Source organism: Kitasatospora sp. MMS16-BH015, assembly GCF_002943525.1.
In the GTDB taxonomy this organism is placed as follows: Bacteria; Actinomycetota; Actinomycetes; order Streptomycetales; family Streptomycetaceae; genus Kitasatospora.
The window spans coordinates 1,836,377-2,297,749 of record NZ_CP025394.1; the positions used below are offsets into that span (position 1 = coordinate 1,836,377).

The following is a 461,373-nucleotide window of genomic DNA, read 5'->3' on the forward strand; positions in this document are numbered from 1 at the left end:
GAGGAGTTCTGGGCCGAGTCCGCCACCACCCACGTCAAGACCAACCTCGACGCGCTCGGCCTGCCCTCGCACTACGTCGACTACGGCAACGGCGCCGGCTGGGGCGCCTGCGACGGCCGCCACTCTCCCGTCTGCTGGGCGGCCGACATGGTCGACTTCGTCCCGCGCCTGGAAGCGGCCTTCGGGGCCTGACCACTCGGGCGCCACCGCTCGGGACCGGCTGCTCCGAAGTGACCGCCCTGAACTGACCGCTCACGCCGAGCCCGTGGCAGCCGAGATGGCCTGCCGCGGGCTCAGCGCTCGGCGGGGAGCGCCACCAACTCACCGAGCAGGGCCGCCGTCTCGGCCGCGTCGGGCAGGCCGAGCCGTTCGAAGATGCCGTGGGCCTCGGCCAGCCGTTCGCGGGCGACGGCCCGGTCGCCGAGTTCGGCGAGGGCCCGGCCGAGCACCAGCAGCGCGTACCCCTGGTCGCGCTGCCCGCCGGTCTCCACGGTGATCGCCAGGGCCACCTCGGCCTCCTCGACCGCCCGGGCCGGTTCGCCGAGCGCCCGCAGGGTGTCGGCCAGCCGCACCCCGGCCAGCGCCTCCCGCTCCCGCCGGCCCGCCTCGGCAGCCAGCCGCCGGCACTCGCGGTACCGGTCGGCCGCCTCCTGGTAACGGCCCAACCCGTGCAGGGCCAGCCCGAGCACGTAGAGCGTGTACGCCGTCCCGGCGGTGTCGCCCAGTGCCCGCACCTCGGCGAGCAGCCGCTCGCAGGTCTGTGCCGCCTCGGCCGCCCGGCCGTGCCGCACCCGGGCCAGCGCGGCGTTGACCGCACTGGTCACCGCCCCCGAACGGTGGCCGAGTTCGAGGGCCAGCGCGACCGACTCCTCGAAGCAGCGGATCGCCTCCTCGTTGTGCCGCAGCGTCTGGGCGATCAGCCCCAGGTCGTTGAGCACCTGCCGCAGCATCACGGTGTCGCCCGCCGCCCGGCTGGCCTGCTCGGCCAGCCCGGCCTCCGTCCGGGCCTCGTCCAGCCGGGTCGCCGCCAGCAGGCTCCCGCAGAGCAGGAACCGGGCCCGCCCCTCCGCGAACCGGTCGCCGCTCAGCGTCACGGCCCGCACCAGCGCCCGCACCACCGACTCCAGCCGACCGGCCAGCGCACCGGGCCCGAACGGGCTCAGCGCGATCAACAGGTCTGCCACGGACCGCAGTTGCGCCACGTCGGCGGGTGCACTACCCGCCCCGGCCACCCGCCCGGCCAGGCCGATCGCCCCCGGCCCCTCCGCCCGCGCCCAGGCCCGCGCCGCCGCCAGGTCCGCCAGCACCGGCCCCCGGCCGGCCGCACCCCGCCCCGCCCCGAGCGCCCCCGCCACCGGATCGCCCGGCACCGCGAGCTGGAACGCCGCCCGGGCCCCGGCCAACAGGTGGTCCAGCAGCCGCCCGCGCGCGGCCGCCGCCTCGCTCCCAGCCGCTTCGCTCCTGGCTGTCGCGCTCCCGGCTGCCCCGCTTTCGGTTGCCCCGCTTTCGGTTGCCCCGCTTTCGGTTGCCCCGCTTTCAGCTGCGGCACCGACGCTCAGCAGACCCGTGCCCGCCGGGGCTCCGCTCGCCTCGCTCCCGTCCGCCCCGGCCCCGCCCGTCGCCGCAGACCCCGCCCGGGCCACGGACACCACCTCCGAGGTCCGCCGGGCGAAGCCCCGCAGCAGGTCGTGGTAGCGGTAGCGCCCGGCGGAGAGCGAGTCGAGCATCGCCGCGTCGACCAGCGCCTCCAGCAGGTCCTCGGCCGCCGCCTCCGGCAGGTCGAGCAGCGCGGCGGCGGCGCCGAGCCCGAGATCGGGGCCCTCGGCCCAGGCGGCCAGCCGGAACGCCCGGGCCTGGTCCGGCGCCAGCTGGCGGTACCCCAGCTCGAAGGCCGCCTCCACGGCCAGGTCGCCCACCCGCAGTTCGTCGATCCGGCGCTGCTCGTCGGCCAGCCGCGCGCTCAGGTCGGCGATGGTCCAGCGCGGCCGGGCCGCGAGCCGCGCGGCGGTGATCCGCACCGCGAGCGGCAGCCGGCCGCAGGCCGCCACCAGGGCACCGGCCGCCTCGGGCTCGGCGGCCAGTCGGGGTGCCCCGATCACCCGGCCGAGCAGGTCGACGGCCTCCGGCTCGGTGAACACGTCCAGGTCGAGCTGGACGGCCGTCAGCAGACTGGTCGGCCTGGTCCGGCTGGTGACCAGCGCGCCGCAGCCCGCCGCACCGGGCAGCAGCGGCCGGATCTGCGCACTGTCCCGGGCGTTGTCCAGCACCACCAGCAGCCGTCGCCCGTCGGTGATCGACCGGAACAGCGCGGACCGGGCCGCCGTGCCCTCCGGCACCGCCTCCGGCCGGGTGCCGAGCGCGACCAGGAAGCCCGCCAGCACGTCCTCGGCGCTGGCCGGCAGCGGGTCGGATCCGCGCAGGTCCACGTACAACTCCCCGTCCGGGAAGGCCTCCCGGACGCGGTGCGCCGCGTACACCGCCAGCGCCGTCTTGCCGACCCCGCCCATCCCCACCACCGCGACCACCGGCAGGGCGTCCCGGCCGTCGGCCGTCAGCGCCGCCCGGATCTCCTCCACCTGTGCCGTCCGACCGATGAAGTCGCTTGGTGCGGCCGGCAGTTGGGCCGGACGTGGCAGCCCGCTCCGGGCCGGCTCACGCCTGGACGGCACGGAGGGCAGATCGGCCACCACCAAAGAAACCGACGGCACGTCAACTTCTACTGCGCCATGAGCTGTTGAATGCTCTCCCTCCGCACTCTCCTCGCCACCCAGGATCCGCCGGTGCAACTCGGTCAGCTCCGGGCCCGGCTCCACCCCCAGCTGGTCGATCAGCAGTTCGCGCACCCGCCGGAAGGCCGCGAGCGCGTCCGCCTGCCGGCCGCTGCGGCTCAGCGCCCGCATCAGCAGTCCGTGCGGGCGTTCGCGCAGCGGCTGCTCGATGGTCAGCGCGGTCAGCTCCGGTACGCAGCGGGCGGACCGCCCGAGGGCCAGGTCGAGCGCGATCCGCTCCTCCAGCAGGGTGAGCCGCAGCTCGTCCAGCCGGTTGCGCTGCCGCTCGGCGTACGGGCCGGGGATGCCCGCCAGCGGTTCGCCCTGCCAGAGGTCCAGCGCCTGGTTGAGCAGCTCCCGGGCCTGGGCGGGCCGGCCCGCCGCCGCCTCGGCCTCGGCCCGGGCCGCCAGCCGTTCGGCGCACTGCGCGTCCACCGCGCCGGGCGGCAGCACCAGGCGGTAGCCGTCGCCGAGCGAGAGCAGCACGGCGGGTGCGTCGCGCTCCGGCTGGAGCAGCTTGCGCAGCCGCCAGGCGTAGGTGCGCACGGTGGTGGTGGCGGCCTGCGGCGGCTCGTCGCCCCAGAGCGCGTCGATCAGGTCGGCGGCGCCGGCCGCCCCGCCGGGGCGCAGCAGCAGGACGGCCAGCATGGCCTGCTGCTGGGGGCTGCCCAGGTGCAGTGCGGTGTCGCCACGGCGGCCGCGCATCGGTCCGAGCACCCAGAAGCCCAGGTCCGCCGATCCGTCCTGCACTGAAGCCCCCCAGCTCCGACCGCGGGTCCCGCGATCTTCGGTCGTCCGTCCGTGTGTCGCACAGGCTAAACGGTCCACGCGACAAAAACCGCCCCCCGAATGCCGGGGGTCGACGCACCGTCGACGCCGGATCGACGGCCGGTCGGCTCGGGGCTGATCCGCGGTCGATCTGCCGTCGATCGCAGGTCGATCGGCTGTTGATCGCCTCCGCCTAACTTTTCTCTTGTCGGAGCGGCGCACAGCCTCCGGAACACCGGAGAACAGCGGCCACCGGCAAGGATCTACCCCCATCACCTCATCGAAAGGCGAATGCCATGAGCGAGATCCTCGACCTCGACGTCACCGAGATCACCACCTCCGCCCAGGAGGAGACCGAGGCCCAGGACGGCGCCGCGAACACCTCGTGGCCGTACTCCTGCACCTCGACCCGCAACTCGCGCTGCTGCTGAACAGCTGAACACCGCCCAGGGTGCGACGGCCCGACCCCTCGGGCCGCCGCACCCGGCGTCTGCGTCTCACCCCCCCCGGGGCGCCGCCCCCGTTGACCCCCGAGGCGCCGCCCCGCCCGCCGACCGCGCCGCTCACCGCCGGCGGGCCCCCGTCCCCCGATCGAGCCCCGCACGACCGCCCGCCCGCACCCGCAGCACTGCCACCCGCTTCGCTCCCCGAGGAGAGCCCACCATGTCGGACGTGCCGACCTTCGCCTGTGGCGAGGTCGCCCTGCTGCGAGCCGCCGTCCGGCCGGCTCGCCCCCTGGCCGACCCCGCCGCCAGCACTCCCGCCACCGAGGCGCACCGGCCCGGTGCCCCCGACACTCCTGGCTCGGCTGACCTGGACCGGCTCCGCGCCGCCCTCGCCGACCCCCTCCTCCGGGAGGCCGTCGCCGTCTCCAGCCCCTCCCTCAGCCGAGTGCTCGACCAGGTGGAGGCCGGACGGACGGTGAAGGCCAAGCAACTGCGCCGGGCCGCCCGCGCCGTCACCCGGTACCGCCTGCGGATGTCCGACCGAGCCACCCCGTTCGGCCTGATGGCCGGGGTGGCCACTGCCCGTTTCGCCGAGACCGCCGGGGCTCCGAGGGCAACGCGACGGTCCGACCGTGCCACCGACCCGGGCACCTGCACCGTCCGCTGGGGCGACCACCCCCGCAAGGTGGCCCGGCCCGACCAGGAGTGGCTGACCGGTCTGGTCGCCGCGCTGGAGCGGGAGCCGGCCGTGCTGCGCGGCCTGCGGGTGAAGGCCAACGAGCTCTGCCGCCGCCGCGGCGACCGCCTGGTGCTGCCGTACCTGCCGGTGCCCGGCAACGAGCAGCGGGCGGCCTGCCGCGAGCTGTCCATCCGGTACACCGCGGCGATCCGCACCGTGCTGGAGGCCGCCGCCGGCTCACCGACCTGGTCCGAGCTGAACCGGGCCGTCACCGTGGCCCACCCGCAGGTGGACACCGCCGCCGTGGACTGGCTGCTCGGCGAACTGGTGCGCTCCCAGGTGCTGTTGACCGACCTGCTGCCGTCGACCGAGGCCACCGATCCGATCGGCCACCTGATCACCCGGCTGACCGGCCCCGACGGCGCTCCGACCCACCCGGCCACCGCCGAACTCCTGGCTATCCGAGCCGAGTTGACCGCCTACCAGCTCACCGCCCCGGGCGAGGGGCTGCCCGCCTGGCGCGCGCTCACCGCGCGGATGCAGCGGCTGCACCCGGCCGAGCGGCTGGTCCAGGTCGACCTCGGCCTGGACGTGGAGGTGCAGCTGCCGCCGGTGCTCCGCGCCGAGCTCGAGCGGGCCGCCCAGGTGCTCTGGACGGTCACGGCCGGCCGGCCCGGCCCGGCCCATCTGCGGCAGTACCACGCCGACTTCATGGAGCGCTACGGGCTCGGCCGGGCCGTCCCGCTGCTCGAACTGCTCGACCCGGAACTCGGCCTCGGCGCCCCGGCCGGCTACCGCATGCCGCACAGCACCCGGGTCCTGCACCCGGAGACGGTGGTCGACCAGCGGGACGAGCTGCTGCTCGGGCTGGCCCAGCGGGCCGCCGCCGCCGGCGAGCGCGAGGTGCTGCTGGACGAGGAGTTGCTGGCCCGGCTCGCCGGCACCGGCACCCCGCCGCCCTCGCTCGACCTGCTGGTGCAGGTGCGCTCGGACTCGCCCGAGGCGCTCGCCGCCGGTGAGTTCACCCTGGTGGTGAACGGGGTCGGCGCGATCGCCGGGGCGATGGCGGGCCGCTTCGCCCAGGTGCTCGGCGAGCCGGGCCGCGCGCTCGGCGACACCGTCCGCACCCTGCCGACCGACAACCCCCGTGCGATCCGCGCCCAGTTGACCTTCCGCACGCCGCGCGCCCACCCGTCCAACGTGGCCCGCACCCCGCTGCTGCTGCCGCACCGGATCGCGCTGGCCGAGTACACCGACCCGGATTCCGGCGTGCTCGACCTGGCCGACCTCTCGGTGGTGGCCGACCACGAGCGGCTCTCGGTGCACTCGCGCCGGCTGGGCCGCGAGGTGGTGCCGACCGTGCCACACATGCTCGCCACCGACATCCACGCGCCCAACGCCGCCCGGCTGCTCGACGAGCTCTCGCGCGGCGGCGAGGGCCTCTGGCCGCGCTGGCGCTGGGGCTCCGCCGAGTCGCTGCCCTTCCTGCCCCGGATCCGGTACCGCCGCACCGTGCTCAGCCCGGCCCGCTGGCGCCCGGAGGAGCCCGAACTGCGCAGCTCCACCGCGAGTTTCGAGCAGTGGTCGGCCCGGCTCGACGAGTGGTGCCGCCACTGGCGGATCCCCCAGGTGGTGCAGAGCATGACCGAGGACCAGCAGATCACCATCGATCTGACGGACCTCCACCACCGTGAGCTGCTCCGACAGGAGTGGCTCGGCAGCGGCGAGGTCGTCCTCCAGGAGCTGCCCGAGACCGGCTCCGGCTGGCTCGGCGATCCGGCCACCCCGGCCGGCCGGGTCAACGAGCTGGCCTTCCCGCTGGTCCGCCGCTCCCCCGGCACGGCCACCGAGCCCTCCGTCGCCCCCGCCCGGGGCCGCACGGTGTACGGCCCGGGCTCGCGTTGGCTGTACGCCAAGCTGTACTGCTCCACCGTCCGCCAGGACGAGGTGCTGAGCCGGGAACTGCCCGAACTCCTCGCCGCCCTCCCGCCGGAGGTGGACCGCTGGTTCTTCCTCCGCTACCTCGACCCGGCCCCGCACCTGCGGCTGCGCTTCCACGGCGACCCGGCCGCGCTCAACTCCCGCCTGCTGCCAGCCCTCTCCGCCTGGGCCGAGCGGCTGGCCGCCACCGGCGTGATCGAACGCCTCGTCCTGGACAGCTACGAGCCGGAGTTGGAGCGCTACGGCGGCCCGGCCGCCATCGCGGCGGCCGAACGGGCCTTCGCCGCCGACAGCCGCTCCTGTCTGACCCAGCTTCGCCTGCTGCGCGAACGCACCCTCCCGGTCGACCCGTTGGTCCTGGTCGCCGCCAACTACGTAGACATGGCGGCGCAGTTCGGCGACCCGAGCCTGCTGCACCGGCTGTACCGCGCCACCGAGCGGCACGAACTCTCCCCCGCCGTCCGCGAACAGGCCCGCGCCCTGATCGACCCGGACGGCCGGTGGACTGGGCTCGCCGCCCTCCCCGGCGGCAGCGAACTCCTCACCGGCTGGGCCGAACGGGCCGCTGCCCTGGCCGACTTCCGCGCCCACCTGGACGAGAGCTGGTCCGATTCGGACACCGCCCTCTCCGCCCTGCTCCACCTGCACCACAACCGTCTGATCGGCACCGACCGCACCGCCGAGGAGCGCTCCCTGGCCCTGGCCCGCCGCACCGTCCGCGCTCACCAGGGCCGCCTCGCCGCCCTGGCCTCCGCCGGCCCTTCAGATCCCACCACCTCCGCCCCTGTCCCCACTTCCACCCCTGCCGCTGTCCCCACCTCCGTCCCTGTCCCCACTTCCGCCCCCATCCCTGTCTCCGCCTCCGCCTCCGCCTCCGCACCCATTCCTGTCTCCGCCTCCGCTCCAGTGGGAGCCTCCGCATGACCACCCTCGCCTCGCTGCGCGAGCGGGCCGCCACCGCAGTGGCGGCCACCGCCGAACGCCTCGCCGATCCCGATCGGGTCGCCGCCGCCCTCGCCTCGGTAGGCCGTCACTGGGCGCCGTACGGCCTGGCCGACGGCGCCCCGGGGCTGGCCCTGCTGCACGCCGAACTCGCCCGGCACCCCTCGCCCGTCCCCGCGCCGGAGCGGCCCGGGGCACCCGTTCTGGTCCGCGCCAACCCCTACCGGGCGGCCGCCCACGCCTGGCTCGGCGCCGCATCGCGCGGGGCCAAGACCACCGGCAGCGGGCTCTACGACACCGTGCCCGCGCTGTTCTTCGCCCTCTCCGCCGCCGCCACCGGGCCCGAGGACTACGCCCCGGCCCGAGCCCACCTGCACCGGCAGACCGTCATCCTGGCCGACCGCCTGACCGACCGCGAGCACCACCGGATCGAGGGCCGCACCGGCTGCACCACCCTCGACTCCTACGACCTGGTCTCCGGCCTGGCCGGCCTGGGCGCCCTGCTGCTCACCCAGGACCACCTGGACGCCACCCCCGATCCGCTGCACCGCCTGCTCTCCGCCCTGGTACTGCTCACCGAGCCGGTGGCCGGCCGCCCCGGCTGGTGGGTCGCCCAGACCCCGCACGACTACGGCACCGTGGACCCGTCCCTCGGCCACGCCAACCTCGGCCTGGCGCACGGCATTCCGGGGCCCCTCGCCCTGCTCGCCCTGGCCTGGCAGCAGGGGGTCCGGGTGCCGGGCCAGGACACCGCGATCCGCCGGATGGCCGAGTGGCTGCTCCAGCAGACCCGCCACGACCAGGCCGGCCCCTGGTGGCCGACCGTGCTGGAGGAGGGCATCGACCCGGACCGCACCCCGGGCCGCCCCTCCTGGTGCTACGGCTCCCCCGGCATCGCCCGCGCCCTCCAACTCGCGGGCCTCGCCCTGGACGTACCGGGCTGGCGCGCCACCGCCGAGACCGCCGCACTGGCCGCCGTCACCCGCGCCACCGACCCGGGATTCGAGCCCCTCACCGACGCCGGCCTCTGCCACGGCTGGGGCGGCCTGCTGCACTGCACCTGGCGGATCGCCCAGGACGGACACCACGGGCTTCTGGCCGACCAGTTGCCCACCCTCGCCACCCGCCTGCTCGAACTCGTCGAACCGGCAGGCCCGTTCGGCTTCCGTCCACCCCGCACCCGGAACGGCTGGACGGACGACCCGGCCGGCTTCCTCACCGGCGCCGCCGGAGCCGCCCTCGCCCTGCACACCTTCGCCACCGACCTTGCCCCCGACACCACTTGGGACCGCGCCCTCCTCCTCGCCTGAAACTCGCTCACCCGACGCACACTCGCCCGAAGCCCACCCGCCGGCCGGCCCGAGCCCCCTGCCCCCTTACCCCCTGCCCTCACCCGACGCCCCTCGCCGTCCCGTTCGCCCGACGACACCAGCTCTCCTGCTCACCCGACGGCCCGACGGCCCGACGAAAGGCCCGCCCGATGACCCCACCCGCCGCACCACCCCGTGCCTGGCGACTGCTAGCCGCACAACTCAGGCCGCAGCGCGCCAAGTTGGCTCTGGCCGGCGGCCTGAGCCTCGCCGGCGGCCTGGTCGGCCTGGTGCAGCCCGTCGCGGCCCGATCGGTGCTCGACTCACTGACCGCGCACCGGCCGGCGGCCGACTCCGCCGCGCAGTTGGCCGGGGTGATGCTGGCCGGGGTGGCGCTCAACGCGCTGGGCACGTACCAGTTGCAGCTGGTGGCCGAGAGCGTGGTGCGGCGTTCGCGCAGCGGCCTGGCGGCCCGGCTGCTGCGGCTGCCGGTACCGGAGTTCGACCGCCAGCGGTCCGGCGACCTGATCTCCCGGGTCACCTCCGACACCACCCTGCTGCGCGCCGCCACCGCACAGGCGCTGGTGGGATCGGCCACCTCGGCGCTGCTGATCCTCGGCGCGGTGGCCGCGATGCTGCTGCTCGACCCGGTGCTCTGCGCCGTGACGGTCGGTGTACTGGTCCTGGTCGCCCTGCTCTCCGGCTTCCTGATGCCCAGGGTCCTGCGTGCCGCCAAGTCGGCGCAGACCGTGGTGGGCGAGCTCGGCGCCCTGCTCGACCGCGCCTTCGGCGCCTTCCGTACGGTCAAGGCCAACGGCCTGGAACCGGAGTTGACGGCGCAGACCACCAACGCGGCCGAACGCGCCTGGGCCGGCGGCACCCGAGCGGCGGTCTGGGAGACGGTCAACGAGGCGATCTCGGGCCTGGCCGTCCAGCTCGCCTTCCTCGCCGTGCTCGGCCTTGGCGCCTCCCGAGTGGCGAGCGGCCGGCTCGACGTCACGGCCCTGATCAGCTTCCTGCTCTACCTGGTCTACCTGAGCCCGCTGCTCACCCAACTGGTGGCCGGCATCAGCCTGCTGCAGCGCGGCCTGGCCGCCGTCGAGCGGATCGCCGAGGTCGAGCGCCTCCCGATCGAGCCACTGGCCCCGCGCCCCACCACCCCACCGTCCGCCGCACCTTCTTCCTTCTCCTCTTCCTCCCCGGCCCGGATCACCTTCGACCAGGTCGAGTTCCGCTACCCGGACCGCGACCAGCCGGTCATCGCCGGGCTCTCCCTCGACCTGCCCGCCGGCGGCCTGACCGCCCTGGTCGGTCCGTCCGGCGCGGGCAAGAGCACGCTCTTCGCGCTCCTGGAACGGTTCTACGAGCCGACCGCCGGCCGCCTCACCCTGGACGGCCGCGACCTGCGGCACTGGCCGCTCACCGAACTCCGGTCCGCCATCGGTTACGTGGAGCAGGACACCCCGGTGCTCGCGGGCACCTTGCGGGAGAACCTCTGCCTCGGCGCCCCGGCCCCGGTCTCCGACACCGAGCTGCACCGGGTGCTCACCCTCACCCGCCTCGACCAGCTCGCGGCCACCCTGCCCGCCGGCCTGGACACCCAGCTCGGCGAACGCGGCCGGGCCCTCTCCGGCGGCCAGCGCCAACGGGTCGCCATCGCCCGCGCGCTGCTGCGCCGCCCCCGCCTCCTGCTGCTCGACGAGCCCAGCTCCCAGCTGGACGCGGCCAACGAGCAGGCCCTGCGCGAGGCGATCACCGAAGTCTCCCGGCACACCACCGTCCTGGTGATCGCCCACCGCCTGGCCACCGCCACCGACGCCGACCGGATCGTCGTCCTGGAGGCCGGCCGGATCCGCTCGGTCGGCACCCACCTCGACCTGCTCGACCAGGACGACCTCTACGCCGCCCTGGCCCGCACTCAACTCATCGCCGCCTGAGCACTATCGGGCGTCCGCCGCGATCCTCACCGCTCGACCTCTCCCCCGGGCCGGTACTCCCGGGTCACCTCGATCGGCCCGACGATGTGCCGATTGAACTCCTCCAACTCCTCTGCGGGCACCCAGAGTTCGAGGATCGTCCGACCGCCCGCCTGCTGCACCGGGTACCGGTCGAGGAACTCCGTCTCCACCTCGAACCGGGTGACGTACCCGACCCCGGAGGCCGGCACGTTCCAATCCCGGGCGATCCGGATCGCATAGTCCTCGTTCAGCACCGGGTAGAAGATCGGCTGATCGGGCAGCCGCGGCGGCCAGGCCCGCCAACCGGCCTCCGCCACCAGCGCCAACTCCTCCGGCCCGGTCGGACGCCAGAGCGTCGTGGTCTGCCGCACCTCACTCCTCCTCCATCGCCACTCCCGGGCCGGCTCTGGCCCACCACCCAAACTATCCCCTCCCCGCATCCCTCCCCACCAGCGGATATCCCTCATCCACCGCACCCGCTCCGCCCACCGGCCTAGGTCCCGCGACGATCACCCGCCCCACCCCCGGCCCGATGCCCACGGCTTCCCCCACCGCCTACGGTCGTCCCCATGAAGATCCCCGAGCACCACCGCCAGACGGTCATCCCGCACATCCTGGTCGCCGACGCCGCCGAGGCCATCGCCTTCTACACCGCGGCCTTCGGCGCCACCGAACTCTTCCGCCTCCCCGGCCCGAACGGCACCATCCCCCACGCCGAACTCCGCATCCAGGGCTCGACCGTGATGCTCGGCGACACCGAGACCCCGCCCACCGACCCCACCACCCCGCCCCGCGTCCTGCTCCACGTCTACGTCCCCGACGTGGACACCCTCACCGCCCAAGCCACCACCGCGGGAGGCGAGTTGGTCCACCCGCCCACCGACATGCCGTACGGCGCCCGCCAGTCGACCGTCCGCGACCCCTTCGGCCACCTCTGGTACCTGCTCACCCCCACCACCCACGGAACCGACGCCCCGCACCCCGCCGAATAAATCGGTTGGCCCCGCCCCGGGGCCTTGATAGCGTTCAACCCGCCGTGACCAAGACCGAGGAGGTGAGACCCGTGAACGCGATGACCCATGGGTGCTCCCCCTCTCCCACACGGCCGGGCAGCTGACACAGCCGCCGCCGGGAGCACCCTCACACGAGGCACTCCTGAAAGGCAGACGGCCATGAACACTTCTCCCGTCACCCCTGTCACTCCCGTCCCGAGCGAGCTCCCGGCGCTCGTCACCCGCGTCTCCGACAGCGAGTGGCACGCCTTCGCCGACGGCGCCCTGGTCGGCCAGGCCGACGCCGTCCACCGCCCCGACGGCCGGCTCTTCGTGAGCATCGACGCCTGGCAGAGCACGGTCTTCGACCAGCTGGCCGAGGCGGTCGTGGCCGGCCTGCCGAGGCCGATCCACGCGGTGGCCGACGCCGAGGACACCGAGCTCCTCGCCGCCTGGCAGCGCGCCGGGTTCGCCACGGTGCGCCGCGAGACCGAGTACCACCTGCCCACCGACCCGCAGCTCACCGGCCTCGGCTCGGCCCCGCTCCCGCCCGGAGTGACGATCCTGCCGGTCGGGGCGGCCGAGGAGGCCCCGCTGCGGGAGCTCGACCGGGCGATCCGCCCCGAGATCGAGGCCGGTCTCGGCTGGCGCTCGATGCCGGTCGAGGTGCTGCCCCGCCCGGCCGGGGTCACCGTGGTCGACCCGAGCAAGTACGCCGTGGCCGTGCGCGACGGCGTGTACGTCGGCATGCTGCGGCTGGCGCCGGTCCCCCGTCGACCCCGGATCGGCCTGCTGGCCGTCCGGGCCGACCACCAGCGCCAGGGCATCGCCCGCGCCCTGCTCAGCGAGACCCTCGGCGCGCTCCACCGCGCCGGCACCGCCACGGCCTACGCCGAGGTCGACGAGACCAACGCCCCGGCCGCCGCCCTGTGCGAGCAGCTCGGCGCCCGCCGCGCGGGCCGCACCTTCGAACTCGCCCTCCACTGACACCCGCACGCCGGATGCGCGACGCGCATCCCCATCAGACGTTCCAGACCTGAGGAGACAGCCATGAAGACTTCGAAATCCGGTGCCATCGAGACGGAAGGCACCGTCGTCGAGTGCCTGCGCAGTGCCAGCTTCACCGTGGAGCTGGAGAACGGGCACCGCGTGCTCACCCACGTGAGCGGGAAGATCCGCAAGCACCACATCAAGATCCTGCCGTACGACCGGGTGCTGGTGGAGATCAGCCCGTACGACCTGACCCGCGGCCGGATCGTCTTCCGCTACCGGTAACCCCTCCAGCCGCGCGGACCCGGGCCGGGCTCAGCTCTCGTACGGGAGCAGCTCGGCCCGCTTGGGCGGGCGCCCGTCGCCGGAGGAGCGGCCGGTGAGGCGGCGGCCCAGCCACGGGCCGAGGTGCAGCCGCAGCCAGTGCAGGTCGGCGCGGATCCGCTCGGCCCGGCCGCGCGGAGCGGCGGGCGGCAGCGGGGCGCGCCAGTCGAACCCGGCCGGCCGCCCGAGCGCCTCCAGCACGGCGGCGGCCACCCGGCGGTGCCCCTCGGGGGAGAGGTGCAGCCGGTCCTCGTCCCAGAGCCGGCGGTCGTCGAAGCAGGGCGCGGAGAACAGGTCGACCACCCGCAGCCGCGGGTGCTGCTTGGCCAGGCCCTCCACGTACCCCTTCATCCGCAGGATCGCCGGGAGCAGCCGAGCGCTCCCGGCGAGCCGCCGGGTCGGGTCGGTGCTGGTGAACATCACCACCGTCCCCTCGCCTGCACCTCCCGCCAACAGCGTCTCGGCCGCGGCCCCGAGCAGCCGCTCCACCTGCTCGATGTCGCACCCCGGCCGCAGCACGTCGTTCAACCCACCGGCCAGCGTGACGAGTTCGCCGCCCATCGCGGCAGCGTCGGCGATCTGCTCGCGGTGGATCTGCCCGATCAGCTTGCCCCGCACGGCGAGGTTGGCGTACCGGAACTCCTCCCCCGGCCGCTCGGCCGCGAGCGCAGCGGCGACCCGGTCGGCCCAGCCCCGGTAGTGCCCGTCCGGCAGCAGCTCGTCGCACATGCCCTCGGTGAAGGAGTCCCCCACCGCGACGTAGCTACGGAAGACGGGTCGGAACTGCTCGGCACCGGCGGCGGTGGTCTCGTTGTCCATCCCCCGATCTTCGCAGGCCCGCCGAGTGACGGCGTCGCCCCCCTGAATCCCGATCGCGGCGCACCGCCCCAAATCGGTTGTACTTTACACCCAAAACCTGCCACCCTTACTCCGCCCACCCCCTTCCTCCTTCCCTTACCCTCCACGAGGCCGCCATGCTCTCCGACGCCATCACCAACCAGCTCGTGATCGAGGCCACCCCCGAGCGGGTCTGGTCGGTGCTCACCGATCCGGCGTTCCTCGGCAGCTGGTTCGGCGACGGCGAGCCGGCCACCCCGGTCGAACTGGACCTGCGCCCCGGTGGCCCGTTCCTGCTCCCGCACCACGACCACGGCCAGGTCTCCGCCCGGTTCGAACGGACCGAGCCACCGCACCACCTCTCCTGGCGCTGGTCCCGGGGCCCGGCCACCCAGATCCCCGCCGAGCACAACTCCACCCTCGTCGAGTTCACCCTCGCCCCGTTCGCCGGCCGCGCCGGCTGCACCCGCCTCACCGTGATGGAGACCGGTTTCATCCGCCTCGCGGTCCCCTTCGACGAAGCCGACGCCCGCCGCCAGGCCACCGCCCGCAGCTGGCCCCCGAAGCTCGCCCACCTCCACCGGACCTGCGAAGCCCCACCCGCCATCACCCCGCACTGACCCGTCCCGCCCCCGTCCGTCCCACCCATCCGCCCCCGTCCCGCCCCCGTCCGTCCCACCCATCCGCCCCCGTCCGCCCTCGTCCGTCCCACCCGTCCGGAGCAGTCCGCCCTCCCCGTTCCACCCGCTGCCGCCGACCGGCCGAAATCCCGTGGCGGACCGTCAGCTCCACTGCTTGGATGCCGGACGTGACCTCCCTCCACCACACCGCCCCCGCCGCCTCCTCCCCCGCCGATCTCCCCTCCTCCCCGCAGGACCTGCTTCACCGGATCGAGTCCTACTACGACGCGGTCCCGCGCAACGGCGCCCGCCTGGAGTCCTTCGGACCCCTCTCCCTCTTCGTCCGGGTCGGCCCCGGCGGGCCCTACTACGCGCGGCCGACGTTGGACTGGCCGACCACGGCCACCGCCACCGACGTCGCGGCGGTCCGGGCCCGGCAGCGGGAGCTGGGGGCGCCCGAGGCCTTCGAATGGGTCGCCGAGACCACGCCGGGGCTGCGCGCAGCGGTGGAGGAGTCCGGCCTGGTGGTCCACGAACACCCGCTGATGGTCCACGACCCGAACGCCGCCACCCCCGACCTGCCCGACCTCGCCAAGGGCATCTCCCTGGCGGACGGCAGCAAGGCGATGCTCCGGATACTCGGCCCGCTGGACGCGGCGCTGGCCAGCGCACTGGCCGTCCCGTGGACGGCCTTCGCCGAACCGGGCACCGCCATCGGCACCGCCGGCCCGGCCGAACTCACCGCCCAGGTCCTCGCCCGCACCGCCGACGGCACCGTCACCCGCATGGCCCAACGCATCGAGGCCGGCCACACCGTGATCGCCGCCGCCCTCGCCGACGGTCTGGCCCTCTGCAGCGGCCAGCATCAACCCGTCGGCCACGTCACCGAAATCGTCGGCGTCGGCACCCTCCCCTCCGCCCGCCGCCGCGGCCTCGCCCAGGCCGTCACCGCCACCCTCCTCGCCGACGCCCGCACCCGAGGCATCCCCACCGTCTTCCTCACTGCCAGCGACGAAGCCGTAGCCCACATCTACGCCCGCCTCGGCTTCCGCCGCATAGCCACCGCCCTCATCGCCGAACCCGCCTGACTTCCCCGGCTCCCCGGCTCGCCGGCTCGCACCGGCCCGGTCGGCCGCGCCGGGCCGGTTCGCGCCGGGCCGACGAACCCTCAGGCCCACGCCCCCCGGGGAGCCTTCACTCGCCGTCCACGCCCCGGACCGGATCCAAGCCGATCTGGTCCGGTCCGGTCCGGTCGCGATGTCGTTCCGCACCCGCTGTCATTCCGGCCCAGCCGTGGTTCCGGAAACGGCCGTGGCTCCGGAAACGGCCGTGGTTCCGGAAACGGCCGCGCCGAGGCGGGCCGCCAGGGCCGCCACCGCCTCCCGCAGCTCCGTCCCGCCCAGGATCCGGAAGGCATGAGGGATCGCCGCAAGCCACTCCTGCGCGTACATCGCCGGATTGCGGGTGCTGCCGACGAGCACGCAGTGCTCTCCCCTCGCCCCGACGGGTTCGAGCCGTCCCATCGCTGGTTCGACCCACGGGGCGACCTGCTCCACCGGTGCGTAGAACAGCACGCGAGTGGGATAGGCCCACCCGGTGCCCAGGTTCTCCTCCAACAGTGCGACCGGGTCGAGGTGCTCCGGCATCCGGAACCGGACGGCGGTCTCCTCGGCTGCCAGTACCCGGTCGACCCGGTAGGTGCGCACGGCGTCCGCACGATGGGAGTGGCAGAGCAGGTACCAGCGCGCCCGGCGCACCACGACCGCCCACGGGTCGACCTCGGCCTGCCACTGGTTGCCGGCCTCGCTCCGGTAGGTGATCACCAGCCGTCGCCGGGACGCGATCGCGTCCACCAGGGTGCTCGTGACGGCGGGATCGGCGTAGGCCGCACTCGGATCGGGCGCCGCAGCGGCGTGCTCGCGCAGCGCCGCCGCCTGACGCCCGATCTGCTCGGGCAGCGCCTGGATGACCTTGCCCAGGGCCGAGCCGACCAGGTTCCCGGGATCGGTGGCGGCGGGCCTGGCGTCGAGCACCGCCATCACCAGGCCGAGTGCCTCGCTCTGGGTGAAGCTCACCGGCGGCAGCCGGGTCCCGCACCGCAGCCGGTAACCCCCGTGCGGGCCGCGCACGGAGTCCACGGGAATGCCGGCCTCCCGCAGGATCGCGACGTAGCGGCGGGCGGCGCGATCGGTCACCCCGAGCTTCTCCGCGAGCTGCTCGGCGGTCGTGCCGGGCCGGGTCTGCAGGATCTCCAGGGTGCGCAGCGCGCGGGCGGTGGGGCTGGTAGCGGTCTCCACCCGGAGAGCGTAGGCGGCTTACGGATGATCAGGAAGTCGATCGTCCTGAACTGCCCCTAGCCTGGGAACACACCTGGTCGGACCCTGGTCGATCAAGGCCGCGCCCGACGGCGCTACGCCTCCTACCGTCCCTGCCCCGACCTCGACTTGGAAGTGAGTCTCACTGTGGACATCCTGCTCATCGGCGGCCTGTGGCTGGACGGCACCGCCTGGGACGCGGTGGTACCCGCCCTTGAGGCGCTCGGGCACCGCCCGCAGGCCGTGACCCTGCCGGGCCAGGGCGACGGGCGTTCGTCCGCCACGCTCGACGACCAGGTGGCGGCGGTCCTCGCCGCCGTCGACGAAGCGGCGGAGCCGCCGCTGATCGTGGCGCACTCGGCCGCCTGCACCCTCGGTTGGCTGGCTGTCGACGCCCGCCCGGACCGGGTGGCCAAGCTGGCGCTGATCGGCGGCTTCCCGAACGGGGACGGTCAGCCGTACGCCGACTTCTTCGAGATCCGCGACGGCGCCATGCCCTTCCCCGGCTGGGGCCCGTTCGAGGGAGCGGACAGCGCCGACCTGACCCCGGAACATCGGCAGCGCATCGCAGCCGAGGCCATCCCCGTCCCCGAGCAGGTGGCCAACGGCGTGGTCCGGCTGACGGACGAGCGCCGCTACGAGGTCCCGGTGGTGGTGATCTGCCCTGAGTTCACCCCGGCACAGGCCCGCGAATGGATCGCCGCCGGCGAGGGGCCTGAACTCGTCCGGGCCGAGCGGGTCGAGTTCGTCGACATCGACTCCGGCCACTGGCCGATGTTCACCAAGCCGGCCGAACTCGCCCGTCTCCTCGACGAGACGGCCTCCCGAAGCTGAAACGACCGGGGAACCCACCTCGACGAGGACGGCACGCCCAGGGCCGCTTCCTCTTCAGCAGGACGGCCGAACTCTTCGAGGACCACGGCCACACCCGCGTCCGCCGGGTCGCCAAGCACTTCTGGACCATGTGCAGGCAGGTGGCCCCTGCCTGAACGGCGCGCGCCGCCACCAGCAGGCGATCACCTCCTCCTCCCGTCGTCCCCACTGCCGGCCCACCCGCTGCCGCCTCGACGGCCTAGACTCGCGCCGGTGCGCCCCGAGACACCCCACCCGCCGAGCGTCGCTCCGGCCACCCGAGCCCCCCTCCTCTTCCTGGACGTGGACGGCCCCCTCAATCCGTACGCCGCGCAGCCGGAACGACGCCCGGCCGGGTACACCACCATCCGCGTGCCCCGCGCGGAACCCGGCGATGCCTACGGCCGGCACCGGCCCCTACGCGTCTGGCTCAACCCCGACCACGGCCGGGAACTCCTGGCCCTCGGCTTCGAGCTCTGCTGGGCCACCACCTGGATGGACCTGGCCAACCGATGGATCGGCCCCACCCTCGGCCTGCCCGAACTCCCCTTCGTCGACTTCGGTACGGACCTCTTCACCGAACGCCCCGACGGCGTCCACTGGAAGACCGACCACCTGATCGCCCACGCCGCCGGCCGCCCCTTCGCCTGGGTCGACGACAAACAGGCCCCCGTCGATCACACCCACGTCACCACCCACCACCAGGCTCCAGCCCTCCTGCACCACGTCAACCCCCGCCTCGGCCTCCGCCCCACCGACTTCGCGACCCTCGCCGCCTTCGCCACCACCCACAGCTGACCCCCACCTGACCGGTTCCGTCGTCACCTGACGGAACCGGTCAGGTGGGGGTCAAGCCGCACCACGAGCAGTGCAGCAGCGACTCCGCTCCGCCCACCAGGCGGCACTGCGTCTCGCCCTCGCCCCGAACCGGACAGCACCCCACAGGCCGCCCTATCAGAGCCGCGCCACGATCGAACGGGCCAGCACCATCAGCTTGGCCTGGGCAAGGAGCCCGGCGTTGTCGTCCACGGTGTAGCTCGTGTACGTCACGGCGAAGGCCGCCGTGCCGGAGTCCACCGAGAGCCTGCCACCGCCCGAGACGGGCTCGTAGACCGCGAGATCGCCGATGCCCCCCACGTTCACCGCCTTGCCCGGGATGGCCGACAGCTCCACCTTGTGCGGCAGGCCGCTGACGGTGATCATGCGCGTGCGGGAGGCGTCCCAGTAGTTGCAGTTGCTGTACGAGGGGGCTTCGACGACCTCGCTGCTGCCTGCGAGGGGGTGCCCCAAGGCCTCCTTCACCTGGTCGTCGGTCGCGAGGGTGCAGGGCGACAGAACCCGGGTCTTCGGGATGGACGGTGCGCTGGAGGTGGACTGCGGAGTGTCGACGTGGCACTGCGAGGTGAGGTAGCCGAGAACGAGGAGAATGCCGGCCAACAGCATCCGCGGCCCAGCCCCCCAACGGAAGTTCGTGGTCACGACCGGCCCCCGGCCGCCCACACGGCGACACCCGGCAGTCGGAGAGCGGTCGGTGCACAGCATCTGCTCATGGGGCATCTCCTTGGTGACTCGGCCGACGTACGAGAAATCGACGCACCGGAAGCCAAGTTGACAGCGCGTCAACTTCTCTACGGGCCATCCAGACTACGTCAGCCAAGATGAATTCATCTACCCATTTCATCCACTACGGCTCATCGGCAGGAGCTCTCCGCCCCCGCACAACCCACCCGTCCGGTGGGACCGTCGAGGCGGCGATACGGGCCGCGCCGCTGGGCGCTTGGGGCTGCGAGGACTTGGACGAGGCGGCGGAGCAGGCCGCCTTCTCCGCCGAGGCCACCCACGCCCACCCGGGCAGGATCGCGGGCGCGGTGACCACGGCACTCGCCGCCGCCCTGGCCGCGCGCAGCCGGAACCGGCCCACGCCAACCCCGCCGACAAGGCCACCGAGTAGAACCCGACCGTGCCGACTCCTCAGGCCGAGTTGCAGCAAGAGCAAGAGCAGGCTGAACCCGGCCTGCCCCTGCCGGCCACCGCACGACGGAGCCGGGGACAGGCAGACCCGCCCCCGGCAGGCGTCACAGCGCGGCGGGCGTCACAGCGCGGCGGGTGGGGCCGAGAGGACGATACGGGAGCCGATGTCCTGGTAGCCGGCGCGGCGGAAGGCGGCGGCCATGGGGGTGTTGGCCGCGTCGGTGTCGGCGCGGATGCGGATGGCGCCGCGCGTGGCGTGGGAGCGGGTGATCTCGGCGAGGAGTTCGTCGGCGAGGCCTTGGCCGCGGAGTCCGGGGAGGACGCCCAGGTAGCCGACCACCGGGCCGGCGCCGTTGGCCGAGGGGATGGCGAAGCCGGCGGGGTGGCCGTCCGGGGTGAGGGCGATGCGCCACCAGGAGCGGTCGCCGGGCATGGTGAGGTAGCTGTCGAGGGTGTCTCGGGCCTGTTGGGCCGGGTCGGCCGAGCCGGAGGCAAGGCGGGTGGAGTCGTCCAGGCTGCCTTCGGCGACGCGGCGGAACAGCTCCACGAACACCTCGTCGCGCGGCTCGGCCGCGAAGCTCAACCGGGCCCCGCCCACCGGGGTCGGGACGGCAGCCTCCACCCCTGGCCGCCACTCGAACCGCAGCCGGTGCAACTCCTCACCGAGCCCGGCGTCCCGGGCAGCGGCCAGCCGCCACCGCAGGCCCGCCGGCGGTGATACAGGCGAGCCCGCCCCCAACTCGGGCGTAGCGGCGACCGATCCAGGCGCGGCCACCCCGCCCGGCGGAAGTATCAGGTGGTATTCGGGAGCCGTACCGAAGGCAGCGTGCGCCGCACGGAGCAGCTCCGCCCCGAGCGCAACCGGATCGGGCACGGCCTCGCTCACCCAGAGGCAGTCGAGCGCGAGCGGCTCGGGTGATTCGGGGAAGGCCCACCAGACGGCCCGGGCGAGCAGCTGCCCGTCGGCGGCCTCGGCCACCCAGGTGCGCTCGTGCCGGTACTCACCGGTGGCCAAGCCGGCCCGGTACGCGGCGGGATCGACCCGGTCGAACGGGGCCGCGGGCGCGCAGGACAGCAGGCGGGGAAGATCGGGCTCAACAGTCGGGCGGTACAACACAACTGCCTCCAGGCAGTCGGGCCGGCACCCCCGTACGGCGGCGGCTCAACCCCGCAGGGTCGGCGCACCGCCCGGAAGCACCGAGCGGACGGAAACAGAACAACGGCTACTCACTCGGCACCTCCTTCTCACTCGTCTCGTTCACATGCCCATGCGTTCGACAGTGCACCGAACAGCCAGCTGTGCCCGAAGCTAGACGCCTGCCAGCTGACGCGTCAACAGTTTTTCCGCCACCTTCACCCGCTCGGAGCAGCGGAAACGGAAACCTCCACCGCACCGACGCCGTCCTCGGACCCGCCCCCGGCTCCGGACGCGCCCCCGGACGCACCCCCGGAGACGTCGGCCCCGACCCCGACCCCGGCCCCGGTCACCCAGTGCCCCCGCACCGCATCCGTCGGCCGCTGCTCCCCCAGGGCGCCGAGCCCCCACTCCCCCAGCGCGGCCACCACCTGACGCAGGGCCACTCCACGCTCGGTGAGCTCGTAGACCGTCGCATTGGCGGGCCGTTCCAGGCGGCGCCGCACGACCAGCTCCTCCGCCTCCAGCTGCTTCAGCCGGGCGGCGAGGATGTCGGTGCTGACGCCGGGCAGGTCGGCGTGCAGGTCGGTGTAGCGGCGCGGGCCGCCGAGGAGTTCACGGACGATCAGGAGGCTCCAGCGCTCCCCCACAGCGTCCAGGGCCCGGGCGACGGCGCAGTACTGGTCGTAGCTTCGGCGTGACTGGCGTGACATGCCGATCAGCATAACCAAAAGGTTGGACTTTCCAAGTGGATACTTGGTAGAACAAAGCAACCAGAGCAGCAGGTTGCGAACAGCGAGCACCACGCGGCGGGCACGAGCGGCGGGCCGACCAACGGCACGCGGCAGGGCCCACGGCGCGGACGGTCGGGAGGCCACTGATGGAGTTTCGGCAGTCCAGCAAGCTGGCGGGCGTGTGTTACGAGATCCGCGGGCCGGTGGTCGACCAGGCCAACGCGCTGGAGGAGGCCGGCCACAGCGTGCTGCGGCTGAACACCGGCAACCCGGCGCCGTTCGGCTTCGAGGCGCCCGAGGAGATCATCCAGGACATCATCCGGAACCTCCCCAACGCCCACGGCTACAGCGATTCGCGCGGCATCCTGCCCGCCCGCCGGGCCGTCGTGCAGTACTACCAGCAGCGCGGCGTCGAGGGCGTCACGGTGGACGACGTCTACCTCGGCAACGGCGCCTCCGAGCTGATCCAGATGGCCGTGCAGGCCCTGGTCGACGACGGGGACGAAGTGCTCGTGCCCGCGCCCGACTTCCCGCTCTGGACGGCCGTGGTGCGGCTGGCCGGGGGCAAGGCCGTGCACTACCTCTGCGACGAGGAGGCCGACTGGTACCCGGACCTCGACGACATCGCGAGCAAGATCAGCCACCGCACCAAGGCCATCGTGGTGATCAACCCGAACAACCCTACGGGCGCGGTCTACCCGAAGGAGCTCCTGGAGGGCATCCTCGGGCTCGCCCGCCGGCACGGCCTGATGGTGCTCGCCGACGAGATCTACGACAAGATCCTCTACGACGGCGTCGAGCACCACTGCCTGGCCGCGCTCGCCGACGACGTGGTCACCCTGACCTTCAACGGGCTCTCCAAGGCGTACCGGGTCGCGGGTTTCCGCAGCGGCTGGCTGGTGGTCTCCGGCCCCAAGCAGCGCGCCAAGGACTACCTGGAGGGCCTCACCATGCTCGCGGGCATGCGGCTCTGCCCGAACGTGCCCGCCCAGTACGCGGTGCAGGCGGCCCTCGGCGGCCACCAGTCGATCAACGACCTGACCCTCCCGAACGGCCGGCTCACCGAGCAACGGGACGTCACCTGGCGCGCGCTCAACGAGATCCCCGGCGTCAGCTGCGTCAAGCCCAAGGGGGCGCTCTACGCCTTCGCCAAGCTCGATCCGGCCGTGCACAAGATCGTCGACGACGAGCAGTTCGTCCTCGACCTGCTGCTCCGCGAGAAGATCCACATCGTCCAGGGCACCGGCTTCAACTGGCCGCGCCCCGACCACTTCCGCTTCGTCACCCTCCCCCGCGCCGACGACCTGGAGACGGCGATCAGCCGGATCGGCCGCTTCCTGACCACGTACCGCCAGTAGCGCCCGTTCGCCCCCGTCCGGCCCACCCCCGGCGTACCCTCGGTGAGCCCGGGGCCGGGCCGGACGTTCGAAGGGGGCACACCTGATGAACCAGCGACCCGAGGGCGGCGACCGCACCGGCGGCGGCGACGCCGACAGCGATGGCAACGCTAACAGCCGGGTGAGCCGTGGCGGCTGGGAGCAGCGACTCCCCGCTTTCCTGCACCCGCCCGCACTGCTCCGCGACCGCGTCGGGCTGGCGGGCGAACGGGTCGTCACCCCGCGCCTGGCCCTCCTCTTCGCGGGAGCGGCGGCCCTGCTCCTCCCCTGGACGGTGACGCTCTTCCTCACCCTCCCCGCCCGCGAACAGGCCCAGCGCTGGAACATCGCCTGGGGCGGCTTCGACGCCCTCCTCATCCTGGTCTTCACCGGCGCGGCCGTCCGCATCCTCCGCCTCTCCCCCAAGAGCGCCTTCGTCAACGCAGCCGCAGCAACCCTCCTGGTGGTCGACGCCTGGTTCGACATCATGACGGCCCCCACCACGAGCGAACTCGTCCAGGCCCTCCTGATGGCCGCCCTGGTCGAGCTCCCGATGGCCGCCCTCTGCGCCCGGACCGCCCTCCGCGTCCTCTCCCTCCTCGAACAGGCCCGCCCCTACCTCGTCGAGGCCGGCTTCACCGTCCACAACGGCCGCCTCGTCCCGCCCCCACCCGATCCCTCGACACCCCCCGGCGCACCGAGCCCCTGACACCGAGCCCCTGACACCGTGCCTCCGCCGCAGGGCCCCTCACCGCCCCCGTGGGGCGTACATGATGATGCCCACGCCCGCCAGGCAGATGAGGGCGCCCAACACGTCGTAGCGGTCGGGGCGGTAGCCGTCGAGGGCCATGCCCCAGAGCAGGGAGCCCGCGACGAAGACGCCGCCGTAGGCGGCGAGGATGCGGCCGAAGTGGGAGTCGGCTTGGAGGGTGGCCACGAAGCCGTAGGCGCCCAGGGCGATGATGCCGGCGCCGATCCAGGGCCAGCCCCGGTGGTCGCGGGTGCCCTGCCAGACGAGCCAGGCACCGCCGATCTCCAGGACGGCGGCGAGGAGGAAGAGGAGGATGGAGCGCAGGACGGTCATGGGCGGGAGTCTATGCAGCCGGACGAACCGGGTTGCTCAGCGCACGTAGCGGCGCAAGGTCTCGGTGGGCAGGGGGAAGGCGACCGGGGCGGGAGGGCGAGCGGATCACCGTACGGGGTGGGCAGTGAGGCACGGTACCGCCCGTCGAGAGGGTCGCTGTGCGCGGTGACCTCGCGCCGCTCACGGTCGATCACCAGGTACACCGGGATGCCCGCCTGCGCGTACGCCGCCGGCTTCTCCGCTCTGATCCGGTGGTCCGTGGAGCGGCAGGAGGTGGTGACCTCCACGACCATCACCACACCCGCCGGGTCGGTGCCACCGTACCGGCAGAGCAGAGCGGAGCAGGGCGAAAAGCGCCGAGGGGCGCGCGGAGAACCGCGCGCCCCTCGGGACCACCGAGCAGGACGGATCAGTGCTGGTGGGTGCTCTCGCCCGCGGTGCGGGCGATGGTGTAGTGGTCGACCTGGGAGCCGTTCTCGGCCAGGGCGGTGACCTTCATGGTGGACTTGCCGCCCTTGTGGGCCGGGGTGACGTCGACCTTGATGAAGGAGTAACCGGTGTAGCGGACGCGGGACCACTCGACGGTCTCGGTGACCTTCACGCCGCCCTTGGCGAAGTGGAAGGTGTCCACCGAGTCGAGGCGGTTCTCGTGGCCCTCGTAGGTGTCCGGGGCGTCGAAGCGGTAGAGGCTGCGACCGGCCGCACCGGCGGTGACGTACACGACGCCGTCCTTGGCGGGCTCGACGGTCTCGCCGCTCGGCACGGCCTTGGAGACCTTGTTGCCGAGGATCGCGTCGGTGCGCTCGTAGACGTGGTTGTGACCGTTGATCACCAGGTCGACGCGGTACTTCTCGAACAGCGGCACCCAGGCCTCCCGGACACCGCCCTCGGACGCGTGCTGGTGGGTGGTGGAGAAGGCGCAGTGGTGGAAGAAGATCACGATGAAGTCGACCGTCTCGTCACCGCGGAAGTCGCGGAGCTTGCGGTCCAGCCACTTGGTCTGCTTGCCCGCCGAGATGCCGAGGTTGGCCGGGATCTCGTAGGAGACGTCGTTGGCGTCCAGCGAGATGACGCCGACGTTGCCGTACTTGAAGGAGTAGACACCCGGGACGGTGCGCGGGTCCGGGCCGTTGGTCGGCAGGAAGAAGCGGGCGTTCTCGCCGCCGTAGCCGTTCGCCGAGTACCAGGCCTCCATGTCGTGGTTGCCGTAGGAGACCATCCACGGGACCGTCGCGGCGACGGTCTCGGTCTGCACCAGGAAGGCGTCCCAGGTCTTGGCGTTGAACGCGGCGCGGTCCGCGTCCTGGCCCTGGCCCATCGGGTCGGCGTAGCAGATGTCGCCGGCGTGCAGGTGGAACTTGGGGTTCTGCGCCAGGATGACGTTGTCGTTGCCGGCCGCGTGGGCCGAGACGCCCTGGTCACCGAAGGCGGTGAAGGTGAAGGGCTCGTAGGCCTTGCCGCCGCGCCAGCCGCGGGCCGGGGCGGTGCGGAAGGTGCGCAGGGTGGAGATCGCCTGCTGCGAGGCCGGGTCGAAGCCGTCGTGGCCGACACCGTAGTAGTACGTGGTGTCGGGCTCGAGGTCGCGCAGGCCGACGTGGATGTAGTACTGGTCGAGCGCGTCGCCGGTCTGGACCATGGCCGGGGTGTGCAGCACGCGCTGGTCGGCGACCACCTTGTGGCTGAGGTCCCACGGGGTCTTGCCGTAGCGCAGGAAGGCGCGCTTGACCGGGGCGGGGGTCTGCCAGGAGATGCGCATCTGGGTGTCGGCCTCGCCGCCGAAGGCGAGGTGGCGGCCGACCGGGGTGACCACGGCGCCGTTGATGCCCTCGGTGACGCCGGAGCCGAGCAGGCCCGGGGTGGCCGGAGCGGCGGCCGAGGCCGAACCGCTGCCGAGCACGCTGCCGACCGCCAGGGCGCCGACGGTGACGGCGCCGGTGCGGAGGGCCTTGCGGCGGGAGAACTTGCTGCGCAGGTACTCGTGCTGCTCAGCCATGCTCATACGGTCGGCGAGCTTCTCGGGCACGCCCATGCGAGGGATATCCATGGCGGGGAGTTTTCCGGCGGCGGATGGCGCGCACACGTACTTCCGGTGAACAACCGTCGTCGTGTCGGCCTACCTGCCGGTACGGTCCGATCACATGTGCGTAACGGTCCGTCAAACCGCCCCCGGATTGCCCCGAGGGTCCTCCCGTCGGGGCAACCCGGGGGCGTCAGAGCAGGTCACCCGGCAGGTCGCGGTACGCGGCGAGCAGCTCGCCGAGCACCGGGTGGTCGGCCGCGAACCCGGTGCCGTCGATCCGGGCGATCGGCCGCACGCCGATCACCGCGTTGGTCGCGAAGGCCGCCTCGAACCCGCCGAGCCCGTCCACCGCCACCCGCTCGGTGACGGAGGGCCGCAGGCCCCGGAGCAGCGCCATCGCCGTGCCCGGCAGCGCGGGGGCCTCCGGCCGGACCAGCTCCCCGCCCCGGACGAAGCCGATGTTCCAGGTGCTGCCCTCGCAGACCGCGCCGGCCGGGTCGAGGAAGAGCGCGTCGCCGTACCCGGCCCGCACGGCGAGGCGGCGCTGGTGCAGCATGCCGAACAGGCCGACGCCCTTGACCTCCGGCAGATCGCGGGTGAACCGGCAGGAGCGGACGGTCAGCGCCGGGCCGGAGAGCGGACCGGCCGGCCGGGTCGTCACCAGCAGCTTCGGGTGGGCCTCGGCCCCCATCGTGCCGAGCTCGATCGCCGGGTCGAGCACGGTGACCCGGACGGCCAGCGCCTCCCCCAGCCCAGACGACCCCGCCCCCGACGGCCCCGCCCCCGGCAGTGCCGCCGCCGGCAGCGCCCCCTTGACCAGGGCGCGGACCCGGTCCGGGTCGAGCTCGGCGCCGAAGACCACCCGGCAGTCGCGGACCAGGCGGGCCAGGTGCAGGTCGAGGCCCCGGACGCGGCCGGCCTCGACGCGCATCGTGGTGAAGTGCCCGTAGTTGGTGAGCGCCAGGGTCTGCAGCTCCGCCGGGGTCACGTCCCGGCCGTCCAGTGTCGCCATGGGCCCCAACCTATCGGCCCCACCGGCGCACCGGCCGGGTCGGCGGCCCCGGCACGGCGGCTCAGGCGCCGGCCAGCCGCCGTTCACCCCAGGCGGTGTGCCGGGTGCGCAGCTCGGCCGCCGTCAGGTCGGCTCGGCCCAGGTCACGGTAGTTCGGCACCCAAGTCTCTACCGAACGGTGGGAGTTGGTGAGCGCGAACAGGTCCCAGAGGCGCAGCTCGGCCACGGCCGCCCCGGCCGCCTCCTGGTACGCCGCGAGGAAGGACTCGGCCGCGGCCGGGCCGTGCAGCAGTGCCAGGTCGAGTCGGCACCAGCTCACGTCCAGACCGCGGGGCGCCCGGGCCGCGCCCGACCAGTCGACCACCCCGGTCAGCTCGCCGTCCTGCCAGAGCGCGTTGCCGGTCCAGAAGTCGAAGTGCGTCAGCACCTGCGGCTGACCGGCCAACCGCCCGACCCCGGCCGCCACCTCACCGGCCGCCGGCCCCGACCCCTCGGCCCGGGCGGCCGTGAAGCCGTCCCGCAGCCCACCGACCCACGCCCCGGTCACCCCGTGCACCAGGGCCAGCGCCCGCCCGAGCTGCGCCGCCGCGACCAGGGGATCCACCGGATCGAGCTCGGCCCGCCCGGGCAACCGGCTGATCAGCACGGACGGCGCGCCCGTCGCACTCCCGTCCTCGTCCACCGCGACCAACTCCGGTGCCCGGCCGCCGAGTCCGGCCAACCCCCGCAGCACCACGGCCTCCCGCCGCGCCGCCGCATCCCCCACCGGGAACCGCCGCAGCACGACCTCCCGCTCCCCCACCCGCAGCAGCACCGTCTGCGCATGCGTCCCCCCGGCCAACGGCCGGACCACCTCCGCACCCCCGGCCCACTCCAGCACGTCCCGGGGACCACCGCAGGCACGATCCGTTGCCGGTGCAACCGGCTCGGAGCTCATCAGTACGGCACCGCCTCTTCCGACTTCGCGCAGTTCCCCGCGCCCCTGGCTTGTCCATCCCGACACACGTACGCCGTCGCAGTCCTGCCGCGGGCTCAGCCGCCCTCGGCCGGCTTGCGCCGGTGGGCCTTGAGGAGTTCGTCCTCGGCTTCGTCCAGGTACTCGGCGATCGCCGTCGCCGCCGCCCCGCCCTCGCCGGCCTCCAGCAGGCGCAGGATCAGCCGGTTGCGCTCGAGGTAGCGCCGGTGGAAGGCGAACGGGTCGTCCATGGCCTGGAACGCGAGGCGCAGTTCGGCGATGATCCGCGCCATCAGCTCGTCCACCCGGGCGCTGCCGGTCAGGGCGGCCAGGCCCTGGTGGAAGTGCAGGTTCGCGGTGCCCAGAGCCCGCCAGTCCTGCCGGGCCTCCGCGACCTCCGCCTCCGCCATGGCCTCCGCCATCCGCTCCAGCCCGTCGGGGCGGCCCTGCAGGCCCTGGACCGCGGACAGCTCGACCAGCCTGCGCACGCGGTACAGGTCGGCCACGTCCTCGGCGGTGAGCTCGCGTACGAAGACGCCCCGGTTGTGGTGCTGGACGAGCAGCCGCTCGTGCGCCAGCAGCCGGAAGGCCTCGCGCAGGGTGTTGCGGGAGACCCCCAGCAGCTCGCAGACCTCGTCCTCCACCAGCCGGGCGCCAGGGGCGAACTCCCCATCGGCGATCCGCGCGCGCAGCTCGGCGACCGCCCATTCGGCGATGCCCTGCGGCTTCGGCCTACCCCCTCCGACCACGGCTGCCTTCCTCTCCTCTGTCCTGGCGTCGGCGTCCTGCCGGACCGTCACATCATGCCCCACTCCGGTGATCCAGCGAAATGGATCGTTGAACAATCCGACATGAGGATTGACCTCCCCTGCCCTCCGCGCCTATCGTGGCCGTCATCGAGGCCAGGTTCAACAGGGCTACTGGCAAAGGCAGTTGGGCGGGGGCAGTCCATGATCGAGTTACCCGAACCATCGGATCCGACCGAGCCGGGCGGCGATCGACCCCGGCCGTACCGCGCCTTGCTGCACTGGCTCGCCGCCACGCTCGTGACCAGCGGCGCGCAACTGGTCCAGGGCGGCGGCGCCATCGAGGTCACCCTGGGCGTCCTCCTCGGCGCCACCGGCTGGGTGACCGCGACCGGCGGCGCCGCCGTCGTGGCCGCACGCTACGACGCCGACCGGCGGCAGTCGTTCAGCTGCCGGTTCGCCAGCCGACCGCTCGCAGGAGCGCACGCCCTCGCCTTCGGCGCCGCGCTCGGCCGCCACGGCGCGGGTGTCGCCCTCGTGATCGGCCCCGCCACCGACGTGACCCTGCCGGCCGCCCTCGGGCTGCGCCGGCACCCGCCCGGCACCAACTGATCAGCGCACCGCATCCGACGCACCGCAGACCTCGGAAGGAGCCGGACCGCCATGTCCGCACCGCAGGACGGATACGACCCCGCCACCCTCACCGCCGCCCGGGCCCGCGCCCTGTTCCGAGCCGGCACGGTCAGCCCGACGGCGGGCTGGGCCCTCGGACGCACCCAGGCCAACCTCATCGCCGTCCCGAGCGACTGGGCGGCCGACGTGGCGGAGTTCGCCGAGCTGAACGCCGCGCCCTGCCCGGTGCTGGAGCGGACCGCCCCCGGCGCCACCACCTCGAGGCTCGCCCCCGGCGCCGACCTGCGCACCGACCTCCCGCTCTACCGGGTCTGGGAGAACGGCGAGTTGGTCCGCGAGGTGCCCCAGGTCGGCGAGGAGTGGGAGCGCCACGACCTGGTGTCCTTCCTGATCGGCTGCTCGTTCACCTTCGAGGCCGCCCTCCTCGACGCCGGCGTGCCGCTGCGCCACCTGGAGCAGCGGCGGAACGTGTCGATGTACGTCACCGACATCGCCTGCCGCCCGGCCGGGCGGCTCAGCGGCCCGATGGTGGTCTCGATGCGGCCGATCCCGGCGGAGCTGGTCGAGACCGCGACGGCGGTCACCGCCCGGATGCCCGAGGTGCACGGCGCACCCGTACACGCCGGCCCCGCCCGGGAGTTGGGCATCGCCGACCTCTCCCGCCCCGACTTCGGCGACCCGGTCGAGATCAGGCCCGGCGAGGTGCCGGTGTTCTGGGCCTGCGGCGTCACACCGCAGGCCGCCCTGATCGCCTCCCGCCCGCCGTTCGCGATCACCCACGCGCCCGGCCACATGTTCGTCACGGACGCCAGGGACACGGACTACCTCCGCGACCCCGCCGACTGACCCACGCACCGCCTCCGCGACCCCGCCGACTGACCCACGCACCGCCTCCGCGACCCCGCCGACTGACCCACGCACCGCCTCCGCCGACCCGCCGTCCCCCTCCGAGATCGGAGCACCGTCATGGCCACGGTCACCTCACTCAGCCGTCCCGTCCTGGACCTCAACGCCGACCTCGGCGAGAGCTTCGGCACCTGGCGGCTCGGCGACGACGAGGCCCTGCTCGCCGTCATCACCTCCGCCAACGTGGCGTGCGGGTTCCACGCCGGCGACCCGGCGACCATGCGCCGGGTCTGCCGGCGGGCCGTCGACGCCGGGGTGTCGATCGGAGCCCACCTCGGCTACCGCGACCTGGTCGGCTTCGGACGCCACCACCTCGCCGTGGACCCCGAGGACCTCGCCGACGAGTCGCTGTACCAGCTCGGCGCCCTCGATGCGTTCGCCCGCGCCGCCGGCGACCGGGTGCGGCACGTGAAACCGCACGGGGCGCTCTACCACGCCGTGACCACCGACCCGGGCCAGGCCGCCGCCGTCGTCGAGGCGGTAAGGCGGTTCGACCCGGCGCTGGTCCTGGTCGGCCCGGCCGGCTCCGAACTGCTGCGGTGCGCCGAGCGGGCCGGGCTCGCCACGGCCGCCGAAGCGTTCGCCGACCGCGCCCTGGAGCCGGACGGCACGCTGCGTTCGCGCCGACTGCCCGACGCCGTCCTGCACGACCCCGAAGAAGTCGCCCGGCGCTGCGTCGAGTTCGCCACCACCGGTGCCTTCACCGCCGTGGACGGCACCCCCGTCCCCGTCGCCGCCCGGACGCTCTGCCTGCACGGTGACACCCCCGGCGCGGCCGCGCTCGCCCGCCGGGTCCGCACCGCGCTGAGCGGGGCCGGCGTCGCGCTGCGCCCGCTGGGCGCGCCGCGTCGTGCGGCGGTGAGCGGGTGATGCGCGTCCTGCGCTGCGGTGTCCGGGCGGTGCTGGTCGAGCTGGACGACCTCGACCAGGTGACCCGGCTGCACGCCGCCCTCACCGACCACCCGCTGCCCGGGGTCGGGGAGCTCGTGCCCGCCGCCCGTACCCTGCTGCTCCGCTACGACCCCGCGCTCACCGACCACGACCGCCTCGGTGCCGCCCTCACCGCGCTGCCGCTCCGCGACCCGGAGCGGACGGCGGGCGGGGCGGTGGTCGTACCGGTCCGCTACGACGGCGCCGACCTGGGGGACGCGGCCCGGCACACCGGCCTGAGCGTGGCCGAGCTGATCGCCCGGCACACCGCCCCCACCTACCGGGTCGCGTTCTGCGGCTTCGCCCCCGGCTTCGCGTACCTCACCGGTCTGGACCCGGTCCTGCGGCTGCCCCGCCGCGCCGCCCCGCGCACCCGGGTGCCGGCCGGAGCGCTCGCCGTCGCGGGCGAGTTCACCGGCGTCTACCCCCGCGAGTCGCCCGGCGGTTGGCAGCTGCTGGGCAGCACCGCCGCAGTCCTGTGGGACCCCACCGCCGATCCGCCGTCCCGGCTCACCCCCGGCACCACCGTCCGCTTCGTCGACGTGGCGGCGCCCCGATGACGGCCCTCCGCACCGGGCGGACCGTCCGCGTCCTGCAGCCCGGCTATGGCGCCACCGTCCAGGACCTCGGCCGGCCCGGCCACGGCGCGCTGGGCGTCAGCCCGTCCGGCGCCGCCGACCCGGACAGCCTGCGGCTGGCGAACCGGCTGGTCGGCAACGAGGAGTCCGCCGCCGCCCTCGAGTGCCTGCTGGGCGGGCTGGTCCTGGCCTTCGACCACCACGCCACCGTCGCGCTCACCGGAGCCCCCTGCCCGGCCCGGGCCGGCGGGCGGCCGGTCGGCCCGAACGCCCCTGTCCGCCTCGCGCCGGGCGAGCAGCTGCGGCTCGGCACCGCGACCGACGGCCTGCGCGTGTACGTGGCCGTGCGCGGCGGCCTCGACACCCCCGCGGTGCTCGGCTCCCGCTCGACGGACACCCTCTCCGGCCTCGGCCCGGAACGCCTCGCGGCAGGCGGCCTCCTCCCCGTCGGCGACCGGACCACCGGCTGGCCGGCCGTCGACCTCGCCCCGCGTCGGGCCCTCCCGGCCGAACCGCTGCTGCGGATCCTGCCCGGCCCCCGCGACGACTGGTTCACCCCCGCCGCGCTCGCCGCGCTCTGCGCCGCGCCGTACACCGTGACCGAGCAGAGCGACCGGATCGGCATGCGGCTGGCCGGCCCCGCGCTGGAGCGCGTCCGCCCCGGCGAACTCCCCTCCGAGGGCACCGTCGCGGGCGCCCTCCAAGTCCCGCCCTCGGGCCGGCCGATCCTCTTCCTCGCCGACCACCCGGTCACCGGCGGCTACCCCGTGATCGCCGTCGTCCACGAGGACGACCTCCCCCTCGCCGCCCAGACCCGCCCCGGCCGCACCCTGCGCTTCCGCCTCGCCCAGCGCCCTGGAGCTCCGGGCACTGCAACTGACTCGCCGTCGCCAGTAGCATCGCCCCGCCGGAAGATCCGATGAACACCAGGGGGACGCCATGACGGACGGTCAGCAGAGAACCGAGATGCCGCCGCTGCGGCCGGACGATCCGCGTGAGGTGGCCGGGTACCAGCTGCTCCGGCGGATCGGGGAGGGCGGGATGGGGGCGGTCTACCTCTCCCGGACCCGGGGCGGGCAGCCGGTGGCGGTCAAGGTGATCCGGGGGGAGTACGCCCGGGACGAGGAGTTCCGGCGGCGGTTCCAGCAGGAGGTGGCGGCGGCGCGGCTGGTGCAGGGGTACCACGTGGTGCCGGTGGTCGACCACGACGCCACCGGGGCGACGCCCTGGCTGGCCTGCCGGTACGTGCCGGGGCTGGCCCTGGACGAGGTGCTGGACCGGTTCGGGCCGCTGCCCACGGAGACGGTGCTGCAGCTGATCGGCTGCGCCGCCGAGGCGCTCCGGGCCGTCCACGCCGCCGGCGTGATCCACCGCGACCTCAAGCCCGGCAACGTCCTGCTCGGCGCGGACGGCCCCTGGGTGATCGACTTCGGCATCGCCCGCGCCGCCGACGCCACCCAACTCACCCGCAGCGGCGGCCTGATCGGCACCCCGCAGTACATGTCCCCCGAGCACGCCCTCGGCGAGCCCCTCACCGGCGCCTCCGACGTGTTCTCGCTCGGCCTGATCGCCGCCGTCGCCGCCACCGGGCGGCACCCGTACGGAGACAGCGGCGCGATCACCCTCGCCACCCGGATCGCCAACACCGAGGCCCGCCCGCCGAGCCTGGCCGACTATCCGGCCGAGCTCCGCCCACTGCTCGAACGCTGCCTGGCCGCCGACCCCGCCGACCGGGCCACCCCCGCCGAGATCGCGGCGCTCTGCGAGGCGGCGGCCGGCCGGCCGCTCCGCGACTTCGACCGCTGGCTCCCCCCGGCCCCGGCCACGGCGATCGCCCAGCGCGAGGCCGCCGTCCAGCGGGCCCTGGCCACCGACGCCACCCTGCCCCCGGGCTACACCCCGACCGTCCTCTCGGCCCCGGCGCACCACCCCGCACCGGCCGCCCCGCCCGGTCACTACGCCGCCGCGCCGACGGCAACCGCCGCACCCGCGCCCCACCCGGGCTACCCGCCGGCCCCGGTCACCCCGCCGACCTCCCGCCGTCGGCGGCAACGGATCATCGGTGCCGCCGTCGCCGCGGTCGTCCTCGCCGGCGTGGTGTACTCGGCGACCAACAGCGACAAGACCCCGGGTACGACCGGCGGTCAGCCCACGGCCGGCGCCCCGACGGGGGCCCACGGCACCACCCCGGCCGCCGTCCCACCCGCCGTCAAGGTCCGGTACGGCCCGGCCGAGATCACCGCCGAGACCAACAGCTACCTCGACCTCGACACCACCCCGCCGGTCACCGGCGCCCAGCGGGGTGAGCTCTTTCTGGGGGCCACCGCCGGGGCGCCGACCCTGACCGACGGCAAGTCGCTGGTGGCGATCGTGAAGGTCCCCGCCGCCGCCCCGACCCCGACCCCGGTGGACTGCGCCGGCCTGATCAGCCGGGACGGCGGCTACAACATCGACGACCTCACCAAGGGCGACCGCTACTGCTACCGGACCCCCGAGGGCCGGATGGCGCTCCTGGTGGTCGACTCCTCCCCCAAGCAGCTCGACTCGGTGCGCTTCACCGTCACCGTCTGGGAGCAGAGCCACTAGCAGGCCGGTCAGCTGACGTTCGCGCCGACCCGGCGGGAGACGGTGAAGGACTGGAGGTCGAGGACGCCCGGGGGTTCGGCAATGCCCGGGCCGCCCTCGCGGACCCACTGGCAGATGTCGTCGAGCATGTCCTCGGCCAGCACCCAGCCGAGCCAGACCGGGCGGCCGCCCGCCCGGCGGCCCTCGGCGGAGGGGCTGACCACGACCACGTTGGAGTGGTCGCAGGCGTCGATGCAGGTGACGGCGCGGACCCGGCCCGCCGTGCCGACGCCCGCCTTGAGGCGGTCGAGCTGGGCCGCGTGGTCGACCCCGGGGTGCTTGGCGGCGGTGCCGCAGCAGCAGCCCCGGCAGACCGTCACCGTGACCGGCGACGCGGCGTCCGCCCCCGTCTCCGTGCTCTTCCCGGCCTTCGTACGACGCGCCATCGGTACCGCCCCTCCCAAGATCAGCTACCCCGGGAAGCTACCAAACGCCGGCAGGCCACCCGAACACCCGGCCACTGCCGGGGCAGTCCCGCCCGCTCAGCCGGTGACCCGCTCAGCCAGTGGCCCGCGCCGCCGGTGACCCGCTCAGCCAGTGGCCCGCGCCGCCGCCCGTCCGGCCGCCCGCCCGGAGAAGAGGCAGCCCCCGAGGAACGTACCCTCCAGCGAACGGTAGCCGTGCATCCCGCCCCCGCCGAAGCCCGCCGCCTCGCCCGCCGCGTACACCCCCTCCAGCGGGGCACCGCCCTCCCGCAGCACCCGCCCGTCCAGGTCGGTCTCCAACCCGCCCAGCGACTTGCGGGTCAGCACGTGCAGCCGGACGGCGATCAGCGGGCCGGCCTTGGGGTCGAGCAGGCGGTGCGGGGCGGCGGTGCGGATCAGCCGGTCGCCCAGGTAGCGGCGGGCGCCCTGGACGGCGGTGAGCTGGAGGTCCTTGCCGAAGGGGTTGGCCAACTCCCGGTCGCGGGCCTCGATCTCCCGCCGCAGCGCGGCCTCCTCGATCAGCGGCTCGGCGGTCTTGGCGTTCATCCCGGCCACCAGCTCGGAGAGCGAATCGGCCACCACGAAGTCCGCCCCGTGCCGCTTGAACGCCTCCACCGGCGCGGGGGCGCCGGGCAGGGCGCGGCGCAGCACCTCGCGGACGCTGCGGCCGGTCAGGTCGGGGTTCTGCTCGGAGCCGGAGAGGGCGAACTCCTTCTCGATGATCTTCTGGGTGAGCACGAACCAGGTGTACTCGTGGCCCGTGGTCATGATGTGCTCCAGCGTGCCCAGGGTGTCGAAGCCGGGGAAGAGCGGCACGGGGAGCCGACGGCCGCGGGCGTCCAGCCAGAGCGAGGAGGGGCCGGGCAGGATCCGGATGCCGTGCTGCGGCCAGATCGGGTTCCAGTTCTCGATGCCCTCCGTGTAGTGCCACATCCGGTCGCCGTTGATCAGCCGGCCGCCCGCCGCGCCGACCTGACCGAGCATCAGCCCGTCCACGTGCGCGGGCACCCCGGAGAGCATCCGCTCCGGCGGTGTGCCGAGCCGGGCCGGCCAGGCCTTGCGCACCAGCTCGTGGTTGCCGCCGATCCCGCCCGAGGTCACCACCACGGCCTGGGCCCGGAGTTCGAACTCCCCGGCCACCTCCCGCGAGCTCGCCTCGCCCCGGGCCACCGGGCTCGGCACCAGCACCTCGCCCCGCACGGTGTCCACCGCCCCGGCGGTGGCGGCCAGCCCGGTCACCCGGTGCCGGAACCGCAGCTCGACCAGCCCGCGCGCGGCGGCCGCCCGCACCCGGCGGGCGAACGGCTCGACCACACCCGGCCCGGTGCCCCAGGTGATGTGGAACCGCGGCACGGAATTGCCCGGCCCGTCGGCGTTCAACCCGCCGCGCTCGGCCCAGCCGACCACCGGAAAGAGCTTCAGCCCCTGCGCACGCAACCAAGCCCTTTTCTCACCCGCCGCGAAATCCACGTACGCCTCGGCCCACCGGCGCGGCCACTCGTCCTCGGGGCGGTCGAACCCGGCGGTGCCGAGCCAGTCCTGCCAGGCGAGTTCGCGCGAATCGCGGATCCGCAGCCGCCGCTGCTCGGGCGAATCGACCAGGAACAGCCCGCCGAACGACCAGTGCGCCTGGCCGCCCAGCGAGGCGGCCGGCTCCTGGTCCAGCAGGATCACCCGCCGCCCGGCCTCGGCCAGCTCGGCGGTGGCGACCAGACCGGCCAGCCCCGCCCCGATCACGATGACGTCGGCGTCCAGGGCCACGCAGCGCTCCTCACTCGACAGCACTCGATACAGGTGTGTATCGGATTCTGGGCGCTCGGGCCCCACCGGTCAACCACCAATTCCGCTCCACCTCGTAGCCGAATTGCTTTCTGCTACACCCCGGAGCGTAATTCACAGCTTCCACTCAGGAATTGACAATTCAGTGTCCGCAATTTCCTGGACATACACGTAACCTGACAGTAACTTACTTGTCAGTAGCCGGTAATCCGCTGCTCCCCCACCCACCGCACGTTTCTCTCCCCCAGGAGGAACAATGAAGCGCTCCGCCCTGTTCGGCGCCGCCGTGTTCGCCGCCGCCCTCGCCGCGCTCGCCCCCACCGCCGCGCACGCCGCCGCCCCGACCGGCAAGTACGTGGCCCTCGGCGACTCCTACGCCGCCGGCGCCGGGGTGCCCGGGCAGTCCGCCGGGCTCTGCCTGCGGTCGGACCACAACTACGGGCACCTGGTGGCCGCCACCATCGGCAGCTCCGCCTACACCGACGTGACCTGCTCGGCGGCGAAGGTCAACGCGCTCACCTCGCCGCAGTACGACGCCTTCATCAAGGTCAACGACCCTCAACTCGACGCGGTGGACTCGGCCACCAAGCTGGTCACCCTGGGCATCGGCGGCAACGACCTCGGCACCTCCGACCTGGGCATCGCCGACGTGATCGCCACCTGCATCGCGGGCGCCGTGGTCAACCCGCTCGGCACCCCCTGCCACGACCACTACGGCCACGGCTACTGGAACTGGAGCGACTGGGCCTGGGAGTACGGCGACGACACCCTGGTGGACCGGATCGACGCCGCCGCCCCGCAGCTGGCCGACGCCCTCCAGCGGATCCACGCCAAGGCCCCCGACGCCAAGGTGGTCGTGGTCGGCTACCCCTCGGTGCTGCCGCAGGACGCCTCGACCTGCTTCGGCAAGCAGCCGATCACCACCGGCGACGTGGCCTACCTGCGCACCGTCCTGCTGAAGCTCAACTCCACACTGGCCGACACCTCGGCCGCCAACGGCGCCACCTACGTGGACACCACGGCCGTCACGGCCGGCCACGACGTCTGCTCCGCCGACCGCTGGATCGAGGGCGCGCTGCCGGGCTCCCCGGCCGTCCCCTTCCACCCCAACGCACTCGGTGAGCAGGCGATGGCCAAGGCGGTACTGAACGCACTGCGGTAAGCACAACAGGGGCGCGAGGAACTGCGCGCCCAGCCAGGCAGCACCAGCAGCCCGGCTGACGCCGCTCCCCGCGCCCCGTCCCGCCGCTACGGCCGCACGCGCACGATCTGCGGATCGTGATCCGAAGCCTGCACGGCGAACTCCGAGTTCACGTGCACCACGTCGTACTGGACGTTGGTCAGCGCCGGGCTCACCAGCGTGTGGTCCAGCACCTGCGAGTTGCCCTGGTACACGTAGGTGTACCGCTGGCTCGGGTACAGGTCGTTGACCAGGTCGCGCAGCACCCCACCACCCGTCAGGGTCTGCAGCGCGGGCGAGAACTGGTAGTCGTTGAAGTCGCCCAGCGAGACGATCTTCGCCTCCGGGTCGGCCGTCTCCAGCTTGCTCACGAAGGCGTTCTCCACCGCGGCCTGCTTGACCCGCTGCACCTCGGAGCTGCGGGTCGGCGCCTGGAAGCGGCTGTCGATGCCCTGGTCGCCACCCTTGCTGTTGAAGTGGTTGGCGATCACGAAGACCTTCTTGCCGCGGAAGCTGAACTGGCCCACCAGCGGCTTGCGGCTGGTCATCCAGGCCTCGTTGTTCGGGTCGATCCGGCCCGGCGAAGCGGTGAGCGCCACCGAGGCCCCGGTGCCGGCCACGTCCACGGCGGTGGTCGAGTCGCCGCCGGGGATGTCGGTGAAGGAGACCCGGGCCGGGTTGAAGAGGAAGACCTGGCGGATGTTGCCGTCCGGCTCGCCGCCGTCCTTGCCGTCCACCGGGTTGATCGAGCGCCACTCGTACGCCGGACCGCCCGCCGCCTTGACGGCGTCGATGAACTTGCCGATGGTGACGCTCGCGTCCACCACGCCGTCGCCGGCCGGCCCGTTGTTGTCCTGGATCTCCTCCAGGGCCACCACGTCGGGCGCGCGCAGGTTGGTGACCACGCCCTGGGCCAGCTGCGCGAACTTGTCGTCCGGGTCGCCCGGGTCGAGGTTCTCGACGTTGTAGGTGGCGATGGTCAGGGTGCCGTCCGGCGCGGGGGCGGTGACCTCGCGCTGGAGGTGGTTGTCCTGGTAGCTGCCGACCGTGCCGGCCGCGATGGTGTAGCCGCCGAACTGGTTGTAGTCCAGCGGGCCCGCGGTGACGCCGAGCAGCTGGTCGCCGACGTTGGCGAGCGGCAGCTTGGCGCCCTGCGTCTGCACCATCAGGCGGCCCGAGTTGGGCGCCTGGTAGCCCAGGTAGAGCGCGCCGCCGCGGGTCGACTTCACGTCGCCCTTGCGGGCCTCGACCCAGAGCTCGTTGTACTTGTCGGTGGCCTGGACGACCTTGGTGTCCTTGACCTGGACGAGCATGCCCTCCAGCGACTCGTACTTGTCGAGCGCGTAGGTGTCGGGCTTGAGGGTCAGCCCGTCGATGCTGCCGCCGTTCGCGTCCGGGGCCAGCACGGCCGGGATGGAGGCGTCGTTCAGCACCACCGGCGCGGGCAGCGCGTTGCCCGAGGAGAGCACGGTGACGGCCGGGTTGCTCAGCTCGGTGACGGACTGGCTGCCCGAGGTGTAGGCCGGGTAGTACTCACTCACCTTGCCGGTCACCAGCACCGAGTCGCCGACCTTGACGGTCGGCACGGCGCTGCCGGTGTAGACGAAGATGCCCTCGCTGGTGGCCGGGTCGGCGTCCGGGTGGGTGTCCTGCAGCCAGAAGCCCTTGGTGCCGGAGGTGCGCAGGCCGGTGACCACGCCGGGCACGCCGGTGACGACCTTGCCGGCCTCCGGGGAGAGGCGGGTGGTGCCCTGGATGTCGTGGATGCGCAGCGGGCCGGGCTCGGTCGGGCCGGTCGGGGTGCCGCCGAGGTCGACCGTCTCGCCGCGGCTGTTGACCGGGGTGGGGGTGCCGGCCTTGAGGTCGGCGGCGTTGTCGTCGGTGTCGGCCAGGCCGGCGGCCCGGGCCACCGAGGCGGTGTTGCCCGCGCCGGCGGCGGCCGCGCTGCCCTCGTGCACCACGGCGGTGCCGAAGCCGACCAGGTCCTTGACCCGGGCGTCGGCGGCGCAGTCGGCGGCGGTCTTGCAGCTGAGCGGGTCGGTGCCCTGGACCAGCGCGATGGTGCCGTTGGCGGCGGAGAGCGCGAGCGAGCCGGTGGCGTCCGGGGTCGGCAGGTCGACGGTGCCGCCGGCGCCGGCCGACTCACCGATCAGGTACCGGCCGCCGACCGGGATCGCACCGGTGAGCGGCGTGACGGCCCACTGCGAGGTGGCGCCCGGGGTGCCGGAGATGTACTGGACGCTCCAGCCGGCCAGCCCGAAGGCGGCGCCGCCCTTGTTGGCCAGCTCGACGAAGTCGTTCTTGAGCACGGCGCCGGAGTTGCCGCCGCCGCCGTAGACCTCGGAGATGACGGCGTCGGCCGAGGGGGCCGCGACGGCGCCGGGCAGCGGGACGAGGACCAGCGAGGCGGCGACGCCCGCGGGCAGGATCACCGCGCGCAGGACGGAACGACGGACACGGGCAGGCGGCTGGGGGTTGGTCACCTGGGCAGGGCTCCTCAGAAGAGTTCTGACAGCACGTCACTCAAACCTGAGGAGACGGACCGTCACTCGGACGGGGCAAAGATACGCGCGTAGAAAATGACGCGACAAGACTCCGTGCGTTAACTCTTGGCGGCCTCCGCTCCCCCGCCCTGCCTCGGTCCAAATATTTTCCAACACCAGAATCCACCAGATGCGGTTTCGGCCAAGCCGTCTCGAACTGGCCAAAACCCTTGCCGTTGACCTGATCCAGCCACTGTTCGACCTCTTGACGTGAGCCTGAAACGCCGCTGTCATATGTTGCATTCCGTTTGAACGCGTCGCTTTGCTTGCCTTCGTGTTCATCTCCGCCCACCCACACCTGCTGGAGCCCCACGGTGCTGTCCCGCAGAACCACCGGATCCACCTGGCGCCGCCGAGCCGGCGCCGCCGTCACCTCGCTGGCCCTGCTGACCGGCGGCAGCGCGATCTCCGCGGCCGTCTCGCTGGTCACCGCCCCGCCCGCGATGGCCCTGGACAACGGCCTCGACCTGACCCCGCAGATGGGGTTCAACAACTGGAACTCCACCCACTGCCGGGCCGAGTTCAACGAGTCGATGGTCGAGGGCATCGCCGACATCTTCGTCAGCAAGGGCCTCAAGGCGGCCGGCTACCAGTACGTCAACATCGACGACTGCTGGGCCCTGCCGCAGCGCGACGCCGCCGGCAACCTCGTGCCCGACCCGGTGCGCTTCCCGCACGGGATCAAGGCCGTGGCCGACTACGTGCACGGCAAGGGCCTCAAGTTCGGCCTCTACTCCAGCGCCGGCAGCAAGACCTGCGACGTGCAGGGCTTCCCCGGCGGCCTGGGCCACGAGCAGCAGGACGCCAACCTGTGGGCCTCTTGGGGCGTGGACTACCTCAAGTACGACAACTGCAACAACCAGGGCGTCGACGCCCAGCAGCGCTACAAGACGATGCGGGACGCACTGGCCGCCACCGGCCGCCCGATCCTGTTCTCGATCTGCGAGTGGGGCGCCAACTCGCCCTGGCAGTGGGGGCAGCCGGTCGGCAACTCCTGGCGCACCACGGGCGACATCAGCGACACCTGGCAGAGCATGATCGACATCGCTCACCAGAACGAGGGCCTCGCCCCGTACTCGCGGATCGGCGCCTGGAACGACCCGGACATGCTGGAGGTCGGCAACGGCGGCATGACCGGCACCGAGTACCGCACCCACTTCAGCCTCTGGGCCGAGATGAACGCCCCGCTGCTGATCGGCAGCGACCTGCGCAGCGCGAGCCCCGAGACGCTGGCGATCCTCACCAACCAGGACGTCATCGCCGTCGACCAGGACAAGCTGGGCCGCCAAGGCACCGTGGTGCCCTCGGCCCCCGGCACCACGGTGATGACCAAGCCGCTGGCCGACGGCAGCCGCGCGGTAACCCTGACCAACGAGGGCTCCTACGCGACCACCGTCAGCGCCACGGTGGCCTCGCTGGGCATCGGCGGTGCCAAGCAGTACGCGACCAAGGACCTCTGGTCCAAGAAGACCGGCTCGGTCACGGACAAGGTCAGCGCGACCGTGCCCGGACACGGCACCGTGATGCTGAGGGTCACCCCGAACGGCCCGGTCCCGCCGCCGCACGGCATGACCGAGCTGAGCGACCTCTCCTGGCTCTCCGCCGACAACGGCTGGGGCCCGGCCGAGCGCGACCGCAGCAACGGCGACACCGCCCTCGGCGACGGCCGCACCCTGGCCATCCGGGGCACCGGCTACGCCAAGGGCCTCGGGGTGCACGCCCCCAGCGACATCACCTACTTCCTGAACGGCGCCTGCCGTGACCTCACCACCGACGTGGGCGTGGACGACGAGGCGTACGGCAACGGGTCGGTGGAGTTCAAGGTCTACAAGGACGACCAACTGGTGGCCGACAGCGGCGTGGTGACCGGCAAGGACGCCGCCAAGCAGCTGCACGCCGACCTGACCGGCGGCCAGAAGCTGCGCCTGGTGGTCACCGACGGCGGCGACGGCACCAGCTGGGACCACGCCGACTGGGCCAACCCGCGGGTGGCCTGCGGCGCCGGCCCGGCCGCCGGGGTGCACGCCGTCTCCGACCTGACCTGGACCAACGCCTCCAACGGCTGGGGCCCGGTCGAGAAGGACACCAGCAACGGCGAGAACGGCTCCGGTGACGGCGGTGCGATCACCATCAAGGGCGTCAAGTACGCCAAGGGCCTGGGCACCAACTCGTACAGCGAGATCACGTACTACATCGGCGGCACCTGCTCGACCCTCGCCACCGACGTGGGCGTGGACGACGAGGCCGGCCCGCTCGGCTCGGTGAACTTCCAGATCTACCGGGACGGCACCAAGCTGGCCGACAGCGGCCTGATGCGCACCGGCGACGCGGCCAAGCACCTCACCGCCGACCTCACCGGCGGCGACGAGCTCCGCCTGGTGGTCACCGACGGCGGCAACGGCTCCAACTCCGACCACGGTGACTGGGCGGCTCCGCAGCTCACCTGCAGCTGACTCCTCGGAGACGCCCTGGGGGCCTGTCTCATGATTCCCCCCCCGGGGGCGACGCGAATCATGAGACAGGCCCCGGGCCGCGACCGTCCCCCCGGTCGCGGCCCGCTCTTCTCGGGTCCGAGGACGGGTCAGTCCCGCAGGCCGGCCGACCACTTCTGCTCGACCTTGCCGAACTTCCAGAAGGCCATCGCCCCGGCCCAGGTGAGCACGAAGAGGCCGACGATCGCGTAGCCGACCAGGTTGAGGTCGAGCGAGGAGATCCAGCCGACCGGGCCGGTGGTGATGTCCAGCTTCTCGCCGAGCAGGCCGATCAGTTCGATCAGGCCGATCACCAGGGCGACCAGCACCGAGAGGCCGGTCACGGTGAGGTTGTAGTAGATCTTGCGGATCGGCTGGGAGAAGGCCCACTCGTAGGCGAAGTTCATGAACGAGCCGTCGATGGTGTCCAGCAGGCTCATCCCGGCCGCGAACAGCACGGGCAGCACCAGCAGCGCGTACCAGGGCAGCGAGAAGGCCGCCGCGCCGCCGGCCAGCACCAGCAGCGAGACCTCGGTCGCGGTGTCGAAGCCCAGGCCGAAGAGCAGCCCGACCGGGTACATGTGCCAGGGCTTGGTGACGGCCCGGGTGACGCGGCCCAGGATGCGGTTCATGAAGCCGCGCTTCTCCAGCTGGCGCTCCAGCTCGGCCTCGTCGTACTCGCCGTCGCGCATCTTGCGGAAGACCTTGAGGATGCCGTTGAAGGCGCCCAGGTTGATCAGGCCGATCAGTAGCAGGAAGGTGCCGGAGACGCTGACCCCGATCAGGCCGGTGGTCCTGTGCAGCGAGGAGTCGTCCGACTCGACCTGGCCGGCCAGCGAGCGGATGCCGAAGGCGAGCAGCGCGCAGAGGCCGAAGACGATCGAGGAGTGGCCGAGGGAGAACCAGAAGCCCACCGAGAGCGGGCGCTTGCCCTGGCCCATCAGCTTGCGGGTGGTGTTGTCGATGGCCGCGATGTGGTCGGCGTCGAAGGCGTGCCGCATGCCCAGGGTGTACGCGGTGAGGCCCATGCCCGCGCCGAAGACCTGGCCGCCGACCTGGTAGTGCTGCGGCGCGATGACCGCCAGCAGGGTGACCCAGCCGATCACATGCAGGGCGAGCACGAAGCCGCCCATGCCGGCGAGGCGGATCCACTCCTCCCGGGTGAGCCGGTCGCGCAGGCGGACGGGGGCAGGCATGGCGGGGTCCTTCCAGCAGGCAACCGGGTCATCCTTCCCTCCTTCGGGGGGTAGTTGCAAGTTATTCGCAACTACAAGCCCCCCTCAGTGCTGCCGCCGCGCCCGGCCGGGCCGATGGACCACGAATCAGCCGTACTTGCGGGATAAAGTCCACTATTGTCCGACTTTCTCCCGACCCGCAGAGGCTGCACCGTGCTCGACAGCGCCGACACCCAGCGGCCGGAGGCCCCAGGGCTCGACCGGTCGTTCTTCGGTCACCCCAGGGGGCTGCTGACCCTCTTCGGCACCGAGACCTGGGAGCGGTTCTCCTTCCTCGGCATGCAGGCGATCCTCGCGCTCTACTTCGCCGCGAGCACCGCCGACGGCGGCCTGGGGATGGCCAAGAACACCGCCTCCTCGGTGGTCGCCGCCTACGGCACGCTGGTCTACCTGCTCTCCGTGGTCGGCGGCTGGCTGGCCGACCGGGTGCTCGGCTCCTACCGGGCGGTGCTGTACGGCGGGGTGCTGATCGCCTGCGGCCACTACACGATGGCGGTGCCCACCACCGCGACCACCTGGCTGGGCCTGGGGCTGATCATCGTGGGCACCGGCTTCCTCAAGCCCAACGTCTCCACCATGGTCGGGCAGCTGTACGCCACCGAGGACCAGCGGCGCGACGCCGGCTTCGCCCTCTACTACATGGGCATCAACATCGGCGCCTTCCTCGGCCCGCTGATCAGCGGCTGGCTCGGCCAGAACCGGGGCTGGCACTGGGGCTTCTCCGCCGCCGCGCTCGGCATGACCTTCGGCATCGCCCAGTACCTGCTCGGCCGCCGGGGCCTGGTGCGCAGCGGCCCGGTGCACCCGCTGGGCGCTGCCGAGCGCACCCGCTACCTGACCCGCAGCCTGTTCGGGGCGGCGGCGGTGGCCGCGCTCGGCCTGCTGCTGTGGGCCGTCGGCTGGCTCACCCTCAGCCGGGGCGTGGACGCGATCACCCTGGTCTCGGTGCTGGCCCCGGCCGTCTACTTCTGGGTGATGTTCCGCAGCCCCGAGGTCAGCGCCGCCGAACGCGGACGGCTGCGGCCGTACCTGGTGCTCTTCCTCGCCTCGGTGGTCTTCAACCTGGTGCTCTTCTCCTCCTACACCACCCTCGCCTTCCTGGCCCTGGACCACGTGGACAACACCGTCTTCGGCTGGACCTTCCCCTCCAGCTGGTGGCAGTCGGTGCTCGGCGTGATCGAGGTGCTGGCCGCCCCGCTGGTGGCCGGCCTCTGGGCCCGGCTCGGCAGCCGACAGCCGCACGCCTCCCGCAAGATCGCCTACTCGCTCTTCGCCGGCGGCGCCGCCTTCCTGGTGCTGGTGCTGCCCACCGCCGGGCGCAGCGGCGAGTACCGGGTGGCCGCGCTCTGGCTGGTCGGCTGCTACCTCTTCATGGGCCTCGGCGACATCCTGCTCGAGACCACCGGCATGTCGGCCACCACCAAGCTGGCCCCGCGTCACTTCGCCAGCCAGACCATGGCCCTCTGGTTCCTCTCGCTCGCCCTCGCCCAGGGCGTCTCCGCCCAGCTGGTCCGCCTCTACGGCGAGATCCCGGACGCCGCCTACTACGGCTCGATCGGCGTCTTCGCCGTGCTCTGCGGCCTGCTGCTGTGGAGCCTGCTGCCCTGGATGCGCCGCACCATGCACCCCGTCCACTGACGCCCCGCCGGGAGCTCCGTTGTCGTACTCAGTCACCCGCGAAGACCTCCGCATCCCGCTCGAAGACGGTGTCGAGCTGTACGCCCGCGTCTGGCGGCCCGTCACCGACGAGCCGGTACCGGCCCTGCTGGAGTACCTGCCGTACCGGCTGACCGACTGGACGGCCCCGCGCGACGCCGAGCGCCACCCGTGGTACGCGGCGCACGGCTACGCCTCCGTCCGGGTGGACATCCGGGGGCACGGGAACTCGGGCGGGCTGCCCGGTGACGAGTACTCCGCCCAGGAGCTGGCCGACGGCGTGTCGGTGGTCGAGTGGCTGGCCGCGCGGCCCTGGTGCGACGGCAAGGTGGGGATGTTCGGCATCTCCTGGGGCGGCTTCAACAGCCTGCAGATCGCCGCGCTCGCCCCCGAGCCGCTCAAGGCCGTGGTCACCGTCTGCTCCACCGACGACCGCTACGACAACGACGTGCACTACTTCGGCGGCTCGCTGCTCGCCGTCGACATGCACGCCTGGTCGGCCACCATGCTGGCCTTCACCGCCCGCCCGCCGGACCCGCAGTACGTCGGCGACGACTGGCGCCGGATGTGGCTGGAGCGGCTCGCGGCCGTCGAGCCCTTCACCCACCCCTGGCTGGCCCACCAGACCCGCGACGCGTACTGGCGCCACGGCAGCGTCTGCGAGGACTACGGCGCGATCAAGGCGGCCGTGCTGGCCGTCGGCGGCTGGGCCGACCCGTACCGGGACACCGTGCTGCGGCTGGTCGAGCACCTCTCCTCGCCCGTGCGCGGCATCATCGGGCCCTGGTCGCACCAGTACCCCGACCGCGGCCTGCCGCCCGGCCCGGCGATCGGCTTCCTGCAGGAGACGCTCCGCTGGTGGGACCACTGGCTCAAGGGCGTGGACACCGGGGTGATGCGCGAGCCCGCGCTGCGCAGCTGGATGAACGAGTCGGTGCCGCCCGCCACCGTCTACGCCAACCGGCCCGGCCGCTGGACCGGCGAGGAGAGCTGGCCCTCGCCGGACGTGCGGCCGGTCCGCTACGGCCTGGACGACGCGCTGCGCACGGCCGGCACCGCCGACCGCTTCGTCCCGGTCCGCTCGCCCCAGCACACCGGCATCGACGCCGGGCGGTTCTTCCCGTTCGGCAACGCGGCCGACCTGCCGCCGGACCAGCGCGAGGAGGACGGCCGCTCGGTCTGCTTCGACTCCGCCCCGCTGCCCGAGCGACTGGAGATCCTCGGGCGGGCCGGGGTGCGGTTGCGGGTGCGGTGCGACGCCCGGCGCGGCCAGATCGCCGCCCGGCTCTGCGACGTCGCCCCGGACGGCTCCTCCACCCTGGTCACCCGGGGCGTGCTCAACCTCGCCGCCCGCCGCGGCCGGGACCAGGCGGTGGACTGGGAGCCCGGCGCCGTCGAGGAGGTGGAGTTCGAGCTGGTCGGCATCGCCCACGCCTTCCCGCCCGGCCACCGGCTGCGGCTGGCCCTCTCCTCCGCCTACTGGCCCTGGGTCTGGCCCCAGCCGGGCACCAGCGGCTTCGAACTCGACCCTGGCCACAGCGAGTTGAGCCTCCCGGTCCGCCACCTGGCGGCCGACGCGGGCAGCCCGCCGATCACCTTCGAGGCCCCCGAACACGCCCCCACCCTGGACGTGCGCACCACCGAGCCGCTCACCGCCCGCCCCGAGCGCCTGGTCCACCACGACGTGGCCACCGGCACCTGGCGCCTGGAGGTCGACCCCAACTACGGCGGCTCCCGCACCTACCCCGACGGCCTGGTCTTCGACGAACGGGCCCTGGAGTGCTACGAGATCACCTCCGACGACCCCCTCACCGCCCACACCCGCTCCGACTGGACCATCCGCCTCCAACGCCCCGACCTCGGCTGGGACACCACCGTCACCACCCGCTCCGAACTCACCGCCACCGCCACCCACTTCACCACCCGCAACCACCTCACCGCCCACGACACCGGCTCGGTGATCTTCGAACGCACCTGGGAGCGCCGCATCCCCCGCACCGCCTCCTGAACAGGCACCCCCACCCGCCAGGGGCGCGGGGATCTCCCGCGAGCACCCCCCACCCGCCAGGGGCGCGGGGATCTCCCGCGAGCACCCCCACCCGCCAGGGGCGCGGGGAACTGCGCGGGCATCCCCTGGGGCGAGAGTCCCGCCCACCCCTTCACCCTCCCGCCCCGCGCCCGTGAACTCCCCCTCATCACGGATTCATCGGCGCGGGTAGGCGGTCGGACAGACCCGTCCCGCCAGCCGCCCGGAGGCCCCGATGCCCACCGAAGACCCCGGCACAGCCCGCCCCGCCCGCCGCACCATCCTCACCGCCGCCACCACCGCCCTCACCCTCGCCGCCGTCGGTCAAGCGTCCGCCGACCCCGCCATCCCGCCCGACCGAACGGTCACCCTCACCGGCCACCTCCCCACCGGCGCCCCCGACTTCGTCTACCTCCCCATCGAAGTCCCCCCGGGCGTCCGCGAGTTGACTGTCTCCTACCACTACACCAAGCCCACCGTCCCGCCCGGGACACCGGGCAACTCCTGCGACATCGGCATCTTCGACGAACGCGGCACCACCCTCGGCGGCCGCGGCTTCCGCGGCTGGTCCGGCGGCTTCCGCACCGAGTTCAGCCTCTCCCGCTCCGCCGCCACCCCCGGCTACCTGCCCGGCCCGGTCAACCCCGGCACCTGGCACATCGCCCTCGGCCCGTACCAGGTCGCGCCGCAGGGCCTGGACTACCAGGTGCAGGTCACCTTCCGGTTCGGCGACCCGGGGCCGGTCTTCACCCCGCACTACCCGCCGGAGCGCGCCCGCGGCCGGGGCCGGGCCTGGTACCGGGGCGACTGCCACCTGCACACCGTGTACTCCGACGGCCGACGGCTGCCCGAGGAGGTGGCCGCCGGGGCCCGGGCGGCGGGCCTGGACTTCATCGTCTCCACCGACCACAACACCAGCTCCTCGCACGGCGTCTGGGGGCCGCTGGCCGGCCCCGACCTGCTGATCGTCACCGGCGAGGAGATCACCACCCGCAACGGCCACTGGCTGGCCCTCGGCCTCACCCCGGGCGAGTTCGTCGACTGGCGCTACCGCTCCCGCGACGAGGCGTTCCCGCGCTTCGCCCGCCAGGTGCACCGCTCCGGCGGCCTGGTGGTGCCCGCGCATCCGTACTGCCCGTACGTGGCCTGCCAGTGGAAGTTCGGCTACGAGCAGGCCGACGCCGTCGAGGTCTGGAACGGCCCCTGGACCTACGACGACGAATCCGCCGTCGACACCTGGGACGGTCGGCTCGCGGTGGCCCTCCGCGAGGGCCGCCGCTGGCTGCCGGCGATGGGCAACAGCGATGCGCACAGCGCCCCGCAGGTGATCGGCTTCCCGCACAATGTGGTGCTGGCCGAGGACCTGAGCCGGGCCGCCGTGCTCGACGGCCTGCGGGCCGGGCGCAGCTGGCTGGCCGAATCGTCCGCCGTCCAGCTGGAGTTCACCGTCACCGGCCACGGTCGCCAGGCCGGCATCGGCGAGACCCTGACCGCCCCCGCCGACACCCCGCTCGACGTCCGCCTGACGGTCTCCGGGGTGCCCTCCGGCACGGTCCGCTTCCTCACCGACGAGGGCCAGCTGCACCAGGAGGCCCTGCCCGCCACAGGCACCGGCACCGTGACCTGGCGTACCACCGCCTCGCTCGCCTCCTACGTCCGGGCGGAGGTCCGCCACCCCAAGCCCGACGGCACCCCCGGCCAGGGCAACTCGATCACCACCGACCTCCCCTGGGGCCCGATGGCCGCCCTGACCAACCCGATCGTGATCCGCACCGGCTCCTGACCACCCGTCGGGTCCGGGCGGACCTGCCGGGACCCGCCCGCTACGGGCTGACCAGCCCGGTCTCGTACGCGAGGATCACCAACTGCACCCGGTCCCGGGCGTCCAGCTTGGCCAGCAGGCGGGTCACATAGGTCTTCACCGTGGCCACGCTGATCACCAGCTCGGCGGCGAGCTCGGTGTTGGACCGCCCCCGTCCGACCAGGGTCAGAATCTCCCGCTCCCGCTCGGTCAGCCCCGCCAGCCGCTCCGCCCCGGCCTGCCGCTGCACCGGTCCGGGGCGGGCCGCGAACTCGGCGATCAGCCGCCGCGTCACCGCGGGCGCGATCAGCCCGTCGCCCGCGGCCACCACCCGGATCGCGGCCAGGATCTCGGCCAGCGCCATGTCCTTGACCAGGAACCCGGCCGCGCCGGCCCGCAGCGCGGCGTAGACGTACTCGTCCTCGTCGAAGGTGGTGAGCACCAGCACCGTGGTCTCCCCCGCGACCGCCCGGGTGGCCTCGATCCCATCCATCCCCGGCATCCGGATGTCCATCACCACCACGTCCGGCCGCAGCTCGGCCACCAACTGCACGGCCTGCGCCCCGTTGCCGGCCTCCCCCACCACCTCCACGTCGTCCGTCGCCGAGATCACCATCTCCAACGCGGCCCGCACCAGGGGCTGGTCGTCCGCCAACACCACCCGCACCGTCACCGTGCCTCCTCCCCCACCGGCAGTCGAGCCGCCACCCGGAACCCGCCACCGGCCTGCGGGCCGGCCTCGAACTCCCCACCCAGCAGAGCCACTCGCTCCCGCACCCCGATCAATCCGTACCCTCCGCCGCCCGGCCCACCGGTGCCCTGCCCCCGGTCCGTGACCTCCACCTCCACCACCCCGGCCGGGAGCAGCTCGACCCGCACCCGGCAACTCCCCACCCCGGCATGCCGCACCACGTTCGCCACCCCCTCCTGCGCGATCCGGTACACCGCTTGCGAGGTCTCCACCGGCAGACCGCCGAGCTCCCCCACCCGCCGCAGCTCGACCGCCACCCCCGCCTGCGAGGTCACCGCCGCCAGCTCCGCCAACTCCCCTATCCCCGGCCCGGGTTCCCGCACGGCCCCGACCAGCCGCCGCATCCCCGCCAGTGTCTGGCGCCCGGCGGTCTCGATCACGCCCAGCGCCTCCTTGGCCCGCTCCGGCCGGGAGTCGATCACCAGCCGCGCCGCGCCCGCCTGGAGCGCGATGACGCCCATGCTGTGCGCGACGGTGTCGTGCATCTCCCGGGCGATCCGCAGCCGTTCGGCCGTCACCGCCTGCTCCGCGCGCCGGGCGCCCAAGGCCTCGCCGTACTCCCGCGCCTGCCGCACCGACCGCCCCACCAGCCAGGCGATCACCGCCGCCAGCACGCCCTCGTCGGAGGCCCCGAGGTGCGGCAGACCGCTGGTCACGTGGTAGCGCCCGAGCGTGAAGACGGTGCCCGCCGGCGGCCGCCCGTCGTACGTGGAGGTGGTCACCCCGACCGTGTTGTCCGCCGTCATGCCCAGGTGCAGCACCAGGACCACCAGCACCAGCCCGAAGGCGGCCCGCGAACGCCGCGCCGGCTGCCGCGCCGTCACCACCGCCAGCGCCGCGTACACCGCCGCCAGCGAGAGCAGCGAGAGCTGCCCCCCCGCACTGGTCGCATCGGTCACCGCCACGGTCGCCAGCAGCAGCAGCCCCACGCCGAGCACCGGCCGCCGCCCGAGCAGCGCCGCACCCCCGAAGGCCACCGCCGAGGCGACCAGCAGGAACCCGGCCGACTGCGGCGCAGCCGGCAGCACCAGAGCGCACCAGGCCGCCGCCACCCACCCCGCGGGTGGCACGCGTCGGAGCAGTGGCAGGCCCAGGGCCGTGGTGGGAGTGGACATGCGGTGATCGTAACGAGCCGCCCCACCGCCGGGCATCGGACCCAGGTTGTACGACCCTGGTCGTGACGCACTGTCAACCCCGGCCGGATGCCCGGAGCCCCGCCGGCCGGGCACCGTGGTGGCCATGATCGAAGTCACCGAGCTGACCAAGCGCTACGGCCGCACCACCGCCGTCGACCAGCTGAGCTTCACCGTCCACCCCGGCAGGGTGACCGGCTTCCTGGGGCCGAACGGCGCGGGCAAGTCCACCACCCTGCGGCTGATCCTGGGGTTGGACGCCCCGACCGCCGGCCGCGCGACCATCGACGGCCTGCCGTTCCGCCACCGCCCGCGCGGCCTGCGCCAGGTCGGCGCGCTGCTCGACGCGAACGAGGTGCACGGCGGCCGCAGCGGCCGGGCCCACCTGCTCGCGCTGGCCCGCAGCAACGGCATCCCCGCCGCCCGGGTGGACGCGCTGCTCACCGAGGTGGGCCTGACCGGCGCCGCCCAGCGGCGGATCGCCGGGTACTCGCTGGGCATGAAGCAGCGGCTCGGCATCGCGGGCGCCCTGCTGGGCGACCCGCCGGTGCTGCTCTTCGACGAGCCGCTCAACGGGCTGGACCCGGAGGGCGTGCGCTGGGTCCGCGAACTGCTGCGCCGCCTGGCCGCCGAGGGCCGCACCGTGCTGCTCTCCAGCCACCTGATGTCCGAACTGGAGCAGACGGCGCATGAGTTGGTGGTCATCGGCCGGGGCCGCCTGCTGGCCACCGGCACGCTGGCCGAGCTCACCGCCCGGACCGGCTCCCTGGAGCAGACCTTCCTCGACCTCACCACCGGAGCACCCTCGTGAACACCGCGCCCCTGCACCCCACCCCCCTGCACACAGCCTCCCGTTTCCACCACCTGCTCGCCGCCGAGTGGACCAAGTTCTGGTCCGTGCGCTCGGTCTCCCTGGTGCTCGGCCTGACCACCCTGGGCGTGCTCGCGGCCAACCTGCGGTCGGCGCAGTACATGGCCGACAACTCCCGGGTCGGCGACGCCTTCAACCCGCAGGCCGCCTTCGACACCGCCTTCACCCTGCTCGGCTCCGACCTGCTGCTCCTGGTCACGGCCGGGGTCGGCGCGATGGTCTCGGTCAGCGAGTACGCGACCGGGCTGGTGCGCACCACCTTCGTCGCGGTGCCGCGCCGCCGGGCGGTGCTCACGGCCAAGGCGGTCGTGCTCGCGGCGGTGATGACCGGCTACGGCCTGCTGCTGGCCGGCCTCTCGTTCTGGCTGACCCAGGCGCTGCTCGCCGGGAAGCACCTCGGGCTCTCGGTCGCCGCCCCGGGCGCGCCGCGTTTCCTCGCGGCCACCGCGCTGTACGCACCGGTCTGCGCCCTGGTCGGCTTCTGCCTCGGTGTCCTGCTGCGGCACGGCGCGGCCACCGTGGTGGCGGGGGTGCTGGTGCTCTTCGTACTGCCCTCGCTCTTCACCGACACCCACGCCTGGACGGCCGCCGTCGGCCACGCCATGCCGCTCAACGCCTGGCGCTTCCTCACCCGGATCGACCTCGGCGACCAGCTGCCGCTGCACCACCCGCCCACCGTCCCCGGCGCCTGGGCCGCCTACGCCGGCTGGGCCCTCGCCGCGACCGGCCTGTCCGTCCTGGTCGCCGACCGCCGCGACGCCTGAGCCGAACGCCCCCGGCCGGGCCGGTACGGCGAACGTACCGCTAGGGTCATGATCTGCAAGATCGAACCAGCTCGGAGGGGGCGGTGGCGATGGACGTTCTGCTGTTCAACGTGACCACGGCGGCACTGATGGTGGTCATGTTCAAGGGGGGCCTGGCCCTGATCGGCGAGGGGACGGTGCGCCGGCGCGGCCTCCCCTGGGCGGCGGTGGCGCTGACCGGCCTCGGGGTCGGCGGGGTGGTGCTCCAGCTCTGCTGGTCCGGCGCGATGGGGGCGCTCGACTCCGACCCCGCCAAGCACGGCTGGTGGCGGGTGCTCACCTCGGTGTTCATGCAGAACGGCGGCATCGGCGGCACGGTCTGGAACCTGGCCACCCTCGCCGTGATGGCGGCCTTCGCGCAGTGGTTCTGGGGCGGCCCGCTGATGCTCGGGCTCTTCCTCACCGGCATCCTGCTGCCCGAGCGGATCGACGCGCTGTTCGGCCAGACCTCGCACAGCACCGACCCGCGCAACTTCGCCGGCAGCTCCGGCGCCACCTACTTCCTCGGCGCCACCCTGGCCGCCGCCCTGCTGCTCCACGGCGACCAGGCGGGCAAGGGCGGCCCGCAGCCGAAGCTGCTCGCGCTCGGCGTCCCGGTGCTCGGCCTGGCGCTCTGGTTCGCCCAGTCCAACGGGCACGGCCTGGTCTCCGCGTACGGCTTCGCCGTCGGCGCCCTCGCCTGGCTGCTCTTCCGCCGCCACCTGCGGCCCGCCCCCGCCACCGACCGCACCACCACCGGCGCCGCCGAGGCCGCCACCGCCGAATCCGCCTGAGCGCCTGCCGGTCGGCCCGCCCGCACGGAGGCCCGTTACCATCGGCCAATGCCCAGCCTGACCGGAGTCCCGCTTCAGATCATCGCCGCCCTCGTCGCGGTCGCCGTCTTCGCCGCCACCATGTGGCTCTGGCCCCGGCTCGCCGGCAAGGGGTGGCGCAGCTGGCTCGGCCGGTTCGGGGCCTTCCTGGCCGCGCAGGTGGCGGTGCTGGTGGCGATGGGCCTGGTGGCGAACTCGTACTTCGGCTTCTACACCACCTGGAGCGACCTGCTGGGCACCGACGGCGCCCCGGGCCAGGTGGTGGACCACCAGCCCGGCAAGGCCGTCTCGCTCACCGGCGAGCAGAAGATGTACTCCGCGCAGGGCTCGGCCAAGGACCGCTCCGGGGTGATCCAGAACGTCACCATCAAAGGAGCCGGCTCGGGCCTGAGCAGCCAGGCGTACGTCTACCTGCCGCCGCAGTACTTCCAGCCGGGCTACGCGGCGCGGAAGTTCCCGATGGCCCTGGTGCTGGCCGGCTACCCGGGCTCGGCCGAGAAGCTCATCTCGCTGATGTCGTACCCGACCTCCACGCTCCAGGCGATCCAGGCCGGCCAGCTGCCGCCCACCGTGCTGGTGATGATGCGCACCACCCCGGCCGGCGGCAGCCGCGACACCGAGTGCATGGACATCCCGAACGGCCCCAAGGTGGAGACCTACTTCACCGAGGACCTGCCCAAGGCGATGTCGGCCACCTACCGGATCACCGACCTGCCGCAGGCCCGCGCGGTGATCGGCAACTCCACCGGCGGCTACTGCGCGCTGAAGTTCGCGCTGCGCAAGCCGGACGCCTACCGCGCGGCCGTCTCGCTCTCCGGCTACTACACGGCCCCGATCGACCCGACCACGGGCGACCTCTTCGAGGGCAGCGCCGAGCTCAAGCGCGAGAACGACCTGCTCTGGCGGCTGCACACCCAGCCCGCCGCCCCGGTCTCGCTGCTGCTGGCCACCAGCCCCAACGAGGACAACTACGAGGGCACCCAGAAGATGGTGGGCGCCTTCAAGGCCCCGACCCAGCTCTCCACCATCACCCTGGACAGCGGCGGGCACAACTTCCACACCTGGACGCGCGAAATCCCCCCGGCCCTCACCTGGCTCGGCAAGCGGCTGACGCCCCCGCAGGCCTGACCCGAATCACTACTCGCCAGTAGACCCGCCGGTAATATTTCGGCGATTTCCCCCGCACACGGCCCCGGCATTGCCGTGTGACGAGCGTCACTTTGATCTTCCCTGGACATGACATAGTCAGATGGATTTCGATGTCATTCGTGCCCGGTCGGCGATCCCGATCAGGCGCGACGGGGGCAATAAACCCGAGGCTTTTTCGTTGGCAATGGCGCTTAACGAGGGGTACGCGGTGCGCACAACAGTTCATTTCGACCCGGGGCACGACCTGCCGTACGGATGTGGTGCGGTACGACCATGCTGAGCCGGCTCCTGCCGCCGCGGGGGGCAGCCCGCACGCTCACCGGCATCACGCTGGTGCACACCATGGGTCAGGGCCTGTGGATGGCGCTCAACGCCATCTACGCGACCGCCGTGCTGGGGCTCTCACCCGGCCAGTTCGGCCTCGGCGTCGGGGCCGCCGCCGCGGTCGCGCTGCTGCTCAGCACCCCCACCGGCCACCTGGCCGACCGGCTCGGGCCGCGGGTGGTGCAGATCTGGTCCTTCGTGGCCCTCGGGCCGCTCACCGCGGCCCTCCTGCTGGTGCACGGCTTCCTGCCGTACCTGCTGGTGACCTCCGTGCAGGCGGTCGCCTACAGCGCCAGCCGCAGCGCCCGGATGGCCATGCTGGCCGGGCTGATCGAGCCCGAGCAGCGGGTCTTCGTCCGCGCCTACCTGCGGGCCACCACCAACGTCAGCGTCTCGGTGGGCGCCCTGGTCGCCGGCCTGGTGCTGGCCGTCGACTCGCCGCCGGTCTACCGGGCGGCCGTGGTCTTCAACGCCGCCACCTACCTGGTCACCGGCCTGCTGACCCTGCTGCTGCCGGCCGTGCCGCCGCAGCCGGCCAGGCCAGGCCCGGCCCTGGTGGTGCTGCGGGACCGGCCCTTCCTCGCCTTCGTCGCGCTGGACGGCCTGCTCTCCATGCACAACCTGCTGCTCGACGTGGTCCTGCCGCTCTGGGTGCTGCAGCGCACCCACGCGCCGCGCTGGATCGTCGCGGCCATCCTCTTCACCAACACCGTCGCGGTCGTCCTGCTCCAGGTCAGAGTCGCGCGCGGCACCGACGAGCCCGCCAGTGCGGCGCGGGCCTCGCGGGCCGGATCCCTCTTCATCGGCCTGGCCTGCCTGGTCTTCGCCTGCACCCAGGGCACCCCGGCGGCCCTGGCCGCCACCCTGCTGGTGCTGGGCGCGGTGGCGCACGTGCTGGGCGAGATCAAGCAGTCGGCCGGCAGCTGGGGCATGGCCTTCGGCCTGGCCCCCGAGCACGCCCAGGGCCAGTACCAGGGCACCGCCGCGATGGGCGCCGACCTCGGCAAGATGATCGCGCCGGCCCTGCTCACCTGGCTGGCCGTCACCCACGGCACGCTCGGCTGGCTGGTGATGGCCGCGGGCTTCGCCGCCATCGGCTCGGCCATGCCCCGGATCGTCACCTGGGCCGCCGCCCGGCCCTCGGCCACACCGGCCGCCGCCACCGTCTGACGCCTTTTCCCGACACTCTCCACACCTTTTCTGCACGCATTCCCGCATGGCCGCTCAGTCGTGCGCTGAGCCCATTTCGCCATGCCCGAATATGCTTCGCAATTGAACACAGGGGGATTCATGCCCGTGGACGAAAACTCCCTCGCCTCGTCCGCCGATGAAGGAACCACCATGAGCGCCGTACCCGCGCTGCAAATACCCGTCGGGGAATTCGAAAGCCGTACCGCCGACCTCCGCTCGGTCTTCTCCTGGACCTGTGCCGACTTCCGCGCACTGACCGAGTTCACCGCCGAGCGCGGCCTGGCCGCCACCGAGCTGTTCGGCGCCGCCTTCACGCTGCTGGTCCACCGGTACTCCGGCCAGGACGACCTGGTGCTGGCCCGCAGCAGCGGCCCCGACCGGCCGGCCCGGCCGGTGGCCGTCCGCTCCCGGATCGCGGACGACCTGACCTTCGCCGAGCTCACCGCGATGCTCTCCGCCCGCTACCGGGCCGGGGTCGAACAGAGCGCCGGGCCCGCCGATCTCGGCAGCGGCCTGCGGGTCGGCTTCCTGAGCCGGGCCGAGGGCGAACGGGTCGGCCCGCCGGACGGATTCGACCTGCTGCTGGAGGCGGTGGACACCCCCGAGGCGGTGCGCTTCACCCTGCACTACGACGCCGGCCGGTTCGGCGAGGGCTTCGTCTCCCGGCTGGCCGCCAACCACCGCGCGCTACTGCTCGACGCCTGCGCCCGCCCCACCGTGCCGGTGCGCGAGCTGTGCCTGCTGGCCGAGGCGGAGCTGCGGTACCTGGTGGCGGAGGTCAACGCCACCGCGCTGCCCTACCCGGCCGACAGCACGCTGCACGCGCAGGTCGAGGCCCAGGCCGCCCGCACCCCGGACGCCCCCGCCGTCCGCTGGCGGGAGACCACCTGGAGCTACCGCGAGCTGGACGAGCAGGCCGACCGGCTGGCCCGGGCCCTGCACGCCCGGGGCATCGCTCCCGGCTCCCGGATCGGCGTCTCCACCGCCCGCAGCCACCGCACCGTCGCCCTGCTGCTCGCCGTACACAAGGCCGGCTGCGCCTACGTGCCGCTCGACCCGGCCTATCCGGCCCAGCGGCTGAGCGCGATCGCCGCCACCGCCGAACCGGCCGCCGTCGTACTGGACGGCGAGACGGCCGACTGGCTCGACGGGGTGAGCGCCGCCGCGCTGCCGCTCGATGAGCTCTGGGAGAAGGCGGCGGCCGAGCCCGCCGAGCCGCTCGGGCTCGCCGTGGCGCCGACCGACACCACCCACCTGATCTACACCTCCGGCTCCACCGGCCTGCCCAAGGGCGTGGTGATCAGCCACCGCAACGTGGTCGCGCTGCTCGCCTGGGCCCACCAGGTCTACCGGCCCGAGGAGTTGGCCCGGGTCCTGTTCGCCACCTCGCTCAACTTCGACCTCTCGGTCTTCGAGCTCTGGGCCCCGCTGACCACCGGCGGCTGCGTCCTGGTGGTGGACAACGTGCTCGCCCTGACCGAGGACGAGACGCTCCGCCCCACCCTGGTCAACACCGTGCCCAGCGCGCTCAACGTGCTGCTCCAGCGCTCGGCCGTGCCCGCCGGCACCACCGTGCTGAACGTCGCGGGCGAGCCGCTGGCCAAGGAGCTGGTCAACGCCGCCTTCGAAACCACCGGCGTCGAGCGGCTGTTCAACCTGTACGGGCCCTCCGAGGACACCACGTACTCCACCTGGAAGTGCTTCACCGGCCCGCTCGAGAGCAGCCCCACCATCGGCGTGCCGATCGCCAACACCGTCGCCTACCTGCTCGACCGGTACGGGCAGTTGGTGCCGCGCGGCGTGGCGGGCGAGCTGCACCTGGGCGGCGACGGCCTGTCCAGCGGGTACACGGGCGATCCCGAGCGCACCGCCGCCGCCTTCGTGCCCGCCCCGGCCCCGCTGCCGCCCGGCCCGCTCTACCGCACCGGCGACCTCGCCCGGTGGACGGAGGAGGGCGAGCTGGCCTTCATGGGCCGGCGGGACAACCAGGTGAAGGTGCGCGGCTTCCGGATCGAGCTCGGCGAGATCGAGTCGGTGCTGCGCGCGGTGGTCGGCCTCAAGGACGTGGCCGCGCTGGCCGTCCGCCAGGGCGAGGACACCCGACTGGTCTGCTACGTGGGCCTGGAGGGCGAGCCGATCACCGTGGAGGAGATGAGCGCGCACCTGCGGCGCGAGCTGCCGCACTACATGCAGCCCGCCAAGATCCTGGTCACCGACCGGCTGCCGCAGCTGCCCAACGGCAAGGTGGACCGCAAGGCGCTGGCCGCCCAGGAGGTCGACTGGGCCGCCGGCGAGAGCGGCTTCCACAGTGACGACCCGCAGGAGGCCGCGGTGGCCCGGGTCTGGGCCGAGCTGCTGGGCGTCACCCGGCTCACCGCCGAGCTGGACTTCTTCTCGGTCGGCGGCCACTCGCTGCTGGCCAACCTGCTGGCCGCCCGCCTGGGCGACGCGGCGGCCCGCCCGGTGCGGGTGGCCGAGATCTACGAGCACCGCACCCTGGCCGACCAGGCCCGGCTGCTGCGGGCCAAGCTGGCCCAGGGGCCGGTGAGTACGGCCGGCGGCGAGGCCGCCCGGCGCCGCGCGGTGGCCGAGACGCTGCACGAATCCGGCACCGGCCACGGCGTGCCCGGCGCCGGCGCGGCCGTCTACCTGGACGGCGAGCTGGAGTTCAGCTACCACGGCGTGGACGACACCGTGACCGGGGCGGAGCGCGACGCGGCCTCCCGCCAGCGGGTCACCTGCATCACCAAGCCGATGCTGGCCTTCACCGCGCTGCGCCTGGTCGACCGCGGCCTGGTCGGCCTGGACGAGCCGCTGAGCACCCTGCTGCCGCAGGCCTTCCGCCGCGCCGACGGCTCCACCGTCGAGGTGACGCTCCGTCAACTCCTGACCCACACCAGCGGGATCGACGACTCCTACGAGATCTGGCACGACACCGACCTGCCAAGCCTCGACGCCTACCTCGACAGCTTCGCCGAGTACGGCCAACTCTTCGAGCCGGGCGAGGTGTTCGCCTACTCCGCCTGCGGCACCTCGATCGTGGCCGGGTTGATCGAGCGGCTGCTCGGCATCCCGTGGCGCCGGGCCGTCAACGAGCTGCTGCTGGCCCCGCTCGAGATCGCGCCGATCCCCGAGACGCTCACCGAAGGCGGCCACTACGGCGGCAGCATCTCGGCGGGCTACCTGTGGAGCGAGAGCGAGCAGGAGTTCACCCGGCACGACCCGCCCCGGCAGACCGTGGCGGACGACGCGGCCGGCTCCTTCTCGGTCTGCCTCACCCTGCCCGAGCTGGCGAGCATCGCCCTGCTCGCGCTGAACGACGGCGTGGCCCCCAGCGGCGAGCGGCTGCTCTCGGCCGAGCTGGCCGAGCAGATGCGCACCCCGCAGATCCCGGTGCCCGGTCACCACTTCATGCACGCCTGGGGCCTGGGCTGGCTGATGTTCGGCCCGAGCGCCTTCGGCTTCAACTCCAACGGCAGCGGCCACCACAACTTCATCCAGATCTTCCCCGAGCAGCGCTCCTTCCTGCTCCTGCTGGCCAACGCCTACCCGGCCTTCGGCCTCTACGAGGACCTGCTGCGCGCGCTCACCGGCGAGGGCCTGATCCGCACCGGCCGCCCCTTCGAGCTCGCCCTGGAGGCCTGCACCGGCCGCTACGAGTCCTCCGGCTACCGCCTGGACGTGCTGCCCGGGGCCGACCACCTCGGCTACCGCTACGCCGAACGCCGACCCGGCGGTGCCTGGCTGCCGTTGGACGAGGGTGACCTGGTGCTCTCGGGAGCCGGCGGCTTCAGCTCAATGTCCAAGGCCAACGTCCTGGCCGGTTCGATCTCCTTCATCCCCCTGCCCGGCACCGACACCCCCGGCTTCGTACGGATCGGTCAGCGCTTCGCGAGGAAGGTCCGATGACCACCCCCACCCCTGCCCCCGCCCCCGCCGCCAAGCACGTCCTGTTCGTCACCTGGAAGGCCGGCAACGCCCCCGCCTTCGAGGCCGCCAAGCGCCTGGGCCACCACGTCACCCTGATCCGCTCGCTGGCGATGGAGGCGGCCCAGCACATCGACTTCGACGCCTCCCCCTACGGCGAGTTCGTCGACACCGTGCACGTGCTGCCCGACGCCACCGAGTACGAGGCGCTGCGCGAGTGCGTGCTGGCGGTGCACGCCGAGCGCCCGGTGGACGGCTTCGTGGCCACCGTGGACGCCCTGGTGGTGCCGGTGGCCCGGATCGCCGAGGAGATCGGCGTGCCGTTCACCAGCGCGAGCGGCGCGGCGGCGGCCAAGCTGAAGAACCGCTGCCGGGAGATCCTGGCCGCCGCCGGGGTGGACTCCACCCGGCACGCGGTGGTGGCCGGGGTCGAGGAGGCGGCCGCCTTCGCGGCGGCCACCGGGTACCCGGTGGTGGTCAAGCCGGCCCGGGGCTCGGCCAGCGAGGGCGCGCACATCGTGCCCGACGAGGCCCGGCTGCGCGAGCTGCTCGCCGGGGTGGAGCCGGGCACCGGCGTGTACGAGGCCGGGGTGCTGGTCGAGGAGTACCTGACCGGCCGGTTCGTCTCGGCCGAACTCGGGCTCTCCCGTGGTAAGTTCCTCCGGCTGGCGGTCAGCGAGCGCTCCACCTGGGAGCGGCACGAGGCGCTGGAGACCGGCACCACCATCCCGGCCGCGATCAGCGCCGAGGACCAGGCGGCGGTGCTCGACTTCGCCGAGCGGGTGGTCGGCGCGGTGGGTCTGGGGCTCGGCATCTTCCACGTCGAGATCATGCTCGGCGCGGACGGCCGGCCCCGGCTGATCGAGCTCAACCCGCGGATCATGGGCTCCTGCCTGCCCAATCTGTTCAAGCTCGCGGGCGGCGGCGACATCTTCGAACTCCTGGTCCGGATCCACCTGGACGAGGAGGTGGACCCAGGCGAGATCAGCTTCACCCACCACGCCACCGTCCGCTGGTTCGGCGCGGCCGACGCCGCCCCGAAGCCGGCCCGCGTCCCGGACCTGGGCTGGGCCGCCGCCGAGTACGGCGACAGCCTGCACGCCTTCACCCTGGCCTTCCCCGAGGGCGAGGTGCTGCCGCCCTGCCGGGGCAATCTCGGCAACTTCGGCGAGGTGCAGACCGTCCACACCGACCATGCGACATCCATCAGCATCGCCGAGGAGATCGTCCGCCGTACCGCGGACCTGCTCGGCCTCGAGGTGACGAGGTGACAGTGATGGCGCCCATGAGCACGTTCTTCGACGAGACCCGGGCCCAACTCACCCGGCTCGGCCTGCCCGGCGGCGACTCCCCGCTGATCGAGGGCTCCTCCCGCACCTTCGAGGACGGCTGCCAGTACCGGATCGAGGTGCCCACCGTGAACTCGGCCCGGGCCGCCGAGACCCTGCTCTCGGAGAGCCGCCGCCGCGGCTTCACGATCAACCGGATCACCGAGACCCGCGGCCTCTTCCGGCACACCGCCCGGGAGGTGGCCGAGTACGTGGAGCTGGGCCGCGAGTACGGCGCCGAGATCCTCATGTCGGTGGGCCCCCGGGCCAGTTACGACACCGGTGCGAGCGCCCACACCCCCGAGGGGATGCGGATCGGCTACCGCCTGCGCGGCCAGGAGCAGATCGTCCGCGCGGTGGAGGACGTCAAGCGCGGCGTGGACCTCGGGGTGCGCGGTTTCGTGGTCTACGACGAGGGCCTGCTCTGGGTGCTCAACCGGCTGCGGCTGAGCGGCGACCTGCCTAAGCACCTGCACCTCAAGGTCTCGGCCCACTGCGGGCACGGCAACCCGGCCTCGGCCCAGATGCTGGAGAGCCTGGGCGCGGACAGCTTCAACCCTGTCCGCGACCTCTCGGTGCCGATGATCGCGGCGCTGCGCCAGGCCGTCTCCATCCCGCTGGACTGCCACGTGGACAACCCGAAGGCCTCCGGCGGCTTCATCCGCACCTACGAGGCCCCGGAGTTCGTCCGGGTGGCCGCGCCGGTCTACCTGAAGACGGGCAACAGCGCGCTGGAGGGCCACGGCACCTGCCCCACCCCCGCCCAGCTCGACGACATCCTGCACCAGGTCGAGATCACCACCGAGTTCCTCGGCCGCCACCACCCGGCCGCGCGGCAGAGCCCCGCCCTCGACCTCGCGAAGCGCCCGGCGGAGCACCCCGCCCGCCGGCTCGCACCCGTCAGCCCGTAAGCCCGTACCGGAAGGCTCCCCACCCATGTGCCGCATCTACGGCCACTTCGGCGGCGCCCCCGTCGACCGCGAGGTGCTGCGGGCCGTCGCCCGGGGCATGCACCACGGCGGCCCCGACGAGCAGACCCTGCACCTCGCCGACACCTGGTCGCTGGGCAACAACCGCCTCGCCATCCAGGGCATCAGCCACGGCCACCAGCCCTTCACCCTGGGCGAGGCCACCTGCGTCTTCAACGGCGAGATCTACAACCACCGCGAGTTGCGGGCCGAACTCGCCGCCCAGGGCCACCGGTTCGAGGGCGACTGCGACGGCGACGTGCTGCTGCCGCTCTACCGGAAGTACGGCGACGCCTTCGTCTCCCGCCTGGAGGGCATGTACGCCATCGCGGTGGTGGACCGGCGCGGGGCCGAGCCCTGCCTCAAGCTGTTCAACGACCACGCCGGCATGAAGTCGCTCTACTACCACCTCTCCGCCGACGGCCGCCGGCTCAGCTTCGCCTCCGAGCTCGAATCACTGGCCCGCTTCCCGGACTTCCCGAGCGAGCTCGACCCGCTCGCGGTGGACCGTTACCTGGGCGGCAAGGCCGTCTGGGGCCCGGGCACCATGTACGCCGGGGTCCGCACCCTGGTGCCCGGCACCGTGCTGACCTTCGCGGGCGGCAAGCTGACTGAGCGTCAGATCGAACTGGCTCCCGCCGAGTTGGACTGGCCCGGTGGCGAGCCGAGCCTGGCCGGGGCGGGCGAGCTGCTGGACGGGCTGCTCCAGCGGGAGCTGGGCCGGATGCTGGACGCGGACGTACCGGTCTGTGTGATCACCAGCGGCGGCCTGGACTCCAGCTACACCTCGGCGCTGGCCGCACGGCTGGTGCCGGACCTGGCCTCCTTCAACATCGCCTACCAGGGAGACTGGCCCAGCGACGAGCGGGAGTTCGCCGCCGAGGTGGCCCGGCACTGCGGCACCCGGCACCACCAGGTGCTGCTCGACCCGGCCGGCTTCCCGGCGTTGATCGACCGGTTCGTCCGCCACCTGGACCAGCCCAACAACGCCCCGCACAGCCTCTCCACCTTCGCCCTCTTCGAGGCCATCCACCAGGCCGGCTTCAAGGTGGCGCTGACCGGCGACGGCGCCGACGAGCTGTTCGCCGGCTACGCCCGGTTCGTCAAGGCGGCCCGGGACGACAGCGCCAGCTGGCACCGCGACTACCAGCCCACCATGGCGGCCGTCCCGACGGCCACCCTGGACGGGCTCTACACCGCCGAGTACTGGGCCCAAGTCGGCGCCGCCGGCGGTTACTTCGGCGATCGCAGCGCCGATGAGCTCGCCGCCCGGGTGAGCAGCTCCGCGGACAAGCTGGAGACCCTGCTGCGCTACGACCAGTTCGAGCGCTTCCCGTACTACATCCTGCGCCGGGTCGACCACCTGAGCATGGCGCACTCGGTGGAGGCCCGGGTGCCCTTCCTCCAGCCGAGCGTGATGCGCTTCGCGCACGCGCTGCCGGCCGGGCTCAAGGTGGTCGGCGAGCAGGTCAAGGCCCCCGTGGTCGAGGCCGCCCGCCGCTGGGTGCCGCAGAGCGTGATCGACCGCCCCAAGCAGCCGTTCACCCTGCCCATCGCCGCCATGATCAAGCCCGGCCAGGCGCTGCACGAGCTGATCGGCGACACCCTGCTCGCCCCCGGCGCCCGCTGCCACGCCTACGTCCGGCCGGAAGCCGTCCGCGAGCTGTTCCGGCTCCAGTCGGAGCGCCCCGGCGCCCACCCGGCCGAAGTCCTCTGGTCACTCCTGATGCTCGAAACCTGGCTCACCACCAGGCACCTCAACCCCTGACCCCCTAGGAGCTTCCCGTGCCCCAGAACCCGCCCGCCGTACGGTCCCTGCTGGCCGGTGTCACCAAGGACGACATCCGCCGCGACCCCTTCCCGCACATCGTGATCAGCGACGCGCTCCCGCAGGAGCTCTACGACGCGCTGGCCGCCACCATGCCGACCGCCGAGTACATCGGCGAGAAGATCGGCAAGAAGATCACCTCGAACGAGCGCTACAACTACATGTCCGAGCACGTCCTGGGCGACCCGGCGATGGCCCAGGTCTGGAAGGAGTTCGTGACGTACCACTCCTCCCCGGAGTTCTACGCCGAGTTCCTCGACCTCTTCCACGAGGACCTGGTGGCCAACCTGCCCCAGGTGGAGCAGCAGACCGGCGCCCTGCGCGACCTGCGGGTCGGCCGCCGCAACCGGGACTCCTTCGACACCCACGACATCCTGATGGACTGCACCGCCGTCATCAACTCGGCCGTCACCGGCCGCCCTTCGGCCTACCGCGGCCCGCACGTGGACAAGCCGTACAAGCTCTTCGGCGGCCTCTTCTACATGCGCCTGGCCGAGGACGACGCGGTCGGCGGCGACCTGGTGCTCTACAAGTACCGCTCGGATGACCCGAAGTTCCGCACCAGCGCCTCCGAGTACGGCGACAGCCGGTTCGACATCGACCCGGAGTACGTGGAGGAGGTGACCACCGTGCCGTACCGCGCCAACACCCTGGTGATGTACCCGATCAACCCGCTGGCCCTGCACGGCGTCTCGGTGCGCAGCCTGACCGACCACCAGCGCCGGTTCATCGCGCTGGTCGGCGACCTCCAGCACCACCTGTTCGACCTCGCGATCTGAGGTGGCCGAGATGATCCCCTTCGACCAGCGCTCCGGCCGCCTCTGGTACGACGGCAAGCTCGTCGACTGGCCCGAGGCCACCCTGCACGTGCTCACCCACGGCCTGCACTACGCGAGCAGCGTCTTCGAGGGCGTGCGGATCTACGGCGGCGAGCCGTTCATGCTGCGCGAGCACATCGCCCGGCTGCGGGCCTCGGCCCGGATCCTCGACTTCGACCTGGAGCACGCGGACGAGACGCTCCGGCTGGCCACCCTGGAGGTGGTGGCCGAGGCGGGCATCACCGACGGCTACGTCCGGATGAACGCCTGGCGCGGCTCGGAGGTCATCCAGACCGCCGCACTGAAGACCTCGGTGCACACCTCGGTGGCCGCCTGGGAGATCCCGGCCGGCTACTACGCGGCGGAGGACGCGCTGGAGACCGGCATCGCACTGGTGACGGCCGACTACCGCCGGCCCTCCCCGCAGTACGCCCCGGTCAAGAGCAAGGCCGCGGGCAACTACATGATCGGGACGATCAGCAAGAACCAGGCGCTGCGGGCGGGCTTCGACGACGCCCTGCTGCTGGACGACCGCGGCCTGATCGCCGAGTCCACCGGCGCGCACGTCTTCTTCACCAAGGACGGCACGCTCCACACGCCGACCACCCGCTGCACCATCGACGGCATCACCCGGGCCTGCGTGCTCGGGCTGGCCGAGCAGCTGGGCATCCCGGCCGAGGTCGGCGACCTGGCGCCGGAGTTCACGGCCGAGGCGGACGGCGCCTTCGTCTGCGGCACGGCCTGCGAGCTGCTGCCGGTCTCCCGGATCGACGATCACCGCTACGACCTGCGTGGCAATCTGGTGATCAAACAACTGATCGACGGCTACCGCGAATTGGTGGCCGGTGCCCGCAAGCTGGAGTTGCACCACCCATGGAAGCAGTAGCAGCACTCGAAAAGCTCGTCCCCGTCGTGCTCGCCTTCGGGTGCGGCGTGGTCCTCGCGCGGCGGAAGGTGGTGCCGGCCGAAAGCTCCAAGGTCTTCGCCGACTACGCCTTCCTCTTCGCGGTGCCGTGCTACCTGTTCGGCAACATCTACCGCAGCGACCTCGGCCAGCTCTTCTACTGGCGGGCGATCGGCGGCTACGCCGCCACCGCGGCGCTGGCCGCCCTGGTGATCGGGCTGGTCGCCCGGGTCGCCGGGACGCGCGAGCCGCGGGGCATCGCGCTGAGCGTCATGGCGGGGGTGCAGGTGAACACGGCGTACTTCGCCGTGCCCGTGTTCATCATGCTGTTCGGGAACGCGGCGCCGATCTTCCCGGTGCTGCTCTTCCAGGTCTGCGTGCTCTCCCTCGTGATCATCTCGATCATGGAGCTGGGCCGGCCGACCGCCCAGGGAGGGCCCGTCCAGCGGCTCTCCCGGGCCGTCGGGGCCTCGCTGGTCACCCCCGTGGTGCTCGCCTGCAACGCGGGCATCCTGTTCAACCTGCTGTCGGTGCCGATACCCAAGCCCTTCCTCGACAGCTTCGCCTTCGTCGGCGACAGCGCCTCACCGGTCGCCCTCTTCGCCCTCGGCCTGCACCTGGGCGGCTCCGGCCTCTCCATCCGGGGCACCACGCTCCAGGAGCTCTGGCTGGTCGGCTTCAAGTGCGTGCTCTTCCCCCTGCTGGCCTGGGGGCTCTGCCACTACGCCTTCGGCGTCAGCGGGCCGTGGCTCACCTACCTGGTGCTGATCGCCGCGATGCCCGCCCCACAGAACCTGTTCATCTTCGCGCAGCGCTACGACGTCGGTGTCGACATGTCGGCCGCCCTCGTCGTCAAGAGCTCGCTGGCCGCGCTGCTCCTGCTCCCGCTCTGGGTGCAGTGGGCCGCCCACGCCTGACCCTCTCGTGAAAGGCACAACCACACCGTGACCCAGACCGCGCACGCCACCCGACTCTCCGTCCGCCAGGTCGCCGGCCGGATCGGCGCCGAGATCTCCGGCGTCGACCTCCGCGAGGAGCTGGACGAGGCCACCGTGGCCGAGATCCGCCAGGCCGTGCTGGCCCACCGGGTGGTCTTCTTCCGCGACCAGCAGATCGACCACGCCCAGCACGTGGCCTTCGGCCGCCGCTTCGGCGCCCTGACCCGCCGTCCGGGCAAGAAGCACGGCGTGCACCCCGAGGGCTTCCCGGAGATCCTCACCGTCGACCCGAAGGCCGACGTGGAGCGCTACGGCAAGGGCTTCGAGGAGCACTACCAGCGCAAGTGGACCTCCCCGCTGGCCGGTTGGCACAGTGACCTGACCCAGGCCGTCAACCCGCCGAACCTCTCCATCCTGCGCGCCGAATCCACCCCGCTGTTCGGCGGCGACACCCAGTGGACCAACACCGTGGCCGCCTACGAGGGCCTGGCCGCGCCGCTGCGCGCCCTGGTCGACACCCTGCAGGCCGAGCACGCCTTCTTCACCGGCGTGCACCTGCGCCACTCCGACGAGCGCGACCGCGAGATCCTCAAGATCTACTGCGAGGACCCCCAGGTCGCGATCCACCCGGTGGTCCGGGTGCACCCCGAGACCGGCGAGAAGGCCCTCTTCGTCAGCCCCGGCTCCACCACCCGGATCATGGGCTTCACCGAGCTGGAGAGCCGCCACCTGCTCGACCTGCTCTTCCAGCACCTGACCAGCGCCGAGTACACCGTCCGCTTCCGCTGGGAGCCGGGCTCGATCGCCTTCTGGGACAACCGCGCCACCTGCCACTTCGCGCCCACCGACTTCGCCCACCTGGACGCGGACCGCGTGATGCACCGCGTCACCGTCCTCGGCGAGCCGGCCCTCGGCCCGGACGGCTTCACCTCCGAGCTCGTCTCCGGCGACCGGCTGGCCGCCTGGTAACCGCCGTCGGTCCGCTTTTAGAGGCGGCTTCCAGGCCCGTCTCATGGGAATCTCAGCGCGGCCCCCGAGCGTGTTCCCATGACCACGACCAGTTCCGTACCTCCGACCAGCGACCCGTGGCCCAAAGCCGCGAACTACCCGCCGCCGGAGCCTCCGGCGCGGTCCACGGTGCTCTACCCTCCGGTCGACCAGAGCCCGCCCGGCAGCCCGGGCGGGCTACGCACCCTGCCCGCCCGGTTCTGGCGCGGGCGGCCGGCCGACCCGGCCTGGGTGCGGCCGGCCCTGCTCGGGCTGCTGGCCGCCACCGGGGTGCTCTACCTCTGGGGGCTCTCCGCCTCCGGCTGGGCCAACGCCTTCTACTCCGCCGCCGTCCAGGCCGGCACCCGCAGTTGGGAGGCCTTCTTCTTCGGCTCCTCCGACGCGGCCAACTTCATCACCGTCGACAAGCCCCCGATGTCGCTCTGGCCGATGGAGCTCGCCGCCCGGGTCTTCGGCCTCAACTCCTGGACGGTGCTCGGGCCCGAGGCCCTGATGGGCGTGGCCACCGTCGGCGTGGTCTACGCGACGGTGCGCCGCCGGTTCTCCCCCCTGGCCGGCCTGGTCGCGGGCGCGGCCCTCGCGCTCACCCCGGTCGCCGTCCTGATGTTCCGCTTCAACAACCCCGACGCGCTGCTCGTGCTGCTGATGGCGCTGGCCGCCTACGGCCTGCTGCGCGCGGTCGAGACCGCCTCCACCCGCTGGCTGCTGTTCACCGGCGTGATGTTCGGCTTCGGCTTCCTCACCAAGACCCTGCAGGCGGTGCTGATCCTGCCCGCCTTCGCCCTGATCTACCTGGTGGTCGCCCCCACCGGCCTCGGCCGCCGCGTCCGCCAGCTCCTGTTGGCCGGCCTGGCCGCCGTGGTCTCGGCCGGCTGGTGGGTGGCCGTGGTCGAGCTGCTGCCGGCCGGCTCCCGCCCGTACATCGGCGGCTCGCAGGACAACAGCTTCCTCTCCCTCACCTTCGGCTACAACGGCTTCGGCCGGATCACCGGCAACGAGACCGGCTCGGTCGGCGGCGGTGGCCGCCCCGGCGGCGGCGCGGGCGGCGGCGGGAGCATGTGGGGGTCCACCGGCCTCGGCCGGCTCTTCGGCACCGACATCGGCGGCCAGATCGCCTGGCTGCTGCCCGCCGCGCTCGCCCTGCTGGTCTTCGGCCTCTGGGCCACCCGCCGCTACGCCCGCACCGACACCGCCCGGGCGGCCTTCCTGGTCTGGGGCGGCTGGCTGCTCTCCACCGCGCTGGTCTTCAGCTTCATGTCCGGCATCTTCCACCAGTACTACACCGTGGCCCTCGCCCCGGCGGTCGCCGCCCTGGTCGGCATGGGCGTGGACGGCCTCTGGCGGGCCCGGCACCGGCTCCCGTACGCGGCGGTGCTCGCCGTGGTGGTCGGCGGCACGGCCGTCTGGTCCTACCTGCTGCTCGGCCGCAGCTCCGGCTTCCAGCCCTGGCTGCGCGGCGCCGTCCTGATCGGCGGCCTGGCCGCCGCGGGCACCCTGCTGCTCGCGTCCAGGATCACCGGCCCGGCGGCCCGCCGCACCGCCGCCGTCGGCGGCCTGATCGCCCTCGCGGCCACCTTCGGCGGCCCCACCGCCTACGCCCTCGACACCGCCGCCACCGCACACACCGGCTCCATCCCCACCGCCGGCCCGCGCGTGGCCGACGCCCGCGGCTTCGGCGGCGGCGGCGGCGGCCCGGGCGGCTTCCCCGGCGGCAACCGCACCGGCCGCACCCGCGGCACCTTCCCGAACGGCGGTCTCCCCGGCGGCGGTTTCCCCGGCGGCACCCGGAACGGCACCGGCCAGACCGGCAGCCTCCCCGGCGGCGGCACCTTCCCCGGGGGTACGTTCCCCGGCGGCACCTTCCCCGGCCGCACCGGCGAACGCGGCGGCTTCGGCGGCGGTGGCGGCATGGGCGGCCTGCTCGACGGCGCCCGGGTCAGCACCGAACTCGCCACCCTCCTCAAGCAGGACGCCGCCAAGTACACCTGGGTCGCCGCCGCCGTCGGCTCCCAGAACCAGGCCAGCTACCAACTCGCCACCGACGAACCGGTGATGGCCCTCGGCGGCTTCAACGGCACCGACCCCTCCCTCACTCTCGCCGCCTTCCAGCAGTACGTCCAGCAGGGCCGCATCCACTACTTCATCGGCGGCGGCATGGGCGGCTTCGGCGGCGGCAACCGCTCCGGCGGCTCCACCGAATCCCAGCAGATCACCACCTGGGTCGAATCCCACTACACCGCCAAGACCATCGGCTCCGCCACGGTCTACGACCTCACCACCCCCAAGTAACCCCTCGGAAGTAGCCCCTCGGACGCGCCGAGCAGGGGCGCGGGGAGCCGCGCGGCCCGTCATCGTCACGGCCGCACACTGGTCCCCGCGCCCCAGCTGCGCTATCCGAGCCAGCCGCCGCCCTCCTCCACGGCCGCCAACAGCCGCACCTGGTACTCCTGGTGCACCGTCAGCACCGTCGCGTGCGCCCGCTGCAGCGCCACGATCAACTCGGCCACCAGCTCGGCCGACTCCTGTGCCTCGCTCATCGCGCCTTCTCCTCCTCCGCCACCGCTGCACCGACCACCGTCACCAACTCGCCCGCCCGGCCAGGGCCGAGCTGGCGCACGAAGGAATCCACCCCCGCCGTCCGGCTCAACCAGCGCTCTCCCGTGCGGCCCCGGGACTTCCGCCAGGGGCCCCAGGCGATCGAGGAGACCCTGCAGTGCGGGTGGTCCGCCCGCCAGGCGCAGGCGAAGCGGTCCAGCGCCTCGTTGGCGAGGGCCTGGTCGATCGCCCGGCCGCTGCCGTCGGGCCCGGCGGCCGAGCTGAAGAGGACCAGCTCCCGCAACCGCTCGTGCTCCAACACGTCGAGCAGCTGCACCAACCCGGCCAGTCGGGCATCCACCACCCGCGCGGCCCCTCGCACCGTCCGCCCTGCCGACGGGCCGGCCGAGGGTGCCCCGGCACCGTGCACCAGGCCGGTGATCCGCCCCGCGTAGGGTTCGAGCACGGCCCGGACGGCCTCCGCGTCCGCGAGGTCCACCGCCAGGTACTCCGCCCGCACGCCCGACTCGGCCAGCCGGGCGAGCGTCGCATGGATCTCGGCCAGCGCGGCGAGTTCGGCCGCCTGCCGGTCCAGCCGCCGCTGCGCCGCCGGGGCCTCGACCTCCCGACCGGCCCGCCGCAGTCGCTCCGCCAGCCCGGCCCTGAGCTCCGCCTCTCCCGCCAAGCCGAGGGCCCAGTCCGGGAGTTCGGTCAGCGGGGTGCGCCCGATCAGCACCAGCCCGCACCCGGCCTGCTCGGCCAGCCGCTGCACGCACCAGGAGGTGATCCCCCGCGCCCCGCCGGTCACCAGCAGCAGGTCCTCGGGTCCCAACTCCCGCACCGGACCGGCCGCCAAGGCCTGATCCGGCGCCGACTCCAGCCGCACCACCCGTCGGCCCGCCGGCCCGTGGGCGACCTCCGTCACCCCGGGGTCCTCGTCCTCGATCTCGGCCAGGAACAGCTCACCGAGCCCCTCCGCCGCCAGCTCCGGCGCGAAATCCACGGCCCGGCTGAACAGCCAAGGCTCCTCCCGGGCCAGCGTCTTGGCCAGGCCGCCCAGCCCGCCGGCCAGCGCCGCCGGCCACCGCCCGTGCGAACCGGCCAGCCCGAGCGCCCCGTCCAGATCGGTCACCGTGACGAACCCGGCCCGCTGCTCCGCCCCGGCCCAGCTCCGCAGCGGCGCCATCGCCTGCTCGGCCACCAGCACCGAGTGCCGCAGCCTGGCCACCACCCGCTGCGGATCAGCCAGCGTCTCATGCCCGGCCGTCAACACGCAGAGTCCGAACTCGCCTACCCCACCCAGTACTTCGGCCAGCGCCGACTCACTCCAGTCGGCGAGCACCGCCGCCTTCCCCCGCGCCACCGTCCCGGGCACCCCGACACTGGTCACCGCGAACCCGGCGTACCGCAGTGCTGCCCGGCAGAGCCGCGCCAACCGACTGTCGTCGTCCAACAGCAGCGCCGCCGGCCGCTCCCCGTACGCCTCCCGCCACCGCACCGCCGCCCCCTGCTCCCGCAGCACCGGATGCCACCGCTCGGCCGCCCCGCCCGGTTCCGGCTCGCCCCCAGCCTCCGACTCCCCCGCCCCGCCAGGCTCACCCGCACCGCCCGCCGGCCCCACCACCACGCCGACAGCCCGGCCCGCCTCCGGCTCACCCCCATCCGGCTCGCGCCCGGCCCACTCGCGCCCGACCGCCTCGCCCTCCCCGGAGTCACCCCCGACCGCCTCGCCCTCCGCCCACTCGTCAGCGGCGACCGCCTCGGACGGCCCCGCTCCCCCCTCCCGGCTCCCCCAGCCCACGCCGGCCCCGTGGCTCTCCACCCGGCCCTCGTAACCCTTGCCCTTCCCCGCGTCCCACCAGGCCGACAGCCCCACGGCCGAGTCCCCCTCGCCCGCCGCCCGCAGCGCCGCACCGGGCAGCCCGAGCAGCGCCGAGAAGACCTCCGCCGCCCGCGCGTGCGCCTCGCTCAGCGCCAGGCTGTGCCGCTGCAGGGCCTCCGCCCCGGCCCGCCGCGCGGGTTCGGGGCTGGCCAGCAGACCGCCGAGTGCGCGGGCGGTCTCCAACTGCGTGGTCAGGAAGCGGTGGTGCAACTCCAGGTGGGCCGCCACGGCCTCCGCCATCCTCCCCCCGCCCGCGACGGCCCCGCCCTTCACCTCCGGGCCCGGCGCACCCGACTCCTCCGCCTCGATCAGCACTCCACCCACGACCTCTCCCTCTCCCGTTCCACCCAAGCTCTCCGCCGCCGCCGGCGCGTACGTCCGGGACGGGTCCGGCACCGTCACCCGCACCCCGAGCACGGCCAACCGCACCACTGCCGCCCGGATCCCGGTCGCCGCGTCCGCGCCCGGCCCCGGATCCACCGCCACGTACTCCGCTGCCCCGCCCAGCGCCCGCCGGACCACCTCACCGATCCCCGCCCCCGGCCCGAACCCGACGAACACCCGAGGCCCGTCGGCCGCCAACTCACGCAAGCGGTCGACGAGTTCGTCCTGCTGCTCAGCCGGAGCGGACGCCCGCGCCCGCTGGCAGCGCTGCCCGGGCAGCCGTCGCGCCCCGCCGCCACCCGGCCCGTCCGGGCCGGCGGCCACCAGCCCCATCAGCGCCTCGTCCTCGAAGCCCCCAGCCGCGCCTAGTGCCGTCAACTCCCCGACCCCCCAACCGAGTACGGCCACTGGCCGCAACCCAGCCCCGGCCAGCACCCGGTACTGCCCGAGGGCCAAGGCGGCCACCGCCGGTGCGGCCACCCCGGGCCGCCGCAGACGGGCCGCCGCCACGGCCGGCACCGTGCCACCCACCGGGAAGACCGCCTGCGCCAGGGACGGTTCGTCATCAGCGGAAGCAGCGGCACAGTTGGCGGCGTCGAAGGCCGCCCGCACGGCGGGGAAGGCCATCGCGGCCGACCGGCCCATGTCGGGGTACCGGCCGTCCTCCGCGCCGAACAGTGCGACCACCTCGGTCTCCGCCGCGAGCCCCCGCCTCCGGTAGTGGATGCCCTCGGGGTGCTGCCAACTCTCCGCCTCCGGCCGGGCGTCCAGCTCGGCAGCGGCCAACCGCCGCAGCCGCCCGGCCACTTCCGGATCCTCGGCCACGAACCCCAGCCGGGCGTGCCCCACCGGCACCGCGCCCCCGACCGGCGGCGCCCCGCTCGCCAGCAGCGACCAGAGCGCGTCCGGATCCGGCGCGTGCCAGAACCAGGCCTCCGCCGTCGCGTGCCCGGCCACCTCCGGGGCCGCCCCGCCCCACTCCTCCAGCACCGCGTGGTGCAGCTCCCCGCCGAGGCCAAGCGCCGAGACCCCGGCCCGCCGCACGGGTCGGCGCGGATCGCGGATCCAGGGCCGCGCCTCGGTGTTGAGGTAGAGCGGCCGCCCGGGGCCGGGAGCCAGGGCCTCGATCGGGCGCTCGACGCCGCCCGTCGGCGGCAGCAGCCGGTGGTGCAGCGCGAGCACCGCCTTGATCAGCCCGGCTGCCCCGGCCGCCGCCCCCAGGTGCCCGACCAGCGACTTCACACTGCCGACCGCCGACCGCTCCCGCTCGCCGCCACCCCCGAAGCACTCGACCAGCAGGGCGGCCTCGGCGGCATCCTCCGCCGGGCAGCCACTCCCGTGCGCCTCGACCAACTCCACGCTCTCCGGGGGCAGTTCACAGGAGTCGTACACCCCCCTCGGCCCCCCACCCCCGACCCCCCGCAGCACCGCGTACACCCGGTCGCCGTCCCGCTCCGCGTCCGCCAGCCGCTTGAGCACCAGCAACCCGATGCCCTCGCCGGACACCGCACCCTCCGCATCCCGGTCGAACGGCCGCACCAGGCGGCCGCGACCGACCGCACCCTCGGCCGACCCCGGGTCCCCCAGCGAGCACCCCCCGGCCAGCATCAAGTCGACTCGCCCAGCCAGGAGTTCACCGACGGCCTTGGCCAGCGCGACCATCGCCCCCGCCGCCCCGGCCGTCACCTCGCGGCAGACCGCCCCCAGCCCGAGCCGGTCGGCCAGCCACCAGACCGGCGAAGCCCCGCCGCCCCCGCCGAGCACCACCCCGGCCCGCACCGGCACCGGGCAGCCCGCGTCCGCCAGCGCCGCCCGGGCCACCGCCAACCCGGCCGCCCGCACCCGGGCAGCGCCGTCCGCACCGCCGCCCTCCCAACCTGCGTCTTCTCCGGGTAGGTTGACAGGCATCCCGACCGACCCTCGGCCCGCCACCACCTGCGCCCAGTACGCCCCGAGGTCGGCGGCCCCGGGGAACGCCCCGGCCAGACCGACCACGGCCACCACGGCCGGCTGCGGCGCCACCGCACCGGAGTCGCTCGTCGGCTTGCTCTGCGGATTCTGCACGGGCTGCCTCTCCGGCGGGGACGGTGGACGTGAGCCCCAACCACCGCCCCCACCCCCAGGTCACCACCAGCCACCCGCACGGCGGGTACCAAATGGTCCGTCCAGCAGACAGCGCGTACGAATCGTCCGCCCGGACGGTCCAGTGCCGCGCACCGCGCCGCGCGGCGTCCCGGCCCAGCCCTCAGCCGCCGCAGAGCTGGAGCATGGTCTTCTTGTCGGCGGGCTGCACGGGCAGCTTGTACTTCAGCGAGACCTGGGCGAACCGGACGGCGTACGAGCAGCGCACCGCCTCGTTGGCGGGCAGCCAGGTGGACGGGCCGGAGTCACCCTTGGAGGCGTTCTGCGAGCCGTCGGCGGGGATCAGGTTGAGCGGGTCGTTGGCGATCTGCACCCGCTTGGCCTTGTCCCAGGTGGCGGCGCCCATCTGCCAGTCGTAGGAGAGCGGCATCACGTGGTCGATCTGGATCTTCGTGGCCTGCTGCTTGGTCCACTGCACGGTCTTGCCGGTGTAGGGGTCGTAGATCGACATCCCGGTCACCACGCAGCTGGAACCCTCCTTGTGCTCCAGCCGCTTGCCGTCGCGGGCGAGCAGGTCGTCCCGGGTGTCGCAGTTGTTGCGGGCCAGCGCCACGCCGTCGGCGGTGTCCGTCCAGGCGGGGCCGAACTGGTCGCGGTCGTAGCCGGCCCTCGGGCCGGGGTCGGCGGTCTTCACCTTGGCGATCAGCTCCCGGGCGGCCTTCCGGTCCGCGTCCGAGGTGAGCGGCGCCAACCCCGGCTTGGTGCCGTCCGGGTTGTCCAGCGGGCTGGCGCCGAGCTCGGCGGGCGGCGGCGCCGCGTCCTGCGAGGTCTTGGCACTGCTGCACCCGGCGAGCACCGGAGCGGCGAGCAGCAGGACGGCAACGGGCAGGGCGGTACGGCGCAGGCGCACGGAATCAATCCCTCGAAGGTGTGACAGCTGACGGCCCACCAGCAGACCAGTCGGCCCACACCGGGTCAAGTCACCACAACGAGGACACCCCTAGCGCAGGTGCACCGTCAGCCGCCGATCGCCGACATCGGCCGGTCCGGCTGGACGAAGTCCGCCGAGCCGATGTCATGGCCGGGGCCCTTGCGGGCGATGGTGGCCCGCCAGGCCCGCTCGATCTCGGCGTCGTCCGCGCCGCCGCGCAGCAGCGCCCGCAGGTCCGACTCGGTGGTGGCGAACAGGCAGTTGCGCAGCTGGCCGTCGGCGGTCAGCCGGACGCGGTCGCAGCCGCCGCAGAACGGCCGGGTGACGGAGGCGATCACGCCGACCACGGTGTCGGTGCCGGCGATCCGCCACTCCTCGGCCGGGGCGTTGCCGTGCCGGCCGACCGGCACCAGCTCCCAGCGGGCGCCGAGCACGGCGAGGATCTCGTCGGCGGTGATCATCTTGGTCCGGTCCCAGGCCCCCTGCGCGTCCAGCGGCATCGACTCGATGAACCGCATCCGGTACCCGTGCCCGGCGGCGAACTCGACCAGGTCGAGCAGCTCGTCCTCGTTGACCCCGCGCACCGGCACGGCGTTGACCTTCACCGGGGCCAGCCCGGCGGCCTGCGCGGCGGCCAGGCCGGCGAAGACGTCGGCGATCCGGTCCCGCCGGGTGATCGCGGCGTACCGCTCGGGGCGCAGGGTGTCCAGGCTGACGTTGACCCGGTGCAGCCCGGCCTCCTTGAGGGCGAGGGCCTGCCGGGCCAGGCCGATCCCGTTGGTGGTGAGCGATAGCTCGGGGCCGATCTCGGTGAGGCGGGCCACCAGGCCGGGCAGGCCACGCCGCAGCAGCGGCTCGCCGCCGGTCAGCCGGATCGAGGTGATGCCGAGCCGCCGGACGGCGATCCGGACCAGCCGGACGATCTCCTCGTCGGTCAGCACGTCCGGCTTGGGCAGCCAGTCCAGGCCCTCGGCGGGCATGCAGTAGGTGCACCGCAGGTTGCAGCGGTCGGTGAGCGACACCCGCAGGTCGGTGTGGACCCGGCCGAAGCGGTCGACCAGCGGTGCGGGTGCGGGGTCCAGGTGCCAGGTGTCCATCGCCCCAGTGAAGAGCCCGCCACCCGGAATCTCCAGCGGCGGATGCCCCGGCGACCCGCCCCGACCTGCGGCAACGGCTTGGACGATCATCCAACTACCGCCCCCACCCCAAGCCCACCAGACTGGCCCCATGGCAGCCACCCCCTCCTCTCCCGTCCCGGCCCTGATCCTCGCGGCGGGCGGCGGCCGCCGCCTCGGCGGACGGCCCAAGGCGCTGCTGCCCTACCGGGGTCGGCCGCTGGTCGAGCATGCGGTGGGGGTGGCCCGGGCGGGCGGCTGCGCCGAGCCGGTGGTGGTGCTGGGCGCGGCGGCCGAGCAGGTCCGGGCCACCGCCCGGCTGGACGGCTGCCGGCTGGCGGAGAACCCCGACTGGGAGTCCGGCATGGGCTCCTCCCTCCGCGCCGGCCTGGCCGCCCTCCCGCCGGAGGCGCCGGCCGTCCTCGTCCTGCTGGTCGACACCCCGGGCGTCACCCCGGCGGCCGTCTCCCGCCTGCTCGCCGCCCACGCGGCCGGCGCCGGCCTGGCCGCCGCCGCCTACGCCGGCCGCCGCGGCCACCCCGTCCTGATCGCCGCCCACCACTTCGCCGAGACCCTCGCCACCGCCCGGGGCGACGTCGGCGCCCGCGCCCTGCTCGCCGCCCACGCCGAGGAGCTCACCCTGGTCGAATGCGGCGACATCGCCACCCCGGACGACCTCGACACCCCCGAAGACCTCGCCCGCTGGACGGCCCGGAGCCACCTCGACTGAACGCAGGACACCCGGATCCGGCCAGCGGAGGAGGGTTTCCCGCCGGACGGCGGGGGTGCCCCTGAACTGTCCCTGAGGTCTTGGGGCAATCGGGCCCGGCCCCGGCGGCGATCGGGGACGATGGGCGGGAAAGCCACCCGACCCGACCCCCGAACGGACGGTGTGCGTGATGCCCGGCCTGCCGCTACCCGACGACTTCGGCGACGCCGACCGGTACGAGGCGGCCCGGTACGCCGACCCCGACCAGCCGGGCGCCGCACCGCCCGGAGCAGCACCGCCCGCCGGCACGCCGCAGGTCGGCGACCGGTACGGCACCCTCGACCGGTACGGCGCCGACGGCGGCCAGCCCGCCGGGGTGAGCGCGATCCGCTGCCCGGCCTGCCGCCGCGAGCACCTGTACGAGCCTCCCAGCCTGCCCTGCCCGTGCGGGGCGAGGCTGCGGGTGCCGCTGCTGCGCGGCGGGGTGCCGGTGCAGGTGCGGTTCCGCTCCTGGGAGGACTCCTGGCTGAGCATGCGCTGCCCGCACTGCGGCCGGGGCGACCAGTGGCCGCAGCCCGAGTTCACCTGCAACTGCGGCGCCACCGTCCGGCTCCCGGTCGACCGCGCGACCCGCGCGCAGAGCACCGGCCCGCTCGGCCTCCCCGCCACCCCCCGGGCGCCGCTGCCCTTCGGCGGCCACCCGACGGCCGAGCCCGCCTACCGGGTGCCGCCGCAGGGCGAGGCCCGCCCGCCCTTCCGCCCGCACCCGGTCCGCACCGCCGAGGACGCGGTGCTCACCGCCGCCCGCTACCTGCGCTGGCTCGGGTTCGAGGACCTCGAACTGACGGACGACCAACCGGGGCGCGCGGCCATGCTGTTGGGCGGTCGGATGGTCGCCCAGGTCGACCCGGGCCCGGGCCAGGCGGACGTGAAGACCATCGAGTGCCTCTGGCTGCAGACCCTGCACGCGGAGGAGATCGCCGCCGCGCTGTTCGCCGTCGGCGGCTTCTCCCACCAGGCCGCCGTGCGCGGCGAACAGCTGCTGGTGGCCCTGTTCCACCTGGACTCCGCCGGGCTGCCGCAGCCCGCCAACGGGGCCGCCGAGGCACTCACCGAGACCGGTTGGACCTCCTGAAACTCCGTCCCCATTCACCTCGGCGTCACCTGAAACCTGTGCGACACGCCGAAGAATCTGCCGCTCGTGATCTGGTGCACAAGCTCACCCCCGTGTTGAATTGCCGCCACGGTGGCAGCCTCGGGCTGCCGCCATGCCGGGCACCGCACACAAGGAGGTGGCGTTGTCGGAGCACCGTACGGCCTCGGGGGGAGAGGCGGAGGCGGTCTGGCGGCTGAGGTCGCGGGGCTGCTGGCAGGAGGCCGCCGAGTTACTCCGCCCGAGTGCCGAGACAGATCCGGAAGCGGCCCTCTGCCGGGCCGAACTCCTCATCGAACAGTGCCTGTTCACCGCCGGCCACTGGCAACAGGCCGAGGACGCGCTCCGGCTGGCCGAGGCCGGGGTGACCGGCACCGCGCAGCGCGCGGCGGCCTCCTGCGCCCGGGGGTTCCTCGCCTACCTGGCCAGCGTGCTCGGCCGCCGCGACCGGCTGGACGAGGCCCAGGCCGCCCTCGGCCGGACCTCCGCACTGCTGCCGCCGAACGCGCCCGGCCGGCCGCTGCTCGACTTCCGCCGGGGCCTGGTCGCCGAGAACCTGCTGCACGATCCGCAGGCCGCCCGGATGGCCTACCACCGGGCGCACGAGGGGGCGGTCGAACACGGCGACGCACTGCTCAGCTCGTACACCTGGCGGCACCTCGCCACCCTCGCCCTGGCGGCCGGCGACCAGGAGCGGGCCCGGGAGGGCTTCCGGGCCTCGCTGCGGCTGCGCGAGGAGCTCGGCTTCACCGTCGGGGTGGCGCCCGCGCTGGCCGCGCTGGCCGAGGTCTCCGAACCGGAGGAGGCGGCGCGCCTCCGAGCCGAGGCGGCCCGGCTGGTGCAGGCTCTCGGGGGCGTACCGGTCTGGCTCTCCCGGGGCTCGGGCGCCGTGCCCGGGCCGGGGGCTCCCCCGGACGGCCGCATGCGGCAGGACGCGGGCGGCACCGTCGGCTAAGGTGAGGCTAACCTGCCCCGGGTGCGCGGCACTTGACCTGCCGTCAGTCCGCTACCCGGGGTCGCCTCCCCAGCCGCCCCGCGCGCCCCGCCCCCACCCGGAGCGCCGGACGACCCGATGGGCCTCGCACCATGACCACCGGCACCACCGCGCCGCCCGTCGCACCCACCACACCCGCCGCTCCCCTGCTCGCCTCCTACGGCAGGTTGCGCGAGGTCTTCCCCGCGCTCCGCGTGCACCACCGCGCGCCGCGAGCCGGCCAGGGCTGGATCCGCACCGCCGACCTGCTCCGCCACCGCCCCACCCTGCGCGCGCTGATCGCCGTGGACGCCCACCAGGGCCTGGCCCGCTACGGCACCCCGCTGCGCCCGGACGTGGCGGCCGGCTTCTGCCTGCACCGCTACTGCTGGCCGGTCTCGCTGCTCTTCACCCTCCCCTGGTTCCTCGAGCGCCGGGTGCCCCGGATCCCCGCCGAGGCCGTCGCGCTGCGCCGCCGCAGCAACGAACTCTCCTTCCGCTACGAGGAGTTCAGCTGCCTCCCGGACGACCCGGCAGCCGGCCTGCCCGCCGCCCGGGTGGTGCCGGACGAGGCCGCCCTGCGCGAGCGGCTGCTCGCCGCACTCGCCGAGCACCTGGCCCCCGTCCTGACCGCCTTCCGCCCCGAGCTGCGGCGCGGCCCGCACACCCTGCGGGCGATGGCCACCGACGACGTGATCGAGGCGCTCTGGTACGCGGGCAGCCTGCTCGGCGCCGAGGACCGGGCCGCCGAAGAACTCACCGAGCTGTTCGGCCAGGCGAGTTCGGAGTTCTTCACCCCCGGCGGCACCGGCTTCCGACGGACCGAACGGCCCGCCGCCCCGCCCGTCCGCTCCCGCACCAGGCTCAGCTGCTGCCTCTACTACACCGTCCGCGCCGAGGACGCCTGCGCCGGCTGCCCCCGTCGGAAGTGATTGCCCGTCAAGGACGGTCGTTCATCCTACTGATATGCCCGTATACGGTACGGAATTCCCTCTCCCCGGTACTTTGCCGTCAAACCGGCCATACCGCACCCACGCCTGCGCCATGATGGGCTCCGCCTTTCACTACGCAGGAAAGCGAGGCTGGTCAAGGCCATGAAACTGTCCGACATACCACTGGGCTGGGCCATCACCGGTGTGGCCGTGCTGGTGGTGACCGCCGTGCTGGTGGCCGTCGCCCGCACCCGGGCCGCCGCCCCCACCGGCGCCGCGGACTCCTGGGAGCGCAGCGAGGACCGTCGCCGCCGCAAGGAGTCCCTGTACGGGGGAGCCTCGTACACCCTGCTGTTCTGCTGCGCGGCCGTCGCGGCCGCCCTCTCCTTCCACGGCCTGGTCGGCTTCGGCATCCAGAACCTCGACCTCTCCGGCGGCTGGGAGTACCTGGTGCCCTTCGGCCTCGACGGCGCCGCGATGTTCTGCTCGGTGCTCGCCGTCCGGGAGGCCAGTCACGGCGACGCGGCGCTCGGCTCGCGCCTGCTGGTCTGGCTCTTCGCCGGCGCCTCCGCCTGGTTCAACTGGGTCCACGCCCCACGGGGGTTCGGCCACGCGGGCGCCCCGCAGTTCTTCGCCGGGATGTCGCTCTCGGCCGCGATCCTCTTCGACCGCGCGCTCAAGCAGACCCGCCGGGCCGCCCTGCGCGAGCAGGGCCTGGTGCCGCGCCCACTGCCGCAGATCCGGATCGTCCGCTGGCTCCGGGCCCCCCGGGAGACCTACGCGGCCTGGTCGTTGATGCTGCTGGAGAACGTCCGCACCCTGGACGAGGCGGTCGAGGAGGTCCGCGACGACAAGCGCGAGGCCGCCGCCAACCGCGAACGCCAGCGCCTGGCCAGCCGCCGCGAGCGCGCCGAACTCCGCGCGATCGGCCGGGCGAACGGCGGTGTCTGGCGCCAACGCGCGGCCCCCCGCCCCGAGTTGGAGCCCACCCCCACGGAGCCCGCGATAACCGAGGACCCCACCCAACCCGGCCTCCCGGCCCGCCCCGCGCTCGACCTGACCCCGGACGAGGAGACCATGACCATCCCCCGCCTCGACTCCCTGGAACAGAAACTCAAGGACCTGGAACAGCAATTCGGCTAGGAGCTGTCCGGCCGATCATGTGACTTTCGCTTGCTCTGGTCGTTGGTTCGGTCATGGGGCGGGGTGATCTGACAGATGCCGAGTGGGAACGGCTGCGGCCGTTCCTGCCGGTCAGCAACAGGCGTTGCGGGCGGTGGCGGGACCACCGGCAGGTGATCGACGGGATTCTGCACCGGGTGCGGACCGGTGTGCACTGGCGTGACCTGCCCGAGCGTTTCGGTCCCTGGAAGACCATCTACGAACGCCACCGACTGTGGTCGGCCGACGGGACCTGGGAGCGCCTGCTCCAGCGGGTCCAGGCCGAGGCGGACGCGAGCGGCGACATCGACTGGGACATCTCGGTCGACTCCACCGTCGTGCGGGCCCACCAGCACGCGGCCGGCGCCCCTACCGACCTGCCGCCAGCCCTCGCCCCAAAGGGGGATGGGCCAGGAGAACACCAGGACGAGACACCGTGGCAGAGCCTCGTCGCCCGTCTGGCGGAGGTGGTGCTGGAGGTGAGGGCCTGGGCCGCTCGCGCGGCGGGTTCACCACCAAGGTCCACCTGAGCGCGGACGGCCGGTGCCGCCCGCTGTCCCTGGTCGTCACCGCGGGGCAGCGGGCTGACTGCACGCAGTTCGAGCCCGTGCTGGAGAGGATCCGCGTCCCGCGGACCGGCCCGGGCAGGCCCCGCAAGACGCCCGACAGCCTGGCCGCCGACAAGGCCTACAGCAACGGGCCGTGCCGCACCTACCTGCGCAGGCGCGGCATCCCGCACACCATCCCGGAGAAGACCGACAGCCGGGCCGCCCGCCTGCGCAAGGGATCACGCGGCGGACGGCCACCGGGCTTCGACGAGGAGCGGTACAAGAAGCGGAACACCGTCGAACGGGCCATCAACAAGCTCAAGCACGCCAGAGCCGTCGCCACCCGATACGACAAACGCGGCTACGTCTACCTCGGCACTGTCACCGCGGCAGCCCTCGTCATCTGGCTCCGAACATGATCGACCGGACAGCCCCTAGCCGATGCACCCAGGGCGACCACCAGGGGCGCGGGGAACTGCGCGGGCAAGCGAGGGGGCGCGAGTCCCGCCGTACGCACAGATCCTCGCGCCCCAAGGGATACCCGCGCAGTTCCCCGCGCCCCCAATAGTCAGAGCCCCAGTTCGAACCACATCCGCTTGCCCGTCCCGCGAGGCTCCACGCCCCACCCGTCCGCCAGTGCCTCGACCAGCATCAACCCCCGCCCGGAGGAGGCCTGTTCGCCCGGAGTGCGCCGGGTCGGCCAGAGGTCCGACTCGTCCTCCACCTCCACCCGCAGGCGGGTGCCGGCGGCCGGCTCCCGGTACAGCCGGGCGGTGAACATCGCGTCCCGGTCGGTGTGCCGGATGGCATTGGTCACCAGCTCCGAGGCCAGCAGCTCCGCCGTGTCGACCAACTCCGGTACGCCCCAGCGGCGTAGCGCGTCCCGCAGCTCGCCCCGCAGCTCGGAGATCCGGGCCAGATCGGCCTGCCCGATCCGCCGCCGGAGCTGCTGGGCGGCCAGCCCGCCCGCCGGGCCGTCCCAGCGGAGCAGCAGCAGCGCTATGTCGTCCTCGCGCTCGGTGGAGTCGGCGGCCTGCGAGGCGATCCGGTCGGCCAGCAGCTCCAGCGGGTCCTGGGCGGACTCGCCCCGGGCGGGCAGCGGCCGCCCGACGGCCTCGCAGAGCCGGGCGAAGCCGGTGTCCAGGTCCATGTCGCGGGCCTCGACCAGGCCGTCGGTACAGAGCACCACCGTCTCGCCCGGGTCCAGGCTGAACCGGGTGACCCGGTACTCCTCGTCGGGGGCGACCCCGAGCGGCAGCCCGCCGACCACCGGCATCACCACACCGGTGCCGTCGGAACGGCGCAGCACCGGGTCCAGGTGGCCGGCCCGCACCGCGTAGACCACGCCGTAGTCCACGTTGACCTCGGCGTAAGTGCAGGTGGCGAAGTGGTCGGTGTCCAGATCGGCCAGGAAGCGGGAGGCCCGGGCCATCACGGCGGCCGGCGGGTGGCCCTCGGCCGCGTACGCGCGCAGCGCGATCCGCAGCTGGCCCATGATCCCGGCCGCGTGCACGTCGTGCCCCTGCACGTCGCCGATCACCAGGCCGACGTGCCCGCCGGGCAGCGGCACCACGTCGTACCAGTCGCCGCCGATCTGCAGGCCGGAGCCGGCCGCGAGGTAGCGGACGGCGGTGGTGACGCCGGGCACGGACGGCACCGTCCGGGGCAGCATGACCCGCTGGAGGCCGGCGGCCAGCTCGTGCTCGGCGTCGTGCAGGCGGGCCCGGGCGAGCGACTGGGCGACCAGGCCGCCGAGGGTGGTGAGCAGGGTGCGCTCGTCGGTGTCGAGCTCGCGGTCGTCGTCGAAGCTGACCAGGCAGACGCCGATCACCCGGCCGCTGGCGATCAGCGGCAGGAAGGCCCAGGCGCTGCGCGGGAAGCGCTCGGCGAGCAGGCCCCAGGCCTCGGGGTAGCGCTCGCGGTACTCCTCGCGGCTGCCGATGAAGACCGGGAGCCGGGTGCGGACGGCCTCCGCTCCGGGGTGGATGGGCAGCAGCGGGGAGCGGTGGAAGGGGTGCATGTCCTCCGAGCGGTAGCCGCTCGCGCCCAGCACGTGCAGCCGGCCGGCCTCCAGCGAGGCGAGCACCAGGCCGTCCGGCGGCAGGCCGGGCAGCGGCAGCTCGGTGAAGACCCGCGCCACGTCGCGGACGGTGACGGCCTCGGAGAGCGCCCGGGCGGCCTCCTTGATGAACCGCGAGCGTTCCTCGCGGAGCATCGCCAGCTCGCCGGCCCGCTCGCGCTTGTGCAGCTCGACGGTGGCGTCCCAGACGAAGCCGACCATCCGGGAGGCCCGCCCGAAGGCGTCGGCCAGCACCCGGCCGCGGAAGCGCACGGCGTGCAGCTCGCCGCCGGGGAAGACGGTGCGGTAGTAGGCGCCGCACTGGCCGAGCTCGGTGACCGCGCGCTCGACCCGGCGGCGCACCACGGGGGCGTCCTCGGGGTGCAGCATGGCCAGGAAGGCCCCGGAGCTGCGGTCGAAGCGGCCGGCGTCAAGACCGAGGATGGCGCAGGCGCGCGGATCGCCCTCCAGCACGTCCCGGCGGATGTCCCAGTCGAAGGAGCCGATGCCGTTGGCGGCCATCGCCGGTTCGAGCCAGTCGGGGGTGGAGTCGCCGCTGCGGGTGGGCAGGCCCCGGGAGACCACTGGGGTGATCCGCCCGGCGGCCAGCCCGGCGGGTCTGCGGGAGCCGCCGACGGCGCCTTCGCGGGCGGCGCGGGCGGGGCTCTCCACGGGCGCCGGGGTCTCGGCCCGGGCCGCGCTCCGGCTGGTCTGGGCCGGTGGGGTGCGGCGTGCGGGCGGCTCGGGCTCTGTCGCCATGCTTCTCCTGCCGCTGCCGTGCCACCCCGTCCCGTGGGCGGGCGTGGCCGTGTGGTGGTGGGGCGATGCGTCGGACGGTGCGAGGGGTCTCGGGGGTTGGTCGAGGATCCGTTCTCCCCGCCGCCCGTCCCGGGCACACATTCTCACTATCCCATCGAAAGATTACTAGTATCGCCTCACCTGGACGGATGCACTGGAGCGCACCCACCCCACCCAGGTCAGCACAGCCCTGGCCCCGAAGGCAACGGGCGCGGCCGTGCCGCTACAGACCCGCAACGCTCCCCCGGGCCGCGTCGCGCTCAGGCCGGGCCGAGCTCGAACCAGGTGACCTTGCCGTCCCCGCGCAGCTGCACGCCCCAGTCGTCGGCCAGCGCCTCCACCAGCAGCAGGCCCCGCCCGGAGGTGGCGAACTCGCCCACCGCCCGACGCCCCGGCAGCCTGGCCGCGCCGTCCTGCACCTCCACCCGCAGCCGCGCCTCACCCGTCAGCACGGCGTCGAAGACCGCGCCCCGACCGGTGTGCAGCAGCGCGTTGGTCACCAGCTCCGAGGCCAACAGCTCGGCGGTGTCGGCGAGTTGCGGGACGCCCCAGCGCACCAGCGCCGCCCTGAGCCGGTGCCGCACCTCGCGCACGGCCGGCAGGTCGGCCGGCTCCAGCAGGGCGTGGATCCGCCGGTGCAGCGCGCAGCCGGCGCTCTGCACCGGCGCGGTCTCCGCCCGCGCGGGCGCCGCGAGCCTGTCACTGCCCGAAGCCGTCCGCTGCCGCGGAAACCTGGCCTGGCCATCCTTCACCGCACGCCCCCCGCCCTCTCCCGGGCGACGACCGACCGACCCCCACCGATCGGGCCGCCCCTTCTTGCCGACGACCATCCTCATGCCCGCCGGGCGCGCTCCGCAACAGTGCGTGGACGCTCACCTGGGGTGAAGCGGTGGTACGGGGGCGCGTCCGTGATCCAACTCCCGGCCCCGAACAGGTTTACTCCGCGCACCACCCGATCCCGGGGCCCCACCACCCGATCCCGGGACCCCACCAGCCGATCCCGGGGCCCCACCAGCCGACCTCAGCGGCCGAAGGTCACCTCACCGGTGTCCAGCGAGTAGTACCCGCCCACCACCTCGAGCTTCCCGGCCTCGACCAGCGGGCGCAGCAGCGCGTCCCGGCGCAGCCGGGCCACCGTCTGCCGGGTCTGGGCCCGGATCACCGCGTCCACCAGCGCCTCGGCCGGGGCGGTGCGGCGCGCCTCCTCGTACGGGCCGCGCAGGTCCTGCCCGATGTCGGCGAGGTGGCCGGGCAGGCGCTCGCCGGTCCGGAAGGACCGCACGGCCGCCGTCACGGCGCCGCAGCGCTGATGGCCCATCACCACCAGGAGCTTGGCGCCCAGCTCGGCCGGGCCGTACTCGAGGCTGCCGGTGACCAGGCCGTCGGCGGTGTGCGCGGCCGTCCGGATCACCATCAGGTCGCCCAGGCCCTGGTCGAAGACCAGCTCCGGGGGCACCCGCGAGTCGATGCAGGTGAAGACCACCGCGAAGGGCTCCTGATGGGTGGCCACGTCCCGGCGCCGGGCCGCCGAGGAGTCCGGGTGCACCACCCGGCCGGCCACCCAGGCCGCGTTGCCCGCCTCGAGGCGGGCCAGCGCGAGCGCCGGGGTGCCCACCGGCCCGACCGTACTGCCGGGCGCCGTCTCCGGGGCCGCGCGCAGGCCCTCCGCCGAGGCCCGCGGCCCGGGCAGCAGGCCGACCCCGGCCGCCAGCCCGGCCACCGCCACCGTGCCGGCCCGCAGCACGCCCCGCCGATCCGTCCGCACAAGCCTCTCCCCACCGTCGGAACGCCCTGACGGCGAGTCACCGTACCCGGCTTCTGCGGACGCCTTGCTCACTTGCGCAGTGCGGCGGTCGCTCTCTGGAGGAAGCCACGGAAGAGCTCCCGCTCACCCTCCTCGAAGGCTGTCCAGAGCACCGATTCCACTTCCACCGCCCGGGCGTCCGCGGCGGCCACCAGCACCCGGCCGGCCGGGCTGAGCCGGGTGACCAGCACCTTGCCGTGCAGCTCGGAGGGCTCGCGCTCGACCAGGCCCTTGGCCTCCAGATTGGCCAGCAGGCCGGCCATGGTCTGCGGGGTGACGGCGGCGCCGCGCGCCAGCTGCGCGCCGGACATGCCCGCCCGCTCGGTCAGCTGGAGCAGTACCGCGTACTGCGGCACCGTCAGGTCCAGCGCGCGCAGCGCCTCGGCCTTGGCGGCCATCATGGCCTGCTCGGCCTGCTTGATCTGCAGGCCCAGGCGGTGCGGCACGCCCTGCGGGCCGGCGAGCAGCTCGGCGGGGTCGGTGGTCATGGGCTGCTGCCTCCTCCGTACGGGGCCCGGTGCCCCCAGGGGCGGGGACGCCCCCCAGTATCCCCGCCCCCACCGGGGCGCGGGTCACCGCGTCCGCGGCACGCACGCGGGGAGGAGTCAGCGCACCCGCAGCACGTACTTCGTCTCGGCCGTGCGCCCCTCCAGGCGCCGGTGCGCCTCGGCCACCCCGGCCCAGTCCACCTCCTCGACGGAGGTCTTGAGCGTGCCGTCGGCGACCAGCCGCAGGCCCTCCTCCAGGTGCGCCCGGAACAGCTCGGGCCGGCGCCCCAGCAGGCCGCCCATGTTGTAGCCGGTCAGCGCGAAGCTCTCGTACCAGACCTCGTTGGCCGCCAGCGTGAGGTCGCGGTCGGCCGCGTTCCCGATCACCACGTGGCGCCCGAACACGGCCAGCCAGCCCCGCACCTGCCCGCGCGGCTCGCCGCCGACGCTGTCGATCACCACGTCGAAGCCCTGGCCCTGCGTCAGCTCCCCGACCCGGTTGGCGATCTCGTCGTAGCTCAGGACCTGGTCGTAGCCCCCGGCCGCCGCGGCCCGCTCGGGGGTGCCGGCGGCGCCGACCACCAGGGCCGCGCCGTAGTGGCGGGCGAGCGGGCCGAGCAGGGCGCCGAGCGCGCCGGCCGCGCCGAGCACCAGGACGCGGTCGCCCTCGCCCACCCGGGCGGCGGACCGCAGGGTGCCGACGGCGGTGACCGCGTTGCAGGCGGTGGCGGCGGCCAGCCGGGGGTCGAGCCCGGCGAGTTCACCCGCCAGGGGGACGGTGGCGACGGCGCCCGCGATGACGCGCTCGGCGTTGCCGCCGAAGCCGGTCGGCACCGCCACCACCGGCTCGCCGACCCGCAGCCCGGTCACCCCTTCACCGAGCGCCGCCACGGTGCCGGCCACCTCCAGGCCGGGCACGGCCGGCAGCGGCAGCGGGAACTGGCCCCGGCGGAACATCACGTCGGCGAAGTGCACCCCGGCGTGGCTGACCTCGATCGCCACCTCGCCGGGCCCGGGCTCGGGCAGCGGCAGGCCGTCGGCCACCTCCAGCACCTCGGGGCCGCCGGTACGGGTGTAACGGATCGCGCGCATGGTGGAGCTCCCCCTCGTCGTCGTACGGCGCGTCGTTCCGCGCCGCACCATCGTGCACTGCCTTGAAGCAGTAGCCATACATATATCAGCTACCTGACATTCAAGTCACGCCATTGCCGCACCCGCCGCCCGGCGCGCCGGACCGGCGACCCGCCCCTCGACGGGCAAGGCTGAAGGCAGCCGGCGGCCGGACAACCCGAGGCGGCCGACGGCTGGACAACCCGGCATGCCCCGGGTTCAATGGCCAAAGGCATTTGAACGCCGTTCTAACCGCGAGCGAGGCACCGTGCGACTGACCCCCACCGAACGGGACCGGCTGCTGATCTTCACAGCGGCCGAGCTGGCCCGCGCCCGCCGGGCGCGCGGCGTGCGGCTCAACGTCCCCGAGGCCACCGCCCTGATCGCCGACACCGTCTGCGAGGCCGCCCGGGACGGGCGCCGGCTGGCCGAGGCGATCGAGGCCGGGCGCTCGGTGCTGACCGCCGCCGAGGTGCTGCCCGGGGTGCCGGACATCGTCACCACCGTGCAGGTGGAGGCCGTGTTCGAGGACGGCACCCGGCTCGCCGTGATCAACGACCCGTTCCGGGGCGCCGGTTCGCTCGGCGAGCAGGCCCCCGGCGGGGCGCTGATCGGCAGCGGCGCGGGCTACGACCCGGTCGAGGAGACGGTGGTGCTGCCGGTGCACAACACCTCGGCGGTGCCGATCTCGGTCACCTCGCACTTCCACTTCTTCGAGGCCAACCCGCGCCTGGCCTTCGACCGCTCGGCCGCCTACGGCACCCACCTGGCCGTGCCGGCCGGCTCCTCGGTCCGCTTCGACCCCGGCGCCACCGTGGAGGTCGGCCTGGTGCCGATCGGCGGCGAGCGGGTCGCGATCGGCTTCGCCGGCCTGGTGGACGGCCCGCTGGACGCCCCCGGCGCCCGCGAGGCCGCGCTGGCCAAGGCCCGCGCCACCGGCTACCTCACCAGCTTCGACGATGCGGAGATCGAGTCATGAGCACCCCGACCACCGCCGTGGAGGCCCGCCGATGAGCGCGATCACCCCGCACGACTACATCTCGGTGCACGGCCCCCGCGCGGGCGACCGGATCCGGCTGGGCGACTCCGGCCTGATCGTCCGGGTCGAGTCCGACTCGCAGGCGCCCGGCGACGAGTTCCTGGCCGGCTTCGGCAAGACCGCCCGGGACGGCCTGCACCTCAAGGCCGCCGCCGTCCGCGACACCTGCGACGTGGTGATCTCCAACGTGCTGGTGATCGACGCGATCCAGGGCATCCGCAAGACCTCGATCGGCCTGATCGACGGCCGGATCGCCGCGATCGGCCGGGCCGGCAACCCGGACACCCTGGACGGGGTCGAGGTGGTGGTCGGCACCGGCACCACGATCGTCTCCGGCGAGGGGATGATCGCCACCGCGGGCGCCATCGACACCCACGTGCACCTGCTCTCGCCGCGGATCATGGAGGCCTCGCTGGCCTCCGGCGTGACCACCATCATCGGCCAGGAGTTCGGCCCGGTCTGGGGCGTCGGGGTCAACTCCCCCTGGGCGCTGCGGCACGCCTTCAACGCCTTCGACGCCTGGCCGGTCAACATCGGCTTCCTCGGCCGCGGCTCCTCCTCGGACGCCGCCCCGCTGGTCGAGGCCCTGGTGGAGGGCGGCGCCTCCGGCTTCAAGGTGCACGAGGACATGGGCGCGCACACCCGCGCGCTGGACACCGCGCTCCGGGTGGCCGAGGAGCACGACGTCCAAGTCGCTCTGCACACCGATGGGTTGAACGAGTGCCTGTCGGTCGAGGACACCCTCGCCGTGCTCGAGGGCCGCACCATCCACGCCTTCCACGTCGAGGGCTGCGGGGGCGGGCACGTGCCCAACGTGCTCAAGATGGCCGGCGTCGAGAACGTGATCGGCTCCTCCACCAACCCCACCCTGCCGTTCGGCCGGGACGCGCTCGGCGAGCACTTCGGCATGATCGTCTCGGCCCACGACCTCAAGGTCGACCTGCCGGGCGATGCCGCGATGGCCCGCGACCGGATCCGGGCCGGCACCATGGGCGCGGAGGACGTGCTGCACGACCTCGGCGTCATCGGCATCACCTCCTCCGACGCCCAGGGCATGGGCCGGGCCGGTGAGACGGTGCGCCGCACCTTCGCCATGGCCGGCAAGATGAAGGCCGAACTCGGCCCGCTGGACGGTGGGTTCGGCACCACCGAGAGCGGCGACGACAACGAGCGGGTGCTCCGCTACATCGCCAAGCTCACCATCAACCCGGCCATCGCCCACGGCCTGGCCCACGAGGTCGGCTCGATCGAGGTCGGCAAGCTGGCCGACATCGTACTCTGGCGTCCCGACCACTTCGGCGCCAAGCCGCAGCTCGTGCTCAAGGCCGGCTTCCCGGCCTACGGCGTGGTCGGCGACCCGAACGCCTCCACCGACCGCTGCGAACCCCTCGTGCTCGGCCCGCAGTTCGGCGCCCACGGCGCCACCGCCGCCGACCTCTCGGTGGCCTTCGTGGCCCAGGCCGCCGCCGACGGCTCCTACCTGGACCGCGCGGCCGACCAACTCCCCACCCGCAGGCGCCGGGTGGGCGTCCGCGGCACCCGGGGCATCGGCCCGCGCGACATGGTCCGCAACGCGCGGATCGGCCACGTCCAGGTCGAGGCCGACACCGGCCTGGTCTCCCTCGACGGCGAACCGCTGCGCTCCGAGCCCGCCGACAGCGTCTCGCTCAGCCGCCTCTACTTCCTGTAACTCCCCCACCGCATCAAGGATTACCTCATGACTGAGACCCCCGCCGCGCTCGGCTACCGGATGCCCGCCGAGTGGCACCCGCACGAGCGCACCTGGATGGCCTTCCCCACCGACAACCCCACCTTCGACTCCCCCGAGCACCTGCACAGCTCCCGGCTCGCCTGGGCCAGGGTGGCCGACACCATCGTCCGGTACGAGCCGGTCACCCTGATCGTCAACACCGGCGAGACCGAGACCGCCCGGGGCTACGTCTCCCCCGAGGTGGAGATCGTCGAGCGCCCGCTCGACGACGCCTGGATGCGGGACATCGGCCCCTCCTTCCTGCTCGGCCCGGACGGTGAACTCGCCGCCACCGACTGGATCTTCAACGGCTGGGGCGCCCAGGGCTGGGCCCGCTGGGACAAGGACCAGCACATCGCCGAGGAGATCGCCGGCCTGACCGGCGTGCGGCGCTTCGCCTCCCGCCTGATCAACGAGGGCGGCGGCATCCACGTGGACGGCGAGGGCACCGTGCTCGTCACCGACACCGTGCAGCTCGGCGAGGGCCGCAACTCCGACTGGACCCGCGAGGAGGTCGAGGCCGAGCTCAACGCCTTCCTCGGCACCACCAAGGTGATCTGGGTCCCGCGCGGACTCACCCGCGACTACGACGAGTTCGGCACCCGGGGCCACATCGACATCGTCGCCTCCTTCGTCCGCCCGGGCGTGGTCGTCGCCCACACCCAGCCCGACCCCGCCCACCCCGACCACGAGGTCTGCCAGGAGATCGTCGCCCTCCTGCGCGCCGCCACCGACGCGGCCGGCCGCACCCTCGAGGTCATCGAACTCCCCGCCCCCACCGTCCTCCTGGACGAGGACGGCGAGCCCGTCGACTACTCCTACATCAACCACTACGTCGCCAACGACGCCGTCATCCTCTGCGCCTTCGACGACCCCCGCGACACCGAGGCCCAGGCCATCCTCGCCAAGGCCTACCCCACCCGCACCGTCGAACTCGTCGACGCCCGCGAGATCTTCGCCAACGGCGGCGGCATCCACTGCATCACCCAGCAGCAGCCCAAGGCCGGCTGACCCCGGCACGGCCCGCACGCGCGCCCTCCGGCCGGCACCCCGGAGGGCGCCCGGTGTCCGTTCCGCGAGTGACCCGTCAGTCCTCGTCCAGGCCGAACTCCGCCCGGACCGCCTCCAGGGCGTCCTCCAGGGTCGGGGAGATCTGGTCGTGGCCGGTGAAGCCGTCGTCCTCGCCCGGGTCGACCGTCCAGCCGTAGCCGCTGACCGGGTGGCCGTCGACGGTGGCGGAGTGGTGGTCGTCGGAGACGGTGAGGGAGATGTTGCCGCCGGGGAACTCGGTGAGTTCGAGGTGGACGTCGCCGAGGATGCGGTGGACGGCGTCGCGGGTCTCGTCTTCGGTGGTCATGGCATCGGCTCCTCGGCGGGGTCAGGTACTGGTCTCCAGTCTGCCGGGCCCGGGCGGCCGGGTGCGCGACCCACCGTCGGTGAGTCGCGCACCGCGCCGGGCCTCAGCCCACCGAGGAGTTGTAGCCGTCGATGGCGGGCTGGAGCTCCTTCGCCGCGTCGGCCAGCGCCTGGTCGGCCGCCTTGGAGCCGCTGATCACCTGCTCAAGCGCCGTCTCCACGCCCTTGCGCGCCTGCGGCATCACGCCGAGCAGGCAGCCCGCCGTGGCCGGGGTGGGCTTGGTCGAGTGCAGCACGTCGATCGCGGTCTTGAACTGCGGGTACTTCGCCACCCAGGCCTGGTCCTTGGGGTCGTCCAGCGCCTTGCGGTTGACCGGGAAGTACCCGGTGCCGGTGTGCCAGACGGCCTGCTGCGCGGGCTCGTCCAGGTACTTGGCGAACTCCCAGGAGGCCCGCTTCTCGGCGTCCGAGTGCCCGGGCCCGTCGATCCAGAGCGAGGCACCGCCGATCACCGGCCCACCCTGGTCACCGGCAGCGAGCTTGGGGAACGGCGCGGTGGCCACGGTGAACTTGGCCGACTCGTTGTAGCCGCGCAGCACCCCGGTGGACTCCAGGTGGATCGCCACCCGCCCGGCCTTGAAGGCCGCCTGCGCGTCGGCCGTGGTCCGCCCGGTGTTGACGGCGTACCCGCCCTTGACCAGATCGGCCCAGGTCTGCAGGACCTGCGCCCCCTGCGCCGAGTCGTAACCCACCTTGGCGGCCTTGCCGTCCCGCCCGTTGCCCTGGTCGCAGTAGAGCGAGCCGGATTCGGCGAGCAGCTCCTCCACGAACCAGCCGTAGATCGCCGCGCCGAACCCGTACCGGGTGGTCTGCCCGCTCGCGTCCTTGACCGTCAGCTTCTTCGCCAGGTCGGCGATCTCCGCCAGCGTCCTGGGCGGCTGCGCCGGGTCGAGACCGGCGGCCTTGAACGCGTCCGCGTTCAAGTACAGCAGCGGCACCGAGGAGTTGAACGGCATCGAGGCCAGCTTGCCGCCGACGGTGTAGTAGTTGCGGATGTTCGGCTCCAGGTCGTCCAGGGAGTACTTGTCCCGGTCGACGAAGGCCTGCACCGGCACCGTCTGCCTGGAGTCGATCATGAAGCGGGTGCCCACGTCGTAGACCTGCACCAGCGAGGGCGTCGCCTTCTGCTGCACCGAGGCCTTGTACTTGGTCACCACGTCGTCGTAGGTGCCCTGGAAGAGCGCCTTGACCTCGATCCTGCCCTGGTGCGCCGCGTTGAAGGAGGAGACCAGCGAGTTGAGCACCGTCGCGTTCTGGCCGGTCATCGAGTGCCAGAAGGTCACCGTGGTCACCCCCTTGGCCTGGTCCAGCACGCTCGCGGCCGGCGCCGCGGCGTCACCCGAGGAGCCGTCCGAGGAGCCGCTCGAACTGCACGCCGTGAGGGCCAGACCGGCCGCCGCCACGGTGGCCGCCAGCCGCAGGGCCCACGCTCTGCTGGTCACAACTGTTCTCCTTCTCATGAGGGTTACGAGCGGACGCGCTCTAGCGCACGGCACCGGCCGTCAGACCGCGCACGATGAAGCGCTGGCCGAACACGACCAGCAGCAGGGTGGGCAGCAGCGAGAGCACCACCCCGGCCAAGGTCAGCCCCGGGTCGGCCACTTCGGCGTCCCGCAGGCTGGTCAGGCCGATCTGGATGGTCTGCATCTGCGCCGTGCGGGTGATGATCAGGGGCCAGAAGTACTGGTTCCAGGCCGACAGGAAGACGTAGACCGCGATCGCCGCCAGCGAGGGCTTGTTGAGCGGCACCAGCACCCGCCAGAGGAAGCGCCAGTGCCCGGCGCCGTCGATCCTGGCGGCGTCCCGGAGTTCGGCCGGGAACTGCCGGAAGGACTGCCGCAGCATGAAGGTGCCGAAGCCCGAGGCGAGGAAGGGCAGCACCAGCCCCGCGTAGGTGTCGGCCAGCCCCCAGCCTGACAGCGTCAGGTAGTTGGGGATGATCACGGCCTCCCACGGCACCATCAGGGTGGCCAGGAAGACGCCGAAGACCAGGCCCCGCCGGCGCAGCGGCAGGAAGACGAAGGCGTACGCGGCCAGGATCGAGGTGAGCAGCTGCGCCACCGTGATGATCCCGGCCGTGACGGCCGAGTTGAGGTACTGCCGGCCGAGCGGCACGGCGTGGAAGGCGGCCGCGAAGTTGTGGCCGGTCAGCTGATGCGGCAGCAACGAGGGCGGGTAGCCGATGAGTTCGCCGGGCGTCATGAACGAGCCCGCGATCACGTAGTACACCGGGAAGAGCACGGCCAGCACCGCGACCACCAGCACCGCGTAGGTGAGTATTCGGCTCAGCGCGCGGCTCATGCGTAGTGCACCTTCCGGTCGAGCACGCCGAACTGCGCGGCGGCGCAGGCGAGGACGACCACCAGGAGCACCACGGCCTGGGCACTCGCGGTGCCGAAGTCGCTGGAGCCGTAGGCGAAGGCCCGCTCGTAGACGGAGTAGACCAGGGTGCGGGTGGCGCCGTCCGGGCCGCCGCGGGTCAGGATGTGGATCTGGCCGAAGCTCTGCAGGGCGGTGATGGTGGAGACCACCACCAGGAAGAACAGGTGCGGCCCGAGCAGCGGCACGGTGACCGAACGGGCCAGCCGCCAGCCGCCCGCGCCGTCCAGCCGGGCGGCCTCGGTGATCTCCGGGGAGATCGAGCCGAGCCCGGCCGAGAGCACCAGGATGTTGTAGCCCAGGCTCATCCAGACCGAGGTCAGCGCGACCGAGAGCAGCGCGTACCGCGAGTCGGTCAGCCACCCCACCGGCCCCGCCCCGAGCTGCCCGAGCAGCCCGTTGAGCACGCCCCCGGCCGGGTTGTAGAAGACCGAGAAGACCACCGAGGCGCTGGCCACCGAGAAGGCGAACGGCAGCGCGAAGGCCGATCGGAAGGCCCGCACCCCGCGGATCCGGCTCTCCAGCAGCAGCACCACCGCGAGCGCGCCGAGCACCCCCGGCACCACCGTGAGCAGCACGAACAGCGCCGTGGTCAGCAGGGTGCGGTGGAACTCGGCGGAGCCCAGCAGATCGGTGTAGTGCTTGAACCCGACGTAGCGCGAGGGTGCGCCGAACAGGTCGTTGGCGTGCGTGGAGAGGTAGAACGTGCGGACCAGCGGCCAGCCGAGGAAGAGGGCGAAGACGGCCAGCGAGGGCAGCAGGAAGGCCCAGGCGAGGCTCCGTTCGCCCCAGCGGCGGGGGCGGGTGGGTGGTGCGGTCGGCATTGCGCTGTTTCACCTCATCTGACGTGGTGCCGGTCAGAACCGTGGCGTGCCCGGACGGCGTGGTGGCGATCCGGGGGTGACCGCCGGGTGTCCGCCCGGTGACGCGTTCGCGTCACCGCACGTGGCGGGGATACCTACCCAGCGAACGGCGCCGAACGCCTCCGGAGGGCCACCCCACGTATCGTGTGGCCCGTGACCGGAGAAAGGACCAGGGAAGGGGCCGGGATGGCCGAGCCACGGACGCGGCGGGCCGCCCGCCCGCGCGAGGAGGTGTACGCCACCGCACGCGCGGCGATCGCCGAGCACGGGCTGGCCAAACTCACCATGGCCGCCCTCGGCAAGCAGCTCCAGATGAGCGCCGGTCACCTGCTCTACTACTTCGGCAGCAAGGACCAGCTGCTGCTCGAAACGCTCCGCTGGAGCGAGGAGCAGCTCGGCGAGCGCCGCCGCGCCGCCCTGAGCCGGGCCGCCGGCGACGGCTGGCGCCAGCTCGCCGCCTACGCCGACCTCTACCTCCCCGAGGGCCCCGGCGACCCGCGCTGGATCCTCTGGCTGGAGGTCTGGGGCCGCTCCCCCGCCAGCGCCGAGATCCGCCAGGGCCAGCTGGACATCGAGGCCCCCTGGCACGCCGACCTGGTCGCCGTGCTCGAAGCCGGCTACGCCTCCGGCGAGTTCACCCCGGCTGCGCCGGGCGCGAGCCCGGACGACCGCGCCGTCCAACTCCGCGCCCTGCTCGACGGCTTCGCCGTCCCGGTCGCCATCGGCCTGCCGGCCGCCACCCGCGAACAGGCCGCCACCCAGGTGGCCGCCGTCAGCCGCGGCCTGCTCGGCCGCGGCTGACGCCCCGTCGCTCCCACCCCGTCTCTCGCACTCCGTCCGGACCCACTCCGTCCGGACCCATTCCGTCCGACATCACACATCAATCCGTCCGACATCACTCCGTCCAGAGCGCGACGGCCGTCCGGTCCTCCGCGTGCCCCTGGGCGCGGACCTGCACCTGCCGCAGGAAGTCCACCGACCCCGGCGGGTGCGGGTGGGCCCAGTGGTTGGCCAGGAAGTGCGCGACGGCGGCCTCCTCCGCCACCGGCTCGGCCAGCCCAGGCGTGCAGAGCAGCAGGATGTCCCCGGTGGTCGCCGGCACCAGCCGGAACCGGAAGCTGCGCGGCGCCGCCCCCACCCCGTGCGGGGCCGTCACGGGCGGCTCCCCGTCCGGGTGGTGCAGCAGCCGCGCCGCGTACGCGTCGATCCAGTGCCCGGACCGCAGCAGGTACAGCCCGCCCGGCCCGACCCCGAACGCCGCCCGGTGGGTGGCCTCCCCGTCGAGCGGCACCAGCAGGCAGTGCAGCGACCCACCGCCGCCCGTGCCCTCGCCCCCGGCAGGGGCACCCCCGTCCTCGACGGCCGCACCACCCGGGACGCCGGCCCCCACCCCCCGCGCACCCGAAGCGGCGCGGAGCGGGGCCGCCGCCTGGACGGCCAGCCGCTGGAGGCCGTACCGGAGCCGGTCCCGGGCCCCCTCGCGCAGATCGGCCGCGAGCTCGGCCCGGCTCCGGCCGACGGCGGCGGCCAGTTGCCGGCAGGCCTCGGCCGCAGCGGAGCACGGCCCCGCCCCCGGCGAGGCGATCACGGCGAGCAGCAGCCCGCCGTCCGCCGCCCCCTCGCCGAACCGGGTGACGAGCAGCGCGTCCCGCCGCCCCTCGCCGAGGTGCCGCGCGGCATCCCCCCGGACGGACACGGCCCGCAACGTGCTCCGCCCGTACTGCGCCCCGTCCAGCACGGTGTCCGGCACCACCTCGCCCAACCCGTCCGGCCCCACCTCCGCCAACGCCACCGGCTCCGGCCCATACCCCCCGGCCGGCACCACCCCCCGCCGCCGCCCGCCGACCGCCCCGACAAGTCCGGCGGCCCCACCCCCGGAAGCCACCCCGGCCTCGGACCCTGTCGGCACGGCAGCCGCAGCCACCCCCGGAGCCACGACCGGCACCGGCTCGACCACCGCACCACCAGTGACCGCCACCCCCGCCACCCGGAGCTCCGGCACGGCCGAAGGCGCGGGCACGGGCACGGCCGAAGGCTCGGGCTCGAGCACGGGCTCGAGCACGGGCTCCGGCGCGGCCGCAGGCTCGGGCACGGGTGCGGGCACGGGTTCCACCGCGGCCTCGGGCCCAGTCGGCACGGCAGCCGCAGCCACCCCCGGAGCCACGACCGGCACCGGCTCGACCACCGCACCACCAGTGACCGCCACCCCCGCCACCCGGAGCTCCGGCGCGGGCGCGGGTACGGCCGCAGGCTCCGGCTCCGGCTCCGGCTCCGGCTCCGGCTCTGCCAACACCTCAGGCTCCGCCACGGCCTCGGCCCCAGTCGGCACGGGAGCCGGAGGCACCAGCACCGGCACCGGCTCCGCCACGGCCTCGGGCTCAGCAGCAACCTCCGCCCCGGGCGCCTCGTCCACCGGAGCTTCCGCCTCGGGCTCAGGCCCGGAAGCAGCCCCCGCCACCGGCTCGGCCTCCCGCTCCACCGCCACCGCCACCACCGGCACCGCCGCCGCCACCGGCTCCGCCGGGCCGGGGCCCGCCGCCACCCGCTGGGCACCGATCATCCCGACCGCCGAGTCGAACCACTCGTCCACCGTGGGCTCCGGCCGCCGCTGGGCGCCGATCATGCCTGCGGCCGAGTCGAACCAGTCGTCCACGCTGGTGCCGGGGTCGGGAGCGGCATCCGGGGTGTCCGGGAGAGCCCCGGCCGGGCCCGCGTAGACCGCCTGCCACCAGTTGTCCTCGGGGCGGTGGTGCGGGGGTGCACCCTGGTTGCTCATCTGGCGGCTCCTCGTTCCCTCTGCCGTCTGCCGAGCGGGCTCCGTGCCGAACTCGACGTCATTCTCCCCGTGGAGAACGACGCTGTCCGGGATTCGGGGACAACCGATCACCCGGCGGGGGCAGCTTCCGGCCGTCGGACAGAACGGGCACGGAACGCGAGAAGTCACCCCGGCCGGAGCGGCTCCCGGAGGCCGGTCCGATCCGTCCGACCTGCCCGGAAAGGCACCGAACAGGGCGTATTCCCATCCGCCACATGGCGAGAAGCCCAGAAAATGAAGGCCAGTAAGGGGCATCGCTTCACTCGTTCGGCTGATTAATATGGGCGCATGACCGTGCCAGGAGCGAAGACGCCGCAGCTGGGGAGGGCCCTGCACGCGGCCCGCCCGGCGGCGCGCCTGTGGGCCCTGGTGCTGGTCGGTCTGCTGGCACTGCTGCCCTGCGCCGGACGGGCCCAGGCGGTCACCGCTGGGCCCGCCGCCGAACAGGCCGCGCAGACGGCCCAAGCCGCCCCCGTCACCCGAACGGCCCAAGCCGCCCCGACCACTCAGGTGGCCAAGAGCGCGCCCCGGCACCAGCTCAAGGCCGGCCACCTGGCCAGCCTGCTCGCCGACGCGGGCCTGCTCACCGGCCACGGCGTGCCGCAGACGCTCTGCGTCGCGGGCGACCAGCCGCCCCACCCGGGCGACGGCTGCTCGAACCACCCCTTCTGCGGCTCCGAGTCGCAGCTGCCGAACGCGCCGCCGCAGGCAGACGCCCCGGTGCCGGCCCTGCTGGTGCCCGCTGCGGTCCCGGCCTGCCCGGCGCTCGGCGCCTCCAAGCCCGGCGCCGTCCCGGCGCCCGATCTGCACGAGCTGCAGGTCCACCGGATTTAGCGGAACCCACCGTCGACCCGTGCCACCCGGCCGGGCAGGCGGCTCCGCCCTCCCCCCGCTACTCCCCGCACACCGCCGCGCCCCTGCGTGGCGGGGACAAGGACACGTCTCATGGGTTCCGCCTCCAAGCAGTCGAACAAGGCCGCCAAGCCGGGCAGCCGCCAGGCCGAGCAGAACGACCGCCGTGCCAGAATCGCCGCCCTCCGCGCCGAGGAGCAGCGCCGCGAGCGCCGCAACAAGTTCCTCGCCTTCGGCATCGCCGGTGTGCTGATCGCCGGCATGGCCGGCACCGGCATCTACCTGGCGCTGGACGCCAAGGACAAGCACGACGCCAAGGTGAGCGCGGCCAAGGCCCCGATCGAGGGCGTCAAGACCTGGGACAAGCTCTCCCGCAACCACGTGCAGACCCCGGTCACCTACCCGCAGACCCCGCCGGTCGGCGGCGACCACAACCCGGTGTGGCTGAACTGCATGGGCACCGTCTACGACAAGCCGCAGCAGAACGAGAACGCCGTCCACTCGCTGGAGCACGGCGCCGTCTGGGTGACCTACAACGCCAAGGCCACCCCGGACGACATCAAGACCCTCTCCGCCCGGGTGCAGAAGACCCCGTACTCGCTGATGAGCCCGTACCCGACCGAGCCGGGCACCATCACGCTGACCGCCTGGGGCACCCAGCTGATCGTGGACAAGGCCGACGACCCGCGCGTCGCCCAGTTCTTCACCAAGTACGTGCAGGGCCCGCAGACCCAGGAGCCGGGGGCCTCCTGCAGCACGGGGGCCATGGGATGACCTCCGACCACGACGAGCCGACGGCCGAGGCCGCGCCGGTGCGCTCCCGCCGCCGGGTCTGGTGGCCCGCCGCGCTGGCGGCGGCCGTGGCGCTCGGCCTGGGCGTGCCCGCCCTGGTGGCGAGCGGCTCCTCGGCCTCCGGCAGCTCGGTCTCGGTGCCGGCCAACGACTCGCCCGAGGCCGGGTTCGCCCGGGACATGGCCACCCATCACCAGCAGGCCATCGACATGTCCTTCATCGTCCGGGACCGCACCACCAACGAGGAGGTGCGCAACCTCGCCTTCGACATCATCAACACCCAGGCCAACCAGCGGGGCATGATGATGGGCTGGCTCGACCAGTGGGGGCTGCCGCAGAGCAACGGCGTCACCCCGATGGCGTGGATGAAGATGGAGCCCTACCAGGCCCACGACGGCTCGCTGATGCCCGGCATGGCGACCAACGCCGACCTGGCCAAGCTGCGCACCCTCAGCGGCAAGGACGCCGAGATCTTCTACCTCCAGCTGATGATCCGTCACCACACCGGTGGCGTGGAGATGGCCCAGGGGTACGTCGACCTCAGCTCCAACCCGGTCGAGAAGCGCCTCGCCGAGTCCATGGTCAACGGCCAGCGCTCCGAGATCGACCTGATCACCCAGATGCTCGCGGAGCGCGGAGCCAAGCCGCTGCCCAACTAGTGCCGTATCCGGCAACGTTCGCCCCGTCGATGTGTCGTCTGGTTGCTGCGTCGGGCGGCACCGGGCGGTCAGAATGATCACGTGGCTGAACGCGTGCAGGTTCGTGAGATCGATGACGACGAGGGCAGACGGCTGCTACGGATCGTCCGCCGGGGCACCGGGTCGGTGGTGACCTGGCGCCGGGCCCAGATGGTGCTGCTGTCCGCCCAGCGCATGCCCGTGGCGAAGATCGCGGAGGTGACGTTCACCAGCGCTGACCGGGTCCGCGACGTGATCCACAACTTCAACGCCGACGGCTTCGACTCGCTCTACCCGAAGTACCGGGGCGGACGGCCGAGGACGTTCACGCTGCCCGAGCGGCGCGAGATCAAGAAGACCGCCAAGTCGAAGCCGGCCGAGCACGGCCTGCCCTTCTCGACTTGGAGCCTGGCCAAGCTGGCCGACTTCCTGGTCGCAGAGGGGGTGGTCGACGACATCAGCCACGAGGGCCTTCGGGTCCTGCTCCGCGAGGAGGGCGTCTCGTTTCAACGCGTGAAGACCTGGAAGACCTCCCGCGATCCCGACTACGCGGCCAAGAAGGCTCGGGTCGAGCACCTCTACGCTATCGCCGACGGCGAGGTCGTACCCGAGGATGGCGAGCCCGAAGTCGTGTTCTGCCTGGACGAGTTCGGGCCGCTCAACCTCCAGCCCCATCCCGGGAAGCAGTGGGCCGAGCGCGGAGGCCGGCACAAGGATCCTGACCGCGAGCCGCGGCCGAGGCGGCGGGCGACCTACACCCGCCCGCACGGGGTCCGGCATCTGTTCGCCGCCTACGACCTCGCCAAGGATCAGCTCTACGGGCACGTCAAGAAGACGAAGAATCGGTCGAGGTTCCTGGAGTTCTGTCGCTACCTGCGCTCGCTGCACCCGGCGGACGTGCGGATCGCGATCGTCTGCGACAACTACTCGCCGCACCTGACGACGAAGCGGTGCCAGCGGGTCGGGACGTGGGCGGCGGCGAACAACGTGGAGATCGCCTATACCCCGACCAACAGCTCCTGGCTCAACCGGATCGAGGCCCAGTTCACCGCCCTGCGCTACTTCGCCCTCGACGGCACCGACCACCCCAGCCACAAAGCCCAGGGCAGCATGATCCGCCGCTACATCATCTGGCGGAACAAGCACGCCCAGGACGAGCGCCTACGCAAAGTCGTCACCAGGGCGAACGTTGCCTGATGCGGCACTAGATCAGCCACCAGGGGCGCGGGGAACTGCGCGACCAGCCGAGCGGCCCCCGCCGCCACCCCCACCAACAGCACCAACACACCCCGCCCACCCGCCGCCTGCCCGCCCAGGTGCACGCCGAGCACCGGCAGCGCGATGCCCAACGCCGTCCCCAGGCTCCGCGCCATGCTCACCATCCCGCCGCCCACCGCCGAGCTGCCGCCCGGTATCGCCCGCATCACCATCGCGTTGTTGGCGGGCAGCAGCAGCCCCAGCCCGTACCCGGCCACGGCCAGCGCCGGCACCCACTCCCAGGCACCCACCGGCAGCACCGCGAGCAGCCCGATCCCGAGCGCCGCGACCCCCGCCCCCAGTTGGCAGCGCGCCGCGTCCGCCCAGGAGCGCGGCAGCAACAGCCCGCCCACCGTCGCGGCCACCGCGAAAGCGGTCGGCAGGGCGGTGATCACCAACCCGGCCGTGGCCACCGACAGCCCGGCGCCGGTGAGCAGCACCGGCCCGAGCACCAGCGGGCAGAAGAGCAGCAGGTACCCGACCAGCGCGACGCCGAGCCCGGCGCGGATGCCCGGGGTGTTGACCAGGCCGGGGGCGATGATCGGGCGGTCGGCCCGCTGCTCCTGCCGGGCCAGCGCGACCGTCAGCGCGGCCGCGAGCAGCAGCAGGGCGGCCACCGCCCAGCCGGGCAGCGGCAGGCCGGAGGCGGCCGAGAGGCCGAGCAGCAGGCTGGTGCCGGCGCCGGCCAGCAGCACCAGGCCGAGCAGGTCGAAGCGGCGGTGCCCGGCGGCCGGCGCCTCGAGGGCCGGGCAGCCCTGGGTGCGCGGCAGCAGGTACCACCCGGCCAGGATGCCGAGCAGCCCGATCGGGACGTTGACCCAGTACACCCAGCGCCAGGAGGCGTGCGCGACCAGCAGGCCGCCGAGGGTCGGGCCGAGCGCGAGGCCGAGCGCCTGGGCGGCGGCCTGGATGCCGAGTGCGGTCCGCATCGCCCGGGCGGGGACGCCGCGGGCGACCAGGGCCACGCTGTTCGCCTGAAGCATGGCCGCGCCGACCGCCTGCACGCCCCGGCAGGCGATCAGCAGGCCCAGGCTGCCCGCGCTGCCCGCCCCGAGCGAGGCGAGCGCGAAGACCCCGAACCCGCCCAGGTACACCGTCTTGCGTCCGACGAGGTCGGAGAGCCGCCCGACCGGGGCGAGCAGCGCGACCAGCACCAGCAGGTAGACCAGCGAGACCCACTCGACGGCGGCGAACCCGGCGTCGAACTCGCGCTGCAGCGCCGGGAAGGTCAGCGAGGCGATGCTGGCGTCCAGCTGGCCGAGGAAGGCGCCGAGGCAGACGGTGCCGACGGCCAGCCAGTGGGCGTACGGCCGACGGGCGACCACGCGGGGGCGGGGCCGCTCGGCGAGCAGGTCGGTGAGCAGGGCGGAGCGCATGGCTCAAATATATCTGCAGCCGACATACTCCTCCAGCGACCATCTCGTACTGCGACCGTATCGTTGCCGGATGTACTCCCCCACAGACCTGGTCAGTGGCCGACCCTTGTGGTACCAGGCGCTACGCTGTCCGCCATGCCGTCGCAGCCGCTCCCCGGAACACCTCACCTCCCAGCCGCCACACCGACCACTCCCGTCGGTGACACCGCGGTCGAGCGCGCCCAGCAGCTGACGGACGTGATCACCCGGCTGCGCCGGGCGCTGCGCAGCAGCATCCGCACCGACTACCCGTGGGAGTCGCTGCCGATGGCCCAGGTCGAACTGCTGCAGACCCTGGCGGTCGCCCCGCTGCGGGTCGGCGAGCTGGCCGCCCGTCAGCGGCTCGCGCCGAACACCGTCAGCGGCCTGGTCGGCAAGCTCCTGGAGGCCGGGTTCGTCGACCGCCAGCCCGACCCGGGCGACCGCCGCACGGCCCGGATCGCCCTCACCCCGGCCGGCCACCAGCAGCTCCGCGACTGGCAGGGTGCCCACGAGCGCCGCCTCGCCGACGCCCTGGAGAGCCTCACCCCCACCAACCGCGAGGCCGTGATGAACGCCCTCCCCGGCCTCGAACAGCTCGCCAAGGCCCTGGCCGCCACCACCCCGATCCCGACCGAGGAGCGCTGACCCCTACCCCGGGCGTCAGAACAGCAGCCCCTCCTCCTCACCGCTCGGCAGCGCACCCTCCAGCTCCAGCAGCCACCGCTTCGCCGGCACCCCGGCCGCGAAGCCGGTCAGCGCGCCGTTCGACCCCAGCACCCGGTGGCACGGCCGCACCACGAGCAGCGGGTTGGCCCCGACCGCCCCGCCGACCGCCCGCACCGAGCGCGGCGGCTGCCCGGCCACGGCGGCCAGCTCGCTGTACGTGAGCGTGCTCCCGTACGGGATCTCGTCCAGCGCCGCCCAGATCCTCTGCCGGAACTCGGTGCCCACCGGCGCCAACTCCAGGTCGAACTCCTTGCGCTCCCCGGCGAAGTAGGCCGTCAGCTGCTCCACCGCCGGGGCCAGCGCATCGGCGTCCGGCACCCAGTCCTCGGCGGGCTCGGCCCGCGCGCCCTTCTGCCCGGGCGCCGTCACGGCGGCCAGCGCCGCCGTGCTCGCCCCCTCCGCCAGCACCCCGCTCAGCAGCAGGGTGCCCAGCGGGCTCGCCATCGTGGTGAAGACCGTCGTACTCATCGCTGCTCGCCACTCTCCGCACTGTTCTCGAAGTCCGTACCACTCCCGGGGTCCGCCGCCACCGGCCCGGCCCAGAGCCGGTGCACCGCGTACGAGCGCCAGGGCGCCCAGGCCGCCGCCTCCGCCGTCGCGCCCTTCGGGTCGCCGGGGCGGCCGAGCGCGCGCAGGCCGTGCCGCACGGCCACGTCGCCGGGCAGGAACACGTCCGGGTCGGCCAGCGCCCGCATCCGCAGGTAGCCGACCGTCCAGGGGCCGATCCCGGGCAGCGCGAGCAGCTCGGCGGAGGCCTCCTCCCGGTCCACCCCGCCGTCGAGGCGGACGGTGCCCTCGGCCAGCGCCGCGCAGAGTCCGCGCAGCGCGCGGCGGCGGGCCTCCGGCATGGCCAGGTCCTCGTCCGCCGCCTCGGCCAGCACGGCCGTGGTCGGGAAGAGCCGGGTCAGCCCGCCGCTCGTCTCGGCGAGTGGGACGCCGTACCGTTCCGTGAGCCGGGCCGCCAGGGTGCGGGCCGCCACCACGGTGATCTGCTGGCCCAGCACGGCCCGGACGGCCAGCTCGTGCGGGTCCACATGGCCGGGCGAGCGCAGCCCGGGGCGGGCCCGGACGGCGGCGGCCAGCACGGGGGACGCGCCGAGCACCGAGTCCACGGCCGCCGGGTCGGCGTCCAGGTCGAAGAGCGCGCGCAGCCGGTGCACGGCGGTGGTCAGGTCGCGCAGGTCGGCCAGGTGCAGCCGGCAGTCCAGCCAGCCCCGGTCGGCCCGGTCGCGCGGCCCGAGGCCGTCCACCTCGGCGATGCCGTGGCCGTACGGGAGCGCGAGGGTGCGCCGGTAGGTGCGGGCGCCGCGCGGGCCGGGCACCACCTCCTCGACGCCGGGCACGGCGCGCAGCGCGAGGAAGTCGATCAGGTGGTCGCTGTCCAGCGCGCCCCGGTAGGCGAGCCGCAGGCTGAGCGGGCCGGCCGGGGTGGCCAGACGCCGCCCGGCGGCGCCCTCGGCGCGCAGACCGCTCGGCGTCCGGTCGTACACCTCGCGGACGGTCTCGTTGAACTGCCGCACCGAGGCGAAGCCGGCCGCGAAGGCCACCTCCGTCACCGGCAGGTCGGTGGTCTGCAGCAGCAGCCGGGCGGTCTGCGCCCGCTGGGCGCGGGCCAGCGCGATCGGGCCGGCGCCGAGCTCGGCGGTGAGCTGCCGCTGCACCTGCCGCGCGCTGTACCCGAGCCGCCCGGCGAGCCCGCCGACGCCCTCCCGGTCCACTACCCCGTCGCCGATCAGCCGCATCGCCCGCCCGACCAGGTCCGCCCGGTGGTTCCACTCCGGCGACCCGGGCACCGCATCCGGCCGGCACCGCCGGCAGGCCCGGAACCCGGCCCCCTGCGCGGCGGCCGCCGTCGGGTAGAACGTGCAGTTCACCCGCTTCGGCGTCACCGCCGGGCAGCTCGGCCGGCAGTAGATCCCGGTGGTCCGCACCCCGGTGAAGAACACCCCGTCGAACCGCGCGTCCCGGCTGTCCACCGCCCGGTACCTGGTCTCGTCATCAATCACGCCCTCCAGTCTGCGCCACCCCGCACCCAGCGACTGGCGGAAATCGGACATCACCTTTCCGGGTGATGGCGGCGGCGTTCAGAGGCGCTGATCGAGCATGGTGGTCATCGGCCGCAGGCCCGCGGCCTGGTAGAAGGCCCGGGCGCCCTCGTTGAAATCCCAGACCTGGGTGACCAGGCGGCCGCAGCCGGCCGAGCGGCCGAGCTCGCGGACGGCCTCCAGCAGGGCGGCGCCCACGCCGGCGCGGGCCGCCGCCGGGTCGACGCCGATCTGGTCGAGCATGACCGCCCGGGCCGCCCGGACGATCGCGTTCGCCTCCCGGCTGATCACCTTCGCGAACGCGTACCCGACCACCGTGCCGTCCGGCGCCTCGGCCACGAAGCAGGTCGCGTCCGGCTCCGCGAGCCGCGCGGCCAGCAGCACCGCGAGCTCCTCGGTCGGCTGCTCCACCACGAACAGGTCCGGCCGCTGCCGGGCGTGCTCCGCGTGGACCTGCCCGTTCAGCCGCACCAGGCTCGCCAGGTCCCGCTCCACCGTCGCCACTCTGATGATCGTCATCCCGGTATCCTCCGCGCTCCGGCCCCCGCCGTAATGCGCTTGCACCGCACCGGCCCGCCATCGAGGATCACGGAGTGACCACTCCTGAGCACTCCTCCCTCCCCAAGGCCGAGTTCGCCTTCCCCGGCCCGCTCCGCGACCAGCTGGTGGCCGCGATCCTGGACGGCAGCAAGACCAGCACCACCGGCCTCGTGATCGACTTCGAGGTCTGCGGCGACGAGCTCCCCACGGTCGGCTCCCGCGCCGCCGTGGTCGACTCCGACGAGCAGCCGGTCGGCGTGATCGAGTACACCGAGGTCCGCACCGCCCCCCTCGCCGAGGTCGACCTCCAGCACGCGATCGACGAGGGCGAGGGCTTCACCACCGTCGCCGCCTGGCGCGCCGACCACACCTCCTACTGGGAGGGCCCGGAGGTCCGCGGCGCCATCGGCATCCCGGACTTCACCGTGGACGACACCACCCCGCTGGTGCTGATGCGCTTCCGCCTGCTCACCCCGGAGGAGGCCGCGAGCTGAGGCTCCGGCTCCCGAACGGCCGTCAGCTCCCGGCCCGGGCGCCGCTGGTGCGGCGGGTGGGCCGGGAGCTGACGAACCATCGACTACGGACGGGCGACTACAGGCGGGCGACTACGGGCGGGCACGGACCGAGCGGGTGATGGCCTTCCACTTCTTCAGCCGGTCCGCCGCGAGGCGGGCGTCGGTGCGGGAGGCGATCCACTCGTTCTCGCGCTGGAGCTTGCGGTAGCTCTCCATCCGGCGCTCCGGGAGGGTGCCGTCCTCGAGGGCGGCGGTGACCGCGCAGCCCGGCTCGGTGCGGTGGCCGCAGTCGTGGAAGCGGCAGCCTTCGGCGAGCGCCTCGATGTCGGAGAAGGCCTGGGAGAGGCCCTCGCCACCGTAGAGGCCGACACCACGCAGACCCGGGGTGTCGATCACCACGCCGCCACCGGGCAGCGGGATGAGCTCACGCGTGGTGGTGGTGTGGCGGCCCTTCTCGTCGCTGGCACGGGTCTGCTGGACCTCCATCACCGAGGTGCCCGCGAGCGCGTTGGTGAGGGTGGACTTGCCCGCGCCGGACTGGCCGATCAGCGCGCTGGAGCCGGGCGCGCAGGCCCGCAGCACGTCGATCCCCTCGCCCGTCTCGGCGCTGACCACCAGGACGGTGACGCCGGGGGCGATGCCCTCGACATCGGCGCGGACGAACTCCGCGTCGTTGACCAGGTCGGCCTTGGTGAGGACGACGATCGGCTCGGCGCCGCTCTCCCAGGCCAGGGCCAGGAAGCGCTCGATCCGGCCCAGATCCGGGTCGGCCGCGAGCGAGACCGCGACCAGCACGGTGTCGACGTTGGCCGCGAGCACCTGGCCGTCGGACCGGGAGCCCGCCGTCTTGCGGACGATCGCCGTGCCGCGCGGCAGCAGCGCCGCCGCCGTGGGCATCGGCTCGGCCGCCAGGTCGACGGCGACCCAGTCGCCCGTGCAGGGGCAGCGGATCGGATCCGGATCGCCGATCGGGCGGGTGTCGACCCGGACGGTGCGCAGCTCGCCCGTCTCCTCGTCGGCCAGCACGACATCGCACTGACCGCGGTCGACCCGGGCGATCCGGGCAGGGGTGAGACCGGCCTCGGCGAGGGGGGCGAAATCCGCCGCCAGCTCGGCCGTCCAGCCGAGCCCGGTGAAGGTGAAGTCGGAAGAAGCAGAAGAGGTGGTGCTGGTGGTGCTGGTGGTGCTCAGGATTGCGTAAGACAACGCAGTGGGGCCCTTCGGGAGGAATGCGATCCCGGCGGGTCTACGGCTGCGTGAGCGAGCGTCGCTGGTGGAGCGGACGTCTCGTCAGATTCAGCCGGCGGCCGGGAAGGAGAGGGGGGTGCGAACGCTGCCCTGGGCAGCCGTGACGACAGTGACAGCCACGAGGCTCACCTCCGCTTTCTTCTCTCGGCCCTGACCCGCACGCACGGCGGGAAGGCCCCTGACCTGATGTCGGGCACGACTCTACGATCTTCGCCGAACCGGCCGCAACACATTTTTCACCTGCGGATTTCACCCGCCGGCCGGCACCGCCGGGCACGCCCCGGGCCGGGCGTAGCGGACGACTTTGAGGCCCCGGACCAGCTCCGTCCGGCAGGGCTCGAACCCCCGGGCGAGCGCGGCGGTCTTGGCCCGGTCGCGGGCGTTCGGCCCGCTCCGCGGCCGGGGGTCGGTGACCAGCACGACAGCCCGCGCCCTGCGCAGCGCCGCCGTGATCGCAGCCGGTTCGGCCTCGACCCCGTTGATGGTGCCCGAATCCGCCCCGGACTCCAGCAGCGCCAGGTCGCGCAGCCCGGCGAAGGCCGCCGGGTCGTACAGCGCCGCCTCCCGCCGCGCCCCGGGCACGTACAGCACCGCGTCCCCGGGCTGGGCCAGCTCCCGGACGGCCCGCGCCGCCGCAGCCACGTCGTTCGGCCGCGCCCCCGGCGCCCGCAGCCCGAGCTCCACCGGCAGCAGCGCCAGCACGGCCACCAGCACCGCCAACCCCCGACCAGCAGCCGCCACCGCCCGGGTAGCCACCCGAGCCCCCGCGCGAGCCCCCCACCCACCAGCAGCGCCAGCCCGGCGTAGCTGTAGACCACGTACCGGTCCACGTACAGCGGATCCAGGTACGACACCAGGATCAACACGGCCGGCGGTACCACCAGCAGCGGCACCCCGACCACCCCAAGGCCCGGCGCCCAGCCGGAAGCCGGAGCGCCAGAGGCCGGAGCCCCGGAGGCCGCGCTACGCGCTTCGTCCGCCACTGCGAGGCCAGCCCGCCCACCGACTCGGCCGCCACCCCGGCGCAGCAGCCACGCGCAGAGCGCACCGGCTGCCGAGGTCAGCAGCGGCGCCCAGACATCGGCCCATCCGGGCGTGGTGATCCACCCCACCTGGTCGGCCTGACGCCCGCTCACCACCACCAGCGGCAGCAGGCAGAGCCCGGCCCCGCCCACCGCGAGCGCCCAGCCGAGCAGCAGCCGCCGCCCGGCCCGCCCGAGCAGCAGCGAGAGCCCGTGCGCCGCCGCCCCGAGCACCGCGAACTCGTGCAGCAACCCGCCCAGCAGCACCAACGCGCCGTACCCGGCCCACCCGCGGACCCCGGCCGCCCGTCCACCCACCGGCCCCGAGACCGCCGTCGGCCCCTGCACCGCTTCCCCGACCGACACCTCCGTCCGGCCGCCGCCCCGCCCCGCGGCCGCCGCCGAACCCGGCGCCGCTCCCCCGACCAACCCCTCCACCCGGCCGCCCACCGGCCCCGCAGCAACTGCCGGCCCCTGCACCGCTCCCCCGACCAACCCCTCCGCCACACCGCCACCCAACCCCGAGGCCGCCGCCGAACCCGGCGCCGCTCCACCGACCGACACCTCCGCCCGGCCGTCCACCGCTCCCCGCTGCCAGACCCGCACCAGCTGCCAGGTCGCCCCCACCACCGCGGTGGTGACCAGCGCGTAGGACCGCCCCTCCTGGGCGTACTGCTGCACGGCCGGCAGCAGCGCGAACACCAGCCCGGCGGCCAGTCCGGCCGTCCAACCCGCGAGACGCCGTCCCAGATCCGCGAGCAGCCCGGCCGCCAGGGCCGTGGCGAGCACCGAGGGCAGCCGCAGCGCGACCAGCCCGCCACCCCCGTCCGGCCCGAGCCCGACGGCGTCCCCGAGCAGGAAGACCCCGTGCATCAGCAGGTAGTAGAGGCCGTGCACGGCGTCGATCGAGCCGAGCAGGTGCCAGAGCTCGGGCAGGCTGCGGCGGGCCACCTGGTGGGTGACCACCTCGTCGCGCCAGATGCCGTCCTGCCGGGTGATGCCCCAGAGCCCGAGCGCCAGCGCGAGCAGCACCGGCGGCCAGACGGCCCGGGCCCACTCGGCCCGAGCCCACACCGAACGACCCCGTCCACGCAGGCCGCGCAGGCCGCGGAGCGGGCTAGCCACGTCGCGGGCGGTCGGAGTCCGGCGGCGGAGGCAGCCGCCGGTGGGTGCCGCGCGGGCGCAGACGGCTGCGCACGTTGGTCGGGGGGAGGAAGTCGGCCCAGCGCTCGGGGTACTCGGCGGGCGGGTCGGAATCGCCCTCGGCCTCGGCCCAGTCCTCCTCGTCCTCCTCCTCGACGCCCTCGGCCAGGCCGAGCTCGCGGGCCAGCACGGCCCGCTCCTTGGCCCGGCGGGCGGAGATCTCGCGGACCACCGCGGCCGCGGCCTCCTCGCTGGCCCGCTCGTTCTCGGCGCGGGCGTCGGCGGTCTCCACAGTGGGCCAGCGGCGGTCTATCGCGGCGTTCATCGCGGCGCCGATCAGCACGGCCAGCGCGACCACGCCGATCCAGAGCAGCACGGCCACCGGGGCGGCCAGCTGGCCGTACACCGAGTGCCCCTCGACCGAGCTGACCAGGTAGAGGCGGAGCAGCACGCTGCACACCACCAGCACGCCGAGCGCGACCAGCGCGCCGGGGATGTCCTCGCGCCAGGGCGTGCTGACCGGGACGGCCACGTGGTAGAGCGTGGTGAGGAAGACCACCAGCAGCAGGATGGCCACCGGCCAGTACAGCACCTTGAGCACGCCCTGGGAGTACGGCAGCGCGTTGGCGACCAGCCCCGGCCCGGCCACCAGCAGCGGCAGCACCAGGGAGCCGATCACCAGCGCGCCGAGGTAGAGGCCCAGCGACATCAGCCGGGTCTTGACCAGGCCGCGCTTGCCGTCCAGGCCGTACATCACGGTGATGGTGTCGATGAAGATGTAGAGGGCGCGCGAGCCGGACCAGAGCGAGAGCAGGAAGCCGATCGAGATCAGGTCGGGCCGGGTGTGGTCGAAGACGTCGCTCAGCAGCGGTTGGACGATCTGCTCGACCGAGGTCGGCGAGAGCACCGTCCCGGCGGCCGAGACGATGTCGTCCTTGAGCTTGTCGATGGTGCCGGCGCCGAGGATGTCGTCGAGGTAGCCGAGGGTGCCGGCCAGGCAGAGCAGCAGCGGGGGGATGGAGAGCAGCGTGAAGAACGCGGCCTCCGCCGCGAGGCCGGTGACCCGGTACTCGACGCAGGTGTTGGTGGTGTCCTTGAGCAGCGCCCAGAGGGTGGACGGCCAGGTGACGCGCTTGGCCGCACGGCGGGCGCCCTTGCCGCGGCGGCGCGAGGGGCGCTCGGTGGCGCCGTTCCTGGAAGTTTCCCCTGCTGGTTGCACCCCCCTACGGTAGCGGCCCGGCCTGCCCCGGTACGGCCGCGTGCCACGGCAGGACGACGGATGCCCTATCACCTTCAGGGGTACTTGCGGCCGTAGTGGTTGGCGATGTGTCATATTCACCGGACGGAGTCCGCGAAGAGGCCGAGAAGAGGCCGCGAAGAGCCTGCTCAGCAGTCAGGGCCATGCCATCCGGAGCGGCACTCCCCACGCACCACCGCTCTACCGCCCACGCCCCTGTACTGCGGCAGTTCGGCCGCGTCTCAGCGGGCGATACGGTTATGTCCAGAGTGCGGACGTTAGTGGACCGGCAGTCGCCCGCCGTGCGAATCTCTTGCCATGCCAAGCACCGGAACCACCCTGGTAGGTCGACTCCACGTCGACCTCCTTCGCGTGGCCAGTGCGATCTGTCCGGTGATCTGAGCCCCACCCCGCTGCCACCACCGCACTCGGCCCGGCACCACCCTCCCCGGCCGCCGACGCGGACGAAGCGCGCCCCTCTCGGGCTTGGTCACTGCATCCCAGCCCTGCACGGCACCACCGTGAAACCCCTGATCAAGGCAGGTCCGCGCCCTGACGCGCAGCGATCCGCCGTGATCTGCCACGAACCGCCACCCCAGACCGCTGATGAAGGACGACACATGGCTCCCACGCCCGACTCGGTCGAGCCCCAGGCCGACAGCGCCGCCGTGCGCCGTCCCGCCGCCGCCCGCAAGGTGACCCGCCACCGCGGCGAGGGCCAGTGGGGCATGGGGCACTACTCCCCTCTGAACGCCAACGAGCAGTTCAAGCGGGACGACGACGGTCTCAATGTGCGGACACGCATTGAGACGATCTACGCGAAGAACGGCTTCGCGTCGATCGACCCGTCCGACCTGCGCGGCCGGATGCGCTGGTGGGGGCTGTACACCCAGCGCAAGGAGGGGATCGACGGCGGCAAGACCGGCATCCTGGAGCCGCACGAGCTCGACGCCGAGTACTTCATGCTGCGGGTCCGGATCGACGGCGGCCAGCTCACCGTCGCCCAGCTCAAGGCGATCGCCGAGGTCTCCGAGGAGTACGGCCGGGGCACCGCCGACCTGACCGACCGGCAGAACGTCCAGTACCACTGGATCCGGGTCGAGGACATGCCCGCGATCTGGCAGAAGCTGGAGGGCGTCGGCCTCTCCACCACCGAGGCCTGCGGTGACACCCCGCGCGTCATCCTCGGCTCCCCGGTGGCCGGCGTGGCCGAGGACGAGATCATCGACGGCACCCCCGCGATCGCCGAGATCCAGCGCCGCTTCATCGGCAACCCGGAGTTCTCGAACCTGCCGCGCAAGTTCAAGTCCGCGATCTCCGGCTCCCCGCTGCTGGACGTCGCGCACGAGATCAACGACATCGCCTTCGTCGGCGTGGTCCACCCCGAGCACGGCCCGGGCTTCGACCTCTGGGTCGGCGGCGGCCTCTCCACCAACCCCAAGCTGGGCGTCCGCCTCGGTGCCTGGGTGCCGCTGGAGGAGGTGCCGGACGTCTACGGCGGGGTGATCGGCATCTTCCGCGACTACGGGTACCGCCGCCTGCGCAACCGCGCCCGGTTGAAGTTCCTGGTCGCCGACTGGGGCCCGGAGAAGTTCCGCCAGGTGCTCCAGGACGAGTACCTCAAGTACGAGCTGATCGACGGCCCCGCACCCAAGGAGCCCTCGGGCGTCTGGCGCGACCACGTGGGCGTGCACAAGCAGAAGGACGGCAAGTTCTACGTCGGCTTCGCGCCGCGCGTGGGCCGGATGGACGGCAAGCTGCTCGGCGCGGTCGCCGACCTCGCCGCCGCGCACGGCTCGGACCGGCTGCGCACCACCGCCGAGCAGAAGATGATCGTGCTCGACGTGGCCGAGGAGCAGGTCGCCTCGCTGGTGGCCGGCCTGGAGGCGCTGGACCTGCGGGTCACCCCGTCCCCGTTCCGCCGCGGCACGATGGCCTGCACCGGCATCGAGTACTGCAAGCTCGCCATCGTCGAGACCAAGCAGCGCGGCCGCGACCTGATCGAGGAGCTGGAGACCCGGCTGCCGGAGTTCGCCGAGCCGCTGACCATCAACATCAACGGCTGCCCGAACGCCTGCGCCCGCATCCAGGTCGCGGACATCGGCCTCAAGGGCCAGCTGGTCACCGACGAGAACGGCAACCAGGTCGAGGGCTACCAGGTGCACCTCGGTGGCGCGCTGGGCCTGGAGGCCGGCTTCGGCCGCAAGGTCCGCGGCCTCAAGGTCACCAGCGCCGGCCTGCCGGACTACGTCGAGCGCGTGCTGACCCGCTTCCAGGAGCAGCGCACCGAGGGCGAGCGGTTCGCCCAGTGGACGGCCCGGGCCAGTGAGGCGGACCTGGCATGAGCGAGCGCGCCGCACCGTTCCACTGCCCCTACTGCGGGGACGAGGACCTGCGACCCTCCGCCGAGGGGGGCCACGGGGCCTGGGAGTGCGCGTCCTGCCGGCGCGCCTTCCAGCTGAAGTTCCTCGGCCTGCTGACCGGCAACACGTCAACCACCAACGGGGGTACGGCTCATGAGCACGACCACTGACCTGGAGGCCCTGGTCGCCCAGGCGGCCGTCGACCTGGAGGAGGCGACCCCGCAGGAGATCCTGAAGTGGGCCGCCGACACCTTCGGCGAGCGCTTCTGCGTCACCTCCTCGATGGAGGACGCGGTCGTCGCCCACCTGGCCTCCTCGGTCTTCCCCGGCGTGGACGTGGTCTTCCTCGACACCGGCTACCACTTCGCCGAGACCATCGGCACCCGGGACGCCGTGGCCGCCGTGATGCCGGTCAACGTCATCACGCTCAAGCCGCTGCAGACCGTGGCCGAGCAGGACGCCCAGTACGGGCCCAACCTGCACGACCGCGACCCGGACCTGTGCTGCTCGCTCCGCAAGGTCGAGCCGCTCAACCGGGGCCTCGGGGCCTACGACGCCTGGGCCACCGGCCTGCGCCGCGACGAGTCCCCGAGCCGGGCGAACACCCCGGTGGTGGCCTGGGACGCCAAGCGCCGCAAGGTCAAGATCGCCCCGATCGCCCGCTGGACCCAGCAGGACGTGGACGACTACGTCGCCGCGAACGGCGTGCTGCTCAACCCCCTGCTCTGGGAGGGCTACACCTCGATCGGGTGCTCGCCCCTCTCCTGCACCGCCAAGCCGGGCGAGGGCGAGGAGGGCCGAGCCGGCCGCTGGGCGGGCTCGGGCAAGACCGAGTGTGGGATCCACCTTTAGACCGTCAGCGACACCAACCAACCTTCGGAGCAGGAGACTTCACCGTGACCACAGCCACAGTGACAGAGCGCGGCGCCACCGTGTGGCTGACCGGGCTGCCCAGCGCGGGCAAGACCACGCTGGCCTTCGCCCTGGCCGAGCGGCTGCGCGCCGAGGGCCACCAGGTGGAGGTGCTGGACGGCGACGAGATCCGCGAGTTCCTCTCCAAGGGCCTGGGCTTCACCGAGGAGGACCGGCACACCAACGTGACCCGGATCGGCTTCGTCGCCCAGAAGCTCGCCTCGCACGGCGTCAAGGTGCTCGCCCCGGTGATCGCCCCCTACGCCGCCTCCCGCGCCGCCGTCCGCGAGCAGCACGACAAGGCCGGCACCGACTTCCTGGAGATCCACGTCGCCACCCCGGTCGAGGTCTGCTCCGAGCGGGACGTCAAGGGCCTGTACGCCAAGCAGGCCGCCGGCGAGATCGCCCACCTGACCGGCGTGGACGACCCGTACCAGGCACCCGAGCACCCCGACCTGCGCATCGAGACCCAGCGGCAGTCGGTGGCCGAATCCGCCGCCGCACTGCACGCCTTCCTGACCACGAGGGGCCTGGCATGACGACCGCGACCCACACCCCGGCCGCGGCCAACGAGTACGCGCTCTCCCACCTGGACGCGCTCGAGGCCGAGTCGGTGCACATCTTCCGCGAGGTGGCGGGCGAGTTCGAGCGGCCGGTGATCCTCTTCTCCGGCGGCAAGGACTCGATCGTCATGCTGCACTTGGCGCTCAAGGCGTTCGCCCCGGCCGCGATCCCCTTCTCGCTGCTGCACGTGGACACCGGCCACAACTTCCCCGAGGTGCTGGCCTACCGCGACCGCGCCGTGGCCCAGCACAACCTCCGCCTGCACGTCGCGCTGGTGCAGGACTACATCGACGACGGCCGACTGCGCGAGCGCCCGGACGGGCTGCGCAACCCGCTGCAGACCGTCCCGCTGCTCGACGGCATCGAGACCGGCCGCTTCGACGCCGTCTTCGGCGGCGGCCGCCGCGACGAGGAGAAGGCCCGCGCCAAGGAGCGCGTCTTCTCCCTGCGCGACGAGTTCGGCGCCTGGGACCCGCGCCGCCAGCGCCCCGAGCTGTGGAACCTCTACAACGGCAAGCACGCCGTCGGCGAGCACGTCCGGGTCTTCCCGCTCTCCAACTGGACCGAGCTGGACGTCTGGCAGTACATCGAGCGGGAGAAGATCGAGCTCCCCGAGATCTACTTCGCCCACGAGCGCGAGGTGTTCTCCCGCAACGGCATGTGGCTGACCGCCGGCGAGTGGGGCGGCCCCAAGGAGAACGAGCCGGTCGAGACCCGCCTGGTGCGCTACCGCACCGTGGGCGACATGTCCTGCACCGGTGCGGTCGACTCCGACGCCGTCGCCATCACCGACGTGATCACCGAGATCGCTGCCAGCCGCCTCACCGAGCGCGGCGCCACCCGCGCCGACGACAAGATGTCCGAGGCCGCCATGGAGGACCGCAAGCGCGAGGGGTACTTCTAACCATGACGACCGAACTGCACTCCACCGACGCCGTGTTCGGCGAGGCCGCCGCCACCGCGCTGCTGCGCTTCGCCACCGCCGGCTCCGTCGACGACGGCAAGTCCACCCTGGTCGGCCGGCTGCTGCACGACTCCAAGTCGGTGCTCGCCGACCAGCTGGAGGCCGTCGAGCGCGTTTCGCTGGGCCGCGGCCAGGAGGCCCCGGACCTGGCGCTGCTCACCGACGGCCTGCGCGCCGAGCGCGAGCAGGGCATCACCATCGACGTGGCCTACCGCTACTTCGCCACCCCCAGGCGGCGGTTCATCCTCGCCGACACCCCGGGGCACGTGCAGTACACCCGCAACATGGTGACCGGCGCCTCCACCGCCGAGCTGGCCGTCGTGCTGGTGGACGCCCGCAACGGTGTGGTCGAGCAGACCCGCCGGCACGCCGCCGTCACCGCCCTGCTGCGGGTGCCGCACGTCGTCCTGGCCGTCAACAAGATGGACCTGGTCGGCTACCAGGAGCACGTCTTCGCCGCCATCGCCGAGGAGTTCACCGCCTACGCGGCCTCGCTGGGCGTCACCGACATCGTCGCGGTGCCGATCTCGGCCCTGGCCGGCGACAACGTGGTCGAGCCCTCCGCGCACATGGACTGGTACGGCGGCCCGACCCTGCTGGAGTACCTGGAGACCGTCCCGGTCGGCAGCGACCCGAGCGTCGAGCCGGCCCGCTTCCCGGTGCAGTACGTGATCCGGCCGCAGAGCGAGGAGCACCACGACTACCGGGGCTACGCCGGTCAGTTGGCCTCCGGTGTGCTGCGCACCGGCGACACCGTCACGGTGCTGCCGAGCGGCCACACCACCACGGTGGCCGGGATCGACGTGCTCGGCACCGAGACCGACATCGCCTGGGCCCCCCAGTCGATCACCGTCCGCCTCGCCGAGGACATCGACATCTCCCGCGGCGACCTGATCGCGGCCGGCCGGGTGGCCGAGCCCACCAAGGACGTGGTGGCCACCGTCAGCCACCTGCACGAGCGCCCGCTCAAGGTCGGCGACAAGCTGCTGCTCAAGCACACCACCCGTACGGTGCGCGCGCTGGTCAAGGAGATCTCCTACCGGATCGACATCGACACCCTGGAGCAGCGCCCGGCCACCGACGGGCTGAACGTCAACGACATCGGCCGCGTGGTGCTGCGCACCTCCGAGCCGCTGGCGCTGGACAGCTACACCGAGAACCGCCGGACCGGGTCGTTCCTGTTGATCGACCCGGCCGACGGCACCACCCTCACCGCCGGCATGGCGGGCGAGTCGTTCACCACCACCCCGGCCCAGGCGGCCGCGGCGGACGAGGAGGACTGGGTCTGATGGCGCGCGAGGCGTACTCGGACATGGCGAAGGAAGGCGGCCGCGTCGGCAGCGGCGTCCTCGGCAGCGGCCAGGGCGGACTGATGCGATGTGCGGGCGGGCAGGGGCGCTGAGCCCCCGCCACCGGAGCGTCCCCCCACAGCGGACGCCCCGGCCCGACCGGCACGCCATGTGTCACCGCACCACACCTGAACTTCCCTGACCGGCCCACGCGTTGTGGGCCCCACCATGATTGAGGACTCCTCACAATGGCCCCGAAGCCTGCCCAGCACAGCACCACCCGCCTCCGCGCGGCCCGGTTCAGACGCTCCGCCGCCACGCTGGTCGCGGGCCTGACCGCCGTCAGCCTGCTGAGCGCCTGCGGCTACGGCTCCAAGTCCACCGACAACGCGGCGGCCGCCGCCCCGGCGGCGAGCAGCGGCGCGGCCAAGCTCTCGGCCGACTCCGTGAAGATCGGCTACTTCGCGAACCTGACCCACGGCACCGCCCTGGTCGGCCTGAAGGAGGGCCTGCTCCAGAAGGAGCTGGGCGCCACCCAGATCAAGCCGCAGGTCTTCAACGCCGGCCCGTCCGAGATCGAGGCGCTCAACTCGGGCTCCATCGACATCGGTTGGATCGGCCCCTCGCCGGCCATCAACGGCTACGTGAAGTCCGAGGGCAAGGACCTGCGGATCATCGCGGGCTCCGCCTCCGGCGGCGTCAAGCTGGTGGTCAACCCGGCGAAGATCACCAGCGTGGACGACCTCAAGGGCAAGAAGATCGCCACCCCGCAGCTGGGCAACACCCAGGACGTGGCGCTGCTCAACTACCTGGCGGGCAAGGGCCTCAAGGTCGACCCGCAGTCCGGCAAGGGCGACGTCTCGGTGCTGCGCACCGACAACAAGGTCACCCCGGACGCGTTCAAGTCCGGCTCCATCGACGGCGCCTGGGTGCCCGAGCCGACCGCCTCCAAGCTCGTCTCGCTCGGCGCCAAGGTGCTGCTGAACGAGAAGGACATCTGGCCGGACAAGAAGTTCGTGATCACCAACCTGATCGTCTCGCAGAAGTTCCTCAAGGAGCACCCGGACGTGGTCGAGGCCGTGCTGCGCGGCTCGGTCAAGACCAACGCCTTCATCAAGGCCAACCCGGACAAGGCCAAGGCCGACGCCAACGCCGCCCTCAAGGACGCCGGGACGAGCTCGCTGGACGCCTCGATCCTGGACCCGGCCTGGCAGGACATCGACTTCATCGACGACCCGCTGGCCGGCACCCTCCAGGCCGAGGCCGACCACGCCGTGACCGCCGGTCTGCTCAAGAAGCCCGACCTGACTGGGATCTACGACCTGAGCCTGCTCAACAAGGTGCTGACGGCGGCCGGACAGCCGACCGTGGCCGACGCCGGCCTCGGCACCAAGTAACCGTCGCACCACCGCAGTACCGCACAGGTCGTACCGCCGAAACTCCGCGGTCCGGGCCCCCGCCCACCCCGTCGATGCCCAGTCACCGGGTGCGCGGGGGCCGGACCCCGGCTCCCAGCCGACCCCCTCACGCAGGAGGTGCCCCAGATGTCCCAGACGCTGACCCTCTCGGACGAGCCCGTTCAGACCGCCGACCAGCCGTCCGCCGTCCGGATCTCGCACGTGCACAAGTCCTTCGGCCGCCCGGGCGCGGTCAACCACGTCATCGACGACATCTGCCTGGACGTCGCCCCCGGCGAGTTCGTCACCCTGCTCGGGGCCTCCGGCTGCGGCAAGTCCACCCTGCTCAACCTGGTCGCCGGGCTCGACAAGCCCACCCAGGGCACCATCGAGGTGCCCGGCGCCCGTCCCGCGCTGATGTTCCAGGAGCACGCGCTCTTCCCCTGGCTCACCGCGGGCAAGAACGTCGAACTCGCGCTCAAGCTGGCCGGGGTGCCGCGCGCCGAGCGCGCCGAGGAGGCCAAGCGGCTGCTGGAGCTGGTCCGCCTCGGCGACGCCTGCGGCAAGCGGGTGCACGAGCTCTCCGGCGGCATGCGCCAGCGCGTGGCCCTGGCGCGCTCGCTCGCCCAGGGCTCCAACGTGCTGCTGATGGACGAGCCGTTCGCCGCGCTCGACGCCATCACCCGCGACGTCCTGCACGACGAGATCACCCGGATCTGGGAGGAGCGCAAGCTCACCGTCCTGTTCGTCACGCACAACGTCCGGGAGGCCGTCCGGCTCGCCCAGCGGGTCGTGCTGCTCTCCTCCCGCCCCGGCCGGGTCCGCAAGGAGTGGCGGATCGACCTGCCGCAGCCGCGCCGGATCGAGTCCTCCGGCGTCGCGGACCTGTCCATCGAGATCACCGAAGAACTGCGTGGGGAGATCCGTCGCCATGTCCAGCACTGACACCGCTCCCCGGCTCACCAAGAACCGGGCCGCCGCCGATCTGGAGGCTGGGCTCGACGCGCTGGACTCCGTGGTCGTCCAGCGCGTCCCGATCGCCGAGACGCTGCGCAAGAAGGTGCTGCCGCCCACCCTCGCCGTGATCCTGGTACTGGTGGTCTGGCAGATCGCCTTCTCGCTCAGGGTGACCGACAGCTACAAGCTGCCGAGCCCCGCCATGGTCTGGTCCTCGCTGGCCGATCTCTGGCAGCAGGGCATGCTCTTCTCGATCATCTGGACCAGCCTCTGGCGCGGTGGCTCCGGCTTCGTCGCCGCAGTGATCATCGGCACCCCGATCGGCCTGCTGGTGGCCCAGGTCAAGCCGGTCCGCGCGGCCGTCGGCCCGATCCTCTCCGGTCTGCAGTCGCTGCCCTCGGTGGCCTGGGTGCCCGCCGCCGTCATCTGGCTGGGCGTCAACGACCAGGCGATGTACGCGGTGATCCTGCTCGGCGCCGTCCCCTCGATCGCCAACGGCCTGATCTCCGGCATCGACCAGGTGCCGCCGATCTTCCTCCGGGCCGGCCGCACCATGGGCGCCACCGGCCTGACCGGCGCCCGCCACGTGCTGCTGCCCGCCGCCCTCCCCGGCTACCTGGCCGGCCTCAAGCAGGGCTGGGCCTTCTCCTGGCGCTCGCTGATGGCCGCCGAGCTCATCGCCGCCTCCCCCGATTTGGGCGTGGGCCTCGGCCGGTACCTGGAGAACCAGCGCGAGTCGATCGACATGCCCGGCGTGATGCTCGGCATCATCCTGATCCTCTTCGTCGGCATCGCCATCGACCTGCTGGTCTTCTCCCCCCTGGAGCGCCGCGTGCTCCGCAACCGCGGCCTGCTGGCCAACAACCGCTGAGGCCCGCCATGAACGCCACTCCCGCCCCCGCCCCCCGCCCCGTCCGCGGGGGCGGCGTGGCCTCCGGCCCGGCCCTCGTCCCCGTCGGCCCCCCGCGCGGCACCGCCCCGGCCCCGGCTGCGCCCGCCCTGGTGCTGATCGCGCACGGCAGCCGGGACCCGCGGCATGCCGCCACGGTCGAGGCCCTCGCCGAGCTGGTACGGGCCGAGCGGCCCAGGCTGGAGACCGTCACGGCCTACCTGGACCACTGCGCGCCCCGGATCCCCCAGGTGGTCGGCCGGCTGGACGGGGCGCCGGCCGTGGCCGTCCCGCTGCTGCTCGGCCGGGCCTTCCACGCCCGCAGCGACATCCCGGCCGCCCTGCGCGAGGCCCGGGCCGACCTCCCGCTCGCGGACGTGCTCGGCCCCTCCCCGCTGCTGCTCGACGCCCTGGACCGCCGCCTGGCCGAGGCCGGTCTCGACCTCACCGACCCGGCGGCCCGGGCCCGCACCGGCGTGGTCCTCGCCGCCGCCGGCTCCTCCGACCGCGCGGCCAACGCCGCCACCCGCGCCGTGGCCGCCGAGTGGCGCCGCACCCGCGGCTGGGCCGCCGTCGAGGTGGCCCACGCCTCCAGCACCGGCCCCCAGCTGCCCGAGGCCGTCGCCGCCCTCCGCCGCTCCGGCGCCACCCGGGTCGCCGTCGCCCCCTACCTCCTCGCCCCGGGCCTGCTCCCCGACCGGATCGCCACCGCCGCCGCCACCGCCGGCGCCGACCTGACCGCGGCCGTCCTCGGCCCGGCCCCGGAATTGGCCACCCTCCTCCTCCACCGCTACGACGCCGCCCGCACCACGGCTCGCTTGCGTCACGCGGCCTGACCAGCGCGTTTCGTCCCCGCGCGGCGCCTCGGATAGCACCGGGATCATGCTCCGCCAAGGCAGGGATCCGGCCACCCGCCCCGCCGGGAGCCGATCAGCCCACCGACCTGAGCCGCTGACCCGCCGGCCCCGGCGAACCCGCCGTTCCACTTCCGCCCACCTGCGCGAACACCCCCGCCGCGCCGCCCGGGCTTCGGCCGGTTGCCCCGTCCCGCCACCCGCTCCCGAGCGACTAGCTTCGTGGCCAGCGGAAACGGCCGCCCCAGCCAGGGGCGACCGCAAGCGAAACGGGGAAACGGGGGCACCACCATGAACAAGATCCGCAAGCGCCTGGCCGGGCTGGGAGCCGCGGCGATGGTCACCGGCGCGCTCACCTTCGCGCTGCCCACCGCCGCCCACGCGGCGGCCTACTGCTCCGGCAACGTGGTCGAGCAGCACGACGGGAACGGCTTCAGCTCGCGCCTGATCCGCTCGTACGACGGCGGGAGCATCTGCGTCAACACCTGGAACCAGACCGGCCACCAGGCCTGGACCTGGGCCGTCATCAAGCACCCGAACGGCGCGGACGTGGCCAACGACTGGGGCTACTACACCCAGTACGCGTCCACCGGCTGGGTGCCGGCCGCCGGCTGCTGGCAGTGGATCGGCATCCCGGTCAGCCCCGGCTCCGGCAGCTGGAACGTGTACTACCACTGCTTCTAGGCCGGACGCCTCACAACCAGTGCAACGCCCTGGCCGCCGCCTCCCGTTCGGCCTCGCTGCCGCCCTCCCGCAGGGCGCCGAGGTCGACGGCGAGGCGGCGGCCGCCGACCGTCCGGGCCAGCGCCTCCACCAGGTGCCGCGGCGAATTCGGGTCCTCGTCCGCGAGCAGCGCCCGCAGCGCGGCTGCGTAGCACCGCTCCGCGAGCGCCCGGTCCGCCGTCAGCGCCCGGACGGCCGCCTGCCGCTTGTGCCCGATCCGGTGGTACTGCGGGAAGAGCGGCTGCACCTCGGCCAGCCTGGCCACCCGGGGGTCGGCCTCCTCGGTGTACACCACCCCGGCCACCCGCAACAGCTCGTCGAGGGCGGCCTCCTGCCGGTCGAGATCCATGCCGACACCCTATTCCAGGGCCGGACCAGCCCGTTCCCGGTCCAGCCCCGTCGGGATGCCGGCCCGGCACCCGCACGCGGCGGCCCCTGAAGGCCCGGGCGCCGACATCGGATGCCGGGCCACTCAGCCGCCGGGCGCGACCAATCCCGTCTCGTAGGCGAGCACCACCGCCTGGGCCCGGTCGCGGAGGTCCAACTTGGCGAAGATCCGGGCCACATGGGTCTTCACCGTCGCCTCGCTCAGGCTCAGCCGGCCGGCGAGCTCGGCGTTGGACAGACCCCGGGCCATCAGGCCCAGCACCTCCAACTCCCTCGGGGTGAGCGCCGCCAGATCACGGTGCAGCGGAGCGGCGGCGACGCCGTCCTCGGCCGGATCGGCGGCGTACTTCTCGACCAGCCGGCGGGTGATCGAGGGGGCGAGCAGGGCGTCCCCGGTGTTGACCAACCGGACGGCGGCCACCAGGTGTTCGGGGGTGACGTCCTTGAGCAGGAAGCCGCTCGCCCCGGCGCCGAGCGCCGCGTACACGTACTTGTCCAGGTCGAAGGTGGTCAGCATCAGCACCCGGCAGGAGGGGTCGGCGGCCAGGATCCGGCGGGCCGCGTCCAGGCCGTCGAGGTTGGGCATCCTGATGTCCAACAGGACGACCTCCGGCCGGAGTTCGCGGGCCAACATGATCGCCTCGACCCCGTCGGCGGCCTCGCCGACCACCTCGATGCCGGCGGCGGTCAGGATCAGCCGGAAGCCCATCCGCACCAGCGCCTGGTCGTCCGCGATCAGCACCCGGGGGCTCCCGGCGCCCCCGCTCACAGCGAGGCCGCCGGACGGTCCAGCGGGATCCGGGCCCGCACGCGGTACCCGCCGCCCAGGCGCCGCCGCGCGTCCAACTCGCCGCCGTAGACGCCGACCCGCTCGCGCAGCCCGAGCAGCCCGCGCCCGGCCCCCTCGGCCGGGGACCGCTCGGGGGCGGCGTCCCCGGCCAGCACGCTCGGGCCGCTGTTGAGCACCTCCACCCGCAGGTACCGCTCCGCGTACCGCACCGTCACCTCGGCCTTCACCCCGTCCTTGCCGTGCTTGAGCGCATTGGTCAGCGCCTCCTGGATGATCCGGTACGCCGTCAGGTCCACGCCGGCCGGCAGCCGCCGGGGCTCGCCGGAGATCCGCACCTCCACCGGCAGGCCGGCGAAGGCCACCCGGTCGATCAGCGGGCTCAGCCGGTCGAGCCCGGGCTGCGGGCCGAGCGCCTCCTCCGCCGCCGCGCGCTCGTACGCGCCGGCCTCGACGGTCTCGTCCTCGTAGGGCCCGTCCCGGCCGTCCGCCGAGGGGGCGAGCACCCCCAGCAGGGTGCGCAGCTCCGTCATGGCGTCCCGCCCGGCGCCCTCGACGGCCAGCAGGGCGGCCACGGCGGCCTCGGGCTGCCGGGCCAGCACCTGCCGGGCCGCCCCGGCCTGGATCACCATGACGCTCACGTTGTGGCTCACGATGTCGTGCAACTCCCGGGCGATCCGGGCCTGTTCGGCCGCCACCGCGGCCCGCGCGGCCCGGGCCCGCTCGCGCTCGAGCAGCCAGCCCCGCTCCTCCAGCGCCGCCCGGTGCCGCCGCTCGGCCCGGGCCAACGCGACGGCCAGCCCGCCCGCGGCGAGGCCGGTGGCCAGCAGTGCGGCGAGCAGCCAGCCCGCCTCGGTTCCCCCCATGGATCCACACCCTCCCAGGCCCCCGCCCCTCCCGGCGTCCGCCTGGCGGACCACCCGGTACATCCCCAGGATGACCTGCGCGCAAGGGTAGCCCCCGGGGCCGATGCCGCGCTGCCCAGGCCACCCCTACCGTCTCTCCCATGACGAGTACGACGGCGGGTGCCGGATCGGGCGGGGCGGAAGCGGAAGGGGCGGCGGTCGTGGAGCTGACGGACGTCCGGCGGGAGTACGGGGACACCACGGCCCTTGACGGGGTGTCACTGGAGATCAGGGCCGGTGAGGCCGTGGCGGTGATGGGGCCCTCGGGCAGCGGGAAGTCCACGCTGCTCAACATGGTCGCCGGGCTCGACCGGCCGAGCTCGGGGTCGGTGCGGGTGCAGGGCGAGGAGTTGGGGCGGCTCAAGGAGAAGGAGCTGGCGCTCTTCCGGCGGCGCCGGATCGGGATGATCTTCCAGTTCTTCAACCTGATCGACGACCTGCCGGCCCTGGACAACGTGGCGCTGGCCGCCCAGCTGACCGGCACCCCGGCCGCCCAGGCCCGCCGCCGGGCGCTGGAGCTGCTGGACGAGCTCGGCATCGCCGACCGCCGGGACGGCTACCCGGCCACCCTCTCCGGCGGCGAGCGCCAGCGGGTGGCGGTGGCCCGGGCCCTGATGAACCGTCCGGCCCTGCTGCTGGCGGACGAGCCCACCGGCGCGCTGGACAGCCGGGCGGGCGAGCAGGTGATGGACCTGCTGATCGACCTCAACCAGATCGGCCAGACCCTGCTGATCGTCACCCACGACGAGCGGCTGGCCCAGCGCTGCGCCAGCCGGGTGCTGGACTTCGCCGACGGCCGGATCGCCCGCGAACGCACCCTGGAGCGCCAGGCATGAGCACCCCGACCCTCCCCGCCACCGCAGGTGCGGCATGAGCGCCGTCTGGCGGGCGGCCCGGGCGGCCGTGCGCCGCCGCCGGCTGCAGACCGTGGTGATCGGCTTCGTGGTGCTGGTCTCCACCGCCACCCTGGTGGTGGCGCTGGGGCTGCTCAGCACCGCCGCCGGCCCGTTCGACCAGGCCTTCGCCCGGCAGGACGGCGCCCACCTGACCACCGCCTTCGACGCCGCGAAGGTCACCGACGAGCAGCTGGCCGCCACCGCGAAGCGGCCGGGCGTGACGGCCGCCGCCGGTCCGTACGGGCTGGCCATGCTGGAGATCCACCAGCCGGGGGACGACCAGGCCCCGCCGATCACCCTGGCCACCGTCGGCCGGGCCTCGGCGCAGGCCCCGGTGGACCGGATCGAGGTCTGGTCCGGCCACTGGCCCACCGGCCCGGGCCAGATCCTGGTCCGCGCGCAGCCGGGGCAGACCCGCTACACCCTGGGCGGCACGGTCACCCCCACCGGTGGCGGCCCGGCGCTCACCGTGGTCGGGTTGGCCTCCTCGGTCGGGTGGTCGGCCGACGCCTGGGTCACCCCCGGCGAGCTGGCCGCGCTGCACCCGACCGACCGGCAGATGCTCTACCGCCTCGCGGCGCACGACACCGACGCACAGCTCCGGGCCGGCCTGGCGGACCTGACCGCCGCGCTGCCGGCCGAGGCGCTGACCGGCAGTCAGCAGTACCTGGCGGTGCGGAACACCGCCGAGGGCAGCTCGGGCACCTTCGTGCCGTTCCTGGTGCTGTTCGGGGTGCTCGGGCTGGTGGTGGCGGTGCTCATCGTGGGCAGCGTGGTGAGCGGCGCCGTGGTGGCCGGCTTCCGGCACATCGGGGTGCTCAAGGCGATCGGCTTCACCCCGGCGCAGGTGGTCGCGGTCTACCTGGTGATGGTCTCCGTCCCGGCCGCCGCCGGCGCCGTGCTCGGCACCGGGCTGGGCGATCTGCTCGCCCAGCCGATCCTCTCCGAGGCCTACGCCGGCTTCGGCTCCGCCACCACCTCGGTCAGCCCCTGGGTCGACCTCGCGGCCCTGCTCGGCATGCCCGCCCTCGCGGCGCTGGCCGCGCTGCTCCCGGCCCAGCGGGCCCGCACCCTCTCGGTGTCGCAGGCGATCAGCGCGGGCAGCGCCCCCCGGGCCGGCCGCGGCCTGCGGGCCCAGCGGCTGCTGGCCGGCACCCGGCTGCCCCGCCCGCTCAGCCTCGGCATGGGGCTGGTCTTCGCCCGGCCCGGCCGCAGCGCGATGACGCTCGGCGCGGTGGCCCTGGGCGTGCTGAGCGTGACCGTCTCCACCGGCTTCACCCTGACCCTCCAGGACTACTCGCACGCCGCCACCCGCCGGGGCTCCTACCAGCTCGGCGTGATCGCCCAGCGCGGCTACGGCCCGCCCGGCTCGGTGGCCGCCACCCTCTCCGACTCGGCCGTGGAGCAGCTGATCCGGGGCCTGCCGGGCGTCACCGGCCTGTCCGCCAAGGCGGTGGAGGAGGTCCGGATCACCGGCCAGGGCGCGAGCCTGATGGTCGACTTCGCCCGCGCCGACAGCCCCGCCTCCCCCTGGCCGGTGCTGGCCGGCAGGTGGCTGGACGGCCCGGGCCAGGTCGAGGTGAACGGCGACTTCCTCTACAAGCGCGGCCTGCGGGTGGGCGACTCCTTCACCATGGCGGTGGGCGACCGGCAGGTGCCGGTGGTGATCGCCGGCGAGGTGCTGGCCACCGGCATGGACCGGATCTACTCCAACTGGTCGACGCTCCAGCTGCTCGATCCGGCCAAGCGGGCCGACGCCTACGAGGTGAGCCTCGCCCCGGGCACCGACGCCGGGCCGCTCGCCACCCGGATCCGGGCCGCCGACCCGGGGCTGCTGGCCTTCACCGACACCGCCGAGACGCAGTCCTCGGTGGTGGTGATGAGCGGGACGGCCGGGCTGCTCTCGCTGCTGCTGGGCCTGGTGGCGGCGATGGGCATCTTCAACACCGTGGTGCTCAACACCCGGGAGCGGCGCCGGGATCTGGGCGTGCTGAAGTCGATCGGGATGACGCCCCGCCAGGTGGTGGGCATGACGGTCGCCTCGATGGCCACCCTCGGCCTGCTCGGCGGCCTGCTGGGGGTGCCGCTGGGCGTGCTCTGCCACCGCCTGCTCGCCGGGCTGACCTCCCGGGCCGCCCACGTGACCATCCCGGCCCCGATGCTCCGGGTCTACTCCGCCCCGCTGCTGCTGGGCCTCGGCCTGGCGGGCGTGCTGATCGCGGTGCTCGGCGCGCTACTCCCGGCCCGCCGGGCGGCCCGGCTGACCATCGCCCAGGTGCTGCACAACGAGTGACCCGGTGGGTCGGGCTCCGCCCCGGTGCGCTCACCGGGGCGGAGCCTGGTACCGCCGCCTCAGCCCCGGTGGTGGGCGAAGGCGGCGGCCAGCTCCTCGGCCGCGGCGGGGCGGGGGGTGACCAGGCCGAGCCAGGAGCCGTCCGGGAAGTGCAGGTCGAGCCGGCCGCGCTGCAGCACGCCCTTGGGGTGGCGCCGGAGCGCGGCGAGCCGGTGGTACGGCGCCGACCAGTGCACCACGTGCTCGGGGGTGAGCTGCCAGAGCTTGGCCCGGTCCGCCAGCAGCACCAGGCGGCGGTCGGTGAGCGCCAGCAGCCCGCCGCTGCGCGCACCCGCCTCGTGCATCCCCACCACCAGCTGCCCGGCCGAGCCCGCCCAGCCACCGGCGAGCCCCTGACCGTGCACCAGGGAGTCCGGCACCGCGTCCTGCAGCCGGTCCTCCACCGCCCCGACCGCCGCGCCGACCGGGTTGAACACCGCGTACGCCTTGCGCAGCACGCCGAACGGCGCGGCGATCCGCTGCTCCAGCGCGCTCGGCCGACGCGGGGTCAGCAGCTCGGCCGGCGGCTGCGGCACCCCGGGGGCGAGGTCCACCGGGGCCGCCTCGACGAGCAGCTCGCCGGGCTCCAGCAGCGGCTCGACGATCGCCCGGTCACGCTCCAGCACGACGACTCCCTGTGCTCATCGGCGGGTTCACCCGAACGCCGCCTCGATCCGATGCCGCCGCGCGGCCTCCTCGGCCTCGGCGGCGGCCAGCCCGAGCCCGCCCTGGAGGGCGGCCTGGGCGGTCTGGCCGACCGGGTCACCCGTCAGGCCGATCCCGTGCAGGGCGGCCTTGCCGATCATCTTGGTGCCCTTCTTGGCCAGGTAGGCGCCCGGGTCGAGCGGCTGGTTCCAGGTCCAGGGCTTCTTCGGGTTGAGGTGCGGACGCTTGGAGACCGCCTTGAGCGCCTTCATCGCCTCCTCGACCTTCTTCAGCGCCGTGGCCAACTTCCGTACCAGCGCGGCGATCCGGGTGGCCGCGACGGCGCTCTCGGCCGCGGCGGCGGCGGCCTCGGCGGCCAGCGAGATGCCGGCGGTGACCACGCTGAAGGCGAGCGAGGCGGCCAGCGTGACGATCGCCCACTCGATCAGCTCGCGGATCACCGTCTCGACCAGGTCCTGGGCGAAGCGGCACTGCTCGGCGGCCTCGTCCAGCAGCGCGGCGGTGCCGTCGAGGTCCTCCGCCTCCTCCAGCAGGGCCTGCTCGTACTCGGCGAGTTCGCGCTGGAAGGCCTCGGCGGCCGGCCCCTGCCAGTCGTACCCGAGGGCGGCCCGGTCGCGGCGCTGGTCGGCCACCACCTCGCGCAGCTCGGCGGCCTGACGCCGCCACAGCTCGGCGGCGGCCTGCAGCCCCTCCGGGTCGCCGGTGACGGACTCCAGCGGCTCGGCGAGCGGCTCGACCAGCGGGCGCATGATCTCGTCCACCACGCTGCCCAGCGGGCTCAGCCAGTCGTTCACCTTGCCGTAGGCGTCGACCGCCCCGGTCAGCGGCCCGCTCATCCGCCGAGCCCCGCGGCCACGGCGGTCAGGGCCTCGACCGTCTCCTGCTCGGCCTGCTCGTAGGTGCGGGCCGTCCGCTCGGTGTGCTCGCCGATCTGCTCGGTGGTGTCGGCGGCCGAGGTGAGGTTGTCCAGGGCGGCCTCGGTGCGCTCGCGGTAGTCGCGGCCGACGGCGGCGGCCTCCGGCAGCTTGCCGAAGGCGTCGGCGGGCAGCTGGTGGCCGCCGAGCTCGGCCCGGATCCGGCGCAGCCGCTCGGCCCGCTCGGCCGAGCCGCGCGAGAACCGGCGCAGCGCCTCCGGGTCGACCCGGTACTCCCCCGTCATGAGACCTCCCCCTCTGATTCAGGTTCAGGTCATATCCAAACCAAGACTTGGCAAAGAGTCAATCCGCTCACCGGATCATCGGACAGAAGTACCTGAACCCACCGAAAAGGACCGAACGGGGCCGGAAACGCCCCCGGGGCGCCGGATCACGAAGATCCGACGCCCCGGGGGGAAGTGCCGAGCCGGGTCAGTCCGCCTTGCGGCGCTGACGGCCGGTGCCGTAGTTGGAGCCGCTGCGCGAGCCCGAGCCGGGCTTGGAGCCACCGGCGGACTTGCCGATGAAGCCCGCCGCCATCCGGCCGTTGCCGCCGCCACCGCCGGCCGCGCCGGTGCCACCGCCGCCGATCCGCTGCTTGGGGCGCGGGCGGCGCGGGTTGCCGTTCATGTCCACGTCGGTGGGCAGGCCCGAGCGCTTGACCGGGCGGCGGCGCCGGGCGCCGCCGTCGGCGGCCGGGGCGGGCGCGGCCGGGGCCGGCGGCAGGGCGATGGTGACGGCCACGCCGGAGGGCGTCCGGGCGCCGGTGATCCGGCTCAGCTCGGCGTCACCCGGGCGGATCTTGGTGGTGGTCGGGCGGATGCCGGCCACCGTCATCAGGCGGCTGACCTCGCGGCGCTGCTCGGGCAGCACCAGGGTGACCACGGTGCCCGACTCCCCGGCGCGGGCCGTGCGGCCACCGCGGTGCAGGTAGTCCTTGTGGTCGACCGGCGGGTCGACGTTGACGACCATGTCCAGGCCGTCGATGTGGATGCCGCGCGCCGCGACGTTGGTCGCGATCAGCGCGGTGACCTGGCCGTCGCGGAACTGGTCGAGCACCCGGTTGCGCTGCGGCTGCGACTTGCCGCCGTGCAGCGCGGCCGCCCGCACGCCCGCCGCCAGCAGCTGCTTGGCCAGGCGGTCGGCGCCGTGCTTGGTGTGCACGAACATGATCAGCCGGCCGTCGCGGGAGGCGATGTGCGCGGTGGCGGAGGCCTTGTCGGCCGGGTCGAGCTGGAGCACGTGGTGGTCCATGGTGGTCACCGCACCGGCCGACGGGTCCACCGAGTGGGTCACCGGGTCGGTCAGGAAGCGCCGCACCAGGCGGTCCACGTTCTTGTCCAGGGTGGCGGAGAAGAGCATCCGCTGCCCGCCCTCGGCGACCTGCTCCAGGAGCTTGGTGACCTGCGGCAGGAAGCCCATGTCGGCCATCTGGTCGGCCTCGTCCAGGACGGTGATCTGCACCTCGTCCAGGTACACGTCACCACGGCCGATCAGGTCGTCCAGGCGGCCGGGGGTGGCCACCAGCACCTCGGCGCCGCGGCGCACGGCGTTGGCCTGCCGGGTGATCGACATGCCGCCGACCACGGTGGCGATCCGCAGGTTCACGGCGGTCGCGTACGGGGTCAGCGCGTCGGTGACCTGCTGGGCCAGCTCGCGGGTGGGCACCAGGACGAGCGCCAGCGGACGGCGGGCGTCGGCGCGCTTGCCGGCCGTGCGGGCCAGCAGCGACAGGCCGAAGGCCAGCGTCTTGCCGGAGCCGGTGCGGCCCCGGCCGAGCACGTCGCGGCCGGCGATCGAGTCCGGCAGGGTGGCCGACTGGATCGGGAAGGGGTCGGTCACGCCCTCGCGGGCCAGTGCGGAGAGCAGGCCCTTGGGCATCTCCAGCTCGGCGAAGGTCGCGGCCGGCGGACGCGGCGGGGTGCCCTCGACCACGGTGAAGTCCTCGGGCGCCTCCACGGCGCGCTCGCGCGGGGAGCGCCCACGGGCGCCACCGGCGCCGCGCAGGCCGCCCTTGCTGGTGCCGCTGCGGCGCTGGGCGTCGCTGAAGCCACCGGTACTGCCGGCCGCACCGGAACGACCGCGGCCACGGCCGCCGTTACCGCCCTGGCCACCGGTGCCGCGGCTGCTCTGGCCACTCTGGCCACGGCCTGCGGAACGGTCGCGCTGCGGGCGTGCTTGATCAGACATGCAGAAGTCTCTTTCCTGATCGGCCGACGGCCACCAGCGTGTGGTGGCGATGGACCAAGGGAGCCCCGAGCGGTGGCTGGGGACGGGGTCGGCCGACAGGAGTGGGCGCCGCCTCGGCCGTGGGGCGGCATGGGCGAGGGCCCGCACCGTGCGGTACGGGCCCTCGCTACGCGACGTGAGTCAGCTGTGAAGCCGGACTCAGATGACGCGGATGTTCTCGGCCTGCGGGCCCTTCTGGCCCTGGGTCACGTCGAACTCGACGTGCTGACCCTCGACGAGCTCACGGAAGCCCTGGGCGTTGATGTTCGAGTAGTGGGCGAAGACGTCCGGGCCGCCACCCTCCTGCTCGATGAAGCCGAAGCCCTTTTCGCTGTTGAACCACTTCACGACGCCGGTAGCCATAACCGTCTCCTTCTTTGGGGCATCAGAACCCACACCTCGTGGGCTCCAAGTAGCCGCGATCCCCATCCGGAGACAAAACACCGGACAAAACAAATGCGCCTGTTGGTTGGTACCAGCAGGCGCACACGTACGTTCATGGGAACCAAAACTGCAACTGCATCGACTGTAGCACGGCAGGGCCCGGAGTGATCGGAAAAGTTTCACTCACCACATCCGGCCCGCGGCGGTTTACCGGAGCGCCGAAGGGGGCACACGGCGAATTCACCGTGTGCCCCCTCACCTGCGGCGCAGCCCTTACGCCCGCCCGCGGCCTCAGCCGCGGCCGGCGGGCTCCAGCCGGTCGTCCTCGACGACCTTGAGGTCGGGCGCCGAGCCGTGGCCGGCCAGCTCCGCGTGACCGGGCCACCAGGCGGCGCGGCCGAGCAGCGCGGTGAGCGCCGGGGTGAAGAAGAGCGACATCACGAAGGCCGAGACGATGATGCCGAAGGCCACCGAGAAGCCGATCTCACTGAAGAGCGAGTTGCCCGCGAGCAGCATGGTGCCGAAGGTGGCCGCCAGGATGGAGCCGGCCGCCGCGACCGTCGGGCCGCCGTGCTGGACGGCCAGCGCGGCCGCCTTGCGCGGGCTGTGGCCCTCGGCCGCCTCCTCGCGCAGGCGGGCGATCATCAGGATGTTGTAGTCGGTGCCGATCGCCACCACGAAGAGGTAGATGAACATCGGCAGCATGAACATCAGGCCGGGCTCGTGCTGGACGTGCTGGAACAGCAGGCTGGTGGCACCGACGGTGGCACCGAAGCCGAGGCCGACGGCCGCCATCAGGTACCAGGGGGCCACCACGCTGCGCAGCAGCAGGCCGAGGATGATCATGATCAGCAGGGCCGCGATCGGGAAGACCACCGAGTAGTCCCGGGCCATCGCGGTGTTGATGTCCTTGTAGATGGACGTGATGCCGCCGACGTAGGCCTTGGTGCCCTCGGGCGCCGAGCCGTGCGCGACCTTGCGCAGGCCGTCGATGGTGTCGATGGCCTTGTTGGTGGCCGGGGCGTCCTTGAGCATCACGGTGATGTCGGCCGTGGTGCCGTCGGTGCTCATGGTCGGCTTGGGCGCGACCTGGGCCACCCCGTCGACCTTGCCGAGCTCACCGATGTACCCCGTCAGCGCGGCCTGGTCGAGCTTGCCGCCGCCCTCGGTGGTCACGTAGACGTGGCTCGGGTCGGCGGCGCCGGCCGAGAAGGCCTTCATCAGGGTGTCCTGGACGACCATCGACTCCTTGGTCTTCGGCATCGAGCCGGAGGCCAGGTCGAAGGTGCCCTGGTAGCCGAGCGAGCCCAGCGAGAAGATCACCAGCAGCGCGCCGGAGGCGATCGCGACCAGCGTGGGCTTGCGCTCCACGGTGCGGCCGAAGGCGGCGAACCGCGCGTTCTTCGGCTCGCGCTGCCAGGCCTTGGACGGCCAGAACAGCACCTTCTCGGGGATCAGCGAGAGGATCGCGGGCACCAGGGTGACCGAGGCGATCGCCGTGACGCCGACCGCGATGGCCAGCGAGGGGCCGAGCGCGGTGAACATGCCCAGGCTGGAGAGGATCAGCACGCTGAAGGCGACGATGACGGCGCCGGCGGCGGAGGCGATCGCCTCGCCGACCCGGCCGACCGCGTTGACCACGGCGGTCTTGCGGTCGTCACCGGCGCGCAGCCGCTCGCGGTACCGGAACATCAGGAAGAGGAAGTAGTCGGTGCCGACGCCGAACAGCACGATGATCAGGATCGCCGAGACCGAGTTGTCGGCCTTGAGCCCGAAGGCCTTGGAGGCGTCCGCGATCAGCCCGTTGGCCACCATCGAGTAGACGAAGATCGAGAGGATCGGCAGCAGCGCGATGATCGGGCTGCGGAAGATGATCCCGAGCGTCAGCAGGATGATGACGATGGTGCCGATGCCGATCAGCGCGTTGGCCAGCTTGGAGGAATCCTGCTGGTCGAGGTTCTGCGCGACCTGGCCGCCGAGCTGGGCCTTGAGCGCGGTGCCCTGAGCCAGCTCCTTGGCGCCCTCGCGCAGCGCCTTGGCGGAGTCGGCCGCCTCGGGCTTCTGCATGGCGCCCTTCTCCATGCCGATCATGGAGAGCGCGTACTTGCCGTCCTTGGAGATCGACTGCGGGCCGACCGGCAGGATCTTCTCGACCTTGGCGACGTGCTTGTCGGTCAGGCCCTGGACGACCTTGTTCATGTCGGCCTGGTCGGCTGCCGTGAGCTTGCCGCCGTCGGTACGCTCGAACTCGAGGATCGCGGCGGGGGTGAAGCTGGCCGGGAAGGCCTTCTCCTGCACCAGCGAGGCCTGGATCGACTCGTAGTGCCGGGGCAGGAAGCTGCTCTCGTCGGTCTGCGCGGTGAGCTGGGGCGCACTGCCGATGATCGCGATGGCGGCGACGATCCAGGCGACGATCACCCACCAGGCGCGCCTGACGACGAATTGTCCGATTCGGTGGAACATGCTCGCTGTGCCTCCTGGGCATGGTTCACCGCGGCCCTGGGGGACGGAAAGCCGGGCTACGGCTGGACCGGAATCGAGCAGTGGCACTCTTAGCCGGTCGGCAGGTAAGTAAGTGTGAGCATCTTACCGGCAACTTGCTTGCCGCCCGGCAAGCAACCCCCGCTCTACGGATGCCCACGCCCGCCGGACATGCTGCCGGCGGTACGCCCCCTAAGGGCCCGTCAAGGGCCCTGCCCCATCCTGACCTGCGGAGCACCATCAGCACCTCGTACTCCGGGTGGAGATGCCTCCCCCTCAGGGTGGATCTGTCTCCTCCCCCGAGAAGGAGGAGAAGAGGGGAAGAAGGTAGGGAGAACCCCCTCCCGGGGCTGAGGGCAGCCCCCGGGCCGACTCACCCGCTGGCCGGATGCCGCACCCCACCTCGGATTCCTAGGGTTTTACCCGTAACGGAGACACCATTCCTTGGGGGGAAGACCCGTGCAGACCGGAACCATCAAGGCCACCGGCCTGGCTGCCGCCGTCGGCAGCTGGAGCGCGAGACACCGGAAGACCGCCGTGCTCGGCTGGCTGCTCTTCGTCGTCCTGGCGGCGTACCTGGGCGGGCTGCACGGCAGCACCCAGGTGACCGAGGCCGAGTCGATGCCCGGCCAGGTCGCCCAGGCGGCCCGGATCCTCGACCAGGCCGGGATCAAGCAGCCCGCCGGCGAGACCGTCCTGGTCCGGAGCCACACGCTGAGCGCCGAGGACCCGGCCTTCCGGGCCGCCGTCGAGCAGACCGCCGCCGCCGTCACCGCCACCGGGCGGACCGGGCCGGTGCGCAGCCCCTACGAGACCAAGGCCGTCTCGCCCGACGGGCACGCGGCCCTGCTCTCCTTCACCGTGAACGGGGCGGACCGGGCGGCGGCGGTGGCCAACGTGCCCGCCGTGCTGGACGCGGTGGCCAAAGTGCAGGCCGCGCACCCGGAGCTCACCGTGGCCGAGCTGGGCGAGGCCAGCTCGGGCAAGTGGTTCGACGACCAGTTCACGAACGACTTCAGCCGGGCCGAGTGGACGGCCGTGCCGCTGGCCCTGGGCATCCTGCTGGTGGCCTTCGGGGCGCTGGTGGCCGCCGTGCTGCCGGTGGTGCTCGCGCTGACCGCCTTCGTGGCGGCCGGCGGGCTGGTCGCGCTGGGCAGCGGGCTGCTGCACACCAGCAACGACGCGAGCTCGGTGATGCTGCTGGTGGGCCTGGCCGTCGGGGTCGACTACGCCCTCTTCTACCTGCGCCGGGAGCGCGAGGAGCGGGCCGCCGGACGGGACGCCGAGACGGCGCTGCGGGTGGCCGCCGCCACCTCCGGGCGGGCCGTGCTGGTCTCCGGGGTCACCGTGGTGGTGGCGATGGCCGGGATGTTCCTGACCGGGATCGCCGACTTCAAGGCGATGTCGCTGGCCACCATCGTGGTCGTGGTCACCGCCGTGCTCGGCTCGCTCACCGTGCTGCCCGCGCTGCTCTCGATGCTGGGCGACCGGGTGGAGAAGGGCCGGCTGCCGTTCCTGCACCGGCTGCGCCGGTCCTACGCCGGCGAGGGCAGCCGGGTATGGAACGCCGTGCTCACTCCCGTGCTGCGTCGCCCGCTGGCCGCCACCCTGCTCTCCACCGGCCTGCTGCTCGGGCTGGCCGCGCCGCTGCTCACCATGCACACCGCGAACCTGACCTTCGAGCAGCAGCTGCCCAAGGGCAATCCGCTGGTGACCACCTCGGCCGCGATCCAGGCCGCCTTCCCCGGCAGCCCGGCCCCCGCCACCGTGGTGATCAAGGCCACCGACATCTCCTCTCCCGCGATGACCGCCGCGATCGCCGAGCTCCAGGCCAGGGCGCTGGCCACCGGCCGGATGCACGGCCCGATCCAGGTCACCGTGCACCGGGAGCAGAACGTGGCCACCGTGGACATCCCGCTGGCCGGCAGCGGCAACGACGCCGCCTCCACCGCCGCGCTCAAGGCGCTGCGCGAGGAGGTGGTGCCCGCCACCGTGGGCGCCGTGCCCGGCACCCGGGCCCCGGTCACCGGCGCCACCGCCGGCTCGTACGACTTCAACCGGCAGATGTCGGGCAGCCTGCTGCCGGTCTTCGGCTTCGTGGTGGCCTTCGCCTTCCTGCTGATGCTGGGCTCGTTCCGCTCTCCGGTGATCGCGCTCACCGCCGTGCTGCTCAACCTGCTCTCGGTCGGCGCGGCGTACGGGGTGCTCACCCTGGTCTTCCAGCACGGCGTCGGGGCCTCGCTGCTCGGCACCGCCGGGGTGGGGGCGGTGGAGTCCTGGGTGCCGCTCTTCCTCTTCGTGATCCTCTTCGGGCTGAGCATGGACTACCACGTGTTCGTGGTCTCCCGGATCAAGGAGGCGCACGACCGGGGCCTGGCCACCCGGGCCGCCGTCGCGTACGGCATCCGCTCCACCGCCGGGGTGGTCTCCAGCGCGGCGATCATCATGGTGGCGGTGTTCGGGGTCTTCGGGACGCTCTCGATGCAGTCGATGAAGCAGATGGGCGTGGGCCTGGCGGTGGCCGTGCTGGTGGACGCCACGGTGATCCGGGGCGTGCTGCTGCCCTCGGTGATGACCCTGCTCGGCGAGCGCAACTGGCGCCGGGCCGAGCGGCACGGCGACGGGCGGCACGGCGACGAGCGGCACGGCACCGGACGGCACGCGGCGCCGGTCGGGGCCAAGGACCCCCAGCCGGTGTAGCGCCTGCTCGACCGGCGGGGCCGGGGTGAGCGATCATGCTGGTCATGACCAGCTCTCACCCCGGCCCCGCCGCCCCCGTGTTCGACGAGGACACCGCCCGCTCACTGCTGGCGGAGGTCTGCGCGTACGCCGGGCTGCCCGAGCCCGCCGGGGCCCGGCTGGTCTCCTTCGGCGAGAACGCCGTCTTCGACCTCGGCGACCCGGGCGTGGTGGTGAAGATCGGCCGCGGCCGCGAGCTGGCCGGGCGGGCCCGGCACGAGCTGGCCGTGGCGCGCTGGCTGGCCGGCGAGGGCATCCCGGCCCCGCGCCCGTACGCGGACCAGCCGCTGCAGGCGGGCAGCCACCCGGTGACCCTCTGGCACCGGCTGCCCGCCGCCGTCCGCCCGGCCGTCTCGGCCGACCTCGCCCCGCTGCTGCTCGCCCTGCACCGGCTGCCCGCCGCCCCGCTGCCGCTCGGCCGTCGCGACCTGCTCGCCCCGGTGGACCGCTGGCTGGCCGCCGCCGAGGGCCACGTGGACCCGGCCGACACCGCCTTCCTGCGGGCCCGCCGCACCGAGTACGCCACCGCGCTGACCGAGCTCGCCCCGGCCCTGCCGCCCGGCGTGATCCACGGCGACGCGCTGCCCCGCAACGTGCACCTGGGCCCGGACGGGCCGGTACTGCTCGATCTGGAGACCGTCTCGGACGACCTGCGCGAGCACGACCTGGTCGTCCTCGCGCTCAGCCAGGACCGGTACGGCGTGCCGGCCGAGGAGTACCGGGCCTTCACGGCCGCCTACGGCTGGGACGTGCGCGACTGGCCCGGCTTCGCCGTGCTGCGCGGGGCCCGCGAGACGGCCAGCGCCTGCTGGGTCGCCCAGCAGGCGGCGGGCAGCGCGGCGGCGGCCGCGGAGTTCGCACGCCGGGTCGGCTCGCTGCGCGAGGGCGCGGCCGAGGTGCGCTGGTACCCGTTCTGAACCCCGGCGTACCCGCTGAACCCCGGCGTACCCGCTGAACCCCCGCGTACCCGGCTCGGGGCCGGAACGCCAGGGGGTGTGACCACCCCCTCGTTCCGTCGATCTCCTTGCCCCGGCCGGGGGTTGTCGGCCACCCTTGCCGGTATCCCCTGCCCGTCCCCGCCCGGCCGAGCCCGGTGGCACCGGCGCGGAACCAGCCCCGCAGCTGCCGCGTCTCACCGTTCGCACACCCCGGGTGGGGCCACCGCACGCCGTCAGGAGCCGACGCGATGCCGATACGCAAGAACCGATCCACGCTGCACCGCGCCGTCCTCGGCGGGCTCGCGGCGGTCCTCGCTCCCGCCCTGGTGGCCGGCTGCGGCGCGGCCCAGGGATCGGTGCTCGCGGATTCGACACCCGGCAGGACGACCACCCCCACCGCCTCGGCCGGCCCGATGGCCGACGGTTCCACCGCCCCCGGCTCCCCCAGCGCCTCCCCGAGCAGCGGCCGGACGACCGGTGGCAGGCCCACCCCCTCCGCCGACGCCCCCGCCACCCCCACCGGCACCAGGACCGCCACTCCCGACAGCACCCCGAGCAGCGCGCCGGACGGCTCCCCGAGCAGCACCCCCGGCACCCCCGGCACCTCCGGCAGCGCCAAGCCGCTGCCACCCGGCGGCCCGACCTCGATCGTGCACTCCACGGCCACCGGCGGCCGCACCGTGGCGCTCACCTTCGACGACGGCCCCGGCCCGGCCACCGGCCCGGTGCTCGATCTGCTCGCCCAGTACGGCGTGCACGCCACCTTCTGCCAGATCGGCCCGCAGGCCACCGCCAACCCGGCCCTGGTGCACCGCATCCTGGCCGGCGGCCACCGCCTCTGCGACCACACCGTGCACCACCCGCAGCCGCTGCACACCCTGGCCCACGACCGCCAGGTGTACGAGATCGACGCTGCCAAGGACATGATCGTCCAGGCCGGCGGCCCGGGCACCAAGGTCGCCTGGTTCCGCGCCCCCGGCGGCGACTTCAGCGCCGAGAACGAGCAGATCGCCGTCCAGGACGGCATGCGCCCGCTCGGCTGGACGGTCGACCCACGCGACTGGTCCCGCCCCGGCGTGCCGGCCATCGTCGCGGCCGTGCAGCACCAACTCCGCCCGGGCGGCGTGGTGCTGATGCACGACGGCGGCGGCGACCGCTCGCAGACCGTGGCCGCGCTGCGGCAGCTGCTCCCCTGGTTCGTGGCCCAGGGCTACACCTTCGACTTCCCGGCGGTCTGACCCCCGGCGAGGGGCCTGCCGTACACCGCCGAGCTCCGACGGACCGTCATGCCCACGCTCTCGTAGAGCCCGAGCGCACCGGTCTCCGAGTGGGTCCAGAGCGTGCAGGAGCGGTGGCCCCGGCGGTACGAGGCCCGGAAGGCCTCGCGGAGCAGCAGCCGGGCGATGCCCCGGTGCCGGTGGTCCTTGCGGACGGCCACCCGCTCCACGTACCCCTCCGCGCTGCCCGGGGTGGCCAGCGCCAGCACCACCCCGACCAACTCCCCGCCGGCGAAGGCCAGCGGGGAGAGGGCGGGGGCGAAGGTGTCCCGCTCCACGCTGAGCGCGGCCCACTCCGGGTAGGACTTGCGCCGCTGCTGCCAGTCGTCGAAGGCGTCCTCGGTCAGCAGGTACGCGGCCCGCTCGTCCCCGGCCCGGAACGGGCGCACGGTGACGCCCGGCAGCGGCTCCGGCTCCGGCGGCTCGGCGGCCAGCTCGATGGCCAACTGCCACTCGGTGACGAACGGCTCGTAGCCGCGTGCCCGGAGCAGGCCGACCCCCGCCCGGTCGGCGTCCGGCACGGTCTGGCTGAGCCGGTCGGTGCCCGCCTCGCGGGCCCGCTCCTCGGCCCAGTCGAGCAGCGCGCCGCCCAGCCCCCGGCCCCGGTGGGCCGGGTGCACGTCCACGGTGCTGCGCCGCCCGCGCACCCAGGCCCAGCCGACCGGCTCGCCCGCCGCGTCCAGCGCCAGCCGGGTGTCCAGGGCCGGGTCCAGGCCGGGCAGCGCCAGCTCGGCGGCGATCCGGTCCGGGCCGGTCTCGGCCAGCCCGAACAGCTGTTGTTCGCCGGCCGCGACCAGCCGGTGGATCGCGGGGGCGTCGGCGGGGGTGGCCGGTCGGCCTCGGTACGGGGAGGGGAGTGACGGTTCAGCCATGGGAACGACTCTGGGTCACCCGGGGCCGCGCTGTCGACCCCATTGACCGTCAGGTCCCGGCCGGCGGGGGCCGACGAGGGTCGACCGGGGCGGCCGTTGCCGATCGGGGTCGGCCGGGGTCGACCGGGATCGGCCGCGGTGGCCCGGGTCGGCCGATCGACCGTCAGGCTCCGGCCGACTGCTGTTCGAAGGGGCCGCCGGGGCCGAAGGCCAGGGCGGCGAAGTGCGAGGCGATCCGGCGGTGGCCGGCCGGGCAGGGGTGCAGGCCGTCCGGCAGCGGGTGGTCCGCGTGGTCGGCCTCGCCGTAGAGGGCCAGGCCGTCGAGGTGGTGCAGGTGCGGGTCGGTGGCCGCGCGCTGGGCGGTGATCCGGGCCAGCTCGGCGCGGATCACGGTGAGGGTCAGCCGGCCGGCGGCGGCCTCGGCCGGGTCGCCGGTGGCCCGGAAGGCGGGGGCGGGGCCGGAGAAGTCCGCCGCGAGCGGGCCGGGGGTGTGCTCGTGGGTCGGGCAGAGCACGGGCGAGACGACGAGCAGCGGGGTGGTCGGGTGGCCCTCCCGGATGGTGTCCAGGAAGCCGTGCACCACCGGGCCGAAGGCCCGCAACCGCATCAGGTCCAGGTTCACCAGGTTGATCCCGATCTTCAGGCTGATCAGGTCGGCCGGGGTGTCCCGGATGGTCCGGGCCAGGAACGGGTCGAGCAGCGCGTTGCCGCCGAAGCCGAGGTTGACCAGGTCGACCCCGCCGGTGGCGGCGGCCAGCGCGGGCCAGGTGCCGGTCGGGCTGTCGGCCGAGGAGCCGTGGCTGATCGAGCTGCCGTGGTGCAGCCAGACCCGCCGGCCGGAGGCCGGAGCGGGCTCGACCGGGGCGTCGGTGCGCAGCGCCAGCAGCTCCACCTGCTCGCCGTGCGGCAGCCAGAGCTCCACCGTCTTCTCCCCGGCGGGCAGCTCCGCGAAGCGGACGGTGCCGGGCGGGCCGGGCACCACCGTGGCGGCGCCCGTGCTCAGGTCGACGCCGTACACGGTGCCGCCGTCGGCCGGGGCCTGGGCCACCGGCCGGCCGTCCACCAGCAGGTCGAAGAGCCCCTCGGTGGCGGGGCCGCCGACGTACCGGGTGCGGGTCACGTGCACGTCCAGCTCGAGGTGCCGGGCGCCGGTGCGGAAGACCAGCCGGACGCCGGAGGGCTTGGCTGCGGCGCCGAGCAGGCCCGGGTCCGGGTACTGGCGGCGGACCCAGGCGGGCAGGCGGTGCGGCAGCAGGCCGCCGCGCTCGGTGCGCTCGGTGTCCAGGGCGCCGCGCAGCAGCTCGGGCTCGACGGGGGTGGTGATCCAGTCGGTCACGGCGGTCTCTCCTCTGATGGCTCGTCGGTACGGGGTCGGAGTCTCTCCTAGAGAGGCCCTAGCTGCGGACGCGGTCGACGAACTCGGCCATCCGCGTCATCATCCGGGCCACCCGCTCCTCGTTGCTCAACGTCTCCTGGGCGGCGTTGACGCCCTGCGGCTTGCGGAGCCGGCGGGCGTAGAGCGGGCAGGCCAGGTCGGCGCAGATGTACACGCCGACGGAGTTGCCCTCGCGCCCGGCGGTGCCGGCCTTGCGGGCGGCCATCAGGTGGACGCCGGTGCCCGGGTGGGTGGTCAGGCAGATCGAGCAGAGGCCGCGGTGGGTGGCGTTGCGCGGGCCGGTGGAGGTGCGCAGCGCGATGCCCACGGGCGGCTCGCCCTCGGCGCCGGGCACGACGAGGTGGCCCCGGTCGGGGGCGGAGGGGTCGCGCCAGCCGAGGAAGTCCAGGTCGCCCCAGGGGAGTTCGGCCAGGTCACGGGGGATGTTGAGGCGCTTGGCCTCGCCCTGGGTGCAGTTGACGAAGGACCTGCGGATCTCGGATTCGGTCATCGGCTTCATGAGACTCACGCTAACCAAGCCTAGGACTCCTAGGCAAACGACTTTTACGGCTAGGATGGGTCCTGACCGGTGACGAAGGAGGCGAGGCAGAGTGACGGCACGCGCGGGCCTGTCCACGGAGCGGGTGGTGGTGGCCGCGGCCGCCCTGGCCGACGAGATCGGCTTCGACAAGGTGACGGCCTCGGCCGTGGCCCGGGGCTTCGGGGTCAAGGACGCGAGCCTCTACTCGCACGTCCGCAACCTCCAGGAGCTGCGCGAGCGGATCGCCGTCCTGGCCGCCGAAGACCTCGCCGAGCGGGTCGGCAACGCCCTGATGGGCCGCGCCGGCCTGGCCGCCCTGACGGCCTTCACCGAGGCCTACCGGACCTTCGCCCGCGAGCACCCCGGCCGCTACCAGGCCATCGAGGTCAAGCTCACCCCCACCCGCTGGGCCGAGCTCGGCGGGCGCCGGCGCGGCGCCGACCACACCTACGCCCTGCTCCGCGGCTACGGCCTGACCGAGTCCGACCGGGCCACCGATGCCGCCCGCTTCCTGCTCGCCACCCTGCACGGCTACGTCAACCTGGAGCGCCACGGCGCCTTCGGCGCCCCCCGCCCGATGGCCGCCTCCTGGCCCAGCGCCCTGCAGGCCCTCCACCTCGCCCTGACCAACTGGCCCCCGGCGGAAGAGGAAGAGGCCTGACGGCCCGACCCGGGACGAGCACCGCGGACGGCAGAAAGCGACGGCAGAGACGGGCGGCGGGCGGAGCAGCACGCGGCGGAGCCGGTGCTACACCGCCCGCGGGATCACCGGCCAGGCCGGCTCGACCACGGCCGCCGGGTTGGAGGTGCGGCGCAGGTAGGCCTGGAGCGAGGCCGACTGCTCGGCGGCGGCCCGGGTCTGGAGGGTGTGCATGTCGGCCGGGGGCATCGCGCCGACCGTCGCGTACCGCTCGCCCATCCGGCGGGCGACCCTGGCCGCGGCCAGGGCGTCGGCGGCGGCGTTGTGAGCGTCCTCCAGGGCCACGCCGTAGTGGGCGCAGAGGGCCTGGAGGGCCCGCTTGCCGCGGCGGTAGCGGTCGACGTGCTTGTCCAGGACGAGCGGGTCGACCACCGGGGCCGGCGGGCGGCCGAGGCGGTCGGCCAGCGAGGGCACGCCGTGGCGGTGGCACTCGCGGTCGAGCAGGGAGAGGTCGTAGCGGGCGTTCATCACCACCAGCGGGGTGCCCGCGCCGAGCACCTCGGCCACCGCCGCCGTGATCTCGGCCACCGCCCCGGCGGGGGCGGCGCCGTGCTGCCGGGCCCGGTCGGTGGAGATGCCGTGGATCGCCGAGGCCTGCTCGGGTATGGCCACGCCCGGGTCGAGCAGCCAGCCGCGCTCGGCCGAGACCGTGCCGTCCGCCTCCAGGCGGACGAGTGCGGCCGTCACGATCCGGTCCGTCTCGACGTCCGTGCCCGTCGTCTCCAGGTCGAAGCCGACCAGCGGCCCGCTGATCCAACTCATCGCGCCGCTCGCCTCACTGCCCGGCTCATCCCGTGCTCCTTCCGACCCTCTGCCCGACCCTCTGCGCTGTCCGGGCCCCATCATCCCTGCTCGCAGTGACAGCCGGGAGCCCGGTGCCGGACCTGACGGCGTCACCGGGAGATCGGCACCGGCCGGTCTCCGGGCACCGGCAGCCCGTTTCGTCCGTTGCCCAGGTGGCCGCGGGTGGCAGATGCTTGGCCGGGTCCGGCGGGTGGTTCGTCCGGGCAGACAACGGGGGTGGGCGTGCGTTTCGGGATCTTGGGTCCGCTGTCCGTGACGACGGGCGAAGGCCCGGTGGTCGTCACGGGAGACCGGCAGCGGAACCTGCTGGCGACACTGCTGGTGCACGGGGGCGCCACGGTGCCCTTCGACGCGCTGGCCGACGCGGTCTGGGACGGGCAGCCGCCCTGCGGCGCCCGCAGCGCGCTGCACACCTGCCTGGCCCGGCTCCGGCGCCAGCTGGGCCCGGCCGCCGCCGCCCGGATCGTGCACCAGGCGCCCGGGTACCGGTTCGAGCTGCTGCCCGGCGAGTTGGACCTGCACCAGGTGGACGACGCCGCCGCCTCCGGCCGCCGGGCCGCCGCCCGCGGCGAGGAGGAGCAGGCGTACGCACTGCTCACCGAGGCCGCCGCGCTCTGCGCGGGCGCCCCGCTGGCCGACGTGCCCTCCGAGGTGCTGCGCGAGCAGTGGGCCGAGCCGCTGCGGCAGCGGCTGCTGGCCGTCCGGCTCGACCAGGTGGACTCCGGGCTGCGGCTGGGGCTGCTCGCCGAGGTGCTGCCCACGCTGCTGGCGCTGCGCCAGCAGCAGCCGCTGGACGAGCGGGTGCACGAGCGGCTGATGCTGGCCCTGCACCGGGACGGCCGCACCTCCGACGCGCTGGCCGCCTTCCGGCACGCCCGCCAACTCCTGGTCCGCGAGCTGGGCGTGGAGCCCGGCCCGGCGCTCCAGCGGCTGCACCACCGCATCCTGGCCGCCGCCGAGGGCCCGCCCGAGCCGGCCGGGCCCACCGAACCACCGACGGCCGCCGCCCCGGAGCAGGCCCCCACCGGCCCCCCGGCACCCGCCCAACTACCGCCCGCCCTCACCGACTTCACCGGCCGCACGCCCGAGCTGCACCGGCTCGCCCGGCTGCTCGGCCCCGACCGCACCGGGCCGGATGCGGCCACCGACCGGGTGCCGCAGCAGCGCTCCGCGCAGGAGCCCCAGAGCCCCCCGCCCGAGGAGCCCGGCGCCCCCGGGGTGCCGGTGGTGGTGGTCTCCGGCTGCGGCGGGCTCGGCAAGAGCGCGCTGGCCGTCCAGGCCGCCCACCGGCTGCGCCCGCACTACCCGGACGGCCAGCTGTACGCCACCTTCGCCAGCCACAGCGGGCGGCCCCGCACCACCGGCGAGGTGCTGGCGGGCTTCCTGGCCGCGCTCGGCACCCCGGCCGAGGCCCTGCCCAAGTCCGACGAGGACCGGGCGGCGCACTTCCGCAGCCTGGTCGCCGACCGGCGGCTGCTGCTCCTGCTGGACGACGCCCCGGACGCGGCGGCGGTGCGCCCGCTGCTGCCCGGCGGAGCCGGCTGCGGGGTGCTGGTGACCAGCCGCGACCGGCTCTCCGGCCTCTCCGGCGCCCTGCTGCTCGACCTCGACCTGCTGCCGCGCGAGCAGGCCCGTGCCCTGCTCGGCCGGGTGGCCGGGGCCGACCGGCTGGCCGCCGAGCCGGAGGCCGCGGAGCGGATCCTGGACGCCTGCGCGGGCCTGCCGCTGGCCCTGCGGATCGTCGGCGCGCGGCTGGTGGCCCGCCCGGGCTGGAGCCTGGCCCACCTGGCCGCCCGGCTGGCCGACGAGCGCGGGCGCCTCGGCGAGCTGCGCGCGGGCGACCTCGCGGTGGGGGCCAGCTTCGCCGTCTCGTACACCTCGGTGGGCGCGGCCGACGCCGTCCGGGGCTCCGCGGTGGCCCGGGCCTTCCGGCTGCTCGGGCTGGTCAGCGGGCCGACCATCGGGCTGAGCACCGCGAGCGCGCTGCTCGACCGGCCGGTGCCGGAGGTCGAGGAGGCGATGGAGCACCTGGTCGACGCCCACCTGCTCGAATCGACCCACCCCGGCCGATACCGCTTCCACGACCTGCTCCGGGTCTACGCCCGGGGCGCCGCCGAGCAGCAGGAGCGGGCCGACGACCGGGAGGAGGCCGTGCACCGGCTGCTCACCTTCTTCCGCGAGGGCACCGCGGCGGCCGCCGCCCAACTCAACCCGGGCCGCCGGGCGGTGGGCACCGGGCCGGCCGAGGAGCGCTGGTCGCCCTTCCCCGACCGGACGGCGGCGCTGCGCTGGCTGGACGCCGAGCACGAGAACCTGGTCGCGGCGGCCCGGCAGTCGGCCGAGCTCGGCCTGGACGGCTACACCTGGGAGCTGGCCCGCAACCTGGCCCAGTACTTCATGCTCGGCGGCCACGTGGACGACCACATCGACACCCACCGCCTCGCCCTGACGGCCACCCAGCGGCTCGGCGACCGGGCCGCCGAGCACATCTGCTCGGCCAACCTGGCCGCCCCGTACTGGCAACTCGGCCGGTTCCAGGAGGCGCTGGAGACGCTGGAGCACAGCCTGGAGCTGACCGAGGAGCTGGGCGACACCCAGGGCGAGGCCAACTGCCTGCTGCGGATCGGCCTGGTGCAGGCCGCCCAGGACGACCACGCCTCGGCGGTGGAGACCTACCGGCGGGCGCTGCCGGTGCTGCGCACCCTGGAGCGGCGCAACGAGGAGGCCAACCTGCTCGGCAACCTGGGCCACGCGCTGGCCGTGCTCGGCCGCAGCGGGGAGGCGCTGGAGACGCTCCGCGAGGCCGTGGCGCTGGCCCGGGAGATCGGCGACCGGCGGAACGAGGCGACGGCCCTGGTCAGCATCGGCCAACTCCTCTGCGAGCTGCGCCAGCCCGGCGAGGCGCTGGACCAGCTCCGGGCCGGCCTGGCCGCCGCCCGCGAAGCCGGCGACCTCAGCAACGAGGCCGAGGCCCTGACCGGCCTCGGCGAGGCCTTCCGCCAGCTCGACCTCACCGCCCCCGCCGAGCAGCACGTGCGCGAGGCCCTGGAGATCCTCGAACACCGCCTCACCCGCCCCGACCTGCACGCCGAGGCCGTCGCCACCCTGGCCGGCATCCGCCGCGCCGCCCTGCCCACCGGCGGCTGACGGCCCGTCCGGGGGCGGGGTAAGCGAGAGGTGACTGGGAGGTAAGCGCTCTCCGGCACTCTGGTCCTGCGCCTCAGGAGAGACGGGGGTCTTCCCGAAGCGTGCGTCCCCCAGGACGCGGACGCCCTCCCGGCGCTCCATCTCGACCACGTGCTCATGGTCGGGGCGGCGGGAGGGCGTCCCGGGTTCTCAGCCCGGGTCGACTCAGGCGAACAGGGCCCGGCCGAGCCAGTCGGCGCCGTCCTTCACGCCCGGCAGGACGAAGAAGTAGCCGCCGCCGGTGGGCGAGATGTAGTCGACCAGGGGCTCGTCGATCAGGCGGGTCTGGGTGGCCTCGAACTGGCGGACCACGTCCTGCTGGTAGCAGCAGAAGGCCAGGCCCATGTCGAGGTTGCCGACCTTGTCCACGCCGCGGTCGTAGTTGTAGCCGCGGCGCAGGATCCGGGTCTCGTCGGTCTTGTCGGTGCGCGGGTTGGCCAGCCGGATGTGGGCGTCCAGCGGGATGGCCTTGCCGTCCGGGTCCTTGGCGTAGTCCGGGGCGTCCAGCTCGTCCGCGCCGTCCAGCGGGGCGCCGGTGTCCTTGCGGCGGCCGAACATCTTCTCCTGCTCGGCCAGCGAGACGCGGTCCCAGAACTCCACCAGCATCCGGATGATCCGGATGACCTGGTAGCTGCCGCCGACGGCCCAGGCGGGCTCGCCCGCGCCGTCCTTGACCCAGACCAGCTTGTCCATCTCGCGGCCGGACTTCACGTCCGGGTTGGCGATGCCGTCCTTGAAGCCGAGCAGGTTGCGCTGGGCGCCGTCCGGGCGGGACGGGCTCTGGAAGCCGTCGATCCGCCACTTGACCTGCATCGCGCCGCGGGTGTGCCGGGCGATGTCGCGCAGCGCGTGCAGCACGGTGTCCTGGCGGTCGGCGCAGATCTGCAGGCTCAGGTCGCCGTGCAGCTCGGCCTCCTGCAGGTTGTCGTTGGGGAAGGTCTTCATCGGCGTCAGCTTGACCGGCTTGAGCTTGGCCAGGCCGTACCGCTCGTCGAAGAGCGAGGCGCCCACGCCCACCGTGACGGTGAGGTTGTCGGCCGGCACCACCGGGCCGAGGATGCCGTTGTCCGCGGGCGGCGCGCCGACGCCCAGGTCCGGCGGGGTGCCGCCGGCGGTGAGGAAGCGGATCCGCTCGGTCAGGGTGCGGAAGAGGTCCTCCAGTGCCTTCCGGTCGGCGGCCGTCACCAGGAAGGAGACGAACATCGCGAACCCCGGGGTCGGGGTCAGCACGCCGGCCTGGTGCTCGCCGTGGAAGGGCACCGCCCCGGACTTGGGCGCGGTGGAGCTGTCGGCGCTGGCCGTCCCGGTGGAGAGGGCGAAGGCCCCGCCGGCCAGCGCGGCGGCCCCGGCGCCGGCGCCGAGCGCGGCGGTCAGGAAGCTGCGGCGGGCGGGCCCGGCCGGGCAGCCCTCGGCAGCGGGAGCAGGGGCGGCAGCGGCGTGCGGGAAGGGGCAGGAGCCGGTCTGCTGGCTGGTCATCAGGCGGACTTCCGGATCTCGAGCAGGTCGGGTACGGGGGCGAGGTCTTCGAGCAGCTGCCCGGTGGCGGCGTTCAGCCGGGCGCGGGTGGCCGGGGCGAGCCGGTCGACCGGGGTCCAGCTGCCGTCCGCCTGGTGCGCGGCGGTGAGCAGGGCGCCGAGCCGGGCCACGCCGGCGTCGATCTTGCCGAGCAGCTCGGGCGAGCGCGGCTTGATCAGCGGCTGCAGCACCGTCAGCAGCTCCTGGGTGCCCGCCAGGTTGGCCTGGGCGGTGGCCAGGTTGGTGCCGCTGCCCTGGTCGGTGTCGCCGGTGAGCTCGAACTGGAGGGTGTTCTCCAGGATCTCGTGGGTGCGCAGCGGCAGGTCGCCCGGGTCGAACTCCTGGGTCGGGAAGGCCTTGCCGAGCCCGGCCACGTCCTCGGCCAGCTGGTCGGCGACGGGGGTCAGGTCGGCGGCGGACTGGCCGTGCCAGAGGCCGTACTCCAGGCGGAGGAAGCCGCTGAAGTCCTTGTCCAGCGCCTTGTCGGCGTAGCCGTCCGGACGCCCGTTGATCTTCTTGTCGAAGTCGGCGAAGGTGCCGTAGGCGGCGCCGAGCGAGGCGTACTGGGTGTGCGCGGTGACCCAGTCGGCCTTGGCGGCGTTGAGGTCGCCGCCGTGGATGTCGGCCTGCAGCTTCTGGGTCTGCGCCAGCAGGGTGGTCAGGCCCTTGCCGACGTACTCCTTGTACGCGTCCAGCGGGGCCTTGAGGTCGTCCTCGGCCACTGGGATGACGGACTTGACGGCCGCTCCGCCGGTGACGTGCACGGCGGCGGAGGTGACCGACTTGCCGCCGGTGGGCACGCAGCGCCAGGCGTAGTCGCCGGTGCCGATGGTGGCGGTGAGCGCGCGGGTGGTGGCCGGGGCCAGGCCCTCGATCTCGCCGTAGACCGAGCCGGAGGTGGGGTTGATCAGGTAGACCTCGGAGGTCTTGTCCCCGGTGTTGTGCATCTGGAAGACCTGCTGGCCGGGCTGCGGCACGGTGAAGCCCTTGCCGCACTCGGTCTCCGAGACGGCCACGGTGGCCGTCCCGGCCGGCTTGCCGTCGCTGACGGCGATCACCACGCCGGCCACCACGGCGGGCACGGCGACCAGCGCGGCCGGCACCACCCAGCGCGGGCGGGTCGGCTCCACCGCCGCGGGCTTCTCCTCGGTCTTCTCGCCGGCCACCGGCTCGGCCGCCGGCTTGGGCTTGCCCGCCCGGACGCCGACCACGAACAGCGACATCACCACGGCCAGGTAGACCACGTAGGCGACGACCTGCAGCCAGGTCATGGTGACGGTCAGGTTGAACACGCCCTGCACCAGGGTGGCGTACCAGGAGGAGGCGTCGATGCTGCCGCTCAGGTCGAAGGCGTGGGCGTGGCCGCCGGGCAGCACACCGCCCTCCTGCAGGTCGCGCAGGCCGTAGCTGAGCACGCCCGCCGCGATCACGATCAGGACGGCGCCGGTGACGGTGAAGAACCTGGTCAGGTTGATCTTGAGCACCCGGCGGTACAGGCCCCAGCAGAGCCCGGCCGCGAGCACCAGGCCGACGGCGCCGCCGATCAGCGGGCCGGTCGAGCTCTTGGCGGTCTGGATGGTGCTCCAGAGGAAGAGCGAGGTCTCCAGGCCCTCCCGGCCGACGGCCAGGAAGCTGGTCAGCACCAGGGTGCCGGCGCCCATCGCGAGGGCGGCCGTCACCTTCTCCCGGATGTCCGAGGAGAGGTTGCGGGCCGACTTGCGCATCCAGAAGACCATCGCGGTGACGAAGGCCACCGCGATCAGGCTCAGGCAGCCGCCGAAGGCCTCCTGCGCCGGGCCGGACAGCTTGGCGGCGGTGAAGGTGAGCACCGACCCGAAGCTGAGCGCCAGCGCGAGCGCGGCGACCACACCTGTCCAGACCTGCGGCAGCCGGTGCTTCTGCTCCGACCGCACCAGCGTCGCCACCAGGATGGAGACGATCAGCCCGGCCTCAAGACCCTCCCTGAGGCCGATCAGGAAACTCGGAAACGCTTCGTCCCACATAAGCCGAGGGCTCCTCTCCGGGACACGCCCGGCCTTACCTGTCCTTTTTGCCCAGCACGCAGCCGGACGCCCCGGACGGCTGAGCCGTCCAGGGCGCGCTGCTTAGCTTAGGCATACCTTAGAGACCCGGCGGTCAAGCGTCCACACCGGGGGTGCGAGTAAGTCGGATGGTCAGCTCGACGAGGAGTCAGGCCCCGGCTCAGGAGACGGCGCGGGAGTCGGCCCAGACGCCCTCGAACTCCTCGCGGTAGGTCTCGAGCAGGCCCGGCTCCTGGCCGCCGGGCACCTGGCCGGCGCCGCCGCGCAGCACCAGGGCCGGGGATTCGATGCCCCGGGCCCGGCGCAGGTAGGGCTGGACGACGCCGAGATCGGTGGAGCGGCGGCGGCCGGTGGTGGCGCGCGGGCCCTCGACCAGGTAGGCGGTGAAGCGCGGGGTCTCGTCGAAGACCCGGATCTCGAAGCCGCCCTGGTCGCGCAGACGGGCCCGGACCCGGCGCACGTGCATGATGTTCATCTCGATCGAGCGGGCCAGCTCGCCCCGGCCGAGACCGAGCTCGCGCTCGCGCCGGCGCACCGCGCTGCTGGCCGGGTTGAGGAAGAGCAGCCGCATCCGGCAGCCCTCCGAGGCCAGCTGCACCAGCCGCTTGCCGGTGTAGTTCTGGCAGAGCATGCCGAGCCCGATGCCCACCGCGTCCAGCCGCCGGGCCCCCTCCAGCAGGTCCTCCACCGGCAGCTCGCGCTGCAGCCGGACGCGGTCCGGGTGCACGGCCACCACGTCCGCGTACCGCCCGGCCACCAGCTCCTCGACGATGTCGGCGGGCACCCCGCCGGCCCCGCCGTCGAGCAGGGTGAGCAGCCGGGCGGCGGCCCGCTCGGCCTGGGCCAGCACGGTCTGCGAGAGGGAGCGGTTGCGGGAGACGACGTGCCGGGCCACCTCCAGCTCGTCCAGGGCCAGCTCCACCTCGCGGCGGTCCACCACGTACGGCTCGAAGCAGGGCCAGTGCTGCACCATCAGCTCGCGCAGCTGCGGCAGGGTGAGGAAGACCAGCGGGTCGTCGTCGGCCGGGTCGAGCAGGTAGCCCTTGCGGCGGCTGACCTCGCGGACGGCCCCGGCCCGGTGCACCCACTCCTCGCCGGCAGGGCCGGCGGCGGCGGTCACCCAGTCCTCGCCGTGCGCGGGGGCATAGACCGGCCGCAGCACCTCGTCCACCAGGGCGCGCAGCCGCTGCTCGACCAGGTTGAGCCAGACGTACGCCCGGCCGGTGAGCCGCACCCGCTGGTGGGCCAGCTGCCACTGCTCGGCGCTCCAGGCCAGCGGCGCGCCCTCGGCCCCGGGCTGGACGGGCAGCGCGATCCGGGTGGTGGTGGACGGGCGCATCACCACGGTGGGAGCCTCGGCCCGGCCCTCGGGCCCGCCCCGACCGTCGGAGGGGACGACCATGCGCTACCTCACCTCTCGGCCCCACCGGAGGTGACGGGCCGTCCGCTGACAGAGCTTCAACCCTGGCGCGCCCTCGGCAGAGCCTGTCTGCGCACGGTGGACCCCGGGCTCCGGCCGAGCCTGAGCACACCGGAAGATCAAGGGTACTGCCCCCGCCCGGCGCCACGCAGCCCCTCTTGACGGCCCGTCGACTCCCCCACTCACCCCGGCGGACACCCGTTCGGGCGAACAACGGCCGGATGAACACCATTGAAGCGCCCGTTTCGGTGAATATGCCCCTTGTGCCGTACGTCACGGTACGGTGGCCCGCGCCATCGGGGAGACTCGGTGGGCGAGCCATATCGTGCGCCAATTCCCAGGACATCAAGGGAAGTTGAGGGATCATGCAGGTCTGGCCAGGTCAGCCGTACCCACTCGGCGCCACCTACGACGGGGCCGGCACCAACTTCGCCGTGTTCTCCGAGAGCGCCGACCGGATCGAGCTCTGCCTGCTCGCCGAGGACGGCTCGGAGCGCACCGTGGAGCTGCGGGAGACGGACGCCTTCGTCCGCCACGCCTACCTGCCGGGCGTCCAGCCCGGTCAGCGGTACGGCTTCCGGGTGCACGGCCCGCACAACCCCGGCCTGGGCCAGCGGCACAACAGCTCCAAGCTGCTGCTCGACCCGTACGCCAAGGCGATGAGCGGCCACATCGACTGGGACGAGTCGGTCTACGGCTACCACTTCGGCGCCCCCGAGCGGCGCAACGACCTCGACTCCGCCCCGCACACCATGCACTCGGTGGTGGTCAACCCGTACTTCGACTGGGGCAACGACCGCCCGCCGCGCACCGACTACCACCGCACCGTGCTGTACGAGGCCCATGTGAAGGGGCTGACCAGACTCCACCCGGGCATCCCGGAGGAGATCCGCGGCACCTACGCGGGCCTGGCCCACCCGGCGGTGATCGAGCACCTGGCCAAGCTGGGCGTCACCGCGATCGAGCTGATGCCGGTGCACCAGTTCGTCCGCGACCACCGGCTGCGCGACCTCGGGCTGACCAACTACTGGGGCTACAACACCATCGGCTTCTTCGCCCCGCACTCCTCCTACGCCTCGCTCGGCGACCGGGGGCAGCAGGTGCAGGAGTTCAAGTCGATGGTCAAGGCGCTGCACGCGGCCGGCATCGAGGTGATCCTCGACGTGGTCTACAACCACACCGCCGAGGGCAACCACCTCGGGCCCACCCTCTCCTTCCGCGGCCTGGACAACGCCTCCTACTACCGGCTCGCCAAGGACCAGCGGTTCTACGAGGACACCACCGGCACCGGCAACAGCCTGCTGATGCGCTCCCCGCACGTGCTCCAGATGATCATGGACTCGCTGCGGTACTGGGTCACCGAGATGCACGTGGACGGCTTCCGCTTCGACCTCGCGGCCACCCTGGCCCGGCAGTTCCACGAGGTCGACCGGCTCTCCTCCTTCTTCGACCTCTGCCAGCAGGACCCGGTGGTCTCCCAGGCCAAGCTGATCGCCGAGCCCTGGGACCTGGGCGAGGGCGGCTACCAGGTGGGCAACTTCCCGCCACTGTGGACGGAGTGGAACGGCATGTACCGGGACACCGTCCGCGACCTCTGGCGCGGCGAGGACGCCAGCCTGGCCGAGTTCGGCTCCCGGCTCACCGGCTCCTCCGACCTCTACCAGGACGACGGCCGCCGCCCGATCGCCTCGATCAACTTCGTCACCTGCCACGACGGCTTCACCCTGCGCGACCTGGTCTCCTACAACGAGAAGCACAACGAGGCCAACGGCGAGGACAACCGGGACGGCGAGAGCTTCAACCGCTCCTGGAACTGCGGGGCGGAGGGCGAGACCGACGACCAGGCCGTGCTCACGCTCCGGGCCCGCCAGCAGCGGAACCTGATCGCCACCCTGCTGCTCTCCCAGGGCGTGCCGATGCTCTCCCACGGCGACGAGCTCGGCCGCACCCAGGGCGGCAACAACAACGCCTACTGCCAGGACAGCGAGCTCTCCTGGATCGACTGGGCCGCCGCCGACACCGAGCTGCTCGAATTCACCCAGGGCATGATCTGGCTCCGCCGCGACCACCCGGTCTTCCGCCGCCGCCGGTTCTTCCACGGCCGCCCGGTCTCCGGCACCCACGACGACCTCACCGACATCGCCTGGTTCACCCCGGCCGGCGTGGAGATGACCGACCGGGACTGGTCCACCCGTTACGCCAAGTCACTCACCGTCTTCCTCAACGGCCACGCCATCTCCGAGCCCGACCGGCGCGGCGGCAAGATCGTCGACGACTCCTTCCTGCTGATGTTCAACGCCCACTTCGAGCCCCTGGAGTTCACCGTCCCCGCCGACCACGGCCACGAGTGGACCACCGTGGTCGACACCACCCTCCCCACCCTCCCCCGCCCCGGCGAGGGCACCCGGATCAAGGCCGGCGACACCCTCTGGCTCACCGACCGCTCGCTCCTGGTGCTCCACCGGCCGGCCTAGAGGTCAGTGGAGAGCGCCACCTCGCGCCACTCGTCGAGCTCCCGCCGCACCAGCGCCAGCTTCGCCTCCACCCGCTCCAGCGTGTCGGAGCCCAGCTGCAGGCGCAGCGGCGGTTCGGCGGCCTCGGTGACGTCGAGGACGGCCTTGGCGGCCTTCACCGGGTCGCCCGGCTGCCGGCCGTCGTAGTGGGCCAGCGCCTCGCGCACCGGCGCCGTGCCCTCGGCGTAGTCGGCGATCGAGGCGGGCACGGTCCACAGGCTGGAGCCGCTCAGGAAGTCGGTCCGCAGCCCGCCCGGCTCGACGATCGTGACGCGGACGCCGAGCGGGGCCAGCTCGCCGTGCAGCGCCTCGGAGATCCCCTCGAGGGCGAACTTCGACGCGCCGTACAGGCCGATCGCCGGAGCGGTGGCGAACCCGCCCCCGGAGCTGATGTTCAGCACGTGCCCGGACCGCTGCGCCCGCAGGGTCGGCAGCGTGGCCCGCAGGGTGTTGAGCACCCCGAACACATTGACGTCGAACAGCGCCCGGGCCGCCGCGTCCGGAACTTCCTCGACCGCTCCGAGCAGCCCGTACCCGGCGTTGTTGACCACCACGTCGATCCGGCCGAAGGCCGCCAGCCCGGCCTGCACGGCGGCGGCCAGCTGGGCCGGCTCGGTGACGTCCGCGCTCACCGCCAGCAGCCCGGCCGGCCGCTCCGGGTACGCCTTGAGCACCGCCGCCGCGTCCCGCGCGGTGGCGATCACCCGGTGGCCCCGCTCCAGCGCCTGCCGGGTGATCTCCGCGCCGAGACCCCGCGACGCCCCCGTGATGAACCAGACACCCATGTTCCTGCTCCCCTGTTGCTGCCGTCTGTTCCTGCCGTCCGACGGCTCGACGCTAGGGCCTAGAGTCGGGTCTAGATCAACAGCGATCGGGGGCATCGTGGACCTGAGCATCGGTGAGGTGTCGCAGCGCAGCGGCCTGAGCGTGCACGCGTTGCGCTTCTACGAGCGGGAGGGCCTGTTCGCCAACCCGGTGCGCCGGCTGCCCAGCGGGCACCGGATCTACCAGGAGCACCTGGACCGGGGCGAGGCCGACCGGCTCTGGAACCCGTCCGCGCCGGCCGCGCCCTCCGCTCCGAGCGGCCCCTCGTCCTGACAAGGTGCGGGCGGGGAGACCCCCCGTCAGCCCAATCCGCGTTCGTCCCCGGCCGGGGCGGGTACGGATGGAGCCATGACCGAAGCGCCACCCACGGCCAGCTACCGGCTCCAGCTCCAGCCCGGGTTCACCCTGCACGAGGCCGCCGAGGCCGTGCCCTACCTGGCGGCGCTGGGCGTCAGCCACCTGCACCTGTCGCCGCTGCTGGCCGCCGTACCGGGCTCCACGCACGGGTACGACACGGTGGACCACACCCTGGTCAGCCCCCAGCTCGGCGGGGAGGAGGCGCTGCGCACGCTGGCCAAGACGGCCCACGGGCACGGCCTGCGGCTGCTGGCCGACGTGGTGCCCAACCACATGGCGCTGCCGGTGCCCGAGCAGCTCAACCAGCCGCTCTGGCAGGTGCTCCGGGACGGCCCTGACTCCCCGTACGCGCCCTGGTTCGACATCGACTGGACGGCCCAGCCCGGCCCGCCGGACGCCCCCGAGCGCGGGCGGCTGCTGCTGCCGCTGCTCGGCGCCCGGCTCGGCGAGGTGCTCGACCAGCTCTCGGTCGAGGGCGACGTGCTGCACTACCACGACCACGCCTTCCCGCTCCGGCCCGGCACCGCCCAGCTCCCGCTGCCCGAGCTGCTCGCCCGCCAGTGGTACCGGCTGGCCTGGTGGCGGCTGGCCGACAGCGAGCTCAACTACCGGCGGTTCTTCACCGTCAACGAGCTGATCGCCGTCCGGGTGGAGGTGCCGGAGGTCTTCGAGGCCACCCACGGCACCCTGCTGCGGCTGCACGCCGAGGGCGTGCTGGACGGCTTCCGGGTGGACCACCCGGACGGCCTGGCCGACCCCCGGGGCTACCTGCGCCGGCTGGCCGGGGCCACCGGCGGCGCGTACACCGTGGTGGAGAAGATCCTCACCGGCCCGGAGGAGCTGCCCGCCGACTGGCCCTGCGCCGGCACCACCGGCTACGACGCGCTGCGCCGGATCGACGGCGTGCTGACCGACCACCAGGGCGCCGAGCGGCTGATCCACGCCTACCGGCACGACACCGGCGCACCGAGCGCCGAGGAGGCCGCCCGCCAGGGCCGGGCCGAGCTGACCGCCCCCGGCGGCGGCCTGGCCGCCGAGCTGGAGCGGCTGGTCCGGCTGGTCGGCCGGATCTGCGCCGCCGAGCCCGCGCTGGCCGACCACGCCCCGGACGCCGTCCGCGCCGCGCTGCGGCAGCTGCTCACCGCCTACCCGGTCTACCGGCCGTACGTGGTGCCCGGCGAGCCCGCCCCGCCGGAGGCGGTGGAGGCGGTGGAGGCCGCGATGGCCGGCGGCGGGCCGACCGGCGAGCTGGTCCGCGACCTCGCGCTGGGGCGGCTCGGACGCGGCCCGGGCCGGGACGAGTTCTGCGCCCGGATCGCCCAGACCGCCTCGGCGGTGGCCGCCAAGGGCGTCGAGGACACCGCCTTCTACCGCTGGAACGCGCTGCTCAGCCTGAACGAGGTGGGCGGCTCGCCCGAGCACCCGGGCCTGAGCCCCGAGGAGTTCCACCGCTGGTGCGCCCACCAGGAGCAGCACTGGCCGCAGTCGATGACGGCGCTCTCCACCCACGACACCAAGCGCAGCGCCGACGCCCGGGCCCGGCTCGCCGTGCTGGCCGAGCTGCCCACCACCTGGGTGGCCGAGCGGGCCGCCTGGCAGGCCGCCGCCGGGCCCGGCCCGGACCAGGACAGCGACTGGCTGCTCCACCAGACCCTGTTCGCGGCCTGGCCGATCTCCGCCGACCGGCTCACCGCCACCCTGCTCAAATCCGCCCGCGAGGCCAAGCGGCAGACCTCCTGGACCCACCAGGACGAGGCGTACGAGCGCGCCCTAGCCGAGCACGCCCGCCGGGTGCTCGACCACCCGGGCCTCTGCCCCAGGATCGAGGGCTTCGTCCGCACCCTCGCGCCGCACGCCCGCAGCAACACCCTGGCCGCCGCCCTGCTCCACCTCACCGTGCCCGGGGTGCCCGACCTCTACCAGGGCAGCGAGGAGCCGCTCTACACCCTGGTCGACCCGGACAACCGCGCCCCGGTCGACCTCGGGGCGCTGGCCGTCCGCCTCACCGACTCCCCCACCGGCCGCCCCGGCGACCTGGCCCGGGAGAAGCTGCACCTGACCACCACCGCCCTGCACCTGCGCCGCACCACCCACCTCGGCCGCTACCAGCCGCTCACCCCCACCGGCCCAGCCGCCGCCCACCTGCTGGCCTTCGCCCGCGGCCCCGAGGTGATCACCGCCGTGACCCGCCTCCCCTACGGACTGGCCCACGCGGGCGGCTGGCGGGACACCACCCTCGACCTGCCGCCGGGCACCTGGACGGACGAGCTGACGTCACGTCGGTTCGCCGGCCCTGTCGCCCTGCTGGAACTCTTCGACCCCTACCCCGTCGCCCTGCTGACCAGGAAGGCCGGCTCATGAGCGAGTACCAGGTCTGGGCCCCGGCCGCCGCCGAGGCCGTCGAGGTCGAGGTGGACGGCGAGCGGTACCCGCTCGCCCGGCTGGCCGACCGCCCCGGCTGGTGGGGCGGCGAGGCCCCGGCGGGCGACTACGCGTACCGCCTGGACGGCGGCCCGCCGCTGCCCGACCCGCGGTCCCCGCGCCAGCCGCACGGCCCCGACGGCCCGAGCCGCGCCGTGGACCACAGTGCCTTCGCCTGGTCCGACACGCCCTGGCGCGGCCGCCCGCTGCCCGGCTCGGTGGTCTACGAGCTGCACATCGGCACCTTCACCCCGGCCGGCACCTTCGCCGCCGCCGCCGAGCGGCTCGACCACCTGGTCGAACTCGGCGTGGACTTCGTGGAGTTGATGCCGGTCTGCCCCTTCCCCGGCAGGCACGGCTGGGGCTACGACGGCGTCTCGCTCTGGGCCGTGCACGAGCCCTACGGCGGCCCCGAGGGCCTCAAGCGCTTCGTGGACGCGGCCCACCGCAAGGGCCTGGGCGTGATCCTGGACGTGGTGCACAACCACCTCGGCCCCTCCGGCAACTACCTCCCGGCGTACGGCCCCTACTTCACCGACCGGCACCACACCCCCTGGGGCGCGGCGGTCAACCTGGACGCCCCCGGCTCCGACGAGGTCCGCGCCTACCTGCTCGGCAGTGCGCTGGCCTGGCTGCGCGACTACCGGATCGACGGCCTGCGGCTGGATGCCGTACACGCCCTGGCCGACGACCGCGCGCTCACCTTCCTGGAAGAACTCTCCACCGCCGTCGACCAGTTGGCCGTCGCCACCAATCGCCCGCTCTTCCTGATCGCCGAATCCGACCTCAACGACCCCCGTACCACCGCCCCCCGCGAGGCCGGTGGCCTGGGCCTGGCCGCCCAGTGGAGCGACGACTTCCACCACGCCCTGCACACCGCCCTGACCGGCGAATCCCAGGGCTACTACGCCGACTTCGCCGCCGACCCGCTCGACGCCCTGGCCCGCACCCTGACCCGGGGCTTCTTCCACGAGGGCACCTGGTCCAGCTTCCGGGGCCGCACCCACGGCCGTCCCTTCCCCGCCGCCCACGGCCACCGCCTGCTCGGCTACCTCCAGACCCACGACCAGATCGGCAACCGCGCCACCGGCGACCGCCTCTCCGCCACCCTCTCCCCGGGCCGGCTGGCCATCGGCGCCGCCCTGGTACTGACCTCCCCCTTCACCCCGATGCTCTTCATGGGCGAGGAGTGGGGCGCCACCACCCCCTGGCAGTACTTCACCAGCCACACCGACCCCGCCCTCGCCGAGGCCGTCCGCCAGGGCCGCCGCCGCGAGTTCACCGACCACGGCTGGCCCCCCGAGCAGATCCCCGACCCCCAGTCCCCCGCCACCGTCCTGGCCTCCACCCTCGACTGGTCCGAGCCCACCCTCCCCGGCCACGCCGACCTCCTGGCCTGGTACCGCAGGCTGATCCACCTGCGCCGCACCCACCCGGCCCTCACCAACCCCGACCTGTCCGCGGTCCGCGTCGACCGCACGCCCCGGTCACTCACGGTCCACCGCGGCCCCTACCGCATCCTGGCCGCCTTCGCCGACACCACCATCACCCTGGACCACAGTCAGGAGGAGACCCTCGCCACCTTCGGCGACACCCACTCCACCGACCCCCGTACGGTGAAACTGGCCGCAGACTCGGTAGCAGTGCTCAAGTTGCACTAACCGGGGGCGCGGGGAACTGCGCGCCCAGCCACAGACCTCCCCGCACCCCGGTTACCCGGTCAGGACACCCGTGGCTGTCGGCCCGTCCTGCGGCGGCGCCTGCGGGTGAGCGCGACCAGAGCCGAACCTGCGGCGAGTGCCGCACCGACGACAACGGCAAGCTGCCCATAGGGCGCCTCGGCCCCGGTCTCGGCGAGCCGACCGGCGACGGCCTGGCCACTGGGCTCACCGCCACCCGGACCGCCCGCGCTGTCCCCGACGGGGGTTTCACGACTCGGGGCTACCGGGAGGGTCGGTACAAGCGACTCACCCGGGCCCGAGGTCGGCTCGGGCGTGGGCGTGACTCCCGGCTCAGGCGTGACTCCCGGCTCGGGCGTGGGATCGGGCGCCGGCGTGGGATCCGGCGCGGGCGTGGGATCCGGCGCGGGCGTGGGATCCGGCGCGGGCGTGACTTCAGGCTCGGGTTTGGTCCAGGTGGCGGTGGCTTGCGCCGTGGCGCTGACCACCGCACTGCCGGCGACGATCATGGTCTGGCTACCAGGGCTCACGAACGCCCGACCGATCGGCACCTCCACGGAAGTGGTCGCCAGGACGGTCGCGCTGCCCGGCCGAGCGTCCGCCGCCGCCTTGACGTAGAGCGAGTCGCCGCTCACGGCGGGGTGGACGAGCTGGCCGTCGCCGTCCGACAGGACGGTGCCGGTCCTGTCGGTCAGTGCCACGCCCGCAGCCGTGGCTGCGGGGTCGAGCGAGGCGTCGACCTCGGCGCTGGCGGAGGTGATCTCGATCGGGCCGATGACCGTTCCGCTCGCGCCGCTCACCTCGGCCTGTCCGAGCGTGAGCGAGGCGCCCGGCTCCTCGAAGTCCTCGGCGCTCGCCACCAGGTGAGCGGTCAGCTCGGCCGCGACCGGGTCCTTGGGGACGGCCCTGACGTGGTCGGAGAACTGCCAGATGGCCGCCTGGGTCGCGGCGGCGGCCTCGTTCTCGGTGATCTCACCGCCGACGATCCTGCCGAGTTCCTCCACGGAGATCTTCGGATAGGAGTTCTGGAGCACCCAATTGACCTTCCCCGCATCCTTGTTGCCTTTCAGCGTGGGGGTCTCGGACCAGTCGGTCTCGTGGTACACGGCATTCGCCACCGGATCGAGGTGGAGCTGGATGCAGTAGACCAGGATCTTGCCGCCGTCGGCCTCAAGCTCCAGCACTCCACCACCGTAGGACATGTCGTCGACCTTGATGCTCCCGGCGTGGATCGCTCCGGGTATCTCCAGGACACCGGTCACGCCGTCCTGATCGTTGCGGCTCGGACCACCGTCCGTCGCGGCGGCCGGGCCGATGTCGGCGAGGAAGCCGGCCACGGCCAACCCGGCGGTCAGTGCGGAGACGGTCAGGCGGTGCGACGCCCGTTTCACGTTCACTGGCGGTACTTCTCCTTGGCTTCCTGTCGCAGCACCGACAGATCGTGTCGGAACTGACAGCATTCCCTGAAATGTGACGCCCCTGGCGCGACCGAAATCCTTGCACACATTCTCCGGCCGCCGGCAAGGCACTGGCCTTATGCCGCCATAAGGCCACCCTATGGCCGCATCCTCAGGAAATTGCACCAGCTTCTGCAGGAAGTTGAGGCGACTCCCCGATATTCGCCACCCCGAGGCTGGATAGATTGGGACCCTCACATTCGCGAATCCCTTTTCGCGCCGCTCACCATTCGGATGGAACAATGAATTCTCGGACGCTCCGACCGTTCTCGACCCTGGTCGCCGCAGCCATCAGCTGCAGCATGGTCCTGACGGCCACCGGCAACGCCTCGGCCGCCGTCGCGCCTCCCCTCGGCACACACGCTGCCGCGCCGGTGAGCGCGGCCCAGCAGGCCCTCACGGATCGGATCCTCGCCGACATCGACGCGGCCCGTCGCCACGGTCTGGCACCGGGCCGGTCGCTGCCGGTGTACACGGCCGGCGGCCTGACCTTGGAGCTGGCCGAAGTCGAGGGGGCGGTCCTGCTGCGGGCGGAGACCGGCCCCGAGCAGCGCGGGTTCTGCCACATGGCGGCCATGACCGCGGTGTACACCATCGGGGCAGCTGTGTTCGGCGCCGCCGCCCTCGCCGGAGGCATCACCGTCGTCGGCATCGCCATATCTGCGGAGGCCGCCGGAGCCCTGTCCTCCGCGCTCGCCGTCGGTTCCGGCGTGTCCGGTCTCGTCTCGCTCTACATCTGCTGAGGTCGGCATGCGTGAACTCCTGGCGGTTCTCGCCGTCCTCGACATCGTGGTGGTGACCGGCGCGATCGTGACCCGGCGCGAAGGCGGCGCCGGCACGGCCTGGACGGCCGCGTTGATCGCCGTCAACACGGCCCTCGGTGTCGCCACCCTCGTCTGGATGGCCGTCAGCGGCTGATCCACCGCCCCGTGCGCCGATGCCGGCCGTCGGCCTGCCCCGCCGACGGCCGGCTCCGGCCCGCCCCCTTCAGCACCGCATCCTTCCGCCGCGCTTGGAACCCCGATGAACGACAATCTCCTCGCAGTCCTGGGTCTCGACAGCCACGAGGAACGCGTCTACCGCGCCCTGCTGCGCGCCCCCGGCCTCGGCACCGCCGAGGTCGCCTCGGCCTGTGGAGTGACCTCCGACCACGCGCGGGCGTCACTCGACAGTCTTCAGACCCTCGGCATCGTGACCCGTACCGGCCCGGACGCCTTCCACGGCGCGGACGCGCAGACCGCGTTCGACCACCTCAGCCAGCAGCGGCTCCTCCGTGCCCAGCTGGAGATCCGGCGGGTCGCCGCCTCGCGCACCTTGCTGGAGGGCCTCCTGGCCGACGAGCGGGCGGGCCGCCCGGACCCGGCGGGCTCGATCCGACCGCTCGAAGGGCTGGAGCGGATCGAGGGCCTCGATCGCATCCGCGCCCACATCGACGCCCTGTCCCACTCCGCCCGGGAGGAACGCCTGGCCACCCACCCCGGGCCCATCGGCACGGACACCCTCGACGCGTCGCGGGCTGCGGAACGCAAGCACCTGCGCCGCGGCCTGCGGATGCGCACCATCCTGCACCACGCCGCGCTCGAGGACGAACAGGTCAGCGCCCATGCCGGGCAACTCGCCGCGCTCGGCGCCAGCCTGCGCGCCACCGACCGTCACCTGGGCCGGATCCTCGTCTTCGACCGCCGGATCGCCTTGGTCGCCGCAAATCCCCATGGCACCACCGACCAGGCTCTGATCATCCGTCATCCCGTGCTGATGGCACAGCTGCTGAGCCTGTTCGAGCACCAGTGGGAGCGTGCTCTCCCTGCCTTCGCGCCACGCCCGACCCCCACCGAGCAACAGGTCCTGCGGACGATGGCCCGAGTCGGCAAAGACGAGGCCGGCGCACGGACCTTGGGTATCTCGGTGCGCACCTACCGAGGTCACATCGCCGAACTGCTCCGCCAATTGGGCGCCGACAATCGCTTCCAAGCAGCTCTCGAAGCCCGCGACCGGGGCTGGATCTGACACCCCCGCCCCGACTCGGGTCACCACAGCTGGAGGCTGATCCGCTCCCGCAACGAACCCGCGTCCAACCCGTACGCCCGCAGGTGCTCCTCGATCGACCCGTAGTGCCGGTGCTCCTCGCGCGGCACGCCCAGCCCCAGCACCCGGTGCGCCCGGTCCGCCAGGGCGGCGTGCGCCTCCCCCGCCGAGGTCCCGGCCAGGTACGGCTCCACGATCACCACCTCCGCGCGCTCGCCGAGCGCGGCCCGCAGCCCCTCGCCGTCGAACGGCCGCACCGTCGCCGCGTACAGCACCGTGACGTCCAGCCCCTCGGTGGCCGCCAGCACGGCGTCCAGCATCGGCCCCACCGCCAGCACCACCCCGCGCGAACCCTGGCGCAGCGTGAGGAACTTCCCCGGCGCCACCGGCCGGGCCAGCTCGTTGCGGTGTGCGGAGAGCCGCACGTAGACCTTGTCGTCCCCGGCCGCCGCCGCATCCCGCAGCAGCAGCTCCGCCTCGTCCGGGTGCCCGGGCACGTGCACCGTCCAACCCGGCAGGGTGTCGAGCAGGGCCACGTCCCCCGGCGCCATGTGGGTGCGGCCGCCGGCCGGCCAGTCGTACGAGCCCGCCGCGCTCACCAGCACCGCGCTGACCCCTTGGTGGCCCAGGTCCAGCTTCACCTGCTCGAAGGGCCGCTCGATCAGGAAGCTCGCGAAGGTGTGCGCGATCGGCCGCATCCCGGTGAGCGCCAGACCGCCGGCCGCCCCGATCATCAGCTGCTCGCGGATCCCGACATTGACCACCCGGTCCGGGTGGGCGGCCGCCGCCCCGGCGAAGCCCGCCGCACTGATGTCGGCCAGCACCACGGCCAGCCGAGGGTCCTCGTCCAGCATACGGCTGGTCACGTCGATGAAACGGTCACGCATGGTCTCCATCGGAATCTCCCCTGAATCCTCGGCGAAAGTCAGTTCTTGGGCTCGACCCGCGCGATCACCGCGTGCGGGCGACCGGGGTGCGCAGCGGTGTAGGCGGCGTACAGCTCCTCGTGGTCCCGCCCGTTCACCGTGGCGGTGGACCAGCCCTCCCCGGCGAAGCGGGCCGCGATGCCGCCGGTCCAGCCGTGGGTGGCGGAGGAGTTGTCGATCACGATCACGTTCAGCTGCTCCAGGCCGGCCGCCCCGGCGAAGGCCACCGCCTCGTGGTTGCTGCCCTCGTCGAACTCGGCGTCGCCGATCAGCACCCAGACGGCCTGCCCGGTCAGCCCCTGGGCCCGCAGGCCCAGCGCGGTGCCGACCGCGAGCGGCAGGCCGTGCCCCAGCGAGCCGGAGCCGATCTCCACGCCGGGGACGAGCAGCCGGTCCGGGTGGTGGCCGAGCGGGGAGTCGTAGGCGCCGAAGGTGTCCAGGGTCTCCACCGGGATGAAGCCCTTGGCGGCGAGCACCGCGTAGTAGGACATCGGGCCGTGGCCCTTGGAGAGCAGGAAGCGGTCCCGCTCGGCGGAGTCCGCGGTCTCCGGCGAGACCCGGAGCACCCGGTCGTAGAGCACCCAGAGCGCGTCCAGGGTGGAGTTGGCGGCCGGTACGTGCTTCTCGGCCCCGGTCATCCGGGCGATCAGGCCCGGCAGGTCGGCGAACCCGTGGGCCCGCTGGGTGATCTCTGCGGTGGTCATGGGAGAAGCGTGCAACTTCAAGTCGACTTGAGGTCAAGCGGCTATCCTTGGCAGCCGTGAACCTCTCCCGCCACGACCAGCTCACCATCGGCCAACTCGCCGAGCGCAGCGGCCTCGCCACCTCCGCCCTGCGCTACTACGAGAGCCTCGGCCTGATCCACGCCGAGCGGACGGCCGGTGGCCAGCGCCGCTACTCCCGGGCCACCCTGCGCCGGGTCGCCTTCGTCCGGGCGGCGCAGCGCGTCGGCCTCTCGCTCGACGAGGCCCGGGCTGCCCTGGACCAGCTGCCCACCGACCGGGCGCCGAGCACCGCCGAGTGGGCCGAGGTGGCCACCCCCTGGCAGACCAGGATCGACCAGCAGATCGCCGAACTGGAACGGCTCAAGCAGAAGTTGACCGGCTGCATCGGCTGCGGCTGCCTCTCGCTGACCCGCTGCGCGCTCTACAACCCCGAGGACGGCGCCGCCGCCGCCGGCGCCGGGGCCCGCTTCCTGCTCTCGCCGGTCAACCGCGTCCCCGCCCCGGAGGCCGACTGAGTCCCCTATGCTGCCTCCGGCGCCTTCGAACACCCGGCGTCCACCGAACCACCCGGGGGAGAAGACCACATGACCGCACATCAGCAGGTGTCGATGGACTGGATGACCGACCCGGCGGACGAGGGCCACGTACCGGCCGATCTGCACCCCGAGATCCCGCACCCCGCCCGGATGTACGACTACTACCTGGGCGGCAAGGACAACTTCCCGGCCGACCGCGAGGCCGCCGAGCGCGTGATGGCGATCAGCCCGATGGTGCGGATCAGCGCGCTGGCCAACCGCGCCTTCCTCCAGCGCGCCGTGCGCCACCTGGCCGAGCAGGGCGTCGCCCAGTTCCTCGACATCGGCACCGGCATCCCCACCGCCGGCAACACCCACCAGGTGGCCCAGCAGATCAACCCCGAGGCCCGGGTGGCCTACCTGGACAACGACCCGATCGTGCTGGTGCACAGCCGGGCCCTGCTGGCCAGCGCCAGCAAGGGCACCGCCACCGTGGTGCAGGCCGACCTGCGCGACCCGGCCGCCATCCTGGCCGACCCGCACGTGCGCCAGGTGCTCGACCTCGGCAAGCCGGTGGCCCTGCTGCTCTTCGCCGTGCTGCACTTCATCGACGAGGCCGACGACCCGTACGGGCTGGTGCGCCAACTGGTCGACGCGCTGCCCTCCGGCAGCTACCTCGCACTCTCGCACGGCACGAGCGACTTCGTGCCGGCCGAGGACGCCACCAAGGGCCCGGCGATCTACCGGGGCGCCACCGCCCAGCTGACCATGCGCAGCCGCGAGCAGGTGCTCCGCTTCTTCGAGGGCCTCGAGCTGGAGGAGCCGGGCATCGTCACCGCCCCGCTCTGGCGCGCCGACCAGCCCGAGCAGCCCACCGACGCCACCACCGGCATCTGGGCCGCCGTCGGCCGCAAGCCGTGACCCTGGCCTGACGCTGCGTCAGGAGAATCCCGCCGCCTTCCGGACAGTCCGGGATTCTCCTGACAAACACTTCGCACGCTCATAGAGTGCTCCCACCGGACACCCTGGAGGCCGATCGAAGTGGCGTACCCAGTAGGCAGGTTGGCCCGCCGCCGGGCCTTGGGGCTCTGCATCGCCCTGCTCGTCCTGGGCAGCCCCTGGGTGCAGCGCCCGTTCTTCACCGCCGACCGCACCCCCGCCACCGGCTGGCTGCTCCAGGTGCTGGAGGTGCCCGCCTGGCAGCCCTCGCTCGCGCTGCGCTACGCCGTGCCCGGCCTGGTGGACTGGAGCGCCGACCTCTCCGCCGCCGTGCTGCTGCTCGGCTGCTACCTGCTGCTGCCCCGGCTGGTCCCCGCCGCGCCCGCCGGGCCGGTCCGCTGGATGACCGCGATCGGCACCGGCGCCGCCATCACGGCGCTGGCCGTACTGCCGCTCTGGGCGATCCGCTCCGGCCTCCAGGACCTGCACGTGCCCGCCGTCCAGGTGCTCACCAACCTGCTCGGGCCCTCGATCGCCTTCGGCCTGCTGCTCGGCCTGGTGGCCGGCTTCCTGTACCTGCCCACCGGCGGCGCGGCACCGCAGGCCGTGCCGCCCCGTCTCCCCCGCCTCCGCCGCCCAGGACGGACCCTCGCCATGGCCGAACCCGCCACGCCCGCTCTCGGGAGCGTCCCCGGGGACGCCACCCGCTACCTCTGCGCCGCCGCCTATCAGGACCCGGGGTTCGCCCGGCTGGTGGTCGAGGAGGTGCTGGCGGACGAGTTCGGCGCGGTCGCCCCCTCGCCCGGGGTCGACCTGGTGCCGGTGGCCCGGCACTGCCTGGCCGCCCGCGAGCTGCTCCGCCGGCGCGACCGCACCCTCCTGCCGGTCTACCTCGGGCTGCTGCTGGTCTCCCCGTTCTGGCTGCTGATCGGCCGCCTGGTGCTCCGGCTGCTGGCCCTCGGCGCCGTGCCGCCCCGCGCCAAGCACCCCGTCCGCGGCCACGCCGACCCCGATTCCAGCGCCACCCTCGGCCGGCTGGCTGCCACCGGCCTCAGCGCCCTGGTGCTGGCCCTCGGCCTCGGCGTGCTGCTCGGGCAGCTGCCCTTCGACGGCGTCTGGGTCTGGCTGTTCGGCACCTACCTGTACGGCATCCCGCCGCTGCTCGCCCTGGCCACCGCCGCCGTGCTCACCTTCCGCACCGTCCGCGCCCACCTGGCCGAGGTGGACAAGCGGCTGCGCGAGACGCTGCGCCGGGAGCGCTTCGACCCGGCGGCCGTGCCGCAGCCCGCCCCGGAAGCGCCCTGGGCCAAGGACCGGCTGGGCGCGATCGCCGAGGCCCAGCGCGGCAACGTCACCGTTTACAGCGGCTACACCCCGTTCCTCGGCTTCGCCAAGGCCCAGGGCACGCTCACCGTCAACGTGCCGCTGCTGCCCGCCGAGAAGCCGGGCCAACCGGCCGGCGAGGTCACCGAGTTCGAGGTCTGGGAGCTGATCACGGAGCTGCGCGCCAAGCTCGAGGCGCTGGCCGTCCCGGAGACGGCCGAGGACGGCCTGCACGGGCTGATCCTGGAGGACAGGGTCTTCGTGGACGGCGCGACCCTGCACGGCGACACCCGCTTCTTCGACGACAGCCAGCTCGCCCCCGTAACCCGGCTCACCCCCGAGCAGCTGCGCGAGGTGGCCGAGCACCCCTCGGGCACCGTCCGGCACTACCTGGCCGCGCACCTGCCGATGTGGGGCGACGACGTGGTGCCCAGCCTCTTCCTGCACCTGTCCACCACCGGCCGCACCCTGGACATCCGCTGCTCGATCCACGCGCTCGGCCCGGTGCACCGCTCGTACCACGCGGTGGACTCACTGCCGCTGCGGCTCACCGGCGAGCACCGCCACGCCCTGCTGCTCGGCGCCCTGCGCGACACCGGCCCGGCCCTGGGCGGCGCGCTGCGCGCGGCGCTCGACCGGCGGGCGGCCGAGCGCCGCCGGCTCAAGCGGCTGGTCCGCGACCACGCCGCGCTGGGCGCCGACCCGGCCTTCGACCACGGCGCCCGGCTGAGCGTCCGGGAGGCCGCCCTGGGCCCGGTCTACCAGAACTTCTTCCAGGAGCTGGACGCCTACCGCACGGTGGCCACCCTGGCCCAGCACGCGATGGCCGCCATCCGGGTCTTCCTGGACGAGCACGGGGTGGACACCACCGCCCTGCGCGGCCAGCAGCTCACCATCCTCAACCACGGCGTCCTCCAGCAGGGTGGCGTCTCCATCGTCGGCAACCAGGCCGTCGGCACCAACTCGCAGGCCGTCAACGACAGTTCCACCCGCGTCTCGATGACCAAGCCCTGACCTCCACCGGAGCCCGCCATGACCACCACCCCACCGCCCGGCAACAGCGGCGTCCAGCAGTACGGCGGCCACAGCCAGGTCGGCAACCAGGCCGTCGGCACCAACGCCCGGGCCATCGCGCAGAACGTCGGCTTCCAGACCGCGATCCCCACCACCGGGCTCGACCCGGCCGCCCTGCTCGCGCTGGTCGAGCGGCTGCTGGACCAGCACCGGGAGGAGCTGCCCGACCAGTCCGCCACCCAGGTCGAACTCCGCCGGATCCGCGAGGAGTTGTCCGAGGAGGAGCCCCAACCCGGCCTGATCCAGCGCTCCTTGACCCGGATCGCCGCCTTCGTCGAGCCGGTCGCCCCCCTGGTGACGGCCGTCGCCCAGCTCACCCAGGCCCTCCACGGCACCCTCGGCTGAGCCCCCGGGAGGTCAGTGCCCGCGCCTCACGCGACACAGAACTCGTTGCCCTCCGGATCTCCCAACACACAGAGCTGGATGTTCTGGAGTGTGAGAGATTGCAGCGACATCTGTGCTGGTCAGGGGCTCAGCGCGAGGCAGCGGGCAACCCTCGCCCTTCACAAAAGGCAGGGAAGACGCTCGCAATCCACTGTCCGGCACAGTGTTCACCGAGACCCTTCGGGGTGTCCGGTGCATCCGGCTGTCCGTCCTCACGGACGAGACCACCAGCCCCGAGCGCCAGCGGGAAGCGTGCGACCACGTAGGCGCAGAACTGCGGGTCACGTTCGGCGAGGGTGACGCGCTCCGCGAAGCGGTGGACCTTGATGTCAGCGCATCCAAGACATCCCCGTGGGAGCGTCCGCAGCCCTTGCGCTGGCTCAACGACCCGCAGGCCTATGACGCGCTGGTGTGCTGGCGGTTCGACCGTGCCATCCGGTCCATTGGGCACATGTACGCCCTCGCCACTGGGCGCGCGAGCACCGGGCCACGGTGTCCGCCATCGCTGCGGGGCTCAATGCCGATGGTGTGCTGAGCCCGCGCGATTACTGGGCCGACAAGACGGGCCGCGAGCGGGCGGGAAGACCGGCGGAACGAAGGGCTCGCACGTCGTGCGGAAGTCGTTCCAGTGGACCCCGGCAGTCATCACCTGGATGCTCCGCAACGAGGTGCTGTGGGACTGGAAGATGCACGATGGCGTGCCCGTGCGGGACTACCAGGGCAACCCGGTCATGTGCAGCGAGACACCGATTCTGACGCGCGAGGAGTTCGACCAGATCGGCGCCGTTCTGGATGAGCGCAGCATCAACAACGGCGAACGGTCCGCCACGGAATCGCTGTTGCTGCGGGCCATCCGCTGCGGTCACGTCCGCTGGGGTGGTGTATCGCTGGCCACTCGGTGATCCGGCTTTAGGCTATGCGGTGAGTGCGGTCGGGGCGGCCTCGTCGGGGGTTTCTCCCTCGATCGGGTGGAGGCGGCAGCGGCCGAGGATCTCTGAGCCGATGTAGCGGCGCTGTTCGGCCCATTCGTCGCTCTGCTCGGCCAGGACCGCGCCGATCAGACGGACGATCGAGGCGCGGTCGGGGAAGATCCCGACGACGTCGGTGCGGCGCCGGATCTCCTTGTTCAGCCGTTCCTGCGGGTTGTTCGACCAGATCGACTTCCAGACCGTGCGCGGGAACACGGCGAAGGCCAGCAGGTCCTCGCGGGCATGCTCCAAGTGCTCCGCAGCCTTGGGGAATCGCTCGTCGAGAGCGGCGATAACGGAGGCCATCTGCTGACGCACGGCCTTCGCGTCAGGCTGTTCGAAGACGGTCCGCAGCAGGGTCGCGACCCAGGGCTGGGCCGACTTCGGGACCTGCGAGAGCAGATTTCGCGCGTAATGCGTCCGGCACCTCTGCCACGCGGCCCCGGGCAGGGTCGCACCGACCGCGTCCACCAGGCCGCCGTGGGCGTCGGAGACGACGAGCTGGACACCTCCCAGGCCGCGGGCGACCAGCGACCGCAGGAAGGCAAGCCAGCCGGCGCCGTCCTCGCTGGTGGCGACGTCCAGGCCGAGGACCTCACGCTGTCCCTCGTTGTTGACGCCGACCGCGACCAGGCAGTGCACGTTGACCACACGGCCGCCCTCGCGGACCTTCTGCGTGAGCGCGTCGACCCACACGAACGTGTAGGGGCCCTGGTCGAGGGGGCGGTTGCGGAACTCGGCCACCCGCTCGTCCAGATGCTTGGCCATCTCGCTGACCTGGGACTTCGACAGCTGGGTGACGCCCATGGTCTCGGCAAGCTTCTCCACCCGGCGGGTCGACACCCCGAGCAGGTAGCAGGTCGCGACCACCGAGATCAGGGCCTGCTCGGCCCGGCGCCGGCGCTCCAGCAGCCAGGACGGGAAGTACGAGCCCGAGCGGACGCGCGGGATCGCCAGGTCGACCGTGCCGACACGGGTGTCCCAGTCCCGGTTGCGGTATCCGTTGCGGGAGTTGACCCGGTCCTCGCCCGGGCGGCCGTACTCGCCGCCGCAGACGCGGTCCACGTCCGCGGACATCATCGCCTCCGCGAACGTCTTCACCATCGCCCGCAACAAGTCGGGACTCGCCGAAGCGAGGTTCTCCTCCAGCAGGGCAGCAAAGGGCACACTGTCACGTGCGGTCATCGTGCAGATCTCCTTCAAGAGCTTGGTCGTTCTCGAAGGATCAGCCGGTGGCCGTTTCACGTTCCCGGGCGACACCCACTACCGGGACGAAACCCCCGAAACGGATGGAACCCGTACACCACTTCTCTGGACGCAACCTCCGCTGCGATTCGTGCGGTGGACGCATGTACCTCAACAAGCAGGAGAGCAAGAAGAACCAGGCACCTGTCCACAAGCGCAACTATCATGCCCGGGGTGACAAGTGCGAAGCGCCCGCGAACATCCGGGGAGACTGGGCGGACGAGTTCGTGATAGCCGCGTTCCTGCGCCTGGTCGGCGGAATCCAGACCCGAACGACCGTGGTAGTCCCCGGGTACGACCCCGCGCCGGAGTTGAACGCAACCGTGGCCGAGTTCACCGCGCAGCTGAAGATCCAGGGACAGCAGAAGTCCAAGCACGCCGCGAACGAGTGGCAGAAGCGGCATGACGCGCTGGACCGTCGCATAGCCGACTTGGAGCCCCGGGAGAAGACCGAGCCGCAGCGGACGGTGGTCGGCACCGGCCGGACCTACGCGGACGCCTGGGCGACCGCCGATCTTGCGGGCCGGCGGGGGATGCTGGTGGATGCCGGGGCCCGGCTCGACGTGAAGCGGGGCACGCGTGGCGGGTGGCGCAAGCTCGACACACGAGGCGTGGACTTCACCATGAATAGCGAGCTCGACCAGGCCGCCGAGGAACCGCGCGCCCACCCTCCTCGGGGGCATTCGGCGGACCGGGTGCCCGCTCTCACCACTAGCTCCGCCCGTGCACCACGCACCCACACGGGGTGGCCGCCGGAGTCGTGAGGCAGAGCGAATGCGGGGGCCGCACCGCCCGTGACAACCCGCCCACCAGGGCGAGCTGAACCGGGTCACAGAAGTGGTGCCCCCACAGGCCCCGTGGAGGCACCAAGACAACGGAGCGAGGGCACTGTGGGCTGTATCCGACTGCACCGAGCCGGCGACCCACCGAGGGCGTCGCAAAGAGCACCACAGAGCCTCAGCGCATCGGGCGGACATCAGGCGTCCGCAGCGCCGGATCGGCCGTCCTCTGCCGCCAGTCCCGGTAGCGCTGGACTGCACCGGGCCTGCCTCGGCCCACGGGGGGGGCCGAGGAGAACCCATTGCCGTTGCCCGGCGGGAACAGCCGGTACAGGATGCCGTCCAGCACCGTCAGGGCCCGCTCACGCATGTTCGCCTCGCTTCTCAGGTACCGCAGGCCGCCCGCACGTACTGGCCGACCTCATACGTCCCGCCATGGTCGCCATTGGTGTCGACCAGGTGAGTCTGTACCTGCAAGTTGTAGTTGTAGGTGCCCCCGCCGGAGCAGCCTATGTTCCAGATCTGATCGTTGGTGTCGTTCGGCGAGTAGACGTACAAGCTGTCCGACCAACTCGTGTAAGCCCGGGGCCCGGACCAGGACGACCGGAGGAACTGGCCCTTGGTGTAGTGGTACAGGTAGTCGCCCGAGCAGACCTCATGGCTGGTGGCGGAGAGGTACGCGCCGTTCAACGTGGTGGGGTTCGCCCACGTCGAACAGGTCCACGGGCCCTGCATCGGGTGCGCCACGGACGGGGCAGCCGTCTTCTTCGCCGCCTCCGCCTTGTTCGCGGCGGCCACCAGCCCGGCGGGCAGCCAGTTCGCGGCGTCGTTGGCCTTCGGGTCGGCGGCATTGAGGACCGGCGAGTTGAAGTAGTTCTTCCCGTCGAACCCGAAGTGGACGACGACGCCACCGGCAGCCGCATGACTGGTCGGGGCCGGCGTCAGGGCAGGGATCGGCGCGGCAGCCTGGGCGGTTGTCGCCATAGCGAGCGTGAGTGCGATGGCACCAGTCACCGCGAGGACCCTGTGTAAGCGCATGGGTGTGTAACTCCTCCTGCTGTCACATGCCTTGGCCCGGTGCCTAGGCATGCCAACAACTCGACCGACAGTAGGCGAAGCTTCGGGGCCCACCTGCCCCATGCCTCGATCTCGCTGCGGACTGTCCAATTCCGTGCCCCCGATACCGAGTTCATTGCGACATAGCCCGATCTGTCATCTGATCAGTCGACTCGGCAAGTCGACGATCGTCCTTCCCGGCACGGGAGCGGGGGCTGCCAAGAACCCGACCACCGAGGAGGTGACCGACGTCAGGGCGAGGGGGAGGTCTTCGAAGATGTCCGGTTGCGAGCACCCGGGGGTACCCGTGCACACACGCTGTATCGACTGAACTGCTGCCCGCCAGAAGCCCGCCGCGCAGAAGGCGGCGCGGGAAAAGGCGGCAGGCGTGATCTAGGCCGCCGAGATCGTGCTGAGGTTCGTGACCACCGAGGACGACCTGACCACCTAGCAGAGCCGTAAGGCTCGGTTGAAGCGGGACCGGGAGCTGTACGAGACAGCGTGGCGTGCCGACCAGGCGGACCGCGAGAGCTCCTGAGAACCACCCCGTCGAGGCCCGTCCGACCCCGAGCCGGGCGGGGCTTCCGCGTACCAACGAACCGTGATATCCATGATCACCAAGACTTGACCAAGGGGTGGGAATGAACAGGAAAAAGTGGCTGGTCGTCGCCGGCGGGGTGCTCGCCCTCGGCGCGGCGCTCTCGGCGTGCGAGGACAAGCTCGACAAGGCGGCCGCCGAGGCACCGAAGTCCTCGGCCGGCGCTCCGGCGGCAGTGAGCCCTCAGTCGACCACCGAGGCCCCCAAGCCGGCGTCCGGGATCCCCTCGCCCGACCAGGCTCAGACGGTGGCACTGGTGGCCGCTCTGCGGGCCGTCGATCCGGCGCTGGTGGTGAAGGAGGACCGGGCGGTCAGCCGGGCCCGAAACACCTGCCTGGACGTGCGGCAGGGCAAGGATGCAGCCACGGTCCAGAAGAACACCGCGTCTCGTTTCACGGGCGGCTCGGTGACCGTGACGGACGGCCAGGCCGCGAGGATCGTAGAAGTGGTGAAGGCCACGTTCTGCGGCTGACCCTGGACAGCAATACGCCCCGTTCGGCCAAGTGCCGGGCAGGGCTATGTCGTTGGTGCTGACCTGCGGCTAAGCTACACAGAACTCGTTGCCCTCCGGGTCGAGCATGACCCACCAGTGCCCGGCCGCCCCCTCGTCCACCTCGCGCAGCCTGGTCGCACCCAAGCCCTCCAGGCGCCGCACCAGTTCGGCCTGGCCGCCCGGCTCGGCGTGGACGTCCAGGTGCAGCCGGTTCTTCACCGTCTTGGCCTCGGGCACGTCCTGGAAGAGCACCCGCCGACCGCGGCCGATCCCGCTGACCTCGTCGTACGGGTCCTCCGGGTGGCGGATCGCGGCATAGCCGCGGAAGGTGCGCCGGCCCCCGTGCTCGGCCACCGCGGCGGCGGGCAACTGCCCGGCGGCGAGCAGCCGGTCGACCAGCGCGCTCGGGTCCTCCACCGCGTACCCCAGGGCCTCGGCCCAGAAGTCCGCCAGCACGGGTGCGTCGGCGGTGTCCACGACGAGCTTCCAGTGCAGTGCCATGCGGCCGTTCTACCGGCCGCCCGCCCGCACGGCAAGCACCACCCGTCGCTCACTTCCCGGCGGCTTGACGCTCCTTCAGCTGCGCCCAGACCTCGGCCACCTTCGCGTCCAGCTGCTCCTCGGTACCGCCGTTGTCGATCACCAGGTCGGCGATGGCCAGGCGCTGCTCGCGGCTCGCCTGGGCGGCCATCCGGGAGCGGGCCTCCTCCTCGGTGATGCCGCGCAGCCGCACCAGCCGGTCGATCCGCACCTCGTCGGCGGTGTCCACCACGATCACCAGGTCGTAGAGCGGGGCGAGGCCGTTCTCGGCGAGCAGCGGCACGTCGTGCACCACCAGGTCCTCGGGGCCGGCGGCGGCCTCCAGCTCGGCGGAGCGGGCCCGCACCAGCGGGTGCACGATCGCGTTGAGCGCGGCGAGCCTGGCCGGGTCGGCGAAGACCAGCAGCCCGAGCGCCGGGCGGTCCAGCGAGCCGTCCGGGCCCAGCACGCCCTCGCCGAACTCGGCGACCACCGCCCGCAGCCCCTCGCTGCCGGGGGCCACCACCTCCCGGGCGATCAGATCGGAGTCCACGATCACCGCGCCCCGCGCGGCCAGCCTCGCGGAGACCGCGCTCTTGCCCGCGCCGATCCCGCCCGTCAGTCCGATCCTCAGCATGCGGCCAGGCTACCGGCCCGTACCGCCCCCGCACCCACCGCCCTTCCCCGGCCAACGGCCCGCATCGCTCAGGCGAATTCCCGGCGAACACTCACCGCTGGGGCCCGCAATCCCCGTCCGGCCGGCACTGCGCCCCTGACCTGCCCGGTTAGGGTGCGTCGAGCCCTCGAACCGAGGAGGGCCGTCCCCCGAACGGAGCACCTCCACGATGTCGAACGCCGCCTCCTCCACCCTGTGGCCCGCCGGGCCCCGCCGCGTGCTGGTCGTCGGCATCGACGGCGTCCGGCTCGACCTGCTGCCCGAGCTGCACACCCCGCACCTGGACGCGCTGGCCGCCGAGGGCTTCCTCGCCCCGGTCGAGGTGGACGAGGTGACGCCCACCATGTCCGGCCCGTGCTGGGCCACCATCACCACCGGCGTGGGCGTGGCCAAGCACGGCGTGCTCGGCAACCACCTGGGCGGCCACCGGCTGGACGTGTTCCCGGAGTTCACCACCCGCCTGGCCGCCGTGCACCGCCGCCGCACCTTCGCCGTCGGCGGCTGGGAGCCGCTCTTCCTGGCCCGCAGCGGCGGCCCGCTGTTCGCCGCGCCCGGCCGGCTCTCCTACATCGCGCCGCTGGCGGACACCCCGGAGGCCTGGGAGGTGTGCGACGCCCGGGTGACGGCCGAGGCCGAGTACGTGCTGCGCGACAGCGAGGACGACCCGCAGGCCAGCTTCGTCTACCTGGGCGCGGTGGACGAGACCGCCCATTTCCTCGGCTGCGGCGCGCAGTACCGGGCCTCGATCGAGACCGCCGACCGCCACCTGGGCCGCCTGCTCGCCGCCGTCAAGGCCCGGCCGACCTACGCCGAGGAGCAGTGGACCGTCATCGTGGTGACCGACCACGGCCACGTGGACCAGGGCGGCCACGGCGGCCGCAGCGAGCTGGAGCGCACCGCCTGGATCGCCGCCACCGGCCCCGAGGTCTCCGGCCCGCAGAGCCGCCCGCTGCACCACACCGACGTGGCGGCCCACGTCTACCGCGCCCTGGAGATCACCCCGGACCCGCACTGGACCCTGGACGGGCAGCCGTTCAACTAGCCCTCCGGTGGCGGAGGTTGACCGCCGCCGCCCGAGCCAGGGCCGCCGGGCCGAGGAACCGCGCCGGGCCGATCAGCCGCGCGGCGTAGTGGTACATGTGCCGGGCCGCCCCGGCGTCCCGGGCCGCAGCCGCGAAGACCATCCGCTCCACGGGGTTGAACGGGCGGCCCTTGGCGAAGTCGGCGGCGAAGAACTGGTGGCCCGTCAGCCGCCGCCGGTGCAGTTTGCCGTAGGCGGCCACCGCCTGGTCCAGCCCGGCCCGCCCGACCAGGGCCGGGCCGACCGTGCCGGCCAGCCAGTGCGCGGACTCCAGCGCCCAGCCGCAGCCCACGCCCCAGAGCGGGTCGCCGGTGAGCGCGGCGTCGCCGATCAGCGCCAGGCCCGGCGCGGCGGACCGGCGGCTGTGCAGCGGGTAGTCCACCGTCCCGATGATCTTCGATATCCGCTCGGCCCCCTCGATCGGCGGCGCCTCGGGCAGCCCCCGGACGAACGCGTCGAAGCTGCCCTCCAGGTCTTCCCGGAAGGCAGGCAGCCGCCGCTTGCCGGGGAGCACCGCGAGCACCGTCACCCCGTCCTCGTTCGGGAAGGCGTAGGCCATGTCGGGCTCCAGGAACCAGACCTGCCCGATCCCGCCCGGCAGCGGCAGGCCGCGGTACTGGGCCAGGTAGCCGAACCGCCCGTTCGCGTGCTCCCGCCCGGGCACCCCGGCCAGCTTGGCCACCGTCGAGTCCTTGCCGTCGGCCCCGACCACCAGCCGGGCCCGCAACTCCCCCTCCCCGTCCGGGGCCTGGGCCCGGACCCCGACCGTCCGCCCGCCCTCGCGGAGCAGACCGGTCACCTTGTGCCCGAGCAGCAGGTCGACCCCGTCCGTCTCGGCCGCCCTGGCCCGCACCAGCGGGTCGAGGGTGCTGCGCCGGACGTTGAAGCCGAGCGGCAGCGCGGGCCCGCCGGGCGCGGCCTTCGGCTCGATCCAGCCCCAACGCGTCCACCAGCGCGCGTCGTTGGAGGGCGCCCCGAGCGCCTCCAGGGCGGGCACCAGCCCGAGCTCGGCCAGCACCGGGCGGGCGTTGGCCGTGATCGAGTGGGTGCAGAGCACCTTGTACGCCCCCGGGTCGGACCGCCGCTCCAGCAGCGCGACCCGCGCTCCCTGCCTGGCCAGCAGCGCCGCAGCGGCGCTCCCGGCCAGGCTGGCCCCGCTGATCACCACGTCGTACTCGTCCCCGCCGCGCCCGACCCCGGTCATCCGCCGATCACTCCCCCGTCAGCCGGCCCGCGCCCCGGCACCCTCCAGACGGGCCGGCGGCTCGATCGTCAATCCGATGAAGGATCCCAGGAGTTCGCCGTCGCGGTCCAGCGTGCGTCCGCGGCTCACTCCACGAACCGCCAGTCCTGCGGCAGTTCGACGCCCAGCAGCTCCTCGACCTCCGGGGGCGGGAACTCCGGCCAGCCGGGCGCGACTTCGTGCCGCCGGTTCAGCCGCCGGTCGAGGAAGCGCTGCACCCGGCGCAGCCCCTCCGCCGCCTCCGCCGGGCCCAGCCGCCCGTCGGCCAGCGCCTCGCCGTACTCGTCCAGGTCGAGCAGCCGGTACGGCTGATCCGGTGGACCGACGATGACATCGATCCACCGGTCGCTGGTCCGCACCTCGCCGCTACCGGGACCGGCCCACTCCAGGCCGATCAAGTCGCAGTACCACCAGCCCTGTTGTGCGGCGGGGAAGGCCACCGGCTGGTCGATCTGCATCCCCTCCGCCAACAGCACGAAGGTGCGCTGCAGGTACGCCGCCCCGCCCTGCTCGAAGCCCCAGTCGTAGGCCACCACCGAGCCGCGGCGCAGGCCCGCCGCCACCAACCTGCCGTCCCGGACGACGGTCACCCGCTCATCGTTCTCCACCGGGGCACCGTACCGGTCAGCCCAGCTCGACGGACTCGCCCGCCGCCAGGTGGCGGTAGGCGGAGCCGGTGCCCGGGCCGGCCTCGCCGAGCATCCGGTCGGTCACCATCTGCCCGACCTCGCTCAGCACCGCCTCGTGCACGGCGAGGGCCTGGCCGGCGCCCACCTCCCGGGTGTAGTCGATGAGTTCGGAGAGCTTGGCCCAGGGGCCGGCGACCGGGAGCAGCAGCGTCTCCACCGGCACCGGCGGCACGGTGAGCGCGTCGCCCGGGTGGAAGACCCGGCCGTCGAGCAGGAAGCCGATGTTGGTGACGCGGGGGATCTCGGGGTGGATCACGGCGTGCCACTCCCCGTGCACGGTGACGCCCAGGCCCTCGACCTCGAAGGCGTCGCCCTCCCCGACCACCTTCAACCGGCTGCCGAGACCGTCCAGTTGGGCCGCCACCGCCTGGTTGGTCCAGATCCGCAGCCCCGGGTGGGCCGCGGCGGCGGCCTGCAGCCGGTCGGCCACGAAGTGGTCGAAGTGCTCGTGGGTGATCAGCACGGCGTCGGCGCCCGCCAGCGCCTCCTCGGCGCTGAACGCCCCGGGGTCGATGACCACGGTGGCCCCGCCATGCTCGATCCGTACACACGCATGTCCGTACTTGGTGAGTCGCATGCTCCGAACCATACAGCAATGCTGTGCAAAATACACAGCAATGCTGCCTATGTTCGAGGTACGCTGCTCCCATGGACCACACCGAGGACGCCCCCACCCCCGACCCGCTCGAACTGGCCGCCGAGCTGCGCACCACCATCGGCACCCTGGTCCGCCGCCTGCGCACCGAGGACGAACTCCCGCAGAACCAAGCCGCCGTGCTCGGCTGGCTGGTCCGCGAGGGCTCCCGCACCACCACCGAGCTCGCCGCCCTCCAGCGCGTGCGCCACCAGTCGATGGCCCGCACCGTCGCCCTGCTCACCACCGCCGGCCTGGTCACCCAGTCGCCCCACCCCACCGACGCCCGCAAGCTCCTGGTCACCGCCACCCCCGCCGGCACCGAGGCCCTGCACGCCCAGCGCACCCGCCGCGAGGCCACCATCGCCGCCGCCCTCACCAGCCGCCTCACCCCCGCCGAGCAGCGCCTCCTCCAGCAGGCCATCCCCCTCCTCGACCGCCTGAGCTGAGCCCGCCCGTCACCATCCGACTCGTTGTCGTCACCGCCGACACGGCCGCAGTCGGGACCGCCGACTCAGGCGGCTGGGACATCGGACGGAGGAGACTGGCCCTCCCGAGCGTGGAGAGGAGACGGCATGGCCTCCGTGACACCGGTGGATGCCCCGCGACCGGCGCGACCGGCCACGGCGGAGCGCCGACTGGCTGCGGCGGGGGTCGCGGCACTGGTGTGCCTGGTGGCCGCCGGGCTCTGGCTCGGCTACCTGCTGATCCACCTGGGCCTCCCCGGGGTCGGCTCCTCGGCGATCCAACTCTCCGTCCTCCCCTTCGGCTTGGCGGCGGCCGCCGGTGGCGTGCTGCTGCACGCGCACCGGCCCGGCCTGCCGCTCGGGTGGGTGCTGCTGGCCTGCGGGGTGGCCATGATCCTGCCCCGCGCGGCGGCGGCCCCGCTCTGGGTGGAGGTGCACGACCCGACCGCCGTGGCCGTGGTGATGGTGCTCCAGGCGGCGGGGTTCCTGACCTTCGGCACGCTCTTCGTGACCCTGCCGCTCTGGCTGCCCCAGGGGCGGCTGCCGCACCGGGCCTGGTGGCTGGTGATCGCCGCGCTGGCGCTCTGGCGGCTGCCCCTGGACAGCTACCAGTTCGCGCGGGAGCAGGTCTTCGGACAGCCCAACCCCTTCTACGGCAGCTGGTACGGGGAGGCGGTCGGCCGGTTCGAGGAGCACCTGGGCGGGGCCGCCCTGGACACCTCCTACGCGCTGTTCGGGCTGTCGGTGCTGGTGCTGCTGCTCCGGCTCGGGCAGACGGAGCCGGGCCGGCGGCGGGGCGTGCTCGCCCTGCTGGCCTGCTACCTGCTCTGGGCCGCCGCCGAGACGGCCGTCGCCTACGGCTACCCGACCGAGGACGCGGCCCGGTGGGTGCTGGCCGGGGTCTCGGTGCTCTGGTGCGCGACCCTGGTCACCCTGGTGATCCGGGACGGCGCCTGGCGGCTGGAGCGGGCGGCCCGGCGGGTGCTGGCCGGGCTGCTGGTGGCGACCGGGCTGACGGTGCTGTTCGTCGCGCTGGCCGCCGTGCTCTCCGGGCTGCTGCTGCCGGGGCGCGGGCTGGACGCGCTGCTGCTCGTCCTCGGGGTGTTCGGCTTGGCCGCCCTGCTGCCGAGGGCCACCCGGTGGGCGGTCGGCCTGGTCGACCGCCTGTACTACGGCGACCGGGCCCAGCCGTACCGGGTGCTGCGCACCCTGGCCGGCCGGGTCAGCCAGGTGGTCGAGCCGCAGGACCTGCCGGCCGTGCTCTGCACCACCGTGGCCGAGGAACTCCGGCTGCCCGGAGTCCGGTTGACCGTCCGCACCCGGGCGGGCGAGCAGCAGCTGGCCACCGCCGGGGAGCCGGCCGAGGGCCAGAGCTTCCCGCTGGTGCACCAGGGCGAGGAGATCGGCCGCCTCACCGTGGGCCTGCGGGAGGGGCAGACGGAGCCGGACGGGCAGGACACCGACGTGCTGCGCTCGCTCGCCGACCAGGCCGCCCCGACCGTCGCCTCGCTGCGACTGCTGGAGGACCTGCGGGCCAGCCGCGAGCAGATCGTCACCGCCCGGGAGGAGGAGCGCCGCCAGCTCCGCCGCGACATCCACGACGGCCTCGGGCCGCTGCTGGCCGGCCTGCGGCTGCGGGTCGAGAACGCCGCCGCCGCACCGGCCCGGGCCGACACCCTCACCGAGACCTTCACCGTGCTCTCCGAGCAGCTCCAGCTGGCCGTCAAGGAAGTCCGCCAGATCACCGACCGCCTGGGCCCCGCCTCGCTCGGCGAGCACGGGCTCTCCCGGGCCCTGCACAACCTCGGCGCGGCCTTCACCGCCCCCCGGCTGGCCGTCACCGTGGGCCTGACGCCCGATCCGCTGCCCGCCCTGCCCGCGGCGGTGGAGGTCGCGGTCTACCGGATCACCGCCGAGGCGCTGAACAACGTGCTGCGCCACGCGCACGCCCGGCACTGCCGGGTGGCGGTGGTGGCCGAGGAGCGCCGGCTGCTGCTCACCGTGGAGGACGACGGCCTCGGCATCGCCCCGGCGCCGGACGGCCCCGGCGTCGGTCTGCGGTCCATGACCGAGCGGGCCTCGGAGATCGGCGGCAGCTGCACGATCGGGGCGGTGGGCCAGGGCACCCGGGTGCACGCGGTGCTCCCGTGGCGGCCGGCCGAGCGGTGAACGGCCCCGGCACCCGGAGGTGTCGAGGCCGTGGGAACGGGATCGGTCGTGGTGGCGGGATCAGTCGCAGTTGGGCCAGTTCGGGCACTTGGGAGTCAGGTTCGCCCCACCCGGGGTCCGGCAGTTGGGCCAGTTCGGGCAACGGTCGCCCGTGGCCGCGAGGGTGGGGGCGGGAGCGGGAGCGGCCACCGCCTGAACGGGACGGCGGCCGGCGATGCTGCCGGCGATGACACTCAGCGCGGTCGTCAGCCCGAGGGCTATCGCCGCCTTGACGGATCGACTGGACATGGTGAACTCCAATGGTGGAACGCATTGGCGGCACCGGTGACGCTGCCGTCGGATCGTGCTTCCACTCTCGGCATTCCGGCCGCCGGGCACATGAGGCCCTCGCCCCGTCGTGGTCCTGCCTCCGCCGGGACAGGTCCCGCGCGCCGTCCCACCCCTCGGCGTCCCCGCGCGCTACGCCAGGCGGGTGAGAGCCGCATCCCTTCGGGGGCGTGCGGGCGTTGTGCAGGTCGCTCCGCCCACCTGCCCCCGAAGGGACACCCTCATGACCACCGTCCGCAACACCCTGCTGATCGCCGCCGCCCTCGCCGGGCTGATGTTCGGCACTGCGGGCAGCGCCAACGCCTGCAGCGCGCTGGACGCCATCGGCGGCCTCACCCCCGGCTTCGGCAACTCCTGCATCAGCCGCTGAGCAGCCGTCAGGAGACCCCCACCAAGGTCCGCTCCCGGTCCGCACGCGGGGCCGGGACGGCCGGCGCGGGCAGGCCGAGCGGCGGCAGCACCACGTGCTCGGTGAGCCCGATCCGCCGGTGCAGGCGGCGCAGCGGAGCCGGCGCCCACCAGTTGAACTCGCCGAACAGCGTCATCGCGGCCGGCACCAGCAGGCAGCGGACCAGCGTCGCGTCCACCGCGACGGCCACCGCCAGCGCGATGCCCATCTCCTTGACCATGAGCATCTGCCCGGCCGCGAACCCGGCGAAGACGATCACCATCAGCAGGGCCGCCGAGGTGATGATCCGACCGCTGCGCTGGAGTCCGAGCTCCACCGAGCGGGCGCACCCGTACCCCTCGTCCCGCAACTCCTTGATCCGGGAGAGCAGGAAGACCTCATAGTCCATCGAGAGCCCGAAGGCGAAGGCGAAGACCAGCACGGGGATGAAGGTCTCCAGGCCGCCGGTCGGGCTGAAGCCGAGCAGCGAGCTGAAGTAGCCGTGCTGGAAGACCAGGGTCAGCGCGCCGAGCGAGGCCCCGAGCGAGAGCACGTTCATCAGCAGCGCCTTGACCGGCATCACCACCGACCCGGTCATCAGGAAGAGCAGCAGCAGCGTGCCGACCGCGACCAGCCCGAGCGCCCAGGGCCCCCGGCTCGCGATCTCGTGCTGGAAGTCGACCACCGAGGCGGCGTCCCCGGTCACGTAGGTGGTCAGCCCGCCGCGGTCGGCGCGGAGTTCGTCGACCACCTGCTTGGCCCCGGCGCCCTGCGGGTCGCCGTGCACCATCACCTCGACCGTGCTCACCTTCGGCGAGACCGGCGTGACGGCCCGGATCCCGCTGACTCCGGCGAGGTGGGCCACCTGGTCGGCGTAGCCCTGCGCCTGGGCCGCGCTGCCCTCGACCACCACGGTGATCGGGGCCGCCGCCTGCTGGGGGAATCGTTCCTGCACGGTCTCGGCCACCTGCCGCCCGGCGGAGGAGGCGGGCAGCACCGAGGCACCGGAGCTGCGCCAGTCCGAGCCGAGGAAGGGCGCTCCGGCCGCCAGCAGCAGCGCGGTGCAGACCAGCACCACCGGCACCGCCCGCTTCTGCACCCGCCGCACCGTCCGGGCGAAGAAGCCCTGGTCGGAGACGGGCGCGGTCGGCGCCTTGACCCGGTGGCCGACGAAGCCGAGCAGCGCGGGGATGAGGGTGAGCGCGGCGGCCCCGGCGATCACCACCACGCTGACCCCGGCGGCGGCCACCGCGCGGAAGACCGGGCTGGTGAAGACGAAGAGGCCGGAGAGGGCCACGGCCACGGTCAGGCCGGAGAAGAGCACGGTGCGCCCGGCCGTCGCACAGGTGCGCTCCACCGCCTGGGCCACGGTCGCGCCGTGCCCGCGCTCCTCGCGGAAGCGGTTGACGATCAGCAGGGCGTAGTCGATCGAGAGGCCGAGCCCGAGCACGGTGGCGATCGGCAGCACGCTGGTGTCGATGTCCATGATCCGGCTGAAGCCGAACATCGCGAGCAGCGCCCCGCCGACCGAGCCGACGGCGCCCAGCACCGGCAGGCTCGCGGCGGCGAACCCGCCGAAGACCAGCACCATCACGATCAGCGTCAACGGCAGCGTGACGATCTCACCGAACTGGGTGTCCTTGGCGGTCTGGTCCTTGACCTCCTGCTGGAGCACCAGGTCACCGCCCACGGTCACCCTGGCGCCCTCGGGGTGCAGCGCGCCGAGCCGCTGCTCCACCGACTTCTGCTGCGCGGAGGTCGAACCGTCGGCCATCCGCACCGAGAGCAGGCTCGCCCCGCCGTCGGCGGAGACCATCGCCTGCCCGGCCGGCCCGTACGCGTCGGTCACCGAGACCACGCCCGGCAGCTTCGCCAGGTCGGCGGCGGCGGCCGTCACGGCCGACCTCACCGCCGGGTCCTGCGCCGAGGGCCCGTCCACCACGGCGGTCACCGTGCCCCGGGCCGGATCGGCGGCCGCGACCACCGAGGTGCCGCGCGCGGACTCCGAGCCGCCGGCCGAGGTCGAGGCCACCGTGCCCTCGAAGACCCGGCCGCCGATCAGCACCCCGAGCGCCAGCACCAGGACCCAGAACCCGACCACCCAGCGCCGGTGCCGGTGCCGGTGGCAGTACCTGCCGAGAGCGGCAAGCCGCCCACCGACCACGGGCTGTGCCACAACAGGGGTCTCGCGCATAAGTACCTGAGCCTTTCGGGCAGTTCCCCTCAAAGCTAGGCGTAACCGGCGTAATCCCCTAGAGGCTTCCGGTGCGCTTCATCTCACATGATTTGCACCCAAACCTGCGGAACTCGGCAAAAAAGAACCCCCGCCCGTACCCGGGCGGGGGTTCTTTCAGCTACCGAACCTCAGATGAGGCTGAGCTCAGCTCTGGCCGCCGGCCAGCTTCTCACGGAGCGCGGCGAGCGCCTCGTCCGAAGCCAGGGCGCCGGAGGTCTCGTCGCTGCTGGACGAGTAGGAGCCACCCGCGGCAGCGGCGACGGCGTCGCCACCCTCCGCAGCAGCCTCCGCGTCGGCCTCGCGGCTCTTGATGACCTGGGCCTGGTGCTGCTCGAAGCGGGTCTGCGCCTCGGCGTACTGGCGCTCCCACTCCTCACGCTGCTTCTCGTAGCCGGGCAGCCAGTCGTTCGCCTCGGGGTCGAAGCCCTCCGGGTAGATGTAGTTGCCCTGGTCGTCGTACGAGGCGGCCATGCCGTACAGGGTCGGGTCGAACTCGACCGACGCCGGGTCGGCACCGAGGGACTCGTTGGCCTGCTTCAGCGAGAGGCTGATGCGACGACGCTCGAGGTCGATGTCGATGACCTTGACGAAGATCTCGTCGCCGACCTGGACGACCTGCTCCGGGATCTCGACGTGGCGCTCGGCCAGCTCGGAGATGTGGACCAGGCCCTCGATGCCCTCGTCCACGCGGACGAACGCACCGAACGGAACCAGCTTGGTGACCTTACCCGGGACGACCTGACCGATCTGGTGGGTCCGGGCGAACTGCTGCCACGGGTCCTCCTGGGTCGCCTTCAGCGACAGGGAGACGCGCTCGCGGTCCATGTCGACGTCGAGAACCTCGACAGTGACCTCCTGGCCGACCTCGACAACCTCGGACGGGTGGTCGATGTGCTTCCAGGACAGCTCGGAGACGTGGACGAGACCGTCGACGCCGCCCAGGTCCACGAAGGCACCGAAGTTGACGATCGAGGAGACGACGCCGGAGCGCACCTGACCCTTCTGGAGGGTGGTGAGGAAGGTCTGGCGGACCTCGCTCTGGGTCTGCTCCAGCCAGGCACGGCGGGACAGGACCACGTTGTTGCGGTTCTTGTCCAGCTCGATGATCTTGGCCTCGAGCTCCTTGCCGACGTACGGCTGGAGGTCGCGGACGCGGCGCATCTCGACCAGCGAGGCCGGGAGGAAGCCACGGAGGCCGATGTCGAGGATGAGACCACCCTTGACGACCTCGATGACGGTACCGGTGACGATGCCGTCCTCTTCCTTGATCTTCTCGATCGTGCCCCAGGCACGCTCGTACTGAGCGCGCTTCTTGGACAGGATCAGACGACCCTCCTTGTCCTCCTTCTGGAGAACCAGGGCCTCGATGTTGTCGCCAACGGAGACAACCTCGTGGGGGTCGACGTCGTGCTTGATCGAGAGCTCGCGCGACGGGATGACACCCTCGGTCTTGTAACCGATGTCGAGGAGCACCTCGTCACGGTCGACCTTCACGATGACGCCCTCAACGATGTCGCCATCGTTGAAGTACTTGATGGTCTCGTCAATGGCGGCGAGGAAGGCCTCGGCATCGCCAATGTCGTTGACCGCAACCTGCGGGGTGGTGCTGACAGAGGTGTCGGTGGGGCTCGTCATTAGGAAAAGGGCTCCGGTACGGACATGAAGTCGTAGGTAATGCCACGCGGAGGGCCCGTATCGCTCCCACCGAAAGCCGGACAGCCAAGAACACGGCCCACCCCCTGATCAGCGATCAGATGGTGTCCGTCTTGCGACCGTGGGGTCTTCGACAGATGCGAGCGCGACCTGCTCCGTCCGAGGCGCGCAGGCCCGCAGCGCAACTTGTAGCATACGGGGACAGTCGGGCACGGTCAACGTCGAAGCCGACGAGACGGTGGACGCCGGGCCGCAGGACACGGATCAGGCCATATCCTCATCCCGGATCCCGGGAATCCCCGGATGCCACGGCTCGGCCCACCCCAGCTCACGCAGGGGCACACCGGGCAGCAGCGCTTCCGCGCCCCCTACCCTACTTGACAGGTTTCATGATCTTGGCCACCACCCCTGCACCACACGGCGACCCCTTCGAAGACATCGAGGGCCTCGATGGCCTCGAGAACTTCGAGGACGAGGACGAGGACGAGGGCGACGCCGTCCGCCGCGAGGCCGCGCTGGAGGAGAGCAGCCGGGCCAGTCGGCACTGGTGGGACCGGAACGCCGACGAGTACCAGGACGAGCACGGTGCCTTCCTCGGCGACGACCGCTTCACCTGGTGCCCCGAGGGCCTGGACGAGGCCGAGGCCGGCCTGCTCGGCCCGGTGGCCGGGCTGACCGTGCTCGAGCTCGGCTCCGGCGCGGCCCAGTGCTCCCGCTGGCTGGCCGCGCGGGGCGCCCACCCGGTCGCCCTGGACATCTCGTACCGCCAGCTCCAGCACTCCCGCCGGATCGACCTCGGCCGCGGCGAGCGGCCGGTGGCCGTGGTGCAGGCCGACGCGGCGGTGCTGCCGTTTGCCGACGGCTCCTTCGACCTGGCCTGCTCCGCGTACGGCGCCGTGCCGTTCAGCGCCGACACCGCGCTGCTGATGCGGGAGGTGCACCGGGTGCTGCGGCCCGGCGGGCGCTGGGTCTTCTCGGTCACCCACCCGATCCGCTGGGCCTTCCCGGACGAGCCCGGGGTGGAGGGGCTCACCGCGACCGCCTCGTACTTCGACCGCACGCCGTACGTGGAGCAGGACGCGAACGGCGTCGCCACCTACGTCGAGCACCACCGGACGATCGGGGACCGGGTGCGGGAGCTGACGGCGGCCGGGTTCCGGTTGCTCGATCTGGTCGAGCCCGAGTGGCCGGAGGAGCTGGAGCAGGAGTGGGGCGGCTGGAGCCCGCTGCGGGGGCGGCACATCCCGGGCACGGCGATCTTCGTCACCGAACGGGGCTGACGCTGCGGTACGGGTAGCGCCCCCGGGGATGCCCTCGCGGTTCCCTGAGCCCCTGTGGTGCCATCCGTTCGGTGAGAATGTGGCCGGTGAATTCGATGTCGCAGCAACTTCCCGTCTCCGCCGCCCTCCCCGCCCTGCACGAGGCTCTCGACCGGCGTGGCGTGGCCGTGCTGGCCGCGCCGCCCGGGACCGGGAAGACCACGTTGGTGCCGTTGGCGCTGGCCGGGCTGCTGGGGGATCGGGCGGTGCGGCGGGTGCTGGTGGCCGAGCCGCGGCGGCTCGCGGTGCGGGCTGCGGCGCGGCGGATGGCCTGGATGCTGGGCGAGGGGGTCGGCGGGCGGGTCGGGTACACCGTGCGCGGGGACCGGCGGGTCGGGGCCGGGACGGTGGTGGAGGTGGTGACCACCGGGGTGCTGCTGCAGCGGTTGCAGCGCGACCAGGAGCTGGCCGGGGTGGACGTGGTGGTGCTGGACGAGTGCCACGAGCGGCACCTGGACGCCGACACCGCGCTGGCCTTCCTGCTGGACGTCCGGGCCACGCTCCGGCCCGAGCTGCGGCTGCTCTGCGCCTCGGCGACCTCCGACACCGCGGCCTGGGCCGAGCTGCTCGGCGGCTCGGACGAGAGCGGGGAGGCCGCGCCGGTGGTGGAGGCGCACGGCGTCTCGCACGCCGTCGAGGTGATCTGGGCTCCCCCGCCGCGCCCCGTGCGCCCCGCGCACGGCAACCGGCCCGACCCCCTGCTGCTCGACCACCTGGCCGGGACGGTCCGGCGCGCGCTGGCCGAGCGGGAGGGCGACGTGCTCTGCTTCCTGCCCGGGGTGGGCGAGATCGGCCGGGTGGCCGGGCTGCTCGGGGAGCTGCCGGGGGTGAGCGTGCTCCAGCTGCACGGACAGGCGCCGCAGGCCGTCCAGGAGGCGGCGCTGACCGCCGGGAGCGGGCGGCGGGTGATCCTCTCCACCTCGGTGGCCGAATCCTCGCTGACCGTGCCGGGCGTGCGGGTGGTGGTCGACTCCGGGCTGGCCCGGGAGCCGCGCACCGACCACGCCCGGGGGCTGGCCGGGCTGGTGACCGTCCGCGCCTCGCTGGCCGCCGCCCGGCAGCGGGCCGGGCGCGCCGGGCGTGAGGCGCCGGGCTTCGCGTACCGCTGCTGGGCCGAGGCGGAGGACGCGCTCGCCGCCCGCTTCCCCACCCCCGAGATCGCTCTCGCCGACCTCACCGCCTTCGCCCTCCAGGCCGCCTGCTGGGGCGCGCCCGGCGGCGAGGGCCTGACCCTCCCCGACCGCCCGCCGGCCGGGGCGCTGGCCGCCGCGCGGCAGACCCTGCTCGCGCTCGGCGCGATCACCCCCGAGGGCCGCGCCACCGAGCGCGGCCACCGGATCGCCCGGGCCGGCCTGCACCCCCGGCTGGCCCGGGCCCTGCTCGACGGCGCCCCGCTGGTCGGCGCCCGCCGGGCCGCCGAGCTGGTCGCCCTGCTCTCCGAGGAGCCCCCGCGCGCCTACGGCGACGACCTCGCCGCCGCCTGGCGCACCGCCCGCACCGGCCGGGACGCCTACACCGCCCGCTGGCGCGAGGAGACCCGCCGGCTGAGCCAGGGGGAGGCCCCGGCCACCGAGCTCTCCGACCAGGCCGCCGCCGGCCTGGTCGTGGCGCTCGCCCACCCCGAGCGGATCGCCCGGGCGCGGAGCGCCGAGGGGCCGTACCTGATGGCCTCCGGGACGGCGGCCGAGACCGGGCCGGGGTCGGCGGTGGCCGGGGCGCCCTGGCTGGCGGTGGCGGTGGCCGACCGGGCGGCGGGGGCGCACTCGGCGCGGGTGCGGCTGGCGGCCGTGCTGGACGAGGAGACGGCCAAGGTGGCCGGGGCGGCGCTGCTGAGCGAGCGCGAGGAGGTGCACTGGGCGGGCGGGCGCCGGGGCGACGTGGTGGCCCGCCGGGTGGCCACGCTCGGGGCGATCGAGCTCACCGAGGCCCAACTGACCAATCCTTCCGTCGAGTTGGTGCGCGCCGCACTGCTCGACGGGCTACGCCGCGAGGGCGTGGACGCGGTGCTGACCTGGACCCCGGCCGCCCTGGCGCTGCGCGAACGGCTCGCCTTCCTGCACCGCGAACTCGGCGCGCCCTGGCCGGACATGAGCCCGGCCGCACTCGCCGACCCCGACTGGCTGGAGCCCGAACTCTCCCGGGCCCGCCGCCGCGCCGACCTGGCCCGGATCGACCTGACGGCCGCGCTCCAGCGCCTGCTGCCCTGGGCCACCGGCGAGGCCGGACGGCTGGAGGAGCTGGCGCCGGAGCGGGTGATGGTGCCCAGCGGCTCGCGGATCCGGGTCGACTACTCGGGCGAACGCCCGGTGCTGGCGGTCAAGTTGCAGGAGCTGTTCGGCTGGCAGGCCGCCCCGGCGCTGGCCGGCGGCCGGGTGCCGCTGACGGTGCACCTGCTCTCCCCCGCCGGCCGCCCGGCCGCCGTCACGGGCGACCTGGCCGGCTTCTGGCGCGAGGGCTACCGCGCCGTCCGCGCCGAACTCCGCGGCCGCTACCCCCGCCACCCCTGGCCGGAGGACCCGACCGAGGCGCAGGCCACCAAGCACACCAACCCTAGGCGATGAACTCCCGCACCAACGGCCCGGCCACGGAACGGAATTCGTCGAAGTAGGCATGCCGTGCCCCCGGGATCAGCTCCAGCCGGGCCCCGGCGATGCGCTCGACCAGCAGGTGGGCGTTGGCCGCCGGGTTGAGCAGGTCGTCGCTACCGTGCAGGACGAGGGTCGGGCAGTCGATCCGCTCCAGCACGTCCCAGGCGTCGTGCCGGTTGCTGGCCACCAGGTGGCGCCCGCGCGCGTAGGCGGGCATCGCCGGGTCGCCGACCACCTGGTACGGGCCGGTGTTGGCGGCCAGCCACCCGGGGGTGTACATCAGGTCGAGCAGTGCGGCGCGGGAGGCCACCGGATCCTCGTCGGCCAGTGCCTTCCGCACCTCCTTGCTCCGCTCGACGGCCTGCGGCCCCCCGGGCGAGGTGCAGCCGAGCACCAGCGCACGGACCCGCCCACCGTGCTCCGCCGCCAGCCACTGGGCCACCCGGCCACCCATCGAGGTGCCGTACACGTCCGCTCGCTCGACGCCGAGCTCGTCCAGCACGGCACGCACGTCCTCGGCCAACTGCCTGGTGCTGTACGGGACATCCGGCTTGTCACTGGCGCCGGTACCCCGCCAGTCGAGCGTGACGGTGCTGCGGGTGGCATGGAACTCCTCCCGGACCCCGTCCCACCAGTGGTGGTTGTTCGCCTGTCCGGCGAGCAGCACCAACGGGGCTCCCTGGCCACGGACTTGGTAGGCGATGCGGGTCCCGTCCGGGCTCACGGCATACGGCACTGGACTCTCCTCGGGGCGGGTGCGGCCGGTCAGGGCACCGGCGGATGGGCGGGCGGGAGCGTCTCGGGGGCGAAGGCGGACTGGGAGGGCGTGGGCCGGACGATCGGGATGCCGGTCCGGGTGGGCGAGCACTCCATGATCTGCCCCGCCGCGTTGCGGACGCAGTTCGGGTCGGTCGCGGGGGTGCCGCCGTCGCAGGCCGTGCAGGGGTGCGGCGTGACCTCGGTGGGCTTCTGGTGCGTCGCCTTGGCGCTCGGCGTGCGGCTGCTCCGGGCCACCGGCGCGCTGGTGGGCTCGGTGGGATCAGCCGACTCGGCGGTGGCGCTCGGCGACGGGGTGGCCGAGGGCGAGGGCGAGGCGGTGGCCGTCGGCGTGGCCGAGGGCGTCGGGGTCGGTGCCGCGCTGGACGCGACCGCGGCGGGCCGCGGCTTGGCCGTGGTGGCCGGCTGGTGATCGCCGAACTTCCAGGCGAGCACCGCCACCAGGGCCAGCACCGGCAGGGCGATCAGCACCGCCGTGGCCCACCCGGCCAGGCCGGACCACCCACTGCGCCGCTCGCCCATCTCCCCCACTGCCCTTCGCTCGTACCGCGATGATCGCGGGGCAGCGTAGCAGCGGCATCGCGGCAGGTCGGGGGCGCCCCGGCCCGCCGCGAAGGGCGGGCCGGCTCAGTGGGCGCCCCCGTGGCCGCCTCAGTGGGCGGCGACCTCCCAGTTGGGGCCGACGCCGACGGAGACGTCCAGCGGGGCGCGCAGCGGGTAGGCGGCGGCCATCTGCTCGCGGACCAGGGCCTCGACCTGCTCGCGCTCGCCCGGGGCGAGCTCGAGGACGATTTCGTCGTGCACCTGGAGGAGCATCCGGGTCTTCAGACCGGCCTCGCGCAGGGCGGTGTCCACGTGCAGCATGGCGATCTTGACGATGTCGGCGGCCGAGCCCTGGATCGGGGCGTTGAGGGCCATCCGCTCGGCCATCTCGCGGCGCTGGCGGTTGTCGCTGGTGAGGTCGGGCAGGTACCGGCGGCGGCCCAGCAGGGTCTCGGTGTAACCCACCGCGCGGGCCTCCTCGACCACCCGGTGCAGGTAGTCGCGCACCCCGCCGAACCGCTCGAAGTAGGTGTCCATCAGGCCCTGGGCCTCGCCCGGCTTGATGCCGAGCTGCTGGGAGAGCCCGTAGGCGGAGAGGCCGTACGCGAGACCGTAGGACATCGCCTTGATCTTGCGCCGCATCTCGGCGTCCACCTCGCCCGGCTCCACCCCGAAGACCTGGGAGGCCACCGTGGTGTGCAGGTCCTCGCCGCTCTCGAAGGCCTCGATCAGGGCCGCGTCCTCGGAGAGGTGGGCCATGATCCGCAGCTCGATCTGCGAGTAGTCGGCGGTGAGCAGCGACTCGTACCCCTCGCCGACCACGAAGGCGCGGCGGATCATCCGGCCCTCCTCGGTGCGGACGGGGATGTTCTGCAGGTTCGGGTCCTGCGAGGAGAGGCGGCCGGTGGCGGCCACCATCTGGTTGAAGGTGGTGTGGATCCGGTCGTGCGGGGAGACCGTCTTGAGCAGGCCCTCGACGGTGGTGCGCAGCTTGGCCTGGTCGCGGTGGCGGAGCAGGATGACCGGCAGCTCGTTGTCGGTCTGGCCGGCCAGCCAGGCCAGGGCGTCGGCGTCGGTGGTGTAGCCCGTCTTGATCTTCTTGGTCTTGGGCAGGTTGAGCTCGCCGAAGAGGATCTCCTGGAGCTGCTTGGGCGAGCCCAGGTTGAACGGGCGGCCGGCGGCGGCGTGCGCCTCCTCGACCACGCGGGCGATCTCGGCGGCGAACTGCGCCTCGATGGTGGTGAGCCAGGCGCGGTCGGCGGCGATGCCGGTGCGCTCCATCCGGGCCAGCAGCTCGGCGATCGGCAGCTCCATCCCGTGCAGCAGCTCGGTGGCGCCGACCTCGGCGAGCCGGGTCTCGAAGAAGGCGGCCAGGTCGAGCACGGCGCGGGCCTGGGTCATCAGGGCCTGGGCGCCGGCGGCCGGGTCGTGCTCGGGCTCGTCGAAGGAGAGCTGGCCGCTCTCGGCCGCCGCGGCGGGGGCGAGCGAGCGGGCCAGGTACTCCTCGGCGAGCACGTCGAGGGTGAAGGTGCGCCGGCCCGGCTTGTCCAGGTAGGCGGCGAGCGCGGAGTCGGCGGTGACGCCCTTGATCTCCCAGCCGTGCTCGACGAAGGCCCGCATCACCTGCTTGGCGATGTGCAGCGCCTTGGGCTGCTCGGCGTCGGCCAGCCAGCCGGCGAAGGCCCGCTCGTCCTCCTCGGCGAGCTTCGCCGGGTCGAACCAGGCGGCGTCCTCTCCGGTCGCGAGTGCGATCTCGCTGACCGAACCGCTGCCCAGCGCCCACTCGTAGAGCGCGGCCACCGCGATCCGGCCCCCGCTGTGCGCGGCCAGCCAGGCGGCCAGTGCGCCGGGCTCGGTCAGCAGCTCGCCCTCGACGGCCACGCCGGGGGCCGCCGCGGCGGCCTCCTCCTCGGCGCCGGCGCCCACGTCGATGCCGTGCACCCGGTCACGGAAGTTGGGGTTGCGGAACTCCAGGCTCTCCAGGAGCTGGGCCACCGCCTCGCGGTCGAACGGCGTGCGCTCCAAGTCGGCGACGCCCAGCGGGAGTTCGACGTCGCGGACCAGCTCGGTGAGCACCCGGTTGCGCTTGACCGAGTCGAGGTGCTCGCGCAGCTTCTCGCCGATCTTGCCCTTGACCTCGTCGGCCCGCTTGACCAGCTCGTCGAAGGAGCCGAACTGGTTGACCCACTTGGCCGCCGTCTTCTCGCCGACCCCGGGGATGCCGGGCAGGTTGTCCGACGGGTCGCCGCGCAGGGCGGCCAGATCCGGGTACTGGGTGGGGGTGACGCCGTACTTCTCGGCCACCTTCTCGGGGGTGTAGCGCGTCAGCTCGGAGACGCCCTTGGTGGGGTAGAGCACGGTGACGTTCTCGCTGACCAGCTGGAGCGAATCGCGGTCACCGGTGACGATGAGCACCTCGAAGCCCTGGGCCGAGGCGGCGGTGGCCAGGGTGGCGATGATGTCGTCGGCCTCGAAGCCCTCCAGGGACATCCGGGGGATCTTCATCGCGTCGAGCAGCTCGCCGATCAGGCCGATCTGGCTCTTGAACTCGTCCGGCGTCTTGGCCCGGTTGGCCTTGTAGTCGGGGAACTCCTCGGAGCGGAAGGTCTTCCGGGAGAGGTCGAAGGCGACGGCCAGGTGGGTGGGCTGCTCGTCGCGCACGGTGTTGGCGAGCATCGAGGTGAAGCCGTACACCGCGTTGGTCGGCTGGCCGGTGACGGTGTTGAAGTTCTCCACGGGCAGGGCGAACCACGCCCGGTACGCCATGGAGTGCCCGTCGAGCAGCATCAGCCTGCCACTCGTCGCACTCTTCCCTGCACTCTGGGTAGCCACGTCAACGTCCGTTCCTGCCGATGTCCACTGCCGGTTACTGATCCTAGGGCCCGTGACCGACAAGTCGGGCGACCCGAGCCCACCGGGCCGGGCGGCGGTCGTACGATCAAGCGGTTGTCCCCAGACCCTCGTACACCAGGAGCACGCCATGACCGAATCGGGCCCGGTGCTGAACGTCCCGCAGGACGTCCTCGACCACTTCGCCAAGCTCGGCGTCGACGCCTCCACCTTCAGCGGGGGCCACCTCGGCGAGAAGATGGGCATCCAGATCGTGGAGGCCTCGGGCGACCGGGTCGTCGGCACCATGCCGGTGGAGGGCAACCAGCAGCCGTACGGGCTGCTGCACGGCGGGGCCTCGGCCGCGCTGGCCGAGACCCTCGGCTCGATCGGGGCGATGCTGCACGCCGGGCCGGGCCGGTACGCCGTGGGCGTCGACCTGAACGCGACCCACCACCGCTCGGCCACCTCCGGTCTGGTCACCGGGGTCGCCACGGCCGTCTTCAAGGGCCGCACCGCCGCCACCTACGAGATCGCGATCACCGACGACACCGGCAAGCGGATCACCAGCTGCCGGCTGACCTGCATGCTGCGCGACATCTGACCCTTCTTGCCCCGCCCCGCGCCGTTTGCCCGCCGCCCCCACGGGGCAGGCCCTGCCACGTGGTGGTGGAGCTGGACGGGGACGGCGCGGGGGCCCGGGAGGAGGCGCCCCGCCGGCCGCTGACGCGCCGCCAGAAGTACACCGCCGCCGCGCTGGCGCTGGCCCTGGTGACCCTGCTGGTCGCCCGGCACGCGCTGACCCGCCCCGCGCAGGCCGCCAACTCGCCGCCGCCACCGCCCTCGCTGGTGGCGGCGTTCAGCTACCTGGGCCCGGTGCACGACGCCGTGCCCGGGGGCAACCGCTTCACCCTCGCCGTGCGGGCCACCGCCACCGGGGACCCGCCGTTCCAGCTGGTCTCGGCGCAGCAGGACTACCCCGGCATCCTCACCAACGTGATCGACCCGCTCCTGCCCCAGGAGGTGCGGCAGGGTGCCCCGGTGGACTTCACCGTGGTGTACGTGGTGACGGACTGTGCCGCCGCGCCCCGGGACGCGGGCATGCCTTTCCTGGATGTAACACTGCGTAACACCGGGGCAATCCAGACGCTCAGTCAGATCCTGGGCCCCGGGTACGCCCGCGACCTCTCCCGGAACCTGCACCTCACCTGCCCGGATTCCGGTATGCGGACATCTACGCCCGTTTCGACTGTCGCGGACACTCCTGTCCGATATTCGGACCCGCCCGGCATTACCAGCGCTTCTGAGCCCTCCGGTGTTCCACCACACGGGACACCCTCTAGCATCTCGCGTCCGCTCAGGCGGGAATGACCACCATGCGAGATCACCACACCTGGCTCGGGTAACAAGAGAATCACAGCATGCCCACACCCCTGCCCGAGCCGCCGAACCCGGTTTAGAGTCACGGCCAGTCACCGCGCCAACGGATTGGGCCTGGCCCCAGCGCGCGACCCGGCACCCCGCCACCTCCGGCCCGGTGTCTTCCTCAGAAAGGGAATCCTCGTGCGTAATCGTGCAACCCTTGTCGTGAGCATCGCAGTCATCGGAGCGCTCTCCCTGACCGCCTGCGGCTCGCGTGGTGGCAGCAAGACCTCCGGTGGCGACAGCGCCGGCGGCACCACCACCGTCACCATCGGTGTCGACGCGCCGCTCACCGGCGACCTCTCCGCCCTCGGCCTCGGCATCAAGAACTCGGTCGACCTGGCCATCAACCAGGCCAACGCCAACAATGAGGTCCCCGGCGTCAAGTTCAAGATCCAGGCCCTGGACGACACCGCCAAGCCGGCCCCCGGCCAGCAGAACGCCACCCAGCTGGTCGCCGACAAGTCGGTGCTCGGCGTGGTCGGCCCGCTGAACTCCTCCGTCGCCCAGTCGATGCAGCAGATCTTCAACGACGCCCACCTGACCGAGATCTCCCCGGCCAACACCGGCGTCGCCCTCACCCAGGGCGAGGCCTGGGCCAGCGGCAAGAAGGTGCGCCCCTTCGCGTCCTACTTCCGCACCGCGACCACCGACGCCGTGCAGGGCCCGTTCGCGGCCCAGTACCTGGTGAACACCGCGGCCAAGAAGAAGGTCTTCCTGATCGACGACCAGAAGACCTACGGCGCCGGCCTGGCCGCCACCTTCAAGGGCGAGTACACCAAGCTCGGCGGCACCATCGTCGGCGAGGAGCACGTCAACCCGGACGACCGCGACTTCAGCGCCATCGTCACCAAGGTCAAGGCCTCCGGCGCCGACGCCGTCTACTACGGCGGCGAGTACCCGGCCGCCGGCCCGCTCTCGCTCCAGCTCAAGGACGCCGGCGCCAACATCCCGCTGATGGGCGGCGACGGCATCCAGAGCGGCGACTTCATCAAGCTCAACGCCAAGAGCCAGGGCGACCTCGCCACCGCCGTCGGCCTCCCGGTCGAGTCCCTGCCCTCCGCCGCGAAGTTCATCGCCGACTACAAGGCCGCCGCGTACAAGGACGCCTACGAGACCTACGGCGGCTACTCCTACGACAGCGCCCGCGCCATCATCCTCGGCGTCAAGGCCGTCGTGCAGGCCAACAACGGCAAGCTCCCGAGCGACGCCCGCGCCAAGGTCGTCGAGGCCGTCCAGGCCGTCTCCTTCGACGGCGTGACCGGCAAGGTCTCCTTCGACGAGTACGGCGACACCACCAACAAGCAGCTCACCGTCTACAAGGTCGACGGTGGCAAGTGGGCCGTGGAGAAGTCCGGCACCTTCGTCGCCAGCTGATCCAGCTCCGCCACAGCAGTAGCAGGACCCGCGCGGGGGCGCCAGAAGCGCCCCCGCGCACCCACATCCACCCCCACCACGCGTACAACGCCCACGGAGGCCGAGCGGTGAACGAACTACCGCAGCAGCTGGCCAACGGCCTGATCCTGGGAGCCCTCTACGGGCTCGTCGCGATCGGCTACACAATGGTCTACGGCATCGTCCAGCTCATCAACTTCGCCCACGGCGAGATCTTCATGGTCGGCGGCTTCGGTGCCCTGACCGCCTACCTCGCCCTCCCGGGCGGCACCACCATGTGGCTGGCCATCCCGCTCATGCTCGTCGCGGGCATCCTGGTCTCCGTCCTGGTCGCCGTCGCCGCCGAACGCTTCGCCTACCGGCCGCTGCGCACCGCGCCCCGCCTCGCCCCGCTGATCACCGCGATCGGCCTCTCGATCGGCCTCCAGCAGCTGGTCTTCTCCTTCTACCCGGACGCCAAGAAGGCCCGGGTCTTCCCGAAGATCCCCGGCGACCCGTTCTCTCTCGGCAATGTGGCCATCCAGCGCAGTGATCTGTTCCTGATCATCGCGGCGCCCCTGTGCATGCTCGTCCTCGGCTGGTTCGTCACCAAGACCCGGTCCGGCCGCGCCATGCAGGCCACCAGCCAGGACCCGGACACCGCCAAGCTGATGGGCATCGACACCGACAAGATCATCGTGATGGCCTTCGCGATCGGGGCCGCCTTCGCCGCCGTCGCCGCCGTCGCCTACGGCCTGCGCACAGGCCAGGTCGACTTCCGGATGGGCTTCGTGCTCGGTCTGAAGGCGTTCACCGCCGCCGTCCTCGGCGGCATCGGCAACATCTACGGCGCCATGCTCGGCGGCCTCGTCCTCGGCCTGGCCGAGGGCCTCGCCACCGCCTACATCCAGCACATCCCCGGCATGCACCTCTTCGGCGGCGGTGCCTGGAAGGACGTCTGGGCCTTCGTACTCCTCATCGTCGTGCTGCTCGTCCGGCCCCAGGGCCTGCTCGGCGAGCGCGTCGCGGACAGGGCGTGACCACCATGACGACCTCTTCGACCACCGAGACCTCCCCGGTCATCCCCTTCCCCGCGGCGGCAGCCCGAGCGACCACCGCCGTCGGTGCCCTCGCCACCGCCGCCAGCGCCTTCCTCGCTTGGACCTGGACCAGCGACTTCCCCGGCGACCTCACCGTCACCGGCTACCCCGGCGGCCTTCAGTGGCTCAGCCTCGTCGCGGGCGTGGTCACCCTCGTCCTCGTGCTTGCCTCCTACGGTCTGCGCGGCCTGCGGTGGGTCAGCCCGACCGGCAGTCAGAACGCCATCCTGCTCGCCGCCACCGGGAGCACGGCTGTCACCTGGTTCACCCTGATCGCCATCAGTGTCGAACTCGGCGGCCTGGCCAACCTTGAACCCGGCGGCTGGGTCGCCGGTGTCGCCTCGGCCATCGGCCTGGTCGGCGCGCTCGGGCTCCCGCTCGACCGGCACGTCCAGCTCCCCCCGCGCATCTTCAAGTGGTGGCTGTTCCTGAGCGTGCCCGGCAGTGTGCTGCTCTACCTCGGCGCGGAGAGCCTCGACGCCTCCCGCCCGGTGACTCCGGTGCTCGTGGTCCTGACCCAAGGGCTCATGGTCGGAGCCGGCTTCCTCGTCCTCGTCCAGCTGCTCCACCTGGTCCGATCGTGGCTGCGTCTGACCACGATCAGCCGCCCCGTCACACCTGCCGTCGAGCTGTCCTCCTGGCTCGAGATCCTGCTCATCATCGCAGCGTTCTCGGTCGGCATGTTCGTCATCACCTACGGCATCGGCACCGACTACGCCGAGCTCTTCGCCGGCTTCATGATCGTGACCATCGGGGTCATCGGTGCCCTGTTCAAGTCGGGCCTCATCGGCCGTCTGCGCGCCCTGACGATCAAGCACCGCCCGGTCACCACCGGCGCCGCCTTCGCCGCCGCCGCGTCCTTCCCATTCACCCAGACCAGCGACCAGTACACCTCGGTCGCCACCAACATCCTGATCTTCAGCACCGTCTCTCTCGGCCTCAACATCGTGGTCGGTCTGGTCGGTCTGCTCGACCTCGGATATGTGGCCTTCCTCGGCGTCGGCGCCTACGCCTCCGCCCTGGTGTCCGGATCACCCGCTTCCCCGATCCACGTCCAGTTCCCGTTCTGGGCTGCGGTGCTCACCGGTGCCGTGGCGGCCATAGTCTTCGGCGTGCTGATCGGCGCCCCCACCCTGCGGCTGCGCGGCGACTACCTCGCCATCGTCACCCTCGGGTTCGGCGAGATCTTCCGCATCACCATGAACAACCTGAACGGAACCACCGGGCCGAAGGTCACCAACGGCTCCAACGGGATCCCGCGCATCCCGGATCTGGAGGTCTTCGGCTTCGACTTCGGCAAGACGCACACCATCGCCGGAGTCGACCTCGGCCGCTTCTCCAACTACTACCTCCTGCTGCTGCTCGTCACCGCTTTCGTCATCCTGGTCTTCGCCCGGGTGAGCAACTCCCGGATCGGCCGCGCCTGGGTCGCCATCCGCGAGGACGAGACCGCCGCCGAGGCCATGGGCATCAACGGCTTCCGCCTGAAGCTGATTGCCTTCGCGCTCGGTGCCTTCCTCGCCGGTCTGGCCGGTAGCGTCCAAGCACACGTCAGCTACACGGTGACTCCCGACCAGTACACCTTCGCCGAAGCGCTTCCGCCGAACTCCGCTTTCCTGCTCGCGGGCGTCATCCTCGGCGGCATGGGCACCATCACCGGCCCGCTCTTCGGTGCCGCCCTGCTGTACCTCCTCCCGAAGAAGCTCCAGTTCCTCTCCGACTACCAGCTGCTCGCCTTCGGCATCACCCTGATCGTCCTGATGCGCGTCCGCCCTGAGGGGCTCATTCCCAACCGCCGGCGCCAGTTGGAGTTCCACGAGGCCGACATCCCCGCACAGTCGGCCCCCGCCGATGTCGCGGCCACCAAGGCAGGGGCGTGAAAGGCACCATGACCACCACTACCCCCGCCTCGACCCCCGTCCTCGAAGCCACCGGCGTCGTCATGCGGTTCGGCGGCCTCACCGCCGTCAACGACGTCTCCCTTACCGTCAACAGCGGCGAGATCGTCGGCCTGATCGGCCCCAACGGCGCCGGCAAGACCACCTTCTTCAACTGCCTCACCGGCCTCTACGTGCCGACCGAGGGCAAGGTGACCTACAAGGGCACCGTGCTGCCGCCCAAGCCCCACCTGGTCACCCAGGCCGGCATCGCCCGCACCTTCCAGAACATCCGGCTGTTCTCCAACATGACCGTGCTGGAGAACGTCCTGGTCGGCCGGCACAGCCGCACCAAGGAAGGCCTCTTCTCCGCCATCCTGCGCGGCCCCGGCTACCGCCGGGCCGAGGCGGAGAGCCGCGAGAAGGCCATGGAGCTGCTGGAGTTCGCCGGCCTCGCGCACAAGGCCGAGCACCTGGCCCGCAACCTCCCCTACGGCGAGCAGCGCAAGCTGGAGATCGCCCGCGCCATGGCCAGCGAGCCGGGCCTGCTCCTGCTGGACGAGCCCACCGCCGGCATGAACCCGCAGGAGACCCGCGCCGCCGAGGAGTTGGTCTTCGCGATCCGCGACAAGGGCATCGCGATCCTGGTCATCGAGCACGACATGCGGTTCATCTTCAACCTCTGCGACCGCACCGCCGTCCTCGTCCAGGGCCAGAAGATCGTCGAGGGCGACCGCGAGACCGTCCAGAGCGACGAGCGGGTCATCACCGCGTACCTCGGTGCACCGCTCGAGGGCACCAGCACTACGGAGGACAGCCAGTGACCGCGCTCCTCGAGGTCCAGGACCTCCGCGTCAGCTACGGCAAGATCGAGGCCGTCAAGGGCATCAGCTTCACCGTCAACGAGGGTGAGGTCACCACCCTCATCGGCACCAACGGCGCCGGCAAGACGACCACGCTGCGCACCCTCTCCGGCCTGCTCAAGCCCACCAGCGGCACGATCTCCTTCGACGGGAAGCCGCTGGCCGGCACCCCCACCCACAAGATCGTCTCGCTGGGCCTGGCCCACTCCCCCGAGGGCCGGCACATCTTCCCCCGGATGACGATCGAGGAGAACCTCCTCCTCGGCGCCTTCCTCCGCCGCGACCCGGCCGGCGTCCAGGAGGACGTGGAGCGCGCCTACACGCTCTTCCCCATCCTCGGCGAACGCCGCAAGCAGGCCGCCGGCACCCTCTCCGGCGGCGAGCAGCAGATGCTCGCCATGGGGCGCGCGCTGATGTGCCGTCCGAAGCTCCTGATGCTGGACGAGCCCTCGATGGGCCTCTCCCCGCTGATGATGCAGAAGATCATGGCCACCATCGTCGAACTCAAGGCCACCGGCATGACCATCCTGCTCGTCGAGCAGAACGCCCAGGCGGCGCTCTCGCTCTCCGACCAGGGCTACGTGCTGGAGACCGGCAACATCGTCCTCACCGGCTCCGGCCAGGACCTGCTGCACAACGACGAGGTCCGCAAGGCCTACCTCGGCGAGGACTAGTCTCCGCCTGTACGGAAGGGCCCGGCCGCAGCAGCGGCCGGGCCCTTCCGTCGTCCCACTTACTCGCCCGAGGACTCCGCAGCCTTCTTGCGGTCCTGCGCCTCGCCCTCCTCGATGACGGCCTCCGCCACGGCGGCCATAGTCATCCGGCGGTCCATCGAGGTTTTCTGGATCCAGCGGAAGGCCGCCGGCTCGTTCAGGCCGAACTTGGTCTGCAGCACGCTCTTCGCCCGGTCCACCAGCTTCCGGGTCTCCAGCCGCTGGGAGAGATCCGCGATCTCACCCTCCAGCGCCCGCATCTCCGCGTACCGCGACACGGCCATCTCGATGGCCGGCACCAGGTCGCTCTTGCTGAACGGCTTCACGATGTACGCCATCGCCCCGGCATCCCGGGCCCGCTCCACCAGCTCGCGCTGCGAGAACGCCGTCAGCATCAGCACCGGTGCCAGGTGCGCCTGGTGGATCTGCTCGGCCGCCGACAGCCCGTCCAGCACCGGCATCTTCACATCGAAGATCGCCAGGTCGGGCTTGAGCTCCTCGACCAACTTCACCGCCGTGGCGCCGTCCCCGGCCTCCCCGACGACGGTGTACCCCTCCTCCTCCAGCATCTCCTTAAGGTCGAGACGGATCAGCGTCTCGTCCTCGGCAATGACAATTCGGGTGATCTGGGGCGACTCGGTCTCAAGCGGCTGGGGCTGCTCGTCGGCGGTGCTCACGGGGCTCCTCGTTCCGGCGGGGTACTGCATGCACGAGCCTACCTAGACCCTGTATGTTTGAGACACGACGAGTCGGGGGGCACCTTTGATTCGACGGGCCCCGATAGCCCAATTGGCATGAGGCAATGGTCTCAAACACCATACAGTGTGGGTTCGAATCCCACTCGGGGCACAATACCTTCAAATCGAAGGCTTAAGCGCTCAGGCAGACGCTTGGAGATCTTCATCACTGCGGGTGAAGATCCCCCCTTTCTCGCCTTCTGAGACGGCACCACTCCGCAAGATCGCTCACATGCACGACATCACGGTGCGACAGCGAGCCATCTCGCTCTGCCGGGACGGCCGCTCCAATGCGGATATCTCACGCCAGCTCGGCGTTCCCTATGGCACGGTCAGTTGGTGGAGGCACGAGGACCTCGCTAAACACGGCACCCTGCCGGGACGTAAGCAATCCCCCTGCTTCCGCTGCCACGGCAGCCCGCTCGACCAGCCCGCCTATACCTACCTGCTGGGCCTGTATCTCGGCGACGGCCACATCATGCACCCGAAGCAGCATCGCGTACCCAACCTCGCGGTCACCTGCGACAACAATTGGCCCGGTGTCATGGACGAGGTCGAGCAGGCTATGCGCCGCGTGCTGCCGAACAACTCCCCCTGCCGAGTCCGCCGCATCGGCTGTCACGACGTCAAGGTGTACTCCATGCACCTCCCGTGTCTTTTCCCCCAGCACGGTTCCGGGGTGAAGCACAAGCGCCTCATAGCCCTGGAGCCCTGGCAGCAGGACTTGGTGCTCACCCGCCCCTGGCAGCTCATCCGGGGCCTTATCCACTCCGACGGTTGCCGCATCACCAACTGGACAGTCCGGACCGTCGACGGCCAGCCCAAGCGCTACGAGTACCCGCGGTACTTCTTCAGCAACACCTCGACCGACATCATCCGCATCTTCACCCACACCCTCGACTCCGTCAGTGTCGAGTGGAAGTCCGCCACCCGAAGCCACGGTCGCACCGACATCTCCATCGCCCGCAAAGCCTGCGTGGCCCTGATGGACAAGCACGTCGGCCCCAAGCACTGAGACCGGACTCGTCGGCATGTACGACCTGGCCACCAGGCATCGAGCCCTCGCCCTCCTCGCCGCCGGACTGACCCTCAGCCAGGTGAGCCGTGCCACCAGCGTCTCCCGGTCAGCCCTCCGCGACTGGACAGTCTGTGTCACACCCCGCCCACGGATGACCGCCGAGTGCCCGCTCCGGCACGGCAAGCCCGACTGCCCGCCGGCCGACTACGCCTACCTGCTCGGCCTCTACCTCGGCGACGGCTGCATCAGCGAGGGCCGCCGCCAGGTCCACACCCTCCGCATCGCCTGCGGCGACGCCTGGCCCGGTCTCATCGAGGAGTGCGTCCGCGCCGTCCGAGCGGTGATGCCGAAGAACCGCGTGTGCCGCGTTCAAGCTCCCGGCTGCACCAGTGTGGTCAGCAGCAGCAAGCACTGGCCCTGCCTCTTCCCCCAACACGGCCCGGGCCCGAAGCACCAACGCCCCATCGTCCTCACAGCTTGGCAGCAGCGGATCGTCGACGGGGAGCCGTGGCAGCTGATCCGGGGGCTCATCCACTCCGACGGCTGCCGGATCACCAACTGGGCCTCCCGCGCGGTCGACGGCGTCGTCCGCCGTCACGAGTACCCGCGGTACTTCTTCACCAACACCTCCACCGACATCGTCGGCATCTTCACCGACACCCTCGACTCCGTCGGCGTCCGGTGGAAGGCCGCCGCCCGTACCAACGGCGGCACCAACGTCTCCGTCGCCCGCAAGGCCTGCGTGGCCCTCATGGACGAACACGTCGGCCCCAAGTACTGAGCCACCCCCGGCCCGATAGGGTGCGTTGATCGTTTCGAGTGAAAGGACCCGACGCTCCCGGTGACCGAGCCACGCCCCCACGCCCTGTTCTCCTTCGGCACGTTGCTGGACCCGAAGGTCCAGCACGCGCTCTTCGGACGCGCCGTACCGACGACACCCGCCATCCTCCCCGGGCACGCCACCAGGCCGCTGCGGATCACCGACCCCGCGGTGATCGCCACCAGCGGCACGGGCGTGCACCTCACGCTGGCGCGCAAGTACGGTGCCGCGATCGAGGGTGGGGTGCTGCGGCTGAGTGAGCGGGAGCTGGCGGCGGCGGATGCCTACGAGGTGGCGGATTACGCGCGGCGACGGGTGGTGCTGGGCGACGGGGAGGTGGCCTGGGCGTACCTGGATGCGGAGCCGCTGCGAGCGGCGGCGCGGATCGTGGTGGTGGGGGACAGCATCGCGTACGGGCGGTGCGACCCGCAGGGCGGGTGGGCCGGGCAGTTGGCGGCGGCGCACATCGCGGCGGACGAGGTGGAGCACCGGGTGTTCAACCTGGCGATCCCTGGGAGCACGCTGGCGCAGGTGGCCGAGCAGACTCCCGGGCTGCTCGGGCCCCGGCTGCCGGACACCCTCCTGCTGGCGGCCGGGATCAACGACTCGGCGCAGACCGCCACCGGCGAGGACGGACTGGCGGGCCTCACCGCGCACTTGGACAGCCTCGCCGCGACGGCGCTGCGGCACGGCGCCCGCCTGGTGGTGGTCGGCCCGCTCTGGCTGGACGAGGGCCGGACGGGCGACTTCGGCGGCCTGTGCTTCACCACGGCCCGGGCGCAGCGGCTGCGCGAGCACCTGGCGGGCTGGTGCACCGAGCGGTACGTCGACTTTCTCGATCTGTGGGAGGTTCTGGAGGGCCGGCCGGAGTTGCTGGTGGACGGCCTGCACCCGGGCCCGGAGGGGCACAAGGAGCTGTACCGGCAGATCAGCGGCTGAGGACGGGTGCAGCCCCCGGTGGTCCGGGGGCTGCACGGTCGGCGGGGCTCAGTTGTCGAGTTCGCCGATGTGGTGGACGCGGACGAAGTTGGTGGAGCCGGCCAGGCCGGGCGGGGAGCCGGCGGTGATGAGGACGATGTCGCCCTTCTGGCAGCGGCCCAGCGAGAGGAGCTGAGAGTCGACCTGGGCGACCATCTCGTCGGTGGTGGGGGCGAACGGGCCGAGGAAGGTCTCGATGCCCCAGGTGACGGCGAGTTGGCTGCGGACGGCCGGCTCGTAGGTGAAGGCGAGGACGGGGATGGGCGAGCGGTAGCGGGCCAGCCGGCGCGCGGTGTCGCCGCTCTGGGTGAAGGCGATCAGGTACTTGGCGCCGAGGAAGTCGCCGATCTCGGCGGCAGCGCGGGCCACAGCGCCGCCCTGGGTGCGGGGCTTGTTGCGGTCGGTCAGCGGCGGGAGGCCGGCGGCCAGGATGTCGTCCTCGGCGGCCTCGATGATGCGGCTCATGGTCTTGACGGTCTCGACCGGGTACTTGCCCACCGAGGTCTCGCCGGAGAGCATCACGGCGTCGGTGCCGTCGAGCACGGCGTTGGCCACGTCGGAGGCCTCGGCGCGGGTGGGCCGGGAGGCGTTGATCATCGAGTCGAGCATCTGGGTGGCCACGATGACCGGCTTGGCGTTGCGCTTGGCGAGCTTGATGGCCCGCTTCTGCACCAACGGGACCTGCTCCAGCGGCATTTCGACGCCGAGGTCGCCGCGGGCCACCATGATGCCGTCGAAGGCGTCGACGATGGATTCGAGCTGCTCGACGGCCTGGGGCTTCTCCACCTTGGCGATGACGGGGAGGTACCGGTGCTCCTCCGCCATGATCCGGTGGACGTCCTCGATGTCGCGGCCGCTGCGGACGAAGGAGAGCGCGATCAGGTCGGCGCCGGTCCGCAGGGCCCAGCGCAGGTCGGCGACGTCCTTGTCGCTGAGCGCGGGCACCGAGACGGCGACGCCGGGGAGGTTGAGGCCCTTGTGGTCGGAGACCAGGCCGCCCTCGATCACCATGCAGTGCACCCGGGGGCCCTCGACGTGGGTGACCTCGAGCGTCACCCGGCCGTCGTCGACCAGGATCCGCTCGCCGCGCGAGACGTCGGAGGCGAGGCCCTTGTAGGTGGTGCCGCAGCGGTCCCGGTCACCGATCACGCCGTCCTCGACGGAGATGGTGAACTCGTCGCCGCGTTCGAGGAGGACGGGGCCGTCGGCGAAGGTGTCCAGGCGGATCTTGGGGCCCTGGAGGTCGACCATGACCCCGACGCTGCGGCCCACTTCGTCGGAGGCCTTGCGGACCCGGCGGTAGCGTTCCTCGTGCTCGAGGAGCGAGCCGTGGCTGAGGTTGAAGCGGGCGATGTCCATGCCGGCCAGGACCAGGGCCTTGATCTGGTCGTAGGAGTCGGCGGCGGGCCCGAGAGTACAGACGATTTTTGCTCGGCGCATAGGCACGAGCGTAAGGATTACCCGCGCGTAACAACGACGTTCCACCGGACTGCCGGGTGGCAGTTGGTGAACGATTCGGTGAACAAACTGACATACCGTGACTTCTCCCTCCACATCATTGGGTTGACGTCGCCGATCGGCTCTCCGGGGGCCGTCCGATGCGGTTTCGTGAAGGTCTGTTCACCCTGGATTCACCGCCGCTTGGGTCGGCGCTCGCCCGGGCTGGCCAGCCTGGATCATCCAGGGAGCACTGGAACTGCCGGTCATGGGGGAAGAGTTGGGCGCAAGACGGGCGGTCGGCGTGATCGCGGCGGTGGCACTGTTGGCGGTGGTGGCCGTCCTCGCACTGCACGACTGGTCGGGCTCCGATCCGGATCGGAAGCAGACCTCATCGGTGCGGATCCTGATCGGTTCGGAGAAGTTCGACTTCTTCAACGACCAGGAGGTACAGGCCGAGTTGGCCGCCCAGGGGCTGAAGACCGACCTCACAACCACCGGTTCGTGGTCGATGGCCAGTACGGATCTGCGGGGCTTCGACCTGGCCTTCCCGGCCAGCCAGCCGCCGGCCGAGCGGATCCGGGCCGACCACAAGATCACCAGCGACACCGTGCGCCCGTTCTACTCCCCGCTGGTGGTGATCGCGCACGGGTACGTGGCCGACCTGCTCAAGGAGAAGGGCCTGGCCACCCGGGCCGACGGCAGCGGGGTCTGGACGCTGCGGATGGACCAGTACCTCAAGGGCGTTGAGGCCGGCGCGACCTGGCAGAGCCTGAAGCCCGGCTCCGGCCCCCCCGAGCTGACCGGCCCGCTCTTCATCAGCACCACCGACCCGGAGAGCTCCTCCTCCGGCGCGCTCTACCTCGCCGAACTGGCCTACCTGAAGAACGGCGGCCAGGTGGTGGCCGACGCCCAGGGCGTCAAGAAGGTACAGGGCCTGCTGTACCAGCTCACCTCGATGCAGGGCGACCAGAAGACCAGCAGCGACGGCCCGTTCAAGGACTTCCTCTCCGGCGTCGGCAACCCGCTGGTGCTGGTGTACGAGTCGCAGGTGGCCGCGCTGATCGCCCAGCACAAGCCGGCCGACGGCCTCGTGGTGCTCTACCCCGACACCACCGTCTACAGCGACCACACCGCCGTCGGGCTCACCCCGAACGGCGACAAGCTCGCCCAGCTGCTCCGGGACGACCCCAAGCTCCGTCAGCTGGAGGCCCGTTACGGCTTCCGGCCGCAGGCCGACAGCGCCGCCTTCACCGCCGCCGTGAGCAAGGACGCCACCAACCCGGTGCTCGCCCCCGACCTGAGCGCCGCCGGCGTGGCCCAGGCCAAGGTGCCGACCCTCGACATCCTGACCCAGCTCGTCTCCGTCGCGAAGGGCAAGTGATCCCCGTGCGCAGCACCCACCTCGAGCGCGCACTGCCGGTCAAGCGAGCACTGCCGGCCAAGCGCACCCCGCTGGTCAAGCGCGCACTGCTGGCCGGCCTGGTGCTGACCCTGGCGGCCTGCTCCAGCGACCCGAAGCCCACCCCGCCCGGCCCGGTCTCCTCCACCCCGATCCCCGGGGTGCTCCGCGTGCTGGCCAGCAGTGAACTCCAGGACATGGGGCCGGTGTTGGAGCAGGCCAAGAAGGCCACCGGGGTCACCGTGCAGCTCAGCTACACCGGCTCGCTGGACGGCGCCGACGCCGTCTCCTCCGGCCAGGCGGACGGCAAGTACGACGCCGTCTGGTTCTCCTCCGACCACTACCTGCGGCTGGACCCGGCCGGCAAGGCCAAGCTGGTCTCCCAGACGCCGGTGATGGTCTCCCCGGTGGCCGTCGGCGTCCGGGCCGGGATGCTGAGCGAACTCGGCTGGGGCGACGGCTCCCAGGTCACCTGGAGCCAGATCGGCGCGGCCGCCGCGAGCGGCAGGCTCTCCTACGGGATGACCGACCCCTCGCGCTCCAACTCCGGCTTCGCCACCCTGGTGGCGGTGGCCGCCGCCTTCTCCGGCGCGAGCGCGGCCCTGACCGACGCCGACGTGGCCAAGGCCACCCCACAGCTGCGCCAGTTCTTCGCCGGGCAGAAGCTCACCGCCGGCTCCTCCGGCTGGCTCGCCCAGGCGTACCAGAAGCCCGGCCAGGGCGAGAAGCTCGGCGCCCTGGTCAACTACGAGTCGGTGCTGCTCTCGCTGGACCGCACGCTGCCGGCCGCCGACAAGCTGACCGTGATCCGTCCGGTGGACGGGGTGGTCTCGGCCGACTACCCGCTCTCGCTGCTGACCTCGGCCGGCCAGCCGGCCCGGGAGTCGTTCCAGCGGCTCACCACCTACCTGCTCGGCACCGAGGCCCAGCGGGCCCTCACCGAGCAGACCCTGCGCCGCCCGGTCACCCCCGGGGTGGCTCCGGCCGACGGGCTGCCCACCGACCGCCGCCGCGAGCTGCCGTTCCCCGGCAGCCGGGCGGTGGCGGACGGCCTGCTCTCCTCGTACCAGAACGAACTCCGGCGCCCCTCCCGGACGGTGTACGTGCTCGACACCTCCGGTTCGATGGCGGGCAGCCGGCTGGCCCAGCTCAAGGCGGCGCTCGGCCGGCTCACCGGCAGCGACGACACCCGGGGGCAGCGGCGGTTCCGCGACCGCGAGGAGGTGACCCTGATCCCGTTCGCCTCCGAGGTGAAGGCGGAGAAGACGCACACCGTGCCCCAGACCGCCCCGCAGGCCGAACTCGCCGCCATCGACGCCGATGTGAAGGCGCTCTCGGCCGACGGCGGCACCGCCCTGTACAGCAGCCTGGAGGAGGCGTACCAGGTGATCGCCCGCCGCCAGGCGGCCACCCACGACGACCGGTTCACCTCGATCGTGGTGATGACGGACGGCGAGAGCAACGAGGGCGCCACCGACGGGCAGTTCCGCTCCTTCGTCCAGGCGCTGCCGGCCGGGCAGCAGGTGCCGGTCTTCCCGATCCTGTTCGGCGACGCCGCCAAGGGCCAGCTCCAGGGCATCGCCGACCTCACCGGCGGCAAGCTCTTCGACGGCACGGGCTCCTTGGACGGCGCGTTCGAGGAGATCCGTGGCTACCAGTAGAGCCCTGCGCTACCTGGAGTCGGCCCGCAACCTGGTCGGTTGCGGGCTCGGCGCGGGCGGGGTGGTGCTGCACTTCACCGGGGTCGGCGGCCCCTGGTGGCCGACCATGGTCGCGGCCCTGTACGGCGCCGGGGCGCTGCTCGCCCCGGGCCGCCGCGACCCCTGGCAGGAGGAGATCGACGCCTTCGCCGCCCGCGCCACCACGGCCGGCCTGCCGGCCGCCGACTGGCTCGCCACCGAGTACGCGGCGCTCCGCCGGGAGCGCACCCCGGAGGCCGAGCGGCGCCTGCGGCACGAACTCCCGCTGGCCCTGGACAGCTACCTGCGCACCCGCGCCTGGGAGGCGATCGAGCCCACCGGCACCGACCCGGTCGCGGTCTTCCGGGAGACCCTGGTCCACCTGCTGGTGCAGCGGCGCGGGTCGGCCGCCGGGCAGCCGGGCTGACGCACCGACAGACGTACGGGCAGCCGGGGCGGCCGGGGCGGCCGGCTGAGCTGAGCCGCCACCGGGCGGCCGGGCTGACGCGTCGGCAGGCGGACGGCAGCTGACGCGCCGGCAGGCAGACGGCAGCCGAGCGGTGGGTCAGTTCAGCGCGGCCAGCAGGGCGCCGCGGCCCCGGACGCCCAGCTTGCGGAAGCTGTTGGTGAGGTGGGTCTCCACGGTGCGGACGGCCAGGTGGAGCAGGGTGGCGATCTCCGCGTTGGAGTGGCCCTCGGCGGCCAGCCGGCAGATCCGGCGTTCGCTGTCGGTGAGGGCGGCGGCGCCGGTGTGGGTGTCCTTGGTGAGCCGGGCACCGGATTCCTGGAGCAGCGCGCGGGCGATGCCGTAGAGCCGGGTGGCGCCGATGAGTTCGGCCCGCTCGGCGGCCTCCCGCAGGCTCTGCCGGGCCGCCGCGCGGCGGCCCGCCTCGCCGAGCATCCGGCCGTGGCTGAGCAGTGCGGGCACCAGCTCGGTGTCGGTCTCCGGGGTGCGCAGCAGGTCGACGGCTTCGGCGGCGAGCAGCAGGCCCCGGCGGCCGCCGGTGGCGGCACCGAGGGCGCGGGTGGCCCGGCCGAGGGTGCGGGGGGTGCCCCAGACCCGGGCGAGTTCGAGCTCGGCGGCGGCCAGCTCGGCGGCGGGCCCCGGGCGGCCGAGCAGCAGGTGGCAGTCGGCGGCGGCCGAGCGCCAGGGCGTCACGATCGGGCTCTCGACGTTCCGCTCGCCTTGGCGGCGCCCGCATTCGAGCAGGTCGGCGAGGGCCTCGGCGGGGCGGTCGGAGGCGAGCAGGAGCAGGCCCCGGGCGTAGAGGTACTCGTTCCACTCCCAGGACTGGTCGGTGCCGGTGACCAGCCCGGCGAGCCGGTGGGCCTGGTCGAGGCGGCCGAGTTCGGTGAGCGCGATGATGCCCTGGGCCAGCAGGTGGCTGTTGTCGAGCAGCGGCGAGGCGCCCGAGCGGCGGTGCACCGCGGCCCCGGCCGCCCCGGCCGCCCCAGCCGCCCCAGCCGTCGCCTCCGTCGTGCCCGAGATCGGTCCGGTGACCGAGATCGGTCCGGTCTCGGCCTCCGGCTCCGACTCGCCTTCGGTCAGGCCGAGTTCGCCGAGCAGCTCGCGGTAGCGGCCGCGCATGACCAGGCTCTCGGCCCGGACGCTGAGCAGGCTCTGCCGGGCCGGGTGGAGCAGGGCCGCCTGGTGTTCGGCCAGGCCCTGGGCGACCAGCCGGTCGGCCTCGGGGAAGCGCTCGGCCCACTGGGCCAGGGTGGCGGCGGAGGCGAGCACGTACGCCCGCGAGAACCTGTCCGAGGGCAGTGCGCACAACTCGCCTACGCGGCCCGCGACTTCGGCGGCGGAGAGCTGGCCGTTGGTGGCCTCGTACTCGGTGAGCAGGGCCCAGGCGGCGGGGGCCAGGCGGTGCGGCGAGCGGGCGGCGATCCGCCGCAGGCCCTCGACCACCTGGAGCCAGCTGTCGCCGTCGTGGGAGGCGATCAGTGCGGCGGCGGCCTGCACGGCCTGGGCCAGTTCGGGCCGGTCGGCGAAGCGGGCGGCCAGCTGCTCCAGGATGTCCAGCGCCGCCGGGGTCTCGCCGCGCCCGGCGAGGGCGGCGCCGAGGGCGTTGGCCACCTCGAAGACCCGCTCGTCGGACTGGTGCAGCCGGACCGCCTCGGTCAGGTGCCGCACGCCCGCCGCGTGCTCGGCCGGGCCGAGCGCGATCTCCAGGCAGCCGAGCTCGGTGAGCGTCCAGCTGCGCGCGCAGTCGGCCGACTCCTCCTCCAGGACGCGCCGCAGGTAGCCCACGGCCTCGGCCGGCCGCCCGTCCCGCTCGGCGGCCCGGGCGGCGCGCAGCAGCGCGTCCAGCGCCCAGGGCGCGGTGGGGCCGGGGGTGCGGAGCAGGTGGGCGGCGATCACCTCGTCCGGTTCGCCGCGCCGGTGAAGCGCGGCGGCGGCCGCCCGGTGCACCCGGGCCCGCCGCTCCGGCCGCCAGCCATCCAGCACGGCCTCGCGCAGCAGCGGGTGGGCGAAGCTCGGCCACTCCCCCGGCGCCCCGGCCACCAGCAGGCCCTGCCGGTACAGCCCGGCCAGCAGCTCGCCGTACCGCCCATGCGCCGTCTCTTCGCCCTCGACCCCGTCCGAGGCGTCCTCGCCCTCGCCCTCGATGCGGGCCACGACCAGCTCGGCCCGGGCGGCCTCGGTGCGGGCCCCCTCGGTGCCGGCGCCGGTCAGCTCGGCCAGCACCTCGGCCGGGTCGGACCGGCGGTCCGGGTGGCCCAGCGGGTGGCCATGCAGCGTGGCGAGGGTGCGGAGGGCGGTGAGGTGACCGGGCCCAGCCCCGTGCAGCCAGACATCGACCGCCTCCAGGTAGCTGCCGCCCGGCAGCCCGACGCAGGAGGCCGGCAGCAGCACGGCCGCCGTACCCCTGGCCCCGGCGACGGCCCCGGAAACGGCCCCGGCGACAGGCCCAGCAACCGACCCGGCGACGGACCCGGCGGCAGGCCCAGCAACCGACCCGGCGACAGACCCGGCGACCGGAGTGCCCGGCTCCGCCGGCCCTCCGTCCACCGCCCGCGTGTCCGGAGCGCGACCCTCCGTCGCCCTGGCGTCCGGCGTGTCGCTGCCCGCAGGGGCAGTGGATCCGCGGTGCGACGGCCCGGCCTGCGGAGCCGCCCGCAGGGGCGTGATGACCGGTTCCGGCAGGGTTGACCGTTCCCGGAGGTCGGTGATGAGCGCTTCGAGCAGCATCGGGTTGCCGCCGGTGGCCCGGAAGCACTCCTCGGCCAGGGCCGGAGAGGCAGCGGGGCCCAGCCTGAGCGGGAGCAGCTCGGCGACGGCGGCCGACCCGAGTGCGGAAATCCGGCAGTGCCTGGCGGGCGGGGTCGGTAGGGTGTGACCGAATCGTCGGGCGCGGGTGGGGAGTTCGCGCTGTCGGCGTTCGGTGACGACCAGCAAGACGGGGAGCCGGTCGATCCGGCGGCCGAGGCGCAGCAGCCAACGGCGTGAGGGGGAGTCGGCGAGCTGGACGTCGTCGACCGCGAGCAGCAGGGGGTGGTGAGCGGCGTGCAGGTGCAGCAGCTCCCACAGCTCGGCCTCGGTGGTCCGGGAGTACGTCTCGGTGCCGAAGAGCTGCCGGGCGACGGCGTACTCCTCCTCGGTCTCGTCGGCGGCGCAGCGGGCCCAGAGCGCGTGCATGCCGTACGGCTCCTCGGCCTGGACCACGGCGGAGAGCAGCGCGCTGCGGCCGACGCCGGTCGGGCCGGTGAAGAGCAGGACGCCGCCCTGGCCGCGGCGGGCGCGCTGCGCCATCCCGGCGGCCAGGGCCAGTGGCCAGCGGCGTTCGGGCAGGGCGGACAGCGTGTCGGCGGAGCGGCCGAGGCCGTGCCGACCGGATCCGCCTTCGGCGGTGGCCTGGTCCGCGACGGTCAGCCGGTGGGTGCCCCCGGTGGTGATGGTCACTGCTCTCCCCTCCGCGGCCAGGCTCGGACGGACGGGTGCCCGGGCCTGATCGCTCGACCTCTCTTCTGCACCTGACGCATCCCGACGGGGTCGGGGTCGCATCACAGGCGCACCGAACGGTGTGACCTTCGTCGCACTGCTCGGGTTCGTGGTCGCCGATCTCGTGGTCCGCCCACGATTGTCGTGGTACTCGGTCTACGGAGAGTATGACGGCCGAGGCTCCGTCGGCCGAACGGGGCTGTCGCTGTCTCCGGTCGTGTCCGTTTCGACCGGCCGCACCCCGAACGTTCCAGGTAGGGGCGGTGCGGAACACGACCGCGCGTGAGCACCCGAAGGAGGGGACCGTTGACCGTACTGCACACTCAGCCGACCGCACCGAACACTCTGAACGGCCTACGGCCAGGGGTGCGGGTGCCCGTGGTGGTGCACGCACCCGACCCGATCTCGCGGGCCGGGGCCGAGGCCCAGCTGCGCCGCTGCACCGGTGTCGAGGTGGTGCCGGAGAACACGGCCCGACCGGGCGCGGTGGCGCTGCTGCTCGCCGACGCCGTGGACACCACCGTGACCGGGGTGCTGCGCCGCCTGGTGCGCGGCGGTGAGACCAAGGTCGTCCTCGTGGTCGACCACATGCGCGAGGGCGAGCTGCTGGACGCCGTGGAGTGCGGGGTCGGCGCGATCCTGTGGCGCCGCGAGGCGACCGCCGACCGGCTGGGCCGCGCGGTGCTGGCCGCCGCACGCGGCGAGGGCGACCTGCCGGCCGACCTGCTGGGGCGCCTGATCGAGCAGATGGGGCGGCTGCAGCGCAGCGTCCAGGGTCTGCCGGGCTACGCCCCGCCGGGGATCTCCGAGCGCGAGGCGGACGTGCTCCGCCTGGTGGCCGAGGGCTTCGACACAGCCGAGATCGCCGCCAAGCTCTCCTACTCCGAACGGACCGTCAAGAACGTGCTGCACGGTCTGACCACCCGGCTCAACCTGCGCAACCGCGCCCACGCCGTGGCCCACGCCCTGCGTGAGGGCTACATCTAGAGCCCCTGGCACGAGGGGCCCAGGCCGCCGTACCGGTCGCCGACTCGGAGCCCGGTACCGGTGGAGCGCCAGCACCCGCTCCTCCGGTACCGGGCTCCGCCGTCTCCCCACGATCCACCGTGACCCCTCTCACCTGCTCTTCATCTGTTGGAAACCGCAAAGGGCTACCGGTGGGAAGCTTCGCAGGGCAGACTTCTACGCGCGTCGCATCCGCTGACGGCCCGTCCGCCGCACCGCGCGCCCTTCTGCAGCGTCTCTCTGCCCCACGTTGGAGCCGTAAATGTCCTTGAACCGCCGTGACTTCGTCACCCGCTCGGCCGCCACCGCGGCCGGCGCCGCCATCGTCGGCGGCCTTCCGGTGGCCGCCGCCACCAACGCCTCGGCCGCCGAGCCGGCGGTCGACGCCGCGGCCCGCGGGCCGAAGCCGCCGTGGAAGGCGAAGTTCACCGTGATGGGCACCACCGACCTGCACGGTCACGGCCTGAACTGGGACTACTTCACCGACGCGGTCTACACCGACAAGGCGCACAACGCGGTCGGCCTCTCCAAGATCTCGACCCTGGTCAACCAGATCCGCGAGCAGGTGGGCCACAAGAACACCCTGCTGATCGACGCGGGTGACATCATCCAGGGCACCCAGCTCTCCTACTACTTCGCCCGGGTCGAGCCGATCACGGCCAAGCACAACCCGCCGAAGCACCCGATGGCCGTGGCGATGAACGCCATCGGCTACACCGCGGCGGCGCTGGGCAACCACGAGTTCAACTACGGCATCCCGACCGTCAAGGCCTTCGAGAAGCAGCTGAACTTCCCGCTGCTGGGCGCCAACGCGCTGCACGCCAAGGACGAGAAGCCGGCCTTCAAGCCGTACGTGATCAAGGACATGCACCTGGGCGGCGGCGGTCGCCCGCTGAAGGTCGGCATCCTGGGCCTGACCAACCCCGGCATCGCGATCTGGGACAAGGCCAACGTCTCCGGCCAGATGGTCTTCCCCGGCATCGTCGAGATGGCCGCGAAGTACGTGCCGATCATGAAGAGCGCCGGCGCCGACGTCGTCATCGTCTCCGCCCACTCCGGCATCGACGAGCCGACCAGCTACGGCGACCAGCTGCCCTGGCCCGAGGACGCCTCCGGCGAGATGGCCGCGGACGTGCCCGGCATCGACGCGGTGCTCGTCGGCCACACCCACAAGGAGGTGGCGCAGCGCATCATCGTCAACAAGGCCACCGGCAAGAACGTGGTGCTCTCCGAGCCGCTCTGCTGGGGCCAGCGCCTGACCTGCTTCGACTTCGAGGTCGAGCACGACAAGGCCACCGGCTGGAAGGTCACCGGCGTCACCTCCCGGGTGCTCAACTCGAACACCGTGGACGAGGACCCGAAGATCGTCAAGCTGCTCGCCGACCAGCACGCGAAGGTCGTCACCTACGTCAACCAGGTCATCGGCACCTGCAAGGTCGACCTCTCGATCGCCGAGGCGCCCTTCAAGGACGTGCCGATCATCGACCTGATCGGCCGCGTCCAGGCCGACGCCGTCAAGGCCGCGCTCGCCTCCACCCAGTACGCCAAGCTGCCGGTGCTGGCCCAGGCCGCGCCGTTCAACCGCACCGCCGACATCCCGGCCGGCTCGGTCAAGCTGCGTGACGCCGCCGGTCTCTACATCTACGAGAACACCCTGGAGGCCCGTCTGATGACGGGTGCCCAGATCAAGGACTACCTGGAGTACTCGGCCAAGTACTACGCCCAGGTCGCCCCCGGTGCCCCGATCGACAAGACCACCCTGACCAACCAGCAGAACACCCCGGACTACAACTACGACTCCGTCTACGGCGTCTCGTACGACATCGACATCTCGCAGCCGGTCGGCTCGCGGATCGTCAACTTCAAGTACGCGGGCCAGCCGGTCGACCCGGCCGCCCAGTTCGTGCTGGCCGTCAACAACTACCGTGCCAACGGCGGCGGCAACTTCCCGCACGTCGCCCAGGCCACCAAGGTCTGGTCCAACTCGGACGAGATCCGCAACACCATGATCGCCTGGGTCAAGGCCAAGGGCGTCATCGACCCGGCCGACTTCGCCTCGGTCGACTGGCGCCTCGTCCGCGCGGGCGTCCCGGTCTTCTAGCACTTCGGCCACCCCTCTGGCGGGCGGAACCGATCGGCGGCACTGTGCGTCACAGTGCCGCCGATTCGCTTTCACCACACGGGGGTTGGACCAATGAGGCGTCGCTCACCGCTCGGCTCGCCGCTCGCCGCCGCACTGCTCACGCTCGCCCTGGCCGCCTGCACCGCCGGCCGTTCCGTCGGCTACGACCTCGAGGTCGACCCCGCCCGGGACCGGGCCGCCGCGGTGGTCCGGGCCTGGGACGGCTCGGCCGACCAACGCACCTGGCAGCACGGCTACTACCCACTCGTCACGCGCTGGGACTGGGTGGCGGCCGACTTCCACAACGACTACCAGCGCGCCTTCCTCCGCGGTCAGCTGGAACCCCGGGCCGCCCTGCCGCCCTACGGGCCCGCCCCCACCGCCACCGTCGTCTGGGCGGACGGCTCCACCCTCGCCCTCCCGGCGCTCGGCTCCGCCGAGTCGCTCCGCTTCCTGATGGACGACGACGCACCCTGCCAGGACGGCTGCCACCCGATCCCGGTCACCGCCGTCCGTCCGGGCACCCGGCAGATGCCCACCAGCAGGGGTCAAGCCACCATCCCGGTATGGGAGTTCACCCTCGCCGGCTACCCGCAGGCCTTCACCTACCCAGCCGTCGCCCCCCAGCAGAGCCCGGGGCCGACCCCGGCCCCAGGAGCCACCCCGTCCCCGGTCGTCCCCGGCGCCATGGGCGCAGGCTGGACCAGCGTCTCCGCTGACGGTCTCACCCTGCACGGCAGCGTCGATCTCGGCTGTACGGAGTCGGTCTCCACCGAGGTGTACGAGACCGACACCGCCGTGGTCCCGATCGTGCACGTGCGCCCGGTCTCCCCGCCCGACGGCACGATCTGCACCGGGGTCGGCGGCGGCCCCTCACTCCGCGACTTCTCCCTCAGCCGCCCCCTCGGCGCCCGCGCCGTCCTCGACCTGAGCACGGGCCTGCCGCAGAGCATGGCCGCCCCGGCCCGCGGACTCCACTGACGGGCCACGGGCCGCGCACCTCCGGAGTACCGGAACGCCGCCGATTCACCGATACCACAAGGGAGTTACCGTGCCACGCCTCATCCACCGGGCCGCCGCCCGGCTGACGGCCACCGCCCTGGCCATCACGGCCGCCACCACCGCGCTGGCCGCCTGCGAGAGCCGGACGGCCACAGAGCCCGAGGCGGTACCGGTCAGGACCGGGGCCGCCGGCGCCGTCCCGCCGCTGCAGCGCGCCGCCGAAGTGGCCCGCGCCTGGGACGGCTCGGCCGACCGACGGGCCTGGCTGAGCGGGTACTACCCCCTCAGTACCCAGTTGCAGTGGGAGCCTTCGGAGGGCTTTCACAGCGGTGACGACAAATTCGCCTTCTACGCCAGCAAGTTGGAGCTCCACACCGCCCTCCCCCCGGCCGCCCCGAACGCGACCACCACCGTCACCTGGGCCGACGGCACCCACCTCGCCCTGCCCGAGCTCACCGCCGACCAGGTCTTCCGCTCCCTCTCCGAGGGCAGGCCGGACTGCCGGAACCACTGCCACCCGCTCGCCGTCACCGCCGTCCGCCCCGGCACCCGCCAGGTCGACACCAGCCGGGGCCAGGCCACCGTCCCGGTCTGGGAGTTCACCCTCGCCGGCTACACCCAGCCGTTCGCCTACCCCGCTGTCACCCCGCAGCAGACCACCGTCCAGGTCCCGCCGACCACCCCGTACCCCGTCATCCGCGACGCCACCGACGCCCTCTGGTCCGGCACCTCCCCCGACGGCCGCACCATCCACGCCCAGGTGATCGTCCACTGCGCCGCCCTCGACTCGGCCGAGGCCTACGAGACCGCCACCGCAGTCGTCCTGATCGCCCACCTCCACTCCACGCTCGAAACCCACCGACCCCCCGCCGTGGCCTGCGCGGGCGGCAGTCTCGCCCCCGTCGACATCCGCCTCCAGCGCCCGCTCGACACCCGTGCCGTCCTCGACCTGGTCAGCGGCGCCCCCACGCTCCCCCTCAAGCCCGGCCAGACCCCGGCCATCCCCGTCTGATCAGCCGGCGTCCGTGGTGGCCGGCCCGGCCGGCCGGCGGCCGGCCACCCCCTTGCGGGTCCCCGCCGCCGGGCCGAAGCGGGCCCGGTAGGCCGAAGGGGCGAGACCGGTCTCCCGTCGCATCAGGGTGCGCAGGTGGGCGGCCGTGCCCAGGCCGCTGCGGTGGGCGACCAGTTCGAGCCGGGACTCACCGCGCTCGATCAGGCGGCAGGCCAGGGCGACGCGCTCCCGGGTGAGCCAGGCCAGCGGGGTGGTGCCCAGTTGGGCTTGGAAGCGGCGGTGCAGGGTGGCGGGGCTGACGGCGGCGGGCGGCCAGGGCGGTGACGGCCAGCGGCTGGTCGAGCCGCTCCTGGGCCCAGGCCAGCAGTGGGGCGAGCGATTCGTCCGGGAGGTCGGGCACCGGGCGGCGGATGAACTGGCGCTGCCCGCCGTCCCGGTGGGCCGCGAAGACCAGTCGGCGGCTGACGGCGTTGGCGGTCTCGGCGCCGTGGTCCCGGCGGACGATGTGCAGCCCCAGGTCGAGGGCGGCCGCGCTGCCGGAGGCGGTGAGGATGTCCCCGTCGTCGACGAACAGCACGTCCTCCTCCAGCCGGACGGCCGGGAAGCGCTCACGGAAGGCGCCCGCCCACTGCCAGTGCGCGGCGGCGCGGCGCCCGTCGAGCACCCCGGCCTCAGCGATCGTGAACGCCCCGCTGCAGAAGCCGACCAGCCGCGCGCCGCGCGCGTGGGCCCGCCGGATGGCCGCCAGCACCGCCGGGCGGCGCGGCACCTCCACATCGGGCCGGTTGGGCACGATCAGGGTGTCCGCCGTGTCGGCCGCCGACAGCGGGGCGACTCCGGTGAGGGTGAAGAAGCCGTCCCGCATGGGTGTCCTCGGCGTGGGCGAGCAGAGCCGGAAGTCGTAGAGCTCCCGGCCCAGTTCGGGGCGGCGCAGGCCGAACACCTCGGTGGCGCAGCCCAGTTCGAAGGGGTTGGAGTTCTGGTCCACGATCACCACCACGCGGTGCAGGCCGTCCTGGCGAGCGGAGCGCGCCGAGTCAGCCGGTCGGACGGGGTGCGAGGAATCTTGCGGCATGTGCAATTCCTAGCACTCCCCCGGGTCGGCCGCGCCCGGCAGGATCGAGGCATGAGCGACCAACCCCTTCTCCTCGATACCGCCCTGGCCTCCTTCGACGCCCTGTGGAGCCCGCGTGTCGTCACCCGGGTCAACGACTACGACGTCCGGATCGCCAAGGTCCGGGGCGAGCACCTGTGGCACGCACACGACGACACCGACGAGTTCTTCCTCGTCCTGGACGGGGAGCTGCACATCGCCCTGCGCGAACCGGCCGGGGAGCGCACCGTACGGCTGCCGAAGGGCGCCGTCTTCACCGTCCCGCGCGGCACCGAGCACAAGCCCTCCTCCCCCGACGGCGCCGCGCTGCTGCTGTTCGAACCCACCGGCACCTCGACCGTCGGCGACCGCCACGACCCCGTCCCCGGCCATGTCGACGCCACGACCGGGCACCGACTGGAATGCTGACGCATCCGGCCGCCGGGCGGTGACAGGATCGGCGGGACAGTGTCGTCGACGGGGAGGTACCCATGGTGTTCGAGACCGAGCGGCTGATCGTGCGGCAGTGGGCGGCGGGAGACCTCGACCGGCTCTTCGACATCTACTCCCGCTGGGAGGTGGCCCGCCGGCTCGGGGCGGTGCCGCAGGTGCTGGAGAGCCGGGAGGAGGCGGCGGGCCGGCTGGAGCGGATCCGGCAGCGGTCGGCCGACCCGCGGTACGGGATGTGGGCCGTGGAGATCAAGGAGACCGGGGTGGTGGCGGGTTCGGTGCTGCTGGTGCCCTTCCCCGACCAACCCGGCCCCGAGGAGGAGGTCGAGGTCGGCTGGCACCTGCACCCGGACTCCTGGGGCCACGGCTACGCCACCGAGGCGGCCCGGGGCGCGCTGGCCAAGGGCTTCGGGGAGGGCCTGACGGTCATCCACGCCGTCACCTACCCGGACAACGGCCCCTCCCAGGCCGTCTGCGCCCGCCTCGGCATGCAGCCCCTCGGGCTGACCGACCGCTGGTACGGCAGGCCCCTCACCGCGTACCGGCTGGAGCGCCCGACGGCCTGAGGGCCCGGGGCCCGGCCCCGTCGAGGCCCAGCACCAGCGGGACGGCGGCCAGGCTGAGCCCCAGCAGGAAGAGCCAGGGCCAGGCGGCCCCGAGCCCGAGCAGGGCCGTCAGCAGCCCCGGTCCCACGGTCTGCCCGAAGGTCCAGGAGAGCTGGTAGACCGCCAGGTACCGTCCGCGCAGCGCCGGGTCGGCGAGGGCGACGCTCAGCTCCTCCCGGTGCGGAGTGGCCACCGTCTCGGCGGCGTTGTAGAGCAGCATCGCCGCGTACAGCCCCGCCGTGACGGCCCAGCCGGGGGCGGCACCGAGCAGGGCGAAGAGACCGAAGGCGGCGGCGTTGAGCAGCGAGCCGGCGGCCACCACCCGGGTGGGGCGGTAGCGGGTGAGCAGGCGGGTCACGGCGGTCTGGGTGAGCACCACCTGCGCGGTGTTGAGCACCAGCAGCGAGCCGGCCACCCAGGCGGCCCGGTGCAGCCCCTCGACCAGGTAGGCCGCGAGCAGCAGGCTGAGCACCAGCGAGGCGAAGACGAAGCAGAGGTTGACGGCGATCAGCCGCAGGTACCGCCGGTCCCGCAGCACCAGGCCGTACCCGCCGGTGGGGCGGGCGGTGGCCGCCGCCCGACCGACCGGGCGCCAGCAGAGCAGCAGCAGGGCCGCGACGGCGTAGCTGGCGGCGTTCCCGGCCACCGTCACCCGCAGCCCGTCCGCCCCGCCCCAGCCCAGCAGCACCGCGCCGAGCGCGCCGCCGAGCGCCAGCCCGGCGTTGCGCAGGGTGCTCGCCAGCGCGAACAGCCGTGGCCGCTCGGCCGGTTCGGCCGCGAGCACCACCAGCCCGGTGCTGGCCGTCCAGTAGGAGGCGGCGCCGACCTGGGCGAGGAAGACCACGGCGGCCACCTGCCAGAGCTGCCCGGCGGCCAGGAAGCAGAGGTAGGCCACGGCCGACAGCAGGTTGGCGCTCAGGGCCACCCGCCGGGCGTCGTACCGGTCGATCAACGGCCCGACGCAGAGCGCGGTGGGAGCGGCGAGCAGCCGCCCGAGGCTGATCGCGGCCCCGACCTCGGCGAGGCTCAGCCCGGTGGTGCGGACGAAGTAGACGACGGTGAAGGCGAGGAAGAGCCCGCTGCCGAGGCTGTCGATCACGTACGAACCGAGCAGCCGGCCACGCGGGGCGGGCCGGACGGCGATCGGTACGGAGGCTGTGGTGGTCATGCCCCGATCCTCGGAGCACCCCCGCCGCAGGGCCCAGGATTTCGTCCTGATGGAATGGTCGCCGTGTTCACCCTGGAGTTCTCCGCCCACGACCTCGCCGTGACGCGCTTCGCGTGCTCACCGCTCTCCGAGGTGACCCACAGTGTCCAGGTGCTGAAGGAGCCGGGCGCGCACGCCGTCCACCTTCCCTGGGTCCGTGCGGCCCGCGCGGCCCTGGCGGAGACGGAGTACGCCCTGCTCGACGCCCTGGTGCCGATCCCGACCGTCTACACCGCCGACTTCCTGACCCCGGTGCCGGAGTCCTTCTCCCCCACCCTGGACGAGGAGCTCGCCCGCCTGACCGCCACCGAACCAGCCCGGATCAGGGCCGAGTTGGACCGCTACGGGAGCGAAGTACCCCACGTGATAGCCGAGTTCAGGGCTGACCCGGAGGCCGGGCTGGCCCGCCTCGGCGCCGAGATCCGCGCCTACTGGTCGGCGGCGATCGCCCCGCACTGGCCGCGCATGCAGCTGCTCCTGGAGGGCGAAGTCCTGCGCCGGGCGCGGCAGATGTCGGCCGGCGGGCCCGCCGCGCTCTTCGCCGACCTGCACCCCCGGGTGAGCTGGGAGCGCGGCACCCTGCGGATCGCGCACCGCTGGTACCACGGCGAGCAGCGCCTGGACGGCGAGCGCGGGATCGTCCTGGTGCCGGCCGTGTTCGCCTGGCCCGGCCTCTACACCCAGACCCGGCCGCCGCACCAGCCGAGCCTCACCTACCCCCCGCGCGGCGTGGCCACCCTCTGGGAGCGCCCGACCCCGGCCCCCGACGGCCTGGCCGACCTCCTGGGCCACTCCCGCGCCCTGCTGCTCACCGAGCTCGGCGCCCCGGCCACCACCACCGAACTCGCCCACCGCACCGGCCTCTCCACCCCGAACGTCTCCCACCACCTCACCACCCTCACCAACGCGGGCCTGCTCACCCGCCACCGCACCAGCCGCACCGTCTGGTACGCCCGCACCCCGGCCGCCGACACCCTGCTGGCGGCGGCCGGCGGCACCAGGGTCGGGTCAGGGACGGATCAGGTCCCGGTCAGGGCCGTTCCCGGATAGCCCGGCCCCGACGGCCGGTCGCAGCATGGGAGTCATGCGTACCGAAGCCCCTCCCGCCCTCCGTCGGACCACCACCGGCGCCGTCCTCGCCGCCGCCGTGACCGTGCTCGCCACGGTGGCCACCCCAGCCGCCCTGGCCGCAGGCACCGACGGGGCCCAACGCGGCACCGTCGTCGAGGTCCGGCAGCTCGACCGGCTCAGCCCGGCCGAGGCGACCGCGCGGATCACCGCGCGCGGGTACAGCGGCCCGGCCGCCCGGTACGGGGTGGCGGACTACCGGGTGGTCTACCGCACCGTGGACCCGCAGGGCCGTCCCACCACCGCCAGCGGCCTGGTCAGCCTTCCCGAGACCGCGCGGCGCGAACTCGGCACCGTGGTCTACGAACACGGCACCACCGCCGCCAAGGCGGACGCGCCCTCGGCCGACGGCACCGACCGGGCCGACGCGGTGCTGTTCGCCGCGGCCGGCTACGCCACCGTCGCGCCCGACTACCTGGGCCTGGGCTCCGGCCCGGGGCCGCACCCGTACGCCGACACCGCCTCCGAGACCACCGCCTCGCTCGACCTGCTGCGGGCCGCCCGCCGGCTGGTCCGCGAGCACGGGCACCGGCTGGCGACCGGCGTGCAGGTCACCGGCTTCTCGCAGGGCGGCCCGGCCGCGATGGCCCTCGGCCGGGCGCTCCAGCAGGGGGCCGACCCGCACTTCCGGCTGGTCTCGCTGGCCCCGATCAGCGGCCCGTACGACGCCCAGCACGCCGAGGCCCCGGCCGGGCTGGTGGACGGCACGCTGGACGGACGGACCACCAACTACCTGTTCGGCTACTGGCTCACCGCGATGAACCGCGAGTACCACCTGTACGACAGCCCGGCCGAGCTGTTCCAGGCGCCCTACGACCGGCAGGTGGAGGCCCTCTACGACGGCAGCCACGCCGACGCGGAGATCTTCGCCGCCCTCCCCGCCGCCCCGCACGCCTTCCTGACCCCGCACGCGATCGACTGGGCCCTGCACCCCACCGGCGCCCTGCTGCGCGCCTTCCGGGCCAACGACGACAGCTGCGACTGGGCCCCGGACGTCCCCGTCCGGCTCTTCGCGGCGGACGGGGACCACTCGGTGGCCTACCTCAACTCCGAGCACTGCGCCCGGGACCTCGCCGCGCACGGCGCCCGGGTCACCCTGACCGACGTGGGCACGGTCGACCACTCGCCGTCCCGCCGCGCGGCCCTGCCGCAGGTCGCCGCCCTGTTCGAGCAGCGGCTCCCTGCCTGAGCCCTACGGGCGGTCTAGAACGGGAAGCGCGAACGCTCGTGCTGGATGGAGATCCACTTGAGCGTGGTGAAGGCGTCCACGGTGGCCTCGCCGTTCAGGCGGCCGAGGCCCGAGGACTTCTCGCCGCCGAAGGGCACGATCGGCTCGTCGGCGATGGTGCCGTCGTTGATGTGGATCATGCCGGTCTCGATCCGCTGGGCGAAGCGGACGCCGCGCTCGATGTCGCCGGTGTGCACGGCGCCGCTCAGGCCGAACGGGGTGTCGTTGGCGATCCGGACGGCGTCCTCCTCGCCGTCGAAGGGCACCAGCAGGACGACCGGGCCGAAGACCTCGCGGCGCAGGATCGCGGCGCCGTCGGGGACGCCGCCCAGCACCACCGGGTCCATCAGCGCGCCGACCGTCTGCCCGCGCAGCAGCACCTGGGCGCCCTCCTCGACGGCCTTGTCCACCTGCGCGGTGACGGCGTCGGCCTGGGCGGTGTTGATCAGCGGGCCGATCTGGGTGCTCGGGTCGCTCGGGTCGCCGACGCGCAGGGTGGCGACCTTGGCGACGAACTTCTCGGTGAACTCGGCCAGGATCGACCGGTCGACCAGCACCCGGTTGGCCGCCATGCAGACCTGCCCCTGGTGCGCGAAGCGGCTGAACACGGCCGCGTCCACCGCGTAGTCCACGTCGGCGTCGTCCAGCACGACCAGCGCGCTGTTGCCGCCCAGCTCCAGCACCGTCCGCTTGAAGTGGCCGGCGGCCACCTGGGCCACGTGTCGGCCGACCGAGTCGGAGCCGGTGAAGGCGATCACCTTGGGCACCGGGTGCTCGATGAAGGCGTCGCCGATCTCGGCGATGTCGGTGAGCACCACGTTGAGCAGGCCCGGCGGCAGGCCGGCGTCCTCGAAGAGCTTGGCGATCAGGGTGCCGCCGGTCACGGGTGCGTCCTGGTGCGGCTTGAGCACCACGCCGTTGCCGAGCGAGAGCGCGGGGGCGACGGCCTTGAGCGAGAGGAAGAACGGGAAGTTGAACGGGCTGATCACGCCGACCACGCCGACCGGCAGGCGGTAGAGGCGGTTCTCCTTGCCGTCCACCGGCGAGGGCAGGATCCGGCCCTCGGCGCGGAGCGAGAGCTGCATGGCCTCGCGCAGCATGTCCTTGCAGAGCGAGATCTCGAACGCGGCCTTGAGGTACGTCCCGCCGAGCTCGGCGATGATCGTCTCGGTGATCTCCCGCTCGCGCTCCTCGATCAGCCGGAGCACCCGCTCGAAGACCAGCCGCCGCGCGTACGGGTTCTGCTTGGCCCACTCCTTCTGCACCCGCGCGGCCGCCCGGTACGCCCGGTCCAGCTCGTCCACGGTGGCCACGGTGATCGAGGCCAGCTTCTCGCCGTCGTACGGGTTCAGGTCGACGATGTCCCAGGATCCGGTGCCGGTGGTCCACTCACCGTCGATGTACTGCCGCGACAGTTGCGAGAAGTAGGACATCAGATCCCTTTCAACCAGGTGTCAGCCGCTGACGGATCATCATCGTACTGATGTGTCAGAGGTCCTGGAGGGCAGTCTCCAGAAGTCCCAGCGTGCCCTCGGCCGACAGGCTGCCGACCCGCAGCCGCTCCAGCACGGTGCGGTACTCGGCCACCTCCGCCGGGCGGTCCAGGTAGATCGCGGTGGTGAACTGCTCCAGGTAGACCTGGTCGGGGAGGTCGCCCGCGCCGTCGAAGCCGAGCACGGTGAAGGCCCCGCTCTCGGCGGCCAGGCCGCCGACGCCCAGCGGCATCACCAGCAGGGTGATCCGGGGGTGCTCGGCCAGCTCGCCGAGCCGGGAGAGCTGGGCCCGCATCACCTCCCGGCCGCCGCAGGGGCGGCGCAGCGCGGCCTCGTCCATCACGGCCAGCAGCCGGGGGCCGTCGGGCGAGCGGAGGATGTGCTGGCGCCGCATCCGGACGGCGACCCGGCGCTCGATGTCCTCCTCGGCGGCGTTGGGGTTGCCGAGCAGGCAGACGGCCCGGGCGTACTCCTCGGTCTGCAGCAGGCCGTGGATGAACTGCACCTCGTAGCTGCTGATCTCCCGGGCCGCCTCCTCCAGGCCGAGGTAGGTCTGGAACCAGGGCGGCACGACCTCGCCGTAGGCGTGCCACCAGCCGGGGGTGTTGGTCTCGCCGACCAGGGCCAGCAGGGCGGCCCGCTCGGACTCCCGGGTGACGCCGTAGAGGGTGAGCAGGTCGGCCACGTCGCGCTGCTTGAAGCCGACCCGGCCGAGCTCCATCCGGCTGATCTTGGACTCCGAGGCGCGGATCTCGTACCCGGCGCTCTCCCGGGTGACTCCGCTGGCCTCGCGCAGTCTTCGGAGCTGGCTGCCGAGCTGGAGCCGCCGGGCGACCGCGCCGGCCCCGCCGTGTCCGCCCTGTACGCCGCTCATCGATCCCCTCCGCCTGCCCTGGCGCCCGTCCACTCCCGCGGGCGCAGTCTGCCACCACTCGCCTGCGTACGGCTAGCAGCAAGTGAGATGTACCTGACCATCCGTCACCTCGGAGCGGCCCGAGCCCCACCCCGATCCCCGTCCCGGACCGACCGGATCCGGACATGCGGAGAGGCACCTGCCCCCAACTTGGTCGGGGAGAGGGCAGGCGCCATCAGACCGCAGAGGCCCGGCAGCGCTGGCGGGTCGCGGGTGAAGCAACCGGACGGGGAAACATCCGGCGGTACACGTTGAGGGTTTTTCACACAGCCCGGTGCCGTCGGTGCGGGACTAGACGGTCAGCGGGCGGTCGGTGGGACGGATGGGGGCGGGCAGGGCGGTCTTGCCGCCGAGGTACCGGTCCACCGCGGCAGCGGCCGAACGGCCCTCCGCGATGGCCCAGACGATCAGCGACTGGCCCCGGCCGGCATCACCGCAGACGTACACACCGTCCACGTTGGTGGCGAAGGAGCCGTCCCGGGCGACGTTGCCGCGGGCGTCGAGCTCGACACCCAGCTGCTCGATCAGGCCGTTCCTGACGTCCGTCCCGGTGAAGCCCATGGCCAGGGTGACCAGCTGCGCCGGGATGGAACGCTCGGTGCCTCGCACGGGCTCGAAACGGCCATCCTTGAACTCGACCTCGACGAGGTGGAGCTCGGCGACGTTGCCGTCCTCGTCCCCGGTGAAGTGGGTGGTGTTCACAGCGTACACGCGCTCACCACCCTCCTCGTGCGCGGAGGTCACCTTGTAGGTCATCGGCATGGTCGGCCACGGCTGGTGGCCGGGGCGCTCCTCGCTCGGGCGCGGCATGATCTCCAGCTGGGTGACCGAGGCGGCCCCCTGGCGCAGCGCCGTGCCGAGGCAGTCGGCACCGGTGTCGCCGCCGCCGATCACGATCACGTGCTTGCCCTTGGCGCTGATCGGCGACTCCACGAAGTCGCCCTCCTGCACCTTGTTGGCCAGCGGCAGGTACTCCATGGCCTGGTGGATGCCCTTGAGCTCGCGGCCGGGCACCGGCAGGTCGCGGGCGGTGGTGGCGCCGGCGGCGACCACCACCGCGTCGAAGCGGCTGCGCAGGTCCTGGCCGGTGAGGTCCTCGCCGACGCTGACGCCGGTGCGGAAGCGGGTGCCCTCCGCGCGCATCTGCTCGATGCGGCGGTTGATGTGCCGCTTCTCCATCTTGAACTCGGGGATGCCGTACCGGAGCAGGCCGCCGATCCGGTCGGCCCGCTCGTAGACCACCACGGTGTGCCCGGCCCGGGTGAGCTGCTGGGCGACGGCCAGGCCCGCCGGGCCGGAGCCGACCACGGCGACGGTCTTGCCGGAGAGGCGCTCGGGCACCTGCGGGGTGACCCCGCCGCCGTCCCAGGCCTTGTCGATGATGGTGACCTCGACGTTCTTGATGGTCACCGCGTCCTGGTTGATGCCGAGCACGCAGGCCGACTCGCAGGGGGCCGGGCAGAGGCGACCGGTGAACTCCGGGAAGTTGTTGGTCGCGTGCAGGCGCTCGATCGCGCCGGACCAGTCGTCCCGGTAGGCCAGGTCGTTCCACTCGGGGATGAGGTTGCCGAGCGGGCAGCCGTTGTGGCAGAACGGGATGCCGCAGTCCATGCAGCGGCCGGCCTGCTTGCTGATGATCGGCAGCAGGCTGCGCTCGACGTAGACCTCGTTCCAGTCACGCAGACGGACGTCCACGGGACGGCGCTCGGCCAGCTGCTTGGGCGTCGTCAGGAAGCCCTTGGGGTCAGCCATGTGCCGCCTCCATCATCTTCGCGGTGATCGCGGTCTCGTCGAGACCGGCTCGCTCAGCGGCATCCTTGGCGGCGAGCACGGCCTTGTAGTCGGTCGGCATGATCGTGGAGAAGCGGGAGACCCCGCTGCCCCAGTCAGCCAGGAGCTCGGCGGCGACGGTGGAGCCGGTCTCCTCGTAGTGCTGCTGCACGGTCTCGCGCAGCCAGTCGCGCTCCTCGGCGCTGGGGGCCTCGATGCCCACCAGGCCGTGGTTGACGCTCGCCGGGCGCAGGTCGAGCACGTAGGCGACACCGCCGGACATGCCGGCCGCGAGGTTGCGGCCCGTCTCGCCGAGGATGACGACCCGGCCGCCGGTCATGTACTCCAGGCCGTGGTCGCCCACGCCCTCGACCACCAGGGTGGCCCCGGAGTTGCGGACGGCGAAGCGCTCGCCGGCCTTGCCGCGCAGGTGGATCCGGCCCGAGGTGGCGCCGTAGCCGATGGTGTTGCCGGCGATCACGTGCTGCTGGGCGTCGGCGCCGATGGCCGCCGCCTCGCGCGCCGGGCGCACGATCACGACGCCGCCGGAGAGGCCCTTGCCGACGTAGTCGTTGGCGTCGCCCTCCAGGCGCAGCGTGACGCCGCGCGGCAGGAAGGCGCCGAAGGACTGGCCGGCCGAGCCGGTGAAGGTGACGTCGATCGTCCCCTCCGGCAGGCCCTCGCCGCGGTACCGCTTGGTCACCTCGTGGCCGAGCATGGTGCCGACGGTGCGGTTGACGTTGCGGATCGGCAGCTGGATCCGGACGGTCTCGCCGTGCTCCAGGGCCTGCTCGGCGAGCGCGATGAGCTGGTTGTCCAGGGCCTTGTCGAGCGCGTGGTCCTGGGTGGTGGTGCAGTGCCGGGCGGCGCCCTCGGGCAGCTCGGGCACGTGGAAGAGCGGGGCCAGGTCGAGGCCGGCGGCCTTCCAGTGGGTGATCGCGTCGGCGGCGTCGATGTGCTCGGCGTGGCCGACGGCCTCCTCGATCGAGCGGAAGCCGAGCTCGGCGAGGATCTCGCGGACCTCCTCGGCGATGAACTCGAAGAAGTTGACCACGAACTCGGGCTTGCCGGAGAAGCGCTCGCGCAGCACCGGGTTCTGGGTGGCGACGCCGACCGGGCAGGTGTCCAGGTGGCAGACCCGCATCATGATGCAGCCGGAGACCACCAGCGGGGCGGTCGCGAAGCCGAACTCCTCGGCGCCCAGCAGGGCGGCGATGACCACGTCGCGGCCGGTCTTGAGCTGACCGTCCGTCTGGACCACGATCCGGTCGCGCAGGCCGTTGAGCAGCAGGGTCTGCTGGGTCTCGGCCAGGCCGAGCTCCCAGGGGCCACCCGCGTGCTTCAGCGAGGTGAGCGGCGAGGCACCCGTACCGCCGTCGTGGCCGGAGACCAGCACCACGTCCGCGTGCGCCTTGGAGACACCGGCGGCGACCGTACCGACGCCGACCTCGGAGACCAGCTTCACGTGGATGCGGGCCGCCGGGTTGGCGTTCTTGAGGTCGTGGATCAGCTGGGCCAGGTCCTCGATGGAGTAGATGTCGTGGTGCGGCGGCGGGGAGATCAGGCCGACGCCCGGGGTGGAGTGCCGGGTCTTGGCCACCCACGGGTAGACCTTGTGGCCGGGCAGCTGGCCGCCCTCGCCGGGCTTGGCGCCCTGGGCCATCTTGATCTGGATGTCGTCGGCGTTGACCAGGTACTCGGAGGTGACGCCGAACCGGCCGGAGGCGACCTGCTTGATCGCCGAGCGGCGCTCGGGGTCGTACAGGCGCTCCGGGTCCTCGCCGCCCTCACCGGTGTTGGACTTGCCGCCCAGGCGGTTCATCGCGATGGCCAGCGTCTCGTGCGCCTCCATCGAGATGGAGCCGTAGGACATGGCGCCGGTGGAGAAGCGCTTGACGATCTCGGAGACCGGCTCGACCTCGTCGATGGAGATGGACTCGCGGCCCAGCGCGTCGAACTTGAACAGGCCGCGCAGCGTCATCAGGCGCTCGGACTGGGAGTTCACCCGGTCCGTGTACTGCTTGAAGATGTCGTACCGGCGCTCGCGAGTGGAGTGCTGCAGCCGGAAGACGGTGTCCGGGTCGAACAGGTGCGGCTCGCCCTCGCGGCGCCACTGGTACTCGCCGCCGATCTCCAGCGCGCGGTGCGCGGCCGGGATGCCGGAGGCCGGGTACGCCTTGGCGTGCCGGGCGGCGACCTCCTTGGCGATCTCCTCGACGCCGATGCCGCCGAGCTTGGTGGTGGTGCCCGCGAAGTAGGTGTCCACGGTGGCCTGGTCGAGGCCGATGACCTCGAAGACCTGGGCGCCGCGGTAGGAGGCGACGGTGGAGATGCCCATCTTGGACATCACCTTCAGCACGCCCTTGCCCAGCGCCTTGATCAGGTTGCGGATGGCCTGCTCCGGCTCCAGGCCCGACAGGAAGGTGCCCTGGGCGAGCAGGTCCTCCACCGACTCCATCGCCAGGTACGGGTTGACCGCGCCCGCGCCGTAGCCGATCAGCAGCGCGACGTGGTGCACCTCGCGGACGTCACCGGCCTCGACCAGCAGCGAGACCTGGGTGCGCTGCTTGGTGCGGATCAGGTGGTGGTGCACGGCGGAGGTGAGCAGCAGCGAGGGGATCGGCGCGTGCTCGGCGTCGGAGTGCCGGTCGGAGAGGACCAGGATCCGGGCGCCCTCGGCGATCGCCGCGTCGGCCTCGGCCGCGATGGCCGCCAGCCGGGCGGCCAGTGCCTCGCCGCCGCCGGAGACCTTGTACAGGCCGGAGAGCGTGACGGCCTTGAGGCCGGTCTGGTCGCCGTCGGCGTTGATGTGGATGAGCTTGGCCAGCTCGTCGTTGTCGATCACCGGGAAGGTGATGCCGACCGAGCGGCAGTGCGCGGCGTCGGCGGCGAGCAGGTTGCCCTCCGGGCCGAGGTTGCTCAGCAGCGAGGTGACGAGCTCCTCGCGGATGGCGTCCAGCGGCGGGTTGGTGACCTGCGCGAAGAGCTGGATGAAGTAGTCGAAGAGCAGCCGGGGCTTCTCGCTCAGCGCGGCGATCGGCGAGTCGGTGCCCATCGAGCCGAGCGCCTCGCCGCCGGAGCGGGCCATCGGCGCCAGGATGACGCGCAGCTCCTCCTCGGTGTACCCGAAGGTCTGCTGGCGGCGGGTCACCGAGGCGTGCGTGTGGTGGATGTGCTCGCGGTCGGGCAGCTTGGCGAGCTGGATCTGCCCGGCGGCCACCCACTCCTCGTACGGGTGCTCGGCGGCGAGCTGGGCCTTGATCTCCTGGTCCTCGACGATCCGCCCCTGGGCGGTGTCGATCAGGAACATCCGGCCCGGCTGGAGCCGGCCCTTCTTGACGATCTTCTCCTGCTCGATGTCGAGCACGCCGACCTCGGAGGAGAGCACGACCAGGCCGTCCTCGGTGACCCAGTACCGGGCCGGGCGCAGGCCGTTGCGGTCGAGCACGGCGCCGATCTGGGTGCCGTCGGTGAAGGTGACGCAGGCCGGGCCGTCCCAGGGCTCCATCAGGTTGGAGTGGTACTGGTAGAAGGCGCGGCGGGCCGGGCTCATGGTGGCGTGGTTCTCCCACGCCTCCGGGATCATCATCAGCACGGCGTGCGGCAGCGAACGGCCGCCCAGGTGGAGCAGCTCCAGGACCTCGTCGAAGGAGGCCGAGTCGGAGTGGTCCGGGGTGCAGATCGGGAAGATGCGGCTCAGGTCGCCCGGGATCAGGTCGGTGGCGAGCTGCGACTCGCGGGCCGTCATCCAGTTCCGGTTGCCCTTGACCGTGTTGATCTCGCCGTTGTGCGCGACGAAGCGGTACGGGTGGGCCAGCGGCCAGGACGGGAAGGTGTTGGTGGAGAAGCGCGAGTGCACCAGGCCGATCGCGGAGGCGTAGAGCCGGTCCGAGAGGTCGGGGAAGAAGGGCTCCAGCTGGCCGGTGGTCAGCATGCCCTTGTAGACGATGGTGCGGGCCGACAGCGAGGGGAAGTACACCCCGGCCTCGCGCTCGGCGCGCTTGCGGACGACGAAGGCCACCCGGTCCAGCTCGATGCCGGCCTTGCCCGCACCGCTCAGGAACAGCTGGGTGAAGCGCGGCATCACGCTGCGCGCGGTGGCCCCGAGCAGCTCGGGGGCGACCGGCACCTCGCGCCAGCCGAGGACGGTCAGGCCCTCCTCGGCGGCGATCGCCTCGATCTGCGCCTGCGCGGCGGTGGCGGCCTCCTCCTCGGTGGGCAGGAAGGCGATGCCGACGGCGTAGGAGCCCTGGGCCGGCAGCTCGAAGGCGGCCTTGGCACGCAGGAACGCGTCCGGGATCTGGGTCAGGATGCCGGCGCCGTCGCCCGAGTCCGCCTCGGCGCCGGTGGCGCCACGGTGCTCCAGGTTCCGCAGCACGGTCAGCGCCTGCTCGACGATGCGGTGGTCGGCCTCGCCGTCCAGCGTGGCCACGAAGCCCACGCCGCAGGCGTCGTGCTCGTTGCGCGGGTCGTACAGACCCTGGGCGGCAGGTCGGGCATCCGGCACGAGCGCGTACGGCGTGGTGGCGCCGGCCTGGGGCTCGTTGGCGGAGTGCGTGGATGCGGACAGCATCGGCTCTCCCGTCGTCGTCTTGAGCGAAAAGTGGCAATAGGGACGACGTTGGCCCTCTGCGAGTGCGTGCGAGCTACATGATGCCGAAAATCCCGGTAAGTGGAATATCGCGTCCACATCGCGGACCGGGGTCGGGCTCTGAGCAGCTTTGCGCTGGCCCGCACACTGCCACCAGTGTGCCCCCGGCCGCCAGCAGCGAAACGACCGCGTAATCCGGTGTCCACATGCCGAGAACACGTCACCTGTGATTCCTCCGCCGGGGCGGCGGCCGCACGCAGGATTCTGCGGCCGACCAGGCCGAACGGCGCAGTCAGTGCAGGTCACCCGTTCGGAGCATGTGTGCAACGTCACGCGGCGTTCTGCATAAACATACGGGCCCGGACGCCCCCCGAGGGGTGTCCGGGCCCGTCCGCGGGCGTCGTCGGTCAGCCGACGTGACCACCGATCAGCAGGCCGAGCAGGTAGGTGACCCCGGCTGCGCCGCCGCCGAGCACCAGCTGGCGCAGGCCGCTGAACCACCAGCTGCGGGCCGTCACCCGGGCCACCACCGCGCCGCAGGTGAAGAGGCCCGCCAGCGAGAGCAGCAGGGCCGGCACCAGCGAGTGCGCCCCCAGCAGGTACGGCAGCAGCGGCAGCAGCGCGCCGAGCGCGAAGCAGAGGAAGGAGGAGGCCGCCGCCACGGTGGGCGAGGGCAGGTCGTCCGGGTCGATGCCCAGCTCCTCGCGGGCGTGGATGGCCAGGGTCTGCTCCGGGTCGGCGGAGAGCTGGCGGGCCACCTCGTGGGCCAGCTCCGGGTCGACCCCGCGCGAGACGTAGAGCTCGGCCAGCTCGGCCAGCTCGCCGTGCGGGTTGCGGCTGAGCTCGAGCCGCTCGGCCTCGATCTCGGCCTGCACCAGCTCGCGCTGCGAGGCCACCGAGGTGTACTCCCCCGCCGCCATCGAGCAGGCCCCGGCCGCCAGGCCGGCCAACCCGGTCAGCACCACGGCGCTGTTGCCCACGTTGCCGCCGACCACACCGGTCATCAGGGCGAAGTTGGAGACCAGGCCGTCCATCGCGCCGAACACGGCCGGCCGCAGCCAGCCGCCGTTCACGTCCCGGTGGTGCCCCTCGGCCGGGATGCGGGGCTTGGGCTGCTGCTCGTCGGTGCCGCGCTCGGCGATGCTGGTGCTCATGGTCTCGGGCCTTCCGTCCGTACGTCCCCCCTGCCGCGTCCGGGCACGGCGAACAGCCGTGAGCCGGGCCGCCCGCAGGGCTCTCACGTCTTCGAAACTAGCCCGATGATCTGACACATTCCAGCAAAGTAAGGCTGTCCGAACATGACGAAGGCCGCCCTCCGGATATCCGGAAAAGGGCGGCCGGGCGAGCGTCAGCGCAGGTCAGGACGGGTCTTTCGAATCCCCGTCGGCTTTCTCCGGGGCCGGATCGGCGGAGGTGGCCGCAGCGTTTTCCTTACCCTCGCCCTGGTCGGACTCCATCAGTTCGGCCTGGGCGGCCGGGTCGATCGAATCCGGCGCCTCGCGGCCCGGGCGGAGCCTGGCCGAGAGCACGAAGTAGACCACCGCGCCGACGAAGACGAAGATCGCCGTCCAGTCGTTCAGCCGCAGGCCCAGGATGTGGTGGGCCTCGTCGATCCGCAGGTACTCGATCCAGGCCCGGCCCACCGTGTAGGCAGCCACGTAGAGCGCGAAGGCCCGGCCGTGGCCGAGGGTGAAGCGGCGGTCGGCCCAGATCACCAGCAGCGCGACGCCCACGCACCAGAGCGACTCGTAGAGGAAGGTCGGCTGGAAGACGCCGTCCACCACGCTGCCGTCCGGCTCGACCTTGTGGATCTGCAGGCCCCAGGGCAGGGTGGTCGCCTTGCCGTAGAGCTCCTGGTTGAACCAGTTGCCCCAGCGGCCGCAGGCCTGGGCCAGCGCGATGCCCGGGGCGATCGCGTCGGCGTAGGCCGGCAGCGGCACCCCGCGCCTGCGGGCGCCGATCCAGGCACCGACCGCGCCGAGCGCGATCGCGCCCCAGATGCCGAGGCCGCCCTCCCAGATCTTGAAGGCGTTCCAGGGGTTCTTGCCGTCCCCGAAGTACAGCTGGTGGTCGGTGATCACGTGGTAGAGCCGACCGCCGACCAGGCCGAACGGGACGGCCCAGACGGCGATGTCACCGACGGTGTGCTTGGCGCCGCCGCGGGCGACCCACCGCTTGCTGCCGAGCCAGACGGCCACGACGACACCGATGATGATGCAGAAGGCGTACGCGCGCAGCGGGACGGGCCCCAGGTAGAGGACGCCTCGCGACGGGCTCGGAATGTAAGCGATATCCATGGCGGGGTCGACGCTACCCTGTGCGCCCCCGCCGACCACAACAGGGGCACGGGCACCGTTCGGTCACGGCGAGGGCGGGGTGTTGGTCTCGGCGGCGGTGCTGGTCGGGGCCGGGCTGGCCGAGCCGGGGCCGGTGGTGCCGAGCGGCTTGCCCGCGTTGGCCTCGTTGACCCACTTCACCAGGTTCTCCGGGCTGATCTCCTCGTCGCCCTTCTTGGGGTAGATCGGGGTGCCGTTGAGCAGGATGGTCGGGGTGGACTTGTAGCTGGACTTGTCGAAGTCCTGCTGCACGGCCGAGACCCAGCCCGAGTACTTGTTGTCGTTGACGCAGGCCTCGAAGGTCGGGCTGTCCAGGCCCGGCACCTGCTTGGCCAGGCTGATCAGCGTGGCCTTGGTGCCGAAGGCGTCCGAGGTCTCGTCGGGCTGGTTCTTGTAGAGCACGTCGTGGTAGTCGCGGAACTTGCCCGCGTCCTGCGCGCAGGCCAGCGCGTTGACGCCGTACTTGGAGCCCTTGCCGCCGAGCGAGCGGTCGATGAACGAGACCAGGTGGTAGTTGTTGTAGAGCTTGCCCTGGTCCTGGAGCTGGTCGATGGTCGGCGCGAACTGCCGCTCGAAGGCGCCGCAGGCGGGGCAGCGCGGGTCCTCGTAGATGACCAGGGTGGACGGCGCGTTCGCCGGGCCGTCCGGGACCACCAGGTTCTTCGGCCCGATCGCCCCGGCCGGGGCGGCCACCGGGGTGTCCGGCTTGGAGCGCTGGTTCTGCACCACCACGCCGACCGTCACACCGACGACGATCACCGCGAGCACGGTGCCGATCACCGCCAGCTTCTTGTTCCGCTTGGCACGGGCCTCCTCGGCGGCCCGCTCCTCGGCCAGCCGCTCGCGGGCGGTGCGCTTGCCTTCTCGGTTCTTCTCGCTCATGTGCTCAGGTCGTCCAAGGTGGGGGTCGTCTGGTGGTGGGTCAGGCGGCGAGCCAGGCATCGGCCGAGAGCTTCGTCCGGGGCCGGTAGATCAACCAGGCGGCGAGCAGCAGGAAGCCGGTGTCCCGGAGGATCTCCTGCAGGTACTCGGTCTGCGAGGCGTCGACGGCGCCGCCGCCGCCGAAGCAGCCGCAGTCGATCGAGATGCCGCGCGCCCAGGCGGAGGTGATGCCGCCGATGAAGGTGAGCAGCAGCAGGGCGGAGATGACGGCGACGATCCGGGTGCCGAGGCCGAGCAGGAGCAGCAGGGCCAACGCCAGCTCCAGGAACGGCAGCCCGTACCCGACCGGCTTGACCAGCGATTCGGGCAGCAGCTCGTACGCCCGCACCGCCTGGGCGGCCTCCGCCGGATCCGACACCTTCGCCAGCCCGGCCCAGGCCCACACCAGGGCCAGGCCGAGGCGGACGGCCAGGCCGAACCACTGCCCCGCCGACCCGTCCACCGCACGGCGCAGCCCGCTGGTACGGCGCAGCCCGGTCGTGCTGGTCATCAGACACCCCCTGCTCACAGGTCACTCACGCTTCCTGATGAACCGTAGGGGATGCGGGTAGGTTCCTCCATATTCGCGCATTAAGCCGAATGAGTGAACAATAGCGGGGTTATGTCTGATTTGTTCGATTCGCCTGTCGGTACGTCAGTGGTGTGCCGCCGCGCAGCGGCCGGCCGCCCGGAGCGTCACCAGGGCCGGCCGCCCGTCCACCTGCGAGCGGTCCGCCCGCACCACGGTGGCCAGCCGGGAGGCCTCACTGCACACGTACGCGTCCCGCTCCGCCCGCTCCACCCCACGCCTGGCCAGCGCGTGCCCCACCGTCGCCTCGGCCCCGAAGGCGGCCCCCAGCACCAGCACGGCCGTGGCCGCCCGCAGCACCACGGCTCGGTGGACGCTCAGCACACGCGGCTCCTTCGGTAGACCGTCTCAGTCGTCCCTCCACTCAACGCCGGTCAATCCACACCGATGCGTCGTGCCCGTACTCTTCACCCGGACGGGTCCACGAAGGTGCCCCGGTCGCACCAAGGGGCCAGTGCGTCGCGGAGGCGGCCGGCGTGCTCCCGGAGCAGCCGGGCGGCGGTGGGGGCGTCGACCTCGCCGAGGATGACGAGGACGGCGGGCTTGACCTCGCCGCCGGTGGCGGCGAGGGCGGCCTCGACGGTGGCCTCCTCGGCCCCCTCCACGGCGGTGACCACCGTGGCCGGGCCGCCCGCGATCAGCCCGACCACCTGCCCGGGCCCGGTGTTGAAGGTGGGCGGGCACTCGCTCGCGTCCAGCACGCCCATCCGCCCGGCCGTCCCGGCCCCGGCGTAGACCAGCCGCCCGCCCCGGCCCATCCGCTCGGCGATCCCGTCCACCGCCGCCGCGATCCGCGGCAGCTGCTCGGCCACCGCCGCCGGTACGGTGCGGTCCTCACCGTTCATCAGCTCGGCGATGGCGAGGGTGGGGAGCCGGTCGATCTCGGCGTGCTCGGGGCGGTGGGCCTCGGTGGCCAGCTGCTCGAGCTGCTCGCGCAGGGCGGGGATGAACTCGGGGGTGAACTCGGGGGTGCTCATGCTTCATCAGCTCCGTTGCCGGTGGCGGCGCCCCGGCGGGGGCCAGGGCTCGGTGGGTGAGGTCCAGCGCCGGCCCGGCGCCGGCGTAGCGGCGCTGGACGAGGCCGATGCTCAGGCAGTCGACCACCAGCAGCTGAGCGGAGCGCGAGGCCATCGCGGCGGGCCGCCGCTCAGCCTCGCGGCCGGCGCTGTCGAGCAGCAGGTGCCCGGCCAGTCGCCCGGCCCTCGACCGGGCCCGGCTGGTCACCACCACGGTGGCCGCCGCGGACGGGACAGGCTTTGGTCCCGAGTTCCGCGCGGCGCCGCCCGGGGGCGCACGGACCGCGCCGCACCACCGGCCAGCCATAGTTCGACCACGGAGAGTGACCGCTCCACTGCCAGACTGGCCGCATGATCCGACTCCGCACCGCCGCCGTGGCCCTCGCCCTCGCCGGCTCCACCATCCTGCCCGCCACCTCCCCCGCCCAGGCCGCGAGTCGCGCCGAAGTCCAGGTGAACGCCTTCTTCAGCCAGTACCGTGACGCCGTCCTCGGCCAGAACCCCAACCAGGATCCGCTGGAGGTCCGCGAGGAGTTCATGACCCCGGAGCTGAACACCCGGCTCGACCGGTGGGCCGAGGCGCGCGACGCGGACCCGGTCTTCCGCGCCCAGAACGTGCCCGTCGGCTGGTCCGTCGCCTACGGCGGCAGCGGCGCGGGGCACACCACCGTGATCCTCACCGAGGACTGGTCCGGCGGCGGTCACACCGACGTCTGGTACCAGGTCCGCCTCGACAACCTCCGGATCGACGGCCTCGAGGACCCGCCGCAGTCGACCCCGTAGCACCGAGGAACGACAGGGGTGCGGGGCTCTGCAGAGCCCCGCACCCCTGGATGGTGCAACTACCGCTTGCGGACGCCCTCGGCGAGGTCGGCGGCGAGGTCGCGGACGGCGGCCAGCGCGGCCTCCTCGTTGCCGTCCGCGTCCAGGATGCGCTGGACGAAGGCAGAGCCGACGATCACGCCGTCGGCGAAGCCGGCGACCTCGGCGGCCTGGGTGGCGGTGGAGACGCCCAGGCCGACGCAGACCGGGAGGTCGGTGGTGGCGCGGGTGCGGGCGACCAGGTCCTCGGCCATCGAACCGACGGCGGCGCGGGTGCCGGTGACGCCCATCACGGCGGCGGCGTAGACGAAGCCACTGCCGGCCGCGGTGACCTCGGCGAGGCGGGGGTCCTTGCTGCTGGGGGCGACCACGAAGACGGTGTCGAGACCGTGCTCGGCCGCCGCCGCGCGCCACGGGCCGGCTTCCTCGACCGGGAGGTCGGGGAGGATGCAGCCGACGCCGCCGGCGGCGGCCAGCTCGGCGGCGAACCGCTCGACGCCGTACCGCTCGACCGGGTTCCAGTAGGTCATCACCAGCACGGCGGCGGCCGGATGGGCCGAGGCCACCTCGGCGACGGTCCGGATCACGTCCTTGATCTTGACGCCGGCCCGGAGGGCGATGTCGTCGGCGGTCTGGATGACCGGGCCGTCCAGGACCGGGTCGGAGTGCGGGAGGCCGATCTCGACCACGTCGCAGCCGCCCTCGACCAGGGCCTTGACCGCGGCGATGCCACCGTCCACCGAGGGGAAGCCGGCCGGGAGGTAGCCGATCAGGGCCGCGCGGTCCTCCGCCTTCGCGGCGGCGAGGACGGTGCTGAGCTTGGAAGCCATGGTCACTTCCCTCCGTTGTCAGAAGCGTTGTCGTACAGGCCGAAGTACTGGGCGGCCGTGTGCATGTCCTTGTCGCCGCGGCCGGAGAGCGAGACCAGGATGGTCGCCTCCGGGCCGAGCTCGCGGCCCAGCTCCAGGGCGCCGGCCAGCGCGTGGGCGCTCTCGATCGCCGGGATGATGCCCTCCGTGCGGGAGAGCAGGCGCAGCGCCTGCATCGCGGCGTCGTCCGTCACCGGGCGGTACTCGGCCCGGCCGGAGTCCTTGAGCCAGGCGTGCTCGGGGCCGACCCCGGGGTAGTCCAGGCCGGCGGAGATGGAGTGCGACTCGATGGTCTGGCCGTCCTCGTCCTGCAGGACGTAGGTGCGCGAGCCGTGCAGCACGCCCGGGTCGCCCTTGGTCAGGGTGGCCGCGTGCCGCGGGGTCTCGGCGCCCTCGCCGGCCGCCTCGCAGCCGATCAGTCGGACGCCCGCGTCCGGGATGAACTCGTGGAAGATGCCCATCGCGTTGGAGCCGCCGCCGACGCAGGCGACCACGGCGTCCGGGAGCTTGCCGGTGCGGTCCAGCACCTGCTGGCGGGCCTCGATGCCGATCACCCGGTGGAAGTCGCGGACCATCATCGGGAAGGGGTGCGGGCCGGCCACCGTGCCGAAGAGGTAGTGGGTGGAGTCCACGTTGGCGACCCAGTCGCGGAACGCCTCGTTGATGGCGTCCTTGAGGGTGCGGCTGCCGGACTTCACGGCGATGACCTCGGCGCCGAGCATCCGCATCCGGGCCACGTTGAGCGCCTGGCGCTCGGTGTCGACCTCGCCCATGTAGATCGTGCACTCGAAGCCGAACAGCGCGCAGGCGGTGGCGGTGGCCACGCCGTGCTGGCCGGCTCCGGTCTCGGCGATGATCCGGGTCTTGCCCATCCGGCGGGTGAGCAGGGCCTGGCCGAGCACGTTGTTGATCTTGTGCGAGCCGGTGTGGTTCAGGTCCTCGCGCTTGAGCAGGATCCGCGCGCCGCCCGCCTCCGCGGAGAAGCGGTGCACGTCGGTCAGCGGGCTGGGCCGACCGGTGTAGTCCTTGAGCAGGGCGTCCAGCTCGGCGGCGAACGCCGGGTCGGCCTTGGCCTTCTCGTACTCCTCGGCGACCTGCTCGACGGCGGCGACCAGCGCCTCCGGGATGAAGCGGCCGCCGTACGCGCCGAAGTACCCGCGCGCGTCGGGCACTTCGGTGCCCGGCTGGTAGTCGTTCTCGGACATGGCAGTAGTCCTCAGGGGTGTGATGGGCGAGAAAAAGGTGACTCGGAACGGCTTCTCAGCCGTGAGTCCTGCGCCATCGCCGGCCCTGCACCTGCCCGGGCTCGCAGCCGATCACGTACCGCACCCGCCGCCCCAGCACCCGGCGTGCGGGCGCGCGGCAGCCGCGCGGGCGGCAGCCGGGGGCGAGGCGGGTGGTCAGTGACATGGCGGCGGGTCAGCCCCGTCCGTTGTTGCGCAGCGCCGGGTGGGCACCGGCGGCCACCAGGTCGGCCACGGCCGCCTTCGGGTCCTTGCCGGTCACCAGCGACTCGCCGACCAGGACGGCGTCCGCGCCCAGGTTGGCGTACGCGATCAGGTCGTGCGGGCCGCGCACGCCGGACTCGGCCACCTTCACGATGTGGTCCGGGATGGAATCCACCACGTTGCCGAAGGTGTTCCGGTCGACCTCGAGGGTCTTCAGGTTCCGGGCGTTCACGCCGATGATCCTCGCCCCGGCGTCCACCGCCCGGGCGATCTCCTCCTCGTCGTGCACCTCGACCAGCGGGGTCAGCCCGATCGACTCGGCCCGCTCGATGAGCGAGACGAGCGCGGGCTGCTCCAGCGCGGCCACGATCAGCAGCGCCAGGTCGGCCCCGTGCGCGCGGGCCTCCCACAGCTGGTAGGCGGTGACGATGAAGTCCTTGCGCAGCAGCGGGGTCTCCACGGCGGCCCGGACGGCGTCCAGGTCGGCCAGGGAGCCGCCGAAGCGGCGCTGCTCGGTCAGCACGCTGATCGCCGCGGCACCACCGGCCGCGTAGTCCAGCGCCAGGGCGGCCGGGTCGGCGATCGCCGCCAGGGCCCCCTTCGAGGGGCTGGAGCGCTTGACCTCGCAGATCACCCGGACGCCGTCGCCGCGCAGCGCGGCCACACCGTCCTTGGCATCCGGCGCCTTGGCCGCCAGCTCCTTGAGCTCGTCCAGGGAGACCCGGGCCTGCCGCTCGGCGAGGTCCGCACGGACCCCGTCGATGATCTCGTCGAGCACACTCACGCGGGCGCCCCCATCATTTGATCCAGTCAGATCCGCGGGTGCGGTGTGCACGGCATCTTGGCTGATCCCACGCCTCAACGCCCCCGTCGGCTCTTCGATGGTATCGGGCCCGGGGGGCGCACGGTGCATCCGACCGGCGCGCGTCTCGCGTAGCGGAATGCTCCCGGCCGGATTCAGGCCGCCGGCGGGGCGAAACCGTGACCGGCGGGGAGGTTCCGGAAGACCGTGAAGGCCAGCAGCACGAGCACCGCCATCGCCGCCTGCCGCCCGCTCAGCCGCGGCCTCGGCCCGGCCGTACCGGTCAGCGCTGCCCAGCACCAGAGCAGCCAGCCGAGCACCGCGAAGACGGCGAGGCCGAGCACCAGGACGTTGTCGTGGGCCGCCTCGGTGATCCGGCCGTGGGCCAGCGCGTGCACGGCGCGCAGACCGCCGCAGCCGGGGCACCACCAGCCGGTGGCCTGCAGGAACGGGCAGGTCGGGTAGTGCCCCGGCTGGTTCGGATCCACCCCCGCCACGTACAGGGTCGGCACCCCGACGGCCACCAGCGCGGCCAGCGGCCGGCCGAGGCGGCGCACCAGCGAGGGCGGGGCGGCGGGGCTCGCGGAGGCGTTCACCTCTCGGATTCTGCCCCGGGCCCGCCGCTCACCCGCCGCGCCACGCTCCACCGGGGGCGTCCGGACACGACTGAGGGGCGCACCGGCGAGCGGTGCGCCCCTCAGATCGGTACGGGACCTCAGACGGAGACGGCGGTCTTCGTCTCGGTGGCCACCGCGTGGTGGTGCGTGGTGGGCTGCTTGCCCATGCCGGCCATCGACATCGCCTTGCCGACCACACCGCCGACCAGCACGACGGCCATGCCGACCCAGAACAGCCAGACGGCGGGCATGATCATGGCGACGCCGCTGACACAGAAGCCGATGAACGTGATGGTCACGCCGGTCCACGCGGCGGGGTTGTGACCGTGCGATGCTGCCGCCATTTGACGATGCTCCTTGGTTCTACGGGGCCCGGCCGGGGCTACCAGAGGCGCACGCGGCAGGTTGACTCTCCCATTGTGCCCGGCCTCACCGGACGACCCCAAGCGGGGGCCGACCTCATCTGGTGGGATCTTCGCCACGGTCCAGGGCCTGCCAGAGCTCGGCCGGGGTGCTGGGCCGGCCGGCCTTCGCCGGCCGGGCCGCCTTGGCCTGCCGGGTGGGCGCGTCGTACCGGGCCCCCATGGCCGGCCAACCCCGGCCGGCCCGCAGCGTGACCAGCCCGGCCACCGCCAGCAGCAGCCCGCCGAAGGCCGCCACCCACGGCCAGGCCGTGTGGCTCACCTGCTCGGCCTGGGCACTCATCAGCGCGAGCTTGCGGCCCGCCTCGGCGTCCAGCGCCGAGCCGTCGAACGCACCGGCCACCGCTGCTGCGGCGGCCCCCAGCCCGGCCACCACGGTCAGCCCGCCGACGACCATCCGTCCGACCCCGCGCACCGCGAAGACCGCCACCGCAGCCGCCAGCGCCACCAGCGCCAGCCCCCCGGGCAGCCCCGAGACGGCGCTCCCGCTGACACTCAGCTCCAGTTGCCCCCCGACCCGCCCCTCGGCCCAGACCCGCCCCACGGCCGTCAGCACCAGCAGCACCCCGACCCCGGTCAACCCGAGCATCGCGGCCATCCCCCGCCGGGAGGAGGAGGCAGCACGTTCGTTCCGGGGCGGCGCAGCAGCTGTTTCAGTCACCCACCTACTATCCATGACGGCGATCGGCCGGCAGCGTCTGGGGGCGCGGGGAACGGCGCGGCCGACCATGCACCGCCCGCAGTCCTACGCCGCTACCCGGTTGCACTATCCGTTGACGGTGCAAGTGGCTGCGCGGGCGAGATGGCGACTCCGCTTCTTCCGCACTCGCGCAGTTCCCCGCGCCCCTAAAGAACCGGACGCAGCGTGTTGGCCGTCGCAACGGCCCTCAGCACCGCCGCCGCCTTGTTGCGGCACTCGGTGTCCTCGCTCTCCGGGTCCGAGTCGGCCACGACGCCTGCGCCGGCCTGCACGTACGCCGTGCCTTCGCGGAGCACGGCCGTACGGATCGCGATCGCGGTGTCGGAGTCGCCGGCGAAGTCCAGGTACCCCACGCAGCCGCCGTACAGCCCCCGCCGCGTGGGTTCGAGCTCCTCGATGATCTGCATGGCCCGCGGCTTGGGCGCCCCGGAGAGGGTGCCGGCCGGGAAGCAGGCGGTGAGCACGTCGAAGGCCGAACGGCCGGCCGCGACCCGGCCGGTGACGGTGGAGACGATGTGCATCACGTGGCTGTACCGCTCGATCGACATGAAGTCGACCACCTCGACCGAGCCCGGCTCGCAGACCCGGCCGAGGTCGTTGCGGCCGAGGTCGACGAGCATCAGGTGCTCGGCCCGCTCCTTGGGGTCGGCGAGCAGCTCGGTGGCGAGGTCCGCGTCCTCCTGCGGGGTGGCGCCCCGGTGCCGGGTGCCGGCGATCGGGTGCACCATGGCCTGGCCGTCGGTGACCTTGACCAGCGCCTCGGGGCTGGAGCCGACCACGTCGAAGCCGCCCTCGGCGCCGCCGTCCGGGCCGGGGAAGCGGAAGAGGTACATGTACGGGCTCGGGTTGGTGGTGCGCAGCACCCGGTACACGTCCAGGGCGGAGGCGGCGCAGGGCGCCTCGAAGCGCTGGGAGGGCACCACCTGGAAGGCCTCGCCGGCCCGGATCCGCTCCTTGATCTCCTCCACGGCCGCCCGGTAGGGCGCCCCGCCGAACGGCGAGTGGGCGTCCACGGCGGTCGGGGTGAAGACGGCCAGGCCCGGCGAGACCGGGCGGGCCAGGTCGGCCTCCATCGCGTCCAGGCGGGCCACGGCGTCCGCGTAGGCCTCGTCCACGCCGGTCTCGAGGTCGTTGTGGTTGACGGCGTTGGCGATCAGCACCACCGTGCCGCCCACGTGGTCGAGCACCGCGAGGTCGGTGGCGAGCAGCATGGTCAGCTCGGGCAGCCGCAGGTCGTCCGGGGTGAGGTTGGGCAGCTTCTCCAGGCGGCGGACGATGTCGTAGCCGAGGTAGCCGACCAGGCCGCCGGTGAGCGGCGGCAGGCCGTCGTCCTCGCCCCGGGGGGTGTGCAGGGCGGCGAGCGCGGCCCGCAGCACCTCCAGCGGGTCGCCGGTGGTGGGGATGCCGACCGGCGGGGTGCCGTGCCAGCGGGCGTTGCCCTCGGCGTCGGCGGTCAGGGCGGCGGCACTGCGCACGCCGACGAAGGAGTACCGCGACCAGCTGCCCTGCTCGGCGGATTCCAGCAGGAAGGTGCCGGGGCGCTCTCCCGCGAGGCTGCGGTAGAGACCGAGCGGGGTGAGGCCGTCCGCGAGGAGCCGGCGGGTGACCGGAATGACCCGGGTGTCTACGGCGAGCTTGCGGAAAGCCTCAAGGTCCATGGGATCAGGCACCGTTCGTGGTCGGGAGGTGTGCTGAGCGCAGCCTAGCGATCAGCGAAGCCTAGCGATCACCGGCGAGCAGCACGTCCTCGTCGAAGCAGGTCCGCGCCCCGGTGTGGCAGGCCGCGCCGGTCTGGTCCACCCGCACCAGCAGGGTGTCGCCGTCGCAGTCGAGCGCGACCGACTTGACCAGCTGGACGTGGCCCGAGGTGTCGCCCTTCACCCAGTACTCGTTGCGGCTGCGGCTCCAGTACGTGCAGCGCCCGGTGGTGAGGGTGCGGTGCAGCGCCTCGTCGTCCATCCAGCCGAGCATCAGCACCTCCCCCGTGTCGTACTGCTGCGCGACGGCGGGCAGCAGCCCGTCGGCCGTCCGCTTCAGGCGGGCGGCGACGGCCGGGTCGAGCGCGGTGGTACCGGGAACGGCGGGGATGGTCGACATGTCGCCCATTCTGGCAGCTCCCCCGCCGCCGCTGCGCCGAGAGCAGCGGCGGCAGGCGAAGTCAACGGCATTCCGGCGTTGAATTCCCGCTCTGCGGTGGGATATTCATAAAGGGCAGGAACTTCTCCGAGGAGACCCTCCATGAACGAATTGACGGCCGATTCCGACTGGCGGGTCGATACCCGCTGCACCAACTGCGACGCCGCCCGCCAGCTCGCCCCGGGGCTGATCGCGGAGGCCGCCGGCCGCTCCGTCCTCACCCGTCAACCAGCCACTCCCGCCGAGCAGTCGGCGCTGTACGCCGCCGCCTTCGCCTGTCCGACCCGGTCGATCCGGCAGGGCGGCCGGGCCCCGCGGCCGGTCCACGATCCGTACCCGCTGCGGCTCACCGGGCAGGTCTTCCTGTGCGGGCACAATTCCCCGCACACCGCCGGGGCGAATTCCTATCTGCTGCGCCGCCCGGCCGGCAATCTGCTGATGATCGACACGCCGCGCTGGAATTCCGCGCTGGCCGCGAAATTCGCGGCGCTCGGGCCGGTCACCGACGTACTGCTCACCCATCGGGACCACGCGGCGCACGGGCGCGCCTGGGCCGACCGGTTCGGTGCCCGGCTCTGGATCCACGAGGGCGATCTCGCCGCCGCGCCGGACGCCGACCGGGTGCTGCGGGGCGGCGGGCCCACCGAGATCGCCGAGGGCGTGACGGCGCACCCGCTGCCCGGCCACACCGAGGGCAGCGTGCTCTACCTGGCCGACGGGGCGTACTGCTTCAGCGGCGACAGCTTCTACTGGTCCCGCGCCGATGACGACCTCGCCGTCGCCGAATCGGTCACCTGGTACTCCGTCACCGAGCTGGCCGCCTCGCTGGCCCGGGTCGCCCCCGGCCTCGAGTTCGACTGGCTGCTCCCCGGCCACGGCGGCCGCAAGCAGCTGCCCGCCGGGGAATTCGCCCGCCGGCTGGCCGCCTTGGCCGCCCGCACCGCCGCCCTCCGGCCCCGGCCGGTGAACTTCGCGGCGGTGCGGTGGTGAGGCGCCGCTACCGTTCGCAGCCCTCGGGCCAGACCACCTGGACGTAGAGGCCGGCCTTGCGGGCGGCGGCCACCACCTCGGCGGGCTCGCTGCCCGGGGCGCCGTCCCAGACGGCGATGAGTTCGTCGACCATGCCGACCAGGGCCCGGCAGACGTCCTCGCCGAGGCCGCCGGCCTCGACGGCGGCCAGGCGGTGGACGGCGGTGGCCTCGCGCAGCAGCGGGCCGCTCGCCGCGCCGCCGCCGGCCGGGACGACCACCTCCAGCTTGCCGCCGTGGTCGAGCACGGCCCGGGCGAACCAGCGGTCCGGGCCCGGCCGCAGACAGCTCACCCCGACCAGCTCGTAACTCCCGTACTCGGTGACCAGCGGCCAGAGCGCGCCGCGCACCAGCATCTCGGTGATCTCCGAGAGCCCTTCGTGTCCGATGATTCCGACTCGCATCCGCAGGTACTCCTCGCGCATCCGGGCCGTGCCGCCGCCAGGCTACCGCCCATCCCGCCGCCTCCCGCCCCACCGCCGCACCCGGCTCCCTCCCTCCGTGCCACCCATCCCGCCGTTTCCCTCCCCTCCTCCGCGTCCCGCCACCAGAATGGCTCCCGAGACGAGGGGGTTCGGCATGGCGGCGGAGCAGGGCAGGCGCGGGCGGCGGGCGGCGGTGGCGGTGACCGTCCTGGTGGTGCTGGCCGGAGTGGTGGTGCTGCTCTGGCCCGCGCCGAAGAAGAAGGCGGCGCTGCCGCCGCCCCCGCCCCCGAGCAGCAGCGCGCCCGCGCCCTCGCCCAGCGCGCCCAAGCTGCCGTATCCCTGGTTCGCGGCGGGCACCTGCTACGACCACCCGCAGCTGAGCAAGGTGATCACCAGCGCCGAGGCCCGGCCCTGCACCGGCGACCACGACGCCGAGGCGATCGCCAACGTGAAGCTGCCGGAGGGCCTGACCACCGACCTGGCGATCGGCCGCGCGCTGCGCGAGCTGTGCAAGGCCCCGGCCGCCGAGTGGCAGCAGCGCCAGGGCGGCGGCACCTTCTACACCTACCCGGTCACCCCGGACCTGACCTTCTACACGCAGGGGTACCGGGACGCGACCTGCGGTCTGGCCGTCAGCAACCACCAGGACGGCGAGAAGCTGCACGCCCCCTTGCGCTGACCGATCACCCGGGCCGGGCGTACTGTGTGCGCCATGTCGAACTTCGCCCGCACCGAACGCCACCGCCTGGCCGATCTGCTGACGGCCGGCGGCCCGGACGCCCCCACACTCTGCGGCGGTTGGACGGCCCGTGACCTGGCCGCGCACCTGGTGCTGCGCGAGGCCCGGCCCGACGCGGCGGCGGGCATCCAGCTCAAGCCGCTGGCCGGCTGGACGGATACGGTCCAACGCCGGTACGCGGCCATGGACTTCGCCGAGCTGGTGCGCCGCTTCCGGTCCGGCCCGCCCTGGTACTCGCCGTTCGCACTGCCCGGTGCGGACGAGGCGGCCAACACCGTGGAGTACTACGTGCACGCAGAGGACGTCCGCCGCGGCGAGGCCTGGGAGCCCGGGCCGGTCGACCCGGGGCTGGAGGCGGCGCTCTGGAAGCGGCTGCCGATGCTCACCCGGTTCGAGACGGCCCGCAAGACCCCGGTCCGGCTGCACCTCAACCACCCGGACGGCCGCCGGGTGACGGTGGCCGAGAAGCACCCGCAGACCGTCAAACTCACCGGCACGCCGGGCGAGTTGATCCTCTTCGCGTTCGGCCGAGGCGCCCACACCACGCTCACGGCGGAGGGCACCCCCGAGGCGCTGACCGCCCTGCGGAAGGCCCTCCCCCTGCCGTGAGCGGGGGCGTCGGCCGGCCAGCCGCCGCCGGCGCGGCGGTCAGCGGACCGGCTGACCGGCCTCGCGGAGCGCGCCCTTGACCTGGCCGATGGTCAGGTCGCCGAAGTGGAAGACGCTGGCGGCCAGCACGGCGTCCGCCCCGGCCGCCACGGCCGGGGCGAAGTCGGCGAGCTTGCCGGCGCCGCCGGAGGCGATCACCGGGACGGAGACGGCCTTGCGGGCGGCGGCGATCATCTCCAGGTCGTAGCCGTCCTTGGTGCCGTCGGCGTCCATCGAGTTGAGCAGGATCTCGCCCGCGCCCAACTCGGCGGCGCGCGCGGCCCACTCGATCGCGTCCAGACCGGTGCCCTGGCGGCCGCCGTGGGTGGTGACCTCGAAGCCGGAGGCGGTCTCGGTGCCCTCCGGGCAGCGACGGGCGTCCACCGAGAGCACCAGCACCTGGCGGCCGAACCGCTCCGCGATCTCGCGGATCAGCTCGGGCCGGGCGATCGCGGCGGTGTTGACGCCGACCTTGTCGGCCCCGGCCCGCAGCAGCCGGTTGACGTCCTCGACCGAGCGGACGCCGCCGCCGACGGTGAGCGGGATGAAGACCTGCTCGGCGGTGCGGCGCACCACGTCCAGGGTGGTCTCCCGGTCGCCCGAGGAGGCGGTGATGTCAAGGAAGGTGAGTTCGTCGGCGCCCTGGGCGTCGTAGAGCTTGGCCAGCTCCACCGGGTCGCCCGCGTCCCGCAGGTTCTGGAAGTTGACCCCCTTGACGACGCGCCCGGCGTCCACGTCCAGGCACGGGATGACACGTACGGCGAGGGTCATGCGGTTCTGCCTTCCAGGCCTTCGGGGGTTTTCAGCGCTTCGGCGAGCCCGACGCGGTGGGCGTCGAGCTCGATCTCGACCAGCATCCGGGAGTCGATCAGGCCCTCGACCACCACCATGGTGGAGACCGGGCGGGCCTCGACGAAGAGCTCCCGGTGCGCCCGGCCGACCTCCTCGGCGTCCCGGACGTGGGTGAGGTACATCCGGGTGCGGACCACGTCGTCCACCGTCAGACCGTACGCGGCGAGGGCGTCCAGGCCGAGCCGGAAGGCGGCCAGCGCCTGCCGGTACGGGTCGCCCTCGTGCTGGACCTGGCCCTGCGCCCAGGCGGTGGTGCCCGCCACGTGGACGTAGTCCCCGGCCGCCACCGCGCGGGCGTAGCCGAACTCCTCCTCCCAGGGGGAGCCGGTGGTCAGCCTGCCGCGCACGATCTGACGCTCCGTCATGACGCGGCCTCCAAAGCCTCTTCGAGGGAGAACTTCCGCTCGTAGAGGGCCTTGCCCACAATGGCGCCCTCGACACCTTCCGGCACCAGGGTGGCGATCGCCCGCAGGTCGTCCAGCGAGGAGACCCCGCCGGAGGCGACCACCGGGCGGTCGGTGGCGGCGCAGACGTTGCGCAGCAGCTGGAGGTTGGGGCCGGTCAGGGTGCCGTCGCGGTCCACGTCGGTGACCACGTAGCGGGCGCAGCCCTCGGCGTCCAGGCGGGCCAGCACCTCGTAGAGGTCGCCGCCCTCGCTGGTCCAGCCGCGGCCGCGCAGGGTGGTGCCGATCACGTCCAGGCCGACCGCGATCTTGTCGCCGTGCTCGGCGATCACCTTGGCCACCCACTCCGGCTGCTCCAGCGCGGCGGTGCCCAGGTTGACCCGGGTGCAGCCGGTGGCCAGCGCGGCGGCCAGCGAGGCGTCGTCGCGGATGCCGCCGGAGAGCTCGACCTTGATGTCGAGCGCGCCGGTGACCTCGCGGATGATCGCGTGGTTGTCGCCGGTGCCGAAGGCGGCGTCCAGGTCGACCAGGTGCAGCCACTCGGCGCCGGCCTGCTGCCAGGCCAGGGCGGCGTCCAGCGGGGCGCCGAAGGAGGTCTCGGAGCCGGAGGCGCCCTTGGTCAGGCGGACGGCCTGGCCGTCACGGACGTCGACGGCGGGGAGGAGTTCGAGGCGGGACATGCGGGGGTGACTCTCCCGGTTCAGAGGGTGTTGACCCAGTTGGTCAGCAGGGCGGCGCCGGCGTCGCCGGACTTCTCGGGGTGGAACTGGGTGGCCCAGAGCGGCCCGTTCTCCACGGCGGCCACGAAGGGCTGCCCATGGGTGGTCCAACTCACCAGCGGCGCCGCGATGTTCTCGTTGGTGACCGCCAGCTCCCACTGCCGCACCCCGTAGGAGTGCACGAAGTAGTACCGGGTGTCGGCGCTCAGCCCGGCGAACATCCGGCTGCCCTCGGGCACGTTCACGGTGTTCCAGCCCATGTGCGGCACGACCGGGGCGTCCAGCGGCTCGACCGTGCCGGGCCACTCGTCGCAGCCGGCCGTCTCCACCCCGTGCTCGACCCCGCGCTCGAAGAGGATCTGCATGCCGACGCAGATGCCGAGCACCGGCCGCCCGCCGGAGAGGCGGCGGCCGATGATCACGTCACCGCGCGCCTCCTTGAGCCCGCGCATGCAGGCCTCGAAGGCCCCGACCCCGGGCACCAGCAGGCCGTCGGCCGCCAGCGCGGTCTGGAAGTCGGAGGTGACGGTGACGTTCGCGCCGGTGCGCTCGACGGCACGCTGGGCGGAGCGGAGGTTGCCGGAGCCGTAGTCGAAGACGACGACGTTCTTGGCCATGTGGTTCGTAGCTCCTAAAGCCGCATGATGCCGGAGGCGAGGCAGAGCGCGGCACCGATCGCCAGCACGGCGATCACGCTCTTCGACTGCTTCTGCCGCCAGAACGAGTACACGCCGCCGGCCAGGAAGAGGCCGACGATGATCAGCAGGGTTGCGGCTTTGCTCACAGTGCGCCCTTGGTCGAGGGGAGGATGCCAGCCGCGCGCGGGTCGCGCTCGGCGGCGTAGCGCAGAGCACGCGCGAGGGCCTTGAACTGGCACTCGACGATGTGGTGCGCATTGCGACCGTACGGTACGTGAACGTGCAGGGCGATCTGCGCCTGGGCCACGAAGGACTCCAGTATGTGCCGGGTCATGGTGGTGTCGTAGGCACCGATCATCGGCGCCATGCCCTCGGGCTCGGTGTGCACCAGGTACGGGCGGCCGGAGAGGTCGACGGTGACCTGGGCCAGCGACTCGTCCAGCGGCACGGTGCAGTTGCCGAACCGGAAGATGCCCACCTTGTCGCCGAGCGCCTGCTTGAAGGCGGCGCCCAGCGCGAGGGCGGTGTCCTCGATGGTGTGGTGGGTGTCGATGTGCAGGTCGCCGTCGGTCTTCACGGTGAGGTCGAAGAGGCCGTGCCGGCCGAGCTGGTCGAGCATGTGGTCGTAGAACCCGACGCCCGTGGAGATATCGGTCTTGCCGGTGCCGTCGAGGTCGATCTCGACCAGGACCGAGGTCTCCTTGGTGGTGCGCTCAACGCGTCCGATGCGGGACATACGGGTTACTGCTCCTTGATCACTGTGGCGACGGCTTCGAGGAAGGCGTCGTTCTCGGCGGGAGTCCCGGCGGTGACGCGCAGCCAGCCGGGCACGCCGTTGTCGCGGACGAGCACACCCCGGTCGAGGATGGCCCGCCAGACGGCGTGGGTGTCGGCGAAGCGGCCGAACTGGATGAAGTTGGCGTCGGAGTCGGTGACTTCGAGCCCGAGGTCCTTGAGGGCGCCGACCAGCCGGTCGCGCTCGGACTTCAGCCGCTCGACGTAGCCGAGCAGGGTGTCGGTGTGCTCCAGGCAGGCCAGCGCGGTGGCCTGGGTGACGGCCGACAGGTGGTACGGCAGCCGGACCAGCTGCACCGCGTCCACCACGGCCGCGTCCGCCGCCAGGTAGCCGAGCCGCAACCCGGCCGCGCCGAAGGCCTTGGACATGGTGCGGCTGACCACCAGGTTGGGGCGGCCTGCCAGCAGCGGCAGCAGCGAGGCGCGGTGGGAGAACTCCACGTACGCCTCGTCCACGATCACCACGCTCGGCCCGGCGGCCTGGGCGGCCTCGTAGAGCGCGAGCACCGTCTCGGCGTCGACCGCCGTGCCGGTCGGGTTGTTCGGCGAGCAGACGAATACCACGTTCGGCCGGTGCTCGGCGATCGCCGCGACGGCCGCATCGAGGTCGATGGTGAAGTCCTCGTTGCGCGGGCCCGAGATCCAGTTCGTGCCGGTGCCACGGGAGATGAGCGCGTGCATCGAGTACGAGGGCTCGAAGCCGAGCGCGCTGCGGCCGGGCCCGCCGAAGGTCTGCAGCAGCTGCTGGAGCACCTCGTTGGAGCCGTTGGCGGCCCAGACCTGCTCGCGGGTCCGGGCGAAGCCGGTGGTCCGGGTCAGGTACGCGGCCAGGCCCTCGCGCAGCTCGACCGCGTCCCGATCCGGGTAGCGGTTGAGGCCGCGCGCCGCCTCCGCCACCCGCTCGGCGATCCGGGCCACCAGCGGCTCGGGCAGCGGGTAGGGGTTCTCGTTGGTGTTGAGCTGGACGGGCACGTCCAACTGCGGTGCGCCGTAAGGAGACTGGCCGCGCAGCTCGTCCCGGATCGGCAGGTCGTCGATTTTCGTCACTGCGGAACCGTCCAGTCGAATCGCGCCTTGATCGCGTCACCGTGGCCGGGCAGGTCCTCGGCGGTGGAGAGGTCGACCACGTGGGCGGCGATCTCCGCGAGCGCGGCGCGGTCGTACTCCACGACCTGGACCCCGCGCAGGAAGGTCTGCACCGAGAGGCCGGAGGAGTGGCAGGCACAACCCCCGGTCGGCAGCACGTGGTTGGAGCCGGCCGCGTAGTCGCCCAGCGAGACCGGGGTGTAGCGGCCGATGAAGATCGCGCCCGCGTTGCGGACCTGGGCGGCCACGGCGTGGGCGTCCCGGGTCTGGATCTCCAGGTGCTCGGCGGCGTAGGCGTTGGCCACCCGCAGGCCCTGGGCCAGGTCGTCGACCAGGATGATGCCGGACTGCGGCCCGCCGAGCGCCTCGGCGACGCGCTCGCTGTGCTTGGTGCGGGCCACCTGCTCCTTGAGCTCGGCCTCCACCGCCTCCGCCAGCTGGGGCGAGTCGGTGACCAGCACCGAGCCGGAGGTCGGGCCGTGCTCGGCCTGGCTGATCAGGTCGGCGGCCACCTCCACGGCCTCGGCCGTGTCGTCCGCGAGCACCATGATCTCGGTCGGGCCGGCCTCGGAGTCGATGCCGATCCGCCCGGCGAACAGCCGCTTGGCCGCCGCCACGTAGATGTTGCCCGGCCCGGTGACCAGGTTGACCGGCTCGCACTCCTCGGTGCCCAGCGCGAACATCGCCACCGCCTGGGCGCCGCCGACGGAGTAGACCTCGTCCACGCCCAGCAGCGCGCAGGCCGCGAGCACGACGGGGTGCACCCGGCCGCCGAAGGCCTTCTGCGGCGGCGAGGTGACCGCGATGCCGGTGACCCCGGCCTCCTGGGCGGGCACCACGTTCATCACCACGGAGGACGGGTAGACCGCGAGGCCGCCCGGCACGTACAGGCCGACCCGGTCGACCGGCACCCAGCGCTGGGTCACCGTGCCGCCGGGCACCACCTGGGTGGTGTGGCCCTGGCGGCGCTGGTCGGCGTGGACGGCCCGGGCCCGGCGGATCGACTCCTCCAGCGCGGCGCGCACCTTCGGGTCCAGCTCGGCCAGCGCCTCGGCGATCTGCCCGGCGGGCACCCGGGTGGACTCCAGCCGGACGCCGTCGAAACGCTCGGTGATCTCGATCAAGGCCGTGACCCCGCGATGGCGTACGTCCTCGCAGATCGGCCGCACCTTCTCCAGGGCGGCTTCCACGTCGAACTCGGCACGGGGCAGCACGTCGCGCAGGCTCTCGTTGGCGGAGCCGCGCAGATCGATTCGAGAGATCACACCGCCCAGTGTAGGGAGTGCCCGGAACACGGGGTCGCGCATTTCAGTCCGTGATACGAAAGGCGAGACAGCGCGGGATCTGCACGGGACCAGCGCTGGATCACGGGGGGAGATCAGCATGAGTCAGGCACCGGAGGGGCTCACGCCGACCGAGGAGGGCCTCTGGAAGGCCTTCTGCCGGGGCGAGGTCTGCGACCTAAGCAGCGGCGACAGCGAGGTGGACGACATCACCTCCGGGCCGGACTGGCCCGAGGAGCGCACCATCCGGGCCGAGGTGATCGCCCGGCTGCTGCTGGCCAGCCCCACCCCCGCTCCCGGGCGCGTCACCTCGCTCCGGCTCACCGGCGCCTACATATCCGGCTACCTCAACCTGGCCGGCGGCGTCTTCCCGCACTACGTGGAGCTGCGGTACTGCCGGTTCGAACGCAAGGTGCTGATCTCCGAGGCCCGGGCCGGCACGGTGCGGCTGATCAGCTGCTTCATCCCCCGGATCGAGGCCTCCCGACTGGTCACCGAGGGTGACCTGCACCTCCCCCGCTGCGTGATCCCCTGGGGCGTGCGGCTCACCGACGCCCGGATCGGCACCGACCTGCTGGTCAACCAGATGATCATCGGCAGCGACAGCTTCGGCCGGGCCTTCGCCGGCGACGGCCTCAGCGTCGACCAGGACCTGGAGGCCGAGCGGATCACCTCCTACGGCGAGGTCGCGCTGCGCTCGGCCCGGATCGGCGGCCGGCTCACCTTCCGCGGCTCCCAGCTCTACGCCCCCGCCCCGCGCGAGGAGCGCAACTGCCTCAACCTGGCCCGGGTGCAGGTCGGCAACACCCTCTACCTCGGCGGTTCGCTGGACGGCGGCTGGACCACCTCGCGCACCATCTACGGCTACGGCTACGGCGGCTACCTCGGCACCGACAGCGCCACCACCCCGATGCGGGCCTTCGGCGGGGTCCGGATGGTCGACGGCCGGTTCGACGCCGCCTGCGTGATCAACCGGGCCGAGTTCCACCTCGCCCCCGGGCAGGAGCTCTCGCTGCGCCGGGTCAAGACGCCCGAGCTGCGCTTCACCTGCCCGGCGCCGGCCGAGGGCAAGGTCTCCTTCTCCCGCGCCCAGATCGGCAACCTGGTCGACGCCCCCGAGAGCTGGCCGCGCAACGGCCGGGTCGGGCTGACCGGCTTCACCTACGAATCGCTCCGCTCCGAGGTGCCGTTCTCGGTGGCGCAGCGGATCGCCTGGCTCGGCGACTCGATGGGCGAGTACCAGCCGGAGCCGTACGAGCAGCTGGCCGCCACCCTGCGGCGGGCCGGCCGGGACGAGGACGCCCGCGAGGTGCTCTACGCCAAGCAGCGCCGCCGCCGCTCCACGCTGCCGCTGCCCGGGCGGATCTGGGGCCGGCTCCAGGACGCCACCGTGGGCTACGGCTACCGCCCGGGGCGCGCGGCGCTCTGGCTGGTGGCGGCCTGGGCGCTGGGCGCCGCGTACTTCAGCGGCCACCAGCCGCCGCCTCTCAAGGCGGACGAGGTGCCGACCTGGGACCCGCTCCTCTACTCCCTGAGCAAAGTCATCCCGGTGGTGAATCTCGGTCAGGACGGGTGGAACCCGCAGGACGCCGGCCAGTGGGTGGCCTCCGGCCTGGTGATCGCCGGCTGGGTGCTGGCCACCACCGTGGTGGCGGGCGCGAGCCGACTGCTGCAGCGGGGCTGAGGCGGCCGACTGCGGTCCGGGCGGGGCTTCCGGCGCGGTGCTGCAGCCGCTCACCGGGGCCCGCACCGCCGGCGCGGCGCGCGGCGGGCCCGCGGACACCTAAGCTGTGCGCCGTGACTGAACGGCTGCCGCTCTTCCCGCTGAACACGGTGCTCTACCCGGGGCTCGTGCTGCCCCTGCACGTCTTCGAGGACCGCTACCGGCGGATGGTCGCCGATCTGCTCGCCCGGCCGGAGGGCGCACCGCAGCGGTTCGGCGTACTGGCCATCAAGGACGGCCGCGAGGTCGCACCGGTCCGCGAGCACGAGGAGCCGGCCGGCCCGCTGGACGGGCTCGGCACCGTCACCGGCGACCCGTTGGAGGCCCTGCACCACATCGGCTGCATCGCCGACGTCACCTCGGTGCAGGAACTCCCGGACAGCCAGTACAAGTTGGTGGTCACCGGCACCACCCGGTTCTGGCTCCGCTCGGTGGACACCGGCGGCCCGTACCTGATCGGCGAGGTCGAGCCGATCGAGGAGAAACAGGGCGAGGAGGCCGGCGCGCTCGCGCTGGGCGTCGAGCGGGCCTTCCGCGCGTACCAGAAGCGGCTGGCCGGGGCCCGCGAATCCAGCCTGGCCGGCGAGCAGGACCTGCCGGTCGACCCCCAGGTGCTCTCCTACCTGGTGGCCGCCGCCGCCCTGCTCCCCACCCCGGTCAAGCAGCAGCTGCTCGCCGCCACCGACACCGCCACCCGCCTCGCCGCCGAGCTCGACCTGCTCCGGCACGAGACCGCGATCCTGGGCTGGCTGCCCTCCGTCCCCGCCTACGACCTCACCCGCCAGCCGTTCAGCCCGAACTGACCCGCCGGTCGCACCCAGGCCGTGGGCTCGGCCACCGCGCCGCACCCGCACCGCCCACGCCTCGCTCGCCCCCTCCGGCCCGTCCACTCCGTCCACCTCCCCAGGAGCCCGCACCGATGGCGAAGAAGAAGTCCGGCGGCCAGGGCACCCCGGCCACCGTCGCACTGACCGCCGCGGGGGTGGAGTTCGGCGTGCACGCCTACGAGCACGACCCGGCCGCCGCCTCCTACGGCACCGAGGCCGCCGAGGCGCTGGGCATCCCGGCGGAGCGGGTGTTCAAGACCCTGCTGGCCGAGGTGGACTCCCGGCTCGCCGTGGCCGTGGTGCCGGTCTCCGGCCAGCTCGACCTCAAGGCGCTGGCCACCGCGCTCGGCGGCAAGCGGGCCGCGATGGCCGATCCGGCCGCCGCCGAGCGCTCCACCGGCTACGTGCTCGGCGGCATCTCCCCGCTCGGCCAGCGCCGCCCGCTGCCCACCGTGCTCGACACCTCGGCGCTGGCCCACCCCACCGTCTACGTCTCGGCCGGCCGCCGAGGCCTGGAGGTCTCGCTGACCCCGGCCGACCTGATCCGCCTCACCGCCGCCACCACGGCCCCGATCGGTCGCTGACCGGCTCCGGGCGGGCACCGACCCGGTCCGCATGGGCACCGAATCCGGTTCGTATCCATATCGACATCGCACCGGAATTCGGCGGGCCGGTAAATCAACTTTGCCATTCCTTGACTCTCATATGATCACCCGATGAACCACGACCTCATCGACGGCGTGCCCGTCCTGTGGGCGGATGCGCCGGGCCCGCTCGAAGCCACCCTGATCTTCGCCTGCGGCGCCCGGGACGAGACCCTGCGCACGCTCGGCGTGACCCACCTGATCGAGCACCTCGCGATGAGCACCCTGCCCCGGCTGCACCACGACCACAACGCCTCGGTCGACCTCTCGCTCACCCAGTTCACCTGCAGCGGCCGCCCCGAGCAGGTGGCGGACTTCCTGACCCGGGTCTGCACCGCGCTCGGCGACCTTCCGCTGGGCCGGGTCGACCAGGAGGCGGGCGTGCTCGCCGCCGAGGACGGCCGGGTGGCCGACCCGCAGACCGCCGAGCTGCTCTCGCACCGCTACGGCGCCCAGGGGCCCGGCCTCGCCGCCTACCGGGGGCCGGGCCCGGACCGGATCCCGCTGGAGGCCGTCCGGGAGACCGTGACCCGGTACTTCCACCGGACGAACGCCACCCTGGTGCTCACCGGCCCGCCGCCGGCCGGCCTCCGGCTGCCGCTGCCCGCCGGCACCCGACCCGACCGCACCGCCACCCAGCCGGTACTGCACCACGGCCCGTCCTGGCGCCAGGAGCAGGTGCCCGGCCCGGGCCTCGCCCTGCACGGCGACCTGGAGGACTTCGCGCTGGCCCTGGCCACCAAGGTGCTCGCCGAGCGGCTGCGGGAGACCGTCCGGCACCAGCACGGCCTCTCCTACGAGGTGGACGGCGGCGTCGTCTTCACCGGCCCCGGCCAGGGCGAGCGCACCATCTGCCTCGACGCCCGGGAGGGCCAGGAGCAGAAGGTGGCCGAACTCCTCTGGGCCGAGACCCTCCGGCTGGCCCGCGAGGGCATGACCGAGCAGGAGCTGGCCGAGGAGGTGGCCGCCGCCCGCGAGGCCTGGGAGGACCCGCGCTCGATCCCCTACGAGCTCGGCGAGGCCGCCGCCGACGCGCTGCTCGGCGAGAGCTACCTCGACGCCCCGACCCGGCTGGCCGCGATGGCCGCCGTCACCCCCGAACAGGCCCGCCAGGCCCTGGCCGCCGCGCTCGGCACCGCCCTGGTGGTCGTCCCCTGCGAGGTCGAACTCGACCTCCGACAGCTCGACGGCACCCCGCTCCCCCAGCAGCACTGCCCCGGCGGTGTGACCGAACTCCCCTCCGGCGGCCAGGTGTTCCGCCCGCCGCTGACCGAGCGGCTGCGATACTCCGCCGCCCGGAAGACCAAGCTGGTGGTCACCGACACCGGCCTGCACTTCCAGGAGCCGGACGGCACCGTCCACCACGTGGCCTACTCCGAGGTAGCCGCCGTGGAGATGAACGGCCCCGGCCGGGTGGTCTTCGGCCGCAACACCTGCCTCGTCCCCGCCATCGCCGACCTGTTCGCCGACCTCGGCCCGGCCGTCCGCGCCATCGACGCCGCCGTACCGGCCGAACTCCGCTACCCTGCCTCGGCGTTCCGCCCGGTCGACTGACCCCCACTCCCCTCCCCAGAGAGCTCTCCCGTGCCCACCTACGCCGCGATCACCGCCGTCCCCGCCGACCGCGTCCTCACCGCCCTCGGCCAGTCCAAGCTCGGCGGCTACCTCTACCCCGGCACGGCCGCCGCACCCGGCTGCGCCGTCCTCTTCGACCCGCCCAAGGCCCGGTTCGGCCGGATCTCCCACGGCCGCCGGCTCGACCCCGCCTGGCGCCTGGCCGTCGAACTCAAGGCCCCCGTCTGGCTGATCGAGTCCGGCGAGGCCGGCGCCTGCGCCACCGCCTGCTACCCCACCGGCGGCTACGACCAGTTCGAATGGGCCGACGACTGGACCCCGCCGAGCGACCCGGCCGAGTTCGCCGCCCACCTGGCCGCCTGGCGCAAGCACTGCCTCAAGACCGCCGAGAAGATGCTCCTCGCCGACCCCGACGAGTTCGCCGCCCTCCGCAACGACCCCACCCCCGACGGCACCCGCACCAGCGCCGAGGACCTGCTCCGCCACCTCTGCACCATCGTCGGCGCCCCCACCACCGCCGTCGGCCAATCCCTCCTCACCCAAGCCGGCCCGGCCGGCCGCGAGTTCACCCGCTTCGAGGCCAAGGGCCGCTGACCCCGGGGGCGGTCGCTGCTCCGCCCGCCGCTCTGGAATGCTGGAGGCATGGTGGAACCGGACCCGGCGGGGCGGCGCGGCACGGCGGAGGAGAGACGGAAGCGGGTGACGGCCTCCCTGGTCTCGCTCGCCGCCGTGGGCCTGGTCGTGGCCCACATGGTCAGACCCGACCTGAAGGTCGACGCCGCCACGCTGGTCCTGGCCGCCATCGCGGTGCTCCCGTGGCTCGGCAGCCTCTTCGAGAGCATCGAGCTGCCCGGCGGCGCCAAGCTCCAGTACCGGCAACTGCAGGAGCGCGTAGCGGAAGCCGAACAGCGGGCCACCGAGGCCCAGTTGGCCGTCGGTGCCGCCAACCGCCAGGCCCGCGCCGCGCTGGTGGTCACCAGTGGCGACGACACCCCGCCGGAGGACGTCTCACGCGAAGTCCAGCGGCTCACCGAGGAGTTCGCCCGCCTGCGTCGAACGGCTCCGTCCAGCGCCGACCGGACCTACCGCCAGGAGCTGATCGCTGCGGAGTTGGTCCGGCTCACGCCACTGCTCTCGCCGTTCGATGTCCTGGAGTCCCTGCACTCCACGGACAGCGGCACCAGGCTGGCGGCGTACGCCCGGCTGTACGCCTGCCCGGAGGGCGAGTTCCTCCTCCCACTGGCGGCGGCGGCCGCCGCCGAACCGCTGGCCTTCTCGCAGTACTGGGGGTTCCGAGCGGTCGACGCGGTGATCGACGTGGTCGGGCCGAGCAGTGTGCCGCTGGCAGTGGTACGGATCCTGCGCGCCGCGATGGCCGAGCTCCCCAACCGGGCGAGCGACCGGAGCGCGCAGCTGCGCTCGACGCTCGCCCGGCTGGAGGAGGCGGCGAGCGTCTGACCGCCCGGCCCGACCCCGGAAAGTCCCGGGTGGAGTAGGTCGCACCGCACCTGTGCCGCTCCGCCGTGTCGTAAGTTCCGCCTCGTCGAACGGAATCGGCGCGATCGCCGCGCGCAGTCCACGAGGGGGAGCCATGTCGAGCGCCGGGGCCTCGCCCAGGACCGAGAGCCGCCGGCCGGGGCCCGGCTCGCCGACGGGCAGCGGGAGACTCGTGGGCGGCGGGGCGCTCGGCGGGGCGCTCGGCGTGCCGACCATGGTGCTGGTCACCCTGGTCACCGTGCTGAGCAAGGGGCCGCTCTTCCTGCCCGGGGCGGTCAGCGACCTGCTGCAGCGGGATCTGGGCCTCGGGCCGGGCGGCATCGGGCTGATCATCGCGCTGTACTGGACCGGGTCGACGTACGGGGCGTACCTGAGCCGGCGCGGGGCGGGCGGCGGGGTGGTCGAGCGGCGGATCGGGGTGGCACTGCTGGCCACCGCGACGGTGCTGGTGGTCACCGCGGTCTGGCCGCTGGTCGGGCTCTGGGCGGGGGCGGTGGTCGGCGGGCTGGTGTACGGGTACACCCAGCCGCACACCAACTTCCTACTGGTGCGCCGCTGCGCGCCCCGGGTCCAGGGGGTGGCCTTCGGCATCAAGCAGGCGTCCATCCCGCTGGCGGTGCTGTTCTACTCGCTCGCGGTGCCCGCGATCGCCGTCCCGGCGGGCTGGCGTCCGCTGTTCCTGGTGGCCGGCCTGCTCTGCGCCGCCCAGGGCGGCCACCTGCTCACCTTCACCGCCGCCCGCGGCACCCGCTCGAGGGCCCGGCAGGCCGCCGAACGGCTCACCTTGGACCGGCAGTTGTTCGCACTGGCGGCGGCCGGTGCCTGCGGGGCGGCGGTCGGCAACAGCCTCGGCGGCTTCCTCTTCTCCTCGCTCACCCACGACGGCAACAGCACCCTGACGGCCAGCCTGCTGGTCTCCGGCGGCTCGGTGCTCGCGGCCGTGGTCCGGATCGTGGTCGGCCGCCGCGTCGACCGCTCGCCCACCCGGCCGCTGCGGCTGCTGATGCTGCTCTTCCTGCTCGGCGCGGCGGGCACCGCCCTGCTCACCGTCCCGCTGCTCCCGGCCCAACTCCTCGGCACCCTCCTCGCGTTCGGCGGCGGCTGGGGCTGGGCCGGCCTGCTCCACCACACCGCCTCCGCCGCCTACCCGGGCCACGAGGCCGCCGCCACCGCCTACACCCAGATGGGCGTCTCCATCGGCGGCGCCCTCGGCCCCCTCGGCTTCGGCCTCCTGATCACCGCCACCGGCCACACCCTCGCCTGGTGGAGCATGACCGCCCTCGCCCTGGCCGCTTGCCTCTGCCTCACCCGAGCCGGCCACTCACGGCTCGACTAATTCGCTTGCCCGGACACCGCCGGTCCGTGCCAGACTCCGCCCTGATGGTTCACCTTCTCTTCCCCTCCTCCCTGACCTGGGACGAAGTCGACCCCGCCCGGCACCCCTTCGACCCGGAGACTGCCGCCGAAGTGGTCCGCTCGCTCGGCCCCGCGCAACGGGTGCCGGTCTGCCCCGTCCCGCGCGACTACGGCCCGGCCTGGCGGGAGTGGCAGGCCGACACGGGCCGGCCCTGGGTCGAGGCGATGTCCCAGCTGCTCGTCGAGCGCTACGGCCGCTGGGCGAGCGGCTGGCGATGGTCCGTCGGCGAAGGCGACTTCGACGGCGGCCCGGTGGGTGGGCTTTACCCCGTGGTGTGGACACTTCTGAGAAGCGGATCTTCGGGTCCGTGGAGAGGAATCTCAATGACCGTGTCAAGCCGTCTGCGTGACCGGCGGGCGGAGGTGAAGAGCCTTTTGTCACGCAGCATCGCCCACAGAACGTCGACTCGGCGGCGGGCGAGCGCGAGCAGGGCCTGGGTGTGCAGCAGCCCTTCGCCGCGCTTCTTCAGGTAGTAGTCCCGGGACGGACCCGGCCGCATCATGGCGGTCTGGGCGGCCAGGAACAGCGTCTCGTCGTCGGCAAAGCCCGCACCTTCCCCGCCCGCGCTTGTGACGTCCTACGATCAACCCATGGTCCACCACGTCATTGGAGAGTTATGACCAACTTGGTAGATGGGCTCGACTGGCTTCCCAACCACTTTCAGCAAGGGTTCTCGGTAACGTTCGCCCGAGGGGTGCAGCCACGGGATCTCCTGGTACGCATGGGATGCCCAGAGGAGAGCCTGGCCGAGATGACCCGCGAGGAGGCCGAGGAGGTCGACATGGACGAGGACGTCCGCGTCATCCGTGCGGGATTCCTGAACGACTGGGGATATGCCGTGCAGAGCTGGGACGCTCACATCCTGGGAGAAGAGGGCGAGTTGATGGCCCGAGTGTCCGAGGGCACGGAGGTGGTCGTCCTGGTGAGCACGGCTACCGTCCCCTGGTTCGCGTACTGTGCCGACGGCCGCCTGGTGTGCAGTTTTGATCCTGGCACTCCACTCGGCCGCTACGGGGACGAACCCGACCGCTTCCTGGCGGCGATGGAACGGTCCGGAGTCCTCGTCGACAGCCCGGACGAGGAGCATCAACCAGTCGCAGCCATGCTGCGGATGGCCGAAGCGGAATTCGGACTGGCTCTGCCTGTCGAGGATATCGTGCGCGGCGAGTTGTTGGCCGGCCAGGTCGTCTGACCGAGGTGGCGCTACCGAGAACGAGGTGGCGAAGAGGGCGTGTCGCGCTCCTCCTCGCCACCTCGGAGCCGGCGCTACGGGAGGCTGCAGAGTGTCTGGTTGCAGTTCGCGAAGCCGGGGGTGTCTACGAAGTAGGCGTCATTGTCATGCAGTCGCATGGCCGTTGTGAAGCGGCCGAGTTGCCCGCCGGCGCCGGTGTTCTGGCTGAGCGGGATCGCTCCACGTCCGCAGACCTCATTCCAGGTGGGAAGCGGGTAGTTGGTGTCGTACTTGAGCTGCCAGCCGCTGCTGTCCTTGACGGCGTAGAACTGGGCGCACTGGTTGCCCGTGACTGACTGCCCACCGCTTTGCCGGGACTTGGCAAACGGGTATTCGTCGCACGAGGGGCTGTCGCTGGTCCCATTGGGCGGTCCCACCCAGGAAGAGGGGCACATCTTGCTGCGGTTTGCCGCAGCGATCACATCGTCGGCCTGCCGGGTGAGCGGAGAATTGTTCGCCTTGCTTCCCGGGTGAGTCTGCAGCTTCTGCATGAGGAGCCAGTAGAGCGCGGCTGCGGACGGGTACTTCTGGGAGTTGATCTCAAGGGTGGGGTAGTACTTGGGGAAGACACAGCCGGGCTTGGTCTCGGGGATCGCCTCGTTGCCCATGATGACATCGCAGCGCACCGTGAGGTCGGAGTCCGACCAGTCGATCTCCGGGGTGTTGGGGGAGGAAGGCGAGGAGAACTTGAACTTCCAGGCGAGGTCGATGAGTCCCACGCCCGTTGTGCCGGTCCACCATTGGCCTACGCCGAACGACACGGCGTGCTGGTCGCCGGGAGTCCAGGTGGGCACGCCCGCCAACTGCGGTGTCCCGCCGGAGCACGGGCCGGAGCAGCTGGGAGTCCACTCCATGGTCACGCTCTTCAGTGCGGCATCCATCTTCTGCGGTACAACCGTCATCGTCTGGTCGATGGCGTTCTCGTTCTTGTAGAGCTGGATCTTCTGGTAGACGTTCCAGCTGGCGGTGCCGATCGGGGCGCCGTGGTCGTCAAGCAGCACCACCCCGACCGGGGCTTGCAGAATGCAGCCCACATACCGGCTGTAGACAGTGCCGGCAGCGGCACACGAGACCGCATCGCTGGCGATCGCGGCAGTGGAGGTGCTGGGTGCGGCAGCCATGGAGGCCGGGGCATCCTTCGCGAACAGGCGGCTTCCTCGGGGTAGGTGCTGTCGAAGCGGACAAGTTCGTTTCCGCAGGAGTAGTCGCAGTTGGTCCGGGCTTTGCCCTATTTCGTAGACACTTGCCCGTTATGCGACCAAGTCCAGGTTAGTAACAGGCCTGGCGTGCTGCCGTTCGTAGTCGACGGGGCTTCGGTAGCCGAGGGCGGAGTGCCGTCGGCGATGGTTGTACCAGGCCATCCAGGCGAAGACCGCCATGCGTGCCTGGGGCCGGGTCAACCATCGGGAACCATAGAGCAGTTCGCGCTTGAGCGTGGCGAAGAACGACTCCGCCATCGCATTGTCGTAACTCGAGCCGACCCGGCCCATCGAGCACCGTATCCCGTACGCCCGACAGACCTCGGCGAAGGCCGCCGACGTATATTGCGCCCCGCGATCGGAGTGAAACAGCACACCGCGCACATCGCCGCCCCGGGCGGCGACCGCTGACCGGACGGCGTCGACGACCAGGCCGGCACGCATGTGCTCCGCGAGCGACCAGCCCACGACCCGCCGCGAGTGCATGTCGATCACCGTCGCCAGGTACATCCACGACCCACCGACCGGCAGGTACGTGATGTCGCCGCACCAGCGCACGTCCGGTGCCGGGGCGGCGAACACCCGCCCGACCAGGTCCGGCGCCGGGGGCACGGTCCGGTCAGCGATCGTCGTGCGGACCGTGCGCCGCAGGCGCCGCCCGGCCAGGCCGCGCTCGCGCATCAGCCGGGCAACCCGCTTGTGGTTCACCGCGCCGTGCCGCTCGCGCAGCTCGCGGGTAATTCTGGGGACGCCGTAGGCGCCGTTCGACTCGCCGTGGATCTCCTCGATCCGCCCGGCCAGCACCTCGTCGGCCGCCTTGCGGGCCACACGGACAGGGGTGGCGCGTATCCACCGGTAGAAACCGGACGCCGAGACGCTCAGCACCCGGCACAGCCGCTGTACTCCGTACAGGTCACGATGGTCGGAGATGAACCGCCAGCGGCCGGTCATCGGCCCATCTCCTTGGCAAAATACTGAGCCGCCTTCCGCAGGATCTCCTTCTCCAGCTCCAACTCACGGACCTGCCTGCGCAGCCGGCGCAGTTCCTCGCGCTCGGCGGGGGTCAACGGGCCCTCACCGCCCGCACCAGAAGGCGCTTGTGCGCGTGAGCGTGCAACCCACTGGCGCAGCGACTCCGGGTTGACACCCAGCTCCCGCGCCACCGCCGAGACCCGGCGCCCGCTGGACTCCACCAAAGCAACCGCGTCCCGCTTGAACTCCCCCGAGTACCTCGCAGTACCCATGAGGACATCCTCTCCACGGACCCGAAGATCCGCTTCTCAGAAGCGTCCACAACCTGGGGTAAAGCCCAGTTCCAGAAGGCCCTGGTGTCGCACTCTTGCGTGCGAGTGCGGCTGGAGTCCAACTCGGTTGCCCGATCGTGTGATTGCCTCGCGCACGTGTATGTACGGAAATGCGGCCGTCCCGAGAAGCGGCGCCGGGATACCTCGGATATGACGAACGAGGAGCGGGCGGTTGTTCGTGTGCCGTTGCTGGTGCCGGGGTGGCTGGGAGGCCGGGGCGGGGTTGGTGAGGCGGCAGGACATGTTCGCAGTGGAGGCCCTGTAGACGCGTGAGGCGGAGGTGTCGGGCCGGTGGGAGCGCTCGCGGGCGAGGCGCCGGGCAGCATCAAGGTGCCGTTTCCCTGCTCCACCACCCACCGTTTCGGCTGCAGGACGAAGCCCTTGTCCTGGTCGACGGAGTTGCGGCGGACGACTTCGACGTCGATGTCTAGCGATGCGCCGTGGACGACAACCCGGGTCCTCGTTCGCCGATCGCGCCGCTCGGTCCTGCTTCCAGGCCGTGATCATCGGCCACTGCTCGTCCGATATGTCGTTCGGATAAGCCGTCTGTGCCTGCGCCGCAGAACATCACCCAGGCCCCGGCCGGCACGCCCGTCCGGGCCGAGGTTCGCACGAGTATGGGATCACGGACGGAGAGAAGACAGACTGGACATCCACTGAGGCCCGGTCAGCGCATCGGCCGGAGCATCGAGTCATACCGGGGTGCGTCTGCGTAGGGCTGCATGGTACCCATCCAGTGGTAGCCCCAACGTTCGTACTGGGCCCGGACTTGGGGGTGTTCTTCCTCGACCAGGAGGTGGGAGCGTTCCTCGATGCGGTGGGAGAGGGGCTCTTCGTGGAGAGTGTGGGCGATTCCCGTCCCCCGCCACGGGGCGCGTACCATGACTTCGCACAGGGCGAAGGTCCGGGTGCCGGTCTCCGCCAGGTCCTCGGCCGGTACCGCGGTGAGGAGACCGCCCCACTGATAGGCGGCTGTTCGGGCGAAGCCGTACGCGTAGCCCACCGGCTGGCCATCGACCTCGCCGAATGCGCAGCCCCAGCGAGGGGCGGCGGCGTGCCGGTGCAGCCGGTCGGTGAACCGCTCGACGGAGAAGAACGGGTCGGTGGCAGCCTCTGCCGCGTAGATCTCGGCGTACACGTCGAGCAGTTGCTGCTCAATGCGGGGGAAGTCGGTGGCGTGTAGTAGGCGACGGTGAGCGTGGCGGCGTCCACGGACGGGTCGGCTCCTGACCTTGACAAGTCAGATTCCACATAAAATGTGGGAAGTCGTGAGGTAGGTACCGCCACTGGATCCCAGCGCGGCCCACGTACAAGATCGCGTCCATCATGCTCGGCGCGGAGGACCATCTGATCCAACCCTCGGCGCGGGACCGGACCGGCGAGGCCCTGTGAGGGAACGGGGGGAGCTGACGCTGCTGGTGTACCCGGGCGTCGGCCACCGGTCCTGCACACCGATCCGGTGGCCGCGGCCGACGCCTGGGCCAGGATCACCGCGTTCCTGGGCGCCGCGGGCCGAGGGCAAGGTAGAGGGCAGCGGCGGTCAGCGTGCCGACCGGGAGGGAGAGGTCGGTGCCGCCGAGGGCGGCGGCGATCGGGCCGGTGAAGTCGGGGGTGGCGAGGCAAAGGGTGGCGGCCACCGTGCCGACGGCGAGGGCGGTGATGCCGGGCCAGTGGACGCCGGCCCGGTACCAGTAGGGGCTGGTGGCGGATTCGTCGCAGAGGGCCGGGCCGTCGTAGCGGTTGCGGCGGCGCAGGATGTCGGCGGCGTAGACGGCCATGCTCGGGCCGAGCAGCGCGACCATCAGCTGGAGCATGTTGTCCACGGTGTCGAGGAAGTTGGAGACCAGCAGCGCGTACAGGGTGAGCGCGATGCCCAGCGTGCCGTCCAGCGCCACGCTCAGCGAGCGCCGCACCCGCAGCCCGAAGGCCTGCAGCGCGAGACCCGAACTGTAGGCCGTCATCGCGTTGTTGGCGATCGCGCCGAGCACGACGGCGAGCAGGAAGAGCGGCCGGAACCAGGAGGGCAGCACGGCCACCAACGCCGCCTGCGGGTCGGTCATGTCGAGCGCGGTGCCGGCCACCGCGCCGAGCGCGGTGAACAGCACGCTGGGCAGGAAGGCCCCGACGGCCGTCCAACTTGCCACCGCCCAGCGGGAGGTGGCGGTGGGCAGGTAGCGGGAGAAGTCGGCGCTGTTGTTGTACGAGAGCGGGGCGGAGGCGATCAGCGCCGTCCCGCCGGCCAGCGCGGCCCACAACGCGGCGCCGTGCAGCGGCTGTTCGGGCCGGTACGACCAGTCGGCCCGTGCCACCACATACCCGCCGAGCACGGTGAAGACGGCCGTGAGCACCAGGGTGAACGGCAGGTAGAGGCGCAGGATGGTGGCGTGGCCGTAGACCGAGATGGCCAGGGTGGCCACCGCGACCGCCACGATGATCACCACCTTGAGCGGGGTGCCGGGGGTGATCCCGGCCTCGGCGGCGAGGGCGAAGGCGGCGAGCGAGCCAGCCGCCCAGTTGAGCGCCAGGTAGCAGACCGACACGAACCAGCCGGTGAGCACCACCGTGGCCCGGTTGCCCCGGATGCCGAAGACCGCGCGGGTGATCACCTCGCTCGGGGTGCCCGCCGCCGGCCCGCTCACGGCCAGCAGGCCGACCAGGGCCCAGCAGAGGTTGCCCGCCACGATCACGGCCAGTGACTGCCAGAGGCTCAGCCCCATCAGGATCAGTGCGCCGCCGACCACCAGATTGAGGTAGCTGACGTTGGGCGCGGCCCAGACGCCGAACAGCTCCCGGGCCCGGCCGTGCCGCTCGCCTTCGGGGATGTGGTCGATGCCGTGGGTCTCGATCCCGCCCTGGCCGACGGCGAGCGCGGCGGGCGCGGTGCCCTGCTGGGAGTCTGGGGTGGTGGCAGCCATGGAGTCCTCCGGACGGACAAGCGGTGGGGTCGCTTGTCTATTGGTCGCACATCCAATAGCGTGCGGGGCATGTCGTCAAGCCTCTCATCAGCACCCGAGCCACCGAAGCGGGTCCGCAAGACGCCGGAAGCCCGCCGCGCGGAGATCGTGGCGGCGGCCGCCGCGATCGCGCTGACCGAGGGCCTGGAGTGCATCACCGTGCGCCGGATCGCCGACGAACTGGCCGTGCGGCCGGGGTTGATCAGCCACTACTTCCCGGCCGTCGAGGACCTGGTCGCCGAGGCCTTCGGCGTGGCCGCCACCGCCGAACTCGACGAGCTGATCCCGGCCGGGGAGGCACCAGGCAGTGCGCTGGAGCGGCTGGCCCGGTTCCTCTCGCTCACCCAGGGTGAGCGGTACGACAGCACCGGCCGGCTCTGGCTCAACGCGCGCTACCTCAGCCGGCAGCGCCCGGTGCTGCGCGAGCGGGTCGGCCACCAGGAGGGCCGCTGGCGCGAGCGGCTGACCGGGCTGATCGAGGAGGGCGTGGCCGCCGGGCTCTTCCGCACCGAGGACCCGCTGGTCACCGCCGTCCAGATCCTGGTGGTGCTCGACGGCCTCGGCGTCCACGTCAACACCGACCGCAGCGGCCACCCTCCCGCCGTCGCCGATCTGGCCGCCGTCACCGCCGAACGCGAACTCGGCCTGCCGAAGGGCGCCCTCCGGGCGCACACCCCCCACTGACCCGTTCTCCCCGAGGGAGCCCCGCGTTGCCCACCGATCTTCTCCTGCTCTCCGCCCGGCTGCTCGACCCGGCCACCGGCCGGCTCCTGCCGCAGACCGCGCTGGCCGCCGCCGACGGCCGGATCACCCACCTCGGCGGGCCCGAGCTGCGCTCCCTGGCCGGCCCGGCCACCACGGTGATCGACCTCAAGGGGGCCGTGGTCACCCCCGGCTTCGTGGACGGGCACCTGCACCCGGTCTCCGGCGCCGAACGGACCGCCGGCACCGACCTGAGCGGCTGCACCGACCTGGCCGCCGTCCGGGCGGTGCTCGCCGAGGCCGTCCGGGCGCTGAAGCCGGGCGAGTGGCTGCGCGGCTGGGGCCTGGACCCGAACGCGTTCGGCAGCGGCCCGGTCGAGGCGCGGGCGCTCGGGGCGGTGCTGGACGGCGTACCGGCGCTGATCGACCTGTTCGACGCGCACTCCGCGCTGGCCAGCCCCCGCGCGCTGGAGCTCGCGGGCGTGACCGGGCCGCGCAGCTTCGACCAGGCCGCCGAGATCGTCTGCGACGCCGACGGGCGGCCCACCGGGCTGCTCCTGGAGGACGCCGCCTGCGAGGCGGTCGAGGCGCACGCACCCCGGCCCACCGAGGCCCAGGCGCAGGCCCGGGCCGCCGAGGTGCTGCGCGGCATGGCCGCGGCCGGCCTGACCGGCGGCCACGCCATGGACGCGCACGGCGACTCGCTGGAGCGCTACGCCAAGCTGGAGGCGGCCGGCGAGCTGCCGCTCCGCGTCCGGATCGCCCCGCAGTGCCAGCCGGGCGCGGACGAGGCGGCGGTGGCCGCGCTGATCGCCGCCCAGGGCACCGGCGGGCGGTACTGGCGGGTGGCCGGCGTGAAGCTGTTCATGGACGGCACCATCGACAACGGCACCGCCTGGCTGGAGCACCCCGACTGCCACGGCGAGTCCACCCACGCGTTCTGGCCCGACCCGGCCGCCTACGGCCGGGTGATCGCCGAGCTGCACCGGGCGGGCATCCCCACCGCCACCCACGCGATCGGCGATGCCGCCGTCCGCCACGCGCTCGACTCGATCGAGCGGGCCCAGGCGGGCACCACGTCCGTCCGGCACCGGATCGAGCACATCGAGACCGTGCCCGACGACACCCTGCGCCGCTTCGCCCGGCTCGGTGTGCTCGCCTCGATGCAGCCGACGCACTGCTGCGAGTTCACCCGGGCGGACCACACCGACAACTGGTCCCGCCGCCTCGGCGAGGAGCGGGCCGCCCGCGCCTGGCGCTGCCGCGACCTGTGGGAGGCCGGCGCCCGGGTGGTGCTCGGCTCCGACTGGCCGATCGCGCCGTACGCCCCGCTCGGCGTGATGGCCGGGGCCCGCCACCGGCGGCCCAGCCGTGACCTCACCGAGCCGCCGCACGGCCCGGGCCAGGCCCTCACCCCGCTCCAGGCTCTCCAGGGCTACACCCTCAACCCGGCCTGGGCGGCCGGGGAGGAGCAGCTGGCCGGCCGGCTCGCGGTGGGCTACCGGGCCGACCTCACCGTGCTCGCCGAGAACCCGCTCGACGTACCGGACACCGAGCTCGCCGAGGTGCCGGTGCTGCTCACCGTGCTCGACGGCCGCCCGACGCACCGGGCGGCCGCGCTCTGACCGGCCCTACTGCTGCTGCACGGGCCGCTCCGGCCCGGGCTTGTCCAGCGACACCGAGTCGGTCGAGGCCGCATCGGTCGGCATCCGGTCGGTCGCAGCCGCGTCGGCCGGAGCCGGGTCGGTCGAGGGCGCCTCGGCCGGAGCCACCGGGTGGTGGTCCGTCGGGGTGAGGACGGGGCCCGCCCAGTACGGGGGCGGGTCCTCCTCGCGCTTGCCGAAGGCGGCGGAGAGGCCGAGCAGCACCACCATGGCGCTCATCGGCCAGACCAGCAGGGCGCCCGTGGCGCCGAGTTCGAGACCGGCCCCGAACTGCACGCCGACACCCGCGTGCCGGGCCTGGGCGATCACGTCGGCCTTCGAACTGCCCGGGCCGAGCCACATGCCGAACCACCAGGCGATCAGCGAACCGAGCAGGCCGCCGGCGGCCAGACCGAGGGCCACCGCGATGCCGCCGCCCCGGCGGCGGCTGAGCAGGAAGACGACCAGGGCGGTGAGCAGCCCGGCACCCAGCCCGATCAGGGTGAAGACACCGTCGGCGCCGACCCGCTGCTCGCCCTCGGGGTCGGCGTACTGGATCGCGGTGGTGGTGGCGATCAGCGGCACCCGGGGCGCCAGCCAGTACCAGAGCCCGCCCGCCGCCAGGCCGAGCACCGCGCCGGCGGCCGCCAGCGCCCCGCCGATCGCCAGCTCGGGCAGGACCCGGCGCGCCCGCTCCTCCGGCTCGGCGGCGAGCAGGTCCGCGCCGACGACGGTGGGGAAGGGGTCGGAGTGGGCGTCGGGACCGGCAGGGCTGTCAGGACCCGCAGGTGTGTTCGGTACGGTCACCCGACCATCGTTTCATGACTCCGTCACGGAAGAGGGCCCGGTCCCGGCTACCGGGCCCGGCCGGGCCGCGCCCGCGCCGGCCTACGGGCGGACGGTGGCCCGCCGGTAGGCCCAGGTGGCGAGGGTGAGCGAGACCAGCCCGACCGCGGCGCAGACCGCCAGGTCGCCGCCGACCGCCGCCCAGTCGGGCGCGGCGGTGAAGGTACGGGCGAAGGCCTCGACCCCGTAGGTGGAGGGGAGCAGGTCGCGCAGCCAGCGGATCACCGAGGGCAGGTGGCCGACCGGCAGCACGCCGAGCAGCAGCGCGGCGGACATCCCCAGCTGGCCGAGCAGGGTGGCCAGCTCCTGCCGGGGCGCGAGCAGCCCGAGCGCGGCGCCGAGGCCGGCCAGTGCGGCACCGGCCAGCGGGACGACGGCCAGCAGCACCCAGAGGTGGGCCAGCGGCAGCCCGAACAGCACCGCGCCGACGCCCGCCGTGACGAACACCCCGGGCACCGTGAACGAGGCGTACGCGGCGGCGGTGCCGAGCACCACCGAGGCCGGCGGCACCGGCAGCGTCGCGTAGTGGTCGAGCCCGCCGGTGGCGCGCAGCTTGCCGAAGTACTGGGCCAGCAGGTTGAGCGCCACGAAGGCGACCACCAGCACGCTGGAGCCCGCGACCACCGCGTGGGCGGCCGGGTTGTCGCCGGGGTCGACCACGCCGCGCATCATCACCAGGATGCCGAGCGACTGGAAGGTGGCCACGAAGAGCAGCGGGATCCGGCTCACCTTGGCCCGGGCCAGCTGGGCCCGGTAGACGGCGGCCAGCGCCGGCAGCAGCCGGGCGGCGGGGGCGAGCGGCGCGGCCGTCGCGGTGACCGGCGGGGCGTCGAGCAGGGTCATGCGGTGCGCCCTTCCGGCCGTACGGAGCGGCGTACACAGCGGATCGACCTGTGTACGGAGTTGTCGGCCGCGCGGTGGCCGGCCGGGTACCCGGCGCGGACGGGGGTCACTTGACCAGCCCCTCGTGCCGGCCGCCGAGCTTGAGGTACGCGTCCTCCAGGCTCGGGGTGGCCAGGGTGAAGTCGTCCAGGGCGGCGAAGGCCGGGCCGGTGGTGACGGCGGCGACCAGTTCGCGGGCCTGCTCGGGGGTGGTGCGCACGGTCCAGCGGCGGCCGGTCCGTTCGGCCCGTTCGGCCAGCCGGGCGACGGCGGGCACCTCGAGCGGGGCCTCGGTCCGCCAGACCAGGTCGAGCCGGACGTCCCCGTCCACCAGGGCCTTGAGCCCGCCGGGCGTGTCGCAGGCGATCACCCGGCCGTCGTCGATCACGGCCACCCGGTCGAGCACCGTCTCGGCCTCGATCACGTTGTGGGTGACCAGCAGCACGGTGGCGCCCTGCTCGGCCCGGCGGCGGTCCACGGCGGCCCAGACGGCGCGGCGGGCGATCGGGTCCATCCCGGTGGTGGGCTCGTCCAGCACCAGCAGCGGACGCTCACCCACCAGCGTGGCCGCGAAGCAGGCCAGTCGGCGCTGGCCGCCGGAGAGCTTGGCGAGCGGCCGGCCGGCCAGCTCCTCGAGCCCCAGCTCGGTGAGGACGGCGGCCGTCTCGGCGCGGGCGGCGGCCCGGCTCAGGCCGCGCAGGCGGCCGGTGGTCTCGGCGGCCAGCGCCACGGTGAGCTCGTCGAGCGCGGTCGACTCCTGCCCGAGGTACCCGAGCAGCCGGGCGGCCCGGTCCGGGTGGCGGACGATGTCGTGGCCGAGGATCTCGATGCTGCCCCGGTCGGGCTTGAGCAGCCCGGTGAGCTGCCGGACGAGGGTGGACTTGCCCGCGCCGTTCGGGCCGAGCAGCCCGAAGACCTCACCGCGCCGGACGTCCAGGTCGATGCCGTCGTTGGCACGGATCTCGGGCGCCGCGCCACGGCTGCGGTAGGTCTTGGCAAGGTCTCGTACGGTGCAGCAGGCAGGGCCGCCGAGGTCCCCTTGCGGCCGGGCCTGGGGTACCCGCCGGTCGGTGTCGCTCACGGTCGAAGACTCTACGCGCTGGCCGATCCGAATCGGACCAGGGGTACAGGGCTTCCGTGCCGCGCAACCCACTCCCAGGCCCTGTCTGTATCAGATTGAGGGGGTCAGGCTTCCCTGCCGGAACGGCGGTGCTGTCCCTGCGGCGAATCGCCCGTGGTCCCGGGCTCAGCCCTCCTCGGGGGGCGGCTGGGCACCGGGCACCCGACTGGCCAGTTCCTTCCAGAAACCCGCCCGGATCGCGTAGCGGTCGTGCTCGTCGATCTGGTCGTCCTTGTGCGCGAGCAGGCCGAAGCGGGCGGCGTAGCGCAGCAGCTCGCCGTCCAGGCGGTGCGGGATGCGGGGGTAGTCGGCCCAGAGCTGGGCGAGGCGGTGCGGGGCGGCCAGCCGGTCGGTCCAGCGGCGGGCGAAGACCTGCCCGACCTCGTGGGCGTCGCCGCCGATGGTGGTGATGTCCTCCTCGCGGTCGGCCCAGCGCTGCTCGGAGCTGGTGAGCTGGGCCAGGCTGGGCAGCTGCTCACCGGCCGGGTGGCCGGCCGGGCGCTCGATCTGCCCCCGGTCGGAGGACCAGCGCAGCACCAGCGAGACCGGCGCCGGGGCGGCGGCGGGTGCGTGGCCGGGCGTGCTGCGGATGGCCAGGTCCTTGGGCGTGGGCACCACCCGCAGCGCCGGCTGCGGACCCACCGCCACGGCCGGCTCGCCGCCGGCCCCGGCCTCGGCCGTCCCCGCCGCTCCCCCACCCACCACGACGGCGGCAGCAGCCGCGCCCGCCGCACCGCCCGGCTCCGCGAAGGCGGGCTTCGGCTCGTACTCCCCGGCCGCCGCGCCGTACTCGGGGGGCGGTACGTAGTCCGGTGGCGGCACGTAGGCCGGCTGCGGCGGCGCGTACTCGGGCGGCCGGCCGTACTCCTGGCGGGCTCCGTACTCCTGGCGCGGTCCGTACTCCGCCGCCGGTCCGTAGTACGGCGGCGCGGCGGTGGCGAACAGGTCGGCCAGGCCGGCCCGGGGGCCGGGCGGCGGGCACTGGGCGGGCACCTCGCGCAGCCGGACGGCGCGTTCGATCCACTCGCGGTCGAGCACCCGGCGTTCGTCGGCCTCGCCGACCAGGTCCTCGGACTGGTTGAAGTCGCCGTCGGCGGCCTGGAGCGCCCAGAGGTGGACCACCACCCCGTGCTCCTTGGCGGACATCATGCCGGGCAGCAGGTCGCCGTCCCCGGTGATCAGCACCACGTCGGCGCAGGCCCGGTTGCGGGCCAGCTCGGAGAGCTCGGCGTGCATCGCGGCGTCCACGCCCTTCTGCACCCGGCGGCCCTCCGCCCGGGTGAGCGCGCCGAGCCGGACGGTGACCCGGGGCAGCACCCGCAGACGGCGGTGCTCGGGCAGCGGGCGGCGGTCGGGGGCGGCGTCGAACCAGTAGATCCGCAGCAGCGGCAGGCCGGTCTCGGCCTCGGCGCGCTCGCGCAGCCCGGCGATCAGCGCGGTGTGGTCCACCGTGATCCGCGAGCGGTGCGCCTCCCCCGCGAGCAGGCTGGCCGAGGCCCCGAGCAGGTATCCGGCATCCACCAGGACGACGCAGCGGTCCACGGGCGTTCCCTTCCTCCGGCCGGCCCCGTCGCCGGGGGTCCACCGCGCGCCCGCGTACGCGTGCGCCGCGGCGGGCTCCGGCCGCTCGGCCATTGGGCCTTCCTCTACCCCGCGCGCCCGGTGGTGAACCCGAGCGCGGGCGCGCGGCTGGTACGGTGCGAGGCCAGGGGCTGTCGGACAGCACCCCGGGCGGAGCCGGACGGTCGAGGGAACATGCGGAAGAGAGCAATCGCGCTGGGCCTCGCCCTCGTGGCGGCGGCGGGCGCGGTGCTGCTGGCGCCGACGGTGGCCACCGAGGCCTCCCGGGGCAACACCGTGATCGACTCCGTCACCGTCAACGACGGCCGTTCGCTCATGCTCGGCCCGGTGGAGAAGCTCAGCTTCCCGGTGGTGGTGACCGCCAGCGACGACTCCGGCATCAAGGGGATCGACCCGGTCGGCGTCTGGGGCCCCTCGTACGGCGTGCTCAAGGTGAGTCCGATGCGGTGCGAGGCGAGGTCCGCGCGGACCTCGGTCTGCCGGGGCACCGTGACGGTGGACCCGATGAAGAAGGACCTCTACAACGACGAGGTCGGCACCTGGTTCGTCGACCTCAAGGTCCGGGCCAACGACGGCGACCGGTACGTGGGCCAGACGGCGGGCGGCTTCTCCATCAAGCGCGCCGCCCGGATGACCGGCACCAGACTGCCGTCGAACCCCACGATCGGCCAGGAACTCTCCGTGGAGGGCTGGCTCGCCCGCGCCTTCTACACCGACAACCGCTACCACGGCTACCCGGACGGCACCGCCTACCTCCAGTTCCGCCCGCGCGGCAGCCACCTCTGGACCACCGTCGCCACCGCCACCTCCGACGTCTCCGGCATCGTCCGCGCCAAGACCACCGTCACCGGCCCCGGCGACTACCAGTGGTACTCCCCCGGCGACAAGTGGACGGGCGACGCGGTATCGCCCGAACTCCCCGTCAGCTGACGGCTGTTCAGCCTGCCGCCCCTCGGCCACGCAACCGGTCGAGCAGCCGCGGCGCCTCCCGGTCCGTCTTCGCCCGCCACCAGTAGTCGACCGGCGCCTCTGGCCGCACGTCCTCGTACACGGCGGCCAGCCCGAGCAACTCCACCGGAGTGTCCGCCAGGAGGGTGTACCCGTCCTTCTCGGCGTACCACTCGTCCGGCTCCCCCTCCTCCTCGGCCGGCACCACCCGCAGCGCGTACCCACGGCGCTCCAGCAGTTGGAGGCAGGTCTCCCAGACGTTGACGTGACTCGACAGGCGCGGCATGCGGCGAGCCTAGCGGGTGGACGCGCTCTCCACCCCGGCCGGGCGGGTGCGAGGATCGGCGGGGGAGATCGCTCGCCGACCGGGGCGGGCCGGACTGGTACGGGGGTTGCAGCAGATGACCGCACGCGCAGTAGGGACAACCGACGATTCCCCCGTCCGGATCGGGGCACTGGCTCCGCTGAGCCGGCCGGGGTGGGCCGAGGCCGGGCGGCACCTGGTGGCCGGGCTGGAGTTGGCGGTGCGAGAGGTGAACGCGGCCGGCGGGATCGGCGGGCGCCCGCTCGAACTGCTGATCCGGGACACGGCCGCGGATCCGGCCCGGGCCACCGCCGCCGTGGACGAGCTGGCCGGGCTGGGGGTGGCCGCGCTGGCCGGGGAGTACCACAGCGTGGTCGCCCGCGCCGTCGCCGCCCGGGCGGACGAGCTCGGGCTGCCGTACCTCTGCTCCTCCGCCGTGCTCGACGCCCTCACCGACCGGCCGACCGACCTGGTCGCCCGGCTCTGCCCGGCGCAGTCGCACAGTTGGCGGGTCTACGCGGACTTCCTGCGCGAGGCGGGCCACACCCGGATCGCCGTGGCCAGCCAACCGAGCGTCTACTGGGCCGCCGGCACCCGTCTGCTCCGCGAGTACCTCGCCCCGCACGGCGGCACCCTGGTCGAACTCGACCTGGCCACCCTCGACCCCGCCGCCGTCCCCGGGGAACTCGTCCGGCACGGTGCCACCGCCCTGCTCCTGCTGACCGGCATCCCGGAGCCGGCCGGCTCGATCGTCCGCGCGGTACGCCAGGATCCGCGCCTGGCCGGGCTGTTGATCGGCGCCCCGGCCGGCCAACCGGAGTTCGCCGAGTGGGCCGAACTGCTCGGCGCGGACGGCGCGGCCGTCCCCTTCCTGCGCTACCTGCCCGAGCACCTCGGCCCACTCGGCACCCGGGTGGCGGCCGAGCTGCGCGAACTCCTTGGCGAGGCACCCTCCTTCGTCGCCCTCGAGGGCTACGACACGGTCGCCGTGCTCGCCGCCCTGCTGCGCACCCGGGGCACCCGGGGCACCCGGGGCACCGACCGAGCCCAACTCGCGTCCGGCTGGCCCCTGGTGGCCGTCGAAGGCACCCGGGGTGAGATTCGCTTCTCCCGCCGCCCGGGCGTCAGCGTCTGGCAGTGGGCCTGGCCCCCGGTCCAGGTCACCGACCGCGACCCGGCCGACCCGGCCCGCTTCCGCGCCCTGCACCAGGGGTGAGCCTGCGGGGCCCGGCGGCGCGGCGCAGTGGTCGAGACCATTCGGTGGCTAGGCTGCGCGCATGGACATCGTGATCCCGCTCTTCGACAACTTCGAACCGCTCGACGCGATCGGGCCGTACGAGATCCTCGCGTACGTGCCGGGTGCGACCGTACGGTTCGTCACGGCCCGGCCCGGGCTGGTGCAGGACGTGTTGGGGTCGCTGCCGGTGCAGGTGGCGACCTCGTACGCCGAGGTGGAGCGGTGTGACGTGCTGCTGATCCCGGGCGGCGGCAGCTTCCTGACCATGTCCGCCGACCCCGAATTCCTCGACTGGGTACGGCGGATGCACACCGGCACCCGCTTCACCACCTCGGTCTGCACCGGCTCCCTGGTGCTCGGCGCGGCCGGCCTGCTGACCGGCCTGACCGCCACCACCCACTGGGCGGCCGTCGCCGACCTGGAGGCCCACGGCGCCACCTACTCCGCCGAGCGAGTGGTCCGCCAAGGCCGGATCATCACCTCGGCCGGCGTCTCCTCCGGCATCGACATGGCGGTGCGGCTGGCCGCCCTGCTCACCGATGAGGTGACCGCCCAGGCGATCCAGCTCTACACCGAGTACGACCCCCAACCTCCTTTCGACACCGGCTCCTTGGCCAAGGCCCCCGCCGAGGTGGTCGAACGGGCGCGAAGCCTCCGTTAGGGCCCGTCGCCCCGCAGGCGGGGGTTTGAAGACGGGCCCCAGCCGAGGGCCGCCAGCAGGTGGGCCACCAGCGGGTTCGGGTCACCGGTGCGCCAGGCCACGGCGACCCGGGTGTGGGCGGCGGGGGTCAGGCGGCGGCAGGCGACGCCCCGGAGCCGGATCCGGCGGAGGCCGGCCGGGGCGAGCGAGACGCCGAGGCCGGCCTCGACCAGGGCACAGACGGTGGGCCACTCCACGGCGTGTTGGGCGATCTGCGGCGTGAAGCCCGCCGCCGTGCAGAGGCCGGTGATCCGGTCATAGAGCCCCGGGCCGGCCTCGCGCGGCAGCAGGACGAACGGGTCATCCGCCAACTGGTCTACCCGGACCGAGACTTGGGCCGCAAGCGGGTGGCCGCGCGGCAGCACCGCGACCAGCGGCTCGTCCAGCACCGTCCGGAACTCCAACTCCGGCTCCGTGGCAGGCGGCTCGCGCAACAGACCGAGGTCGATGCCGCCCTCCCGCAGTGCGTCGAGCTGCGGCGCGCTGGTCATCTCCCGGATCTCCAGCGTGACTTCGGGGTGGCTGCTACGGAAGGTGTGCAGCAGCCCGGGCAGCACGGTCAACGCCAACGAGGCCGCGAACCCGATCCGCAGCCGCCCGGCCCGACCGCCGCCGACCGCCCGGGCGGCGGCCAGCCCGTCCGCCAACCCGCCGAGCGCAGTCCGCGCGGCGGGCAGCAGGGCCGCCCCGGCCGGGGTGAGCGCGACCCGGCCCGGGCCACGGCTGAACAGCGGGTACCCGACCCGCTCCTCCAGCCGCCGGATCTGCTGACTGAACGGCGGCTGGGCGACGCCCAGCCGGGCGGCGGCCCGGCCGAAGTGCAGCTCCTCGGCGAGCAGGAGGAAGGCGTGCAACTGCGGCAGCGGCAGTTCGGGTCGGTCCATATCCCTACAGATACCAGCTGATCGCCGATGGAGTATTGGACGTATCGCCGCCACCACGCCTAGCGTTCGACGCATGACGGCACCCGGCACCACACCCGACACCGCACACCCGGCCGCCCGGCGCGCCATCCTCAGCGGCTCCACCTTCGAGGACCAGATCGGCTACGCCCGGGCCGTGGTGGACGGCGACTGGGTGCACGTCTCCGGCACCACCGGCTTCGACTACGCCACCATGACCATCGCCGAAGGCGTGGTCGAGCAGGCCGAGCAGTGCCTGCGCAACATCGCGACCGCCCTGGCCGAGGCGGGCTGCACCTTCGCGGACGTGGTCCGGGTGCGCTACCTGCTGCCCGAGCGCGCGGACTTCGAGCCCTGCTGGCCCGCCCTGCGGGGCGCCTTCGGCGAGGTGCGGCCGGCCGCCACGATGATGGTCTGCGGGCTGGCCGACCCCCGGATGCGGATCGAGATCGAGGCCACCGCCCGGCGCCGGGCCGGCTAGAGCCTGCCGAGCGGCCGGCCGACTGCGCTCCCCGCACGGCCGTGCCCCTGCGGCCGAGGCGGACGAGCGGCCTCGCTAGGATCACCGCCACGTCGAAGGCCGGGTCAGGGGAGTGGGCATGTTCGCGGGATTGCGGAGTCGGGCGCGGGAGAGGGACCTCCGGCGGGCCGACCGCCTGCTCGCCGAGGGTCACCGCTTCGAGGCTGCGGCGGGCCGCGCACAGGCCGAACCGGCCTACCGGAAGGCGGTCGAGCTGCTCACCGCCCGCCTCGGCGGCGAGGCCTCGGCGACCCTGGCGGCTCGCGTCCGGTGGGCGGACACGCTCGCGCAACTCGCCCGGCGGGAGGAGGCGGCAGCCGAGCTGCGCGCCGCGCTCGTGCACTGCCCGGCCGTACTGGGCGAGGACCATCCGAGTACCTGCAACGCCCGGCGCAGCCTCGCCACCCTCCTGCTGCTCCAGGGTCACCCGGAGGAGGCGCTGGAGCTCACCGAGACCGTACTGCGCCGTCGTCCCGCACCGGACGTGCTCGGCCTGGCGGCCTGGGACGTCAGACTCCGGGCCCTGGGCTCCCTCGGCCGCCACCGGGAGGCCGCCGACGCGGCGCCGGCGCTGCGCGAGCGGCTGGCCCAGGCGTACGGCGCGGACGACCTCCGTACGCTGAAGATCGGCGCCGATCGGGCCCAACACCTGGTCCAGCTGGGCGAGTACGAGACCGCCGAGCACGAGTGCCGGGAGCTGATCGAGCTGCGCGGCGCGGTGGACCTGTTCCAACTGGCCGTCACGAACGCCCTCGTCCTGGCCCTCGTCGGCCTCGGCCGCCACGAGGAGGCCGAGGCCGCCGCCCGGAAGGCACTCACCCGGGCCGAGGGAGACGTCGGCATCTCGCTGGCCCTCGGCCTCGCCCGCAGCCTCCGTGGCAGCGGGCGCCACGAGGACGCCTGGCGGGCCGCTGCGGACGCCAAGGCGAAGTTCCTGCTCACCAACCCCCGCCCCGTCCTCGCCGCACCCGTGCACACCGTCCTGGCTCAGACCCTGCTCGGCATCGGCCACCTGCCGCAGGCCGAAGCCGAGGCCCACCGCGCCGTCGAACTCGCCGCCACCCACCTCACCCCCGCCCACCACAGCACGCTGGAAGCCGCCACCACTCTGGGCACCGTCCTCGCCGCCACCGACCGCCGCACCGAGGCCATCGAACACCTCACCCGCTGCGCCGCCGCCTGGCGCGAGCACTACGGTCCCGACCACCCCCGCACCCGCGCCACCGAAGCCGAGCTCGCCGCCCTGGCCTGACGGCCGCCGGGCCAGACCTGACCGGACCGACCACCTGAGGGCCCCACCGCAGCGGCGCGCCCGCCTCTCGGCCACCCCCGGCCCGGTCGCCGGCCCACCCCGTTCCGGGACGCCACCTGCCCGTTTCCCGGATGGCGATGCAGCGTCAGTCGAGCGACGCGGAGCCGAGGTCGGCGAGGCCGGGGCCCGCGAGACCGGGGTCGGTGGCTTCGGCGCGGAGGAGGCGGAGGGCGAGCCGGGCGGCGCGGTCGTAGGGGGTGGGGTCCTCGTGGAGGACGGCCTGCGAGTTGGCGGTCTCCAGGAGGGCGATGAGGGCGAAGGCGAGGTCGTCGAGGTCGGTGTCGGGGCGGAGGTCGCCGGCGGTGCGGGCCTCGGCCAGAGCGCCGCGGACGACCTCGTGCCAGGCACGAGCGGCAGCGGCGAGGGCGTCGCGGAGGGGGCCCGGGCGGGCGTCGAACTCGGCGGTGACGTTGAAGAAGAAGCAGCCGCCGGGGAAGACGCGGGCCCGCGAGTAGGCGAGCCAGCCGTCGCAGAGGGCGCGCACCCGGGCCAGGCCGGAGGCGGTGGCGGGGATGGGGGCCAGCACGGCGTCCACGAAGATCCGGCCGGCGGCGCGGACGGTGGCCAGCTGGAGCTCCTCCTTGGACCCGAAGCCGGCGAAGACCCCGCTCTTGCTCAGCCCCAGGTCGGTGGCGAGGCGTCCGATCGAGAGGGCGTCCAGCCCCTCCACGGAGGCGATCTCCACCGCGCGGCCCAGCACGGCGCGCCGGGTCTCCTCACCTCGCAGGATCCGCCCGTCCGTACGCGCGACCACCCCGGCCACCTCCGTTCACCAGCCTCGTACTGCCACCTGTCGTGTCCGCCAGGGTAGTCCCGCGCCGCTCCGACGCCGCACCGCACTGGGCATAAAACTGCACGAACGGTCGTGCTAATATTTCGATCGAGCAAGGCCACCGTTCCAGCACCACCCCGACCAGGGAGATCCGCCATGGACCCGGCCTCGGCACTGGTAAGCACCACCCTCAACACCACCTCGCACCTCGCACCCCGCCTCGCCGGCCGCGCCGCCTTCGAGCTCTTCCAGCGCCCGCTGCGCCGCAGCGCGCTGCGCCCGACCGAACGCGACACCCACCGGGAGGCCGTCCGCAGCGCCCTCGCGGTGAACGGCAAGCGGGTGGCCGTCTACCGCTGGGGCGACGGCACCCGGCCGGTGCTGCTAATGCACGGCTGGCGCTCCCGGGCCTCCCGGTTCGCGCCGTACGTGCCGAGGCTGCGCGCGCTCGGGCTGAGCCCGGTCGCCTTCGACGCCCCCGGGCACGGCGAGTCCGGCGGCCGGACCACCACCGTGCTGGAGTACCGGGCGATCGCGGAGCGGCTCCAGCGCGAGTACGGCGGGTTCGAGGCGGTCATCGCGCACTCCCTCGGCGTCGCCGGGGCCTTCCTCGCGCTGCGCGAGGGGGTGCGGGCCGAGCGGCTGGTCGCCATCGCCGGAGTGAGCGAATTCGCCTACCTGCCGGGGGCGTTCTGCGCCGGGCTGGGTCTCAACCGCCGGATCGAGGCCGATCTGCGGCACCGCATCGAGCACGAACTGTTCGCCGGCACCGCCGACCCGTGGCGCCGCTTCGATGCCGCCCACCGGCCGGAGCAGGTGCCGCTGCCGATCCTGGTGGTGCACGACGAGGGCGACCGGGTGGTGCGGCTCGACCACGCCCACCGCCTGGAGGCCGCGTACGGCGACCGGCTCCAGCTCCTGGTCACCCGGGGCCTCGGCCACCGCCGGATCGTCACCGAGCCGACCGTGGTCGACAACGCGATCGGCTTCCTGTCCGTCGGCTCGGCCCGCGCGGCCTGAGCCCACAGTCCCGAACGGCCCGGGTCCGCTGCTGCACAGGGGAGAGCAGCGAGCCCGGGCCGTTCGTCCGGCTCAGAGCGTCACGCCGAGAGCTCGGCCGCGACCAGCTCGGCGATCTGCACGGCGTTGAGCGCCGCGCCCTTGCGCAGGTTGTCGTTGGAGACGAACAGCGCGAGGCCGTGCTCGGCGGTCTCGTCCACCCGGATCCGGCCCACGAAGGACGGGTCCTTGCCGGCGGCCTGGAGCGGGGTGGGGATCTCGGAGAGCTCGACGCCGGGGGCGTCGGCGAGCAGCTCGTAGGCGCGCGCGGGGGTGATCGCGCGCTCGAAGTGGGCGTTCAGCTGGAGCGAGTGGCCGCTGAAGACCGGCACGCGCACGCAGGTGCCGGAGACCTTGAGCCCGGGGATCTCCAGGATCTTGCGGCTCTCGTTGCGGAGCTTCTGCTCCTCGTCGGTCTCGGCCGAGCCGTCGTCCACCAGGTTGCCCGCGAGCGGGACCACGTTGAAGGCGATCGGGCGCCGGTAGACGCCGGGCTCGGGGTACTCGACGGCCTCGCCGTCGAAGGTGAGCCGGTCGGCCTGCTCGACCACCTTGCTCGCCTGGGTGTGCAGCTCGGCCACGCCGGCCAGGCCCGAGCCGGAGACGGCCTGGTAGGTGGTGGCGACCAGGGTGACCAGGCCGGCCTCCTCGTGCAGCGGGCGCAGCACGGGCATGGCGGCCATGGTGGTGCAGTTCGGGTTGGCGATGATGCCCTTGGGGCGGTCCGCGATCGCGTGCGGGTTGACCTCGGAGACCACCAGCGGCACCTCGGGGTCGCGGCGCCAGGCGGAGGAGTTGTCGATCACCACGGCACCGGCCGCCGCGACCTTCGGCGCCAGCTCCTTGGAGGTCGCGCCACCGGCGGAGAAGATCACGATGTCCAGGCCGGTGTAGTCGGCCGTGGCCGCGTCCTCGATGGTGATCTCGCCGTCCTGCCACGGCAGCGTGCGCCCGGCCGAGCGGGCGGAGGCGAACAGCCGCAGCTCGGTGACGGGGAACTTGCGCTCCGCCAGGATGGTGCGCACCACGCCGCCGACCTGCCCGGTCGCTCCTACGATGCCGATCCTCATCAGTGCCACTCCTCGTGTTGTGCCGGTTCTAGAGCCTGTAAAGCCGCACGGAGCCCATCATGCCTGTTCAGGCGCCCAGCGCGGCGAGCCGGTCCAAGGCGTGGGCCACCGAGGCCCGCCCGGCGGGCAGCAGCGGCAGGCGGACGGCCGCGCTGGGCAGCCGGCCCTGGGCGTGCAGCACGCCCTTGATGACGGCGGGGTTCGGCTCGGTGAAGAGCGTGGCCGAGAACGCGGCGAGCGCGTGGCCGAGCGCCCGGGCCCGGGCCACGTCCCCCTCCCGCCAGGCCGTGGCCAGCTCGGCGAACCGGCCGGTGGCCAGGTGCGCGGAGGCCAGGATGCCGCCGGGGGCGCCGAGCGCGAGCAGCGCCGAGTAGTACGGGTCGTCCCCGGCCAGCACCGCGAAGCCCGCCGGGGTGTCGCCGAGCAGGTCGACCGTCGGCTGGTCGACCGAACCGACCGCGTGCTTGACCCCGATCACGCCGGGCAGCGCGGCGAGCTCGCGCAGGGTGTCGGCACCGATGCTCTGGCCGGTGCGGTACGGGATGTTGTAGACCACCAGCGGCACGGCGCTGGCGGCGGCCAGCTGCTCGAAGTGGGCCACCACCCCGCGCTCGCCCGGGCGGCTGAACGAGGGCACGGTGACCAGCGCCGCGTCCGCCCCGGTCAGCCCGGCGAGGGCCCGGGCCGAGGCGCGGGTGTCGCCGCTGCCCGCGCCGACGATCAGCGTGGCGCCGCGCTCCCGGCAGACCCGGCCGCACACCTCGACCACGGCGGCCCGCTCGGCCTCGTCCAGGGTGGCCACCTCGGCCGTGGTGCCGAGCGCGACCAGACCGGCCGCGCCCTCGTCGAGCACCGAGTGCGCCAGGGCCTCCAGCGCCTTGAGCTCCGGCTCGCCGAGGGCGAGGCTCTCGGCCGCGAACGGGGTCACCAGGGGCACGTACACACCGCGAAGTTCCATGCCGCCGAGCCTGCCGGGTGCTGACCCGCCAGGTCCAGTTCCGATTTCCGACGCTACTCGTAAGCAGAACCGATGCTCGGCTCCGGCGCGGCCGTCGAGGCGCAGCGGTTCCGGTACGCGGTGGGCACCCGGTCCGAGCAGAGACCGGCAGCTCCTAGGCTGGGCGCATGCTCGACGTACGCCGCCTGCGCCTGCTGCGCGAACTCGCCCACCGGGGCACCATCGCCGCCGTCGCCGAGGCGCTCTCCTTCAGCCCCTCGGCCGTCTCGCAGCAGCTCTCGGTGCTGGAGCGGGAGGCCGGGGTGGCGCTGCTCGAACGGACCGGGCGCCGGGTGGTGCTGACCCCCGCCGGGCGGGGGCTGGTGCGGCACGCGGAGGCGGTGCTCGAACGGCTGGAGCAGGCCGACGCCGAACTCGCCGGGGCCCGGCGCGGCCTGACCGGGCCGCTGCGGATCGGCACCTACCCCTCCGCCGCCCGCGCGATCATCCCGGCCACCCTGGCCGCCCTGGCCACCGCCCACCCGGGCCTGGAACCGATGGTCACCGAGGTCGACCCGGCCGGCGTCTCGGCCGCGCTGCGGGCCGGCGAGCTGGACGTGGCCCTGGTGCACGAGTACGACTTCGTCCCGCGCGAGCCCGAGCCCGGCCTGGACGGCGAGGCGGTGTTCACCGAGCGGATGTACCTGGCCGCCCCGGTGACCGCGCCCGGCGACGATGCGACCTCCGCCCCCGGGGCCACGCCCGGCGGGGGCGCCATCGCGGACCACCGGCACTCCGCCTGGATCACCGCGCCGCCCGGCACGCTCTGCCACGCGATGGCCGTCCGGGCCTGCCAGGCGGCCGGGTTCACGCCCCGGGTGCGGCACCAGATCGACGACTTCACCACCGTGTTGGCCCTGGTCGCGGTCGGCCAGGGGGTGGCGCTGGTCCCCCAGCTCGGCGTCGACTCGCCGCCCGCGGGGGTGCGCCTCACCGCGCTGCCGATGGCCCGCCGCACCGGCACGGCCTACCGCAGCGGAGCCCGTGCCCACCCCGCCGTGGCGGCCTTCACCGCCGCCCTGCGTGCCGCCCTCCCGCCCGGCCTGCGCGAAAACTCCGGTGACTCCTGATGGCCCCGTGACACCTAATGATCCGTCAACGCGTGTCGTTATCGGGGGGCGAGACCGTCGCCGCAGATCAGACGGGGGTTCGGGGCATGGACGAGGCACGGGACTTCGAGGAGTTCGCAGCCGACAGCGCGCGGCGGCTCTTCCACGTCGCGTACCTGATGTGTGGGGACTGGCACCGGGCGCAGGACCTGGTGCAGACCACACTCGCGAAGATGTACGGCATCTGGGGCAGACTGCGCCGGAACGAGGACGACCCGACCCTGCACGCGTACGCCCGCAAGGTGCTGCTGCGCGCCTACCTGTCGCAGCGTCGGCTGCGCCGGGAGACCGAGCTGGTGGTGGCCGAGCCCGGCGACTACCTGCCCGCCGCCGGGGTCGGCACCTCGCCCGACCTGCGGCTCACCCTGATCGCGGCGCTGCGCGAACTCCCGCCGCGCAACCGGGCGGTGGTGGTGCTTCGCTACCTGGAGGACCACAGCCTGGAGGCCACGGCCGAGATCCTCGGGTGCAGCGTCGGCGCGGTGAAGAGCCTGAGCAACCGCTCGCTCACCAAGCTCCGGGAGATCCTCGGCGAGGACCGGGAGCTGCTCTTCCATGACTGATCCCGGGCGCACTCCCGTCCTCTCGGACACCCGCCCCGACCCGACCCGTCCGACCCTGCCCTGTCCTTACCTCACCCATCCGCATCCGCATCGGATCCGCCCGATCGACCCGATCCGTGCGATCCGTGCGATCCGCCCGATCCGCCCGACCCGTGCGAGCCTGAGGAGCCCCGGCCGTGGAGCTTGAAGACCGACTCGGCGCACTGCTCGGCGAGAGCGTGCGCGAACTGCCCGTCCCGGTGGCGGTGATCGTCGCCGAATCCACCCAGCGGGGTCGCCGGCACCGCAGTCGGCGGCGGGTCGTCCAGCTGACCGGCGCCGCACTGGCCATGGCGGGGCTGGTCTGGGTGAGTTCGTCGATCGACCTGCGGCGCCCGCCCGCCGATCCGGCGGTCAGCGCGGCCGGGGAGAACGTGCTCGGCACGCTGGCCGAACTGCTGCCCAGCGGCGCCGACCTCCGCGAGGTGGCGGGCCCGGCCGGCACCGACCAGGGGCTGACGGTGCGCTACGACAACGGGCTGACCCCGGTCACCCTCACCGTGGAGCTGACCCCCGGCCCGGGCTGCCCCGAGGGGCTGGACTGCCAGACCACCCGGTACTCGGACGGCACCACCGAGACGGTCGAGCGGCTCACCGACGGCTACCGCGTCCGGGCCCACCGCCCGGGCGGCACCGAGGTGCAGCTGACGGTCCGTCCGTGCGCCGACGCCCTGCCGCTCTGGCGCCAGATCGCGGCCAGCCCGCGCTGGGGCGCGACGGTGCCGCTGCACTGACACCGGTTCACTGACGCCGATGCCGCTGCACTCATGCCAGTACCGCTGCGCCGATGGACGGCGCCGCCGCACTGACGGGGCGTGACTCCCCCGTTCCGGGTGCTACCACTCGGGTGGCACCACCAGTGCGGAGCGGTTTCGGCGGGCCGTACGATCTCGGTCAACCGGCGCTTCTCCGCCCGTACGGCGGTCCGGTGGCGCCGCACCGTCACGGGGGAGTATCGCCATGTCAGTCCAGCCGTTGGAGTCCACCGACCCCGAGAGCGTCGGCCCGTACCGTCTGCTCGGCAGACTCGGGGCCGGCGGCATGGGCCGGGTCTATCTGGCCCGCTCGGCCGGCGGCCGGACGGTCGCGGTCAAGGTGGTCCGCGCCGAGCTCGCCGAGGACCAGGAGTTCCGCGACCGGTTCCGCCGCGAGGTGGCCGCCGCCCAGGCCGTCAGCGGGGCATACACCGCGCCCGTGGTGGACGCCGACCGGGACGGGGCGGTGCCCTGGCTAGCCACGGCGTACGTGCTCGGGCCCTCGCTGGCCGAGGCGGTCGCCGCGCACGGCCCACTGCCCGCCGACTCCGTCCGCGCGCTCGGCACCGGCCTGGCCGAGGCGCTGAGCGCGATCCACGCGGCGGGCATCGTGCACCGCGACCTCAAGCCGTCCAACGTGCTGCTGGCCACCGACGGCCCCCGCGTGATCGACTTCGGCATCGCCCGGGCCCTGGAGGGCTCCCGGCTCACCAGCACCGGCCTGGTGGTCGGCTCGCCGGGCTTCATGAGCCCCGAGCAGGTCAGCGGCGCGGCCCCGGTCGGGCCACCGGGAGACGTGTTCGCGCTGGGCGCGGTGCTGGTCTACGCGGCCACCGGGCAGGGGCCGTTCAGCGCCGATTCGGATTCGGCGGCCGCCCTGCTCTACCGGGTGATCCACGACGCGCCGCAGCTCGACGCCGTCCCCGAGGCGCTGCGCCCCGCCGTCACCGCCTGCCTGGCGAAGAACCCGGCCGACCGCCCCTCCCCCGCCGAGCTCGCCGCCCTGCTCGGGGCCGGCCAGCAGCTCACCCGCGCCACCTGGCTCCCGGCCGAGCTCTCCGCCGAGATCGCGTCCCACGCGGCCGAGGTGATGGACATGGAGACCCCAGCCCGGGGCAATCCCGCCGCCGACCCGCGCGCCCCACACCACTCCCCCACCGCGACCAGCCACGCGGCGCTCCCGGCCGACGGCACCATGAAGCTCGGCGCGGCGGCCCCCGCCGCCCCGCCCGGCTTCGGTCCCGCCCCCGAGGGCTTCGGCCCGCCCACGCCCCCGTCTGCCGCCCCGGCTCCGGCCACCGATCAGCGGCCCGCGCAGTCCTCCCGCCGCGGCCTGCTGATCGGTGGCGGAGTGGCCGTGCTCGCCGCCGTCGGCGGCGGCCTCGCCTGGGCGCTCACCGGCGATCCGAAGCAGCCCTCCCCGCCGCCGTCCCCGACGGGGAAGCCCACCACCCCCGCCTCCCCCACCGCCACCAGCGCCCGGCCCCGGACACCCGGGGTGGCGCCGCAGCCGATCTGGTCGAAGACCATCACCGTCAGCCGCGGCCTCGGCTCGGCCATGCCGGTCTGCTCGGACGGCCTGGTCTTCTTCGGCGGCGACGGCCTGGTCGCCCTCCAGCTGAGCGACGGCACCCAGCGCTTCAACAGCCCCGACGCCTCCGCGGGTTACCTCGCCGTGGCGAGCGGCATCGTCTCGTACGGCATGATCACCGACCTGGTGACGGCCGACTCCGCCACCGGCTCGGTGCTCTGGAAGTTCGACGCGACCAAGACGGCCGCCGGTGCCAAGGAGCAGATCGCTCCGGACAAGGTGCTCGCCGCCGACGACCACCTGATCTACGCCACCTGCTCCTTCGTGCCGCTCGACCAGTACGGCCTCCCCGACAGCGGCCAGTCGACCCCGGGCATCATGGCGCTCGACCGCAAGAGCGGGGCGGTGGTCTGGAGCCAGCGCCGCAAGGCCAAGGCCGACAACTACGTGGCCTCCGTGCTCTCCGCGGGCACGATCCTCTACACCGACTCGCAGAAGAACCTGGTGGCCCGGTCCACCAAGGACGGCTCCCAGAGCTGGTTCGCCGACACCGACGACCGGGGCAGCTACTACCAGCCGGTGGCGGACGGGCAGCGGGTCTACTGCTCGGTGGCGGGCAACGGGCTGCAGGCCGTGACCATCGCGGACGGCAAGCAGGCCTGGGCCAAGACCAAGCCAGCCGGCAGCAAGTACTGGTACAGCCCCGCCGCGGTGGGTGACGGCGTGGTCTACAGCGTGTTCGGCGGCCAGTCCTTCACCCTCCCCGGCATGACGTACGCCCCGGCCACCAACCCGGTGCTCTACGCCTACGACGCGGCCCAGGGCACCGAGCTGTGGAAGCTCGAGCTGCCGGACGAGGCCGCGATGGCCGTCTCCCCGGTAGTGGTCGGCACCACCCTCTTCGTGGCCACGCCGAACAAGGGCGTCCACGCCGTGGACACCAAGGCCCGCAAGGTGATCTGGACGTTCCAGACCGGTCTGAGCGACGCCCTCGACTGGCAGCTGGCCACCGACGGGAAGATACTCGTGGCCGCCCAGGGCACGCACGTCTACGCCCTTCCGGCGGTCTGACCCGGCTACCCCCACGAGGCCCGTGGACACCCGTAGACGCGAGACCGTCCTCGGGCCTCACCCGCGTTAGGGTGGACGCTTCAGTCCGCCCCATCCCCGAGGAGCAGCGCCCCGTGGCCGACAGCTTCGTCCATCTCCACGTGCACACCGAGTACTCGATGCTGGACGGGGCCGCGAAGAACGGCAAGCTCTTCGCGGAGGCCGAACGGCAAGGCATGCCCGCGATCGCGATGAGCGACCACGGCAACATGTTCGGCGCGTACGAGTTCTACCACGCGGCCCAGAAGACCGGCGTGAAGCCGATCATCGGCATCGAGGCGTACGTCGCGCCCGGCTCGCGGTTCGAGAAGAAGCCGGTCTTCTGGTCGCCCGGCGGCCAGCGCCCGACCAGCAGCGACGGCGAGGGCGGCAAGGACGTCTCCGGTGGTGGCCGCTACACCCACATGACCATGTGGGCCGAGAACGCGACCGGTCTGCGCAACCTGTTCAAGCTCTCCTCGCTCGCGTCGATGGAGGGTTACTACATGAAGCCCCGGATGGACCGCGAGCTGATCGCGGCCAACTCCACGGGCATCATCGCGACCACCGGCTGCCCCTCCGGCGAGGTGCAGACCCGGCTGCGGCTCGGCCAGTACGAGGAGGCCGTCAAGGCCGCCGCCGCCTACCAGGACATCTTCGGCAAGGAGAACTACTTCCTGGAGCTGATGGACCACGACCTGTCCATCGAGCGCGACGTCCGGGACGACCTGCTGAAGCTCGCCAAGCACCTGAACATCCCGCTGCTGGCCACCAACGACTCGCACTACGTCACCGCCGACCAGGCGGACGCCCACGACAGCCTGCTCTGCGTCGGCGTGGGCAAGAACAAGGACGACCCGAACCGGTTCAAGTTCAACGGCTCCGGTTACTACATCAAGACCCCGGAGGAGATGCGCGAGCTCTTCCCCGACCACCCGGAGGCCTGCTCCAACACGCTGGCGATCGGCGAGCGGATCGGCTCCTACAAGGAGGTCTTCGACTACGTCGACCGGATGCCGCAGTTCGACGTGCCGGAGGGCGAGACCCAGGCCTCCTACCTGCGGCAGAAGATCGCAGCCGGCCTCAAGCACCGCTACGGCGACAACCCGAGCCAGGAGGTGCTCGACCGCGTCGAGCTGGAGATGGGCGTCATCACGCCCATGGGCTTCGACGCGTACTTCCTCGTGGTCGCCGACATCTGCCAGTACGGGCGCGACAACGGCATCCCGGTCGGCCCCGGCCGTGGTTCGGCGGCAGGCTCGATGGTCGCCTACCTGACCGGCATCACCCAGCTCGACCCGCTGGAGCACGACCTCCTCTTCGAGCGGTTCCTCAACCCCGAGCGCATCAACCCCCCGGACGTCGACATCGACTTCGACGACCGCCAGCGCGACCAGATGGTGCGCTACGTCACCGAGAAGTACGGCGCCGCCTACACCGCCCAGGTCAACACCTTCGGCACCATCAAGGCCAAGGCCGCCGTCAAGGACGCCAACCGCATCCTCGGGTACCCCTTCTCGATGGGCGACCGCATCACCAAGGCGATGCCGCCGGACGTGATGGGCAAGGGCGTGCCGCTGGCGGATCTCTTCAACGAGAAGCACCCTCGCTACAACGAGGGCACCGAGATCCGCACCATGTACGCCAACGAGCCCGACGTCAAGAAGATCATCGACACCGGCCTCGGCATCGAGGGCCTGATCCGCGGCACCGGCGTGCACGCCGCCGCCGTCATCCTCTCCTCGACCCCGCTGCTCGAACTGATCCCGCTGCACATGCGGGACAAGGACGGCGTGATCATCACCGGCTTCGACTACCCGTCGTGCGAAGCCATGGGTCTGATCAAGATGGACTTCCTGGGTCTGCGGAACCTGGGCATCATCGACCACTGCATCAAGATCGTGAAGTCCAACCGGGGCGTGGACGTCGACATCGAGAAGATCCCGATCGACGACCCGACCACCTACCAGCTGCTCGCCCGCGGTGACACCCTGGGCGTGTTCCAGCTCGACGGTGGCCCCATGCGCGCCCTGCTCAAGCTCATGAAGCCCACCGAGTTCGCCGACATCTCCGCCGTCTCGGCGCTGTACCGCCCGGGCCCGATGGGCATGAACTCGCACACCAACTACGCGCTCCGCAAGAACGCCCAGCAGGAGATCATCCCGATCCACCCCGAGCTGGAGGAGCCGCTCAAGGACGTCCTCGGCCCCACCTACGGCCTGATCGTCTACCAGGAGCAGGTGCAGCGAGCCGCCCAGGTGCTGGCCGGCTACTCGCTCGGCCAGGCCGACCTGCTCCGCCGCGCGATGGGCAAGAAGAAGAAGGAGGTCCTGGAGAAGGAGTTCGTCCCCTTCCACGCGGGCTGCAAGGAGCGCGGCTACTCCGACGAGGCGATCCAGGCGGTCTGGGACGTGCTGGTCCCGTTCGCCGGGTACGCGTTCAACAAATCGCACTCCGCCGCCTACGGCCTGGTCTCGTACCAGACGGCCTACCTCAAGGCGAACTACCCCGCCGAGTACATGGCCGCCCTGCTCACCTCGGTCGCGGACGACAAGGACAAGATGGCCGTCTACCTGGCGGAGTGCCGCCAGATGGGCATCAAGATCCTCTCCCCCGACGTCAACGAGTCCGTGGTCGACTTCACCGCCGTCGGCTCCGACGTCCGCTTCGGCCTCAAGGCCGTCCGCAACGTGGGCGTCAACGTCATCGAGTCGCTGATCAAGACCCGCAAGGAGAAGGGCAAGTACACCTCCTTCGCGGATTTCCTCGACAAGGTCGAGCTGGTCGCCTGCAACAAGCGCACCATCGACTCGCTGATCAAGGCCGGCGCCTTCGACTCGCTCGGCCACACCCGCCAGTCCCTGGTCGCGGTGCACGAGAACGCGATCGACGCCGTCACCGGCCTCAAGAAGCAGCAGGCCATCGGGCAGGACGACCTGTTCGGCGCGATGGACACCGGGGCCGACGCCCCCGCGATCGGCCTCGACTTCGAGCTGACCGACCGCGAGTGGCCGCGCAAGCAACTGCTCAGCCTGGAGCGGGAGATGCTCGGCCTGTACGTCTCCAGCCACCCGCTGGACGGCGCCGAGCACATCCTGGCCCGCAACCGCGACATCTCCATCGCCGAGCTGCTCGGCTCCGGCCGCACCGAGGGCGAGGTCCGGCTCTCCGGCCTGATCACCAACGTCGACCGCCGGATCAACAAGGCGGGCAACGCCTGGGCGATCATCACCCTGGCCGACCGCGACGGCTCCGTCGAGGTCCTCTTCTTCCCGGCCACCTACAACCTGATGGCCGACCAGATGGTCGAGGACAACGTCATCTCCGCCCGCGGCCGGCTCAACGAGCGCGACGGCTCGCTCTCCATCTTCGGCCAGGAGATCACCACCCTCGACATCTCCTCCGCCGAGCACGGCGGCAAGCCGCCCATCCAGATCACCATGCAGGCCGCCAAGGTCGAGTCCAAGGTCATCCGCGAGCTCAAGCGCTCGCTCAAGGCCCACCCCGGCGACGTCCCGGTCCGCCTGCTCACCACCAGCCGCCAGAAGGACGTGCTCTACGAGCTCGGCTTCCTGGTCGACAACAACACCGCCTTCGCCAGCGAGATCAAGACCCTCCTCGGCCCCTCCGCCTGGACGGTCTGACCCGCCCGCCGCCGCTCATATCCTCCCGGCCCGCTCGCGGGCCGGGAGGATATTCGGTGAAGACTTCCCCGCCGCTGCCTCTAAGATCACCCCCGACCTACCGGAAACGCCGGATCACCAGGTCGTTTCCTTGGAGGGGGCACCCGTGGGCCTCGTTGTCGTCGGCATCCTCGTCGCACTGCTCGTCCTGCTGCTGTGGTCGGTGGTCCGCACCTACAACCGGCTGGTCCGGCTGCGGAACCAGACCCAGGCCTCCTGGGCGCAGATCGACGTCCAGCTCAAGCGCCGGCACGAGCTGATACCGAACCTGGTCGAGGCCGCGCGCGGGTACGCCGGGCACGAGCGGTCCACCTTCGAGACCGTGGTCGCCGCCCGCGGGGTGGCCACCGGGGCCGGGCTCGACGTGACCGGCACCGCCTCGGCCGAGCAGGCGCTGACCGCCTCGCTCGGCAAGCTGCTCGCCCTCGGCGAGAGCTACCCGCAGCTCAAGGCCGATCGCCACTTCGCCACCCTGCAGACCGAGTTGGCCACCGCCGAGGACAAGATCGCGTACGCGCGGCAGTTCTACAACAGCGCCGTGCAGAGCTACCACACCGCGCTCGAGGGCTTCCCGGGCAATCTGGTCGGCAAGCTCGGCGGCGGCCACGGCCACCGCGAGTACTTCGAGGCCGGCTCCGCCGCCGAGGCCCCGGTGCGGGTGAACTTCGCATGAGCGTGGACGCCACCCTCTACTGGAGCGGCGCCGGCCTGGTCGCGCTCTGGTTCGCCCTCTTCGGCCTCGCCCTCGCGGCCACTCGCAACGGCACCGTCCGGCCCGGCCCCGCCACCCAGGAGTTCGGCCCCGAGCCGGAGCCGCCCGCCGTGGTGGCCCTGCTGGCCAACCGCTGGCACTCCTTCGACCACGCCGCCGCCGCGACCCTGCTCGACCTCGCCGCCCGCGGCCTGGTCGAACTCCGCCAGCCCGGTGACGACCCGGGCCAGACCACCGTCCACCGCACCGCCAAGGAGGCCGAGCGGCTCACCCCGTACGAGCAGCGCGTGCTCGGCCGGGTCACCGACCAGGCCCGTGAGAACGGCGCCCCGATCGGCGCCATCGCCTTCCGCTCCACCGAGCGGGCGAGCTCCTGGCACACCGCCTTCCGCAAGGACGTGCTCGCCGAGGCCCGCCGCCGCGGCCTCTCGCGGGCCCGGTTCGGCCCCCTGCTGGCCGGCGCGCTGCACCTTGCCGCATTCGCCCCCGGCGTGCTGCTCGCCCTCGGCGTCATCGCCGGCGGGCACAACATCCGCGCCGCCTTCGTGGTCGGCGCCGTCCCCACCATCCCGCTCAACTACCTGCTGGCCCGGGCGATCGGCGAACGCGCCACCCCGCTCGGCCTGGAGCGGGCCGGCCACTGGGCCGGCGTCCAGGCCTGGCTGCGGGCCCACGAGGACTTCGCCCAGCTGCCACCGGCCTCGGTCACCGTCTGGGACCGCTACCTCGGCTACGGCTCCGCGCTCGGCGTCACCACCCTGACCACCCGCCTGCTCGGCTTCGACGCGGGCGACAAGCGCCGGGTCTGGTCCTCCTACGGCGGCGCCTGGCGCCCGGTGCGGATCAGCTACCCGCGCCTGCGGCCCGCCTTCGGCGCCTCCCCGGCCCAGCTGCTCCGCCAGGCCGGCGCGGCCGCCGTCGTCGCCGTCGGCCTGGTCCTGTTCGTGACGCTGCGCCGGCCCGAGTGGGCCGTCACCACCGGCGACGTGGGCCACTCCATGCGGCGGGCCGGCCTGCTGCTGTCCTTCGGCTGGGTCGTCATCGGCCTGCTCGCCCTGGCCGTCGCCAGCCGCTTCCACCGCTGGACGCTCTTCCTCGCCTTCCTGGCCCTGATGCCCGGCAACTTCGCCAGCGGACACGGCTGGCTCCGCGACGGCCTGGCACACCGGGGCCCGCTGCTCGGTGAGAGCATCGCCATCGGCTGCGCCCTCCTGCTGGCCGCCGCCTACCTCATCCTCGCGGCCCTCGAGCGCCGCACCCCCCACACCGTCACCGGCGAGGTCCTCCGCCTCGAGCCCCGCGCCAACCCCAGACTCCCCCGCTACCTCGCCCTCGACCCCGGCACCACCGACCGCACCACCGCCTGGGCCCTCCCCGCCGACGCCCCACCCCTCCCCCCGGGCAGCATCGTCCGCCTCACCGTCTCCCCCAACACCCGCGTCATCCGCTCCGCCGAACCGGTCGCGGCCTGAGCGGCCGCACCTGCGGATTCACCCGCGAGCTACGGGGGTCGAGGCTAGGATCCGGGGATCGGAGCGGGACGGCGGACGGAGCCAGGGCATGGACCACGAGGACGAAGCCGAGCTCAAGCGGGCACTCGGCATCCGGTCCTGGCGGAACCTCTCCAAGGAGAAGGTGGTCAGGTTCGCGGCCGCGATACCCGACGTGGGCACCGAGGTGCGCCTGAAGATCATCGAGCAGTTCCCCGCCTTCAAGGACCTCGCCAAGGGCTCCGTGGACGCGGTCCGACAGGCACACCAATCGACGGTCGACGCCAACGAGACGAGCCAGGACCACTTCCACCGGGCGTCCCAACAGCAGCGGGACGCCCTCAAGACCGATCTCGACCGGGACGACCTCAGCTGGGAGCAGCGGCAGGTCCTCCACGAGCGCTACCGGGAGAACGTGCAGCAGGAGTACCGGAAGGACAGCGAGTCCAAGAAGTTCCTGGAGGCGGGGCTCAGGACGGTGGCGGTCGGCGCCGGTGCCGCGCTCGCCCTGGGTGCGGCCTTCGTCGGCGTCAAGGTGCTCGGCGAGGCCAAGGACGGCTCGGGGGACTCACCGGGCTCCTAGAGCGCGACCGGCCGGCCCTGGGGCGTGGTCAGTCCCCGATGAACTGCAGGTAGCTGCCCGGCGTGGCCGCGCACTGGGCGAGGAGACCGTCGAGATCGAGCAGGGCCGCCCGCTGCCGCCCGTCGGCGCAGTCATCGACCAGGGCGGCGACCTCCCGGCGGGCGGCTTCGGCCTCCTGCTCGTTGAACAGGGTGTCGCCGTACGGGTCAACCCAGCCCAACTTGCCCGAGCCGTGGCGGTCCAGGGAGCTCAGCGCATGGGCGAGTGCCTCGCCGTACGCGTAGGACCCGCGGAGCAGGGTGGCCCGTGACGAGCCGCGGCCGGGGCGGGCCGAGTGGAGTTCGAGTTCGATGCCCATGGTCCACCGATGCTCCCACGGTCAGTGGCGGACGACCGGCTCGACGAAGAGGGTGTCGGTGCCGCGGGCGTCGTTGCCGGCGGCGAGGGAGGTACCGGGCCAGGCGATCTTGAAGGAGTGGGTCTCGCCGGGCGGGGTGATGGTCATGGTGGTGACCGGGTCGCCGTTGTGGCCCTTGGGGGCCGGGCGGTACCAGACGGTGGCCTGGGCGAACTGGTTGAAGGCGAGGGTGACGGGGGCCGCCTGGCCCCGGCCGCGCGGGACGGAGGTGGAGCCCTCGCTGATCGCCAGGTCGATCCCGGGGAAGCCGTTCAGGACGCAGGCCTGCTGGGACTTGTTGTAGAAGGACACCGTGACGGAGACCAGGTCCGGCAGGGGCGGGGTCGCGTTGCCCACCGAGTTGGAGATGACCAGGCTGTCCGTGGTGCAGGCGGCGGTGCCCGGGATCTTGGCCGGCGTGGTGCCGTCGCCCTGGGCCTTGACCGGCGAGGCGGTCACTGCGGTCTTGCCGGCGGAACCGGTGGTGCCGGCCGAACCGCCGGCCGAACCGCCGGTGGAGCCCGGGGCGGCGCTGCCGGCCGCGGCCGGGGCGCCTGCGGCGGCCGCCGCGCTGCTCGGCGCCGAGACGGCCGCGCCGCCGTCGGCCGGCTTGTCGTCCTGGCAGGCCGTCAGCGCCAGACCCGTCACGACCAGCACCGCACCTGCCGCAAGGGCACGCTGAACACGCATCTGAGAATCTCCCCGAGAGTGGTGGCGCCGCGAACTCCCCGTCGCGGCCCCTGAAGCGTCACACAGCCGGGAAGCGCCGGTCCACCGCTCCAGGCCGCTGGGGACAGAGCTGTGACGGTGTCCCGGTTCTGTCCCAGAGCCCTGTCGCATGCGACCTGACCAGGCACGATGGCCGTACACCGCCACTTACGGCCACCCCTTGCCCGTCCGTGCCGGACCCGGTTGCGCGGAGGTGCACCGGGCCCCACGGCGACCGGGCAGCCAAAACTGCCCACCACCGGTCACCGGGGGCAGCCGACGCACCGTCGGCCCGTCCGACCCGCTGCTCAGCGCAGCTCAGCGCAGCTCGCGCCGGATGACGAACCGCAGGCCGCTGTAGGTGTCGTCGATCGCGCAGACCTTGTTGTCGACCAACCCGGTCGGCAGCAGGACCGCCCGGATCACGTCCTCGCCGAGGTCGGTCGGGATCCGGGCCGCCTTCTTCGGCCAGGCGATCCAGAGCCCGGCGGCCGGGCGCATGCAGGAGCGGAACTCGCCCAGCCGGTCGGCGAGTTCGGCGCGGTCGGCCGGGTACCAGAGGGCCACGTCGAAGGGGACGAGGGTGCCCCCGAACGGCAGGTCGAGCGGCGGCGTGCCGCCGATGACCACCACCTCGCTGTCGGGCCCGATGCCGAGCTTGCGGGGCAGCGGGGTGGCGGAGTACCCGGCCACCGGGCGTCAGCCGTCGAGCCCGGTGTCACGCCCGGTGTCACGCCCGGTGTCACGCCCGGTGTCACGCCCGGCGTCGAGTTCGGCGTCGAGTTCGGCGAGGAAGTCGAGGGCGACGGCCCAGGTGCGGTCGGCGGCCTCGGCGTCGTAGTCGGGCAGCTCGGGGTCGGTGAAGAGGTGGCCGGCGCCCCGGTAGCGGTGGACCTCCACGTCCGCGCCGATCTTGAGCATGTTGAGGTACCAGGCGTTCAGCCAGTCCTCCGGCTCGAACGGGTCGGGCTCGGCCACGTGCAGCTGGACCGGGATGGTGGTAGCCGCGTCCTCGCGGATGTCGGAGGTGCCGTGCAGGAGCAACAGGCCGAGCGCCTTCTCGTCGGCCAGCGCGAGGTTCTGCGCGAGCGCGCCGCCGAGCGAGAAGCCGGCGTAGACCAGCGGGGGCAGGCCCGGCGCGAGCAGCGGGGCCACGGCGGTGACGGCGCGTCGGAGCAGCTCGTCGGAGGTGACCTCCTCGCGGTACTCCTGCCCCTCCTCCACCGTGTCGAAGACCTTGCCCTCGAAGAGGTCCGGTACGAGCACCTGGTGCCCGGCCTCGCGCAGGCGCTCGGCGGCGGCGTGCACGGCGGGCCGCAGGCCGTACGCGGAGTGGAAGAGGACGATCTGAGCCACGGGTGTTCCTTCACTGACGGTCAGGGGCGGTCTCCATCATCGCTCATGAGGCCCGGAAGCGATTGTCAGTGGGGCCGGGCAGGATGCAGTCATGACCACTTCCGTGAAGGGCCCCGCCAGCTATTTCCCGTCCATCGAGCAGAAGTACGGCCGTCCGGTCGCCGAGTGGCTGGAGCTGATCCGCTCCGCGCCGCTGACCAAGCACATGGAGCTCGTCGGCTGGCTGAAGGCCGAGCACGGCCTCGGTCACGGCCACGCCAACGCCCTCGTCAAGCACGCCCTGACCGAGGCCTGACCGAGGCTTGAGCAGAAGCTGCACCGAGCCTCAGGACACCACGTCCTTGCGGGCGAAGCCGCGGAAGGCGAGGGCGAGCAGCACCACGGCGTACGAGACCGAGAGCGAGGCGCCCTGGATCATGCCGCCCCACTCCAGCTGCGGTTGGAGGGCGTCGGCCCAGGCGTACTGCCAGTGGGCGGGGAGCCACTCGCGCAGCGAGCCGAGCGCGGTGATCGCGTCCAGCACGCCGGTGATGATGGAGAGGAAGACGGCCCCGCCGACGGCGCCCAGCGGGGCGTCGGTCGCGGTGGAGAGCCAGAAGGCGAGCGCGGCGATGACGAGCTCGCTGAGGAAGACGAAGGCGACGGCCAGGGCCAGCCGGGGCAGCGCCTCGGTGGCGGAGAGGCTGCCGCCGGTGGGCAGCCGCAGGTCGCCCCAGCCGTAGGCGGCGGTGCCGACGGCCAGGCCGACCAGCGGCAGCAGCACGATGGCCGCCGCCGAGAAGGCCAGGCCGACGGTGAACTTGCGGGCCAGCAGCCGGGCCCGCGGCACCGGTGCGGCCAGCAGGTACCGCAGGGACGACCAGCTGGCCTCGGCGGCCACGGTGTCGCCGCAGAACAGCGCCACCGGGATGACCAGCAGGAAGCCGGTGCCCATGAAGAGCAGGGTGGCGGCGAAGTTCGGGCCGGAGGCGGTGGCCAGCTCGATGAAGGTGGTGCGGTCGGCCCGGCCGGGCGTGCCGCCGATCTGGAAGGCCAGCAGCACGATCACCGGCAGCGCGGCCAGCACCCCTCCGATCACCAGCGTCCGCCGCCGTCGGAGCTGACGGACGGCCTCCACCCGCAACGGCAGGGTCCGCCCGGCCCGGTACCCGGGCGCGCCGGCGAGCCCCTCGGTACCGACAGGACCGACAGGACCAACAGGACTGCCAGAGCCGCCACGGCTGCCAGAGCCGCCAGGGCTGCCAGAGCTGACTGCGCTCACGCGGAGCCTCCGATCAGGGAGAGGAAGGCGTCCTCCAGGCGGCGGTTCGGCCCGGCGGATTCGACCGGGACACCGAGGGCGACCAGCTCGGCGACCAGGGCGCTGGCGGCCAGGCCGTCCAGCTGGACGAGCAGGCCGCGTTCGGCCGGCTCGACGGCGGCGACGCCGGGCAGCTCGGCGGCCTTCTCGGCGGCGGCCGCGAGGGCCTCGGGGCCGTACGAGGGCGGGGTGCCGATCAGCAGCTGCTCGCCGTGGCCGACGATCTCGGCCACCGGGCCGGCGGTGACCAGGCGGCCCCGGTCCATCACCACCAGGTGGGTGCAGCTCTGTTCGACCTCGGCGAGCAGGTGGGAGGAGACGATGACGGTGCGGCCCTCGGCGGCGTAACGGATCATCACCTCCCGCATCTCGCGGATCTGCGGCGGGTCGAGCCCGTTGGTGGGCTCGTCCAGGATCAGCAGGTCGGGCAGGCCGAGCATGGCCTGGGCGATGGCCAGGCGCTGCCGCATGCCCTGCGAGTAGGTGCGGACGGCGCGGTCCAGCGCCTCGCCGAGGTCGGCGATGGCCAGCGCCTCCTCGAAGTGGGCGTCCTCGGCCGGGCGGCCGGTGGCCTCCCAGTAGAGGTGCAGGTTGGCCCGGCCGGTGAGGTGCGGCAGGAAGCCGGCCCCCTCGACGAAGGCGCCGACCCGGGAGAGCACCGGCGCGCCGGGCCGCACTGCGTGGCCGAACAGCCGGATCTCGCCCGCGTCGGGCCGGATCAGGCCCATCAGCATCCGCAGCGTGGTGGTCTTGCCGGCTCCGTTGGGCCCGAGCAGGCCGAGCACCTGGCCGCGTTCGACCTGGAAGGAGAGCTCCCGCACGGCGTACCGGTCGGCGGCCTTGCGGTACCGCTTGGTCAGCCCGGTGATCCGCAGCGGCACCCCGGCCAGCTCCGGGTCGGGCGCGGGGGCGCGCAGCCGGCGGCGGCCGAACACCAGGGCGGCGGCGGCCAGCACGGCGAGCAGCGGGAGCAGCCAGGTGCGGGTGGGCAGCGGGGTGGACTCGGTGCGCAGCTCGGCCACGGTCGGCGCGGTGAGCTCGCCGACCAGCGAGATCCGGTAGGTGGCGGGCTCGGCCGGCGAGGCGTACCCGAGGTCGGTGGAGGCGAACACCAGCCGCAGCCGGTGCCCGGCCGGGAAGGTGTGGTCCACGGCGGGCAGCGTGACGGTGGCCGTCTGCGTACTCGTCGACGCCGTACCGGTGCCGCCGGTCAGGCGCAGCGGGGCGACCAGCTGCTGCGGCAGGGTCTGCTTGCCGTCCGGGCCGAGGTCGTAGAGCTTGGCGAAGAGCACGGCGTCCGGCCGGTCGGAGCCGACCTGGACGACGGCGGTCGGGGCGCCGGTGAGGTGGAGCGGTTCGGTCAGCGGGGCGGAGTCGAAGCTCGCGTACTGGCCGGGGAAGTCGATGCTCAGGCCGAGGCCGAGGGAGTTCGCCTGGGCGAGGGCGCCGCCGATGCCGGGGAGGGCGGAGATGTTGGGCGGGGCACCGCCGGGCGGGTTGCTGATGTTCTGGGCCGGTCCGGTGAGCGGGTAGCTGCGGGTGGCGGTGCCGCCGAGGCCTGCGTAGCGGTCGGCGTCGGCGCCGCGCAGCACGGCCTGGAAGCCGGTGGAGTCGACGCCGCCGGTGCGGGTGACCCGGAAGGCCGGGCCGGTGTCCACGGACTCGCCGCGCAGGTAGTGGTCGAACCAGGCGGTGACCCGGGCGTCGGTGCGCTGGCTGCCCTCGGTGCCGCCGTCGTGGCCGCCGGCGAACCAGTCGACGGCGGTGGGCGCGCCGTTGGCGGCCACCGCCTTGGCGATCGCGTCGCCCTGGTCGAGCGGGAAGAGCGAGTCCTGCTGACCCTGGATCACCAGGGTGGGCTTGGTGAGCCTGGCGGCCACCGAGGAGGGGCTGGAGCGTTCGAGCAGCTTCACCGCCTCGGCGTCGGGCCGCCCGGCGGTGGCCACCCGGTCGTACATCGCGCACAGCTCGTCAAGGAACTTGCCGCAACCGGGCGGGCCCGCCTCGGCTCCGGCCCCGGGCTTGCGCGCGGCCGTCGGGTCGATGCCCGCACCACTCGCACCGGTGGTGAAGAAGATGCCGGCCCAGAGCTTCTTGAACACGCCGTCGCCCTGGTGCCCCTGGGCGCCCTGGGGGAAGAGCGAGTCGGCCAGGTTCCACCAGGTGATCTGGCTGGCCACGGCGTCGATCCGGGGGTCGTACGCGGCGCCGAGCAGTGCGGCGCCGCCGCCGTACGAGGCGCCGGTGATGCCCACCCGGGGGTCGCCGGGGGCGTCGAGCCGCACCTCGGGGCGCTGGGCCAGCCAGTCCACCAGGTGCCGCACGTCGGCGATCTCGCGGTCGGGCGCGTCGAGGCCGATCTTGCCGGTGGAGTGGCCGAAGCCGCGGGCCGACCAGGTCAGCACGGCGTACCCGGCCCGGGCCAGCTGCCGGGCCCGGTCGGCCTGGTCGGCCTTGCTGCCGCCGAAGCCGTGGGCCAGCAGGATCGCCGGGCGCGGCGTGCTGCCGGTGGTGAAGAAGGAGGTGTCGATCTGCACGGTGGCCGCGCTGCCGGGCGTCTCGGGCATGGCGAGGAAACGGTCCTCCTCGCGCACCGCCGCCGGCCCGCCCGCCGTGGCCACCGCCACCCCGCCGAGGGCGAGCAGCACCAGCACCACCAGCCCGACCACCCACCGGCGCCGCTGCCCCCGAGGCAGGCCAAGCCTTCGATGCAGCGGCAGCCGCAGCCGCACCCCACCCAGTCTCATGGTCATGGACCCTATCGGGCCGCCGGGTAGGAGCCGGGTAAGCCCTCCCGCGATCCGGTGGGGCGCCCTACTTCCGGCGGCTCTTGAGCAGCAGTTCGCGCGAGTAGCGGTCCACCGCCGTGCTAGTCCCGCCGGGGAAGTCCACGGCCGCCCAGGCATGGTAGACGTCGGGGCGGAACTCGGCGGTCTGCAGCCAGCCGCTGCGCACGTACGTGGTCGGGGCGCTGTTGCCGGCGCCGTCGGTGCCATCCACCTTGCCCGCGTAGTGGCCGGCGGACTTGGTCATCACGTCGGCGAAGGTGTCGGCCAGCGGGGTGAGCATGGCGGGGGTGATGCCGTACCGGCCGCTCAGGTACGCCCGGTAGAGGCCGTCGCAGTCCAGGCTGCCGTGGCTGTTGTCCTCGCGGTCGGTGCCGAGCGGCGCGTAGGTCCAGTCGTAGGCGGGGCGGCCCTTGGCGTCGGTGTACCTGCGGACGGTGCCGAAGAACCAGTCCACGCTGGTCTTGACCAGCCGGTCGTACGTCTTCACCCGGGCCGGGTCGTCGGCGAGCGCCTCGTGCGCCTCGGCGAGGTTCTGGAAGGCGTAGTCGAACATCATCTGCTGGTTCCACGGCACCGGCCGGCCGCCCTGGTAGGGGTCGGCGGCGGCGAAGTACATCCGGTCGCCGTGCGAGAGGTCGAGCAGCCGGGCCAGCACGTGCCGGTCCATGCTCGTGTCGGCCTGGCTCAGGTAGGTCCGGGCCCGGGCCAGGTAGGTGGTGCCGTAGTGGTGCGGGTCGCCGCCGGTGACCGGGGCTCCGGCCAGGGCGGGGGTCTTCAGGATCAGCCGGGCGCAGGAGGCCAGGTGGCCGATCGGGTCGCCCTGCTCGCCGCCGGTGCCGATCGGACGGGTGGTCACCTCGTTGGGCCAGGCCGGGTCCACGGTGCCGGTCCAGAGCACGTGCTGCCCGACCGGGGCGGGTGCGAGGTCGTCGCGCTCGGAGAGCACGGCGTCGCAGTGGCCGATCATCTTGTCGAGCACGGCGCGGTCGTGGGAGAGCTCGTAGACCACGCCCATCGCCTGGGTCTCCTCGCCGCTGCGGCCCTGGGCCCAGTTGTTGCCGAGGTTGTCGGCGGCGGGGGTGAGGCCGTGCAGGTACGCCCGGAAGGAGGCGTAGTCGGCGGCGGTCGGCGGCCCGTCGGGGCTGCTCAACTTCAGCTCCGCCGCCGCCTGGGCCGCCCCCGGCGCCCCGGCCCCGCCGGTGGGCGCCGCCACACCGAAGACGGCCGCGCTGCCGCGCACCGCCCCGGCGGCGGACTCCTCGCCGGCCGTGACCGCGGCCGCGCAGAGCCCGAGCAGCACCAGCGCCGCGCCACCGAGCGCCAGCCTCGTCCGTTCCATCCCAGCCCCCTCCGGTCCGTGAAGCTCCCAGCAGTACCACCCCCGTCCGCCGCCGGCACCCGCTCGCCCGGCACTCTGCCCGCCCGGACACCCACCCGGCCCTGCTGGGCAGCGGCGACTCCTGGTCAACCACCCGGCCGAGCCCCCATAGTGACGCCATGACATCCCTCGTACGCCACGTCACGGTCGACTGCGCCGACGCCTACACCCTCGGCTCGTTCTGGGCCCGGGTGCTGGACGGCTCCCTCGCCGAGGACGACTTCCCGGGTGACCCGATGGCCCTGCTCAGCTGCGCCAACGGGGTGCAGATCCTCTTCATCACCGGCCCGGACGCCAAGACCGGCAAGAACCGGGTGCACTTCGACCTCCAGCCCCAGGACCGCACCCGGGACGCCGAGGTGACGCGCCTGCTGGCCCTCGGCGCCACCCAGCTCGACGACCAGCGCCGCCCCGACGGCACCGGCTGGGTGGTGATGGCCGACATCGAGGGCAACGAGTTCTGCGTCGAACGCAGCGCAGCCGAACGCGGCGAGACCGAACGCGCCTGAGTTTCACGGCCGGGATCGGACAAAACGACCCGCTAGGGTACGAATCCACCCCGGTGGATTCGACCTCGTGAGGTGCACGTGCTGGTCCGGCCGCTCGCCACGCTGCTCGGGATCCTCGTGGTGACGCTCGCCCTCGGGTGGGGCGTCGACCAGGTGCTGCAGCGGGTCGCGGCCCGCCGCCCGGCCGACCGGGTCTGGCCGCTGCTGCGGCGCTGCCGGGTGCCGCTCCAGGTGGTGATCGCGGCCGGGCTGCTGCTGGGCACCCGTCCGATCGAGCGGCTCTTCGACCTGAAGGGCGACGGTACGCACCACGCCGTGCTGCTGGTGCTGATCGCCGGCCTCGGCTGGCTCACCGTCCGGGTGGTGGCGGCCGGGCTGGTCGCCTTCCTCAGCCGGTACGAGGGCCGCTGGGCCGAGGACCCGGCCCGGCTCCGGCGGGTGCACACCCAGACCAGCGTGCTGCGACGGGTGGTCAGCGCGCTGATCGCGGTGGTCACCGCCGCCGTGATGCTGCTGACCTTCGACGCGATGCGCACCATCGGCACCAGCCTGCTCGCCTCGGCCGGCATCCTCGGCATCGTCGCGGGCATCGCCGCCCAGTCGGCCCTGGGCAACTTCTTCGCCGGCCTGCAGATCGCCTTCGGCGACACCGTCAGGATCGGCGACACCGTGGTGGTGGACACCCAGCAGGGCACAGTCGAGGAGATCACCCTCACCTACCTGGTGATCCGGCTCTGGGACTACCGCCGCCTGATCGTGCCGGTCTCCTACTTCGTCTCCAAGCCCTTCGAGAACTGGACCCGCCGCCACCCGGGCCTGCTCGCCTGGGTCGTCCTGCACCTCGACCACACCACCCCGGTGCCCGAGCTGCGCGCCGCCCTGCACTCCTTCCTGGAGACCGACCCGCACTGGGACGGCGAGGAGTGGTCGCTCCAGGTCACCGACACCACCCCGTCCACCCTGGTGGTCCGGGCCGCCATGACGGCCCGGACCCCGGACGAGGCCGCGCTGCTCCGCTTCGAGGTCCGCGAACACCTCGTCGCGTACCTGCGCGACACCCACCCCGCCGCCCTCCCCCGCCTCCGCACCGGCGAGGGCACGGAAGCGGGCGAGGACGGGGGGAAGGAGAGCGCCTAAGCGGTCGGCCGTGGCGGGATCTGCCGGAAGCGCAGCGGGTCCGCCACCGGCTCCTGACTGCTCCCGTCACCCTGGCGGCGGAAGCCGAGCCCGGGCAGTCCGAGCGACTCGGCGATGCCGGGGGCGGCCGGACGGCCGGAGGGCGCAGCGTGCTGGCCGACGTGCGCCGACCCCACCACCACCAGGTACTTGGCGTCGTCCGGGAGCTCCGCCTGCCGCTCCCGGATCGCCTCCACCGCGTAGGCGTTCATCCGCCTGGCCCGCTCGTACGCCTCCGGGTTCACCTGGTCGGGGGCACGCATCGGACCGTCCGGCTTCCGGGCGGGGAAGCCGTCGATCAGCTGGACGTCCACCCCGTGCTCACGGGCCGCCGTGAGCGTGTTCAGGATCGCGTCGTTCCCGACGTGCCACCGGTCGTTGTACCGGGTCAGCGCCTGGGTCAGCTGGGGCGACGGCTCGGCACCGCCCATGAAGGCGGTCACGTCGGCCTGCAGCGCGTCGTCCCGGAAGTGCTCCAGGTACAGCGTGCGCACGCCGGAATCCCGCAGCTGCCCCATCTGCCCGGTCAGGAAGGACCAGGTCTGCGGGTCGCTGTGGGTCTCGCCGAGGACGAACCCGTCGTGCTGCGCCAGCACGTTGCCGGCCTGCTGGTGGGCTTCCTGGTCCTCCGGCAGCAGCGCCTCGACCGCCGCCGGGTCGAGCAACGGCCGGTTCTCGGCCGCGAGCTCGTCCGCGAACCGGTCGATCTCCTGCACCCGGGTGTCCTGGCTCGCCCAGTAGTCCCGGGTCTCCGGGTTGGCGCGGCCGTACTCCGCCAGGAAGTCACCCGGCTTGAGCCCGTCGTGCGCCACCATGCTGGTGTCGCCCTGGCTGCGCAGGCCGTGCCGGGTCACGTCCCGGGCCGCGCTGACCACGCCGGCGTAGCGGTCGTTCAGCGTGGTGGGGTCGAGCCGCGAGGTGAACCGGCCGGTGCCCGGGTCGTAGCTGACCTCGGGGTGGGCCGGGTCGGGGCCAAGGCGCCAGACCCCGTCGGCGCCCTGCACACCCCGGTGCTGGTCGGCGTGGAACTTCATCCAGCCTTCCAGCGACTCCACCGCCCGCCCGTGGGCTTCGTTGGCCTGCCGGCGCGCGCCCTTCTCCGCGTCCCGCTCGGCCCTGGCGTCGGTCGGCAGGTACGCGGCCCAGGACTTCTCGGGCTTGGGCGGCTGCGCCTGCCGCGGGAAGGTGCTCGCCGCCGAGTGGCCCTCCGGGTTGGTGTGCGCGGTGCCGAAGCCGTCCTGGTCCGGGTGTGCCGGGCCGTCGTCGGCGGGTCGCCGGAAGCTGCTGTAGCGGTCCATGAACTCGGGGTCGTGCGGCCCGGAGATGTTGTGCTCCTGCGGGTCGGCGACCGAGGCCCAGACCGTCCAGTCCTCGCCGAAGTGCGCGGGCATCGCCGTCGGGTCGGCCGTGCTGACCCGGCGGTCCGTCAGATCGGCCCAGCGCAGCGTGCCGTCCCGGTCGTGCACCAGGGCGACCGCGTGACCGTCACCCTTCGCGCCCGTCCCCAGCACGGTGGCGAAGGTGCCCGGGCCCCCGGCCCGCACCTTGTCCATCAGCTGCCGCACGGCGTCCGGCCCCTCGCCGAACAGCGCCGGGCCGTCGTGCCGCTTCCAGAGCGTGTTGCCCGGGATCTCCTCCACCGTGCCGTGCAGCGTCTGCCCGGACACCCGGGCCCGCCCGAAGTGGGTGTCCCGGTACGCCTCCACGTTCTCCAGGCAGGCGTTCAGGTCCGAGCCCGGCCGGAACCGCTCGCCCGGGTGCACCGGAGCGGCGTGCGGGTTCACCTTCTGGAGCAGCGAGTTGCTCATCGGCGGGTGCAGGCGGCCCGGCTCCCCGAGGTAGCCCTCCAACTCCCGGGTGAGCGGGTGGTCCTTGCCGAAGGACTGGTAGCCGCGGTCCTGCATGACGGCCGAGGTGTTCTCGTACGCGGGCGTGCGGCGCCGCTTCTCGGCCGGCTCCCCGTGGTCCGCGTACCTGTCCCCGTACCCGTTCTCGTCCTCCTCCTCGTCCCGGGAACGCTTGCGTTCGCTCCGCTCCCCCGGCACGTGCTCGGTGGGCGGGTGCTCGACAGGCGCGTGCTCGGCGGGCCCGGAGGCGGGGGTGTGCCGGGCGGCGGCCGGCGGTGCGGGGGACAGGTCGTCATGCGGCAGCCCGGACACCGAGCCGAAACCCTGGCCCGCGTCCACCCGCTGCTGAGCCGCGATCTGCTTCTCGCTGTCGGCCCGCATCCGGTCGATCCAGTGGCCGCCCCGGCTGGGGTCGAACAGGACGGCCAGGTTGTCGATCTTCCCCTGCTCCGAGAACGGCTTGTTGTCGCGTCCCATGGGCTCACCCATGATCGTCCGCATGGTGCCCTCGATGAACGCCTTGCTGCCCTCCACCGCCTGCTGGTGCCCGGGCGCCTCGGCGGCCAAGCGGTCCGCCGTGGCCCGGACGTCCTGGAGCGTGCGGCCGGGCTGCTGGAGCTCCGTCACCCGGTCCACCTGGCCGGCCAGTCGGTCGCGCAGCCCGGTCAGCTCGTCGCGCAGCATCGGGAAGGCGGGGTGGTCGGTGTTCAGGTTCTTGACCAGCTCCTGCGCCTGGCGGTCGAAGAACTGCAGCTGCTCGCGGGCGGTGACGCCGTAGGTCCCGCTGGACATCCGCACCCGGTCCGCCTCGGTCGGCGGGTCCAGGTTCAGCGGCCGTCGGTTCACCCGCGCGGGGTGGTGGTTGCCGGGCTGCTCGACCACCTCGTGGCTGACCACCTCCCAGCCGTCCGGGCCGTGCTTGAGGATGTTGGTCACCCGGTAGAGGTCGGGCTGACCGTGCGTCATGTACTCGTCCACGCCGAACCAGTCACTGACCGGCCGGGTGGTCTGGAACTCAGTGGTGTGCTGCAGGTGCGAGCTGGCCGAGTAACTCTGGAAGTGCCAGACGGTGAAGTCGTGCGGGGTCACGTCGGTGATGGCGTAGGCACAGCCGTTCATGCCGCCGGTCATCACCAGTCCCTCCCCCGGCCTCGACGGGTCCGGGTGCAGCGGGACGGTGACCTTGCCGATCGAGCCCTCGACGCGCGGGTCCGGCGCGCCGTACTTGTACGGCACGTACGAGCCCGTGACGTAGTGGTGGTCGGGCTGCACCGGGGGCAGCTCGACGCCGGCCGGCGGCCGGGGGAAGTTCTGGTCGTGCTCGACGTACTTCTCCCAGGCCGGGGTCAGCACGAAGCCGTTCTTGCCGGGCACGATGTTCTGCCGGTCGGGCACCAGCGCGAACCAGTGCTGCCCGCTGTTGTCCACCGCCGCCACGAAGGCGTTGGCCTGGTGCTTGGCCAGTCCGGGCATGCGCTGCATCGCGCCGCTGGTGAAGTCGGCCGAGACCGGGACGTGCTGGTTCATCAGCAGGTCGACCGGATCCTCGACCATCATCCGCTCGACCGTGCCCTCCGGCGGGAGCAGGATCTCGGGCGCCGGTGCGTGCTCCTCGTCGCCGTGCTGCATCGGGTCGTCGTGCTGCTGGTCGTGCTGCTGCTGGTCGTGGTCGTGCGCCGGCTGCTCCTGCTGCTCGTGCGGGGTCTGCTGCTGGTGCGAGGTCTGCTGCTCGTGCGGAGCCTGCTCCTCGTGGGGGGTCACCGTGCCGAAGCCCCGGCTGCGGGAGGCCGACGGGGCCGGGGAGAGGTCGTCGATCTCCATGTCCTGCGAACCGGGCTGGCGCCTCTTGACCGGCGGCTCCGCGGACGGCGGCGGCGAGGCCATCTGCACGTCGCCGTCGGAGTCCATGTCGGTGCGGTCGCGCTTGGGCACGGCGTCGGTCCGGACGTCCCGGATCGGCTTGGGCAGTGCCTCGTGGCCGGCCGGGAGCGGCCCGGGCATGCCGGCGGGGCGGTTGGCGAACTCGCCGGAGGAGGAGACCGGCAGCGCCGGGGTCCTGTCGTCCTCGACGTGCAGCTCGTCGCCGATGTTCCGGGCGCTGGGGCTCGGGTCCTTGTCCGCCGAGGAGAGCACGTTCGTCAGGTCGCCCTGGGTCTTGGGCGCCATGATCTCCCGCAGGTCCTTCGGCACCAGGCCGTTGGCCTCCAGGCTGTGCACGGCCGTGAGCAGGTCGGCGGTGTGCGAGGAGTAGAGCGCCTCGCCCGGCAGCTGACCGTGGGCGACGGCGTTGACCACCTCGGGGTCGCGGACCAGGTGCGGGTCCAGGAAGTTCTGCACCCACTTGTTGACGGTCTCGTCGCCGAACCGCAGGTTCGACTCGCTGTTGGACAGCTTGGCCGTGATGTCCTCGATCAGCGCGGGGACGTCCTCGACCTTGGCGGTCAGCGCGTGCTCGAACATGCCGGCCGGGTGGTTCTCCCCGGCACCGGCCCGGGCGTAGGCGCCACCGTACTGCCGGCCGACCAGCTCGTGGTCGGCCACGGCCCAGGCCACCCGGGCGGCGCTCTTGTCGTCCTTGCCGGCCTTGATCTGCTCCTGGTGGACCTCCTCCACCCGCTTGCGCACCACCTCGGCGGCGGCCACGTCCCGCTTGGCCTCGGCCAGCTTCGCCGGGGCCTCCTCCAGCTTCTTCCGGGCGGCGGTCAGCTTCTCGCCCGCCTTCGTCCGCGCCTTGGCGTCGGCGGCGGCCTCCGCCTTCTTCGTCTGGTCGGTCTTGGCGGCCTGGGCCGAGGCCTCCGCCTTCTGCTTGGCCGCGTCGTACGCCTTCTCGGCGTCCGTGACGGCCTTCGGGCCCTCGTTCAGCTCCTTCTGCCGCTTGGTCTCGACCTTCTTCGCCTTGTCCAGGTCGTTGGCGGCGGCCTCCACCTTGCGGTCGGCGCCGGTCGGCTTGGCCACCTCGGCCAGCCGCTGCTTGACCTCCGCCTCGCGCAGCTTGGCGCGGTCACCCGGCAGCTGCTCGCCAAGCTGCCTGAGCTGGTCCGGGGTGGCCTTGGGCTGCCCGCTGCGCAGATCGGCGGCGAGGTCGCGCAGCGGCTTCCCCTGCGCGCCGGCCTTCTCGTACCGGCCCGCCAGGCTGTCCAGTTGGCCGGCCAGCCGCTCCCGGGCGGCCGGGGTCCGCAGGCCGGCGGTGCCGCCGCCCGCCGTCAGCGTCGCCGCCGCGTCGTCCAGCAGCTTCGGGCCGGTGACCCCGTTGACCAGGGCCAGGTCCTCGACCGCCTGCTTCTTGACCTTCTGCTGCACCTTCCCCAGTGCCTCGTGCACCGCCGCGATCTGCTCCGGCCGGGGCGCGGTGGGGTGCACCCCGTCCACCGCCTTCGCCAGCTCCGCCAACTCCGGCTTGGCCACGGTGTCCAGGCCGGACCGGCCGAGCTGGCGCTCCAGCTCCGCCCGGGTCTCCACCGCGCTCTTGTGGTCACCGACCCCGGCCGGGTCGAAGGCCTTGCCCACCGCCGGGCCGTAGGTGGCGCCCAGGTCGACGGTGTCCTTGTCGGCCGCGAGGTCGCGGCGGACCAGCTCCGCCTCCTCATGGCCGCCCGCCGCGAGGCGCTTCTCCGCCTCCGAGCCGAGCCTGTCGTAGATCCGGTGCCGGTCGGGCGCCATGTCGGTGACGAAGTCGCCGAACGCCTCGGACGCGGCCCGGTGGGCCTCCGGGTCGAGCGACCGGGCCTTCAGCACGGCCGCCGTCACGTACTTGTGCACCATGTAGTCGGCGATCACGTGGTTGCGGTTGATCCGGGCCGCCGCCAACTCGGGCTTCTTGTCGCTGCGGAGCACGAGCTTCTCGGCGTGCGGCTGCTCCGACATCACCCCGTGCTCGGAGTAGCCGAACGCCTTGCGGTAGCTGTCGTTGAGCTTCTTCCAGTCCTGCGCGGAGGTCTTCCCGGTCGGCTCCGGCACCCCGCCCTCGCGCGGGCCGGCGGGCTTGGCGGGCGGCGGCGACTTCAGCGCCTGCTCCGCCGCCGCCAGGTCCTTCTCCCGCTGCTCACGGGCCGTCTTCAACTCCTCGGCCCGGAGCTTGAGGTCGTCGGCGTGCGACTGGAAGACCTTGGCCTGGTCCTTGGAGGCGGCCTTCACCCGGTCGTCGGCCGTCGTCCGGAGCTCCGCGACCCGGGCCTCCTGGGCCTTGATGTGGGCGATGGCGTCCGGCAGCACGCGGACCTCCGCCTCCTGGCGGGCCCGCTGCAGGGCCGGCAGCTCGGGGCTGGTCGGCTTGGTCTGCTTGAGGTACTCGTGCTCGAAGATCGCCATCCGGTCCTGCTGGCCCTGGATGCGGCCCAGCGTGGAATCGACCTGCTCCTTGCGGGTCTGGAGCGCCAGCCGCTCCTCCGGGGTGATCCCGGGCTTGCCGAGGTCGGACTCCAGCCTGCCGGACTCGTCCCTGAGCCCTGCGGCCCGGTCGGCGAGCTCCTTCTCGTTCCGGGAGAGCACGTCGACGTGCTGGCGCTTCTGCTGGCGGTAGCTACCCAGCATCGCGGCGGTGTCGCCGTCCTCCAGATCGGCCCGGTCGTACTTCTCGATCTCGGGCCGGAGCTTCGCGAACTCGTCCTTGGACTTGGCCGAGTCGCCGAGGAACTTCTCGATCGAGTCGGCGGCCTTCTTGCCGTCGATCTTGTGCGAGTACTCACCGGTGGCCGGAGCGGCGCTCGTGCTCGTGCTCGCGACCGCAGGGGCGGGCGAGAGGTCGTCGCCGTGCGGGGCCGGGGACTCGGTGTGCGGAGTCTCCGCGTGCGGCTGCGGGGTCTCGGTGTGCGGGGTGTCCTGGTGCGGGGTCGGGGTCTCGGGCGTGCCGCCTTCCGCCTGGCGGAAGAACTCGCCGAGGCCGGAGACCGCCTCGATGTGGTCGACCGGGTTGGCCCGGCCACCCGTGTACACCGCCTGCGGGTCCTTGCCGTACAGCTGCTCCAGCAGCGGCCGCAACGCCTGCTCGTGCTCGCCCGTCCAGTGCGCGCCGTTGTTGCGGTCCTGGCCGGTCAGCGGGTCGGTGCCGTGGTTGGTCGACAGGTAGGCGTTGGTGGCCTGGGCGAAGTACTCCTCGTGGTCCGTGGAGCTGTAGTTCTCCTGCCGACCGCCGCCCTCGGTGTGCGGGCGGGTGCCGTCCGGCCACTGGGCCGGGTGCTCGGGGTCGGCGTCCAGCGAGGTCTTCTTCTGGTTGAAGGCGTCGAGGACGCCCTGCTTCTGCTGCTCCGAGAGCCCGTACTTCTGGATGGCGTGGGCGAGTTCGTGCGTCGTGGTCGAGTAGCCGTCGACGTGGTTGGGGTCGTCGCCGATGCTGGTCTTCTCACCGAGCAGGTTCTCCTCGGTGATCGCCACCTTCTTGTTGGCGGTCGCGCCCCGGAAGTCGTCCACGCTCCGGCCCCCGCCGGCCTCGCCGCCGGCGGTCCGGCCCTGGTACTGCTCGAAGGCCTCGGTGTCGGTCATCCGGACGTGCTTGGGCACGACCACCACCTCGACCCCGTTGGTCAGCAGCCGCTCGGCCACCTCGGGGTCACGCAGCATCCGGGCCAACTGCTGCTGGGCCTCGTGCCGCGCCGCGCCACTCTGGACGGCGCGCGGGTCGACCTCGACCAGCAGGTGCGCGGCCGACTCGGCGAACTCCTCCGGGGTGGAGCTGCGGCGCAGCTCGGCCACGAACTCCTTGTCCGCGGCGAGCGTGCGCCGCTCCTCCGGCTTGAGGTTGCCGATGGTGTGCAGCCGCTCCTCCCGTCCCATCCCAGGCAGGTCGCGCCTCGGCTCCACCGGCCGGTCCGGCGTGGTGTGCTCGCGGGTGGCGAACTCGTGCCGGCGCTGCTCCTGCTCCAGCTGGCGCTGGCGCTGCTCCTGGGTCCGGAACCGGTTGCTGCTGCCACCGCTGCCGGTGCCCGGCTCGGTGTGGGTCTCCGGGCGCGGCCCGGCGGTGCGCTGCGGCGGCACCGAGCTCTCCGGACGCGGCCCGCCGCCCTCGGGGCGGGCGCCCGGCCGGTTGCTGCTGACCCCGACGCCGCCGCCGGAGCCGTGCACCGGCCCGAACTGCGGCGGCACCGCCATCGCCGCAGGCGCGGGAGCCTGCGGCTCGGCGCCGTTCGGCACGGTGTGATCCGGGGTGGGCACCGAATCCGGTGCGCCCGCGGCGCGCGGCGGGGCCGAGGAGACCCGGGTACCGCCGTCGATGTGGGTGGTGCCGCTGCCGACGTTCAGGTGCGGCGCCCCACCGGGGATGTTCAGGTTCGGCGTGGCGTGCGAGGCCGCACCGCCGGACGTGCCGGAGTCGTGCGAGGCCGGCTCGTACACGGCCCCCGAAGCCCCGCCCATCTCGTGCGGCTGCGCCTCTCCGGCCGCCACCCGCACCGGCTCCCCGGCCACGGGCACCGACGGCACCTCACGGGACACCTCGTGCGGCGCCGGCTCCGCCGGGCGTGACGGCACGTCATGCACGGTCGGCTCGACCGGCGTCTCCCGCATCGGCGGCACCGAGTGGGAGGTCCCGTCGGGCAGCGAGGCTCCGATGGGCGTCTCGTGCGCGGGCTGGGCCGTGATCGGCTCCGAGCGCACCTCGTGCAGGTCCACCGGGCGCGGGGCCGCCTCGTGCAGCGTCGGCTCCACCGGGGTCTCCCGCAGGGGCTGGGCCGTGATCGGCTCCGAGCGCACCTCGTGCAGGTCCACCGGGCGCGGGGCCGCCTCGTGCAGCGTCGGCTCCACCGGGGTCTCCCGCAGGGGCTGGGCCGTGATCGGCTCCGAGCGCACCTCGTGCAGGTCCACCGGGCGCGGGGTCGCCTCGTGCAGCGTCGGCTCCACCGGGGTCTCCCGCATCGGCGGCACCGACTCCACCGGGTGCGAGGGCACCTCGTGCAGCGCGGGCTCGACCGGCGTCTCCCGCATCGGCGGCACCGAATGCGAGGTCCCGTCAGGCAGCGAAGCCCCGATCGGGGTCTCCCGCACCGGCTCCGCCGGGACCGACCGCACCGGCTCCTCCGGCGTCCGCGGCTGCGTCTCGCCCCGGAACGGCGCGTCGGCCGGCACCTCGTGCGCGGGGCCGGTGTTCGGCGTGGGCCCGCCCTCGGGCTCCTGCGGCCGCACGCTCTCGACCGGACGCGGCCCGGCCGTCGGCTCCTGGACGTGCTCCCCGGACTCCGTCCGGGGCTGCTCCTGCGTCCCCACCCGGTCGGTCACCGGGGTCTCGGCGGTGACGTGCGGCGCGGCATCCTCGCCGACCCGCGCCGTCACCGGCGTCTCGGCCGGGATGCGCGGGGTCGTGCCCTCGCCGATCTGCGGCTCCACCCGGGGACTCTCGGCCACCGGGTGCTCCGCGACCGGGCTCTCCGCCACCGGACGGGGCTGCTGACCGGTCGGCGGCGCGGTCTCGTCCAGGTGCGGGGTGGGCTCACCGGCCGCCGGCCGCCCGGAGCTCTCCCCGCTACCGGAGCTACCGGAGCTACCGGACGGACGGCCGATGCCCTCGCCACCGACCGAGCCGGACGGCCGGTCCGACCCGAACGGCGCCAGGCTCGGCCGTGCCGAACCCTCACCCGCGCCGGAGGAACCCTCAGGCCCGTGGTACGTGCTGTTGTCGCCCGTGCCGGTGCTCGACGGCGGGCCGTCCTGACGACCGCCGGAACCCGAGGGAAGCGGGTCGCCGATCCCGCTGATGCCCGTACCGGACGGGTGCGCGCCGCCCTCTCCCGCCGGAGCGGCGGAGTCGCCGATGCCGTGCGGGGGCGCGAACTTCGGCGGGCCGTTGAAGTGCTCACGGGCCGCGTTCGCCCCGGCGTGCAGGCCGACCCCGGCGCCGCCCGAGAGGCCCGAGCCGAGCAGGCTGTTGGGGTCGACGGTGCCGGTGGTGGCCAGCTGGGTCAGGGCGTCAGTCCCGACACCGGTCGCGGCGCCGTGCACCATCTTGCCCGGCAGCGACTCCATCGCGCCCTTGGGCAGCACCTTGCCGCCGATGCCGCCGAGCTCCTTGCCGAGCTGGTTGCCGATCGCGCCGGAGACCGCGCCGCCGAGAGCGCTCTGGCCGAGCTCCTTCATGTCGATGCTCTTGCGGTGGCCCTCGGCCACCTCGATGCCCTGCGCCATCAGGTTGATGGCACCCATCTGGACGCCCATCTTGATCGCGTGCTCCAGGGCCTCCTTGAGCAGCGTCTTCAGGATGGCCTGCACGGCCGTCCGCCCGATCGCGATGGCCGCGGGGATCTCCAGTAGCGAGGCACCGGCCGTGAACGGGGCCTCCGCCTCGGCCGTGGCGATCTCGAAGGCCAGGATGCCGAGCTGGGCGATGATCTGGATCTTGGCCGTCTCCGCGGAGTTGGCCATGCTCTCCAGCATGTCGCCCATGCCCTCGCAGGCCTTGACGGTGCCGGGCAGGTACGCCTGGTCACCGGTGGTGTACTTCGCCCAGTAGGCCGTCAGACCCTCGGCGGCCTGGCCCTGCTGACCGTCCAGCGCGTTCTTCACCGCCGTGTCGGCGGCCTGCGAAGCCTGCTCCAACTCCTTGCCGGCGCTGCGCCAACGCTCGGCCATGTCGCGCAGCTCGCCCTCGTCGGCCTCCGGCCAACGGCAACCGGCGAGCAGCAGCAGGACCCACTGGAGGGGCTCGGGAAGTTCGGTAGCCATGGCGGGTCAGTACTTTCCGGTCGTGGGGCGCAGGTTGTACGGCATGGTCGGGAGCGGCACGGAGGTCGAGGGCGGCGGCGTCGCGCCGACCTGCCCGCCACCGTCCTGGCCGCTGAACGTGTTGGTGGTCGAGTCCTCGGAGTTCTGGTAGTTGTCGGCCATCTGCTTCAGCCCGTCGGCGACGTTCTTCAGGCCGGTGACCAGGCTCTTCAGCCCGTCCTGGCTGTCCTTGCTGTACTTCAGGTAGCCCTTCTCGCCCTCGGCGAACTTCTTGCCCGACTCGTCGTTGCCCCAGGGCGCGGTGCCCTCGGCCCCGCTGAGGTACGCACTCAGGCTGGTGCTCAGCTGCGAGACCTGCTCCATCGCGGCCATGACCGGGTTGACGGCCGCCCGGTACTGGTCGACGTTGACCTGGAACCCCTGTCCGGCCCCGCCCCCACCCCCACCGCTGCTCGACCCACTGCTCTGCGGCGTCCGGGCGATGGTCTGCGACAGCGGCGTCCGGTCCTGCAGACGGGGCGTGGTCCGGGTCAGCTCCGCCTCGGTCGGCGCCAGCCGGTCCATCATGGCCGGGGTCGCCTCGGTCGGCGCCAAGCGGTCCATCATCGCCGGGGTCGCCTCGGTCGGCGCCAAGCGGTCCATCATCGCCGGGGTCGCCTCGGTCGGCGCGAGGCGGTCCATCATCGCCGGGGACGCTTCGGTCGGCGCGAGGCGGTCCATCACCGCCTGCTCGGGCTGCAAGGGCTCCCGAGCCACCGTCCCGATCCGCGGCTGCAACCGTTCACCGGCGAGCGGCTCCCCCTCGACCGTCCCCATCCGCGCCTGCTCGAACGGCTGCAACGGCTCCAACCGCTCCGCCGGCACCCCGCGCTCCATCGGCCGCAGCTGCTCCAGCGGCTCCGCCGGGATCCCGCGCTCCATCGGCTGCAACGGCTCCAACCGCTCAGCCGGGATCCCACGCTCCATCGGCCGCAGCTGCTCCAACGGCTCGGCCTGCGTCACGAACCCCTCGCGCGGCATCATCTGCACCGGCTCGGCCTGGACGTACTCCGGCTCGGCCCGCATGACCGGCTCCGCCGGGATGTACTCGGCATCACGGCTCATCAGGCGTTCGTGCGCCGGGATGCCTTCGGTGGCGCGGAGTTCCGCGTTCTGGTTGTCGTCCATGGGGGAGTCCTCGTTCGATCCGGAGGGTCAGGTACAGCGGGGGCTGAGCGGGGTGGCGGGGGCGGCCTGCGGGTGGTCAGGCCGCCCCCGCGCGTCACCCGCCGCCGTTGGCGGCGAGCCGGGCCAGGGCCGCCCGCAGGAACGGGCTGGGCACCTGGAAGCCCTCCTCCTCGCGGAGCGGGGCGGGCCGACCGGCCGGTGCTGCGGCACCGCCTGCCGCCCCACCGGCGCCCGAACCAGAACCCGAGTCCGAGCCCGAACCGCCGGAGGCCGCGGCACCGCCGCCCTCCTCGGACCGCCCACGCCGGGCCGCCACCGATCGCGCCCGATCGAGGTACGCGTCGTCCCCGCCCGAGTCCGCCGTCCCCGAACCCGCCCCGGAACTCGAACCGGACTCCGGTTCACCCCCCGAGGTCGACCCCGAGGCCGAGTTGAACGCCGTCCCCTCCGGCTTGTCGCCCCCACCGGAGCCCGAACCCGAACCGGACTCCGATTCGGTTCCGTTCCCGGACTCGCCGTCCGTCGCCCCGAAGATCGCCCCGGCCAGCTGGGCCACCAGCGGGCTGTCGGCGCCGGTGGCGGCCACCGGCTGCTCCTCCGGCACGTGGGCGGCGGGCTGGGAGCCGCGGGCCTCGTCCAGCCAGGCCTGCCGCATCCGGCGCCACTGCTGGTCCTTGGGCGTGGCCTCGGAGGCCAGGCCGACCACACCGGAGTCGGTGGCCAGCAGTTCCTCCTCGTCCTCCTCCTCGCACCCGAAGCGGGTCGGCCGCACGAAGCGGTTCCCGCCCTTGGCGTCCTTCTTGCCGCCGCGACCGGCCGCACCCATCCCGCCCGGCGCGTGCATCCCGGCCGCACCGGGCCGCCCGGCGACCCCGGCCGCGCTGCCGGCTCCACCGACCCCGCCGATCGCCGTGCCGACCCGGGCGCCGGCCGCGCCCACGGCCCCGCCGAGCTTGGAACCGGCCGCACCGGCCGCACTCAGCGCGCCACCGGCACCGGCGCCGGCACCGGACAGCCCGGACCCGCCGAGGCCGCCACCACCGCCGAGGCTGCCCGCCCCGCCCGCGAGCGCGCTGCCCACGGCGCTGCCGAGGTTGCCGGTGCCGAGGCTGAGCGGAGCCGAACCACCCCCGCCGAACGGGCCGCCACCGGAGTGGCCGGTGCCGAACGGAGCGAGGCCGATCGGCCCGCCGCTGCTGGTGCTGCCCCCGGTGTTGCTCGGAGCCAGCGGAGAAAGCGGGTCGAGCCCGTTCAGGTTGAGCTTCGGCTCGGGCAGCCCACCGGGGTCGAAGACCGGCTTGCCGTCCGGCCCGAGGCAGGGGGCACCGAAGGACGGCGGGTTGTAGGGCGGCGGGGTGAACGGCTGGATCTTCGGCATGTCGAACTTCGGCATGTCACCCGGACCGGCACCACCGGGGCCGCCGCCGCCGGGGAGTCCGCTGCCGGGGGCACCGTCGAAGCCCTTGAAGCTGCTGCCCGGCGGGCTGAACGAGGGCATGGTCGGCGCGTTGATTTTGGGCATCCGGAACGGCTCGCTACCACCGCCGCCACCGGAGCCACCACCGCCGTTCGACCCCGAACCACCGGAGCCACCGGGCACGCCACCGCCGCCGAAACCGCCCAGGTCAGGCATCCCTCCCGGACCGCCCGGTCCACCAAGGCTGCCCGGGGCCCCCAGCGGCTTGCCGTCCGGCCCGGTCAGCGCCCCCGGCATCCCGGGCCCCGGGGCCCCCAGCGGCATTCCGTCCAACCCGGTGAGTGCTCCCGGCCCCCCGAGCCCCGGTAGCACGCCGGGCCCGGTCGGCATCGTCACTCCGTCGATCCCGGTCCGCGGCGGGTACGGCCCGCTCGGACTGCCCGAACCGCCCGCCCCGCCCCCGCCGCCGAGGGCACAGCCCTTGCCCGCCCCGTCCATCGACTCGAGGTGCCCGGCGCTGGCGCGCAGCATGCTGTCCACACCGGTGCCGACCTGGTTGATGTACGTGTGGTACGTCTGCGCGGCGGTCTTGACGCCCTCGGACTTGGCGATGTCGTCGTGCTTGCCGGCCGGGTGCTGCTGGATGTACTCCTTCGCGTACTGCAGCTCCCTGATCATCTCGGTCTTGGTGTCGGTCACCGCCTTCACCGAACCGTGCAGGTTGGCGGCCATCGCCTGACCGGCGATCAGGGTGGTGGCGGCGTGCGAGTCGTCACGGCCGGCGTACTTCTGCAGGTACGACTCGAACTGCTCGGCCGCCGGGCCGGACATGTTCGCCATCGCGCGCTTGGCCGCGTCGATGATGGTCTGGATCCGGGTCTCGGCGACCTTGTTCCAGCCGTCCCAGGCGGCGGCGAGGTCCGCGAGCAGGTCCTCGTTGCCGTTGGGGAAGGTGATGTCCTTGCCGTTCTCGTTGCTCTGAACGGTCTTGAGCACCTCGGCGAGGTCGGCCGGCAGCTCAATCATGATGAAGCGTCACTTTCTGCTGGGAGCCAGGAGCCGGTTCAGATTTCGCGGTGCGAGCCGCCGCCACCGACACCGGGCCGGTTCAGCAGGGGGTTCGGGTGGTTGTAGTCCAACTTCGGCGGGGGCGGTGCCACGTAGCCGGGGTCCTGCGGGCCGGGCGCGGGCGCCGAGATCGGTGCCGGCGGCGGTACGGGCTTGCTGCCCGAGCCGCCGTCCTTGATCAACCCGTGCAGCTCGTCCGAGTTCTGACCGTCGGTCGCCCGGTGGCTCTCCACCATCTGGAGCAGGTTCGCCGCCATCTGGGCCGAGTTGGTGAGGTATGTCCGGATGCCGGCCAGCGCCTGCTCCTGGTGGTCGGCGACCCCGCCGACCGAAGAAGAACCACCCGTGAGGGTCTTGCCGAGCAGATCGGTGCCGTAGACCGAGGCCTTGATCTGCTTGATCACCGCCTCCAGATGGTTGGTCGGGTCCTCCAGATCGTCCAGCATGCTGCGGATCTGCTTGGCTGCCGACTCGACCTCGTCCAGGTCGATGTGGAACGAATCTCCGGCCACGACCACTCCCCTCACCCGGCCCGCGACTCCCCGCCACGGATCACCCCTCGACGGGGCCCCACGCTGGCCCCCGCCGATCACCATCCACTTGCCACCGGGTCAACCCGCGTAGACCGAGCCGCCCAAGGGCCCCCGCCCCCACAGACTCCCGCACCCGGGCCCACCCGAAAACCCCACGAACCGTCCCACCTCGCCGACACCCGGTCAGAGCAGCGCGAACACACCGCCCCTGACCACCCGCCGGTCACGCGGTCCAGTCCACTTAGCTGAGCAGGGTACCCCCGCTCGAGTACCGGTCAGTATCGCCCGCCCACCACGACCGGCACCCTGCCACCGCCCCCCTTGACGATGAACAGTCGCCCCACGGTTCCACCACGACCGAATCCCGTCACCCACCCCCAGCAACCGGCCACCCCACCCCAATTCCCGCCCGGCAAGCCGCCACCTCGCCCCCCGCCGACCACCACCAAACCCACCCGAACCCCACACCGCCCACGATCCGGTTGGCACCGATGAACCGTCACCACCCAGCCACCGCCGCCCCAGCCTCAGTGACGCTTCTCACTCCTCCCTCCCCGGACATGCCGGAGGCGGACCACCCCGACTACCGGGTGATCCGCCTCCGAACTCAGCTGAACCGAACGGCCGGGCCCCGCGCACTCAGCGCGCCGCCCGGCCGTCGTTCACTCACTTGGCACTGGTCAGAACAGGCCGTGCCACAACTGCTCGATCACCACGGACCACCACGTGCTGTCGTCCCGGAAGACCTCCGGATCCGTCTCCACCAATGCAGCCTGGAAGCCGGCGACGACCGCCCCCGCCTCCACCTGGTCGAGGCCGACCAGCGCGGCGCGGGCATCGGCCAGCAGCACGAGACTGCGCAGGAACGTCGACAGCGAGCCGTTGACGAACCGTCCGCTCACCGTCCGAGGATGAACGGCCCAGACCGAACCCGCCCCCTCACCCGCGCAGCGGACCGCGATGACGCAGAACCCGTCCGTACCGATCCGGGTGAAGTCGGCCAGGCGCTCCATCGTCTCGGGCGCGATGGTGTCGGCCTGACCGCGCAGGTGGGTGCGCAGGTCGGCGAACAGCCCACCGACCGGGGGCAGTTCGAGCTGGTCCGCCGTGAAGAACAGCGGCACCTCGGCGGGCTGGCCGGCCCAGGTGAGAGTGGCACGAGAGGCGTCCGGCAGCGCGCTGGCCGCCAGGTCGTCCGCGTCGTACCGGACCACCGACTCGAACGCCGCCGTCAGACGCCGCCCCAACTCCACATCCCGGACGGACTCGGCCGGCGTGACGGCGCCGGACGCCGGCGCCGTCACGCGGTTCGGGTATGGCGGTGCGGGGCGCACCTCGCGCTGCACCTGCTCGACGAGAGCGGCCACACCGTCGCCGCGCTCCTCCGCCGTGATGCCGTAGGAGTGGTCGAAGGTGATCTCGGCACCGGAGAAGCGCCGTTCGAGCAACTCCGCCGCATAACCACCGGGCAGGGTGGCCGGCCGCAGCGCGGTGTGGATCGTCCGGACGGCCTCCGCGGGCACCCCGAGCCGCGCCAGTTCAGCCACCAACCGGTGCTCCACCGGCACCAGACCAGGCCCGGCGGCGAGTTCGACCCGCCGCTCCTCCCCACCCGCCTGCTCGACATACGTGGCAACCAGCGTGTTCCCGGGCCCGGTGACCGGCCGCACGTGCAACCGGTACGCCTCGATCACCTCATCCGCCGGCACCGAAGGCCACACCGTGAGCTCACCACTACGCCGGTCCACCACCCCACACGCCTGCCCCACCTGAGCCGGCGGCCGCCGCATCCCCGTCACCGGATCCCGCTCCAACGGCGCAGGCGCCGCCCACACCACCCACCCCAGCTCGAACTCCCGATGCCGCACCTCACGACGCCTACCATCACCGACCGCGTTCAGCCAGCTATCGGCTGTGTTGAGAGCTTGTTCCTGGCTGATCACAAAAACTCCTAGGTCGTTCCTGATGAGCACGTTCGGGTGGTCGGAAGGGTGAGGACTGGTTCGTAGAAGGCGGGAAAATCCGGTGGCCAGCGCGGGGCGCATGACGGGTTGATCTCGAGCTAGATGTCCGCTCCGCCACAAAGCAGGTGGCCTTGCCCAGGCCACGACGGCGCGGGCACGGCTGGTTCGTGCCCGGTGCGCATCAATCTCTTGTGCCTGCCGGGATGACGGCAGGGACCACTGGTCAGCTGAATCGCCTGCCGCCCCTGGAGCGAAAGTAGCCGCGCTCCAGGCTCACATCCAGTCGAAGGGATCAAAGGGCTTGCCGTCGTCCACGACTTCCCCGTCCGTCTCACTCCCCTCGCCAGCTTCCTCTTCTTCTTCCTTGGCTTTCCGGTCGGCTTCCTCTTCTTCTTCCTTGGCCTTCCGGGCGACATCCTCCTCTTGCTCCTTGGCCTTCATGCGCTCTTCGAACTTCCTTATCCGCTCTGCGGTATCTCTGTCTCGCCTTTCCTGCTCCTCTTGCTCACGCTGCTCCCTGGCATCCCTTTGCGCTTTCTGATCCTCGGTCAGCTCGGGCCGAGAAGCAGCGCTTCGGGCCTCCGAGTCCCTTATATCTTGCCGTTCGTCATACTTCATCGTCGAGGAGTCGTATACCGGGACATCGGGATCCGTAATAATGTGGAAGTTTTCCGTGACCTTGCTCCAGGGAATGATGAACTCGAAGTTCTTCGAGCCACCAGCGAGCTGGTGGCGGATCACAATGTTCTCCGCCGCAAGGTCAGCGATCAGACCATCTCCCGAATTTAGCATACCAGGATTATTATTTCGGATCTTTTCCGCAAGCATCCCACTCACCGCCTCCTCATTCGGCGCGACGACATGGAATTTCGACGGCTGCCTCTTGGGCTCCTCACCCTCGGGGGCCACCTCGGAGGAGTAGGGATGTATTTCCAAGCCCCCAACCTTCTCGGGCCTGATGGATATCCTCACTCTAGAGAAAGCATCCCCCGCTTCCTTCATGCACTTTATCGGAGCCATATCGACGGCACTACTAGCGAGGTTGGCAGCCTTTTCGGTCTCTTCCTTCCTCATCGAAGCCTCATAGTCGTCAGGATTATTTTTGAACTGCTCGGCAGCATCATGCATAGCTTGCTCGGCGATTTTGGCGTGATTCTTGGCGGCAGCGACAGCCGTATCGATGACGGATTCCTTCACCTTCATGTACCCCGCCGCCCCCTTATGGCTCTCGGTCACATAAAGACCCTGCCATTCATTGGTTGCATTCCCCTGCCTGCGAGGGATCACAATCTGACTGCCGGAACCGCTGGACTCGACGTATTTCGTCAAGTCTTCCTTTGTGCCACCGTGATAGAAGAAGAAATCCTCGGTGATCTTGTATGGCTCAGACTGTTTCGCATGCAATTCAGTCTGCTTGTCGACATGAGCGTTAAGGTCGTCGAACGGCCGCTCATGCGCCCTGAGTTCGGGTGTCTCTATGGAACTGGCATCAGGACTGCCAGCCGGTTCCTGTCCATCTGCGAGCGTTACGTCATCGCTATTTCCCGGCCGTTCAGGAGCCCGGCGTTCGGTGGCGGGGTCGTGGTTGGGGTCGCTGTGGGGGGCGGGGGTGACGGGCTTGCGGTTCGGGTCGAGGGGGATGGCGAATACGGCGCCGCTGTCGCCGTTGCGGAGGGGCTTGTCCTCGCGTCCGCCGGTCTGACCGTCGAGGTAGGTGATCCGGTCATTGTGGTTTACGGCGACCCAGGTGTGAGAGCGGCCGTTTTCGTCGATGGTCATGATGGCGGCCTTCGAGCCGTGACCGCTACCCCGGAGGGTGTCCTCCAGACGATTGAAGGCGTCCGGTCCGTCGCCGAGATCGGAGAACTTGGCGCCGAGGTTGCGCTCGATGCGGTCACGACCGCCGAGCTCACCGAGGTCGGAAGGGTTGCCATGCTCATCGAACTCCGGGGTGCGGGCGGCGGCGGGGGTGGGGTGGCCGTCGAAGGTGTCGAGCAGGGCCAGGGTCGCATCGACGCAGTTGTTGTTGCGGCCGGGCTTGAGCTGGTCAAGCGGGTTGAGCCGCTTGTCGCCGTTGATGACGGTATGCCAGTCGCCCTCCCAGGGGTCCGGGTGACGCTGGGCAGTGCCGTCCGGGTTCTTCGGAACGGCCAGCTTCACCCGCTCCTCGTCCTCGACAGAGGGCTTCTCGAGTCCGCCCTCCTCGCCCAACGGGCGGTCCTCGATGGCCGGCCGGAAGGGCTCCTCATGGGGCTCCGGCTGGCCGACCGGGTCCTCCTCATGGGGGTTGTGGTTCGTCTGCTCCTCGTGCGGAGTTATGTCGTCCGGGGTGTGCGAGGTGGTTGCCTCGGGCTCGCCCTCAATGTGGTCCGTGGTACCGCCCTCGCGGGGGCGGCCGCCCTCAGTGGTGTTCGGACGGTCCGACTCGCCGGGCTTAGGGTTCTGGTGCTCGTTGACCGGAGGACGGACCTCGGTGTTCTCGTTTACGGGCTTCGGCTTGTCGGCAGGAGCGCCAGTACCGGGCTCTTCCACTCGCGGCCGGGCCGGACCGAACCTGAGCCCGGAGCCCCCGGGCCCGGCTGACGTCTCGCGCGGCGGTCGGCCGGTCGGCCCACCGGAGGATCCGGCGGTCGGCGGGCGGTCCGGTCCACCGGGACGGGAGCCAGCGGAGTGGACGGGGCCCGAGGTGAAGCCGCCGCCAGGCGCCATCGGCGGGACAGCTGTCTGCTGGCCGGAATTGGCAGGCGCATCACCGTCGTGGGGCTGCGCACCGTCGGGGTTGGCGAGGAGGGTGTCGCCCGAGGCGGCGCTCTGGCGCGGCGGAGCGGAAGAGCTCTTGGTACCGCCGTCGATGTGGGTGGTCGGCGCGGAGCCGCTCAGGTGGGCGCCGCCGGGGATGTTCAGGTTCGGCGCAGCGTGGGCCCCGGACGCCGAGTTGCCGCCCCCGGACGCGGTCTCCTGGTAGGCGGGCGGCGCCTCGTGGTTCGACTTCTCGGCTACGGGCTCATAGGCCGGGGGCGCGTCGTGCCCGGACTTCTCGCTCGCAGGCTCGTACGCCGGAGGAGCGTCATGGCCCGTCTTCTCCCCGGCAGGCTCGTACGCCGGAGGAGCGTCATGACCGGACTTCTCGGGCGCAGGCTCGTACGCGGGCGGCGCGTCGTGGCCGGACTTCTCCCCCGCAGGCTCGTACGCCGGAGGAGCGTCCTCGCCCGTGTGCGGCTGCTGGTCGAACTCGTCGTGGGAGATGGTCTGGTGGCCGTCCTCGGCCGTCGAGGTGTACTCGGGGACGGGGTCGTGGTGGGTCGTCTGCTCGTACGAGGGCGGCGGCGAGTCCTGGTTGTCCCGGGTCTCGTGTGACGGCGGAGCGTCGCTCTCGTGCTCGGCGGCCGGTGCAGGCTCCTCGACGTGCGGAGTGGGCTCGTTGGAGTGGTCGGGCCCGCTGACGTCGAGGTACTGGAGCTGGCTCTCGTCGATCGGGTCGTCCTCGTGCGGCCTCGACTGCTCCTCGGCCGGCGGAGCCTGGTGCTCCTGGACGACCGGCTCGTGCGCGACCGGCTCCGGGTCGTCCGGCACGACGTGCTCCTCGAACCGGCCGCCGGCAGCCCGGACCTCGTCCGGGTGGGTGCCGTCACCGACGTTCAGGTACTGGTACTTGAGCGGAGCCTCCTCACCACCCGACTCCTCCGACGCCTTCGGCGGCTGCTCGGCGGAGTGCTCCGAACCCGAACCGGACGGGCGGTCGGAGCCGAACGGGGCGATCTTGCCGGTGCTCTCGTGCGGGGAGGAGGAAGGCGGGGAGTTGCCGGGGCCGTGGTACGTGCTGTTGTCGCCACCGCTCCCGGAGGACGGCGGCGGGCCGTCCTGACGGCCACCCTCGCCCGAGGGGACGGGGTCGCCGATCTCCGAGGTGGACGGCGGCGGGCCGTCCTGACGGCCGCCCTCACCGGACGGGACCGGGTCGCCGATCTCCGGAGTGCCGCCCTCATGGGCACCGGCCTCGTGAGCGCCGCCCCCGGGAACGCCACCCTCGGGGCCGAACTTCGGCGGGCCGTTGAAGTGGTCGCGGATGCCCTGGGCACCCGCGTGGATCCCGACCCCCGCGCCGCCGGAGAGGCCGGAGCCGAGCAGGCTGTTGGGGTCGACCTTGCCGGTCATCGCCAGCTGGGTGACCACGTCGGTACCGACACCGGTCGCCGCGCCGTGGGCTATCCGGCCGCCGAGCGTGCCCATGGCACCCTTGCCCAGCGCCGAGTTGCCCAGCACGCCGAGGCCCTTGCCGAGCAGGTGGCCGGCCGCGCCCGAGATGGCACCGCCCTCCACCGCCTGCCCGAGCTCCTTCATGTCGATGCTCTTGCGGTGCCCCTCGGCCACCTCGATGCCCTGCGCCAGCAGGTTGATGGCACCCATCTGGATGGCCATCCTGAGCGCGAACTTCAGCGCGTCCTTCAGCAGCGTCTTGAGGGCCGCCATCACGGCCGCCCGCCCCGCCGCGATGATCTCCGGAATGGTCGCCATCGACGCGCCGAGCGTCTCGACCGCCGCCGCCTCGGCGGTGGCGATCTCCACGGCCATGATGCCGAGCTGGGCCACGATGGTGATCTTCGCCGTCTCGGCCGAGTTGGCCATGCTCTCCAGCATGTCGCCCATGCCGCGGCAGGCCTGCACCATGCCGGGGATGAGGCCCGGGTCCTCCTCGGTGCCCTTGCCGGTCGTGTAGTCGGCCCAGGCCGCAGCCGCCGCCTCCGCGCCACCGCCGCGCTGGCCCTCCAGGGCGTTCTTCATCGTCGTGTCGGCCAACTGGCCGGCGTGCTCGATGCCGTCGGCGGTCTTGCGCCAGTGGTCGGCCATCTCACGCAGCTGGTCCTCGTCGGCCTCCGGCCAACGGCAGCCCGCGAGCAGCAGCAGGACCCACTGAAGGGGTTCGGGAAGTTCTTGAGCCATGGTGCGTCAGTGCTTTCCGGTCGTGGGGCGCGGGTTGTAAGGCACGTGCGGGGCGGGCGCGGTGTATCCAGGAGGCGGGGCCATACCGCCCGAGCCGCCGGATCCGCCGTCACCACCGGCGAAGCTCCCGCTGGCGAACAGCTCCGAGCCGTCGTAGCCGGCGGCCATCTCCTTGAGGTTCTCGGCAACGCCTTGGAGCCGCTGGGCCAGGGTCTTGATGCCCTTCTGGCTCTGCTCGCTGTAGTGCAGGTAGCCCTTCTCGCCCTCGGAGAACTGCTTGCCGGATTCGTCCTTGCCCCACGGGGCGTTCGACTCCAGGCTGCTGAGGAAGGAGGTCAACGTGCTGCCGAGCTCGGCGATCTGCTCAGCTGCGGAGAGCATCGGGTTGACCGCCGACTTGTACTGGTCGACGTTGACCTGGAAGCCGTCACCCGCTCCCCCGCCACCGCCGCTGCCGCCCACGGGCTGGTTCTGCGCGGCGGCACTGCGCGCGACCGAATCGGGAAGCGTCCCCTGCTGCTTCGGCACCCCGGCCTCGGTCGGCATCGCCGGGGTCACGTTGCCCAGGGCGGCCTGCTGCGCGTCCGAGATCGGGCTCCCCACCTCGTGCGCGGGAATCCCCTGCTGCGCCGGCTCCGAAGCGATCGGCATGCCCTGCTCATTGGGCACCGCCGCCACCTGAGCCGGCTCCACCGGCCCACCGAACGGATCGGTCGCCGGGATCCCCTGCTGCGCCGGGATCCGCGCCGTCTGCGCCTCCGAGATCGGGCTCCCCACCTCGTGCGCGGGAATCCCCCTAGCCATCGCCGACTCCGCCGGGACCGACTCGATCGGAGCCCCCAGCACCGTGCCCTCCCGCGGCATCATGCGCGCGGGCATCTCCCCGTCACCGAGCGGCATCGCCGTCCCCACCCGGTATGCAGGCATCTCGCCTTCGCCCATCGACACCCCCGCGCTCACATGCTGCGCCGGGATCTCGCCCTCGCCCATCGGCACCGCCGTCCCCACCCGGTACGCAGGAATCTCGCCCTCACCCATCGGCACCGCCGTACCCACCCGGTACGCAGGCATCTCGCCCTCACCCATCGGCATCGCCGTACCGACCCGGTACGCAGGCGTCTCGGCCTGGGTGAAGACCGGCTCCTCCGGGAGGCGGTAGCCCTCGCGGGGCATGGCCGGGATCTCCTCGGTCCGGTACATCTCGCGGGGGACGGAGGCGGGCATCTCCTCGACCCGGTAGCCGTCCCGCTCCTCGCGGGCTGGTGTGTCGTCACGGTACTGACTGCTCATCAGGGGTCCTCGTCAACTGGGGAAGCTGTGGGGGGTGGAGCCGGGGTGCTGCGGGAGCCGTCAGGCCCCGTCCCCCGTGGCGAGCCGGGCCAGGGCGGCTCGCAGGAACGGGCTGGGCACCTGGTACCCGCCCTCCTCGTGGATCTTGGGCTTGGAGCCCGCGGCGGCAGCCGCAGCTGCGGCGGGCGTGGCCGGAGCGGCGGGGGCCGCCTCCTCGGGGCGGCCACGCTTGGCAGCGGCCGAACGGGCCCGGTCCAGGTACGCGTCGTCCTCGCTCGACGAGCCGGAGGACGAACCCGAGGAGCCGGAAGACGAACCGGAGCTCTCCGGGCTGGACCCGGCCGAGGACGAGGACGAAGAGGTCTCCTTGCCCGCCGCACCGCCATCGGCAGCGCCGGAACCGGAGCCACCCTCACCCGACGCCCCGTCACCGGAGCCCTCGCCGGACCCGCTGCCGCCACCCATCGCCTGGGCCAGCGCCGCCACGAACGGGTTCTCCGCGCCCGTCGCGGGGGCCGCCTCGGCCTCCGGCTCGGGTGCGTGTAGGGCCTCGGTGGTGCGGGCCTCGTCGAGCCAGCGCTGCCGCATCTTGTGCCAGTTCTTGTCCTTGCCGTCCAGCTCGGTGGCCTGGCCGTGGATGCCGCGGTCACCGCGCAGCGCGGGCTCCTCCTCCTCGCCCTCGCAGCCGAACCGGGTGGGCCGCAGGAAGCGGTTGGCGCCCTTGCCGTCCTTCTTGCCACCGCCGCCGCCCCGGCCGAGGCCGCCGGGGGCGTGCATGCCCGAGGCGCCGGGACGGCCCGCCGCGCCGGCAGCGGTGCCCACGGCCGTACCCGAACGCGCGCCGAGCCGCGCGGCGGCCGAACCCGCACCGGCCAGCGAACCGCCCGACCCGGCCAGGCCGCCCAGGCCGCTGGCGGCACCGGCGAGCGAGCTGCCCAGGCTGCTGCCGAGCCCGCCACCGCCGAGGCCACCGAGGCCGCCACCGGCGCCACCGCCGCCGCCCAGCCCGCCGAGGCCGCCGCCCGCGCCGCCGAACGGGCTGAGTCCGCCGCCCGCGCCGCCGAAGCTGTTGTCCATCCCGCTCAGACCGGCCAGGGTCAGCCCCGGCGACGAACTGCCGGTGCCGAACAGCGGCTTGCCGTCGGGGCCGACCCCGGGCATGGTCGGCAGCTTGAACGGCGGCGGGGTGAACGGCTTGATGGCCGGCCCGTGACCCATGTTCAGGCCCGAGCCGCCCGGGCCGCCGTGGCCGTCCTGACCCGGCAGCTTGGGCACCGGCATGTGCGGGATCTTGGGCACGCCGTGCCCACCCGCACCACCACCGGCACCGCCGTGGCCCGCACCGCCACCGGCCCCACCACCGGCCCCACCGGCACCGTCACCCCCGCCGGCTCCGCCCCCGGCCCCACCGGCACCGTCGCCGCCGCCCGGCCCGCCGAGCCCGTCGATCCCGAGGCCGCCGCTGCCGGGGCCGCCCGCGCCGCCCGCCCCACCGGCGCCGCCACCACCGCCGAGCGCGGCGGACTTGCTCGCACCGGTCATCGTCTCCACGTGCCCGGCGCTCTGCCGCAGCATGCTGTCCACGCCGCTGCCGACCTGGCCGATGTACGTGTGGTAGGTCTGCGCGGCGGTCTTGACGCCCTCGGACTGCGCGGCGTCGCCGTGCTTGCCCTCCGGGTGCTGCGCCATGTACGTCTTGGCGTACTGCAGCTCCCGGATCATCTCGGTCTTGGTCTCGGTCACCGCCTGCACCGAGCCGTGCAGGTTGGTGGCCATCGCCTTCCCCGCCACCAGCATCGCGGGGGCGAACGAGTCGTCCCGGCCCGCGTACTTCTGCAGGTAGGCGCCGAACTGCTCGGCCGCCGGGCCGGACATGCTCTCCATCGCGCGCCGGGCGGCGTTGATGATGGTCTGGATCCGGGTCTCGGCGACCTTGTTCCAGCCGTCCCAGGCGGCGGCGAGGTCGGCGAGCACGTCCTCGTTGCCGCTGGGGAACTTGATGTCCTTGCCGTTCTCGTTCTTCTGAACGGTACTGAGGACGTCGTTGAGCTCGGACGGCAGCTCGATCATGGTGATGCGTCACTTTCTGGACGGCCGGGGGGAGGTGCTGCGGGCGGGGTGGGGACGGGGGACGGTCAAATCTCCGAGCGGTGCGGACCGCCGCCGCCACCGGCAGGGGGACGCTCGACCGGCGGCACCGGGTGGTTGTAGTCGAGGGTCGGTGCCTTGGGCGCGACATAGCCCGGGTCGGTCGGGGCCGGTGCGGGGGCCGGGGCCGGGGTGGGGGCCGGAGCGGGCACGGGGGGCGTGACCTGGCCGCCGACCGGCGGGGTGCCGCCGTCCCGGAGGATCTTGTGGAGGTCCTGGGAGTTCTGGTCGTCGGTGTCGCGGTGGCTCTGCGCCATCTTGAGCAGGTTCGCGGCGACGATGCCCGAGGTGGTGAGGAAGGTGCGGATGCCCTCCAGCACCTGCTGCTGGTGGTCGCCGACCCCGCCGAGCGCGGAGGTCTTCCCGACCAGCGCGTCACCGAGCAGGTCGGCGCCGTAGACGGTGGGCTTGACCTGCTTGACCACCGCCTCCAGGTGGTTGGTCGGCTCCTCCAGGTCGTCGAGCATGCTTCTGATCAGCTTGGCGGCGGACTCGACCTCGTCGAGATCGATCTGGAACGACGCTCCGGCCACGGCGTTTCCCCTCAGACAGTTCAGACAGTGGATACAAAGCAGTGGGTATAAAGAGACTTGTCGACTTGATTCAAGGCATGACGAACCGCCGGACGGCGGGCCGAGACAGCTCGACCCGCGTCCGTGGGTCCTGGGTTTCCTACTGAGTGGGCGTCAGAGCAGCGTCGGCCCGTCGACGCCGACCACGTGCAGCCCGGCCTCGCCGAAGGAGATGGCGAGCGGGGCCCGGTCCAGCTCAGCCTCGTTCAGCATGGTGCCGCTGGCCAGGTGCCAGAGCCGCACCGTCGAGGCATCGTCACCGGCCGCGAGCAGCACCTCGCCGTCGAGGTCCTGGACGGCCAGCGCGCGCACGGCGTTGCCGCTGCCCTCGAAGGAGGCGACCCGGGCGCCGTCGCGCACGCCCCAGACCAGCACCGTGCCGTCGGCCGCACCGGCCACCAGCACCGGCACCCCGCCGGAGACACCGAAGGCCAGCGTCTCGGCCGGCACCGCGAGGCCGTCGAGCACCGGGCCCGCGCCACCGCTGGCCGCGTCCCAGAGCCGGACGGCGCCGTCGGTGCCGCCGGTGGCCAGCAGGCGGTGGCCGTCCGCCACGCCGAGCGCCATCGCGCTCACCCCGCCGGGGTGGGCGGTGAACTGCACCAGCGGGGTGCCGTCCAGCGCCTGACGGAGCCGCACCGTGCCGTCGGCCCCGGCCGAGGCGAGCAGCGCCGGGGCGCCGTCCGCGCCCTCGGTGCCGAAGCCGAGCGCGGTGACCGGGCCGGTGTGCGGGGTGGGCACCGAGAGCTGGGCGCCGGTGCGCAGCGCGTGGCAGCGGACCGCCCCGGCGGCGGTGCCGCAGACCAGCACGCCCTCGCTGACGGCCAGTCCGGTGACCGGGCCGCCGGTGGCGGCCAGCGCCCAGACCTCGCTGCGGCTGAGCGCGTCGATCAGCCGCAGGCTGCCGTCGGCGTGGCCGACGGCGAGGGCCGGGCGGCCGTCCAGCTCGGTGATGGAGAGCGCGTTGATCGCCAGGCCCAGGTCGTGGGTGCCCAGGGCGGCGCCGGTGAGCGGGTGCCAGAGGGCGATCCGGCCGTGCTCGTCACCGGTCACCACGGCCGGGGTCTCGCCGATGGTGACGGCGGCCACGGCGGTGACCCAGCCGGTACCGGCCGGCCAGCCGTGCTTGGCCTCGCCCTCGTAGACGCTCCAGGTGCGCACGGTGCCGTCCAGCGAGCTGGAGGCGAGCAGCGGGGCGCCGTCCACCTCCAGGAAGGCCAGGCCGGTGACGGTGGCGGAGTGGCCGGTGAGCACGGCGTGCGGCAGGCCGGTGGCGAGGTCCCAGAGCCGGATCTCGCCGTCCTGGCCGGCCGAGGCGAGCAGCGCCTGGTCGCCCAGGGTCAGCACGGCCAGGGTGGTGACCCGGGCCCGGTGGCCGACCAGCAGGTGCATCCGCTGGCCGGAGGAGACGTCCCAGACCCGCACCACGGCGTCCTCGCCGGCCGCGGCCAGCAGGTGCACCCCGGCGCAGTGCGCGTAGGCGAGCGCGGCGGCGCCGGCGCCGTCCACGTCGAGCAGGCCGAGCGGGCGGCCGTCCTCGGCGCGCCAGGCGCGGATGTCGCCCTGCGCTCCGGCGGAGAAGGCCAGCGGCACCTCGGCCACCAGGCCGGCGGCGACCACCTGGGCGCCCTCGCCGCCCGAGGTGCCGTGCAGCAGGGCGCCGCTGACGGCGTCCCAGACCTGCACCGCGCCGTCCTCGGCGCCGACGGCGAAGAGCTCGCGGCCGCCCACCGTGGCCAGCGCCACCGAGGTGGGCAGCAGGCCGGCGTCCGGGCCGGAGCTGCCGAGCGACTCGCGGGTGTCGAGGTCGGCCAGGCCGTAGCCTTGGCCGGTCTCGGCGATGGCGTACGCGGCCCGGCCCTCGATCCGGCCGATCACGGCCTTGGCCTGCGGGGCCACCGGCTCGTGCCGGGTGGCGCCGAGCGCGGCAGCCGGTGCGGCCAGCGTGCTCGGGTCGGCCGGGTCGAGCGCCTGGGCGGCCAGCGCCTCCAGCACCCGGGCCACCTCGGGCAGCGGCGCGGCGGTGCCCTCGGCCCACACCGCGTCACCTCCCGGCAGCAGCCCGGTGACCCGCAGCGTGGCGGCGCCGGCCGGCGCCTCCCCGCCCGTCAGCCCGGGGCCGGCGGCGCGCAGCGCGGCCAGCAGGCGCACCGTCAGCGCCGCGTCCACCCGGCCGAGCCGGGTGGTGTGCCGGTGCTTCGTCAGCCGCTCGACGCGCAGCGCGCCGTCGGGGCCGAGCAGCAGCTCGGTCCGCCCCTCGGGCAGCTGCTCGCCACCGAGACTCAGCCGGACTCCGGGCCCATTGGCCCCGCCAGGCTGCTGCTCCTCCGTGTCAGGCATGCCGACCCCCTCCTCCGCCCGTGCTCGGGCGGTTTCCTGCTCTGCCCGTTCGGGCAGGAGAATTGTCATTTCGGGAAGACGCGAGTTCGGATTGGGCAGTTAATACCGCGCCCCGCGTTTTACCCAATTGCACCCCGCCGGGCGGCTGCGGCACCCCGCCTCCCCACCGGCTTTCCAGGCATCAGCACAGGTCATCGGGTACGAGCGTGGCGTGGACCGCATCGTGCAACCGGTGTGTGCGCGAGCTGCGGAACAGGCTTGGGTAAAAACCCGCACGCCGGAATCCGATGAAAGCTCCGACCACCTGGACGGGCATGTTATCCGCTGCCGCGTACGCGTCGATACGCCGCAGGGTCAGTTGCTCGAAGCCGTAGCGGCAGACCAGCCGCAACGCCGCCGTGGCGGTGCGCATCCGCCGTGCGGCGGGCAGCAGCCAGACCGCGGCCTCGGCCGTGCCCTCCTCCCGTCGAATGCCCGTCAACTCTCCCCAACCGACCGGCAGTCCCTCGGATTCCACGGTGAAGTAGGCGGCCCGGCCCTCGGCCCAGAGCAGCGGCGGCACGGTCTCGATCCAGTGCGCGGCGGCGGCCTCGTCCGCGTGGGGAAAGACACCCTGCATGAACTCCCGGATCAGCGGATCCCGGGTGCCGGCCAATACCGTGGCGGCGTCGCCGGGCACCGGCCGGCGCAGCACGACCTCACGGTCGCTCAGCGGTTCGTACTCTCCCAGCCCCGTCATGCTTCCCTCCCCGGAACGACGGTGGCACCGCCCCATCAGGACGGTGCCACCGAGAATTCACCTCTGCAAGACGCCGCGGACGCTCAGAACGTCCGGACCATGGTCCGGTGCGGGATGCCGGCGTCGTCGTACACCGGCCCCTCGGCCTGGTAGCCGAGCCGCTCGTAGAACCCGCCCGCGCGGACCTGGGCGTGCAGCTCCAGCGAGGTCGCGCCGCGGGCCAGCCCGGCCTGCTCGATCGCCCGCACCAGGGCGGCGCCGAGCCCGGTGCCGCGGGCGGTCTTGACCACGGCTAGCCGGCCGAGCAGGACGCGGCCGGCGATGCCGCCGGTCTGGGCCAGCGCCTGCTCACCGTGGATGAGCCGGGCGGTGCCCAGCGGGGTGCCCTCCGGGGAGACGGCCAGCAGGTGCTCGGAGGTGGCGTCCAGGTCGTCCCACTCCAGCTCCTCGGGGATCTCCTGCTCGACGATGAAGACCTCCCGGCGCACGGCGTGCACCAGGGCGAGGTCGGCCTCGCCCTCGGCCACACGGATCGAGACGGTCATCTCAGCTCTCCGAGGCGATGATGTCGAGCGCCTTGCGCAGGTCCGCGGGGTACTCGCTGTCGAACTGCACCCACTCGCCGTCCGCCGGGTGCTCGAAGCCGAGCGAGACGGCGTGCAGCCACTGGCGGGTCAGGCCGAGCCGCTTGGCCAGCGTCGGGTCGGCGCCGTAGGTGAGGTCACCGACGCAGGGGTGGCGCAGCGCGGACATGTGCACCCGGATCTGGTGGGTGCGGCCGGTCTCCAACTTGATGTCCAGCAGGGAGGCCGCCCGGTACGCCTCGATCAGGTCGTAGTGGGTCACCGAGGCCTTGCCGTCGCGGGTGACGGCCCACTTCCAGTCCGAGCTGGGGTGGCGGCCGATCGGGGCGTCCACGGTGCCGCTCATCGGGTCCGGGTGGCCCTGCACGAGGGTGTTGTACTTCTTCTCGACCACGCGGTCGTGGAACTGCCGCTTGAGGTCGGTGTAGGCGCGCTCGGACTTGGCGACCACCATCAGGCCGGAGGTGCCCACGTCCAGGCGGTGCACCACGCCCTGGCGCTCGGCCGCGCCGGAGGTGGAGATCCGGTAGCCGGCGGCGGCCAGGCCGCCGATCACGGTGGTGCCGGTCCAGCCGGGGCTGGGGTGGGCCGCGACGCCGACCGGCTTGTCGACCACCACGATGTGCTCGTCGTCGTGGATGATCCGCATGCCCTCGACGGGCTCGGCCACGAGCTGCACGGGCGCGGCGGGGGCGGGGATCTCGACCTCCAGCCAGGAGCCGGCCACCACCCGGTCGGACTTGCCCGCCACGGTACCGTCGATGGTCACCTTGCCGTCGGCGGCCAGCTCGGCGGCCTTCGTGCGGGAGAAGCCGAACATCCGGGCCAGGGCGGCGTCGAGGCGCTCGCCTTCCAGGCCGTCGGGAACGGGGAGGCTGCGGGTCTGCGCTGCGGTACTCACCCGTACGAGTATGCCGGACCGCAGCGCCGCGCCCTCACTCCCCGGCGTCCGCCTTGGGCGCCTGGTGGGTGGAGCCGTCCGGGTTGCTGCCCCGGAAGGAGAGCAGGACGACCAGGATGCCGCCGCAGACGATGGCCGAATCGGCCAGGTTGAAGACGGCGAAGTGCTGCACCGAGATGAAGTCCACCACGTGGCCGCGGAAGATCCCGGGGGCGCGGAAGAGGCGGTCGGTGAGGTTGCCGAAGGCCCCGCCGAGCAGCAGGCCGAGCGCGATCGCCCAGGGCAGGCTGTAGAGGCGGCGGGCGATCCGCCAGATCACCACGATCACGGCGGCCGCGATCATGGTGAAGACGATGGTCATCGCCTGGCCCATGCCGAAGGCGGCCCCGGCGTTGCGGATCACCTGGAGGGTCACCACGTCGCCGATCACCTCGATCGGCTGCTTGCCCTCCAGACGGGCGACCACCAGCAGCTTGCTGCCGAGGTCGATCAGGTAGGCGAGGATCGCGATCACCAGCAGGACGCCGACCCGGCGGCGCTTCACGGGGGCGGAGCTCACGTCATTCTCCGAAACCGGAGTCGGGACGGCGTCGTCCTGGGTCTGGGGGGAACCTGGCGTACTGATGATCCGCTCCGCTGCCATTGGGGCTCCCGCCCGCCCGTGAGCGGGCAGAGGGAAGGGGGGCCGACGTTACGGGGTCGAGCGTACGGCACCCGACCCCGTGGGCTCGCACCCCGTCAGTGGCGCTCCTGCTTGGACTTGCACGGCACACAGAGCGTCGCCCGGGGGAAGGCCTGCAGCCGGGCCTTGCCCACCGCCTTGCCGCAGGACTCGCAGAGGCCGAAGCTCGCGCTCTCCAGCCGGGCCAGCGCGCGCTCGGTCTGGGCCAGCGCGTCCCGGGCGTTGTTGGCGAGGGCGACCTCGCTCTCCCGGTTGATGTTCTTGGTGCCCGCGTCGACCTGGTCGTCGCCGGCCCCGTCGTTGGAGTCCCGCATCAGGCCGGTGATGGCCGCCTCGGAGGCGTCGATCTCAGCCGTGAGCTGCGCCACGTCGCCGACCAGCTCGGCGTGCAGCTCGGCCACCTCGGCCGCCGTCCAGGGCTCCTCCCCTGCTTGGACGGGCAGCTCCGCCGGGTCCACCGACTCGGCCCCGCCCCTCGCGCCGGTGCCCGCGCTGGTGTGGGTGCGGCTGGTGGCCGCCACCCGCCCGGTGGTGCCGGTCTTACGCCGTGTAGTGCTCACGGTCCCCTCCCCTGAGTCGCTCGCCACGACCTTGCGTGCCGGCTTCGTGGCGGTGCCCGCGCCGGTTGGCTTCTCCGTCATGGCTTCGACCTCATTCACGAACGAATCGGACCACCGGTTCCCGGTGATCTCCGGTGCCGGAACGATAATCCCTATCAAATCCGGTCACAATGGGACATACCGAAGGCGGTGGCCGCACCACTCGGGTGCTGACCAAAATGTGCCCAGATCGTCATCGGCTAACCACTACACTGGTGCCCGCAAGGCGCAGATGGGACGAGTACCGACGTACGCAGCCAGGAGCGACCCGGGGGTGGTGCGAGCCCGGGGGTGAGCGCGGCGGGAAGATCACCCCGGAGCCGCCGGAAGAACGGCCCAGCCAGGGCCTACTAGACCCGGTCGCAAGCCCAAAGAGCGGGCCGCACGAGCTGGACGCGGCCAAGGAGGGTGGTACCGCGGGGCGGCATGCCGTCTCGTCCCTCCGTCGGATCCCGTAACCATCCGCCGGAGGTAGACGCCGATGCGTACCTACAACCCCGTCCCCGCGCAGGTCGACCTGCCCGCGCTGGAGCACCAGATCCTGAGCTTCTGGAAGGACCAGCAGGTCTTCCAGCGCAGCCTGGAGCAGTCCGAGGGCCGCCCCGAGTGGGTCTTCTACGAGGGCCCGCCCACCGCCAACGGCATGCCGGGCGCCCACCACATCGAGGCCCGCGTCTTCAAGGACGTCTTCCCGCGCTTCCGCACGATGAAGGGCTACCACGTCGCCCGCAAGGCCGGCTGGGACTGCCACGGCCTCCCGGTCGAGCTGGCCGTGGAGAAGGAGCTCGGCTTCTCCGGCAAGCAGGACATCGAGAAGTACGGCATCGCGGAGTTCAACGCCAAGTGCCGCGAATCCGTCACCCGCTACACCGACGCCTTCGTCGAGCTGACCGAGCGGATGGGCTACTGGGTCGACCTGGACGACGCCTACCGCACCATGGACCCGTCCTACGTGCAGTCGGTCTGGTGGTCGCTCAAGCAGATCTTCGACAAGGGCCTGCTGGTCCAGGACCACCGCGTCGCCCCCTGGTGCCCGCGCTGCGGCACCGGCCTCTCCGACCACGAGCTGGCCCAGGGCTACGAGACCGTGGTCGACCCCTCGGTCTTCGTCCGCTTCCCGCTCACCTCGGGCCCGCTGGCCGGCACCGCCGCGCTGCTGGTCTGGACGACCACCCCGTGGACGCTGGTCTCCAACACCGCCGCCGCCGTGCACCCGGAGGTGACCTACGTGGTCGCCACCGACGGCACCGAGCGCCTGGTCGTCGCCGAGCCGCTGGTCGGCAAGGCGCTCGGCGAGGGCTGGGAGACCACCGGCGAGTCCTTCACCGGCGCCGAGATGGAGCGCTGGGCCTACCGCCGCCCGTTCGAGCTGGTCGCCATCGAAGACGCGCACTACGTCCTGAACGCCGACTACGTCACCACCGAGGACGGCACCGGCATCGTCCACCAGGCCCCGGCCTTCGGCGCCGACGACCTCGCGACCTGCCGCAAGTACGGCCTGCCGGTGGTCAACCCGGTCGAGGCCGACGGCACCTTCGCCGCCGAGGTCCCGCTGGTCGGCGGGGTCTTCTTCAAGAAGGCCGACGAGACCCTGGTCGCCGAGCTCAAGGCGAGCGGCCTGCTCTTCAAGCACGTCCCGTACGAGCACAGCTACCCGCACTGCTGGCGCTGCCACACCGCGCTGCTCTACTACGCGCAGCCGTCCTGGTACGTCCGGACCACCGCCGTCAAGGACGCGATGATCCGGGAGAACGAGGCCACCAACTGGCACCCGGAGACGGTCAAGCACGGCCGCTTCGGCGACTGGCTGAACAACAACATCGACTGGGCGCTCTCCCGCAACCGCTACTGGGGCACCCCGCTGCCGATCTGGCGCTGCGACGAGGGCCACCTGACCTGCGTCGGCTCGCTGGCCGAGCTCTCCGAGCTCACCGGCACCGACCAGAGCGGCCTCGACCCGCACCGCCCGTACATCGACGAGGTCACCTTCGACTGCCGCGAGTGCGCCGGCACCGCCGTGCGCGTGCCCGAGGTGATCGACGCCTGGTACGACTCGGGCTCGATGCCCTTCGCCCAGTACGGCTACCCGTACCAGAACAAGGAGCTGTTCGAGAAGCGCTACCCCGCGCAGTTCATCTCCGAGGCGATCGACCAGACCCGCGGCTGGTTCTACACCCTGATGGCCGTCGGCACCCTGGTGTTCGACAAGTCCTCGTACGAGAACGTGGTCTGCCTGGGCCACATCCTCGCCGAGGACGGCCGCAAGATGTCCAAGCACCTGGGCAACATCCTGCAGCCCATCCCGCTGATGGACCAGCACGGCGCCGACGCGGTGCGCTGGTTCATGGCCGCGGGCGGTTCGCCCTGGTCGGCGCGGCGCGTGGGCCACGGCACCATCCAGGAGGTCGTGCGCAAGACGCTGCTGACCTACTGGAACACCGTCGCCTTCCAGGCCCTCTACGCCCGCACCACCGGCTGGGCTCCCTCGGCCTCGGACCCGGCCCCGGCCGACCGTCCGCAGCTGGACCGCTGGGTGCTCTCCGAGCTCAACACGCTGGTGCGCGAGGTGGACGCCGCCCTGGAGGCGTACGACACCCTGCGGGCCGGCAAGCTGCTCTCCGGCTTCGTCGACGACCTCTCCAACTGGTACGTCCGCCGGGGACGGCGCCGCTTCTGGCAGGGCGACGCCGCCGCGCTCGCCACGCTGCACGAGGCGCTGGAGAAGGTCACCCGCCTGATGGCCCCGCTCACCCCGTTCATCACCGAGCGGGTCTGGCAGGACCTGGTCGTCCCGGTCGCCCCGGACGCCCCGCTCTCCGTGCACCTGGCCTCCTGGCCGGTGGCCGACGAGACGCTGATCGACACCGACCTCTCCCGGCACATGGCGCTGGTCCGCCGCCTGGTCGAGCTCGGCCGCTCGACCCGCGCGGAATCGGGTGTGAAGACCCGTCAGCCGCTCTCCCGCGCGCTGATCGCCGCCCAGGGCTGGGAGGAGCTGCCGGCCGACCTGCGGGCGCAGATCGCCGAGGAGCTCAACGTCTCGGTGCTCGAATCCCTGGCCACCGTGGGCGGTTCGCTGGTGGACACCACCGCCAAGGCCAACTTCCGGGCGCTGGGCAAGCGCTTCGGCAAGGGCGTCCAGGACGTGGCCAAGGTGGTCGCCGCCGCCGACGCCGCCGCCCTCGCGGCCGACCTGCGGGCCACCGGCACCGCCACGGTCCTGCTGGACGGCTCGGAGATCGCCCTCTCCCCCGAGGAGGTCATCATCACCGAGACCCCCCGCGAGGGCTGGGCCGTCGCCAACGAGGCCGGCGCCACCGTCGCCCTCGACCTGGAGATCACCCCCGAGCTCAAGCGGCTCGGCGTCGCCCGCGATGCCATCCGCCAGATCCAGGAGGCCCGCAAGAACTCCGGCCTGGACGTCGCCGACCGCATCGTCCTGCGCTGGCGCAGCACGGCCGAGGAGACCGCCGAGGCCATCGCCGAGCACGGCCACCTGGTCGCCGAGGAGGTGCTGGCCACCGACTTCGCCGCCGGCGCGGCCGACTGGGAGTCGGAGACCTTCACCGACGAGGGCCTGGGCCTGAGCTTCCAGCTCCGCAAGGCCTGACCCACCCGGCCGGGCCGCCGAACCCCAGGTTCCTGGGGTACCGGCGGCCCGGCCGCCGTCCAAGACTGAGGTCATGGACACCATCGACACGAACAAGAAGACCGTGAGCGCGTTCATCGACGCGCTGTTCACCGAGGGAGACCTCAGTGCCGTGGACGACTACCTCGCCGAGGAGTTCGTCAACCACGACCCGCCGCTCGGCGCGAGCGCGGACCGCGAGGGGATGCGGGCCGCCGCCGCGATGTTCCGGGCCGCCTGCCCCGACTGGCACAGCGACCAGCACCTCTTGATCGGCGAGGACGACCTGGTGGTCGAGCACTTCACCGCGAGCGGGGTGCACCGCGGCACCCTGCTCGGCGTCCCCGCGACCGGCCGCACCCTCGAACTGGCCGGCATCAACATCTTCCGCGTCCGCGACGGCCGGATCACCGAGCGCTGGGGGCGGCTCGACGAGCTCGGCCTGCTGCGCGGGCTCGGACTCGTCCGGCTGCCCTGACCGGAGTAGCGTCGTGACCGTGGACGGAGCCGTCGCGCACCGCAGGACGGCCGGCCTGATCGAGCGCTGCTACGCCGGGCTGGACGCCACCGAGCTGCGCACCGAGACGCTCCGGCGCCTGCGCACCGTCCTACCGGTCGACGCCGCCTTCTTCGCCACCGTTGACCCGGCGACCGTGCTCTTCACCTCGGCCCTGGCCGAGGAGCCGCTGCGGGCGGCCACCCCGCTCTTCCTGGCGAACGAGTACGACCGCGCCGACGTCAACAAGTTCACCGCGCTGGCGGGCGCCGCCGACCCGGTCGGCTCGCTCGACCACGCGACCCGGGGCGAGCGGCGGGCCAGCCCCCGGTACCAGGAGATCATGGCCGGCCTCGGGCTCGGCGACGAGCTGCGGGCCGCCCTCACCACCGGGCCGGACTGCTGGGGCGTGCTCTGCCTGCACCGGGCCGACTCCGCGCTCGGCTTCACCGAGGAGGAGATCGCCCTTGTCCGTGCCCTCGCCCCCCACCTGGGCGAGGGCCTGCGCCGGGCCGTCGCCACCGGGCCCGCCGCACCGGCGGACCCGGCCGGCGAGCCCGGCATCATCGTGCTCGACGACCGGCTGGCCGTCCTCTCGGTCAGCCCGGAGGCCGCCCGGTGGGCGGCCGAACTCGCCGAGCCCGCCGAGGGCGGACTCCCGGTCGCCGTCCGCGCGGTGGCCGCCCGCCTGCGCCGCCTCGCCCACCCCGACGCGGCCGGCCTGCCGCCACCGACGCTGCGCCTGCGAGCCGCCTCCGGCCGCTGGCTCACCGTCCACGCCACCCACCTCCCGGGCCCCGACGGCCACCGCATGGGCGTGGTGATCGGCCCCGCACCCGCCGCCCAGGTCAGCTCCCTCCTCCTCACCGCCCACGGCCTCACCGAGGCCCAGACCAGAGTCGCCGCCCTCGTCGCCCGCGGCAGCTCCACCCGCCAGATCGTCGACGAGCTCCACATCTCCGCCAACACCGTCCAGGAACACCTGACCGCGATCTTCGACAAGTTCGCCGTCCACAGCTGCCGCGAACTGGTCGCCGCCCTGCTCGCCCCCCGACCCTGAGCACCAGCCGGGTAGGCTGACGGCGGATCAGCGGTCTCGTCGCCCATCAGGAGGCTGGAAGTGGACTACGCCCGCATGCGAGCGATCGCGGACGAGCTCATGGCGCACGCTCCGGAAGACGTGTGGGCCACCGAGATCAGCGGTGACGAGATCATCATGATGATGAGCCCGGCCAAGCGGCACGAGCTCATCGTCTACCGGCTCGCCAAACACCTGGACCGCCAACTGGAGAGTGCGGACACCGACCTCATCGCCCATGGCGGGGCCGACGTGGAGGACCCGGAATCCGGGATCAAGCGCCGTCCGGACGTCATGGTCTTCCCCGAGAGCGCCCTGGATTCCTCGGGCGAGGCACTGCACCCGCGCGAGGTGACGGCGGTGGTGGAGGTCGTCTCCAAGTCGAACCCCGAGAACGACTACGCGGGCAAGGTGCGGGACTACCCGGCAATGGGCATCCCGTACTACCTGATCATCGACCCGCGCTCCGGCACCGGCCTGGTCCTCTCCGCCCCGCACGAGACCCCCGAGGGGCGCCGCTACAGCACCCGGCGGGAGTTCACCTTCGGTGAGACGGTCGAGTTCGCCGGCTACGAGGTCGCCACCGCCGACTTCCCGACGTACTGAGCACAACGCAGAACGCCCCCGGTCCGCTCGCGCGGGCCGGGGGCGTTCGTGGGTACTGCTTAGTTGTCGCCGTCCTCGTCGATGAGGAAGCCGCGCATCGGGGCCGGAGCCTGCTGCATCGGCTGCGGCGGCTGCGGGCGGACCGCGGCCATCGGCTGGGTCATGCCGACCGGGGCCATCTGGGAGGCCGAGCCACCGTTCGGCTGGGAGCCGAAGCCGCCCGACTGGCCGCCGAACGACGGGGTGTTGCCGCCGAAGGACGGGCTGCTGGTGCCGCCGCCGAAGGACTGCTGGCCGCCGAAGGAGGGCTGGCTGCTCATCGCGGAGGAACCGGCGGGCGCCATCGAGGAGGCGGCCGGCGGCAGGGAGGCGGTGGCCGGGATCCGCGGCGGGGCCAGCGAGTCGTCGGCCTGCGACTCCAGCTGACGCAGCTGGGTCTCCAGGTAGGACTTCAGGCGGGTGCGGTACTCGCGCTCGAAGGCGCGCAGGTCCTCGACCTTGCGCTCCAGCGTCGCGCGGGCGGACTCCAGCGAGCCCATCGCCACGCGGTGCTTCTCCTGCGCGTCCCGCTCCAGCGCGTCGGCCTTGGCGCGGGCGTCCCGCTCCAGACCCTCGGCCCGGCTGCGCGCCTCGCCGACGATCTTGTTGGCCTCGGACCGGGCCTCGGAGATCGCCTGGTCGGCGGTCTGCTGGGCGAGGGCGAGCACGCGGGCCGCGCTGTCGCCACCGGGCTGCTGCTGCTGCATCGGCTGCTGCATCGGGCCGCCGAGCTGCTGCTGCATCGGGCCGCCCATCGGCTGCAGCTGCTGCTGCCCGCCCATGGTCTGGCCCATCTGCTGCGGCATCTGCTGCTGACCCATCGGGCCGCCCATCGGCTGCAGCATCTGACCGCCCATCGGCTGCACCAGCTGCTGCTGGCCGCCCATGGTCTGGCCCATCTGCTGCGGCATCTGCTGCTGGCCCATCTGCTGGCCGGGGCCGGCCGGGAGCTGCGGAGCGCCGGAGGGCAGGCCGAGGGGCTGGTTGCCCATCTGCTGCTGCTGACCCATCTGCTGCGGGCCACCGAGCTGCTGCTGGCCCATCTGCTGGCCGGGGCCCTGCTGGCCCGGCACCGGAGGACCGGATATGGCGGCCGGCACCGGAGCGCCCGGGCGGGCGTCCTGCGGCTGCTGCTCCTTGCGCATGTTGGCCTGGTTCTGCGCGGCGGCACGAGTCGCGGCGGCCAGCTTGGCCCGCAGGTCCTCGTTCTCGCGCAGGAGGCGCGTCAGCTCGGCTTCGACCTCGTCGAGGAAGGCATCGACCTCATCCTCGTCGTAGCCTTCACGCAGGCGGACGGTCGTGAACTGCTTGTTCCGAACGTCCTCGGGGGTCAATGGCATCTCTTCACCTCAACGTGATCGTCGGCAACAACCGGCATCCTGGTGCAGCGCTCAAGACGGCAGAGTCAGCACGAGCGATCTCAGGACAAACACAATGATCATCAGTACGAAGAAGGACAGGTCGAGTGCCACGCCCCCGAGTCGCAACGGCGGGATGAAGCGCCGAAGAAGCTTGAGCGGCGGGTCCGTGACAGTGTAGGTGGCTTCCAGGACCATGACCATGGCCCGCTGCGGACGCCAGGACCGTGCGAACTGGAAGACCCAGTCCATGACGAGCCGGAAGAGCAGGACCAGCAGGAAAGCCGTGAGTGCCCAGAAGAGCACGTCCCTCACGATCCCCATCCCGTTCTTCCCTCTCCCCGACCGACGATCCGTCAGTCACTCACTGTTGTTGGACCCACACGTGCTGTCGTGGCCGGGTCAGCTCTGGTTGAAGAACCCACCCTCGGCGATCCGAGCCTTGTCCTCCGCCGTTACATCGACGTTAGCAGGCGACAGCAGGAACACCTTCTGCGTCACTCGCTCGATACTGCCGTGCAGACCGAAGACGAGTCCAGCGGCGAAGTCTACGAGTCGCTTCGCGTCGGTGTCGTCCATCTCGGTCAGATTCATGATCACAGGGGTGCCGCCACGGAACTGTTCCCCGATGGTACGGGCCTCGTTGTAGGTCCGGGGGTGCAGCGTGGTGATGCGGTAAGGCTCACGTTCGTTGACGACCTTGGGCATGATCACCGGGGCGCTCTTCTCCAGGTTGTGGCGGCGTTCGGGTGTGATGGACGACACTGGGGCCATCCGCGGCGGCTCCGACCGGATCGGCACGGCGGCCGGGACGGGCTGCGGAGCGATGTGCGCGACCGGGGCGGGCGCGGGGGCGGGCCGCTGAAGGTCCTCGGTGCGCCCGGTACGGATCGGCTCGGGGTCCGTGTCGTAGTCGTCGTCGGGGTCGTACCCCTGGCCGTCGTACGTCTCGTCCTCCACGAGGCCGAGGTAGACCGCCATCTTGCGCATTGCGCCGGCCATGCTCCTTGTCTCCTCCGCGTCATGGTGGATCGGCTCCGTCACCTGTGGGCCTCCGCCCGCGGAGAATGCGATCCACGGTCCGTCAATCTGTGGACAGCTGTTGGGTTCTGTCCCGATTTTTCCTGCAGTGTGATCTACTACCTGGTGACGTTACCGGAGCGGTGACCGCACTCCGAGCACCGCCGTACCGACGCGTACGTGTGTCGCTCCGGCCGCCACTGCCTGCTCGAGGTCACTGCTCATACCTGCGGAGACCATCGTGGCAGCAGGATGGGCCGCCCGTACGGCGGTTGAGATTTCCGCCAGCCGATCGAAGGCACTCGCCGGGTCCCCCGCGAAGGGGCCGGCCAGCGGAGCGACGGTCATCACACCGGCCAGCTGCAGCCCGGGCGTGTCGGCGATCTTCCCGGCCAGCTGGAGCACCTGGTCAGGGGCCACTCCGGCCCGTCCCTCGCCCTCTCCCGACTCCTTGTCGAGGGCCACCTGCACGAGGCAACCGAGCGGCGCGCGCCCGGTCTTGAGCACCGCCGCCGAGAGCGAATCCACCAGCCGCGCGCGGTCCACCGAGTGCACCAGGTCGGCGTAAGAGACCACCGAGCGCACCTTGTTGGTCTGCAGCTGGCCGACGAAGTGCCAGGTCAGCGGCAGTCGGGCGCAGAGCTCGGCCTTGGGGGCGGCGTCCTGGTCGCGGTTCTCCGCCACGTCGGTGACGCCCAGGGCGGCCAGCAGCGCGCTGTCCTCGGCCGGGTAGGTCTTGGTGACCACGACGAGGGTGACCTCCTCGCGCGGGCGGCCCGCGGCGGCGCAGGCGTCCGCGATCCGACGCTCCACCACCTCGAGGTTGGTGCCGAGCTCCTCGTAGCGTGCGAGCTGCGCCGGCGTCAGGCCCGCGGTGAAGGCGGGGCGGTCCGGGAACGCCGCGTAGATGTCGTTCGTCATGAGTGTCAGCAGTCCAAAGTCAGTGGTCGCAGCCAGGTCGTGACAGCAGTGTGCTCACCCCGCCCCCTGGCGGAGGGGCTGGGTGAGCACGTGGTCTGTCCTGCGGTCGTCTACTTCAGGAAGTCCGGCACGTCGAGCTCCTCGGCCGGGCTCTCGACGAAGGGCTGCCGGGCCGGCTGCACCTGCGGCGGCACCGGCGGGGCGGTGGTGACGGGCGCCTCGGTGGCGCGCGGCTCCTCGCTGCGGGCGGTCACCGAGCCGATGCTCCCGTAGGAGGGGCGGGTGGCCGGGCGCTCCGGGGCGGCCGGCGTGGCGGCCGGGGTGGCCTTGACCACGGGGTCGCGCACGATGGCCGGGGGCTGGCCGCCGTCGAAGCCGGCCGCGATGACGGTGACGCGCACCTCGTCGCCCAGGGCGTCGTCGATGACGGCACCGAAGATGATGTTGGCCTCGGGGTGGGCGGCCTCGCTGACCAGCTGGGCCGACTCGTTGATCTCGAAGAGGCCGAGGTCGGAGCCGCCGGAGATGGAGAGCAGCACGCCGCGGGCGCCGTCGATGGAGGCCTCGAGCAGCGGCGAGGAGATCGCCATCACGGCGGCGGCCTTGGCGCGGTCCTCGCCGCGGGCCGAGCCGATGCCCATGAGCGCCGAACCGGCGTCCGACATGACCGACTTGACGTCGGCGAAGTCGAGGTTGATCAGGCCCGGGGTGGTGATCAGGTCGGTGATGCCCTGGACACCGGAGAGCAGCACCTGGTCGGCGGAGCGGAAGGCGTCCAGCACCGAGACCTGGCGGTCCGAGATGGAGAGCAGCCGGTCGTTCGGGATGACGATGAGGGTGTCGACCTCCTCGCGCAGCCCGGCGATGCCGTCCTCGGCCTGGTTGGCGCGGCGGCGGCCCTCGAAGGTGAAGGGGCGGGTGACCACGCCGATGGTCAGGGCGCCGAGCGAGCGGGCGATGTTGGCCACGACCGGCGCGCCGCCGGTGCCGGTGCCGCCGCCCTCGCCGGCGGTGACGAAGACCATGTCGGCCCCCTTGAGGACCTCCTCGATCTCCTCGCGGTGGTCCTCGGCGGCCTTGCGGCCGACCTCGGGGTTGGCGCCGGCGCCGAGGCCCCGGGTGAGTTCACGGCCCACGTCGAGCTTGACGTCGGCGTCGCTCATCAGGAGGGCCTGTGCATCGGTGTTGATCGCGATGAACTCGACGCCCTTGAGACCGACCTCGATCATCCGGTTGATGGCGTTGACACCACCGCCGCCGATACCGACGACCTTGATGACTGCGAGGTAGTTCTGCGGTGCTGCCACGTCGAAGGCCTCTCGCCTCGAATTTCCGGGTCGGCCCCAGGGAGCGGAGGTCCGACGGATGTCGATGGGTGGGAGCGCGGTTTCGTGACCGTATGTCCGAAATTCCGACCACCGACCCGAACCCTAAACTTGAGGTTTAGAGTTACTCATGTGTCTGTGTCAGTTGACACTAGGTCGGACGAGGCCGGGTGTTCAACGAACACGCCGAGCGTCCCTTTTTTCTTTTGAGCCTATGTGATCATCGACCACCCGGCGAAACCGGGGTGACCACCAAGGGTCGGGCCGGAGCCTGGACTCCGTCAACACCACCCTCAGGGCTAGAACTTACCCGATCAAGAGGACACCGCAGGCGCCTCCGGCGCACTCACGTCATAGTTCGTGGCCTTCTGACCGAGCAGCGCGGTGAGCACCTTGGCCTTGCGGTCGGTCCGCTCCGCACTCCCCCAGCGCACCAGCACACCATCGCTGAGCTGGAGTTCGATGTCGTCGTACGAGTACACCCGAACCGCTCCGGCCCGCTTGGCGACGGCCTCCGGGAGCCCGGCGGCCACCGTCACGGCGGCCCGGACGAGGGTCGGACGGGGAATCACCCCCAGGGATTGGTTCGTCTGCTGACTCAGGGCCAGCTCCACCACCGGCACGCCGGCGGGCGGTGCGGATTCGGTGGCGAAGCTCACCCCTTCGGCGTCGACCTGGGTGAACTTGCCGTCCTCCGCCTTGACGGCGGCCACGGCCTTGCGTTCGACCAGCTTCACCCGCAGGGTGTGCGGCCAGCCGCGCCAGATCTCGGCCTTGGCCACCCGGGGCACGGCCTCCACCCGGCGCTCGGCCGCGGCCAGGTCCACCCGGGCCAGCGGGCCGCGGGTGGCGTCCCCGAGCGCGGCGGCGACCTGGTCGTTCGTCAGCTGACCACTCTCCAGGCCCTGGACGTCGACGGCGCGCACGTCCAGGGCCGAGGAGAAGAAGACCAGCCAGCCGAGCCCGCCGAGCAGCAGCGCGCCGAGCGCGCTCAGCACCACCACCCCGCGCCGGGAGAGGCGGAGCCGGGGTGGCCCCGGCTCGTCGTCACCCCAACCTCCGGCGGCCTCCCAGCCTTCGGCGGGCCCGGTCTCGGCCACGGCGGCGTCAGCCCCTGCCGCGGCGGTGGCCCTGGGCGGCCGCGACCGCCTCGTAGACCATCCTGACCAGCAGGTCGTCCGCGTCCCGGCGGCCGAAGGCGGCGGCGGCGTTGCTCATCTCCCACAGCTTCTGCGGGTTGGTGAGCACCGGCAGCACGTTCTGGAGCACCCAGTCCGGGGTCAGCTCGGCGTCGTCCACCAGCAGGCCGCCGCCGGCCTTGACCATCGGCTGGGCGTTCAGCCGCTGCTCGCCGTTGCCGATCGGCAGCGGCACGAAGGCGGCGGGCAGGCCGACGGCGGCCAGCTCGGCCACCGTCATGGCGCCGGCCCGGCAGAGCATCAGGTCGGCGGCGGCGTAGGCCAGGTCCATCCGGTCCACGTACGGCACCGCGCGGTACGGCGGCATCCCGGGGATGTCGTCGATCACCGGCAGCTCGTTCTTCGGGCCGACGGCGTGCAGGATCTGCACCCCGTACTGCTGGAGCCGGGGCGCGATCGCCTGGACGGTCTCGTTCAGGCGGCGGGCGCCCTGCGAACCGCCGGAGACCAGCAGGGTGGGCAGCCGCTGGTCGAGGCCGAAGTAGTGCCGGGCCTCCGGGCGCACCGCGCCGCGGTCCAGGGTGGCGATGGTGCGGCGCAGCGGGATGCCGATGTAGCGGGAGTCGCGCAGCTTGGAATCCGGGGTGGAGACGGCGACGAAGTCGCTGTACCGGGCGCCGATCTTGTTGGCCAGGCCCGGGCGGGCGTTGGCCTCGTGCACCACGATCGGCACCCCGGCGCGCTTGGCCGCGAGGTACGCGGGCATCGCGACGTAGCCGCCGAAGCCCACCACCACGTCGGCCTTGACCCGCTCGATGATCTCCTGGGCGGCCCGGACGGTGCCGCGCAGGCGGCCCGGGACGGTGATCAGCTCGGGGGTGGGCTTGCGGGGCAGCGGGACGGCCGGGATCAGCTCCAGCTGGTAGCCGCGCTCGGGTACCAGGCGGGTCTCCAGACCGCGCTCGGTGCCGAGGGCGGTGATCCCGATGGACGGGTCGTGCCTGCGGAGGGCGTCCGCGAGGGCGAGCGCCGGCTCGATGTGGCCGGCGGTCCCGCCGCCGGCGAGTACGACATGCACCGAAATTCACCGCTCCCTGCGCGCCGGCCGGGGAGCAGGGCGCGCTGTGGTTCGTCGTCGTGGCAGCACCCGGGCCAGGCGTGTCCTGAACCGGGAGTTCTTGCTCCGCATGGCCAGGGCCGCCTTGGCCCCCGGCGTGCTGCGCGCGAAGCAGAGCAGCACGCCGACGGCGCACAGGGCCGACAGCATGGCGGACCCGCCGTAGGAGAACAGCGGGAGCGGCACGCCGGCGATGGGGAAGAGCCCCAGCGCCGACCCCAGGTTGATCATGGCCTGCGCCATGATCCACGTGGTGGCGGCCCCCGCGGCGTACCTGACGAAGGGGTCCTTCGTACCGATGGCCACACGGATACCCGCGTAGCCTAGTGCCGCGAAGAGGCCGAGCACGGACAGCGTCCCCACCAGGCCGAGCTCCTCGCCGGTGGCGGCGAAGATGAAGTCGGTGTGCGCCTCGGGCAGTTGGCCCCACTTCTCGACCCCGGCGCCGAGACCGGATCCGAACAGGCCGCCGGCCGCCAGGGCGTACAGGCCGTGCAGGGCCTGGAAGCAGTTCAGGTTGGGGTCGGGCTTGGTGACGCCGATGCAGGCCAGCCGGTCCAGGCGGTGCGGCACGGTGATGATCAGGGCCGTGCAGGCCACCACGGCGATGCCCAGGGTCGCACCGAACAGGCGCAGCGGGGCGCCCACCATCCAGAGCAGGCCGAAGAGCATCGCGACCAGGATCATCGTGGTGCCCATGTCGCCGCCGAACATGATCAGCATGAGCAGCAGCAGGGTGCCGGGCACCAGGGGCACCAGCAGGTGCTTCCACTGGTCGAGCAGGCCGGTCTTCTGCTTGCGCGCCAGCAGGTCGGCGCCCCAGAGCACGAGCGCCAGCTTGGCGAACTCGGAGGGCTGCACCTGGAAGAAGCCCAGGTTGATCCAGTTCCGGTTGCCGTTGACCTCCATGCCGACGCCCGGGATGGCGACCAGCACGAGCGCGCCGATCACCGCGCAGAGCATGGGGTAGACCAGGGCGCGGAGCAGTTTGAGGGGGGTCCTGGCCAGCAGCAGGAGCATGGTGCCGCCGAGGACGACGGCGGCGAGCTGTTTGCGGAAGAAGAACGTGATGGGGAGGTGACGCTGCATCACCAGGATCTGGGAGGAGGAGAAGACCATCACCAGACCGAGGATCACGAGCAGCATGCTCGAACCCAGGATCAGGTAGTAGGGGGCGAGGGGACGGCTCAGCAGGTAGCTGATCCGGTCGCGGAAGGCCTTGACACGACCGAGGGGGCCTTCCGATTTGAAGACGGTCGTGGTCGCCGAGATGACCCGCAGCTTCGACGGCGGCGTTGCCACTGCGATCCTCGCTCTCTACTGGGGCGTCATGTTCAGGGGCGCGGGGAACTGCGCGGGGCGGAGGGCACCACCTGCCACTTGCGCACTCACGCCGACTGACCGCCCGCCTCTCCCGTACCCGCGCAGTTCCCCGCGCCCCTAAAAGAGATCACGCCCCAGTCCCTGCGCGCCCGGCGAAGCTACTCCCCCAGCGCGGCGACCGATGCAGCGAACAGGTCACCACGTTCGCCGTAGTTGGTGAACATGTCCATCGAGGCGCAGGCCGGGGCCAGCAGGACGGTGTCACCGGGCTGGGCCTGGGCTGCGGCGATCCGGACGATCTCGGCCATCGCTTCGGCGCCAGTCTGGCCGGTCGCCGCTTCGATCACCGGGACATCCGGGGCGTGTCGCGCCAGTGCCTCGCGGATCAGTCCGCGGTCGGCGCCGATCAGGACGGCCGCCCGCAGGCGGGGGGCCGCGCCGACCACCAGCTCGTCGAAGGTGGCGCCCTTGGCGAGGCCACCGGCGATCCAGACCACCGGGTCGTAGGCGGCCAGCGAGGCGGCGGCGGCGTGGGTGTTGGTGGCCTTGGAGTCGTCCACGTAGGTGACGCCCTCGACCACGGCGACCTGGGCGATCCGGTGGGCGTCCGGGGTGAAGGCGCGCAGGCCGTCCCGGACGGCCTTGGTGTCCACACCGTAGGCGCGGGCCAGGGCGGCGGCGGCCAGGGCGTTGGTGATGTTGTGCGGGGCGGCCGGCTTGACGTCCTCGACGGCGCCGATCTCGGCGGCGTTCTTCTGGCGGTCCGGCGCGAAGGCGCGGTCGACCAGGAGGCCGTCCACCACACCGAGGTTCGAGGGGGCGGGGGCGCCGAGGCCGAAGCCGATGGCCCGGCAGCCCTCCTCCACGTCGGCCTCCATCACGAGGGCCTCGGTGGCCGGGTCGGCCAGGTTGTAGACGCAGGCCACCTGGTTGCCCTGGTAGATCCGGCCCTTGTCGGCGGCGTACGCCTCCATCGAGCCGTGCCAGTCCAGGTGGTCCGGGGCCAGGTTGAGCACCACGGCCGAGTGCGGGCGCAGGCTGGGCGCCCAGTGCAGCTGGTAGCTGGAGAGCTCCACGGCGAGCACGTCGTACGGCTCCTCCGCGAGGACGGCATCCAGGACCGACACCCCGACGTTGCCGACGGCGGCCGTGCGCTTGCCCGCCGCCGTCAGGATCGAGGCGAGCATCTGGACGGTGGTGGTCTTGCCGTTGGTGCCGGTGACGGCCAGCCAGGGGGCCGGCTCGCCGGTGGCGGCCAGCGGCTTGCGCAGCTGCCAGGCCAGCTCCACGTCGCCCCAGATCGGGACGCCGGCCGCCTCGGCGGCCAGGAAGAGCGGGCTGGTGGGGGGCCAGCCGGGCGAGGTGACGATCAGTTCGGTGCCCTCGGGCAGCGTCTCGCCGTCGCCCAGCTGCGCGGCCACGCCGAGCTCGGCCACGCGGGAGCGCAGGGCCGGGCTGTCGCCGCCGTCCACCACGGTGACCTCGGCGCCGAGCTCGCGCAGCACCCGGGCCGCGCTCACCCCGGAGAGGCCGAGGCCCGCGACGACCACCCGCAGGCCCTTGAACTCCACGGTCATCCGGTCACCCATCCCGCGTAGAAGAGGCCGAGGCCGACGGCCACGCAGAGGCCCTGGATGATCCAGAACCGGACCACGATCAGCACCTCGCTCCAGCCCTTGAGCTCGAAGTGGTGCTGGAGCGGGGCCATCTTGAAGACGCGCTTGCCGGTCATCCGGAACGAGCCGACCTGGATGATCACCGAGAGGGTGATGATCACGAAGAGACCGCCCAGCAGGGCGAGCAGCAGCTCGGTCTGCGAGCAGATCGCCAGGCCGGCCAGCGCGCCGCCGAGGGCGAGCGAGCCGGTGTCGCCCATGAAGATCTTGGCGGGCGAGGTGTTCCACCAGAGGAAGCCGAAGCAGGAGCCCATCAGGGCGGCGGCCACCACGGCCAGGTCCAGCGGGTCGCGGACGTCGTAGCAGTCGGCGGTGGCCCGCACCATGTAGGCGCAGCTCTGGCCGTACTGCCAGACGCCGATGAAGACGTAGGCGCCGAAGACCATCACCGAGGCGCCGGTGGCCAGGCCGTCCAGGCCGTCGGTGAGGTTCACGCCGTTCGACATCGCGGCGATCATGAAGTACGCCCAGATGACGAACAGCACCGGGCCGATCGACCAGCTGAAGTCGCGCACGAAGGAGAGGTGCGTGGAGGCCGGGGTGATGCCGCGGGCGTCGTGGAACTGCAGGGCGAGCACCGCGAAGGCGAGGCCGACGGCCGACTGGCCGACCAGCTTGGCCTTGGCCCGCAGGCCGAGCGAGCGCTGCTTGACCACCTTGATGTAGTCGTCCAGGAAGCCGACCAGGCCCAGACCCACCGTCAGGAAGAGCACCAGCAGCCCGGAGGCGGTCGGCGACTCGCCGGAGATCGCCTTGGTCGCGCCGTAGGCGATCAGGGTGGCCAGGATGAAGGCGATGCCACCCATGGTGGGGGTACCGCGCTTGCTCGCGTGGGCCTTGGGGCCGTCGTCACGGATCATCTGGCCGTAGCCGTGCTTGGCCAGCAACCGGATCAGCGCGGGGGTGCCCAGGAGCGAGAGCACCAGGCCGATCATCCCCGCGATGAGGATCTGCTTCATCATCGGACGGCTCCATCATCGGCCAGTAGCGCCTCGGCCACCCGCTCCAAGCCCACCGAACGGGACGCCTTCACCAGCACCACGTCCCCAGGCTGCAGCTGACCGCGCAGCAGCTCGATCGCCGCGTCCGCGTCGGACACCAGCACCGACTCCTCACCCCACGAACCTTCGTTCCTCGCGCCCAGTTCCATACAGGCCGCGTCCCGGTCGCCGACCGCCACCAGCTTGGTGACGTCGAGCCGGACCGCGAGGCGCCCGATGGCGTCGTGCTCGTTGAGGCTGTCCTCACCGAGCTCCCGCATCTCGCCGAGCACCGCCCAGGTGCGGCGGCGCTCCGGGCCGCGGCCGCCCATCGACACCAGCGCCCGCAGCGCGGCCCGCATGGACTCCGGGTTCGCGTTGTAGGCGTCGTTGACGACGGTGACACCGTCGGCCCGCTCGACGACCTCCATGCGCCAGCGGGACAGCGCACCCGCCGCGCCCAGGGCAGCGGCGGTGTCGTCGACGGACATGCCGAGCGCCGCCGCCACCGCTGCGGCGGCGAGGGCGTTCGAGACGTGGTGCTCACCGTACAGGCGCAGCTGTACCGGTGCGGAACCGGCTGGGGTGACGAGCGTGAACGATGGCCGCCCGGTGGCGTCCAGCCGAACTCCGGTGGCCCGGATCTCGGCGTCCGGGCTCTCCCCGAACAGCAGGACGCGGGCCTTGGTGCGCTCGGCCATCGCCCGCACCAGCGGGTCGTCGGCGTTGAGCACGGCGGTGCCTTCGCTGGTCAGCGCCTCGACCAGCTCGCCCTTGGCCTCGGCGATCTTGGCCTTGGAGCCGAACTCGCCGACGTGCGCGGTGCCGACGTTGAGCACTAGGCCCACGGTGGGCGGCGCGATGGTGGTCAGGTAGGCGATGTCGCCCTTGTGCCGGGCGCCCATCTCCAGGACGAGGTGGCGGGTGCCGTCGGTGACCTTGGCCGCCGTCAGCGGGGCGCCGATCTCGTTGTTGAGCGAGCCCTCGGTGAAGACCGTCTCGCCGTGCCGGGCCAGCACCTGGGCGATCAGGTCCTTGGTGCTGGTCTTGCCGGCCGAGCCGGTCAGGCCGACCACGGCCAGCCCGGGGGCGCGGTCGATCACGGCCCGGCCGAGCTTGGCCAGGGCCGCGACCACGTCCTCGACCAGCACGGCGGGCACCCCGACCGGGCGGGTGGCCAGCACCGCGACGGCACCGGCGGCGATCGCCGTCCCGACGAAGTCGTGCCCGTCCACCCGCTCGCCGACCACGCAGGCGAACAGGCCGCCGGGGCCCATCAGCCGCGAGTCGCGGTCGACCGGGCCGGTGACCAGGGTGGCCGGGTCGGCGGAGTCCAGCGTGCCGCCGACGGCCTCGGCGATCTCGGCGAGAGTGAGTGCGATCACGACTGCTGTGCTCCTCGGCTGGTGTGCGTGGTGTGCGTGATGGCCTCGCGCAGGACCTCGCGGTCGTCGAACGGCCGGTTCTCGCCCTTGACGTACTGGCCCAGCTCGTGACCCTTGCCGGCGACGAGCACGGTGTCCCCGGCGTGCGCGCGGGCCACCGCCTGGTGCACGGCCTCGGCCCGGTCCGGCACCACGAGCACCTCGCCGCGCTCGGCCTCGGGCACCTCCACGGCCCCGCCCAGCATCGCGGCGAGGATCGCCAGCGGGTCCTCCGAGCGGGGGTTGTCGCTGGTCAGCACGGCGGTGTCGGCGAGGCGGGCGGCGATCCCGCCCATCGGTCCGCGCTTGTACGGGTCTCGGTCGCCGCCGCAGCCGATCACCACGTGCAGCTGACCCTTGGTCACCTCGCGCAGCGATTCGAGCACGGCCTGCAGCGCGTCAGGCTTGTGCGCGTAGTCGACCACGGCCACGTACGGCTGGCCCGCGTCCACCCGCTCCAGCCGGCCGGGCACGCCCGGGACGGCGGCCACCCCGGCCACCGCCGCGGCCAGCGGCAGGCCGGCCGTCACCAGCGCGGCGATCGCGCCGAGCGCGTTGGCCACGTTGAACGGGCCGGGCAGCGGCACCGAGGCGTCGGCCTCCGCGCCGCCGGGGCCGAGCACCCGGAAGGTCGAGCCGACCGGGCCGAGCTGCACGTCCACGGCCCGCCAGTCGGCGGCCTCGTCGCCCTTGGCGGAGAAGGTGGTGACCGGGATCGGCGCCTCGGCGGCCAGCCGGCGGCCGTACGCGTCGTCGCGGTTGACCACCCCGAGCCGGGCCTTGTCCGGCTGGAAGAGCTTGGCCTTCGCGCGGAAGTAGTCCTCCATGTCGGGGTGGAAGTCCAGGTGCTCCGGCGTCAGGTTGTTGAACAGCGCGACGTCGTAGACCACCCCGTCCACTCGGCCGTAGACCAGGGCGTGGCTGGAGACCTCCATGACCAGCGCGTCGGCGCCGGCCTCGCCCATCACGGCCAGCACGGCGTGCAGGTCGGTGGCCTCGGGGGTGGTGCGCTCGCTCTTGATCCGCTGCTCGCCGACCCGCATCTCCACGGTGCCGATCACCCCGGGCACCTTGCCCGCGCCGCGCAGCCCGCCCTCGACCAGGTAGGCAGTGGTGGTCTTGCCGTTGGTGCCCGTGATCCCGATGGTCAGCAGCCGCTCGCTCGGGCGTCCGTAGACCTCGGCCGCCAGGGTGCCCATCGCGGCGCGCGGGCTCTCCACCAGCAGCACCGGCAGCCCGCTCCCGGCCGCCAGCTCGGCCCCGGCGGCGTCGGTGAGCAGCGCCACCGCCCCGGCCGCGGCGGCCTGGCCGGCGTAGCTCGCGCCGTGCGCGTTGGCACCGCCGAAGGCGACGTACACGTCGCCGGGGCGCACCGCCCGGGAGTCGTGGGTGATGCCGGTGACCTGGCCGCCCTCGACGGGGGGCAGGCCGAGGAACCGGGCCACCTCGGTCAGCGGCAGGGCGGCCGCGCCGCTCGGTCGCGGGGGGCTTGCGGAGATTTGATCGGGTTTCGGCACGGCGGGCAGGCTATCGGCCGAAGGGGCTCCAGGGCCAAACCGGCTGGGGTCGAGCGCGTTCATATCATCACCTTGGGCCGGGTGGTCCCTCATCAGGGCTTCCAGTCGACGGGCAGATTGGGCGCCTCGCTGCCGCTCGGCGCGACCTGCAAGGACTTCAGCGTGAACTCCATCACCTGCTTGAACACCGGACCGCAGAGCTGGCCGCCGAAGTGGCCGTTCACCGGGTCCTGGATCACGCAGGAGACCGTCACCCGGGGGGCGTCGGCCGGCGCGAAGCCGATGAACGAGGCGGTGTACCCCGAGTACTTGCCGGTCTTCGGGTCCACCCGGTTGGCCGTTCCCGTCTTCCCGGCCACCCGGTAGCCGGGGATCTGCGCCTTGTTGCCGGTGCCCTGCTCGTCGGTGACGACGGACTCCAACATCTCGGACAGCGTCTTGGCCGTCTCCGGTTTCACCACCCGGGTCTCGGCCCCCGGCGGGCTCGGCACGTACCGGCCGTCCGGCCCGGTGGTGCCCGCCAGCAGGCTCGGCGCCACCCGCACCCCGCCGTTGGCGATGGTGGAGAAGACCGAGGTGGCCTGGAGCGCGTTGACGCTCAGGCCCTGGCCGAACGGGATGGTGTACTGCTGCGAGCCCTTCCAGTCCTCCGGCTTGGCCAGGATGCCCTTGGTCTCGCCGGGGAAGCCGATCCCGGTGCTCTGCCCGATCCCGAACCGGTGCAGGTAGTCGCCGAGCACCTGGTTGGACTCCGCCTGGGTCTTGCCCAGGTGCTCGGCCGCCTCAATGGTGCCGATGTTCGAGGACTTCGCCAGCACCCCCGCGAGCGTCAGGTACCAGGTCTCGTGGTCCACGTCGTCGTGGAAGACCCGGTCCGAGCGCTGCAGGGTGTTGGGCACCGTCACGTGCGCGTTCCAGTCGGCGGTGCCGGTGTCGAGCACCGCCGCCATGGTCATCAGCTTGGCGGTCGAGCCGGGCTCGTACGCGTCCTGGACCGCCGCGTTGCCCAGCTGCGCGGAGCTGGCGTGCGCGAGGTCGTTGGGGTTGAAGCCCGGGGAGGTGGCCATCGCCAGGATCTGACCGGTCTTCACGTCCTGGACGATCACGTAGCCCTTCTCCGCCCCGGCGTTGGCCACCTGGTCGGTGATGGCCCGCTGCGCGGCCCACTGGATGTCCTGGTCGATGGTCAGCCGCAGGTCGGTGCCGGGCACCGGCGGCTGGCTCCCGCTCCCGGTCGCCACCGCCCGGCCCCCCACCGAGGCCCCGGCCGCCCGGCCGGCCCGCCCGGCCAGCTCCTTCTCGTACTGCAGCTCGAGACCGCCCGTGCCGACCCCGTCGGCGTTGGTGAATCCCACCAGGTTGGCCGCCAGCCCGTTCGCCGGGTAGGTCCGCCGCTTGCTGTCGGTCGGGATGACGCCGACCAGCGGGTTCACGCAGGAGGCGTCCAGGTACTGCCGCCCGCCCTGCTCGGCCGGCTTGCCCAGCAGCAGCTTCTCGGCGGAGCAGGCCTTGCTCGACGCCTGCTTGCCCAGCTCCGCCTTCAGGTCGGTGATCTGCTTCTTGGTCTCCGGACTCTGCCGGGGCGCGAGCATCGTCCACTTGGTCTTCGGCGTGTGCAGGGCCGCCGCCAGCTGCTCCTTGGTCCGCCCCAGGATGGGCGCGAGCAGCGCGGCCGCCTGCTCCGGGCCGTCCGGCACGTGCAGCTTGTCCGGCGTGTAGAAGGTCGGGTCCCCGGTGATGTCGTACGCGTCCACCGTCTCCGCCAGCACCACCCCGTCCGCGGACGTTATCGCCCCCCGCGGGGCCGGCAGCGGCATGTCCACGTACTGGTTCGCCACCGCCCCGGCCGCCAGCTGGTCCGAATCCAGCAGCTGCAGCTGCACCAGCCGCCCGCCGAACACCACCAGCACGAGCGCGAGCGTGAACGTCAGGAACCGCAGCCGCCGCCGCGGATCCGCCAGCCGGATCACCCGCGCCACCGGAGCCGGCCGCCTGGCGGCGGGCCGCCGCGGGGCGCTGCCACGCCGGGGGTCGGCGGTGCGGCGGGGGTCGGGGCTGCGACGGGGGTCCGTGGTGCGGCGCGGGTCGGCTCCCCGCCGGGGGTCGCTCGCGCGGCGCGGGTCCACTGCGCGGCGGCCGTCGGCGGAGCCCCGGGCGCCCTCGCCCTGCCGGGGCGCGTCCGCGCGGCGCGGATCGGCCGCGCGGCGGCCGTCGGCGCCGGGTCGGGGCTCGCCCGTGCGCGGGCGCGGCGGGCGGGGGCCCTCGCCGGGGCGGGGGCGGCGCGGGCCGTTGCCGCCGGGCTGACGTGGCGTACTCATCGCGCCGTACCTCCGCTCGGGCCCGGCCGGCGGCTGTCCGAAGCCGTCCTCATCACACCGACACCGACGCCAACGCCCACGCCCAGAGCCGGCCGGGGGCTGTCCGAAGTCGTCCTCATCGCGCCGTACCCCCTGTGGTCGCCGGCGGGGCCGTGTTGATCTGGACGCCGGTGCCGTCCGAGGCCGTCGGGCTCGGGGCGGTGCTCGGCGCTGCAGAAGGTGCCGCCGGGGCCGACGGCGCGGCGGTGGGCTTGCCCCAGAGTTCGTTGCCGGAGCGGGGGACGGCGGGGTCGTCCTTGGCCTGGCCGGGCTTGCCGAGGACCTTGCCGTCCTCACCGAGGAAGGCGGGGTCGCCGCCGGGGACCATGCCGAGTTCGCGGGCGCGGCGCTCCAGGGCGTCGGGGGCCGAGCCCTGGTCGATCTGCTTCTGGAGGGTCTGCTGCTGGTCCGTCAGCTCGGTGGTCTGCTTCTGCAGCCGGGAGAGCTCGAAGGTGCCCTCGTTGAGGGCGGTGTTGAGGGCCAGCAGGCCCAACAGACCGCCGGAGAGCAGGGCGACCACGAGCACCACGAACGGCACCCGCCCCCGCGCCGGCCGCACCCCGATCCGTACGTTGAGCCGGGCCCGGCCCCCCTGCCCGGGCAGCGCTCCGCGCTCCCGGGTCCTCCCGCCGACCACCGGCACCGCTCTTCTCCCTCGCCGTTCCGCCCCCGCCGCCAAGATCAGCCCTGATCAGCCTCGATCAGGCCTGATCAGCCCCGGGAGGTGCTCCGGTCCCTGATCCTCTCCGCCACGCGCAGCCGCACGGACGCGGCGCGCCGGTTCTCCTCGATCTCCTCCTCGGTGGGCAGCTCCGCGCCCCGGGTGAGCAGCTTGAGCCAGGGCTGGTGCTCCTCCGGCACGATCGGCAGCCCGGGCGGGGCGGTGCTGGTGGCCGCCGCGGCGAAGTGCTGCTTCACCAGGCGGTCCTCCAGGGACTGGAAGGACATCACGGCGATCCGGCCGCCGACGGCCAGCACGTCCAGGGCGGCCGGGATGGCCCGGTCCAGCACCTCCAGCTCGCCGTTGACCTCGATCCGCAGCGCCTGGAAGGTCCGCTTGGCCGGGTTGCCGCCGGTCCGCCGGGTGGCGGCCGGGATGGCGTTACGGACCAACTCGACCAGACGCGCGCTGTTGGTGAACGGTTCCTTCTCGCGCTCGCGCAGGATCACCGAGGCGATCTTCCCGGCGAACCGCTCCTCGCCGTAGAACTTGAGGATCCGGGCCAGCTCGCCGTGGCTGTAGGTGTTGAGCACGTCGGCGGCGGTCTGGCCCCGGGTCTGGTCCATCCGCATGTCCAGCGGCGCGTCCTGCGCGTAGGCGAAGCCGCGCTCGGCCTCGTCCAGCTGCATGGAGGAGACGCCGAGGTCGAAGAGGATGCCCTGCACCTTGTCGATGCCAAGACCGGCCAGCACCTGCGGCAGCTCGTCGTAGACGGCGTGCACCAGGGTGGCGCGGTCGCCGAACCGGGCCAGCCGCTGACCGGCCAGGCGCAGCGCCGAGGGGTCGCGGTCGGTGGCGATCAGCCGGACCTCGGGGAACTGGGTGAGCAGCGCCTCGCTGTGGCCGCCGAGGCCCAGCGTGCAGTCGACCACCACCGCGCCGGGCGCGGAGATCGCGGGGGCCAGCGCGTCCACGCAGCGCTGGAGCATCACCGAGACGTGCTTGCCGGCCGGGTCTTCGCCGGTCACGGCCGGGTCTTCGGTGCTCATGCGCGGTGGGGCCCTTCGTCGGTCCGGTGGCGTCCCCGTCAGTGGGTGACCCGGGGATTCGATCGCACCATTCTCGCGCACCGTGGGCCACTCCCCCGCACACCGGCGCCACCGGCCGCACGCCGCCCGTGGTCCCCGCCCGCTCGCCTGGGGAAGGAGTGGCCGCCCGGCACCGGGGAAGGTGTGTCAGGTGGCGACGGAGCGGGTGGAGGCCACGGGCTGCGTACGGGCCGCCCGGCGCGCGGTTGACGGGGCGCGGCGGGTGTGCTCCACTGCGCCGCAACTCTATCGCGGCAGGGTGCCGAGTCAATCGTCCGCGACGGCGCACCACCCGGGCGGAGGTATCCGTTCCCGCAGGTCGCGGCGGTGCGGCCGGTCGAGCCGGCACCCGCCGGGGGGGCCGTGCCACCCGGGGCGCGCGCCGGACAGACCGGGACAGGCCGGGCATGCGCCGCACGCGCTCCGCTATGTGCTCCATCACACCGGCGAACCAGCCGTCCCCGTCATCACCACGGGGGCCGAAATCCTATTAGCGTCAGAGGTATGACAGTGACCCCCGAGCCGACCCGAGAGTCAGCGCCGAACGCCGCTGCCGACTCCGAGGCCACCCCGGCCATCATCGACCGCTTCGTCGCGTCCAACCGCGCCTACGCCGTCACCTTCCAGGACGGCGGCATGGACGCCCGGCCGGTGCAGAAGGTCACCGTGGTGGCCTGCATGGACGCCCGCCTCGACCTCTTCGCCGCGCTCGGCCTGGAGCTGGGCGACGCGCACGTCATCCGCAACGCCGGCGGGGTCGTCACCGACGACACCATCCGCTCCCTGACGATCAGCCAGCGCGCACTGGGCACCCGCTCGATCGCGCTGATCCACCACACCGGCTGCGGTCTGCTGGGCCTCACCGAGGACTTCCGCCGGGAGCTGGAACTGGAGGTCGGCCAGCGCCCGCAGTGGGCGGTGGAATCCTTCGTCGACCTGGACGGCGACGTGCGCCAGTCGATGCAGCGGGTACGGACCTCTCCCTTCCTGCTGCACACGGACGATGTGCGCGGTTTCGTCTTCGACGTGCACACCGGTCTGCTCCGCGAGATCCACTGAGTGGAACCCCCGGCCCCTCTCCGGCGTCCTGTCCGCTGACCGATCGGGAATCCGGCACGGGTCATTCGTCCGGGTGACTTTCCCCCACCTGACGGGGGACAATGCGCGGGCAGGCGCGCCCCGTACCACCTGGGGCGGCCTGGCCGCGTGCCGGACGGCCGCGTCATCGGGGTGGACCGGACCCATCACGGGGGAGCCGGGGACAGAGGCTGGGAGCACAAGCGTGACGACGTTCAACGGACAGACCGCCGCCGGACCGGGCGGCGCCGCTGCCCGCCCCACCGGGCTGCACGAGCTGAATGCGGTGGTCGAGCGCGTCCGGGCCTCGGTGGAGAGCGTCATCGAGGGCAAGCCGGAGGCCGTCCGGATCGCGCTGACCGTGCTGCTGGCCGAGGGCCACCTGCTGCTGGAGGACGTGCCCGGGGTGGGCAAGACCATGCTCGCCAAGGCGCTGGCCAAGTCGGTGGACTGCACCGTGCGCCGGATCCAGTTCACCCCCGACCTGCTGCCCTCCGACGTCACCGGCACCAGCGTCTTCGACCAGAACCGCCGCGACTTCGAGTTCCGCCCCGGCGCGATCTTCGCCCAGATCGTGGTCGGCGACGAGATCAACCGCGCCTCGCCGAAGACCCAGTCCGCCCTCCTGGAGTCGATGGAGGAGCGCCAGGTCACCGTCGACGGCACCAGCTACGAGCTGCCCTCGCCGTTCATGGTGATCGCCACCCAGAACCCGGTGGAGATGGAGGGCACCTACTCCCTCCCCGAGGCCCAGCGCGACCGCTTCATGGCCCGGATCTCCATCGGCTACCCGAGCACCGAGGCCGAGTACCGGATGCTCGACCTGCACGGCGGCGCCAACCCGCTGGACGACCTCACCCCGGTCGCCCACGCCCACGACATCCTCAAGCTGATCGAGGTCGTGCGCACCGTGCACGTGGCCGAGCCGGTCCGCCGGTACGCCGTCGAACTGGTCGCCGCCACCCGCACCTCCCCCGAGCTGCGCCTGGGCGCCTCCCCCCGCGCCACCCTGCACCTGGTCCGCGCGGCCCGCGCCGCCGCCGCCCTGGACGGGCGCGAGTACGTGCTGCCCGACGACATCCAGGCGCTGGCCGTGCCGGTGCTCGCGCACCGCCTGCTGCCCACCGCCGAGACCCAGCTGGGCCGCCGCTCCACCGAGCAGATCGTCCAGGACCTGATCGCCCGGCTGCCGATCCCCCGCCCGCAGGGGCGGGCGTGACGGGGCGGCCGCACCGGCAGACCCCGCAGCAGCAGACCCCCCGCCGGCAGGACGGGCACGAGCAGCTCTCCGGCCTCCGCGAGGGCCTGCGCGGCCTCACCACCCGGGGCCGCGCCTTCCTCGCGGCCGGCGTCACCGCCGTGCTCTGCGCGTACGTCTTCGGGCAGGACGCGCTGCTCCAGGTCGGCATGCTGCTGGCCGCCCTGCCGCTGGCCGCCGCCCTCCTGCTGCTGCGCACCCGCTACCGGGTCGCCTCCGGCCGCCGGCTCACCCCGCACCGGGCCGCCGCCGGCCAGGAGGCCCGGGTGCACCTGCGGCTGGACAACGTCTCCCGGGTGCCCACCGGCCTGCTGCTGCTCGAGGACAAGGTGCCGTACGTGCTCGGCCCGCGCCCGCGCTTCGTGCTGGACCGGGTCGAGCCGCGCGGCCACCGCGAGGTCTCCTACCGGGTCCGCTCCGACCTGCGCGGGCGCTACCCGCTCGGGCCGCTCCAGCTGCGGGTGGCCGACCCCTTCGGCATGTGCGAGCTGACCCGGGCGTTCAGCGCCGCCGACGTGCTCACCGTGGTGCCGCAGGTGCAGGCCCTGCCGCCGGTGCGGCTGCCCGGCGAGTCGGTCGGCCACGGCGAGAGCAACAACCGCACCCTCGCGCTGGCCGGGGACGACGACGTCATCCCCCGCGAGTACCGGCACGGCGACGACCTGCGCCGGGTGCACTGGAAGTCCACCGCCCGCTACGGCGAGCTGATGGTGCGCCGGGAGGAGCAGCCGCTGCGCGCCCGCGCCACCGTGCTGCTGGACACCCGCGAGATCGCCCACCGGGGCAGCGGCCCCGCCTCCTCCTTCGAATGGGCCGTCAGCTGCGCCGCCTCGATCGGCACCCACCTGCTGGAGCGCGGCTACCAGACCCGGCTGCTGACCGACACCGGCCTGGCCGTGCCCGGCCCCGAGGCCGGCGGCGCGGGCACCCCCGCCGAATCCGCCGGCCTGCTGCTCGACGCGCTGGCCGTGGTGCAGCACTCCGACGGCGGCGGCCTCGGCCGCGCCGAGGAGGTGCTGCGCCTCGGCGGCGAGGGCCTGCTGGTCGCCGTGCTCGGCGAGGTGGACGAGGAGCAGCTGGAGCGGCTGGTCCGGCTGCGCCGCCGGGCCGACAGCGCCGTGGCGCTGCTGCTCGACACCGCCAGCTGGTCCGGGCTCACCATCCTCCAGGGCCTCCAGACCGAGCGCCGGTCCTCCGCCGCCGAGCAGCGGCTGCGCGAGGCCGGCTGGACGGTGCTGCCCGCCCGGGCCGGCGATTCGCTGCCCGCCCTCTGGCGCCTCGCCGACCGCACCGCCCAGGCCGCCCCCTACCGGAACGAGGTCGGCTCGTGACCACCCGCGCCAAGTTGACCCTGTACTCGGCGCTGGCCTCCGCCCTCGCCGCCCTCTGCCTCACCCCGCTGCTGCACCCGGCCGGCTGGGTCGGCCAGGCGATGTTCCTGATCGCCGTCTCCGCCGGGGCCGGCGCCGGGCTGCGCCGACTGGCGCTGCCCCGCCCGCTCACCGTGCTGGCCCAGCTGGTGGTGGTGGTCTACGCGCTGCTGCTGACCAGCGTGGCCTCCTCGATGGCGTACGGGCTGCTGCCCGGCACCCGCGCCGTGCAGGCGGTCAATGACCTGCTGGTCGAGGCCGGGCAGGACATCCGCGAGTACGCCATCCCGGCCCCCGCCCACCCGGGCCTGGAGCTGATGCTGGCCGGCTCGGTCGCGCTGATCGCCGTGGCGGTGGACGCGCTGGCCGTCACCTACCGCCGGGCCGCCGTGGCCGGCCTGCCGCTGCTGGCCCTCTACTCGGTGGGCACCGGGCTGACCGGGGGCGGCGGGGCCTGGTTCTGGTTCCTGCTGGCTGCCTTCGGCTACCTGCTGCTGCTCTTCGCCGAGGGCCAGGACCGGCTCTCCCGCTGGGGCCGGGTCTTCCACGGCTCCGGCGCCCAGGGCGGCACCCTCTCGCACAGTGGCCACCGGATCGGCCTGCTGGCCCTGGTCTGCGCCCTGGTGCTGCCGGTCTTCGTGCCCAGCGGCGGCCTCGGCCTGGTGGACGGCAGCGGCCTGGGCAACGGCCCCGGCAAGGGCAACGGGCTCGGGCTGACCTCGCTCAACCCGGTGGTCAACCTCTCCAGCAGCCTCAACCTGCCGAGCCCGGTGGAGCTCTTCACCTACCAGACCGACTCGCCCGAAGCCGCCCAGATGTACATGCGCACGGCGGCCCTGGACACCTTCGACGGCCGGCAGTGGAGCGCCTCCAAGCAGCCGCTGACGGACGTGCCGGAGACGCTGCCGGCGGTGCCCGGCCTGGGCGACGCCATCCCGCGCAGCTCGGTCGGCACCCAGGTCACCACCACCGACAAGCTCGACCTCCAGTGGCTGCCGATGCCCTACCCGGCCACCCGGGTCCGGGTGCCCGGCTCCTGGCAGTTCGAGCCGACCAACCGCGAGCTGGTCAAGAACCAGAGCCACAAGCTGCTCGGCATCAGCTACGCCGTGACCAGCCAGGACCTCCAGCCCACCCCGGACCAGCTCCGGCACGCCCCGGCCCCGCCGGCCGCCGTCCTGGGCCGCTACCTCGAACTGCCGCCGGACCTGCCGGCCGAGGTGAAGGCCACGGCGCAGCGGATGACGCGGGACAAGCACACCGCGTACGACCAGGCGGTGGCGCTGCAGGACTGGTTCACCGGCCCCGAGTTCCAGTACAGCCTCAAGCTGTCGGACCGGTCGGACAACATGGGCAACGACGCCATCCTGCGCTTCCTCAGCGACAAGACCGGCTTCTGCGTGCACTTCGCCGGGACGATGGCCGCGATGGCCCGCAGCCTGGGCATCCCGGCCCGGGTCGCGATCGGCTTCGCCCCCGGCAAGGACCTGGGCGACGGCAGGTACCTGGAGCGCAGCGAGGACTACCACGCCTGGCCCGAGCTGTACTTCGAGGGCGCCGGCTGGCTGCGGTTCGAGCCCACCCCGCGGCGCGGCTCGACCCCCGCCTACACCCACGAGCAGGCCGCCCCGGCCCCGTCCGCCTCCAGCGCCGCCCCCAGCAGCGCCGCGAGCGACCAGGCCGGCGCCCGCCCCAGTTCCAGCAGCAGCTGCGCCGCCCGCGCGCACCAGCTCGACGACTGCGGCAACGAGAAGCCCGCCGTGATCGTCGCCCCGCACCACACCCCGTGGTTCCTCACCTGGCAGGCGCTCGCCGTGCTGGGCCTGGTGCTGCTGCTGGCGGCGCTGGTCTGCGGGCCGATGCTCTGGCGCCTGCGGCTGCGCCGTCGCAGGCTCGGCGGCGGCCGCCACCTGCCGGGGGCGCCGCAGCTCACCGAGGCCCAGGTGCTGGCCGCCTGGGAGGAGCTGATCGACTCCGCCTGGGACCTGGGCATCCCGCCGGACGAGGCGGCCACCCCGCGCCGCACCGTCCAGCGCCTGGCCGAGGCCGGGCACCTGGACGAGGGCGCCCGGGCCGCCGCCGGACGGGTGGCGCTGGCCACCGAACGGGTGCTGTACGCGGACGCCCCGGCCCCGCAGGCGCCGCTCGGTGCCGACGTCCGGCAGGCCACCGAGGCCCTCCGGCAGGCGGCGGGCCGCCGCACCCGGGCCCGGGCCACCATGCTCCCGGCCTCCTCGGCCCGCCTGCGCCGCCGCTGGGCCGACGCGCTGGCCGCCCGCCAGGACGCCGCCCGGGCCCGCCTGCGCGGCCGGGTCGAACGGGCCACCGCCCGCTTCCGCCGCCGGGGCTGAGGCGGCCCCGGCACCCGAGCACGCGAGAGGGCGGGCAGTCCACGGACTGCCCGCCCTCTTCGGTAGGTCTCCGTACCGGTCACATACCGTCGTGTTCGTCCCGGCGGCGTTGCCAGCGCTGTTCCATCCGGTCCATCACACCGGCCTTTCGTCGCGGCGGCGAGGTCGGCTTCGGACCTGCCCCCTGCCCGACCGGGCCACGCCTCCAGCCTGTGACGGCGAGGACCGCGCAGCCCAGCATCACCAGGAACCCGACGACGCTCACCCAGATGAGCTGGGCGACCATGCCCCCCATCAGGAGGCCGATGCCCACCACGAACCCTGCGGCGGCCTGGTAGACCCTCCGACGGGTGTAGGTGCGCAGCCCGGTTCCCTCAAGCGCTGACGCGAACTTGGGATCTTCGGCGTACAGCGCTCGCTCCATCTGCTCGAGCAGTCGCTGCTCGTGCTCCGAGAGCGGCACGGAGTCCTCCTACTCGTCGGTCGCGGGGCAACCAGTCCACCCCTGGCCCGGCCTTGTGTGGTCCATATGCCCCATGCGTCTGGCTGTCATGCTTTCCGGCTTTACCCAGATCATACGGTCCTCCGGGCCGGTTCGGAGTGGTCGAACCGGCGTGGCCCGGGCCACGTCACCGTGGTGTCCCGCACCGTGCCCAACGCCGGGGGGGCCGGACAAGTGCCCGAGACCCCGGAACCAATCCGCGGCCCTGCTCAGGCCGGTCCTCCGGGGATAGCTCGGGGCCTCGCTCAGGCCCTCGCACGGGCCTGGCTCAGGCCTGGCTCAGGCCTGGCTCAGGTCAGCGAGGCGAGCAGGTGCAACTGGGTGGCGACGGCGTGGAACGCGGGCTGCTCGGCGGCCGCCTGCTCCAGTCGGAGCAGGGCCTCCACCGCCCCGGGCTCGGTGTCCACCAGCACCCCGGGCACCAGGTCGGCGAAGACCCGCACCCCGTGCACCGACTCCACCCGCAGCCCGGCCGCCTCGGCCAGCCCGCCGAGCTCCTCGGCGGTGAACCGGCGCGGCATCGGGTCGCCCTCGCCCCAGCGGCCGTCCGCCGCCTCCAGCACGGCCTTGGCCTCGTTGAAGTGCCCGGCCAGCGCCCGGGCCAGCACGGCCCCGTTCCGGTTGGCCGCCAGCAGGCTGATCAGCCCGCCCTTCCTCAGCGTGCCGGCCAGGTGGCCCAGCGCCTCGGCCGGGTCGTCCACGACCTCCAGCACGCCGTGGCAGAGCACCGCGTCCACCGCCCCGGGGTTGACCACCTCGGGCAGCGTCTGGGTGTCCCCCTGCACCGCCCGCACCAGGTCGGTGACGCCGGCCTCCGCGGCCCGCCGCTCCAGCGCGAACAGCGCGTCCGGGCTCGGGTCCACCACCGTCACCCGGTGCCCCAACCGGGCCACCGGCACGGCGAAGTTGCCCGTCCCGCCCCCGGTGTCCAGGACGTCCAGCACCGGCTGGTCCAACTCGGCGGCCCGCCTGCTCAACGCCGCGGCCACCACCTCCCACACCACAGCCGTACGCAGGGCACTGCGGGGACGCGTCGGGTACAAGGCAGCAGCTCCTCGCCACAGAAGGAACAGAAGGAAGTGATCACAGCGATTCCCCCCAACCCTAGACCGGAACCCGCCCCGCCCCCTAAGCGCCGGGGGTACTCAGCTGCCCGACCGGGTGTCGTCGTACTCGGTGGTGCCGGCGTCGAGCAGGGGTGGGGCGGGGTGCTTGAGGTGGGCCGGGGCGAAGGCGCGGAGGGCGTGGTAGCCGAGGAGGGTGATCAGGGTGCCGAGGGCGATGCCGCCGAGCTCGAAGGTGTCGGAGAACTTGAGGGTGACGTTGCCGATACCCACGATGACCCCGGCCGCGACCGGCACGAGGTGCAGCGGGTTGGTGAGGTCGACCCTGTTGTGGATCCAGATCTGGGCGCCGAGCAGGCCGATCATGCCGTAGAGGACCACGGTGATGCCGCCCAGCACGCCGCCCGGGATGGCGGCGACCACCGCACCGAACTTGGGGCAGAGGCCGAACAGGATCGCGAAGCCGGCCGCGCACCAGTAGGCGGCGGTGGAGTAGACCCGGGTCGCGGCCATCACGCCGATGTTCTCCGCGTAGGTGGTGGTGGCCGGGCCGCCCACGGCGGTGGAGAGCACGGTGGCCGCACCGTCCGCCATGATCGCCGTGCCCATCCGGTCGTCCAGCGGCTCGCCCGTCATCTCGGCCACCGCCTTGACGTGCCCAGCGTTCTCCGCGATCAGCGCGACCACCACCGGCAGGGCGACCAGGATCGCCGAGGCCGAGAAGCTCGGCGCGTGCAGCGAGGGCAGCCCGATCCAGTCGGCCTTGCCGACGCCGGAGAAGTCCAGCCGCCAGTGGTCGGCCGCCGGGCCGCCGCCCACCGAGGAGTGGATCCTGCCGAAGACCAGGTCGAACAGCCAGGAGACCACGTACCCGAAGACCAGCCCGAGAAAGATCGCGATCCGGGACCAGAACCCGCGCAGCACCACCAGCGCCAGCGCGGTGAACGCCATGGTGAGCAGCGCCGTCCACTGGTCCTGCGGCCAGTAGGTGCCGGCCGCGACCGGGGCCAGGTTGAAGCCGATCAGCATGACCACCGCGCCGGTCACCACCGGCGGCAGCACCGTGTGGATCACCCGCGCGCCGAAGCCCCGCACCACGGCCCCGCAGGCCGCCAGCACGGCACCCACCACCAGCAGCGCGCCGGTGAGGGTGGCGGCGTCCCCGCCCTGGGTCTTGATCACCGCGGCCACGCCGACGAAGGAGAGGCTCGACCCGAGGTAGGAGGGGATCTTCCCCGAGGTGGCCAGCAGGAAGAAGACCGTCGCGATGCCGGAGACCATCACCGCCAGGTTCGGGTCAAGACCCATCAGCACCGGCGCGACGAAGGTGGCACCGAACATCGCCACCACGTGCTGCGCCCCGAGCCCGACCGTCCGCCCCCAGGAGAGCCGCTCGTCCGGCCTGACCACCGCCCCGGGCTGCGGGGAGCGCCCGTCCCCGTGCAGTTTCCACCCGAAGGCGAGCTTCATGGCGTACCTCGTCTCTGCTGTTCGCCACGCCCTGCGCGGAAGCCCCGGCGGGCCGGCCGTCGATCGGTCGGCGCCATGATCCCCCACCTACGACGCCGGGGCGCCATCCGCCGCTCCGCTCAGCGTCCCCCGGGGCCCGGGGTCGAACCGTCCAGGCGGAGCAGGCGCTGGACGATCCGCAGGTAGAGCGCGGTGTTGCGCACGAGGTCGTCCGCGTCACGGGCGGTGGCCGCGCCCGTGATCCCCGCCTCGGCGGCCGCCCGGCGCCGGGCCCCCGCCGACATCTCTCACTCCTCATCAGTCTCACAGAGCGTTACACCCCAAGACTGACAGGCCGTCATGATCACCAGCAGCCGAACACCAAGATCCCCGACAGAGTCAAGCTGAGCTGGCGGCGGGTGCCGCCCGACATCCCGAAACCCCGGCCACCGCCCCGCTCCTGCCCGAGCGCCGGCTGGACGGGGTTCACCGGCACCCCGTCGTTCGAGCCGGAGGACGGGGTGCCGGTTCCTTGACCGTCGCCTGAGGTGAGTCCGGACGCTGAGCTGGCTCCCCGGGTCGATCCGGCTCAGCGGTCGCGGGCGGTGAGGACGAGCCGTTCGCCGTCGGCGACGGCCTCGACCAGGAGGGTGCTGTCGTCCGGGAAGTGCAGGGTGAACACCGGATCGATCAGCAGCAGGAATCCGAGCCCTCCCCGGAATGCTCCGATCCTGCGTGTTCCGGGAGGATGAAGCCCCGCCAACTCCCCTCGGGCGAGAAGTGTGAGCCCCACCCGGAAACAGTCCGGGTAGGTCAGCGGGGTTGCTCCAGTACTCGAGCGTCGCGGTCCCCCGGTAGTCGTCCGAGCGGCCGGCCTTGCCGGGGCTCACCGTCCTTCCATCAGGATCGCGCCGAGCTTCCGCAGCCCGTCCTGGGCCGCTGGCCATCGATCGGCCAGCCGACGGAGCCGGAGCGCGCCCGCCTCGCGCTGAACCGCCGAGCCCTGGGCGGCCGCGCTCCGCATCAGGTCCGCCGCCCGGCCCGCTTCGGCGGACGGGAGCAGCAGCACGGACTCCAGATAGGCCCCCGTGAAAGTCTGCTCGCGCAGCAGCGGTGCGACCGTGAACAGCGCGGCCAGCGCGGCTGGTTCACCCCGTTCGAGCAGGGTGATCCCGACATCGGCGGCAGCCGCTGGGTCGGTCGCCGCGTCGTGCACCTCTGCGGGTTCGAGCTGATCGGTCAGGCTCAGGACCGCGAGATGGAGACGGGCGGACGGGTTGTCACCTCGCGACTCCAGCACCGTCCTGATCCGCGGGTCCGTCAGCAGTCGGGGGTTGGCCCGGAGGTACTCGTACTTCTCCTGCCAGGTCGCCAAGGAGAGCCAACCGACGATCAGTTGGCACTGCTCGTGCGCGATCGAGAACAGCCGCACCGCTTCGGCGGCGCCGTGTTCGACCGCCGAGGCAAGTAGGTCGGCCAGCAGGTCGAGGCTGCCCTCCTCGGGGTGGATCGCACGGGCGACCGTGAGGGTGTCGTGCAGGGCGGGGTACAGCAGGTCGTCGCCGATCTTCCGGGCGAGCGCCGCCTGTTCGGCCCAGGTCTCCTGCTCGCGCCACAGGTCGATGTAGAAACGGGCGTCCACGTCGGTGACCAGCTCCGCCCAGACCGGGAACGGCGGTAGGTCGGTCCCACTCTCGGTCAGTTCTTCGAGCATCCCCCGCACTGCCCGGCGGACCTCCCCGGCCCGGACCGGGTTCCCACCTGCGTCAATCAGGTGGGCGGCCTCGGCAAGGTCCGCCACGGCTCCGGTGGCGTCACCGTGCCGGGTGCGCAACTGTGCGCGTTCGGTCAGGAGTTGGGCCCGGACCTCGCTCGGGAGACCGTGGATCACCTGCTCCGACCGGCGCAGGACCTCCGGCAGGCCGGCGTGCTCTACCAGCTGGATCAACAGCAGTTGGAGGTGCTTGCGCAGTGGAGGCAGGTACGGCTCCACATCGGTCAGCACCAGCTCCCGGCTGATCCGCACCGCCTCGGTGGCCGACCCGACGGCCTCGGCCAGGGCGCCGCTCATGGCCTGCACCACCGCCAGGTTGTTCAACGACCGGGCCAGGTCGGGGCGGTACGCTTCCGGTTCTGCCACCGCGAGGGCCCGGTGGAGCTCCACCGCCTGGGTACCCGACTCCAGGGCTCCCGCCAGGTCGCCGGAACGCGCCTGATGGGCAGCCAAATTTTCTACTGCATTGGCGAGTTCCGGCCCGAAGACCCCCGGTGCGGCCTCCGCCAGCCTACTGCGGATCTCGGTCGACCGGCGGGCCAGCTCCAACGCCGCCGTGCACTCTCCGGCGGCGGCCTCGTTGTTCGCGAGAGTGCCGAGCATCATCGCCAGTCCGGGCAGGAAGGCGCCCGGATTCGCCTGGGCGAGCTGCTCCTGGATCCGGACGGCCTCACGGGAGGTCTCGTGAGCCGACAGGTCGTCACCCGATCCGCGCTGCTGGATCGCGAGCGTATTCAACAGCACGGCCAGGGTGGCCCGGCCGCCAACGGGATTGCTGTCCGTCACCTCGCGCTGAAGCTCCACCGCCTCCGCCGCCGCATTCAGGGCCTGGTCTTGCTCCCCGACCCGGCCGAGGGTGAGCGCCAGGTTGTGCACCACTCCGGCCAGTCCGACCAGGTGACCGGCCCGGTCGAAGGCCACCAGGCACCGCTGACTCTCGACCGCCTCCCGCTCGGCGCTCAGCGCACCCCGGAGATCACCCAACTCGGTGCGACTCGCCGCCAGCGCCGTCAGCGAGCTCACCAACTCTGGCAGGTGCGCCGGGTCGGCCCGGACGAGCTCCCGGCGGAGGTCAACCGCCCGCTCTGCGGAAGCCAAGGCTTCCCGCTGCAGTCCGACGTCGCGTTGGTGGTGGGAGAGGTTGGTGAGCGCACCCGCCAACCGAGGGCCGAACACTCCGGGGGCTCGCTCCGCCAGGACCGAGAACAGGTCGGCCGCCTCCTGCCCGGTACGGTGCGCCCCGACCCGGTCGCCGTTGTATGCCTGCTGGCCGGCCAGGATGCTCAGTACCACGGCGAGCAGTGGCTGGAACGCCTCGGGGAAGTCCGCCGCCAGCCCTCGGTACAGCGCCACGGCCTCCACCGCCGTGGTGAGCGCACCCCCGGGGTCACCCGCCGTCTGCTGAACCGCCACCCGGTTGGACAGCGCCGCCGCCAGCTGCGGGAGGAACGCTTCGGGGCTCTCTGCTGCCAGCGCGCGGAACAGACCGATGCACTCGTCCGCCGCCGTCACTGCCGCCGCCGGGTCGCCGATGTCGGCCAGCTGGTGGCAGAGGTTCTGCAGCGTCGTCGCCAGCATCAGACGGAACCGCCCGGTGTCGGGGAGTCCCCGAAGCAGTTCGGCCACCGCGTGCGAAGCCTGCACCGCCCCGGTCCGGTCCCCGTTGGCGTGTCTCTGCACCGACAGGTTCACCATGGCGGCCAGGAAGTCCTCCAGGTGGGCGTCCGGGTCCAACCGGACCAACTTCCCTCTGATCTCCACCACTTCGGTGATCGCCAGCAGCGCACGACGCGGCTCCCCCATTGCGGCCAGCTGGTTGGACAGACCATTGAGTCCGCACGCCAGCCGGGGCAGGTGGACGGTCGGGTCCTCGGCGACCAGGCGGCGGGCGATCTCCACTGCCTCGACGGCCGTACCCACCGACTGCTGGAGCTCTCCGGCCTCGACCTGCCGGATGGAGAGTCCGTTCAGAGCATCGGCCAGCGCCGCAACGGCCTGTTCCGCACCACCCTCGGCCAGCGCCCGGTACAGCTCCACCGCCTTCCTGCTGGTCACCAGGGCGCGGCCCCGGTCACCCACGCTCCCCTGATGGTGCGACAGATTGTGCAGCGCCCCGGCCAGCGCCCAAGGGCGGTTGGGAAACTCATCTCCCGACAACCGCCGGAACAGCGCCACCGCCCTGCGCCCCGACACCACCGCCGCATTCCGTCGTCCCGTCTCGGCCTGCGCCACCCCCAGTTGGCTGAGCGCCCCCGCCAGGTGGAATCGGCGCTCACTCGCACCGCCCGCCGCCAACCGGCGCAGCAGCACCACCGCCTCCTGCGCCGACTCCAACGCGCCGTCGTGATCCCCCGCTTCGCTCTGCCTGATCGAGAACTCCACCAGCCAAAGAGCCCGCGCCGCACCGTCCTCCTCGCCCAGCGACAACGGCGCCAGCCGAGTGGCCACGATCATCGCGAGCCGCCGCGTGGTGACGTACCCGGCCGCCAGCAGGTCCCTCAGCAGAGCGAGCGGCAACAGGGTGTCCTCCACCTGGGCCAGCGTCTCCAGCGCCGCCACGAACGGGCCGCCCTGCGTGCTCGCCACCACCAGGGCCGGCTGCCAGAGCTCCGGCACGCCCCGGAGCGCCGATTCGGCCAGCCGGTAGCTGAGTTCACCGTCTCCCACCCGGGACAGCGCGACGCACCCGTTCAGCCGCTCCTCTCGGTCCGCGAGCTCGAAGCACCGGCGCAGCAGCGCCTCGTCCGCACCGAAGACCTCGGCCAGCAGGTGGGCGCCGACCGGGTCAGGGCGGATCGCGAGCGAGCCGTCCTCGGGTGCGGCGGGCAGCAACTCGACCAGCAGGTCGGCGATCTCGGTCCGCCAGCGGGCGGCCCCGGCCAGCTCCTCAACCGCGCCGAGCACGGCCGTCAGCCGCTCCCGCCGGGGGCCGAGCAGGCTGACGCAGGCACCGGCCGTCCGCAGCAGGTCGGCCGGAGGCTTGCCGCCGATCTGGGTGCGGTAGGCCCGGCGCCAGTACGCGAGTTCGTGCCGCAGGACCTCCATGTACAGGGCCTGCTCGGACTCCGGCGGTGTGCCCGCGCCGTGCGCCGCCAGCCAGGCCAGCATCACGAGGTCCAGGGTGGTCCAGCGGTAGGACTCGGGCTCGCCGCCCAGCACCACACCCGGCGTCGCACCGAACGCCCGGAGGGCGGCCCTGTACACGCCGGCCGACCGGGGGTGACGGGCCGTCAGTGGGACGTCGCGCAGCAGGTACGGGTGCCCCTCCTTCTCCAGCGCGTCGGCGATCCCGTCGTGCCACCAGCTGCTCACCGAGCGGGCGGTGAGCACCACGCAGGTCGGGCCCCGACGGCCGCGCAGCGCCCGCAGCAGCCGGCTGACCTCCTCCCAGCGGGCCTCCTCCGCGTAGTCCACCAGCACCAGCAGCGGCGAGGCCAGCCGCCCGAGCCAGGCCAGGTCCGCCGGGTCGGCGTCGCGCAGCAGGAAGCCGGTGTGCCATCCCTGGTCCGCCAGCCGACTGCCCAACTCGGCGGCCAGCCGGGTCTTTCCGGCGCCTCCGACGCCGTGCAGCAAGGCGATCCTGGTCGGCGAGCCGCCGTCCGCTCCCTGGCACCAGTCGAGCAGCAGGTCCAGTTCGTCCCGTGGGTGGAAGGCGACCACTTCATGCCGGGCCGACAGCTGCTTCAACGGGGCACTTTCGTAGGGCAGTTGCAGATACGACGGCACGAGCACTGGACCGGCCGGGTACCCCGGCAGCGGGAATGGGTCCACCTGCGGGTAGCCGACCCCGACATCGACCCCGGCGGACCACCGCCCGCCCCCACCCCGAAGCAACTCGGCTCCGGTACGCACCGCCTGCTCCCAACTCAACCCACCGGACGCGACCCCGGTCACCTCGACGGCCAAGAAGGCACCGGGCTCCTCAGCCGTCGCGCGCACCTCACCGAGCAGCTCGGGCGGTGCCACCGGGTACACCACATCGCCGGGCTCCAGCACGTCCAACAGCGGGTAGTCGTACGCCTCGGCCCCGTCCCAGTCACCACCCAGCCAGACCAACACCAGGGCGTGCGCGGCCCGTTCGGGCCGCTCGCCGTCCAGCAGCACCACGATCGGGTGCAGTCCGGCGCCCAGACAGGCGCCCGCGTAGCCGACCGCCAGGTCCAGGCAGGTGGCGTGGCGGGGCCGCAACAGCACCTGATCGGGGGTCCGGATCTCCTGCCGCCCCGGCTCGCTGCCCACCGGCTCGTCGACGTAGCGGATGCCCGCAGCGGCGAAGGCCTCGTACAGCCGCCGGGCCCGGTCCATCGGCGGACCGTCCGCCGGGCCGGGCAGCGGACCCTCCAGCAGGCCTTCAGCCGCCCGGGGTTGGACGTACTGCAGCAGCCCGGCGGCGCCGTGCGCCCGGTTCCAGCGCGGTCTGCTGGCCGTCACCGTGCGCCCGCCCCGACCACACCGAACACCTCGTCACAGCGCAGCTGGTCCACCTCCGGCACCTGCACCGCCTCCACCGTCAGGTGGTACGCACCGGGCCGCAGCGGAGGCAGCGTGGCCGCCCACTGCACAGCCCCGCTCCGGACCCCTGCGATCCAGTTCGCACCGTCCGCGTCACCCTCCGGCCGGACCCGGACCCGGACGGCGGTGCGCTCGTCCGCCTCGGCGCCGTGCAGGGTGACCCCGACCTCGACCGGAGCGCCCGCGGGCACCGCCTCGTCCAGGTCTAGGCCGAGCCACGGCCGGTCCGGGGTGTCGCCCCGGACGGCCCGCAGCGAGCCCGCCGACCAGTTCTGCAGCAGTTCCACTGCGGCTGCGGCGGAGGAAAGTTCGAGGTGCCGCCCGGAGGTGGCGCGCCACTTCGACGGCTGCTCCCCCAGCTCGATCGGGATCGCGGAGACGGCCGGCACAGTGCCGTCGCCGTGCCAGTCCGGATTGGGCAGCCAGGCCGGGGCCTCCTTCCCGACCGCGAACCCGGCCCCGACCGAGACGGCCTGCTGCAAGGTGGCGTGCCCGCGCCCGAACACCGGTGTCACCTCGGGAAATTCAGCGCTCCCGGCCAACTCGCCCCAGGCATCCTCGATGTCGCGATGCACGGCGAAAGCCGCCTTCGCTCGGGCGGTGAACCCCTCCGGTACGCCCTCGGCCAGCTCGTACGGGTAGCGCTCCGCGCCGCCCGGCCCGGCGGCCACCACCGGGTATCGGGGCAGCAGTTGGTACACCGCCGGCCAGTCGCGCAGCACCTCGGTCACCGCGTCGAACCGGGCCAGACCGACCCGGGCGCCGTTCACCAGCAGCTCCAGCGCCTTCGGCGCGCCCCGGTGCGGCGTGCCCAGGGTCACCAGCGCCGCGCAGTCCGCCGCGCCGCCCAGCGGGCCCAGCCAGTAGCGGGCGACCAGGCCGCCCATCGAGTGCGCCAGCACGATGACCCGCCGACGCCGGGCCCCCGGGGTCTCACCCGCCAGCCGGGCCGTCAGCTCCGCCGCCAGCCGCTCGGCCGCGTCCTGGACACCCAGCCGGAAGTCGTACGGGAAGAGCAGCAAGTCGGCCCGCAGGTCCGGTGGTTGGCCCGGCCTGGCGGTGTCCACCCTGACGTCCCGGAAGGCCCGCTCGATCCGGTGCACCAACCGGTCGTAGCCGGGCAGCACGAACGGTCCTGCCAGCCTGATCCCGGGCAGCAGGCCGACCGGATCCAGCGTCGGATGCTCCGTCAGATTCAGCCGCCCCGGGTCCAGCGCCGCGGCCGCCATGCTCCGCCGGCGCTGGTCCCATCGGGGCCCACCGCCGGGCCGGTGCAGCACGCTGCCGCCGATCCCGGGCAGCACCACCACCAAGTGGCGCAACCGTGGCCTCATCGCTCCCGCCCCCGCCCATCGGCAGCGCTTCGCCGATCTTCCCCGATGATGCGTCAACTCCTCTGACCACCACCGATCCTACCGGCCCGTCGGACGCTCGGCGGCCATCACTACGCAGGCCCGCCACCACGGGGCGCGACCCGGAAGTCGAACGCGACCGTGCCCGGGTCGAGTGCGGTCGTCCCGCCATCGACCGTCAGCACAGCGCCGTTGACCAGGCTCGCGGCGGGCGAGCGCAGCCAGCCGATCGCCTCGGTGACCTCCTCGGGCTCCCCGGCCCGCTGGACCGGGTTGAGGCGGGTGGCCTCCCGGCAAGCGGCGTCTACGCCGTCCAATCCGGCCCGCTCGGCCAGCCGGGCCATCGGCCGGGCGGCCAAGGCGACCGCGACGTCCTCCCGGCGGTCCCTGGCTCCTCGACGGAGACAAGCCGCGTGAGATCGACACCGAGCTCAGCAGCGACCAGGAAGCCCAGCCCGCTGAAGCCGACGGCCACGCACCACACTCCGGAGGAGTCGCGGCGGTGGTCAGGCCGAGCATCAGCGCGGTGCAGCCGTCACCGACGCGACCACGACGGGGCGCAGGCCGGCATCGGGCAGGAGCCCCTGAAGGCTGGGCAGCGCGGGGACCAGCTTGCCGGGCTGGGCGTAGCTGGAGCATCGGTGCCAGTGCGGCGAGGGAAGCCTCCACGAGCCCAGGAGCGAACAAATGAACGAAAATGGTCACTCGCGGGGCACGGCGAAGGCCCGCCGCCCTGTGCCGGAACGCGATAGTTGTCACTTGAACGAGGTAGTTGTCATCAGCCCGGTCTGGGGCGGTCCAGGAATCCGACGCCCACGAAGCACTGATCGAAGCTGTCGATCTATGCTCCGTGGCGGTGCTTCCAGCCTGGCGTCGAACGGGCGGTCGCAGACCTGCCCGTTCGACGCGCGCAGTTCCCGGCCCTTGACCGTTGGGGACTTGGTGGCAGTAGTCAGCTGTTCCGGTCGATGCGGGAAGCGAGCGTGCGGGCGTACGCGTCGAGGCGGCTGGCAATCGGCCGCAGGTCCCAGGTGCGCTCGTGCCGCCGCTGGGAGGCGAGTCGGCGAGGGCGACCTGGAGCGAGCAGCGCCTGTCATGGGCCTGGGCACGGGCGCGGACGAGCGGGGCCCGGCGGTGGTGGCTCTGCGTGGTGTCTGCCCAGATCAGTACGGTGGCCACCTCGCGGCGCACGCCTTCGTCGAAGCGCCGGGAGCCGCGCTCGGGCATCCCAGCGGCCCTGCGGGAGGGTCCAGGTAGCGAGTGCGCGGCGCCGCCGGTGGTAGTCGACCGGATCCGGCTGCCGGTTCAGGTGGTCGGCGAGGCGCCGAAGGCCGGCTCTGACCTCGTCGGCCGCTCCGATGGCGGTGACGCGGCGGCGGGCTTCGAACAGCAGCGAGTCGCCGGTGCTCCGGGGGAGGCCGAGCAGTTCGGCGCTGTGCTGCTGCGTTGCGCCTGTGATCATCTGGATCAGGTGGATGGGCAGGGCCTGTCGGAGTGCCGGCCAGGTGGCACAGGGAACGTCGAAATGCTGCCTCAGCCAGGTCTCGGGCAGCATCTGCGGGACGTTCCGCCAGGTGAATGCTCTCGGGCTGATGGGCGGGATGTCCACGTTTCGGACGGTGGATGCCCTGTTGTAGGTCCGCAGGCGGAGCTGGTGCCGCGCGTCTGCTTGGTGGATCAGGTTGCGCATCGAGGGTGAGACATCGTGGGTGCGGGCGAGGGCCTTCCAGCGGTTTTGGTCGCGGCAGGTCTCGCTCAACAGGCCGCTGATCTTCTGTTCGGCGGGCCCGGTGTCGAGGGCGAGCAGGAGGTGGGCGGCGGTGAGGACCTGGGCGGCGTCGGCGGGCTGGTGCGGGAGGTGGTGGTCGTCGCGCCGGCGCGTGGTCCAGATCGCCGGGTCGTGGGCGGCCGGTGGCGGCGGCCGCAGTAGGACGGAGGCGGTGTAGAGGTCGCCGAAGTAGACCTTGGGCTCGACCGGGCGGCCCAGGCTCCGCACGGTGGCCGTGGTGCCGGTCAGCAGGGCGTGCAGGAGCCGCTGGCGGTCCAGCTGTTCGGGCCGTGTGCGGCGGACGGCGGCACCGGTGCGTCCAGCCGTCCGCCGCACACGGCCCGGGCAGCCTGCCGGTTGTCGGGCTGGGAGTTGCGGCACTGCGCGGGGTGGAAGAGGTCGCGGGCGGGGCGGGCGATGAGCTGGCTGCCGATGCGGTGGTTGATCGACTGTCCGCAGTGGCGGCTGCCGAAAACCAAGGCAACCGTCACTAATCAGAAAGTCACTGACATCACATCAAATTTAAACTGACACCTGACAGCCGTACTTGACGCGTCGTCATGCGCCAATCTCATCGTGCAGGCGCGACGAAGGTGGCGCCGAACATCGCTACCACGTGCTGCGCCCCGAGCCCGACCGTCCGCCCCCAGGAGAGCCGCTCGTCCGGCCTGACCACCGCCCCGGGCTGCGGGGAGCGCCCGTCCCCGTGCAGTTTCCACCCGAAGGCGAGCTTCATGGCGTACCTCGTCTCTGCTCTGCTCCACGCCCGGCGCGGAAGCCCCGGCGGGCCGGCCGTCGATCGGTCGGCGCCATGATCCCCCACCGACGACGCCGGGGCGCCATCCGCCGCTCCGCTCAGCGCCCCCCGGGGCCCGGGGTCGAACCGTCCAGGCGGAGCAGGCGCTGGACGATCCGCAGGTAGAGCGCGGTGTTGCGCACCAGGTCGTCCGCGTCGCGGGCGGTGGCCGCGCCGGTGATGCCCGCCTCGGCGGCCGCCCGGCGCCGGGCCCCCGCCGCGTAGTAGACCGCCCACTCGGCCAGCTCCGGCGCGACCTCCGGCAGCACCTCCCAGGCGGAGCGGATCGCCCGGCGGCGCCGGGGGTTGGTCTCCGGCCGGCCCCGCACCGCGAGCACGGCCGCCGTGGTCCGCAGCGCGGCCAGGTGCGCCGTGGCGTACCGCTGCAGCGGATCCTCCACCGCCCGCGCCCGCTCCAGGGTGCCGAACGCGTGCCGCAGCAAGTCCAACGCGGCCGGCGGCGCCGAGGCCCGCAGCAGCACCGGATGCACATCGGCCCCCCGCCCGTGCCCCGCCCCCGGACCCACCCCGGGCAAGGGCTCCGGCTGAGGACGGGCCTGCGGCGGCGCCGCCCCCGGCGAGGGCGCCGGCTGTGGCTGCGGCGGCCCCTGCTGCGACTGCGCGCGCCGCGACAGGCCGACCCCGCTCCCCGGCCCGTACGACGGCTCCGCCGCGCCGCCCCACGCGGGCGGCACCGGCTGCGGTGGTACGGGCGTGCTGGTCTCGGGCCGGCTGATGGTCATCTGCTCCCCCGTGGACTAAGCGGGCGGCACGGACCGGCTTGGCCCGCGTTATCCCATCGTGACTCCCCCCACTGACAGTGGGGCCCGGCCCGGGGCCCGGTACGCTCTCCCCAGCCCCTCGCTGACGGGGTTTCAGCCCATCGGGGGGAGATCGCAGACATGGACGCCACGACGCTCTCGGCCGAGGTGGTGCCGTACCTGACGGCCGCCGCCGCGGCGTACGGCACGGCCGTGCTCGACCGGGTCGAGGAGACCGCCGCCGACGCCACGGTGAGCCTCGGCCAGCGCCTGCTCGGCCGGCTGCTGCACCGCACGGAGAGCCGCCCCGCCGTCGAGGCCGCCGTCACCGAGCTCGCCGAGGACCCGTCGGACACCGACAGCCAGGCCGCCCTCCGGGTCGAGCTGCGCCGCCTGCTGCGCACCGACCCCGCGCTGGCCGAGGAGCTCACCGCCCTGCTCGCCCAGGCCGCCCCGAACGTCACCGTCACCGCGAGCGGCACCCGCTCGGTCGCCGCCCAGACCATCTCGGGCACCGTCAACACCGGCGACCGCGCCCGCATCCAGCGGTGAACCCCCGCCGCCCGGCCACCCGCCGCGCCCGCCCGGCCGCCGCACCCAGCGGCCGGAGCCACCCCGCGCCGAGACCGCCGGGCGCCCGCCCCGGCCCGCCCCACCCAGCCGCCGTCTTCACTCACCGCAGCCACCCCGGCTGTCCGTACGGCCCGGGGCCGGCCACCGCGCCCGGCGCCCGGCCGTGACGGAGCCGGGCAGCACCACCGCCGCCGGCCTCCGCTCGGTCGCCGCCCACACCATCTCCGGCACCGTCAGCACCGGCGACCGCCCCGACTTCCGACGGATCACCCTGCCGGAGGCGGTGCTGCGCCCACCCGCCGAGCTCCCGGCGCCGCCGGGCACGCACAACCTCCCCGCCCCCGACGGCCGCGCCTTCGCCGGCCGCGAGCAGCAGCTGGCCCGGCTGGCCGGGCTGCCGCCGGCCGGGATCGCGGTGGTCCACGGGCTCGGCGGTGTCGGCAAGTCGACATTGGCACTCCAGTACGCCCGCGCCCGGCTCGACCGGCACACCCTCACCTGGTGGCTCACCGCCGACACCCCCGACCACCTGACCACCGGGCTGGACGCGCTGACGCGCCGGCTGCACCCGGCCCTGGCCGCCGTCACCACCACCGAGGAGGGCGCGGCCTGGGCGCTCGCCTGGCTGCAGAGCCACCGCGGCTGGCTGCTCGTGCTGGACAACGTCGAGGACGAACGGGACGTCCGCGAGCTCACCGGCCTCACCACCGGCCGCCTGCTGCTCACCACCCGCCGCAGCCGGGGCCGCCTGGCCGCCACCGTCATCCACCTGGAGGTGCTCACCGAGCCCGCCGCGACGGCCGTCCTCACCGCGCTGACCGGCCCGGACGACCCCGCCGACACCCTCGCGCTGGCCCGCGAACTCGGCTGCCTGCCGCTCGCCCTGCACCAGGCCGGCTCCTACATCGCCCGGACCCGCACCGACACCGCCACCTACCTGCGGCGGCTGCGGCAGCACCCGGGCCGGATGTACGACCGCCCGGGCGACGGCCGGGACGGCGAACGGACCATCGCCCGGATCTGGAACCTCTCCCTGGCCGCCGTGGACGAGGCCGACCCGGGCGCCACCACGGTGCTCCGGGCCCTCGCCTTCCTGGCCCCCGACGACCTCCCCCGCGCCGCCCTGCTCTCGCTCTTCACCACCGAGGACCAGGAGGGCGCCGACCTCGACCTGGACGAGGCCCTGGCCACCCTCGCGGACTACGGCCTGATCACCCTCACCCGCGAGACCGTCTCCGTGCACCGCCTGCTGCAGGCGGTGCTGCGCACCACCGAGCCGGCCCCCGACCCCGGGGAGGACCCGGCCGGGCTCGCCTTCGCCTTCGGCTGCGTCAACGCGACCTTGGCGGACAGCACCCCCGGGGAGCCCGCCGCCTGGCCGCAGTGGCAGGCCCTGCTGCCCCACGTCGACGCAGTGCTGGCCCGGATCGAGCACCCGGGCCCGGGGGTGGCCGGGCTGTGCCAGGCGACCGCCCGCTACCTGCGCGCCCAGGGGCTGCCCGCGCGGGCGCTGCCGTACGCCGAACGCGCCCTCGCCATCACCGAGGCCGCGTACGGCCCGGCCGACCCCCAGACCTCGACCCGGCTCGGCGCGCTGGCCCACACGCTGCACGAACTCGGCCGCACCACCGAGGCGCTGCCGCTCGCCGAACGCGCCGCCGCCGTCGGCGAGGCCGCCTGGGGCCCCGACCACGCCCGCACCGGCGCCGCCGTCGGCGACCTCGCCGTGATCCACTTCGCCCTCGGCGACCATCGGCGCGCGCTGGCCCTGGAGGAGCGGGCCCTGGCCATCGCCGAGGCCGCCCACGGCCCGCTGCACGAGGAGTTCGCCACCCGGCTGAGCAACATCGCCGTGGTGTACCGGGAGGCCGGCCGACTGACCGAGGCCGCCCGCTGCGCCGAGCGGGCCCTGGCCCTCTCCGAGCGGCTGCTCGCCCCGGACGACCCCATGATCGCCATCCGGCTCGGCAACCTCGGCGTGGTCTACGGCGCCCTGGGCCGCTACCCGGAGGTCCTGGAGCTGGACCGACGGGCCCTGGCCATCGCCGAGGCCGCCCACGGGCCCGACCACCCCACCCTGGTCACCCGCCACGGCAACCTGGCCACCGCGTACGTCCATCTCGACCGCCACGCGGAGGCACTGCCGCATGCCGAACGCGCCGCCGAACTCGCCCGGCGCACCCTCGGCTCCCGGCATCCGGACACCGCGCTGGCGATCGGCCGGCACGGCCTGGTACTGCTCGACCTCGGCCGCAGCGCGGAGGCACTGGAGCTGAGCCGGCTGGCGGTGGAGATCTCCGAGGCCGCGCTCGGGCCGGACCACCCGGAGACGGCCGTCCGGCTCGGCACCCTCGGCACCGTGCTGCGCCAACTCGGCCGGCCCGCCGAGGCGGTGGAGGTCGAGGAGCGGGTGCTGAGGATCGAGGAGGCGGTGTACGGCCCGGACCACCCCACCCTCTGCGCCACCCTCGGCAACCTAGCGCTCAGCTACCGGGCGGCCGGCCGCCCGGCCGAGGCACTGCCGCTCGCCCGCCGGGCCCTCACCATCGCCGAACGCAGCTGGCCGGAGGCCCACCCGAGCCTGCCGGTGCTCGGCGGCAACCTGGCCGAGGCGCTCACCGGCCTCGGCCGCCCGGCCGAGGCCGTACCGCACCTGCACCGGGCACTGGCCAGGCTGGAGCGGCTGTACGGCGACCACCCGACCACCCTCACCTACCTGCACCGGCTCGCCGAGACCCTCACCGAGGCCGAGCAGGACGAGGAGGCGCTGGCCGCCCGACGGCGGGCCCTCGACCTGACCGAACGCCTGCACGGGCCGGACCACGTGGAGATCGCCTACGCACTCAGCGCAGTCCGGTTCTCGCTCACCGCCCTCGACCGGCATGCCGAGGCCGTCCCCCTGGACGAACGCGCCCTCGCCGTCCTCGAACGGACCCTCGGGCCGGACCACCCGGAAAGCCTCGGCCACCTGTACGACCTGACCGAGGACCTGCTCGCCCTCGACCGCCCCGCCGAGGCGCTGCCCCCGGCCGAACGCGCCGTCGGCCTGGCCGAACGGGCCCACGGCGCGGCGGCGGCCGAGACCGGCGCGGCCCTCACCGCCCTCGGGTACGTGCTCTACCTGCTCGGCCGGCACGAGGAGGCGCTGCCGGTGGAGCGCCGGGCGCTGGCCGCCACCGAGGCCGCCCTCGGGCCGGACCACCCCGCCACCGGCAGCTGTCTCGGCAACCTCGGCCACGCCCTGCGCGAGCTCGGCCGCCACGCCGAGGCCCTGCCGCTGGAGCTCCGCGCGGTGGCCGTCACCGAAGCCGCCGGCGAGGCCGACCCGGAGAGCCCCGCCCTCGCCAAACGCCTCCTCAACCTGGCCCGCACCCACCTCGCCCTGGGCCACCCGACCGAGGCCGGCCCCCTGCTCCACCGGGCCGCCGCCCTGCCCGCCCACCCCGGCACCGCCGAGCAGATCACCGCGCTGCTGGCCGAGGTCAGCCCGCCCCACCAGGGCGTCTAGGATCGTTGCCCATGGCACGGATCGTCATCATCGGCGCGGGAGTGAGCGGCCTGGCCGCCGCCGCGCGGTTCGCCATCGCCGGGCACCGGGTGACGGTCTGCGAGGCGGCCGAGGGCTACGGCGGGCAGCTCGGGCGGTACGAGCGGGACGGGTTCGCCTTCGACACCGGGGCCGCACTGCTGACCCTGCCGGCGGTCTACCGCGACCTCGCGCTCAAGACCGGCAAGGAGCCGCTGGAGCAGCTGGTCACCCTCACGCCCGTGCAGCCGGAGAGCCGGCACCTCTTCCCCGACGGCACCGACCTGGTGCTGCCGAACGCCTCCCGGGGCGGGGTGGCCCAGGCGCTGGACGCCGCCTTCGGACCCGGCTCGGGCGAGCGCTGGGGGGCCGTCACCAATCGGGCCCGGACGGTCTGGGAGGCCACCCGCCGCCCGCTGCTGGAGGAGCCGCGGCCGGCCGACCCGGCCCGGCTGGCCACCGACCCGTACCCGGCCGCCCCTCGCAAGGGGCTGGCCCGGCTGGGCCGTCCGACCCGGACGCTGGCCGAGGTGGCCGCCCGCGAGCTCGGCGGGCACCCGGGCCTGACCGCGCTGCTCCAGGAGCACGCCCTGCGGTTCGGCCTGGACCCGCGCACCGCCCCGGCCGGGGCCGCCGTGCTCGCGTACATGGAGCAGTCCTTCGGCGTCTGGTACGTCCGGGGCGGGCTGCGCTCGCTGGCCGAGGCGGTGTACCGGCGGTGCGAGCAGCGCGGGGTGGAGTTCCGGTTCGCGGCTCCCGTGACCGAGATCCTCACCGTGGACGGCCGGGCCGCCGGGGTGGTGGCCGGGGGCGAGCGGATCGCCGCCGACCGGGTGGTCTCGGCGATCGACCACCGGGAGCTGTACGGCCGGGGCATCGCGCCCGGCCCGGCCCCGGCGGCGCCCGAGCGCCCGTACGCCTGGTACCGCTGCCTGCTCGCGCTGCGCGGCGCCCGGCCGGCGGGCACCCACGTCCGCACCGTGGTGCACGCCCGCTCCGGGCCCGAGGAGCTGGCCGCCCTCGCCGCGGGCACGGTGCCGCAGCACCCGACCGTCCAGGTGCACCGCCCCGAGGACACCACCCTGGTGCCGGACGCCGAGCACGAGGCGGTGACCCTCACCGTGACCGTCCCGGCCGGTGCCGCCCCCGCCGCCGACTACCCCGCCCACCTGCTGGCCCACCTGGCCGCCGCCGGTCTCGACCTGCGTGAACGCCTGCTCTGGCAGCACGTGCTGCCCACCACGCCGATCCCGCCGCCCTCGCTGGCCGGCGCCCCGCTCGCCCCGCCCGCCGACACCGCCCTGCCCGGCCTGCACCTGATCGGCGCCACCGCCCACCCGGGCGGCGGCCTGGCCCGGGCGGGCATGTCGGCCTCGATCCTCGCCTCGGGCGCCAGTACGTAGGTCGGCCTTCAGGCGCCGATGTCCTCGTACCAGAGGTCCGGCCGGTCCGCGATGAAGGCGGTCATCAGCGCCGCGCACTCCGGGTCGTCAAGCAGCACGATCTCCACCCCGTGCTCGGCCAGCCAGCCGTGCCCGCCCCGGAAGGTGCGGGCTTCGCCGATCACCACCCGCGAGATGCCGAACTGCCGTACCAGGCCGGAGCAGTACCAGCAGGGCGAGAGCGTGGTGACCATGGTCGTGCCCCGGTAGGAGCGCTGCCGGCCCGCCGCGCGGAAGGCGGCGGTCTCGGCGTGCATGGCCGGGTCCCCGTCCTGCACCCGGCGGTTGTGGCCCCGCCCGAGCAGGGCGCCGTCCGGGCCGTACAGCGCCGCCCCGATCGGGATGCCGCCCTCGGCGAGGCCCGCCCGGGCCTCCTCGATCGCGGTCCGCAGCAGCTGTCGATCCGTCTCCAGGGCCATGCCCGCATTCTGCCCGGTGACCAGGGCCGGAACCGGCTGTCATCGGCGGCGCGCCGGAGCGTAGGGTCACTCCCGCACATCGGGCCGAACGGACGGGGGAACAAGGCCATGGGGAGTCACATACGGGGCTGGGCAGGCGTCTTGGCGGCGCTCGCGCTGATCGGGTCGGCGGCGGGCTGCTCGACGCGGGGCAGCGACCGCGACGCCGCGATCGAGGTGGACGCGCCGACCGCGCTGATGGACACGGCGGTGCATCTGCGGGTCACCGGGCTGACGGCCGGCGAGCAGGTCACCGTGCACTCGCAGGCGAAGGACCAGCTGGGCAAGGAGTGGCACGGCGAGGCCGACCTCCGGGCCGACGGCCACGGCCGGATCGAGCTGGACACGGCCGAGCCGGCCGGCGGGACGTACCAGGCGGCCGACGGCATGGGCCTGTTCTGGTCGATGACCCCGCAGGACGGGGAGGGGGACCCGGAGAGCACCTCCTTCCGGCCGCCGATCGCCGACCCGCACGGCTACCGGGTGACGGTCACCGTCTCCGCCCACGGGCAGCAGCTCGCCTCCCGCGCGCTGACCCGGCAGTGGATCGGCGTGGGCGTGACGCACCGCGAACTGACCCTGGCCGCCGACCACGTGGTCGGCGAGCTGTACCTCCCGGCGCCGGGCACCCCGCGCCACCCGGCCGTGCTGGTCTTCGGCGGCTCGGACGGCGGCAACAGCAAGCTCTTCGAGGCGGCCATGCTCGCCTCGCACGGCTACCCGGCCCTGTCGCTGGGCTACTTCGGCCTGCCGGGCCTGCCGGCGAAGCTGGAGGACGTGCCGCTGGAGTACTTCGCCGCTGCGGCCCGGCTGCTCGCCGCCCAGCCCGGCGTCGACCCGGCGCACGTGCTGGCGATGGGCACCTCGCGCGGCAGCGAGGCGGCCCTGCTGCTCGCCGAGCGGTACCCGGACCTGGTGCACGGCGCGGTGGTCTACGCCCCCTCGGCCCAGGTGGTCCCGGGCTTCCCGGACGAGGGCACCACGGCCTGGACGGACGGCGGCAAGCCCGTCCCCCAGGGTGACATCCCGCTGGACCGGGTCAGCGGGCCGGTGCTGGCGCTGGCCGGCTGGGAGGACCAGGTCTGGGCGGCCGGCGCCGCGGCCGGGCAGATCGACCGGACACTGAGCGCCGCCGCCAACCGCTACCCGCACCAGGCCCTGGTCTACCCGGCGGCCGGGCACGGCGTCGGCACCCTCCCCTACCTCCCGACCGGCACCAGCCTGGTCCATCCGGTGCTCGACAAGCTGGCCTCCCTGGGCGGCAGCCGGCCCGCCAACGCCGCCGCCAAGGCGGCCGGTTGGCCCAAGGTGCTGGCCATGCTGGCCGCCCTGGACGGCTGAGAACGGGAGCGCCCGGCCCACCGGGCCGGGCGCTCCGCACAACCGCGCCGCCTACCAGGCCTCGACGCCCATCGCCCGGGCCAGCTTCCGGTACCGGTCGCCGCCCGCCGCGTCCCCGCGCCGCTCCAGGGTGCGGCCGAGCACCTCGTACGCCCAGCCGTTGCCCGGATCCAGCTCGACCAGCCGGCGGAAGGTCTCCTCCGCCCGGCCGAGCTGGGCGCTGTGGAAGTAGGACCGGCCCAGCAGTTCGAGGGCCGCCCGGTGCTCCGGCTCGGCCGTGACGATCGGGGCCAGGATGGCCGCCGCCCCGGCGTAGTCCTTCGAGTCGAAGAACAGGTTGGCGCGCTGGTACTCCTGGTAGCTCACGGGGACTCCTTCCACGGTCATGTACAGCACCGTCAACCGAAGACACCCCTGGCATTGTTCCCGATGAGTAGCCGCCTACTACTGGTACGGCTGCTGCTGGTACTCCCAGCCCACCTGCTGCGGCTGCGGCTGGTACTGCTGCGCGTACGGGTCCTGGTACTGGGGCTGGTACTGCTGGGCCGGCTGCTCGTAGCCGTAGCCGTACGCCGCCTGCTCGTAGGCCACCGGCTGCGGCTGCCACTCCTGCTGCGGCTGGGGCTGGTACTGCTGCTGGCCGTAGTCCGGCTGGTAGTACATCTGCTCCGGCACCTGCTGGTAGTACTCCGCCGGGGCGGCGTAGACGCTCTCCACCGGCTCGACCGGCTCCATGGCGGCCAGCTCCTCGTAGCCGGCCACCGGCTCGGGGGCGGCGCTCTCCTCCACCGGGCCGACCTCGCCCACCGGCTCGGGGGCGGTGGCCGCGGCCACCGCCGCGCCGCCGGTGGCGGCGCTGAGCAGCGGCACCTTGGCCAGCGGGCCGGGCAGCGAGCCGTCGGGGCGGCGCAGCGACCAGCCGACCGGGCGGCCCTGCTTGACGGCCAGGGTGACGAAGACCTGGCCGGTGGCGAAGGCGGCGGCACCGAGGCCGATCACGGGCACCGAGGAGAGGGCCATCCCGGCCACCACGGCGAGGAAGCCGGCCAGCGCGAGGCCGCGCCAGTGCAGCGGGGCCCGGTGCTGGAAGAGCAGCTCGGCCAGCAGCCAGACCGCGACCACGGCGAGCGCGGCGTAGAGCAGCAGGTATCCGGCACTCATCCGATGCCTCCCGTGAGCATGACCCCCCGCCGCGCAGGGGTCCGCGCGTCCCGCGACTGTACAGGCTGCGGCCCTCGCGGCCCACATCCGCGGCAGCCCGAACAGCGGCAGGGGCCGGGCGCGGTTCAGCGCTGGTGGAGGCCCAGGTTCTGGTAGATCTCCAGCGTCGCGGTGGAGTGGTTGAGGGTGATGAAGTGCAGGCCCGGCGCGCCCTCGGCGAGCAGCCGCTCGCCCATCGTGGTGGCGTGCTCGATGCCGACGGCGCGCAGCGCCGCCGGGTCGTCGACCACGGCCCGCAGCCGGGCCTCCAGCTCGTCCGGGAAGGGCGAGCCGCTGAGCAGCGGGAAGCGCTCCAGCTGGCGGGCGTTGGTGACCGGCATGATCTCCGGGATGATCGGCACCTCGCACCCGGCCGCCGCGACCCGGTCGCGCAGCCGGAGGTAGTCCTCCACCTCGAAGAACATCTGGGTGATCGCGTAGTCGGCGCCCGCCCGGCACTTGGCGACGAAGTGCTTGATGTCCTCGTCCCAGTTCTCGGACCGGGGGTGCATCTGCGGGAAGGCGGCCACGCCCACGCAGAAGTCGCCGATGGAGCGGATGAGTTCGACCAGCTCGTAGGCGTAGGTGACGCCCTCGGGGTGGCGGATCCACTCGCCGGCCGGGTCACCGGGCGGGTCGCCCCGGACGGCCAGCACGTTCCGCACGCCCTGGTCGGCGTACTGGCCGATGATGTTGCGCAGCTCGGCGATCGAGTGGTCCACGGCGGTCAGGTGGGCGACCGGGGTCAGGGTGGTCTCGGTGGCGATCCGGCCGACCAGGTTGACGGTGCGGCCGCGCGAGGAGCCGCCGGCGCCGTAGGTCATACAGACGAAGTTCGGGTCCAGGGCCTCGACCCGGCGGATCGCGTCCCACAACTTGGACTCGGCGAGGTCGTTGCGCGGCGGCATGAACTCGAAGGAGAACGAACGGCTCCCGGCGGCCAGCAGTTCGCGCACCGTCAGTGCGCGGTCGGTCCTGGTGGAGGGAATCCCGAGTGCCATGCTGGCAGGTTAGCGGGCGGGGTGTTCAGCCCGGCAATCGTTGTCCACCAAGTGAGATCCGGTGCCACCGGAAGGGGTGGGACGCGGTACGGGAGTTGACCCGGGCCCCGGTTACGCTGGCTTGTCACCCCAGCGATCTGGAGTCCCTTCGTGCCCTCGCCCACCACCCCCGCGGCCGGCCCCCTCGACGCCGAGTCCCTCCGCGAGCGGGTCAACGCGGCCCTCGCCGAGTTCATGGACGGCCAGGCCGCCCAGCTCGACAAGATCTCCCCGCAGCTGGTGCCCGCCACCGCCGCCCTGCGCGAGTTCCTGCTCGACGGCGGCAAGCGGCTGCGGCCGGCCTTCTGCTACTGGGGGTGGCGCGGCGCGGGCGGCGCGGCCGACACCGCGGGCATCGCCGAGGCCGCCGCGGCGCTCGAGCTGCTCCAGGCCAGCGCCCTGGTGCACGACGACCTGATGGACCGCAGCGACACCCGGCGCGGCCTGCCCTCGGTGCACCGCCGCTTCGAGGCGCTGCACCGCGAGCACGGCTGGCGCGGCGACCGCGAGCAGTACGGCGCCTCCGCCGCGCTGCTGCTCGGCGACCTGCTGCTGATCTGGTGCGACGAGCTGTTCGGCCGCTGCGGCCTGCCCGCCGAGCGGGTGCTGGCCGCCAAGCCCGCCTTCGACCTGATGCGCACCGAGGTGATGGTCGGCCAGTACCTGGACGTGCTGGAGCCGGTCGCCGGGGATTCGGCGGACGAGGGCGCGGTGCAGCGGGCGCAGACCGTGCTGCACTACAAGTCGGCCAAGTACACGATCGAGCGGCCGCTCCAGGTCGGCGCCCTGCTGGCCGGGGCCTCCCCCGAGCTGGTCGAGGCGTACTCGGCCTTCGGCCTGCCGCTCGGCGAGGCCTTCCAGCTCCGCGACGACCTGCTCGGCGTCTTCGGCGACCCGGCCGTCACCGGCAAGCCGGCCGGGGACGACCTGCGCGAGGGCAAGCGCACCCTGCTGATCGCGCACGCGATGCGCGGCCTGCCCACCGCCGAGGCCCGCCACCTGGACGGCCGGCTCGGCGCCCCCGACCTCACCCCCGAGGAGATCCCCGGCCTGGCCGCCCTGGTCTCCCGCAGCGGCGCCGCCGACGCGGTGGAGCAGCGGATTGCGGAGCTGATGCACCAGTCGCTGACCGCCCTGGACGCCGCCCCGCTGGCCGACGGCCCGGCCCGCGCCGCACTGCTCGCCCTCGCCGAGGCCGCCACGGTCCGCAAGTACTGACCCCCGCCGAGGCCGCCACGGTACGGAGGCACCAGCCCCCGCCCTGACCCCCGGCGATCTGACCGGGGCCCTGACACTTCCTCCCCGAATCCTCCGGCAGAGACCTGACGTGGTCTCAACCAGTCCGCGCTAGTGTGCGAGCCGTGAGTCTTCATGTCGTTCTGGGATCCGGGCCCGCCGGGGCCGCCACCGCCGCCCTGCTCGCCGAGCACGGCCACCAGGTCAGGGTCGTCACCCGGCGCGGCGGCGCCGGCCTGCCCGCCGTACCGGGCGTCGAGCACCTCGCCCTGGACGCCTCCGACGCCGCCCGGCTGGCCACGGCCGCCGAGGGGGCCACCGCGCTCTACCACTGCGCCGCCCCGCCCTACCACCGCTGGGCCGCCGAGTGGCCGCCGCTCGGCGCGGCGGTCTGCGCCGCCGCCGAACGCACCGGCGCCGTCCTGGTGCTGGCGGGCAACCTCTACGGCTACGGCCCGGTCTCCGGCCCGCTGACCGAGGACCTGCCGCTCGCCGCCACCGGCCCCAAGGGCAGGGTCCGGGCCGCCCTCTGGGAGCAGGCCCGCAGCCTGCACGAGCAGGGGCGGATCCGCGCGGTCGAGCTGCGCGCCTCGGACTTCTTCGGCCCGGGCGTGACCGACGGCGGCCACCTGGCCGCCCGGGTGGTGCCCCGGCTGCTGGCCGGCAAGCCGGTCTCGGTGCTCGGTGACCCCGAGGTGCAGCACAGCTGGAGCTACCTGCCCGACCTGGCCCGCGGCCTGGTCGAGCTGGCCGGCCAGGAGCGGGCCTGGGGCCGGGCCTGGCACCTGCCGACCGCCCCGGCGCTCTCCGCCCGCGAGATGGTCACCCGGCTCGCCGACGAGGCCGGCACGATGCCGGTGCCCGTCCGCCCGCTGCCCCCGCTGGTGCTCGGCCTGGCCGGGCTGTTCTCCCCGCTGCTGCGCGAACTCAAGGAGATCCGCTACCAGTTCGACGCACCCTTCGTGCTGGACTCCAGCGCGTACGAGGCGGAGTTCACCGTCCGGGCCACCCCGTTGGAGGAGCAGCTGCGGGCCACCGTGGCCTGGTGGCGCGAGCGGACGGCCGGCCCGGCATGACCGGCCCGGCCGGGCCCCCGGCTCCGGAGCGGGAGGTCACGCCGAGCCGGGGCATCACGCCGAGCCGGGACGTAACGCCGGACCGGGACGTCGCCGTGGTCGGGATGGCCTGCCGCTTCCCCGGCGCGCGGGACCTCAACCAGTACTGGCGGCTGCTCACCGACCCCGCACCGCAGTTCGGCCCGATCCCGGATTCGCGCTGGCGGGCGGCCGCCTTCCGCAGCGAGGACTTCCGGGACAACGCCGCCGGCTACACCGACACCATGGCGCTGCTGCCCGAAGTGGGCCATTTCGACGCCGCGCACTACGGCATCCCGCCCCGGCGGGCCAAGTCGATGGACCCGCAGCACCGGCTGCTGATCGACCTGGCCCGGGAGGCGGTGCAGGACGCCGGCTGGGAGGTGGCCGGGTTCGACCGCGAGGAGACCTCGGTGATCACCTCGCTCACCGAGAGCGGGTACCGGGACATCAGCGCGATGCGGATCCGGGTCCGCCAGCTGGCCGGCGGCGAGTTCGGCGCCCGGGCCCCCGCCGGGCTGGCCGAGGCGGCCCGGGCGGTGGACGGCCTCCAGGGCACCTCGGTGGCCGGGCTGCTGCTCAACATGGGCCCCAGCACGGTCAGTTCGGTGCTCGACCTGCACGGCGAGAGCTACTCGCTGGATTCGGCCTGCTCGGGCGGGCTGCTCGCGGTGGCCAACGCGGTGCACGCGCTGCGGGCCGGCCGGTGCCGGATCGCCCTCGCGGGCGGCGCCCAACTCGTGCTCACCCCGGACCTGTTGGTGGGCCTCTGCCGGATCGGCGCGATCTCGCGCAGCGGCCGCTGCCTGCCGTTCGGCCGGGAGGCCGACGGGTTCGTGCTCGGCGAGGGGGCCGGGATGCTGGTGCTGCGACCGCTCGCCGAGGCGGTGGCGGCCGGCGACCGGGTCTACGCGGTGATCCGGGGCGTGGGCACCGCCAACGACGGCACCGTGCAGGGCGGCATGCACCCGCAGGCGGCGGGCCAGCTCCGCGCGCTGCGCCGGGCCTACCGGGACGCCGGCCTGCACCCCGGCGGCGTCGGCTACCTGGAGGCGCACGGCACCGGCACCACGGTGGGCGACCCGGTCGAGCTGGAGGTGCTCCGCTCCCTCCGGGGCGAGCGGCCCGCCCCCGCCCACCTGGGCGCCGTGAAGGCCGTGGTCGGCCACTCCCTCAACGCGGCCGGCCTGGCCGGCCTGATCAAGACCGTGCTGACCGTCCACCACGGCCTGATCCCGCCCCAGCCCGCCTTCGCCCCGGCCGCCGACCCCGCCCTCGTCGCGGCCGGCCTCACCATCCCCACCGTCCCGACCCCCTGGCTCGCCGACGGCCCCCGCCGCGCGGGGGTCAGCGCCTTCGGCTTCGGCGGCACCGGAGTCCACCTCGTCCTGGAGGAGCACCCGGCCGCCCCGGCCACCCCCGCCCCCGGCCGCTACCTCCTCCCCCTCACCGCCCGCGACCTCCCCGGCCTGGCCCGCCACGCCCGCGCCCTCGCCGAGACCCTCGCCACCGACCAGCCCCCGCTCCCCTCAGTGGCCGCCACCCTGGCCACCCGCACCCCCCTGACGGAACACCTGACCATCGAGGCGGGCGACACCGCCGAGGCGATCCGCAGACTCCACGCGGTCGCCGACGCCCTGACCACCGGCCGCCCGGCACCCGACACCGTGCCCGCAGCCACCGCGCCCACTGCCGCGCCGCCCGTCCGGGCACCGCTCTGCACCCTCCCCCCGAGCCCGCTCGCACCCCGGCACCACTGGGTGGTTGCCGCCGAAGCCCGCGAACTCGGCACCGCCCCCACCCCTGCTCCCGACCCGACAGCGACCGCGCCGATGTCCTCCTCCCCCACCACCACCGTCCTCGAAGAGGTCTCGCGGACCGGCGTCTTCCCCCTCTCCGACCTCGGCGGCGCCCTGGAGCTGGTCGCCGACCTCGGCTTCGACTCCCTGATGCTCCAGGAGCTCTCCGCCGGCCTGGCCCGCCGGATACCCGGCTTCCCCGCCGAGGAGGTGTACCGGCCCGGGCTGACCGTGGACCGGCTGCTCGCCCTGGCCGACCCGGGAGCGCCACGGCCGGCCGTGGCGCCCGGTCCGGTGCTGCCCCGGCAGCGCGACGCGGCGTGGGCCGGCGGCGGCCTGGACGACCTCCCGGAGCTGCGCGAGTTCGAGACGCGGCTGGGCCGGGTGACCGGGAGCGGGGCCGCGTACCCGTACTTCCGGGTGCACCGGGGGACCATCCGCGGCACCACCCATGTCGACGGCCGGGAGTACCTCTCCTTCGGCAGCTACAACTACCTGGGCCTGTCCGGCCATCCGGCCGTCAACGAGGCGGTGCACCGCGCGGTCGAGCGCTACGGCACCTCCGTCTCCGCCAGCCGGGTGCTCTCCGGGGAGCGCGAGCTGACGGTCCGGCTGGAGCGGGCGCTGGCCGAGTTCCTCGGGGTGCCGGACTGCCTGACCCTGGTGAGCGGGCACGCGACCAACGTGACCGCGATCGGGCACCTGGTCGGCCCGGGCGACCTGGTGCTGCACGACGCCCTCGCGCACGACAGCATCCTCCAGGGCTGCCTGCTCTCCGGCGCCGCCCGCCGCCCCTTCGCGCACAACGACACCGCCCAGCTGGAGCACCTGCTCCGGCTCAACCGGCACCGCTTCCGGCGGGTGCTGATCGCCGTCGAGGGCGCGTACAGCATGGACGGCGACCTGGTCGACCTGCCCGCCGTGGTCGAGCTCAAGCAGCGGTACGGGGCGCTGCTGATGGTGGACGAGGCGCACAGCATCGGCACGGTGGGGGCCACCGGCCGGGGCGTGGGCGAGCACTTCGGGGTGGAGCGGTCGGGGGTGGACCTCTGGATGGGCACGCTCTCCAAGGCCTTCGCCAGCTGCGGCGGCTACCTGGGCGGTTCGGCCCGGGCGATCCGCTGGCTGCGGCACACCCTGCCCGGCTTCGTCTACAGCGTGGGCCTCACCCCGGCCAACGCGGCGGCGGCGCTGGCCGCCACCGAGCTGATCGAGCGCGAGCCCGGCCGGATCCTGGCGCTGCGGCGCAACGCCGAGCTCTTCCTCGACCGGGCCCGGGCCGCCGGGCTGCGCACCGGGGCCGGCGCCGGCACCCCGATCGTGCCGGTGCTGCTCGGCGACTCCGCGCGGACCCTGCAGGTGGCCGACCGGCTCTACCGGCGCGGGGTGATCGCCGACCCGATCTTCCACCCGGCCGTGGAGGAGGGCCTCTCCCGGCTGCGCTTCTTCGTCACCGCCGACCACCACCCGGAGTCGATCCGCGAGGCGGTCGCGGTGGTCGCCGAGGAGGTGGCCGCCACCCGGGTCTGACGCTCCGTCAGATCAGGGTCCGCTCCATCAGGCCGGCCCGCCCGTCGCCGTCCTCCGGCCCGGTCTCCCCGGCCGGGTCGGGGGTGCCGACCCGCTGGGAGAGCAGGTAGGCGATGATCTCGGCCTCCTGCTCCTGCACGTCGTCGTAGGTGGCCCGCAGCAGCATGTCGCGGACCAGATCGGGGTCGAGATTGGGGAAGAGCAGGCGGGCGCCAGCCTCGTCCAGCCCGCCGGCGCCCCGGTGGCAGCAGATGATGTGGCCCAGCTCGTGCAAGATGATGTGCTCCTGGTGCGCGCCGGTGGTGTTGGCGTCGTAGAAGATCAGGTCCTCGTCCCGGGCGGCCACCCACATGCCGCAGGGGTGCGAGGCGGGCATCGGCATCGGCACCAGGGTGATCGGGCGCCCCCGGACGGCGCCCAGGTAGGCGCAGAGCTCGATGACGTCGGCCACCTCGGGCAGGCCCAGCTCGGCGATCCGGCGGGAGCCGTCCTTGCGGAGCTTCTTCAGCTGACCGCGCCGGTCCTGGGAGGCCGCGCGGCCCTTCCGGGCGGCCATCCACTCCCCCGGGCCCTTCACCCCCGCTCCGCCTCCCCGCCCGCGTCCTCCACCGGCGGCAGCCCCTGGAGCTGCCGGTACTGGTCCATGATGGCCGTGATGGCCTGGAGGTTCTCCTTCTTCATCCCGGCCGCCCGCATCGCGATCGCCCGCACCCCGGCCGAGCGCAGCGCCTCGATCGCGGCCACCTCGCCGAGCACCGACTCGGCCACCTGGTCGTCGAAGAAGTAGGCCACCGAGACGCCGAAGAACCGGGCCAGGCCGGACAGCAGCTCCGGAGAGGGGTTGGAGCGCTTGCCGGTGCGCAGCTGGGAGAGGTAGACCCCGCCGACCTTGAGCTCGGGGTTGGCCCGCTTGAGCTCCTCGGCCACCTCGGCGTTGGTCCAGTGCCGGCCCTTGGGGCGCACCGACTTGAAGAGGTTGTCCAGTCGTACGGCGAGCACCGCCCGGTCGTCCACGCGGCCCTCGGCCCGCTCACCGGTCTCGTCGGTCTCAGCCATCGTGGATCTCCCCCTGTCACCCCCATAGTTAGCCCTTGGCTATACGTCAGTTTCGCAGATTAGCTGTCAGTTGACAATCAGCCCGGACTCCGACAACGTTGGGTCTCGCCGATAGCTGGCAGCTAATTCACTCACGGGGGTGTCCGAGTGAGCTGCCGCTACGCGCCGACCGGTCCGGCTCTCGGGGGAGTGCCCGTACCGGGCGGTGCAGCGGCGGAGGGGGGAACGGGGAAAAGAAAGACCCGCCCGGTCTGACGGGGGTGCAGACCGGGCGGGAGCTTCGGGGGGAACGCCGACTGACGCGGCGTCAGGAGCGCCGGGGGGCGCTTCAACCCACGTGGCTCAGTCTACGGTAGGCAGCGGCCACCTGGGTGAGCCAAGCGACTTCGGCTCCGAAGTTGTCGTTGTCACGGTCCTCGAACTCGCCCTCGTCCTTGCTCGCCGCCGGCACGGTGCCGGTGCGCTTGGCCCGGAGGGCCAGCCGGATCTGCGCCGCCTCGGCCTGCGCCTGCCCGGCCGCCTCGGCATCACCCGGCTCCGCCGGACGCTCGATGTACGGGCGCAACTCCCGCCAGCCGTCCCGGATCTCGACCACCCGCCGGTGCAGCCGGTAGTCCAGGTCGGAGACCGCCGCGCCCGGCGGCTCCAGCGCGATGTCCGGCGAGTTCTCGTACAGGTCCCGCCAGAGCGGGTAGAGCGCCCGGTACGAACGGTAACTCCGCGCCCAGCCCAGCAGCTTGGCGACCGGCGGCCCCCAGGAGGAGATGCTCAGGCTGAGCGAGAGGGTGACGATGCCGATCGCACTGAAGAGGTTCGAGGCCAGCTGCCAGAGCCCGATGTCCACCCCGGAGGCCGCGGTCAGGATGTTGACCGTCCGCGCCGAGCAGTAGAGGAACAGGATCCCGGCCGACACCCAGAGCATCCGCAGCGCCTGGCGCAGCGAGGCGTTCTCGGTCATCCGCAGGTAGGCGGCGCACTGCCGGAAGATGGTCAGGCAGGGCACCGCCTGGGAGAGGATGAACACCAGCAGGTAGGTGAGCACCAGCGGGCTGCCGCTGCCGCTGTTGAAGTCCTCGGCCGGCCGGCCGGAGCCGTCCGCCACGAAGAACAGCACCACCAGCAGCACCGAGAGCACCGCCCCGGCCCAGAGCCAGTACCTGCCCCGGCGGGCCGCCTCCTCGGCGTCCAGCGCCCACCGCAGCAGGATCACCTGCGCGCTGACGCAGAAGGCCACCGCGGCCACGTGCATGATCAGGATCGCGAGGTTGCCCACTCCGAGGAAGGCGCCCCCGCCCATGGCGATCGCACCCATGGTGAAGGTCAGGCACTGGAGCACCAGCGTGACGAGCAGCGCCCGGTAGGCGCCGTCCCGCCAGCTGCGGCGCACCTGCCCGAGCCGGTAGACGAGGGCGGCGTACGAGGAGAGCGCCGCGATGACGAAACAGAGCGTTCTGGTCAGGTTCAAGGTGCCGTGCTCAGCCCGTCGTCTCGGCGGGTATCACGGTCAGGCCGACGGACTCCGCCGCCACCGCGACCGCGTAGTCGAAGAAGGCCGTCTCGTCACGCACGCTGTCGTGCGTCCGGCTGAACACCTGGAAGACCAGCAGCCCCACCAGGCTGCTCCAGAACACGATCCCACGCTCGATCAGGTCCGCGAACGGCCCCTCCGGCGCCCCGCCGAACAGCTCCACCGCCTCCGGCAGCAGCAGCGAGGCCCCCGTCAACGGCCGGGCCGGCGGCTTGAGTTCGCCCGCCATCAGCGCGCCCCGGACGATCCCCGCCAGCACCGCGGGCGTCCGCGAGGCCGGCGGCACGGTGGTCTGCGGAGCGTGGTAGCCGGGCACCGGCGAGCCGTACACCAGGGTGAACTCCCCCGGGTTGGCGAAGGCCCAGGCCCGCAGCGCCCGCGTCACGGCGAGCAGCCGCTCGCCGGCCGGAGCCGCCGGATCGTCGGCCTGCTCCATCGCCTCACCGGAGGCGTTGTACGCGTCGATCAGGAGGGCGGTGAGGAGGTCGTCCCGGTGCGGGAAGACTGCCGTCACCTCGGCCAACGGCAGACCCGCCGCTGTCGCCACCCCCTCCAGCGAGAGCTGCCCCGCCCCCACTGTCCCCAACAGTTGACGTGCTGTCGCCTTTATGACATTCATGCGACAAGGGTAATTCTTCAGGGGCTCGGGGAACTGCGAGGGCATGCGAAGGGGCGTGCACTCCTTGACGAGTACACGCCCCAGGGGATGCCCTCGCAGTTCCCCGAGCCCCCGTGGTCAGAGCTTTGAACGAAGAGCCGCCGCAGCTGCTCCCGGATCCTCGGCAGCAGTGATGGCCCGGACCACGACGACGCGGGTCGCGCCCGCCGCCAGCACCTCGTCCAGGTTGTCCAGGTCGATGCCGCCGATGGCGAACCAGGGCCGGTCCGTGCCGGAGGCCGCCGCGTAGCGGACCAGGTCCAGTCCGGGAGCGTGCCGGCCGGGCTTGGTCGGGGTGGGCCAGACCGGGCCGGTGCAGAAGTAGTCGACGCCGGGCTCGGTCAGGGCCGTGTCGACCTCCGACTCGGCGTGGCAGGAGCGGCCGATCAGGATCTCCTCGCCGAGGATGGCGCGGGCGGCCGGGACGGGGAGGTCGTCCTGGCCGAGGTGGAGCACCTGCGGGCGGGCCGCGTGGGCCACGTCGGCCCGGTCGTTGACCGAGAAGAGCTTGCCGTGGCGGCGGGCCGCGTCGGCCAGGATCTCCAGGTGCTCGAGCTCCTGCTTGGCCTCCAGGGCCTTGTCGCGGAGCTGGACGATGTCGACCCCGCCCGCGTAGACGGCGTCCAGGAACTGGGCGAAGTCGCCCTGCTCGCGCCGTGCGTCGGTGCACAGGTAGAGCAGGGCGTCGGCGAGCTGCGCCCGCGCCTCGGCCATCAGATCAGCTCCGCCTGGGCGCGGCGCTTGACCTCGGTGCCGCGGTTCTCCCGCAGGGCCTGGATCGGGCTGCCGGGCAGGGTCGGGTCCTCGGTGAACATCCACTCCAGGATCTCCTGGTCGGTGAAGTGGCAGTCCCGCAGCACCGTCAGGGTGCCGACCAGGTGCTTCACCGGGCCGGTCTCGTCGATGAACGCGGCCGGCACCTGGAGCGTGTTGTTCGGCCCGCGCCGCACGGTGATCAGCTGCTTGGCGCGCACCATGTCGCGCACCTCGAGGATGGACACGCCCCACTGCTCGGCGATGTCCGGCAGGTGCAGCCAGGCGGGGACAAGGGCTTCAATCTTCGCTTCGATCTCACTCACACTGCACAGGGTGCCACAGCCCCGCGCCGCCCCCGCCCGACCTCACCGCACAGCCGACCTCACCGCCCAGCCGGCCTCACCGCCCAGCCGGCCTCACCGCCCAGCCGGCCTCACCGCACAACCGGCCTCACCGCACGCAGGCCTTGAGCTGCACCGCCGGGTCGGCTGCCAGCGCGGCGTCCAGCTCGGCACCGCTGCCGATCAGCTTGCGCCCCTGGTTGAGGTCGCGCGGCCGGTCCACCGCGAGCAGGCCGATCAGTCGCCCGGCCCGCAGCCAGAGCACGGACCAGGCCGCGTCGTCCTCGCCGCCGCGCTCGACCACCTGGTCGGCCTCCGCGTGCCGCCCGGCGTACTGGACCATCCGTCCGAACTGCTCGGACCAGAAGTAGGGCACCGGGTCGTAGGGCTCCGGCGCCCCGAGCACCGAGGCGGCCGCCGCCCGGCCGGATTGGAGCGCGTGGTCCCAGTGCTGCACGGTGAGGCGCCGGCCGGCCCGGGCGGAGGGGTAGGAGACGCAGTCGCCGGCCGCCCAGACGCCGGGCAGGTCGGTGCGCAGGTGCTCGTCCACCAGCACCGCGCCCCGCTGGTCCAGCCCGACCGGGCCGCCCGAGAGCCAGCCGGTGGCCGGGCGGGCGCCGATGCCCACCACCACCTCGTCGGCCGGCACCCGGCTGCCGTCGGCGAGCAGCAGCGCGCCCGGCTCCACGGCGGCCACCGCCGCCCCGCAGCGCAGCGAGACCCCGGCCTCGCCGTACCACTCGGCCAGCCGCAGCCCGAGCTCGACGGGCAGCGCCCCGGCCAGCGGCACCGGCGCGGCCTCCACCACCGTCACCTCGCAGCCCAGCTGCCGGGCCACCGTGGCGGTCTCGGCCCCGATCCAGCCCGCGCCGACCAGCGCGATCCGCGCCCCGGCCACCAGCCGGGGGCGCAGCGCCAGGGCGTCCTCCACCGTGCGGAGCACGTGGCCGCCCTCGGCGCCCGGCAGCGGCACCGCGACGGAGCCGGTGGCGATCACCAGCGCCTCGTACGGCAGGTCGCCGCCGTCGGTGTGCAGCGTCCCGGGGGTCAGCCCGGTGGCCCGGCGGCCGGTCAGCAGCTCGACCCCGTACTCGGCCCAGTCGATGTCCAAGGTGGTGGTGTCCCGCTTGCCCAGCAGCACGTCCTTGGAGAGCGGCGGCCGGTCGTACGGCGCGTGCCGCTCCTCCCCCACCAGCGTGATCGACCCCCGCCAGCCGCCCTGCCGGAGCATCAGCGCACACTGCGCCCCCGCCAGCCCGGCCCCGACGACGACCACCCGTCCCGCTTCAGTCAGCTCAGCCACGCCGTCACCCTACCGAGGGGTGTCCACGCCTCGTACGCGTCTTCGGGCACAAAGCGGACCGGCGTAAGGTGAGGGGGTTCCGACATCACGGGAGCCCGGGCGTGACCGGGCTGAGAGGCGGGCTGGTACGGCCTGCGACCGTCCGAACCTGATCCGGGTCATTCCGGCGAAGGGAGAAGCCTGACTGTGGCACGCGAAGAATCGGCACCGGACGTCCTGGTGGTCGGCGGCGGCGTCATCGGCCTGGCCGTGGCCTGGCGGGCGGCCCAGCGGGGCCTCGCCGTCACCGTGCTGGACCCGGCGCCGGGGGGCGGAGCCGTCCAGGTCGCGGCGGGCATGCTCGCCCCCGTCACCGAGCTCCAGTACAACGAGGAGCCGCTGCTCCGGCTCGGCATGGCCTCGAACGAGCGGTACGCGGCCTTCGCCGCCGAGCTCACCGAGCTCACCGGCCTGGACACCGGCTACCGGGCCACCGGCACGCTGGCCGTGGCGCTGGACGCGGACGACCGCGAGGAGCTGCGCGAGCTGCACGCCTTCCACGGGCGGCTCGGCCTCGCCTCCGAGTGGCTCACCGGCCGCGAGTGCCGCAAGTTGGAGCCCATGCTCGCCCCGGGCGTCCGCGGTGGCCTGCACGTGGCCGAGGACCACCAGGTGGACGGCCGCCGGCTGGCGCGGGCGCTGCTCGCGGCGGGCGCGGCGGCGGGGGTGCGCCTCCACCGGGCCGAGGCCGCCGAGCTGCTGGTCACCGGGGGCCGGGCCACCGGGGTCCGGCTGGCGGACGGGAGCACGCTGACGGCCGGTCAGCTGGTGCTGGCCGCCGGCTGCCGCAGCCACCTGCTGGCCGGGCTGCCCGCCGGGGTGCTGCCGCCGGTGCGGCCGGTGAAGGGGCAGGTGCTGCGGCTGCGGATCCCGCCCGCGTACGCGCCCTTCCTCTCCCGCAACCTCCGGGCCGTGGTGCGCGGGCAGCACATCTACCTGGTGCCGCGCGCGGACGGGGAGTTGGTGATCGGGGCGACCAGCGAGGAGCAGGGCTTCGACACCACCGTGACGGCCGGCGGGGTGTACGAGCTGCTGCGGGACGCGCACGAGCTCGTCCCGGGGCTGACCGAGCTGCCGCTGGTGGAGACCGGCGCGGGGCTGCGGCCCGGCTCGCCGGACAACGCCCCGCTGCTCGGCCCCACCGCCCTGCCCGGCCTGACCGCCGCCACCGGCCACTACCGCAACGGCGTGCTGCTCACGCCGGTGACGGCCGACCTGATCGCCGAACAGCTCGCCACCGGCCGCACGCCGGAGCTCGCCCTGCCCTTCTCCCCCGCCCGCTTCAGCTCCCCCGAGGCCGCCCGATGAACACCATCACCCTGACCGTCAACGGCGAGCCCCGCGAGGTGGCCCCCGCGACCACCCTCGCCGAGGTGGTCGCCGCGCTGAGCAAGGCCCCGACCGGGGTGGCGGCGGCGCTCAACGAGACCGTGGTGCCGCGCGGCGCCTGGCCCACCACCACCCTCGACGCGGGCGACCGGGTCGAGATCCTCACCGCCGTCCAGGGAGGCTGAACCGATGGCCGACGACCTGTTCACCATCGCCGGCACGAGCTTCACCTCGCGCCTGATCATGGGGACCGGCGGCGCCCCGAGCCTGGAGATCCTGGAGCAGGCCCTGCGGGCCTCCGGCACCGAGCTGACCACGGTGGCGATGCGCCGGATCAACGCCGCCACCCAGGGCTCGGTGCTCGACGTGCTGGCCCGCAACTCGATCCGGGTGCTGCCCAACACGGCCGGCTGCTTCACCGCCGGGGAGGCCGTGCTGACCGCCCGGCTGGCCCGCGAGGCGCTCGGCACCGACTGGGTCAAGCTGGAGGTGATCGCCGACGAGCGCACCCTGCTGCCCGACCCGATCGAGCTGCTCGACGCCGCCGAGACGCTGGTGGACGACGGCTTCACCGTGCTCCCGTACACCAACGACGACCCGGTGCTGGCCCGCAAGCTGGAGGACGTGGGCTGCGCGGCGATCATGCCGCTGGGCTCCCCGATCGGCTCGGGCCTGGGCATCCGCAACCCGCACAACTTCCAGCTGATCGTGGAGAACGCAGGTGTCCCGGTGGTGCTGGACGCGGGCGCCGGCACCGCCTCCGACGTGGCGCTGGCGATGGAGCTGGGCTGCGCCGCCGTGATGCTGGCCTCGGCCGTGACCAGGGCCCAGCACCCGGTGCTGATGGCCGAGGCGATGCGGCACGCCACCGAGGCGGGCCGCCTGGCCCACCGGGCCGGGCGGATCCCCAAGCGCTTCCACGCCGAGGCCTCCTCCACCATGGCCGGCCGGGCCGACCTGGACCACCGCGAACGCCCGGCGTTCTGAGCCCCTGCACGGCCCCTCTAAGCTGACCGGGTTCGCGATCAGCACGCTGTAGGGGGAGCACGTGGCGGTATTCGGGATGGGCAGGCGCGGGCTGGCCTGGCTGGTCGATTTCGCGTTGGTCATCGGTCTCGCCTGCCTGCTGGCGGTGTTCACCTTCCACCGGATCGGGGCGCTGGTCACCGACGTGCCGGGCCTGGCGGCCAAGGGCGGCTGGGGGCTGCTCACCTCGCACGGCGACTACCTGCGCACCGGCGAGCAGCTCGGCCGCTCGCTCTGGCACAGCGCGGTGCGCGACGTGCAGCAGGGCTTCGCCGCGCTGGTGGTCTGCACCTTCCTCTACCAGTTCCTCTGCCTCGGCTACGGCCGCCGCACCCTCGGCAAGCTGGCGCTCGGCCTGCAGGTGCTGCCCGCTGAAGTCGGCGTGCTGGGGAAGGGCCGGGCGGCGGGCCGGGCCGCCGTGACCACGGTGGCCGACGTGGCGCTGATCTCGATCGCGCTGGCCGCGCTGGCCCAGGGCTCCGTGGTGGTGGCGATCTTCTGCTGGGCCCTGGCCATCGCGGGGTTCTGGGCCAACGCGCTGCCCGTGCTCTTCCCCGGCCGCCGCTCGCTGGCCGACCGGCTGGCCGGCACCGTGGTGGCCGCCACCGCGCTGCCCGGCTGGGAGGACGTGCGGCAGAGCCAGGCCTACGAGTACCTGCGCCGCTGACCCGTGTCCGGGCGGCGGCCACCGCGGCCGGGCCTGCCAGAATGTCCGGATGGACACCTCGCTGCACGACCCCCTGATCGGCACCCTCCTGGACGGCCGGTACCGGGTCGAGCAGCTGATCGCGACCGGCGGGATGGCCACCGTCTACCGGGCCACCGACACCCGGCTCGACCGGGTGCTGGCGGTCAAGGTGATGCACCCGGGCCTGGCGGCCGACGCCGAGTACTCGGCCCGCTTCATCCGCGAGGCCAAGGCCGTGGCCCGGCTGGCCCACCCGAACGTGGTGAACGTCTTCGACCAGGGCACCGACGGCGGCCGGGTCTTCCTGGCCATGGAGTACGTGCCCGGCCGCACCCTGCGCGACCTGCTCCGCGACCGCGGCGCGCTCAGCGCCCGGGCCGCGCTGGACGTGCTGGAGCCGGTGCTGGCGGCGCTCGGCGCGGCGCACCGGGCCGGTCTGGTGCACCGGGACGTGAAGCCGGAGAACGTGCTGATCACCGAGGGCGGCCTGGTCAAGGTGGCCGACTTCGGCCTGGTCCGGGTGCTCGACGACTCCACCCGCACCAGCACCGGCACGGCCGGCACGGTGCTGGGCACCGTGGCCTACCTGGCCCCCGAGCAGATCCGCCCGGAGGGCGAGACCGACCAGCGGGTGGACGTCTACGCGGCGGGCATCCTGCTGTACGAGCTGCTGACCGGCGCCCGCCCGCACACCGGCGAGAACCCGGTGCAGGTGATCTACCAGCACCTGCACGAGGACGTGCCGCCGCCCTCGCGGACCACCCCGACGGTGGCCCCCGAGCTGGACGCGATAGTCGCCGCCGCCACGGCGCGCGACCCGCAGGGCCGCCCGCACGACGCGGTGGCCCTGCTGGCCGCGCTCCAGCGGGCCCGCCGCGCGCTGACCCCGGCCCAGCTGGACGCCGAGCCGCCGGCCTCGCTCCGGCCGACCCCGGTGCACCCGACCACCGAGCCGACCACCGCCCTGACCGCCGCGCTCACCCGCACCACCGTCCAGCAGCTGCCGCCCGAGCTGCTGATCACCCGCCCGTTCGACGAGCCGCTGCCCGAGCGCCCGCCCCGGCGCCGCCGCTCGCGCCGCCCGCTGGTCTGGGGCGTGGTGCTCGCGGTGCTGCTCACCCTGGTCGGCGGCACCACCTACGTGCTCTCCGAGGCGCTCTACACCCAGGTACCCAGCGTGCTCGGCCAGCGCGAGGACCAGGCGGTGGCCACGCTCGACCAGGCCGGCCTGCAGGGGGTGTTCACCCAGGACTTCAGCGAGACGGTGCCCACCGGCCAGGTGATCGCCACCGACCCGGGGGTCGGCGCCCGGGTGCGCAAGAGCGACCCGGTGAAGGTCTCCCTCTCCAAGGGCCCGCAGCGGATCGCCGTGCCCAATCTGACCGGCCTGACCCAGGACGAGGCCGAGAAGTCGCTCACCACGGCCGGCCTGACGGCGGGCACCGTGGACGAGGAGTACAGCGACACCGTGGAGGAGGGCGACGTGATCTCCTCCTCCCCAGGCACCGGCGCCCCGCTCCCGGTCGGCTCCGCGGTGGCCCTGACGGTCAGCAAGGGGATGACCCCGGTGCCGGACGTGAAGGGCATGACCCGCGAGGACGCCGCGAAGGCGCTCTCCGACGCCGGCTTCCAGCTCCGGGTCACCGGCCTCAACACCATCAGCCTCGGCAAGGCCAAGACCCAGACCCCGGCGGCGGGCCAGCCGCTCCGTCAGGGCAGCCCGGTGGACGTGGACTTCAGCCTGTTCTAGGGGCGTTCGAATGCTCCGCTACTGTGGTCCGGTGATCCAGCAGCTGACCGAGTTCACGGTCTCCCTCGACTACGGCCGGGCGCACACCACCTTCCTGCTGCACGTGCCGGGGCAGGCCGAGCCGGTGGCCCGGATGCACAAGGAAGCGGCCTACGACCACGCCCAGCTCTACGAGGTGCGCACCGGCCCCGGCCTCGACCGGCTCGCGGGGTACGTGAGCACCTTCTTCGCGCTGGCCCCGGACCGCTCCCGGATCGGCGAGGTCAACCACGAGAGCAGGTCCTGGAGGCACGACCTGTTCACCTTCGCGCAGGCGGGCCTGGCCCCGCTGACCGGCGAGCCGGTCGGGCTGGCCAACAAGGCCCGCCGCACGCTGCCGGTGCTCGACTGGGGCGTGGTGGACGCGGCGCTCAGGTTCGAGATGCGCTACCGCTCGGCCGAGTCGGCGGGCTTCGAGTTCGCCCGCGAGGCCGGGGTGCGGGCGAGCTACACCGTCACCGTGCACGACCCGCGGATCGACCGGGTCCTGCTGCTGGCCTGCCTGGTCCACTTCAACAGCTACGGCACCACGGACCTGCGCAAGGGCATCGTGGACGTGACGGCCAACCCGTTCAAGGCCTGAGCCGCCCGGCGCGGCTACCGCAGCGGCCCGTCACCGGGCTCCTCCTGGTAGGAGTAACGCTTCTCCGCCCACGGGTCGGCGAGGTTGTGGTAGCCGCGCTCCTCCCAGAAGCCCCGGCGGTCCGCCCGCATGTACTCGATCGCGCGGACCCACTTGGGGCCCTTCCAGGCGTACCGCCCGGGCACCACCAGCCGGACCGGGAAGCCGTGCTCCACGGTGAGCGGCTCGCCGTCGTGGTGGGTGGCGAAGACGGTGCTCCCGTCCGCGAACTCGGCCAGCGGCAGGTTGGCGCTGTAGCCGAACTCGGCCCAGACCATCACGTGGGTGACCCGCTCGTCCGGCGGCACCAGGTCGAGCAGGGTGCGCGCGGCCACCCCGCTCCACTCGTTGTCGAGCATCGAGAACCGGGTCACGCAGTGGAAGTCGGCCCGCACGGTGACCCGGGGCAGCGCGTGGAACTCCTCGAAGCTCCAGCTGTGCTTCTCGGCCGAGGCGGTGGCCCCGAACACCTGGAGATCCCAGGTCAGCGGCTTGAACCGGGGCACCGGCCCGTAGTGCAGCACCGGCCAGCCGCGCTGCAAGCGCTGGCCGGGCGGGAGTCTCGGGTCAGCCGGCTCAGCTGATGCGTGTTCGGTCTGACCCATGGCTCCATGGTGACAGACGGCGGACGAACTGCAGCGCGCGCCCCCACCGGGCGCTGCGCGCCACCCCCACCCGGGCGGCGCATTCCTCCGGGAAATCGGATATTCCTACACATAATGCACTAAGTGTGAACTTACTGGATATTCCCCCCTTCGGGGTGCCACCATGCGCTCAACAGCAGGCAGCGAGGAAGGCACCGCCATGAAGGGCGACCCCGAGGTCATCGAGTTCCTGAACGAGCAGCTCACCGCCGAGCTCACGGCGATCAACCAGTACTTCCTGCACAGCAAGATGCAGGAGAACTTCGGCTGGGTGAAGCTCGCCAAGTACACCCGGCACGAGTCCATCGACGAGATGAAGCACGCCGAGGTACTGACCGACCGGATCCTCTTCCTCGACGGCCTGCCCAACTACCAGCGGCTGTTCCACGTCCGGATCGGCCAGACGGTCAAGGAGATGTTCGAGGCCGACCGCCAGGTCGAGGTGGAGGCGATCGACCGGCTGCGGCGCGGCATCGTGGTCATGCGGGCCAAGAACGACGTGACCTCGGCCAACATCTTCGAGTCGATCCTGGCCGACGAGGAGCACCACATCGACTACCTGGACACCCAGCTCGAACTGCTGGAGTCCCTCGGCGAGGCGCTCTACCTGGCCCAGCTGATCGAGCAGCCCGAGAGCTGACCGCTCAGGCGGCGCCCGTTCAGGCGGCGTCGACCAGCTGGGTCTCCGGCTCAGCCAGCCCGAGCCGGGCGGCGAGCCTTGCTGTCGGGCACGGGCGGGCCCCGTGCTCTCCCAGCAGGGCCTGGATCCGCCGCACGCAGGAGCCGCAGTCGGTGCCGGCCTTGCAGCCCTGGGCTATCCGGCGCGGGGTGTCGGCACCCGCGTCGATCTGGTCCTTGACCTGGGCCTCGGTGACCGCATGGCACATGCACACGTACATCGCGGACTCTCCCAGGGCGGTGCGGGTGGGTATTGAACCAAGGCTTACCTTAGCTCGCTAAGCCTTACCTTACCCAATGGCCCGGGCATGAAAAAGCCCCTCCGACCTCGGGAAACCGGGAATCGGAGGGGCCTTCGTCACACTGGGGCCGGATCAGTGGCCGCGGTACATCTCCGCCACCAGGAACGCCAGGTCCAGCGACTGGCTGCGGTTGAGCCGCGGGTCGCAGGCCGTCTCGTAGCGCTGGTGCAGGTCGTCGACCATCACCTCGTCGCCGCCGCCGACGCACTCGGTGACGTCGTCACCGGTGAGCTCGACGTGGATGCCGCCCGGGTGGGTGCCGAGCGCGCGGTGCACCTCGAAGAAGCCCTTGACCTCGTCGAGCACGTCGTCGAAGCGGCGGGTCTTGTGGCCGGTCTCGGCCTCGTAGGTGTTGCCGTGCATCGGGTCGCAGATCCAGACCGGCTGCGCGCCCGAGGCGGTGACCTTCTCCACCAGGGTGGGCAGGTGCTCGCGGATCTTGCCCGCGCCCATCCGGGTGATGAAGGTGAGCCGGCCCGGCTCGCGGTCCGGGTCGAGCCGCTCGATCAGGGTGAGCGCCTCCTCGACCGTGGTGGTCGGGCCGAGCTTCACGCCGATCGGGTTGCGGATCTTGGACGCGAACTCGATGTGCGCGCCGTCCAGCTGCCGGGTGCGCTCGCCGATCCAGACCATGTGGCCCGAGACGTCGTACAGGTCGCCGGTCCGCGAGTCGGTGCGGGTGAGCGCCGTCTCGTAGTCCAGCACCAGCGCCTCGTGCGAGGAGAAGAACTCGACCGTCTTGAACTCCTCGGGGGTGACCCCGCAGGCGCTCATGAAGGCCAGCGCGTTGTCGATCTCCTTGGCCAGCTTCTCGTACCGCTGACCGGCCGGGGAGTTGCGCACGAAGTCCTGGTTCCAGGCGTGCACCTGGCGCAGGTCGGCGTAACCACCGGTGGTGAAGGCACGGACCAGGTTGAGCGTCGCGGCGGACGCGTTGTACATCCGCTTGAGCCGCTCCGGGTCCGGAATGCGGGATTCGGGGGTGAATTCGAAGCCGTTCACCGAGTCGCCCCGGTAGACCGGGAGGGTGACGCCGTCACGCGTCTCGGTGGACTTCGAACGGGGCTTGGAGTACTGCCCGGCGATCCGGCCGACCTTGACCACCGGCACCGAGGCGGCGTACGTGAGCACGGCCGCCATCTGGAGCAGGGTCTTCAGCTTGTTGCGGATCTGCTCGGCGGAGACGCCGTCGAAGGCCTCGGCGCAGTCACCGCCCTGCAGCAGGAATGCTTCCCCGCGGGCCACGGCACCGAGCCGGGCACGCAGCTGGTCGCACTCGCCGGCGAAGACGAGCGGCGGATAGGAGGCGAGGTCCGCAAGGGACTTGCGCAGCGCCTCTTGGTCCGGCCATTCAGGCTGCTGCGCCGCGGGCAGGGACTGCCAGGAGAAGGCAGTCCGTGTGTTCTCTGGTGTCACGGTCACAGGAGCAAGGCTACGGGGTGTGACAACGGAATTGTGCGCACTGTCCGTGGGGTGAGACGTCCTACGGACAATCGGGTGACCTACCCCATACCGTCCAGGCATCAGTTAGGCTCACCCCCATGAACGCGCCGTACACCCGTTTCTGGTGGTGGACCATCCCCGAGGTGGCCCACTGATCGCGCGTTCCTGAGCGCAACAACCGGCCGCCCCTCGGGGCGGCCGTCGTCGTTTCCTCACCCGACGGCCCTCCCGGACAAGCGGAACACCCCGCCCGTACAGCCACCGGAAGGAAACCGACCGTGACCAACCCAGCCGCTCTGCTCGCCCGCCTCACCGCTCCCGGCGCCCCCGCCTTCGCCCTGCTGCACCGCCGCACCCCGCGCCACACCCCCGACACCGTCGAGGTCCTGCTCGGCGAGGTCACCGCGTACGAGACCCTCGCCGAGCTCCCGGTCCGCTCCGGCGCCCCCGCCGAGGGCCCCCGGCACGACCTGCTGGCGCTGATCCCCTACCGCCAGATCCGCGAACGCGGCTACGAGGCCCACGACGACGGCACCCCCCTACAGGCCCTCGCCGTCCAGGAGCAGTACGCCCTCCCGGCCGCCGAGCTGCTGACCGCCCTGCCCGACCTCCCGGTCGCCCTCTCCGGCGGTTCGTTCGACATCGACGACGCGCAGTACGCCGACATCGTCCGCCGCGTCATCGGCGACGAGATCGGCCACGGCGAGGGCGCCAACTTCGTCATCCGCCGCGACTTCCGCGCCAGCTTCGAGAACTTCTCCCCCGAGCTGGCCCTCACCCTCTTCCGCCGCCTGCTCGAGCAGGAGCGCGGCGCGTACTGGACCTTCCTGGTCCACACGGGAGAACGCGTGCTGGTCGGCGCCTCCCCCGAGGTCCACGTCCGCCAGTCCGGCGGCACCGTGGTGATGAACCCGATCTCCGGCACCTACCGCTATCCGGCCGGCGGCGCCACCGTCGAATCCCTGCTGGACTTCCTCGCCGACCCCAAGGAGCTCGAGGAGCTCACCATGGTGGTCGACGAGGAGCTCAAGATGATGTGCACCGTCGGCGACCTCGGCGGCCAGGTGCTCGGCCCCCGCCTCAAGGAGATGTCCCACCTCGCCCACACCGAGTACGAGCTGCGCGGGCGCACCTCGCTCGACGTCCGCGAGGTGCTGCGCGAGACCATGTTCGCCGCCACCGTCACCGGCAGCCCGCTGCAGAACGCCACCCGCGTCATCAAGCGGTACGAGCCCACCGGCCGCGGCTACTACGCCGGCGCGCTGGCCCTGATCGGCCGCACCGCCAGCGGCGCCCAGCAGCTCGACTCCCCGATCTGCATCCGCACCGCCGACATCGACCCCGCCGACGGCACCCTCGTGGTCCGCTCCGGCGCCACCCTGGTGCGCCACTCCGACCCCGAGTCCGAGGTGGCCGAGACCCACGCCAAGGCCGCCGGCGTGCTCACCGCCATCGGCGCCCGCCCGGCCCGCCCCCGCCCCGGCGGCCACGGCGAGGGCCACCGCCTGGCCGACGACCACCGCGTCCAGGCCGCCCTCGACGCCCGCCGCGAGGGCCTCGCGCCGTTCTGGCTCCGGATGCAGCAGGCCGCCCCCGCCGCCACCCAGGACACCCTGGTGATCGACGCCGAGGACACCTTCACCTCGATGCTCGCCCACCTGCTGACCTCGCTCGGCCACCGGGTCCGCGTGCTGCGCTACGACACCCCCGGCCTGCGCGAGACCGTCGCCGCCCACCCCGGCCCGCTCGTCCTGGGCCCCGGCCCCGGCGACCCGGCCGACCACGCCGACCCCAAGATGGCCCTGCTCCGCCCGATCGTGGCCGACGCCCTGCAGGCCGCCCGCACCGGCACCCGCACCGAGCCGCTCCTGGCCGTCTGCCTCAGCCACCAGCTGCTCAGCGCCGAACTCGGCCTCCCGCTGGTCCGCAAGGCCTCCCCCCACCAGGGCGCCCAGGAGACCATCGACCTCTTCGGCACCCCCCGCACCGTCGGCTTCTACAACGCCTTCACCGCCCGCACCACCCCCGCCGACACCGCCCGCCTCGCCACCGAGGGCATCGACCTCGCCCACGACCCCGCCACCGGCGACGTCCACGCCCTCCGCGGCCCCGGCTTCGCCACCCTCCAGTTCCACCCGGAGTCCGTCCTGACCCGCGAGGGCGTCGAGATCGTGGCCGACCTGATGCAGCGCCAATTCGCTGGGGCGTGATCTCTTTTCAAGGGGCGCGGGGAACTGCGCGACCAGCCGACCACCACCGTCACCTCCTGGTCGAACAGCACCCCGCGCCCCGGGCGGTCACCCGTCCAACCCCTGCTCGATCACATACCTGACCAGCTCCGCCCGGTTGTGCATCTGCAGCTTGCCCAGAGTGTTCTGCACATGGTTCTGCACCGTCCGGTGCGACAGCACCAACCGCTCCGCGATCTGCCGGTACGACAGCCCCTTGGCCACCAACCGCAGCACTTCGGTCTCTCTCCCCGTCAGCTGGGGCCCGGCCGCCGCCCGCCGGAACTCCCCGAGCACCAGCCCGGCCAGCCCCGGCGTGAACACCGCCTCCCCGGCGGCCGTCCGCCGCACGGCGTCCAGCAGCTCCTCCCGCCCGGCCGACTTCACCAGATAGCCGGTCGCGCCCGCCTTCACCGCCCCGAGCACGTCCCCGTGCTCCCCGCTCGCGGAGAGCACCAGCACCCGCGCCGTCGCATCCTGCGCGAGCAACTGCCGACAGGTCTCCGCCCCGGAGAACGAGGGCAGGTTCAGATCCAGCACCACCACCTGCGGCCGGGCGGCCCGAGCCCGCCGCACCGCCTCCGGCCCGTCCCGGCCGTGGCCACCACCGCGAACCCGGCCTCCGCCAGGTCCCGCGAGACGGCCTCCCGCCACATCGGGTGGTCGTCCACCACCATGACCGTCAGCTGATCCACCCTCACCCCTCCTTGGGTACCCGCAGCTCCACCTCGACGCCCTCCCCGGGCGCGCAGTACACCACCGCCGTGCCGCCCAGCTCCGCGACCCGCCCCCGGATCGACTGGCTGACGCCCAGCCGGCCCGAGGCCTCGGCCTCGGCCAGCCGGGTCGGGTCGCAGCCGGGGCCGTCGTCCCGGACGCTCACTGTGACCGCCTCGGGTTCGTCCTCGACCAGGATCCAGGCCCGCGCCCCGGGGCCGGCGTGCCGCTTGACGTTGTCCACCGCCGCGCCGACCGCCGCCGCGAGCTCGGCCGCCACCGGCCCGGGCAGCAGCACCGGCGTCCCCGGCGCCGAGAGGGTGATCCGCCCGTCCGCGTACCGGCCGACCAGCTCCCGCAGGTCCGCCCGCTCGCCCACCGACTGCTCGGGCAGCGCGACCCCGGTGACCAGCCCGCGCAGCGCCCGTTCGCCCTCGCCCGCCAGCCGGGCCAGTTCGGGCCCGCTCTCGCCCCGGTGCACCAGTGCCAGCACCTGGAGCACGCCGTCGTGGATGTCCCGGGCCAGCCGCTCCCGCTCCCGGGTGGCGGCCTCCACCCGCAGCGCCCGGGCCAGCACGGCCTGGCTCACCCGGGCCACCTCCACCACGTACCCGACGGCGCAGCCGGCCAGGCCGAGCAGCACGACGGAGTGCAGGTTGTCGGCCGCGGGGCCGCCGTGCCAGCCCACGTTGGCCACCCCGATCACCACGGTGGCCGCCAGGGCCGGCTTCCAGCCGCCCTTGAGCGCGCAGCCGAGCACGGTGCCGGCGGCCCAGATGGTGGGCAGGGTGAGCGAGCCCGCGTGGATCCGGGCGGGGGTGTCGATCGCGCCGCTCAGCACCACGCCGGTGACGGCGAAGGCGAGGTCGGTGGCCAGCACCAGCCAGGTGCAGCGCCGGGGGCCGGCGAAGGCGCGGGTGGAGGCCAGGGTCCAGACGGCGAGCGCACCGAGGAAGATCCAGCCGGCCACCGGGTGGGCGAACCGCAGGTAGGAGCCGAGGTACCGGGCGACGGCGTACAGCAGCGCGAGCACCCGGTAGGTGGAGGCCGCCAGCCAGAGCGGCAGCTCCACCGACAGCCCGCCGGCCTCGACCGAACTGCCCGGTCTCTCCCCCGCCACCGCACTCGACCCCCGGCGCCGTCAGCTCTCTTCGGTCTTCTCCGCAGCCTCGGCGGCGGCCTTCTCGGCGGCTTCCTTGGCCTCCTTGGCAGCCGCCTCGGCGGCCTCCTTGGCGGCGGCCTTCTCGGCCTTCTGCTCCGCCTTGCGCTCCGCGTCGGTGCGCTTCTTCTCCTCGGAGATCTGGCGCTTGGCGGCGGTGGCGTAGATGTCCACGTACTCCTGGCCGGAGAGCCGCATGATCTCGTACATCACCTCGTCGGTGACCGAACGGAGGATGAAGCGGTCGTTCTCCATGCCCTGGTAGCGGGAGAAGTCCAGCGGGCGGCCGATCCGGATGCCGGGGCGGATGCCGAAGTTGGGCTTCACCTGGCCGGGCGGCTGCACCTTCTCGGTGTCGATCATCGCGACCGGGATGACCGGCGCGCCGGTGGCCAGCGCGACGCGGGCCAGGCCGCCGACCTTGCCCCGGTAGAGCTTGCCGTCGGGCGAACGGGTGCCCTCGGGGTAGACGCCGAACAGCTCGCCCCGGTCGATCACCGCGATGGCGCTGCGGATCGCCGCCTCACCGGCGCCGCGGACGCCCGAGCGGTCCACCGGCAGCTGGCCGACGCCCTTGAAGAAGGCGGCGGTGAGCTTGCCCTTGAGACCGGGGGTGTTGAAGTACTCCGCCTTCGCGATGAAGGTGACCCGGCGCTTCATCAGCGCGGGCAGGAAGAAGGAGTCCGAGAAGGACAGGTGGTTGCTCGCGATGATCGCGGGGCCCTCGGCGGGGATGTTCTCCTCGCCCTCCATCCACGGCCGGAAGAAGATCCGCAGCAGCGGTGCGACGATCATCTTCATCAGTCGGTAGAACAACCGTGGCCTCCTGGCAGTGCGGGACCGGACGATCCTAATGCCCCGGAGCAGCCCGCCGCGCATCGGCGGTCCGGGCGGGGCTGTACGGCACGCGCGTGCCGTGGGACGATGCGCCTCTCACCACCCACTCTCCGCTTTTCTCGAGGAGCCCAGCGATGCCGCTGCTGCCCGGTGCCGATCCGTACCACCACCGCGGCGGCCCGGTCGGCGTGCTGTTCGTGCACGGCTTCACCGGCTCCCCGCAGTCCCTGCGGCCCTGGGCCGACCGTGCGGTAGCCGCCGGTCACACCGTCTCACTGCCGCTGCTGCCCGGCCACGGCACCCGCTGGCAGGACATGCAGGCCACCCGCTGGGAGGACTGGTACGCCGAGGCCGACCGGGCCTTCCGCGAGCTCTCCGAGCAGTGCGAGCAGGTCTTCGTCTGCGCCCTCTCGATGGGCAGCTCGCTCGCCCTGCACCTGGCCGCGCGGCACGGGGAGGCGGTGGCGGGTCTGGTGCTCGTCAACCCGTCCGTCCGCTCGGACAACCCCGCAAGTGTGCTGTTGCCGGTGCTGCGGCACGTCCTGCCGAGCCTGCCGGGCGTGGCCAACGACATCGCCCTCCCCGGCTCCACCGAGGTCGGCTACGACCGCGTCCCGCTGCACGCCGCCTGGTCACTGGGCCGCCTCTGGCGGACCGTCCAGGCCGAGCTGCCCACCGTGCGGCAGCCCGTCCTGCTGGCCCGCAGCCCGCAGGACCACGTGGTCTCCCCGGCCAACTCGGAGTTGGTGCTCGCCCGGATATCCTCGACCGATGTGACCGAGCTGCTCCTGGAGCGCAGCTACCACGTGGCGACCCTGGACCACGACGCCGAGCTGATCTTCGAGGCGAGCCTCGACTTCATCCGGCGCCTGGCCCGCACGGGCGCCGAAGAAGCGAGTGCCGAGAACCACCAGGGCTGAGGGGCCGGGCGTGCGCGAGAGGCAGTACCGATGACCGGGGCGACAGGCAGCGACAACAACCTCCCCTCCGAGGACGGCACCGAGCCGGTCGCGGACGGCGCAGCGGCCCCCGGGTCCACCGGGTCCACCGGGTCCACCGGGGACGGTGCGGCGGGCCCGATCGTCCCCGAGGAGAACGCTGCCTCGACCAGGAGCGAGGCTCCGACCGCCCCGGACGCTCCCGCCAAGCCGCCGGTACGGCGGCCGGGCGGTACGCAGGCCGAGCAGGACGCGATCTTCGCCCAGCTGGTGGCGCAGTTCGACGACCCGGTGGACCTGACCCACCCGGAGTGGCCCGAGATCGAGAACCTGCGGGCCCGCACCGAGCGCCCCGACCCGCTGGCCGACTTCGCGCCCCAGCCCCGCCCCCGGCCGGCCGCCCCGGGCCCGCGCGACTACACCCCGGCCGAGGACGAGGACGAGGGCCACTTCGTCCCGCCGGAGCCCCCGCCGCTGCCGCCGGCCGACACCACGGCCAAGTTCGCCTGGCTGGCGGTGCTCGGCGGCCCGGCCCTGCTGCTGTTCGACGCGCTGGTCTGGCGCGAGGTCTCCGGCTGGCCCGCCTGGGTCGGCGTCAGCGCCTTCCTGGGCGGGTTCGTCACCCTGGTGGTCCGGATGAAGGACTCCGACGAGGACGAGCCCCGCGACCCCAACGGCGGGGCCGTCGTCTGAGCCCTCCGGGGCCCGGCCTACCAGCCGAACAGCGCCTTCCCGCTCAGCGTACGGGTGGTGCCGTCGGCGAAGGTGAGGGTGGCCGAGTCGATCACCCCGGCCTCCCGCACGTCGGAGCCCGGCCACCAGGCCGTCCACCGGCCGCTGTCCACGGTGACCTCGAAGGTGTGGCCCTGGGCCGTCATGGTGACGGCCTTGACGTCGGCCCCGGCGAAGCCGGCGGCGTAGTTGAAGGTGTCCGCACCGGAGCCGTGGGAGCCGCCGGTGTCGTAGGTGATGGTGTCGCGTGCGACGGTCTTGGCCTCCCCCACCGACTCCCAGAAGCCGCTGCGCTCCGAGGCCACGTAGCAGAGCGCGGTGGTGCCGCCCCGGCTGACCACCATCGAGGTGACCTTGCCGCGCAGGTCCGCGTTGGTGATCGCGGTGGGCGTGCCCTCGCCCGGCATGCCGTGCAGGCACCACTTCAGCGTGGTGGCGCCCTGGCCCTTCGAGGTGTCCACCAGGGTCGGCTTGGTGGTCCAGGTGGCCAGCTCGGAGGAGCCGAGACCGCTGCCGCTCCGGTCGTGGACCATCACCCCGCCCACCACCGCGGCGGCGGCGAGCGCGCCGACCAGCGTGAAGGCGAGGCGCCGCCGCAGCCGGGCGGGCTTGCGAACGGCCTTGCGGGCGGGCTCGGTGGAGGTGTCGGCGGCGGTGTCAGCGGCGGTGTCGAGGTCGATCTGACGCATGAGCAGCTCCCGGTGAAGGGCGTGGCGCCCGGGCGGGAGGTCACGCTCGACCGGTTGCGGCCACTGTTCGGCGTTCACTGGTGTGCCTCCTTGGGGGCGAGACCCGCGGTCGCGGGCCCACTCTTCATCTGGTGCGCCGTGCGGGCGGGTTCCCGTTTTTCCCGCGGCCGGTGCCGGGCGGCCGCCTCGGTGAGGCGGTGCAGCTTGGCCCGGGCCCGGGAGAGTCGGGAGCGGACGGTGCCCACCGGCACGCCCAGCGCCTCGGCGGCCTCCTGGTAGTCCAGGCCGGCCCAGACGCACAGGGCCAGCACCTCGCGCTCCGGCCGCCGCAGCCGGGCCACGGCCTCCTGCACGGCGGCGAGCCGCGCCGCGTCGTCCAGCCGCCCGGCCGCCTCCTCGGCGAAGTCGGGCAGGCCCTCGGGCGGGGGCGGCAGCTGGGCCAGCACCTCCCGGTGCCGCCGGGCGGCCCGCCGCTGGTTGCTGACCAGGTTGGTGGCGATGCCCAGCAGCCAGGGCCGCAGCGACCCGCCCTCGGCGCCGACCCGGCCGTGCCGGCGCCAGGCCTCCAGGAAGGTCAGCGACATCACGTCCTCCGCCGCCGACCAGTCCCCGGTGAGCCGGTACACGTGGTTGTACACCGAGCGCGCGTACGCGTCGAAGAGCCGCCCGAACGCCTCGCGGTCACCGGCCCGCACCCGCGCTCGCACCTCTTGATCCGAATAGTCCACGTCATCTCTCTGGTCCGCCGCCCGGCCCGGTTCCCGTGGCGCGCGTCACATCCCAGGCCCTAAGCAAGCCCCCGTCTGAGCTCCAGCACCCGGTCACAGGCCGCGTCGAAGGCGGCCGACCCCAGCTCGCCGCCCTCCAGCGCCGCGGCCAGCGCCTCCACCGCCGCCTGCCCGCCCGTGACGGTACCCGAGCACTCCAGCAGCAGGTCCAGCCCGGCCGCCGCCCCGAGCACGGCCACCCGGGCCGGGGTGCCGTACGGCTCCACCGCCTTGGCCGTCAGCGAGTCCGAGACGGTGACGCCCCGGAAGCCGACCCGCCCGCGCAGCTCCTCCCCCACCACCGTGGTGGAGAGCCCGGCCGGCCGGGCCGGGTCCAGCTGGGGGTAGACCGCCCAGGAGAGCATCACCAGCCGCACCCCGGCGGCGATCGCGTCGTGGTAGGGCTCCTGGTCGATCCGCCGCAGCTCGGCGAGCGGGGTGCCCAGGGTGACCGGCCGTTCGTCGGTGTTCTCCTCGGTGGCGGCCGGCCCGAGGCCCGGGAAGTGCTTGGCGGTGGCGGCCACCCCCTGCCGCTGCTGGGCCGTGACGAACTCGCGCCCGCAGACCGCCACCGTCCGCGGGTCGTCGCCGTACGAGCGCTGGGCTTGGTCGGCGAAGTCCCCGGGCGTGCGGTACACGTCGAGCACCGGTGCCAGGTTGACGTTCAGCCCGGCCCCGCGCAGCAGCTCGCCGGCCTCCTGCCCGGCCAGCGCCGCGTCCGCCGCCGGGTCGGCCGCGGCCCCGATCTGCTTGGCGGACTGGTACGGCCGGCCCGGCAGCCGCCGCACCTGCCCGCCCTCCTGATCCGCCATCACCAGCAGCGGCGCCCCCACCGGGCTCGCCCGGTTCGCCTCCTGCAACTGCCCGACGGCCGCCGTGATCTGCGCCAGGCTCGCCACGTTCTCCCCGAACAGGATCACCCCGCCCACCAGCCCCTCGGCGACCAGCCCGAGCAGCTCGGCCGGCACCTCGGTACCGGAGTACGAGTGGACCACCCGCTGCCCGGCCCGCTGCCGCGCCGTCAGCGCGGGCCGACCGGCCGTCGGAGAGGGCGTCGGACTCCCCGTCGAGCTCGGCGTACCGCTCCCGGACGGGCCGGCACCGGACGGGGCCGGGCCGGGGTCGCCACCGGTCGGCGGGGCGGGCTCCGGGCGCCCTTCCCCGGCCGAGCAGGACGCGACCAGACCGCTCGCCAGCACGGTGAGCGCGGTCCGCCGGGACAGCTGACGCATGGGCAGGGCCTCCAGTCTGCGACCTGGGTTCAGGTGTACCGCCACCGGGCCACCGAGCGGTAGCACCACGCCCCGCTCGGGCCTCGACTCATTCGGCCCGGCTCGGCCGGGTGTACTTGGAGAGCTTGGCCAGCACGAAGACCAGCCCGGCCGCCACCGCCACCGCGCCCCAGGCGGGCAGCCCGAGGCAGGCAGGCACCAGGGCCGCACCGGTCAGCACCAGGCAGGGCAGGTACCAGCGGGCGACCACCCGGACGCCGTCCCCGTACCGCAGCGCGATCGCCGCGTTGGCGGTGTAGAAGGCCAGCACTCCCCCGCAGAGCGCCCAGCGGGCGCCGACCGGCAGGTGGTGGTGCGGCTCGGCCACGGCGGTGCCGAGCGCGGCCGCGATCACCGTGATGCCGGAGACCAGCACGAACGGCAGGTACATCACGGTGTCCCGGATCGCGCCGGTGGCACCCGAGCTCACCGCCCGCTCCAGGCCCCGGGCGGCGTTGGCGGTGCCCCAGACGAAGAAGATCATCGCCAGCTCGGCCACCACCACGAACCCGAGCAGCGCCGTCAGCCCGGCGGCCACCGTGAAGTGGTCGGCGAGCGTCACCACGACGGTGAACACGCTCTCGCCCAGCACGATCACCACGAACAGGCCGATCCGCTCGACCAGGTGCTCGACCGCCAGCTCGTCGTAGAAGCCCCTGGTCAGCCCGGTCCTGACGGCCAGCAGCAGCACCTCCAGCGCGATCGCCAGCCCCCAGAGCACGAACCGCTGCGGGTTCGGCACCGCCGCCGAGAGCGCCCAGACGGCGGTCGGCACCAGGAAGTAGAGCAGCGGCCGCCAGATCGGCAGCGGGTCGTCGGCCAGCCGGGCCCGGCTCCACCAGATGAAGAAGGCCATCAGCCGCACCCAGGCGGCGCCCAGCGCGTACGCCCAGGCCCGGCTGCCCAGCCCCTCCGGCGCGGCGGCGGCCATCAGCCCGAGCGCGGGCATCGCCGCGAGCAGCATGGCCTGGGTCCGGGGGTTGGCCGAGCCGAACACGTTGACGGTGACCATCAGGTTGGCCCAGGCCCACCAGGCCGGGAAGAAGAGCACCAGGAAGGTGCCGAAGGCGCCCGGGCCGGGGTCGCCGTGCAGGTCGTGCGAGAGCACGCTGACGGTCACCACGAAGACCAGGTCGAAGAACAGCTCGAACCAGCCCGCCCGATGGTCCTCGGCGGCTGTCACTGCGGTGTCGCTCACGCCCCCACTCTGCGGGCGGCGGCGCCGCGTCGCACCCGACGCGCCGTCACCCCCGGCACCTCCCCGAGCTGTTCACCCCGCTGGCACCCGCAGGACGGCCAACACCGGGAGATGGTCGGTGGCCGCCACCAGGTCGGCCGCCGCCAGGCCCGGCAGCTCCTGCGGCACCCCGCAGGAGACCACCTCCACCTCCGGGCTCGCGAACACCGCGTCGATCCGCTGGTACGGATTCTCCGGCACCGAGCTGTACTCCCCGCCCCAGGGCGCCACCGCCCAGCCGTCCTGGTGGCCCGCGGCCAGCCGCCGCCAGCCCGGGCCGTCCGGGTGCTCGTTGAAGTCCCCCGCGATCACGGCCGCCTCGCCCGGCCGCGCCTGGCCCGGCAGCAGCCCGAACTGGCTCAGCCGCTCCGCCGGATCCAGGCTCAGGTGACAGCTCGTCACCGTCACCGGCCCCCCGCCGTCCACCCGCAGCACCGCCGTCGCGAACCCGCGCGCATGCAGCCCCCGCCGCTTCGGCAGCAGCCGGTCCCGCACCTCCACCACCTCGACACCCGGCCGCCCCAACACCATCGGCCCCGCAGCCACCCGCCCGCCCCCGGCCAGCACCCGCATCCCCACGGCCCGCGCCAACCACCGCTCCTGCCCGGCCGGCCACAGGTACCGCGGCACCTCCTGCACACACACCACATCCACCGCACAGGCCCGCACCACCCGCACCAACGCCCGCCGGTCGTCGCGCAGCGAACGGATGTTGTACGTGAGAAGACGCATGCCCTCATCTATGCATGAAAGGGTCGGCTGCACTATCCAGGGGCGCGGGGAACTGCGCGAAGCGGGAGAAGCGCGCCTCGAAGATCGCAACGATGCCCACCTGCACCATCAACGGACAGTGCAACTGGGCATCGCTGTAAGACAGCAGCAGAGTGCAGGGCTGGCCGCGCCGTTCCCCGCGCCCCTGGAGGTGCGACTAGATCCTGGCGAGATCTGCCGCGCCGACGATGCCGGCGGCGGACCCCATCGAGGCCAGGACCACCTCGGCGCGGGGGCGGTGGACGCCGCCGGTGAGGTAGTTCTCGAAGGACTTGGCGACCGGGTCGAGCAGGAGGGAGCCCGAGTCGGAGACGCCGCCGCCGAGGACGAAGACGCCCGGGTCGAAGAGGGCGGCCAGGTCGGCCATGCCGCGGCCGAGCCAGTCGGCGAGTTCGGCGTAGCACTCGAGGGCGAGCGGGTCGCCCTCCTCCGCGGCCTGGGTGATGTGGATGCCGCGGATGGTCTCGGCCACCCCGTCGTTGAGCTCCAGCATCCGGCGGCCGGCCACCGGGTCGGCGGCGGCCTTCTCCCGGCCGTAGCGCCGCAGGGCGCGGCCGGAGCCGTACTGCTCCCAGCAGCCCTTGCCGCCGCAGCCGCAGAGCAGCCCGTCCGGCACCATGTTGAGGTGCCCGATCTCGCCGGCCACGCCGAACCGGCCGCGGTGCAGGCGGCCGTCCAGGACCAGCCCGCCGCCGATGCCGGTGCCCACCGTGATGAGCACCATGTCGGAGTGGTCGGCGGCAGCCCCGAAGCGGAACTCGGCCCAGGCGGCGCAGTTGGCGTCGTTCTCCACCACCGTGTCGACGCCGGTGAGCTCCTCGATCCGCTGCTTGAGCGGCTCGGCCTCCCAGGCGATGTTCGGCGCGAAGATGACGGTCGACCGGCTGGAGTCGACGAAGCCGGGGGCGCCCACGCCGACGGCGTTCACCGCCGGGTACTGCTCCCGGAGCTCGCGCACGGCCTGCGCGATGGCATCAACCGCCCACTGCGGGTCGGCCGGGGTGGGGACCCGAGTCCGCGCCAGGATCTCGCCGTTCTCGTCGACCACGCCGGCCGCGATCTTGGTGCCGCCGACATCGACGCCGATGGTCAGAGCCATGTCTCCCTCAGCTTTTCACTCGTTCCCGCTGAGCGGAACGGTACCCGCTGAAGCGTGCTCCCGTACACACCAATGCGTACAGGATCCGAAAACAATCCGACGACTTTCCGAAGTCGTGGCTTCAAGTGTCGTACGATCCGCCCCGCAGGGTGACCACGAACGGCCAGGCCGGTGCCAGAACCGGAATCAGTCTTAACTACTTGTCCGACGGCTCGTCAAGGTCGATCGGCTCCCCGTCGGCCTTCCCGGGCGCGGCCCAGCGGCGCTCCTGGCCGGCCACCGCGGCCCGGTACGCGGCCAGCAGCTCGTGGCCGGCGGCGGCCAGGTGGCCGAAGACCTCGGGGTGCTGCTCGCGCAGCCGCTCCCCGGCCTGCTGCGCCTTGTCCCCCACCGCCGTCGCGAACCGGCGGACCTCCTCCACCAGCTCGTTCGGCTGCTCGGCCACGGTCCTGTTCCTCTCCACTGAAGTCGTACGGGGGTCGATGGGGGCTCAGCGCGGCCAGAGCGCCGGATCCGGCGCGAACCGCAGAGCGAGCACCCCGTCCGTGAGCCCCGCGCCGCTCACCGTGCAGCGCCGCAGCGCCGAGGGCAGCGGCAGCACCCGACGGTACGCGCCGAGGCCGAGCACCAGCTCGTCCCCGCGCCGGACCAGTTCCAGATCGGCGCGCTCCGCGCCGGGCAGCGGGATCCGCCAGACCAGCAGCCCGTCCTCGGCCCGCCGGTCCTCGACCTCCCAGGGGGCGGCCACCGGCACGGCCGGGCCGGCGCCGTCCCCGTACAGCTGGGCGGCGACCGTCTCCAGGGTGCCCTCGGGCCGGCGCGAGACCAGCACCGGCACCCCGGTCTCCTCGGCCAGGGTGGCGAGCCGGGCCCGCTGGCGGGCGGCCTGGCCGGCCAGCCACTCGTCGCTGGAGGCGGCCGCGGCCACCGGCAGCGCGCGGTGGGCGACCACGGCGTCCAGCCGGTGCCCGTGCAGGGCGAGGCCGGAGCGGATCCGGCGCAGCTCGGCCGGGTCGAAGGAGTCCGCGTCCACGGCCAGCCGCACCGAGGTGCCCGGCGCCTCGATCACGGCGCGAGCGGCGGCCAGCGCCTCCGCCGCCCAGGACCGGGCCTCGAAGAGCCACTCGGCGGGCATCGGCACCCCGGCCACGGCGGCCAGCAGCGGCCGCAGCGCGCGGGCGGCCTGCCGCTGCTCGGGCAGTAGCCGGGCCAGGTAGCGGTCGAGCTGTTCGGGCAGCGCGAGCGCGGCCAGCAGCTCGGCGGGGGCGGGCGCGGCGACCACCAGCACCTCGGCCTCGGCGCCGCGCAGCGCGCGCAGCAGCGCGAGCTGGCGGGTGCCGGGCAGGGGGGTGAGCTCCTCCGCGTCCAGCGGCGCCGCCCCGAGCAGGTCCAGCGCGGGCTTGAGCCGGGGGCCCAGCTCGTCCAGCGCCCCCCGGAAGGCGGCCTGCTCGTCGAGCCGGGCCACGCTCAGCGGCCCCTCGTACGCCACCGGCTCGGCGCCGAGCCGGGTGTCGAGCAGCGCGTCGAGCCGCCGGTGCGGGTCGTCGGCGGCGAACAGCAGCGTCCGGTGGCCCCGGCGGGCGGCGTGCAGGGCCGTGGCGGCGGCGACGAGGGCGGAGCCCTCGCCGGTCACCAGGATCGTTCTGGCGGCCACTAGCCTTCTACGCGCTTCTTCAGGCCGGCCAGGGCCCGGTCGATGATGACCTTCTCGGCCTTGCGCTTGATCATGCCCAGCATCGGGATCTTGACGTCCACGGCCAGCTGGTAGGTGACCTCGGTGCCGCCGGCGGCCGGGGCGAGGGCGTAGGAGCCGTCCAGCGAGCGGAGCATCTGGCTCTTGACCAGCGTCCAGCTGACCTCGCGGTCGCCGTCCCAGGTGTAGGCGAGGGTGTGGTCGTCGCGGATGGCCCCGGCGTCGAGCAGCAGGCGCACCTGGGCGGCCCGACCGTTCTCGGCCGTCTCGAGCACCTCGATCTCCTTGACCTCGCCCGTCCACTCCGGGTAGGCCGCGAAATCGGCGATCACGGCCATCACCTCGGCCGGGGTCGCCGCGATGGTGATGCTCGACCTGGTGTGTTCCGCCATGGAACGGCCCTCCGCGTCTCGTCAGGTGTGCGCCCAGGGCAGGTTATCGCGCCGGGCGGGACCCGTTCGCCCTTGGGGCACCGGTGTGCGCACGGGTGCGGGGGCCGCCCCCCGGGGTGCTACCGGCGGGTCACGTCGGCACTGTCATAAGGTGCTGGAGAGGGCCATCGGGGCTCCGACCTGCGGTGTGACTCTTCGAACACCGGGCCGACTTCCCTGGTCATTCGACTTACCGGGCAGTAACGTCCTGCCGTCCCGCAGCGTCGCAGACGAGGAGCAGTCTTGCTCGACTTCAGCCTTCCGGCCCGCTACCAGGTACCGAGCGGCGGTAACCTCTCCGACCTCGTCCACCAGAACGCTGAGCGGCACCCGGACGTCGCGGTGCTCAGCCGGAAGACGGCGAACGGCTGGGCCGACCTGACGGCTGTGCAGTTCCTCGCCGAGGTGCACAGTGCCGCCAAGGGCCTGATCGCGGCCGGGATCAACCCGGGCGACCGGGTCGGCGTGATGTCGCGCACCCGCTACGAGTGGACGCTCCTCGACTTCGCGATCTGGTGCGCGGGCGCGATCACCGTGCCGGTGTACGAGACCTCCTCCGCCGAGCAGGTGCAGTGGATCCTCGGCGACTCCGGCGCCGTGGCCGTGATCACCGAGACCGACTCCCACACCGCCGTGGTCGAGCAGGTCCGCCCCGGGCTGCCCGAGCTCACCCACACCTGGCAGATCGAGCGCGGTGCGCTGGCCGCGCTGGCCGCGGCCGGCGAGAAGGTGGCCGACGCCACCGTCACCGAGCGCCGCTCCACCGCGACGGCCGACTCCATCGCCACCATCGTCTACACCTCGGGCACCACCGGCCGCCCGAAGGGCTGTCAGCTGACCCACGGCAACTTCCTCGCCGAGCTGGGCAACGTGGTCGCCCGGCTCGACCCGCTCTTCGTCACCGGCGAGAGCTCCGTCCTGCTCTTCCTGCCGCTGGCCCACGTGCTCGGCCGGATCGCCGAGATCGCCGCCGCGATCGCCCCGATCAAGCTCGGCCACGTCTCCGACATCAAGGACGTCACCGCCGAGCTGGCCGCCTTCCGGCCCACCCTCATCCTCGGCGTGCCCCGCGTCTTCGAGAAGGTCTTCAACACCGCCCGCGCCAAGGCCCAGGCCGACGGCAAGGGCAAGATCTTCGACAAGGCCGCCGACACCGCGATCGCCTACAGCCGCGCGCTGGACAACGGCGGCGCCCCGCTGGGCCTCAAGCTCAAGCACCTGGTCTTCGACAAGCTGGTCTACAGCAAGCTCCGCGCGGCGCTGGGCGGCCGGGCCACCCACGCGATCTCCGGCGGCGCGCCGCTCGGCGAGCGCCTGGGCCACTTCTACCGGGGCATCGGCTTCACCGTCCTGGAGGGCTACGGCCTCACCGAGACCTGCGCCGCCACCGCCTTCAACCCGCACGACAAGCCGAAGATCGGCACCGTCGGCCAGCCGCTGCCCGGCTCCGCCGTCCGGATCGCCGAGGACGGTGAGGTCCTCCTCAAGGGCCCCCAGGTCTTCACCGGCTACTGGAACAACCCCACCGCCACCGCCGAGGCCCTGCGCGACGGATGGTTCGCCACCGGCGACCTGGGCACCCTCGACTCCGAGGGCTACCTGGTGATCACCGGCCGCAAGAAGGAGATCATCGTCACCGCCGGCGGCAAGAACGTCGCCCCGGCCGTGATCGAGGACCGCATCCGGGCCCACCCCCTGGTCGGCGAGGTCATGGTCGTCGGCGACCGCAAGCCCTTCATCGCCTGCCTGGTCACCGTCGACGACGAGTTCTTCCCCAAGTGGAAGGAGCTCAACAACAAGCCCGTCACCGCCACCGTCGCCGAACTCGCCGCCGACCCCGACCTGCTGGCCGCCATCCAGTCCGCGGTCGACGACGGCAACGCCGCCGTCTCCCACGCCGAGGCCGTCAAGAAGTTCCGCATCCTCGACACCGTCCTCTCCGAGGCGAGCGGTCACCTGACCCCTTCGCTGAAGCTCAAGCGCAACCTGGTCCTCAAGGACTTCGCGGCCGACGTAGAGGCTCTCTACACCAAGTAGTCCCACCCTCCAGGGGCGCGGGGAACTGCTCGGGCATCCCTCGGGGCGTGAATCCCACCGTCGTACCGGGACTCACGCCCCCTCGCAGTTCCCCGCGCCCCTGATTAGTGCAAACTAACTGCCGAGTAGGGAAGTGAGCCTTCCCGCCAGCAGGTCCCAGCGCCACTCCCGTTCGACCCACTGGCGGCCGGCCTCGCCCATGCGGCGGCGGAGGGCTTCGTCGCGGAGCAGACGGACGATGCGCTCGGCGAGCACCACGGTGCCCTTGCCGGGGACGACGAAGCCGGTTTCGGCCTCCAGGACGGCGTCGGGGGCGCCGCCGGAGTCGCCGGCGACGACGGGGAGGCCGGTGGCGGAGGCCTCGAGGTAGACGATGCCGAGGCCCTCGACGTCGAGGCCGCCGCGGCGGGTACGGCAGGGCATGGCGAAGACGTCGCCGGCGCCGTAGTGGGCGGGGAGCTCCTCCCAGGGGACGGCGCCGGTGAAGCGGACGGAGGCGGTGACGCCCTGGGCGGCGGCGAGCTTCTCCAGGTCGGCGCGGTAGGGGCCGCCGCCGACGATCAGCAGGACGGCGTCCGGGACCTCCCGGAGGATCTGCGGGAGGGCGAGGATCAGGGTGTCCTGGCCCTTGCGCGGCACCAGCCGCGACACGCAGACCACCACCGGCCGGTCGGCCAGCCCCAGCCGGGCCCGGACCTCGGCGCCGCCGGAGTCGGGGCGGAAGGTCTGCTCGTCCACGCCCGGCGGGAGCTGGACCATCCGGCCGGCGGCCTCCGGGCCGACGGCCGAGGCGATCCGGGAGCGGGTGTACTCGCCGAGGTAGGTGAGCACGTCGGTGCCGGCCCCGATCCGGTGCAGCAGCTGCCGCGAGCCGGGCAACTGCGCCCAGGCGGCCTCGTGACCGTGCGTCATGCCGAGCAGCCGCTCGGCGCCGGCCCGCCGCAGCGCGGGGGCCATCAGCCCGAGCGGGGCCGCGGCGCCGAACCAGACCGAGTCGCAGCCCTCGGCGCGCAGGATCTCGGCGGCCCGCTTGGTCACCCGCGGGGTCGGCACCATCATCCTGGTCCGGTCCCGGATCACCGGGAACGGCTGCTCGGCGTCGAACTTCGCGACCTCGCGGCCGTCCCGCCAGGTCGAGGCGTAGACCACCACGCTGCCGGCCGGCTGCCGCACCGCCATGTTGTGGACGAACGCCTGGATCCCGCCCGGCCGGGGCGGGAAGTCGTTCGTGACGACGAGGGTCTTCTGCATGGCTGCCACGGCTCGCTCGGTAGGGGGGTGCTCGGTGTACCCGGCGCTGATCCGTACCATAGGTCAACACCACCGTTCGCCGGGAACCCCGCAAGGTCCGCGTGGTGGGCCGAGACGAGCGAGGGAGCAGAGGGTGGCGTTGGTCCACGCCGGTCCGACCGGCAGCGGCAGCACCGCGCTGTCCCCGGCCCCCTCCGCGGCGGGCGGGGCCCTGTGGGCGCTGGGCGCCGGCTGGGTGGTCACCCGGGTGCTGATCGTGCTGATGGTGCTGGGCGTCCTCAAGATCTCCGGCACCGACGTCACGGCCGACGTGTCGGTGATCTACCACGGCTGGTACGAGGTGCTCCAGACCGGCACCTTCCCGCTGGACGACGTGACCTGGCAGTACCCGCCCGGCGCCGCGCTGGTGATCCTGCTGCCGGGGCTGCTGCCCTGGTCGTACCTGATCTCCTTCTACGTGATCTGCGGCGTGTTCGACGCGCTGACCATGGGCCTGCTGATGCGGGCCGGCTCGCGCCGGGGCCGCAGCTTCTCCGGGGCCTGGGTCTGGGTGGCCGGGGTGCCGCTGCTCGGGCCGACGGTCTACTGCCGGTACGACCTGCTGGTCACCGCCCTCGCGGTGGCCGGGCTGCTGGCCGTGCTGCGGCGGCCCGCGCTCGGCGGGGTGCTGCTCGGCTTCGGCGGGCTGGTGAAGGTCTGGCCGGTGCTGGCGCTGGCCGGTACGCCGAAGGGGCGGCGGACCCGCCGCTCCTGGACGGCCGCCGTGGCCACGCTGAGCGCGGTCGGCTTCCTGCTCGCGGCGGGCATGAACGGCGCCTTCGAGTTCCTCAAGTTCCAGCGCGACCGGGGCATCGAGGTGGAGTCGGTGGCCGCGCTGCCGCTGCACTTCGCCCGCCTGTTCGGCGGCTGGCACGGCCAGGTCTCGATGAACTACGGCTCGCTGGAGCTGCTCGGCCCCTGGGTGCCGGTGCTCTCCAAGCTCTCGGTGGCGGCCACCGCGCTGGGCTTCGGCTGGCTGCTGGTCTGGCGGCTGCGGGCCAAGCGCTGGCAGGCCTCCACCCCGTACGACGCCGCGCTGGCCGCGCTGCTGGTCTTCACGGTGACCAGCAGGGTGATCAGCCCGCAGTACCTGGTCTGGCTGGTCGGCGTGGCCGCCGTCTGCCTGACGGTGCGGGGCACCAGCCAGCGCCCGGTGGCGGTGATCATCCTGATCGCCACCCTGGTCACCACCCTGGAGTTCCCGGTGCTGTTCGGCCAGGTGCACAACAGCCAGCCCTGGGGCGTGGCCGTGCTGACGGTCCGCAACCTGCTGCTGCTGGCCGCGACCCTCCTCTCCTGCCGCCGCCTCTGGCGCTCCACCCGCAACCCGGAGCCGCCGCGCACCGTGGTGCTCCCGGCCCTGCCGCCGGCCCCCGCCTACACCGTCCGCCCGGGCATCGCCTACGAGCAGCACCTGCTGGACGGCATCAAGTAGCGCGCCCGAACATGGTGGTCAGCTCGGCCCGCCAGGCGGCCACGAAGGCGTCCAGGCCGAGCCCCAGGTGGCTCCGGAGCAGCCCGTCCAGCCACGGGTCCCGCCCGCCGGTCGGCCCGGCCGCGCCGACCGCGCGGTAGAAGGAGGTCAGCGCGGGCTCCCCGTACCGGTCGGCGATCAGCCGACAGGCGGCCCAGCCCTGTTCGTAGGCCTGCGCTATCCCGGCCCCGCCGGCGGTGAAGTCGGCGTCGGCCGGGAGGGCGGCGGGGAGCTTGCCGGCCTGCACGTCGTGGGCCAGCTCGGGGGCGATCTGACGGGGCGTGCGGCCGGTCCGCCGGTAGGCGGTGTAGTCGGCGGCGCCCTCGGAGAGCCAGAGCGGGGTCCAGGCCTTGGTGGCGGCCCGGGTGGCCACGTGGGTGGCCTCGTGGGTGGTGACCACGTGGCGGCCGAGCTCGGTCAGCTCCGCGTACGCCTCGGGGTTGACCACCACCCGGTCGGCGGCGGCGTGCTCGGGGGCGCCGGTGGCGGCGGTGGTGACGGCGGCTATCCCCTGGTAGTCGGCGGCCCTGACCCCCAGCAGCTGCGCGAACTGCGCCTCGCTCGACGGTATCTCCAGCAGCAGCCGCCCGGCCCACTCCTGCCCCCACAGCTCGCTGACGGCCGGCACCGCCGCATCCGCCAGCCCGGCCGCCGGGGCCACCTCCCCCAGCCCCAGCACCAGGCTCCGCGCCCCCTTCGCCACCTTGACGGCCCCCAGGTCCCAGAGCGCCACCGGCCCGGCCGCCCCCTCCGAGGCCACCCGCCACCCCTGGCCGGCCTCGGCGAACTCCACCGTCCGGGTGAGCACGGCGGGGTAAGCGTCCACCCCGGTGAGGCGGTAGCGCAGCTCGACGGCGGCCGTGACGCGCAGGCCGGGCGGCGGGACGGCCGAAGGCCCGGGCACCGAGCCGGCCGACGCCTCCCCGGCCGAGGCCTCGATCGCCGTGCCGGCCGACGGCTCGCCGTAGCCCGTCAGGCGGTACGTCAGCTCGGCGAGCGGCACCTCGGCCAGTCGCTCCAGCAGGGTGCGGGCCTCGGCGGCGGCCGCGGGGGTGACGCCGGCGAGCAGCGCGGCCTCGTCCCGGCGGAGCAGGGCGTCGGCCCGGGCGGCCAGCAGGGCCTCCAGCCGGGGCCGCAGCGAGGGGGTCGGGACCACCCGGGGTGCCGGCGGCCGGGTGGCGGGCGGCGAGAGCAGCGCGAAGCCCCCCGCCGCGAGCAGCAACGCCCCGCGCCGGGACACCACACCCGCCCGGTACCCGCCCTCTGCGGTCAGACCCGCACCACTCCGCTCACCGGCATCGCGCTGACACTCTCGTAGCGGACCTTCGCGCCCGGGTAGGGTGCGTGCACGACCACGCCGCCGCCGGCGTACATGCCGACATGGTGGGCGTCCTTGTAGAAGATCACCAGGTCTCCCGGTCGGGCCTCGGCGAGGCTGATCCGCTGGCCCGCGTGGGCCTGTTCCTGCGAGGTGCGCGGCAGGGAGACTCCGGCCTGCCGCCAGCTCCAGTACATCAGACCGGAGCAGTCGAAGGTACGGGGGCCGGTGGACCCGTAGACGTACGGGGAGCCGACCTTGGCGACGGCGGCGGCCAGGGCGGCGGCGGCGCGGTCGGAGGAGGCGGGCTGGTTGCCGAGGTCGAGGCGGTCGGTGCCGCGGGTGGCGCGGCTCTCGGCCTCCTCGGCGTCCTGGGCGGTGAGCCGGGCCCGTTCGGCGGCGCCGAGGCTGTCCAGCAGCTTCTGGGCCTTGGCGAGGCGCTGCTGGACCTCGCGCTTGCTCGCGGTCAGCGACTGGCGCACCCGGTCCAGCTCGGTCAGCTTGGCCGCCGTCTCGGCCCGCCGCTGGTCGAGCCCGCGCTGACGGTCGACCAGCTCGTGCAGGGTGTCGGCCTGCCGGGCGGCGGCCTGGTCGAGGCTGCGGGCCCGGTTGAGGTAGCCGGCCGGGTCGGAGGAGAGCATCAGCTGCACGGTCGGGTCGAGACCGCCGGAGCGGTACTCGGCGGCGGCCACCGCGCCGAGCTCCCCGCGCAGCCGGTTGAGCCCGTCCTGCCCGGTGGCCACCTCGTCGAGCAGGCGGTTGGTCTCGGCCTGGAGGCGCTGCTGGGCCTCCTGGGCGGCGTTGAACTTCTCCGAGGCCTGCTCGGCCTCGTCGTAGAGCTGGTCCACCTGGGCCTTGACGTCCTTGCGGCTGGGCGGCTCGGGCGCGGCCTCGGCGGTGCCGGCCACGGCGGCGCCGAGCACTCCGGTGGCGGCCGCGGTGATGGCCAGCGCCCGGGCGATCCGGTGCACACCCGGCAGGGGGGAACGGCGAGGCGTCGACATGGGGCAGACGTTAGCGAGTCGGGACTGTCTAGTCCAAAACTCACCAAATCGAAAATTCACCCCCTAATCGGACATCAGATCCACTACCCGGGAACGCCGCAGGCCCGGCACCCCTCGGAGAGGGGGCCGGGCCTGCGGCGACCGGACGGGTCGGCCGAGGAGGCGTCAGATCCGGATGATGGCCGAGATCGGCATCACCGAGGCGTCCTCGTACCGGACGACCGCACCGGTGTGCGGAGCGTGGATCGCCTGGCCGTTGCCGGCGTAGAGGCCGACGTGGTGGGCGTCGTTGTAGAAGACCAGGATGTCGCCGGGCTGGGCGTCGGCCAGGTTGGTGCCGATGTTGGTGCCGGCGTGGGCCTGCTCCTGCGAGGTGCGCGGCACCGAGACACCGGCCTGCGCGTACGCCCACTGGACGAGGCCCGAGCAGTCGAAGGTGGTCGGGCCGGAGGCGCCGTAGACGTAGGTGGCGCCGAGCTTGCTCTCGGCGGCGGCCAGCGCGGCCGCGGCGGCCGAGCTGGCGGCGGGGGCGTTGCCGAGCACCGGACGCGCGGTGCCGCGCGAGGCGCGGTCGCCGGAGCCGGCGTTCTGCGCGGCGGCCTTGGCCTCGGCCGCGGCCTTCGCCTCGGCGGCGGCCATCGCGTCGCGCTCCTGCTGCGTCAGGGTGTCGAGCAGGGCCTGGGCCTGGGCCAGCTTGGCCTTGATGGCCTCCTTGTCGGCCTTGAGGCTCTTGGTGGTCGCGTCCAGCTCGGCGAGCTTGGACTGCGCCTCCGCCTTCTGGGCGTCCAGGGTGCGCTGCTCGTCCTTGAGGGTCTTGAGCGCCTCGGCCTGGCTGGCGCCGATCTGGTCGACCGCCCCGGCCTGGGTGAGGAACGTGTCGGGGGTGCTGGAGAGCATCAGCTGCACGGTCGGCGAGATGCCGCCGTTGCGGTACTGCTCGGCGGCTATCTCGCCGAGGCTCTGCTGGATGCCGCTCACCTGGGCCTGCTGACGGGCCACCTGGTCCTGGAGGGCGCCGACCTGCTTCTGCAGGACCTGCTCCTTCTCGGTGGCCGCGTTGTACTTCTCGGTGGTGATCTCGGCCTGCTGGTTGAGCTGGTCGACCTGGGCCTTGACCTCGTCCTTGGTGGGCGCCGGGTCGGCGTGCGCCCCGGCCTGCGAGGAGAAGGCCACCGCGGTCGCGGCGGCGGCGGTCATCAGCGTGATGCGGGTCCGACTGGCGGGCTTGGGACGACGATGGGACGCCACGAAGGCGGGCTCCTTCTTCCTACGTCCGCCTACCGGGTGAGCTGACGGGTTCGGGCTGGAAGAGATGCCCTACGACGCCTCACCGCACCGCCGTCTCACGACGACCGCGCCGACTCTGGCGCCGATTCACCCCGAGGAACGTGGTTCCCCGGCTCCGCTCCACAGCCTCCCCCACGGGGGACTCTCACTCGGGCGGGCCCGCTTTCGGCCCGCCCCGCTGCTTCACAGACTCGGCGGTAACCACCGCCGCCACCCGGCTGGGTGATCGACAGTGCGGTGGTTCGAGGTACGACCCTAGTAACCCGACCGTGATCGGTTCAAATCCTTGTCAGAAAAAAGTCTGAGCATGCGCCAAGTTCTTATGTGAATGCGACCGAGCGTGACAGAGGCGGTACGCCGGGCTGACAAAACCTCAACTCCGGGTGACGAAGAGGCCCACCGAAGGTGTCCCGGATCACAGGACGGTTTCGATGGGCCTCGGCGTGTCGGTGGGTCAGACGCGACGGATGGTGTTGATGCTCATGACGGTGGCGGGCGCGATCTTCACGACGTCACCGGTCTTCGGGGCGTGGATCATCATGCCGTTGCCGACGTACATGCCGACGTGGTGGCGGTCCGGCCCGAAGATGATCAGGTCGCCGGGCTGGGCGTCGGCCAGCGAGGGCACCCGGGTACCGACCGAGCCCTGCTCCTGCGAGGTGCGCGGCAGCGAGACGCCGGCCTGCGCGTAGGCCCACTCCATCAGGCCCGAGCAGTCGAAGACGTTCGGACCCTCGGCGCCCCACTGGTAGTCGTGGCCGAGCTTGCTCTCGGCGGCGGCCACCGCGACGGCGGCGTAGCCGCTGGCCGGCGGCAGGCTGCCGAGGGCGGCGCGGTTGTCGCTGCGGGAGGCGCGGTCGCCCATCACCGCGGCACGGTCCGCAGCGCTCAGCTGGCTGAGCAGCCGCTTGGACTCCTGGAGCTTCTGCTGCACCTGGTTCTTGGCGTCGTTCAGGACCTGGGTGTTGCGGTCCAGCTCGGCCAGGATCTCGGTGGCCTCCTGCTTCTGCTGGTCCAGTCGGCGCTGCTGCTCCTTGAGCTGCTTGAGCGTGGCGGCCTGGGTCTCGGTCACCTGCTCGGCGCTGGACGCCTTCTCCAGGTACCCGGCCGGGTCGGAGGAGAGCATCAGGGCCACCGAGGAGTCGATGCCGCCGTTGCGGTACTGCTCGCCGGCCACGGCCGCCAGGCCGGTGGCGAGCTCGGTCATCTGCTCCTGACCCCGGGCCACCTGGTCCTGGAGCTGGGCCGCCTGGGCGCGCAGCTGGTTGGCCCGCTCGTTGGCCCCGTTGAAGGTCTCGGTCGCCTTCTCCTGGTCCTCGCTGAGCTTGTCGACCTGGGCCTTGACCTCGTCCGTCGAGGGCTTCGCGGGCGCGGCGTGCGCGCTCACCTGGGCGGACAGGGCGACCGCGGTCGCTGCGGCAGCCGTCAGCACGGTGACCCGTGCTCGGCTCGGCTGCTTGGGGCGGCGGTGGGAGGCCAAAGGGACCTGCTCCTTCTTCCGACTGGACCATCACCCTAATGAGCGATAGTCCGGAAAATAGGTTTGACGCCAGACCCTAGTGAAGATGACGGATCCGCGCCACTCTCCTACCGCCACGAACTTCCGTACCCCGACCGGATTTCACCCGGTGCACACACCATCGCCACAACCGGCCCCGACCTGCGGCTCAGGCCCGGGCCAGCCGGTTGAGCAGCAGGATCGAGTTCACCGGCCGGGCGCCGGCATTGCGGACCCCGTCCGCCACCTCACGGTCGGTCGAGACCACCACCACCGGCCGCCCCTGCGGCTCGGCCCGGACCAGACGGCGGATCAGCTCGTCGGCCGTCTCCCCGGTGCGGCTGAACCGCACCCGGACGCCGCGTGGCGGCGCCATGATCACCGGTACGTCCAGATCCTGGCCGTCGAACACACAGGTGACCTCCGCCTGGGTGCGCTGGGCCAGCATCGCCAGGCCGCCGAGCAGCCGGATCCGCTGCTGCTCCAGCGGCAGCGCCGGGTAGCCCGTCTTGGTCACGTTGTAGCCGTCCACCACCAGGTGCACCTGAGGGATCGCCAGCAGCTGGTCGAGCAGCGCCGGGTCGTCCTCGGCCAGCGCCCGCCGGGCCACGTCGTGCGGCGAAGCCGAGCCGGGCACCACGGCCTCCACCAGGTCCGCCGGGTGCAGCTGGGCCACCGGCAGCGCCAGCTCGCGCTGCAGGCCCTGGGCGGCGTGCAGCACGGTGTCCAGCAGCAGCCGCAGCCGCATGTCCTCCACCGAGCGGCCCTCGCGGGCCGTGCGGCGGCCCGCCTCGAGCAGGGTCTCCAACTCCACCACCCGGTGCCGCAGCCGCCGGGCCTCGCTCTCGGCGGCGCTGCGCTCGGCCGAGGTGAGCGCCTTGGCCGCGTCCAGCTCGGACTGCAGCCGGCGGGCCTCGGCCTGGGCCCTGCGGGTGTCGCTCTCCAGGGTGCGCACCTTCTTGCGCAGCGAGTCGGCCTCCTTACGGACGCTCTCGCCCTCGGCCCGCTGCCGCTCCAGATCGGCCCGGGCCTGGCCGCGCAGCTCGGCCAGCTCGGCCTGCAGCTTCTCCACCAGCCGGGCCGACTCGGCCGCCATCCCCTCGGCCCCGGCCCGCTCGGCCTCCTCGCCGGCCTCGGCGACCAGCCGGCTCCAGCCGACCGGGCGCAGCAGGTACGCGGCGGCGGCCACGTCCATCGGGTCGGCCGCGCCGGGCACGCTGCCGGCCTCCAGCGCCTTGACCAGATCGGGCTGCCCGAGCCGCAGCCGGTCAGCTATCCGCACCCGGAAGGCGGGCTCGGCCTCCAGCGCGGCGGCCAGCGCCGGGGCGGCGTACTTCGCGCGGCGGGCCGGGGTGAACTTCGCGTACTGGCGCAGGGAGGCCGGCAGCTCGGCGGGGGGCAGCCCACCCAGCGCGTCGGCGGCGATGCCCACCACCCGGCGGCGCACCCCCTCGGGCAGCGGCCGGTCCAGCTTCTCGGCCCCCCGGGCCGGGTCGGCGCCCTCGGTGGGCGCAGTCGCTTCGGCGCCCTCCGCGGGCGTGGCCGGCTCGGCGCCCTCCGCGGGCGTGGCCGGGGCCTCGGCCTCAGCGGGCGGCTGCCCCTGCGGCTCGGCTGGCCCCCTCACTGCGTCCACCACGTCCTCGGCTCCGATCCTGCTCTGCGGGGTCCGTACGGCCGTTTGCCGCTGCCCTGAAACCCACCGCTCTCTGCAATTGTCCCGGGTACCGTGCCCCACCCGGGACCACGCCACACTCCCGCCGGTTCCGGCGGGAGGATCGATCCGTCAGCTGCCCTCGGCCGCCGGGGGCTCCTCCGCACCCGGACGGGCCACCAACTCCACCTGGTCGACGGCGTTGCACCAGCGGCAGCGCACCGACTCCAGCGTCTCGGTAAGCACCTCGGTCTCCTCCACCTTGGCCTCGCCGCCCAGATCGAAGTGCAGGAACTCGATCACCTTGGACGACCTGGTCACGTCGAAGCGGGTCAGGTTGCCGCACAGGGTGCAGCGCCAGCGGGTCTCAGCGGTGGGAGCGGCGATGGTCATCGTGGGGTCCTCATCTCTGGTGGCCCGACAGCTAGTACCGCGCTGTACCGCCGTCTCGGAACGCCCACAGCCTATTGCCTGCCCGTAGCCGCGCAGTCACCGGTCCGGCGGCTGAGACCGAGCCGGCACCTACCCCGTTGACCCACACGCGGGACAACCTGTCTGGCCCGGCTCGGCCGGAGGAATGCTCGCGAGGAGCCTCCGGCAACCGGGGGCCGGCGTCACGACGCCGGGGCACGCGCCCTCCTTGCCCGGCATCGGGCAGGAGGGGCCCTTCGCCGCGTTGTCGTCGGGCGCCGCAGCTCCGCTGCTACTTCCTCCTCCGCCTTGCGATGCACGCACCCCACCGCCGCTCCTTCATCCACCCCCAGTCGCCGGAGGCTCCGCATGGCCCTTCCCCTCCTCGACCGCCTCGGCCTGCGCGGAGCCGGCCGGGCCGCCCCCGTGGTCACGCTCGGGCTGATCGCGGTCTGCCTGCTGGTGCTGGTGGTCAGCCCGAGCTCCGGGCTCAACCCGCTGTACGGCACCGGGCAGGCCCGGGTCTGCGCCGAGGAGCGGTACGAGCAGCGCTGGGGTGCGGTGCCCGCCGAACTCACCACCGGCCACCCGCTCACCGCCGAGCAGCTCGGCACCCTCGCGGCGGCCCTGCCCGGCTGCGAGCTGCCGGCCACGCCGGCCAAGGTGCCGGCCCTCTCGGTGCTCACCTCGCTCTTCGTCCACGCGGGCTGGCTGCACCTGCTCGGCAACGTCCTCTTCCTGCTGGTCTTCGGGCCCGCCGTGGAGGAGCGGCTCGGCCGGGCCCGCTTCCTCCTCCTCTACCTGACCGTCGGCTACCTCGCCGCCTACGGCTACGCGATCGCCCAGGCCCACTCCCCCGACGGCCTGCGCGCCGTGGTCGGCGCCTCCGGCGCGATCGCCGGCGTGCTCGGCGGCTACCTCCGCCTCTTCCCCCGGGCCCGGGTCACCGCGCTGGTGCCCGTCCTCCTCTTCCTCCCGCTCCGGCTGCCCGCCTGGCTGGTGCTCGGCCTCTGGTTCGTGCTCCAGTGGTGGTCCGTACGGACGGGCGGTCCCGGCGTGGCCTACCTGGTCCACGTGATCGGCTTCGCCACCGGCTACCTGACCGCACGGGTCGCGACCGCCCGCCGGATACCCTGGCGGCGACCCCCAGGGCTAGGAGAACCCGAGTGATCACCGCGATCGTTCTGATCAGGACCAGCGTCGACCGCATCCCCGAGATCGCCGAGGCGATCGCCGCCATCGAAGGCGTCAGCGAGGTCTACTCCGTCACCGGCGGCTACGACCTGGTCGCCATGGTCCGCGTCCGCCACCACGACGACCTCGCCGCGGTGATCCCCGGCCAGCTCAACAAGGTCCCCGGCGTCCAGCACACCGAGACCCAGATCGCCTTCCGGACCTACTCCCAGCACGACCTCGAGGCCGCCTTCGCCCTCGGCCTCGACGACTGAGTAGTTGTATTCAGGGGCGCGGGGAACTGCGCGAGTGCGGAAGAAGCGGAGTCGCCACCTCGTACTCCCAGCCAGTTGCACCGTCAACGGACAGTGCAACTACGGCATCCGCGTAAAGCAGCGGGACTTGCCTACTTGGCCGCGCCGTTCCCCGCGCCCCTGGGGTGTGCGTCAGACGACGGCGACGCAGCGCCCACCTTCGTTGCGGTAGCTCCACTTCGCCCCGTCCTCGACGAGCTCCCGCACCGCCCCCACGAACCGCTCCACGTGCTCGACCGGCGTGCCGGCCCCGAAGCTGACCCGGATCGCGTTGAGGCTCCGCTCGCCCGGGAGCGAAGGCTCCGGGGCCCCGCACTCGGAGGGCGCCGCCTCCTCGCCGCCGAGGAGCGTCCGCACCAGCGGGTGCGCGCAGAACAGCCCGTCCCGGACGCCGATGCCGTACTCGGCCGAGAGCGCCGCCGAGAAGTGCGAGCTGTTCCAGCCCTCCACCACGAAGGACAGCACGCCCACCCGGGCGGCGTCCGCACCGAAGAGGCTGAGCACCTTGACCTGCGGCACCGCCGCCAGCCCCTCCCGCAGCAGGCCGATCAGCTGCTGCTCCCGCGCCACCAGCGCCTCGAACCCGGCCTCGGTGAGCGCCCGGCAGGCGGAGGCCACCGCGTAGGCGCCGATCACGTTGGGCGAGCCGGCCTCGTGCCGGGCCGGGCCGAGCTGCCACTCCACCGCCACCGAGCCGTCCGCCTCCCGGGCCACGGTGCGCGAGGCGCCGCCGCCGGCCAGGTACGGCTCGGCCGCGTCCAGCCAGTCGGACCGGCCGGCCAGGACGCCCGCGCCGAAGGGGGCGTAGAGCTTGTGGCCGGAGAAGGCGACCCAGTCGACGCCCAGCTCACGGACCGAGACCCGGTGGTGGGGGGCCAGCTGCGCCGCGTCGAGCACCACCCGGGCGCCGTGGCGGTGCGCCACCTCGGTCAGCTCGGCCACCGGCCACAGCTCGCCGGTCACGTTGGAGGCGCCGGTCACGCAGAGCAGCTTGGGGCCCGCCCCGGCCTCGGCCAGCGCCTCCTCGAAGCGGGCCACGGCCTCCTCGTGCGAGCGCGGGGCCCGCAGGTAGCTGACGGTCAGTCCGTCCCGGCGCCAGGGCAGCAGCGAGGCGTGGTGCTCGGTCTCGAAGGCGAAGACCCGGGTGCCGGCCGGGAGCACGCCCGCCAGCAGGTTGAGCGAGTCGGTGGTGGCTCGGGTGAAGACCACCTGGTCGCCCTCGCGCAGGTCGAGGAACTCCTCGACGGTGCGGCGGCTCTGCTCGAAGAGGTCGGTGGAGAGCTGCGAGAGGTAGCCCGCCCCGCGGTGCACGCTGCCGTAGTACGGGGCGTAGGCGGCCACGTCGTCCCAGACCCGCTGCAGGGCGGGCGAGCTGGCGGCGTAGTCGAGCGCGGCGTAGTTCACCTTCTCGCCGGAGGCGAGCGGGACCTCGACCTCACGGCCGAGCACGGCGAGCGGGGCGCAGATGTCGACAGCGGTGGAAGCAGTGGACATGGCAGGACACTCCTCAGGGGGTAGAGGACCCCCGGGAGTGTCGTCAACGACCAGGCGTCCGCGCTTGCCCCGCAGCCGGATGGCGGCGAAGCCCGGTCCTCACCCAGGGCACCCCGCCACGGACGGAGGGTTGCCGGACAGCAAGCTGGGGCTTGGCGCTGTCACTCATGACCTGATCGGAACTGTAGGCAGACGGCCTGATCACCGTCAAGCACCACCCGGGCGACGTCTCGGATGCCGAGACGTCGCACGGACGGGAATCGCTAGCGGGAGCTGGCCTCTGCCCACGCCTTGAGCGTGGCCTCGGCCGCGCCGGAGTCGATCGCGGCGGCGGCCCGGACCATGCCGGCGGCCAGCTGCTCGGTGAGCGGGGCCTCGGTGAGGTCGAGGGCGGTCAGCCCGGCGGCGGTGTTGAGCAGGACGGCGTCCCGGACGGGGCCGCGCTCGCCGGCGAAGACCCGGCGGGCGACGTTGGCGTTGTACTCCGGGTCGGCCCCGCGCAGGGCGGAGATCTCGACCAGCTCGATGCCGAGCTCGCGCGGGTCGAGCACCGTCTCGGTGACGGCCCCGCCGCGGACCACCCAGACCCGCGAGGTGGCGCTGATGGTGAGCTCGTCCAGGCCGTCGTCACCCCGGAAGACCAGCGCCGAGTCGCCGCGCTCGGCGAAGACGCCGGCGATCAGCCCGGCCAGCCGGGTATCGAAGCAGCCGACGGCGTGCGCGGTGACCCGGGCCGGGTTGGTGAGCGGGCCGAGCAGGTTGAAGGCGGTGGGCACGCCCAGGTCGCGGCGGGCGGGGGCGGCGTGCCGCATCGCGGGGTGGAACTTGGCGGCCGAGCAGAAGGTCAGCCCGACCTCCTCGGCGATCTCGGCCACCCGCCTGGGGCTGATGTCCGGGCTGATGCCCAGCTTCTCCAGCACGTCGGTGGCCCCGCTCGCGGAGGAGGCGGCCCGGTTGCCGTGCTTGACCACCTTGGCGCCGGCCGCGGCGGCCACGATCGCCGACATGGTGGAGATGTTGACGGTCTTGGCACGGTCGCCGCCGGTGCCGACGATGTCCACCGCCGGGCCGGGGATGTGCAGCGGCTCGGCGTGGGCGTACATCGCCTCGGCCAGCCCGGCCACCTCGGCCACCGTCTCGCCCTTGGCCCGCAGCGCGATCATGAACCCGGCCACCTGCACCGGAGTCGCCTCGCCGCGCATGATCCGGTCCATCGCCCAGGCGGTGTCCTGGCGGCTCAGGTCACCGCCGCCGAGCAGCGCGGTCAGCAGGTCGGGCCAGGTGCGGACCACCTGCGCGGGGTCGCTACCGCCGTTCGCAGGCTGCACGTTCACCATGGCTGACTCCAGCTCTCATCGCTTCACGGGACAGAAGGTCGGAGCCAGCCTAGCGAGCAGGGACCGCCGGACGCCGCGATCTCCCGGCCACCGTCTCTCCTGGTGAGACGCGGAAAATCCGGCGGTACCCGGTCAGACTTCGTCAGTGCGCGGCGGGGGTGCGCCCGGCCACCCGGGAGCGGAGCAGGGTGGCGGCGGTGTCGGCCAGCGCCACCGGGTCGACCGGGTGGGCCACGGCGGCGTCGGCCCGGCTCCAGGCGGCCAGCCAGGAGTCCTGCGGGCGGCCGATCAGCACCAGCACCGGCGGACAGCCGTAGATCTCGTCCTTGACCTGCCGGGCCACGCCGAGCCCGCCGGCCGGGGTGGCCTCGCCGTCCAGCACGCAGAGGTCGACGCCACCCTTCTCCAGCGCCTTCATCACGGCGGGCAGGGTGGCGCACTCCAGGTACGCGATCTCGGGGAGGTCGGCGGCCGGGCGGCGGCCGAGCGCGAGCGACACCTGCTCCCGGGTGTTCCGGTCGTCGCTGTACACCAGCACAGTGAGCGTCTCGTCGGTGGTGTGTGCCATGGCCCTGCTCCCCGGGAATCGTCCTCTTATTACGCCGTGCGCAACGCGCTCGACCCCGGGAGTGTGACCGGGGCCACGTTCTCCTCCGGATGCTACCTCCCGCACCCCCTTCCGGTGCCCCCTTGGCGCGATCTCCCTCAAGTCGGCGCGCGGGAGCCGTCACCCGCTCGGAGGACGGCCCGTCACCCCAAGGCACTTACACCACCCGTACGGCTCATCTGCTAGCCGACGGCGGCCGACACGCCCGCCGGGACACGCGGAGCACCCGGGTGAGCGGCCCCTCCAGGGCCCTCTGAGCGGCCCCTCGAAGAACCGTCAGAAATCGGACACCGCCCAGGTGGGCCCCCTCCCGGACACTCCATCGGCCGCCAACTGGGCATACCGCACGCACCGGACACTCCGAGGTACACCCCCCGGCGTGAAGACGGAATAAGGGACCGACATAATGTCCGTCGTGGCGACAGCAACAGCAACAGAAACCGGACACGCGCACGGAGCGGTCAACAGGCCGAACCTCGTCAGCGTCGGAACCATCGTCTGGCTGAGCTCGGAGCTGATGTTCTTCGCGGCCCTGTTCGCGATGTACTTCACTCTCCGCTCGGTCAAGGGCCCTGAGTTCTGGGCGGAGAAGGCGCACGCCCTCAACGTCCCCTTCTCATCGGTGAACACCACGATCCTGGTGCTCTCCTCCCTCACCTGCCAGCTCGGCGTCTTCGCCGCCGAGCGCGGTGACGTGAAGAAGCTCCGCTCGTGGTTCACCATCACGTTCGTGATGGGCGCGATCTTCATCGGCGGTCAGATCTTCGAGTACACCGAGCTGGTCAAGAAGGACGGCCTCTCGCTGTCCTCGGACCCGTACGGCACGGTGTTCTACCTGACCACCGGCTTCCACGGCATGCACGTGACGGGTGGTCTGATCGCGTTCCTGCTGGTCCTCGGACGGACGTACGCGGCCAAGCGCTTCACTCACGAGCAGGCCACCGCCGCGATCGTGGTGTCGTACTACTGGCACTTCGTCGACGTCGTGTGGATCGGCCTGTTCGCGACCATCTACCTGATCAAGTAACCAGCTGATCAGGTCGCTGGCTCACGGCCGGACCGCAGACACGACCCGACCGACCGCGCGCACTCCCAGCCGGGTAGACACCCCGGCGCCCGGGCGCACCCACCAGCCGACCAGATCCTGACACCGGGGTTATTCCGTGAAAAAGCTCTCCGCACGACGGCGCCACCCATTGGCGGCGCTGGTCGTCCTACTTCTCGCCCTGGCGGCTACTGGGGGGCTGTACACCGTGTTCGTGCCCGCCGAGCGGGCGCAGGCCGACACCTCCGCGCAGTCGCTCGCGATCGACGAGGGCAAGAAGCTCTTCGCCGTGGGCTGCTCCTCCTGCCACGGTCTGAACGGCCAGGGCAGCTCCGACGGTCCGAGCCTGGTCGGCGTCGGCTCCGCCGCGGTCGACTTCCAGGTCGGCACCGGCCGCATGCCGGCGCAGCAGCCGGGCGCCCAGGTCCCGCGCAAGAAGGTCATCTACAACCAGACCGAGATCGACCAGCTGGCCGCCTTCGTGGCCTCCCTCGGCCCGGGTCCGGTGGCTCCGACCAAGGAGCAGTACACCTCGACCAGCCCGAACGACGTGTCGAAGGGTGGCGAGCTGTTCCGCACCAACTGCTCGCAGTGCCACAACTTCGCCGGCGCGGGTGGCGCCCTGACGAAGGGCAAGTACGCCCCGTCCCTGGACGGCGTCGACGCCAAGCACATCTACGAGGCCATGCAGACCGGCCCGCAGAACATGCCCTCCTTCCCGGACACCACCATGCCCGAGGAGCAGAAGCGCCAGATCGTGGCCTTCGTCCGCCACACCACCGCCGAGGAGCCCAACCCCGGTGGTCTGACCCTGGGCAGCCTCGGTCCGGTGACCGAGGGTCTGTTCGGTTGGATCTTCGGTCTCGGCGCTCTCATCGCGGTCGCGATCTGGGTCGCCGCCCACACCACCAAGGCCAAGAAGTCATGAGCCACGAGATGCCTGAAGACAAGCTGCCGGAGGCGCACGACGCCTCCCACGGCGCCGAGGTCGAGCACCACGCCGACCCGTTCGCCGACCCGGGGCTGCCGGCCCACGAGCCGCGCCGCACCGACATCGACGAGCGCGCCGCCAAGCGCGCCGAGCGCCAGGTGTCGCTCATGTTCGTGGTGTCGATGCTCGCGACCGTCGGGTTCATCGCGTCCTACGTGATCTTCCCGATCGACAAGATCATCTACGTCTTCCCGCTGGGCCACATCAGCGCGCTGAACTTCGCGCTGGGCCTGACGCTGGGCGTGGCCCTGTTCTGCATCGGCGCGGGCGCGGTCCACTGGGCCCGCACCCTGATGTCCGACCACGAGCTGCCCGCCGAGCGCCACCCGATCGAGGCCGACGACGAGGTCCGCGCGGACGTCATCGAGCAGTTCAAGACGGGTGCCGCGGAGTCCGGCTTCGGCCGCCGCAAGATGATCCGCAACACCCTCATCGGTTCGATGGCCCTGGTGCCGCTCTCCGGTGTCGTCCTGCTGCGCGACCTGGGCCCGCTGCCGGAGAAGAAGCTCCAGCACACCGGGTGGATCGAGGCCACCGAGGCCAAGCCGATCCAGCTCATCAACATGAACACCGATGAGCCCATGAAGGCCGAGGACATCCAGATCGGCTCGCTCACCTTCGCCAAGCCCGAGGGCCTGACCGAGGCGGACGAGGAGTTCCAGCAGAAGATCGCCAAGGACGCCCTGATGCTCGTCCGGATCGCTCCGGAGGACATCAAGGACGACAAGTCCCGTGGCCTGGCCTTCGAGGGCATCCTCGCCTTCTCGAAGATCTGCACCCACGTCGGCTGCCCGATCTCGCTGTACGAGCAGCAGACCCACCACGCGCTGTGCCCCTGCCACCAGTCGACCTTCGACCTGGCGGACGGCGCCCGCGTGATCTTCGGCCCGGCCGGTCACCCGCTGCCGCAGCTCAAGATCACCACTGACGAGAAGGGCTTCCTGGTCGCCACCGGCGACTTCGCGGAGCCCGTCGGCCCGAGCTTCTGGGAGCGCTCCGCATGAGTTCCGCGAGCAGCGCCACCACTGGCGCCACCAAGCCGGGTAGCACCCGCGCCAAGCCGGCCAACAAGGCCGAGGCGGCTGCGGACTACCTGGACGGCCGGCTGGGGATCTACTCCCTCGCCAAGGCCAACCTGCGCAAGATCTTCCCGGACCACTGGTCCTTCATGCTCGGTGAGATCTGCCTCTACACCTTCATCATCATCATCCTGACGGGCGTCTACCTGACGCTCTTCTTCAAGCCCAGCATGGGCGAGGTCGTCTACCACGGCTCCTACGCCCCGCTGAACGGCATCAAGATGTCCGAGGCCTACGCCTCGACCATGAACATCTCGTTCGAGATCCGCGGTGGCCTGCTGATCCGTCAGATCCACCACTGGGCCGCGATCGTGTTCGTCGCCGCGATGCTCGTGCACATGATGCGCGTGTTCTTCACCGGCGCGTTCCGCAAGCCCCGTGAGATCAACTGGGTCTTCGGCTTCCTGCTGCTGTTCCTCGGCATGTTCGACGGCTTCATGGGCTACTCGCTCCCGGACGACCTGCTCTCCGGTACCGGTATCCGCTTCATGGAGGGCGCCGTCCTGGCGGTGCCGCTGGTCGGCTCCTACCTGCAGATGTTCCTGTACGGCGGCGAGTTCCCCGGCACCGACATCGTGCCGCGCCTGTTCACCGTGCACGTGCTGCTGATCCCGGGCATCATGCTGGGCCTGCTGGTGGCCCACCTGATCCTGGTCTTCTACCACAAGCACACCCAGTTCGCGGGTGCCGGCAAGACCGAGCAGAACGTCGTGGGCATGCCGCTCATGCCGGTCTACATGGCCAAGGCCGGTGGCTTCTTCTTCCTGGTGTTCGGCCTCATCGCCGCCATCTCGGCCATCGCCACCGTCAACCCGATCTGGGCCTACGGCCCGTACCGCCCCGACCAGGTCTCCACCGACGCCCAGCCGGACTGGTACATGGGCTTCTCCGAGGGCCTGATCCGCGTCATGCCGGGCTGGGAGATCCGGGCCTGGGGCCACACCCTCAACCTGGGTGTCTTCATCCCGCTGATGATCTTCCCGCTGGTGCTCTTCGCGATCGCCGCGTACCCGTTCATCGAGGCCTGGATCACCGGCGACAAGCGCGAGCGCCACATCCTGGACCGCCCGCGCAACGCTCCCGTCCGCACCGGTGTCGGCGCGGCCTGGATCAGCCTCTACGTGGTGCTGCTGATCGGTGGTGGCAACGACCTCATCGCCACCCACCTGCACCTCTCGATCAACGACATCACCTACTTCGTCCGCGTCGGCTTCTTCGTGGTGCCGGTCATCACCTTCTGGGTGACCAAGCGCTGGTGCCTCGGCCTGCAGCGCCGCGACAAGGAGAAGGTGCTGCACGGTCGCGAGACCGGCGTCATCAAGCGCCTGCCGCACGGTGAGTTCATCGAGGTCCACGCGCAGCTGCCGCAGGACAAGCTCTTCAAGCTCACCGCGCACGAGCAGCAGCAGCCGCTGGAGCTCCCCGCCGAGGTGGACGAGAACGGCGTCGCGCGCAAGCTCGGCCGGGGCACCAAGCTCCGCGCCAAGCTCTCCAAGGGCTACTTCGGCGACCAGGGTCAGATCGCCAAGCCCACCTCCGAGGAGCACCACGAGATCACCAGCGGCCACGGCCACCACTGATCTCCTGATGACCCCGGTCTGATCCGCCACCTGAGGCCCCCTTCCCGGCACTTCGCCGGGAAGGGGGCCTCGGCCATATCTGGAGCCGCCCCGATGCACCTCACCATCGACCCCGCCTCCCCCACTCCCCCGTACGAACAGCTCCGCAGCCAGCTCGCCGACCAGGCCCGCGCCGGCACCCTCCCCACCGGCCTCAAGCTCCCCACCGTCCGCGCCCTGGCCGAACAGCTCGGCCTCGCCCCCAACACCGTCGCCCGCGCCTACCGCGAACTCGAATCCGACGGCATCGTCGAAACCCACGGCCGCAAGGGCACCACCATCGCCGCCCCCGGCGACACCGCCCACCGCCTCGCCGCAGCCGCCGCCACCGAATACGCGGCCCGGGCCCACCACCTGGGCCTGACCAAGGAAGAGGCCACGGCCGCCGTCCTCACAGCGCTCCAGTTGCACTACTAAGGGGCTCGGGGAACTGCGAGGGCATCCCTTGGGGCGGGCACTCGTTAAGGAGTACGCCACATCCGGGCCTGCCCTCGCAGTTCCCCGAGCCCCTAAATGACGGGGTCGGCCCCTGCGTCAGCGGCAGCGTCCCCCGGGCCGGCCGTGGAGACGGCCCGGCCCAGAGCACTGTGCTTCACCCAAGCCCCCCAATCGACGTTCCAGTCACCGAAGCCGTTGCCGAACGGCTCCATCTGGGCGCCCTGACTGTTGACCACCTGGACGATGTCGCCGATCCGGGTCTGGTCGAAGAACCACTTGGCGTTGTCGGTGCTCATCCCGGTGCAGCCGTGGCTGACGTTCTCCACGCCCTGGGAGCCCACCGACCACGGAGCGGCGTGCACGTACTCGCCGCTCCAGGTGACCCGGGTCGCCCAGTGCACGTCGAGGTCGTACGCCTCCTTGCTGCCCTCCTTGATGCCGATCGTCTCGCCGTTCATCCGGACGAGTGATTCCTGACCGAGCACCACCTTGATGCCGTTGCGGGTGGAGAAGCCGGGCTTGCCGGTGGTCACCGGGAAGGTGGCCACCACCGCGCCGTTGCGGCGGTAGGTCATCTGGTGGGAGCCGGCGTCGACCAGGGCCTCGACCCGGTCGCCGATCGTGAAGGAGCGCGAGCTCGCCTCGCCCACGTACCGGCCCGCCGAGACGAGGGCGCCGGGGCGGTCGTAGCTGAGCCGGATCCTGGTGCCGGCCGGCCAGTACTCCTGCGGGCGGAAGTGGAGTTCCTTGTCGTCGACCCAGTACCAGGCGCCGGTCACGGCGGGCTGCGAGACCACCTGGAGGCTGCGCTCGATCTCCTGGCGGGCGGCGGGCTCCTCGACGGGCTCGGAGAGCTTGACGGTGAGCGGCTGGCCCACGCCGTAGACGCCGGTGCCGGCCGAGTCCGGGCCGAGGTCGGCGGTGATCTGGTCCTTGGGGGCGGTGGTGCTGAAGCCGCCGGAGGTGTCGCCCCGGCCGCCGTGGCCGTCGTCGGCCGCCACCCGAACGGTGTACGTGGTGCCCGCGTGGAGTCGCCCGGTCGAGTGCCAGCTGTGCTGATCCGACGCCAGCTCGCCCGCCACCAGCCGGCCGTCCGATCCGGTGACCGTCACGTCGGTGAGCCGACTGCCGTCCTCCGCGGTCACCGTGAGGGGCTGGGAGGGGTCCACCGCCGCTCCGGCGGGCAGGTGCACCAGCGGCCCCGCGTCCACCGCTTCCGGCGCCGCCACGGCCTGCGCAGCGTTCCCACCGGAGGAGGAGCACCCGGCGACCGGGGCCAACACCGCCAGGGCGGCCGCTACGGCCGTCCGCCGGACAAGACTTCCTGTGCCGCTCATCGCCGCCTCCAAGGGTCCGCTGAGCCTGCTCGATCGTAGGAACGCGCAGCGACACGCGGCACCCGCACGGCCCCGAACGGGTGAGCGACACCTCTCATGCGGAAACGGCTGCGGGCCGGACCCCCGAAGGGAGATCCGGCCCGCAGCCGTTGGAGGGAGGGGAGCCTTACTGGTTCTGGTCCTCGCCCCGGTAGAACTCGAAGACCCAGCCGTAGAGGCCGATCAGGATGATCGGGATCGACCAGTAGAGCAGCCACCAGCCGAAGATGACGCCGCAGAACGCGAGCGCGCCACCGATGGCCAGCGAGAGCGGCTGCCAGCTGTGCGGAGCGAAGAAGCCGACCTCGCCCGCGTCGTCCGCGACCTCGGCCTCGGGGTTGTCACCGGCGCCGCTGTCGACCCGGCGGGCGGTGAAGGCGAGGTAGTACCCGATGAAGGCGCAGAGACCGAAGGCCAGGAAGAGGGCGGTGGTGCCGGCCGCCTCCGTGCCGTGGTCGCTGTGGGTGGTCCAGATGCCGTACGTGATGGCCATCGCCAGGATGAAGACGGCGAAGCCGATGAAGATCTTGCCCTGTTCCTTCATCAGGCGTTGCCCTCCTTCTTCTTGCCCTTCGGCGCGTCGTAGGACGCGGGGGTCACGCCGGCGAAGTGCGAGGGCAGCTCACCGTGGTGCTCCAGGTAGTCCAGCGCCGCGATGTCCGGGTGGTGCAGGTCGAACGCCGGGGATTCCGAACGGATCCGGGGCAGGGTGGTGAAGTTGTGCCGCGGCGGCGGGCAGGAGGTCGCCCACTCGAGCGAGCGGCCGTAGCCCCACGGGTCGTCGACCTCGATCTTCTCGCCGTACTTGGCGGTCTTCCAGACGTTGTAGAGGAACGGCAGGATCGACAGGCCGAGCAGGAAGGAGCCGATGGTCGAGACGGTGTTCAGGGTGGTGAAACCGTCGGCGGCCAGGTAGTCGGCGTAGCGGCGGGCCATGCCCTCCGCGCCGAGCCAGTGCTGCACCAGGAAGGTGGTGTGGAAGCCGATGAACAGCGTCCAGAAGGTGATCTTGCCAAGACGCTCGTCGAGCATCTTGCCGGTCATCTTCGGCCACCAGAAGTGGAAGCCGGCGAACATCGCGAAGACGACGGTGCCGAAGACCACGTAGTGGAAGTGCGCCACGACGAAGTACGAGTCCGAGACGTGGAAGTCGATCGGCGGCGAGGCGAGCAGCACACCGGTCAGACCACCGAAGAGGAAGGTCACCAGGAAGCCGACCGTCCAGAGCATCGGGGTCTCGAAGGAGAGCGAGCCCTTCCACATCGTGCCGACCCAGTTGAAGAACTTCACACCGGTCGGGACGGCGATCAGGAAGGTCATGAAGGAGAAGAACGGCAGCAGCACCTGTCCGGTGACGTACATGTGGTGGGCCCACACCGTCACGGACAGACCGGCAATCGCGATGGTGGCCGCGATGAGGCCGGAGTAGCCGAACATCGGCTTGCGGCTGAAGACCGGGATGATCTCCGACACGATGCCGAAGAACGGCAGCGCGATGATGTACACCTCGGGGTGACCGAAGAACCAGAAGAGGTGCTGCCAGAGCAGTGATCCACCGTTGGCCGGGTCGAAGACGTGTGCTCCGAATTTACGATCCGCCTCCAGCGCGAAGAGCGCGGCGGCGAGGACCGGGAAGGCCAACAGGACGAGCACGGCGGTGAGCAGGACGTTCCAGACGAAGATCGACATCCGGAACATCGTCATGCCGGGCGCGCGCATGCAGATGATGGTGGTGATGAAGTTGACCGCACCGAGGATCGTGCCGAAGCCGGAGAAGGCCAGACCCATGATCCACATGTCGGCGCCGACGCCCGGCGAACGCACCGCGTCCGAGAGCGGGGAGTAGGCGAACCAGCCGAAGTCGGCCGCACCCTGAGGGGTGAGGAAGCCGCCCACCGCGATGGTCGAGCCGAACAGGTAGAGCCAGTAGGCGAACATGTTCAGCCGCGGGAAGGCGACGTCGGGCGCGCCGATCTGGAGCGGCATGATCCAGTTCGCGAACCCGGCGAAGAGCGGGGTGGCGAACATCAGCAGCATGATCGTGCCGTGCATGGTGAACGCCTGGTTGAACTGCTCGTTCGAGAGGATCTGCGTCCCCGGACGGGCGAGCTCGGCGCGCATGACGAGCGCGAGGATGCCACCGATCAGGAAGAAGGCGAACGAGGTACCGAGGTACATCGTGCCGATCGTCTTGTGGTCGGTGGTCGTCAGCCACTTGATGATGGTCGAACCGGGCTTGCGGGTGCGCGTGCTCCCGCCTGCGGTGACCGAGGCCCCGGATGCCCCGCCGGCGGCGGCGGGCTCGTTGAGGATAGTCACTTCTCTTCACTTCCCATGGACGTGATGCCCGAAGGCACTGCGCCTGCCTGGCCCTTGGCCCGCAGCTCCTTGAGGTGCTGCTCGTACTCGTCGTGGGTCACGACCTTGACGTTGAACAGCATCCGGGAGTGGTCGACGCCGCAGAGCTCGGCGCACTTCCCGCGGTAGGTGCCCAGGGCGGTCGGGGTGACCTCGAACTTGTTGACCACGCCCGGCACGACATCCATCTTCATCATGAAGTTGATGGGCCAGAAGTCGTGGATGACGTCCCGCGAGGTGAGGCGGAACTGGACCGACTCGTTGATCGGCAGGTACAGCGTCGGCGGCTCCGCCGGGGTACCCACGTCGTACGCGGCAGTGGTGCTCGTCTTGTCCGGGGTCTCGGTGTTCTCGTAGTTGAACGCCCAGCTCCACTGGAAGCCCACCACGTTGACCATGTGCTGCGGCTTGGCCGAGACCTGCGTCAGTCGCGACTCGTCACGGGCGACGAAGTAGAACAGCACCGAGACGATGACGATGGGGACCGCGGTGTACAGCGCCTCGAGGGGCACGTTGTACCGGGTCTGCGGGGGGAGCTCGACACCGGTCCGCTTGCGCCGGTGGAAGATCACGCTCCAGATGATCAGACCCCACATCAACGCACCGATCACCAGTGCCGCGATCCAGGAGCCCTGCCACATGTGAAGGACCAGCGGCCCTTCCTTGGTGACGGGGCTCGGGAGGCCAAGCCTGGGGAGGTCGTTGGCCGAGCAGCCGGTAGCGGTCGCGATGACGAGGCCCAGTGCCAGCGCCTGAGGCAGCTTCCGCCGCATCGTGCGCCGCGGCGAGCGGTCGGAGCCGTTGGGACTCACTTAGCGCCTTCCCGAAGTCTCGCCCGCGATCGCGTCGTTTTACCCGAGGAGGCTCTGCTGCCTCCCCGACGACCCGCCCACGGGCACGGTTTGAATGCTTATGCGGGCCAAACCCTACTCCAGGCTTATGCGCTCCTGACGGGCAGGTCCCGGTAACGCGCCGCCCGGCTACCCGATCAGCCCCGGCAGGTACGGAATCGCAGGTCACCGTAGGCTTCCGAGGCTCGCACACCCGATCGGGGGACGACGTTGCGACACACGGGTGACGGGCCGTCGGAGGCGCACGAACCGGACAAACAGGGTGATCGTCTGACGAGCCGTGAGCGGGGATACGGTGTGTCGCGTGCCTCTTTCCGACGCCGCCCATGACGCCGCCTATTTCGACGTGGCCTCCACCGCCCCCCTCCACCCCGTCGCCCGGCAGGCCCTGCTCGCCGCCCTGGACGAGGGCTGGGCCGATCCGGCCCGGCTCTACCGGTCGGGGCGTCAGGCCCGGATGCTGCTGGACGCGGCCCGCGAGACGGTCGCCGAGGCGCTCGGCGCCCGGGCCGACGAGATCACCTTCACCACGAGCGGCACCCAAGCCGTCCAACTCGGTGTGCTGGGCGCCCTGAAGGGCCACCGCCGACGCGGCGCCCACCTGCTGCACTCGGCCGTGGAGCACTCCAGCGTGCTGCACACCGCCGAGCTGCACGAGGCGAACGGCGGCACGGTCGGGGTCGTCCCGGTCGACCGGCTGGGCCGGGTCACCCCGGACGGGTACGAACCACGGCCCGACACCGCCCTCGCCGTGCTCCAGACGGCCAATCACGAGGTGGGCACGCTCCAGCCGGTGGCCGAGGTGGCCGCCCTCCTCCAGGAGACCGGCGTCCCGCTCCTGGTGGACGCCGCCCAGACCGCCGGCCGCCTCCCCGTCCCGCCCGGCTGGTCGCTGCTGACCGCCAGCGCCCACAAGTGGGGCGGCCCGGCCGGGGTCGGCGTGCTGGCCGTCCGCAAGGGCGTCAGGTACGCCTCCCCGCTGCCCGCCGACGAGCGGGAGGCCGGGCGGGTGCCCGGCTTCGTGAACGTCCCGGCCGTCGTCGCGGCGGCCGCCTCGCTCCGGGCCGCCCGCGCCGAGGCCGCCGCGGACCAGGCCCGCCTGCACGCCCTGGTCGACCGGATCCGCACCCGCGTCCCCCGGCTCGTCCCCGAGACCCAGGTGGTCGGCGACCCCGACCACCGCCTCCCCCACCTGGTGACCTTCTCCTGCCTCTACGTGGACGGCGAGGTCCTCCTCACCGCCCTCGACCGGGCCGGCTTCGCCGTCTCCTCCGGCTCCTCCTGCACCTCCAGCACCCTGACCCCCAGCCACGTGCTGGCCGCGATGGGCGTACTGACCGAGGGCAACGTCCGGGTCTCCCTCCCGACGGGCGTGCCGGAGGAAGCGGTGGACCGCTTCCTGGAGGTGCTGCCGGGATTGGTGGCGGAGATCCGCGCCCCCTTGGGCCTGGACCTGACCCCCGCCACGCGTACGGATTCCCTGGTCATCGACGCCCTGGGCAAGCTCTGCCCGCTCCCGGTGATCGAGCTGGCGAAGCACCTGACGGACGTACCGGTGGGCGGCACCATCACCGTCCTGGCGGACGACGAGGCGGCGCGGCACGACATCCCGGCCTGGTGCGAGATGCGGGAGCAGACCTACCTGGGCGAAACTCCTGCGGAACGCGGCAGTGCCTACGTGATCCAACGGGATCGGTGAACCAAATGGGGGCGCGGGGAACTGCGCGCGCAACCGTGCACCTCCGTAGAGGGCTGGTCGCGCAGTTCCCCGCGCCCCCGGGCGTACTGCCCCAGCTGAGTTACCGCCCCAGCTTGGCGGCGACCTCGGCGGCGGCCGACTGGCCGTAAGCCGCCGCGAAGCGGTCCAGGAAACCCGCGGGGCGCAGCTCGTACTCCTGGGTGCCGACGGTCTCGATCACCAGGGTGGCGACCATGCAGCCGATCTGGGCGGACCGCTCCAGGCCGAGGTCCCAGGAGAGGCCCGCGAGGAAGCCGGCCCGGAAGCCGTCGCCGACGCCGGTGGGGTCGGCCTTGCGCTCCTCGGCCGGGCAGCCGACGGTGATGTCGGGCTCGCCCTTGCGCTGGATGCGGACGCCCTTGGGGCCGAGGGTGGTGATCCGGGTGCCGACCCGGTCCAGGATCTCGTCGGCCGACCAGCCGGTCTTGGTCTCGATCAGGGCGGCCTCGTACTCGTTGGTGAACAGGTACGCGGCGCCGTCCACGATCTCGCGGATGTCCTCGCCCTCCAGGCGGGCCAGCTGCTGCGAGGGGTCGGCGGCGAAGGAGTAGCCCCGGGTGCGGCACTCTTGGGTGTGGCGGACCATGGCCGCCGGGTCGTCGGCACCGATCAGCACCAGGTCGAGGCCGCCCACCCGGTCGGCGATCGGCTTGAGCTCGATGTTGCGGGCCTCGGCCATCGCGCCGGTGTAGAAGGACGCGATCTGGTTGTGGTCCTCGTCGGTGGTGCACATGAAGCGGGCCGTGTGCCGCGTCTCGGAGATGTGCACCGAGTCGGTGTCCACGTTGTTGCGGCTCAGCCAGGAGCGGTACTCCTCGAAGTCCGCGCCGGCCGCGCCGACCAGGACCGGGCGCAGGCCGAGCACGCCCATGCCGAAGGCGATGTTCGGGGCGACGCCGCCCCGGCGGATGTCGAGGGTGTCGACCAGGAACGAGAGCGAGACCGTGTGGAGCTGTTCGGCGACCAGCTGGTCGGCGAAGCGCCCCGGGAAGGTCATCAGGTGGTCGGTTGCGATCGAGCCGGCGACGGCGATGCGCACGGAGGTCTCCTCGGGGTGGCCCAGGGCCGGATGCTGTGGACGGAACCCCCACACGGTACTAGGCCGGGGCCCGACCGCCCTAGCTCGTGTCACCTCGGCGGGCACTCAGTGCCCCATCCACCCCGTACGAGTGGCTACCCCGGAGTAGCTCTGGCCGGGCCCGAGCGGGCGGCCTAGGGTCGCAATCGGGGGTCGGGAGTCCGGCCCCCGACGCCGCGTGATCGGAGCCCAGCCCCATGTCCAGCCCGATGATGCCCGACAGCCCCACGGTGCGGCCCGGCCGCCCGTACGCCTTCACCCCCCGCACGGGTGAGGACCCGGAGAGCCTGGCCTACCTGGTCAGCACTTCGCGCCGGATGGGCCGGTTCTGGCCCTCCTCCGCGCCCAGTCCGCAGCCGAAGGCGGGGGCGCCGGTCGGGGTCTCGGTGCCGGCCCGCGCCCAGCGGCTGGTGGCCGGGATGACGGAGTACGGCGGCTGAGCCGCACGGCGAGCGGGGTGGAACCGAAATCCTCCGGGGCACGTCGAACCCGCGCAGTGCCGCTCACCGCGGCGGCGTCCTGACCCTCGGGAGGAAGCACAGCATGGACGAGAACACCGCAGTGACCCCGATCGCCCGCAAGCGGCGGCTGGCCGCCCTGGCCGGGCTGCTGCTCGCCGGGGCGCTCACCGCCTGCGGCTCGAACACCGGGACGAGCACCGGGGCGAGCGCCTCGCTGACCACCCCGGCCGCCAGCCCCTCGCCGAGCGCTTCGAGCAGCCTGTCGGCCCCGGTCAGCTCGACCCCGCCGAACACACCGGTGAACTCCGCGCCGGCCACCACGCCGAGCGCCCAGCCGACCCACCCGGGCATCGCCAGCGGCGAGCCGGCCCCGGTCAAGCTGCCCGCGCTCGGCTACCAGACCAGCGGCACCACGCTGACGGTCTACTTCTACGGCGGCACCTGCCAGAAGTACGGCCTCAAGGTCGACGAGAGCCAGCCGAACCAGGTGGGCGTCCAGGTGACCGTCACCGAGGCCGCCTCCCCGGGCCGGGTCTGCTCGCAGCTGGTCAAGAAGAACTCGGTCACCGCCCAGCTGAGCCGCCCGCTGGGCAGCCGCACGGTGGTCGACCGGGCCAGCGGTGAGCAGCTGGGCCTGGACGCCGAGCCGGCCGGCGGCCCGCAGTAGCAGCGTGCGCAGACGCGGAAGGGCCCCCGGCGGGTGCCGGGGGCCCTTCCGCGTGGCTCGACTAGCTGAAGCTGTCGCCGCAGGCGCAGGAGCCGGTGGCGTTCGGGTTGTCGATGGTGAAGCCCTGCTTCTCGATGGTGTCGACGAAGTCGACGGTGGCGCCGCCCAGGTACGGGGCGCTCATCCGGTCGGTGACGACCTTCACACCGTCGAAGTCCTTCACCACGTCGCCGTCGAGCGAGCGCTCGTCGAAGAAGAGCTGGTAGCGCAGGCCCGAGCAGCCACCGGGCTGGACGGCGACGCGCAGCGCGAGGTCCTCGCGGCCTTCCTGCTCCAGCAGGCCCTTCACCTTGGCCGCAGCGGCATCGGTAAGGAGCAGACCACTCTCGACGGTGGTCTTGTCGTCCTGGACGGTCATCTGCTTACTCCCGGTCTTCGACGGCGTTCTGCCGCCAGTGCCAACCAGCGGCTGCCCGGGACCATTCCCGGGACGGGCCTTCCTGGTGAATCTCTGCTCAGGGGGCTGCTGTGTCAACCCACTCCCCCACTCCACCCATGCTCGCACACCCACGAAGGCCCGGGCACCGCCCGATCCGGGCAAACCGGCCCCACGCCCGGATGATCAAGGCGAGGATGGGCGACGTGCTCATTCGCCGACTGCAGGACAGCGCCGCCGACGCCGAGGCCGTGCAGACCGTCTCCCGCCGGGCCTTCACGGCCCTGTACGGGCCGCCGCCCGCCGGGCAGGACCCGCGCGGCTCGGTGATGCGGCTGGCCCGGACCAGGCACCTGGCCGCCACCGACCCGGGCGGCTGCTGGATCGCCGAGCAGGACGGCGAGCCGCTGGGCATCGCGCTCTCGCTGCGGCGGGAGGGGGTCTGGATGCTCTCGCTCTTCGCCGTGGTGCCCAAGGCCCAGGGCAAGGGGGTCGGCCGACTGCTGCTGGAGCACGCCGCGGGCCACGGGCGGGGCTGCCTGCGCGGGCTGTTCTGCGCCTCCTCCTCGCCCGCCGCCGCCCGCCGGTACCGCCAGGCCGGCTTCACCCTGCACCCGACCATGAAGCTGACCGGCGCCGTCGACCGCAGCAAGCTGCTCGACCCGGGCGACATCCCGGTGCACCTCGGCGGCCCGGCCCACACCCACCTGCTCGACTCGGTGGACCGGCGGCTGCGCGGGGCCGCGCACGGCCCGGACCACGAGTTCATGCGGGCCCACTTCGAGGAGCTGCTGGTCGCCGACACCCTCGCGGGCAGCGGCTACTGCTACCGCGACGGCGGCGTGGTCCGGCTGCTGGCCGCGACCTCCAAGCGGATCGCGGCCCGGCTGCTGCGGGAGGCGCTGGCCCGGGTCCCGGACGGCACGGAGGCCCAGCTCGAGTTCCTCACCGCCGACCAGGAGTGGGCCGTCGACGTGGGCCTCGAACTGGGCCTCACCCTCGGCACCGCCGGCTACCTGGCCGTCCGGGGCATGAAGCCCCCGGCGCCGTACATACCGAGCAGTGCTTTCGTGTAGTGCCGGTCACGCCATGGTGGCGAGGATCTCCTCGACCATCTCCATGGTGGTGCCCGGGTGCAGGAAGGCGAACCGGGCCACCGTCTCGCCGTCCCAGCCGGTGGGCGTGACGAAGCCGATCTGGTCGGCGAGCAGCTGCTGCGACCAGCGGTAGTAGTCGGCGTTGGTCCAGCCCTTGCGGCGGAAGCAGACGGCCGAGAGCTGCGGGTCGTGCAGCAGCTCCAGGTGCTCGGTGTCGCGGATCACCTGGGCGCTGTCCTGGGCCAGCTTGAGGCCGGCCTCGATCGCGTCGGTGTACGCCTGGGTGCCGTGCACCGCCAGCGAGAACCAGAGCGGCAGGCCGCGGGCCCGGCGGGTCAGGTGGTAGGCGTAGTCGGTGGGGTTCCACTCGTCGCCCTCGGTGTGCAGCACGTCCAGGTAGGAAGCGTCCTGGGTGTGCACGGCCCGGGCCAGCTGCGGGTTGCGGTAGATCAGGGCGGCGCAGTCGAAGGGCGCGAACAGCCACTTGTGCGGGTCGACCACGAAGGAGTCGGCGTGCTCGATGCCGTTGTAGCGGGCCCGGACGGAGGGGGCGAAGAGCCCGGCGCCGCCGTACGCACCGTCCACGTGGAACCAGAGGCCGCGCTCGCGGGTGACCTCGGAGAGGCCCTGCAGGTCGTCGACGATGCCCTCGTTGGTGGTGCCGGCGGTGCCGACCACCGCGATCACCGTCTCGGGGTTCGGGTCGGCGGCCAGCGCCGCGCGCAGGGCCTCGCCGGTGAAGCGGCGGTCCACGGCCGGGACGGGGAAGGCCTCGACGCCGATGATGTTGAAGGTGTTCTTGACCGAGGAGTGCACCTGGTCGCAGACGGCGATCCGCAGCCGGGCCTCAGGGCCCACCCCGAGGCGGCGGCGGGCGGTGTCGCGGGCGACGACCAGGGCGGAGAGGTTGCCCGCCGAGCCGCCGGAGACGAAGGTGCCGCCGGCCGTCTCGGGCATCCCGGCCCGGTCGGCTATCAGGCGCAGCACCTGGTTCTCGGCGGCGATCGCCCCGGCCGCCTCCAGCCAGGAGATGCCCTGCAGCGAGGCGCAGCTGACCACCATGTCGAAGAGCAGCGCGGCCTTGGTGGGGGCGCAGGGGATGAAGGACAGGTAGCGCGGGCTGTCGGCCGAGATCACCGCGCGGGAGAGCTCGTGGTCGTACAGCTTGAGCACGTCGGCGGGGGCGTTGCCGTGCTCGTTGAGCAGCCCGGCCAGGTGGGTCCGCAGCTGCTCGCCGTCCCCGGGGTGGTCCAGCGGCACGGGGTCGTACTGCAGCCGGTCGCGCATGTAGTCGAAGACGAGGTCGACCAGCTCGCTGTCGGGCTGGTGCATGCGGTGGGGTGCTGCGGACACGGTGGTGCCTCTCGCCGGTGGGGACAGGGGGAGGCCCGGGGCGATCCCCCGGACAAGATCAGCGTAGGCAGCCGGACCCCGCGTCCGCGCGTCGGAACCCGGCCGCCGGAGCAGCATTCGAGCGAGTTTCGGGCTGCCGACGCAGCTTTCCGAACCATGCACCATCCAGGGGAGCGGGGAACTGCGCGGCTGGCCCTGCACCCCGCCGCTGTCTTACGCGGATGCCCTTGTTGCACTGTCCGTTACAGGTGCAACTGGCTACCGGGACGAGGTGGCACGGAGGCCTCTCCCGACCTCGCGCAGTTCCCCGCGCCCCCATTTCGCTCACCCGATCAGTTGGGACAACACGACCGAGCTGCGGCTGCGCTGGACGCCCGGCTCGCGGCGGATGCGTTCGATGACGGCTTCCAGGTGGCGGGTGTCGGCGGCGCGGAGGTGGACCAGGGCGTCGGGGTCGCCGGTGACGGTCCAGGCGGCGAGGACCTCGGGGAACTGGCGGAGGCTGGCCAGGATCTCCTCGGGGGCGGTGCGCTCGCGGCAGTAGACCTCGACGAAGGCCTCGGTCTGCCAGCCGAGCAGGGCGGGGTCGAGGACGACGGTGAAGCCGCGGACCACGCCGCGGGCGCGGAGGCGGTCGATCCGGCGGCGGACGGCGGTGGCCGAGAGGTTGGCGAGGAGGCCGATCTCGGCGTACGAGGCGCGGCCGTCCCGGCTCAGGTGGGTGAGCAGGAGCCGGTCGGTCTCGTCCAGGGCGGCCCCACCCAGGTCGGGCGGTCTGCTCGTGCTCATCGGTGCGGGGCTCCACGGG

Annotated in this window: 390 protein-coding genes, 1 tRNA gene, 10 pseudogenes and 3 riboswitches (1 of these 404 running past the window's edge); of the genes and pseudogenes, 187 read left to right on the forward strand and 214 right to left on the reverse strand. The window is 73.1% G+C overall.

Going from position 1 to position 461,373, the window contains the following annotated elements; translation table 11 throughout:
• On the forward strand, positions 1–192 hold the end of the coding sequence (locus CFP65_RS07875) for an alpha/beta hydrolase family protein (protein WP_104815414.1). 921 nt of this gene lie to the left of the window's left edge; 192 of the gene's 1,113 nt are visible here — the last part of the coding sequence; the start codon falls outside the window, past its left edge; it ends in the stop codon at positions 190–192.
• A gap of 101 nt (positions 193–293) precedes the next feature.
• Here the strand turns inward: CFP65_RS07875 and CFP65_RS42040 are convergent, their stop codons facing one another.
• A complete protein-coding gene (locus CFP65_RS42040) occupies positions 294–3,518 on the reverse strand; it encodes a BTAD domain-containing putative transcriptional regulator (RefSeq protein WP_305778248.1) in 3,225 nt (1,074 codons plus the stop codon).
• A gap of 314 nt (positions 3,519–3,832) precedes the next feature.
• Here CFP65_RS42040 and CFP65_RS41770 point away from each other — a divergent pair, with 314 nt between their 5' ends.
• From CFP65_RS41770 to CFP65_RS07895, 4 genes are all read left to right on the forward strand, one after another.
• On the forward strand, positions 3,833–3,967 hold the full coding sequence (locus CFP65_RS41770) for a hypothetical protein (protein ID WP_256387263.1): 135 nt from the start codon (positions 3,833–3,835) through the stop codon (positions 3,965–3,967).
• A gap of 232 nt (positions 3,968–4,199) precedes the next feature.
• Positions 4,200–7,526, forward strand: coding sequence for a lantibiotic dehydratase (locus tag CFP65_RS07885; RefSeq protein ID WP_104815415.1), 3,327 nt, complete (start codon positions 4,200–4,202; stop codon positions 7,524–7,526).
• Positions 7,523–8,854, forward strand: a complete 1,332-nt coding sequence (locus CFP65_RS07890; RefSeq protein WP_104815416.1) for a lanthionine synthetase C family protein — start codon at positions 7,523–7,525, stop codon at positions 8,852–8,854. The genes CFP65_RS07885 and CFP65_RS07890 overlap by 4 nt, the downstream gene beginning before the upstream one ends.
• Positions 8,855–9,096: 242 nt before the next feature.
• Entirely contained in the window at positions 9,097–10,791 is a 1,695-nt protein-coding gene (locus CFP65_RS07895; protein WP_254552282.1) for an ABC transporter ATP-binding protein, read from the forward strand.
• Positions 10,792–10,817: 26 nt separating this feature from the next.
• On the opposite strand, the gene CFP65_RS07900 is transcribed toward CFP65_RS07895, so the two are convergent.
• Positions 10,818–11,183 carry a hypothetical protein gene (locus CFP65_RS07900; protein ID WP_104815418.1) on the reverse strand — a complete coding sequence of 122 codons (366 nt, stop codon included), beginning with the start codon at positions 11,181–11,183 and terminating at the stop codon, positions 10,818–10,820.
• Between the two features lie 198 nt (positions 11,184–11,381).
• Here CFP65_RS07900 and CFP65_RS07905 point away from each other — a divergent pair, with 198 nt between their 5' ends.
• The 3 genes from CFP65_RS07905 to infA all read left to right on the forward strand — a co-directional run bounded on the left by CFP65_RS07905 (position 11,382) and on the right by infA (position 13,079).
• Entirely contained in the window at positions 11,382–11,804 is a 423-nt protein-coding gene (locus CFP65_RS07905; protein ID WP_104815419.1) for a glyoxalase/bleomycin resistance/extradiol dioxygenase family protein, read from the forward strand.
• 180 nt (positions 11,805–11,984) lie between these two features.
• Positions 11,985–12,791 (forward strand): GNAT family N-acetyltransferase, encoded by an 807-nt coding sequence (locus CFP65_RS07910; protein ID WP_104815420.1) that lies wholly within the window; start codon positions 11,985–11,987, stop codon positions 12,789–12,791.
• Between the two features lie 63 nt (positions 12,792–12,854).
• The gene (gene infA / locus CFP65_RS07915) at positions 12,855–13,079 is read left to right on the forward strand and encodes a translation initiation factor IF-1 (protein WP_104815421.1); all 225 of its coding nucleotides are present in this window, start codon (positions 12,855–12,857) and stop codon (positions 13,077–13,079) included.
• A 30-nt stretch (positions 13,080–13,109) separates the two neighbouring features.
• Here the strand turns inward: infA and CFP65_RS07920 are convergent, their stop codons facing one another.
• Positions 13,110–13,937 (reverse strand): SGNH/GDSL hydrolase family protein, encoded by an 828-nt coding sequence (locus CFP65_RS07920; RefSeq protein ID WP_104815422.1) that lies wholly within the window; start codon positions 13,935–13,937, stop codon positions 13,110–13,112.
• Between the two features lie 155 nt (positions 13,938–14,092).
• Here CFP65_RS07920 and CFP65_RS07925 point away from each other — a divergent pair, with 155 nt between their 5' ends.
• Positions 14,093–14,575, forward strand: a complete 483-nt coding sequence (locus tag CFP65_RS07925) for an SRPBCC domain-containing protein (RefSeq protein ID WP_104815423.1) — start codon at positions 14,093–14,095, stop codon at positions 14,573–14,575.
• Between the two features lie 179 nt (positions 14,576–14,754).
• Entirely contained in the window at positions 14,755–15,663 is a 909-nt protein-coding gene (locus CFP65_RS07930; RefSeq protein WP_104815424.1) for a GNAT family N-acetyltransferase, read from the forward strand.
• Between the two features lie 189 nt (positions 15,664–15,852).
• Here CFP65_RS07930 and CFP65_RS07935 read toward each other — a convergent pair whose 3' ends face one another.
• The gene (locus tag CFP65_RS07935) at positions 15,853–16,872 is read right to left on the reverse strand and encodes a YafY family protein (protein WP_104815425.1); all 1,020 of its coding nucleotides are present in this window, start codon (positions 16,870–16,872) and stop codon (positions 15,853–15,855) included.
• Between the two features lie 165 nt (positions 16,873–17,037).
• Here CFP65_RS07935 and CFP65_RS07940 point away from each other — a divergent pair, with 165 nt between their 5' ends.
• A complete protein-coding gene (locus CFP65_RS07940) occupies positions 17,038–17,724 on the forward strand; it encodes an alpha/beta fold hydrolase (protein ID WP_104815426.1) in 687 nt (228 codons plus the stop codon).
• Positions 17,725–17,976: 252 nt separating this feature from the next.
• On the forward strand, positions 17,977–18,540 hold the full coding sequence (locus CFP65_RS07945) for a hypothetical protein (RefSeq protein WP_104815427.1): 564 nt from the start codon (positions 17,977–17,979) through the stop codon (positions 18,538–18,540).
• 156 nt (positions 18,541–18,696) lie between these two features.
• Here CFP65_RS07945 and CFP65_RS07950 read toward each other — a convergent pair whose 3' ends face one another.
• Entirely contained in the window at positions 18,697–19,221 is a 525-nt protein-coding gene (locus tag CFP65_RS07950; RefSeq protein WP_158702084.1) for a hypothetical protein, read from the reverse strand.
• Between the two features lie 179 nt (positions 19,222–19,400).
• Between CFP65_RS07950 and CFP65_RS42450 the strand changes: the two genes are divergently transcribed.
• Complete coding sequence (locus tag CFP65_RS42450) at positions 19,401–19,889, forward strand: ADP-ribosylglycohydrolase family protein (protein ID WP_104815429.1); 489 nt, start codon at positions 19,401–19,403, stop codon at positions 19,887–19,889.
• Here CFP65_RS42450 and CFP65_RS07960 read toward each other — a convergent pair.
• Both CFP65_RS07960 and CFP65_RS07965 read right to left on the reverse strand, forming a co-directional pair.
• A complete protein-coding gene (locus CFP65_RS07960) occupies positions 19,835–20,728 on the reverse strand; it encodes an N-acetyltransferase (RefSeq protein ID WP_158702085.1) in 894 nt (297 codons plus the stop codon). The genes CFP65_RS42450 and CFP65_RS07960 overlap by 55 nt on opposite strands.
• Before the next feature lie 473 nt (positions 20,729–21,201).
• A pseudogene (locus tag CFP65_RS07965) lies at positions 21,202–21,561 on the reverse strand (winged helix-turn-helix transcriptional regulator); the annotation flags it as partial.
• A gap of 167 nt (positions 21,562–21,728) precedes the next feature.
• On the opposite strand from CFP65_RS07965, the gene CFP65_RS07970 reads away from it, so the two are divergent.
• Together CFP65_RS07970 and CFP65_RS38770 are read left to right on the forward strand one after the other, a co-directional pair.
• Entirely contained in the window at positions 21,729–22,940 is a 1,212-nt protein-coding gene (locus CFP65_RS07970) for a pyridoxal phosphate-dependent aminotransferase (protein ID WP_104815431.1), read from the forward strand.
• Between the two features lie 85 nt (positions 22,941–23,025).
• The gene (locus tag CFP65_RS38770; RefSeq protein ID WP_158702086.1) at positions 23,026–23,667 is read left to right on the forward strand and encodes a hypothetical protein; all 642 of its coding nucleotides are present in this window, start codon (positions 23,026–23,028) and stop codon (positions 23,665–23,667) included.
• 39 nt (positions 23,668–23,706) lie between these two features.
• On the opposite strand, the gene CFP65_RS07980 is transcribed toward CFP65_RS38770, so the two are convergent.
• From CFP65_RS07980 to CFP65_RS08005, 6 genes are all read right to left on the reverse strand, one after another.
• Positions 23,707–24,042, reverse strand: coding sequence for a YnfA family protein (locus CFP65_RS07980; RefSeq protein ID WP_104815432.1), 336 nt, complete (start codon positions 24,040–24,042; stop codon positions 23,707–23,709).
• A complete protein-coding gene (locus CFP65_RS42455) occupies positions 24,039–24,341 on the reverse strand; it encodes a Uma2 family endonuclease (RefSeq protein WP_104815433.1) in 303 nt (100 codons plus the stop codon). The genes CFP65_RS07980 and CFP65_RS42455 overlap by 4 nt, the downstream gene beginning before the upstream one ends.
• 110 nt (positions 24,342–24,451) lie before the next feature.
• Positions 24,452–26,086, reverse strand: coding sequence for a metallophosphoesterase family protein (locus tag CFP65_RS07990; protein ID WP_104815434.1), 1,635 nt, complete (start codon positions 26,084–26,086; stop codon positions 24,452–24,454).
• A gap of 166 nt (positions 26,087–26,252) precedes the next feature.
• The gene (locus CFP65_RS07995; protein ID WP_104815435.1) at positions 26,253–27,074 is read right to left on the reverse strand and encodes an aminotransferase class IV; all 822 of its coding nucleotides are present in this window, start codon (positions 27,072–27,074) and stop codon (positions 26,253–26,255) included.
• Between the two features lie 61 nt (positions 27,075–27,135).
• Complete coding sequence (locus CFP65_RS08000) at positions 27,136–28,011, reverse strand: phosphotransferase family protein (RefSeq protein WP_104815436.1); 876 nt, start codon at positions 28,009–28,011, stop codon at positions 27,136–27,138.
• Between the two features lie 95 nt (positions 28,012–28,106).
• On the reverse strand, positions 28,107–28,778 hold the full coding sequence (locus CFP65_RS08005) for a GntR family transcriptional regulator (RefSeq protein WP_158702088.1): 672 nt from the start codon (positions 28,776–28,778) through the stop codon (positions 28,107–28,109).
• A 201-nt stretch (positions 28,779–28,979) separates the two neighbouring features.
• On the opposite strand from CFP65_RS08005, the gene CFP65_RS08010 reads away from it, so the two are divergent.
• From CFP65_RS08010 to CFP65_RS08035, 6 genes are all read left to right on the forward strand, one after another.
• Positions 28,980–29,387 carry a hypothetical protein gene (locus tag CFP65_RS08010; protein ID WP_158702089.1) on the forward strand — a complete coding sequence of 136 codons (408 nt, stop codon included), beginning with the start codon at positions 28,980–28,982 and terminating at the stop codon, positions 29,385–29,387.
• Between the two features lie 51 nt (positions 29,388–29,438).
• Entirely contained in the window at positions 29,439–30,254 is an 816-nt protein-coding gene (locus CFP65_RS08015; protein WP_104815439.1) for a putative hydro-lyase, read from the forward strand.
• 120 nt (positions 30,255–30,374) lie between these two features.
• Complete coding sequence (locus CFP65_RS08020; RefSeq protein WP_104815440.1) at positions 30,375–31,184, forward strand: LamB/YcsF family protein; 810 nt, start codon at positions 30,375–30,377, stop codon at positions 31,182–31,184.
• A complete protein-coding gene (locus tag CFP65_RS08025) occupies positions 31,184–31,804 on the forward strand; it encodes an allophanate hydrolase subunit 1 (RefSeq protein ID WP_104815441.1) in 621 nt (206 codons plus the stop codon). The genes CFP65_RS08020 and CFP65_RS08025 overlap by 1 nt, the downstream gene beginning before the upstream one ends.
• Entirely contained in the window at positions 31,801–32,745 is a 945-nt protein-coding gene (locus tag CFP65_RS08030; RefSeq protein WP_104815442.1) for a biotin-dependent carboxyltransferase family protein, read from the forward strand. Before CFP65_RS08025 ends, CFP65_RS08030 begins: the two co-directional genes overlap by 4 nt.
• A 16-nt stretch (positions 32,746–32,761) precedes the next feature.
• On the forward strand, positions 32,762–34,408 hold the full coding sequence (locus tag CFP65_RS08035) for a serine/threonine-protein kinase (RefSeq protein ID WP_256387264.1): 1,647 nt from the start codon (positions 32,762–32,764) through the stop codon (positions 34,406–34,408).
• 8 nt (positions 34,409–34,416) lie between these two features.
• Here the strand turns inward: CFP65_RS08035 and CFP65_RS08040 are convergent, their stop codons facing one another.
• Together CFP65_RS08040 and CFP65_RS08045 are read right to left on the reverse strand one after the other, a co-directional pair.
• On the reverse strand, positions 34,417–34,833 hold the full coding sequence (locus tag CFP65_RS08040; RefSeq protein WP_104815443.1) for a hypothetical protein: 417 nt from the start codon (positions 34,831–34,833) through the stop codon (positions 34,417–34,419).
• 144 nt (positions 34,834–34,977) lie between these two features.
• Positions 34,978–36,633 (reverse strand): FAD-binding dehydrogenase, encoded by a 1,656-nt coding sequence (locus CFP65_RS08045; protein WP_104815444.1) that lies wholly within the window; start codon positions 36,631–36,633, stop codon positions 34,978–34,980.
• A 274-nt stretch (positions 36,634–36,907) separates the two neighbouring features.
• On the opposite strand from CFP65_RS08045, the gene CFP65_RS08050 reads away from it, so the two are divergent.
• Positions 36,908–37,813, forward strand: a complete 906-nt coding sequence (locus CFP65_RS08050; RefSeq protein WP_104815445.1) for an SGNH/GDSL hydrolase family protein — start codon at positions 36,908–36,910, stop codon at positions 37,811–37,813.
• 86 nt (positions 37,814–37,899) lie between these two features.
• On the opposite strand, the gene CFP65_RS08055 is transcribed toward CFP65_RS08050, so the two are convergent.
• The gene (locus tag CFP65_RS08055; RefSeq protein WP_104815446.1) at positions 37,900–40,314 is read right to left on the reverse strand and encodes a lamin tail domain-containing protein; all 2,415 of its coding nucleotides are present in this window, start codon (positions 40,312–40,314) and stop codon (positions 37,900–37,902) included.
• 539 nt (positions 40,315–40,853) lie between these two features.
• On the opposite strand from CFP65_RS08055, the gene CFP65_RS08060 reads away from it, so the two are divergent.
• Positions 40,854–42,827 (forward strand): NPCBM/NEW2 domain-containing protein, encoded by a 1,974-nt coding sequence (locus CFP65_RS08060; RefSeq protein WP_104820723.1) that lies wholly within the window; start codon positions 40,854–40,856, stop codon positions 42,825–42,827.
• A 128-nt stretch (positions 42,828–42,955) separates the two neighbouring features.
• Here the strand turns inward: CFP65_RS08060 and CFP65_RS08065 are convergent, their stop codons facing one another.
• Positions 42,956–44,041 carry a HoxN/HupN/NixA family nickel/cobalt transporter gene (locus tag CFP65_RS08065; RefSeq protein ID WP_104815447.1) on the reverse strand — a complete coding sequence of 362 codons (1,086 nt, stop codon included), beginning with the start codon at positions 44,039–44,041 and terminating at the stop codon, positions 42,956–42,958.
• 192 nt (positions 44,042–44,233) lie between these two features.
• Here CFP65_RS08065 and CFP65_RS08070 point away from each other — a divergent pair, with 192 nt between their 5' ends.
• From CFP65_RS08070 to CFP65_RS08080, 3 genes are all read left to right on the forward strand, one after another.
• Complete coding sequence (locus CFP65_RS08070; protein WP_104815448.1) at positions 44,234–45,718, forward strand: peptide MFS transporter; 1,485 nt, start codon at positions 44,234–44,236, stop codon at positions 45,716–45,718.
• Positions 45,719–45,737: 19 nt separating this feature from the next.
• Positions 45,738–47,744 (forward strand): CocE/NonD family hydrolase, encoded by a 2,007-nt coding sequence (locus tag CFP65_RS08075; RefSeq protein WP_104815449.1) that lies wholly within the window; start codon positions 45,738–45,740, stop codon positions 47,742–47,744.
• A gap of 253 nt (positions 47,745–47,997) precedes the next feature.
• Positions 47,998–49,545, forward strand: coding sequence for a CehA/McbA family metallohydrolase (locus tag CFP65_RS08080; RefSeq protein WP_104815450.1), 1,548 nt, complete (start codon positions 47,998–48,000; stop codon positions 49,543–49,545).
• Between the two features lie 40 nt (positions 49,546–49,585).
• On the opposite strand, the gene CFP65_RS08085 is transcribed toward CFP65_RS08080, so the two are convergent.
• Together CFP65_RS08085 and CFP65_RS08090 are read right to left on the reverse strand one after the other, a co-directional pair.
• A complete protein-coding gene (locus CFP65_RS08085; protein ID WP_104815451.1) occupies positions 49,586–50,236 on the reverse strand; it encodes a response regulator transcription factor in 651 nt (216 codons plus the stop codon).
• On the reverse strand, positions 50,233–51,429 hold the full coding sequence (locus CFP65_RS08090; protein WP_254552283.1) for a sensor histidine kinase: 1,197 nt from the start codon (positions 51,427–51,429) through the stop codon (positions 50,233–50,235). Before CFP65_RS08090 ends, CFP65_RS08085 begins: the two co-directional genes overlap by 4 nt.
• Before the next feature lie 124 nt (positions 51,430–51,553).
• Here CFP65_RS08090 and CFP65_RS08095 point away from each other — a divergent pair.
• The 14 genes and pseudogenes from CFP65_RS08095 to CFP65_RS08160 all read left to right on the forward strand — a co-directional run.
• Positions 51,554–52,204 (forward strand): annotated as a pseudogene (locus CFP65_RS08095) (ABC transporter ATP-binding protein); the annotation flags it as partial.
• Positions 52,205–52,254: 50 nt separating this feature from the next.
• On the forward strand, positions 52,255–53,082 hold the full coding sequence (locus tag CFP65_RS08100; RefSeq protein ID WP_104815454.1) for an ABC transporter permease: 828 nt from the start codon (positions 52,255–52,257) through the stop codon (positions 53,080–53,082).
• An 89-nt stretch (positions 53,083–53,171) separates the two neighbouring features.
• Positions 53,172–53,894, forward strand: coding sequence for a hypothetical protein (locus CFP65_RS08105; protein WP_254552849.1), 723 nt, complete (start codon positions 53,172–53,174; stop codon positions 53,892–53,894).
• Between the two features lie 48 nt (positions 53,895–53,942).
• Positions 53,943–55,061, forward strand: a complete 1,119-nt coding sequence (locus CFP65_RS08110; protein ID WP_104815455.1) for an esterase family protein — start codon at positions 53,943–53,945, stop codon at positions 55,059–55,061.
• 294 nt (positions 55,062–55,355) lie between these two features.
• The gene (locus CFP65_RS08115) at positions 55,356–56,576 is read left to right on the forward strand and encodes an MFS transporter (protein WP_104815456.1); all 1,221 of its coding nucleotides are present in this window, start codon (positions 55,356–55,358) and stop codon (positions 56,574–56,576) included.
• Between the two features lie 171 nt (positions 56,577–56,747).
• Positions 56,748–60,506, forward strand: a complete 3,759-nt coding sequence (locus CFP65_RS08120) for an amino acid adenylation domain-containing protein (RefSeq protein WP_104815457.1) — start codon at positions 56,748–56,750, stop codon at positions 60,504–60,506.
• On the forward strand, positions 60,503–61,795 hold the full coding sequence (locus CFP65_RS08125; protein WP_104815458.1) for an ATP-grasp domain-containing protein: 1,293 nt from the start codon (positions 60,503–60,505) through the stop codon (positions 61,793–61,795). The genes CFP65_RS08120 and CFP65_RS08125 overlap by 4 nt, the downstream gene beginning before the upstream one ends.
• A gap of 14 nt (positions 61,796–61,809) precedes the next feature.
• On the forward strand, positions 61,810–62,763 hold the full coding sequence (locus CFP65_RS08130) for a U32 family peptidase (RefSeq protein WP_254552284.1): 954 nt from the start codon (positions 61,810–61,812) through the stop codon (positions 62,761–62,763).
• Between the two features lie 25 nt (positions 62,764–62,788).
• On the forward strand, positions 62,789–64,588 hold the full coding sequence (gene asnB / locus CFP65_RS08135; protein WP_104815459.1) for an asparagine synthase (glutamine-hydrolyzing): 1,800 nt from the start codon (positions 62,789–62,791) through the stop codon (positions 64,586–64,588).
• A 17-nt stretch (positions 64,589–64,605) separates the two neighbouring features.
• Positions 64,606–65,427: a hypothetical protein gene (locus tag CFP65_RS08140; RefSeq protein WP_104815460.1), complete on the forward strand. Its 822-nt coding sequence runs from the start codon at positions 64,606–64,608 to the stop codon at positions 65,425–65,427.
• 10 nt (positions 65,428–65,437) lie between these two features.
• Entirely contained in the window at positions 65,438–66,352 is a 915-nt protein-coding gene (locus tag CFP65_RS08145; RefSeq protein WP_104820724.1) for an aminotransferase class IV, read from the forward strand.
• The gene (locus CFP65_RS08150) at positions 66,340–67,287 is read left to right on the forward strand and encodes an AEC family transporter (protein ID WP_104815461.1); all 948 of its coding nucleotides are present in this window, start codon (positions 66,340–66,342) and stop codon (positions 67,285–67,287) included. The genes CFP65_RS08145 and CFP65_RS08150 overlap by 13 nt, the downstream gene beginning before the upstream one ends.
• A 27-nt stretch (positions 67,288–67,314) precedes the next feature.
• The gene (locus tag CFP65_RS08155; protein WP_104815462.1) at positions 67,315–68,277 is read left to right on the forward strand and encodes a TauD/TfdA family dioxygenase; all 963 of its coding nucleotides are present in this window, start codon (positions 67,315–67,317) and stop codon (positions 68,275–68,277) included.
• Between the two features lie 78 nt (positions 68,278–68,355).
• Positions 68,356–70,605: a glycosyltransferase family 39 protein gene (locus CFP65_RS08160; RefSeq protein ID WP_104815463.1), complete on the forward strand. Its 2,250-nt coding sequence runs from the start codon at positions 68,356–68,358 to the stop codon at positions 70,603–70,605.
• Between the two features lie 101 nt (positions 70,606–70,706).
• Here the strand turns inward: CFP65_RS08160 and CFP65_RS38775 are convergent, their stop codons facing one another.
• The 4 genes from CFP65_RS38775 to moaA all read right to left on the reverse strand — a co-directional run bounded on the left by CFP65_RS38775 (position 70,707) and on the right by moaA (position 77,227).
• Positions 70,707–70,853 carry a hypothetical protein gene (locus CFP65_RS38775; RefSeq protein WP_158702090.1) on the reverse strand — a complete coding sequence of 49 codons (147 nt, stop codon included), beginning with the start codon at positions 70,851–70,853 and terminating at the stop codon, positions 70,707–70,709.
• Positions 70,850–75,181, reverse strand: coding sequence for a KR domain-containing protein (locus CFP65_RS42045; protein WP_104815464.1), 4,332 nt, complete (start codon positions 75,179–75,181; stop codon positions 70,850–70,852). The genes CFP65_RS38775 and CFP65_RS42045 overlap by 4 nt, the downstream gene beginning before the upstream one ends.
• 181 nt (positions 75,182–75,362) lie before the next feature.
• Complete coding sequence (locus CFP65_RS08170) at positions 75,363–76,109, reverse strand: HNH endonuclease family protein (protein ID WP_104815465.1); 747 nt, start codon at positions 76,107–76,109, stop codon at positions 75,363–75,365.
• Between the two features lie 107 nt (positions 76,110–76,216).
• Entirely contained in the window at positions 76,217–77,227 is a 1,011-nt protein-coding gene (gene moaA / locus CFP65_RS08175; protein ID WP_104815466.1) for a GTP 3',8-cyclase MoaA, read from the reverse strand.
• A 130-nt stretch (positions 77,228–77,357) separates the two neighbouring features.
• Here moaA and CFP65_RS08180 point away from each other — a divergent pair, with 130 nt between their 5' ends.
• From CFP65_RS08180 to CFP65_RS08205, 6 genes are all read left to right on the forward strand, one after another.
• Positions 77,358–77,975, forward strand: coding sequence for an NTP transferase domain-containing protein (locus CFP65_RS08180; RefSeq protein ID WP_104815467.1), 618 nt, complete (start codon positions 77,358–77,360; stop codon positions 77,973–77,975).
• Between the two features lie 169 nt (positions 77,976–78,144).
• Entirely contained in the window at positions 78,145–79,089 is a 945-nt protein-coding gene (locus tag CFP65_RS08185; protein WP_104815468.1) for a hypothetical protein, read from the forward strand.
• Positions 79,090–79,222: 133 nt separating this feature from the next.
• On the forward strand, positions 79,223–80,062 hold the full coding sequence (locus tag CFP65_RS08190) for a lipopolysaccharide assembly protein LapB (protein WP_104815469.1): 840 nt from the start codon (positions 79,223–79,225) through the stop codon (positions 80,060–80,062).
• A 131-nt stretch (positions 80,063–80,193) separates the two neighbouring features.
• On the forward strand, positions 80,194–81,012 hold the full coding sequence (locus CFP65_RS08195; RefSeq protein ID WP_104815470.1) for a (2Fe-2S)-binding protein: 819 nt from the start codon (positions 80,194–80,196) through the stop codon (positions 81,010–81,012).
• A gap of 162 nt (positions 81,013–81,174) precedes the next feature.
• Positions 81,175–82,155, forward strand: coding sequence for a DUF2637 domain-containing protein (locus CFP65_RS08200; RefSeq protein WP_104815471.1), 981 nt, complete (start codon positions 81,175–81,177; stop codon positions 82,153–82,155).
• 53 nt (positions 82,156–82,208) lie between these two features.
• Positions 82,209–83,140 (forward strand): IS5 family transposase gene (locus CFP65_RS08205; protein WP_371682383.1). Its coding sequence is split into 2 segments (ribosomal slippage): positions 82,209–82,644 and positions 82,644–83,140, totalling 933 coding nucleotides; the frame shifts between segments, so codons are not numbered across the junction.
• Positions 83,141–83,289: 149 nt separating this feature from the next.
• Here CFP65_RS08205 and CFP65_RS08210 read toward each other — a convergent pair.
• The 5 genes from CFP65_RS08210 to CFP65_RS08230 all read right to left on the reverse strand — a co-directional run bounded on the left by CFP65_RS08210 (position 83,290) and on the right by CFP65_RS08230 (position 88,962).
• A complete protein-coding gene (locus tag CFP65_RS08210; RefSeq protein ID WP_104815472.1) occupies positions 83,290–85,539 on the reverse strand; it encodes a SpoIIE family protein phosphatase in 2,250 nt (749 codons plus the stop codon).
• 299 nt (positions 85,540–85,838) lie between these two features.
• A complete protein-coding gene (locus tag CFP65_RS08215; protein WP_254552286.1) occupies positions 85,839–86,240 on the reverse strand; it encodes an ATP-binding protein in 402 nt (133 codons plus the stop codon).
• A gap of 359 nt (positions 86,241–86,599) precedes the next feature.
• Entirely contained in the window at positions 86,600–87,343 is a 744-nt protein-coding gene (locus CFP65_RS08220) for a carbonic anhydrase (protein ID WP_104815474.1), read from the reverse strand.
• A gap of 68 nt (positions 87,344–87,411) precedes the next feature.
• Complete coding sequence (locus CFP65_RS08225) at positions 87,412–87,870, reverse strand: MarR family winged helix-turn-helix transcriptional regulator (protein ID WP_104815475.1); 459 nt, start codon at positions 87,868–87,870, stop codon at positions 87,412–87,414.
• Positions 87,871–87,987: 117 nt separating this feature from the next.
• Positions 87,988–88,962, reverse strand: a complete 975-nt coding sequence (locus CFP65_RS08230; RefSeq protein ID WP_158702091.1) for an alcohol dehydrogenase catalytic domain-containing protein — start codon at positions 88,960–88,962, stop codon at positions 87,988–87,990.
• 286 nt (positions 88,963–89,248) lie between these two features.
• Here CFP65_RS08230 and ureA point away from each other — a divergent pair, with 286 nt between their 5' ends.
• From ureA to CFP65_RS08245, 3 genes are read left to right on the forward strand one after another with little or no spacing between them, the layout of a single operon-like run.
• A complete protein-coding gene (gene ureA / locus CFP65_RS08235) occupies positions 89,249–89,959 on the forward strand; it encodes an urease subunit gamma (RefSeq protein ID WP_104815477.1) in 711 nt (236 codons plus the stop codon).
• Positions 89,960–89,990: 31 nt separating this feature from the next.
• The gene (locus CFP65_RS08240; protein ID WP_104815478.1) at positions 89,991–91,709 is read left to right on the forward strand and encodes an urease subunit alpha; all 1,719 of its coding nucleotides are present in this window, start codon (positions 89,991–89,993) and stop codon (positions 91,707–91,709) included.
• 27 nt (positions 91,710–91,736) lie between these two features.
• Entirely contained in the window at positions 91,737–92,780 is a 1,044-nt protein-coding gene (locus tag CFP65_RS08245) for an agmatine/peptidylarginine deiminase (RefSeq protein WP_104815479.1), read from the forward strand.
• Positions 92,781–92,856: 76 nt separating this feature from the next.
• Here the strand turns inward: CFP65_RS08245 and CFP65_RS08250 are convergent, their stop codons facing one another.
• The 4 genes from CFP65_RS08250 to CFP65_RS08265 all read right to left on the reverse strand — a co-directional run bounded on the left by CFP65_RS08250 (position 92,857) and on the right by CFP65_RS08265 (position 96,388).
• Positions 92,857–93,126 (reverse strand): hypothetical protein, encoded by a 270-nt coding sequence (locus CFP65_RS08250; RefSeq protein WP_104815480.1) that lies wholly within the window; start codon positions 93,124–93,126, stop codon positions 92,857–92,859.
• 103 nt (positions 93,127–93,229) lie between these two features.
• Positions 93,230–94,627, reverse strand: coding sequence for an ABC transporter substrate-binding protein (locus CFP65_RS08255; RefSeq protein ID WP_217368150.1), 1,398 nt, complete (start codon positions 94,625–94,627; stop codon positions 93,230–93,232).
• 40 nt (positions 94,628–94,667) lie between these two features.
• Positions 94,668–95,486: a carbohydrate ABC transporter permease gene (locus tag CFP65_RS08260; protein ID WP_104815482.1), complete on the reverse strand. Its 819-nt coding sequence runs from the start codon at positions 95,484–95,486 to the stop codon at positions 94,668–94,670.
• Positions 95,483–96,388, reverse strand: a complete 906-nt coding sequence (locus tag CFP65_RS08265) for a carbohydrate ABC transporter permease (RefSeq protein WP_104815483.1) — start codon at positions 96,386–96,388, stop codon at positions 95,483–95,485. Before CFP65_RS08265 ends, CFP65_RS08260 begins: the two co-directional genes overlap by 4 nt.
• Positions 96,389–96,613: 225 nt before the next feature.
• Here CFP65_RS08265 and CFP65_RS08270 point away from each other — a divergent pair, with 225 nt between their 5' ends.
• Positions 96,614–97,228: a TetR/AcrR family transcriptional regulator gene (locus CFP65_RS08270; protein ID WP_104815484.1), complete on the forward strand. Its 615-nt coding sequence runs from the start codon at positions 96,614–96,616 to the stop codon at positions 97,226–97,228.
• Positions 97,229–97,322: 94 nt separating this feature from the next.
• On the opposite strand, the gene CFP65_RS39650 is transcribed toward CFP65_RS08270, so the two are convergent.
• Entirely contained in the window at positions 97,323–99,203 is a 1,881-nt protein-coding gene (locus tag CFP65_RS39650; RefSeq protein ID WP_168219560.1) for a hypothetical protein, read from the reverse strand.
• A gap of 327 nt (positions 99,204–99,530) precedes the next feature.
• Between CFP65_RS39650 and CFP65_RS08280 the strand changes: the two genes are divergently transcribed.
• The 4 genes from CFP65_RS08280 (at position 99,531) to CFP65_RS08295 (ending at position 102,760) form a co-directional block, all read left to right on the forward strand.
• Positions 99,531–100,076 carry a hypothetical protein gene (locus CFP65_RS08280; protein WP_104815486.1) on the forward strand — a complete coding sequence of 182 codons (546 nt, stop codon included), beginning with the start codon at positions 99,531–99,533 and terminating at the stop codon, positions 100,074–100,076.
• Positions 100,077–100,187: 111 nt separating this feature from the next.
• A complete protein-coding gene (locus CFP65_RS08285; protein WP_104815487.1) occupies positions 100,188–100,868 on the forward strand; it encodes a DUF3105 domain-containing protein in 681 nt (226 codons plus the stop codon).
• Positions 100,865–101,545 (forward strand): DUF305 domain-containing protein, encoded by a 681-nt coding sequence (locus CFP65_RS08290; protein ID WP_104815488.1) that lies wholly within the window; start codon positions 100,865–100,867, stop codon positions 101,543–101,545. Before CFP65_RS08285 ends, CFP65_RS08290 begins: the two co-directional genes overlap by 4 nt.
• Positions 101,546–101,626: 81 nt before the next feature.
• Positions 101,627–102,760: an IS630 family transposase gene (locus tag CFP65_RS08295; protein WP_104814759.1), complete on the forward strand. Its 1,134-nt coding sequence runs from the start codon at positions 101,627–101,629 to the stop codon at positions 102,758–102,760.
• Here the strand turns inward: CFP65_RS08295 and CFP65_RS08300 are convergent.
• On the reverse strand, positions 102,685–104,196 hold the full coding sequence (locus tag CFP65_RS08300; RefSeq protein WP_104815489.1) for an MFS transporter: 1,512 nt from the start codon (positions 104,194–104,196) through the stop codon (positions 102,685–102,687). The two genes, CFP65_RS08295 and CFP65_RS08300, sit on opposite strands and share 76 nt — an antisense overlap.
• Before the next feature lie 135 nt (positions 104,197–104,331).
• Here CFP65_RS08300 and CFP65_RS08305 point away from each other — a divergent pair, with 135 nt between their 5' ends.
• Complete coding sequence (locus CFP65_RS08305) at positions 104,332–104,862, forward strand: MarR family winged helix-turn-helix transcriptional regulator (protein WP_104815490.1); 531 nt, start codon at positions 104,332–104,334, stop codon at positions 104,860–104,862.
• 15 nt (positions 104,863–104,877) lie between these two features.
• Here the strand turns inward: CFP65_RS08305 and CFP65_RS08310 are convergent, their stop codons facing one another.
• From CFP65_RS08310 to CFP65_RS08320, 3 genes are read right to left on the reverse strand one after another with little or no spacing between them, the layout of a single operon-like run.
• Positions 104,878–105,411, reverse strand: coding sequence for a methylated-DNA--[protein]-cysteine S-methyltransferase (locus CFP65_RS08310; protein WP_104815491.1), 534 nt, complete (start codon positions 105,409–105,411; stop codon positions 104,878–104,880).
• Positions 105,408–107,000: an AlkA N-terminal domain-containing protein gene (locus tag CFP65_RS08315; protein WP_104815492.1), complete on the reverse strand. Its 1,593-nt coding sequence runs from the start codon at positions 106,998–107,000 to the stop codon at positions 105,408–105,410. Before CFP65_RS08315 ends, CFP65_RS08310 begins: the two co-directional genes overlap by 4 nt.
• Before the next feature lie 27 nt (positions 107,001–107,027).
• Entirely contained in the window at positions 107,028–107,507 is a 480-nt protein-coding gene (locus tag CFP65_RS08320; protein ID WP_104815493.1) for a GNAT family N-acetyltransferase, read from the reverse strand.
• A gap of 59 nt (positions 107,508–107,566) precedes the next feature.
• Between CFP65_RS08320 and CFP65_RS08325 the strand changes: the two genes are divergently transcribed.
• The gene (locus tag CFP65_RS08325) at positions 107,567–108,022 is read left to right on the forward strand and encodes an ASCH domain-containing protein (protein ID WP_217368267.1); all 456 of its coding nucleotides are present in this window, start codon (positions 107,567–107,569) and stop codon (positions 108,020–108,022) included.
• Between the two features lie 111 nt (positions 108,023–108,133).
• Here the strand turns inward: CFP65_RS08325 and rsgA are convergent, their stop codons facing one another.
• From rsgA to CFP65_RS08340, 4 genes and pseudogenes are all read right to left on the reverse strand, one after another.
• Complete coding sequence (rsgA, locus tag CFP65_RS08330) at positions 108,134–109,249, reverse strand: ribosome small subunit-dependent GTPase A (RefSeq protein WP_104815495.1); 1,116 nt, start codon at positions 109,247–109,249, stop codon at positions 108,134–108,136.
• Positions 109,250–109,540: 291 nt separating this feature from the next.
• Positions 109,541–110,047 carry a hypothetical protein gene (locus tag CFP65_RS42460; protein WP_174805483.1) on the reverse strand — a complete coding sequence of 169 codons (507 nt, stop codon included), beginning with the start codon at positions 110,045–110,047 and terminating at the stop codon, positions 109,541–109,543.
• A gap of 860 nt (positions 110,048–110,907) precedes the next feature.
• Positions 110,908–111,186, reverse strand: a pseudogene (locus CFP65_RS42465) (glycosyltransferase family 39 protein); the annotation flags it as partial.
• Between the two features lie 244 nt (positions 111,187–111,430).
• Positions 111,431–112,675 carry a YihY/virulence factor BrkB family protein gene (locus CFP65_RS08340; RefSeq protein ID WP_174805515.1) on the reverse strand — a complete coding sequence of 415 codons (1,245 nt, stop codon included), beginning with the start codon at positions 112,673–112,675 and terminating at the stop codon, positions 111,431–111,433.
• Between the two features lie 336 nt (positions 112,676–113,011).
• On the opposite strand from CFP65_RS08340, the gene CFP65_RS42470 reads away from it, so the two are divergent.
• The 12 genes from CFP65_RS42470 (at position 113,012) to CFP65_RS08400 (ending at position 123,566) form a co-directional block, all read left to right on the forward strand.
• Positions 113,012–113,095, forward strand: a complete 84-nt coding sequence (locus tag CFP65_RS42470) for a putative leader peptide (protein WP_371682522.1) — start codon at positions 113,012–113,014, stop codon at positions 113,093–113,095.
• 218 nt (positions 113,096–113,313) lie between these two features.
• Complete coding sequence (locus CFP65_RS08345) at positions 113,314–115,038, forward strand: nitrite/sulfite reductase (RefSeq protein WP_104815497.1); 1,725 nt, start codon at positions 113,314–113,316, stop codon at positions 115,036–115,038.
• On the forward strand, positions 115,035–115,226 hold the full coding sequence (locus tag CFP65_RS08350; RefSeq protein ID WP_104815498.1) for a hypothetical protein: 192 nt from the start codon (positions 115,035–115,037) through the stop codon (positions 115,224–115,226). Before CFP65_RS08345 ends, CFP65_RS08350 begins: the two co-directional genes overlap by 4 nt.
• Positions 115,210–115,908, forward strand: a complete 699-nt coding sequence (locus CFP65_RS08355) for a phosphoadenylyl-sulfate reductase (protein ID WP_104815499.1) — start codon at positions 115,210–115,212, stop codon at positions 115,906–115,908. Before CFP65_RS08350 ends, CFP65_RS08355 begins: the two co-directional genes overlap by 17 nt.
• Before the next feature lie 44 nt (positions 115,909–115,952).
• The gene (gene cysC, locus CFP65_RS08360) at positions 115,953–116,507 is read left to right on the forward strand and encodes an adenylyl-sulfate kinase (protein ID WP_104815500.1); all 555 of its coding nucleotides are present in this window, start codon (positions 115,953–115,955) and stop codon (positions 116,505–116,507) included.
• Positions 116,504–117,436, forward strand: coding sequence for a sulfate adenylyltransferase subunit CysD (cysD, locus tag CFP65_RS08365; protein ID WP_104815501.1), 933 nt, complete (start codon positions 116,504–116,506; stop codon positions 117,434–117,436). The genes cysC and cysD overlap by 4 nt, the downstream gene beginning before the upstream one ends.
• 2 nt (positions 117,437–117,438) lie before the next feature.
• Positions 117,439–118,785: a sulfate adenylyltransferase subunit 1 gene (locus CFP65_RS08370; RefSeq protein ID WP_104815502.1), complete on the forward strand. Its 1,347-nt coding sequence runs from the start codon at positions 117,439–117,441 to the stop codon at positions 118,783–118,785.
• A gap of 248 nt (positions 118,786–119,033) precedes the next feature.
• Positions 119,034–120,182, forward strand: coding sequence for an aliphatic sulfonate ABC transporter substrate-binding protein (locus tag CFP65_RS08380; protein WP_104815504.1), 1,149 nt, complete (start codon positions 119,034–119,036; stop codon positions 120,180–120,182).
• Positions 120,183–120,329: 147 nt separating this feature from the next.
• Positions 120,330–121,127, forward strand: a complete 798-nt coding sequence (locus CFP65_RS08385; protein ID WP_104815505.1) for an ABC transporter ATP-binding protein — start codon at positions 120,330–120,332, stop codon at positions 121,125–121,127.
• A complete protein-coding gene (locus tag CFP65_RS08390; RefSeq protein WP_104815506.1) occupies positions 121,114–122,010 on the forward strand; it encodes an ABC transporter permease in 897 nt (298 codons plus the stop codon). The genes CFP65_RS08385 and CFP65_RS08390 overlap by 14 nt, the downstream gene beginning before the upstream one ends.
• A gap of 8 nt (positions 122,011–122,018) precedes the next feature.
• Positions 122,019–122,864 (forward strand): sirohydrochlorin chelatase, encoded by an 846-nt coding sequence (locus CFP65_RS08395; RefSeq protein ID WP_104815507.1) that lies wholly within the window; start codon positions 122,019–122,021, stop codon positions 122,862–122,864.
• 309 nt (positions 122,865–123,173) lie between these two features.
• Positions 123,174–123,566 carry a hypothetical protein gene (locus CFP65_RS08400; RefSeq protein WP_104815508.1) on the forward strand — a complete coding sequence of 131 codons (393 nt, stop codon included), beginning with the start codon at positions 123,174–123,176 and terminating at the stop codon, positions 123,564–123,566.
• A 10-nt stretch (positions 123,567–123,576) separates the two neighbouring features.
• On the opposite strand, the gene CFP65_RS08405 is transcribed toward CFP65_RS08400, so the two are convergent.
• From CFP65_RS08405 to CFP65_RS08415, 3 genes are all read right to left on the reverse strand, one after another.
• A complete protein-coding gene (locus CFP65_RS08405) occupies positions 123,577–123,954 on the reverse strand; it encodes a hypothetical protein (protein ID WP_104815509.1) in 378 nt (125 codons plus the stop codon).
• Between the two features lie 123 nt (positions 123,955–124,077).
• Positions 124,078–124,734 carry a response regulator gene (locus CFP65_RS08410; protein ID WP_371682384.1) on the reverse strand — a complete coding sequence of 219 codons (657 nt, stop codon included), beginning with the start codon at positions 124,732–124,734 and terminating at the stop codon, positions 124,078–124,080.
• A gap of 23 nt (positions 124,735–124,757) precedes the next feature.
• Positions 124,758–125,645, reverse strand: a complete 888-nt coding sequence (locus tag CFP65_RS08415; RefSeq protein ID WP_104815511.1) for a sensor histidine kinase — start codon at positions 125,643–125,645, stop codon at positions 124,758–124,760.
• Positions 125,646–125,785: 140 nt separating this feature from the next.
• Here CFP65_RS08415 and CFP65_RS08420 point away from each other — a divergent pair, with 140 nt between their 5' ends.
• Together CFP65_RS08420 and CFP65_RS08425 are read left to right on the forward strand one after the other, a co-directional pair.
• Positions 125,786–126,520, forward strand: coding sequence for an ABC transporter ATP-binding protein (locus tag CFP65_RS08420; protein ID WP_104815512.1), 735 nt, complete (start codon positions 125,786–125,788; stop codon positions 126,518–126,520).
• 34 nt (positions 126,521–126,554) lie between these two features.
• Positions 126,555–128,873 carry an ABC transporter permease gene (locus tag CFP65_RS08425; RefSeq protein WP_104815513.1) on the forward strand — a complete coding sequence of 773 codons (2,319 nt, stop codon included), beginning with the start codon at positions 126,555–126,557 and terminating at the stop codon, positions 128,871–128,873.
• A gap of 59 nt (positions 128,874–128,932) precedes the next feature.
• Here the strand turns inward: CFP65_RS08425 and CFP65_RS08430 are convergent, their stop codons facing one another.
• The 6 genes from CFP65_RS08430 to CFP65_RS08455 form a co-directional block, all read right to left on the reverse strand.
• Positions 128,933–129,538, reverse strand: a complete 606-nt coding sequence (locus tag CFP65_RS08430) for a hypothetical protein (protein WP_104815514.1) — start codon at positions 129,536–129,538, stop codon at positions 128,933–128,935.
• Positions 129,539–129,565: 27 nt separating this feature from the next.
• The gene (locus CFP65_RS08435; protein WP_104815515.1) at positions 129,566–130,414 is read right to left on the reverse strand and encodes a WXG100 family type VII secretion target; all 849 of its coding nucleotides are present in this window, start codon (positions 130,412–130,414) and stop codon (positions 129,566–129,568) included.
• Positions 130,411–130,737 (reverse strand): hypothetical protein, encoded by a 327-nt coding sequence (locus CFP65_RS08440; RefSeq protein WP_104815516.1) that lies wholly within the window; start codon positions 130,735–130,737, stop codon positions 130,411–130,413. Before CFP65_RS08440 ends, CFP65_RS08435 begins: the two co-directional genes overlap by 4 nt.
• A gap of 187 nt (positions 130,738–130,924) precedes the next feature.
• The gene (locus CFP65_RS08445; RefSeq protein ID WP_104815517.1) at positions 130,925–132,682 is read right to left on the reverse strand and encodes a DEAD/DEAH box helicase; all 1,758 of its coding nucleotides are present in this window, start codon (positions 132,680–132,682) and stop codon (positions 130,925–130,927) included.
• Between the two features lie 198 nt (positions 132,683–132,880).
• On the reverse strand, positions 132,881–133,084 hold the full coding sequence (locus CFP65_RS08450) for a cold-shock protein (protein WP_104815518.1): 204 nt from the start codon (positions 133,082–133,084) through the stop codon (positions 132,881–132,883).
• Between the two features lie 312 nt (positions 133,085–133,396).
• Positions 133,397–135,568 (reverse strand): MMPL family transporter, encoded by a 2,172-nt coding sequence (locus CFP65_RS08455; protein WP_104815519.1) that lies wholly within the window; start codon positions 135,566–135,568, stop codon positions 133,397–133,399.
• Positions 135,569–136,045: 477 nt separating this feature from the next.
• Between CFP65_RS08455 and CFP65_RS08460 the strand changes: the two genes are divergently transcribed.
• The 3 genes from CFP65_RS08460 to CFP65_RS08470 all read left to right on the forward strand — a co-directional run bounded on the left by CFP65_RS08460 (position 136,046) and on the right by CFP65_RS08470 (position 140,501).
• Positions 136,046–138,286: an MMPL family transporter gene (locus tag CFP65_RS08460; protein ID WP_168219580.1), complete on the forward strand. Its 2,241-nt coding sequence runs from the start codon at positions 136,046–136,048 to the stop codon at positions 138,284–138,286.
• Positions 138,287–138,330: 44 nt separating this feature from the next.
• Positions 138,331–139,242 carry a phosphotransferase enzyme family protein gene (locus CFP65_RS08465; protein ID WP_104820726.1) on the forward strand — a complete coding sequence of 304 codons (912 nt, stop codon included), beginning with the start codon at positions 138,331–138,333 and terminating at the stop codon, positions 139,240–139,242.
• A gap of 269 nt (positions 139,243–139,511) precedes the next feature.
• Positions 139,512–140,501, forward strand: coding sequence for a polysaccharide deacetylase family protein (locus tag CFP65_RS08470; protein WP_254552287.1), 990 nt, complete (start codon positions 139,512–139,514; stop codon positions 140,499–140,501).
• On the opposite strand, the gene CFP65_RS08475 is transcribed toward CFP65_RS08470, so the two are convergent.
• From CFP65_RS08475 to CFP65_RS08485, 3 genes are all read right to left on the reverse strand, one after another.
• The gene (locus CFP65_RS08475; RefSeq protein WP_104815520.1) at positions 140,474–141,412 is read right to left on the reverse strand and encodes a GNAT family N-acetyltransferase; all 939 of its coding nucleotides are present in this window, start codon (positions 141,410–141,412) and stop codon (positions 140,474–140,476) included. The two genes, CFP65_RS08470 and CFP65_RS08475, sit on opposite strands and share 28 nt — an antisense overlap.
• 163 nt (positions 141,413–141,575) lie before the next feature.
• Entirely contained in the window at positions 141,576–142,748 is a 1,173-nt protein-coding gene (locus CFP65_RS08480; protein ID WP_104815521.1) for a GDSL-type esterase/lipase family protein, read from the reverse strand.
• Between the two features lie 58 nt (positions 142,749–142,806).
• Positions 142,807–143,307: an FBP domain-containing protein gene (locus CFP65_RS08485; RefSeq protein WP_104815522.1), complete on the reverse strand. Its 501-nt coding sequence runs from the start codon at positions 143,305–143,307 to the stop codon at positions 142,807–142,809.
• Between the two features lie 91 nt (positions 143,308–143,398).
• Here CFP65_RS08485 and CFP65_RS08490 point away from each other — a divergent pair, with 91 nt between their 5' ends.
• Positions 143,399–143,989, forward strand: a complete 591-nt coding sequence (locus CFP65_RS08490) for a TetR-like C-terminal domain-containing protein (protein WP_104815523.1) — start codon at positions 143,399–143,401, stop codon at positions 143,987–143,989.
• An 87-nt stretch (positions 143,990–144,076) separates the two neighbouring features.
• On the opposite strand, the gene CFP65_RS08495 is transcribed toward CFP65_RS08490, so the two are convergent.
• Positions 144,077–144,790, reverse strand: a complete 714-nt coding sequence (locus CFP65_RS08495; RefSeq protein WP_104815524.1) for an exonuclease domain-containing protein — start codon at positions 144,788–144,790, stop codon at positions 144,077–144,079.
• A 294-nt stretch (positions 144,791–145,084) separates the two neighbouring features.
• Here CFP65_RS08495 and CFP65_RS08500 point away from each other — a divergent pair, with 294 nt between their 5' ends.
• Complete coding sequence (locus tag CFP65_RS08500) at positions 145,085–147,979, forward strand: BTAD domain-containing putative transcriptional regulator (protein WP_158702093.1); 2,895 nt, start codon at positions 145,085–145,087, stop codon at positions 147,977–147,979.
• Positions 147,980–148,183: 204 nt separating this feature from the next.
• On the opposite strand, the gene efeB is transcribed toward CFP65_RS08500, so the two are convergent.
• The 3 genes from efeB to CFP65_RS08515 form a co-directional block, all read right to left on the reverse strand.
• A complete protein-coding gene (efeB, locus tag CFP65_RS08505) occupies positions 148,184–149,494 on the reverse strand; it encodes an iron uptake transporter deferrochelatase/peroxidase subunit (RefSeq protein WP_104815526.1) in 1,311 nt (436 codons plus the stop codon).
• Entirely contained in the window at positions 149,494–151,536 is a 2,043-nt protein-coding gene (gene efeU / locus CFP65_RS08510) for an iron uptake transporter permease EfeU (RefSeq protein WP_104815527.1), read from the reverse strand. Before efeU ends, efeB begins: the two co-directional genes overlap by 1 nt.
• A gap of 199 nt (positions 151,537–151,735) precedes the next feature.
• Positions 151,736–152,914 (reverse strand): SAV2148 family HEPN domain-containing protein, encoded by a 1,179-nt coding sequence (locus tag CFP65_RS08515; RefSeq protein WP_158702602.1) that lies wholly within the window; start codon positions 152,912–152,914, stop codon positions 151,736–151,738.
• A 446-nt stretch (positions 152,915–153,360) separates the two neighbouring features.
• Between CFP65_RS08515 and glgX the strand changes: the two genes are divergently transcribed.
• Positions 153,361–155,469, forward strand: a complete 2,109-nt coding sequence (glgX, locus tag CFP65_RS08520; RefSeq protein WP_104815529.1) for a glycogen debranching protein GlgX — start codon at positions 153,361–153,363, stop codon at positions 155,467–155,469.
• Here the strand turns inward: glgX and CFP65_RS08525 are convergent.
• Entirely contained in the window at positions 155,466–156,293 is an 828-nt protein-coding gene (locus CFP65_RS08525; RefSeq protein WP_104815530.1) for an oxidoreductase, read from the reverse strand. The two genes, glgX and CFP65_RS08525, sit on opposite strands and share 4 nt — an antisense overlap.
• Before the next feature lie 97 nt (positions 156,294–156,390).
• On the opposite strand from CFP65_RS08525, the pseudogene CFP65_RS42475 reads away from it, so the two are divergent.
• From CFP65_RS42475 to treZ, 3 genes and pseudogenes are all read left to right on the forward strand, one after another.
• Positions 156,391–156,522 (forward strand): annotated as a pseudogene (locus tag CFP65_RS42475) (MerR family DNA-binding transcriptional regulator); the annotation flags it as partial.
• Between the two features lie 159 nt (positions 156,523–156,681).
• A complete protein-coding gene (treY, locus tag CFP65_RS08535; protein ID WP_104815532.1) occupies positions 156,682–159,051 on the forward strand; it encodes a malto-oligosyltrehalose synthase in 2,370 nt (789 codons plus the stop codon).
• Positions 159,048–160,772 carry a malto-oligosyltrehalose trehalohydrolase gene (treZ, locus tag CFP65_RS08540; protein WP_104815533.1) on the forward strand — a complete coding sequence of 575 codons (1,725 nt, stop codon included), beginning with the start codon at positions 159,048–159,050 and terminating at the stop codon, positions 160,770–160,772. Before treY ends, treZ begins: the two co-directional genes overlap by 4 nt.
• A gap of 59 nt (positions 160,773–160,831) precedes the next feature.
• Here the strand turns inward: treZ and CFP65_RS08545 are convergent, their stop codons facing one another.
• On the reverse strand, positions 160,832–162,127 hold the full coding sequence (locus CFP65_RS08545) for a thioester domain-containing protein (RefSeq protein WP_158702094.1): 1,296 nt from the start codon (positions 162,125–162,127) through the stop codon (positions 160,832–160,834).
• A 362-nt stretch (positions 162,128–162,489) separates the two neighbouring features.
• Between CFP65_RS08545 and CFP65_RS08550 the strand changes: the two genes are divergently transcribed.
• The 3 genes from CFP65_RS08550 (at position 162,490) to CFP65_RS08555 (ending at position 164,254) form a co-directional block, all read left to right on the forward strand.
• On the forward strand, positions 162,490–162,990 hold the full coding sequence (locus CFP65_RS08550; protein ID WP_104815535.1) for a hypothetical protein: 501 nt from the start codon (positions 162,490–162,492) through the stop codon (positions 162,988–162,990).
• 7 nt (positions 162,991–162,997) lie between these two features.
• A complete protein-coding gene (locus tag CFP65_RS38785) occupies positions 162,998–163,165 on the forward strand; it encodes a hypothetical protein (RefSeq protein WP_158702095.1) in 168 nt (55 codons plus the stop codon).
• Between the two features lie 105 nt (positions 163,166–163,270).
• Positions 163,271–164,254, forward strand: a complete 984-nt coding sequence (locus tag CFP65_RS08555) for a helix-turn-helix domain-containing protein (RefSeq protein ID WP_104815536.1) — start codon at positions 163,271–163,273, stop codon at positions 164,252–164,254.
• A 20-nt stretch (positions 164,255–164,274) separates the two neighbouring features.
• On the opposite strand, the gene CFP65_RS08560 is transcribed toward CFP65_RS08555, so the two are convergent.
• Together CFP65_RS08560 and CFP65_RS08565 are read right to left on the reverse strand one after the other, a co-directional pair.
• On the reverse strand, positions 164,275–165,168 hold the full coding sequence (locus tag CFP65_RS08560) for a transketolase family protein (protein ID WP_104815537.1): 894 nt from the start codon (positions 165,166–165,168) through the stop codon (positions 164,275–164,277).
• A 29-nt stretch (positions 165,169–165,197) separates the two neighbouring features.
• Entirely contained in the window at positions 165,198–165,902 is a 705-nt protein-coding gene (locus CFP65_RS08565) for a thiamine pyrophosphate-dependent enzyme (RefSeq protein WP_104815538.1), read from the reverse strand.
• Between the two features lie 56 nt (positions 165,903–165,958).
• Between CFP65_RS08565 and soxR the strand changes: the two genes are divergently transcribed.
• The 6 genes from soxR to CFP65_RS40685 all read left to right on the forward strand — a co-directional run bounded on the left by soxR (position 165,959) and on the right by CFP65_RS40685 (position 171,060).
• Positions 165,959–166,438, forward strand: a complete 480-nt coding sequence (gene soxR / locus CFP65_RS08570) for a redox-sensitive transcriptional activator SoxR (protein ID WP_104815539.1) — start codon at positions 165,959–165,961, stop codon at positions 166,436–166,438.
• Between the two features lie 69 nt (positions 166,439–166,507).
• Positions 166,508–167,359, forward strand: coding sequence for an SAM-dependent methyltransferase (locus tag CFP65_RS08575; protein ID WP_104815540.1), 852 nt, complete (start codon positions 166,508–166,510; stop codon positions 167,357–167,359).
• Between the two features lie 120 nt (positions 167,360–167,479).
• Positions 167,480–169,714, forward strand: a complete 2,235-nt coding sequence (locus CFP65_RS08580; protein ID WP_254552289.1) for a hypothetical protein — start codon at positions 167,480–167,482, stop codon at positions 169,712–169,714.
• Between the two features lie 18 nt (positions 169,715–169,732).
• A complete protein-coding gene (locus CFP65_RS08585) occupies positions 169,733–170,119 on the forward strand; it encodes a DUF5955 family protein (protein WP_104815542.1) in 387 nt (128 codons plus the stop codon).
• Between the two features lie 202 nt (positions 170,120–170,321).
• Entirely contained in the window at positions 170,322–170,693 is a 372-nt protein-coding gene (locus CFP65_RS40680) for a recombinase family protein (protein ID WP_254552290.1), read from the forward strand.
• 76 nt (positions 170,694–170,769) lie between these two features.
• Positions 170,770–171,060: a recombinase family protein gene (locus CFP65_RS40685; protein WP_254552291.1), complete on the forward strand. Its 291-nt coding sequence runs from the start codon at positions 170,770–170,772 to the stop codon at positions 171,058–171,060.
• 12 nt (positions 171,061–171,072) lie between these two features.
• On the opposite strand, the gene CFP65_RS08595 is transcribed toward CFP65_RS40685, so the two are convergent.
• Positions 171,073–172,311: an IS256 family transposase gene (locus tag CFP65_RS08595; protein ID WP_104815543.1), complete on the reverse strand. Its 1,239-nt coding sequence runs from the start codon at positions 172,309–172,311 to the stop codon at positions 171,073–171,075.
• Positions 172,312–172,415: 104 nt separating this feature from the next.
• Here CFP65_RS08595 and CFP65_RS08600 point away from each other — a divergent pair, with 104 nt between their 5' ends.
• Positions 172,416–173,135, forward strand: coding sequence for a zinc ribbon domain-containing protein (locus tag CFP65_RS08600; RefSeq protein WP_158702096.1), 720 nt, complete (start codon positions 172,416–172,418; stop codon positions 173,133–173,135).
• Positions 173,136–173,328: 193 nt separating this feature from the next.
• Here the strand turns inward: CFP65_RS08600 and CFP65_RS08605 are convergent, their stop codons facing one another.
• Positions 173,329–173,520: a hypothetical protein gene (locus CFP65_RS08605; RefSeq protein WP_104815545.1), complete on the reverse strand. Its 192-nt coding sequence runs from the start codon at positions 173,518–173,520 to the stop codon at positions 173,329–173,331.
• Between the two features lie 14 nt (positions 173,521–173,534).
• Positions 173,535–174,164, reverse strand: a complete 630-nt coding sequence (locus tag CFP65_RS08610) for a hypothetical protein (RefSeq protein WP_158702097.1) — start codon at positions 174,162–174,164, stop codon at positions 173,535–173,537.
• Positions 174,165–174,847: 683 nt separating this feature from the next.
• Between CFP65_RS08610 and CFP65_RS08615 the strand changes: the two genes are divergently transcribed.
• Positions 174,848–175,276: a hypothetical protein gene (locus CFP65_RS08615; protein ID WP_104815547.1), complete on the forward strand. Its 429-nt coding sequence runs from the start codon at positions 174,848–174,850 to the stop codon at positions 175,274–175,276.
• A 69-nt stretch (positions 175,277–175,345) separates the two neighbouring features.
• Here the strand turns inward: CFP65_RS08615 and CFP65_RS08620 are convergent, their stop codons facing one another.
• Complete coding sequence (locus tag CFP65_RS08620; protein ID WP_104815548.1) at positions 175,346–175,798, reverse strand: VOC family protein; 453 nt, start codon at positions 175,796–175,798, stop codon at positions 175,346–175,348.
• A 49-nt stretch (positions 175,799–175,847) separates the two neighbouring features.
• The gene (gene coaE / locus CFP65_RS08625) at positions 175,848–176,453 is read right to left on the reverse strand and encodes a dephospho-CoA kinase (protein ID WP_104815549.1); all 606 of its coding nucleotides are present in this window, start codon (positions 176,451–176,453) and stop codon (positions 175,848–175,850) included.
• Positions 176,454–176,661: 208 nt separating this feature from the next.
• Between coaE and CFP65_RS08630 the strand changes: the two genes are divergently transcribed.
• Complete coding sequence (locus CFP65_RS08630; RefSeq protein ID WP_104815550.1) at positions 176,662–177,534, forward strand: alkaline phosphatase family protein; 873 nt, start codon at positions 176,662–176,664, stop codon at positions 177,532–177,534.
• Here CFP65_RS08630 and CFP65_RS08635 read toward each other — a convergent pair.
• The 3 genes from CFP65_RS08635 to CFP65_RS08645 all read right to left on the reverse strand — a co-directional run bounded on the left by CFP65_RS08635 (position 177,527) and on the right by CFP65_RS08645 (position 180,082).
• Positions 177,527–178,777: an NAD(P)/FAD-dependent oxidoreductase gene (locus CFP65_RS08635; protein WP_104815551.1), complete on the reverse strand. Its 1,251-nt coding sequence runs from the start codon at positions 178,775–178,777 to the stop codon at positions 177,527–177,529. The two genes, CFP65_RS08630 and CFP65_RS08635, sit on opposite strands and share 8 nt — an antisense overlap.
• 125 nt (positions 178,778–178,902) lie before the next feature.
• The gene (locus tag CFP65_RS08640; RefSeq protein ID WP_104815552.1) at positions 178,903–179,424 is read right to left on the reverse strand and encodes a DUF402 domain-containing protein; all 522 of its coding nucleotides are present in this window, start codon (positions 179,422–179,424) and stop codon (positions 178,903–178,905) included.
• A 16-nt stretch (positions 179,425–179,440) separates the two neighbouring features.
• Positions 179,441–180,082, reverse strand: coding sequence for an MBL fold metallo-hydrolase (locus CFP65_RS08645; protein WP_104815553.1), 642 nt, complete (start codon positions 180,080–180,082; stop codon positions 179,441–179,443).
• Between the two features lie 71 nt (positions 180,083–180,153).
• Between CFP65_RS08645 and CFP65_RS08650 the strand changes: the two genes are divergently transcribed.
• Both CFP65_RS08650 and CFP65_RS08655 read left to right on the forward strand, forming a co-directional pair.
• The gene (locus tag CFP65_RS08650) at positions 180,154–180,588 is read left to right on the forward strand and encodes a MarR family winged helix-turn-helix transcriptional regulator (RefSeq protein ID WP_104815554.1); all 435 of its coding nucleotides are present in this window, start codon (positions 180,154–180,156) and stop codon (positions 180,586–180,588) included.
• Between the two features lie 126 nt (positions 180,589–180,714).
• On the forward strand, positions 180,715–182,775 hold the full coding sequence (locus tag CFP65_RS08655; protein WP_158702098.1) for an ATP-binding protein: 2,061 nt from the start codon (positions 180,715–180,717) through the stop codon (positions 182,773–182,775).
• A gap of 60 nt (positions 182,776–182,835) precedes the next feature.
• Here the strand turns inward: CFP65_RS08655 and CFP65_RS38790 are convergent, their stop codons facing one another.
• Positions 182,836–183,063 (reverse strand): hypothetical protein, encoded by a 228-nt coding sequence (locus tag CFP65_RS38790; RefSeq protein ID WP_158702099.1) that lies wholly within the window; start codon positions 183,061–183,063, stop codon positions 182,836–182,838.
• A gap of 262 nt (positions 183,064–183,325) precedes the next feature.
• On the opposite strand from CFP65_RS38790, the gene CFP65_RS38795 reads away from it, so the two are divergent.
• Positions 183,326–183,472, forward strand: coding sequence for a hypothetical protein (locus CFP65_RS38795; RefSeq protein ID WP_158702100.1), 147 nt, complete (start codon positions 183,326–183,328; stop codon positions 183,470–183,472).
• Between the two features lie 7 nt (positions 183,473–183,479).
• On the opposite strand, the gene CFP65_RS08660 is transcribed toward CFP65_RS38795, so the two are convergent.
• Both CFP65_RS08660 and rpsA read right to left on the reverse strand, forming a co-directional pair.
• Positions 183,480–185,666 (reverse strand): MMPL family transporter, encoded by a 2,187-nt coding sequence (locus tag CFP65_RS08660; protein ID WP_158702101.1) that lies wholly within the window; start codon positions 185,664–185,666, stop codon positions 183,480–183,482.
• 204 nt (positions 185,667–185,870) lie between these two features.
• Positions 185,871–187,361, reverse strand: coding sequence for a 30S ribosomal protein S1 (rpsA, locus tag CFP65_RS08665; RefSeq protein ID WP_104815557.1), 1,491 nt, complete (start codon positions 187,359–187,361; stop codon positions 185,871–185,873).
• Between the two features lie 407 nt (positions 187,362–187,768).
• On the opposite strand from rpsA, the gene CFP65_RS08670 reads away from it, so the two are divergent.
• A complete protein-coding gene (locus tag CFP65_RS08670; RefSeq protein ID WP_104815558.1) occupies positions 187,769–188,659 on the forward strand; it encodes a class I SAM-dependent methyltransferase in 891 nt (296 codons plus the stop codon).
• A 95-nt stretch (positions 188,660–188,754) separates the two neighbouring features.
• Positions 188,755–191,259, forward strand: coding sequence for an ATP-dependent helicase HrpB (gene hrpB, locus CFP65_RS08675; protein WP_254552292.1), 2,505 nt, complete (start codon positions 188,755–188,757; stop codon positions 191,257–191,259).
• Here the strand turns inward: hrpB and CFP65_RS08680 are convergent.
• The 3 genes from CFP65_RS08680 to polA all read right to left on the reverse strand — a co-directional run bounded on the left by CFP65_RS08680 (position 191,249) and on the right by polA (position 195,393).
• Positions 191,249–192,022: an alpha/beta fold hydrolase gene (locus CFP65_RS08680; protein WP_104815560.1), complete on the reverse strand. Its 774-nt coding sequence runs from the start codon at positions 192,020–192,022 to the stop codon at positions 191,249–191,251. The two genes, hrpB and CFP65_RS08680, sit on opposite strands and share 11 nt — an antisense overlap.
• 29 nt (positions 192,023–192,051) lie before the next feature.
• The gene (locus tag CFP65_RS08685) at positions 192,052–192,585 is read right to left on the reverse strand and encodes a hypothetical protein (RefSeq protein WP_104815561.1); all 534 of its coding nucleotides are present in this window, start codon (positions 192,583–192,585) and stop codon (positions 192,052–192,054) included.
• 129 nt (positions 192,586–192,714) lie between these two features.
• Positions 192,715–195,393, reverse strand: coding sequence for a DNA polymerase I (polA, locus tag CFP65_RS08690; RefSeq protein ID WP_104815562.1), 2,679 nt, complete (start codon positions 195,391–195,393; stop codon positions 192,715–192,717).
• A 193-nt stretch (positions 195,394–195,586) separates the two neighbouring features.
• Between polA and CFP65_RS08695 the strand changes: the two genes are divergently transcribed.
• From CFP65_RS08695 to CFP65_RS08725, 7 genes are all read left to right on the forward strand, one after another.
• The gene (locus tag CFP65_RS08695; RefSeq protein ID WP_104815563.1) at positions 195,587–196,039 is read left to right on the forward strand and encodes a PaaI family thioesterase; all 453 of its coding nucleotides are present in this window, start codon (positions 195,587–195,589) and stop codon (positions 196,037–196,039) included.
• Between the two features lie 59 nt (positions 196,040–196,098).
• Positions 196,099–196,806, forward strand: coding sequence for a hypothetical protein (locus tag CFP65_RS08700; RefSeq protein WP_104815564.1), 708 nt, complete (start codon positions 196,099–196,101; stop codon positions 196,804–196,806).
• Positions 196,807–196,998: 192 nt separating this feature from the next.
• The gene (locus tag CFP65_RS08705) at positions 196,999–198,234 is read left to right on the forward strand and encodes a branched-chain amino acid ABC transporter substrate-binding protein (protein WP_104815565.1); all 1,236 of its coding nucleotides are present in this window, start codon (positions 196,999–197,001) and stop codon (positions 198,232–198,234) included.
• 107 nt (positions 198,235–198,341) lie between these two features.
• Positions 198,342–199,271, forward strand: coding sequence for a branched-chain amino acid ABC transporter permease (locus CFP65_RS08710; protein WP_104815566.1), 930 nt, complete (start codon positions 198,342–198,344; stop codon positions 199,269–199,271).
• A gap of 5 nt (positions 199,272–199,276) precedes the next feature.
• Positions 199,277–201,211, forward strand: coding sequence for a branched-chain amino acid ABC transporter permease (locus tag CFP65_RS08715; RefSeq protein WP_174805516.1), 1,935 nt, complete (start codon positions 199,277–199,279; stop codon positions 201,209–201,211).
• Between the two features lie 8 nt (positions 201,212–201,219).
• Positions 201,220–202,032 carry an ABC transporter ATP-binding protein gene (locus CFP65_RS08720; RefSeq protein ID WP_104815568.1) on the forward strand — a complete coding sequence of 271 codons (813 nt, stop codon included), beginning with the start codon at positions 201,220–201,222 and terminating at the stop codon, positions 202,030–202,032.
• Positions 202,029–202,745: an ABC transporter ATP-binding protein gene (locus CFP65_RS08725; RefSeq protein ID WP_104815569.1), complete on the forward strand. Its 717-nt coding sequence runs from the start codon at positions 202,029–202,031 to the stop codon at positions 202,743–202,745. The genes CFP65_RS08720 and CFP65_RS08725 overlap by 4 nt, the downstream gene beginning before the upstream one ends.
• Before the next feature lie 59 nt (positions 202,746–202,804).
• Here the strand turns inward: CFP65_RS08725 and CFP65_RS08730 are convergent, their stop codons facing one another.
• The gene (locus CFP65_RS08730) at positions 202,805–203,491 is read right to left on the reverse strand and encodes an ANTAR domain-containing response regulator (protein ID WP_371682385.1); all 687 of its coding nucleotides are present in this window, start codon (positions 203,489–203,491) and stop codon (positions 202,805–202,807) included.
• 67 nt (positions 203,492–203,558) lie between these two features.
• On the opposite strand from CFP65_RS08730, the gene CFP65_RS08735 reads away from it, so the two are divergent.
• From CFP65_RS08735 to CFP65_RS08750, 4 genes are all read left to right on the forward strand, one after another.
• Positions 203,559–203,633 (forward strand) — tRNA-Leu (locus CFP65_RS08735).
• A 120-nt stretch (positions 203,634–203,753) separates the two neighbouring features.
• Positions 203,754–204,536 carry a helix-turn-helix domain-containing protein gene (locus tag CFP65_RS08740; RefSeq protein WP_104815571.1) on the forward strand — a complete coding sequence of 261 codons (783 nt, stop codon included), beginning with the start codon at positions 203,754–203,756 and terminating at the stop codon, positions 204,534–204,536.
• A 154-nt stretch (positions 204,537–204,690) separates the two neighbouring features.
• Positions 204,691–205,320 carry a hypothetical protein gene (locus tag CFP65_RS08745; protein ID WP_371682386.1) on the forward strand — a complete coding sequence of 210 codons (630 nt, stop codon included), beginning with the start codon at positions 204,691–204,693 and terminating at the stop codon, positions 205,318–205,320.
• 60 nt (positions 205,321–205,380) lie between these two features.
• A complete protein-coding gene (locus CFP65_RS08750) occupies positions 205,381–206,298 on the forward strand; it encodes a GDSL-type esterase/lipase family protein (protein ID WP_104815573.1) in 918 nt (305 codons plus the stop codon).
• Between the two features lie 48 nt (positions 206,299–206,346).
• On the opposite strand, the gene pyk is transcribed toward CFP65_RS08750, so the two are convergent.
• A complete protein-coding gene (gene pyk, locus CFP65_RS08755; RefSeq protein ID WP_104815574.1) occupies positions 206,347–207,777 on the reverse strand; it encodes a pyruvate kinase in 1,431 nt (476 codons plus the stop codon).
• Between the two features lie 265 nt (positions 207,778–208,042).
• Between pyk and CFP65_RS08760 the strand changes: the two genes are divergently transcribed.
• From CFP65_RS08760 to CFP65_RS08770, 3 genes are all read left to right on the forward strand, one after another.
• A complete protein-coding gene (locus CFP65_RS08760) occupies positions 208,043–209,158 on the forward strand; it encodes a substrate-binding domain-containing protein (RefSeq protein ID WP_104815575.1) in 1,116 nt (371 codons plus the stop codon).
• A gap of 71 nt (positions 209,159–209,229) precedes the next feature.
• Positions 209,230–210,837, forward strand: a complete 1,608-nt coding sequence (locus CFP65_RS08765; protein WP_104820728.1) for an extracellular solute-binding protein — start codon at positions 209,230–209,232, stop codon at positions 210,835–210,837.
• Positions 210,824–211,282, forward strand: coding sequence for a hypothetical protein (locus CFP65_RS08770; RefSeq protein WP_104815576.1), 459 nt, complete (start codon positions 210,824–210,826; stop codon positions 211,280–211,282). Before CFP65_RS08765 ends, CFP65_RS08770 begins: the two co-directional genes overlap by 14 nt.
• Positions 211,283–211,420: 138 nt before the next feature.
• Here CFP65_RS08770 and CFP65_RS08775 read toward each other — a convergent pair whose 3' ends face one another.
• Complete coding sequence (locus tag CFP65_RS08775) at positions 211,421–214,762, reverse strand: LuxR family transcriptional regulator (RefSeq protein WP_104815577.1); 3,342 nt, start codon at positions 214,760–214,762, stop codon at positions 211,421–211,423.
• Positions 214,763–215,116: 354 nt separating this feature from the next.
• Here CFP65_RS08775 and CFP65_RS08780 point away from each other — a divergent pair, with 354 nt between their 5' ends.
• The 4 genes from CFP65_RS08780 (at position 215,117) to CFP65_RS08795 (ending at position 219,942) form a co-directional block, all read left to right on the forward strand.
• Positions 215,117–215,788, forward strand: coding sequence for a response regulator transcription factor (locus CFP65_RS08780; protein ID WP_254552856.1), 672 nt, complete (start codon positions 215,117–215,119; stop codon positions 215,786–215,788).
• Between the two features lie 280 nt (positions 215,789–216,068).
• Positions 216,069–217,907, forward strand: coding sequence for a bifunctional UDP-sugar hydrolase/5'-nucleotidase (locus CFP65_RS08785; protein ID WP_104815578.1), 1,839 nt, complete (start codon positions 216,069–216,071; stop codon positions 217,905–217,907).
• A gap of 93 nt (positions 217,908–218,000) precedes the next feature.
• Positions 218,001–218,909 (forward strand): hypothetical protein, encoded by a 909-nt coding sequence (locus CFP65_RS08790; RefSeq protein ID WP_104815579.1) that lies wholly within the window; start codon positions 218,001–218,003, stop codon positions 218,907–218,909.
• 70 nt (positions 218,910–218,979) lie between these two features.
• Positions 218,980–219,942, forward strand: a complete 963-nt coding sequence (locus CFP65_RS08795; RefSeq protein WP_104815580.1) for a hypothetical protein — start codon at positions 218,980–218,982, stop codon at positions 219,940–219,942.
• Here the strand turns inward: CFP65_RS08795 and CFP65_RS08800 are convergent.
• A pseudogene (locus CFP65_RS08800) lies at positions 219,943–221,017 on the reverse strand (GlxA family transcriptional regulator).
• 51 nt (positions 221,018–221,068) lie between these two features.
• On the opposite strand from CFP65_RS08800, the gene CFP65_RS08805 reads away from it, so the two are divergent.
• A complete protein-coding gene (locus tag CFP65_RS08805) occupies positions 221,069–221,464 on the forward strand; it encodes a cupin domain-containing protein (protein ID WP_104815581.1) in 396 nt (131 codons plus the stop codon).
• A gap of 62 nt (positions 221,465–221,526) precedes the next feature.
• Positions 221,527–222,051, forward strand: a complete 525-nt coding sequence (locus CFP65_RS08810; RefSeq protein ID WP_104815582.1) for a GNAT family N-acetyltransferase — start codon at positions 221,527–221,529, stop codon at positions 222,049–222,051.
• On the opposite strand, the gene CFP65_RS08815 is transcribed toward CFP65_RS08810, so the two are convergent.
• Positions 222,017–223,258: an MFS transporter gene (locus tag CFP65_RS08815; RefSeq protein ID WP_104815583.1), complete on the reverse strand. Its 1,242-nt coding sequence runs from the start codon at positions 223,256–223,258 to the stop codon at positions 222,017–222,019. The two genes, CFP65_RS08810 and CFP65_RS08815, sit on opposite strands and share 35 nt — an antisense overlap.
• Before the next feature lie 54 nt (positions 223,259–223,312).
• Between CFP65_RS08815 and CFP65_RS08820 the strand changes: the two genes are divergently transcribed.
• Positions 223,313–224,347: a DUF5937 family protein gene (locus CFP65_RS08820; RefSeq protein ID WP_104815584.1), complete on the forward strand. Its 1,035-nt coding sequence runs from the start codon at positions 223,313–223,315 to the stop codon at positions 224,345–224,347.
• 34 nt (positions 224,348–224,381) lie between these two features.
• Positions 224,382–225,614, forward strand: coding sequence for a S9 family peptidase (locus tag CFP65_RS08825; protein ID WP_104815585.1), 1,233 nt, complete (start codon positions 224,382–224,384; stop codon positions 225,612–225,614).
• A gap of 14 nt (positions 225,615–225,628) precedes the next feature.
• Here the strand turns inward: CFP65_RS08825 and CFP65_RS08830 are convergent, their stop codons facing one another.
• The 10 genes and pseudogenes from CFP65_RS08830 to CFP65_RS08875 all read right to left on the reverse strand — a co-directional run.
• Entirely contained in the window at positions 225,629–227,089 is a 1,461-nt protein-coding gene (locus CFP65_RS08830; protein ID WP_305778270.1) for an aldehyde dehydrogenase family protein, read from the reverse strand.
• A 52-nt stretch (positions 227,090–227,141) separates the two neighbouring features.
• Entirely contained in the window at positions 227,142–228,020 is an 879-nt protein-coding gene (locus CFP65_RS08835; protein ID WP_104815587.1) for a helix-turn-helix transcriptional regulator, read from the reverse strand.
• 330 nt (positions 228,021–228,350) lie between these two features.
• Complete coding sequence (locus CFP65_RS08840) at positions 228,351–229,811, reverse strand: glutamate synthase subunit beta (protein WP_104815588.1); 1,461 nt, start codon at positions 229,809–229,811, stop codon at positions 228,351–228,353.
• Complete coding sequence (gene gltB, locus CFP65_RS08845; protein WP_104815589.1) at positions 229,804–234,402, reverse strand: glutamate synthase large subunit; 4,599 nt, start codon at positions 234,400–234,402, stop codon at positions 229,804–229,806. Before gltB ends, CFP65_RS08840 begins: the two co-directional genes overlap by 8 nt.
• 425 nt (positions 234,403–234,827) lie before the next feature.
• On the reverse strand, positions 234,828–235,574 hold the full coding sequence (locus CFP65_RS08850) for a VIT1/CCC1 transporter family protein (RefSeq protein ID WP_104815590.1): 747 nt from the start codon (positions 235,572–235,574) through the stop codon (positions 234,828–234,830).
• 204 nt (positions 235,575–235,778) lie between these two features.
• A complete protein-coding gene (gene lgt, locus CFP65_RS08855) occupies positions 235,779–236,717 on the reverse strand; it encodes a prolipoprotein diacylglyceryl transferase (protein WP_104815591.1) in 939 nt (312 codons plus the stop codon).
• Positions 236,718–236,780: 63 nt separating this feature from the next.
• Complete coding sequence (locus CFP65_RS08860) at positions 236,781–237,638, reverse strand: thioredoxin domain-containing protein (RefSeq protein WP_104815592.1); 858 nt, start codon at positions 237,636–237,638, stop codon at positions 236,781–236,783.
• Between the two features lie 40 nt (positions 237,639–237,678).
• Positions 237,679–238,188: a MauE/DoxX family redox-associated membrane protein gene (locus tag CFP65_RS08865; RefSeq protein WP_104815593.1), complete on the reverse strand. Its 510-nt coding sequence runs from the start codon at positions 238,186–238,188 to the stop codon at positions 237,679–237,681.
• A 144-nt stretch (positions 238,189–238,332) separates the two neighbouring features.
• Positions 238,333–238,590, reverse strand: a complete 258-nt coding sequence (locus tag CFP65_RS08870; protein WP_104815594.1) for a hypothetical protein — start codon at positions 238,588–238,590, stop codon at positions 238,333–238,335.
• Positions 238,591–238,850: 260 nt separating this feature from the next.
• Positions 238,851–239,243 (reverse strand): annotated as a pseudogene (locus CFP65_RS08875) (N-acetylmuramic acid 6-phosphate etherase); the annotation flags it as partial.
• Between the two features lie 390 nt (positions 239,244–239,633).
• Between CFP65_RS08875 and CFP65_RS08880 the strand changes: the two are divergent.
• Positions 239,634–240,065 carry a hypothetical protein gene (locus CFP65_RS08880; RefSeq protein ID WP_104815596.1) on the forward strand — a complete coding sequence of 144 codons (432 nt, stop codon included), beginning with the start codon at positions 239,634–239,636 and terminating at the stop codon, positions 240,063–240,065.
• A 59-nt stretch (positions 240,066–240,124) separates the two neighbouring features.
• Here CFP65_RS08880 and trpA read toward each other — a convergent pair whose 3' ends face one another.
• The 9 genes from trpA to hisI form a co-directional block, all read right to left on the reverse strand.
• Entirely contained in the window at positions 240,125–240,934 is an 810-nt protein-coding gene (gene trpA, locus CFP65_RS08885; RefSeq protein WP_104815597.1) for a tryptophan synthase subunit alpha, read from the reverse strand.
• 2 nt (positions 240,935–240,936) lie between these two features.
• Positions 240,937–242,178: a tryptophan synthase subunit beta gene (gene trpB / locus CFP65_RS08890; protein WP_104815598.1), complete on the reverse strand. Its 1,242-nt coding sequence runs from the start codon at positions 242,176–242,178 to the stop codon at positions 240,937–240,939.
• 55 nt (positions 242,179–242,233) lie between these two features.
• Positions 242,234–242,383 (reverse strand): tryptophan biosynthesis modulator TrpM, encoded by a 150-nt coding sequence (trpM, locus tag CFP65_RS42480; protein WP_371682387.1) that lies wholly within the window; start codon positions 242,381–242,383, stop codon positions 242,234–242,236.
• Positions 242,384–242,392: 9 nt separating this feature from the next.
• On the reverse strand, positions 242,393–243,205 hold the full coding sequence (trpC, locus tag CFP65_RS08895) for an indole-3-glycerol phosphate synthase TrpC (protein WP_104815599.1): 813 nt from the start codon (positions 243,203–243,205) through the stop codon (positions 242,393–242,395).
• 173 nt (positions 243,206–243,378) lie between these two features.
• Entirely contained in the window at positions 243,379–243,819 is a 441-nt protein-coding gene (locus CFP65_RS08900) for a DUF2752 domain-containing protein (RefSeq protein WP_254552294.1), read from the reverse strand.
• A gap of 119 nt (positions 243,820–243,938) precedes the next feature.
• On the reverse strand, positions 243,939–244,184 hold the full coding sequence (locus CFP65_RS08905) for an HGxxPAAW family protein (RefSeq protein WP_104815601.1): 246 nt from the start codon (positions 244,182–244,184) through the stop codon (positions 243,939–243,941).
• 115 nt (positions 244,185–244,299) lie between these two features.
• Positions 244,300–244,923 (reverse strand): TIGR02234 family membrane protein, encoded by a 624-nt coding sequence (locus CFP65_RS08910; RefSeq protein WP_254552295.1) that lies wholly within the window; start codon positions 244,921–244,923, stop codon positions 244,300–244,302.
• A gap of 185 nt (positions 244,924–245,108) precedes the next feature.
• On the reverse strand, positions 245,109–246,620 hold the full coding sequence (locus tag CFP65_RS08915; protein ID WP_104815602.1) for an anthranilate synthase component I: 1,512 nt from the start codon (positions 246,618–246,620) through the stop codon (positions 245,109–245,111).
• A gap of 61 nt (positions 246,621–246,681) precedes the next feature.
• Positions 246,682–247,059 (reverse strand): phosphoribosyl-AMP cyclohydrolase, encoded by a 378-nt coding sequence (gene hisI / locus CFP65_RS08920; RefSeq protein WP_104820731.1) that lies wholly within the window; start codon positions 247,057–247,059, stop codon positions 246,682–246,684.
• A 141-nt stretch (positions 247,060–247,200) separates the two neighbouring features.
• On the opposite strand from hisI, the gene CFP65_RS08925 reads away from it, so the two are divergent.
• Positions 247,201–248,088: an MBL fold metallo-hydrolase gene (locus tag CFP65_RS08925; RefSeq protein ID WP_104815603.1), complete on the forward strand. Its 888-nt coding sequence runs from the start codon at positions 247,201–247,203 to the stop codon at positions 248,086–248,088.
• A 7-nt stretch (positions 248,089–248,095) separates the two neighbouring features.
• On the opposite strand, the gene CFP65_RS08930 is transcribed toward CFP65_RS08925, so the two are convergent.
• Positions 248,096–248,530, reverse strand: a complete 435-nt coding sequence (locus tag CFP65_RS08930) for a hypothetical protein (protein WP_104820732.1) — start codon at positions 248,528–248,530, stop codon at positions 248,096–248,098.
• 175 nt (positions 248,531–248,705) lie between these two features.
• Here CFP65_RS08930 and CFP65_RS38800 point away from each other — a divergent pair, with 175 nt between their 5' ends.
• Both CFP65_RS38800 and CFP65_RS08940 read left to right on the forward strand, forming a co-directional pair.
• Complete coding sequence (locus tag CFP65_RS38800; RefSeq protein WP_158702102.1) at positions 248,706–249,230, forward strand: hypothetical protein; 525 nt, start codon at positions 248,706–248,708, stop codon at positions 249,228–249,230.
• Positions 249,231–249,263: 33 nt separating this feature from the next.
• The gene (locus CFP65_RS08940; protein WP_104815604.1) at positions 249,264–249,899 is read left to right on the forward strand and encodes a TIGR03085 family metal-binding protein; all 636 of its coding nucleotides are present in this window, start codon (positions 249,264–249,266) and stop codon (positions 249,897–249,899) included.
• 39 nt (positions 249,900–249,938) lie between these two features.
• Here CFP65_RS08940 and hisF read toward each other — a convergent pair whose 3' ends face one another.
• Genes hisF through hisD form a run of 8 tightly spaced genes read right to left on the reverse strand, consistent with a single transcriptional unit; the run spans position 249,939 to position 255,697 of the window.
• A complete protein-coding gene (hisF, locus tag CFP65_RS08945; protein ID WP_104815605.1) occupies positions 249,939–250,709 on the reverse strand; it encodes an imidazole glycerol phosphate synthase subunit HisF in 771 nt (256 codons plus the stop codon).
• A complete protein-coding gene (locus tag CFP65_RS08950; protein WP_104815606.1) occupies positions 250,706–251,155 on the reverse strand; it encodes a RidA family protein in 450 nt (149 codons plus the stop codon). Before CFP65_RS08950 ends, hisF begins: the two co-directional genes overlap by 4 nt.
• Positions 251,152–251,874, reverse strand: coding sequence for a bifunctional 1-(5-phosphoribosyl)-5-((5-phosphoribosylamino)methylideneamino)imidazole-4-carboxamide isomerase/phosphoribosylanthranilate isomerase PriA (gene priA, locus CFP65_RS08955; protein WP_104815607.1), 723 nt, complete (start codon positions 251,872–251,874; stop codon positions 251,152–251,154). Before priA ends, CFP65_RS08950 begins: the two co-directional genes overlap by 4 nt.
• Positions 251,875–251,894: 20 nt before the next feature.
• On the reverse strand, positions 251,895–252,530 hold the full coding sequence (gene hisH / locus CFP65_RS08960; protein WP_104815608.1) for an imidazole glycerol phosphate synthase subunit HisH: 636 nt from the start codon (positions 252,528–252,530) through the stop codon (positions 251,895–251,897).
• Positions 252,531–252,544: 14 nt separating this feature from the next.
• Positions 252,545–252,697, reverse strand: coding sequence for a hypothetical protein (locus CFP65_RS39660; RefSeq protein ID WP_168219581.1), 153 nt, complete (start codon positions 252,695–252,697; stop codon positions 252,545–252,547).
• The gene (gene hisB / locus CFP65_RS08965; protein WP_104815609.1) at positions 252,694–253,287 is read right to left on the reverse strand and encodes an imidazoleglycerol-phosphate dehydratase HisB; all 594 of its coding nucleotides are present in this window, start codon (positions 253,285–253,287) and stop codon (positions 252,694–252,696) included. Before hisB ends, CFP65_RS39660 begins: the two co-directional genes overlap by 4 nt.
• Positions 253,288–253,292: 5 nt before the next feature.
• Positions 253,293–254,393, reverse strand: a complete 1,101-nt coding sequence (locus CFP65_RS08970) for a histidinol-phosphate transaminase (protein WP_104815610.1) — start codon at positions 254,391–254,393, stop codon at positions 253,293–253,295.
• Positions 254,390–255,697 (reverse strand): histidinol dehydrogenase, encoded by a 1,308-nt coding sequence (hisD, locus tag CFP65_RS08975; protein WP_104820733.1) that lies wholly within the window; start codon positions 255,695–255,697, stop codon positions 254,390–254,392. Before hisD ends, CFP65_RS08970 begins: the two co-directional genes overlap by 4 nt.
• Positions 255,698–255,815: 118 nt before the next feature.
• On the opposite strand from hisD, the gene CFP65_RS08980 reads away from it, so the two are divergent.
• From CFP65_RS08980 to CFP65_RS09010, 7 genes are all read left to right on the forward strand, one after another.
• Positions 255,816–257,399 carry an oxidoreductase gene (locus CFP65_RS08980; protein WP_104815611.1) on the forward strand — a complete coding sequence of 528 codons (1,584 nt, stop codon included), beginning with the start codon at positions 255,816–255,818 and terminating at the stop codon, positions 257,397–257,399.
• A 113-nt stretch (positions 257,400–257,512) separates the two neighbouring features.
• Positions 257,513–258,241 carry an LON peptidase substrate-binding domain-containing protein gene (locus tag CFP65_RS08985; RefSeq protein ID WP_104815612.1) on the forward strand — a complete coding sequence of 243 codons (729 nt, stop codon included), beginning with the start codon at positions 257,513–257,515 and terminating at the stop codon, positions 258,239–258,241.
• Between the two features lie 116 nt (positions 258,242–258,357).
• On the forward strand, positions 258,358–258,849 hold the full coding sequence (gene ybaK / locus CFP65_RS08990; RefSeq protein ID WP_104815613.1) for a Cys-tRNA(Pro) deacylase: 492 nt from the start codon (positions 258,358–258,360) through the stop codon (positions 258,847–258,849).
• A gap of 132 nt (positions 258,850–258,981) precedes the next feature.
• The gene (locus CFP65_RS08995; RefSeq protein WP_104815614.1) at positions 258,982–260,463 is read left to right on the forward strand and encodes an insulinase family protein; all 1,482 of its coding nucleotides are present in this window, start codon (positions 258,982–258,984) and stop codon (positions 260,461–260,463) included.
• A gap of 30 nt (positions 260,464–260,493) precedes the next feature.
• A complete protein-coding gene (locus CFP65_RS09000; protein ID WP_104815615.1) occupies positions 260,494–261,078 on the forward strand; it encodes a hypothetical protein in 585 nt (194 codons plus the stop codon).
• A 48-nt stretch (positions 261,079–261,126) separates the two neighbouring features.
• The gene (locus CFP65_RS09005) at positions 261,127–261,942 is read left to right on the forward strand and encodes a hypothetical protein (RefSeq protein ID WP_104815616.1); all 816 of its coding nucleotides are present in this window, start codon (positions 261,127–261,129) and stop codon (positions 261,940–261,942) included.
• Positions 261,943–262,075: 133 nt separating this feature from the next.
• On the forward strand, positions 262,076–263,317 hold the full coding sequence (locus tag CFP65_RS09010) for an MFS transporter (RefSeq protein ID WP_104815617.1): 1,242 nt from the start codon (positions 262,076–262,078) through the stop codon (positions 263,315–263,317).
• 413 nt (positions 263,318–263,730) lie between these two features.
• Here the strand turns inward: CFP65_RS09010 and CFP65_RS09015 are convergent.
• Positions 263,731–263,921: pseudogene (locus tag CFP65_RS09015) on the reverse strand (IS110 family transposase); the annotation flags it as partial.
• A 93-nt stretch (positions 263,922–264,014) separates the two neighbouring features.
• Here CFP65_RS09015 and CFP65_RS39665 point away from each other — a divergent pair.
• Complete coding sequence (locus tag CFP65_RS39665) at positions 264,015–264,590, forward strand: DUF6461 domain-containing protein (RefSeq protein ID WP_104815618.1); 576 nt, start codon at positions 264,015–264,017, stop codon at positions 264,588–264,590.
• 74 nt (positions 264,591–264,664) lie between these two features.
• Here CFP65_RS39665 and CFP65_RS09025 read toward each other — a convergent pair whose 3' ends face one another.
• The 4 genes from CFP65_RS09025 to CFP65_RS09050 all read right to left on the reverse strand — a co-directional run bounded on the left by CFP65_RS09025 (position 264,665) and on the right by CFP65_RS09050 (position 270,047).
• Positions 264,665–265,750 carry a hypothetical protein gene (locus CFP65_RS09025; protein WP_104815619.1) on the reverse strand — a complete coding sequence of 362 codons (1,086 nt, stop codon included), beginning with the start codon at positions 265,748–265,750 and terminating at the stop codon, positions 264,665–264,667.
• A 129-nt stretch (positions 265,751–265,879) separates the two neighbouring features.
• A protein-coding gene (locus CFP65_RS09030; protein ID WP_371682388.1) for an IS3 family transposase occupies positions 265,880–267,072 on the reverse strand; the annotation gives its coding sequence in 2 pieces (ribosomal slippage) (positions 265,880–266,844 and positions 266,844–267,072; 1,194 coding nt in all).
• A gap of 727 nt (positions 267,073–267,799) precedes the next feature.
• A complete protein-coding gene (locus tag CFP65_RS09040) occupies positions 267,800–268,270 on the reverse strand; it encodes a GNAT family N-acetyltransferase (RefSeq protein WP_254552297.1) in 471 nt (156 codons plus the stop codon).
• Positions 268,271–268,619: 349 nt separating this feature from the next.
• Positions 268,620–270,047, reverse strand: a complete 1,428-nt coding sequence (locus CFP65_RS09050; RefSeq protein WP_104815621.1) for a cytosine permease — start codon at positions 270,045–270,047, stop codon at positions 268,620–268,622.
• Positions 270,048–270,116: 69 nt separating this feature from the next.
• Between CFP65_RS09050 and CFP65_RS09055 the strand changes: the two genes are divergently transcribed.
• Positions 270,117–270,770 carry a TetR family transcriptional regulator C-terminal domain-containing protein gene (locus tag CFP65_RS09055; protein ID WP_104815622.1) on the forward strand — a complete coding sequence of 218 codons (654 nt, stop codon included), beginning with the start codon at positions 270,117–270,119 and terminating at the stop codon, positions 270,768–270,770.
• A 26-nt stretch (positions 270,771–270,796) separates the two neighbouring features.
• Positions 270,797–272,413 carry an amidohydrolase gene (locus CFP65_RS09060; RefSeq protein WP_104815623.1) on the forward strand — a complete coding sequence of 539 codons (1,617 nt, stop codon included), beginning with the start codon at positions 270,797–270,799 and terminating at the stop codon, positions 272,411–272,413.
• 6 nt (positions 272,414–272,419) lie between these two features.
• Here the strand turns inward: CFP65_RS09060 and CFP65_RS39940 are convergent, their stop codons facing one another.
• The 4 genes from CFP65_RS39940 to CFP65_RS09080 all read right to left on the reverse strand — a co-directional run bounded on the left by CFP65_RS39940 (position 272,420) and on the right by CFP65_RS09080 (position 276,821).
• The gene (locus tag CFP65_RS39940; protein WP_174805517.1) at positions 272,420–273,238 is read right to left on the reverse strand and encodes a hypothetical protein; all 819 of its coding nucleotides are present in this window, start codon (positions 273,236–273,238) and stop codon (positions 272,420–272,422) included.
• An 81-nt stretch (positions 273,239–273,319) separates the two neighbouring features.
• Positions 273,320–274,120, reverse strand: a complete 801-nt coding sequence (locus CFP65_RS09070) for an ABC transporter permease (protein ID WP_104815624.1) — start codon at positions 274,118–274,120, stop codon at positions 273,320–273,322.
• 106 nt (positions 274,121–274,226) lie between these two features.
• Complete coding sequence (locus CFP65_RS09075) at positions 274,227–275,240, reverse strand: ABC transporter ATP-binding protein (protein ID WP_104815625.1); 1,014 nt, start codon at positions 275,238–275,240, stop codon at positions 274,227–274,229.
• 165 nt (positions 275,241–275,405) lie between these two features.
• The gene (locus CFP65_RS09080; RefSeq protein WP_104820734.1) at positions 275,406–276,821 is read right to left on the reverse strand and encodes an NYN domain-containing protein; all 1,416 of its coding nucleotides are present in this window, start codon (positions 276,819–276,821) and stop codon (positions 275,406–275,408) included.
• A gap of 213 nt (positions 276,822–277,034) precedes the next feature.
• Here CFP65_RS09080 and CFP65_RS09090 point away from each other — a divergent pair, with 213 nt between their 5' ends.
• Positions 277,035–277,790 carry a hypothetical protein gene (locus tag CFP65_RS09090; protein ID WP_158702103.1) on the forward strand — a complete coding sequence of 252 codons (756 nt, stop codon included), beginning with the start codon at positions 277,035–277,037 and terminating at the stop codon, positions 277,788–277,790.
• Positions 277,791–277,797: 7 nt separating this feature from the next.
• Here the strand turns inward: CFP65_RS09090 and CFP65_RS09095 are convergent, their stop codons facing one another.
• Complete coding sequence (locus tag CFP65_RS09095; protein ID WP_104815628.1) at positions 277,798–278,094, reverse strand: hypothetical protein; 297 nt, start codon at positions 278,092–278,094, stop codon at positions 277,798–277,800.
• Positions 278,095–278,209: 115 nt separating this feature from the next.
• On the opposite strand from CFP65_RS09095, the gene CFP65_RS09100 reads away from it, so the two are divergent.
• Both CFP65_RS09100 and CFP65_RS09105 read left to right on the forward strand, forming a co-directional pair.
• Positions 278,210–279,328 (forward strand): ABC transporter substrate-binding protein, encoded by a 1,119-nt coding sequence (locus CFP65_RS09100; protein ID WP_104815629.1) that lies wholly within the window; start codon positions 278,210–278,212, stop codon positions 279,326–279,328.
• Between the two features lie 61 nt (positions 279,329–279,389).
• Complete coding sequence (locus tag CFP65_RS09105; RefSeq protein ID WP_104815630.1) at positions 279,390–280,010, forward strand: DJ-1/PfpI family protein; 621 nt, start codon at positions 279,390–279,392, stop codon at positions 280,008–280,010.
• On the opposite strand, the gene CFP65_RS09110 is transcribed toward CFP65_RS09105, so the two are convergent.
• Positions 280,007–280,933, reverse strand: coding sequence for a LysR family transcriptional regulator (locus CFP65_RS09110; RefSeq protein WP_104815631.1), 927 nt, complete (start codon positions 280,931–280,933; stop codon positions 280,007–280,009). The two genes, CFP65_RS09105 and CFP65_RS09110, sit on opposite strands and share 4 nt — an antisense overlap.
• Positions 280,934–281,006: 73 nt before the next feature.
• On the opposite strand from CFP65_RS09110, the gene CFP65_RS09115 reads away from it, so the two are divergent.
• Together CFP65_RS09115 and CFP65_RS09120 are read left to right on the forward strand one after the other, a co-directional pair.
• The gene (locus CFP65_RS09115; protein ID WP_104815632.1) at positions 281,007–281,432 is read left to right on the forward strand and encodes a RidA family protein; all 426 of its coding nucleotides are present in this window, start codon (positions 281,007–281,009) and stop codon (positions 281,430–281,432) included.
• A gap of 118 nt (positions 281,433–281,550) precedes the next feature.
• Positions 281,551–282,723: a tetratricopeptide repeat protein gene (locus tag CFP65_RS09120; protein WP_104815633.1), complete on the forward strand. Its 1,173-nt coding sequence runs from the start codon at positions 281,551–281,553 to the stop codon at positions 282,721–282,723.
• Positions 282,724–282,868: 145 nt separating this feature from the next.
• Here CFP65_RS09120 and CFP65_RS09125 read toward each other — a convergent pair whose 3' ends face one another.
• Entirely contained in the window at positions 282,869–283,537 is a 669-nt protein-coding gene (locus CFP65_RS09125) for a TetR/AcrR family transcriptional regulator (protein ID WP_371682389.1), read from the reverse strand.
• 174 nt (positions 283,538–283,711) lie between these two features.
• On the opposite strand from CFP65_RS09125, the gene CFP65_RS09130 reads away from it, so the two are divergent.
• The gene (locus CFP65_RS09130) at positions 283,712–284,575 is read left to right on the forward strand and encodes an alpha/beta hydrolase (protein WP_104815635.1); all 864 of its coding nucleotides are present in this window, start codon (positions 283,712–283,714) and stop codon (positions 284,573–284,575) included.
• 80 nt (positions 284,576–284,655) lie between these two features.
• Here the strand turns inward: CFP65_RS09130 and CFP65_RS09135 are convergent, their stop codons facing one another.
• Together CFP65_RS09135 and CFP65_RS09140 are read right to left on the reverse strand one after the other, a co-directional pair.
• Complete coding sequence (locus CFP65_RS09135; RefSeq protein WP_104815636.1) at positions 284,656–285,684, reverse strand: aspartate-semialdehyde dehydrogenase; 1,029 nt, start codon at positions 285,682–285,684, stop codon at positions 284,656–284,658.
• A gap of 67 nt (positions 285,685–285,751) precedes the next feature.
• Positions 285,752–286,642, reverse strand: a complete 891-nt coding sequence (locus CFP65_RS09140) for a dihydrodipicolinate synthase family protein (RefSeq protein WP_104815637.1) — start codon at positions 286,640–286,642, stop codon at positions 285,752–285,754.
• Between the two features lie 167 nt (positions 286,643–286,809).
• On the opposite strand from CFP65_RS09140, the gene CFP65_RS09145 reads away from it, so the two are divergent.
• The 8 genes from CFP65_RS09145 to CFP65_RS09195 all read left to right on the forward strand — a co-directional run bounded on the left by CFP65_RS09145 (position 286,810) and on the right by CFP65_RS09195 (position 298,235).
• Positions 286,810–287,751: a LysR family transcriptional regulator gene (locus CFP65_RS09145; protein WP_104815638.1), complete on the forward strand. Its 942-nt coding sequence runs from the start codon at positions 286,810–286,812 to the stop codon at positions 287,749–287,751.
• 86 nt (positions 287,752–287,837) lie between these two features.
• Entirely contained in the window at positions 287,838–288,353 is a 516-nt protein-coding gene (locus CFP65_RS09150) for a SigE family RNA polymerase sigma factor (RefSeq protein ID WP_104815639.1), read from the forward strand.
• Positions 288,354–288,529: 176 nt separating this feature from the next.
• The gene (locus tag CFP65_RS09155; RefSeq protein ID WP_158702104.1) at positions 288,530–289,126 is read left to right on the forward strand and encodes a hypothetical protein; all 597 of its coding nucleotides are present in this window, start codon (positions 288,530–288,532) and stop codon (positions 289,124–289,126) included.
• Between the two features lie 226 nt (positions 289,127–289,352).
• Positions 289,353–291,749 carry a PQQ-binding-like beta-propeller repeat protein gene (locus tag CFP65_RS38805; protein ID WP_158702105.1) on the forward strand — a complete coding sequence of 799 codons (2,397 nt, stop codon included), beginning with the start codon at positions 289,353–289,355 and terminating at the stop codon, positions 291,747–291,749.
• Positions 291,750–291,862: 113 nt separating this feature from the next.
• Entirely contained in the window at positions 291,863–295,411 is a 3,549-nt protein-coding gene (gene dnaE / locus CFP65_RS09180) for a DNA polymerase III subunit alpha (RefSeq protein ID WP_104815641.1), read from the forward strand.
• A 145-nt stretch (positions 295,412–295,556) separates the two neighbouring features.
• Entirely contained in the window at positions 295,557–296,123 is a 567-nt protein-coding gene (locus CFP65_RS09185) for a LemA family protein (protein WP_104815642.1), read from the forward strand.
• On the forward strand, positions 296,120–297,634 hold the full coding sequence (locus tag CFP65_RS09190; protein WP_104815643.1) for a DUF2207 domain-containing protein: 1,515 nt from the start codon (positions 296,120–296,122) through the stop codon (positions 297,632–297,634). The genes CFP65_RS09185 and CFP65_RS09190 overlap by 4 nt, the downstream gene beginning before the upstream one ends.
• 88 nt (positions 297,635–297,722) lie before the next feature.
• Complete coding sequence (locus tag CFP65_RS09195; RefSeq protein ID WP_104815644.1) at positions 297,723–298,235, forward strand: hypothetical protein; 513 nt, start codon at positions 297,723–297,725, stop codon at positions 298,233–298,235.
• Positions 298,236–298,263: 28 nt separating this feature from the next.
• Here the strand turns inward: CFP65_RS09195 and CFP65_RS09200 are convergent, their stop codons facing one another.
• The 4 genes from CFP65_RS09200 to CFP65_RS09215 all read right to left on the reverse strand — a co-directional run bounded on the left by CFP65_RS09200 (position 298,264) and on the right by CFP65_RS09215 (position 300,696).
• On the reverse strand, positions 298,264–298,593 hold the full coding sequence (locus CFP65_RS09200) for a hypothetical protein (protein ID WP_104815645.1): 330 nt from the start codon (positions 298,591–298,593) through the stop codon (positions 298,264–298,266).
• A gap of 21 nt (positions 298,594–298,614) precedes the next feature.
• Complete coding sequence (locus tag CFP65_RS09205) at positions 298,615–299,322, reverse strand: DUF4232 domain-containing protein (RefSeq protein WP_158702106.1); 708 nt, start codon at positions 299,320–299,322, stop codon at positions 298,615–298,617.
• A 336-nt stretch (positions 299,323–299,658) separates the two neighbouring features.
• Positions 299,659–300,033, reverse strand: coding sequence for a DUF3052 domain-containing protein (locus CFP65_RS09210; protein WP_104815647.1), 375 nt, complete (start codon positions 300,031–300,033; stop codon positions 299,659–299,661).
• 6 nt (positions 300,034–300,039) lie between these two features.
• Positions 300,040–300,696, reverse strand: a complete 657-nt coding sequence (locus CFP65_RS09215; protein ID WP_104815648.1) for a dienelactone hydrolase family protein — start codon at positions 300,694–300,696, stop codon at positions 300,040–300,042.
• Between the two features lie 91 nt (positions 300,697–300,787).
• On the opposite strand from CFP65_RS09215, the gene CFP65_RS09220 reads away from it, so the two are divergent.
• Complete coding sequence (locus CFP65_RS09220) at positions 300,788–300,991, forward strand: DUF4287 domain-containing protein (RefSeq protein WP_104815649.1); 204 nt, start codon at positions 300,788–300,790, stop codon at positions 300,989–300,991.
• A gap of 30 nt (positions 300,992–301,021) precedes the next feature.
• On the opposite strand, the gene CFP65_RS09225 is transcribed toward CFP65_RS09220, so the two are convergent.
• From CFP65_RS09225 to CFP65_RS09235, 3 genes are all read right to left on the reverse strand, one after another.
• Complete coding sequence (locus CFP65_RS09225; protein ID WP_371682390.1) at positions 301,022–301,813, reverse strand: ABC transporter permease; 792 nt, start codon at positions 301,811–301,813, stop codon at positions 301,022–301,024.
• 140 nt (positions 301,814–301,953) lie between these two features.
• Positions 301,954–304,743 (reverse strand): alpha/beta fold hydrolase, encoded by a 2,790-nt coding sequence (locus CFP65_RS09230; protein ID WP_104820736.1) that lies wholly within the window; start codon positions 304,741–304,743, stop codon positions 301,954–301,956.
• 67 nt (positions 304,744–304,810) lie between these two features.
• Positions 304,811–306,124 (reverse strand): hypothetical protein, encoded by a 1,314-nt coding sequence (locus tag CFP65_RS09235; RefSeq protein WP_104815651.1) that lies wholly within the window; start codon positions 306,122–306,124, stop codon positions 304,811–304,813.
• A gap of 158 nt (positions 306,125–306,282) precedes the next feature.
• On the opposite strand from CFP65_RS09235, the gene CFP65_RS09240 reads away from it, so the two are divergent.
• Together CFP65_RS09240 and CFP65_RS09245 are read left to right on the forward strand one after the other, a co-directional pair.
• Complete coding sequence (locus CFP65_RS09240) at positions 306,283–306,672, forward strand: VOC family protein (RefSeq protein ID WP_104815652.1); 390 nt, start codon at positions 306,283–306,285, stop codon at positions 306,670–306,672.
• A gap of 72 nt (positions 306,673–306,744) precedes the next feature.
• Positions 306,745–307,809, forward strand: coding sequence for a mechanosensitive ion channel family protein (locus CFP65_RS09245; RefSeq protein WP_104815653.1), 1,065 nt, complete (start codon positions 306,745–306,747; stop codon positions 307,807–307,809).
• Here CFP65_RS09245 and CFP65_RS09250 read toward each other — a convergent pair.
• The 15 genes from CFP65_RS09250 to CFP65_RS09330 form a co-directional block, all read right to left on the reverse strand.
• Positions 307,806–318,341, reverse strand: a complete 10,536-nt coding sequence (locus CFP65_RS09250; RefSeq protein ID WP_104815654.1) for a toxin glutamine deamidase domain-containing protein — start codon at positions 318,339–318,341, stop codon at positions 307,806–307,808. The two genes, CFP65_RS09245 and CFP65_RS09250, sit on opposite strands and share 4 nt — an antisense overlap.
• A gap of 6 nt (positions 318,342–318,347) precedes the next feature.
• Entirely contained in the window at positions 318,348–319,508 is a 1,161-nt protein-coding gene (locus CFP65_RS38810; RefSeq protein ID WP_158702107.1) for a hypothetical protein, read from the reverse strand.
• A gap of 94 nt (positions 319,509–319,602) precedes the next feature.
• Entirely contained in the window at positions 319,603–321,951 is a 2,349-nt protein-coding gene (locus CFP65_RS09260) for a hypothetical protein (RefSeq protein WP_104815655.1), read from the reverse strand.
• Between the two features lie 38 nt (positions 321,952–321,989).
• On the reverse strand, positions 321,990–322,505 hold the full coding sequence (locus CFP65_RS09265) for a WXG100 family type VII secretion target (RefSeq protein ID WP_158702108.1): 516 nt from the start codon (positions 322,503–322,505) through the stop codon (positions 321,990–321,992).
• A 701-nt stretch (positions 322,506–323,206) separates the two neighbouring features.
• Positions 323,207–324,235, reverse strand: a complete 1,029-nt coding sequence (locus tag CFP65_RS09270; protein ID WP_254552298.1) for an SUKH-4 family immunity protein — start codon at positions 324,233–324,235, stop codon at positions 323,207–323,209.
• 528 nt (positions 324,236–324,763) lie between these two features.
• Positions 324,764–329,431, reverse strand: coding sequence for a toxin glutamine deamidase domain-containing protein (locus CFP65_RS09275; protein ID WP_104815658.1), 4,668 nt, complete (start codon positions 329,429–329,431; stop codon positions 324,764–324,766).
• Between the two features lie 6 nt (positions 329,432–329,437).
• The gene (locus CFP65_RS09280) at positions 329,438–330,721 is read right to left on the reverse strand and encodes a hypothetical protein (RefSeq protein ID WP_104815659.1); all 1,284 of its coding nucleotides are present in this window, start codon (positions 330,719–330,721) and stop codon (positions 329,438–329,440) included.
• A gap of 60 nt (positions 330,722–330,781) precedes the next feature.
• On the reverse strand, positions 330,782–332,791 hold the full coding sequence (locus CFP65_RS39945; RefSeq protein WP_158702109.1) for a hypothetical protein: 2,010 nt from the start codon (positions 332,789–332,791) through the stop codon (positions 330,782–330,784).
• Positions 332,792–332,856: 65 nt separating this feature from the next.
• The gene (locus tag CFP65_RS09300; protein WP_104815661.1) at positions 332,857–333,402 is read right to left on the reverse strand and encodes a hypothetical protein; all 546 of its coding nucleotides are present in this window, start codon (positions 333,400–333,402) and stop codon (positions 332,857–332,859) included.
• Between the two features lie 153 nt (positions 333,403–333,555).
• Positions 333,556–335,781, reverse strand: a complete 2,226-nt coding sequence (locus CFP65_RS09305) for a WD40 repeat domain-containing protein (RefSeq protein ID WP_104815662.1) — start codon at positions 335,779–335,781, stop codon at positions 333,556–333,558.
• A gap of 181 nt (positions 335,782–335,962) precedes the next feature.
• The gene (locus CFP65_RS09310) at positions 335,963–336,520 is read right to left on the reverse strand and encodes a GNAT family N-acetyltransferase (protein ID WP_158702110.1); all 558 of its coding nucleotides are present in this window, start codon (positions 336,518–336,520) and stop codon (positions 335,963–335,965) included.
• 83 nt (positions 336,521–336,603) lie between these two features.
• Entirely contained in the window at positions 336,604–337,065 is a 462-nt protein-coding gene (locus tag CFP65_RS09315; protein ID WP_104815664.1) for a GNAT family N-acetyltransferase, read from the reverse strand.
• A gap of 1 nt (position 337,066) precedes the next feature.
• Positions 337,067–338,005: an RluA family pseudouridine synthase gene (locus CFP65_RS09320; protein WP_104815665.1), complete on the reverse strand. Its 939-nt coding sequence runs from the start codon at positions 338,003–338,005 to the stop codon at positions 337,067–337,069.
• Positions 338,006–338,039: 34 nt separating this feature from the next.
• Positions 338,040–338,648, reverse strand: a complete 609-nt coding sequence (gene lspA, locus CFP65_RS09325) for a signal peptidase II (protein WP_104815666.1) — start codon at positions 338,646–338,648, stop codon at positions 338,040–338,042.
• Between the two features lie 95 nt (positions 338,649–338,743).
• On the reverse strand, positions 338,744–339,247 hold the full coding sequence (locus CFP65_RS09330; protein WP_254552299.1) for a TraR/DksA family transcriptional regulator: 504 nt from the start codon (positions 339,245–339,247) through the stop codon (positions 338,744–338,746).
• A gap of 520 nt (positions 339,248–339,767) precedes the next feature.
• Between CFP65_RS09330 and ileS the strand changes: the two genes are divergently transcribed.
• From ileS to CFP65_RS09350, 4 genes are all read left to right on the forward strand, one after another.
• Positions 339,768–342,896: an isoleucine--tRNA ligase gene (gene ileS / locus CFP65_RS09335; protein WP_104815668.1), complete on the forward strand. Its 3,129-nt coding sequence runs from the start codon at positions 339,768–339,770 to the stop codon at positions 342,894–342,896.
• Between the two features lie 73 nt (positions 342,897–342,969).
• Positions 342,970–343,392 carry an ester cyclase gene (locus CFP65_RS09340; RefSeq protein WP_104815669.1) on the forward strand — a complete coding sequence of 141 codons (423 nt, stop codon included), beginning with the start codon at positions 342,970–342,972 and terminating at the stop codon, positions 343,390–343,392.
• Positions 343,393–343,405: 13 nt separating this feature from the next.
• Positions 343,406–344,470 carry a LuxR C-terminal-related transcriptional regulator gene (locus CFP65_RS09345; RefSeq protein ID WP_254552300.1) on the forward strand — a complete coding sequence of 355 codons (1,065 nt, stop codon included), beginning with the start codon at positions 343,406–343,408 and terminating at the stop codon, positions 344,468–344,470.
• A gap of 60 nt (positions 344,471–344,530) precedes the next feature.
• Positions 344,531–345,094 carry a Uma2 family endonuclease gene (locus tag CFP65_RS09350; RefSeq protein ID WP_254552301.1) on the forward strand — a complete coding sequence of 188 codons (564 nt, stop codon included), beginning with the start codon at positions 344,531–344,533 and terminating at the stop codon, positions 345,092–345,094.
• Positions 345,095–345,153: 59 nt separating this feature from the next.
• Here the strand turns inward: CFP65_RS09350 and CFP65_RS09355 are convergent, their stop codons facing one another.
• The 15 genes from CFP65_RS09355 to rsmH form a co-directional block, all read right to left on the reverse strand.
• The gene (locus tag CFP65_RS09355) at positions 345,154–346,473 is read right to left on the reverse strand and encodes a DivIVA domain-containing protein (protein ID WP_104815670.1); all 1,320 of its coding nucleotides are present in this window, start codon (positions 346,471–346,473) and stop codon (positions 345,154–345,156) included.
• A gap of 51 nt (positions 346,474–346,524) precedes the next feature.
• Positions 346,525–346,815 (reverse strand): YggT family protein, encoded by a 291-nt coding sequence (locus CFP65_RS09360; RefSeq protein ID WP_104815671.1) that lies wholly within the window; start codon positions 346,813–346,815, stop codon positions 346,525–346,527.
• Between the two features lie 78 nt (positions 346,816–346,893).
• On the reverse strand, positions 346,894–347,493 hold the full coding sequence (locus tag CFP65_RS09365; RefSeq protein WP_104820739.1) for a cell division protein SepF: 600 nt from the start codon (positions 347,491–347,493) through the stop codon (positions 346,894–346,896).
• A 150-nt stretch (positions 347,494–347,643) separates the two neighbouring features.
• Complete coding sequence (locus tag CFP65_RS09370) at positions 347,644–348,432, reverse strand: YggS family pyridoxal phosphate-dependent enzyme (protein WP_104815672.1); 789 nt, start codon at positions 348,430–348,432, stop codon at positions 347,644–347,646.
• A 110-nt stretch (positions 348,433–348,542) separates the two neighbouring features.
• Entirely contained in the window at positions 348,543–349,739 is a 1,197-nt protein-coding gene (ftsZ, locus tag CFP65_RS09375) for a cell division protein FtsZ (protein ID WP_104815673.1), read from the reverse strand.
• Positions 349,740–350,071: 332 nt separating this feature from the next.
• The gene (locus tag CFP65_RS09380; RefSeq protein ID WP_104815674.1) at positions 350,072–350,857 is read right to left on the reverse strand and encodes a cell division protein FtsQ/DivIB; all 786 of its coding nucleotides are present in this window, start codon (positions 350,855–350,857) and stop codon (positions 350,072–350,074) included.
• Positions 350,858–350,864: 7 nt separating this feature from the next.
• A complete protein-coding gene (gene murG, locus CFP65_RS09385) occupies positions 350,865–351,974 on the reverse strand; it encodes an undecaprenyldiphospho-muramoylpentapeptide beta-N-acetylglucosaminyltransferase (RefSeq protein WP_104815675.1) in 1,110 nt (369 codons plus the stop codon).
• A gap of 6 nt (positions 351,975–351,980) precedes the next feature.
• The gene (ftsW, locus tag CFP65_RS09390) at positions 351,981–353,321 is read right to left on the reverse strand and encodes a putative lipid II flippase FtsW (protein ID WP_104815676.1); all 1,341 of its coding nucleotides are present in this window, start codon (positions 353,319–353,321) and stop codon (positions 351,981–351,983) included.
• Positions 353,322–353,494: 173 nt separating this feature from the next.
• Positions 353,495–354,913, reverse strand: coding sequence for a UDP-N-acetylmuramoyl-L-alanine--D-glutamate ligase (murD, locus tag CFP65_RS09395; protein ID WP_104815677.1), 1,419 nt, complete (start codon positions 354,911–354,913; stop codon positions 353,495–353,497).
• A complete protein-coding gene (mraY, locus tag CFP65_RS09400; protein ID WP_104815678.1) occupies positions 354,910–355,971 on the reverse strand; it encodes a phospho-N-acetylmuramoyl-pentapeptide-transferase in 1,062 nt (353 codons plus the stop codon). Before mraY ends, murD begins: the two co-directional genes overlap by 4 nt.
• Entirely contained in the window at positions 355,971–357,377 is a 1,407-nt protein-coding gene (gene murF / locus CFP65_RS09405) for a UDP-N-acetylmuramoyl-tripeptide--D-alanyl-D-alanine ligase (RefSeq protein ID WP_104815679.1), read from the reverse strand. The genes mraY and murF overlap by 1 nt, the downstream gene beginning before the upstream one ends.
• The gene (locus CFP65_RS09410; RefSeq protein ID WP_104815680.1) at positions 357,374–358,933 is read right to left on the reverse strand and encodes a UDP-N-acetylmuramoyl-L-alanyl-D-glutamate--2,6-diaminopimelate ligase; all 1,560 of its coding nucleotides are present in this window, start codon (positions 358,931–358,933) and stop codon (positions 357,374–357,376) included. The genes murF and CFP65_RS09410 overlap by 4 nt, the downstream gene beginning before the upstream one ends.
• A gap of 92 nt (positions 358,934–359,025) precedes the next feature.
• Positions 359,026–361,251, reverse strand: coding sequence for a penicillin-binding protein 2 (locus CFP65_RS09415; protein WP_104815681.1), 2,226 nt, complete (start codon positions 361,249–361,251; stop codon positions 359,026–359,028).
• Between the two features lie 115 nt (positions 361,252–361,366).
• The gene (locus tag CFP65_RS09420) at positions 361,367–361,933 is read right to left on the reverse strand and encodes a septum formation initiator family protein (RefSeq protein ID WP_158702111.1); all 567 of its coding nucleotides are present in this window, start codon (positions 361,931–361,933) and stop codon (positions 361,367–361,369) included.
• Positions 361,934–362,001: 68 nt separating this feature from the next.
• Positions 362,002–363,000 (reverse strand): 16S rRNA (cytosine(1402)-N(4))-methyltransferase RsmH, encoded by a 999-nt coding sequence (gene rsmH, locus CFP65_RS09425; RefSeq protein WP_104815682.1) that lies wholly within the window; start codon positions 362,998–363,000, stop codon positions 362,002–362,004.
• Positions 363,001–363,543: 543 nt separating this feature from the next.
• Between rsmH and CFP65_RS09430 the strand changes: the two genes are divergently transcribed.
• The 4 genes from CFP65_RS09430 (at position 363,544) to CFP65_RS09445 (ending at position 369,095) form a co-directional block, all read left to right on the forward strand.
• Positions 363,544–364,098, forward strand: coding sequence for a carbonic anhydrase (locus CFP65_RS09430; RefSeq protein WP_104815683.1), 555 nt, complete (start codon positions 363,544–363,546; stop codon positions 364,096–364,098).
• A gap of 286 nt (positions 364,099–364,384) precedes the next feature.
• Complete coding sequence (locus tag CFP65_RS09435; RefSeq protein WP_371682523.1) at positions 364,385–365,335, forward strand: AAA family ATPase; 951 nt, start codon at positions 364,385–364,387, stop codon at positions 365,333–365,335.
• Positions 365,332–366,705: a DUF58 domain-containing protein gene (locus CFP65_RS09440; protein ID WP_104815685.1), complete on the forward strand. Its 1,374-nt coding sequence runs from the start codon at positions 365,332–365,334 to the stop codon at positions 366,703–366,705. The genes CFP65_RS09435 and CFP65_RS09440 overlap by 4 nt, the downstream gene beginning before the upstream one ends.
• A complete protein-coding gene (locus tag CFP65_RS09445) occupies positions 366,702–369,095 on the forward strand; it encodes a DUF3488 and transglutaminase-like domain-containing protein (protein WP_104815686.1) in 2,394 nt (797 codons plus the stop codon). The genes CFP65_RS09440 and CFP65_RS09445 overlap by 4 nt, the downstream gene beginning before the upstream one ends.
• Positions 369,096–369,174: 79 nt before the next feature.
• Here the strand turns inward: CFP65_RS09445 and CFP65_RS09450 are convergent, their stop codons facing one another.
• The 11 genes and pseudogenes from CFP65_RS09450 to CFP65_RS09490 all read right to left on the reverse strand — a co-directional run bounded on the left by CFP65_RS09450 (position 369,175) and on the right by CFP65_RS09490 (position 382,848).
• Positions 369,175–369,558 (reverse strand): DUF3040 domain-containing protein, encoded by a 384-nt coding sequence (locus CFP65_RS09450; protein WP_104815687.1) that lies wholly within the window; start codon positions 369,556–369,558, stop codon positions 369,175–369,177.
• Between the two features lie 329 nt (positions 369,559–369,887).
• A complete protein-coding gene (locus CFP65_RS09455) occupies positions 369,888–370,640 on the reverse strand; it encodes a methyltransferase domain-containing protein (RefSeq protein WP_104815688.1) in 753 nt (250 codons plus the stop codon).
• A gap of 102 nt (positions 370,641–370,742) precedes the next feature.
• A complete protein-coding gene (locus CFP65_RS09460) occupies positions 370,743–372,131 on the reverse strand; it encodes a uracil-xanthine permease family protein (RefSeq protein WP_104815689.1) in 1,389 nt (462 codons plus the stop codon).
• A 119-nt stretch (positions 372,132–372,250) separates the two neighbouring features.
• A pseudogene (locus CFP65_RS38820) lies at positions 372,251–372,412 on the reverse strand (SAV_6107 family HEPN domain-containing protein); the annotation flags it as partial.
• Between the two features lie 584 nt (positions 372,413–372,996).
• The gene (locus tag CFP65_RS09465) at positions 372,997–378,315 is read right to left on the reverse strand and encodes a tetratricopeptide repeat protein (protein ID WP_104815690.1); all 5,319 of its coding nucleotides are present in this window, start codon (positions 378,313–378,315) and stop codon (positions 372,997–372,999) included.
• Positions 378,312–379,718 carry a triacylglycerol lipase gene (locus tag CFP65_RS09470; protein WP_104815691.1) on the reverse strand — a complete coding sequence of 469 codons (1,407 nt, stop codon included), beginning with the start codon at positions 379,716–379,718 and terminating at the stop codon, positions 378,312–378,314. The genes CFP65_RS09465 and CFP65_RS09470 overlap by 4 nt, the downstream gene beginning before the upstream one ends.
• 122 nt (positions 379,719–379,840) lie before the next feature.
• On the reverse strand, positions 379,841–380,107 hold the full coding sequence (locus CFP65_RS09475; RefSeq protein ID WP_371682391.1) for an SDR family oxidoreductase: 267 nt from the start codon (positions 380,105–380,107) through the stop codon (positions 379,841–379,843).
• A gap of 734 nt (positions 380,108–380,841) precedes the next feature.
• A complete protein-coding gene (locus CFP65_RS09480; RefSeq protein WP_158702113.1) occupies positions 380,842–381,744 on the reverse strand; it encodes a hypothetical protein in 903 nt (300 codons plus the stop codon).
• Positions 381,745–381,761: 17 nt separating this feature from the next.
• Entirely contained in the window at positions 381,762–382,007 is a 246-nt protein-coding gene (locus CFP65_RS38825) for a hypothetical protein (RefSeq protein ID WP_158702114.1), read from the reverse strand.
• A gap of 89 nt (positions 382,008–382,096) precedes the next feature.
• Positions 382,097–382,252: pseudogene (locus CFP65_RS09485) on the reverse strand (nitrate reductase); the annotation flags it as partial.
• A gap of 119 nt (positions 382,253–382,371) precedes the next feature.
• Entirely contained in the window at positions 382,372–382,848 is a 477-nt protein-coding gene (locus tag CFP65_RS09490; protein WP_104815693.1) for an SAV_6107 family HEPN domain-containing protein, read from the reverse strand.
• Between the two features lie 366 nt (positions 382,849–383,214).
• Here CFP65_RS09490 and CFP65_RS09495 point away from each other — a divergent pair, with 366 nt between their 5' ends.
• The 3 genes from CFP65_RS09495 to CFP65_RS09505 all read left to right on the forward strand — a co-directional run bounded on the left by CFP65_RS09495 (position 383,215) and on the right by CFP65_RS09505 (position 388,575).
• Positions 383,215–383,625, forward strand: coding sequence for a hypothetical protein (locus CFP65_RS09495; RefSeq protein WP_104815694.1), 411 nt, complete (start codon positions 383,215–383,217; stop codon positions 383,623–383,625).
• Positions 383,626–383,809: 184 nt separating this feature from the next.
• A complete protein-coding gene (gene fxsT / locus CFP65_RS09500) occupies positions 383,810–387,154 on the forward strand; it encodes an FxSxx-COOH system tetratricopeptide repeat protein (protein ID WP_104815695.1) in 3,345 nt (1,114 codons plus the stop codon).
• An 11-nt stretch (positions 387,155–387,165) separates the two neighbouring features.
• Entirely contained in the window at positions 387,166–388,575 is a 1,410-nt protein-coding gene (locus CFP65_RS09505) for an NAD(P)/FAD-dependent oxidoreductase (protein WP_104815696.1), read from the forward strand.
• An 8-nt stretch (positions 388,576–388,583) separates the two neighbouring features.
• On the opposite strand, the gene CFP65_RS09510 is transcribed toward CFP65_RS09505, so the two are convergent.
• Positions 388,584–389,033: a nucleoside deaminase gene (locus tag CFP65_RS09510; RefSeq protein ID WP_104815697.1), complete on the reverse strand. Its 450-nt coding sequence runs from the start codon at positions 389,031–389,033 to the stop codon at positions 388,584–388,586.
• 108 nt (positions 389,034–389,141) lie between these two features.
• Here CFP65_RS09510 and CFP65_RS09515 point away from each other — a divergent pair, with 108 nt between their 5' ends.
• On the forward strand, positions 389,142–390,413 hold the full coding sequence (locus CFP65_RS09515; RefSeq protein ID WP_104815698.1) for an acyl-CoA thioesterase/bile acid-CoA:amino acid N-acyltransferase family protein: 1,272 nt from the start codon (positions 389,142–389,144) through the stop codon (positions 390,411–390,413).
• 51 nt (positions 390,414–390,464) lie between these two features.
• Here CFP65_RS09515 and CFP65_RS09520 read toward each other — a convergent pair whose 3' ends face one another.
• The 3 genes from CFP65_RS09520 to metF all read right to left on the reverse strand — a co-directional run bounded on the left by CFP65_RS09520 (position 390,465) and on the right by metF (position 392,614).
• Positions 390,465–390,779, reverse strand: coding sequence for a M48 family metallopeptidase (locus tag CFP65_RS09520; RefSeq protein ID WP_217368151.1), 315 nt, complete (start codon positions 390,777–390,779; stop codon positions 390,465–390,467).
• 78 nt (positions 390,780–390,857) lie between these two features.
• Positions 390,858–391,574 (reverse strand): hypothetical protein, encoded by a 717-nt coding sequence (locus CFP65_RS09525; RefSeq protein ID WP_104815700.1) that lies wholly within the window; start codon positions 391,572–391,574, stop codon positions 390,858–390,860.
• A 125-nt stretch (positions 391,575–391,699) separates the two neighbouring features.
• Positions 391,700–392,614: a methylenetetrahydrofolate reductase [NAD(P)H] gene (metF, locus tag CFP65_RS09530; RefSeq protein ID WP_104815701.1), complete on the reverse strand. Its 915-nt coding sequence runs from the start codon at positions 392,612–392,614 to the stop codon at positions 391,700–391,702.
• Between the two features lie 150 nt (positions 392,615–392,764).
• Here metF and CFP65_RS09535 point away from each other — a divergent pair, with 150 nt between their 5' ends.
• From CFP65_RS09535 to CFP65_RS09545, 3 genes are all read left to right on the forward strand, one after another.
• The gene (locus CFP65_RS09535) at positions 392,765–393,871 is read left to right on the forward strand and encodes a polyprenyl synthetase family protein (protein ID WP_254552303.1); all 1,107 of its coding nucleotides are present in this window, start codon (positions 392,765–392,767) and stop codon (positions 393,869–393,871) included.
• Positions 393,872–394,014: 143 nt separating this feature from the next.
• The gene (locus CFP65_RS09540; RefSeq protein ID WP_104815702.1) at positions 394,015–394,965 is read left to right on the forward strand and encodes an NAD-dependent epimerase/dehydratase family protein; all 951 of its coding nucleotides are present in this window, start codon (positions 394,015–394,017) and stop codon (positions 394,963–394,965) included.
• On the forward strand, positions 394,935–398,312 hold the full coding sequence (locus CFP65_RS09545; RefSeq protein WP_371682392.1) for an aminotransferase class I/II-fold pyridoxal phosphate-dependent enzyme: 3,378 nt from the start codon (positions 394,935–394,937) through the stop codon (positions 398,310–398,312). The genes CFP65_RS09540 and CFP65_RS09545 overlap by 31 nt, the downstream gene beginning before the upstream one ends.
• A gap of 7 nt (positions 398,313–398,319) precedes the next feature.
• Here the strand turns inward: CFP65_RS09545 and CFP65_RS09550 are convergent, their stop codons facing one another.
• From CFP65_RS09550 to CFP65_RS09580, 7 genes are all read right to left on the reverse strand, one after another.
• The gene (locus CFP65_RS09550; protein ID WP_254552304.1) at positions 398,320–398,868 is read right to left on the reverse strand and encodes a toxin; all 549 of its coding nucleotides are present in this window, start codon (positions 398,866–398,868) and stop codon (positions 398,320–398,322) included.
• Between the two features lie 17 nt (positions 398,869–398,885).
• On the reverse strand, positions 398,886–399,368 hold the full coding sequence (locus CFP65_RS09555) for a helix-turn-helix domain-containing protein (protein WP_104815703.1): 483 nt from the start codon (positions 399,366–399,368) through the stop codon (positions 398,886–398,888).
• 328 nt (positions 399,369–399,696) lie between these two features.
• Positions 399,697–400,833, reverse strand: coding sequence for an MAB_1171c family putative transporter (locus CFP65_RS09560; RefSeq protein WP_104815704.1), 1,137 nt, complete (start codon positions 400,831–400,833; stop codon positions 399,697–399,699).
• 10 nt (positions 400,834–400,843) lie between these two features.
• Positions 400,844–401,515 (reverse strand): TetR-like C-terminal domain-containing protein, encoded by a 672-nt coding sequence (locus CFP65_RS09565; protein ID WP_254552305.1) that lies wholly within the window; start codon positions 401,513–401,515, stop codon positions 400,844–400,846.
• Between the two features lie 117 nt (positions 401,516–401,632).
• Positions 401,633–402,268 carry a thiamine phosphate synthase gene (gene thiE / locus CFP65_RS09570; RefSeq protein ID WP_104815706.1) on the reverse strand — a complete coding sequence of 212 codons (636 nt, stop codon included), beginning with the start codon at positions 402,266–402,268 and terminating at the stop codon, positions 401,633–401,635.
• Positions 402,268–402,633 carry an Rv2175c family DNA-binding protein gene (locus tag CFP65_RS09575; protein WP_104815707.1) on the reverse strand — a complete coding sequence of 122 codons (366 nt, stop codon included), beginning with the start codon at positions 402,631–402,633 and terminating at the stop codon, positions 402,268–402,270. The genes thiE and CFP65_RS09575 overlap by 1 nt, the downstream gene beginning before the upstream one ends.
• Positions 402,634–402,760: 127 nt before the next feature.
• Positions 402,761–403,954, reverse strand: a complete 1,194-nt coding sequence (locus CFP65_RS09580) for an NAD(P)/FAD-dependent oxidoreductase (protein ID WP_104815708.1) — start codon at positions 403,952–403,954, stop codon at positions 402,761–402,763.
• A 77-nt stretch (positions 403,955–404,031) separates the two neighbouring features.
• A riboswitch (TPP riboswitch) is annotated at positions 404,032–404,146 on the forward strand.
• Here CFP65_RS09580 and thiO point away from each other — a divergent pair.
• From thiO to CFP65_RS09610, 6 genes are all read left to right on the forward strand, one after another.
• On the forward strand, positions 404,141–405,301 hold the full coding sequence (gene thiO / locus CFP65_RS09585; RefSeq protein ID WP_371682393.1) for a glycine oxidase ThiO: 1,161 nt from the start codon (positions 404,141–404,143) through the stop codon (positions 405,299–405,301). (Overlaps the previous riboswitch by 6 nt.)
• A 5-nt stretch (positions 405,302–405,306) precedes the next feature.
• Positions 405,307–405,507, forward strand: coding sequence for a sulfur carrier protein ThiS (gene thiS, locus CFP65_RS09590; RefSeq protein WP_104820743.1), 201 nt, complete (start codon positions 405,307–405,309; stop codon positions 405,505–405,507).
• A 4-nt stretch (positions 405,508–405,511) separates the two neighbouring features.
• Positions 405,512–406,309: a thiazole synthase gene (locus CFP65_RS09595; protein ID WP_104815709.1), complete on the forward strand. Its 798-nt coding sequence runs from the start codon at positions 405,512–405,514 to the stop codon at positions 406,307–406,309.
• Positions 406,310–406,370: 61 nt separating this feature from the next.
• The gene (locus tag CFP65_RS09600; RefSeq protein WP_254552306.1) at positions 406,371–407,015 is read left to right on the forward strand and encodes an RDD family protein; all 645 of its coding nucleotides are present in this window, start codon (positions 406,371–406,373) and stop codon (positions 407,013–407,015) included.
• A 49-nt stretch (positions 407,016–407,064) separates the two neighbouring features.
• On the forward strand, positions 407,065–408,786 hold the full coding sequence (gene pknB / locus CFP65_RS09605; RefSeq protein WP_104815711.1) for a Stk1 family PASTA domain-containing Ser/Thr kinase: 1,722 nt from the start codon (positions 407,065–407,067) through the stop codon (positions 408,784–408,786).
• 31 nt (positions 408,787–408,817) lie between these two features.
• The gene (locus CFP65_RS09610; protein ID WP_158702115.1) at positions 408,818–409,408 is read left to right on the forward strand and encodes a hypothetical protein; all 591 of its coding nucleotides are present in this window, start codon (positions 408,818–408,820) and stop codon (positions 409,406–409,408) included.
• Between the two features lie 14 nt (positions 409,409–409,422).
• Here the strand turns inward: CFP65_RS09610 and CFP65_RS09615 are convergent, their stop codons facing one another.
• Positions 409,423–410,052, reverse strand: coding sequence for a sulfite oxidase-like oxidoreductase (locus tag CFP65_RS09615; protein WP_104815713.1), 630 nt, complete (start codon positions 410,050–410,052; stop codon positions 409,423–409,425).
• A gap of 199 nt (positions 410,053–410,251) precedes the next feature.
• On the opposite strand from CFP65_RS09615, the gene bfr reads away from it, so the two are divergent.
• Positions 410,252–410,731 carry a bacterioferritin gene (bfr, locus tag CFP65_RS09620; protein WP_104815714.1) on the forward strand — a complete coding sequence of 160 codons (480 nt, stop codon included), beginning with the start codon at positions 410,252–410,254 and terminating at the stop codon, positions 410,729–410,731.
• 19 nt (positions 410,732–410,750) lie between these two features.
• On the opposite strand, the gene CFP65_RS09625 is transcribed toward bfr, so the two are convergent.
• Both CFP65_RS09625 and CFP65_RS09630 read right to left on the reverse strand, forming a co-directional pair.
• Positions 410,751–410,990 (reverse strand): bacterioferritin-associated ferredoxin, encoded by a 240-nt coding sequence (locus CFP65_RS09625; RefSeq protein WP_104815715.1) that lies wholly within the window; start codon positions 410,988–410,990, stop codon positions 410,751–410,753.
• 153 nt (positions 410,991–411,143) lie between these two features.
• Positions 411,144–412,493, reverse strand: a complete 1,350-nt coding sequence (locus tag CFP65_RS09630; protein WP_104815716.1) for a class II 3-deoxy-7-phosphoheptulonate synthase — start codon at positions 412,491–412,493, stop codon at positions 411,144–411,146.
• Positions 412,494–412,792: 299 nt separating this feature from the next.
• Here CFP65_RS09630 and CFP65_RS09635 point away from each other — a divergent pair, with 299 nt between their 5' ends.
• A complete protein-coding gene (locus tag CFP65_RS09635) occupies positions 412,793–414,724 on the forward strand; it encodes an anthranilate synthase family protein (protein ID WP_174805519.1) in 1,932 nt (643 codons plus the stop codon).
• An 87-nt stretch (positions 414,725–414,811) separates the two neighbouring features.
• Here CFP65_RS09635 and CFP65_RS09640 read toward each other — a convergent pair.
• The 3 genes and pseudogenes from CFP65_RS09640 to CFP65_RS09650 all read right to left on the reverse strand — a co-directional run bounded on the left by CFP65_RS09640 (position 414,812) and on the right by CFP65_RS09650 (position 417,419).
• Positions 414,812–415,419, reverse strand: a pseudogene (locus tag CFP65_RS09640) (response regulator).
• Between the two features lie 20 nt (positions 415,420–415,439).
• Entirely contained in the window at positions 415,440–416,579 is a 1,140-nt protein-coding gene (gene macS, locus CFP65_RS09645; RefSeq protein WP_104815717.1) for a MacS family sensor histidine kinase, read from the reverse strand.
• A gap of 21 nt (positions 416,580–416,600) precedes the next feature.
• Entirely contained in the window at positions 416,601–417,419 is an 819-nt protein-coding gene (locus CFP65_RS09650) for a 1-acyl-sn-glycerol-3-phosphate acyltransferase (RefSeq protein WP_104820746.1), read from the reverse strand.
• A 170-nt stretch (positions 417,420–417,589) separates the two neighbouring features.
• Here CFP65_RS09650 and CFP65_RS09655 point away from each other — a divergent pair, with 170 nt between their 5' ends.
• Together CFP65_RS09655 and CFP65_RS09660 are read left to right on the forward strand one after the other, a co-directional pair.
• Positions 417,590–418,375, forward strand: a complete 786-nt coding sequence (locus CFP65_RS09655; protein ID WP_104815718.1) for a carboxylesterase — start codon at positions 417,590–417,592, stop codon at positions 418,373–418,375.
• A 30-nt stretch (positions 418,376–418,405) separates the two neighbouring features.
• Positions 418,406–419,086, forward strand: coding sequence for a hypothetical protein (locus CFP65_RS09660; protein ID WP_104815719.1), 681 nt, complete (start codon positions 418,406–418,408; stop codon positions 419,084–419,086).
• 17 nt (positions 419,087–419,103) lie between these two features.
• Here the strand turns inward: CFP65_RS09660 and CFP65_RS09665 are convergent, their stop codons facing one another.
• The 9 genes from CFP65_RS09665 to CFP65_RS09705 form a co-directional block, all read right to left on the reverse strand.
• Positions 419,104–419,814 carry a hypothetical protein gene (locus CFP65_RS09665; RefSeq protein WP_158702116.1) on the reverse strand — a complete coding sequence of 237 codons (711 nt, stop codon included), beginning with the start codon at positions 419,812–419,814 and terminating at the stop codon, positions 419,104–419,106.
• A 74-nt stretch (positions 419,815–419,888) separates the two neighbouring features.
• Positions 419,889–420,521: an RNA polymerase sigma factor gene (locus CFP65_RS09670; protein WP_104815721.1), complete on the reverse strand. Its 633-nt coding sequence runs from the start codon at positions 420,519–420,521 to the stop codon at positions 419,889–419,891.
• Between the two features lie 80 nt (positions 420,522–420,601).
• Complete coding sequence (locus CFP65_RS09675; protein WP_104815722.1) at positions 420,602–421,813, reverse strand: glycoside hydrolase family 3 N-terminal domain-containing protein; 1,212 nt, start codon at positions 421,811–421,813, stop codon at positions 420,602–420,604.
• An 88-nt stretch (positions 421,814–421,901) separates the two neighbouring features.
• On the reverse strand, positions 421,902–423,050 hold the full coding sequence (locus CFP65_RS09680) for a low temperature requirement protein A (RefSeq protein ID WP_104815723.1): 1,149 nt from the start codon (positions 423,048–423,050) through the stop codon (positions 421,902–421,904).
• A 72-nt stretch (positions 423,051–423,122) separates the two neighbouring features.
• Positions 423,123–423,821 (reverse strand): endonuclease/exonuclease/phosphatase family protein, encoded by a 699-nt coding sequence (locus CFP65_RS09685; protein WP_104815724.1) that lies wholly within the window; start codon positions 423,819–423,821, stop codon positions 423,123–423,125.
• Between the two features lie 196 nt (positions 423,822–424,017).
• Positions 424,018–424,959 carry an ROK family glucokinase gene (locus tag CFP65_RS09690; protein ID WP_104815725.1) on the reverse strand — a complete coding sequence of 314 codons (942 nt, stop codon included), beginning with the start codon at positions 424,957–424,959 and terminating at the stop codon, positions 424,018–424,020.
• Between the two features lie 196 nt (positions 424,960–425,155).
• Entirely contained in the window at positions 425,156–425,404 is a 249-nt protein-coding gene (locus CFP65_RS40695) for a DUF5304 family protein (protein ID WP_104815726.1), read from the reverse strand.
• Positions 425,405–425,449: 45 nt separating this feature from the next.
• On the reverse strand, positions 425,450–426,613 hold the full coding sequence (locus tag CFP65_RS09700; RefSeq protein ID WP_104815727.1) for an ArsA-related P-loop ATPase: 1,164 nt from the start codon (positions 426,611–426,613) through the stop codon (positions 425,450–425,452).
• Positions 426,613–427,044, reverse strand: coding sequence for an SRPBCC family protein (locus CFP65_RS09705; protein ID WP_104815728.1), 432 nt, complete (start codon positions 427,042–427,044; stop codon positions 426,613–426,615). Before CFP65_RS09705 ends, CFP65_RS09700 begins: the two co-directional genes overlap by 1 nt.
• A gap of 282 nt (positions 427,045–427,326) precedes the next feature.
• Between CFP65_RS09705 and CFP65_RS09710 the strand changes: the two genes are divergently transcribed.
• Positions 427,327–429,120: a long-chain fatty acid--CoA ligase gene (locus CFP65_RS09710; RefSeq protein WP_104815729.1), complete on the forward strand. Its 1,794-nt coding sequence runs from the start codon at positions 427,327–427,329 to the stop codon at positions 429,118–429,120.
• A gap of 114 nt (positions 429,121–429,234) precedes the next feature.
• On the opposite strand, the gene CFP65_RS09715 is transcribed toward CFP65_RS09710, so the two are convergent.
• Positions 429,235–430,371, reverse strand: coding sequence for a glycosyltransferase family 4 protein (locus CFP65_RS09715; RefSeq protein WP_104820747.1), 1,137 nt, complete (start codon positions 430,369–430,371; stop codon positions 429,235–429,237).
• Positions 430,372–430,504: 133 nt separating this feature from the next.
• Between CFP65_RS09715 and CFP65_RS09720 the strand changes: the two genes are divergently transcribed.
• Positions 430,505–431,845: a glycosyltransferase family 87 protein gene (locus tag CFP65_RS09720; protein ID WP_254552307.1), complete on the forward strand. Its 1,341-nt coding sequence runs from the start codon at positions 430,505–430,507 to the stop codon at positions 431,843–431,845.
• Here CFP65_RS09720 and CFP65_RS09725 read toward each other — a convergent pair.
• The 6 genes from CFP65_RS09725 to CFP65_RS09750 form a co-directional block, all read right to left on the reverse strand.
• Complete coding sequence (locus tag CFP65_RS09725) at positions 431,838–433,127, reverse strand: hypothetical protein (protein ID WP_174805520.1); 1,290 nt, start codon at positions 433,125–433,127, stop codon at positions 431,838–431,840. The genes CFP65_RS09720 and CFP65_RS09725 overlap by 8 nt on opposite strands.
• A gap of 26 nt (positions 433,128–433,153) precedes the next feature.
• Positions 433,154–434,206 (reverse strand): C40 family peptidase, encoded by a 1,053-nt coding sequence (locus CFP65_RS09730; RefSeq protein ID WP_104815731.1) that lies wholly within the window; start codon positions 434,204–434,206, stop codon positions 433,154–433,156.
• 165 nt (positions 434,207–434,371) lie between these two features.
• On the reverse strand, positions 434,372–435,454 hold the full coding sequence (locus CFP65_RS09735; protein WP_104815732.1) for a C40 family peptidase: 1,083 nt from the start codon (positions 435,452–435,454) through the stop codon (positions 434,372–434,374).
• Positions 435,455–435,464: 10 nt separating this feature from the next.
• Positions 435,465–435,643, reverse strand: a riboswitch (cyclic di-AMP (ydaO/yuaA leader).
• A gap of 304 nt (positions 435,644–435,947) precedes the next feature.
• A complete protein-coding gene (locus tag CFP65_RS09740) occupies positions 435,948–436,973 on the reverse strand; it encodes a C40 family peptidase (protein ID WP_104815733.1) in 1,026 nt (341 codons plus the stop codon).
• A 187-nt stretch (positions 436,974–437,160) separates the two neighbouring features.
• Positions 437,161–438,462, reverse strand: a complete 1,302-nt coding sequence (locus CFP65_RS09745) for an NYN domain-containing protein (RefSeq protein ID WP_168219671.1) — start codon at positions 438,460–438,462, stop codon at positions 437,161–437,163.
• 312 nt (positions 438,463–438,774) lie between these two features.
• Positions 438,775–439,035, reverse strand: a complete 261-nt coding sequence (locus CFP65_RS09750) for a hypothetical protein (RefSeq protein WP_104815734.1) — start codon at positions 439,033–439,035, stop codon at positions 438,775–438,777.
• Positions 439,036–439,422: 387 nt separating this feature from the next.
• On the opposite strand from CFP65_RS09750, the gene CFP65_RS09755 reads away from it, so the two are divergent.
• Both CFP65_RS09755 and CFP65_RS09760 read left to right on the forward strand, forming a co-directional pair.
• On the forward strand, positions 439,423–440,223 hold the full coding sequence (locus CFP65_RS09755; RefSeq protein WP_104815735.1) for a rhomboid family intramembrane serine protease: 801 nt from the start codon (positions 439,423–439,425) through the stop codon (positions 440,221–440,223).
• Positions 440,220–440,501, forward strand: a complete 282-nt coding sequence (locus tag CFP65_RS09760; protein WP_104815736.1) for an Lrp/AsnC family transcriptional regulator — start codon at positions 440,220–440,222, stop codon at positions 440,499–440,501. Before CFP65_RS09755 ends, CFP65_RS09760 begins: the two co-directional genes overlap by 4 nt.
• A 171-nt stretch (positions 440,502–440,672) precedes the next feature.
• Here CFP65_RS09760 and CFP65_RS09765 read toward each other — a convergent pair whose 3' ends face one another.
• The 3 genes from CFP65_RS09765 to CFP65_RS09775 form a co-directional block, all read right to left on the reverse strand.
• Positions 440,673–442,034: an aminotransferase class V-fold PLP-dependent enzyme gene (locus CFP65_RS09765; protein WP_104815737.1), complete on the reverse strand. Its 1,362-nt coding sequence runs from the start codon at positions 442,032–442,034 to the stop codon at positions 440,673–440,675.
• 55 nt (positions 442,035–442,089) lie between these two features.
• Positions 442,090–442,207, reverse strand: a riboswitch (SAM riboswitch).
• A gap of 90 nt (positions 442,208–442,297) precedes the next feature.
• Positions 442,298–443,371 (reverse strand): anthranilate phosphoribosyltransferase, encoded by a 1,074-nt coding sequence (gene trpD / locus CFP65_RS09770; protein ID WP_104815738.1) that lies wholly within the window; start codon positions 443,369–443,371, stop codon positions 442,298–442,300.
• Positions 443,372–443,513: 142 nt separating this feature from the next.
• On the reverse strand, positions 443,514–443,939 hold the full coding sequence (locus CFP65_RS09775; protein WP_104815739.1) for a hypothetical protein: 426 nt from the start codon (positions 443,937–443,939) through the stop codon (positions 443,514–443,516).
• A gap of 445 nt (positions 443,940–444,384) precedes the next feature.
• Here CFP65_RS09775 and CFP65_RS09780 point away from each other — a divergent pair, with 445 nt between their 5' ends.
• From CFP65_RS09780 to CFP65_RS09800, 5 genes are all read left to right on the forward strand, one after another.
• A complete protein-coding gene (locus CFP65_RS09780) occupies positions 444,385–445,005 on the forward strand; it encodes a heme-copper oxidase subunit III (protein WP_104815740.1) in 621 nt (206 codons plus the stop codon).
• Between the two features lie 136 nt (positions 445,006–445,141).
• Positions 445,142–445,951, forward strand: a complete 810-nt coding sequence (locus CFP65_RS09785; protein ID WP_104815741.1) for a c-type cytochrome — start codon at positions 445,142–445,144, stop codon at positions 445,949–445,951.
• Between the two features lie 8 nt (positions 445,952–445,959).
• Positions 445,960–447,018, forward strand: coding sequence for a ubiquinol-cytochrome c reductase iron-sulfur subunit (locus CFP65_RS09790; protein ID WP_254552308.1), 1,059 nt, complete (start codon positions 445,960–445,962; stop codon positions 447,016–447,018).
• Positions 447,015–448,673 (forward strand): ubiquinol-cytochrome c reductase cytochrome b subunit, encoded by a 1,659-nt coding sequence (locus tag CFP65_RS09795; RefSeq protein WP_104815743.1) that lies wholly within the window; start codon positions 447,015–447,017, stop codon positions 448,671–448,673. The genes CFP65_RS09790 and CFP65_RS09795 overlap by 4 nt, the downstream gene beginning before the upstream one ends.
• Before the next feature lie 93 nt (positions 448,674–448,766).
• Positions 448,767–449,129 (forward strand): GntR family transcriptional regulator, encoded by a 363-nt coding sequence (locus CFP65_RS09800; protein WP_104815744.1) that lies wholly within the window; start codon positions 448,767–448,769, stop codon positions 449,127–449,129.
• 92 nt (positions 449,130–449,221) lie between these two features.
• Here CFP65_RS09800 and CFP65_RS09805 read toward each other — a convergent pair whose 3' ends face one another.
• The 4 genes from CFP65_RS09805 to coxB form a co-directional block, all read right to left on the reverse strand.
• Positions 449,222–450,487, reverse strand: a complete 1,266-nt coding sequence (locus CFP65_RS09805; protein ID WP_168219583.1) for an Ig-like domain-containing protein — start codon at positions 450,485–450,487, stop codon at positions 449,222–449,224.
• A gap of 166 nt (positions 450,488–450,653) precedes the next feature.
• Complete coding sequence (locus CFP65_RS09810; protein ID WP_104815745.1) at positions 450,654–451,070, reverse strand: cytochrome c oxidase subunit 4; 417 nt, start codon at positions 451,068–451,070, stop codon at positions 450,654–450,656.
• On the reverse strand, positions 451,070–452,845 hold the full coding sequence (gene ctaD, locus CFP65_RS09815) for a cytochrome c oxidase subunit I (RefSeq protein WP_104815746.1): 1,776 nt from the start codon (positions 452,843–452,845) through the stop codon (positions 451,070–451,072). The genes CFP65_RS09810 and ctaD overlap by 1 nt, the downstream gene beginning before the upstream one ends.
• Positions 452,842–453,696: a cytochrome c oxidase subunit II gene (coxB, locus tag CFP65_RS09820; RefSeq protein ID WP_104815747.1), complete on the reverse strand. Its 855-nt coding sequence runs from the start codon at positions 453,694–453,696 to the stop codon at positions 452,842–452,844. Before coxB ends, ctaD begins: the two co-directional genes overlap by 4 nt.
• Before the next feature lie 343 nt (positions 453,697–454,039).
• Between coxB and CFP65_RS09825 the strand changes: the two genes are divergently transcribed.
• Entirely contained in the window at positions 454,040–455,434 is a 1,395-nt protein-coding gene (locus tag CFP65_RS09825) for a cysteine desulfurase/sulfurtransferase TusA family protein (RefSeq protein WP_104815748.1), read from the forward strand.
• 100 nt (positions 455,435–455,534) lie between these two features.
• Here CFP65_RS09825 and CFP65_RS09830 read toward each other — a convergent pair whose 3' ends face one another.
• Entirely contained in the window at positions 455,535–456,512 is a 978-nt protein-coding gene (locus CFP65_RS09830) for a carbohydrate kinase family protein (protein ID WP_104815749.1), read from the reverse strand.
• A 236-nt stretch (positions 456,513–456,748) separates the two neighbouring features.
• On the opposite strand from CFP65_RS09830, the gene CFP65_RS09835 reads away from it, so the two are divergent.
• Together CFP65_RS09835 and CFP65_RS09840 are read left to right on the forward strand one after the other, a co-directional pair.
• On the forward strand, positions 456,749–456,991 hold the full coding sequence (locus CFP65_RS09835; RefSeq protein WP_104815750.1) for a hypothetical protein: 243 nt from the start codon (positions 456,749–456,751) through the stop codon (positions 456,989–456,991).
• Positions 456,992–457,094: 103 nt separating this feature from the next.
• Positions 457,095–457,679, forward strand: coding sequence for a hypothetical protein (locus tag CFP65_RS09840; RefSeq protein WP_104815751.1), 585 nt, complete (start codon positions 457,095–457,097; stop codon positions 457,677–457,679).
• Positions 457,680–457,740: 61 nt separating this feature from the next.
• Here the strand turns inward: CFP65_RS09840 and erpA are convergent, their stop codons facing one another.
• Positions 457,741–458,097: an iron-sulfur cluster insertion protein ErpA gene (gene erpA, locus CFP65_RS09845; RefSeq protein WP_104815752.1), complete on the reverse strand. Its 357-nt coding sequence runs from the start codon at positions 458,095–458,097 to the stop codon at positions 457,741–457,743.
• A 224-nt stretch (positions 458,098–458,321) separates the two neighbouring features.
• Between erpA and CFP65_RS09850 the strand changes: the two genes are divergently transcribed.
• Positions 458,322–459,191 carry a GNAT family N-acetyltransferase gene (locus tag CFP65_RS09850; protein WP_104820751.1) on the forward strand — a complete coding sequence of 290 codons (870 nt, stop codon included), beginning with the start codon at positions 458,322–458,324 and terminating at the stop codon, positions 459,189–459,191.
• Between the two features lie 6 nt (positions 459,192–459,197).
• On the opposite strand, the gene CFP65_RS09855 is transcribed toward CFP65_RS09850, so the two are convergent.
• Together CFP65_RS09855 and CFP65_RS09860 are read right to left on the reverse strand one after the other, a co-directional pair.
• Positions 459,198–460,544: an aminotransferase class I/II-fold pyridoxal phosphate-dependent enzyme gene (locus CFP65_RS09855; protein WP_104815753.1), complete on the reverse strand. Its 1,347-nt coding sequence runs from the start codon at positions 460,542–460,544 to the stop codon at positions 459,198–459,200.
• A 345-nt stretch (positions 460,545–460,889) separates the two neighbouring features.
• Entirely contained in the window at positions 460,890–461,354 is a 465-nt protein-coding gene (locus tag CFP65_RS09860; protein WP_104815754.1) for an Lrp/AsnC family transcriptional regulator, read from the reverse strand.
• Positions 461,355–461,373: the final 19 nt, after the last annotated feature.

Excerpts from the sequence above, each read along its gene's own strand:
- CFP65_RS41770 (WP_256387263.1), top strand. The coding sequence starts at position 3,833 with ATGAGCGAGATCCTCGACCTCGACGTCACCGAGATCACCACCTCCGCC.
- CFP65_RS07885 (WP_104815415.1), top strand. The coding sequence starts at position 4,200 with ATGTCGGACGTGCCGACCTTCGCCTGTGGCGAGGTCGCCCTGCTGCGA.
- CFP65_RS07890 (WP_104815416.1), top strand. The coding sequence starts at position 7,523 with ATGACCACCCTCGCCTCGCTGCGCGAGCGGGCCGCCACCGCAGTGGCG.
- CFP65_RS07905 (WP_104815419.1), top strand. The coding sequence starts at position 11,382 with ATGAAGATCCCCGAGCACCACCGCCAGACGGTCATCCCGCACATCCTG.
- CFP65_RS07910 (WP_104815420.1), top strand. The coding sequence starts at position 11,985 with ATGAACACTTCTCCCGTCACCCCTGTCACTCCCGTCCCGAGCGAGCTC.
- infA (WP_104815421.1), top strand. The coding sequence starts at position 12,855 with ATGAAGACTTCGAAATCCGGTGCCATCGAGACGGAAGGCACCGTCGTC.
- CFP65_RS07920 (WP_104815422.1), bottom strand. The coding sequence starts at position 13,937 with ATGGACAACGAGACCACCGCCGCCGGTGCCGAGCAGTTCCGACCCGTC.
- CFP65_RS07925 (WP_104815423.1), top strand. The coding sequence starts at position 14,093 with ATGCTCTCCGACGCCATCACCAACCAGCTCGTGATCGAGGCCACCCCC.
- CFP65_RS07930 (WP_104815424.1), top strand. The coding sequence starts at position 14,755 with ATGCCGGACGTGACCTCCCTCCACCACACCGCCCCCGCCGCCTCCTCC.
- CFP65_RS42450 (WP_104815429.1), top strand. The coding sequence starts at position 19,401 with ATGAATTCATCTACCCATTTCATCCACTACGGCTCATCGGCAGGAGCT.
- CFP65_RS07970 (WP_104815431.1), top strand. The coding sequence starts at position 21,729 with ATGGAGTTTCGGCAGTCCAGCAAGCTGGCGGGCGTGTGTTACGAGATC.
- CFP65_RS38770 (WP_158702086.1), top strand. The coding sequence starts at position 23,026 with ATGAACCAGCGACCCGAGGGCGGCGACCGCACCGGCGGCGGCGACGCC.
- CFP65_RS07980 (WP_104815432.1), bottom strand. The coding sequence starts at position 24,042 with ATGACCGTCCTGCGCTCCATCCTCCTCTTCCTCCTCGCCGCCGTCCTG.
- CFP65_RS07990 (WP_104815434.1), bottom strand. The coding sequence starts at position 26,086 with ATGGATATCCCTCGCATGGGCGTGCCCGAGAAGCTCGCCGACCGTATG.
- CFP65_RS07995 (WP_104815435.1), bottom strand. The coding sequence starts at position 27,074 with ATGGCGACACTGGACGGCCGGGACGTGACCCCGGCGGAGCTGCAGACC.
- CFP65_RS08000 (WP_104815436.1), bottom strand. The coding sequence starts at position 28,011 with ATGAGCTCCGAGCCGGTTGCACCGGCAACGGATCGTGCCTGCGGTGGT.
- CFP65_RS08010 (WP_158702089.1), top strand. The coding sequence starts at position 28,980 with ATGATCGAGTTACCCGAACCATCGGATCCGACCGAGCCGGGCGGCGAT.
- CFP65_RS08015 (WP_104815439.1), top strand. The coding sequence starts at position 29,439 with ATGTCCGCACCGCAGGACGGATACGACCCCGCCACCCTCACCGCCGCC.
- CFP65_RS08020 (WP_104815440.1), top strand. The coding sequence starts at position 30,375 with ATGGCCACGGTCACCTCACTCAGCCGTCCCGTCCTGGACCTCAACGCC.
- CFP65_RS08025 (WP_104815441.1), top strand. The coding sequence starts at position 31,184 with ATGCGCGTCCTGCGCTGCGGTGTCCGGGCGGTGCTGGTCGAGCTGGAC.
- CFP65_RS08030 (WP_104815442.1), top strand. The coding sequence starts at position 31,801 with ATGACGGCCCTCCGCACCGGGCGGACCGTCCGCGTCCTGCAGCCCGGC.
- CFP65_RS08035 (WP_256387264.1), top strand. The coding sequence starts at position 32,762 with ATGACGGACGGTCAGCAGAGAACCGAGATGCCGCCGCTGCGGCCGGAC.
- CFP65_RS08040 (WP_104815443.1), bottom strand. The coding sequence starts at position 34,833 with ATGGCGCGTCGTACGAAGGCCGGGAAGAGCACGGAGACGGGGGCGGAC.
- CFP65_RS08050 (WP_104815445.1), top strand. The coding sequence starts at position 36,908 with ATGAAGCGCTCCGCCCTGTTCGGCGCCGCCGTGTTCGCCGCCGCCCTC.
- CFP65_RS08060 (WP_104820723.1), top strand. The coding sequence starts at position 40,854 with ATGGGGTTCAACAACTGGAACTCCACCCACTGCCGGGCCGAGTTCAAC.
- CFP65_RS08065 (WP_104815447.1), bottom strand. The coding sequence starts at position 44,041 with ATGCCTGCCCCCGTCCGCCTGCGCGACCGGCTCACCCGGGAGGAGTGG.
- CFP65_RS08080 (WP_104815450.1), top strand. The coding sequence starts at position 47,998 with ATGCCCACCGAAGACCCCGGCACAGCCCGCCCCGCCCGCCGCACCATC.
- CFP65_RS08090 (WP_254552283.1), bottom strand. The coding sequence starts at position 51,429 with ATGTCCACTCCCACCACGGCCCTGGGCCTGCCACTGCTCCGACGCGTG.
- CFP65_RS08105 (WP_254552849.1), top strand. The coding sequence starts at position 53,172 with ATGGACGTTCTGCTGTTCAACGTGACCACGGCGGCACTGATGGTGGTC.
- CFP65_RS08110 (WP_104815455.1), top strand. The coding sequence starts at position 53,943 with ATGCCCAGCCTGACCGGAGTCCCGCTTCAGATCATCGCCGCCCTCGTC.
- CFP65_RS08115 (WP_104815456.1), top strand. The coding sequence starts at position 55,356 with ATGCTGAGCCGGCTCCTGCCGCCGCGGGGGGCAGCCCGCACGCTCACC.
- CFP65_RS08120 (WP_104815457.1), top strand. The coding sequence starts at position 56,748 with ATGAGCGCCGTACCCGCGCTGCAAATACCCGTCGGGGAATTCGAAAGC.
- CFP65_RS08125 (WP_104815458.1), top strand. The coding sequence starts at position 60,503 with ATGACCACCCCCACCCCTGCCCCCGCCCCCGCCGCCAAGCACGTCCTG.
- CFP65_RS08130 (WP_254552284.1), top strand. The coding sequence starts at position 61,810 with ATGAGCACGTTCTTCGACGAGACCCGGGCCCAACTCACCCGGCTCGGC.
- asnB (WP_104815459.1), top strand. The coding sequence starts at position 62,789 with ATGTGCCGCATCTACGGCCACTTCGGCGGCGCCCCCGTCGACCGCGAG.
- CFP65_RS08145 (WP_104820724.1), top strand. The coding sequence starts at position 65,438 with ATGATCCCCTTCGACCAGCGCTCCGGCCGCCTCTGGTACGACGGCAAG.
- CFP65_RS08150 (WP_104815461.1), top strand. The coding sequence starts at position 66,340 with ATGGAAGCAGTAGCAGCACTCGAAAAGCTCGTCCCCGTCGTGCTCGCC.
- CFP65_RS08160 (WP_104815463.1), top strand. The coding sequence starts at position 68,356 with ATGACCACGACCAGTTCCGTACCTCCGACCAGCGACCCGTGGCCCAAA.
- CFP65_RS38775 (WP_158702090.1), bottom strand. The coding sequence starts at position 70,853 with ATGAGCGAGGCACAGGAGTCGGCCGAGCTGGTGGCCGAGTTGATCGTG.
- moaA (WP_104815466.1), bottom strand. The coding sequence starts at position 77,227 with ATGGACACCTGGCACCTGGACCCCGCACCCGCACCGCTGGTCGACCGC.
- CFP65_RS08180 (WP_104815467.1), top strand. The coding sequence starts at position 77,358 with ATGGCAGCCACCCCCTCCTCTCCCGTCCCGGCCCTGATCCTCGCGGCG.
- CFP65_RS08185 (WP_104815468.1), top strand. The coding sequence starts at position 78,145 with ATGCCCGGCCTGCCGCTACCCGACGACTTCGGCGACGCCGACCGGTAC.
- CFP65_RS08190 (WP_104815469.1), top strand. The coding sequence starts at position 79,223 with ATGCCGGGCACCGCACACAAGGAGGTGGCGTTGTCGGAGCACCGTACG.
- CFP65_RS08195 (WP_104815470.1), top strand. The coding sequence starts at position 80,194 with ATGACCACCGGCACCACCGCGCCGCCCGTCGCACCCACCACACCCGCC.
- CFP65_RS08200 (WP_104815471.1), top strand. The coding sequence starts at position 81,175 with ATGAAACTGTCCGACATACCACTGGGCTGGGCCATCACCGGTGTGGCC.
- CFP65_RS08210 (WP_104815472.1), bottom strand. The coding sequence starts at position 85,539 with ATGGCGACAGAGCCCGAGCCGCCCGCACGCCGCACCCCACCGGCCCAG.
- CFP65_RS08225 (WP_104815475.1), bottom strand. The coding sequence starts at position 87,870 with ATGACCACCGACCCCGCCGAGCTGCTCGCCGGCCCGCAGGGCGTGCCG.
- CFP65_RS08230 (WP_158702091.1), bottom strand. The coding sequence starts at position 88,962 with ATGCGCGCGATCCGTTACACCCGTACCGGCGGCCCCGAGGTGCTGGAG.
- CFP65_RS08240 (WP_104815478.1), top strand. The coding sequence starts at position 89,991 with ATGAGCGCGATCACCCCGCACGACTACATCTCGGTGCACGGCCCCCGC.
- CFP65_RS08245 (WP_104815479.1), top strand. The coding sequence starts at position 91,737 with ATGACTGAGACCCCCGCCGCGCTCGGCTACCGGATGCCCGCCGAGTGG.
- CFP65_RS08250 (WP_104815480.1), bottom strand. The coding sequence starts at position 93,126 with ATGACCACCGAAGACGAGACCCGCGACGCCGTCCACCGCATCCTCGGC.
- CFP65_RS08260 (WP_104815482.1), bottom strand. The coding sequence starts at position 95,486 with ATGAGCCGCGCGCTGAGCCGAATACTCACCTACGCGGTGCTGGTGGTC.
- CFP65_RS08265 (WP_104815483.1), bottom strand. The coding sequence starts at position 96,388 with ATGCCGACCGCACCACCCACCCGCCCCCGCCGCTGGGGCGAACGGAGC.
- CFP65_RS08270 (WP_104815484.1), top strand. The coding sequence starts at position 96,614 with ATGGCCGAGCCACGGACGCGGCGGGCCGCCCGCCCGCGCGAGGAGGTG.
- CFP65_RS39650 (WP_168219560.1), bottom strand. The coding sequence starts at position 99,203 with ATGAGCAACCAGGGTGCACCCCCGCACCACCGCCCCGAGGACAACTGG.
- CFP65_RS08280 (WP_104815486.1), top strand. The coding sequence starts at position 99,531 with ATGACCGTGCCAGGAGCGAAGACGCCGCAGCTGGGGAGGGCCCTGCAC.
- CFP65_RS08285 (WP_104815487.1), top strand. The coding sequence starts at position 100,188 with ATGGGTTCCGCCTCCAAGCAGTCGAACAAGGCCGCCAAGCCGGGCAGC.
- CFP65_RS08290 (WP_104815488.1), top strand. The coding sequence starts at position 100,865 with ATGACCTCCGACCACGACGAGCCGACGGCCGAGGCCGCGCCGGTGCGC.
- CFP65_RS08300 (WP_104815489.1), bottom strand. The coding sequence starts at position 104,196 with ATGCGCTCCGCCCTGCTCACCGACCTGCTCGCCGAGCGGCCCCGCCCC.
- CFP65_RS08305 (WP_104815490.1), top strand. The coding sequence starts at position 104,332 with ATGCCGTCGCAGCCGCTCCCCGGAACACCTCACCTCCCAGCCGCCACA.
- CFP65_RS08310 (WP_104815491.1), bottom strand. The coding sequence starts at position 105,411 with ATGAGTACGACGGTCTTCACCACGATGGCGAGCCCGCTGGGCACCCTG.
- CFP65_RS08315 (WP_104815492.1), bottom strand. The coding sequence starts at position 107,000 with ATGTCCGATTTCCGCCAGTCGCTGGGTGCGGGGTGGCGCAGACTGGAG.
- CFP65_RS08320 (WP_104815493.1), bottom strand. The coding sequence starts at position 107,507 with ATGACGATCATCAGAGTGGCGACGGTGGAGCGGGACCTGGCGAGCCTG.
- CFP65_RS42470 (WP_371682522.1), top strand. The coding sequence starts at position 113,012 with ATGCCAAGCACCGGAACCACCCTGGTAGGTCGACTCCACGTCGACCTC.
- CFP65_RS08345 (WP_104815497.1), top strand. The coding sequence starts at position 113,314 with ATGGCTCCCACGCCCGACTCGGTCGAGCCCCAGGCCGACAGCGCCGCC.
- CFP65_RS08350 (WP_104815498.1), top strand. The coding sequence starts at position 115,035 with ATGAGCGAGCGCGCCGCACCGTTCCACTGCCCCTACTGCGGGGACGAG.
- CFP65_RS08355 (WP_104815499.1), top strand. The coding sequence starts at position 115,210 with ATGAGCACGACCACTGACCTGGAGGCCCTGGTCGCCCAGGCGGCCGTC.
- cysD (WP_104815501.1), top strand. The coding sequence starts at position 116,504 with ATGACGACCGCGACCCACACCCCGGCCGCGGCCAACGAGTACGCGCTC.
- CFP65_RS08370 (WP_104815502.1), top strand. The coding sequence starts at position 117,439 with ATGACGACCGAACTGCACTCCACCGACGCCGTGTTCGGCGAGGCCGCC.
- CFP65_RS08380 (WP_104815504.1), top strand. The coding sequence starts at position 119,034 with ATGGCCCCGAAGCCTGCCCAGCACAGCACCACCCGCCTCCGCGCGGCC.
- CFP65_RS08385 (WP_104815505.1), top strand. The coding sequence starts at position 120,330 with ATGTCCCAGACGCTGACCCTCTCGGACGAGCCCGTTCAGACCGCCGAC.
- CFP65_RS08390 (WP_104815506.1), top strand. The coding sequence starts at position 121,114 with ATGTCCAGCACTGACACCGCTCCCCGGCTCACCAAGAACCGGGCCGCC.
- CFP65_RS08395 (WP_104815507.1), top strand. The coding sequence starts at position 122,019 with ATGAACGCCACTCCCGCCCCCGCCCCCCGCCCCGTCCGCGGGGGCGGC.
- CFP65_RS08400 (WP_104815508.1), top strand. The coding sequence starts at position 123,174 with ATGAACAAGATCCGCAAGCGCCTGGCCGGGCTGGGAGCCGCGGCGATG.
- CFP65_RS08405 (WP_104815509.1), bottom strand. The coding sequence starts at position 123,954 with ATGGATCTCGACCGGCAGGAGGCCGCCCTCGACGAGCTGTTGCGGGTG.
- CFP65_RS08415 (WP_104815511.1), bottom strand. The coding sequence starts at position 125,645 with ATGGGGGGAACCGAGGCGGGCTGGCTGCTCGCCGCACTGCTGGCCACC.
- CFP65_RS08420 (WP_104815512.1), top strand. The coding sequence starts at position 125,786 with ATGACGAGTACGACGGCGGGTGCCGGATCGGGCGGGGCGGAAGCGGAA.
- CFP65_RS08425 (WP_104815513.1), top strand. The coding sequence starts at position 126,555 with ATGAGCGCCGTCTGGCGGGCGGCCCGGGCGGCCGTGCGCCGCCGCCGG.
- CFP65_RS08435 (WP_104815515.1), bottom strand. The coding sequence starts at position 130,414 with ATGAGCGGGCCGCTGACCGGGGCGGTCGACGCCTACGGCAAGGTGAAC.
- CFP65_RS08440 (WP_104815516.1), bottom strand. The coding sequence starts at position 130,737 with ATGACGGGGGAGTACCGGGTCGACCCGGAGGCGCTGCGCCGGTTCTCG.
- CFP65_RS08445 (WP_104815517.1), bottom strand. The coding sequence starts at position 132,682 with ATGTCTGATCAAGCACGCCCGCAGCGCGACCGTTCCGCAGGCCGTGGC.
- CFP65_RS08450 (WP_104815518.1), bottom strand. The coding sequence starts at position 133,084 with ATGGCTACCGGCGTCGTGAAGTGGTTCAACAGCGAAAAGGGCTTCGGC.
- CFP65_RS08455 (WP_104815519.1), bottom strand. The coding sequence starts at position 135,568 with ATGTTCCACCGAATCGGACAATTCGTCGTCAGGCGCGCCTGGTGGGTG.
- CFP65_RS08465 (WP_104820726.1), top strand. The coding sequence starts at position 138,331 with ATGACCAGCTCTCACCCCGGCCCCGCCGCCCCCGTGTTCGACGAGGAC.
- CFP65_RS08470 (WP_254552287.1), top strand. The coding sequence starts at position 139,512 with ATGCCGATACGCAAGAACCGATCCACGCTGCACCGCGCCGTCCTCGGC.
- CFP65_RS08475 (WP_104815520.1), bottom strand. The coding sequence starts at position 141,412 with ATGGCTGAACCGTCACTCCCCTCCCCGTACCGAGGCCGACCGGCCACC.
- CFP65_RS08485 (WP_104815522.1), bottom strand. The coding sequence starts at position 143,307 with ATGAAGCCGATGACCGAATCCGAGATCCGCAGGTCCTTCGTCAACTGC.
- CFP65_RS08495 (WP_104815524.1), bottom strand. The coding sequence starts at position 144,790 with ATGAGTTGGATCAGCGGGCCGCTGGTCGGCTTCGACCTGGAGACGACG.
- efeB (WP_104815526.1), bottom strand. The coding sequence starts at position 149,494 with ATGACCAGCCAGCAGACCGGCTCCTGCCCCTTCCCGCACGCCGCTGCC.
- efeU (WP_104815527.1), bottom strand. The coding sequence starts at position 151,536 with ATGTGGGACGAAGCGTTTCCGAGTTTCCTGATCGGCCTCAGGGAGGGT.
- CFP65_RS08515 (WP_158702602.1), bottom strand. The coding sequence starts at position 152,914 with ATGCGCCCGTCCACCACCACCCGGATCGCGCTGCCCGTCCAGCCCGGG.
- glgX (WP_104815529.1), top strand. The coding sequence starts at position 153,361 with ATGCAGGTCTGGCCAGGTCAGCCGTACCCACTCGGCGCCACCTACGAC.
- CFP65_RS08525 (WP_104815530.1), bottom strand. The coding sequence starts at position 156,293 with ATGGGTGTCTGGTTCATCACGGGGGCGTCGCGGGGTCTCGGCGCGGAG.
- treY (WP_104815532.1), top strand. The coding sequence starts at position 156,682 with ATGACCGAAGCGCCACCCACGGCCAGCTACCGGCTCCAGCTCCAGCCC.
- treZ (WP_104815533.1), top strand. The coding sequence starts at position 159,048 with ATGAGCGAGTACCAGGTCTGGGCCCCGGCCGCCGCCGAGGCCGTCGAG.
- CFP65_RS08550 (WP_104815535.1), top strand. The coding sequence starts at position 162,490 with ATGAATTCTCGGACGCTCCGACCGTTCTCGACCCTGGTCGCCGCAGCC.
- CFP65_RS38785 (WP_158702095.1), top strand. The coding sequence starts at position 162,998 with ATGCGTGAACTCCTGGCGGTTCTCGCCGTCCTCGACATCGTGGTGGTG.
- CFP65_RS08555 (WP_104815536.1), top strand. The coding sequence starts at position 163,271 with ATGAACGACAATCTCCTCGCAGTCCTGGGTCTCGACAGCCACGAGGAA.
- CFP65_RS08560 (WP_104815537.1), bottom strand. The coding sequence starts at position 165,168 with ATGGAGACCATGCGTGACCGTTTCATCGACGTGACCAGCCGTATGCTG.
- CFP65_RS08565 (WP_104815538.1), bottom strand. The coding sequence starts at position 165,902 with ATGACCACCGCAGAGATCACCCAGCGGGCCCACGGGTTCGCCGACCTG.
- CFP65_RS08575 (WP_104815540.1), top strand. The coding sequence starts at position 166,508 with ATGACCGCACATCAGCAGGTGTCGATGGACTGGATGACCGACCCGGCG.
- CFP65_RS08585 (WP_104815542.1), top strand. The coding sequence starts at position 169,733 with ATGACCACCACCCCACCGCCCGGCAACAGCGGCGTCCAGCAGTACGGC.
- CFP65_RS08595 (WP_104815543.1), bottom strand. The coding sequence starts at position 172,311 with ATGACCGCACGTGACAGTGTGCCCTTTGCTGCCCTGCTGGAGGAGAAC.
- CFP65_RS08600 (WP_158702096.1), top strand. The coding sequence starts at position 172,416 with ATGGAACCCGTACACCACTTCTCTGGACGCAACCTCCGCTGCGATTCG.
- CFP65_RS08605 (WP_104815545.1), bottom strand. The coding sequence starts at position 173,520 with ATGCGTGAGCGGGCCCTGACGGTGCTGGACGGCATCCTGTACCGGCTG.
- CFP65_RS08615 (WP_104815547.1), top strand. The coding sequence starts at position 174,848 with ATGAACAGGAAAAAGTGGCTGGTCGTCGCCGGCGGGGTGCTCGCCCTC.
- CFP65_RS08620 (WP_104815548.1), bottom strand. The coding sequence starts at position 175,798 with ATGGCACTGCACTGGAAGCTCGTCGTGGACACCGCCGACGCACCCGTG.
- coaE (WP_104815549.1), bottom strand. The coding sequence starts at position 176,453 with ATGCTGAGGATCGGACTGACGGGCGGGATCGGCGCGGGCAAGAGCGCG.
- CFP65_RS08630 (WP_104815550.1), top strand. The coding sequence starts at position 176,662 with ATGTCGAACGCCGCCTCCTCCACCCTGTGGCCCGCCGGGCCCCGCCGC.
- CFP65_RS08635 (WP_104815551.1), bottom strand. The coding sequence starts at position 178,777 with ATGACCGGGGTCGGGCGCGGCGGGGACGAGTACGACGTGGTGATCAGC.
- CFP65_RS08645 (WP_104815553.1), bottom strand. The coding sequence starts at position 180,082 with ATGCGACTCACCAAGTACGGACATGCGTGTGTACGGATCGAGCATGGC.
- CFP65_RS08650 (WP_104815554.1), top strand. The coding sequence starts at position 180,154 with ATGGACCACACCGAGGACGCCCCCACCCCCGACCCGCTCGAACTGGCC.
- CFP65_RS08655 (WP_158702098.1), top strand. The coding sequence starts at position 180,715 with ATGGCCTCCGTGACACCGGTGGATGCCCCGCGACCGGCGCGACCGGCC.
- CFP65_RS38790 (WP_158702099.1), bottom strand. The coding sequence starts at position 183,063 with ATGTCCAGTCGATCCGTCAAGGCGGCGATAGCCCTCGGGCTGACGACC.
- CFP65_RS38795 (WP_158702100.1), top strand. The coding sequence starts at position 183,326 with ATGACCACCGTCCGCAACACCCTGCTGATCGCCGCCGCCCTCGCCGGG.
- rpsA (WP_104815557.1), bottom strand. The coding sequence starts at position 187,361 with ATGACGAGCCCCACCGACACCTCTGTCAGCACCACCCCGCAGGTTGCG.
- CFP65_RS08670 (WP_104815558.1), top strand. The coding sequence starts at position 187,769 with ATGATCTTGGCCACCACCCCTGCACCACACGGCGACCCCTTCGAAGAC.
- hrpB (WP_254552292.1), top strand. The coding sequence starts at position 188,755 with ATGTCGCAGCAACTTCCCGTCTCCGCCGCCCTCCCCGCCCTGCACGAG.
- CFP65_RS08685 (WP_104815561.1), bottom strand. The coding sequence starts at position 192,585 with ATGGGCGAGCGGCGCAGTGGGTGGTCCGGCCTGGCCGGGTGGGCCACG.
- polA (WP_104815562.1), bottom strand. The coding sequence starts at position 195,393 with ATGCTGCTCGACGGGCACTCCATGGCGTACCGGGCGTGGTTCGCCCTG.
- CFP65_RS08695 (WP_104815563.1), top strand. The coding sequence starts at position 195,587 with ATGACCGAATCGGGCCCGGTGCTGAACGTCCCGCAGGACGTCCTCGAC.
- CFP65_RS08715 (WP_174805516.1), top strand. The coding sequence starts at position 199,277 with ATGACGACCTCTTCGACCACCGAGACCTCCCCGGTCATCCCCTTCCCC.
- CFP65_RS08720 (WP_104815568.1), top strand. The coding sequence starts at position 201,220 with ATGACCACCACTACCCCCGCCTCGACCCCCGTCCTCGAAGCCACCGGC.
- CFP65_RS08730 (WP_371682385.1), bottom strand. The coding sequence starts at position 203,491 with ATGCAGTACCCCGCCGGAACGAGGAGCCCCGTGAGCACCGCCGACGAG.
- CFP65_RS08740 (WP_104815571.1), top strand. The coding sequence starts at position 203,754 with ATGCACGACATCACGGTGCGACAGCGAGCCATCTCGCTCTGCCGGGAC.
- CFP65_RS08745 (WP_371682386.1), top strand. The coding sequence starts at position 204,691 with ATGACCGCCGAGTGCCCGCTCCGGCACGGCAAGCCCGACTGCCCGCCG.
- pyk (WP_104815574.1), bottom strand. The coding sequence starts at position 207,777 with ATGCGCCGAGCAAAAATCGTCTGTACTCTCGGGCCCGCCGCCGACTCC.
- CFP65_RS08760 (WP_104815575.1), top strand. The coding sequence starts at position 208,043 with ATGGGGGAAGAGTTGGGCGCAAGACGGGCGGTCGGCGTGATCGCGGCG.
- CFP65_RS08785 (WP_104815578.1), top strand. The coding sequence starts at position 216,069 with ATGTCCTTGAACCGCCGTGACTTCGTCACCCGCTCGGCCGCCACCGCG.
- CFP65_RS08790 (WP_104815579.1), top strand. The coding sequence starts at position 218,001 with ATGAGGCGTCGCTCACCGCTCGGCTCGCCGCTCGCCGCCGCACTGCTC.
- CFP65_RS08805 (WP_104815581.1), top strand. The coding sequence starts at position 221,069 with ATGAGCGACCAACCCCTTCTCCTCGATACCGCCCTGGCCTCCTTCGAC.
- CFP65_RS08810 (WP_104815582.1), top strand. The coding sequence starts at position 221,527 with ATGGTGTTCGAGACCGAGCGGCTGATCGTGCGGCAGTGGGCGGCGGGA.
- CFP65_RS08815 (WP_104815583.1), bottom strand. The coding sequence starts at position 223,258 with ATGACCACCACAGCCTCCGTACCGATCGCCGTCCGGCCCGCCCCGCGT.
- CFP65_RS08820 (WP_104815584.1), top strand. The coding sequence starts at position 223,313 with ATGGTCGCCGTGTTCACCCTGGAGTTCTCCGCCCACGACCTCGCCGTG.
- CFP65_RS08825 (WP_104815585.1), top strand. The coding sequence starts at position 224,382 with ATGCGTACCGAAGCCCCTCCCGCCCTCCGTCGGACCACCACCGGCGCC.
- CFP65_RS08835 (WP_104815587.1), bottom strand. The coding sequence starts at position 228,020 with ATGAGCGGCGTACAGGGCGGACACGGCGGGGCCGGCGCGGTCGCCCGG.
- CFP65_RS08840 (WP_104815588.1), bottom strand. The coding sequence starts at position 229,811 with ATGGCTGACCCCAAGGGCTTCCTGACGACGCCCAAGCAGCTGGCCGAG.
- gltB (WP_104815589.1), bottom strand. The coding sequence starts at position 234,402 with ATGCTGTCCGCATCCACGCACTCCGCCAACGAGCCCCAGGCCGGCGCC.
- CFP65_RS08850 (WP_104815590.1), bottom strand. The coding sequence starts at position 235,574 with ATGAGCACCAGCATCGCCGAGCGCGGCACCGACGAGCAGCAGCCCAAG.
- lgt (WP_104815591.1), bottom strand. The coding sequence starts at position 236,717 with ATGGATATCGCTTACATTCCGAGCCCGTCGCGAGGCGTCCTCTACCTG.
- CFP65_RS08860 (WP_104815592.1), bottom strand. The coding sequence starts at position 237,638 with ATGAGCGAGAAGAACCGAGAAGGCAAGCGCACCGCCCGCGAGCGGCTG.
- CFP65_RS08865 (WP_104815593.1), bottom strand. The coding sequence starts at position 238,188 with ATGACCAGCACGACCGGGCTGCGCCGTACCAGCGGGCTGCGCCGTGCG.
- CFP65_RS08880 (WP_104815596.1), top strand. The coding sequence starts at position 239,634 with ATGATCCGACTCCGCACCGCCGCCGTGGCCCTCGCCCTCGCCGGCTCC.
- trpA (WP_104815597.1), bottom strand. The coding sequence starts at position 240,934 with ATGGCTTCCAAGCTCAGCACCGTCCTCGCCGCCGCGAAGGCGGAGGAC.
- trpB (WP_104815598.1), bottom strand. The coding sequence starts at position 242,178 with ATGTCCGAGAACGACTACCAGCCGGGCACCGAAGTGCCCGACGCGCGC.
- trpM (WP_371682387.1), bottom strand. The coding sequence starts at position 242,383 with ATGTCACTGACCACCCGCCTCGCCCCCGGCTGCCGCCCGCGCGGCTGC.
- CFP65_RS08905 (WP_104815601.1), bottom strand. The coding sequence starts at position 244,184 with ATGGCGGCAGCATCGCACGGTCACAACCCCGCCGCGTGGACCGGCGTG.
- CFP65_RS08915 (WP_104815602.1), bottom strand. The coding sequence starts at position 246,620 with ATGGACCTTGAGGCTTTCCGCAAGCTCGCCGTAGACACCCGGGTCATT.
- hisI (WP_104820731.1), bottom strand. The coding sequence starts at position 247,059 with ATGTCGACCATCCCCGCCGTTCCCGGTACCACCGCGCTCGACCCGGCC.
- CFP65_RS08925 (WP_104815603.1), top strand. The coding sequence starts at position 247,201 with ATGAACGAATTGACGGCCGATTCCGACTGGCGGGTCGATACCCGCTGC.
- CFP65_RS08930 (WP_104820732.1), bottom strand. The coding sequence starts at position 248,530 with ATGCGAGTCGGAATCATCGGACACGAAGGGCTCTCGGAGATCACCGAG.
- CFP65_RS38800 (WP_158702102.1), top strand. The coding sequence starts at position 248,706 with ATGGCGGCGGAGCAGGGCAGGCGCGGGCGGCGGGCGGCGGTGGCGGTG.
- CFP65_RS08940 (WP_104815604.1), top strand. The coding sequence starts at position 249,264 with ATGTCGAACTTCGCCCGCACCGAACGCCACCGCCTGGCCGATCTGCTG.
- hisF (WP_104815605.1), bottom strand. The coding sequence starts at position 250,709 with ATGACCCTCGCCGTACGTGTCATCCCGTGCCTGGACGTGGACGCCGGG.
- CFP65_RS08950 (WP_104815606.1), bottom strand. The coding sequence starts at position 251,155 with ATGACGGAGCGTCAGATCGTGCGCGGCAGGCTGACCACCGGCTCCCCC.
- priA (WP_104815607.1), bottom strand. The coding sequence starts at position 251,874 with ATGTCCCGCCTCGAACTCCTCCCCGCCGTCGACGTCCGTGACGGCCAG.
- hisH (WP_104815608.1), bottom strand. The coding sequence starts at position 252,530 with ATGGCCAAGAACGTCGTCGTCTTCGACTACGGCTCCGGCAACCTCCGC.
- hisB (WP_104815609.1), bottom strand. The coding sequence starts at position 253,287 with ATGTCCCGCATCGGACGCGTTGAGCGCACCACCAAGGAGACCTCGGTC.
- CFP65_RS08980 (WP_104815611.1), top strand. The coding sequence starts at position 255,816 with ATGAGTCAGGCACCGGAGGGGCTCACGCCGACCGAGGAGGGCCTCTGG.
- ybaK (WP_104815613.1), top strand. The coding sequence starts at position 258,358 with ATGGCGAAGAAGAAGTCCGGCGGCCAGGGCACCCCGGCCACCGTCGCA.
- CFP65_RS08995 (WP_104815614.1), top strand. The coding sequence starts at position 258,982 with ATGAACCACGACCTCATCGACGGCGTGCCCGTCCTGTGGGCGGATGCG.
- CFP65_RS09005 (WP_104815616.1), top strand. The coding sequence starts at position 261,127 with ATGGTGGAACCGGACCCGGCGGGGCGGCGCGGCACGGCGGAGGAGAGA.
- CFP65_RS09010 (WP_104815617.1), top strand. The coding sequence starts at position 262,076 with ATGTCGAGCGCCGGGGCCTCGCCCAGGACCGAGAGCCGCCGGCCGGGG.
- CFP65_RS39665 (WP_104815618.1), top strand. The coding sequence starts at position 264,015 with ATGACCAACTTGGTAGATGGGCTCGACTGGCTTCCCAACCACTTTCAG.
- CFP65_RS09025 (WP_104815619.1), bottom strand. The coding sequence starts at position 265,750 with ATGGCTGCCGCACCCAGCACCTCCACTGCCGCGATCGCCAGCGATGCG.
- CFP65_RS09050 (WP_104815621.1), bottom strand. The coding sequence starts at position 270,047 with ATGGCTGCCACCACCCCAGACTCCCAGCAGGGCACCGCGCCCGCCGCG.
- CFP65_RS09055 (WP_104815622.1), top strand. The coding sequence starts at position 270,117 with ATGTCGTCAAGCCTCTCATCAGCACCCGAGCCACCGAAGCGGGTCCGC.
- CFP65_RS09070 (WP_104815624.1), bottom strand. The coding sequence starts at position 274,120 with ATGACCCTGCTCGACGCCCCGCCGGTCACCGCGACGGCCGCGCCGCTC.
- CFP65_RS09090 (WP_158702103.1), top strand. The coding sequence starts at position 277,035 with ATGCGGAAGAGAGCAATCGCGCTGGGCCTCGCCCTCGTGGCGGCGGCG.
- CFP65_RS09095 (WP_104815628.1), bottom strand. The coding sequence starts at position 278,094 with ATGCCGCGCCTGTCGAGTCACGTCAACGTCTGGGAGACCTGCCTCCAA.
- CFP65_RS09100 (WP_104815629.1), top strand. The coding sequence starts at position 278,210 with ATGACCGCACGCGCAGTAGGGACAACCGACGATTCCCCCGTCCGGATC.
- CFP65_RS09105 (WP_104815630.1), top strand. The coding sequence starts at position 279,390 with ATGGACATCGTGATCCCGCTCTTCGACAACTTCGAACCGCTCGACGCG.
- CFP65_RS09110 (WP_104815631.1), bottom strand. The coding sequence starts at position 280,933 with ATGGACCGACCCGAACTGCCGCTGCCGCAGTTGCACGCCTTCCTCCTG.
- CFP65_RS09115 (WP_104815632.1), top strand. The coding sequence starts at position 281,007 with ATGACGGCACCCGGCACCACACCCGACACCGCACACCCGGCCGCCCGG.
- CFP65_RS09120 (WP_104815633.1), top strand. The coding sequence starts at position 281,551 with ATGTTCGCGGGATTGCGGAGTCGGGCGCGGGAGAGGGACCTCCGGCGG.
- CFP65_RS09130 (WP_104815635.1), top strand. The coding sequence starts at position 283,712 with ATGGACCCGGCCTCGGCACTGGTAAGCACCACCCTCAACACCACCTCG.
- CFP65_RS09135 (WP_104815636.1), bottom strand. The coding sequence starts at position 285,684 with ATGAGGATCGGCATCGTAGGAGCGACCGGGCAGGTCGGCGGCGTGGTG.
- CFP65_RS09140 (WP_104815637.1), bottom strand. The coding sequence starts at position 286,642 with ATGGAACTTCGCGGTGTGTACGTGCCCCTGGTGACCCCGTTCGCGGCC.
- CFP65_RS09145 (WP_104815638.1), top strand. The coding sequence starts at position 286,810 with ATGCTCGACGTACGCCGCCTGCGCCTGCTGCGCGAACTCGCCCACCGG.
- CFP65_RS09150 (WP_104815639.1), top strand. The coding sequence starts at position 287,838 with ATGGACGAGGCACGGGACTTCGAGGAGTTCGCAGCCGACAGCGCGCGG.
- CFP65_RS38805 (WP_158702105.1), top strand. The coding sequence starts at position 289,353 with ATGTCAGTCCAGCCGTTGGAGTCCACCGACCCCGAGAGCGTCGGCCCG.
- CFP65_RS09190 (WP_104815643.1), top strand. The coding sequence starts at position 296,120 with ATGAGCGTGGACGCCACCCTCTACTGGAGCGGCGCCGGCCTGGTCGCG.
- CFP65_RS09195 (WP_104815644.1), top strand. The coding sequence starts at position 297,723 with ATGGACCACGAGGACGAAGCCGAGCTCAAGCGGGCACTCGGCATCCGG.
- CFP65_RS09200 (WP_104815645.1), bottom strand. The coding sequence starts at position 298,593 with ATGGGCATCGAACTCGAACTCCACTCGGCCCGCCCCGGCCGCGGCTCG.
- CFP65_RS09205 (WP_158702106.1), bottom strand. The coding sequence starts at position 299,322 with ATGCGTGTTCAGCGTGCCCTTGCGGCAGGTGCGGTGCTGGTCGTGACG.
- CFP65_RS09220 (WP_104815649.1), top strand. The coding sequence starts at position 300,788 with ATGACCACTTCCGTGAAGGGCCCCGCCAGCTATTTCCCGTCCATCGAG.
- CFP65_RS09230 (WP_104820736.1), bottom strand. The coding sequence starts at position 304,743 with ATGAGACTGGGTGGGGTGCGGCTGCGGCTGCCGCTGCATCGAAGGCTT.
- CFP65_RS09235 (WP_104815651.1), bottom strand. The coding sequence starts at position 306,124 with ATGGAACGGACGAGGCTGGCGCTCGGTGGCGCGGCGCTGGTGCTGCTC.
- CFP65_RS09240 (WP_104815652.1), top strand. The coding sequence starts at position 306,283 with ATGACATCCCTCGTACGCCACGTCACGGTCGACTGCGCCGACGCCTAC.
- CFP65_RS09250 (WP_104815654.1), bottom strand. The coding sequence starts at position 318,341 with ATGGCTACCGAACTTCCCGAGCCCCTCCAGTGGGTCCTGCTGCTGCTC.
- CFP65_RS38810 (WP_158702107.1), bottom strand. The coding sequence starts at position 319,508 with ATGGACGACAACCAGAACGCGGAACTCCGCGCCACCGAAGGCATCCCG.
- CFP65_RS09260 (WP_104815655.1), bottom strand. The coding sequence starts at position 321,951 with ATGATTGAGCTGCCGGCCGACCTCGCCGAGGTGCTCAAGACCGTTCAG.
- CFP65_RS09275 (WP_104815658.1), bottom strand. The coding sequence starts at position 329,431 with ATGGCTCAAGAACTTCCCGAACCCCTTCAGTGGGTCCTGCTGCTGCTC.
- CFP65_RS09280 (WP_104815659.1), bottom strand. The coding sequence starts at position 330,721 with ATGAGCAGTCAGTACCGTGACGACACACCAGCCCGCGAGGAGCGGGAC.
- CFP65_RS39945 (WP_158702109.1), bottom strand. The coding sequence starts at position 332,791 with ATGATCGAGCTGCCGTCCGAGCTCAACGACGTCCTCAGTACCGTTCAG.
- CFP65_RS09305 (WP_104815662.1), bottom strand. The coding sequence starts at position 335,781 with ATGCCTGACACGGAGGAGCAGCAGCCTGGCGGGGCCAATGGGCCCGGA.
- CFP65_RS09310 (WP_158702110.1), bottom strand. The coding sequence starts at position 336,520 with ATGACGGGGCTGGGAGAGTACGAACCGCTGAGCGACCGTGAGGTCGTG.
- CFP65_RS09315 (WP_104815664.1), bottom strand. The coding sequence starts at position 337,065 with ATGACCGTCTCGATCCGTGTGGCCGAGGGCGAGGCCGACCTCGCCCTG.
- lspA (WP_104815666.1), bottom strand. The coding sequence starts at position 338,648 with ATGGCAGCGGAGCGGATCATCAGTACGCCAGGTTCCCCCCAGACCCAG.
- ileS (WP_104815668.1), top strand. The coding sequence starts at position 339,768 with ATGCGTACCTACAACCCCGTCCCCGCGCAGGTCGACCTGCCCGCGCTG.
- CFP65_RS09340 (WP_104815669.1), top strand. The coding sequence starts at position 342,970 with ATGGACACCATCGACACGAACAAGAAGACCGTGAGCGCGTTCATCGAC.
- CFP65_RS09355 (WP_104815670.1), bottom strand. The coding sequence starts at position 346,473 with ATGCCATTGACCCCCGAGGACGTTCGGAACAAGCAGTTCACGACCGTC.
- CFP65_RS09360 (WP_104815671.1), bottom strand. The coding sequence starts at position 346,815 with ATGGGGATCGTGAGGGACGTGCTCTTCTGGGCACTCACGGCTTTCCTG.
- CFP65_RS09365 (WP_104820739.1), bottom strand. The coding sequence starts at position 347,493 with ATGGCCGGCGCAATGCGCAAGATGGCGGTCTACCTCGGCCTCGTGGAG.
- CFP65_RS09370 (WP_104815672.1), bottom strand. The coding sequence starts at position 348,432 with ATGACGAACGACATCTACGCGGCGTTCCCGGACCGCCCCGCCTTCACC.
- murD (WP_104815677.1), bottom strand. The coding sequence starts at position 354,913 with ATGACCGTGGAGTTCAAGGGCCTGCGGGTGGTCGTCGCGGGCCTCGGC.
- mraY (WP_104815678.1), bottom strand. The coding sequence starts at position 355,971 with ATGAAGCAGATCCTCATCGCGGGGATGATCGGCCTGGTGCTCTCGCTC.
- CFP65_RS09415 (WP_104815681.1), bottom strand. The coding sequence starts at position 361,251 with ATGAGTACGCCACGTCAGCCCGGCGGCAACGGCCCGCGCCGCCCCCGC.
- rsmH (WP_104815682.1), bottom strand. The coding sequence starts at position 363,000 with ATGAGCACCGAAGACCCGGCCGTGACCGGCGAAGACCCGGCCGGCAAG.
- CFP65_RS09430 (WP_104815683.1), top strand. The coding sequence starts at position 363,544 with ATGACAGTGACCCCCGAGCCGACCCGAGAGTCAGCGCCGAACGCCGCT.
- CFP65_RS09460 (WP_104815689.1), bottom strand. The coding sequence starts at position 372,131 with ATGAAGCTCGCCTTCGGGTGGAAACTGCACGGGGACGGGCGCTCCCCG.
- CFP65_RS09495 (WP_104815694.1), top strand. The coding sequence starts at position 383,215 with ATGGACGCCACGACGCTCTCGGCCGAGGTGGTGCCGTACCTGACGGCC.
- CFP65_RS09505 (WP_104815696.1), top strand. The coding sequence starts at position 387,166 with ATGGCACGGATCGTCATCATCGGCGCGGGAGTGAGCGGCCTGGCCGCC.
- CFP65_RS09510 (WP_104815697.1), bottom strand. The coding sequence starts at position 389,033 with ATGGCCCTGGAGACGGATCGACAGCTGCTGCGGACCGCGATCGAGGAG.
- CFP65_RS09515 (WP_104815698.1), top strand. The coding sequence starts at position 389,142 with ATGGGGAGTCACATACGGGGCTGGGCAGGCGTCTTGGCGGCGCTCGCG.
- CFP65_RS09525 (WP_104815700.1), bottom strand. The coding sequence starts at position 391,574 with ATGAGTGCCGGATACCTGCTGCTCTACGCCGCGCTCGCCGTGGTCGCG.
- metF (WP_104815701.1), bottom strand. The coding sequence starts at position 392,614 with ATGGCACTCGGGATTCCCTCCACCAGGACCGACCGCGCACTGACGGTG.
- CFP65_RS09550 (WP_254552304.1), bottom strand. The coding sequence starts at position 398,868 with ATGGCCGCCCGGAAGGGCCGCGCGGCCTCCCAGGACCGGCGCGGTCAG.
- CFP65_RS09555 (WP_104815703.1), bottom strand. The coding sequence starts at position 399,368 with ATGGCTGAGACCGACGAGACCGGTGAGCGGGCCGAGGGCCGCGTGGAC.
- CFP65_RS09565 (WP_254552305.1), bottom strand. The coding sequence starts at position 401,515 with ATGAATGTCATAAAGGCGACAGCACGTCAACTGTTGGGGACAGTGGGG.
- thiE (WP_104815706.1), bottom strand. The coding sequence starts at position 402,268 with ATGGCCGAGGCGCGGGCGCAGCTCGCCGACGCCCTGCTCTACCTGTGC.
- CFP65_RS09595 (WP_104815709.1), top strand. The coding sequence starts at position 405,512 with ATGGCCGACGACCTGTTCACCATCGCCGGCACGAGCTTCACCTCGCGC.
- pknB (WP_104815711.1), top strand. The coding sequence starts at position 407,065 with ATGGACACCTCGCTGCACGACCCCCTGATCGGCACCCTCCTGGACGGC.
- CFP65_RS09615 (WP_104815713.1), bottom strand. The coding sequence starts at position 410,052 with ATGGGTCAGACCGAACACGCATCAGCTGAGCCGGCTGACCCGAGACTC.
- bfr (WP_104815714.1), top strand. The coding sequence starts at position 410,252 with ATGAAGGGCGACCCCGAGGTCATCGAGTTCCTGAACGAGCAGCTCACC.
- CFP65_RS09625 (WP_104815715.1), bottom strand. The coding sequence starts at position 410,990 with ATGTACGTGTGCATGTGCCATGCGGTCACCGAGGCCCAGGTCAAGGAC.
- CFP65_RS09650 (WP_104820746.1), bottom strand. The coding sequence starts at position 417,419 with ATGAAGATGATCGTCGCACCGCTGCTGCGGATCTTCTTCCGGCCGTGG.
- CFP65_RS09655 (WP_104815718.1), top strand. The coding sequence starts at position 417,590 with ATGCCGCTGCTGCCCGGTGCCGATCCGTACCACCACCGCGGCGGCCCG.
- CFP65_RS09660 (WP_104815719.1), top strand. The coding sequence starts at position 418,406 with ATGACCGGGGCGACAGGCAGCGACAACAACCTCCCCTCCGAGGACGGC.
- CFP65_RS09665 (WP_158702116.1), bottom strand. The coding sequence starts at position 419,814 with ATGCGTCAGATCGACCTCGACACCGCCGCTGACACCGCCGCCGACACC.
- CFP65_RS09675 (WP_104815722.1), bottom strand. The coding sequence starts at position 421,813 with ATGCGTCAGCTGTCCCGGCGGACCGCGCTCACCGTGCTGGCGAGCGGT.
- CFP65_RS09685 (WP_104815724.1), bottom strand. The coding sequence starts at position 423,821 with ATGCGTCTTCTCACGTACAACATCCGTTCGCTGCGCGACGACCGGCGG.
- CFP65_RS09690 (WP_104815725.1), bottom strand. The coding sequence starts at position 424,959 with ATGGCTCTGACCATCGGCGTCGATGTCGGCGGCACCAAGATCGCGGCC.
- CFP65_RS09705 (WP_104815728.1), bottom strand. The coding sequence starts at position 427,044 with ATGGCGGAACACACCAGGTCGAGCATCACCATCGCGGCGACCCCGGCC.
- CFP65_RS09715 (WP_104820747.1), bottom strand. The coding sequence starts at position 430,371 with ATGCAGAAGACCCTCGTCGTCACGAACGACTTCCCGCCCCGGCCGGGC.
- CFP65_RS09730 (WP_104815731.1), bottom strand. The coding sequence starts at position 434,206 with ATGTCGACGCCTCGCCGTTCCCCCCTGCCGGGTGTGCACCGGATCGCC.
- CFP65_RS09750 (WP_104815734.1), bottom strand. The coding sequence starts at position 439,035 with ATGACCATCGCCGCTCCCACCGCTGAGACCCGCTGGCGCTGCACCCTG.
- CFP65_RS09755 (WP_104815735.1), top strand. The coding sequence starts at position 439,423 with ATGGCCCTTCCCCTCCTCGACCGCCTCGGCCTGCGCGGAGCCGGCCGG.
- CFP65_RS09765 (WP_104815737.1), bottom strand. The coding sequence starts at position 442,034 with ATGTCCACTGCTTCCACCGCTGTCGACATCTGCGCCCCGCTCGCCGTG.
- trpD (WP_104815738.1), bottom strand. The coding sequence starts at position 443,371 with ATGGTGAACGTGCAGCCTGCGAACGGCGGTAGCGACCCCGCGCAGGTG.
- CFP65_RS09775 (WP_104815739.1), bottom strand. The coding sequence starts at position 443,939 with ATGGCACACACCACCGACGAGACGCTCACTGTGCTGGTGTACAGCGAC.
- CFP65_RS09780 (WP_104815740.1), top strand. The coding sequence starts at position 444,385 with ATGTCCGTCGTGGCGACAGCAACAGCAACAGAAACCGGACACGCGCAC.
- CFP65_RS09790 (WP_254552308.1), top strand. The coding sequence starts at position 445,960 with ATGCCTGAAGACAAGCTGCCGGAGGCGCACGACGCCTCCCACGGCGCC.
- CFP65_RS09795 (WP_104815743.1), top strand. The coding sequence starts at position 447,015 with ATGAGTTCCGCGAGCAGCGCCACCACTGGCGCCACCAAGCCGGGTAGC.
- CFP65_RS09800 (WP_104815744.1), top strand. The coding sequence starts at position 448,767 with ATGCACCTCACCATCGACCCCGCCTCCCCCACTCCCCCGTACGAACAG.
- CFP65_RS09805 (WP_168219583.1), bottom strand. The coding sequence starts at position 450,487 with ATGAGCGGCACAGGAAGTCTTGTCCGGCGGACGGCCGTAGCGGCCGCC.
- CFP65_RS09810 (WP_104815745.1), bottom strand. The coding sequence starts at position 451,070 with ATGAAGGAACAGGGCAAGATCTTCATCGGCTTCGCCGTCTTCATCCTG.
- CFP65_RS09835 (WP_104815750.1), top strand. The coding sequence starts at position 456,749 with ATGTCCAGCCCGATGATGCCCGACAGCCCCACGGTGCGGCCCGGCCGC.
- CFP65_RS09840 (WP_104815751.1), top strand. The coding sequence starts at position 457,095 with ATGGACGAGAACACCGCAGTGACCCCGATCGCCCGCAAGCGGCGGCTG.
- erpA (WP_104815752.1), bottom strand. The coding sequence starts at position 458,097 with ATGACCGTCCAGGACGACAAGACCACCGTCGAGAGTGGTCTGCTCCTT.
- CFP65_RS09855 (WP_104815753.1), bottom strand. The coding sequence starts at position 460,544 with ATGCACCAGCCCGACAGCGAGCTGGTCGACCTCGTCTTCGACTACATG.
- CFP65_RS09860 (WP_104815754.1), bottom strand. The coding sequence starts at position 461,354 with ATGAGCACGAGCAGACCGCCCGACCTGGGTGGGGCCGCCCTGGACGAG.